At 66.1% G+C, this 457,980-nt stretch carries 404 protein-coding genes, 1 tRNA gene and 16 pseudogenes (1 of these 421 cut by a window edge); 197 read left to right on the top strand and 224 right to left on the bottom strand.

Annotation, left to right across the window (positions count from 1 at the left end; translation table 11 throughout):
* Positions 1-11 precede the first annotated feature (11 nt).
* The 5 genes from QFZ33_RS13370 (at position 12) to QFZ33_RS13390 (ending at position 3,605) form a co-directional block, all read left to right on the top strand.
* Positions 12-1,013: a carbohydrate kinase family protein gene (locus QFZ33_RS13370; RefSeq protein WP_307028166.1), complete on the top strand. Its 1,002-nt coding sequence runs from the start codon at positions 12-14 to the stop codon at positions 1,011-1,013.
* Positions 1,014-1,458: 445 nt separating this feature from the next.
* Positions 1,459-1,779, top strand: a complete 321-nt coding sequence (locus QFZ33_RS13375) for an ArsR/SmtB family transcription factor (protein ID WP_307028167.1) — start codon at positions 1,459-1,461, stop codon at positions 1,777-1,779.
* Entirely contained in the window at positions 1,779-2,756 is a 978-nt protein-coding gene (locus tag QFZ33_RS13380) for a TIGR03086 family metal-binding protein (RefSeq protein ID WP_307028170.1), read from the top strand. The genes QFZ33_RS13375 and QFZ33_RS13380 overlap by 1 nt, the downstream gene beginning before the upstream one ends.
* Positions 2,757-2,809: 53 nt before the next feature.
* On the top strand, positions 2,810-3,244 hold the full coding sequence (locus tag QFZ33_RS13385) for an SRPBCC family protein (RefSeq protein WP_307028171.1): 435 nt from the start codon (positions 2,810-2,812) through the stop codon (positions 3,242-3,244).
* A gap of 37 nt (positions 3,245-3,281) precedes the next feature.
* A complete protein-coding gene (locus QFZ33_RS13390) occupies positions 3,282-3,605 on the top strand; it encodes a hypothetical protein (protein ID WP_307028175.1) in 324 nt (107 codons plus the stop codon).
* 81 nt (positions 3,606-3,686) lie between these two features.
* Here QFZ33_RS13390 and arfB read toward each other — a convergent pair whose 3' ends face one another.
* The 14 genes from arfB to QFZ33_RS13460 all read right to left on the bottom strand — a co-directional run bounded on the left by arfB (position 3,687) and on the right by QFZ33_RS13460 (position 15,966).
* Positions 3,687-4,109: an alternative ribosome rescue aminoacyl-tRNA hydrolase ArfB gene (gene arfB / locus QFZ33_RS13395; protein ID WP_307028177.1), complete on the bottom strand. Its 423-nt coding sequence runs from the start codon at positions 4,107-4,109 to the stop codon at positions 3,687-3,689.
* A gap of 518 nt (positions 4,110-4,627) precedes the next feature.
* Positions 4,628-6,112 carry an aldehyde dehydrogenase (NADP(+)) gene (locus tag QFZ33_RS13400; RefSeq protein WP_307028179.1) on the bottom strand — a complete coding sequence of 495 codons (1,485 nt, stop codon included), beginning with the start codon at positions 6,110-6,112 and terminating at the stop codon, positions 4,628-4,630.
* Positions 6,113-6,151: 39 nt separating this feature from the next.
* Positions 6,152-7,615 carry an FAD-dependent oxidoreductase gene (locus QFZ33_RS13405; protein ID WP_307028181.1) on the bottom strand — a complete coding sequence of 488 codons (1,464 nt, stop codon included), beginning with the start codon at positions 7,613-7,615 and terminating at the stop codon, positions 6,152-6,154.
* Positions 7,612-7,944 (bottom strand): (2Fe-2S)-binding protein, encoded by a 333-nt coding sequence (locus QFZ33_RS13410; protein ID WP_307028182.1) that lies wholly within the window; start codon positions 7,942-7,944, stop codon positions 7,612-7,614. Before QFZ33_RS13410 ends, QFZ33_RS13405 begins: the two co-directional genes overlap by 4 nt.
* The gene (locus tag QFZ33_RS13415) at positions 7,941-8,150 is read right to left on the bottom strand and encodes a hypothetical protein (RefSeq protein ID WP_307028184.1); all 210 of its coding nucleotides are present in this window, start codon (positions 8,148-8,150) and stop codon (positions 7,941-7,943) included. Before QFZ33_RS13415 ends, QFZ33_RS13410 begins: the two co-directional genes overlap by 4 nt.
* Positions 8,137-9,126, bottom strand: coding sequence for an NAD(P)/FAD-dependent oxidoreductase (locus tag QFZ33_RS13420; RefSeq protein ID WP_307028185.1), 990 nt, complete (start codon positions 9,124-9,126; stop codon positions 8,137-8,139). Before QFZ33_RS13420 ends, QFZ33_RS13415 begins: the two co-directional genes overlap by 14 nt.
* Positions 9,123-9,848, bottom strand: coding sequence for a GntR family transcriptional regulator (locus QFZ33_RS13425; RefSeq protein WP_307028188.1), 726 nt, complete (start codon positions 9,846-9,848; stop codon positions 9,123-9,125). The genes QFZ33_RS13420 and QFZ33_RS13425 overlap by 4 nt, the downstream gene beginning before the upstream one ends.
* The gene (locus QFZ33_RS13430) at positions 9,845-10,801 is read right to left on the bottom strand and encodes an ornithine cyclodeaminase family protein (protein ID WP_307028189.1); all 957 of its coding nucleotides are present in this window, start codon (positions 10,799-10,801) and stop codon (positions 9,845-9,847) included. Before QFZ33_RS13430 ends, QFZ33_RS13425 begins: the two co-directional genes overlap by 4 nt.
* Positions 10,798-11,799 (bottom strand): proline racemase family protein, encoded by a 1,002-nt coding sequence (locus tag QFZ33_RS13435; RefSeq protein WP_307028191.1) that lies wholly within the window; start codon positions 11,797-11,799, stop codon positions 10,798-10,800. The genes QFZ33_RS13430 and QFZ33_RS13435 overlap by 4 nt, the downstream gene beginning before the upstream one ends.
* A gap of 88 nt (positions 11,800-11,887) precedes the next feature.
* A complete protein-coding gene (locus QFZ33_RS13440) occupies positions 11,888-12,793 on the bottom strand; it encodes a dihydrodipicolinate synthase family protein (RefSeq protein ID WP_307028193.1) in 906 nt (301 codons plus the stop codon).
* A 155-nt stretch (positions 12,794-12,948) separates the two neighbouring features.
* Positions 12,949-13,821 (bottom strand): substrate-binding periplasmic protein, encoded by an 873-nt coding sequence (locus tag QFZ33_RS13445; protein WP_307028195.1) that lies wholly within the window; start codon positions 13,819-13,821, stop codon positions 12,949-12,951.
* A gap of 63 nt (positions 13,822-13,884) precedes the next feature.
* The gene (locus tag QFZ33_RS13450; RefSeq protein WP_307028197.1) at positions 13,885-14,538 is read right to left on the bottom strand and encodes an amino acid ABC transporter permease; all 654 of its coding nucleotides are present in this window, start codon (positions 14,536-14,538) and stop codon (positions 13,885-13,887) included.
* Entirely contained in the window at positions 14,535-15,179 is a 645-nt protein-coding gene (locus QFZ33_RS13455) for an amino acid ABC transporter permease (RefSeq protein ID WP_307028199.1), read from the bottom strand. Before QFZ33_RS13455 ends, QFZ33_RS13450 begins: the two co-directional genes overlap by 4 nt.
* 1 nt (position 15,180) lies before the next feature.
* On the bottom strand, positions 15,181-15,966 hold the full coding sequence (locus QFZ33_RS13460; RefSeq protein ID WP_307028201.1) for an amino acid ABC transporter ATP-binding protein: 786 nt from the start codon (positions 15,964-15,966) through the stop codon (positions 15,181-15,183).
* A 282-nt stretch (positions 15,967-16,248) separates the two neighbouring features.
* Here QFZ33_RS13460 and QFZ33_RS13465 point away from each other — a divergent pair, with 282 nt between their 5' ends.
* The 7 genes and pseudogenes from QFZ33_RS13465 to QFZ33_RS13495 form a co-directional block, all read left to right on the top strand.
* Positions 16,249-16,791 carry a YceI family protein gene (locus tag QFZ33_RS13465; protein ID WP_307028203.1) on the top strand — a complete coding sequence of 181 codons (543 nt, stop codon included), beginning with the start codon at positions 16,249-16,251 and terminating at the stop codon, positions 16,789-16,791.
* Positions 16,792-16,828: 37 nt separating this feature from the next.
* Positions 16,829-17,800: a ring-cleaving dioxygenase gene (locus QFZ33_RS13470; RefSeq protein WP_307028205.1), complete on the top strand. Its 972-nt coding sequence runs from the start codon at positions 16,829-16,831 to the stop codon at positions 17,798-17,800.
* A gap of 11 nt (positions 17,801-17,811) precedes the next feature.
* Entirely contained in the window at positions 17,812-18,447 is a 636-nt protein-coding gene (locus QFZ33_RS13475; protein WP_307028206.1) for an alpha/beta hydrolase, read from the top strand.
* 167 nt (positions 18,448-18,614) lie between these two features.
* A complete protein-coding gene (locus tag QFZ33_RS13480) occupies positions 18,615-19,136 on the top strand; it encodes a carboxymuconolactone decarboxylase family protein (protein WP_307028208.1) in 522 nt (173 codons plus the stop codon).
* Positions 19,133-20,146, top strand: coding sequence for a pirin family protein (locus QFZ33_RS13485; protein WP_307028211.1), 1,014 nt, complete (start codon positions 19,133-19,135; stop codon positions 20,144-20,146). The genes QFZ33_RS13480 and QFZ33_RS13485 overlap by 4 nt, the downstream gene beginning before the upstream one ends.
* Before the next feature lie 26 nt (positions 20,147-20,172).
* Positions 20,173-20,523, top strand: coding sequence for a GNAT family N-acetyltransferase (locus QFZ33_RS13490; RefSeq protein ID WP_307028213.1), 351 nt, complete (start codon positions 20,173-20,175; stop codon positions 20,521-20,523).
* Between the two features lie 32 nt (positions 20,524-20,555).
* Positions 20,556-20,726 (top strand): annotated as a pseudogene (locus QFZ33_RS13495) (ATP-binding protein); the annotation flags it as partial.
* Between the two features lie 61 nt (positions 20,727-20,787).
* Here QFZ33_RS13495 and QFZ33_RS13500 read toward each other — a convergent pair.
* The 3 genes and pseudogenes from QFZ33_RS13500 to QFZ33_RS13510 form a co-directional block, all read right to left on the bottom strand.
* The gene (locus QFZ33_RS13500; RefSeq protein ID WP_307028216.1) at positions 20,788-21,585 is read right to left on the bottom strand and encodes a hypothetical protein; all 798 of its coding nucleotides are present in this window, start codon (positions 21,583-21,585) and stop codon (positions 20,788-20,790) included.
* Between the two features lie 168 nt (positions 21,586-21,753).
* Positions 21,754-22,994, bottom strand: a pseudogene (locus tag QFZ33_RS13505) (NAD(P)/FAD-dependent oxidoreductase).
* A 43-nt stretch (positions 22,995-23,037) separates the two neighbouring features.
* Positions 23,038-23,262 (bottom strand): hypothetical protein, encoded by a 225-nt coding sequence (locus QFZ33_RS13510; protein ID WP_307028219.1) that lies wholly within the window; start codon positions 23,260-23,262, stop codon positions 23,038-23,040.
* 229 nt (positions 23,263-23,491) lie between these two features.
* Between QFZ33_RS13510 and QFZ33_RS13515 the strand changes: the two genes are divergently transcribed.
* Complete coding sequence (locus QFZ33_RS13515; protein ID WP_307028221.1) at positions 23,492-24,952, top strand: MFS transporter; 1,461 nt, start codon at positions 23,492-23,494, stop codon at positions 24,950-24,952.
* On the opposite strand, the gene ftsW is transcribed toward QFZ33_RS13515, so the two are convergent.
* Positions 24,949-26,184: a putative lipid II flippase FtsW gene (ftsW, locus tag QFZ33_RS13520; protein WP_307028223.1), complete on the bottom strand. Its 1,236-nt coding sequence runs from the start codon at positions 26,182-26,184 to the stop codon at positions 24,949-24,951. The two genes, QFZ33_RS13515 and ftsW, sit on opposite strands and share 4 nt — an antisense overlap.
* 124 nt (positions 26,185-26,308) lie before the next feature.
* Positions 26,309-26,878 carry a CHAD domain-containing protein gene (locus QFZ33_RS13525; protein WP_307028225.1) on the bottom strand — a complete coding sequence of 190 codons (570 nt, stop codon included), beginning with the start codon at positions 26,876-26,878 and terminating at the stop codon, positions 26,309-26,311.
* A gap of 841 nt (positions 26,879-27,719) precedes the next feature.
* On the opposite strand from QFZ33_RS13525, the gene QFZ33_RS13530 reads away from it, so the two are divergent.
* Positions 27,720-28,340, top strand: a complete 621-nt coding sequence (locus QFZ33_RS13530) for a dihydrofolate reductase family protein (protein ID WP_307028227.1) — start codon at positions 27,720-27,722, stop codon at positions 28,338-28,340.
* Here the strand turns inward: QFZ33_RS13530 and QFZ33_RS13535 are convergent.
* On the bottom strand, positions 28,337-29,698 hold the full coding sequence (locus tag QFZ33_RS13535; protein WP_307028229.1) for an aspartate aminotransferase family protein: 1,362 nt from the start codon (positions 29,696-29,698) through the stop codon (positions 28,337-28,339). The two genes, QFZ33_RS13530 and QFZ33_RS13535, sit on opposite strands and share 4 nt — an antisense overlap.
* A 203-nt stretch (positions 29,699-29,901) precedes the next feature.
* Between QFZ33_RS13535 and QFZ33_RS13540 the strand changes: the two genes are divergently transcribed.
* A complete protein-coding gene (locus QFZ33_RS13540; RefSeq protein WP_307028231.1) occupies positions 29,902-30,537 on the top strand; it encodes a dihydrofolate reductase family protein in 636 nt (211 codons plus the stop codon).
* Positions 30,538-30,610: 73 nt separating this feature from the next.
* On the opposite strand, the gene QFZ33_RS13545 is transcribed toward QFZ33_RS13540, so the two are convergent.
* From QFZ33_RS13545 to QFZ33_RS13565, 6 genes and pseudogenes are all read right to left on the bottom strand, one after another.
* Positions 30,611-31,354, bottom strand: coding sequence for a GntR family transcriptional regulator (locus tag QFZ33_RS13545; RefSeq protein WP_307028233.1), 744 nt, complete (start codon positions 31,352-31,354; stop codon positions 30,611-30,613).
* A gap of 135 nt (positions 31,355-31,489) precedes the next feature.
* On the bottom strand, positions 31,490-32,074 hold the full coding sequence (locus tag QFZ33_RS13550; protein ID WP_307028235.1) for an IclR family transcriptional regulator: 585 nt from the start codon (positions 32,072-32,074) through the stop codon (positions 31,490-31,492).
* A 3-nt stretch (positions 32,075-32,077) separates the two neighbouring features.
* A pseudogene (locus QFZ33_RS23980) lies at positions 32,078-32,146 on the bottom strand (hypothetical protein); the annotation flags it as partial.
* Between the two features lie 316 nt (positions 32,147-32,462).
* On the bottom strand, positions 32,463-34,109 hold the full coding sequence (pruA, locus tag QFZ33_RS13555; protein ID WP_307028236.1) for an L-glutamate gamma-semialdehyde dehydrogenase: 1,647 nt from the start codon (positions 34,107-34,109) through the stop codon (positions 32,463-32,465).
* Between the two features lie 51 nt (positions 34,110-34,160).
* Positions 34,161-34,835, bottom strand: coding sequence for a GntR family transcriptional regulator (locus QFZ33_RS13560; RefSeq protein WP_307028238.1), 675 nt, complete (start codon positions 34,833-34,835; stop codon positions 34,161-34,163).
* Between the two features lie 72 nt (positions 34,836-34,907).
* On the bottom strand, positions 34,908-35,819 hold the full coding sequence (locus QFZ33_RS13565; RefSeq protein ID WP_307028240.1) for a proline dehydrogenase family protein: 912 nt from the start codon (positions 35,817-35,819) through the stop codon (positions 34,908-34,910).
* A 620-nt stretch (positions 35,820-36,439) separates the two neighbouring features.
* Between QFZ33_RS13565 and QFZ33_RS13570 the strand changes: the two are divergent.
* From QFZ33_RS13570 to QFZ33_RS13585, 5 genes and pseudogenes are all read left to right on the top strand, one after another.
* A pseudogene (locus QFZ33_RS13570) lies at positions 36,440-37,231 on the top strand (amino acid ABC transporter ATP-binding protein).
* Positions 37,232-37,238: 7 nt separating this feature from the next.
* Positions 37,239-37,886 (top strand): amino acid ABC transporter permease, encoded by a 648-nt coding sequence (locus QFZ33_RS13575; RefSeq protein ID WP_307028241.1) that lies wholly within the window; start codon positions 37,239-37,241, stop codon positions 37,884-37,886.
* A pseudogene (locus QFZ33_RS23985) lies at positions 37,886-38,299 on the top strand (ABC transporter permease subunit); the annotation flags it as partial. The gene QFZ33_RS13575 and the pseudogene QFZ33_RS23985, both read left to right, overlap by 1 nt.
* Before the next feature lie 76 nt (positions 38,300-38,375).
* Positions 38,376-38,549, top strand: coding sequence for a hypothetical protein (locus tag QFZ33_RS13580; RefSeq protein ID WP_307028243.1), 174 nt, complete (start codon positions 38,376-38,378; stop codon positions 38,547-38,549).
* 64 nt (positions 38,550-38,613) lie between these two features.
* A complete protein-coding gene (locus QFZ33_RS13585) occupies positions 38,614-39,432 on the top strand; it encodes a substrate-binding periplasmic protein (RefSeq protein WP_307028245.1) in 819 nt (272 codons plus the stop codon).
* Between the two features lie 604 nt (positions 39,433-40,036).
* Here the strand turns inward: QFZ33_RS13585 and QFZ33_RS13590 are convergent.
* Entirely contained in the window at positions 40,037-40,780 is a 744-nt protein-coding gene (locus QFZ33_RS13590) for a DUF4386 family protein (protein ID WP_307028247.1), read from the bottom strand.
* Positions 40,781-41,313: 533 nt separating this feature from the next.
* Here QFZ33_RS13590 and QFZ33_RS13595 point away from each other — a divergent pair.
* Complete coding sequence (locus QFZ33_RS13595; RefSeq protein ID WP_307028249.1) at positions 41,314-41,502, top strand: hypothetical protein; 189 nt, start codon at positions 41,314-41,316, stop codon at positions 41,500-41,502.
* A 132-nt stretch (positions 41,503-41,634) separates the two neighbouring features.
* Complete coding sequence (locus QFZ33_RS13600) at positions 41,635-41,901, top strand: hypothetical protein (RefSeq protein ID WP_307028252.1); 267 nt, start codon at positions 41,635-41,637, stop codon at positions 41,899-41,901.
* On the opposite strand, the gene QFZ33_RS23990 is transcribed toward QFZ33_RS13600, so the two are convergent.
* The 5 genes and pseudogenes from QFZ33_RS23990 to QFZ33_RS13615 form a co-directional block, all read right to left on the bottom strand.
* The gene (locus QFZ33_RS23990) at positions 41,885-42,046 is read right to left on the bottom strand and encodes an aconitase X (protein WP_373427275.1); all 162 of its coding nucleotides are present in this window, start codon (positions 42,044-42,046) and stop codon (positions 41,885-41,887) included. The two genes, QFZ33_RS13600 and QFZ33_RS23990, sit on opposite strands and share 17 nt — an antisense overlap.
* A gap of 62 nt (positions 42,047-42,108) precedes the next feature.
* Positions 42,109-42,444, bottom strand: a pseudogene (locus QFZ33_RS23995) (aconitase X); the annotation flags it as partial.
* Positions 42,401-42,565, bottom strand: a complete 165-nt coding sequence (locus QFZ33_RS13605) for a hypothetical protein (RefSeq protein WP_307028254.1) — start codon at positions 42,563-42,565, stop codon at positions 42,401-42,403. The pseudogene QFZ33_RS23995 and the gene QFZ33_RS13605, both read right to left, overlap by 44 nt.
* Before the next feature lie 147 nt (positions 42,566-42,712).
* Positions 42,713-43,966, bottom strand: coding sequence for an allantoate amidohydrolase (locus QFZ33_RS13610; RefSeq protein WP_307028256.1), 1,254 nt, complete (start codon positions 43,964-43,966; stop codon positions 42,713-42,715).
* The gene (locus tag QFZ33_RS13615; protein WP_307028258.1) at positions 43,963-45,129 is read right to left on the bottom strand and encodes an FAD-dependent oxidoreductase; all 1,167 of its coding nucleotides are present in this window, start codon (positions 45,127-45,129) and stop codon (positions 43,963-43,965) included. The genes QFZ33_RS13610 and QFZ33_RS13615 overlap by 4 nt, the downstream gene beginning before the upstream one ends.
* 129 nt (positions 45,130-45,258) lie before the next feature.
* On the opposite strand from QFZ33_RS13615, the gene QFZ33_RS13620 reads away from it, so the two are divergent.
* The 8 genes and pseudogenes from QFZ33_RS13620 (at position 45,259) to QFZ33_RS13655 (ending at position 53,890) form a co-directional block, all read left to right on the top strand.
* Positions 45,259-46,137: a LysR family transcriptional regulator gene (locus QFZ33_RS13620; protein WP_307028260.1), complete on the top strand. Its 879-nt coding sequence runs from the start codon at positions 45,259-45,261 to the stop codon at positions 46,135-46,137.
* 66 nt (positions 46,138-46,203) lie between these two features.
* Positions 46,204-46,695, top strand: coding sequence for an FAD-dependent oxidoreductase (locus QFZ33_RS13625; RefSeq protein WP_307028263.1), 492 nt, complete (start codon positions 46,204-46,206; stop codon positions 46,693-46,695).
* Positions 46,601-47,566, top strand: coding sequence for an FAD-dependent oxidoreductase (locus tag QFZ33_RS13630; RefSeq protein ID WP_373427276.1), 966 nt, complete (start codon positions 46,601-46,603; stop codon positions 47,564-47,566). Before QFZ33_RS13625 ends, QFZ33_RS13630 begins: the two co-directional genes overlap by 95 nt.
* Positions 47,567-47,915: 349 nt before the next feature.
* On the top strand, positions 47,916-48,707 hold the full coding sequence (locus tag QFZ33_RS13635) for an NAD(P)/FAD-dependent oxidoreductase (RefSeq protein ID WP_307028267.1): 792 nt from the start codon (positions 47,916-47,918) through the stop codon (positions 48,705-48,707).
* A 204-nt stretch (positions 48,708-48,911) separates the two neighbouring features.
* On the top strand, positions 48,912-50,381 hold the full coding sequence (locus tag QFZ33_RS13640; protein ID WP_307028270.1) for a glycine cleavage T C-terminal barrel domain-containing protein: 1,470 nt from the start codon (positions 48,912-48,914) through the stop codon (positions 50,379-50,381).
* Between the two features lie 147 nt (positions 50,382-50,528).
* Positions 50,529-51,541 (top strand): annotated as a pseudogene (locus QFZ33_RS13645) (Ldh family oxidoreductase).
* A gap of 39 nt (positions 51,542-51,580) precedes the next feature.
* Entirely contained in the window at positions 51,581-52,690 is a 1,110-nt protein-coding gene (locus QFZ33_RS13650; RefSeq protein WP_307028272.1) for a proline racemase family protein, read from the top strand.
* A gap of 411 nt (positions 52,691-53,101) precedes the next feature.
* Complete coding sequence (locus tag QFZ33_RS13655) at positions 53,102-53,890, top strand: hypothetical protein (RefSeq protein ID WP_307028274.1); 789 nt, start codon at positions 53,102-53,104, stop codon at positions 53,888-53,890.
* A 205-nt stretch (positions 53,891-54,095) separates the two neighbouring features.
* On the opposite strand, the pseudogene QFZ33_RS13660 reads toward QFZ33_RS13655, so the two are convergent.
* Positions 54,096-55,442, bottom strand: a pseudogene (locus tag QFZ33_RS13660) (MFS transporter).
* A gap of 314 nt (positions 55,443-55,756) precedes the next feature.
* Here QFZ33_RS13660 and ribA point away from each other — a divergent pair.
* On the top strand, positions 55,757-57,235 hold the full coding sequence (gene ribA, locus QFZ33_RS13665) for a GTP cyclohydrolase II RibA (RefSeq protein WP_307028277.1): 1,479 nt from the start codon (positions 55,757-55,759) through the stop codon (positions 57,233-57,235).
* A complete protein-coding gene (locus QFZ33_RS13670; RefSeq protein WP_307028279.1) occupies positions 57,189-57,614 on the top strand; it encodes a hypothetical protein in 426 nt (141 codons plus the stop codon). The genes ribA and QFZ33_RS13670 overlap by 47 nt, the downstream gene beginning before the upstream one ends.
* 44 nt (positions 57,615-57,658) lie before the next feature.
* Here QFZ33_RS13670 and QFZ33_RS13675 read toward each other — a convergent pair whose 3' ends face one another.
* From QFZ33_RS13675 to bsaP, 5 genes and pseudogenes are all read right to left on the bottom strand, one after another.
* Positions 57,659-58,897, bottom strand: a complete 1,239-nt coding sequence (locus QFZ33_RS13675; protein ID WP_307028281.1) for a cytochrome P450 — start codon at positions 58,895-58,897, stop codon at positions 57,659-57,661.
* Positions 58,873-59,550, bottom strand: a complete 678-nt coding sequence (gene bioD, locus QFZ33_RS13680) for a dethiobiotin synthase (RefSeq protein WP_307028283.1) — start codon at positions 59,548-59,550, stop codon at positions 58,873-58,875. The genes QFZ33_RS13675 and bioD overlap by 25 nt, the downstream gene beginning before the upstream one ends.
* Complete coding sequence (locus QFZ33_RS13685; RefSeq protein WP_373427351.1) at positions 59,547-60,704, bottom strand: 8-amino-7-oxononanoate synthase; 1,158 nt, start codon at positions 60,702-60,704, stop codon at positions 59,547-59,549. The genes bioD and QFZ33_RS13685 overlap by 4 nt, the downstream gene beginning before the upstream one ends.
* Positions 60,705-60,712: 8 nt before the next feature.
* Positions 60,713-62,131 carry an adenosylmethionine--8-amino-7-oxononanoate transaminase gene (locus QFZ33_RS13690; RefSeq protein WP_373427277.1) on the bottom strand — a complete coding sequence of 473 codons (1,419 nt, stop codon included), beginning with the start codon at positions 62,129-62,131 and terminating at the stop codon, positions 60,713-60,715.
* A pseudogene (gene bsaP / locus QFZ33_RS24095) lies at positions 62,101-62,232 on the bottom strand (biotin synthase auxiliary protein BsaP); the annotation flags it as partial. The gene QFZ33_RS13690 and the pseudogene bsaP, both read right to left, overlap by 31 nt.
* A 19-nt stretch (positions 62,233-62,251) precedes the next feature.
* On the opposite strand from bsaP, the gene QFZ33_RS13695 reads away from it, so the two are divergent.
* Positions 62,252-62,470 (top strand): hypothetical protein, encoded by a 219-nt coding sequence (locus QFZ33_RS13695; RefSeq protein WP_307028290.1) that lies wholly within the window; start codon positions 62,252-62,254, stop codon positions 62,468-62,470.
* On the opposite strand, the gene bioB is transcribed toward QFZ33_RS13695, so the two are convergent.
* The gene (gene bioB / locus QFZ33_RS13700; protein WP_307028292.1) at positions 62,445-63,494 is read right to left on the bottom strand and encodes a biotin synthase BioB; all 1,050 of its coding nucleotides are present in this window, start codon (positions 63,492-63,494) and stop codon (positions 62,445-62,447) included. The two genes, QFZ33_RS13695 and bioB, sit on opposite strands and share 26 nt — an antisense overlap.
* A gap of 348 nt (positions 63,495-63,842) precedes the next feature.
* Here bioB and QFZ33_RS13705 point away from each other — a divergent pair, with 348 nt between their 5' ends.
* The 3 genes from QFZ33_RS13705 (at position 63,843) to QFZ33_RS13715 (ending at position 66,910) form a co-directional block, all read left to right on the top strand.
* Positions 63,843-64,976, top strand: coding sequence for an amidohydrolase family protein (locus tag QFZ33_RS13705; protein WP_307028294.1), 1,134 nt, complete (start codon positions 63,843-63,845; stop codon positions 64,974-64,976).
* 269 nt (positions 64,977-65,245) lie between these two features.
* The gene (locus tag QFZ33_RS13710; RefSeq protein ID WP_307028296.1) at positions 65,246-66,361 is read left to right on the top strand and encodes a glutamine synthetase family protein; all 1,116 of its coding nucleotides are present in this window, start codon (positions 65,246-65,248) and stop codon (positions 66,359-66,361) included.
* An 84-nt stretch (positions 66,362-66,445) separates the two neighbouring features.
* A complete protein-coding gene (locus QFZ33_RS13715) occupies positions 66,446-66,910 on the top strand; it encodes a phage tail protein (protein ID WP_307028298.1) in 465 nt (154 codons plus the stop codon).
* Between the two features lie 42 nt (positions 66,911-66,952).
* Here QFZ33_RS13715 and QFZ33_RS13720 read toward each other — a convergent pair whose 3' ends face one another.
* On the bottom strand, positions 66,953-67,540 hold the full coding sequence (locus QFZ33_RS13720) for an HhH-GPD-type base excision DNA repair protein (protein ID WP_307028300.1): 588 nt from the start codon (positions 67,538-67,540) through the stop codon (positions 66,953-66,955).
* Between the two features lie 68 nt (positions 67,541-67,608).
* Here QFZ33_RS13720 and QFZ33_RS13725 point away from each other — a divergent pair, with 68 nt between their 5' ends.
* Complete coding sequence (locus tag QFZ33_RS13725) at positions 67,609-68,547, top strand: 5'-3' exonuclease (protein ID WP_307028301.1); 939 nt, start codon at positions 67,609-67,611, stop codon at positions 68,545-68,547.
* 8 nt (positions 68,548-68,555) lie between these two features.
* On the opposite strand, the gene QFZ33_RS13730 is transcribed toward QFZ33_RS13725, so the two are convergent.
* On the bottom strand, positions 68,556-70,712 hold the full coding sequence (locus tag QFZ33_RS13730) for an amylo-alpha-1,6-glucosidase (protein WP_307028303.1): 2,157 nt from the start codon (positions 70,710-70,712) through the stop codon (positions 68,556-68,558).
* Between the two features lie 195 nt (positions 70,713-70,907).
* Between QFZ33_RS13730 and QFZ33_RS13735 the strand changes: the two genes are divergently transcribed.
* Entirely contained in the window at positions 70,908-72,149 is a 1,242-nt protein-coding gene (locus QFZ33_RS13735) for an MFS transporter (RefSeq protein WP_307031805.1), read from the top strand.
* 96 nt (positions 72,150-72,245) lie between these two features.
* Complete coding sequence (ggt, locus tag QFZ33_RS13740) at positions 72,246-74,072, top strand: gamma-glutamyltransferase (RefSeq protein ID WP_307028306.1); 1,827 nt, start codon at positions 72,246-72,248, stop codon at positions 74,070-74,072.
* A gap of 67 nt (positions 74,073-74,139) precedes the next feature.
* Here the strand turns inward: ggt and QFZ33_RS13745 are convergent, their stop codons facing one another.
* The gene (locus tag QFZ33_RS13745) at positions 74,140-74,763 is read right to left on the bottom strand and encodes a hypothetical protein (RefSeq protein WP_307028308.1); all 624 of its coding nucleotides are present in this window, start codon (positions 74,761-74,763) and stop codon (positions 74,140-74,142) included.
* 165 nt (positions 74,764-74,928) lie between these two features.
* On the opposite strand from QFZ33_RS13745, the gene QFZ33_RS13750 reads away from it, so the two are divergent.
* The 3 genes and pseudogenes from QFZ33_RS13750 to hrpB all read left to right on the top strand — a co-directional run bounded on the left by QFZ33_RS13750 (position 74,929) and on the right by hrpB (position 78,950).
* The gene (locus QFZ33_RS13750; protein WP_307028311.1) at positions 74,929-75,345 is read left to right on the top strand and encodes a hypothetical protein; all 417 of its coding nucleotides are present in this window, start codon (positions 74,929-74,931) and stop codon (positions 75,343-75,345) included.
* Between the two features lie 13 nt (positions 75,346-75,358).
* Positions 75,359-76,180, top strand: a pseudogene (locus QFZ33_RS13755) (HNH endonuclease signature motif containing protein); the annotation flags it as partial.
* 52 nt (positions 76,181-76,232) lie between these two features.
* On the top strand, positions 76,233-78,950 hold the full coding sequence (gene hrpB / locus QFZ33_RS13760) for an ATP-dependent helicase HrpB (protein WP_307028314.1): 2,718 nt from the start codon (positions 76,233-76,235) through the stop codon (positions 78,948-78,950).
* Positions 78,951-78,967: 17 nt separating this feature from the next.
* Here hrpB and QFZ33_RS13765 read toward each other — a convergent pair whose 3' ends face one another.
* A complete protein-coding gene (locus tag QFZ33_RS13765; protein ID WP_307028315.1) occupies positions 78,968-79,999 on the bottom strand; it encodes a glycosyltransferase family 4 protein in 1,032 nt (343 codons plus the stop codon).
* A gap of 89 nt (positions 80,000-80,088) precedes the next feature.
* Positions 80,089-82,218 (bottom strand): amylo-alpha-1,6-glucosidase, encoded by a 2,130-nt coding sequence (locus QFZ33_RS13770; protein ID WP_307028317.1) that lies wholly within the window; start codon positions 82,216-82,218, stop codon positions 80,089-80,091.
* Positions 82,219-82,466: 248 nt separating this feature from the next.
* Here QFZ33_RS13770 and QFZ33_RS13775 point away from each other — a divergent pair, with 248 nt between their 5' ends.
* Positions 82,467-84,647, top strand: a complete 2,181-nt coding sequence (locus QFZ33_RS13775; RefSeq protein WP_307028319.1) for an elongation factor G-like protein EF-G2 — start codon at positions 82,467-82,469, stop codon at positions 84,645-84,647.
* A gap of 136 nt (positions 84,648-84,783) precedes the next feature.
* On the opposite strand, the gene QFZ33_RS13780 is transcribed toward QFZ33_RS13775, so the two are convergent.
* Both QFZ33_RS13780 and QFZ33_RS13785 read right to left on the bottom strand, forming a co-directional pair.
* A complete protein-coding gene (locus QFZ33_RS13780; RefSeq protein WP_307028320.1) occupies positions 84,784-87,237 on the bottom strand; it encodes a M23 family metallopeptidase in 2,454 nt (817 codons plus the stop codon).
* Positions 87,238-87,430: 193 nt separating this feature from the next.
* Entirely contained in the window at positions 87,431-88,120 is a 690-nt protein-coding gene (locus QFZ33_RS13785) for an alpha/beta hydrolase family protein (protein ID WP_307028322.1), read from the bottom strand.
* A gap of 393 nt (positions 88,121-88,513) precedes the next feature.
* Here QFZ33_RS13785 and QFZ33_RS13790 point away from each other — a divergent pair, with 393 nt between their 5' ends.
* Positions 88,514-88,912 (top strand): DedA family protein, encoded by a 399-nt coding sequence (locus QFZ33_RS13790; RefSeq protein WP_307028324.1) that lies wholly within the window; start codon positions 88,514-88,516, stop codon positions 88,910-88,912.
* Here the strand turns inward: QFZ33_RS13790 and QFZ33_RS13795 are convergent.
* The gene (locus tag QFZ33_RS13795) at positions 88,909-90,882 is read right to left on the bottom strand and encodes an alpha-amylase family protein (RefSeq protein WP_307028326.1); all 1,974 of its coding nucleotides are present in this window, start codon (positions 90,880-90,882) and stop codon (positions 88,909-88,911) included. The two genes, QFZ33_RS13790 and QFZ33_RS13795, sit on opposite strands and share 4 nt — an antisense overlap.
* Before the next feature lie 212 nt (positions 90,883-91,094).
* On the opposite strand from QFZ33_RS13795, the gene ligD reads away from it, so the two are divergent.
* Positions 91,095-92,117 (top strand): non-homologous end-joining DNA ligase, encoded by a 1,023-nt coding sequence (ligD, locus tag QFZ33_RS13800; protein ID WP_307028328.1) that lies wholly within the window; start codon positions 91,095-91,097, stop codon positions 92,115-92,117.
* 45 nt (positions 92,118-92,162) lie between these two features.
* On the opposite strand, the gene QFZ33_RS13805 is transcribed toward ligD, so the two are convergent.
* A complete protein-coding gene (locus QFZ33_RS13805; RefSeq protein WP_214851547.1) occupies positions 92,163-92,783 on the bottom strand; it encodes an L-threonylcarbamoyladenylate synthase in 621 nt (206 codons plus the stop codon).
* Positions 92,784-92,865: 82 nt separating this feature from the next.
* Positions 92,866-94,842 (bottom strand): amino acid transporter, encoded by a 1,977-nt coding sequence (locus QFZ33_RS13810; protein ID WP_307028331.1) that lies wholly within the window; start codon positions 94,840-94,842, stop codon positions 92,866-92,868.
* 221 nt (positions 94,843-95,063) lie between these two features.
* On the opposite strand from QFZ33_RS13810, the gene QFZ33_RS13815 reads away from it, so the two are divergent.
* The 3 genes from QFZ33_RS13815 (at position 95,064) to QFZ33_RS13825 (ending at position 98,214) form a co-directional block, all read left to right on the top strand.
* Complete coding sequence (locus QFZ33_RS13815) at positions 95,064-97,004, top strand: DUF4118 domain-containing protein (protein WP_307028333.1); 1,941 nt, start codon at positions 95,064-95,066, stop codon at positions 97,002-97,004.
* Positions 97,001-97,675: a response regulator gene (locus QFZ33_RS13820; RefSeq protein ID WP_307028335.1), complete on the top strand. Its 675-nt coding sequence runs from the start codon at positions 97,001-97,003 to the stop codon at positions 97,673-97,675. Before QFZ33_RS13815 ends, QFZ33_RS13820 begins: the two co-directional genes overlap by 4 nt.
* A 107-nt stretch (positions 97,676-97,782) precedes the next feature.
* Entirely contained in the window at positions 97,783-98,214 is a 432-nt protein-coding gene (locus QFZ33_RS13825; RefSeq protein WP_307028338.1) for a VOC family protein, read from the top strand.
* Here QFZ33_RS13825 and QFZ33_RS13830 read toward each other — a convergent pair.
* The 7 genes and pseudogenes from QFZ33_RS13830 to QFZ33_RS13860 all read right to left on the bottom strand — a co-directional run bounded on the left by QFZ33_RS13830 (position 98,183) and on the right by QFZ33_RS13860 (position 107,365).
* Entirely contained in the window at positions 98,183-99,283 is a 1,101-nt protein-coding gene (locus QFZ33_RS13830; RefSeq protein ID WP_307028340.1) for a class I SAM-dependent methyltransferase, read from the bottom strand. The two genes, QFZ33_RS13825 and QFZ33_RS13830, sit on opposite strands and share 32 nt — an antisense overlap.
* Positions 99,284-99,426: 143 nt before the next feature.
* Entirely contained in the window at positions 99,427-101,067 is a 1,641-nt protein-coding gene (locus QFZ33_RS13835) for a helix-turn-helix domain-containing protein (protein WP_307028342.1), read from the bottom strand.
* A gap of 110 nt (positions 101,068-101,177) precedes the next feature.
* Positions 101,178-103,613: a phosphoketolase family protein gene (locus tag QFZ33_RS13840; RefSeq protein ID WP_307028344.1), complete on the bottom strand. Its 2,436-nt coding sequence runs from the start codon at positions 103,611-103,613 to the stop codon at positions 101,178-101,180.
* Positions 103,614-103,681: 68 nt separating this feature from the next.
* Complete coding sequence (locus QFZ33_RS13845) at positions 103,682-104,446, bottom strand: maleylpyruvate isomerase family mycothiol-dependent enzyme (protein WP_307028347.1); 765 nt, start codon at positions 104,444-104,446, stop codon at positions 103,682-103,684.
* Positions 104,446-105,283: pseudogene (locus QFZ33_RS13850) on the bottom strand (fumarylacetoacetate hydrolase family protein). The gene QFZ33_RS13845 and the pseudogene QFZ33_RS13850 overlap by 1 nt, the downstream one beginning before the upstream one ends.
* Positions 105,280-106,413: a cupin domain-containing protein gene (locus QFZ33_RS13855; RefSeq protein WP_307028349.1), complete on the bottom strand. Its 1,134-nt coding sequence runs from the start codon at positions 106,411-106,413 to the stop codon at positions 105,280-105,282. Before QFZ33_RS13855 ends, QFZ33_RS13850 begins: the two are co-directional and overlap by 4 nt.
* A gap of 130 nt (positions 106,414-106,543) precedes the next feature.
* Positions 106,544-107,365 (bottom strand): IclR family transcriptional regulator, encoded by an 822-nt coding sequence (locus tag QFZ33_RS13860; RefSeq protein ID WP_307028351.1) that lies wholly within the window; start codon positions 107,363-107,365, stop codon positions 106,544-106,546.
* A gap of 48 nt (positions 107,366-107,413) precedes the next feature.
* On the opposite strand from QFZ33_RS13860, the gene QFZ33_RS13865 reads away from it, so the two are divergent.
* The 6 genes from QFZ33_RS13865 (at position 107,414) to QFZ33_RS13890 (ending at position 112,941) form a co-directional block, all read left to right on the top strand.
* On the top strand, positions 107,414-108,784 hold the full coding sequence (locus QFZ33_RS13865; RefSeq protein ID WP_307028353.1) for an MFS transporter: 1,371 nt from the start codon (positions 107,414-107,416) through the stop codon (positions 108,782-108,784).
* Positions 108,777-110,033 carry an FAD-dependent oxidoreductase gene (locus QFZ33_RS13870; RefSeq protein ID WP_307028356.1) on the top strand — a complete coding sequence of 419 codons (1,257 nt, stop codon included), beginning with the start codon at positions 108,777-108,779 and terminating at the stop codon, positions 110,031-110,033. Before QFZ33_RS13865 ends, QFZ33_RS13870 begins: the two co-directional genes overlap by 8 nt.
* 121 nt (positions 110,034-110,154) lie before the next feature.
* Positions 110,155-110,718: an HAD domain-containing protein gene (locus tag QFZ33_RS13875; RefSeq protein ID WP_307028358.1), complete on the top strand. Its 564-nt coding sequence runs from the start codon at positions 110,155-110,157 to the stop codon at positions 110,716-110,718.
* Positions 110,719-110,900: 182 nt separating this feature from the next.
* Positions 110,901-112,127: an inorganic phosphate transporter gene (locus tag QFZ33_RS13880; protein ID WP_307028360.1), complete on the top strand. Its 1,227-nt coding sequence runs from the start codon at positions 110,901-110,903 to the stop codon at positions 112,125-112,127.
* A complete protein-coding gene (locus QFZ33_RS13885; protein ID WP_214851484.1) occupies positions 112,124-112,345 on the top strand; it encodes a hypothetical protein in 222 nt (73 codons plus the stop codon). The genes QFZ33_RS13880 and QFZ33_RS13885 overlap by 4 nt, the downstream gene beginning before the upstream one ends.
* A gap of 47 nt (positions 112,346-112,392) precedes the next feature.
* Complete coding sequence (locus QFZ33_RS13890) at positions 112,393-112,941, top strand: dihydrofolate reductase family protein (protein ID WP_307028363.1); 549 nt, start codon at positions 112,393-112,395, stop codon at positions 112,939-112,941.
* Between the two features lie 18 nt (positions 112,942-112,959).
* Here QFZ33_RS13890 and QFZ33_RS13895 read toward each other — a convergent pair whose 3' ends face one another.
* Positions 112,960-113,409 (bottom strand): hotdog fold thioesterase, encoded by a 450-nt coding sequence (locus tag QFZ33_RS13895; RefSeq protein ID WP_307031807.1) that lies wholly within the window; start codon positions 113,407-113,409, stop codon positions 112,960-112,962.
* Positions 113,410-113,722: 313 nt separating this feature from the next.
* On the opposite strand from QFZ33_RS13895, the gene polA reads away from it, so the two are divergent.
* From polA to rpsA, 3 genes are all read left to right on the top strand, one after another.
* Entirely contained in the window at positions 113,723-116,359 is a 2,637-nt protein-coding gene (gene polA / locus QFZ33_RS13900) for a DNA polymerase I (protein ID WP_373427352.1), read from the top strand.
* Positions 116,360-116,486: 127 nt separating this feature from the next.
* Positions 116,487-117,773 carry a GNAT family N-acetyltransferase gene (locus QFZ33_RS13905; protein ID WP_307031809.1) on the top strand — a complete coding sequence of 429 codons (1,287 nt, stop codon included), beginning with the start codon at positions 116,487-116,489 and terminating at the stop codon, positions 117,771-117,773.
* 188 nt (positions 117,774-117,961) lie between these two features.
* Positions 117,962-119,437 (top strand): 30S ribosomal protein S1, encoded by a 1,476-nt coding sequence (rpsA, locus tag QFZ33_RS13910; protein WP_307028367.1) that lies wholly within the window; start codon positions 117,962-117,964, stop codon positions 119,435-119,437.
* Between the two features lie 109 nt (positions 119,438-119,546).
* Here the strand turns inward: rpsA and QFZ33_RS13915 are convergent, their stop codons facing one another.
* Positions 119,547-120,113: a type 1 glutamine amidotransferase domain-containing protein gene (locus tag QFZ33_RS13915; RefSeq protein ID WP_214851476.1), complete on the bottom strand. Its 567-nt coding sequence runs from the start codon at positions 120,111-120,113 to the stop codon at positions 119,547-119,549.
* A gap of 88 nt (positions 120,114-120,201) precedes the next feature.
* A complete protein-coding gene (locus tag QFZ33_RS13920; RefSeq protein ID WP_373427278.1) occupies positions 120,202-120,915 on the bottom strand; it encodes an IMPACT family protein in 714 nt (237 codons plus the stop codon).
* A gap of 22 nt (positions 120,916-120,937) precedes the next feature.
* Between QFZ33_RS13920 and coaE the strand changes: the two genes are divergently transcribed.
* The 3 genes from coaE (at position 120,938) to QFZ33_RS13935 (ending at position 125,598) form a co-directional block, all read left to right on the top strand.
* A complete protein-coding gene (gene coaE, locus QFZ33_RS13925; protein ID WP_307028371.1) occupies positions 120,938-122,173 on the top strand; it encodes a dephospho-CoA kinase in 1,236 nt (411 codons plus the stop codon).
* A 62-nt stretch (positions 122,174-122,235) separates the two neighbouring features.
* On the top strand, positions 122,236-124,335 hold the full coding sequence (gene uvrB, locus QFZ33_RS13930) for an excinuclease ABC subunit UvrB (protein ID WP_307028373.1): 2,100 nt from the start codon (positions 122,236-122,238) through the stop codon (positions 124,333-124,335).
* Positions 124,336-124,572: 237 nt separating this feature from the next.
* The gene (locus QFZ33_RS13935; RefSeq protein ID WP_307028375.1) at positions 124,573-125,598 is read left to right on the top strand and encodes a TerC family protein; all 1,026 of its coding nucleotides are present in this window, start codon (positions 124,573-124,575) and stop codon (positions 125,596-125,598) included.
* Between the two features lie 155 nt (positions 125,599-125,753).
* On the opposite strand, the gene QFZ33_RS13940 is transcribed toward QFZ33_RS13935, so the two are convergent.
* Both QFZ33_RS13940 and QFZ33_RS13945 read right to left on the bottom strand, forming a co-directional pair.
* Positions 125,754-127,109, bottom strand: a complete 1,356-nt coding sequence (locus tag QFZ33_RS13940; RefSeq protein ID WP_307028377.1) for an alpha/beta fold hydrolase — start codon at positions 127,107-127,109, stop codon at positions 125,754-125,756.
* Positions 127,102-127,602, bottom strand: coding sequence for a GNAT family N-acetyltransferase (locus tag QFZ33_RS13945; protein ID WP_307028379.1), 501 nt, complete (start codon positions 127,600-127,602; stop codon positions 127,102-127,104). Before QFZ33_RS13945 ends, QFZ33_RS13940 begins: the two co-directional genes overlap by 8 nt.
* A 142-nt stretch (positions 127,603-127,744) precedes the next feature.
* Between QFZ33_RS13945 and QFZ33_RS13950 the strand changes: the two genes are divergently transcribed.
* Entirely contained in the window at positions 127,745-128,503 is a 759-nt protein-coding gene (locus tag QFZ33_RS13950) for a 4'-phosphopantetheinyl transferase family protein (protein ID WP_307028381.1), read from the top strand.
* Between the two features lie 46 nt (positions 128,504-128,549).
* Here QFZ33_RS13950 and QFZ33_RS13955 read toward each other — a convergent pair whose 3' ends face one another.
* Positions 128,550-131,096, bottom strand: a complete 2,547-nt coding sequence (locus QFZ33_RS13955; RefSeq protein WP_307028382.1) for a DEAD/DEAH box helicase — start codon at positions 131,094-131,096, stop codon at positions 128,550-128,552.
* A gap of 117 nt (positions 131,097-131,213) precedes the next feature.
* On the opposite strand from QFZ33_RS13955, the gene QFZ33_RS13960 reads away from it, so the two are divergent.
* From QFZ33_RS13960 to QFZ33_RS14040, 17 genes and pseudogenes are all read left to right on the top strand, one after another.
* Positions 131,214-131,987, top strand: coding sequence for a trans-aconitate 2-methyltransferase (locus QFZ33_RS13960; RefSeq protein WP_307028384.1), 774 nt, complete (start codon positions 131,214-131,216; stop codon positions 131,985-131,987).
* 143 nt (positions 131,988-132,130) lie between these two features.
* A complete protein-coding gene (locus tag QFZ33_RS13965) occupies positions 132,131-133,864 on the top strand; it encodes an ABC transporter ATP-binding protein (protein ID WP_307028386.1) in 1,734 nt (577 codons plus the stop codon).
* Complete coding sequence (locus QFZ33_RS13970; RefSeq protein ID WP_373427279.1) at positions 133,851-135,737, top strand: ABC transporter ATP-binding protein; 1,887 nt, start codon at positions 133,851-133,853, stop codon at positions 135,735-135,737. The genes QFZ33_RS13965 and QFZ33_RS13970 overlap by 14 nt, the downstream gene beginning before the upstream one ends.
* On the top strand, positions 135,734-136,111 hold the full coding sequence (locus QFZ33_RS13975; protein WP_307028388.1) for a GntR family transcriptional regulator: 378 nt from the start codon (positions 135,734-135,736) through the stop codon (positions 136,109-136,111). The genes QFZ33_RS13970 and QFZ33_RS13975 overlap by 4 nt, the downstream gene beginning before the upstream one ends.
* Before the next feature lie 60 nt (positions 136,112-136,171).
* Positions 136,172-139,096, top strand: coding sequence for an excinuclease ABC subunit UvrA (gene uvrA / locus QFZ33_RS13980; protein ID WP_307028390.1), 2,925 nt, complete (start codon positions 136,172-136,174; stop codon positions 139,094-139,096).
* Between the two features lie 218 nt (positions 139,097-139,314).
* Positions 139,315-140,031 (top strand): HAD hydrolase-like protein, encoded by a 717-nt coding sequence (locus tag QFZ33_RS13985; RefSeq protein ID WP_307028392.1) that lies wholly within the window; start codon positions 139,315-139,317, stop codon positions 140,029-140,031.
* Positions 140,018-140,686 (top strand): lysophospholipid acyltransferase family protein, encoded by a 669-nt coding sequence (locus QFZ33_RS13990; protein WP_307028394.1) that lies wholly within the window; start codon positions 140,018-140,020, stop codon positions 140,684-140,686. The genes QFZ33_RS13985 and QFZ33_RS13990 overlap by 14 nt, the downstream gene beginning before the upstream one ends.
* Positions 140,687-140,778: 92 nt before the next feature.
* Positions 140,779-142,858 (top strand): annotated as a pseudogene (gene uvrC, locus QFZ33_RS13995) (excinuclease ABC subunit UvrC).
* Positions 142,859-142,971: 113 nt separating this feature from the next.
* A complete protein-coding gene (gene rapZ / locus QFZ33_RS14000) occupies positions 142,972-143,895 on the top strand; it encodes an RNase adapter RapZ (RefSeq protein ID WP_214851427.1) in 924 nt (307 codons plus the stop codon).
* Entirely contained in the window at positions 143,895-144,908 is a 1,014-nt protein-coding gene (locus QFZ33_RS14005; RefSeq protein ID WP_307028396.1) for a gluconeogenesis factor YvcK family protein, read from the top strand. Before rapZ ends, QFZ33_RS14005 begins: the two co-directional genes overlap by 1 nt.
* Before the next feature lie 10 nt (positions 144,909-144,918).
* Positions 144,919-145,899 (top strand): DNA-binding protein WhiA, encoded by a 981-nt coding sequence (gene whiA, locus QFZ33_RS14010; RefSeq protein ID WP_307028398.1) that lies wholly within the window; start codon positions 144,919-144,921, stop codon positions 145,897-145,899.
* A gap of 133 nt (positions 145,900-146,032) precedes the next feature.
* Positions 146,033-146,656 (top strand): superoxide dismutase, encoded by a 624-nt coding sequence (locus QFZ33_RS14015; RefSeq protein ID WP_307028400.1) that lies wholly within the window; start codon positions 146,033-146,035, stop codon positions 146,654-146,656.
* A gap of 262 nt (positions 146,657-146,918) precedes the next feature.
* Complete coding sequence (gene gap / locus QFZ33_RS14020; protein ID WP_307028402.1) at positions 146,919-147,929, top strand: type I glyceraldehyde-3-phosphate dehydrogenase; 1,011 nt, start codon at positions 146,919-146,921, stop codon at positions 147,927-147,929.
* A gap of 10 nt (positions 147,930-147,939) precedes the next feature.
* Positions 147,940-149,166 carry a phosphoglycerate kinase gene (locus tag QFZ33_RS14025; RefSeq protein WP_307028403.1) on the top strand — a complete coding sequence of 409 codons (1,227 nt, stop codon included), beginning with the start codon at positions 147,940-147,942 and terminating at the stop codon, positions 149,164-149,166.
* Between the two features lie 97 nt (positions 149,167-149,263).
* Entirely contained in the window at positions 149,264-150,079 is an 816-nt protein-coding gene (tpiA, locus tag QFZ33_RS14030; RefSeq protein WP_307028404.1) for a triose-phosphate isomerase, read from the top strand.
* A 49-nt stretch (positions 150,080-150,128) separates the two neighbouring features.
* Complete coding sequence (secG, locus tag QFZ33_RS14035; protein WP_003805565.1) at positions 150,129-150,386, top strand: preprotein translocase subunit SecG; 258 nt, start codon at positions 150,129-150,131, stop codon at positions 150,384-150,386.
* 152 nt (positions 150,387-150,538) lie between these two features.
* Entirely contained in the window at positions 150,539-150,916 is a 378-nt protein-coding gene (locus QFZ33_RS14040) for an RNA polymerase-binding protein RbpA (RefSeq protein ID WP_307028407.1), read from the top strand.
* Here the strand turns inward: QFZ33_RS14040 and pgl are convergent.
* Genes pgl through tkt form a run of 6 tightly spaced genes read right to left on the bottom strand, consistent with a single transcriptional unit; the run spans position 150,887 to position 159,114 of the window.
* Positions 150,887-151,705, bottom strand: a complete 819-nt coding sequence (gene pgl / locus QFZ33_RS14045; protein ID WP_307028409.1) for a 6-phosphogluconolactonase — start codon at positions 151,703-151,705, stop codon at positions 150,887-150,889. The genes QFZ33_RS14040 and pgl overlap by 30 nt on opposite strands.
* Complete coding sequence (locus QFZ33_RS14050; RefSeq protein WP_307028411.1) at positions 151,695-152,636, bottom strand: glucose-6-phosphate dehydrogenase assembly protein OpcA; 942 nt, start codon at positions 152,634-152,636, stop codon at positions 151,695-151,697. The genes pgl and QFZ33_RS14050 overlap by 11 nt, the downstream gene beginning before the upstream one ends.
* Complete coding sequence (zwf, locus tag QFZ33_RS14055; protein WP_307028413.1) at positions 152,633-154,192, bottom strand: glucose-6-phosphate dehydrogenase; 1,560 nt, start codon at positions 154,190-154,192, stop codon at positions 152,633-152,635. The genes QFZ33_RS14050 and zwf overlap by 4 nt, the downstream gene beginning before the upstream one ends.
* Positions 154,193-154,207: 15 nt before the next feature.
* The gene (locus QFZ33_RS14060; RefSeq protein WP_307028415.1) at positions 154,208-155,842 is read right to left on the bottom strand and encodes a glucose-6-phosphate isomerase; all 1,635 of its coding nucleotides are present in this window, start codon (positions 155,840-155,842) and stop codon (positions 154,208-154,210) included.
* 6 nt (positions 155,843-155,848) lie between these two features.
* Positions 155,849-156,967 carry a transaldolase gene (tal, locus tag QFZ33_RS14065; RefSeq protein WP_307028417.1) on the bottom strand — a complete coding sequence of 373 codons (1,119 nt, stop codon included), beginning with the start codon at positions 156,965-156,967 and terminating at the stop codon, positions 155,849-155,851.
* A 29-nt stretch (positions 156,968-156,996) separates the two neighbouring features.
* Positions 156,997-159,114: a transketolase gene (gene tkt / locus QFZ33_RS14070; protein ID WP_307031815.1), complete on the bottom strand. Its 2,118-nt coding sequence runs from the start codon at positions 159,112-159,114 to the stop codon at positions 156,997-156,999.
* Positions 159,115-159,629: 515 nt separating this feature from the next.
* Between tkt and QFZ33_RS14075 the strand changes: the two genes are divergently transcribed.
* Positions 159,630-160,577 carry a heme o synthase gene (locus tag QFZ33_RS14075; protein ID WP_307028419.1) on the top strand — a complete coding sequence of 316 codons (948 nt, stop codon included), beginning with the start codon at positions 159,630-159,632 and terminating at the stop codon, positions 160,575-160,577.
* Positions 160,578-160,946: 369 nt separating this feature from the next.
* Here QFZ33_RS14075 and QFZ33_RS14080 read toward each other — a convergent pair whose 3' ends face one another.
* The 3 genes from QFZ33_RS14080 to QFZ33_RS14090 are packed head-to-tail and all read right to left on the bottom strand — an operon-like array spanning position 160,947 to position 163,622.
* Positions 160,947-161,891: a COX15/CtaA family protein gene (locus QFZ33_RS14080; RefSeq protein WP_307028421.1), complete on the bottom strand. Its 945-nt coding sequence runs from the start codon at positions 161,889-161,891 to the stop codon at positions 160,947-160,949.
* A 7-nt stretch (positions 161,892-161,898) separates the two neighbouring features.
* Positions 161,899-162,657 carry an ABC transporter permease gene (locus tag QFZ33_RS14085; RefSeq protein ID WP_307028423.1) on the bottom strand — a complete coding sequence of 253 codons (759 nt, stop codon included), beginning with the start codon at positions 162,655-162,657 and terminating at the stop codon, positions 161,899-161,901.
* Positions 162,654-163,622, bottom strand: a complete 969-nt coding sequence (locus QFZ33_RS14090) for an ABC transporter ATP-binding protein (RefSeq protein ID WP_307028425.1) — start codon at positions 163,620-163,622, stop codon at positions 162,654-162,656. The genes QFZ33_RS14085 and QFZ33_RS14090 overlap by 4 nt, the downstream gene beginning before the upstream one ends.
* Before the next feature lie 134 nt (positions 163,623-163,756).
* Here QFZ33_RS14090 and QFZ33_RS14095 point away from each other — a divergent pair, with 134 nt between their 5' ends.
* From QFZ33_RS14095 to QFZ33_RS14120, 6 genes are all read left to right on the top strand, one after another.
* On the top strand, positions 163,757-164,611 hold the full coding sequence (locus QFZ33_RS14095) for a helix-turn-helix transcriptional regulator (RefSeq protein WP_307028426.1): 855 nt from the start codon (positions 163,757-163,759) through the stop codon (positions 164,609-164,611).
* Positions 164,611-166,074, top strand: coding sequence for a Fe-S cluster assembly protein SufB (gene sufB / locus QFZ33_RS14100; protein ID WP_307028429.1), 1,464 nt, complete (start codon positions 164,611-164,613; stop codon positions 166,072-166,074). Before QFZ33_RS14095 ends, sufB begins: the two co-directional genes overlap by 1 nt.
* Positions 166,074-167,315 carry a Fe-S cluster assembly protein SufD gene (gene sufD / locus QFZ33_RS14105; RefSeq protein WP_307028431.1) on the top strand — a complete coding sequence of 414 codons (1,242 nt, stop codon included), beginning with the start codon at positions 166,074-166,076 and terminating at the stop codon, positions 167,313-167,315. Before sufB ends, sufD begins: the two co-directional genes overlap by 1 nt.
* 26 nt (positions 167,316-167,341) lie before the next feature.
* Positions 167,342-167,701, top strand: a complete 360-nt coding sequence (locus tag QFZ33_RS14110; protein ID WP_307028433.1) for a non-heme iron oxygenase ferredoxin subunit — start codon at positions 167,342-167,344, stop codon at positions 167,699-167,701.
* 102 nt (positions 167,702-167,803) lie between these two features.
* Positions 167,804-168,595, top strand: coding sequence for a Fe-S cluster assembly ATPase SufC (gene sufC, locus QFZ33_RS14115; RefSeq protein ID WP_214856042.1), 792 nt, complete (start codon positions 167,804-167,806; stop codon positions 168,593-168,595).
* A 12-nt stretch (positions 168,596-168,607) separates the two neighbouring features.
* Positions 168,608-168,940 (top strand): metal-sulfur cluster assembly factor, encoded by a 333-nt coding sequence (locus QFZ33_RS14120; protein WP_102973549.1) that lies wholly within the window; start codon positions 168,608-168,610, stop codon positions 168,938-168,940.
* Positions 168,941-169,017: 77 nt separating this feature from the next.
* On the opposite strand, the gene ypfJ is transcribed toward QFZ33_RS14120, so the two are convergent.
* Entirely contained in the window at positions 169,018-169,914 is an 897-nt protein-coding gene (ypfJ, locus tag QFZ33_RS14125) for a KPN_02809 family neutral zinc metallopeptidase (protein ID WP_307028437.1), read from the bottom strand.
* A 60-nt stretch (positions 169,915-169,974) separates the two neighbouring features.
* On the opposite strand from ypfJ, the gene QFZ33_RS14130 reads away from it, so the two are divergent.
* Together QFZ33_RS14130 and QFZ33_RS14135 are read left to right on the top strand one after the other, a co-directional pair.
* Positions 169,975-171,381 (top strand): class I adenylate-forming enzyme family protein, encoded by a 1,407-nt coding sequence (locus QFZ33_RS14130; RefSeq protein ID WP_307028439.1) that lies wholly within the window; start codon positions 169,975-169,977, stop codon positions 171,379-171,381.
* Between the two features lie 13 nt (positions 171,382-171,394).
* Positions 171,395-172,594, top strand: a complete 1,200-nt coding sequence (locus QFZ33_RS14135; protein WP_307028441.1) for a thiolase family protein — start codon at positions 171,395-171,397, stop codon at positions 172,592-172,594.
* Positions 172,595-172,624: 30 nt separating this feature from the next.
* Here the strand turns inward: QFZ33_RS14135 and menE are convergent, their stop codons facing one another.
* The 6 genes from menE to QFZ33_RS14165 all read right to left on the bottom strand — a co-directional run bounded on the left by menE (position 172,625) and on the right by QFZ33_RS14165 (position 179,368).
* A complete protein-coding gene (gene menE, locus QFZ33_RS14140; protein ID WP_307028444.1) occupies positions 172,625-174,211 on the bottom strand; it encodes an o-succinylbenzoate--CoA ligase in 1,587 nt (528 codons plus the stop codon).
* A 42-nt stretch (positions 174,212-174,253) separates the two neighbouring features.
* Entirely contained in the window at positions 174,254-175,633 is a 1,380-nt protein-coding gene (locus QFZ33_RS14145; RefSeq protein WP_307028446.1) for an MFS transporter, read from the bottom strand.
* A 49-nt stretch (positions 175,634-175,682) separates the two neighbouring features.
* Entirely contained in the window at positions 175,683-176,138 is a 456-nt protein-coding gene (locus QFZ33_RS14150; protein WP_307028448.1) for a MaoC family dehydratase, read from the bottom strand.
* Between the two features lie 104 nt (positions 176,139-176,242).
* Positions 176,243-177,472 carry an acyl-CoA dehydrogenase family protein gene (locus tag QFZ33_RS14155; protein ID WP_307028449.1) on the bottom strand — a complete coding sequence of 410 codons (1,230 nt, stop codon included), beginning with the start codon at positions 177,470-177,472 and terminating at the stop codon, positions 176,243-176,245.
* Positions 177,473-177,495: 23 nt separating this feature from the next.
* Positions 177,496-178,392, bottom strand: a complete 897-nt coding sequence (locus tag QFZ33_RS14160; RefSeq protein WP_307028451.1) for an amidohydrolase family protein — start codon at positions 178,390-178,392, stop codon at positions 177,496-177,498.
* A gap of 1 nt (position 178,393) precedes the next feature.
* A complete protein-coding gene (locus tag QFZ33_RS14165; protein ID WP_307028453.1) occupies positions 178,394-179,368 on the bottom strand; it encodes an SDR family NAD(P)-dependent oxidoreductase in 975 nt (324 codons plus the stop codon).
* Positions 179,369-179,489: 121 nt separating this feature from the next.
* Between QFZ33_RS14165 and QFZ33_RS14170 the strand changes: the two genes are divergently transcribed.
* Positions 179,490-179,969: a MarR family winged helix-turn-helix transcriptional regulator gene (locus tag QFZ33_RS14170; protein ID WP_307028455.1), complete on the top strand. Its 480-nt coding sequence runs from the start codon at positions 179,490-179,492 to the stop codon at positions 179,967-179,969.
* Between the two features lie 22 nt (positions 179,970-179,991).
* Here QFZ33_RS14170 and QFZ33_RS14175 read toward each other — a convergent pair whose 3' ends face one another.
* Both QFZ33_RS14175 and QFZ33_RS14180 read right to left on the bottom strand, forming a co-directional pair.
* Complete coding sequence (locus QFZ33_RS14175; protein ID WP_307028457.1) at positions 179,992-181,431, bottom strand: alpha/beta hydrolase family protein; 1,440 nt, start codon at positions 181,429-181,431, stop codon at positions 179,992-179,994.
* A gap of 246 nt (positions 181,432-181,677) precedes the next feature.
* The gene (locus QFZ33_RS14180; protein WP_307028459.1) at positions 181,678-182,307 is read right to left on the bottom strand and encodes a class I SAM-dependent methyltransferase; all 630 of its coding nucleotides are present in this window, start codon (positions 182,305-182,307) and stop codon (positions 181,678-181,680) included.
* 283 nt (positions 182,308-182,590) lie between these two features.
* On the opposite strand from QFZ33_RS14180, the gene QFZ33_RS14185 reads away from it, so the two are divergent.
* Both QFZ33_RS14185 and QFZ33_RS14190 read left to right on the top strand, forming a co-directional pair.
* Positions 182,591-183,562, top strand: a complete 972-nt coding sequence (locus QFZ33_RS14185; protein WP_307028461.1) for an alpha/beta fold hydrolase — start codon at positions 182,591-182,593, stop codon at positions 183,560-183,562.
* Between the two features lie 62 nt (positions 183,563-183,624).
* On the top strand, positions 183,625-183,930 hold the full coding sequence (locus tag QFZ33_RS14190) for a hypothetical protein (protein ID WP_214856090.1): 306 nt from the start codon (positions 183,625-183,627) through the stop codon (positions 183,928-183,930).
* Between the two features lie 25 nt (positions 183,931-183,955).
* Here QFZ33_RS14190 and QFZ33_RS14195 read toward each other — a convergent pair whose 3' ends face one another.
* The 3 genes from QFZ33_RS14195 to QFZ33_RS14205 form a co-directional block, all read right to left on the bottom strand.
* Positions 183,956-184,258, bottom strand: a complete 303-nt coding sequence (locus QFZ33_RS14195; protein ID WP_307028464.1) for a hypothetical protein — start codon at positions 184,256-184,258, stop codon at positions 183,956-183,958.
* A 213-nt stretch (positions 184,259-184,471) separates the two neighbouring features.
* Positions 184,472-185,302 (bottom strand): oxidoreductase, encoded by an 831-nt coding sequence (locus QFZ33_RS14200; protein ID WP_307028466.1) that lies wholly within the window; start codon positions 185,300-185,302, stop codon positions 184,472-184,474.
* Positions 185,303-185,477: 175 nt separating this feature from the next.
* Entirely contained in the window at positions 185,478-186,728 is a 1,251-nt protein-coding gene (locus tag QFZ33_RS14205) for an Nramp family divalent metal transporter (protein WP_307028467.1), read from the bottom strand.
* A 292-nt stretch (positions 186,729-187,020) separates the two neighbouring features.
* Here QFZ33_RS14205 and QFZ33_RS14210 point away from each other — a divergent pair, with 292 nt between their 5' ends.
* Positions 187,021-187,338: a hypothetical protein gene (locus QFZ33_RS14210; RefSeq protein ID WP_307028469.1), complete on the top strand. Its 318-nt coding sequence runs from the start codon at positions 187,021-187,023 to the stop codon at positions 187,336-187,338.
* A 56-nt stretch (positions 187,339-187,394) separates the two neighbouring features.
* On the opposite strand, the gene QFZ33_RS14215 is transcribed toward QFZ33_RS14210, so the two are convergent.
* Complete coding sequence (locus QFZ33_RS14215) at positions 187,395-187,634, bottom strand: hypothetical protein (protein WP_307028471.1); 240 nt, start codon at positions 187,632-187,634, stop codon at positions 187,395-187,397.
* A gap of 415 nt (positions 187,635-188,049) precedes the next feature.
* Between QFZ33_RS14215 and QFZ33_RS14220 the strand changes: the two genes are divergently transcribed.
* The 5 genes and pseudogenes from QFZ33_RS14220 to QFZ33_RS14240 all read left to right on the top strand — a co-directional run bounded on the left by QFZ33_RS14220 (position 188,050) and on the right by QFZ33_RS14240 (position 193,962).
* A complete protein-coding gene (locus QFZ33_RS14220) occupies positions 188,050-190,542 on the top strand; it encodes a PEP/pyruvate-binding domain-containing protein (RefSeq protein WP_307028473.1) in 2,493 nt (830 codons plus the stop codon).
* Positions 190,543-190,718: 176 nt separating this feature from the next.
* Positions 190,719-191,132 carry a hypothetical protein gene (locus QFZ33_RS14225; RefSeq protein ID WP_307028475.1) on the top strand — a complete coding sequence of 138 codons (414 nt, stop codon included), beginning with the start codon at positions 190,719-190,721 and terminating at the stop codon, positions 191,130-191,132.
* 155 nt (positions 191,133-191,287) lie between these two features.
* Entirely contained in the window at positions 191,288-192,361 is a 1,074-nt protein-coding gene (locus tag QFZ33_RS14230) for a DNA polymerase IV (protein ID WP_444861223.1), read from the top strand.
* A gap of 75 nt (positions 192,362-192,436) precedes the next feature.
* Complete coding sequence (locus QFZ33_RS14235) at positions 192,437-193,501, top strand: spore photoproduct lyase family protein (protein WP_307028477.1); 1,065 nt, start codon at positions 192,437-192,439, stop codon at positions 193,499-193,501.
* A 118-nt stretch (positions 193,502-193,619) separates the two neighbouring features.
* Positions 193,620-193,962 (top strand): annotated as a pseudogene (locus QFZ33_RS14240) (YciI family protein).
* Between the two features lie 317 nt (positions 193,963-194,279).
* Here the strand turns inward: QFZ33_RS14240 and QFZ33_RS14245 are convergent.
* The 5 genes from QFZ33_RS14245 to QFZ33_RS14265 form a co-directional block, all read right to left on the bottom strand.
* Complete coding sequence (locus QFZ33_RS14245) at positions 194,280-194,732, bottom strand: GNAT family N-acetyltransferase (RefSeq protein ID WP_307028479.1); 453 nt, start codon at positions 194,730-194,732, stop codon at positions 194,280-194,282.
* A gap of 1,188 nt (positions 194,733-195,920) precedes the next feature.
* Positions 195,921-196,358 carry a VOC family protein gene (locus QFZ33_RS14250; RefSeq protein ID WP_214856120.1) on the bottom strand — a complete coding sequence of 146 codons (438 nt, stop codon included), beginning with the start codon at positions 196,356-196,358 and terminating at the stop codon, positions 195,921-195,923.
* 1,196 nt (positions 196,359-197,554) lie between these two features.
* Positions 197,555-198,553 (bottom strand): DUF6994 family protein, encoded by a 999-nt coding sequence (locus QFZ33_RS14255; RefSeq protein WP_307028482.1) that lies wholly within the window; start codon positions 198,551-198,553, stop codon positions 197,555-197,557.
* Positions 198,554-198,599: 46 nt separating this feature from the next.
* Positions 198,600-199,163, bottom strand: a complete 564-nt coding sequence (locus QFZ33_RS14260; RefSeq protein WP_307028483.1) for a dihydrofolate reductase family protein — start codon at positions 199,161-199,163, stop codon at positions 198,600-198,602.
* 235 nt (positions 199,164-199,398) lie between these two features.
* Positions 199,399-199,923 (bottom strand): AAA family ATPase, encoded by a 525-nt coding sequence (locus tag QFZ33_RS14265; RefSeq protein WP_307028485.1) that lies wholly within the window; start codon positions 199,921-199,923, stop codon positions 199,399-199,401.
* 337 nt (positions 199,924-200,260) lie between these two features.
* On the opposite strand from QFZ33_RS14265, the gene QFZ33_RS14270 reads away from it, so the two are divergent.
* Together QFZ33_RS14270 and QFZ33_RS14275 are read left to right on the top strand one after the other, a co-directional pair.
* The gene (locus QFZ33_RS14270; RefSeq protein ID WP_307028487.1) at positions 200,261-200,953 is read left to right on the top strand and encodes a DJ-1/PfpI family protein; all 693 of its coding nucleotides are present in this window, start codon (positions 200,261-200,263) and stop codon (positions 200,951-200,953) included.
* 365 nt (positions 200,954-201,318) lie between these two features.
* The gene (locus tag QFZ33_RS14275) at positions 201,319-201,636 is read left to right on the top strand and encodes a hypothetical protein (RefSeq protein ID WP_307028489.1); all 318 of its coding nucleotides are present in this window, start codon (positions 201,319-201,321) and stop codon (positions 201,634-201,636) included.
* 392 nt (positions 201,637-202,028) lie between these two features.
* Here QFZ33_RS14275 and QFZ33_RS14280 read toward each other — a convergent pair whose 3' ends face one another.
* Positions 202,029-203,417: an MFS transporter gene (locus tag QFZ33_RS14280; RefSeq protein WP_307028491.1), complete on the bottom strand. Its 1,389-nt coding sequence runs from the start codon at positions 203,415-203,417 to the stop codon at positions 202,029-202,031.
* A gap of 218 nt (positions 203,418-203,635) precedes the next feature.
* Between QFZ33_RS14280 and QFZ33_RS14285 the strand changes: the two genes are divergently transcribed.
* The 6 genes from QFZ33_RS14285 (at position 203,636) to QFZ33_RS14310 (ending at position 207,368) form a co-directional block, all read left to right on the top strand.
* Positions 203,636-204,523, top strand: a complete 888-nt coding sequence (locus QFZ33_RS14285) for a helix-turn-helix transcriptional regulator (RefSeq protein WP_307028493.1) — start codon at positions 203,636-203,638, stop codon at positions 204,521-204,523.
* Positions 204,507-204,914 carry a RidA family protein gene (locus tag QFZ33_RS14290; RefSeq protein ID WP_307028495.1) on the top strand — a complete coding sequence of 136 codons (408 nt, stop codon included), beginning with the start codon at positions 204,507-204,509 and terminating at the stop codon, positions 204,912-204,914. The genes QFZ33_RS14285 and QFZ33_RS14290 overlap by 17 nt, the downstream gene beginning before the upstream one ends.
* Before the next feature lie 12 nt (positions 204,915-204,926).
* Positions 204,927-205,328: a VOC family protein gene (locus QFZ33_RS14295; protein WP_214854178.1), complete on the top strand. Its 402-nt coding sequence runs from the start codon at positions 204,927-204,929 to the stop codon at positions 205,326-205,328.
* A gap of 295 nt (positions 205,329-205,623) precedes the next feature.
* A complete protein-coding gene (locus tag QFZ33_RS14300) occupies positions 205,624-206,379 on the top strand; it encodes a Type 1 glutamine amidotransferase-like domain-containing protein (protein WP_307028497.1) in 756 nt (251 codons plus the stop codon).
* Positions 206,380-206,420: 41 nt separating this feature from the next.
* Positions 206,421-206,807, top strand: coding sequence for a VOC family protein (locus QFZ33_RS14305; RefSeq protein ID WP_307028498.1), 387 nt, complete (start codon positions 206,421-206,423; stop codon positions 206,805-206,807).
* Between the two features lie 129 nt (positions 206,808-206,936).
* Positions 206,937-207,368 carry a DUF309 domain-containing protein gene (locus tag QFZ33_RS14310; RefSeq protein ID WP_214854194.1) on the top strand — a complete coding sequence of 144 codons (432 nt, stop codon included), beginning with the start codon at positions 206,937-206,939 and terminating at the stop codon, positions 207,366-207,368.
* Positions 207,369-207,614: 246 nt separating this feature from the next.
* Here QFZ33_RS14310 and yidC read toward each other — a convergent pair whose 3' ends face one another.
* From yidC to QFZ33_RS14340, 6 genes are all read right to left on the bottom strand, one after another.
* Positions 207,615-208,574 (bottom strand): membrane protein insertase YidC, encoded by a 960-nt coding sequence (gene yidC / locus QFZ33_RS14315; RefSeq protein ID WP_214854196.1) that lies wholly within the window; start codon positions 208,572-208,574, stop codon positions 207,615-207,617.
* A gap of 309 nt (positions 208,575-208,883) precedes the next feature.
* The gene (locus tag QFZ33_RS14320) at positions 208,884-209,207 is read right to left on the bottom strand and encodes a hypothetical protein (RefSeq protein ID WP_307028501.1); all 324 of its coding nucleotides are present in this window, start codon (positions 209,205-209,207) and stop codon (positions 208,884-208,886) included.
* A gap of 282 nt (positions 209,208-209,489) precedes the next feature.
* Positions 209,490-209,954: a DUF6278 family protein gene (locus QFZ33_RS14325; protein ID WP_307028504.1), complete on the bottom strand. Its 465-nt coding sequence runs from the start codon at positions 209,952-209,954 to the stop codon at positions 209,490-209,492.
* Positions 209,955-210,075: 121 nt separating this feature from the next.
* Positions 210,076-210,630: a hypothetical protein gene (locus tag QFZ33_RS14330; protein ID WP_307028506.1), complete on the bottom strand. Its 555-nt coding sequence runs from the start codon at positions 210,628-210,630 to the stop codon at positions 210,076-210,078.
* Between the two features lie 203 nt (positions 210,631-210,833).
* Complete coding sequence (locus QFZ33_RS14335; protein ID WP_214854202.1) at positions 210,834-211,106, bottom strand: DNA gyrase subunit A; 273 nt, start codon at positions 211,104-211,106, stop codon at positions 210,834-210,836.
* A gap of 337 nt (positions 211,107-211,443) precedes the next feature.
* Positions 211,444-211,608 carry a hypothetical protein gene (locus tag QFZ33_RS14340; protein WP_307028508.1) on the bottom strand — a complete coding sequence of 55 codons (165 nt, stop codon included), beginning with the start codon at positions 211,606-211,608 and terminating at the stop codon, positions 211,444-211,446.
* 1,042 nt (positions 211,609-212,650) lie between these two features.
* Here QFZ33_RS14340 and QFZ33_RS14345 point away from each other — a divergent pair.
* Positions 212,651-213,226 carry a recombinase family protein gene (locus QFZ33_RS14345; RefSeq protein ID WP_307028510.1) on the top strand — a complete coding sequence of 192 codons (576 nt, stop codon included), beginning with the start codon at positions 212,651-212,653 and terminating at the stop codon, positions 213,224-213,226.
* Positions 213,227-213,288: 62 nt separating this feature from the next.
* On the opposite strand, the gene QFZ33_RS14350 is transcribed toward QFZ33_RS14345, so the two are convergent.
* From QFZ33_RS14350 to QFZ33_RS14365, 4 genes are all read right to left on the bottom strand, one after another.
* Positions 213,289-214,500 (bottom strand): multidrug effflux MFS transporter, encoded by a 1,212-nt coding sequence (locus QFZ33_RS14350; protein ID WP_373427280.1) that lies wholly within the window; start codon positions 214,498-214,500, stop codon positions 213,289-213,291.
* A 172-nt stretch (positions 214,501-214,672) separates the two neighbouring features.
* A complete protein-coding gene (locus tag QFZ33_RS14355; protein WP_307028512.1) occupies positions 214,673-215,296 on the bottom strand; it encodes an energy-coupling factor transporter transmembrane component T family protein in 624 nt (207 codons plus the stop codon).
* Positions 215,293-216,018, bottom strand: a complete 726-nt coding sequence (locus QFZ33_RS14360; protein ID WP_307028514.1) for an energy-coupling factor ABC transporter ATP-binding protein — start codon at positions 216,016-216,018, stop codon at positions 215,293-215,295. The genes QFZ33_RS14355 and QFZ33_RS14360 overlap by 4 nt, the downstream gene beginning before the upstream one ends.
* Positions 216,015-216,704 carry a biotin transporter BioY gene (locus QFZ33_RS14365; protein WP_307028516.1) on the bottom strand — a complete coding sequence of 230 codons (690 nt, stop codon included), beginning with the start codon at positions 216,702-216,704 and terminating at the stop codon, positions 216,015-216,017. Before QFZ33_RS14365 ends, QFZ33_RS14360 begins: the two co-directional genes overlap by 4 nt.
* A 311-nt stretch (positions 216,705-217,015) precedes the next feature.
* Between QFZ33_RS14365 and QFZ33_RS14370 the strand changes: the two genes are divergently transcribed.
* From QFZ33_RS14370 to QFZ33_RS14380, 3 genes are all read left to right on the top strand, one after another.
* Complete coding sequence (locus QFZ33_RS14370) at positions 217,016-218,614, top strand: ABC-F family ATP-binding cassette domain-containing protein (RefSeq protein WP_307028518.1); 1,599 nt, start codon at positions 217,016-217,018, stop codon at positions 218,612-218,614.
* Between the two features lie 196 nt (positions 218,615-218,810).
* A complete protein-coding gene (locus QFZ33_RS14375) occupies positions 218,811-220,496 on the top strand; it encodes an HNH endonuclease (RefSeq protein WP_307028520.1) in 1,686 nt (561 codons plus the stop codon).
* A gap of 65 nt (positions 220,497-220,561) precedes the next feature.
* Entirely contained in the window at positions 220,562-221,140 is a 579-nt protein-coding gene (locus QFZ33_RS14380) for a dihydrofolate reductase family protein (protein WP_307028522.1), read from the top strand.
* Positions 221,141-221,211: 71 nt separating this feature from the next.
* On the opposite strand, the gene QFZ33_RS14385 is transcribed toward QFZ33_RS14380, so the two are convergent.
* From QFZ33_RS14385 to QFZ33_RS14400, 4 genes are read right to left on the bottom strand one after another with little or no spacing between them, the layout of a single operon-like run.
* Entirely contained in the window at positions 221,212-221,679 is a 468-nt protein-coding gene (locus tag QFZ33_RS14385) for a YbaK/EbsC family protein (protein WP_307028524.1), read from the bottom strand.
* A 16-nt stretch (positions 221,680-221,695) separates the two neighbouring features.
* Entirely contained in the window at positions 221,696-222,568 is an 873-nt protein-coding gene (locus tag QFZ33_RS14390; RefSeq protein ID WP_307028526.1) for an SURF1 family cytochrome oxidase biogenesis protein, read from the bottom strand.
* Complete coding sequence (locus tag QFZ33_RS14395; protein ID WP_307028528.1) at positions 222,569-222,829, bottom strand: hypothetical protein; 261 nt, start codon at positions 222,827-222,829, stop codon at positions 222,569-222,571.
* A complete protein-coding gene (locus QFZ33_RS14400) occupies positions 222,826-223,272 on the bottom strand; it encodes a DUF3099 domain-containing protein (RefSeq protein ID WP_373427281.1) in 447 nt (148 codons plus the stop codon). The genes QFZ33_RS14395 and QFZ33_RS14400 overlap by 4 nt, the downstream gene beginning before the upstream one ends.
* A 139-nt stretch (positions 223,273-223,411) precedes the next feature.
* On the opposite strand from QFZ33_RS14400, the gene QFZ33_RS14405 reads away from it, so the two are divergent.
* From QFZ33_RS14405 to QFZ33_RS14415, 3 genes are all read left to right on the top strand, one after another.
* On the top strand, positions 223,412-224,137 hold the full coding sequence (locus QFZ33_RS14405; protein ID WP_214854227.1) for a beta-ketoacyl-ACP reductase: 726 nt from the start codon (positions 223,412-223,414) through the stop codon (positions 224,135-224,137).
* A gap of 176 nt (positions 224,138-224,313) precedes the next feature.
* On the top strand, positions 224,314-225,066 hold the full coding sequence (locus tag QFZ33_RS14410; protein WP_307028530.1) for an SDR family oxidoreductase: 753 nt from the start codon (positions 224,314-224,316) through the stop codon (positions 225,064-225,066).
* A gap of 208 nt (positions 225,067-225,274) precedes the next feature.
* Positions 225,275-226,132 carry a VOC family protein gene (locus tag QFZ33_RS14415; protein WP_307028532.1) on the top strand — a complete coding sequence of 286 codons (858 nt, stop codon included), beginning with the start codon at positions 225,275-225,277 and terminating at the stop codon, positions 226,130-226,132.
* 81 nt (positions 226,133-226,213) lie between these two features.
* Here QFZ33_RS14415 and serB read toward each other — a convergent pair whose 3' ends face one another.
* Positions 226,214-227,119: a phosphoserine phosphatase SerB gene (gene serB, locus QFZ33_RS14420; protein WP_307028534.1), complete on the bottom strand. Its 906-nt coding sequence runs from the start codon at positions 227,117-227,119 to the stop codon at positions 226,214-226,216.
* Positions 227,120-227,269: 150 nt separating this feature from the next.
* Here serB and QFZ33_RS14425 point away from each other — a divergent pair, with 150 nt between their 5' ends.
* Positions 227,270-228,043, top strand: a complete 774-nt coding sequence (locus QFZ33_RS14425; RefSeq protein WP_307028538.1) for a phosphatase PAP2 family protein — start codon at positions 227,270-227,272, stop codon at positions 228,041-228,043.
* On the opposite strand, the gene QFZ33_RS14430 is transcribed toward QFZ33_RS14425, so the two are convergent.
* Positions 228,020-229,327, bottom strand: coding sequence for an MFS transporter (locus QFZ33_RS14430; RefSeq protein ID WP_307028540.1), 1,308 nt, complete (start codon positions 229,325-229,327; stop codon positions 228,020-228,022). The two genes, QFZ33_RS14425 and QFZ33_RS14430, sit on opposite strands and share 24 nt — an antisense overlap.
* A gap of 103 nt (positions 229,328-229,430) precedes the next feature.
* Between QFZ33_RS14430 and QFZ33_RS14435 the strand changes: the two genes are divergently transcribed.
* From QFZ33_RS14435 to QFZ33_RS14455, 5 genes are all read left to right on the top strand, one after another.
* On the top strand, positions 229,431-230,216 hold the full coding sequence (locus tag QFZ33_RS14435) for an ABC transporter ATP-binding protein (RefSeq protein WP_307028541.1): 786 nt from the start codon (positions 229,431-229,433) through the stop codon (positions 230,214-230,216).
* A gap of 18 nt (positions 230,217-230,234) precedes the next feature.
* On the top strand, positions 230,235-231,020 hold the full coding sequence (locus QFZ33_RS14440; RefSeq protein WP_307028543.1) for a sulfite exporter TauE/SafE family protein: 786 nt from the start codon (positions 230,235-230,237) through the stop codon (positions 231,018-231,020).
* Between the two features lie 37 nt (positions 231,021-231,057).
* On the top strand, positions 231,058-231,867 hold the full coding sequence (locus QFZ33_RS14445) for a TrmH family RNA methyltransferase (protein ID WP_307028545.1): 810 nt from the start codon (positions 231,058-231,060) through the stop codon (positions 231,865-231,867).
* Between the two features lie 166 nt (positions 231,868-232,033).
* Positions 232,034-232,291, top strand: a complete 258-nt coding sequence (locus tag QFZ33_RS14450; protein WP_102973586.1) for a type B 50S ribosomal protein L31 — start codon at positions 232,034-232,036, stop codon at positions 232,289-232,291.
* A gap of 82 nt (positions 232,292-232,373) precedes the next feature.
* The gene (locus QFZ33_RS14455) at positions 232,374-233,468 is read left to right on the top strand and encodes a lipoyl protein ligase domain-containing protein (protein WP_307028547.1); all 1,095 of its coding nucleotides are present in this window, start codon (positions 232,374-232,376) and stop codon (positions 233,466-233,468) included.
* Here QFZ33_RS14455 and pepN read toward each other — a convergent pair.
* Positions 233,427-236,090 carry an aminopeptidase N gene (pepN, locus tag QFZ33_RS14460; RefSeq protein ID WP_307028549.1) on the bottom strand — a complete coding sequence of 888 codons (2,664 nt, stop codon included), beginning with the start codon at positions 236,088-236,090 and terminating at the stop codon, positions 233,427-233,429. The genes QFZ33_RS14455 and pepN overlap by 42 nt on opposite strands.
* 21 nt (positions 236,091-236,111) lie before the next feature.
* The gene (locus QFZ33_RS14465; protein WP_307028551.1) at positions 236,112-237,137 is read right to left on the bottom strand and encodes a YeiH family protein; all 1,026 of its coding nucleotides are present in this window, start codon (positions 237,135-237,137) and stop codon (positions 236,112-236,114) included.
* Between the two features lie 157 nt (positions 237,138-237,294).
* Between QFZ33_RS14465 and QFZ33_RS14470 the strand changes: the two genes are divergently transcribed.
* The 3 genes from QFZ33_RS14470 to QFZ33_RS14480 are packed head-to-tail and all read left to right on the top strand — an operon-like array spanning position 237,295 to position 240,657.
* A complete protein-coding gene (locus QFZ33_RS14470; RefSeq protein WP_307031822.1) occupies positions 237,295-238,890 on the top strand; it encodes a circularly permuted type 2 ATP-grasp protein in 1,596 nt (531 codons plus the stop codon).
* Positions 238,883-239,809, top strand: coding sequence for an alpha-E domain-containing protein (locus QFZ33_RS14475; RefSeq protein WP_307028553.1), 927 nt, complete (start codon positions 238,883-238,885; stop codon positions 239,807-239,809). Before QFZ33_RS14470 ends, QFZ33_RS14475 begins: the two co-directional genes overlap by 8 nt.
* On the top strand, positions 239,806-240,657 hold the full coding sequence (locus QFZ33_RS14480) for a transglutaminase family protein (protein WP_307028555.1): 852 nt from the start codon (positions 239,806-239,808) through the stop codon (positions 240,655-240,657). Before QFZ33_RS14475 ends, QFZ33_RS14480 begins: the two co-directional genes overlap by 4 nt.
* A gap of 124 nt (positions 240,658-240,781) precedes the next feature.
* Here the strand turns inward: QFZ33_RS14480 and QFZ33_RS14485 are convergent, their stop codons facing one another.
* Positions 240,782-242,233, bottom strand: a complete 1,452-nt coding sequence (locus QFZ33_RS14485; RefSeq protein WP_307028558.1) for an SDR family NAD(P)-dependent oxidoreductase — start codon at positions 242,231-242,233, stop codon at positions 240,782-240,784.
* A gap of 63 nt (positions 242,234-242,296) precedes the next feature.
* Positions 242,297-243,712, bottom strand: a complete 1,416-nt coding sequence (gene glgC, locus QFZ33_RS14490) for a glucose-1-phosphate adenylyltransferase (RefSeq protein WP_307028560.1) — start codon at positions 243,710-243,712, stop codon at positions 242,297-242,299.
* A gap of 99 nt (positions 243,713-243,811) precedes the next feature.
* On the opposite strand from glgC, the gene glgA reads away from it, so the two are divergent.
* A complete protein-coding gene (glgA, locus tag QFZ33_RS14495) occupies positions 243,812-245,008 on the top strand; it encodes a glycogen synthase (protein ID WP_214854281.1) in 1,197 nt (398 codons plus the stop codon).
* Between the two features lie 70 nt (positions 245,009-245,078).
* Here glgA and QFZ33_RS14500 read toward each other — a convergent pair whose 3' ends face one another.
* Both QFZ33_RS14500 and QFZ33_RS14505 read right to left on the bottom strand, forming a co-directional pair.
* Positions 245,079-247,148, bottom strand: a complete 2,070-nt coding sequence (locus QFZ33_RS14500; protein WP_307028564.1) for an acyl-CoA dehydrogenase family protein — start codon at positions 247,146-247,148, stop codon at positions 245,079-245,081.
* 35 nt (positions 247,149-247,183) lie between these two features.
* Positions 247,184-247,870 carry a TetR/AcrR family transcriptional regulator gene (locus tag QFZ33_RS14505; RefSeq protein ID WP_307028566.1) on the bottom strand — a complete coding sequence of 229 codons (687 nt, stop codon included), beginning with the start codon at positions 247,868-247,870 and terminating at the stop codon, positions 247,184-247,186.
* Between the two features lie 61 nt (positions 247,871-247,931).
* Here QFZ33_RS14505 and QFZ33_RS14510 point away from each other — a divergent pair, with 61 nt between their 5' ends.
* Genes QFZ33_RS14510 through QFZ33_RS14520 form a run of 3 tightly spaced genes read left to right on the top strand, consistent with a single transcriptional unit; the run spans position 247,932 to position 251,519 of the window.
* The gene (locus tag QFZ33_RS14510) at positions 247,932-249,284 is read left to right on the top strand and encodes an acetyl-CoA C-acetyltransferase (protein WP_307028568.1); all 1,353 of its coding nucleotides are present in this window, start codon (positions 247,932-247,934) and stop codon (positions 249,282-249,284) included.
* Entirely contained in the window at positions 249,277-250,611 is a 1,335-nt protein-coding gene (locus QFZ33_RS14515) for a 3-oxoacyl-ACP reductase (RefSeq protein WP_307028571.1), read from the top strand. Before QFZ33_RS14510 ends, QFZ33_RS14515 begins: the two co-directional genes overlap by 8 nt.
* Positions 250,608-251,519 (top strand): MaoC family dehydratase, encoded by a 912-nt coding sequence (locus QFZ33_RS14520; RefSeq protein WP_307028573.1) that lies wholly within the window; start codon positions 250,608-250,610, stop codon positions 251,517-251,519. Before QFZ33_RS14515 ends, QFZ33_RS14520 begins: the two co-directional genes overlap by 4 nt.
* Before the next feature lie 42 nt (positions 251,520-251,561).
* Here QFZ33_RS14520 and QFZ33_RS14525 read toward each other — a convergent pair whose 3' ends face one another.
* Genes QFZ33_RS14525 through QFZ33_RS14540 form a run of 4 tightly spaced genes read right to left on the bottom strand, consistent with a single transcriptional unit; the run spans position 251,562 to position 254,837 of the window.
* Positions 251,562-252,656 (bottom strand): FUSC family protein, encoded by a 1,095-nt coding sequence (locus QFZ33_RS14525; RefSeq protein ID WP_307028575.1) that lies wholly within the window; start codon positions 252,654-252,656, stop codon positions 251,562-251,564.
* A 26-nt stretch (positions 252,657-252,682) separates the two neighbouring features.
* Positions 252,683-253,864, bottom strand: coding sequence for a glutathione S-transferase family protein (locus QFZ33_RS14530; protein WP_307028577.1), 1,182 nt, complete (start codon positions 253,862-253,864; stop codon positions 252,683-252,685).
* A 9-nt stretch (positions 253,865-253,873) separates the two neighbouring features.
* A complete protein-coding gene (locus tag QFZ33_RS14535) occupies positions 253,874-254,638 on the bottom strand; it encodes a M50 family metallopeptidase (protein ID WP_307028579.1) in 765 nt (254 codons plus the stop codon).
* Between the two features lie 40 nt (positions 254,639-254,678).
* On the bottom strand, positions 254,679-254,837 hold the full coding sequence (locus QFZ33_RS14540) for a hypothetical protein (RefSeq protein ID WP_307028581.1): 159 nt from the start codon (positions 254,835-254,837) through the stop codon (positions 254,679-254,681).
* Positions 254,838-255,028: 191 nt separating this feature from the next.
* Between QFZ33_RS14540 and QFZ33_RS14545 the strand changes: the two genes are divergently transcribed.
* The gene (locus QFZ33_RS14545) at positions 255,029-255,493 is read left to right on the top strand and encodes a GatB/YqeY domain-containing protein (RefSeq protein WP_307028583.1); all 465 of its coding nucleotides are present in this window, start codon (positions 255,029-255,031) and stop codon (positions 255,491-255,493) included.
* Positions 255,494-255,633: 140 nt separating this feature from the next.
* The gene (locus QFZ33_RS14550; protein ID WP_306923678.1) at positions 255,634-255,831 is read left to right on the top strand and encodes a hypothetical protein; all 198 of its coding nucleotides are present in this window, start codon (positions 255,634-255,636) and stop codon (positions 255,829-255,831) included.
* Between the two features lie 85 nt (positions 255,832-255,916).
* Here the strand turns inward: QFZ33_RS14550 and QFZ33_RS14555 are convergent, their stop codons facing one another.
* The 4 genes from QFZ33_RS14555 to QFZ33_RS14570 all read right to left on the bottom strand — a co-directional run bounded on the left by QFZ33_RS14555 (position 255,917) and on the right by QFZ33_RS14570 (position 260,913).
* Positions 255,917-257,077, bottom strand: a complete 1,161-nt coding sequence (locus QFZ33_RS14555; RefSeq protein WP_307028584.1) for a glycerate kinase — start codon at positions 257,075-257,077, stop codon at positions 255,917-255,919.
* Complete coding sequence (gene dctA, locus QFZ33_RS14560; RefSeq protein ID WP_307028586.1) at positions 257,078-258,544, bottom strand: C4-dicarboxylate transporter DctA; 1,467 nt, start codon at positions 258,542-258,544, stop codon at positions 257,078-257,080.
* Positions 258,545-258,761: 217 nt separating this feature from the next.
* Complete coding sequence (locus QFZ33_RS14565) at positions 258,762-259,859, bottom strand: tartrate dehydrogenase (RefSeq protein ID WP_307028588.1); 1,098 nt, start codon at positions 259,857-259,859, stop codon at positions 258,762-258,764.
* Between the two features lie 136 nt (positions 259,860-259,995).
* On the bottom strand, positions 259,996-260,913 hold the full coding sequence (locus QFZ33_RS14570; protein WP_307028590.1) for a LysR family transcriptional regulator: 918 nt from the start codon (positions 260,911-260,913) through the stop codon (positions 259,996-259,998).
* 227 nt (positions 260,914-261,140) lie between these two features.
* Here QFZ33_RS14570 and QFZ33_RS14575 point away from each other — a divergent pair, with 227 nt between their 5' ends.
* A complete protein-coding gene (locus tag QFZ33_RS14575) occupies positions 261,141-261,596 on the top strand; it encodes an SRPBCC family protein (RefSeq protein WP_307028592.1) in 456 nt (151 codons plus the stop codon).
* Between the two features lie 30 nt (positions 261,597-261,626).
* On the opposite strand, the gene QFZ33_RS14580 is transcribed toward QFZ33_RS14575, so the two are convergent.
* The 7 genes from QFZ33_RS14580 to QFZ33_RS14610 form a co-directional block, all read right to left on the bottom strand.
* Positions 261,627-264,782 (bottom strand): efflux RND transporter permease subunit, encoded by a 3,156-nt coding sequence (locus tag QFZ33_RS14580; RefSeq protein ID WP_307028594.1) that lies wholly within the window; start codon positions 264,780-264,782, stop codon positions 261,627-261,629.
* Position 264,783: 1 nt separating this feature from the next.
* The gene (locus tag QFZ33_RS14585; RefSeq protein WP_307028596.1) at positions 264,784-265,239 is read right to left on the bottom strand and encodes a hypothetical protein; all 456 of its coding nucleotides are present in this window, start codon (positions 265,237-265,239) and stop codon (positions 264,784-264,786) included.
* Positions 265,236-268,409 carry an efflux RND transporter permease subunit gene (locus tag QFZ33_RS14590; RefSeq protein WP_307028598.1) on the bottom strand — a complete coding sequence of 1,058 codons (3,174 nt, stop codon included), beginning with the start codon at positions 268,407-268,409 and terminating at the stop codon, positions 265,236-265,238. The genes QFZ33_RS14585 and QFZ33_RS14590 overlap by 4 nt, the downstream gene beginning before the upstream one ends.
* Complete coding sequence (locus QFZ33_RS14595; protein ID WP_307028600.1) at positions 268,406-268,615, bottom strand: hypothetical protein; 210 nt, start codon at positions 268,613-268,615, stop codon at positions 268,406-268,408. The genes QFZ33_RS14590 and QFZ33_RS14595 overlap by 4 nt, the downstream gene beginning before the upstream one ends.
* A 178-nt stretch (positions 268,616-268,793) precedes the next feature.
* Positions 268,794-269,912 carry an aminotransferase class V-fold PLP-dependent enzyme gene (locus QFZ33_RS14600; RefSeq protein ID WP_307028602.1) on the bottom strand — a complete coding sequence of 373 codons (1,119 nt, stop codon included), beginning with the start codon at positions 269,910-269,912 and terminating at the stop codon, positions 268,794-268,796.
* A gap of 36 nt (positions 269,913-269,948) precedes the next feature.
* Positions 269,949-271,625, bottom strand: coding sequence for a monocarboxylate uptake permease MctP (gene mctP, locus QFZ33_RS14605; RefSeq protein WP_307028604.1), 1,677 nt, complete (start codon positions 271,623-271,625; stop codon positions 269,949-269,951).
* Complete coding sequence (locus QFZ33_RS14610; RefSeq protein ID WP_307028606.1) at positions 271,622-271,993, bottom strand: DUF3311 domain-containing protein; 372 nt, start codon at positions 271,991-271,993, stop codon at positions 271,622-271,624. The genes mctP and QFZ33_RS14610 overlap by 4 nt, the downstream gene beginning before the upstream one ends.
* Before the next feature lie 288 nt (positions 271,994-272,281).
* Between QFZ33_RS14610 and QFZ33_RS14615 the strand changes: the two genes are divergently transcribed.
* Positions 272,282-278,305 (top strand): Ig-like domain-containing protein, encoded by a 6,024-nt coding sequence (locus tag QFZ33_RS14615; protein WP_307028608.1) that lies wholly within the window; start codon positions 272,282-272,284, stop codon positions 278,303-278,305.
* Positions 278,306-278,602: 297 nt separating this feature from the next.
* Here the strand turns inward: QFZ33_RS14615 and QFZ33_RS14620 are convergent.
* A tRNA-Leu gene (locus QFZ33_RS14620) sits at positions 278,603-278,685 on the bottom strand.
* 193 nt (positions 278,686-278,878) lie between these two features.
* On the opposite strand from QFZ33_RS14620, the gene QFZ33_RS14625 reads away from it, so the two are divergent.
* On the top strand, positions 278,879-280,183 hold the full coding sequence (locus QFZ33_RS14625; RefSeq protein ID WP_307028609.1) for a M20/M25/M40 family metallo-hydrolase: 1,305 nt from the start codon (positions 278,879-278,881) through the stop codon (positions 280,181-280,183).
* 26 nt (positions 280,184-280,209) lie between these two features.
* The gene (locus QFZ33_RS14630) at positions 280,210-281,370 is read left to right on the top strand and encodes an acyl-CoA dehydrogenase family protein (protein ID WP_307028611.1); all 1,161 of its coding nucleotides are present in this window, start codon (positions 280,210-280,212) and stop codon (positions 281,368-281,370) included.
* Positions 281,371-281,467: 97 nt separating this feature from the next.
* Here the strand turns inward: QFZ33_RS14630 and QFZ33_RS14635 are convergent, their stop codons facing one another.
* Positions 281,468-281,701, bottom strand: coding sequence for a DUF5703 family protein (locus QFZ33_RS14635; RefSeq protein WP_102973612.1), 234 nt, complete (start codon positions 281,699-281,701; stop codon positions 281,468-281,470).
* Positions 281,702-281,740: 39 nt separating this feature from the next.
* Between QFZ33_RS14635 and QFZ33_RS14640 the strand changes: the two genes are divergently transcribed.
* Complete coding sequence (locus QFZ33_RS14640) at positions 281,741-282,004, top strand: hypothetical protein (protein WP_307028613.1); 264 nt, start codon at positions 281,741-281,743, stop codon at positions 282,002-282,004.
* Between the two features lie 42 nt (positions 282,005-282,046).
* Here the strand turns inward: QFZ33_RS14640 and QFZ33_RS14645 are convergent, their stop codons facing one another.
* Complete coding sequence (locus tag QFZ33_RS14645; RefSeq protein WP_307028615.1) at positions 282,047-282,985, bottom strand: aldo/keto reductase; 939 nt, start codon at positions 282,983-282,985, stop codon at positions 282,047-282,049.
* A gap of 50 nt (positions 282,986-283,035) precedes the next feature.
* Here QFZ33_RS14645 and QFZ33_RS14650 point away from each other — a divergent pair, with 50 nt between their 5' ends.
* Positions 283,036-283,869, top strand: a complete 834-nt coding sequence (locus QFZ33_RS14650; RefSeq protein WP_307028617.1) for an undecaprenyl-diphosphate phosphatase — start codon at positions 283,036-283,038, stop codon at positions 283,867-283,869.
* 15 nt (positions 283,870-283,884) lie between these two features.
* Positions 283,885-285,162 carry a cysteine--1-D-myo-inosityl 2-amino-2-deoxy-alpha-D-glucopyranoside ligase gene (gene mshC / locus QFZ33_RS14655; protein WP_307028619.1) on the top strand — a complete coding sequence of 426 codons (1,278 nt, stop codon included), beginning with the start codon at positions 283,885-283,887 and terminating at the stop codon, positions 285,160-285,162.
* 48 nt (positions 285,163-285,210) lie between these two features.
* On the opposite strand, the gene QFZ33_RS14660 is transcribed toward mshC, so the two are convergent.
* From QFZ33_RS14660 to QFZ33_RS14670, 3 genes are all read right to left on the bottom strand, one after another.
* Complete coding sequence (locus QFZ33_RS14660; RefSeq protein WP_307028621.1) at positions 285,211-286,200, bottom strand: IS3 family transposase; 990 nt, start codon at positions 286,198-286,200, stop codon at positions 285,211-285,213.
* A gap of 17 nt (positions 286,201-286,217) precedes the next feature.
* On the bottom strand, positions 286,218-286,664 hold the full coding sequence (locus QFZ33_RS14665) for a transposase (protein ID WP_307025295.1): 447 nt from the start codon (positions 286,662-286,664) through the stop codon (positions 286,218-286,220).
* A 118-nt stretch (positions 286,665-286,782) separates the two neighbouring features.
* A complete protein-coding gene (locus QFZ33_RS14670; RefSeq protein WP_307028624.1) occupies positions 286,783-287,688 on the bottom strand; it encodes a PAC2 family protein in 906 nt (301 codons plus the stop codon).
* Between the two features lie 141 nt (positions 287,689-287,829).
* Between QFZ33_RS14670 and QFZ33_RS14675 the strand changes: the two genes are divergently transcribed.
* From QFZ33_RS14675 to QFZ33_RS14760, 18 genes and pseudogenes are all read left to right on the top strand, one after another.
* The gene (locus QFZ33_RS14675) at positions 287,830-288,558 is read left to right on the top strand and encodes an HAD family hydrolase (protein ID WP_307028626.1); all 729 of its coding nucleotides are present in this window, start codon (positions 287,830-287,832) and stop codon (positions 288,556-288,558) included.
* A 12-nt stretch (positions 288,559-288,570) separates the two neighbouring features.
* Positions 288,571-289,740: a site-2 protease family protein gene (locus QFZ33_RS14680; RefSeq protein WP_307028628.1), complete on the top strand. Its 1,170-nt coding sequence runs from the start codon at positions 288,571-288,573 to the stop codon at positions 289,738-289,740.
* Positions 289,741-289,870: 130 nt separating this feature from the next.
* Positions 289,871-290,938 carry a tRNA (adenine-N1)-methyltransferase gene (locus QFZ33_RS14685; protein ID WP_307028630.1) on the top strand — a complete coding sequence of 356 codons (1,068 nt, stop codon included), beginning with the start codon at positions 289,871-289,873 and terminating at the stop codon, positions 290,936-290,938.
* An 82-nt stretch (positions 290,939-291,020) separates the two neighbouring features.
* Positions 291,021-292,767 (top strand): annotated as a pseudogene (gene arc / locus QFZ33_RS14690) (proteasome ATPase).
* Positions 292,764-294,437: a depupylase/deamidase Dop gene (dop, locus tag QFZ33_RS14695; protein ID WP_373427282.1), complete on the top strand. Its 1,674-nt coding sequence runs from the start codon at positions 292,764-292,766 to the stop codon at positions 294,435-294,437. Before arc ends, dop begins: the two are co-directional and overlap by 4 nt.
* An 84-nt stretch (positions 294,438-294,521) precedes the next feature.
* Positions 294,522-294,722: a ubiquitin-like protein Pup gene (locus tag QFZ33_RS14700; RefSeq protein WP_076802936.1), complete on the top strand. Its 201-nt coding sequence runs from the start codon at positions 294,522-294,524 to the stop codon at positions 294,720-294,722.
* Between the two features lie 84 nt (positions 294,723-294,806).
* Positions 294,807-295,628 (top strand): proteasome subunit beta, encoded by an 822-nt coding sequence (gene prcB / locus QFZ33_RS14705; protein ID WP_307028633.1) that lies wholly within the window; start codon positions 294,807-294,809, stop codon positions 295,626-295,628.
* Position 295,629: 1 nt separating this feature from the next.
* The gene (gene prcA / locus QFZ33_RS14710; protein WP_307028634.1) at positions 295,630-296,337 is read left to right on the top strand and encodes a proteasome subunit alpha; all 708 of its coding nucleotides are present in this window, start codon (positions 295,630-295,632) and stop codon (positions 296,335-296,337) included.
* Position 296,338: 1 nt separating this feature from the next.
* A complete protein-coding gene (gene pafA / locus QFZ33_RS14715; RefSeq protein WP_214854355.1) occupies positions 296,339-297,703 on the top strand; it encodes a Pup--protein ligase in 1,365 nt (454 codons plus the stop codon).
* A gap of 113 nt (positions 297,704-297,816) precedes the next feature.
* The gene (locus QFZ33_RS14720; RefSeq protein WP_307028638.1) at positions 297,817-298,746 is read left to right on the top strand and encodes an FKBP-type peptidyl-prolyl cis-trans isomerase; all 930 of its coding nucleotides are present in this window, start codon (positions 297,817-297,819) and stop codon (positions 298,744-298,746) included.
* A gap of 50 nt (positions 298,747-298,796) precedes the next feature.
* Positions 298,797-299,192, top strand: a complete 396-nt coding sequence (locus QFZ33_RS14725) for an FKBP-type peptidyl-prolyl cis-trans isomerase (RefSeq protein WP_214854360.1) — start codon at positions 298,797-298,799, stop codon at positions 299,190-299,192.
* A gap of 140 nt (positions 299,193-299,332) precedes the next feature.
* Positions 299,333-301,339: a helix-turn-helix transcriptional regulator gene (locus tag QFZ33_RS14730; RefSeq protein WP_307028641.1), complete on the top strand. Its 2,007-nt coding sequence runs from the start codon at positions 299,333-299,335 to the stop codon at positions 301,337-301,339.
* Positions 301,340-301,381: 42 nt separating this feature from the next.
* Positions 301,382-301,750, top strand: a complete 369-nt coding sequence (locus QFZ33_RS14735) for a hypothetical protein (protein ID WP_307028643.1) — start codon at positions 301,382-301,384, stop codon at positions 301,748-301,750.
* A 34-nt stretch (positions 301,751-301,784) separates the two neighbouring features.
* Complete coding sequence (tatA, locus tag QFZ33_RS14740) at positions 301,785-302,054, top strand: Sec-independent protein translocase subunit TatA (RefSeq protein WP_102973629.1); 270 nt, start codon at positions 301,785-301,787, stop codon at positions 302,052-302,054.
* 48 nt (positions 302,055-302,102) lie between these two features.
* Positions 302,103-302,897, top strand: coding sequence for a twin-arginine translocase subunit TatC (tatC, locus tag QFZ33_RS14745; RefSeq protein ID WP_307031826.1), 795 nt, complete (start codon positions 302,103-302,105; stop codon positions 302,895-302,897).
* A 24-nt stretch (positions 302,898-302,921) separates the two neighbouring features.
* A complete protein-coding gene (locus QFZ33_RS14750) occupies positions 302,922-305,816 on the top strand; it encodes a DEAD/DEAH box helicase (protein WP_307028645.1) in 2,895 nt (964 codons plus the stop codon).
* A 166-nt stretch (positions 305,817-305,982) separates the two neighbouring features.
* Entirely contained in the window at positions 305,983-307,644 is a 1,662-nt protein-coding gene (locus QFZ33_RS14755) for an amidohydrolase (RefSeq protein ID WP_307028647.1), read from the top strand.
* A gap of 435 nt (positions 307,645-308,079) precedes the next feature.
* Entirely contained in the window at positions 308,080-308,817 is a 738-nt protein-coding gene (locus QFZ33_RS14760) for a polyprenol monophosphomannose synthase (protein ID WP_307028649.1), read from the top strand.
* A 104-nt stretch (positions 308,818-308,921) separates the two neighbouring features.
* Here the strand turns inward: QFZ33_RS14760 and QFZ33_RS14765 are convergent, their stop codons facing one another.
* The 4 genes from QFZ33_RS14765 to QFZ33_RS14780 form a co-directional block, all read right to left on the bottom strand.
* On the bottom strand, positions 308,922-309,269 hold the full coding sequence (locus QFZ33_RS14765) for an RNA polymerase-binding protein RbpA (RefSeq protein WP_003802221.1): 348 nt from the start codon (positions 309,267-309,269) through the stop codon (positions 308,922-308,924).
* 296 nt (positions 309,270-309,565) lie between these two features.
* Positions 309,566-310,543, bottom strand: a complete 978-nt coding sequence (locus QFZ33_RS14770; RefSeq protein WP_307028651.1) for an SPFH domain-containing protein — start codon at positions 310,541-310,543, stop codon at positions 309,566-309,568.
* A 104-nt stretch (positions 310,544-310,647) separates the two neighbouring features.
* Positions 310,648-311,109, bottom strand: coding sequence for an NfeD family protein (locus QFZ33_RS14775; RefSeq protein ID WP_190605356.1), 462 nt, complete (start codon positions 311,107-311,109; stop codon positions 310,648-310,650).
* Between the two features lie 122 nt (positions 311,110-311,231).
* Positions 311,232-312,143, bottom strand: coding sequence for a putative RNA methyltransferase (locus QFZ33_RS14780; protein WP_307028653.1), 912 nt, complete (start codon positions 312,141-312,143; stop codon positions 311,232-311,234).
* A 74-nt stretch (positions 312,144-312,217) separates the two neighbouring features.
* Between QFZ33_RS14780 and QFZ33_RS14785 the strand changes: the two genes are divergently transcribed.
* Positions 312,218-314,293: a S9 family peptidase gene (locus QFZ33_RS14785; protein WP_307028656.1), complete on the top strand. Its 2,076-nt coding sequence runs from the start codon at positions 312,218-312,220 to the stop codon at positions 314,291-314,293.
* 41 nt (positions 314,294-314,334) lie between these two features.
* Here QFZ33_RS14785 and QFZ33_RS14790 read toward each other — a convergent pair whose 3' ends face one another.
* The 4 genes and pseudogenes from QFZ33_RS14790 to QFZ33_RS14805 all read right to left on the bottom strand — a co-directional run bounded on the left by QFZ33_RS14790 (position 314,335) and on the right by QFZ33_RS14805 (position 318,121).
* A complete protein-coding gene (locus QFZ33_RS14790) occupies positions 314,335-315,024 on the bottom strand; it encodes a peptide deformylase (protein WP_307028658.1) in 690 nt (229 codons plus the stop codon).
* A gap of 61 nt (positions 315,025-315,085) precedes the next feature.
* Positions 315,086-316,219, bottom strand: a complete 1,134-nt coding sequence (locus QFZ33_RS14795; protein WP_307028661.1) for an FAD-dependent oxidoreductase — start codon at positions 316,217-316,219, stop codon at positions 315,086-315,088.
* Positions 316,216-316,869 (bottom strand): class I SAM-dependent methyltransferase, encoded by a 654-nt coding sequence (locus QFZ33_RS14800; RefSeq protein WP_373427353.1) that lies wholly within the window; start codon positions 316,867-316,869, stop codon positions 316,216-316,218. Before QFZ33_RS14800 ends, QFZ33_RS14795 begins: the two co-directional genes overlap by 4 nt.
* 68 nt (positions 316,870-316,937) lie before the next feature.
* A pseudogene (locus QFZ33_RS14805) lies at positions 316,938-318,121 on the bottom strand (type III polyketide synthase).
* Between the two features lie 107 nt (positions 318,122-318,228).
* On the opposite strand from QFZ33_RS14805, the gene QFZ33_RS14810 reads away from it, so the two are divergent.
* Genes QFZ33_RS14810 through QFZ33_RS14820 form a run of 3 tightly spaced genes read left to right on the top strand, consistent with a single transcriptional unit; the run spans position 318,229 to position 321,520 of the window.
* Positions 318,229-318,678, top strand: a complete 450-nt coding sequence (locus QFZ33_RS14810) for a helix-turn-helix transcriptional regulator (RefSeq protein ID WP_307028663.1) — start codon at positions 318,229-318,231, stop codon at positions 318,676-318,678.
* A gap of 5 nt (positions 318,679-318,683) precedes the next feature.
* On the top strand, positions 318,684-319,094 hold the full coding sequence (locus tag QFZ33_RS14815; protein WP_307028665.1) for a VOC family protein: 411 nt from the start codon (positions 318,684-318,686) through the stop codon (positions 319,092-319,094).
* A gap of 35 nt (positions 319,095-319,129) precedes the next feature.
* Complete coding sequence (locus tag QFZ33_RS14820) at positions 319,130-321,520, top strand: excinuclease ABC subunit UvrA (protein WP_307028667.1); 2,391 nt, start codon at positions 319,130-319,132, stop codon at positions 321,518-321,520.
* A 674-nt stretch (positions 321,521-322,194) separates the two neighbouring features.
* On the opposite strand, the gene QFZ33_RS14825 is transcribed toward QFZ33_RS14820, so the two are convergent.
* The 5 genes from QFZ33_RS14825 to QFZ33_RS14840 all read right to left on the bottom strand — a co-directional run bounded on the left by QFZ33_RS14825 (position 322,195) and on the right by QFZ33_RS14840 (position 325,172).
* On the bottom strand, positions 322,195-322,938 hold the full coding sequence (locus QFZ33_RS14825) for a hypothetical protein (protein ID WP_307028669.1): 744 nt from the start codon (positions 322,936-322,938) through the stop codon (positions 322,195-322,197).
* 109 nt (positions 322,939-323,047) lie between these two features.
* Positions 323,048-323,287, bottom strand: a complete 240-nt coding sequence (locus QFZ33_RS14830; protein WP_307028671.1) for a PLD nuclease N-terminal domain-containing protein — start codon at positions 323,285-323,287, stop codon at positions 323,048-323,050.
* Positions 323,288-323,655: 368 nt separating this feature from the next.
* Positions 323,656-323,817, bottom strand: a complete 162-nt coding sequence (locus QFZ33_RS24000) for an alpha/beta fold hydrolase (RefSeq protein ID WP_373427283.1) — start codon at positions 323,815-323,817, stop codon at positions 323,656-323,658.
* A 67-nt stretch (positions 323,818-323,884) separates the two neighbouring features.
* Positions 323,885-324,364, bottom strand: a complete 480-nt coding sequence (locus QFZ33_RS24005; RefSeq protein WP_373427354.1) for an alpha/beta fold hydrolase — start codon at positions 324,362-324,364, stop codon at positions 323,885-323,887.
* Positions 324,365-324,539: 175 nt separating this feature from the next.
* Positions 324,540-325,172: a dihydrofolate reductase family protein gene (locus QFZ33_RS14840; protein ID WP_307028674.1), complete on the bottom strand. Its 633-nt coding sequence runs from the start codon at positions 325,170-325,172 to the stop codon at positions 324,540-324,542.
* A 154-nt stretch (positions 325,173-325,326) separates the two neighbouring features.
* Between QFZ33_RS14840 and QFZ33_RS14845 the strand changes: the two genes are divergently transcribed.
* The gene (locus QFZ33_RS14845) at positions 325,327-326,094 is read left to right on the top strand and encodes an MBL fold metallo-hydrolase (RefSeq protein ID WP_307031830.1); all 768 of its coding nucleotides are present in this window, start codon (positions 325,327-325,329) and stop codon (positions 326,092-326,094) included.
* 420 nt (positions 326,095-326,514) lie between these two features.
* Here the strand turns inward: QFZ33_RS14845 and QFZ33_RS14850 are convergent, their stop codons facing one another.
* The gene (locus QFZ33_RS14850; protein WP_307028676.1) at positions 326,515-327,171 is read right to left on the bottom strand and encodes a cyclodeaminase/cyclohydrolase family protein; all 657 of its coding nucleotides are present in this window, start codon (positions 327,169-327,171) and stop codon (positions 326,515-326,517) included.
* Between the two features lie 189 nt (positions 327,172-327,360).
* On the opposite strand from QFZ33_RS14850, the gene QFZ33_RS14855 reads away from it, so the two are divergent.
* From QFZ33_RS14855 to QFZ33_RS14875, 5 genes are all read left to right on the top strand, one after another.
* On the top strand, positions 327,361-328,959 hold the full coding sequence (locus tag QFZ33_RS14855; RefSeq protein ID WP_307031832.1) for a PucR family transcriptional regulator: 1,599 nt from the start codon (positions 327,361-327,363) through the stop codon (positions 328,957-328,959).
* Positions 328,956-329,888, top strand: a complete 933-nt coding sequence (locus tag QFZ33_RS14860) for a glutaminase (RefSeq protein ID WP_307028678.1) — start codon at positions 328,956-328,958, stop codon at positions 329,886-329,888. The genes QFZ33_RS14855 and QFZ33_RS14860 overlap by 4 nt, the downstream gene beginning before the upstream one ends.
* A gap of 100 nt (positions 329,889-329,988) precedes the next feature.
* Positions 329,989-331,506, top strand: a complete 1,518-nt coding sequence (locus tag QFZ33_RS14865) for an amino acid permease (protein ID WP_307028680.1) — start codon at positions 329,989-329,991, stop codon at positions 331,504-331,506.
* A gap of 149 nt (positions 331,507-331,655) precedes the next feature.
* Positions 331,656-333,320, top strand: coding sequence for a thiamine pyrophosphate-dependent enzyme (locus QFZ33_RS14870; protein WP_373427355.1), 1,665 nt, complete (start codon positions 331,656-331,658; stop codon positions 333,318-333,320).
* Between the two features lie 128 nt (positions 333,321-333,448).
* The gene (locus QFZ33_RS14875; RefSeq protein WP_307028684.1) at positions 333,449-334,078 is read left to right on the top strand and encodes a LysE family translocator; all 630 of its coding nucleotides are present in this window, start codon (positions 333,449-333,451) and stop codon (positions 334,076-334,078) included.
* Between the two features lie 4 nt (positions 334,079-334,082).
* Here the strand turns inward: QFZ33_RS14875 and QFZ33_RS14880 are convergent, their stop codons facing one another.
* Positions 334,083-334,469 carry a VOC family protein gene (locus tag QFZ33_RS14880; protein WP_307028686.1) on the bottom strand — a complete coding sequence of 129 codons (387 nt, stop codon included), beginning with the start codon at positions 334,467-334,469 and terminating at the stop codon, positions 334,083-334,085.
* A 97-nt stretch (positions 334,470-334,566) separates the two neighbouring features.
* On the opposite strand from QFZ33_RS14880, the gene QFZ33_RS14885 reads away from it, so the two are divergent.
* Complete coding sequence (locus tag QFZ33_RS14885) at positions 334,567-334,977, top strand: DUF3054 domain-containing protein (RefSeq protein ID WP_307028688.1); 411 nt, start codon at positions 334,567-334,569, stop codon at positions 334,975-334,977.
* 111 nt (positions 334,978-335,088) lie between these two features.
* Entirely contained in the window at positions 335,089-335,370 is a 282-nt protein-coding gene (locus QFZ33_RS14890; protein ID WP_111903442.1) for an Lrp/AsnC family transcriptional regulator, read from the top strand.
* A gap of 87 nt (positions 335,371-335,457) precedes the next feature.
* Here QFZ33_RS14890 and trpD read toward each other — a convergent pair whose 3' ends face one another.
* Entirely contained in the window at positions 335,458-336,516 is a 1,059-nt protein-coding gene (gene trpD / locus QFZ33_RS14895; protein ID WP_307028690.1) for an anthranilate phosphoribosyltransferase, read from the bottom strand.
* 148 nt (positions 336,517-336,664) lie between these two features.
* On the opposite strand from trpD, the gene ctaE reads away from it, so the two are divergent.
* From ctaE to qcrB, 4 genes are all read left to right on the top strand, one after another.
* Positions 336,665-337,303 (top strand): aa3-type cytochrome oxidase subunit III, encoded by a 639-nt coding sequence (gene ctaE / locus QFZ33_RS14900; protein WP_307028692.1) that lies wholly within the window; start codon positions 336,665-336,667, stop codon positions 337,301-337,303.
* 88 nt (positions 337,304-337,391) lie between these two features.
* The gene (qcrC, locus tag QFZ33_RS14905) at positions 337,392-338,180 is read left to right on the top strand and encodes a cytochrome bc1 complex diheme cytochrome c subunit (RefSeq protein ID WP_307028694.1); all 789 of its coding nucleotides are present in this window, start codon (positions 337,392-337,394) and stop codon (positions 338,178-338,180) included.
* Between the two features lie 100 nt (positions 338,181-338,280).
* Positions 338,281-339,351 carry a cytochrome bc1 complex Rieske iron-sulfur subunit gene (gene qcrA / locus QFZ33_RS14910; RefSeq protein WP_307028696.1) on the top strand — a complete coding sequence of 357 codons (1,071 nt, stop codon included), beginning with the start codon at positions 338,281-338,283 and terminating at the stop codon, positions 339,349-339,351.
* Positions 339,329-340,999, top strand: a complete 1,671-nt coding sequence (gene qcrB / locus QFZ33_RS14915; protein ID WP_307028698.1) for a cytochrome bc1 complex cytochrome b subunit — start codon at positions 339,329-339,331, stop codon at positions 340,997-340,999. The genes qcrA and qcrB overlap by 23 nt, the downstream gene beginning before the upstream one ends.
* A 133-nt stretch (positions 341,000-341,132) precedes the next feature.
* Here qcrB and QFZ33_RS14920 read toward each other — a convergent pair whose 3' ends face one another.
* The gene (locus QFZ33_RS14920) at positions 341,133-341,924 is read right to left on the bottom strand and encodes a GntR family transcriptional regulator (protein ID WP_307028700.1); all 792 of its coding nucleotides are present in this window, start codon (positions 341,922-341,924) and stop codon (positions 341,133-341,135) included.
* 182 nt (positions 341,925-342,106) lie between these two features.
* Between QFZ33_RS14920 and QFZ33_RS14925 the strand changes: the two genes are divergently transcribed.
* A complete protein-coding gene (locus QFZ33_RS14925) occupies positions 342,107-342,400 on the top strand; it encodes an HPr family phosphocarrier protein (RefSeq protein WP_307028702.1) in 294 nt (97 codons plus the stop codon).
* Positions 342,401-342,479: 79 nt separating this feature from the next.
* Here the strand turns inward: QFZ33_RS14925 and QFZ33_RS14930 are convergent, their stop codons facing one another.
* The 5 genes from QFZ33_RS14930 to QFZ33_RS14950 all read right to left on the bottom strand — a co-directional run bounded on the left by QFZ33_RS14930 (position 342,480) and on the right by QFZ33_RS14950 (position 347,646).
* Positions 342,480-342,881 carry a cytochrome c oxidase subunit 4 gene (locus QFZ33_RS14930; protein WP_307028704.1) on the bottom strand — a complete coding sequence of 134 codons (402 nt, stop codon included), beginning with the start codon at positions 342,879-342,881 and terminating at the stop codon, positions 342,480-342,482.
* Entirely contained in the window at positions 342,878-344,599 is a 1,722-nt protein-coding gene (ctaD, locus tag QFZ33_RS14935) for an aa3-type cytochrome oxidase subunit I (RefSeq protein ID WP_102974539.1), read from the bottom strand. The genes QFZ33_RS14930 and ctaD overlap by 4 nt, the downstream gene beginning before the upstream one ends.
* Before the next feature lie 10 nt (positions 344,600-344,609).
* On the bottom strand, positions 344,610-345,482 hold the full coding sequence (ctaC, locus tag QFZ33_RS14940; protein ID WP_307028706.1) for an aa3-type cytochrome oxidase subunit II: 873 nt from the start codon (positions 345,480-345,482) through the stop codon (positions 344,610-344,612).
* 184 nt (positions 345,483-345,666) lie between these two features.
* Positions 345,667-346,056, bottom strand: a complete 390-nt coding sequence (locus tag QFZ33_RS14945; protein ID WP_102974537.1) for a HesB/IscA family protein — start codon at positions 346,054-346,056, stop codon at positions 345,667-345,669.
* A 159-nt stretch (positions 346,057-346,215) separates the two neighbouring features.
* The gene (locus QFZ33_RS14950; protein ID WP_307028708.1) at positions 346,216-347,646 is read right to left on the bottom strand and encodes a dipeptidase; all 1,431 of its coding nucleotides are present in this window, start codon (positions 347,644-347,646) and stop codon (positions 346,216-346,218) included.
* Positions 347,647-347,775: 129 nt separating this feature from the next.
* Between QFZ33_RS14950 and QFZ33_RS14955 the strand changes: the two genes are divergently transcribed.
* Positions 347,776-348,366, top strand: coding sequence for a DUF3043 domain-containing protein (locus QFZ33_RS14955; RefSeq protein ID WP_307028709.1), 591 nt, complete (start codon positions 347,776-347,778; stop codon positions 348,364-348,366).
* Positions 348,367-348,475: 109 nt separating this feature from the next.
* Here the strand turns inward: QFZ33_RS14955 and QFZ33_RS14960 are convergent, their stop codons facing one another.
* Positions 348,476-349,540 (bottom strand): quinone-dependent dihydroorotate dehydrogenase, encoded by a 1,065-nt coding sequence (locus QFZ33_RS14960; RefSeq protein WP_307028711.1) that lies wholly within the window; start codon positions 349,538-349,540, stop codon positions 348,476-348,478.
* Between the two features lie 86 nt (positions 349,541-349,626).
* Between QFZ33_RS14960 and QFZ33_RS14965 the strand changes: the two are divergent.
* A pseudogene (locus QFZ33_RS14965) lies at positions 349,627-350,603 on the top strand (alpha/beta hydrolase).
* 47 nt (positions 350,604-350,650) lie between these two features.
* On the opposite strand, the gene QFZ33_RS14970 reads toward QFZ33_RS14965, so the two are convergent.
* The 3 genes from QFZ33_RS14970 to leuA are packed head-to-tail and all read right to left on the bottom strand — an operon-like array spanning position 350,651 to position 354,037.
* Complete coding sequence (locus tag QFZ33_RS14970; protein WP_307028712.1) at positions 350,651-351,472, bottom strand: isoprenyl transferase; 822 nt, start codon at positions 351,470-351,472, stop codon at positions 350,651-350,653.
* Between the two features lie 2 nt (positions 351,473-351,474).
* Positions 351,475-352,239 (bottom strand): DNA repair protein RecO, encoded by a 765-nt coding sequence (gene recO / locus QFZ33_RS14975; protein WP_307028714.1) that lies wholly within the window; start codon positions 352,237-352,239, stop codon positions 351,475-351,477.
* A gap of 58 nt (positions 352,240-352,297) precedes the next feature.
* On the bottom strand, positions 352,298-354,037 hold the full coding sequence (leuA, locus tag QFZ33_RS14980; RefSeq protein WP_307028716.1) for a 2-isopropylmalate synthase: 1,740 nt from the start codon (positions 354,035-354,037) through the stop codon (positions 352,298-352,300).
* A 251-nt stretch (positions 354,038-354,288) separates the two neighbouring features.
* On the opposite strand from leuA, the gene QFZ33_RS14985 reads away from it, so the two are divergent.
* A complete protein-coding gene (locus tag QFZ33_RS14985; RefSeq protein WP_307028718.1) occupies positions 354,289-356,241 on the top strand; it encodes a M13 family metallopeptidase in 1,953 nt (650 codons plus the stop codon).
* 84 nt (positions 356,242-356,325) lie between these two features.
* Here the strand turns inward: QFZ33_RS14985 and QFZ33_RS14990 are convergent, their stop codons facing one another.
* From QFZ33_RS14990 to QFZ33_RS15010, 5 genes are all read right to left on the bottom strand, one after another.
* Positions 356,326-357,906, bottom strand: a complete 1,581-nt coding sequence (locus QFZ33_RS14990; RefSeq protein ID WP_307028720.1) for an LCP family protein — start codon at positions 357,904-357,906, stop codon at positions 356,326-356,328.
* Positions 357,907-358,033: 127 nt separating this feature from the next.
* On the bottom strand, positions 358,034-358,993 hold the full coding sequence (gene era / locus QFZ33_RS14995) for a GTPase Era (RefSeq protein ID WP_307028722.1): 960 nt from the start codon (positions 358,991-358,993) through the stop codon (positions 358,034-358,036).
* Complete coding sequence (locus tag QFZ33_RS15000; RefSeq protein WP_307028724.1) at positions 358,977-360,308, bottom strand: hemolysin family protein; 1,332 nt, start codon at positions 360,306-360,308, stop codon at positions 358,977-358,979. The genes era and QFZ33_RS15000 overlap by 17 nt, the downstream gene beginning before the upstream one ends.
* Positions 360,305-360,778 (bottom strand): rRNA maturation RNase YbeY, encoded by a 474-nt coding sequence (ybeY, locus tag QFZ33_RS15005; RefSeq protein WP_102974527.1) that lies wholly within the window; start codon positions 360,776-360,778, stop codon positions 360,305-360,307. Before ybeY ends, QFZ33_RS15000 begins: the two co-directional genes overlap by 4 nt.
* Positions 360,762-361,862 (bottom strand): PhoH family protein, encoded by a 1,101-nt coding sequence (locus QFZ33_RS15010; RefSeq protein ID WP_307028726.1) that lies wholly within the window; start codon positions 361,860-361,862, stop codon positions 360,762-360,764. The genes ybeY and QFZ33_RS15010 overlap by 17 nt, the downstream gene beginning before the upstream one ends.
* Positions 361,863-362,204: 342 nt before the next feature.
* Between QFZ33_RS15010 and QFZ33_RS15015 the strand changes: the two genes are divergently transcribed.
* Positions 362,205-363,122 (top strand): GerMN domain-containing protein, encoded by a 918-nt coding sequence (locus QFZ33_RS15015; RefSeq protein WP_307031834.1) that lies wholly within the window; start codon positions 362,205-362,207, stop codon positions 363,120-363,122.
* A 67-nt stretch (positions 363,123-363,189) separates the two neighbouring features.
* Here QFZ33_RS15015 and QFZ33_RS15020 read toward each other — a convergent pair whose 3' ends face one another.
* From QFZ33_RS15020 to hrcA, 3 genes are read right to left on the bottom strand one after another with little or no spacing between them, the layout of a single operon-like run.
* Entirely contained in the window at positions 363,190-363,960 is a 771-nt protein-coding gene (locus QFZ33_RS15020; protein ID WP_307028728.1) for a 16S rRNA (uracil(1498)-N(3))-methyltransferase, read from the bottom strand.
* 2 nt (positions 363,961-363,962) lie between these two features.
* The gene (gene dnaJ, locus QFZ33_RS15025) at positions 363,963-365,090 is read right to left on the bottom strand and encodes a molecular chaperone DnaJ (RefSeq protein WP_307028730.1); all 1,128 of its coding nucleotides are present in this window, start codon (positions 365,088-365,090) and stop codon (positions 363,963-363,965) included.
* Positions 365,091-365,148: 58 nt separating this feature from the next.
* Positions 365,149-366,162, bottom strand: a complete 1,014-nt coding sequence (gene hrcA, locus QFZ33_RS15030; RefSeq protein ID WP_307028732.1) for a heat-inducible transcriptional repressor HrcA — start codon at positions 366,160-366,162, stop codon at positions 365,149-365,151.
* 211 nt (positions 366,163-366,373) lie between these two features.
* Here hrcA and QFZ33_RS15035 point away from each other — a divergent pair, with 211 nt between their 5' ends.
* Both QFZ33_RS15035 and QFZ33_RS15040 read left to right on the top strand, forming a co-directional pair.
* Positions 366,374-367,228 (top strand): DUF3097 domain-containing protein, encoded by an 855-nt coding sequence (locus QFZ33_RS15035; RefSeq protein ID WP_307028734.1) that lies wholly within the window; start codon positions 366,374-366,376, stop codon positions 367,226-367,228.
* 129 nt (positions 367,229-367,357) lie between these two features.
* A complete protein-coding gene (locus QFZ33_RS15040; RefSeq protein ID WP_214856845.1) occupies positions 367,358-367,777 on the top strand; it encodes a DUF4870 domain-containing protein in 420 nt (139 codons plus the stop codon).
* A 102-nt stretch (positions 367,778-367,879) separates the two neighbouring features.
* On the opposite strand, the gene hemW is transcribed toward QFZ33_RS15040, so the two are convergent.
* Positions 367,880-369,109: a radical SAM family heme chaperone HemW gene (hemW, locus tag QFZ33_RS15045; protein ID WP_307028737.1), complete on the bottom strand. Its 1,230-nt coding sequence runs from the start codon at positions 369,107-369,109 to the stop codon at positions 367,880-367,882.
* Positions 369,110-369,145: 36 nt separating this feature from the next.
* Positions 369,146-370,999, bottom strand: a complete 1,854-nt coding sequence (gene lepA / locus QFZ33_RS15050; protein WP_214856836.1) for a translation elongation factor 4 — start codon at positions 370,997-370,999, stop codon at positions 369,146-369,148.
* 181 nt (positions 371,000-371,180) lie between these two features.
* On the opposite strand from lepA, the gene QFZ33_RS15055 reads away from it, so the two are divergent.
* The gene (locus QFZ33_RS15055; protein ID WP_307028740.1) at positions 371,181-371,726 is read left to right on the top strand and encodes a type II toxin-antitoxin system PemK/MazF family toxin; all 546 of its coding nucleotides are present in this window, start codon (positions 371,181-371,183) and stop codon (positions 371,724-371,726) included.
* A 185-nt stretch (positions 371,727-371,911) separates the two neighbouring features.
* Entirely contained in the window at positions 371,912-372,172 is a 261-nt protein-coding gene (rpsT, locus tag QFZ33_RS15060) for a 30S ribosomal protein S20 (RefSeq protein ID WP_214856828.1), read from the top strand.
* A gap of 171 nt (positions 372,173-372,343) precedes the next feature.
* Here the strand turns inward: rpsT and QFZ33_RS15065 are convergent, their stop codons facing one another.
* The 8 genes from QFZ33_RS15065 to leuS all read right to left on the bottom strand — a co-directional run bounded on the left by QFZ33_RS15065 (position 372,344) and on the right by leuS (position 383,157).
* Complete coding sequence (locus QFZ33_RS15065) at positions 372,344-373,390, bottom strand: hypothetical protein (protein WP_307028743.1); 1,047 nt, start codon at positions 373,388-373,390, stop codon at positions 372,344-372,346.
* A gap of 59 nt (positions 373,391-373,449) precedes the next feature.
* Complete coding sequence (gene holA, locus QFZ33_RS15070; RefSeq protein WP_307028745.1) at positions 373,450-374,463, bottom strand: DNA polymerase III subunit delta; 1,014 nt, start codon at positions 374,461-374,463, stop codon at positions 373,450-373,452.
* Positions 374,400-376,121, bottom strand: coding sequence for a ComEC/Rec2 family competence protein (locus QFZ33_RS15075; RefSeq protein WP_307028748.1), 1,722 nt, complete (start codon positions 376,119-376,121; stop codon positions 374,400-374,402). Before QFZ33_RS15075 ends, holA begins: the two co-directional genes overlap by 64 nt.
* A gap of 226 nt (positions 376,122-376,347) precedes the next feature.
* Complete coding sequence (locus QFZ33_RS15080; RefSeq protein ID WP_307028749.1) at positions 376,348-377,313, bottom strand: ComEA family DNA-binding protein; 966 nt, start codon at positions 377,311-377,313, stop codon at positions 376,348-376,350.
* Positions 377,314-377,475: 162 nt separating this feature from the next.
* Positions 377,476-377,661, bottom strand: a complete 186-nt coding sequence (locus QFZ33_RS15085; RefSeq protein ID WP_214856812.1) for a hypothetical protein — start codon at positions 377,659-377,661, stop codon at positions 377,476-377,478.
* 115 nt (positions 377,662-377,776) lie between these two features.
* Positions 377,777-379,402, bottom strand: a complete 1,626-nt coding sequence (locus QFZ33_RS15090; protein ID WP_307028751.1) for an HNH endonuclease signature motif containing protein — start codon at positions 379,400-379,402, stop codon at positions 377,777-377,779.
* A gap of 94 nt (positions 379,403-379,496) precedes the next feature.
* Entirely contained in the window at positions 379,497-380,540 is a 1,044-nt protein-coding gene (locus tag QFZ33_RS15095) for a DegV family protein (protein ID WP_307028753.1), read from the bottom strand.
* 91 nt (positions 380,541-380,631) lie between these two features.
* Positions 380,632-383,157: a leucine--tRNA ligase gene (leuS, locus tag QFZ33_RS15100; protein WP_307031836.1), complete on the bottom strand. Its 2,526-nt coding sequence runs from the start codon at positions 383,155-383,157 to the stop codon at positions 380,632-380,634.
* A 555-nt stretch (positions 383,158-383,712) separates the two neighbouring features.
* Between leuS and QFZ33_RS15105 the strand changes: the two genes are divergently transcribed.
* On the top strand, positions 383,713-384,630 hold the full coding sequence (locus tag QFZ33_RS15105; RefSeq protein WP_307028755.1) for a hypothetical protein: 918 nt from the start codon (positions 383,713-383,715) through the stop codon (positions 384,628-384,630).
* A 141-nt stretch (positions 384,631-384,771) separates the two neighbouring features.
* Here the strand turns inward: QFZ33_RS15105 and glpK are convergent, their stop codons facing one another.
* From glpK to QFZ33_RS15120, 3 genes are all read right to left on the bottom strand, one after another.
* Complete coding sequence (gene glpK, locus QFZ33_RS15110; protein ID WP_214856808.1) at positions 384,772-386,286, bottom strand: glycerol kinase GlpK; 1,515 nt, start codon at positions 386,284-386,286, stop codon at positions 384,772-384,774.
* Between the two features lie 99 nt (positions 386,287-386,385).
* Positions 386,386-387,132: an MIP/aquaporin family protein gene (locus tag QFZ33_RS15115; protein WP_307028758.1), complete on the bottom strand. Its 747-nt coding sequence runs from the start codon at positions 387,130-387,132 to the stop codon at positions 386,386-386,388.
* 57 nt (positions 387,133-387,189) lie between these two features.
* On the bottom strand, positions 387,190-388,962 hold the full coding sequence (locus QFZ33_RS15120) for a glycerol-3-phosphate dehydrogenase/oxidase (protein WP_307028760.1): 1,773 nt from the start codon (positions 388,960-388,962) through the stop codon (positions 387,190-387,192).
* Between the two features lie 139 nt (positions 388,963-389,101).
* Here QFZ33_RS15120 and QFZ33_RS15125 point away from each other — a divergent pair, with 139 nt between their 5' ends.
* The 5 genes from QFZ33_RS15125 to QFZ33_RS15145 all read left to right on the top strand — a co-directional run bounded on the left by QFZ33_RS15125 (position 389,102) and on the right by QFZ33_RS15145 (position 393,529).
* The gene (locus tag QFZ33_RS15125; protein WP_307028762.1) at positions 389,102-390,064 is read left to right on the top strand and encodes a sugar-binding transcriptional regulator; all 963 of its coding nucleotides are present in this window, start codon (positions 389,102-389,104) and stop codon (positions 390,062-390,064) included.
* Positions 390,065-390,194: 130 nt separating this feature from the next.
* A complete protein-coding gene (locus QFZ33_RS15130) occupies positions 390,195-390,557 on the top strand; it encodes a VOC family protein (RefSeq protein ID WP_307031838.1) in 363 nt (120 codons plus the stop codon).
* 85 nt (positions 390,558-390,642) lie between these two features.
* Positions 390,643-391,512: an aldo/keto reductase gene (locus QFZ33_RS15135; RefSeq protein WP_307028764.1), complete on the top strand. Its 870-nt coding sequence runs from the start codon at positions 390,643-390,645 to the stop codon at positions 391,510-391,512.
* A 14-nt stretch (positions 391,513-391,526) separates the two neighbouring features.
* The gene (locus QFZ33_RS15140) at positions 391,527-392,456 is read left to right on the top strand and encodes an alpha/beta fold hydrolase (protein ID WP_307028765.1); all 930 of its coding nucleotides are present in this window, start codon (positions 391,527-391,529) and stop codon (positions 392,454-392,456) included.
* Positions 392,453-393,529 carry a glycosyltransferase family 4 protein gene (locus tag QFZ33_RS15145; RefSeq protein ID WP_307028767.1) on the top strand — a complete coding sequence of 359 codons (1,077 nt, stop codon included), beginning with the start codon at positions 392,453-392,455 and terminating at the stop codon, positions 393,527-393,529. The genes QFZ33_RS15140 and QFZ33_RS15145 overlap by 4 nt, the downstream gene beginning before the upstream one ends.
* 17 nt (positions 393,530-393,546) lie before the next feature.
* Here QFZ33_RS15145 and QFZ33_RS15150 read toward each other — a convergent pair whose 3' ends face one another.
* The 13 genes from QFZ33_RS15150 to pyrR all read right to left on the bottom strand — a co-directional run bounded on the left by QFZ33_RS15150 (position 393,547) and on the right by pyrR (position 408,701).
* On the bottom strand, positions 393,547-395,664 hold the full coding sequence (locus QFZ33_RS15150) for a primosomal protein N' (protein WP_307028769.1): 2,118 nt from the start codon (positions 395,662-395,664) through the stop codon (positions 393,547-393,549).
* An 86-nt stretch (positions 395,665-395,750) separates the two neighbouring features.
* Positions 395,751-396,986, bottom strand: coding sequence for a methionine adenosyltransferase (gene metK / locus QFZ33_RS15155; RefSeq protein WP_307028771.1), 1,236 nt, complete (start codon positions 396,984-396,986; stop codon positions 395,751-395,753).
* Between the two features lie 76 nt (positions 396,987-397,062).
* The gene (gene coaBC / locus QFZ33_RS15160) at positions 397,063-398,349 is read right to left on the bottom strand and encodes a bifunctional phosphopantothenoylcysteine decarboxylase/phosphopantothenate--cysteine ligase CoaBC (protein ID WP_307028773.1); all 1,287 of its coding nucleotides are present in this window, start codon (positions 398,347-398,349) and stop codon (positions 397,063-397,065) included.
* Positions 398,350-398,389: 40 nt separating this feature from the next.
* Entirely contained in the window at positions 398,390-398,650 is a 261-nt protein-coding gene (rpoZ, locus tag QFZ33_RS15165; protein WP_307028775.1) for a DNA-directed RNA polymerase subunit omega, read from the bottom strand.
* Positions 398,651-398,665: 15 nt separating this feature from the next.
* Entirely contained in the window at positions 398,666-399,262 is a 597-nt protein-coding gene (gmk, locus tag QFZ33_RS15170; protein WP_307028777.1) for a guanylate kinase, read from the bottom strand.
* 43 nt (positions 399,263-399,305) lie between these two features.
* The gene (gene mihF / locus QFZ33_RS15175) at positions 399,306-399,629 is read right to left on the bottom strand and encodes an integration host factor, actinobacterial type (RefSeq protein WP_251024620.1); all 324 of its coding nucleotides are present in this window, start codon (positions 399,627-399,629) and stop codon (positions 399,306-399,308) included.
* A 98-nt stretch (positions 399,630-399,727) separates the two neighbouring features.
* Positions 399,728-400,597 (bottom strand): orotidine-5'-phosphate decarboxylase, encoded by an 870-nt coding sequence (gene pyrF / locus QFZ33_RS15180; protein ID WP_307028778.1) that lies wholly within the window; start codon positions 400,595-400,597, stop codon positions 399,728-399,730.
* Positions 400,590-403,934: a carbamoyl-phosphate synthase large subunit gene (gene carB, locus QFZ33_RS15185; protein ID WP_307028780.1), complete on the bottom strand. Its 3,345-nt coding sequence runs from the start codon at positions 403,932-403,934 to the stop codon at positions 400,590-400,592. The genes pyrF and carB overlap by 8 nt, the downstream gene beginning before the upstream one ends.
* Positions 403,934-405,241, bottom strand: a complete 1,308-nt coding sequence (gene carA / locus QFZ33_RS15190) for a glutamine-hydrolyzing carbamoyl-phosphate synthase small subunit (protein WP_307028782.1) — start codon at positions 405,239-405,241, stop codon at positions 403,934-403,936. The genes carB and carA overlap by 1 nt, the downstream gene beginning before the upstream one ends.
* A gap of 4 nt (positions 405,242-405,245) precedes the next feature.
* Positions 405,246-405,764, bottom strand: a complete 519-nt coding sequence (locus tag QFZ33_RS15195; RefSeq protein WP_307028784.1) for a PH-like domain-containing protein — start codon at positions 405,762-405,764, stop codon at positions 405,246-405,248.
* Complete coding sequence (locus tag QFZ33_RS15200) at positions 405,764-407,125, bottom strand: dihydroorotase (protein WP_307028786.1); 1,362 nt, start codon at positions 407,123-407,125, stop codon at positions 405,764-405,766. Before QFZ33_RS15200 ends, QFZ33_RS15195 begins: the two co-directional genes overlap by 1 nt.
* Positions 407,125-408,120, bottom strand: coding sequence for an aspartate carbamoyltransferase catalytic subunit (locus tag QFZ33_RS15205; protein ID WP_307028788.1), 996 nt, complete (start codon positions 408,118-408,120; stop codon positions 407,125-407,127). Before QFZ33_RS15205 ends, QFZ33_RS15200 begins: the two co-directional genes overlap by 1 nt.
* On the bottom strand, positions 408,117-408,701 hold the full coding sequence (gene pyrR, locus QFZ33_RS15210) for a bifunctional pyr operon transcriptional regulator/uracil phosphoribosyltransferase PyrR (protein ID WP_307028790.1): 585 nt from the start codon (positions 408,699-408,701) through the stop codon (positions 408,117-408,119). Before pyrR ends, QFZ33_RS15205 begins: the two co-directional genes overlap by 4 nt.
* 188 nt (positions 408,702-408,889) lie before the next feature.
* Here pyrR and QFZ33_RS15215 point away from each other — a divergent pair, with 188 nt between their 5' ends.
* Positions 408,890-410,167, top strand: coding sequence for a PrsW family intramembrane metalloprotease (locus QFZ33_RS15215; protein ID WP_307028792.1), 1,278 nt, complete (start codon positions 408,890-408,892; stop codon positions 410,165-410,167).
* 78 nt (positions 410,168-410,245) lie between these two features.
* Here the strand turns inward: QFZ33_RS15215 and nusB are convergent, their stop codons facing one another.
* From nusB to QFZ33_RS15285, 14 genes are all read right to left on the bottom strand, one after another.
* Positions 410,246-410,656: a transcription antitermination factor NusB gene (gene nusB, locus QFZ33_RS15220; protein ID WP_307028793.1), complete on the bottom strand. Its 411-nt coding sequence runs from the start codon at positions 410,654-410,656 to the stop codon at positions 410,246-410,248.
* Positions 410,656-411,219: an elongation factor P gene (efp, locus tag QFZ33_RS15225; RefSeq protein WP_214856753.1), complete on the bottom strand. Its 564-nt coding sequence runs from the start codon at positions 411,217-411,219 to the stop codon at positions 410,656-410,658. The genes nusB and efp overlap by 1 nt, the downstream gene beginning before the upstream one ends.
* A gap of 177 nt (positions 411,220-411,396) precedes the next feature.
* On the bottom strand, positions 411,397-411,915 hold the full coding sequence (locus tag QFZ33_RS15230; protein WP_307028795.1) for a tetratricopeptide repeat protein: 519 nt from the start codon (positions 411,913-411,915) through the stop codon (positions 411,397-411,399).
* Positions 411,915-413,003, bottom strand: coding sequence for a 3-dehydroquinate synthase (gene aroB, locus QFZ33_RS15235; RefSeq protein ID WP_307028796.1), 1,089 nt, complete (start codon positions 413,001-413,003; stop codon positions 411,915-411,917). The genes QFZ33_RS15230 and aroB overlap by 1 nt, the downstream gene beginning before the upstream one ends.
* Positions 413,000-413,641, bottom strand: a complete 642-nt coding sequence (locus QFZ33_RS15240; RefSeq protein WP_307028798.1) for a shikimate kinase — start codon at positions 413,639-413,641, stop codon at positions 413,000-413,002. The genes aroB and QFZ33_RS15240 overlap by 4 nt, the downstream gene beginning before the upstream one ends.
* A complete protein-coding gene (gene aroC / locus QFZ33_RS15245) occupies positions 413,641-414,840 on the bottom strand; it encodes a chorismate synthase (protein WP_214856747.1) in 1,200 nt (399 codons plus the stop codon). Before aroC ends, QFZ33_RS15240 begins: the two co-directional genes overlap by 1 nt.
* A gap of 26 nt (positions 414,841-414,866) precedes the next feature.
* Positions 414,867-415,727, bottom strand: a complete 861-nt coding sequence (locus QFZ33_RS15250; protein ID WP_307028800.1) for a shikimate dehydrogenase — start codon at positions 415,725-415,727, stop codon at positions 414,867-414,869.
* Positions 415,724-417,457 carry an endolytic transglycosylase MltG gene (gene mltG, locus QFZ33_RS15255; RefSeq protein WP_307028802.1) on the bottom strand — a complete coding sequence of 578 codons (1,734 nt, stop codon included), beginning with the start codon at positions 417,455-417,457 and terminating at the stop codon, positions 415,724-415,726. Before mltG ends, QFZ33_RS15250 begins: the two co-directional genes overlap by 4 nt.
* Complete coding sequence (gene ruvX / locus QFZ33_RS15260) at positions 417,454-418,053, bottom strand: Holliday junction resolvase RuvX (RefSeq protein ID WP_307028804.1); 600 nt, start codon at positions 418,051-418,053, stop codon at positions 417,454-417,456. Before ruvX ends, mltG begins: the two co-directional genes overlap by 4 nt.
* 6 nt (positions 418,054-418,059) lie before the next feature.
* Complete coding sequence (gene alaS, locus QFZ33_RS15265; RefSeq protein WP_307028806.1) at positions 418,060-420,738, bottom strand: alanine--tRNA ligase; 2,679 nt, start codon at positions 420,736-420,738, stop codon at positions 418,060-418,062.
* Positions 420,739-420,844: 106 nt separating this feature from the next.
* Positions 420,845-421,075, bottom strand: coding sequence for a DUF6167 family protein (locus QFZ33_RS15270; RefSeq protein WP_307028808.1), 231 nt, complete (start codon positions 421,073-421,075; stop codon positions 420,845-420,847).
* Between the two features lie 19 nt (positions 421,076-421,094).
* Complete coding sequence (locus QFZ33_RS15275) at positions 421,095-421,469, bottom strand: DUF948 domain-containing protein (RefSeq protein WP_111905421.1); 375 nt, start codon at positions 421,467-421,469, stop codon at positions 421,095-421,097.
* A gap of 144 nt (positions 421,470-421,613) precedes the next feature.
* Positions 421,614-422,240: a 30S ribosomal protein S4 gene (rpsD, locus tag QFZ33_RS15280; RefSeq protein WP_111905420.1), complete on the bottom strand. Its 627-nt coding sequence runs from the start codon at positions 422,238-422,240 to the stop codon at positions 421,614-421,616.
* Between the two features lie 170 nt (positions 422,241-422,410).
* Positions 422,411-423,883, bottom strand: a complete 1,473-nt coding sequence (locus QFZ33_RS15285) for a replication-associated recombination protein A (RefSeq protein WP_307028810.1) — start codon at positions 423,881-423,883, stop codon at positions 422,411-422,413.
* A 60-nt stretch (positions 423,884-423,943) separates the two neighbouring features.
* On the opposite strand from QFZ33_RS15285, the gene QFZ33_RS15290 reads away from it, so the two are divergent.
* Entirely contained in the window at positions 423,944-424,618 is a 675-nt protein-coding gene (locus tag QFZ33_RS15290) for an acVLRF1 family peptidyl-tRNA hydrolase (protein WP_307028812.1), read from the top strand.
* Positions 424,619-424,719: 101 nt separating this feature from the next.
* Here QFZ33_RS15290 and QFZ33_RS15295 read toward each other — a convergent pair whose 3' ends face one another.
* The 5 genes from QFZ33_RS15295 to QFZ33_RS15315 all read right to left on the bottom strand — a co-directional run bounded on the left by QFZ33_RS15295 (position 424,720) and on the right by QFZ33_RS15315 (position 430,369).
* Positions 424,720-425,088 (bottom strand): 2Fe-2S iron-sulfur cluster-binding protein, encoded by a 369-nt coding sequence (locus tag QFZ33_RS15295; protein ID WP_307028814.1) that lies wholly within the window; start codon positions 425,086-425,088, stop codon positions 424,720-424,722.
* A gap of 10 nt (positions 425,089-425,098) precedes the next feature.
* Complete coding sequence (locus tag QFZ33_RS15300; RefSeq protein ID WP_307028816.1) at positions 425,099-426,364, bottom strand: NAD(P)/FAD-dependent oxidoreductase; 1,266 nt, start codon at positions 426,362-426,364, stop codon at positions 425,099-425,101.
* A gap of 22 nt (positions 426,365-426,386) precedes the next feature.
* Positions 426,387-427,694: a cytochrome P450 gene (locus tag QFZ33_RS15305; RefSeq protein ID WP_307028819.1), complete on the bottom strand. Its 1,308-nt coding sequence runs from the start codon at positions 427,692-427,694 to the stop codon at positions 426,387-426,389.
* Between the two features lie 144 nt (positions 427,695-427,838).
* Positions 427,839-428,612 carry an IclR family transcriptional regulator gene (locus tag QFZ33_RS15310; RefSeq protein WP_307028821.1) on the bottom strand — a complete coding sequence of 258 codons (774 nt, stop codon included), beginning with the start codon at positions 428,610-428,612 and terminating at the stop codon, positions 427,839-427,841.
* 20 nt (positions 428,613-428,632) lie between these two features.
* Positions 428,633-430,369, bottom strand: coding sequence for an FAD-dependent oxidoreductase (locus QFZ33_RS15315; RefSeq protein ID WP_307028823.1), 1,737 nt, complete (start codon positions 430,367-430,369; stop codon positions 428,633-428,635).
* Positions 430,370-430,502: 133 nt separating this feature from the next.
* On the opposite strand from QFZ33_RS15315, the gene QFZ33_RS15320 reads away from it, so the two are divergent.
* From QFZ33_RS15320 to QFZ33_RS15355, 8 genes are all read left to right on the top strand, one after another.
* The gene (locus QFZ33_RS15320; RefSeq protein WP_307028825.1) at positions 430,503-431,288 is read left to right on the top strand and encodes an IclR family transcriptional regulator; all 786 of its coding nucleotides are present in this window, start codon (positions 430,503-430,505) and stop codon (positions 431,286-431,288) included.
* A 106-nt stretch (positions 431,289-431,394) separates the two neighbouring features.
* Positions 431,395-432,156: an SDR family NAD(P)-dependent oxidoreductase gene (locus tag QFZ33_RS15325; RefSeq protein WP_307028827.1), complete on the top strand. Its 762-nt coding sequence runs from the start codon at positions 431,395-431,397 to the stop codon at positions 432,154-432,156.
* Between the two features lie 69 nt (positions 432,157-432,225).
* Positions 432,226-433,905, top strand: coding sequence for an FAD-dependent oxidoreductase (locus QFZ33_RS15330; protein WP_307028829.1), 1,680 nt, complete (start codon positions 432,226-432,228; stop codon positions 433,903-433,905).
* 2 nt (positions 433,906-433,907) lie between these two features.
* Positions 433,908-434,237 (top strand): Dabb family protein, encoded by a 330-nt coding sequence (locus QFZ33_RS15335; protein ID WP_307028832.1) that lies wholly within the window; start codon positions 433,908-433,910, stop codon positions 434,235-434,237.
* Positions 434,238-434,247: 10 nt separating this feature from the next.
* Entirely contained in the window at positions 434,248-435,654 is a 1,407-nt protein-coding gene (locus tag QFZ33_RS15340) for an MFS transporter (RefSeq protein ID WP_373427285.1), read from the top strand.
* A 27-nt stretch (positions 435,655-435,681) separates the two neighbouring features.
* Positions 435,682-435,897 (top strand): hypothetical protein, encoded by a 216-nt coding sequence (locus QFZ33_RS15345; RefSeq protein ID WP_307028834.1) that lies wholly within the window; start codon positions 435,682-435,684, stop codon positions 435,895-435,897.
* A gap of 129 nt (positions 435,898-436,026) precedes the next feature.
* The gene (locus QFZ33_RS15350; RefSeq protein ID WP_307025295.1) at positions 436,027-436,473 is read left to right on the top strand and encodes a transposase; all 447 of its coding nucleotides are present in this window, start codon (positions 436,027-436,029) and stop codon (positions 436,471-436,473) included.
* 17 nt (positions 436,474-436,490) lie between these two features.
* Positions 436,491-437,480 carry an IS3 family transposase gene (locus tag QFZ33_RS15355; protein ID WP_307028835.1) on the top strand — a complete coding sequence of 330 codons (990 nt, stop codon included), beginning with the start codon at positions 436,491-436,493 and terminating at the stop codon, positions 437,478-437,480.
* Between the two features lie 62 nt (positions 437,481-437,542).
* On the opposite strand, the gene QFZ33_RS15360 is transcribed toward QFZ33_RS15355, so the two are convergent.
* Positions 437,543-438,307 (bottom strand): GNAT family N-acetyltransferase, encoded by a 765-nt coding sequence (locus tag QFZ33_RS15360; protein ID WP_373427356.1) that lies wholly within the window; start codon positions 438,305-438,307, stop codon positions 437,543-437,545.
* Positions 438,308-438,435: 128 nt separating this feature from the next.
* Positions 438,436-440,223 (bottom strand): aspartate--tRNA ligase, encoded by a 1,788-nt coding sequence (aspS, locus tag QFZ33_RS15365; protein ID WP_307028838.1) that lies wholly within the window; start codon positions 440,221-440,223, stop codon positions 438,436-438,438.
* Positions 440,224-440,322: 99 nt separating this feature from the next.
* Between aspS and QFZ33_RS15370 the strand changes: the two genes are divergently transcribed.
* Entirely contained in the window at positions 440,323-441,582 is a 1,260-nt protein-coding gene (locus QFZ33_RS15370; RefSeq protein WP_307028840.1) for an APC family permease, read from the top strand.
* Between the two features lie 33 nt (positions 441,583-441,615).
* Here QFZ33_RS15370 and hisS read toward each other — a convergent pair whose 3' ends face one another.
* The gene (hisS, locus tag QFZ33_RS15375) at positions 441,616-442,971 is read right to left on the bottom strand and encodes a histidine--tRNA ligase (protein ID WP_307028842.1); all 1,356 of its coding nucleotides are present in this window, start codon (positions 442,969-442,971) and stop codon (positions 441,616-441,618) included.
* A 262-nt stretch (positions 442,972-443,233) separates the two neighbouring features.
* Between hisS and QFZ33_RS15380 the strand changes: the two genes are divergently transcribed.
* The 3 genes from QFZ33_RS15380 to QFZ33_RS15390 all read left to right on the top strand — a co-directional run bounded on the left by QFZ33_RS15380 (position 443,234) and on the right by QFZ33_RS15390 (position 446,778).
* The gene (locus QFZ33_RS15380; protein WP_307028844.1) at positions 443,234-444,052 is read left to right on the top strand and encodes a peptidylprolyl isomerase; all 819 of its coding nucleotides are present in this window, start codon (positions 443,234-443,236) and stop codon (positions 444,050-444,052) included.
* A 72-nt stretch (positions 444,053-444,124) separates the two neighbouring features.
* Positions 444,125-445,918: a DUF349 domain-containing protein gene (locus tag QFZ33_RS15385; protein WP_307028846.1), complete on the top strand. Its 1,794-nt coding sequence runs from the start codon at positions 444,125-444,127 to the stop codon at positions 445,916-445,918.
* Between the two features lie 122 nt (positions 445,919-446,040).
* Complete coding sequence (locus QFZ33_RS15390; RefSeq protein WP_307028849.1) at positions 446,041-446,778, top strand: type IV toxin-antitoxin system AbiEi family antitoxin; 738 nt, start codon at positions 446,041-446,043, stop codon at positions 446,776-446,778.
* Here QFZ33_RS15390 and QFZ33_RS15395 read toward each other — a convergent pair.
* The 9 genes from QFZ33_RS15395 to pdxT all read right to left on the bottom strand — a co-directional run bounded on the left by QFZ33_RS15395 (position 446,659) and on the right by pdxT (position 456,723).
* Positions 446,659-449,052 carry a RelA/SpoT family protein gene (locus tag QFZ33_RS15395; RefSeq protein ID WP_307028851.1) on the bottom strand — a complete coding sequence of 798 codons (2,394 nt, stop codon included), beginning with the start codon at positions 449,050-449,052 and terminating at the stop codon, positions 446,659-446,661. The two genes, QFZ33_RS15390 and QFZ33_RS15395, sit on opposite strands and share 120 nt — an antisense overlap.
* 256 nt (positions 449,053-449,308) lie before the next feature.
* Positions 449,309-450,325, bottom strand: a complete 1,017-nt coding sequence (secF, locus tag QFZ33_RS15400) for a protein translocase subunit SecF (RefSeq protein ID WP_307028853.1) — start codon at positions 450,323-450,325, stop codon at positions 449,309-449,311.
* Entirely contained in the window at positions 450,325-452,082 is a 1,758-nt protein-coding gene (gene secD / locus QFZ33_RS15405; protein ID WP_307028855.1) for a protein translocase subunit SecD, read from the bottom strand. The genes secF and secD overlap by 1 nt, the downstream gene beginning before the upstream one ends.
* A 100-nt stretch (positions 452,083-452,182) precedes the next feature.
* A complete protein-coding gene (gene yajC / locus QFZ33_RS15410; protein WP_307031841.1) occupies positions 452,183-452,578 on the bottom strand; it encodes a preprotein translocase subunit YajC in 396 nt (131 codons plus the stop codon).
* Positions 452,579-452,811: 233 nt separating this feature from the next.
* Positions 452,812-453,900 (bottom strand): Holliday junction branch migration DNA helicase RuvB, encoded by a 1,089-nt coding sequence (ruvB, locus tag QFZ33_RS15415; RefSeq protein ID WP_307028856.1) that lies wholly within the window; start codon positions 453,898-453,900, stop codon positions 452,812-452,814.
* A complete protein-coding gene (gene ruvA / locus QFZ33_RS15420; RefSeq protein ID WP_214856533.1) occupies positions 453,893-454,540 on the bottom strand; it encodes a Holliday junction branch migration protein RuvA in 648 nt (215 codons plus the stop codon). Before ruvA ends, ruvB begins: the two co-directional genes overlap by 8 nt.
* 82 nt (positions 454,541-454,622) lie before the next feature.
* Entirely contained in the window at positions 454,623-455,201 is a 579-nt protein-coding gene (ruvC, locus tag QFZ33_RS15425; protein WP_214856526.1) for a crossover junction endodeoxyribonuclease RuvC, read from the bottom strand.
* Between the two features lie 31 nt (positions 455,202-455,232).
* A complete protein-coding gene (locus QFZ33_RS15430) occupies positions 455,233-455,988 on the bottom strand; it encodes a YebC/PmpR family DNA-binding transcriptional regulator (protein ID WP_307028858.1) in 756 nt (251 codons plus the stop codon).
* A 3-nt stretch (positions 455,989-455,991) separates the two neighbouring features.
* Positions 455,992-456,723, bottom strand: coding sequence for a pyridoxal 5'-phosphate synthase glutaminase subunit PdxT (gene pdxT, locus QFZ33_RS15435; protein ID WP_307028860.1), 732 nt, complete (start codon positions 456,721-456,723; stop codon positions 455,992-455,994).
* Positions 456,724-456,814: 91 nt separating this feature from the next.
* On the opposite strand from pdxT, the gene QFZ33_RS15440 reads away from it, so the two are divergent.
* On the top strand, positions 456,815-457,980 hold the 5' portion of the coding sequence (locus tag QFZ33_RS15440) for a Mur ligase family protein (RefSeq protein ID WP_307028862.1). Its footprint extends 124 nt past the window's final position; 1,166 of the gene's 1,290 nt are visible here — the first part of the coding sequence; its start codon is at positions 456,815-456,817; its stop codon lies off the right edge, out of view.

Genomic DNA, 457,980 nt, shown 5'->3' on the forward strand with positions numbered 1-457,980 from the left:
AGGAAGCAGCCATGCCATCACACGAGAACGGTCCCGAATCAGAGCTCTCTGACGACGCTTTGGTCAGCGTCATCGGCGAGTCACTCGTTGACATCATCGATGACCCGAGCCGGGGAACCCCCGCGCCCGAGACGCACCCCGGCGGCAGCCCCCTGAACGTAGCCGTCGGCTGTGCCCGCCTGGACCTGCGGACCAAACTCGTCACCGACTTTGCAGAGGACCCCTACGGCCAGTTGATCGCCGAGCATCTGGAGAACAACGGTGTCAGTGCCATTGTCGGCGGCTCCCTGCCGACCTCAACAGCCGTGGCTACCCTGGACGACACTGGAGCCGCGCAATACACCTTTTCCATTGGCTGGGACATTAACGGAGCTTCCATCCCGGCCCTGGCAGCGGTGGAGAGCTCGCTCCATGTCCACACCGGATCCATCGCGACTGTCCTGCCTCCGGGGAACAAGACCGTCCTGGGACTGCTCGAGGCGGCACGGCATCATGCCACAATCAGCTTTGACCCCAACTGCCGGCCGGCCATCAGCCCGGACACGGCCGCAGCCCGGGAGCAGGCCGAAGAGTTTGTTGCCGCGAGCGACATCGTCAAAGCCAGCGACGAGGACCTCCGCTGGCTCTACCCCGAGAGGACGCCGGAGGAGTCGATGGCGGCCTGGCTGGAGCTCGGACCATCGGTGGTGGCCCTGACCCGCGGCGCCCAAGGCCCAGTAATCCTGACCCGGCACGGACGCGTGGAAATGCCGGGGGAGTCCATCACAGTGGCAGACACCGTCGGGGCGGGGGACTCCTTCATGGCCGGCCTGATTTCCGGGCTCGCCCAGATGGACGCACTGGGGGCCGCCGCGAGGCCACGCCTGCAGGACCTCACCCCGGATCAACTGCACGCCCTGGCCGCATACGCGAACCGGGCAGCCGCAGTGACCTGTTCAAGGCCGGGCGCCAACCCGCCCACCTCGACAGAGCTGGGTTCCTTGACCGGATCCTTCGCTGCGTCGGAAGGCTAGCCAATGCATGAAGTCAAGCGAAACTGACGGCGGGCATTGTCCACTTCGGAGTCGGCGGATTCCACCGGCCCATCAGGCCCTGTACTTCGATCGGCTTATGAATGGCGGGCTGGCCCATGACTGGGCCAGCTCTGGGGTCGGTGTCCTGAAACGGACGTGCTTTCCCTGTTCAGGGGCTTGTTGGCCTCTGAGTGTTCACATATTGAGTTGTGAGGGGCTCCTTCGGGGGCCTTTTTTATTGGTGGCCGGTGCTGTTGCCGGCTGCCTCCTTCCTTGCCTGGATCCACGGCATGTCCTTTGGTGCCTGGTCATGGACGCCGTTGGCTTGGGCGACATGATCTGAGACGAACGAATCGGGTAGGAGTTTCTTCTCTGCGTGTCGTTGGTCTGACACCCGGACCCTGGGCTCTTGCCTAATGCGTTAGTGAAGACTAACGTATTTGTTGTGCCTGATCTTCTGGAAGTCGCAACGGAGCCGAACAGGCGGGCGCTGCTCCGGCTCCTGGCGGAAGGCGAGAAGACGGTCACCGAGCTGTCCGGGCACTTCCCCGTCAGCCGGTCGGCTGTATCCCAGCATCTGCTGCTTCTTTCGGAAGTGGGGCTCGTGACGGCCAGGAAAGACGGCCGGAACAGGTACTACCGCCTGGACGGTGCCGGCATGGTCCGGCTGCGTGAACAATTCGAAGCGTTTTGGACAACTGAACTGGACCTGTTGGTGGCCGACGCCGGCCGGCTGGGCCCACAACCATCGCAAGGGAATTTCTGATGACTTTCAACAAGACCGTGTTCCTACCGGTAGATCCGGACGCCGCCTTCGCCCTCATCACCGAGCCGGAACGGCTCCGGCGCTGGAAGACCGTGGCGGCGCGGGTGGATCTCCGGGTGGGCGGCGACTACCGGTGGACCATCACCCCGGGCCACTCGGCGATGGGAAGTTTCACCGAAATCGAGCCCGGCAAGCGGATCGTTTACACCTGGGGCTGGGAGGGCGACGCCGGCCTGCCGCCTGGGGCGTCCACCGTGACGGTGAACCTGGAAGCAGTCGACGGCGGAACTACCGTCCAACTGATCCACGAGGGGCTGAACGAGCAGCAGGAGGCGAGCCACGCCGAAGGCTGGAACCACTTCCTTGAGCGCCTCGTCCTGCTGGCCGCCAACGGAGATGCGGGCCCTGATGAGTGGGCTGCAGTTCCGGACCCGATGAACGAGCTCACCAGCGCCGAAGCGGCCCTGGCTGTTGCCCAGCGCGTCCTCCGAGGGCTCAACGAGTCCCACCTGGCCTTGCCGACGCCCTGCGCAGACTTCACGGTGGCCGCCCTCCTGGACCACCTCTTCGGATCCATCGCGTCCATCGGCAAGTCTCTCGGCGTGACGGTTGCCGATCAGCCGGGGGGCAGCGCGGAGGTCCGGATCGCGGACGCAGCGCAGGCCACGCTGGAGGCATTCCGGGCCAACGGAACTGAAGGAACCCTGGACATGGGCTTCGCCGAACTGCCCGCCACCTTGGTTGCCAACATCCTGAATCTCGAACTGGTCGTCCACGCCTGGGACTTTGCCACGGCCACGGGGCAGGAACTCACCGTTGCCCCGGCGCTCTCGGACTATGTGCTGGGCCTTGCCCGGAACACCATCAGCCCGCAGATGCGCGGCAAGAGCTTTGCGGCGGAAACGCTGGTGGATGAATCGTCGGCCAGCATGGAACGCCTGGTCGCCTTCACCGGCCGGCAGGTTGCCGGGATCTGAAAACGCAGACGGATATAAGAAGCCGCCGACGGATATGAAGGGAGGGGACGCGCATGGTTGATGTAGCGACGGAGATCGAGATCCGCCGCCCGCGCGACGTCGTGTCCGCCTATGCGGGAAATCCGGACAACGCGCCGGACTGGTACTCGAACATTAAGGGCGTCAACTGGGAAACGGCTCCGCCGTTGGTCCAGGGGTCCAAGGTGGCGTTCAGGGCGCAGTTCATGGGCAAAGCGCTGGACTACGTCTATGAATTTACCGAACTTGATCCGGGCAGGAAGCTGGTCATGCGCACCGCGCAAGGGCCCTTCCCGATGCAGACAACGTACACCTGGGCCGACGCCGGCAACGGATCCACGCATATGACGCTGCGCAACACCGGAACGCCGGCGGGTTTCTCCGCCGTCGCCAGCCTGGTCATTGCTCCCATGATGCGCCGTGCCATGCGCAAGGACCTCACGAAACTCAAGGCGCTCCTCGAAGCCTGAGCCAACCCACCGAAAAAACGCACAGAAAGGAATCGCCATGAGCAAGTTCATGTACCTCTACAAGGGGCCCGCCCGGCCGATGGACCAGTTCACGCCGGAGCAGTCCGCCGAACAGATGGCCGTGTGGCGTGCCTGGATGGAGAAGCTGGGCCCGGCGATGGTCGACTTCGGCACCCCGTTCGCCGCGCGGACCGCAGTGGCCGACGACGGATTGGCAGCTGATGCTTCGGACCTGAACGGCTACTCGATCGTCGAAGCCGAAAACCTCGATGGCGCGAAGGCGCTCACGGACGGGCACCCGTACCTGTCCGAAGCCAGTGGCAAGTTCACGCTTGAGATCTTCGAGCTCGCCGACATGTAGATGTGGGCGTTCCCCGCTGGCCGGCGGCGCCACCGGCCAGCTCCGGAAACCTAAAGCTGCACGGTGAGAACGTCACCCTTGCTACTCGGCGGACGGTCGTTGTCGTTGCCGTTTCGTGGCCGCCCGTTGTTCCTTTGCGGCGAGGCGCCGACGGTTGGAGCCGCGGGTGGGTTTGGTCGCCCGGCGGGGAACCGTTTCGGGAGCGAGACCCTCTGCCAGGAGGTCGGCCAGCTTGGCGAGGGCGATCTCGCGATTGCGTAGCTGGGAGCGCCTCTCGGAGGCAGTTACGGTGATCACCCCGGCGATGATTCGTCGGCCGAGACGCGTGAGCAGCATCAGCCGTTGGCCATCGGAAAGGGCCGTAGAGTCGCTGATATTCCAGGAGAGCTCGACGCGGCTGTCCGTGGTGTTGACGTGTTGACCGCCTGGGCCGGATGAACGCGAGAACCGCCAGCCGAGTTCCGACGTGGGAATCGTGAGCGCGGGCGACACCTCCAGATCCATGTAACCAGCCTTGCACAATATGGCGCGATCGAAGCCCTCATGCCCTCGCGCGGACCAAAACCATTTACTGATAGGCACTTAGCGTTACAACGAATGTCCGCTGAACGGGAGGTGTCATGTGCACTGATCCACGGTGCTTGCGACAATCTCCCCGGGGCCGATATCGCTCCATAATGACGATGCCGCCGGTCACAGCAAGGGTGGTCTCTGCCCTGCCTTGGAAAACCCTGCCTTTCCATAGAGTTCTGTGCCCAAACGGCAACGCTCGTCTTCGCGCGGATTCTCAGGCAGTCGACGACGAGCTTCGGACTAGGTCTCGTCAGGCGCTCCAACATAGGCGCCGAATCCGGGAACGTGTATTCCGCCGGCGAGAATCCACCAGTAGGAGTCGCTGGCATCCAAGCGTTCGCTCACGATCCGCTGCCCGGGATCTCTTTGGGGAACATGCCGGCCAGCCTGGCCTGATGGCCGTCCTCCGCGCCGGGTAACAGCCTGCAACCACTGAACTACAACCATGGCTACGCCTCCCGCCGGCCGTCCACCAGCCGGGGAACTCCGAGGGGATTGTCCCCGCGCAGTGCCTCCGGCAGGAGGTGCTGGGGGAAGCCCTGGTACGCGACCGGCCGCAGGAAGCGCTCGATCGCGGCGGTTCCAACGGAGGTGCTTCCGGCCGCTGTGGTTGCCGGGTACGGTCCGCCATGCTGCTGCGCGTGGGTCACCGAGACACCTGTCGGCCACTGGTTCCAGACCACCCGTCCCGCCTTGCGGGCCAGGACCTCCACAAGTTCGGCCACCTGGCAGGAATCAGTTCCATGAACGGTCGCGGTCAGTTGACCCTCGAAGGTCTCGGCGAGCTCGGCGAGTTGGGACTCGTCGTCGTAGGTAACCACTACGGCGGCGGGTCCGAAGCATTCGGTCTGGAGGGCGTGCGGCTCCGAGAGCATGTCCGCCGCCGTCGTGAGGAGCAGCGTCGGAGCCGGCGGATCGGCCAGCGGGCCTGCGCCCTGCGCCAGCACCGTGAGGCGCGGATTTGACTGCAGGTTCGTCAGGACATCGGCGTAGCCGGACTGGATCCGTTCATTGAGCAGGGGCGCGGCCGGCGGCAGGGCGGCCTCTCGCAGGGCCTCCACCATGCCGGATGCAGCCGGAACGAAGAGCGTCCCGGGCTTGGTGCAGAATTGTCCGGCCCCCATGGTGAAGGAGCTCACGAACCCCTGGGCGATCTCCGCACCACGCTCGCTGGCTGCACCCTCGGTGACGAAGGCAGGGTTGTTGCTGCCCAGTTCCCCGAAGAAGGGGATGGGGTCCGGCCGGGAATTCGCTATGTCGAACAGTGCGCGGCCGCCCGGGATGGACCCGGTGAAAGCGCCGGCCTTGACCCGCGGGTCGCGCAGTGCTGCGGCTCCCGCGGAGGTCCCGGCGATGAGTGCGAACGTGCCGTCGGGAGCCCCGGCCTGGTGGAGCGCGGAGGTCACCACCTCGGCCGTGAGCCGGGACAACCCGGGGTGGCCGGAGTGGGCCTTGAGCAGTACCGGGCTGCCTGCGGCCAGCGCCGAGGCGGTGTCGCCGCCGGCAACGGAGAACGCGAAGGGAAAGTTGCTGGCCGCGAACACCACCACGGGTCCCACCGGCACGCGAACTCGCCGCAGGTCCGGTCGCGGCGCGCCCATGGACCAGTCGGCGTCGGCATGGTCGATGCGAGCGGCAAGGTAGCCGCCGTCGCGCAATTCCTCCCCGAAGAGCCGGAGCTGGAAGGTGGTGCGCTTGAGCTCTCCCCGCAGCCGCGCCTCGGGCAGGTGGGTCTCCCGTTCGGCTACGGGAATGAGCTGGCCGGCGGCAGCATCCAAGGCGTCGGCAACGGCGTCGAGCAGTACGGCGCGCTCGGCGGGACGGAATGCGGCGAGCGGCGCCGCCGCCGTTTGAGCTGCTGCCAGCAGGTTTTCCAGCTCGGCGTCGGTGGTGGGCTGGAGTACGACGGCGGAGGCCGGGGCGATCGTGGTCATGGCAGTCTCCTTTCGGGAGGCAGGGTCAGGCGGGGAAGGTCAGTTGTCCGTGGTTTGGAGGGCGGCGAGTTCGCCGATCCCCACAGGTGCAGCCAGAGGCCGTTTTGCGGCGCCGGACAGGCTCTCAATGGTGGGAGCAGCGCCCGGGCCAGCGCCCAGGCAGGCGGCCGCGAAACCACAGACGCGGCCCTGGCACCAGCCCATTCCTGCACGAGTGAAGGATTTGAGGGTGCGGGCGTCGCGGGCTCCCAGGCTGTCCCGGGCCCCGGTGATCTCGCCGGCCGTGACCTCTTCGCAGCGGCACACGGTGGTCCCGGGAGCGAGCCAGTCCTGCCAGGCGGCGGGCACGGGGTGGGCGCGGTGCATAGCCTCGGCGAAGCGCCGGTGCCGCGCCGTGGTACGCAAGCCCTGCAACTTCGCGGCGGGTTCCGGAGCGGCTGCTGCGGATGCACCGGCAGTGTGGCCCTCAAGGACCGCCAGCGTAGCGCCTCCGACGCCGGTGACCTCCCCGGCAAGGAACAGGCCGGGGACGCTGGACTCTTGGCGCTCGGTGACGACGCCGACCAGGGAGCCGTCCGCGTCCACGCGGGTTTCGACTCCGAGGGCCAAGGGCAACTCCATCTGGGGTGTGAAGCCCCAGCCGAAGCCGACGACATCCACGTCCCGGTAAACGCGCTCCGTGCCGGGCCGGACCCGGCTGTCTGCGTCCACCTTGGCTGTGCGCGCGCCGGAGGTGCGGCCGGTTCCCAGCACTTCCGTGACGATGGTCCTGATGCGGTACGGGATCCGGTGCCGGGCGAACACGGCCGCGTACTCCACACCCTCAACGGCCTTGCCGGGCACACCCGCGGCTGGCTTGAGGTACGGCAGCCAGGCCTTGGGGGAGGACGATTCCAGCACCGCGAGGACCTCGCCGCCGGCTTCGGCAATGCCCGCCGCCACCGGCAAAAGGAACGGACCCGTGCCGGCGATGACGAAGCGCTTCCCCGGCAGGGCACCGTTGCCCTTGATGAACGCCTGGATTCCGCCGGCGGCCATCACGCCGGGCAGGTCCCAGCCGGGAACCGGCAGCTGGCGGTCGTAGCCGCCGGGGCACAAAACGAGGCGTCGGGCGACGACGGTGCTGCCGCCGTCGGCCTTCCCGGATGTGAGGCCGGCGGTCACGGTGGGCGTGGTGCGGACAACGAATCCGGCGTCGGCCTTTTCCGCCATCCAGACCTGCTGGCCGGGCATGTACGTGATCCGGCCCGTGTGGCGGGCGGCGTCGAATCGGGCACGGAGGTCCCGGTAGGTCCGCCAGCCATGGTGGCCCATGCCCTCGGGGTTGGGCTCCACGGTTTCGGGGCGGTGCCGCCAGAACTGGCCGCCGGGCTGGGGGCCGGCATCCACAACCACGACGCCGGCTCCGGCCTCGGCTGCCGAAACGGCCGCTGCCAGCCCTGCCGGCCCCGCACCCACCACGGCAACGTCCGCTTCAACGATGCCCGGAACGGTGGCACTCATTCCCGGCCCCCTTCGGATCCGGCCAATGGATGCACATTGGGCTCGCAGGAACCCTTGATTTCCATGCCCTCGCGGACTTCCACCAGGCAAGCGCGCTGATTAGGTACGCCGTCCACCGCGACAAGACAGTCGAAGCAAACCCCGATGCCGCAGAACAGCCCGCGGGGACGTGCATGCTTGCGCGTATCGCGCCAGGCGGTGATGCCGTTGGTGACCAGCGCCGAGCCAACGCTTTGGCCCGCAGATGTCCTGAGCGGACGGCCGTCAAAGGTGACGGTTACTTCGCCCGGCTCGCCGGGCAGGTTATCTCCTGATGTGTAGGCGTTCATGCTGTGGCCTCCTCTCGGTGTGTTGTGCTGTTAGGGGCTTGTTCGCCGTACCGGGCCGGGGCAAACGGGGCCAGGTCAAGATCCGGCGACTGGCCGGCCAGGGCCTGTGCCAGGAGCTTGCCCGTTCCTGCGGAAAGGCCAATGCCGGCACCCTCGTGGCCGGCCGCATGCCACAGGCCGGGGGCCCGGTCGTCATGTCCTATCACCGGGAGGTGATCCGGGGCAGTAGGGCCGGAAGCCGTGGTAGTGGCGGATGGCCTTGACGTGTTCCAGGAAGGGAAAGAGCGCCACGGAGTTACCCGCCAGAAGCCGGAGCGCTTCGGTACTTACGGTGCGGTCGAAGCCGACGCGTTCGCGGGTAGAACCGATGAGGATGGTGCCGCTGGGGGTTCCTTCGACCACCGGGGAGGCCTGGAGTCCGGCGTCCGAACTGCCCACATTGTCGATGTATTCGGCCGCATAGACCTTGTGGTGAACCATGGGCGGCAGCGGCTCGGTGACCATTACGAAGCCGCGTCGGGGGAGGACCGGTACGCTCACCCTGGCCAGGGCGGCGAGTTGGCCTGCCCACGTCCCGGTGCAGTTGACCACGGCGCCGGCGGAGAAGTCGCCGCGCGGTGTCCGGACGCCTGTGACGCGGTCTCCGCTCCTGAGGAAGCCGCTGACGGGCGTATCCGCAAGGAAATGTGCGCCGGCGTCGGTCGCCAGCCGGACCAGATGCGCGGCGACCAGCATGGGCTGCACCTGGCAGTCCTCGGGGTAGAACGCTCCGCCCAGGGCGTCCGGCGTGATGTGCGGTTCGGCTTTCCGCAGCTCAGCCGGGTCCAGCCTGTCCACAAGAACGCCGTAGTTGGACTGGGAAGCCATCACCCGGTTGAGCGAGGCCAGGCTGCTTTCGCGGGAGGCCACGATGATGCCGCCCTTGGACTCGAATTCCCAGAGCCGCTTGTGTTCGGCCAGGTCGCCATGCCACACGTCTAGGGAGTAGCGGGTCAGCTCAAGCTCGGGGCCGAGTTCTTTATCCGAGACGAGGATGTTTCCTTCGCAGGCCGATGACGTGCCGCTGGCGGGAAACCCCTTGTCCAGGACGGTCACGGTGAGGCCCTGTTGGGTTGCGAAATAGGCAGTGGCGGCCCCGATTACGCCTGCGCCGATGACAAGCACATCGCTCGCTGCGTTCATGTCTGCTTCTCCTGGGCTGTCTCGGTCTCCCCGGTGGCCCAAAGGCCACGGGCGTGGCTGATGTGTTGGCGCATCAGTTCAGTCGCGGCGGCTCCGTCTCCGGCCTCGATGAGGTCCAGCAGGCCGTGGTGTTCCTGCGCGGAATCAGCCAGGCGGTTGCTCTCGCTCAGGATTTTGAGGCCGTACAGGCGGGTTCGGGACCGAAGGCTGGTGGCCAATTCAACAAGCTGGCCGTTGCCGGCATACCGCAGAAGCTCCGCGTGGAAGACGCGGTCCGCGGAAAGGTAGGCAGTGAGGTCGCCCTGCCGCGCAGCATCCACAATGTCGTCGGCCATGGACCGCAGGACCTTGACTCCGGATGGTGGAACACTGCCGGCAACGTCACCAACAACGGGAGGCTCCAGAAGCAGACGGATCTCAGTGAGCTCGTCCAGTTCCCGGTCGCTCATGGTGGTGATGCGGAAACCTTTGTTCTTGACGGTCTCCACCAGGCCTTCACGCGTCAGGTCCATCATTGCCTCGCGCACCGGTGTGGCTGAGACGCCAAAGGCAGCGGCAAGGGCCGGTGCGGAATAGAGGGTGCCCTCCTCCAACGTGCCGGCGATGATCGCTGTTCGCAAGGACTCCGTCACTGACTCGCGCAGGCTGTGCTGGCGGCCGAGCGGGGCGATCGGGAGCTGGCTATTGGTTGGCACGGTGAGCACTCCTTGTACGGGATTCATGATCGAGTGCCTCCTTCATACACCAGGCCGGCGATCACGAGGTCTTCCCATGCCATCCCCACCCCCGAGTACAGGCAGGGCTTTTCCGCCGAGCGCACGAATTCGCCTTTCACCAGATCGCGGAGGTTGGCGGGACGGATCGCTTCCCACTCCTCTGCAGACCGTGCAGGTATGAGGTCCCCGGCTTCGCGCAGCGCCGATGCCCGTCCTTCGACCACGACGTCGCTGTGCCGCACAAGGTTGGCGTCGACTTCCCGGGCATCCAGGCCGTGCTGGCCCACCGCTGCCACTACCGCACAGGGGGCAACCAGGCCGCCGTCGAACAGCGGCGTACGGGAGGAGGTTGCGCAGATCACCACATCAGCCTCGGCGACCTCGGCAGGGGTGCCATGACGGACGTCCAGACCCTCGGCAGCCAACTGCCCGATCAGCGCCGTCACCCGCTCCGGGCGCCGGCCGACGACGGCGAGGCTCGCCTCCGGGAGCACGGCGTGCGTGGCGCGAAGGTGGTTGAGCGCCTGCACTCCGGCGCCGAACACGAGTACCCGGGTCGGGCCGGGGTGACGGGGAGCGGCGGTGCGGGGCGTCGAGGCAAGGATGTGCTTGATGGCCAGCAGCGTAGTGGCCGGTGTCCGGATGGCCGTGAGTTCGTTACCGTCCATCGTGGCCAAGGGGGTTGAGGTGTCCGAATCGAAGAGAACATAGACCCCCTGGATCTTTTCCAGCCCCCGTGCCGGGTTGGCCGGGGCCACGGTGAGCGCCTTGATCCCGCTGTACTGCCGGTTCGTTGCAGGCATGAGCAGGAATTCGCCGTTTGGCGCGGGGCTGAATAACCTCGGGCTGTCGTCCTCTGGGTCAACCACTGTCAGGAGCGCCTGCTCCAGGGCCTGGATGGCCGATGTCCAAGGAGCAGCTGTGCGGACAGCCGTCGAATCAAAGTAGGGAATGTTCACAGCAGGAACCCCGCAGGAAAGGGATCGGTGGGATCGAGGAAATACTGTGCGGTGCCGGTCAGCCAGGCCCGTCCTGTGACGGTGGGGATCACCGCTGGACGGCCGGCCACTTCCGTCTCCTCGACCAGGCGGCCGATGAAACGCGAACCTATGTAGGACTCGTTGACGAAGTCCGTGCCCAGGGCCAGCTCGCCTCGGCCGTGCAACTGGGCCATCCGCGCGCTCGTGCCTGTGCCGCAAGGGGAGCGGTCGAACCATCCCGGGTGAATGGCCATCGCGTGGCGGGAATGCTGGGCTGTGGAGCCCGGCGCCTTGAGGTACACGTGATGGCAGCCGCGAATGTCGTCCCGCTCCGGGTGGACCGGTTCGTCCATGGCGTTGATCGCGTCCATGATCGCCAATCCGGCCTTGAGCAGGTCCTCCTTGCGCCCGCGCTCGAACGGCAAATCCAGGCTGTCCAGGTCCACGATCGCGTAGAAGTTTCCGCCGAACGCCAGGTCGTAGGACACAGGACCGAACCCGGGCACTTCGACCTTGGCGTCGAGCCGGTCCACGAACGAGGGAACGTTGCGGATGGTCACGGACTCGGCGTGCCCGTCCTTAACTGCCACCTCGGCGATCACCAAGCCGGCAGGAGTGTCGAGCCGTACGGTAGTCACCGGCTCGACAACCTCCACCATGCCGGTCTCCACGAGGACCGTTGCGACGCCGATGGTGCCGTGGCCGCACATCGGCAGCAGGCCGGAAACCTCGATGTACAGCACGCCGAAGTCCGCGTCCGGACGCGTGGATGGCTGGAGGATGGCCCCGCTCATCGACGCGTGGCCGCGCGGCTCGGTCATAAGGAGGGTACGGATCCAGTCGCTGTTCTCCATGAACCAGAGGCGGCGCTCAGCCATGGTGGCACCGGGGATCGTCCCGATGCCGCCGGTGATGACGCGCGTGGGCATGCCTTCAGTGTGCGAGTCCACGGCGTGGAAAATGCGGCTGGTTCTCATGGAGTACTCCCTCTTTGTTCCATCTCTTGCTCCGTAACTGCCCCTTTGGAGACCCAAGGGGCAGTTACGGAACCGGTGACCTGGTTGGTTATTTGTAGCCCTTGGCCAGGGCTGCTTCGGTGTCACGGATGACGGCGTCGCGCACGGCCGGGGTGAGCGGACCGCGCGGCGGGCGGCAGGCGCCGCCGCGGAGGCCCACGACGTCCATGGACAGCTTGATGGCCTGGACGAACTCCGTCTTGCTGTCCCAGCGGAGCAGCGAGTGCAGGTCACGGTAGATTTCGCGGGCCCGCTCGAGGTCTGCGACATCGCCGGAGGTGGAGAGCCGGTAGAGCTCGAGGGTGGCTTCCGGAATGGCGTTCGGGTAGCCCGCCACCCAGCCCACGGCACCTGCCAGGCCCATTTCGACGACGGTATCGTCGGTGCCGATCAGGAGGTCCACTTCGGGAGCGAGTTCCTTGATCTCGTAGGCGCGGCGGACATCGCCGGTGAACTCCTTGACGCCGACAATCAGGCCTTCGCCGTGCAGCCGGGCGATCAGCTGCGGGGTCAGGTCCACCTTGGTGTCGATCGGGTTGTTGTACGCCACGATGGGCAGCCCGACGTCGGCAGCGAGGCCGTAGTGCTCCACCACCTCTTCATCTGTGGCCCGGTAGGAGTTCGGGGGGAGCAGCATCAGGGCGCCGGCGCCGGCTTCGGCGGCCTGTTCCGACCATTTGCGGGTCTGCAGGCCGCCGTATGCGCCCACGCCGGCCATGACGGTGAAGCCTTCAGGGGCGGCTTCGACAGCCGTGGTGATGACCCGGGCGCGTTCTTCTTCGCTCAGGGTCTGGTACTCACCCAGGGAACCGTTCGGGGCTACGCCGTGGCAGCCTGCGTTTGCCAGGAAGCGGACGTGCTCGGCATAGGCGTCGTAGTCCACGCTCAAGTCGTCATTGAACGGCAGGGAGGTAGCGACGAGCACTCCGTGCCACGGCTTACGGGTTTCGGTCATGATGGATGATCCTCTCGGTTGGCACGCTTGGCGCGTGTGCTGCGGCCGTGACGTACCTCACGGCCAAACTTACCATGTGACATTGCACAGGTTGGTAAAAAATTGGTGATGGATTCTGCTCAGATGAGGTTCCGATGGGATCGGGGGCACGGGGGCTAGCTGGCCGGAACCACGTACTGTTCGGCGGCGACCTTGCCAAGCCCCTCGGACAGGCCGGCGTCGGTCAGTAGCTTCGCGATCGTTCCGTCTTCGCGCTGGGCGGCAATTCCGGCGTCGAGCGCTTCCTTAAGGCTTGTGTTGCCCTTGGTGATCGGGAAGGCAGCCTCGGGGGCATTCTTGATGGCGCCGACGCGCGGATCCGGCTTTTCGTTGGAAAGGGCCACGGTCACACCCTGGGCGTCCTTGAACTGGAGCACCTGCACGCCATAGGCGTCGACGTCCGCATCGAGGCGGCCGGCGTCGAAATCGGCCTTCAGCTCCACGCTGCTGGGGTAAGTTACCAGGCGGTCGCCCAGGATCTTCTTGAGGTCCTCCACCCACAGGTAGCCGTCAATGGTGCCCACCTTGTTCATCTTCTCCAGGTCGGTCACCGTCGTGGCTCCGGATTTGGAAACGATGCCCATGCCGTCCAAGTATGTGGAGGCGGAGAAATCAACAGCCTTGAGCCGCTTCTCGGTGGCGTCGATCGTGCCGAGGGCGAGGTCGATGTTTCCGCCCGAGATGGACTGGACGGCGTCGGCATAGGTGGCCTGCTGGTACGCCGGGGTCAGGCACTCATCCTTGGCGATCTTGTTGACGATCTGGATGTCGATGCCTGTCGGGGTGCCAGAGCCGTAGCTGCTGAACGGCGGGATGTCGATGACTCCGATGGTGAGCTTGCCCGGGGCGACGGTCTGGATGTCGGCGTGCTTGGGGGTGCACCCTGAATTGCCTGCCTCCGAGGCGCCTCCGCAGGCAGAGAGGCTGAGGCCCAGTGTGAGTGCGCTCGCGGTCAGGAGTCCGGCTGTCTTGATGCGATTGTTGATCATGATTGCTCCCGTGGTGGTTGGGTGGGGGACTGATGGGACGTTGAAGATGGTGCGGGAAAACGTTCAGGCGTGGCGGGCCAGGCGTTTTTCGAAGAAGACGGTGATCCAGGTGGCAGGCATTGAGATGGCGGCGTAGCAAAGACCAGCGAGGGCGAAGATCTGCAGGTAATTGAAGTCCTGGCTGCCGATGTTGTAGGCGGACTTCATCAGCTCGGGGACCGCGATGGCGTAGGCCAGGGACGTTCCTTGGAACATCTGAATGGCAACACCCATGAGCCCGGGAATTGCCGAACGCATGCCTTGGGGCATGATGATTCGCCAGAAGGTGTGCCGCTGGGCGAGCCCCAAGGCGCTGGAAGCCTCGAGCTGTCCGCGGCCCACGGACTGGATGCCGGCCCGCATGATCTCGGACGAGTAGGCGGCCGAGTTCCAGATCAGCGCCAGGCACGCGGCGGTGATGCTTTCGAAGGCGATGCCGAACTTCGGCAGGCCGTAGTAGAAGAGGTAGAGGATCACCAGGGCCGGTGCCCCCCGGCCGATTTCGACGACGGCAAGCGCCAGGGTGCGGACGGCCAGGTTCCTTGCGCTCACCATGACGCTGAGGACCAGGCCCAGCGGGTAGCCGGCGACGATTGATACTCCTGCGATCAGAAGGCTGACGCCAAGGCCGGACATCATCTGCGGCAGGTATGCCGCCCATTCGGTAAGCCAGGTCATGCGTACACAGCCTTCCTCATGCGGGAATCGAGTCTGCGGGATAGGTACGCAACCGGCAGGCTGAGCACGATATAGAGAATGCCCACCAGGATGTAGGGCAGGATCCCCTCGACGGTGGGGTGCTGCCGGGCGAAGGACTGGGACTGGAAGACCATCTCGGCAACGATGATCGTGGAGGCGATCGAGGAGTCTTTGAGCAGGCCGGTCAGGTAGGTGGCGATGGACGGCGATACTATCCGGAAGGCCTGGGGAACCATCACGCCGTAGAATGTGGTTCCGCGGGTCAGGCCCAGTGCGTGGGCAGCTTCGCCCTGTCCACGCGGAACTGCCTGGAGTCCGCCCCGATAGATTTCGGCGAGATAGGCCGTGGAAACCACACCCAGTCCGACTATCGCTGCGGCAACGGGGTTGAACTTAAAGGTTCCGATCTGGATGCCGAACTTGAGCAGGAACAGCCAAACGATGATCGGCACACCCCGGACCAGGTCGACGAAGAGCCGTGACGCCAGCCGGATAAGCATGTTCGACGACGACAGGCCTACGGCCAGTGGGACGGCGCCTACTACGCCGATGGCGAATGCCGACAGGGTCAGCACGATGGTCATGGGCAAGCCTTGGAGTACTGCTGAAAGGGCGTCCATGTCAGCGCTCCAGCACAGCTCGCAAGAAGCGGCGGGTCCGGGCCTCCTGTGGGTCGCTCATGATGGCGCCCGGGTCACCCTGTTCGATGATCTTGCAATCGGCCATGACCACGAGCGTGTCGGAAACGTCCCGGGCGAACTGCATCTCATGCGTGACCACAATCATCGTCATTCCATCGGCCGCCAGTTCGCGCATGACGGCGAGGACCTCGAGCCCCACTTCAGGGTCCAACGCGGAGGTCGGCTCATCGAACAGCATGATGCTCGGATCAAGTGCCAGGGCGCGGGCGATGGCGATGCGTTGTTGCTGGCCGCCGGAGCACCTTCCCGGGTGTTGGTTCGCCTTCTCCTTGAGGCCGACCCGTTCCAGCAGCTCCATGGAGCGCGCGTCGGCCTCGTCCTTGGTGCGCCCCAGTACTTTCTGTTGCGGGAAGCTGATGTTTTTCATGGCAGACATGTGGGGGAAAAGATTGAAGGACTGGAACACCATGCCCACGGTGCTGCGCAGGGCGGCAAGGTCCTTGTTGTTGACCAACTTGCCCGGTTCGATCGTGTGGCCGGCAACCTGGATGGTGCCGGAATCGGGACGCTCCAAGAGGTTGATGCACCTCAGGAACGTGCTCTTGCCGGCACCCGAGGGGCCGATAAGTGCTGTGACTGTACCCGGCTCGACGTGCAGGGACACGTCGTCGAGGACGGTGTGGTCGCCGTAGCGCTTGGAGATGTTGTCTAACTTGATGCCCGTACGGGGCGCGAGCTTGCCGTCTGCAATTTCTGAAAGGGTCATAGCGATCTTCCATGTGGGGACCATAAGGCCATCAGTCGATGTGGGCCGTGTCACGTGATATGTGCAATGGTACATGTCACATCACGACAGGGGAAGGGTTGATTTCAACAGGGCTTTCGAACGGGACAGGAGTTAATTGCTGGAGGATACGTCCCCCGCTGGATCCACGCCGACGTCTTCTGGCAGTGCCGCAGTTGACACTTCAATAAAAGTAGATCAAGATAGATGCATATGCATGTATCGGCAGGGACCTTCCCGCCGCCGTATCTCTAGGAGGAAAAAATGTCTGTTGAACTCACCCCCGGTACTTGGAACCTTGACCTGGCCCACACCGAAATCGGCTTCGTCGTCCGCCACGCCGGCATCAGCAAGGTCCGCGGCCAGTTCACCGAGGCCGACGCCACCCTGGTGATCGGTGATGGCGTGGACTCGTCCTCGGTCAACGCCACCATCAACACCGCGTCCTTCGACTCCAACGACGACAACCGGGATGCACACGTGAAGAGCCCGGACTTCTTCGACGTCGAGCAGTTCCCCCGGATGACCTTCCGGTCCGCCGGAGCCAGGGGTTCGGCGGAGCAGTTCAAGCTCGCCGGGGAACTCACCATCAAGGACACCACCCTCCCGGTGGAGTTCGACGTCGAATTCGGCGGCGCTGCCGTGGACCCGTTCGGCGCCACCCGTGCAGGCTTCTCGGCCACGACAGTCATCTCCCGCAAGCAGTTCGGCATCACCTGGAACGCCGCCCTGGAAGCCGGCGGCGTCCTCGTCGGCGACAAGGTCACCATCGCCGTAGACGCCGCCTTCGTGCTCTCCGACAACTAAAAGCCGGAACCCCACCAACCGACCCGGAGGAAACATCGTGACCGCACACACGTCCGGTCTGCACCACGTCACGGCGATCGCCGGGGACCCGCAGGCCAACATTGACTTCTACATCAAGGGCCTCGGGCTCCGGCTGGTAAAGAAGACCGTCAACTTCGATGCCCCTTCCGCGTACCACCTGTATTACGGTGACGAGGCGGGGCGGCCCGGTTCGCTGATGACGTTCTTCCCGTGGGGGAAGGTGGCACCGGGCCGGACCGGCTCCGGACAGTCCACCACCACCGCGTTCTCAGTCCCCGCAGGGACCCTGGGCTGGTGGCAGAACCACTTCAACGCCCTCGGCGTGAACTCCACCATCGCCCGCGTCTCCCCGGACGAGGAGCGGCTCTCTCTCCGGGACCCCGACGGCCTGCGGCTGGACCTGGTGGCCTCCTCCACCACCGACCCGCGTAATCCGTGGGACTCCGCCTCGGTTCCGGCCGAATACGCGGTCCGCGGCCAGCACTCCTCTGTGCTCACCGTCGCCGACCCGGAACGCACCCTGCGCGTACTGACCGAGGACCTGGGCCTGCGCATCACCGGCGAGACCGCCGGCCGGACCCGCCTCGAGGCCGGAGCTGGCGGCGCCGGTAACATCGTCGACGTCGTCGCCGACCCGAAGGGGCCGTCCGGACTAGTCGCCGGCGGCACGGTGCACCACATCGCCTTCCGGGTACCGGACACCGCCACCCAGGATCTCTGGCGCCAGGACCTGGCCGAACGCGGCTACGGCGTGACCGAGATCCTGGACCGGCAGTACTTCACCTCCATCTACTTCCGCGAGCCCGGCGGAGTCCTGTTCGAAATCGCCACGGACACCCCCGGCTTCGACATCGACGAACCACTGCTGGAACTCGGCCGCTCCCTGAAGCTTCCGCCATGGATGGAACCCTCTCGCGAAGCGATCGAGGGCTCAGTGGCCCGCATCCAGCTCCCGGGCGAGAACAACCCCGCCCTGGCCGCAAGCTAGGAAACCCGGAGATGACCACAGGCAACGCCGAGGTGACGGCCTGGCCGCACCTTTACACACCCGGCCGTAAGGGTGCCCCCGTGCTGCTCATGCTGCACGGGACCGGCAGCAACGAACACGATATCGCCTCCCTTGCCGGCGCTCTGGACCCGCAGGCAGGGGTCCTCGCTCCCAGGGGCCGGGTGCAGGAGCACGGCATGCTGCGCTGGTTCCGCCGGCACGCTGAAGGAGTCTTTGACGTCGATGACGTCATTGACCGCTCCTGGGAACTGGCCGGCTTCATCGACGCCGCCCGGAACCACTACAGCCTCGGCGACCGGAAAGTGGTCGCGGTGGGATTCTCCAACGGCGCCAACATCGCCCTCGCCACGGCCATGCTGCACCCCGAAGTCCTGGACCGGGTCATCGCTTTCTCTGGCATGTATCCGCTGGGGGAGCGCCCCGGTGCAGCCGCCCTGCCGGGCAGCCGCATCCTTGCCCTCAATGGCGATACGGACCCGATGGCCCCGCTGGCCAGTGTTACGAAGCTCATGGCCGAACTCAACCGCCAAGGAGCAACAGTGGAGCAGGTACAGCGCCCGGGCGGGCACGGCATCGAACCCAACGACCTGGACGCCGCCCGGAACTGGCTGGCCCGCCACGGATAGGGCCGTTGCACCGCAAGGTGCATTGTTGAAAGGATCATCCTGGTCCCGCCCGGTCATGAACCAGCGACCGGCGGAACCAGGCCGTGGCGCCGGTTACCGGCGCGAAGCCAATGAAGCGGCGCCATTGAAGCGGCGCCATTGAAGCGGTGCCCTAATTGAGGAGTGTCATGGCCGGTGCGTTTTTCCTGGACAAATCGGATCCGGGCAGCTGGCGGGCCCTGAACGGGCTGGCCCTGAAAGTCGCCGCGGCGGCCGAAGCCGCGGGCCTGGGCCGGGCCGTCGTGGAACTGCTCAACGTCCGGGTTTCCCAGCTGAACGGGTGCGCGTACTGCCTGGACCTCCACGACCGGCTCGCCCGGGAAGCCGGGGTCAGCGCGCAGCAGCTGGCCGTGCTGCCCGCCTGGTGCGAGACGGACGTCTTCGACAAGACCGAACGCGCCGCCCTCGCTGTCGGGGAGGCCGCCACCGCCCTGCACGACGATGGGAAATCCTTCGCCGAACTCGCCGCAGCCCGAGCAGTGCTGACCGAGGCGCAGTACTCGGCGCTGCAGTGGTGTGCGATTGCGATGAACGCCTTCAACCGTGTCTCCATCCTCAGCGGCCACCCAGTCCGCCCCCGGACCGCAGCCGGCACCACCGGTGACCGGACAGAGGCCGCGTCCCAGACACCGGCCGGGGTCATGCCATGAGCAACCTCGAGACGGTCCCCGAAGAGATCATCTGCACCGAGGGCGCCGGTACGGACGAGGTTGAGTTCCTGGCCCCGCGGGAAGTTCCGCTCGGAGGCCCGCGCGCCATGCCCGTGCGGCGCACCCTTCCCCAGAAGCAGCGCAGCCTCATCGGCGCCTGGTGCTTCCTGGACCACTACGGCCCGGACCTCGTCCCGGAATCGGGGGGCATGCGGGTCCCGCGCCACCCCCACACCGGCCTGGCCACAGTGAGCTGGCTGTTCACCGGCAAGATCGCCCACCGCGACTCCGCCGGTTACGAGGCAATCGTCCGCCCCGGAGAGGTCAACCTCATGATCGCCGGGCGGGGGATCTCGCACCAGGAGTTCTCCACGCCTGACACCGGCATCCTGCACGGGGCCCAGCTCTGGTACGCCCTGCCCGACGCCGCCAGGAACATGGCCCCAACCTTCGAGCACTACGCCCCCAAACCCGTCCGCGGCGACGGCACCGAACTGCGGGTATTTCTGGGCTGCCTGGCCGGATCGTCCTCGCCGGTCGCCACCTATACACCGCCGCTGCTGGGTGCCGAGGCGGTGCTCAGGGCCGGTGCCCGGCTCGAACTGGACCTGGACCCGGCCTTCGAACACGGAATCCTGCTCGACACCGGCGACATTTCCCTCGACGGCACCTCCATGGCCGTGGACCACCTCCATTACCTGCGCACCGGCCGGTCCAGGGTCGTCCTGGAGGCCGGGCAGACCCCGGCCCGCGTGCTGATCCTCGGTGGAGAGCCGCTGGGTGAACAGATCGTGATGTGGTGGAACTTCGTCGGCCGCACCCACGAGGAGGTGGTCGCTTACCGTGCCGCCTGGCAGGCGGAGATTGGCGCCGAACCGGCAGATCCTCCTGCCGGCAACACCTACCAGGACCGCGCCCCGTATCCCCGCTTCGGGCCCTACCCGGAAGGGTATCCGGCGCCGCTGCCGGCCCCGGCCCTGCCCAACGCCCAGTTGCGCCCCCGCGGCTGACCAACAACCCACCCAGGAGACCTACCATGGAAATGCAAGCGACCATCACCGTCCGGCACACGCCGGAGCGCCGCCGCTACGAGCTCCTCGACGGCGACGCCGTCATCGGCAAGGCCCACTACCTGCCCCACGAAAGCAGTAAAGGACCTGAACGGATTTTCTACCACACCACCGTCAGCGAGGACTACGCCGGGCAGGGCCTCGCCGCCCGCCTCGTCCAGGGGGCGCTGGACGATACCCTCGCGACCGGAATCGCGGTCGTCCCCGTCTGCCCCTACGTGAAGGTTTGGCTGCGCAAGCACCCGGACTACCAGCCGCGCATGACCGGTGTTCACCGCGAACACCTGACCGCCGTCGAACACGCCGGCCAACAGTAACAACACCCCCCGCCCGTGGACCGCGGGCCGGGCGGGTAGAGAAAGCATCCGTGGCTATCGCAACCAACGAGTCCTTTTCAGGTTGGACAAAACCCTTCCCTGACCCGCGCTTGTTCGCCGCGAGCGTGGACCGGCTGACCTTTGAAGGAACCAGCATCCGAACCGGCACCGGCTCTTACCGGCGCGCCCAAACGGTGGCCTAGCCAACCGCGGGGAGGGCCCGGACGGGAAGAGCACGAACTCGCGACTAGCACGAAGGTTGGATCAGGCCTTGGCGAGCGGTAGCACCAGCATGTAGCCGGCCGGCAGATCGCTGCTCCAGCGTCGCGGCTCGCGGACGACGAACTGCGTCGCCAACTGCTTGGGGGTGAGCAGGGTGTTGGGCGCGGGGGACGGTCCCCACCGCTCGTCGCCGTACGGGTAGAGCGGATCTTGGACGCGGATGCCGGTGACCGAGAACTCCGGGAACTGGTCGGGATCGCCGAGTGACGCGAAGCCGCTCATCACCCACACGTGGCGACCGCGCCACATGACCAGCCCGACCGGCCGGTCCGTATCTGCGATGGCGCGCGCCGCAGTCTGCAGCGCTTCCTCATAGTCGGCGATGCTGACGACGGCGTACGACCCCATCCCGACCTCGTTCAGCACCTTCGCCCAACCCAAGGGGTTGGCGCCGTTGAACGAGTTGGACGACCGCGCCCGGGCCATCTCCCACAGCTCGCGCTGCTGAACGCGATCCGCCCACATGCCGGCCCCCTTGTCGTCGATGAGGTTGTGCATGATCTGGATGCTCGCAGCCACACACCATTCAAAGGTGTACTGGGGAACGAAGTCCCCCTCCTGGTAGAGGTTGAGGGCGAACGCCTTGGGCCTCGGGGTCGGCGTGGGGGACTGGGTCCGGTGAGGAGCGGGGATGTCATCGCGTGCGGCTGGCGGGGCCGAGGAGGTCTGGACCGGTCGTTCGGTGGCGGCCTCATCGAGTCTGACAGCGGGCGCGCAGGCCGAAACGAGGGTGGCTAGGCTGACGAACCAGGCCAGAAGACGGAGCTTGGCACCCATCATGATCAACCCAGTTTATCGCCACACGGCAGGAAAGCGTCGAGCAGGGGATGGCACAAATGCGCATCAAGGACGCCAGAGACCTGTGCTGGAAGAACTCCCGTTTGGCAGCGGCGATCATCTTCGTCCTCGGACACGAGAACTGCGGCGCCGTCACGGCCGCGGAAGAGGCTAGTCGGGCCTTCCGACAACAACGTGTGACGGGCTGTGAGTGACGTACCCCGTAAGCCAGGAGGAGAGTGCGCGGACCTTCTGCTGCGTGCCGGGCAGTAAGGCGAGGTGAACCCCGAGCCAGGATAGGAACGCCAGTGGTCCTTGGAGTTGGATGCGTTTGCGGCCCAGTTCGGCGACTGCTGCGCCGCGGCCGACCATGGCCATGTAACCCTTGTCCCAATAGGCGAAAGGCTGCCGGGTGCCGCCGGTAAGGTCAGCATGGATGTTCTTGGCGGCCCATTTCCCGGACTGTTCAGCAACAGAGCCGAGCTGGGGCAGTTTGGCGCCGGTGGCGTCGGTGATGTTGGCGGAGTCACCCAGGACATAGACGCCTTCGGTGCCGGGCACGGTCAGGTCCGGCAGCACGTCGATGCGTCCGCCTTTCCCCTGCGGCAGCCCGGATTCGGCGATGATTTTTCCGGCTTTCAGGCCCCCGGCCCACACGACGATCTGCGCGGGAATGATAGTCCCGTCCCCAGCGTCACGCCGTCGGGCCGGACTTCGGTAACGCCCTGGCCCATGTGCAGCTGAACCCCAAGCTTTGTCAGCCGGTCCCGCGCGTACGCCTGCGACTTGGCAGAGAAGGGCATGAGCACGTTCGGAACCATATCCACAAGATGGATGCGGCACCGGGCTGCCAGCCCGGGCGAAAAATACTTGGGCACCAGGTACTTGACGTTCTCGGCGAGGGCGCCGGCTGTCTCCACGCCGGTGGGGCCGCCGCCGACTACGACCACCTCTGCGCGGCCGGCCTTCGCACGGTCCGCCTGGTCCAGGGCCGCAGTGAGGGCAGTGCTCAGGCGCGTGGCGTCGGCCACTGAGTACAGGGGATAGGCGAGTTCTTCGGCGCCGGGAGTGTCGAAGAAGTTCGGTACTGCGCCCGCGGCAATTACCAGGATCTTCGCCTGGTAGCGGGATCCGTCGACTGTGGTGACGGTACGGGTGGCGGAATCAATCGCCGTCACCTCCGCAGTGAGGACCCGGACACTTTCGCTGCTGCGGAACACGGACCGCAGCGGCCGGGCCACTGCGGACACGCCGATCTGCGAAGCAGCAACCTGGTAGAGGAGGGGCTGGAACTGGTGGTAATTGTTCGCGTCAATAAGGAGGACCCGGATGCCTTTGCGCCCAAGCTGCTCAGCTGCTGTCATGCCGGCAAATCCGCCGCCGACCACGATCACCTGGTATGTATCGTCCATTCGTGCAACATACCCTGCCAGGCAACGCTGCAACAGGGCACGGTTAGTGCAAAATAGCGCTAATCTCGGCCCGGACCAGCCGCTCGGCCAGTTCGCCAAGGTCCAGGTTCAGGACGGCTTTGAGGGCGCGTGCCATGTTAGGGGCAGCGGCAAGGAATTCGGCCAGGGCCGGATCGGATTCCAGCTCCCGTCCAAGCTTTTCCCTGACGTCATCGGCGCTCCAGTGGCTGTCGGTGTGCTGACTGGTGAGTACAGTCTTGGCGTTCATGGCCGCCCTGCCCTTCGTTCGCCCCGTGCATTGGCTCTGCCATGAACGACAATGCCCGGCTGGGCTCAAGAATCGGTCAGGCCGCGGGCCAGATTTGAACAGGTTTTGCCGAAGTTTTCCTAAAGGCCCTTACCGGGACTAATTCGGCGCTTGGCACAGTTATGCGTCTGGGGCCGGAACCGGGATGCGCGCACGCACCTCGCTTTGATGACAACGGGAAAGAGATTACATGACGACGACGACTGCCGAGGGAGTGGGCTTCCGTTCCCGGCGGGGACCGATCCTTATTGCCCTGATGCTCTCGACGGGCCTGGTGGCGATCGATTCGACGATCGTTGCAACGGCTGTGACGTCGATCGTGGCTGACGTCGGCGGCTTCACGTCCTTTCCGTGGCTCTTTTCGGCCTATCTGTTGGCGCAGGCGGTCTCGGTGCCCGTCTACGCGAAACTCTCGGACGTCGTCGGCCGTAAGCCGATCATCCTCAGCGGTATCGGACTTTTCCTGCTCGGTTCGATCCTCTGCGGAGTGGCCTGGAGCATGCCGGCCCTCATCGCGTTCCGTGTGCTGCAGGGCCTGGGCGCTGGAGCAGTCCAGCCGGTGGCTATCACCATCGCCGGCGATATCTACACGCTGACCGAGCGGGCAAAGGTGCAGGGCTACCTTGCCAGCGTGTGGGCGGTGTCCTCCGTCGTTGGCCCTACGCTCGGGGGCGTCTTCGCCTCACTCGGCATCTGGCGTGGGATCTTCCTCGTGAACATTCCCCTTTGCCTCTTGGCAGGGTGGATGTTGATCCGAACGTTTCACGAGAATGTCGAGCGTGCGAAGCACCGCGTGGACTATTTGGGGGCGGCGCTGCTGACAATTTCCCTTAGCCTGCTCATCCTTGGCGCCCTCGAGGGCGGCCAGGCGTGGGCCTGGAACTCTTCCATCAGCATCGCCGTCTTCGCCGTCGGAGCTCTCTTGTTCGCCGCGTTCCTGCTCGTCGAGAGGAAGGCAGCGGAGCCGGTCCTGCCTCCGTGGGTCGTGTCCCGGCGGCTGCTGGCGACGACGGCGATGATCTCGTTCGGCGTCGGCGCAGTCATGCTTGGCCTCACCTCCTACGTTCCCACGTTCCTCGAAGGAGCTCTCTCGACCTCCCCGATTTTCGCGGGACTCGCCTTGGCGGCATTGACCATCGGCTGGCCGATCAGCGCGTCCCAAGCGGGCCGCTTCTATCTGCGGATCGGGTTCCGGCGGACCGCCCTGATCGGCGTCACGGTCACGGTCATTGGGACAGCCGTTCTGGCTCTTACTGCCGCCGCACCCAACATTTTGGTGACAGCGGCAGGTTGTTTCGTCGTCGGACTTGGACTGGGGCTGGTAGCGACCCCGAGCCTCATTGCCGCCCAGTCAAGCGTTGAGTGGAACGAGCGCGGTGTAGTCACCGGTACGAATCTTTTTGCACGATCGATCGGCAGCTCCATCGGCGTCGCCGTCTTCGGGGCAGTTGCCAACGCGATCTACGCCGGTGCCCCCGGCGGCGCTAGCGATCCGCAGACAATCGTGTCGGCGTCGAGCGCCGTATTCCTCGCTGTACTGGTCTGTGCAGTACTCAGCGTTGTTGCCGTTGTCGCGATGCCCGCCGTAGACGTTAAGAGCACGACCCCCGACGCGGCCGCCAAGGCCAACGCGGCATCTTCACCTGACTAGGACCGTACTCGACTCCGGTGTACTGCTTGCTGCGACTTCTTGGGTCGAGCGGGTTGAACAGGCTGAGGGCGGGTGACTGCCAGGATCATGCCGATGCCGGCCAGGGAAGAAACCATCGCTGAGCCGCCATAGGAGATGAACGGCAAGGGCACGCCGATGACCGGGAGCAAGCCGGTGACCATGGCGATGTTCACGACGGCCTGGCCGATGATCCAGGTGATGACGCTGGAGGAGACAATGCGGGCGAACGTGTCTTGGGTGCGGGCAATGACCTTGAATACAGCGATGCCGAGGACCGTAAACAGCACGAGCACCAGGAGAGTTCCGGCCAGGCCGAGTTCTTCGCCGAGGATTGTGAAGATGAAGTCGTTGTGGGCTTCGGGGATCCAGTTCCATTTCTGCCGGCTCTGCCCTAGGCCCACCCCGAACCAGCCACCCGAGGCCAGGGCGTACTGGCCGTGCAGCGCCTGGTAGCCGACCCCCTGGGAATCGTCCGCGGAACCAGCACCGAGCCAGGACGAGATTCGCCCGACGCGGTTGCCGCTGGTGGCAGCCAGGACGAGGGCTACCATCGTGCCGAAAATTCCGGCGACACCGAAGACTTTCATCCGCACCCCGCCGTAAAACATCGTCGCGGCGAGGATCATCATGATGATCATGGCCGTGCCCAGGTCATGGCCGAGAACGACAAACCCGATGATGATGACGCCGGCCGGCACGAGCAACGGGACGACTGCGTGCCTCCACTCGTGAAGGAGAGCCTGCTTGCGGGACAGGACGGCCGCCGCCCAAATGATGAGCGCGAGTTTGGCGAACTCGGAAGGCTGGACGGTGAATCCGCCGAAGCCCAGCCAGTTCCGGTTGCCGTTCACCGTCATGCCCAAGGGTGTGAACACCAGGCCGAGGGATACGACGGCGGCCCCCAAGAGCGGCCAGGCAAGCCAGCGGATGTGCCGGGTCCGGAGACGGGCCAGGCCGAACATGATAGCTATCCCGGCTGCCGTCCACATGGCCTGCTTGAGCGGAAGATCGTACGGGTTCTTTCCGGCCGCCACCGATTCCACGGACGACGCGGAGGCAACCTCGATCAGGCCAAGGGCTGCCAGAACCAGTACGACCGCCAGGATAACCGGCCGGGTGCGGTCCCCGGACTCGTCACCGAGCCAGCGTCCGATGCGGAGCAGGACATCGCCGCGGCCCGCCATTTTGCTCGGTGGATGCGTGGCGGTCATTTGCTCATCACTTTTTCCTTCCCTCGGGCCGGCCCTGCTCCGGGCCGTTCCGGGAAGGAGAAACCCACCGGGGAAAAATCATACGTCCTCGTCTGCGCAATCAGGTGCTTTGCCGGACGTAAGGTCATCCCATGTAGAGGTGCCAGCGCCGTGGCTGCCGAAGCGGGGGAGCGGAACAGAACTGCTGGAGGTCTGCGACCAGCCGGAAGTACCGGTCGGATTCGAGGGCTGCGAGCGCCGTGTCGTAAGCCGCTTCATAAGCGGATCCCTGTGCCGTGCCGCGGTCGTGGAGGTTCCGTGGGGTCTGTTCGCGGACAAGTGCCGACTTGCTGAGTGGCCCCAGGGCTTCGGCAAGCCATGTTAGTTCTGCACGAAGCCTGTCCGATTCGGTCCTGTTGAAGAGCTTCCGGTCCCCGAGTGTTGACCAGACCCGCCCGGCGGCGGCACTCATGGCATTTGAGGCGTCCTGTTGACCGGATCGCACGCTGGGGTCGTAACAGAGCAGCGCCGCAACCTGATCGAAAAGGAAGGATGATGCGACCGGCTCGGCCTGTGGGCTGGTTTTCTCAAGAGCTTTTAGCATTTTTATTTCCCGACTGTCCCGACTATTCCGATGTCCGGGCCGGAAGAAGGTCCCGCTGGATTCATCGCCTTCGACACCTTCCATGGTGACTTGAGGACCTGAGACTGCCATGAGAAGCCTGTGAGGGTCTTCTCATGTCGAGGCGACAGCCCGTGTGGAACGGCGCCGGTGGCAGCACAGTGGTCTATGCGTCCCAGTGGCAGCGCAACGCTCCGGCGGCCTTTCGGGTCGAGCCCCTTGATGGTCTCGGTGACGACTGGCCGACGACCTACGAGAACCTCGTACCGTTCTACCCGCAGCTCGAAGCTGGCTTCGGAGTCTCAGGAAAGCCCTCGACGTGTACGAGTACGAAATTCAGGGAGAGCCTAGCCACGGATGGCACAGTAAGAAGGAATGAGGCGACGTTCAGCCAATCTTTTGCCTGAGGAGATAAAGGCCATTACCTTGATGACGTCCGATTCCAGGGTAGGAGGCCAGGTGGCACAAGTTTCGCGTTCTCGAAGTCCAACGTGCCAGATACAGCCCACGCCTCGTTGTCGTGCAGGGAAAGCGCACCAGGGTTGTCCCAGCGGAAAACTCCGTAATGCTTGTCGCCCCCGACTTCAGTTATGTAGTGGAGCCTCCCCTTTGTGCCGGTCACTTGGCCGGCATCCCTGGTCAGGCAGGCCGCCAATTGCCAAGCGTCTATCTGCTCAGGCGGTAGAACGTTGGGCCCGCGGGCTGCGCCGTCCGGGCGCAGGGCAGAAGCTCTGGCCAACACTTGCGTGGGTGCGTATTGGCAATAGTGGACCGACGTGGATGGTCGGTCAAGGCGCTCGTCGTCCCGTCAAGCTGGGCCGGCAAGATGATCGGTGCATCTTGCCGTTGGACGCTGTGCCGAGGCTGTCTATGCTGATGCTTGCAAGCAAGCTCACCGCGACATGATGGAGGTCGCCATGTGGAGGGCAGAGCAATGACTGAACACAGGGGGCGAGTGGTCTGCGACATCACGGTCACGGCAGACGGATACTCGGCCGGGCTCAACCAGACCGAGCAGCGCCCGTTCGGCGACGACGGCGGCGACGGCTTCGGCGACGGGCTGCACGCCTGGATGTTCAAAACTCCCGACGAGAACCGGGCGGAGATCGACCAGATCATTGCCGCCAAGGCCTTCATCATGGGGCGCAATATGTTCGGCCCGGTGCGTGGTGAGTGGGACCGGCAGTGGAACGGGTGGTGGGGCGACAGTCCGCCCTACCACGGCCCGGTCTTCGTGCTCACGCACCACGCCCGCGAACCGCAGCCGATGGACGGCGGCACCACGTTCCACTTCGTCACCGACGGCATCGAGTCGGCGCTGGCCCAGGCACGCACGGCGGCCGGCGACGGCGACGTGGCAATCGGGGGCGGCGCGACAACCATCAACCAGTACCTAGCCGCCGGCCTGATCGACGAGCTGCGCGTGCACATTGCGCCGCTCACTTTCGGCGCCGGCACACGGCTATTCGAGGGCGTCCCGCCGCTGAAGCTCGAGCAGGTGAAGTCACGGGCAGCGACCCTGGTCACTCACGTGACTTACCGCGTGCTGGTTTAGTTCAGGTACTCGTCGGCTGCAGACAGTGCCTCGTCCAGGATGGCCAGGCCGGCGGAAGCATCGGAGTCGTTCACGTTGAGGGGTGGAGCGACGTGGACGCGGTTGCCCTGGACCAGGGGCAAAAGCCCCCGTTCCAGGCACGCCTTGGCGACGGAGACCATCGGCGCGCTCTCGGAAGCCGTGGCTCCCGGGGGCACGAGCGGCTGCTTTGTCTCTCGGTCGCGGACCAGCTCAAGGCTCCAGAGGCCGCCAATGCCGCGCACGTCCCCGACCGATGGGTGCCTCTCGGCGAGCCCCCTGAGTCGCGGCCCGAGGACGTCGGTGCCGAGGCGGGCAGCTGCCGCGGCGATGTGCTCCTCATGCATTGCGTTGATGGCGCCGACGGCTGCCGCGCAGGCGAGGGGATGGCCGCTGTACGTCATGCCCGCCGGGTATGGGCGTTTGGTGAACGTCTCGTAGATTGCGTCGCTGATCAGTACGCCGCCCAGCGGAACGTATCCGGAGTTAACGCCCTTCGCGAATGCCATCAGGTCCGGTGCCACACCAGCATGGTCCACGCCGAACCAGGCCCCCGTGCGGCAGAATCCGACCATGACCTCGTCGGCGATGTAGACGATGCCGTGGCGGTCGCATAGCTCGCGCACCCCTCGCAGGTAGCCGGGTGGCGGCACGATGACACCCGAACTGCCGGTGACTGATTCGAGGACCAGGCCGGCGATCGTCGACGGGCCTTCCAGGAGGATCACCTGCTCGAGATGGGCCAGCGCCCGCTCGCACTCTTCCTCCGGCGTCCTTGAGCCGAAGGCCGATCGGTACAGGAAAGGACCAAAGAAGTGGACGGCGCCCGCCGCGCCCGTGTCCGAGGCCCAGCGGCGCGGGTCACCCGTGAGATGGATCGATGTCGTGGTGGAGCCATGATAGGAGCGGTAGGCGGCGAGCACCTTGGGCCGTCCCGTGTGGAGACGTGCCATCCGCACCGCGTGCTCAATCGCTTCCGTTCCGCCGGTGGTAAACAGCACCTGCCCGAGGTGCTCCGGCGCGACTTCTATGATCAGCCGGGCCGCTTCGCCCCGTACATCTGAGGCGTGGCCGGGTGCGAGCGTGCACAAGCGGTCAGCTTGCTCCTTGATGGCGGCAACAATGCGCGGATGTTGGTGGCCGAGGTTGGTGAACACCAGCTGCGAGCTGAAGTCCAGGTAGCGCCGTCCGTTCACGTCGACGACGTGGCTCCCGGAGCCGCCGACCAACGTAGGCACCTCGCGCGGCCCCTGGACAGCCCAGGGGTGGAAGACTAGTTCGTCGAGATTCATGACATCCTCCGTTGCTTGACTGCCGGACGGTTCACCCCACTGCTTCACACTGGCACCTTCCAGCAGCAGTTTCCAGAGCTCCGCGCCCGTCGCCCGGCGAAGGACCCGCGGGACCCGGAACGTTAGCCACGACGACCGGTGATGGGGAGGCCTTGAACGGCTGATCGCTCCGTGGATAGCATTGCCGGCACGGGCATCGACGGCGCAGCGTCCCAGCGGCTCCTGACGTCGATCAGACGGAGGAGACGGCCATGGGCGAAACAAGTGCAGAAACGTCATCGGCGAGCCTGATGGTCGACCTCATCATCTCCCTCGATGGGTATGCCTCCGCCGAGGGATGGCCCGGCTGGTGGGGTCTGGAGGGGCCGGAATACCTGGCGTGGCTCGAGCAGGAGGGGGAGAAGGGCTACACCTTCCTCCTGGGGGCGAACACCTACCGGGTGATGTCCAGCATGTCTGAGGAAGCATCGGCTGATCGCTCCGGATTCTCCAAGGATGAGGGAGCCGCCCTGACCGGCCTTGACGCCGTTCCCAAGATGGTCTTCTCCTCCACCCTGCAGGCACCCCTGACCTGGCCGAACTCGGAGCTGGTCACGGGCGACGCCGTCGAGGCCGTGAAGGAGATGAAACGGACCGGGACCGGGCCCTTGAGTACCCTCGGGAGCCTTAGCCTCTGCCGGTCACTGCTGACCGCCGGCCTCGTGGACCGGTTCAGACTGGTCGTTTTCCCGGTCATCACGGGCCGCACCGGCCGGGAGCGAATCTACGACGGCTATCCGGACGTCTCGCTCGAAATGGTGGACAGCAGGACCTTCGACGGCCGGCTCCAGCTGCTCGAGTACGTCCCCACGGTGCTCGCCGGGCCGCCGGGCAGCGGGCCGAAGTGAGTCATTCCCTTGAACTTTTCGCCTTCGGGGGGGTCGGTGATCTGGCGGGAAGCGAGGGCGGCCCCGGCGTCGCTTATTGCGGGACGAGCCGCTTCTCAAGGCGCTGCCGCGCGCTTGCCAGGGACTGCTTGGTCAGCTTGGTGGCTTCCTTGACGTCCCGTGCCCGTGCTGCGTCGAGGATGGCGGGCTGCGGGGTCCACAGGCTGGCGTCGTTGTGCTCCACGGCCTCCGTTGCGCCGATGACCTTGTACGGCCGGCACTGCAGCCAGAGCGTTTCGATGACACTCACCAGAACCGGATTGCCGCCCGCAGAGTAGAACGTCCGGAGCAGGTCTTCGTCATCGTCCAGCGCATCCGAGACGCGGCGTTCCGCGACCGCCTTCTGCATCCGGGCCAGGGCGGCCTCCATGCGGGCGACGTCGGCGTCCGTAACGTTGGCGGCTCCGCGGCGGGCGGCCTCCACCTCCAGCGTGGCCCTGACCTCGTAGATATGGATCAGTTCACCGACCGTGAACTCCCGGACAACTGCGCCTCGGTGGGCGGCCACCCGCGTGGCAAGTCCGGTCTCCTCGAGCCGGCGGATGGCTTCCCTGACCGGCATGACGCTGGTGCCGACCATCTCGGCCACATCGCGGACGCGCAGCGGGGAGCCCCCGGCCAGTTCTCCCGTGAGGATGGCGGTGCGCAAAGCCTCATAGACCTGGTCCGCCACGAGGGTGGGGGTGACGGCAAAAGCCGGCGAGGATCCCATGGCGGCCGCGAACCCAGCCTTCTTGTTCTCCGGCTGTTGAGAGGCATCGACTTTTTTTCCTGGCATGGGACGATCCTATGGCGCATGGACCGGTTTCGCGCTTATTTGCAAGGCCGGCGGCGGTACGACGGCGTCCCCGGGGGATCGCCGTCGCCGTCGCCGTCGTTATCCAAAAACCGCCAAAGATGCGAAAGTGGCGGGTCAAACAGGTGCGGCGACCTGGCTGAGGTCCGCAGCCGCCTGGCGGGTGCTGCTGATGAAGTCGGCACGCGCCTCATCGGTGGCTGCCCGCTCGAGTGGCACCATGGTGGTGACGACGCCGGCAAGCCGGCCGCCGTCGTCGAACACCGGGGCGCTGGCGCCCCAGACGCCCGGAGCCAGGGCGCCCGAACTGGTGGCAAAGCCGCGTTCCCGGATGGCTTCCAGATCGGCGCGGATGGTGAGTCCCTCCTCCGGGCGGAGGAAGTGGCCGGCAAGGTGATCGTCCCTTTCCTCGTCCGGAAGGAACGCGAGGATGGCCCGCGCACTGGCCCCGTTCAGGAGGGGCCGGGAGCGTCCGGCAGCGTAGCTGCAGCTGAGGATGTGGGCGCTTTCCACGGACTCCACGCACAGCACTTCGTCGCTGCTCTGCACCAGGTAGGCGGCCAATTCGCCGGTGTCCTGTGACAGTTGCTCGAGCCTGTGCCGCACCTCGCCCTGGGCCAGGGCTTCCTCGCGGTAGTTGTCGGCAAGCCGCACCACTTCAGGTCCGGCCGAATAGCGGCCGATGAGTTGGTTTTCCACCACGAAGCCAGCCTGCAGCAGAGTCTGGAGGTGCCGGTAGACAGTGGAGGCCGGGATCCGTAGGAGGCCGGAAATCTGCTCGCTGCCAGGGTTCTGTGGCGGGCGAACAGGAGCAGGATGGACATCGCAGTGCCGCGTTCGTCACGGCGTTTCAAGGGTGGCAGTGCGGTCGGGGTGCTTTTGGGTCGGGAGCTGGTGCGTTTCTTCATGGGTGAACTTCCGTGGCTGGGTGGAAGGCCGGAGAGGGCAGCAGCCGCTGCCTGGACAGGTCAGGCAGCGGCTGCTGGGAAGCCGATCGGTTCGTTGCGAGGGAGCCCGACGGCGGTTGGAGGCTAAGTGCGCGGGTGCGCACCCAGCCGTTCAGGAAAGGCCAGGGTTACTGGTCGCTTGCTTAGTCAGCGAGGTAGGGCTGGCGCCATTCGCTGGACGGCGAGAAGTTCTCATGGATGAAGCGGCCGCTGAGCCAGCGCTGCAGTGCCAGGCGGGAACCGGTCTTGTCATTGGTGCCGGAGGCGCGGCCGCCGCCGAAGGAGACCTGGCCCATGAGCGCGCCCGTGGGCTTGTCGTTGATGTACGTCATGCCAGAGGCGTTGCGGAGCTTGTCCAGGGCGAGCGAGATGGCGCGGCGGTCATTGGCAAAGATGGACAGTGTCAGGGCGTAGTTGCTGGTCTGGTCCACCAGGTCCAGCACGGACTCCCACTCAGCATCCTCGTAGACGTAGACGGTCAGGAGGGGTCCGAAGAATTCCTCGCTCATGGTGAAAGCGTGGGGATCGGTGGTCTCGAAGATCGTGGGCTCAACGAACCAGCCCTCTTCGGCGTGGACGCTGCCGCCGGCGAGGAGGGTGTGGCTCGGGAGGGCCTTGGCCTTCTCGATGGCGGTCTCCAGCTTGCGCAGGGACGTCTCGTCGATGACGGCACCGAGGAACGTCTGGTGCTCGGCCGGATCGCCCACGCGGAGCGACTTGACGGTCTCGACGAGCTCGTCCTTGATCTGGTTCCAGATGCTGCGCGGGATGTAGGTGCGTGATGCCGCGGAGCACTTCTGGCCGCCGTACTCAAAGCTACTGCGGATCAGGGCCGCGCGCAGGGCATCGGCGTCCGCGCTGGGGTGCGCCACAACGGCGTTCTTGCCGCCCGTTTCGCCCACCAGGCGGGGGAAGGAGCGGTAGTTTTCAATATTGTCGCCGGCCTTCTTCCACAGGCTGCGGAACACGTCCGTGGAACCCGTGAAGTTCAGGCCCGCAAACTCCGGGTGGCTCATGGCCTGGTCGGAGATGGCACGGCCCGAGCCGTGGACGAGGTTGATGACACCCGGCGGAAGGCCTGCTTCCTCGAACATCCGCATGAGCACGTCATTGCTGAGGGCCGCCTTCTCGGAGCACTTCCAGACAACTGTGTTACCCATGAGCGCGGGGGTGGTGGGCAGGTTGCTTCCGATGGCGGTGAAGTTGAAGGGCGTGATGGCCAGGACGAAGCCTTCCAGGCCGCGCTGGTCCAGCCTGTTGCCTTCGCCCTGGAGGGACGCTGGCTGGTCAGCGAAGATCTGCTGGGCAAGGTGGGCGTTGTAGCGGAAGAAGTCCGCTACTTCGCTGGCGGCGTCGATTTCCGCCTGGTGGAACGTCTTGGACTGTCCAAGGATTGTGGTGGCCACCAGTTCGTCACGGTATTTGCCGGCGGCAAGGTTTCCGGCGCGCAGGAAGATGGCAGCGCGTTCCCACCAGGGGGTGCGGGACCAGTCGTGCTGGGCTGCCAGGGCTGCGTCGATCGCAGACTGGACTACTGCCTCATCTGCGGTGGGGATGCGGCCCAGCACCTGGGCGTGGCGGTGGGGAGCTGTGACGTCGCGCAGCTCGCCGGTCATGGAGCGTACTCCGTTGATAACGTGCGGCAACTCGAGGACGCTGGACGTAACCTCAGCGATGACCTTCTTGACGGAGGCTGCTTCGGGGGAGCCGGGGCGGAATTCGCGTGACGGCTCGTTGTAGGGCGCAGGTACCTTGAAGTTCCCAGTAACGCTGACTGATTGGGTGGTCATTATCTGGTGTTCTCCTTTGGGTGATCCCGGGACAGGACGCCACGGGTTTGGTTAGTGGGATTCGAGGCGGAGCTCCAGCCGGCGCAGTGCGCTGGCTAGGGAATCCGCGGTGATAGTGGTGGCTGCGGCGGTATCGCCGGACATGAGTGCCTGGACCAGTGCGGGTTGCGGAGTCCACAGCGTGTTGTCGTTCTTGGCAAGGGCTTCCGTGGCGCCGATGACCTTGTAGGGCCGGCACTGGAGCCAGAGCTGTTCGATGGTGCTGACCAGGACTGGATTGCCCGAGGCCCGGTAGAGGACCCTGAGGACTTCCTCGTCGAGGTCCAGGGCATCCACAATCCGGCCTTCCTCGACGGCCTTCTGCATTTGCCGGCAGGAGGAGTTCATCTGCCGCAGGTCACCGCGGCCTATGAGCGCCGCCCCCTTCTTGGTTGCCTGGACTTCAAGGATGGTCCGGACATCGTAGATGTGGATCAGTTCAGCAACGGTGAACGTTCGGACCGCCGCACCTCTGTGGGGGATGCGGCTGGCCAGTCCAGCCTCCTCAAGGCGGCGGATCGCTTCCCGGACGGGCATGACGCTGGTGCCCACCATGGCTGCCAGATCCCGGACCCGAAGGGGGGACCCCGATTCCAAAGACCCGGTCAGGATTGCATTCTCCAGCACCTCGTACACCTGGTCAGCCACCAATGTAGGCGTGACTGGGCTGGACATTTGAATGCTCATGGCGTTCTCCGTTCCGCACCGTAGCTCTCAGACATTGATATGTGATCACATCAAGCCTACGGCAAAGCCCGCTCAGCCTCCAATGAGGGAGCGAAGGAAGAGCAGGAGGTTGGCCGGCTTCTCGGCCATGCGACGCATGAGGTACGGATACCACTGCGTGCCGTAGGGCAGGTAGACGCGGACCCGGTATCCATCCCGGACCAGTGCATCCTGCAGCTTCCGCCGGACCCCGTACAGCATCTGGAACTCGAAGGAGCGCTTGTCCAGTCCCAGCTCGCGTGCGGTGTCCTTGATGACATCGATGCAGGTGTCGTCGTGGGTACCGAAGGCCGGATCGGGCAAGTGCTGAAGTGCCCAGCGGGAAAGGTACTTGTACTGCTCGGTGACCTCTTCTGCATCGCAAAGGGCCTCTGACGAGGTCTCATCGAACGCTCCCTTGACCAGCCGGATCCGCGGCTTGATGTCGACGAACGACAGCAGATCCTCAGGAGTCTGCCGCATGTTCGCCTGGATCGCCACCCGCGTGTTCGGGTGGTCAGCAAGGATGCTCTTGTAAATAGCGAGCGTGTCCCTGCCCACAGAGCTGTGTTCCATGTCCACCTCCACGGTGGCCCCATGCGTTGCGGCAGCGTTGAGGAGCGTCTTCAGGTTGTTGGCGCACTCCTGACGGTCAATCATGATCCCCAGCTGCGAAAGCTTCACGGAGACCGTGGAGCCGGGAGCCTGGCTCTGAATGTTCTCGATGGCCCCCTGGTATTCCCTGGTGGCTGCCTTTGACTGCCCCAGTTCGTGGACCGACTCGCCCAGCAGGTCAAGGCTGACGTCGATGCCGGCCCGGTTGAGAGCCTTCGTGGCAGCCCAGGCCTCGTCGAGTCCGCGGCCGGCAACGTACCTGTCCACGATGGGACGGGTCAGCCGGTTGCGCGTGGCGATGGCTTCAAGTTTCTTGTTTTCTGCGACATGCAGAAGAAGTCTGTTCGGCATGGGTGCACTTCCTGATACTTACCGCAGCGGCCTGCGGTTCCCGGCCGTTCCCTGGATGTGGGTCCGGCGATCTTTTGCCAACCCCCTTGCGAGTGTTGTGTGAACCACACTATTTTGTGATCACAAATCACACAAGAGGAGCCGGCAATTTTATTTTTTGGTAAGGAATGATCATGAATGCAATACCCGCACCAATCGCACTGCCCGACGAGGATGACGGCTGCGCTGACGGCTGCTTTTACTGCACCGGCCCCGAGACGGACTAAGGTCAGCATCGGCCGATGCCCCCGGGGGCGCGTGCGGGACGACCCGTTGCGCGGTTGGAATGAATTTACAGCCGCGTTACAGCAAATCATTGACTGATATGTGATCACAGATTACAGTTCCGAATGTGACTCGAACCACATCCGGGCTAACTCCCAAGTGGCCGGTCATCCTGGCACCCATGACCAGGGCTAAAACCGTCAGCCGGCGGCGGCAACCGCCGGCACTCACTTGATGTCCTGAGACATCATCTGACAGCTTATGCAGGCGCTGAGCAACCGCCCGGCCCTTGCAGATCATCTAACATGCGCGGACCGATGTCGGGGTACACGCGTCCGCTACCCGAAGGAAACGATATGGGCCTAAGTTTTGGCACGAAAGCTCCACCGACTGCGCTCTCTGGTGAGGTTGTGGTCTCTGGGCTCGGAAAGAGTTATGGCACGAGCCGTGTCTTGTCCGATGTGGATCTGGTGATGAACGAGGGCGAAGTGGTCTCGGTCATCGGGCCATCCGGGGCGGGCAAGAGCACGTTCCTGCGGTGCCTGAACTACCTGGAAACACCGACGGAGGGCACGATCGCGATCGGCGGAGCCCACGTTGTGGCCGGTCGGAAGCGGCCGGACAAGTCGAGCATCGACCACCTCCGCCGCGTCACCGGGATGGTTTTCCAGAGCTTCAACCTGTTCCCCCACCTGACCGTCATGGAGAACATCACCCTGCCGCAGCGCAATGTGCTGGGTGCGAGCAGGGAGCAGGCCCAGGAGGTCGCGAACAGGCTGCTGAAGCGGGTTGGCCTTCCCGACAAGGCCAACGCGTAACCCGCCCGCCTCTCCGGGGGCCAGCAGCAGCGCATTGCGATCGCGCGTGCTCTCGCGCTGTCGCCGAAGGTCATGCTTTTTGATGAGCCGACGTCCGCCCTCGATCCCGAGATCGGCCTCGAGGTTCTCGCCGTCATGCGCGACCTCGCGGACGAGGGCATGACCATGCTCGTCGTCACCCACGAGATGCACTTCGCCCGTGACGTCTCGGACCGGATCATGGTGATGGGCAACGGCGGCGTGCTGGAAATCGGCCCGAGTCAGCAGGTCATGTCGGAACCGCAGAACGAACGCACCCGGCAGTTCCTCAAAGCCGTGCTGGACCGGTGACACCGCAATGATCACCCAACTCTTGCCCGCGATTGCCCAGGGCGTCGGACTGACACTTTACGTCACGGGCGCGTCGCTCCTGTTCGGCGGTGTCATCGGCCTGGTGCTTGTCGGCGCCACCCGCTCACCGATCGGAATCGTCCGGGGCATCGCCACCCTGTACATCAACGTGGTCCGGGTCATCCCGCCGATCACCTGGCTGTTCCTGATCTACTTCGGCCTGCCCCAGTACGCGCTGCGGCTCTCCACGATCCAGGCCGCGATCATAGGCTTCTCCATCATCGTCTCGGCCTTCATGGCCGAAATCTACCGCTCCGGACTGCTCAGCATCCCCGAGGGCCAACGCGAAGCCGCCCACGCGCTCGGGCTGAGCACAATCACCACCGTCAGACACATCATCACCCCGCAAGCGTTCCGTGTCGCGCTGCCCGCGATCGCCACGTACGGCATCGGGCTGCTGAAGGACTCCGCCCTGGCCTCCACGATCGGGGTACGCGAGATCACCTACTACGCCCAGCAGAGCGCGAAGCAGACCCACGAGGGCCTGCTCTCATTCATCGTCGCCGGCGCGCTCTACATCGTGATCAGCCTCGTCATCGCCCTCGTCTCCCGGCGGGTCGACCTCACGCTGCGCAAGAAGATCGGAGTGGCGTGATGGACATCCTCACCCAATGGCTCGGCTGGTTGCCGAACCTCGCACCAGGACTGCTCATCAGCCTCCAGCTGACCGGGCTCGCGCTGCTCTTCGGATTCCCGCTCGGCCTGCTGCTCGCCGTGATGGCAGCGGCGAAATTCGCGCCCCTGCAATGGATCTCATTCCTCGTCGTTGAAATCGGACGGGGACTGCCGGCCCTGGTGCTGCTGTACCTGCTGTACTTCAGCCTCCCCGACGCCGGCATCACCCTGACCTCACTGACCACAGCGATCATCGCGCTGAGTTGGAACACCGGCGCCTACGCCTCGGAATACTTCCGCGCCGGGCTCGCCGCCGTACCACTGGGGCAGAAAGAAGCAGCCCTCACCTCCGGGCTGCGCGGCTGGACCGGGTTCCGGATCGTCATCCTGCCCCAGGCACTGCGGATCTTCCACCCCGCCCCTGGCCGGCCTCGCCGTCCTCGTATTCCAGGGCAGCGCACTCGCCTTCGTGATCGCCGTGCCAGAACTGATGTCCAAGGGCTTCGAGATCGCCTCCATCACCTTCGAATACCTCAGCGTCTACCTGCTCACTGCAGTGATCTACGGATCCATCACCCTCGTCTTCCTCGGCCTCGTCCGGGTGTTCGAACAGCGCCTCGGCCGCCACCTCCAACGCAACTGAACCCACCACGTCTCTACTCGTCCCGGGCGACCCGCCCGGGACACCCAGCACAGAAAGAAAAACCATGACACGAAATCCCCGTACACTCGTGCGCGCGCTTTCCGCCGGCACCGCCGCCGGCAGCGCATCCGGCTGCACCCCGGCACACAAAGACCTCAAAACAGTGACGCCTGGCGAGCTCACGGCCGCCAGCTACGACTATGCACCCGCCACGATCCTGGACGGCGACAACGTCACCGGCATGGAGGGTGACCTGATCGGCGAGATCGCCAAACTCGAATGCCTCAAGGTCACGGTAACCACCTCGGGCGGCGCGGGCGCGGTCATCCCGTCCGTGCAGACAGGACGCGCCGACATCGGCTCGGGAGGCTGGCTGCGCACGAAGGAACGGACGAAGATCGTCCACCTGAGCACGCCGCTGTGGACCGATCCCCAGGCGATCGTCTCAACAAAGGGTCTCGCCAGCGACGGCCTTAAGGGCAAGAAGGTCGGCTCGGTTGCCGGCAACCTCTATAACAACAGTTTGCAGAAGTGGCTCGGAGATAACTTCAAGATCTACCAGGACGACGAGTCCATCTACGGAGACCTCAAAGCCTGCCGCATCGATGCCCTTGTGGCATCCTCCGCGTCCGCCAAGGGCCGATTCAAGGACGCCCCCATCGAGGGTGCCCAGGTGATCGACGTCAAACCGAACCCGAATGTCCCCGAGTTCGCTGCGGTCGGCCAGGTCATGTTCCCGTCCAGCCTCGACAACGACACGCTCGGCAAAGCCGTGGACGAGGACATCGAGAAGCTCCGTGAAGACGGCACCATCAAGAAGATCCTCGAAAAGTACGGAATCGACCCCGCCGTCGGCGAGCCGGGCAAACCCAGCGAGCTCTGACGAGAGCGTTATGCTGCACCTTGGCGACGTCGGATATTTTATCCGGCGTCGCCAGGGTGACTAGTGCCAAAAGGCGCACCCACTCCCTAACAGAGGGTTAGCTAATGCCAGCGCCATCGCTAAAGCACGTGGCCACATGAGGGGGAAGCGCCAGCGGTACCCCTGGTCTGCGTCGTAGGTGTTCGCGGTGCTCGGCCCGCGGAGCGCATGGAAGAAGCGCGATGGCAGAATTGAGAAACCAGACGATATTGTTGGCAACTGATGGCCAAGCATGGCAGGTCCCATGCCCTATGAGGGCACACTCGGCCGGTTTCGAAAATGGGAAATTACTCGCTGGGAGCCGAGCCGTGAAGGCTTGCCGCCTGGTGGTCAGAAACGGTCGTTGCTGATCAGCCTCTGTCCGCTCGAACGAAGGACAGGGGCGGCCTCCGAAACCACCGGTGCAAACCGCCTCACAGCCCTCCTCCTCAACTAGGCCTCCGCAAAGCTAGCAACGACGGCTGCTCGTACCGGCAGTGCGTCGCGCCTGCTAGCACCATCCAAACTGTCTCATCCGCCTGAGAAAACATCCTTGGTCCAGAACAGGACAATCAGGAAAGTGTCTTTATAAGGCCGCCGTCTTCTCCGTCAGCTGCTTCGCCCGCCAAGCAATCACCACAAGCCAGAGCATCCACGCCAAGACAAGAACGTACCCGGCCAAAATCGCCCAGGTATTAGTTTCAGTGAAGCCCGCGTTCCCGAGCACCCAGGCCTGCACAAGATAGGTAACACCAGAGAGCGCCATCAGGTATCCGAGCGCCTTTGGCAGCTTTCCGGAAAGCGCGACGGCGATACCGAGCAGGATTAGAGCGGAGCCAAGCATGAGGGTCTCATAACTCCTGGCACCCCATTCAACCCATCGGATTACTTCGGCACTAGCGAACCGCGCCTCCGCTTCGGCTGCTGGTGCACTCACCCACGTATCAACCGCCTGCTTAAGCGCAACTCCGTCCACCGCTTGCAGGACCGCGTAAAGACCAAGAGCGGTTGCGGCACATACGGCTCCCAGCCGTGCCGTCCAAGCTGCCGCTCCGGCCCTGAGATCGAGGGCGCGATACAGAACAAGAAGCCCCGCCACAAGGAGCCCTACCCCAACGAACTGGCCGAGATGTATCACGCTCCAGTTAGTGCTTGCTGCATACTCCTTAAAAATGACCCTGTGGTCATTGGCGGGCCCACCAGGGTGAAATAGAGTCATCACCACGAAAATGACGAATCCAGTCAGAAGCAATGGAGCAGCAAGGCGAACCGGGTCGCCTAGGTCATAAGCTTGATGCTGCTCAAGGCGGCTGTGATACACCTTTTTCATGGGGGTCACCAACCTTCGTGTGAAATATCTGTAGGCGGCTCAGGACGTGGCCGCGCGATTATTATCACGCCGCCGCCAATATCGCGAAAGCCATTTGGTCAGGATGCCCGGAACCTGATTGCCAGTAATTTTCACCCCAATGCACTTCCTCCAGGAACGCAGACGTCCAGGAGAATGATCGACCCCAAGGACAGGCCATCGTGAGCGACGCTCCAACCGCCAGCCGCGGATAACAGCCACACGCGCTCCCCTCAGGGACCTGCCGTTCGTCCGGACTAAAGGATCCCCTTCCGGGCAGCTCCTTGCGCCAGATAGCGCTGTGAATATGCCGCCATTTCTCGCTGACAGTCACAGCCGAGCCGCGTCGTGCCTCGGAAAATTCTCTCCTATTATCAATTCGAGCGGCTGGTGGAAGTCTTGTTGTGTGGCTTCAGCCGCGCCACGAGCCAAGCATCCACGAGCGCATCGACTTCCCAGTAATTGCTGTGTCAACGCCCGCGACGGCACCTTGAGGATTGCGTATTAGTGGAGGAATGAAGAGCAAGATCACCTTGGACGGCCTGGCATTGGTCGGAAATCTATTCACCCCCATCCGTAAAGGAGCAGATGCCGACGGGTACGCCCAAAGGTTCGCAGACCAGGGCTTCGTCGCTTTCGCGTTCGACTACGCCCACTACGGCGAGCGAAGGGAAACCGCGTCAGCTCGTGGGACACCTGGCTGAAGCTCGACCCACAAAGCCAGGCCTCCAAGATCACCAGGCCGACTAGGTGGTCCACTCCGACGGCTCCGCTCTACCGGACAAGGTCACGGAGCTGCACGCCGGTGTTCAGGGAGAAAAGACTCTCCTGCACAGATGGAGATCGTCACGGAGAACGTCACCCGGTTCTTCCACACCCCTGGCCTGAACCGCCACAAGCCCCGGCCCACCGATGGACGCCACCACGCCCAGGACGCCTATGTCCCCGGGTGCGGTGGTGCCTTCCGTCCGAGAATGAAAGACATGACCGAGAAGAACCCGCATCTGGAGGAGTTGGGCAAGTTTCTGAAGACGCGGCGAAGCGAACTCATCCATCTGCCCAGCTGGACGCATGCAGTGCGGATTTTCAACCCACGTCCATGAAGTCTCCGTGACGGTGGGTTCGAGCCCCCATCACGCTATTGGCATAAACGATTGCGTTGGACTCGGCCCACAGAATGTTTTGTCCGAACTGGGGTGACTTCGGGAACACATAGGGCGTGCAGGAAAAGATAGGGTTGGCACCCATTGCTTCGAGCGCCGTTGCCAACCGACCTGCGTTCGTGTCGACTCGTTGCCGCTGTTCGAGGCCCCTGTCTGGCTTCGGTCGATGGAAATGGCGTTGAGCGTGGTGGGGACGCGTACCTTGGCCCCGTTGGAAACCAGCTCCTCGATGACGTTCAGGCCTCCCTTGCCCGTGTAGATGCTTCCCCCGATGTGCACGTGGGAAACGTCAACCAGCTCCGTGGCCTGCTGGACGTGAGCCATGCGAACGATGATTCGCATCGCTTGCTGCGCGGCCCTGCCTTGGATTCCGTCGAGCACTTCCAGATCTTCTTTGGAGAGGGAAAGCCTGGACGCCGGAAGGTCGCGTTGCTGAAGCCTACCCATGAAGGACCACCTGCCCCTTAGCGAGGATCGCCGCATACGTGGCCGTCAAAGCACACGAAAAGTCGTCGTCATTGAGCACCAGGACGGGAATCGTTCGGGAATAGAACTCGTCATACACAACCGCTCCCAATGAGATGATGCCATCGACTTTGTTCATCGACTCCGCCCCAGAAGCTAAGCATTTGCTCGCTGGCTGCAATCTCCCCCCGCACTTCCCCCGGGACAAGGACCCGTTGTGCGCTTACTGTCGTACTGGGACTGTTGCCCATTGGTATATTCCTTTCCGCGGGTGCTGGGTTTTGGGTTAGGCCATGAGCCCCTGCAGGGCGTCGGCCAGGGTCTCAGCGCCGGTCTCGGCGTCGTCGTCCACGACGTGTTCCTCCGGCGAGTGCGATACGCCGCTCGGGTTCCGGACGAACACCATGGCAGTTGGCACAAAAGGTGCCAGCACGCCGGCATCGTGCCCGGCCCCGGTGTCCAGCACAGGGGCCTGCGGCAGGGCCCGCTGCAGCTCTTTCTGCAGGCCGGGATCGAAATGCACGGTGGGGCTCAGCGACTCTTCGCGGAGTTCGACCCGGCAGCCTTCCTCGGCTGCAATGACCTGGGCCTGTGCATGGATGCTTTCCACCACGGCCGCCGTCACGGCGTCGTCGGGATGCCGGACGTCCAGCCAGAAATCAACGCGCGAGGCGATGACGTTGGTCCCGCCGGGCACCGGCTGGAGGCGTCCGACGGTCGCCCGGGCGTGGGCCTGGTTCCGGGCGGTGTCGCGGATGGCCACCACCATTCTGGAGGCCGAGACCATGGGGTCGTGCCGGTCGGCCATCAGCGTGGTTCCGGCGTGGTTGCCTTGCCCCTGGACGCTCAGCCGCCAGCGTCCGTGTCCGAGGATGGAGGAGGCAATCGCGATGGGCTGGTTCAGGTCGATGAGGCCGCGGCCCTGTTCGACGTGCAGTTCGACGAAGGCGCCTATCTGGCCGAGGAGCTTGTCGTCCCTGCCGATGAAGCGGGGGTCCAGGCCGTTGGCCCGTGCGACGTCGGCGAAGGTTGAGCCGTCCGGGTCCCGCAGGTTGCGGGCCTTGTCCGGGTCGATGGCGCCGGTCATCAGCCGCGAGCCCAGGCACGCGACGCCGAACCGGGAGCCCTCCTCCTCCGGGAAAACCACGACGGCGAGTGGCCGGGTGGGGGTGGCCAGGCGCGCCTTGAGGATGTCAACGGCCACCAGGGCGGAGGCCACGCCGAGCGGGCCGTCGAAGGCGCCGCCCCCGGGCACCGAGTCGAGGTGGCTGCCGGTGACCAGGCTGTTGCTGCGGTCCCCGCCGGGCACATCCCACCAGGCCCAGATGGCGCCGTTGCGGTCCGTTTCCACGGTAAGGCCGCGCTTGGTGACCTGTTCGATGAACCAGTGTCGCAGGTCCAGTTCGGCGGTGGAGTACACCGGCCGCGTGTAGCCGCCGCGGAGCGCATCGGTGCCGGTGCCGGCAATCTCGGAGAGCAGCCCGGTCACCGTTGCTGCCGACACCGAGGGCGGGGGAGTGGTCCCCATTCCGCGGGTCATGCGTGGACTCCGGTGGCCGCTGTTGCCTGCGCCTGGGCTGCGAGCCGGAACTGGTCCGGGACGGCGCCTGCGCCCGTTGCCAGGTTCGCCGCGAGCTGCCCAATCAGCGGGGCAAACTTCGCACCGTGGCCCGAGCAGGGGGAGAGGACGGTGATGCCGTCGGCACGGTCCAGGATGAAATCCTCCGTAGGCGTGTTGGTAAAAAGGCAGGTGGTTTCAGCGTAGGGTTCCGGTACCAGCCCCGGCAGGTACTGTTCCACGTACTCGATGACCCGACGGCGGTTGTCCGGGTTGATTTGTCCGTCCTGCTCGGCGGCGGACGGCAGGATCTTTCCGCCGTTGTATTCGGCGACCTTCTGCCCGCGGAATCCGGCATCGCGTCCGCCTGGCAGGCCGTAGGCCTGCCAGCCTGCGCGCTTGTGGATGAACGTCGGCCACGGCGAAGCCTCATGATCCGTGCCGTCGGCGTAGGGGAAGTGGTAGGCCTGTTCCTGCCGCACCTCGAAGGAAGGCATTCCGGCGAGGAAAGACGAGGGCAGCGACAGCGATCCCAGCAGCTGGGGCAGCCAGCCGCCGGCGGCGACAATCACGTTGGCGGCCCGCAATGTGCGCCCGTCTTCGGATGTCAGGGTGTAATTCCCGTTGGACCCGGAGATCGAGGCAACCGCCCAGTTGTTGTGGAGTTCCGCGCCGTGCGCCACGGCCTGGTCAACCATTGAGGCGACGGATTCGTGGGCGTCGATGACGCCGGCGTCCGGGTGCCACAGGACCTGGGTGTCAAAGGCGATTTGGGGCCACCGGCGGTTGGCTTCTTCCGGGCTCAGAAGTTCGTGGTCAATACCGCGTGCTTCCAGCACGGCGGCCAGGCGCTCCGGTTCGCGGATCGCGCCGTAGTCGACGGCACCGGTGGGGGTGATGAGCTGTTTGCCGCTGAGGCGGGCCAGTTCATCCCAGCCGGCCTTGGCCTCCTGGACAAGGCCCGTGTAGAAGTCCTCCGGATAGGCGTACCGGAAGATGCGGGCGGAGCCATGCGAGCTGCCCGCATCATTCGCGGGCGTTGAACGCTCCAGCAGGGCAACGTCGTGCCCGCGGGCGGCGAGATGCCAGGCGGTGGCAGCTCCGGACAGCCCAGCACCGACGACGGCGTATTCGGTTGATTCCATGGATGGCTCCTCTGACGGGGGAATGGGCGACGGGGCGGCGCCTGTGCTGATACCAGTAACTCACCCGTTAGTGCAGCCGGTCCAATATCATTTAGCTTGTAATTATTAGCGTCAATCGAAAGAATCTCCATGGAACTCCGGCAGCTCCGGTACTTCCTCGTCGTCGCAGACGAGCTGCACTTCGGCCGCGCCGCCGAACGCCTGCACATCACCCAGCCGCCGCTGACCGTCGCCGTCAAGGGACTCGAGCGTGAGCTAGGTGTCCAGCTCTTCGACCGCACCACCCGCCGCGTGACCCTGACGGCGGCCGGTCAGGCGTTCAAGGACCGGATCCAGGCTGCCGTTGCCGACCTTGACGATGCCGCCGGAGACGTTGCCGACGTCGCTGCCGGCAAGAGCGGCAAGATCAGGGTTGGGTTCGTCAGTTCCGCGAGCTACACCACCGTTCCCGAGGCCATCCGGGCTTTCCGCGAGCAGCGCCCACGCATTGACCTTGTACTGCATCCGCTGACCAGCGGGGAGCAGATTGAGCAGCTGCTGGACGGAAACCTCGACCTGGGGCTCATCCGGGATCCGGGCGACGTCCCCGGGCTGAACCTCGAACTTCTGGGCACGGAGGACTTGGTGGTGGTCCTTCCGGAAACACATCGCCTGGCCGCAGCGGCGGAAATCCGTCCCGAGGATCTGGAAGGGGAACCGATGATCCTGTTTCCCTACCGGCTGATGCCCGGCTTCGTGGCGCGGGTCCTCAGACTCTTTGAGTCCCTCCCGACCCCGCCGATCGTGGTCCAGCAGGCCATCCACCAGGAAACGGTCCTCGGCCTTGTCGCCGCGGGCCTGGGGGTATCCGTACTGCCGGAATCGGTGCAGCGGTTCCAGATGCCCGGAGTCACCACCCGCCGCTTTGCAGGGAGGCCGCAGACGGAACTCTACGTTGCGCGCGCCTTTGGCCGTTCCCCCGCCGTCGAGGACTTCATTATGTGCCTCAAGGGGCAGATTCCGGAATAAACCCTTGTGTGATCACATATCCCGACCTTAGTCTGGGCGGAACTCCGAACAAGAAGGTGGTCAAGCATGAAGACAATGCACGACGTCGTGGTGGTCGGGGCCGGGCCAGCGGGCCTGGCCCTCGCGTACGACCTCCGTGACCTGGACACTGACGTCCAGGTGCTGGAGGCCGACGACGACATCGGCGGACGGACGCGCAGCGTCCAACTCGCCGGCGCCGCCGTCAATACGGGCGCAATGTTCATCTACCGCGGCACGCGGGCCGAAGTGCTCGCCAAGGAACTCGGCCAGGAGACCGCACCGTTCCACCCGGCCACCTACGGCGTGCATATCGACGGCGTTACGTCTGTTGCGCGGTCTACGGCGGAAGTCGTCGAGAAACTCCCGTTGGATCCCGAATCCAAGGCGGCTTTGGTCGATTTCATGGAGGGACTGGAGCGCGAGTACAGGGACAACGTGCAGGATGGAACCATTACCGACAAGGCTGCGGGGCTGGCCAACGAAACAGTCGCGGCCAGGCTCGAAGGACCTCCCTGCGCCCGCCCGGAGCATTATTGAGACTGCAGTCCGGGGCGGTGCAGTGGGCGATGCAGCCCAACTGTCGGCGAAGTACGCCCTGCGCTACCTCGCCAGCTACATCGCCCACGAACAGGACAACCGCCTGTACCCTGTGAACGGAATGCAGGCGCTTCCCCGCGCCCTCGCCGCCAACGTCAGTGCCCGGACGGCCATCCGGACCGGCGTCCAAGTCCAGAGCGTGCGTGAGCTGGATGGCCTGCTTGAGGTGAGTGCAGCCAGCGACAGCGGGCAGGAAGTGCTTCTGGCCAGGCACGTCGTGATGGCAGTGCCGGCTCCGCTGGTGGCGGGCATCTGTCATAACGTGCCGCAGTGGAAGCGCCAGGCGCTGCGGGCTGCTGAAACGCCGGGCAGCACGACGTTCACCATCGCCGTCAACATCGAGGGCTTGCCGGACTTTGCGGACTGGTCCTTCGTTTCCACTGTCGGCAAGAAGTTTGACGCCCTCATCAATCCCCGGCCCGGTGTTCTGCCGGCCGACGGAATCGTCAGGTTCACCTGCTACGGCAACTCAGCAGGGTTCATTCCGGGGATCGAAAGCGACGAGAGGCTCATCCGGGAGTGGATCGAGGACTTCATGGAGATGGCTCCCCAGCTTCGAGGCCGGATCGTCGGTGCGGCAGCCGCCACCTGGGAGCACTGCTTCTCCGTACTCTCCCCGAAGCGTAATGCTGCCCTGCCGGATCTTCAGCGCAGTGTGGGGAACATCCACTTCGCAGGGGACTACACCTCGGAAACGGCAGGCTCGCACGGCGCCTACCAGGAAGCCCGCCGGGTGGCAGAGACGCTGCGGGAAGACTTCGCCCGGCGGACGGCCATGCACGCCGCAGCGGGATCATTGGCGGCCCGCTGACAATCGTTGCGTTGAAGCGTCGGATCACGAAGCGCCTGTAGTCAGGCGACTACCCGACTACCGACTACCCGGGAAGCGCGGCCCTCAGGGGCGGCGCTTCCCGCATCTAATGGCCCGGTTCGGGATGTCCCAAGCGGGCTGCGCAACGGCTTCAAAAAAAGTTCATGAACGAGCTAGTTGTGATCACATATCTCACGTACACTCTGATTCAGCCGATATCCACGAGGCGTCTCGAACCTGGTGGCGGTCACCCAATTCTTGCTTCCCAAAAGGGCGCCCCGCGCAACCCGGGAAGCCAACTGACATTTTGACCTGAGACGTGGACGTCTCTGACTGCAAGGGAGATAACGTGGCCTCCGCCCGAATTGACGCAGACACCCGGATCCTCATCATCGGCGCCGGTGTGGTTGGTGCCGCCCTGGCCGACGACCTGACCCGCCATGGCATGAAGTCCGTAACCGTGGTGGACCAGGGGCCCCTCTACCGCACGGGCGGGTCCTCATCCCACGCTCCTGGCTTCGCGTTCCAGACGACCGGTTCTGCCCTGATGTCTGAACTCGCCAGGCGGACACTCGACAAGCTGGACGGGCTGACGCTGGATGGCCAGTGGATCCTCAAATGGGTTGGTGGTTTGGAACTGGCCTGCGAGCCGGAGCGGCTGGAATACCTGCACCGGCGGCACAACCTCGCCCGGTCCTGGGATGTGCCGGCCCGGATGGTTTCCGCCGACGGGTGCGGGAAGCTGTTCCCGGGCCTCGACACCTCCACCGTGCTCGGCGGTCTGCACACGCCAACGGACGGCGTGGTCAAAGCCGTACGGGCTGTCGAGTGGCAGGCCCGGCGTGCCATCGAGAACGGAGCGCGGTTCTATGGCCACACAGCGGTCACCGGGTTCCGGACAGAACGCGGCCGGGTGACCGGCGTCGAGGTCCGGCCGACGCCGCCGGTGCCGGGTAATCCGTCCAAGGGCGACCAGCTCCCGGAGGGGACGTCGTTCATCGAGGCGGATATCGTCGTAGTCTGCGCAGGGCTGTGGGGGCCCGGGCTGGGAAAGCTGCTGGGGCTGGAACTGCCCATGGTTCCGATGGAACACTGCTCGTCCCCACACCAGCCCGCTGCCGTCGCTCGCCGGATTCAGTGATGAGGTGGAGATCGACCGGCCGATGGTGCGGCACCAGGCCACCGGTTCCTACCTTCGCCAGATGGGCGACCGGCTGACGTGGGGGACCTATGAGCACCGGGTCATCCCGGTGGAACAGTCGGAGATAGCGTCCCCGGAGGACTACGCGGAAACGCAGGTTGAGCCTGCAATCCACCCCCTGACGTGCAACGATCTGAAGGACGGATGGGCAGAAGTCCAGCGGCTCTTCCCGAGACCCAGAGCTGTAAAGCGACCGAAGGCTACAACGGGATCTTCTCCTTCACCCCGGACGGGAACCCGCTCCTCGGCGAGGTGCCGGGCATCAGGGGGCTGTGGCTGGGGGAGTCTGTTTGGCTCACCCAGTCCGCAGGTGTTGCCGGCGTCCTGGCCGACTGGATTGTGACCGGGGATCCCGGCATCGACACCACCAGCCTCGACTTCCGCCGGTTCGACCAGACGCACCTGACGCGCACCGTCAGCATTGAGCGCGCCAGCGAGAACTATGACGAGGTCTACGACATCAGCCACCCCCGCAAGCAGACGAGGAAGCTGAGGAAGTTCGCTACGACCCCCTTCTACGTCCGGCAGGAAGCCCTGGGTGCGGTGTTCGGCACCGCGCAGGGCGGTTGGGAGCGCCCCCTCTGGTACGGCTCCACCGAGTGCCCGAATATAGCAGGCCGACGGCGGGATGCCTGGGGAACGTACGGATGGTCACCCGCTATTTCTGCCGAGGCGCGCCAGGCTGTGAACGGTGTGGGGCTCGTCGACAGGGGAGCCGCCAGCGTCTTCGAAGTCCGGGGCAGCGGCGCTGAAAAGCATCTCCAGGAAATCCTTGCGCCCGGCCTGTCCCTGGAGTTGAACACTTCCACAGGCGCCTTTGTGAAGAGCCCCTCCGGAGGCATCGCCGCCGACCTGACCGTTGTGCGGACCGCGGAAGATGCCTACCTGGTCATCGGCAGCAGCCCCGAGGACGTCTGGCACCTGCGCCGGGAAACCCACCACCTGGACGGAGTAACGGTTTCGGACGTGTCCTCCGCGACGACGGCCCTGGCGCTCATCGGTCCTGATGCTGCTGCCCTTCTCGCATCGGTTACCCGGGGCGGGATACCAGCGGTTTCCTCGCCTGTTGCGCCGGTGCTCGACGTCGGCGGCGTCCCGGTCCGCGCAGTCGCCGAAACCACCACCGGAGTTGGCGGCTGGATGCTCTATGCGGCCACCGAACACGGGTTGTATCTTTGGGACTTGTTAGTTGCAGCCGCTGGAAAGCAGGGAATGGCCCTTGTTGGCGACGAAGCGGTTACGGCACTGCGGATCGCCAACGGAGTCCCTGCCTTCGGCATTGACTTCGGTCCGCAGGACACTGCGTACGAAGCTGGCCTCGCCGAACCTTCCGCCGGTGCCGAAGCCCGCCCCGGCCACCGACTCCTGGTCCGACTCCGCCTGTCCAGTGGCCGCCACGCAGTTGTCACTGGGGAACCCGTATCCCGAGGCGGCAGCGTTGTTGGTTACATCACCAGCGCAGCGGAGGATCCGGCCTCCGGCCGCTTCCTGGCATTCGCGTGGGTCGACCCGGAGGCGGCCCGCGCGGGCACAGACCTGGAGATATCGCACCTTGACGCCGCGTGGGCTGCCAAGGTGGACCGCTCACCGCTAACCACCCCCTGTCACCCCTGAGATTCCTTAAGCCTGTGGCCGTCGCCCTATTGACTGATATGTGATCACAAAATAGGCTGAATGTGAGGCGAACCACAAGCCCCCTCAAGGCTGCCCCGTTTCGCCGCCACCTTCCAAAAGTGTCCTGATGAGAGGACTGAACTGCCAGTGAGCACCATCTCCAAAGACGAACTTGCAGCATTGTGCGAGCGTGCCCTTCTGGCCTTCGGCGCCCGTCCAGGGGATGCCAAAGTCCTCTCGAGCGCGACGGTAGAAGCCGAGCTTGTTGGCAACCGCGCCGTTGGCGTGGGACATCTCTTCGATTACCTCGACGGCTACAGGCAGGGCCGGATTGCCGCCGGCGCCGAACCGAAGGTCCGCCGCGCGGCGCCGGCGGTCATCGATGTCGATGCAGGAAACGGACTTGCCCAGGCAGCCTTCCAGGCTGCTTTCAGGGATCTGCTTGAGGCTACGCACGAGGCCGGGATCGCCGCGCTGTGGATCCGGAATTCCTATACCTGCGGCGAGCTGGGCTATTACGCACGCAAGGTGGCGCAGCAGGGTTATATCGCCGTGGCCTCGGCCAATAGCCCGGCCCTGATGTCTATCGGAGGAGCTCCCAAGCGCATCCTCGGCACCAACCCGCTGGCCTACGGCATACCCGGCCGGGCGGCATGCCCATGGTCATCGACCAAGCATCCTCCTCCACCGCGTTCGTAAACGTTCGGCGCGCGGCCGACGCCGGGAACCCCATTCCCGCGGGCTGGGCGCTGGCCGCCGACGGGGAACAAACGGTGGATGCCAATGAAGCCCTGGCGGGAACCCTGTTGCCCTTCGGCGGGCATCGCGGCGGAAACATTGCCCTGCTGGTGGAGATCCTTGCCACGCTCTCGGGAGCCTCGTTCTCCCTGGACGCGGCACCTTTCGACAGCGGCAGCACCTCGCCCGGCATCGGCGTCTTTGTCCTGTGCATCGACCCCGCCAATTTCACCGGTTCGGCCGACCGCCTCTCCAGGCAATTGGAAAACCTCCGCGACGAGCACGGGGTACGCCTGCCGGCCATGGAGCTCACCGAGCTGCCCGAACAGGTGGAGGTCGACGCCGACGCACTCCACCGCCTGGAACAGGCCGCGAATACGGAATCAAGCGCCGGCCAGGCATTGCACAGCCAGCGCGCATGACTGAACACTTGTTCAAACGCTTGCAGGAAGGTACAGAGCATGAGCTTTAAGCGGATGGTTCAGGCCGTGGAGACCCATTCCGGGGAACCGATGCGCGTTATTACCGGCAGCGTGCCCCATATCCTGGGCAACACCGTGTACGAGCAGATGAAGTGGCTCGAAGAGAATGATGATCAGATCCGGATGCTGATGCTGATGCTGCGCGAGCCCCGCGGGTACCCGCCGCTGTGCTGCAACCTGATCGTTCCGTCGAAGCACCCGGAGGCGGCGGCGGGATTCATCATCATGGAACAGGTGGAATACCCCGTCATGAGCGGCGGAAACACCATTGCGGTGGCGACGGTCCTGCTTGAGACGGGCATGATCCCCATGCAGGAACCGTTCACGGAATTCAAGCTCGAAGCGCCTGCGGGCCTCATCGCCATCAAGGCTGAATGCCGCAACGGCAAGGTCAAGCAGGTGACCTTTGAGAATGTGCCCGCATTCTCTGTTTACACCGACGTGGTCATTGACGTTCCCGAGCTTGGGGAGGTAACGGTCGACGTGGCCTGGGGTGGCATGTTCTACGTCATTGCCGACGTGGCGCAGTTCGGATCCCTCGAGCTTGTCCCGGAACGTGGCAGGGACATCACCCGCATTTCCTCCCTCATCCTCAAGGCGGCGCAGGACCAGTTGCCGGTGGAGCACCCGGACTACCCGGGCATCGGCATCACCATCTCCCAGCTCTCCGGCGTCACCGATAACCCGAACGCCGACCGGAGGAATGCCGTCACGGCAGCCAGCGGGCCGGTTGATTTCGACAACCCCGCCACCTGGACCGGCGGCGTCGACAGGTGCCCCTGCGGCACCGGCACCTGCGCCAAGATGGCCACCCTGCACGCAAAGGGCGAACTCGGACTCAACCAACCCTTCCGCCACGAGGGCGTCCTGGGCACCGTCTACACCGGTGAGCTTGTGGAAGAAGTACAGATCGCCGGCCGCACCGGCGTCGTTCCCCGGATCAGTGGCCAGGCATGGATCACCGGGTTCAGCACCTATGTGCTCGATCCTGAGGACCCTTTCCCCAACGGCTTCACGCTCGGAGACATCTGGGCCCCTTCAGCGAACGAAGAGGGTGCTCCGGAGACCCGGCCTGCCGGTAGCCACTGACCGTGACCGTACGGTCCGGCAGGTGGAAGCCTCCGTTTGAGTTCCAGCTGCAGGCACCCCGTCTTCGGACCGGGGGTGCCTGCAGCTTAAGGTGATTCATTCCCGGGCGGCCGGAATGGTGTCATTTTCTGACTCGTGCTCGCACATTTCATTGTGGCAATCCAATGGCCTGAAGGGGTTCTGACTATCAATGGGCGCCATCGGATACCTCGCCGCTTCTGTGCCACCCAGAATGGCGAGTGCCGGTTCCGCCGCTGCCCTCCCCATTCTTGCCGTGCAGCAATTACATGATGTCGCCTTGGGAGGGGCCCTGGTTGCGGCGTCGCTGGGCCCAAGCGTCATCGCGGCCCCGCTGGCAGGCGCAGCCCTCGACAGAGCCGTCGTCCGGGCCTGCTGGTGGCGGCTTCCGCAATGCTTACCGCCGTCGCCTTCGGGTTGACCGCCTTCCTCGGCCAGGTACCACTGCCGGTTGCGTTCGCATGTCTGGCTGTGGCTGGAGCGGTCTCGCCCTTTTACATGGGCGGGCTGTCAAGTTTCGTTCTCGGTGCGATTCCCGATGTACGCAGGGCATTCGCCTACGATGCCCTCTCTTATAACGTCTCGGCCGTGGCTGGCCCGGCATTTGTCGCCCTGATCGCGGCGTTCCTGCCCGCCCAGGCCGGTCTCTTGGCGCTGGCAGCCGGTGCCGCCCTGGGCTCTGTAGCCATACGCGCCGTCGGGCTTGGCCCCCATGCGCGCGCCGGGGGTTCACCCTGGCAGGCGGTCAAGGCCGGTTTGCACAGAATCTTCAGCCACCGTCCTTTAGCCGTGATGACCGCCGCGTCCACACTCACCCAGTTTGGCCAGGGCGGTTTAGCAATCGCAGCGGTTGCGCTCTCGATTGAACGGATCGGTTCACCGAAGGACGGGGCAACCGTCGTGACAACCTTCGCCATCGGCAGCCTTCTCGGTGCCCTCATCGAGGCGGCCCGGCCCACACGCAGCCGCCCCCACGCAGTCATGATGGCGGGTTTCTTCGCCACGGGGTTGCTGACCATCGGTGCTGCATTGGATTTCGGGGCAAGCTGGACTCTCATAACCATAGGATTATCAGGAGCCTTCACCGCATCCTCGACTGCGGCGATGCTCTCCATGCGCAACCGGCTTAGCCCACCGCACCTCAGATCCCAGATTTTTACGGTCAGCGCGGCCTGCGCGTGAGCGCCACGGCAGCCGGTGCAGCGCTGGCAGGCGCGGCCACCGGATCCGGTGGCGCCGTTATCCTCGGCGCAGTGGGCCTCATGTGGATTGTCTCGGCCGCCCTTATGATGTCTTACCCGAAACCACCCCGGATCGCGCAGAGCTGCCCTCCACCCGGTAGGCGGAGGGCAGCGGAGTCATAACTTCAAACAGGGGGCCGTCCGGCTTAGTGCGAGAACCCAGCAGCCGTCTCGGTAAGGGACTTTCCTTTGGTTTCGGGAGCCAGCCACTGCGACAGGATGGCACCGACGAGAGTGAGCCCTGCGGCCATCAGCATAGTGACCTGCGGCCCGTAAGTCACCATGGACCACGGCAGCAGGAAGGTTCCGGCGCGGGCTCCCAAACGACTGACGGCAGTGGCGAACCCGGTTCCGATCCCGCGGATATCGGTCGGGAAGACCTCTCCGGGGTAGATCCCTGTCAGCGTGTTGTACCCCGCATTGAAGAATGAGAAGGCAAGGAAGCAAACCAGCACAACCCAGGCGGGTGCGCCCGCCCACAGTCCGATGATCAGCAGGAGCACGAAGCACAGCCACTGCGGCGGGACGGTCAAGAAGCGCCGGCCGGCCCGGTCGATGAGGATCACGGTGAGGATTACACCCGCGGTGGCGACCGCCGAGAGCCCTACCCCGCCAGCGAGTCCTTGGCTGAGTCCGTATCCCTTCAGCACGCTCTCGGCGAAGGTGGCGATCGCGAAGTAGGGAGTGACGGCACACAGCCAGAACATGGAGCAGAACAGAGTGGCGCGCCACTAACGGCGGGAGAACAGCATCTTGACGCGGCCCTCCGGCCGGTCATGCTCGTGCTCGACGTCGTTCATGTCGCAGGCGTTTTCCATGTACTTGTACGCGACGGCGCGGGCCTCGTCGTGGCGGCCCTTGCTCCACAGCCAACGCGGCGACTCCGGCAGTCCAAAGCGAGCGAAGAACAGAATCACGGCAGGAAGGGTGCTGGAGCCGAGGATGATCCTCCAGTCCACAGAGGTGGTGGTGGTCAGCGCGTAGCCGACAATGAACGCCACCATGAAGCCAACGTAGAAGGCGACCAGCGTCAGGCCCATCAAGCGTCCCCGCATCCTGGCGGGAGCGAACTCCGACATCAGCGGCCAGCCGACCGCGTATTCGACGCCGACCGCAATGCCCATCAGCAGCCGGACCAGGAACAGCTGCCAGGGTTCATGGACGAAGAACTGGAGAGCAGAGCCGACGAGGAAGATGCCCATGTCGATCATGAACAGCGGCTTGCGGCCGAATTTGTCCCCGAGCCAGCCGCCGACGGGCGAGCCAACCAGGATTCCCAGGAGCGAGGACGCAACGATCAGGCCCTCCCACAACGGGGTGAACTTCAGCTCGGTGGAGATGGTGCCGATCACCGTGCCGATGATCCCGAGGATGTAGCCGTCCAGGAACATTCCTCCGACCAGGACAGCTGTCAGCCTGGTTAGGAAGCGGCGCTTATACGCCGTGGTTGCGGCATCGTCTGTGGGTGATCTGTGGTTCTTGATGGAAGACACCTGTGGCTCCTTGCATTCAGGGGTGGCAACGTGGATTTCACCCTCGTCCTTGGAGAAGGGAGTGCTTGTGTAAGGTCTGATTTAGCCGGACAAGTTTGGGCGGATCAGGACGCTTCGCACGTGATGTGGTCGCCATCACGTCTAATGTAAATCTGTGATCACATATCAATCAATGTGGACTGTTACGCTCATGTAAATTCTGCTGGTGCAGTCGACAAGTGCAGTCGACAAAAGGAAATACTTGAAGCTTGAACCAAGCGCCGTTACAATTAGTTCAAGCTTCAAGTAATCTCCCGAAATGTCGAGGACCTTTGATGACCGCTTGTGTTGAAACCACCCTGCAGGCCGCGGCCCTGCCCGTGGCCACTGTGCGCAGCCAGGTGACTGTGCCCCTGCGCTTTCCGGACGGATTCAGCACCACAGCCGAGGTGCTGACGTTCCGCGGCCTCGCGGACGGCAAGGAGCACCTGCTGCTCGCCTTGGGCCAATGGGAGCAGACGCTCCTCGCCCATGACGTGCCGCTGGTCCGGCTGCACAGCGAATGCATGACCGGCGACGTGTTCGGCAGCCAGCGCTGTGACTGCGGACCGCAGTTGCGCGAGGCTGTCGAAGAGATTGCCGCAGCAGGTGGATTCCTGCTTTACCTCCGCCAGGAGGGCCGCGGCATCGGCCTCTACTCCAAGCTCGACGCCTACGCCCTGCAGGACACGGGCCTCGATACCTACGACGCCAATTTGGCCCTGGGCCACGGCGAGGACGAGCGCGACTACACTGCGGCCGCACAGATGCTGGGCGCCCTCGGCGCCACGAGCATCCGCCTTCTGAGTAACAATCCGGACAAGGCCGCACAGCTGACGGCTCTGGGCATCGACGTCGCGGAGCAGGTTCCCACCGGCGTGTACCTCTCGCCGGCCAACCATGGTTACCTGGCGGCGAAGCGGGACCGCACCGCACATACGCTGGAACTGTCGGGGGCCGACGTCGGGCAGGCACTGCCCGCAATTGCCGGCACCGTCCCCAGCCACGACGAGATGCTCAGCCGTGTTGAGGAGCTGGTTCCCCGGCTGCGCGAGCGGGCGGAGGAAACTGAGCGGCTGCGCCGCCTCCCGGAATCCACCATCAACGAACTGAAAGAGGCCGGCGTGTTCCGGATTCTGGCCCCGAGGGAGCTGGGCGGATACGGCATGGGCGTTGAAACTTACGCTGAGGTCGTCCGGCGGCTGGCCCGGGGATGCGCGTCGAGTGCCTGGACTGCCGGGCACCTGATCGAGCACGTCTGGATGCTGGCCCGCTGGCCCCGGCAGGTCCAGGACGAAGTCTTCGCCAACGGGCCTGCCCCGCTGGCTGCTGCGACGAGCGCCCCCGTGGGCACGGCCAGGAAGGTCCCGGGAGGATTCGCAATTTCGGGCCACTGGAGCTTCGCGTCGGGGGTCATGCATTCGGAGTGGGCCCTGCTGGCGGTGCAGTCCGACGGCGTCCGCCTGCAGTGCCTCGTCCCGGTCGGCGAGGTGGAGCTGGAGGATGTTTGGCACACTGCGGGGCTGCGGGGGACCGGCAGCAACGACCTTCGGGCGAAAGACCTGTTTGTTCCGGAGCATCGGGCCATGGACTGGGCGCTGCTGAGCGCCGCGGACAATCCCGGCAGCCTAATCCACCTGGACCCGATGATCCACACACCCATGGCAACGCTGCTGAACCTGGTGGCACCCGCCGCCGCGCTGGGAGCCCGCCGAGTACGCCGTCGACGTGTTCCGGGAAAAGATGCTGGTGCGCAAGGTCAAGAACACCATTGACAACCGCCAGGCGGACTCACCATTGGCGCAGGCCCGCTTCTCGCAGGCATACGGACTGGTTGCCACGGCGCGCCTGCACTGGCAGGAGGCGCTCCGCATCGTTTCGTCGTCACTTGAGCACCAGCCGTCAGGCCTGACTGAAGACGAGCGGGCCAAGTACCGGCTCTCCCTTGCCCTCAGCGGCGAGGCAGCGGAGGAAGCAGTGCGGCTCACCGTCTCGGGCTCGGGAGGCAGTGCCCACCGGCTTTCGCATCCGCTGCAGCGGATCCAGCGTGACGTGAATGTCCTCCTCAACCACCCGACCCTGAGCCTGGATCCGATCCTCGAACAGGCGGGCCGCGGCCTGCTGGGCCTGGGATTCACAGTGCCGTCCTTCTAGCCAGTGTCCCTTTAGCCCCGACCCGTTTTTCGCCTGTAGGCCGGTCAGTCCGGACCGTTCATCACGCTCACGGTCCGGGGTGCCTGGAAGGACAGGTGCCGGATCCATTCCGGCTCGTGATCCCACGACTGGATCCCCGGCAGCGCCGCCGCGGTTTCCTGGATGATGACGCTGGCTTCCAGTTCGGCGAGCTTGGCCCCGAGACAGCGATGGATGCCCGAGCCGAATATGAGGCCGGTTGCGGGTCCGCGCCAGGCCTCGGCATGCGGCGACGGGTCCGCAGGCGTACCGCCCCCGGTGATCTGGTTGCCGGACAGTTCAAGGAGTATTTCGGCGCCGGCCGGAACCTGCTCACCACCGAGGCTGGTGTCGTGTGCGGCAACGCGGCGCCAGGTGGGGACGGATGACTCGGTGGCGAGCACATGCCTGACCGCGGACCTGGCGCCGACTTCCGAGGCCGCTTCCTTCCAGCCCATGGGCGTGGCACCCTCCAGCAGCCGGAACAGCGTGGTGCTGATCAGCTGGGTGGTGGTTTCCTGGCCGGCGATCAGCAGGAAGTAGCCGAGTGAGCACATCTCGGTCCTGGACAGGCCGTGCTCGGCCAGCGACTTGAACAGGTTGCGTCCCGGAGCGGCCACGGATTCGGCCACGAGCCGGCGCAGCCAGACATAGAATTCAGCGGCGCTGAGGGCCAGCTCGAGCTGCCGCTCCCCGTCGGGCCAGCCCCAAAACAGTTCCATGGAATCCAGCCCCCAGCGCTTGAGGTCCGCAAGATCCCGCACGGGCAACCCGAGGAGTTCGAGCATCACGATGGCGGGCGGGAAGGCCGCGACCGTCTGCACAAGGTCCGCGTGGCCGGACCGGTGCAGCTGGTGCGCGGAGTTCCCCGCCGCATGCCTTGCCAGTTCCCGGATGCGCGGTTCCATGGCCACGACGGTGGCTGGTGTGAAAAAACCAGCCACCACTTTGCGGATTCCACCGTGCGTGGTGGTGTCATTGCTGGCCAGCACCGGAGGCAATGCAAAGCCCACGCGCTGCAGCACGCGCAGGGCGGGTCCCTCCAGCGGTGTCACCGCCACCAGGGCATTCGCCGGGCTGAAATCGGCAGGCCGGTGCAGGACGTCCCGGACCGATTCCGGGTCCCGCACCACGAGGTAGGGGCACTTGGCTCCGTCGGGATTGCCCGCCGGGGCGGGCCGGTCTACCTCGGCTGAAGACGGAGCGGCCGTCGCCTGCAGCGCCCTACTGGGTGCCGGCATCATGCGGGCAAGCCGTTCAGCCATGCAGCTGCGCCGGCACGGAAATCAGCCGGGGATAATTCCGCGGCCTGCTCGGGCAGGGCACCCAGGAGCGGCACGGGCAAGGACCCGAGCACCTGCCGGTTGCTGTGGTGTACGGCGTCGGGGCTCACGGGCCAGCTGCCGAGCACGACCCCGAGGACGTCGAGCCCGCGGCTGGACAGCGCCTCGAGGGTCAGGGCTGTGTGGTTCAGCGTCCCGAGGCCGGGCCGGGCGATGAGCACAAATGCCGCCGCCAGCAGCGATCCGAGGTCCGCCAGGGTACCGCCGTCCGAATCCAGTTCCACGAGGAGGCCACCGGCGCCCTCCACCAGGACGTGGTCGTGGGATGCGGTGAATTCGCGGATCCGCCGTGCGTGCGCAGCCAGCGCAGGCAGCGGCGTCCCATCCACGGCGGCAGCCGCGACCGGCGCCATGGGTTCCTGCAGGACGACGCCGGTTTCAGCGGTCACGGCGCCTGCGAGCCGGACAATCTCGGCCGCGTCGGAATCGCCGTCGGCCGCACCCGACTGGCACGGTTTGTAAACCGCGACGCTGCGTCCCATTCCCTGCAGGACGGCGGCGAGGGCCGCCGTCGTGATGGTTTTGCCGACGCCGGTGTCCGTTCCGGTGACCAGAATGACGGGGGAAAGGCTCATGGAAGTTCCTCCAAAATGCCGCGCAGCACTGCGCAGCTGTCTTCGATTTCTTCGGGCGTGAGGGTGGCTCGGGCGGTGAGCCGCAGCCGCGAGATCCCGTCCGGAACGGACGGCGGCCTGAAGCAACCGATCCGGACGCCGGCGCGGCGCGCGGACTCGGCGGCAGCCAGGGCAGATTCCGCGGACGGCATGGGGATGGACTGGACGGCCCCGGCTGTCCGCCCGGGAATTTCTCCGCGCTGGGCAAGGGCCGGGGCAAGCCCGGCGGCAAGCGCCGCCGCGTTACTGTGGACGGCCCCGGCCCGCCACGGTTCGTCCCGGATGATCCACGCCGCGGCCAGGGCCGCTGCGGCGGACGCCGGCGCCAGTCCGGTGTCGAAAATGAAGCCGCGGGCCCGGTTGAGGAGGTGTTCGCGCAGCAGCGCGGATCCCAGGACCGCACCGCCCTGGCTTCCCAAGGCTTTTGACAGCGTGGCCGTTACGATCACGTTGGGATGCCCGGCGAGGTTGGTGCCGGCCCCGGAGCCACGGCCCTGGAAGCTGCCGGAGCCGGTGACGCCGAGGCTGTGGGCCTCGTCAATGAGCAGGACGGCGTCATGCTGTTCGGCCAGGGTCAGCAGATCAGCGAGCGGTGCCTCGTCGCCGAGGACGCTGTAGACGGATTCGACGGCGAGAATCGCCCGCGGTTCTGTGCGGCCGGCGAGCAGGCGGCCGGCTTCCTCAACGCTGTTGTGGGCGAACGATTCGGTGCGCGAGCGGCTAAGGCGGAAGCCGTCGATCATTGAGGCGTGGCAGTGCTCGTCCGCGACGATCAACGTCCCGGGACCGCCCAGCGCCGTGATCACCCCGATGTTGGCCAGATAGCCGGAGGAGAAGACCAGCGCCGCTTCCATCCCGGCCAGCATGGCCAGTTCCTGCTCGAGGTCCAGATGCAGCTGGGTTGTTCCGGCCACGAGGCGCGAGGACGTGGCGCCGGCGCCCCACCGCGACGCGGCCTCCGCGGCTGCCCCGGCGACCCGCGGGTCCGTTGAAAGGCCGAGGTAGTCGTTGCTGGCCAGGTCGATGAACTGCTCGTGCGCAACTCGGGGGAGCGGGCGGCGGACCTGGCCCCGGCGTTCCCTGACGGCGGCCTGCCGCTCGAGCCACTGGGTCATCGAGCCGCTCATGATGCACCGCCCGAGTGGGCGGGGACGCGTTCGCGGACCTGGACTTCATGAACCTGAACTTCGTGGATCTCGGCGACGGCCGCCGTCATCCCCGCCGTAATCTGCGCGATGTCCGCCGCGGTGCTGATGTACGGCGGCATGGTGTACACGAGGTTCCGGAAGGGGCGAACCCAGATGCCGTGGCTGATGGCTGCCGCGGTGACCGCCGTGACGTCGACGGCGTCGTGCAGCTCGATGACCCCGACGGCGCCGATGGTGCGGACGTCCCGGACGGCCGCCAGTTCCCGGGCGGGGGCCAGCCCGGACGCCAGGCCCGTGCCAATCCGGGCTACGTCCGCCTGCCAGCTGCCGGCGTCGATGATGCCGAGGCTGGCGTTGGCCACGGCACACGCCAGCGGGTTGCCCATGAACGTGGGGCCGTGCAGCAGGGCACCGGCCTGGCTGCCGGAAACAACCGCGGCCACCTCAGCGGTGCAGAGCATGGCGGCGAGGGTCAGATACCCGCCGGTCAGGGCCTTGCCCACACACATGATGTCCGGCACGACGCCGGCATGATCGGCCGCGAACAGCTCGCCGGTACGGCCAAAGCCGGTGGCGATCTCGTCGAAGATGAGCAGCAGCCCGTGCCGGTCCGCGACCTCCCGGAGCGCTGCCAGGCATTCGGCCGGGTACGCGTGCATGCCGCCGGCACCCTGGAGCACCGGTTCGACGACGATTGCCGCCAGTTCGGCGGAGTGCGCGGCCGCGAGGTCCGCCACATCGGATGCCCACGCCTTGACGGTTTCCGGGGTCGCTGACGCCGCCGCCGGAGGACGGGGCGCAAAGAGGTTGCCGGCGAGCAGCCCGGGGAAGGCCGAGTGCATGCCGTCCACCGGATCGCAGACCCCCATGGCCGCGAACGTGTCGCCGTGGTAGCCGCCGCGGAGGCTAAGGAACCGCTGCCGCCGCGGATGGCCGACGCCGGTTTGGAACTGCACCGCCAGCTTCAGCGCAGCCTCCACGGCGACCGAACCCGAGTCCGCCAGGAACACCCGCTCCAGCCCGGACCGGCCGGGGGCACCCGGGGCCAGGGCCACCAGGCGCTCGGCCAGTTCCACGGCCGGGGGATGGGTCAGGCCGCCGAACATCACATGGCTGAACTTCGCCAGCTGCGCTTTGGCGGCGGCATCCAGGACCGGGTGGCGGTAACCGTGGATCACCGACCACCACGAGGACATCGCATCGATCACCTCGTGGCGGGTGCCGTCTTCACCGCGGAGCCGCAGCCGCACGCCGCCGGCCGCCTCCACCTCCCACAGCGGAAGGTCGGGGGAGGCCGGCGCGTAAGGGTGCCACAGGCGTGCGCGGTCCCGCTGGATGAGGTCAGTCTGCTCCGAATCCTGCGTCACGGGATCAGCACCCCGTGTCGGGAACATTCCGCTGACCAGCCCAACGGCGTGACCTGGACCTTCATCCGCCGCCGGCAGGCGGTGCAGTAACGCGGCGGTTCCATTGCCAGTCGTTCGCCGCACGTCCGGTGGGCGTACGACGGCGGGTTGTCGCCGCCGTCGTACGGCTCACCGCAGTGCCCGCAAAAGGCGGCCCCGCTGGTAGAGCTTGTCGAAACCCCGGAAACCGAAACCCCGCTGGTTGAGCTTGTCGAAACCCCGGAAACCGAAACCCCGCTGGTTGAGCTTGTCGAAACCCCGGAAACCGAAACCCCGCTGGTTGAGCTTGTCGAAACCCCGGTCATAGCGTCTTCTGGAGTTCCTTGATCGGCATGTTCAGCTCCACCAGGAGGTTCAGGTCCGCCGTCGCCGGTCGGCCGAGCGTGGTGAGGTAGTTGCCGACGATGACGGCGTTGATGCCGCCGAGGAGACCGTTGCGGGTGCCGAGGTCGCCGAGGGTGAGCTCGCGGCCGCCGGCGTAGCGCAGCACGGTGCCTGGCATGGCGAGCCGGAACGCGGCGATGGCGCGGAGGGCGTCCTTGCCGTCCATGATGCCCTGGTTTTCGAGCGGGGTTCCGGGGCGGGGGTTGAGGAAGTTCAGCGGGACCTCGTGGGGTTCGAGGGCTGCGAGCTGGGTGGCGAGTTCGGCGCGCTGTTCGAGGGTTTCGCCCATGCCGATCAGGGCACCGCAGCACAGTTCCATGCCGGCGGCCTTGACCATGTTGCAGGTCTCGAGGCGCTCCTCGTAGCTGTGCGTGGTGACAACCTCCGGGAAGTAGCTGCGGGCCGTTTCCAGGTTGTGGTTGTAGCGGTGCACGCCCCACTCGGCCAACTGGTCCACCTGGCGCTGGGTGAGCATCCCGAGCGAGCAGGCGATGTTGATGTCGACTTCCTCGTTGATGCGGTCGATCGCGAACTTGATCTGGTTCATGAGCTTGATGTCGGGGCCGCGGACGGCGGCGACGATGCAGAACTCGGTGGCCCCGGTCGCAGCGGTTTCCTTCGCTGCCTTGACCAGCTCGGGGATGTCGAGCCACACGCCGCGGACGGGGGAGTCGAACAGGCCGGACTGGCTGCAGAAATGGCAGTCCTCGGGGCAGCCGCCGGTCTTGATGGAGATGATGCCCTCCACCTCGACGTCCTCGCCGCAGTGCCTTAGCCGTACCTCGTGGGCAAGCTGCAGGGCTGCGGGAAGGGCCTCATCCGGAAGGCGGAGTACTTCCTCGAGTTGCGCCTGGGTGAGCCCGATGCCGTCCTCGAGAACCTGCTGCCGGGCGGTTTCCAGGATGGGGAAGGTGCCGGGGATGGTCGCGTGGCTTGCGTCTTCGCTCGCGTTTGCCTGAATCGTCATTGATGGGTCCTTTGCGTGTGATGGCTGCGGATATTCCTCCGAACTGACGCTAATTCCCCATCGAGGGCAAGATTTTGTGGGGTCCCGACAAGCAGATCAGTCGGACATTAGTCGGGTCCTACTCTGGTGGCCCGAACAGAACGCCATGGGCACCCCCACCGCGACTGGAGTGCTGATGGTTACGTACCAGCCGGCCTAGCGTCATTTCGTGGGACGGGACGTGCCCGGGGGCGACCGGCCGCCGTCGTACTTCCAGCGCTGATTGGCTGCCGGTGCCGCATCGCCCTCCCGTGACATCGGACCCATACTCAATCTAAGGTGAGCGAACACGAACAGTTGGCGGGGATCATGACTGACGCAAACAGCCGCAGTGTTGACCTTCCCCTGATTGATCACCATAGTCACGGAGTCGTCGAGACCGAACTGAGCGACGACGAGTTCAGGAGTCTGGCCACCGAGTCCGACTGGCCGGGACCTGCAGGCACGGACAGCCTCGATTCGCCCTTCGGACTGACGGTGCGGCGTTTCTGCGCCCCGATCCTCGGACTCGAGCCTCTTGCGCCACTTGATGAATACCTCGCGCGGCGCAGGAGCATCGGCGCCGCAGAAGCTAACAGGCTGCTGCTTCGCAGCACGGGGACGTCCGACTATCTTCTTGACACGGGCATACCGGATACGCGCCTGCTGGGACCCGCCGCCATGGCGGCGCGTGCTGAAGCCCGTACCCGCGAGATCGTCCGGATCGAGAGAGTGGCCGAGGACCTTGCTTCCGAATCCACGGCAGCCGGCTTTGTTGCGAAACTCCCGGCGACGCTTGCCGCCAGAAGCCGCGACGCCGTGGGGCTGAAATCCATCATCGCCTACCGTCATGGTTTCGACATTCCCGCAGAACGGCCATCCGGGCGTGAAGTGCTCAAAGCCGCCGACGAATGGTTCCGTACTGCGGAGAGAACCGGGACCTTCAGAGTGACTGATCCGGTCCTGCTGAGGTTCGGGCTTTGGTCGGGGATCGACGCAGCCCTTCCCATTCAGCTCCACACGGGATACGGCGACGGAGACATCGAGCTGTTCCGGGCTGATCCCTCCCGGCTCAATCCGCTCTTTCACGCCACCAGATCACGGGGCGTCGATTTCATGCTCCTGCACTGCTATCCCTTTATCAGGGAAGCCGGAATCCTCGCCCAGGTCTTCCCGCACGTCTACCTGGACGTGGGTCTGGTTTCGCATTACCTGGGCCCGAGTGCCGGTACAGCGATCCGCCAGTCGATGGAGGTTGCGCCGTTCAGCAAGGTGCTCTACTCATCGGACTCGTATGGCCTTGGCGAGCACTACGCCGTCAGTGCGGCCATCTGGCGAAGTGAGTTCGTGGCCCTGATGGATGACTGGGTTGCCTCGGGCTGGGCAACCCCGAACCACGCCGAAAGAATTGCCGCGATGGTTGCCTCGAAAAACGCCAGGCGCGTCTATAACTTGAAGGCCTAAAGCTCAGTGCCGATCGCCTGAACAACGAAAGGAAAGCCGTGACTTCAAATCCAAAAGCAGACATGGATCTCCAGCAAGTCAGGGCTCTTGTCATTTCCAGCCTGGACAACGCAGGCGTTTCGAGGGTCAAAGTGCTGCCGGGGCCCAAGGTCGAGGGTGCCTTCCACAGGGGCTGCGGCGTCTCAGTAAGCGTCGGAGTGCTCCTGGCCGCCGACGACCATGTCACCCGGTCATCCGAGATCGACCCCATAGTCGGTGACCTGCGCGGAATGCCGGACCGGGCAGCAGTTGCCGTCATTGACAAGGCGAGCGGCCTCGCCTGGGCGCCGGCCGACCTGGTGGACATGCACGGCGCTCCGTTTCCAACCTGCCAACGCACGGCACTCAAACGTGAGGCTGCCGAATGGTCAGCGGCCGGGCTGGAGGTTTCGGTGGGCTTCGAGCTGGAATTCACCGTGTTCAGCGGTACCCAGGACGCGCCCGTTCTCGCACACGATGGTCCGGGCTATGGTGCGGCCGCATTCCTTCAGTTGGAGGCATGGCATCTGGACGTGCTCACGACACTTGTGGAGGCCGGTGTCCCGGTTGAACAGATCCACCCCGCGTATGGCCAAGGCCAGGTGGAAATCGCCCTGGCCCCGAGGAGCCCGGTTCAGGCCGTGGATGATTACCTTCTCGCCCGGTTCATCGTCGCCCGGGTTTCCCGCCGGCATGGATTGCACGTTTCTTACTCGCCAATAGCGGATTCGAAAACCGCGACCAACGGATGCCACATCCATTTCTCCGCGAGGAACGGGGATGGCAACGTCTTCTACGACGCTGCAGCCGCTACGCAAATGAGCCCGGAAGGCGAGAGCATGATCGCGGGCGTGCTCGGCAGGCTGGTGGAAAGCGCAGCATTGCTGGGAGGAAGTGCTTTGAGCCTGGCCCGGCTTCAACCAGAACAATGGGCGGGCAGTTTTATTTGCTGGGGCACGGGCAACCGCGAGGCTGCCGTCCGCTTTGTGCCGGGCCTGAAGGGCTACGAGGACGAGCAATCGAACGTCGAAGTGAAATGCTGCGATGGATCCGCCAACCAGTACCTTGCCGTAGCAGCCATTCTTGCCGCCGCAATGGAGGGCTTCAGGAGACGGCTGAAACTGCCTGCCGAGGTCACCGTCGATCCAGGCACCTTAAGCGAGGCGGAGAGGGAGCGCCTGGACATCCGGGCGTTTGCGCCTGACATGTTCACGGCTTTGGACGATCTGGACGGCAGCGGTTTCCTCCGCTCAGCATTGGGCCATGAATTGGTGGACGCCTATGTGGCTGTGCGGCGGGGTGAAGCAGAGCGATTTGCCAAGCTTGACCGGGAGGCCGTGATTGCTGCCCTCCGCTGGCGCTACTGACTCCAATCGATCAGGAATCGAGAAGCGGGCTGCAGCACCGGACATTAGGGTAGGGAAAGCGATGAATCATGATCAGGAGGGCGCATGCCATACATCGTAGACTTCCAGAACGTATCCACCGTTGGCCTGGAACCGTCACCAGTCGCGGAGGCGCTGGCAGGACTGCGTGCCAACGAGGCCCGTTATTACAAGAACAAGTACGATCACGTTTTCAGTGTCAGGCCCGCAAGTGAGGCGCCGGAAACGCTGGACCGGGTGAACCGCATCCTCTCCGACGAGCGCAGCATTGTCATCTCGTCCCGTCCGCTTGAGGTGACTTCCTTTGAAGTGAACGGTTTTCGGATGGCGTACGTGTTCTACGAATCCGGCTTGTCGATCAACGTGATGTACGGCGTCGAGGACGGATCGAAGCGAGCAGTGGGGTTCAAGCTGTCACAAGGCATGGAAGTTCCCGAGGAACTTGCATCAAGCTTCAAGTTCGCGCGCCAAAAGTCGAAGCTGGCCGGCGAGATTCGCGGCTCCTACTTCGTGATCAAGGGCGAGTACTGAGCCTGTAACGCCAAGGCGACCGGCCGCCGTCGTACTCCGGCCCTATTCGGCGGCCGGCGCCTTCGCGGCTTTGGCGGCGGCCTTCGCTGCCTGCTTGCTGGCACGCACCTTCGTCAGCGACTCGGGGTCCACGATGTCCGCGACCGAGAGGTATGAACCCTCCTCGCCATAGTGGCCAGCGGCCTCGCGCCAGCCGGGCGCCTCGAGTCCGCACTGCTTGCCGAGCAGCGCCAGGAAGATCTTGGCCTTCTGCTCGCCGAATCCCGGCAGGGCCTTCAGCCTGCGAAGAACTTCCTTTCCGTCGGGTTCGTCCCTGGTCCAGATGGCGGTCGCGTCGCCGTCCCACTCGCTCTGCACGGCGTCGGCGAGCGCCTGGACGCGGCCGGCCATGGAGCCGGGAAAGCGGTGGACTGCCGGACGCTGCTTGAAGACCTCGACGAAGCCTGCCGGGTCATGTTCGGCGACCGCGGCAGGACTGATGGACCCGATGCGCGTGCGGATCTTTTCGGGTCCGGCGAACGCCGACTCCATGGTCACCTGCTGGTCAAGCAGCATGCCCGTGAGCAGCGCGAAGGCGTCGTCGCTGAGCAGTTTGTCGGCGGCGTCGTCGCCGGTGATGTGCAGTTCCATGCGCCCATCCTCCCACTTCCGGTCCGTGTTCACGGGCACCTCGCGGTGAATCCGTGTCAGGATCAGTCATGGTCAACCGCCTGATGCTGCTGGACACCGCCTCCCTGTACTTCCGCGCCTTCTACGGCCTGCCCGACACCATCCGCAGGGCCGACGGCACCCCGGTGAACGCCGTCCGCGGCCTGCTCGACATGATCGCGCGGCTCAGCACGGACTACGGCGCCACGCATCTGGTGGCCTGCTGGGATGACGACTGGCGTCCGCAGTGGCGGGTGGACCTCATCCCGACCTACAAGTCCCACCGGGTCGCCGAGGTGAGGCAGGCTGCCCCGGACGTGGAGGTGGTGCCGGACGCGCTTGAGGCGCAGATCCCGATGATCCGCCACGTGCTGGATCTCGCCGGCATCGCCGTCGTGGGCGCTCCGGAGCACGAGGCCGACGACGTTGTGGGCACCTATGCCAGCCACGCCGACCTTCCGGTCGACGTGGTAACGGGGGACCGGGACCTCTTCCAGGTGGTCGACGATGCCCGGCAGGTGCGTGTGATCTACACCGCCCGGGGCATGAAAAACCTCGAAGTCATGACCGACGCCGTCGTGGTCGGGAAGTACCGTGTGCTCCCCGAGCAGTACGCCGACTACGCGACCCTGCGCGGCGACGCCTCGGACGGATTGCCGGGCGTCGCGGGCATCGGCGAGAAGACCGCCGCGGCGCTCCTCCTGGAGCACGGCACACTCGACGGGCTGGTAGCGGCGGCGGCGGATCCCGGAGGCGCGGTATCCGCCTCGGTCCGCTCGAAGCTCGCCGCGGCCGCGGACTATCTCAAGGTGGCCCCCGCCGTCGTCAACGTGGTGCGCAATCTGGAGCTGCCGTCCCTTGAGGAGGCGGGGGCGGAACTGCATGCCGTCGGGGGCGAGGCGCGGGAAGAGCTCGGGCGGCTCGCCACCGAGTGGAACCTGGGCGGCTCGGTCCGGCGGCTGCTGCAGGCGCTGGACCGCCAACCCTGAACGGTCCCTTACTTTCCCAGCCCGGCTTCGGCTAGCAGCTCCGTCAGCCATGGGCGGTGTTCGCGGTGGAAGGTCAGTCCTTCCGGCAGCCCCTGCACGGAGGGCTCGGAACCGGTGATGTCGATGGTGATCCGGCCGCCGCCCATGGGGGCGTTGGTGATGTGCAGGTCGCCGTAGGATTCGGGCAGCACGGGGTCCATCCACATGCCGCCCCGGGACACATGCGCGTCGTACCGCATCAGGCTGGTCACCAGCATGATCGGCGTGGTGGCCGCCCATGCCTGCGGGGAGCACGCCGTCGGATACGGCACCGGCTCGGTGACCTGGTCACGGCTAAAGCCACAGAACAGTTCCGGCAGGCGTCCGTCGGTGTAGTCGGCCGCTTCCAGCAGAGCCGTAGCGATCCGCTGTGCCTCCTCCACGAAGCCGTAACGCAGCAGGCCCGCCGCGATGATCGCATTGTCGTGCGGCCAGACCGACCCGTTGTGGTAGCTGGCAGGATTGTAGGCACCCATGTCGGTGGCCAGGGTCCGGACGCCCCAGCCGCTGAACATCTCAGGGGACATCAGCCGCTCGGCTACCAGCGGCAGTTTGTCCTCATCCACAATGCCGTGCCACAGGCACTGCCCCATGTTGGAAGCGCAGGCGTCCACGGGCCGTTTGTCCCGGTCGAGTGCCACAGCGTAGTAGCCGCGGTCCGGCAGCCAGAACTGTTCGTTGAACTTCTTCTTCAGCTGCGCCGCCTCTTCGGTGAGCCGGGCGGCCAACGGTGCGTCGCCGGCGTCGTAGGCCATCCATGCCCTGGACAGAAGCGCCGAGTAGACCAGGGCCTGGACTTCGCAGAGCGCGATGGGAGGCTCGGCCAGCGTCCCGTCAGCGAAGTTGATGCCGTCCCATGAGTCCTTCCAGCCCTGGTTGATGAGGCCCTGGTCGTTGAGGCGCTCGTACTCGACGAACCCGTCGCCGTCCTTGTCGCCGTAACTCCGTACCCAGTCCAGAGCGCGGTCGGCATGGGGCAGCAGCGCTGCAATCGTGTCCTTCGCGAAGCCCCAGCGGCTCACCGAACCGAGCGCCATCACGAACTGCGGCGTGGCATCGACGCTGCCGTAATAGGCGGATTTGCCGCCCAGCGCCAGCCCGCTGGAGATACCGAGCCTGACCTCATGCAGTATCTTCCCCGGTTCCTCCTCGCTCATCGGATCCACCACTTTGCCCTGCCGGTCGGCCAACGTCTGCAGGGTGCCCAGCGCCAGGGACGGATCCACCGGCAGTGCCATTTCCGAGGCCCACAGCGAGTCCCGGCCGAACAGGGTCATGAACCACGGGGCACCGGCGGCCACCACAATGCGTTCCGGATGTGCGGGATCCTCGATGCGGAGGGCCCCCAGGTCGTCGTAGCTGCGCCGCAGGGTCCGCTCTATGGAACGGTTCCGCATGTGCAGCTTGGGAATCTTGGCCACCCATTCCTGCCGGCGGCGGTCGCTCGGGGATACCTCACCGGCGACCGGACGGATCAATGACGACGGCGGGACCCCGCCACCGTTGGCGGCAGGCGCGACGCTCACCCGAGAGCTCCATGCACCGCGCGGCGGGACCACCGTCCGGAACGTGAGGGAATCAGCCGTGACCTCGGCTCCACGCGCGTTGACGACGACGCTCTTCACAAGATCCTGCCAGCCGGCCCTGATCACCAGCGAGTCGCCCTCGGGCCGGCGGGATTCCTCCCAGCGCCGCTGGACGCGTGCCTCCTTCACCTCAAAGAGATCAGCGAAATCCGATTCAACACTGAGCGAAACGATGCACTCGGTCTCCTTCGAGGAGTAGTTCCGGATGGTGATCTCCTCGCGGATGCCGGCACCCACCTCCCGTACGCGCTCCACGATCAGGGGACTGTCAGCGTACCCGTCAGAGCGGGGTACCCGGCCAATGAACAGCGCCCGGTAAGGCTCCTTGGTCTCCGCCGTCAGCGCCTCCAGGGGCAGGCCGTTCACAGACAGGTTCCAGCGGGACAGGATGCGGGTGTCCTCATGGAAGACCCCATGCGGATGCTCCGGGTGGATATCCCCGTTCGCCGAGGAAATGCAGAAGGAAGAACCTTCCACCAGCGTGACCGTGCCCGACCCCATCGGACCGGCAGCTGTATCAGCATTCCAGCCAGCAGCCATTCCCGCCTCCTTCGACGGCTCAGGAGGGAGGCGGCACTGTGCGGACCGGAGCCGCACTATTGGTCGCCGCCTTCCTCCGTTGGGCACGACGCTACGCTCGAACGCCTGCCGATAAAAGGGTCTCTGGCGGGCGCCGGTCAAGACGACGAGAATGGGCTCGTGCCCCAACTTCGCGCCGGGACGGACAGCGAGGCGATGAATCCGGCGGCCCGCAAAGTGCAGCGCATCTACCTAACGCTGACACTGGGCAATACCCTTGCGGCCTCGTTCATCTGGGGCATCAATACGCTGTTCCTGCTCGATGCCGGGCTCAGCAACCTCGAAGCCTTTGCCGCGAACGCCTTCTTCACCGCCGGTATGGTGCTGTTCGAGGTGCCCACCGGCGTGGTGGCCGACGGCTGGGGGCGCCGGGTTTCCTTCCTGCTCGGCACCGCCACCCTGTCCGTTTCGACGCTCCTCTACTACCTGCTGTGGCAGCTTTCCGCGCCGTTCTGGTCGTGGGCAGTGGTGTCCGTGCTGCTCGGTTTGGGCTTCACCTTCTTCTCCGGCGCGGTAGAGGCCTGGCTCGTGGACGCGCTGCACTTCTCCGGCTACGACGGTGCGCTGGAGACGGTACTCGGGCGCGGCCAGATGGTGTCCGGCACCGCCATGCTCATCGGGTCGGTGGCAGGCGGCGTCATTGCCCAAGCCACCGACCTCGGTGTGCCGTTCCTGCTGCGAGTGGGCGTGCTGCTGGCCATGTTCGTCGTGGCCCTATGGCTCATGCACGACGTCGGCTTCACCCCCGAACGCTCCGCGCATCCCCTGCAGGCAACCCGCGCCGTCCTTTCAGCGTCCATCGAGAACGGCCTGAAAAATCCGCCCGTGCGCTATGTGATGCTGTCCGCGCCGTTCACGGCCGGCGTCGGGATCTATGTCTTCTACGCCCTGCAGCCGTACCTGCTTGAGCTGTTCGGCGACCGCAGCGCGTACGCCGTCGCAGGTTTGGCCGCAGCCATCGTCGCAGGGACCGAGGTCCTCGGTGGCTGGCTGGCGCCGCGCTTCCGCCGCCTGGTCCGCAAACGCACCACGGTGCTGATCCTCAGCGGGGCCGGGAGCGCACTTATCCTGGTGGCGCTCGGCTTCACCCGTGAGTTCTGGGTGGCCCTGGTGCTGCTGGCCGCCTGGGCGCTGGTGGCCGAGGTCGGGACCCCCGTGGGGCAGGCCTACCTCAACGACATGATTGACTCCAGGCAGCGGGCAACAGTGCTCAGCTTCGCCTCCCTCACTGGCTCGAGCGGCGGCGTGGTGGTGCAGCCGCTGCTGGGGCGGGCCGCCGACGTATACGGCTACCCGGCGTCGCTGGCGTTCAGCGGCGTGATCCAGGTGGCCGCGGTGCCGTTCCTGTACGCCAGCCGCCGGCAGCGCGCCGCGGCTGATGAAGCACACAGCCGTTGAGACGCGCCCGGAGAGGTTTTCGCCGTTGAGTGTCCTTGCCCGGCGGAGTAGCGTGACAGTACCGTCAACCCGCAGTACACCGTCCCGGGAGCGACCATGTCACACCTAAGAAGCCGAGTAGCAGCCGTCACAGCGGCCCTGGCTGTGAGCGTGACGGCGGGGGCCGTCGCCAACCCCGCGTTTGCTGATGAGCGGGTGACCGAAAAGACTGCGACCGCCACCGGATATGGCGGCGCGGTGAGCACCGTGGACCCGGAGGCTTCCGCCGCGGCCATCGACATCCTCCGCAGGGGAGGCAACGCTGCGGACGCCGCGGTCGCCGCTGCGGCCACCCTCGGCGTGACCGAGCCGTACAGCGCCGGGATCGGCGGCGGCGGGTACTTCCTCTTCTACAGCGCACGCACCGGCCGGGTCAGCACCCTCGACGGCCGCGAGACGGCCCCCGCGGCCATGCCGCAGAATGCCTTCATCGATCCCAAGACCGGCAAACCCTACAACTTCACCCCCGAGCTCGTCACCAGCGGCGTTTCGGTGGGCGTGCCGGGCACGCCGGCCACGTGGGAGCGCGCACTGGACCGGTGGGGAACCAAGGACCTGGACGACCTCCTCGAGCCGGCCATCAACGTCGCGGAGCGCGGGTTCGTGGTGGACGGCACCTTCCGCCAGCAGACACTCGACAACAAGCTCCGCTTTCAGGCGTTTACCTCCACCAGCAAGCTCTTCCTCCCCGGCGGTGACGCGCCCGCCGTCGGCAGTATCTTCAGGAACCGGGACCTCGCGGCAACCTACCGGCTGCTCGCGGACAAGGGAACACGCGGCTTCTACCACGGCGCGCTCGCGAAGGAGATAGCGTCGACTGTGCAGGCGCCGCCCAAGACCAAGACAACCAAGCTGCCCGTCCCGGCCGGCCACCTGACGACTGCGGACCTCGCCAAGTACCGCGCACTGAGCCAGTCGCCCACCCACGTGGAATACCGTGGCCTCGACGTCTACGGCATGGCCCCGTCGAGCAGCGGCGGCACCACGGTGGGCGAGGCGCTGAACATCCTTGAGCCGTTCGACCTTTCCGGCATGTCCAGGCCCAGCGCGCTGCACCACTACCTCGAGGCCAGCGCGCTCGCCTTCGCGGACCGCGGCAAGTACGTGGGCGACCCCGCGTTCGTCGATGTCCCCACCCGCGCCCTGACGGACCCGCTGTTCGGCAAGGAACGCTCTTGCGAGATTGATCCGAAGCTTGCGGCCGTGAAGCCGGTGGCCCCTGGTATCGTGGCGAATTACGACGGCGCGTGCCCGGCCGCCGCGGCGGCCCCCGCCAGCGAGAAGGACACCGAGAACATCTCCACCACCAACCTGACCGTGGCGGACAAGTGGGGCAACGTCGTCGAGTACACCCTTACCATCGAGCAGACCGGCGGCTCCGGCATCGTGGTTCCCGGCCGCGGCTTCCTGTTGAACAACGAATTGACCGACTTCTCCACCGTGTACGACCCGAAGGACCCGAACCGGATTGAGCCCGGCAAGCGGCCCCGATCCTCGATGTCCCCGACGATCATCCTCAAGGACGGCGACCCGTTCCTTGCCCTCGGCTCGCCCGGCGGCTCGACGATCATCACCACCGTCCTCCAGACGATCCTGAACAGGGTGGACCTGGGGATGAGCATCTCCGGTGCCATCGCGGCTCCGCGGGCGGCGCAGCGGAACTCGGCCAAGGTGACGGCCGAGCCCGCATTCATCACCGCGTATGGAACCGAGCTGAAGCCGTTCGGCCACGAGTTCACCCCGTCCGGTGACGCGTTCACTTCGGCAGCGGAGATCGGCGCAGCCACGGCCATCGAGTTCAAGTCCGGCGGCCGCCTAGTCGCCGCGGCCGAGCCGGCCAGGCGCGGGGGAGGCTCTGCCATGGTGGTCAAACCCGCGAGGTGAGACCCGCCGTCGTTCCTGGGAAAGCCAGCCGCTCTGCCTAAGGCGAGCCATTATGGAAGGCGAGCCGCTAAGCAAGGCTGTCGCCAGAGCCCGGCAGTAACTGCCCGTTCCTGATCTGCGACGGTCCGAACTCCACCGTGAGCGGACGGATTTCCCAGGAGCCGCCTCCTTCCCGTGAACGGCCTTCCCCTGAATGCCCCTGTGGCTTTGGCTTGCCCACGGCAACGTGGGGGCGCCACCGCGGATACCTGTAGCCCAGGGCGCGGGAGCTGAGGATAAAGTCATCGGGGTTGTCCACCAACATGTCATCCAGCAGCTCATGGAGGGCCTGGACGAGGGAAACCTGAAAGTCCCGCACGCCCTGGGGCACGTCCACCTCGAGTCCGGACACCCTGCCGCCGCCCAGCAGAACCAGTCGCTCGGCCGTACCGGAGAAGCCCTCCAGCACTGGCAATGCGCGCAGCCAGTCGGCGGTTGTGAGGGCGGCCGCGTCCGGAACCGTGGCGCCTCTGGTCCATTCAGCAACGTCGGCGGCGAAGTCCTCCAGGACGCCGATGTGGAGCAGGGTCATGTGCAGGCCCTGCGGCCTGCGCAGCCCGTCCGTGTACGCGGCGAGCTGTTCGTAGTCCGCGGGTTTGGCTCCGACGGCGAGCACCGGAACCTCAACCGTGATGCGGGGAAGCCTCAGCATCCGGACCTCCTCCTCCTTGGCCGCCGTCGTGATTCTTGCCTGTGGATGATGCCATTATGCGCTTCATAAGGTGCCCCAGGGTTTAGCTGGGTCTGTGACCACCAGGCCGTGCAGGTCATTCTGTGGTGTGGCGTTTTTGTCATACCCCGCTGTCATGCTGTGGGTATGGAAAACAGCGCGGCAGCTGTGGAGGCGTTGGAGGCTATTAGTGCCTCTGCCGCGGCGCTGGCTGCCGAGCTCCGCAGGACTGATGATGCGGGCCTGGCGGGCGTGGATCCGCTGCCGGATCAGCCGGATCCTCTGCAGGAGCGGGCGGATGCCTTCCTTGCCGGCGTGGCCGAGGCGGCCAGGCTGGTAGCCCGGCTTGCGGCTGCGAAGGTGCACCTCGCGGCCGGATTCGCTGCTGCAGAAGCGGCGATGGTGCCGCCTGACGCGTCCGTGCGGGTTGAGGGCGGGGCTGAAGGCCCGGCCGCAGTTCCCTTCCCGCAGTTTCCCTTCCGGCAGGCTCCGTCCCGGCCGATGAGCTGCCAGCCGGTGGTGTCCGGGCCGGTGAGGTGCCAGCCGGCGGTGTCGGGCCGGTGAGGTGCCAGCCGATGGTGTGCCGTCCCCGGCGGCGCAGGTCCTGGTCACGGTTCCGGTGTTTTAGCTGCTTGGCCTGACCGAGGAGCCGGCGACGCTGGATGGTTATGGGCCGATTCCGCCGTCCATGGCCCGCCGGCTCGTCGCCGGCGGCGGGACGTCGTTTCTGCGGGTGTTGACCGACCCGCGGGACGGGGCACCGTTGGAGATCGGCCGCACCAGCTACCGGCTGACGAAGCCGATGCGCCAATGGCTGCGGCTCCGTGACGCGAAATGCACGTTCCCCAGCTGCAACAACCACTCCCTGGACAACGACGCGGACCACATCCTTGCCTGGTCCGACGGCGGCGGCACCGGCGTCGCCAACCTTGGCCAGCCCTGCCCGAAACACCACCGCCTGAAACACACCACGCCATGGAGACCGGTCGGTGCCACCCGGGACGCCCCACCGGGCTGGATTTCTCCATCGGGCCGGTCCTACCCAGCCGAGTATCAGGACTGGGAACCACCCACCTGGCCAGAACCACCACCCGTCCAAGATTGGCAGGAACTTCCGCCCGGCCAGAACTGGCCCGAACCAGCACCCGGCCAGGATTGGCCAGAGCCCTCGGACTGGGCCATGCCACCGACCTGGTCCGAACCAGCGGAGCGGCCAGACGAACCCGATACCTTCGAGGCCTTCGACGACTACTCAGGCCTGGGCGGTTACCCGTGCCCTGAACCTTTAGGACCTCTCGACCATCTTGGCGGTGTTGCGAGCCCGATGGCACCCGACGGGCCTGAACCACCACTGCCAGTTGATCCATGGCCCTACTGGTCATCATCCACAGCAGCCTAGGAAGACACGTGCCCGTGTCAGGTCGCGCCGCTGCCACCGGCACAATGGAGGGGTGACTTCCGCACCCCTCCCGCAAGATGCCCCACAGGACGCCCTGGCACCTTCCGCCCCGTTCGACCTGCAGGCCATCGGTTCCGGCCTGGTCTTCGCGGAGTCGCTGGCGGAGCTGGCCGGGGTGCTGGGAAGGCAGGGCGCCGGCGGAGCCGCGGTAGTCCAGGCCCCGCCCGGCACCGGCAAAACGACACTCGTGCCTCCGCTGGTTGCCAACCTGGCCCAGGCTGCCGCCAGGGGTGGGAAGCCGCGCATCGTGGTGACCCAGCCGCGCCGGGTCGCCGCCCGCTCTGCCGCGCGGCGGCTGGCAGCCCTTGACGGGACGCAGCTGGTGGACAGGGTGGGGTACACCGTCCGAGGCGAACGGCAGGCTGGTCCCGGTACCCTGATCGAGTTCGTGACCCCCGGTATCCTGCTGCGGCGCCTGCTGGCCGACCCGGGCCTGGACGGCACTGCCGCCGTGATCCTCGATGAGGTGCATGAACGCGGCCTCGAAACCGATCTGCTGATGGGCCTGCTCGCCGAGGTGCGCCAGCTGCGCGGCGACCTCATGCTCGTCGCCATGTCCGCCACCCTGGACGCACCGCGGTTCGCGGCGCTGCTCGGCGCAGACCTCGGCGGGGAACAATGCCAGGAGGCCGTCGGCGGCGGCCCGGCTCCCGTCGTCGACTGCCCCTCCGCGCTGCACCCGTTGGAAACTGCATGGGCGCCTGCCCCGGTGGCGCGGCTGGATAGTCGCGGCGTGACGCGCGCTTTCCTTGACCATGTGGCGGGCACCGCCGCGGCGAGCTACGCGGAAGCCCTTGCCTCGGACGCCGGCACCGACGCCCTGGTGTTCCTGCCGGGCGCCTGGGAGGTGTCCTATGTGGCCGGCCGGCTGCGCAGCCGGGTGGGTCCCGGCGTCGAAATCCTGGAACTGCACGGCCAAGTCAGCCTCGCCGCCCAGGACCGTGCTGTGTCCGGGCGCCAGCCGGGGGATCCCGCCCGGATCATCGTGTCCACGGGACTTGCCGAGTCGTCCCTGACGGTGCCCGGCGTCCGGCTGGTGGTCGACGCCGGCCTGTCGCGGGAACCGCGCCGTGACGCCGGCCGCGGCATGACCGGCCTGGTCACCGTCTCCTGCTCCCGGGCCTCGGCCGAGCAGCGCGCCGGACGTGCAGCGCGGCAGGGGCCGGGGAAGGTGGTCCGCTGCTATGACCAGAAGACCCTCGGCGCTGCGCCCGCGCACCAGACGCCTGAGATCACCGTGTCGGACCTGACGGGTGCCGCCCTGATCCTCGCGTGCTGGGGTTCACCGGGCGGCCGTGGGCTGGCACTTCCGGACGCCCCGCCGCAGGGGGCGATGGGCGATGCCGTCGAGGTGCTGCGCGAGCTTGGCGCCGTGGCGGACGACGGGCTGGCCACTGAGCTGGGCAAAGCCCTTGCCCGCATCCCCGCCGACCCCCGCTTGGGACGCGCCCTCCTGGTTGGGTCGGCGCTGCTGGGTGACCAAACCACTGGCCACGGGACTGCCCGTTACGGAACCGCCGCGGAGGTGGTGGCCGCCGTCGCAGGGGACCAGCGCGCAAACGGAGCGGACCTGCCCCGGCTGGTGTCAGCGCTTCGCTCCGGCAAGGACCCCGCCTCCAAACGCTGGGCCGAGGAGGCGCGGCGGCTGGACATCCTGGCACGCCAGGCACCGACCGGCGTCGGGCTTCCCTCCGTAGCCGTGCCGGCGGGAACAGCCGAACAGATCGGTCTGGTCGTGGCCCTGGCGTTCCCGGACCGGGTAGCCCGCCGGGTCCCCGGGGACGGGCCGGAGCGTTACCTGCTGACCTCCGGCACTCGGGCCGGCCTTCCCGTCGGCAGCCCGCTTGCGGGGCACGAATGGCTGGCGGTGGCCGAGGTTGCGCGGGCGGACGGGCGGGACGCCGCCGGGACCGGGGCAGTGATCCGCTCCGCCGCACCGCTGACGGCGGACACAGCCGAGGCCGCCGCAGCGCACCTGCTGCTCGATTCGGTGGAGGCAACGTTCAGCCAGGGCCGGGTGACGGCCCGCCGGGAGCGGCGGCTAGGCGCCATTTCGCTCTCCTCCACGCCCGTGCGGGCTTCCGCGGGGGAGGCGCGCGCCGCCGTAGCCCGGGCGCTGGAGGAACAGGGGCTGGGAGCCATCGGATGGTCGACGGCGGCCGACGCACTGCGCCGCCGTCTCGCCCTGCTGCACCGGGAACTGGGCGAACCCTGGCCGGACATGTCCGAGCAGGCCTTGCTGTCCCGGCTCGACGACTGGCTCCGCCCGGAGCTGGAAGCGCTGGCCGGTGGTGCCGCCACCTCCGGCATTGACCTGACGGATCCTCTGCGGCGGCTGCTGCCGTGGCCCGACGCCGCCCGGCTCGGCGAGCTCGCTCCGGAGTTCCTGGAGGTGCCCAGCGGCTCCCGCGTCCGCATTGACTATCCCGCGGCCGGGGAGGACGGCGGCAGGCCGGTAGTCGCCGTTAAGCTTCAGGAATGCTTCGGCTGGGACCGGACGCCGCGGCTCGCCGGCGGACGGGTGGCTGTGCAGTTCCATCTGCTGTCACCGGCCCGGCGGCCGCTGGCCGTGACGGACGACCTCGCCTCCTTCTGGTCGGGGCCCTACGCGCAGGTCCGCGCGGAGATGCGGGGCCGCTATCCGAAGCACCCCTGGCCCGAGGACCCCTGGACCGCGACGGCGACGGCACGGACCAACTCCCGGAAGTGATTACCCCGCGGAAGTGATTACCGGGCGGAGGTCACACCGGTCAGTCGGGCGTAGAGGGCGAGATGATCGTCGACCATGCGCTCGGTGCTGAAACGCTCTTCGGCCTGGGTCCGGACCGTCCTGCGGTCCAGGTCCGCCGCGCGCACCAAGAGGCGGGCCAGTTCCTCCGGAGCCTCAGCCAGGTAGCCGCTGACCCCGGCGTCAACAATCTCGGGCGCCGACCCCATCCGTGTGGCAACGACCGGTGTGCCGGTGGCCATCGCCTCGATCATCACCAGCCCGAACGGTTCCATCCACTGGATGGGATTGAGCAGGGCGATGGCTTCCCCGAGCAGTTCGTATTTCTCCGCCCCGCCCACCTCGCCCAGGAACTCCACGTCCGGGCCCTCCAGCGGCTCCACCACCTCGTGGTAGTACTGCACTTCGGCCGGTTCCCGCATCTTGGCGGCGATCCGGAGCGGAATTCCGGCCAGTTGGGCCACCCTGATGGCCTCGACGACGCCTTTGTCTGGGCACATCCGGCCAAGGAAACACGCGTAGCCGCCCTGCCCGTGCCCCACCGGAACGGCGGCCACCTCCATGCCGTGGGGGATGATGGCCGCCACCCGGTCTGCCAGCGTGCTGCTGACCTGGCTCCTGGAGATGGCGATCAGGGTTGTGTCCCGGGCTGCTGCGCCGTAGACAGCGGCGTACGACGGGGTGAGGTCACTGTGCATCGTGGTCACCACCGGCAGCCCCTCGGGACGGCCGCGGTAGAGCGGCCCGGCGAGGGTGTGGTCATGGACCAGATCCACCATGCCGTCCATCCCGGCATACGCGCCGATGACGTGGCTGAGTTCCGAGGAGGTGAATCCAACGAGGTCGGGTTCGGAGGAACGCATCCCGGGGAGCCGATCCACCGGGCAGGTGCTGTCCGCGGCGGCGGCAAGCAGCACCTCATGACCCGCCCTGGAAAATCCCCTGGCCAGGGCGTCGACCACCAGTTCGATGCCTCCGTACCCAGCCGGGGGAATCGGATACCAAGGCCCCGCAATCAAACCGATACGCATCCGCAGCTCCCTTGTCCGGATGTACTGTGACCGTCTAACTACTGAGACCATTCAGTTGTGGGCGCACCGGAGTTACGGCGCCATGTTCCTCAAGGTGCCATCAGCCGCTCCAGCGGCGGCCGCGGTTCGTGCAGAACTGTCAGGCCCTCGCGCAGGCCGTCAATGGACCCTTCGCTGCCGGCGGCGCTCAGGGTGATCCGGGAAGAGTCCATCTGCACGTTGTCCGCGCGGAAGCTGCCGAACCCGGCCGGCAGCACGGGGGCCAGGCAGACCTCGTCACGGGGAAGCAGTGGATCAAAGCGCAGGAGGGTCCGCATCAGGTGCACCGGCGCGGCCGAAGCCCAGGCCTGAGGTGAGCACGACGTGGGGAAGGGGACAGGGTCAGGGAAATCGTCCCGGGAGAATCCGCAGAAGAGTTCCGGCAGCCGCCCGTCGAACTGTTCCGCCGCATCGAACAGGCCCGTGGCAATTTGTGTGGCCTCCTCGACGAACCCGTACCGCATCAGCCCGGCGGCGACCAGCGCGGTGTCGTGCGGCCACACAGAACCGTTGTGGTAGCTGACGGGGTTGTAGGCGCCCATGTCTGAGGCGAGCGTACGGATCCCCCACCCCGTGAACATCTCCGGGGACATGAGCCGCTTGGCCACCAGGGGCGCCTTGTCGGCGTCGACGATGCCCACCCAGAGGCAATGGCCCATGTTGGAGGTGCAGGCATCCACCGGACGCTTGTCCTTGTCCAGTGCCACTGCGAAGTATTCCTGCTCGGGGAGCCAGAACTTCTCGTTGAACTCGGCCTTGATATCGGCGGCCCGGCGGTTCCATTTGGCCGCGGTCTCCTCGTCACCCAGCTGCTGGGCCAGCAGCGCGCGCCCGAGGTAGGCGCTGTAGACGTAGCCCTGCACCTCACACAGCGCGATGGGGGCCTCCGCCATCTTGCCGTCGGCGAAGTTGATGCCGTCCCAGGAGTCCTTCCAGCCCTGGTTCAGCAGGCCGTGCTCGTTGGCGCGCTGGTACTCCACGAAGCCGTCGCCGTCGCGGTCCCCGTAGTGCTCCACCCATTCCAGGGCCCGGTCCGCATGCGGCAGGAGCGAGTCCAGGAGGTCGCCCGCCAGCCCCCAGCGCCCCAGCTCCGCCAGCAGCGTCACGAACAGGGGCGTAGCATCCGCGGTGCCGTAGTACGCCTGGCTACCGCCGAGCGCCAGTCCGGCGGTGACGCCCAGCCGCACCTCGTGCAGGATCCTCCCGGGTTCCTCCTCGGTGTCCGGGTCAACCTTCTCGCCCTGCAGCGAGGCTAGGGTCTGGAGGGTCCCCACGGCCAGCTTCGGATCCACGGGCAGCGCCATATAGGAGGACAGGATGGAGTCCCTGCCGAAGAGGGCCATGAACCACGGGGCGCCTGCGGCCACTGCTGCTCGCTCCGGGTGGTCCGGGTCGAAGATGCGCAGTGCGCCCAGGTCCTCCTGGCTCCGGGTTAGGACCTTCTCCACGTTCTTGTCGGTCACGGTCAGCCGGGGAACGTGTTCCTCCCATGCTGCATAGCGCTGCGCGCCCACGTGCGGAGCCGACTCATGCGTGAAGGGCTGCTCGGGCCCGGCGCCGTCAACCAGGGGCGTGGTGAATACGCTGGCTGTCCACAGACCGCGGGGGGCCAGTTCGGCGTCGAACGTCAGGGCATCCTCGGTGACCGTGGCGCCGTGGGCGCTGATGACCACGCCGCGGTGGATGCCGTTGCGTTGGGCGTCAATCTGCAGGGCGTCGGCCCGGACCTGCCGGCTGTGCTCGGAGGACGGCACCACCTTTCCGCCTTTGACGTCGAACAGGTCGCTCAGGTCCGCGTCCACCTTGATCTGGATCCGGCAGGTCAGCGGTTGTTCCGAGTAGTTGTGGACTTTGATGTCGTCACGCAGACCGGGCCCGACCTGGCGGCTGTGCTCCACCACCAGCGGGCTCTCCACCGCCCCGTTGGCCCCGCGGGGCCTGCCGACGAACACCGCCCGGTAGGGTTCCCGGGTCTGGCCGGACAGCGGTTCCAGCGGAACGCCGTCGACCGTCAGCTGCCAGCGCGACAGAATCCGGGTGTCCTGGTAGAAAGCGCCCTGCGGCTGGCCGGGAAACACGTCCCCGCTCTCGGCGGAGATGCAGAAGGAGGAACCTTCCACAACGGTCACCGCCGTCAGCCCGGACGATCCTGCACCGATATCTTCATTCCACGCACTCATCGACCGCTCCCTGGCGACTAGTCGGATGGCATGGGCCGGCCGTGCGGCCACGTTATCCATCGTCCCCCTACCGGCATGAGGCCGCAACGGTTATTACGTACCGCTGGTGCCGGCTCCGGAGGGCCGCGCCGCCGCACCGCCGGACTGGCGTTGAGGGCCGCGACCCCTTGCTGATCAGCAGCTTTAGGTGTCGAATCTTCTTACTAAGGCCGCTTGGCGGCTCACGACTAGCACGCCGGGAGATGGTCATGTCGGTAAAGGGCACTAATGGCCGGGGCAAGGGCCCGGGCCGCGGCAGTTCCGACCTCCGGCGGGCGGACGCGTCGGCCGGAGCGCCGGTGGACAAGCCGGAGGGCATCCGCAACGTCGCGCTTGTTGGGCACTCCGGGGCCGGCAAAACCATGCTGCTCGAGGCCCTGCTCGCCGCCGCCGGGACCATCCCGCGGATGGGTTCCATCGTTGACGGCAACACGGTCAGCGATGCGGAACCGTCCGAGATCCACCAGCAGCGCTCCGTCGTGCTTTCGGTGGCACCGCTGGTTTACGACGGCGTCAAGGTGAACCTGCTGGACACACCCGGCTACGGCGACTTCACCGGCGAGCTGCGGGCGGGGCTGCGCGCTGCGGACGCGGCGCTGTTCGTGGTGTCGGCCGTGGACGGCGTCGACTCCGCCACCACCGCACTGTGGGCGGAGTGTGCCCAGCTGGACACGCCCCGGGCGGTGGTGATCAGCCGGCTGGACCACCCGCGTGCGAACTTCGACGCCGTCCTGGCCGCCTGCCAGCGCGCCTTTGGCCAGTCGGTGGTGCCCGCATACCTGCCGGTCCGCGGGGACGGCGGCGCCGCGGGACTGCTGGGGCTGCTGTCCGGACAGGTCTCGGAGTACGACGGCGAGTCCCCGGCGCCCGCGGTCCGGGAGGCCACTGCGGATGAGCTTGCAGCGGTGGAATCCGAGCGCGGCACGCTTATCGAGGGCATCATCTCCGAGAGCGAGGACGAGTCACTCATGGACCGCTACCTCGGCGGTGAGGATATCGACGTCGACGTCCTGGTGGGCGACCTCGAGACCGCAGTCTCGCGCGGATCGTTCTTTCCCGTCCTGGCTGCTTCGGCAGAAACGGGCCTGGGGGTCGCCGAGCTGCTGGACATGCTGACCCGGGCGTTCCCGACACCGCTGGAGGGCGCCGTGCCGGATGTGACGGACCTTGCCGGGGAACCGGCGGGGCCGCTGTCCTGCGATCCCGCCGGGCCGCTGGCCGGTGAGGTGGTGCGCACCACCATGGACCCGTTCCTGGGGCGGGTCTGCCTGGTGCGCGTCTTTTCCGGCACGCTGCGCGAGGATTCGGCCGTGCACGTCAGTGGCCGCGGCCTGGCCGAACGCGGCCATGAGGACCACGACAGCGACGAGCGCCTCACACACCTTTACTCCCCAATGGGGGCAAGCCTGCGGCCCGTCCCGTACAGCGTGGCCGGGGACATCTGCGCCATCACCAAACTGGGCAGCGCCGAGACCGGCGATACCGTGTCCGCGAAGGACGCCCCGCTGCTGATCACCGCCTGGGACATGCCGGAACCGCTCATGCCGGTGGCCGTCGAGGCCGCCACCCGCAGCGACGAGGACGCCCTCGCCAAGAGCCTGGGCAAGGTGGCCGCCGGCGACCCGACGCTCCGGGTGGAACGCAACTCGGAAACCCACCAGCTGATCCTGTGGTGCATGGGTGAGGCCCACGGCGAGGTGGTCCTGGACCGGCTGCGGGACCAGGGCGTGAAGCTGCAGACCGTGCCCGTGGTGACACCGCTGCGGGAGACCTTCGCCGCGCCCGCCGCCGGGCACGGGCGCTACGTCAAGCAGTCCGGCGGCCACGGCCAGTACGCCATCTGCGACATCGAGGTGGAGGCACTCGAACGCGGGGCGGGCTTCGAGTTCGTGGACAAGACCGTGGGCGGGGTGGTGCCGAACCAGTTCATCGGCTCGGTGGAGAAGGGTGTGCGGGCGCAGATGCAGAAGGGTGTCTCGGCCGGCTTCCCGGTGGTGGACATCCGGGTGACCCTCGTGGGCGGCAAGGCCCACAGCGTTGACTCCTCGGACGCCGCATTCCAGTCCGCCGGCGCGCTGGCCCTCCGTGAGGCCGCAGCCGTCGGCCGCATCCAGCTGCTGGAGCCCGTCTCCGCCGTCACCATCAGCATCCCGGATGAGTACGTGGGCGCCGTCATGAGCGACCTCTCGTCGCGCCGTGGCCGGCTCACGGGCACGACGTCGTCCGGCGGGGATGTCACGGAGGTCACCGCCGAGGTACCGGACGGGGAGCTCCTCCGCTACGCGGTCCAGCTGCGGGCGCTGACCGCCGGCACCGGCCGGTTCCGCCGCAGCTACCTGCGGCACGAACCCGTCCCGGGCAACGCGGCGCCGGCGGCTGCGCACGCCTGAGAATTCCTGGCTGCCTGTAGGGCTGCCCTAGCTTGAGTTCACCAATTCCTGGAATCGAGGTGATCCGCGGCCGGCTCGCTTTTTCCATGGTGACGGATTGCTGTAAGCCTCGAGCTCCTGGCCTGAGGCAGGTGGCTTAGGACACCAGGGCGGCAACTGCTCCGGCGGTACTTGGCACTCGAGCGGCAGCGGACACGCGGTCGGCAATTGTGCCTGTACCCCGCAGCCTGTGGGGAGTGGGCAGCCGGCGGTGACGGCGACCCCGGGTTGGTAGGCGCAGCCAGCGGGGAGGGGGCATCCGTCGGGGACTGGCGTGTTGGCCTGAGTGACGCAGCCTGCCGGGATGGGGCAGCCCGCGGTAACGGGTTGGTTGGGCTGGATTACGCAACCTGCCGGGATGGGACAGTTGGGGGGCATCGTGCCGTCTGCCTGGACGATGCAGCCTGTGGGGAGTGGGCAGCCGGCGGTGACGGCGACCCCGGGTTGGTAGGCGCAGCCAGCGGGAAGGGGGCATCCGTCGGGGTACCGGCGTGTTGGCCTGAGTGACGCAGCCTGCCGGGATGGGGCAGCCCGCGGTAACGGGTTGGTTGGGCTGGATTACGCAACCTGCCGGGATGGGACAGTTGGGGGGCATCGTGCCGTCTGCCTGGACGATGCAGCCTGTGGGGAGTGGGCAGCCGGCGGTGACGGCGACCCCGGGTTGGTAGGCGCAGCCAGCGGGAAGGGGGCATCCGTCGGGGACCGGCGTGTTGGCCTGAGTGACGCAGCCTGCCGGGATGGGGCAGCCCGCGGTAACGGGTTGGTTGGGCTGGATTACGCAACCTGCCGGGATGGGACAGTTGGGGGGCATCGTGCCGTCTGCCTGGACGATGCAGCCTGTGGGGAGTGGGCAGCCGGCGGTGACGGCGACCCCGGGTTGGTAGGCGCAGCCAGCGGGGAGGGGGCATCCGTCGGGGACTGGCGTGTTGGCCTGAGTGACGCAGCCTGCCGGGATGGGGCAGCCCGCGGTAACGGGTTGGTTGGGCTGGATTACGCAACCTGCCGGGATGGGACAGTTGGGGGGCATCGTGCCGTCTGCCTGGACGATGCAGCCTGTGGGGAGTGGGCAGCCGGCGGTGACGGCGACCCCGGGTTGGTAGGCGCAGCCAGCGGGGAGGGGGCATCCGTCGGGGACTGGCGTGTTGGCCTGAGTGACGCAGCCTGCCGGGATGGGGCAGCCCGCGGTAACGGGTTGGTTGGGCTGGATTACGCAACCTGCCGGGATGGGACAGTTGGGGGGCATCGTGCCGTCTGCCTGGACGATGCAGCCTGTGGGGAGTGGGCAGCCGGCGGTGACTGGGTTGTTGGGCTGGTAGGCGCAGCCCGCGGGGAGGGGGCAGCCAGCGGGGACCGGCGTGTTGGCCTGAGTGGCACAGTTTGCCGGGAAGGAACAGCCGTCCGCCATGGGGACGTCGGGTTGGACGCGGCACTTGTCTGTGGGTGGTGGGCAGCCGGGTGTTTGTGGGTTGGTTTTGCACTTGTCTGTGGGTGGTGGGCAGCCGGGTGTTTGTGGGTTGGTTTTGCACTTGTCTATGGGTGGTGGGCAGCCGGGTGATTGTGGATCGAACTTGCACTTGTCTCGCGCAGGGCAATCCGACGGCAGCGGTTTGGTGCTGCAATGCGGCAGTTGAGGTGGTGGAGCAGGCGCCTCCGTGCTGAAGGTTTTTCCAGCCATCGTGGGAATTGTCCAGCCCAACATCTTCGTCGAGCTGGGATCAAAGCTGATCATCTGTTCGTCCCCGCGCAGGCGGTCAATCTGACGGATGTCCAGCAATTTCCATAGATTCGGGTCCTTATGCTGTCCGTTCTCGATCACCTCAAAATGCAGGTGGCATCCAGTAGATGATCCTGTGGTTCCCGCTTTGGCAACAACCTCCCCGACCCTGATCTTGCTGCCTTTTTCGGCTCCTAACTTCAGGAGGTGGTTATAGGTCGTGATCAGGCCATTGCCGTGGTCAATCTCCAATCTGTTGCCTCCTCCCCAGGGGTGCCAGCCTGCAGCGCGAACAACGCCGGCGTCGGCAGCGTAGACCCGCGTTCCGCAGGGTGCAGCGAAATCTTGCCCATAGTGGAACTCGCCCAATAGACCCGTGAGTGGACTCCTACGCGAACCAAAGGGAGAAGTCCTGACCAAGCCTTCAAGAGGAGCCATGAGGGATCCTTTAGGAGGCCTTCTTAGCAGTGCCGACGCAACACCCAGCGTCGTTGCTCCCTTGATGGCAGAATCCGAAACCACTGGCCTAAAGGGCACCTTCACCCGTGGGGTGTTGTTCGGGTCAAGGAGCGGTGCGTCTTCGCTACCGGTAGGAGCCGCTGGCAACATGACGTCACCGGCAGGCTGATGATCTGAATTGACCGGGCCCTGGGCGAAGGCGAAGACAACAAAACCGAGGACCAGCGCCGCCGCGAGACTTCGCAGAGCCAAACCGCCAGCGAAATTCCTACGAGCGGAATCCGATCCTTTCGTTGAATGTCGCCTGCTTCGAGCTGCCACAGAATGCTCCTGAACTCGCCCCGCCAAAATCGGGCCCCCGGCAGGCCTGGACTTCATTGTGGAGTCGTGTAACCCATAGGGAAACCCGTCGCTTCTGCTCCTGCTGCGGGGCCTTGCCCCTTAAAACCTGGCGGCGGAGACAGATATGGGCAATTGCCCTAGTGAACACGGGGAGAATTCAATTGGACGCTCCCGGGCAGCTCGGATTAGTTGCCCGATGGGGTACAAAATTGTGCCCCAACCATGCGCGCTAGCGGCCGGCAGGCCTGTGAGCGCGCAGGAACTTGGTGACAGGCGCCGCCAGCGAGGCGCCGATGTCCTCGGCGGTGCGTTTGTTTCCGGCAACCGCGAACGAGTGGTCGCCGCCCTCGCACCACTGCAGCGTGGCTGTCGGTCCGATGCGCTGCACCACACCTTCCAGCAGCGCCTGGGTGGCGAAGGTGTCGCGGGTTCCCTGGAGGAAGAGCATGGGGGCTTCGAGCCCATAGAGGTGCTCGTCGCGAAGCTTCTCCGGCTTGCCCGGCGGGTGCAGCGGGTAGCCGAGGTAGATAAGGCCGGCGGCCGGCATCCCCTCGGCCACCGCCATGGACGCCATCCGGCCGCCGAACGACTTCCCGGCCGCCCACACCGGCCCGGTGTCCCCGGCGGACTCTGCACGGGCCGCCGCTTCGGCCATGGCCGCCCGCCAGGTGGCAATCGCTGCCGGCGGCCGGTCGGGGAACTTCCGGCCCGCCTCGCGGTAGGGGAAGTTGAAGCGCAAGGTGGCCACGCCGTCGTCGTTCAATGCGCCCGTGAACCCGCGCATGAACGGATGCTCCATGCCCGCGCCGGCACCGTGGGCGAGCACAAGCGTTGCGAACGGATTGGCCGGCCGCGCGTAGGCGCCGGAGACGTGGCCGTCGCCGACGGCAATGGTGATGGGCGAGTCAGCGGTGGGCATGACTCAATCATGCCCGATCGGGACGACGGATCCGGACGCTGCCCGGATGACGGCTTTACGATGCACAGTCTGGGCACAGACCGGCGAAAGTTCCCAGCCAGCTCCGGGCCGGACAGTTGATGCAGAAGCCGGAAGAGACCGGGCACGGCACATGAACCGCCCAGGAGGAACCCCCATGATCGTCTACCGACCCATCCCACCCCTGACCGTCGGCAGCGGCAGGCTCGGCGGGGCCCTTGTTGCCATGGTCGTCGCGTTTCTACGGCACCGCCGCCTTCAGCCTGGATGAAGCGGGCAAGAGTCACAGACCCAGCAGGCGGCGCGATGACGGTCCTGGCGGCAACCCTTGGGGCCGGAGGCCTTGACGGAATCGCTGGCTGGGTGAGGAGCCCGATGGAAGCTCTGGGCGCTCCCGGCGCCGGGCTGGCGACGGCCCTGGAGAACCTCTTTCCGCCCATTCCCAGCGAGGTCATCCTCCCGTTCGCCCGCTTCAAGGCCAGCCGCGGGGGCTTCACGCTGCTGGAAGCTATTTTCTGGACGACCGCCGGCTCACTCCTCGGAGCGTACCTGCTTCACCTGCTGGGCGCGTGGCTGGGCAGGCAGCGGACGCGGGCACTGGTCGGCAAGATCCCGTTCGTGGCACTGGACGACGTGGACAAGGTGGAGGCGTGGTTTCTCCGCCATGGCTACAGGGCCGTGTTCCTGGGCCGGCTGCTGCCCCTATTCCGCAGTCTGGTCTTCATTCCGGGCGGCATCGAACGCATGCCGACGCGCAGCAAGGTGGGTGCCTAGCCGGCGGTTGTCTGGCCGGCCGGGACCACCCGGAGCCAGACGTAATCCTGCGGCCGCAGCACCAGCCCCTCGTCGATCCGGACCGGCCCCTCGGAAAACAGGTCCAAAGCTTCAGCCGCGAACCCGGACAGCGTGTCCCCTGACACCACCTGCGGGCCGTCACTGAAGTTGGCCAGGGCAAGCACCGCGGTCCCCTCGCCCGGGCGCTGGTATCCCAACACGGCCGGGTTGTTCGTGGTGAACGGCACCAGGCGGGTGCCGGCCAGCTCGGGAGTCGCCGCGCGGACCTCCGCCAGCCGCCGCAGCCCCGCAAACACTGCCCCCTCTGGCGTCGCCGGGTCCAGGCGCCTCGCGTACCGTTCTGCGGGGAACTGCGGCCGGTGCACCCACCGGCTGTCCGCCTCGTGGCCATCCTCCTGCGCATAGCCGTAGTCATTGAGCTGCCCCACCTCGTCGCCCAGGTAGAGCAGCGGGATGCCGCCGGTGCTGAAGGCTACCGAGTGCGCCAGCAGGACGCGGCGGATGGCCTCAGCCGAACCGTCCTCCAGACCGCACAGCGACGCCGTGGTGCCGGAGATGCGGCAGTCGCCTGTCCGCGGATTGTCCTGGAACGGCACGCCGTGGGCGAAGCTGCCCGGGAACCGGTTGACGTAGAACGAGTTCAGGAACCGGCGGTGGTCGAACCCGTTGATGCCGAACTCGGCGGCGTCCTCGTCGGCAAACGTCCAGCCGATGTCGTCGTGGCTCCGCACGTAGTTCACCCAGGAGGTTCCCGGCGCGATGTTGTGCCGCCGCTCCAGGGCCTGGGCCAGCAGCGACACGTTGCGCGTGGCCAGGGCTTCCCAGGTCAGCGCCATCTGCAGCGGGTTGTAGGAGAGCTGGCATTCGGCCGGATCGATGTACAGGGCTACCTCATCCGGGTGCACGATGGCCTCGGACTTGAACAGCAGCGACGGCGCCGCCAGCCGGCAGACCGCATTGAAGGCCTGCAGCAGGGTGTGCGCCTCGGGCAGGCTCTCGCACGGCGTCCCCAGCTGCTTCCAGATGAACGCCACCGCATCCATCCGCAGGATGTCCACGCCCAGGTTGGCCAGGAACAGCATTTCTCCCGCCATGGCCCGGAACACTTCGGGGTTGGAGTAGTTCAGGTCCCACTGGAACGTGTGGAAGGTGGCCCACACCCAGCGGCCGTCCGGCAGCTGCACGAAGGAGCCGGAGTGGTCTTCCGGGAAGATTTCGCGCACGTTCTGTTCGAACGCGTCCGGCATGCCGCGGTCCGGGAAGATCCAGTAGTAGTCGCTGTAGCGCGGATCGCCCGCGGCGGCCCGCTGGGCCCACTCGTGCTCGTTGGAGGTGTGGTTGAAGATGAAGTCGACCACCAGGCTGATGCCGTTGGCCCGCAGCTCGGCGGCGAGCGCGCGCAGCTGGTCCATGGTGCCGAGCTTCGGGTTGACCTCACGGTAGCTTGACACGGCATAGCCGCCGTCGGACAGGGGCTCCGGGGCTAGGAACAGCGGCATCAGGTGCAGGTAGGTGAGGCCGAGTTCCTTGAAATAGGGGATGCGGGCGCGGACACCCTCCAGGTCTGCCGCATACCGGTCCACGTAGCAGACGCCGCCGAGCATGCGGTTGGACTGGAACCAGTCGCTGTTCCCCTCACGGCCGGCGTCGAGCTTTTTCAGGTCTGCGGGCCGCTCCTGCCAGGAACGCGCGATCTCCAGCGCCAGGGCAGTCAGCTGTTCCTCAATGTCAGGCCGTGATCCGTACAGCGAACGGAACAGCCTCGACAGATGGGGGAAGTGGCGCTCGAAGCGCTGCTCCAGCGCGGTCCAGTCCCGGCTGCCCGGCTCCAGGCCAGCCTGCGCGGCCACCCTGCTGAGCAGGCGGCGGTTGCCTGACTGGGATGCCCCGGAAGGCTGGGACTCACCGGACTCCTCGGCAGCCTGGTCCAGACTCGGGGATTCAACCATGGAACGGGTCTCCTTCGAGGATGCTCTGCGCCTGGCGGCGCCCGGTGTGTTTCATCCTTACAGATGGCCCCGCCGCTGCCCAGAGAGCGGGGAGATGTTTCTCAGTGCACGACGGCGGGACTCGCCGGAGGGGTCCGCCCGCCTTCGATCGTGGCAGGAATCGCGGCGGGCGTACTGCTGACGCCGCGGGCCGCGCGGGGTAGGTTGTCCCCATGGCCAGTGAACAGACCACCATCAGTGTCGACGGGCCCGACGGCCCCCGGGAAATGCGCGTCTCTAGTCCAAGCCGGGTGCTGTGGCCCGAACTGGGACTGACCAAGCTGGACCTGGCGCGCTACTTCGTGGACGTGGGGGAGGCCTTCATCCGGGCCAACGGGGACCGGCCGGTGGCACTGCAGCGGTTTACAGACGCCGTGGACGGCGAGCAGTTCTTCTCCAAGAATCCCCCGAAGGGCACGCCGGACTTCATCCGCACGGTCAAGGTCACCTTTCCCAGCGCGCGCTCGCATCCCATGCTGGTCTTGGACGAGCCGGCCGCCGCTGTCTGGGCCGCACAGATGAACACCGTGGTTTTTCACCCCTGGCCGTCGCGTGCCGACAACTCGGACAACCCCGACCAGCTCCGCATCGACCTGGACCCCCAGCCGGGTACCGACTACGACGACGCCATCCCCGCCGCCCTGGAACTGCGGAAGGTACTCGCCGAGGCGGGGCTGGACGCCTTCCTGAAGACCTCTGGCAACCGTGGGCTGCACGTCTATGCCCCCATTGAGCCGACCCGCGAGTTCCTGGACGTCCGCCACGCTGTAATCGCTGCCGCCAGGCAGCTCGAGCGGCGCATGCCGGATAAGGTCACCACGAACTGGTGGAAGGAGGAACGCGGCGAGCGCATCTTCGTTGACTTCAACCAGGCCAACCGCGACCGCACCATCGCCGGCGCGTACAGCCCCCGGGCCCTCCCGCACGCTTCCGTGTCCTGCCCCATCACCTGGGACGAGCTGGCGGACGTCAGGCCCAAGGACTTCACCATCCTCACCGTCCCGGACAGGCTGAAAACGGTGGGGGACCCGTGGGCTGACATGCATGCGAAGCCGGGGACCATCGACACGTTGCTGGAGTGGTGGGAGCGCGACGTCAAGGACGGGCTGGGTGAGCTGCCGTTCCCGCCGGACTACCCCAAGATGCCGGGCGAACCGCCCCGCGTTCAGCCCAGCCGGGCGAAGAAGCCGGAGTAGCCGGCGCCGCCCCGCCCGGGGCCACGCTGCTACGCCAACCCGCCCCTACTCAAACCGGGACGGGTCGCCCGTGCCGCGGCGCACCACCTCAGCGGTGCCGCCGGAGAAGTCGACGACGGTGGTCGGCTCGGAGCCGCAGTCGCCGGCCTCGACCACGGCGTCCACCACATGGTCAAGCCGTTCCTTGATTTCCCAGCCCTGGGTCAGCGGGTCCTCCTCGTCCGGCAGCAGCAGCGTGCTGGACAGCAGCGGCTCGCCGAGTTCGGCCAGCAGCGCCTGCACGAAGTTGTGCCGCGGGATGCGCACACCCACGGTCTTCTTCTTGGGGTGCAACAGCCGGCGCGGGACCTCCTTGGTGGCCGGCAGGATGAAGGTGTAGCTGCCCGGAGTGACGGACTTGATGCTGCGGAACACGTCGTTGCCGATGTTCACGAACTGCCCCAGCTGCGCGAAGTCCTGGCACACCAGCGTGAAATGGTGCTTGCTGTCCAGTTGGCGGATGGAACGGATGCGGTCCAACGCCTCCTTGTTCCCCAGCTGGGCGCCGAGGGCGTAGCAGGAGTCCGTGGGGTAGGCGATCAGCCCGCCCGATCGCAGGAGCTGCACGATCTGCGAGATCGCGCGGGGCTGGGGATCCTCGGGGTGGACATCAAAGAATTTCGCCATGCGCTGAGCCTACGGCCCGGCGTCCGTCCGCGCACGCAACACGCAACGCGCCGCGCATGTTCACCGGGGTCCGGGGAAGTGCTCACCCCACATGCACCCACGGACGCTTGGTGACATCCGGCTCGGCTTCCCGCAGCACCTCCCGGGTGACCGGGGCGATCTCGCCCTCGCCGAGGAACAGGAAGCGCAACAGGTTCACCACCGGATTGCCCTCGGTCCAGCGGAAATAGATTTGCGGCATGAGCCCGGCGACGTCGCGGATGTGCAGGAGCACGGAGGCGATGGTGTTCGGCACCACGGGCCCGTGCACCTCCAGCACCCGGTACCCGTGCCGCACCACGCCGTGTACCTGCAGTTCGGTCTCGAAGTCGGACGAGTCGTCCACGATCACCTCCAGGAACAGCGCCTCGTAATGGACCGGCAGGTGGCTGACCTCGATGGCGGATGTCAGTTTTTGCCGGTACGCCTCCGCGGTCAGCCTGCGCGGTTCGTGCGCAATGATGCCGATGGGGCCGCTCTCGTCCTCGGCGACGAATTCGAGGGCCGTCCGGTCGAGGCGGACGTGGGTGGCGTGCAGCTCGAAGGACCGCCCGATCCTGGACAGCAGCGAAATGACGATGATGCCGGTGATGAAGAACGCGGCAATGCGGATGCCCTCGGGCCGCTCAACAATGTTTGCGACCATCGTGTAGATGAACACGAAGGCGATCAGCCCAAAGCCCGCGGTGCGTTTCCGCTGCCGGTGACGCCGGGCGGACAGTGCGACGGCGACCGCGGCGGAGGTCATCAGCACCAGCACGCCGGTGGCGTACGCACCGCCCTGGGCGTCGACGTCGGCCCTAAAAAGAATGGTGACCAGGAAGGCAATGCAGGCAAAGACCAGCACCAACGGCCGGACGGCCTTGGCCCACTCCGGTGCCATCCCGTACCGGGGAAGGTACCTCGGCACCAGGTTCAGCAGCCCGGCCATCGCCGACGCCCCGGCGAACCACAGGATGGCGATGGTGCTGAGGTCGTAGACGGTGCCGAACCCGTTTCCCAGGTATTCATGGGCCAGGAAGGCAAGGGCGCGGCCGTTGGCCTGGCCGCCGGGCTCGAATTCGGCTGCCGGGATGAGGATCACCGTGGTGAGGCTGCTGGCAATGAGGAACGCGCTCATGATCAGCGCGGCGGTGGTCAGCATGCGGCGGGTCCCTTCGACGCGGCCCGCCGGGTTCTCCTCCGTGTCCGTGTCCCGGCCGCGGACCTGCGGCATGACGGCCACGCCTGTTTCGAAGCCGGACAGGCCCAGCGCCAATTCGGGGAACACCAGCAGGGCTATGGCGACGGCGAGCGCAGGGTTTCCGTGAGATGTCCCCAGCGCCTGCCACCAGTCGCCGACGGCGGTTGGGTGCCCCAGCGTTTCGGCGGCGGCCCTCGCCACCACCACGACGTTCAGCGCCAGATAGACCGCCACCAGGACGACGGCGATCCCGATCGCCTCCTTGAATCCGCGCAGGAAGACGGCAGAAAGCAAGGCCAGGAGAACGAGGGTCACCGTCACCTCCTGCCCCTGCAGCCACGCCGGGGCAAACGGGTTCTGGATGAGGTGTGCCGTGGCGTCCGCGGCGGAGAGGGTCATGGTAATCATAAAGTCCGTTGCCGCGAAGCCGAGCAGCACCAGGACGAACAGCTTGCCGCCCCAGCGGGGGAGGAGCCGCTCCAGCATGGCGATGGAGCCCTCCCCGTGGGAGCTTTCGCCTGCCACCCGGCGGTACACCGGCAGCGCCCCGAACAGCGTGACGGCCACCAGGACCAGCGTGGCCAGCGGGGAAATGACGCCGGCCGCGAGCGCGGCGATGGCGGGCTGGTAGCCCAGGGTGGAGAAGTAGTCCACGCCGGTCAAACACATGACCTGCCACCACGCATGCTTCCGCTCGTGCGCCAGGGTCCGCCCGCCCGGCCCTTGATGGGAACCCTTGCTGTCCTGAAGGCCGAGCAGCAGCCAGCTGTGCAGCCGCTGCCTGCGGGTGTGGCGCAGCTCCGAGGGGTCCGCCGGCGGGCGGCTCATGGTTGTCATGGTGCCTTCCATCTGTGCTGGTGCCCCGCGACCGCGCTATGTGACTGCCGCCGCGGCCAGTTACTGCCGCCGCGGCATTTTCGTGCGGGCACAGCCGAACGTAGCACCGCGCCGGAGCGCCGGAACCGCCCGCAGCGGAATCTTGACGGATCCTTAACGGCGGTGTGAGCACCCAACCGCGTGTGCCGCCCGGGCCGGCGGACTGGTGGAAGAATGGCGTCATGGCAGGGGAACGGATCGTCATTGGCCTGTCGGGAGGCCTCGAGGGGGAGATCCTGATCCGTCGTGCAGTCAAGGTCCTGGACGGTGCCGGCGGCGGTGACCTGCTCGCCGTGCACATCCGCTCCGCGGAGGGCTCGTCGGGCGAATCCACCAGCGCCCTCGAGTCCCAGCGCCGTCTGGTGGTGGAGCTGGGCGGAAGCTACCACACCGTCGCCGCCCATGACCCGGTCGAAGCACTCCTGGGGTTCGCGTCCCATGTGGGTGCAACCCGGCTTGTCATCGGCCAGTCGCGCGCGCACCCTCTGACCAGGCTCCTGTCGGGCGGCACAGAGACGCGGATCATCCGCCGTGCCGGCGACCTCGACGTGCAGGTGGTGCCGCGTCCCCTGGCCGGACGCGGCACGGGCCGGCGGCGGCAGCGGGACCTTGGCCGCGTGCGCGTCGCCGTCGGGTTCGTACTGGCGGCCGCCGTCCCCATCCTGATGCAGCTGGCGCTCGCCGTCATCGAGCACAGCGTGGCCACCGCCGTCCTGGTCCAGCTCGCGGGGGCCGTGGCCGTGGCGCTCGTGGGCGGGCTCTGGCCTGCCGTCGCCGGAGCCCTCTGGAGCAGCCTGCTGGTCAACTACTTCTCGACGCCGCCGGTCGGTGAGCTGGCCATCGGCGACCCGCAAGACCTGCTGTCCCTGGGCGTGTTCGTGGGCGTCTCAGTGGCCGTGGCGGGGGTGGTGGACAGGTCTGCACGCCGTTCCAAGGAGGCCGCCCGGGCGCGCGCCGAGGCCGCAACGCTCGGCGAGCTGGCCCGCGGAGCCACCCGCGCCGAGGATACGGTGGGCAGTCTCCTGGAACAGGCGCTGGACGTCTTCGGGGTCCGCGGCGCGGCTCTCTTCAGCGGGTCCGCTTTCGAACCCGCATCCGGCGCCGGTCCCGGCGCGCGGCTGCTCGCTAGTGCGGGCGAGCTGACGCAGCATGAACGGGAAGGCACGGATTTCGCCGGGCACACCGTGGAACCGGTCGACGACGGCACCTGGCTGGTGCTGTTCGGCAGGACCGTGCCGGCTGCCGACAGCAGCCTGCTGGGCGCCTTCGCCGCGCACGTGCTGGCCCAGCTGGAGCGCCAGCAGCTGGCCGCCAGCCGCCTCGAGGTGCTGCGGCTTGCCGAGGGAAACACCATGCGCACCGCCATCCTGCGTGCCGTCTCGCACGACCTCCGCACGCCGCTCGCCGGAATCAAGCTCGCCGTCGGCGGTCTCCTGCAGACCGCCGTCACGTATCCCCCCGAGGAGAAAATGGAGCTGTTGGAAACCATCGACGAATGCTCGGACAGGCTGGACGTCCTGGTGGGCAACCTCCTTGACATGTCCAGGATCACTGCCGACTCAGTCCGCCCCCTGCTGAAGCCCGTTCGGTGGCTCGATGTTGTGCCTCCCGCGCTGCGTGGCCTTCCGGCGGGGAGTGTGCGGGTGGAACTGCCACCGAACCTTCCCGCCGTCGACGCCGACGCAGTCCTGCTGGAGCGCGTCATCGCCAATATCGCGGAGAACGCGGTCAAGTACGCCCCGGCCTCTGACGTAAAGGTGACGGCGGCGGCGGGCGGGCTCAGCGGCACCGTCCTCAACGGGCACCCGGCAGGTGAACTGAGGATCATCGACCACGGACGCGGTGTCCCGGGCCGGAACGTGCCCGCGATGTTCCGGCCGTTCCAGCGCCTGGACGATGTGTCGCAGTCGACCGGAGTGGGCCTGGGACTGGCGGTCGCAAGGGGATTCGTCTCGGCCATGGGCGGCAGCCTGGCGGCAGAGGAGACGCCAGGCGGGGGACTCACCATGGTCATCCGGCTTCCCCTGTCAACGGGGCATGACTCAACCGGGGCCGACGGCGGGGCATCGGCCGTCGGCCCTGGCGTTTCACCTGCCGTATCTCCGCAGGAGACTGCCCAGTGACGGGCGTCCTCGTTGTGGATGATGACCAGCATCTGCTGAAGGCGCTGCGGATCACCTTGCAGGCGCACGGCTACACCGTGGAGACGGCCGCGGACGGAGAGGCCGCCCTCATTGCTGCCTCGCGCAATCCGCCCGGGCTTGTTGTCCTGGACCTTGGACTGCCGGACATGGACGGTGCGGCGGTTCTCAGGGAACTCCGCCGCTGGAGCTCCGCCCCGGTCCTGGTGCTCTCCGCCCGGCACGGTTCATCGGACAAAGTGGACGCCCTCGACGCCGGCGCGGACGATTACATCACCAAGCCCTTCGGGCTGGAGGAACTCCTGGCCCGGCTTCGCGCGCTCCTGCGCCGGGCACCGGAAGCCGCCGAGCCGTCCACCGTGGACACCGCGGAGTTCAGTGTTGACCTGGGGCGGCGGATGGTCACCCGGAATGGTGAGCCTGTCCGGCTCACTCCAACGGAGTGGAGCATCCTCGAACTGCTGGTGCGGAACCCAGAGAAGCTCATCACCCAGCAGCAGATCCTGGCCACCGTCTGGGGGCCAGCCTATGAGAAGGAAGCCAACTACCTGCGGGTATACATGGCCCAGCTCCGGCGCAAGCTGGAGGCAGACACAGGCAACCCGCGCCATCTGCTGACCGAGGCCGGCATCGGTTACCGCTTCCGGCCCTGACCGCCGCCGCTGAACCCCTATGAAGGCGAGCCGGATTCGGGCAACATGTGTAGTGCCGGGCGCCGCGCACATAAGGCGCCACACGCATAGCCGAAGGAGAACCGATCGTGTCCACCCTGCTCAACCCGTACCTCAGCTTCCGTGACACCGCCCGCGACGCCATGACGTTCTACCAGTCGGTTTTCGGCGGGGACCTGGCGCTCAGCACCTTCGGGGAGTTCCACGCCAGTGAAGATCCCGCGGAGGCGGACAAGGTCATGCACGGGATGCTGACCTCGGAGAAGGGGCTCGTGCTCATGGGGGCCGATACCCCCAACTCCATGGACTACTCGCCGGGGAACAACATCTCGGTGTCGCTCAGCGGCGACGACGAGGCGGAACTCCGCGGCTACTACGACAAACTGTCCGGCAACGGCGGCACCATTACCGTCCCGATGGAGAAGGCTCCGTGGGGCGACATCTTCGGCATGTGCACCGACAAGTTCGGCATCGCGTGGCTGGTGAACGTCAGCGGAGCCTCGGCAGCTCCTGCTTCCTAGCGACGAAGTAGGCATTGAAGGGATCCTCGTCCAGTTCCTTGACGTCAACCTGTTCGAAGCCGGCCTCCCGCACCATGGACTCGGCCAGCTGGACACCCCACACCGTGCCCAGTGCATCGCCGTCCTGGGCGAGCGAGACCGACATGCAGTGCGTGGTGGAGATGGCGTAGAGGAACGTCGCCCATGGCAGGTTGAGGTTTTCCTCGAGTTTGCTGGACGCCTTCATGTCCACCATCAGGAACGTTCCGCCTGGCCGCAGGGCCTGGTGAATGTTCCGCAGGACGGTGGCCGGGTGTGCTTGGTCGTGGATGGCATCGAAGACGGTGATCAGGTCCAACTCTTCGTCGATTTCCAGGCTGGCGGCGTCGCGCTGGACGAAACGCACGTTGGTGAGGCCAAGGCGTTCAGCCTCGGCCCGGCCGGCGGCCAGGGCTTCCTCGAGGAAGTCATAACCGGTGAACCTGCTGGCCGGGAACGCCGCTGCCATCAGGTTCACCGCGTGCCCGGCGCCGCAGCCGATATCTGCGACGTCGATGCCCGTCCGCAGCGCGTCCACGCGTCCGCAGAGCGGAAGGATGGTGTCGATGAGGGACGCGTCGTGCACGGAGCCGCTGTCCGCCGCCTGGATCCCCACGAAGCCCGGGTACTCGGCGTAGTCCAGACCGCCACCGGTCCGGAACTTGCCGGCGATCTTGCCCGCCACTTCTCCCATCAGCGTGATGTACATCAGCGTTCGGGCCAGGTTGTCCACCCCGGGGCCCGTGACGGACGGGGCGATGTCGGGGCGCAGCAGGTAGGTCCGTGCCGCGGGGTTGTAGTCGACGACCCTGGCGGTGGCCATCCCGCCCAGCCATTCGCGGACGTAGCGTTCATTGAGCCCCGCGGCGTCGGCGATCTGCTCGCTGGTGGCGGCCGGCAGGTCCGCCATCGCCTCGAAGAGGCCGGTCTGGTAACCGATGCTGGCCAGGATGGCCGCTGAACTGTCGTTGAGGATCCCCACCAGCCTCCCGGCAGCAGCCTCGACGGCTGCCTCGGGGGCGGCGACTGCCTCGCTTTGGAAGGTGCTCACTGTTCGTGCCTTTCGGTAACTGCGGACCTTTTTGGGAACTGCGGGCCGCTACTTCCGAAGGTAGGCCCGCGGAGGACCGCCCCGCGTCGGGCGGACTATGCATCTTTTCCGAGCGGGGATGGGGCAGATGATGTAGGTGCCGCTTAGGATCCGGGGCGGCCGTGCTCACGCGCCCACGCCGAGGCACCGGTGCGGGAGGAGACGCCGATCTTGCCGAAGATGTTGGCCAGGTGGCGGCCCACGGTTTTTTCGCTGATGACCAGGGCATCTGCCACCTGGCGGTTGCTTGAGCCGCCGCTGACCAGCGCCAGGACCTCGGCCTCGCGGGCGGTGAGCCCGCCCGGCGCAGACTCATGATTCCGTTGCAGGTAAGCCTGGATCCGCTGGAGGTCGGGCGCAGCGCCAAGCTGCTGGTAGATGGCCGCCGCCGTGGCCAGGTCTGCGTCGGCTGCTTCCGGATTGCCCAGTGACCTCCGGCAGGACGATTCCAGTTCATGGATGACAGCCGTGCTGTAGCGGGCCCGCTGGTCGCGGTAGATCCGGCCTGCCGCTTCGAAGGCGGCCAGGGCTTCCGCTGTCTGGCCCCCTCCCAGCAGGACAACACCCCGGGCCTGAGCTGCCCACGCCCGTAATCCAGGGGAGGAATAGCGGGCCGCCGTCTGCTCCAACTCGGCGCAGCATGTTGCGGCGAGGTCCTCCTGGCCGGACGCCGCTGCCACCTCGGTGGCGGCTAGCAGCAGCCGGGCTTTATCCAGCGGTCCGCTTACGGCCAGGGCCACCCGCAGCTGCTCCAGCGCCAGGCCGCGCTCACCGGCGGCGAGATGCAGCCGGGCCTCACCCGGTTGAGGTTCGACGCCGACGTCCCGCGCCCGGGCGTAGGCATCGAGGGCGCCGGCCGGGTCGCCCCGGAGCCGGCGGATCTCGCCGAGCTCGTAGTAGCCGGCGCCAGCCATCCAGCCGTGGGCCTGGGCCAGCCTGTCGCTGAGGGGCCAAAGTTCCTGCTCCGCGGCATCCCAGTTGCCCTCGGCACTAAGGAGTTGGAGCTCGTGGACCCGGGTCACATCGGCATAGACGAACGTGCGGGACTGTCCGGCGGTCCACCGCTCCATGGCCGTGGTCCAGGACCGCATCCGGGAAAAGTCGCCCAGCACGTGGCAGAGATGGGTCACCGTGCAGTAGATGTCGCCGGCCCACTCCTGCGGAACCTCACCGGCGAGGACAGGAAGCATGGCCTCGTCGAGGTCTCCGAATCCTGCCTCGGTCTGTCCCTCCCGGACCAGCGCCAGGCCGGACAGGACTCTGGCAAAGCACGCCAGTGCCGGATCCCCGAAGCGGCCGGCGAGGGCTTCCACCGCTGCCGCGGCCGTCCGGGCGGGTGCCGGATCGCCCTCGACGTCCATGGTCATGCCCGCCTCGAGGTAGAGCAGATAGCCGCTGGGCGGGCCTTCCGGGAGCCCCTCCAGCATGCGCCGTGCACGGTTCAGCCATCCGGAAGCCACGGCGAGGTCGCCCCGGGTGCCCCAGCGGAGGGACAGGTTGAGCGCGGCCATCGCGGCACCGGTCCGGTCCCCGTCGCCGGCCAGCCGGCGGTACAGTTCTTCGGCCGTGGCCAGCGCCCCGGATGTGTCGCCCAGCCACCAGGCCGAACTCGCCAGCGCATCGAGGTCCGGCGCGTCAAGCGGCGCCCGCAGTCGCGCCGCGCCGAAGCCGCGCCGCGCGGCGGCCCAGTCCCGGCGGTCATAAGCTTCGCGGGCATTCAGGATCAATTGGTCGAGTTCAGGCATGCGATCTTCCCCGTGATGCATCCAGACTACTGCCGTGCCCTGATGCTGGAAACCGCGGGGATGGCTGCGTGGACGGGGCTCAAAACCTGGCCGTTCAGGAACCAGGCCGTTCAGGAGCTTGGCGGTGACCATACCCACTCTCGGATGCCGGGCAGGTCCTCGAAATGCTCCCGGATGTATGCGGCGTGGGCGTCCAGCTGCCGGTGGCAGTGCTCGGCCAGGGACTCCGCGCCGTCGAACTGCCGCGGCATCCGACGGAGTGCCTCCAGCGCAAGGTGGTAGCGGCTCATCCGGTTGACCACCACCATGTCGAACGGCGTGGTGGTGGTGCCCTGCTGGCTGTAGCCGCGGACGTGGAACCGGTCCGGGTTCGGCCGGCCGTGCAGGAGCTGGTGGAAGGAGCGGGCGTAGCCGTGCCATGCCACCACCACCTCGCAGGTGTCCGTGAACAGCGAAGTGAACGTCCCGTCGTCGAGCCCGTGCGGGTGCACGTCGCGGGGCGGAAGAACCATGGCGTCCATGACGTTCACCACGCGCACGGTGGCATCGGGAACGTGGCGCTGCAATAGCCAGGCCGCCGCAAGTGCCTCCTCGGTGGGAATGTCGCCGGCGCAGGCGAGGACGACGTCCGGTTCTGTGCTGCTGCTGTCCTCATTGCCGGCCCACTCCCAGCGGGAAGCTCCGGCTTCTGCATGAGCGCGGGCTTCCGCCAGGGTCAGGTATTGGGGGTGGGACTGCTTGTCGACGACGACAAGGTTCACGTAGTCCTTGCTGAGCAGGGCGTGTTCTGCAGCCGCCAGCAGCGTGTTGGTGTCCGGCGGCAGGTAGATTCTGGTCACCTCGCCGGACAGGGACAGCACGGTGTCGATCAGGCCCGGACCCTGGTGGCTGAAACCGTTGTGGTCGTTGCGCCAGCAGGTGGAGGTCAGCAGGATGTTCAGGCTCGGCACCGGCGAGCGCCACTCCAGCTCCCGGGCGTGCTGCAGCCACTTGGCGTGCTGGACGGTCATGGAGGCGCTGACCATGGCGAAGGCCTCGTAGCTGGCGAAGAACCCATGCCGCCCGGTCAGCAGGTAGCCTTCCAGCCAGCCCTGGCACAGGTGCTCGGAGAGCACCTCCATGACGCGGCCGTCCGCCGACACATGGTCGTCCCCGCCGTTATCCCCGTCGCTCCCGTCGGTCCCCGGCAGCATGAGGCAGCGGTCGGTGGCCTCGAACACGGCGCCCAGCCTGTTGCTGTTGGTTTCGTCCGGGCAGAACAGCCGGAACCGCGGGTTGTCCTCCGTTCCGGTGTAGAGGTCGCGGAACAGCTCGCCCAGCGGCTTGGTGGTTTCGATGCTGGTCGAACCGGGCTGGCCGGGGTCGACGGCGTACTGCTCGAGGTCCGGAATTTCCAGCGGGACGGACGGCTGGCCGTTGGCCCACGGCGCAGCCCCCATCCGGAGCCTGCCTTCGGGCGCCAAAGCGGCCAGTTCGGGCAGGAGCCGGCCGTCGTCGTCGAACAGGGATTCGGGCTGGTAGGAGCGCATCCATTGCTCCAGCAGGGCCAGGTGCTCCGGGTTGTCTCTGACACCGGACAGGGGAACCTGGTGCGCACGGAACGTGCCTTCCACCGGACTGCCGTCCACGGACTCCGGTCCGGTCCAGCCCTTGGGGGTCCGCAGGATGATCGCCGGCCAGCGCGCCGCCGCCGTGCGAGTACTGCCGGAGCCGGAAGCGCCGGAACCGGCGCCCCGGGCGGCCTGCTGGATGTCCCGGATGGTGCCATACGCCTGGTCCAGGGCGGCCGCCAGGGCCCGGTGGACCTTCTCGGGCTGGTCGCCGGACACTGTCACGGGTTCCCACCCGTTGGCGCTCAGCAGTGCCTCGACGTCCGCGTCGGGGCGGCGTCCCAGGACTGTAGGCCCGGAAATTTTGGCCCCGTTCAGGTGCAGGATGGGCAGGACTGCGCCGTCCCGCGCCGCGTTGAGGAAGAACGGCGCCGTCCAGGAGGCGGCGAGCGGACCGGTCTCGGCCTCGCCGTCGCCCACCACGCAGGCCGCGATGAGATCCGGGTTGTCCATCACGGCGCCGGTGGCGTGCATCAGCGAGTAGCCCAGCTCGCCGCCTTCGTGGATGGACCCGGGAGTGGCGGGACCGACGTGGCTGCCCACACCGCCCGGCGTCGAAAACTGCCGTGCCAGCCGGCGCAGCCCGGCGGCGTCGCGGCTGATCTCAGGGTAAATCTCGGAGTAGCTGCCCTCGAGATAGACGTTCGCCACCACCGACGGTCCGCCATGGCCCGGGCCGGCAATGAACAGGACCTCGGCAGCTGTATTCCTGATCAGCCGGTTCAGGTGGGCGTAGATCAGCGATAGCCCGGGGCCGGTGCCCCAGTGCCCCAGCAGCCTCGGCTTGACGTGCTCCGGCCGCAGCGGCTCCCGCAGCAGTGCATTGTCCTGGAGGTAGATCTGGGCCACCGTCAGGTAGTTCGCCGCGCTCCAGTAGCGGTGAAGGAGGTCCAGTTCGTCGTCCGAAATTGCCCCGTTTGCCCCGGCCATGCCCATGGATTGCCTTCCGTCGGATCCCGCTCCAGCGCTGACGGGCACAGTCTACCCCGGCGTTTTGGCCACCCTCAGATCCACTTCGGGGCGGCGGGAATGTTGGGCAGAACGTTAACCCCGCGGGCGGCGGTGACGCCGGGGAGGCCTGCTTCGGCCGTCCGTCCGGCGGCCCAGGCAGCCACGCCGGCAAGCGGTCCGCTGACCGTGACGGGATCCTGCGCAGCAGTATCGCCAAACACCAGGTCCGTGCCCGTCACCCTGACCAACAGACCGGCATCAGTGCCGCGGGCGTGCCAGGCCGAGGTGATGTCCCGCAGCAGCCGTGCCAGGACGGGCGCGGGGATGTCGGCGAAGCTGGCACCGTTGCCGAGGTCGACGGCGTGGATCCAGAGTTCGCGGGTGCGCATCCAGACGGTTTCGGATGCCGGGACGGTGCGGCCCTGGATGGTCTTGACCTCGTTGGCCCAGTCCTGGTCCGGCAGGTCGCGCCATTCGACACTGAGGTGCACGGCGGAGTGGTCGAACAGGTTCCGCAATGCAATCGGCGACAGCGTCGCGCCGAAGCTGATTTCGTGGTCGCGCACCGCCACCGAGGGGTACATGGGCGTTTCCACCCCCGTCGCCGCCCACTCGACCAGCCGGGCGATGGCCCGTGCGTTGTAGCCGACGTGGGCCACGACATGGCGGCGCGTCCATCCGGGAAGGAGGGAGCCGCCGTCGAGCTCGCCGTCGCTGAGTTCGTTGAGCTTGCGGGCGAAGAAAGCGGTGCCCCGCCGGGCCTGCAGGAGTGCTTCCTGCAGGCCCGGATCGGTGGCGAGGTCGTGCCGGGCGGCCATCAGGCTTCCTTGAGCACGCGGTTTGTCAGCTGGCCCAGTCCCTCGATGGTGGTGACCAGGACGTTGCCTTCCTGCAGGTAGCGCTTGGGGTTCTGGGCGTGGCCCACGCCACCGGGGGTCCCGGTGGCAATCACGTCACCGGGGTGCAGCGTGATGATCGTGGAGATGTAGGAGACCAGGAATTCGGGCGTGAACACGAGGTCGCCGGTGGGGGTCTGCTGCTGGATGTCGCCGTCGACCGCGGAGGTCATCAGCGGCCCGGCGCTGAACTCATCTTTGGTGACCAGGGCGGGGCCGAACGGGGTGGAGTTTTCCCAGGTTTTGCCCTGCAGCCACTGGATGGTGCGGAACTGGTAGTCACGCATGCTGATGTCGTTCAGGACGGAGTAGCCGGCGATGTGGTCCGCGGCGTCTGCTTCGCTGATCCGCCGGCCCTTCTTGCCGATGACGACGGCGAGCTCGGCTTCCCAGTCCACCGTGTCCGATTCCTGCGGCAGCGCAAGGTCATCATTCGGGCCGATCAGGGATTCGGTGTACTTGGCGAACAGGGTGGGGTACTCCGGGATTTCCCGGCCCATCTCCTTGATGTGGTTGCGGTAGTTGTGGCCCACGCAGATGATCTTGCCCGGGGAAGGCACGACGGCGGCGAGGTCGGCGCCGTCGAGCGCGTGGGTTGCGCCGTTGGCCGCCTTCGCCTTTTCTTCCCACGCGGAGTCGCGGAGGAGTTTCGCCGACGTCGGTGAAGCCGTCGATCTCGATCAGGGTCTCGCCGTCCTGGCGGACAGCCACGGTTTCTGTTTTTTCCCCATTGGAGAGGCGGAGGGTGAGGAGTCTCATGCGTTCTTTCGTCCTTCGGTGTACGTGCGGTTGAAATTCAGGCGTTCGAAAATGGGGGCGTCGCTGAAGCGGAACAGGTCGAATTCGGTGTCGGATTGAAGGGACCACTCTGCCCAGGATGGGACCACGAAGAGGTCGCCCTTGGCCAGCTTCTTGGTCTCGCCGTTCAGGGTGGCGGTGCCGGACCCTTCGAAGACCTGCCACACGCTGGATCCGACCTCGCGGACGGCTTCGGTGGCGGCACCGGCGCGGAGCCGGTGGAACTCGGCGCGGATGGTGGGCATCACGTCCCCGCCGGTGGTGGGGTTGGTGTACCGGACGGCGGCGTGGCCCTGGGACACGGTGGCCGGGTGGCCTTCGTCCTCGAGCAGCAGCTGCTCGCGAAGGGCCCGGTCGGTGTGCTCCCAGCGGTACGCAGCGATGGGGGAACTCGTGGTGTCACCCAGGCCGGAGAGCGGCCGCAGGCCCGGGTGGGCCCAGAGCCGCTCGGAGCGGGAGATGTCCGGGGTGGCCTCGTCGGTGACGCGCTCGGTGCCGAACTCGAAGAACCCGGCGTCGGCGTAGTGCACGAAAGGGATGTCCAGGCCGTCGATCCAGGCCATCGGCTGGTCGGTGTCGTTGTGGTGGCCGTGGAAGTTCCAGCCCGGCGTCAGCAGGAAGTCGCCGCGGGACATCCGTACCGGGTCGCCGTTCACCACGGTCCAGACGCCTTCGCCCTCGACGACGAAGCGGAAGGCGTTCTGTGAGTGGCGGTGTTCCGGGGCCGTCTCGCGGGCACCGAGGTACTGGATCGCCGCCCACAACGTCGGCGTGGCGTACGGAGTGCCACCCAGCCCTGGGTTGGCGAGGGCGATGGCCCGGCGTTCACCGCCGCGGCCCACGGGAACCAGGTCACCGGCCCGGGCGGCCAGCGGGTAGAGGTCGTTCCAGCGCCAGACATGGGGCAGGGCCTTAGGTGTGGGGACCATCGGCATCAGGTCACCGATCTCGGTCCACAACGGGATCAGGTTCCCGCGGTCAAAATCCCGGTACAGCTCCTCCAGCTGGGCAGCTTCCTCTGGCGTCGGCTCCGCAGCCGTATGCCCCGCGGCCACTGATTCATAAGTCGTGTTCTCGGCGCTGATGGTCACGTGGGCCTCCTCGATAGGTCAGAACAGTTCGTTGGCGTAGTTCGACCGTACGGATGGAGCTATGTGATCCCCAGCATATTCTGCTGGTCAGAATTGTCTGCGCAGTCTGATTGTCCTTACTGCCGGAGCCTCACTCCGGCTCTGCCGGATTGGCCGCGATATCGATCTCTAGCTGCCGGCAGGTTTCCCGCAGGGCGGGGACCAGTCCGGCGTCGAACAACCTGCGGAACCGCGTCGCAGGAGTGGCGACGCTGAGCGCACCGACCACCTGCCCGTGCCGGTTGTGCAGGGCGATGCCGAGGGCACTCACACCCTCCTCCGTGCCTTCAAAGTTGGCCGCGAAGCCGTTGCTGCGGATGGACTCAAGCTCCCGCAGGAACGTTGGGTAGTCCGCCGCGGGAATTGTGTCCCCGCCAATTTCGGCACTGTTGCTGCGGAAGAGCTGTTCGATCATCGGGGTTTCAAGTTCGGCGAGCATGGCCTTGCCCCCGGAGGTCTTGTTGGCCGGCATCACCGTCCCCTGCCGGTCCCCAACCCGCAACACATTGTTTCCCTCCACTGTGGCCAAAAACCGCACCTTCGTGCCCACCCGAACCATGAGGTTGACGGTCTCGTTAAGTTGGGCGGACAGCAGCTCCATGTGCGGCTGGGCGAGCGAGCGGAGCAGCCTGGTCCAGCTCAGCCCGGCCGGCCCGACCCCCATTGCCGGCCCGGGCACGTAGCGGCGGTTTTCATCCTGGACGGCGAAACCCCGGTACACCAGCATCGCCAGAAGCCGGTGGGCGGTGGACGGAGCCACGCCCAGCTCCCCGGCTGCGTCCTTGAGCCTCAGTGCACCACCGTCCCGGAGCAGCTGCAGGAGCTGCAGCGCGTTGTCCACTGCCTCGATGGAATAGGTGGGCCGCTTTTGCACGGTCTTCCGGGACGACTTGGAAGATGGGATGTTCTGCACATCAGAATTCTATGGCGCCTGCCCTGCCACGGCGCTGACAGTAGTGGGATGAATCACACACTTCCCGCCGCAGCGCCGCACGGGTCCTCGCAGGGGGCTCCCGCCCGCACTGCCGCTAATGGGCCCGCATCGAGGTTCTCCAAAAGCTCGGCAGCGGCTGTCCTCGTCTGCTGGCTGCTGGTGGTCTTTGACGGTTACGACCTCATCGTCTACGGCACCGTCCAGTCCTCCCTGATCTCCGAGACCGGCTGGGGACTGAGCAAGGCCACCGCCGGAACCATCGGATCCATGGCCTTCGTCGGCATGATGATCGGGGCGATCTTTGCCGGCCGGATGGCCGACACCTGGGGTCGCCGCCGCACCATCCTGGGCTGCGCCATCATTTTCTCGATCTTCACCATCCTTTGCGCCTTCGCCCCCAACGCAGCCGTCTTCGGCACCCTGCGGCTCCTCGCGGGCATCGGGCTCGGCGGCCTGGTGCCGTCAGCGAACGCCCTCGTTGCCGAGCTGGTGCCCGCCAAATGGCGGTCCACCATTGCCACCCTGATGATGTCCGGCGTCCCGATCGGCGGATCCATCGCCGCGCTCGTCGGCATCCAGATGATCCCCGCCTTCGGCTGGGAGTCAATGTTCCTGGTGGCCGTGCTTGCCCTGGCGATCGTGGTGCCGCTCGGCCTGAAATACCTTCCGGAGACGCTGGCCCCGCTAAGCGCCATGGATGTTGCCGCGGCCAAGGCGGCCCGCAACGCGACCGGAAAGGCAGCCGGCAGCGGTCGCACGCTCAAGGAACCGTCCGGCTTCAGTTCCCTGCTCCGCGCCCCCTATCTGGGGGTCAGCGTACTGTTCGCTGTGGCCACGATTGCCACCCTCTTTGCCTGGTACGGGTTGGGCACCTGGCTGCCGAACCTCATGCAGATGGCCGGCTACAACCTGGGCTCCGCCCTGACGTTCGCCCTGGCCCTCAATCTCGGGGCGGTGGCCGGCTCGGTCATCACGGCCTGGGCAGGCACCCGTTTCGGTCCGATTCCGACGGCGATCGCCGCGGCCGCCGTCGCTGCCGGAGCGCTCGTGGTCCTCGTGACCGGGCCGCCCGTCGGCGTCGTCTACTTCATGCTGGTCCTTGCCGGCGTCGGCACGCATGGCACGCAGTGCCTCATCATCGCCGCCGTCGCGAGCCACTATCCCGGGCATCTGCGGGGGACCGCGCTGGGCTGGGCTCTGGGGACGGGCCGCATCGGCGCCGTCGCCGCACCGCAGGTGGGCGGCCTACTGCTCGCCGCCGGTTTGGGCGTCAATTCCAATTTCCTGGCCTTCGCCGGTGCAGCCACCATCGCCGCCGTCCTGCTGGCCGCCGTCGGTCTCAAACTCAAGTCAAAACTTTCAATTTCCCCCTCACCAACAGGAGCAAACAATGTCTGAGCACGCCACGTCCACCGATGTCCTCGTCATCGGAGGGGGAATGGCCGGACTGGCCGGAGCCCTCGCACTGCGTGAAAACGGCGCCAACGTCACCCTCGTGGAGCGGGCCCCCGAGTTCGGCGAGGTCGGCGCGGGGCTGCAGATGGCCCCCAACGCCGCCCGCGTCCTCCGGCGCTGGGGCCTGCTGGAAAAGGCGCTTGAGATCGGTGTCCAGCCCAAGCACCTGGTTTTCCGCGATGCCGTCACCGGCGAGGAGCTCACCCGCCAGACGCTCGGCGGGGAATTCGCCGAACGCTACGGTGCGCCGTACGTGGTGATCCACCGCAGCGACCTGCACCGGGTCCTGCTCGAAGCCTGTGAAGCGGCGGGGGTCAAGCTTGTGAACGACGTCATGGTCGAGAGCGTTGAAACCGTGAACGGCCGCGGCGTGGCCCACACCGCCGCCGGCGTGGACTACGAGGCCGACGTCGTAATCGGTGCCGACGGACTCAAGTCCACCCTGCGTCCGCTCGTGGCCAGCGACGAGCCGGTCTCATCGGCCTACGTTGCCTACCGCGGCACCGTGCCGATCACCCAAAATACTCCCAAGGCCGACTTGGAGGACGTTATCGTCTACCTCGGACCGGACTGCCACCTCGTGCAGTATCCGCTGCGCAAGGGCGAGCTGCTGAACACTGTGGCCGTCTTCAAGTCCCCCTCCTTCGAACGCGGCGAAGAGCAGTACGGGGGAGTGGACGAACTGGAGGCCGCGTACAAGGATGGCGTTCCCGCCGTCCAGGAAGCGCTGAAGAACCTGGGCACCAGCATGCGCTGGCCCATGTACGACCGCGACCCGATCGAAAACTGGGTCGCCGGCCGGATGGTGCTGATGGGCGACGCCGCGCATCCGATGCTCCAGTACCTCGCCCAGGGTGCCTGCCAGGCCCTCGAGGACGCAGCCGTGCTGCAGGACGTCAGCAACGGCACCGTGTTCACCCCCGACGGCGTCAACCCGGAAGGGTGGGACGACGCCATCCGGGAATTCAACGTCCTCCGCGCCGGCCGCACCGCCCGGGTGCAGCGCACGGCGCGGGTCTGGGGAGAGTCCTGGCACGTCTCGGGCCTGGCACGGACGCTGCGCAACCTGCTCTTCAAGAGCAGGAAAGACAACGACTTCCGGTACAACGACTGGCTGTTCGGCCGGGATGGCGACGGCGTGCCCTCGGCTGCCGTGCCGGCGTCGTCAGTGGGGGCGAAGGTTCCGGCGTAACCGGGCGGCGCTGTAGCGCAGCGGCGTCCTAGCAGAGCCTGGAGTCTGGGGGCATTGCCCCGCCCTGCGGGCGTTCCGTAGCGTTGGGTTCAGCGCCGGTTGCAGGCGTTGGAGGAATGCCGTGGGAAATGCCGCGCGGAAAGAAGACACCGCGCTGAATGGAGGCACCGAGGACAGGGTCGCCCTGTACCTCGATGTCGACGGCGTGGTGTGCCCGTTCGGCCCGAGGGGCACTACGCCGTGGGGCTCGGCCTGGCGTTACGCCTACGCCGGGATGCTCGAGGTGGCCTACTCGGCCGAGCTGGTTGCCGCCTTGAACCGGCTGACGCTGTGGCCCGGTCTCCGCTGCGTCTGGCTCACCAGCTGGGAGGAACTGGCGCCGGCCGTGCTCTGCCCGGTAACCGGACTGGAGGGAAGCTCGTGGCCGGTTCTCACCGCGGACGGGGCGGGAAGCGGCGCGGAGTGGTGGAAGCTGGAAGCCATCCAGGCGGATGTGGGCAGGAACACGCCGGAGCGGATCATCTGGGTGGATGACCAGCTCGCATTTGAAGGCCGGGCGCAGGCATGGGCACGGATCCTTGGCCGCCGTGCCTTGCTAGTCTCGCCGGACCCCCGGACCGGACTGTCGCCACGTCAGCTGGAGGCCATCCGCGCCTTCTCCCGGCCCCCGGACCGGCAGGTGTGACAGAGTATGGGCCTTGCAGGTTTGACCTCGTCTGCAGGACGCGTACCATCGATAAGGTTTCAAGCCCGCTCTGCAGCTCCGCTACCCCCAGACGTTTTCTTAAACAGCGGGTGAACTATGCTGTGCAGTGCAGGCAGGGGAAGTGGAACTGCTGTACGTAGACTCTGCAGATTGGGCAACAGGTGGACATCACCTTAATGGTGGCGCTGGTCATTTCGCTGGCACTATTTTTCGATTTCACGAACGGGTTCCATGACACCGCAAACGCGATGGCCACGCCCATTGCCACCGGTGCCATCAAGCCCAAGACTGCGGTTGCACTAGCCGCGGTCCTGAACCTGGTTGGCGCCTTCCTGTCCACGGAAGTTGCCAAGACGGTCTCGGGTGGCATCATCCGCGAGGGGTCCGGCGGAATCCAGATCACCCCGGACATCATTTTCGCCGGCCTCATGGGCGCCGTCCTGTGGAACATGATCACGTGGCTGAAGGGCCTGCCGTCCAGCTCATCCCATGCGCTCTTCGGAGGTCTAATCGGCGCGGCGATCGCCGGCATCGGCTTCCACTCCGTCAATTTGGAAACACTGCTCCAAAAAGTCATTCTTCCCGCTGTCTTCGCCCCCGTCATTGCCGGGCTGGTGGCCTACGCCTGCACCCGCATCGCCTACGCACTCACGTCGCGGCATGATCCCGAAACGGGCAGCAAGCTCACCCAGAAGCGCGGCGGCTTCCGGACCGGCCAAATCTTCACTTCCAGCCTGGTGGCGCTGGCCCACGGTACGAACGACGCCCAGAAGACCATGGGCATCATCACCCTGGTGCTGATCTCGGCCGGAACGCAGGAGCCCGGTTCGGGTCCGCAGCTCTGGGTGATCGCGGCCTGCGCGTTGGCCATTGCCATCGGAACCTACGCCGGTGGCTGGCGAATCATCAGGACCATGGGTGCCGGACTCACCGAGGTGAAGCCCGCCCAGGGCTTTGCGGCCGAATCGAGCACCGCGTCCGCCATTCTGGCCTCCTCGCACCTGGGCTTTGCCCTGTCCACCACGCAGGTGGCCTCCGGATCCGTGATCGGCTCCGGAATGGGTCGCCGGGGTACGACCGTTCGCTGGGGCATGGTGGGACGGATCGCCCTCGGCTGGCTCTTCACGCTGCCGGCCGCCGGCATCGTTGGTGCCTTGACGGCGCTGCTCGTCAAGACCGGAATCGCCGGTGTGGTGATCGCAGCTGTGGCAGGCACCGGGGCCGTGCTGTACATGTTCCTGGTATCCCGTAAATCCGAGGTTGGCCATCACAACGCCGTGGAGGTCGAAGAGGCCGGGCAGGCAGTCCGCTGGGCCAAGAAGAAGGCCCTCGCCAGGGCACGCGCCGCCGAGCGCGCCAAGAACAATCCGAAGGACCCGCAGCGATGAAGTGGTTGGAACTCCTCACCGTAGCCGGCGCCACGTTGGTAGCCGCCGTGACCCTTGTGGTCCTCTATTCCCTCGGCGTTCGGCTTACGGCCATCGCCGGTGACCGCCAGGTGGCTGCGCCCGGATGGGTCCGGTACCTCGCCTATGCGTGCTTCGGGCTCAGTGGCATCGCCGTGCTGTTCGGGCTCTACCTGATCATTCCGTACTTCAGCGGCTAGCCCCCCCGCCTCTGGGAAGACGGAACCGCAGTGGCTATTCTGGGCCCATGCCCACTGCCCAGTATTACGTTGCCTCCTCCCTCGACGGCTTCATCGCCACCGCTGACGACGATCTTGCGTGGTTGCTGCAGTTCGACGGCTTCGAAGGCGGCAAGGAAAGCTATGACGCCTTCATGTCCGGCGTCGGGTGCATCGTCATGGGCGGGACCACCTACGAGTGGCTGATGGAGCACGAACCCGGCAACTGGCCATACCCGGTCACGCCCTGCTGGATCTTCACACACCACGAGTTCAGCGCCCCGCCGGGGGCCGACGTCACGTTCGTGCGCGGTGCGGTGGCCGAGTTCATTGACGACCTTAGGCGTGACGCCGCCGGCAAAAACATCTGGGTGGTGGGCGGTGGCGACCTCGCCGCCCAGTTCGCCGGTGCCGGCCTTCTGGACGAGCTGATCGTCTCGGTCATTCCGGTGGTGCTCGGCGCGGGAAAGCGGCTGCTTCCCCTCGTCCAGGGCCCGACGGCGCCACTTGAGTTGCAGGAGGCTCGCACCCAGGGGCGGGGGATCGTGGAGCTCCGGTACCGCTGGCCTGGGCGCTAATTTTTCGTTTGTGGGCCGCTACCGGATGAGGTTGGTGATGCGCGCCGTGGACAGCCGGCGCCCTCGCTCGTCGGTCATCACGATTTCGTGAGTGGTCAGCGTGCGGCCCAGGTGGATGGCCGTGCACGTTCCGGTCACCGTGCCCGCGGAAATGGCGCGGTGGTGCGTGGCTCCAACCTCGATGCCCAGCGCCTGGCGGCCGGGACCGGCGTGCATCCCGGCGGCAAACGATCCCAGGGTCTCGGCGAGCACCACGTGCGCGCCGCCGTGCAGGATCCCGGCCACCTGCGTATTCCCCTCCACCGGCATCGTGGCAACGCACCGCTCAGGGCTCATCTCCAGGAACCGGATCCCCATCTTCACCACGAGGGCGCCGATGCCGTACTCGGCGAGCCAGTCGTGCAGGTGCTCAGGGACGCCGGCCTCAGACAGCTCTTCCCTGAAGTCGGCTTCGGCCGCGGCTTCCACCTCGGCGGGCGCCTCAACCGCGGCAGGCGTTTCGGCGGCGGCAGGCGTTTCGACGGCGGAGCGCGCTGCCTCCGCCCCGCTGGCCTCTGTGGGACTGGCCTCACCGGCAGGGCCGGGCGTGAAATTGTCCATCATGGCAACTAGGCTGGCACCTGTGAGTGAAACAACCAAACCGGCCCCAATTCCGTCCACAACCCAGACCCTTCAGGACATCGCGGTGTCCTCGCCTGACGCCCCTTCGGTGTCGGCCACCGAGGCCCCCGTCGTTCCCCTGACGGAGCAGCCCCGGCTTCTGGTGCTGGACGGGCACTCCATGGCCTTCCGGGCCTTCTTTGCCCTCCCGGCCGACAAGTTCTCCACCGCCCGGGGCCAGCACACCAACGCGATCCACGGCTTCACGTCCATGCTCATCAACCTGATCAAGGAACAAAAGCCCACCCACGTTGCAGTCGCCTTCGACGTCTCGGACGACACCACCCACCGCAAGGCCGAGTACAGCGACTACAAGGGCGGGCGCAACGAGACGCCCCGCGAAATGAGCGGCCAGATCGATCTCATCGACCAGGTCATGGGTGCGTGGGGCATCAAGACCATCAAGATGCCCGGTTACGAGGCGGACGACATCCTGGCCACGCTCGCAGCCATGGGTGAAAAGGCCGGCTTTGAAGTCCTGCTCGTGTCCGGCGACCGTGACGCCTTCCAGCTCATCACCGACAACGTGTTCGTGCTGTACCCGAAGAAGGGCGTCAGCGACATCCCGCGCATGGACGCCGCCGCCGTCGAGGAAAAATACTTCGTCAGCCCCTCCCGGTATTCGGACCTCGCCGCCTTGGTGGGCGAGACCGCGGACAACCTGCCGGGCGTCCCCGGAGTCGGACCCAAAACGGCCGCCAAGTGGATCAACCTCTACGGCGGCCTCGAAGGCGTGCTGGAACACCTGGATGCCATCGGCGGGAAGGTGGGGGACTCGCTGCGCGCCAACGTGGACGCCGTCAAGCGCAACCGCAAGCTGAACCAGCTCCACACCGACCTTGACCTGCCCGTGACCCTGGAAGAGCTGGCAGACCCCCGGCCGGACCAGCAGGCGCTCGAGGAGCTCTTCGACGACCTCGAATTCAAGACCATCCGCACCCGGCTCTTTGATCTATACGCCAGCGAAGCTCCGGTGCCGGAACGGGAGCCCCTGGAAGCCAGGGACTTCGCCGCGCTGACCGACGCGGACTCGCTCCGTGCCTTCCTCGAGGCAGGGGCCGGACACCGGTCCGCACTCGCAGTGGACGTGCTGCCGGGCCGGATCGGCGAGGACGCGGACGCGGTCGCCATCGTGCGGGATGATGCCGCCGCCTACGTGGACCTCACCGTGCTGGACGCTGACGCGGAAAACGTGCTGGCCCAGTGGCTCCGGGATGCGGGATCCCCGAAGGTGATGCACGGCTACAAGGCGGCCCTGAAGGCATTGACCAACCGCGGGTTCGAACTGGAGGGCGTGGTGGATGACACCTCCATCTCCGGGTACCTCATCCAGCCCGACCGCCGCACGTACGAACTGGCCGAACTGGCCCAGTTCCACCTGAACATCCACATCACGCCCGAGGCCGCCAAGGCGGGCCAGCTGGAGCTGGCGTTCGACGACGACTCCGCGGCGTCCGGCGCGCTGGTCCAGGTGGCCGCCGTCGTCCATAAACTGAGCCGGTTCTTCGAATCGGAACTGAAGGACCGCAAGGCCGAGGACCTGCTGGCCACGCTGGAGCTGCCGGTGGCCCGCGTTCTCGCGGACATGGAGAAGACCGGCATCGCCGTCTCCATGGAGCTGATGGACGAACAGCTGGCGGATCTGGCCAGGGTGATCGACGACGCCCAGGAGCGGGCGTTCGCCGCGATCGGCCACGAGGTGAACCTTGGTTCGCCGAAGCAGCTGCAGACGGTCCTCTTCGAGGAGCTGCAACTGCCCAAGACCAAGAAGATCAAGTCCGGGTACACCACGGACGCCGCATCGCTGAAGAACCTGCTGGAGAAGACCGGGCATGAATTCCTGGTCCAGCTCATGGCCCACCGCGAATCGGCGAAGCTGCGGCAGATGGTGGAAACACTGAAGAAGTCTGTGGCGGAGGATGGGCGGATCCACACCACCTACGCCCAGAACGTGGCCGCCACCGGGCGCATCTCCTCCAACAACCCCAACCTGCAGAACATCCCGATCCGCAGCGAGGAAGGCCGCCGGGTGCGCGGCATCTTCGTGGTCAGCGACGGCTACGAGTGCCTGCTGTCCGCGGACTACTCGCAGATCGAGATGCGCATTATGGCGCACCTGTCCGGGGACGCCGGCCTGATCGAGGCCTACCGCGAGGGGGAGGACCTGCACCGCTTCGTCGGCTCGTCCATCTTCCACGTGCCGCCGGCCGAGGTCACCAGCGCGATGCGCTCCAAGGTCAAGGCCATGTCCTACGGCCTGGCCTACGGGCTGACGTCCTTCGGGCTGTCCAAGCAGCTCGAGATCTCGGTTGACGAGGCCAGGAACCTCATGAAGGACTACTTCGACCGGTTCGGTGCCGTGCGGGACTACCTCCGCGGCGTGGTGGACCAGGCAAGGGTGGACGGCTTCACCGCCACGATCGAAGGCCGGCGCCGCTACCTGCCGGACCTGACCAGCACGGACCGGCAGCTGCGGGAGAACGCCGAACGCATCGCCCTGAACTCGCCCATCCAGGGCTCCGCGGCGGACATCATCAAGCGCGCCATGCTGGGCGTGCACTCGGAACTGGCCGCACAGGGGCTCAAGTCACGCATGCTGCTGCAGGTCCACGACGAACTGGTACTGGAAGTTGCCAACGGCGAACGGGAGGCAGTCGAAAAGCTCGTCACGGAGCAAATGGCCGCCGCCGCGGAACTCAGCGTTCCGCTGGAAGTCCAGATCGGCGTCGGCACCAGCTGGTACGACGCCGGCCACTAGCCACCGGCTTCAGTCGCCCGCGTTTCCCGTCCCGCCGCCGGCCCTTCAGCGTGCCGGTGGCGGGCGGGGCGGCGTTTCCTATGGCGGGCCGGCGGAACCATTGGCTAGGCTCGGCGTTGTGTCTAATCTGAGCGTGGACTATGAAATCCGCCGGTTCCAAGCGGCGGCAAAGGACGATCCTGCGTATTCGGACTCGGTTGCGTGGATGCAGGCGGTAGCCTTCGGGTTCCACGATGCCCGCCGGAGCGACGAGCGCGTGGACAAGAGCATTGAGCTGCAGCGGACGGACCGGCGGGTCATGACCGGCGTGTACCAGGCAGGAACGGTTGTTGGTCACTCGCTCGGAGCCGACGTGCCCGTTGCCACCTTCGGGACCATGAACAAGACCCTGAACATCGGTTTTGGCCGGCTGCTGGACACTCGGCTGGTGACTGCCGTGACGGTCCGCACCTCGCACCGGCGCCGCGGCCTGCTGCGCCGCATGATGGGGGAGGACCTCGCCCTGGCCCGGGCGGAAGGCCTCGCGATGGCGGCCGTCACGGCGTCCGAGGCCTCGATCTATGGCCGGTTCGGGTTTGGCGTGGCAACATCCGAGCAGTCCGTGAAGGTGGACACCACGGCGCGCTTCAGGCTCAACCACACTCCCGTGGGCAGCGTCGAGGTGGCCGACCCGAAGGTTCTGCTGGAGTTGGCCCCCGAAGTCTTCGGCCGCCTGCACCGCATCACGCCCGGATCCATCGGCCGGCATGAGTTCTACCGACAGTTCGCCTCGGGAACCGTCAGCCGCGACGGGGGCGAGGACCCGAAGGTCAAGGTGGCGCTGCACTACGGGCCCGGCGGCGACGTGGACGGCTACGTCTCCTACAGGTTCGCCGGCTGGTCCAGCACTCCGTACACCATGGAAGTCTTGGATCTGGTCGCGGCAACCAGAGCGGCGTACCTCGAGCTATGGCAGTACCTTGCCGCCATCGACCTGGTGGAACGCGTCACCTGGGAGGAAACGCCGGTGGACGACCCGCTGCGGTGGGCCCTCGAGGACGCCCGCTGCGTTGAGGCCTCGGCGGCGCGGGACATGCTCTGGCTGCGGATCCTCGACGCGGAGCAGGCCCTGGAAGCCCGTCACTACCCGGCCGACGGGCGGCTGGTGCTGAGCGTCGCCGACTCCCTCGGCCTGACCGGCGGCACCTTCACCTTGGACGTTGACAGGGGCGGCGCAGTTGTCACGGCCGGAGGCAGCGGCGCGCCGGACCTCGAGCTGGATGTCGCGGCGCTGTCCGCCATCTACCTCGGCGGGGTCAACCCGGTGACCCTGGCGGCGTCGGGACGCATTCTGGAGCACACGCCGGGCGCTGCGTTCCGCGCCGCCCGCATGTTCGCCGTCGAACGTCCGCCGCACTGCCTGACACACTTCTAGCGCTTTGACCCCAGTTGGCGCTTGCCACTAGAATAAACGGGCGTGTACTACGTGCACGCTTTTCAATCCACAAAACCAGGATGACCAGGCACTTCCCTGCGAAGTGCCCGCACCTGCGCCTGCGTTCCATAACGCAGGCGCGGCGGTTTGCCTGACCGACTAACTATCCACAACGGAGCCCCTACTACATGACCATCACCTCCACCGAGAAGCCCGGTACCCCCGTAGTCGCGATCAACGACATCGGTACCGCTGAGGACTTCCTCGCAGCTGTCGACGCCACTATCAAGTACTTCAACGACGGAGACCTCGTCGAAGGTACCGTCGTCAAGGTCGACCGCGACGAAGTTCTGCTCGACATCGGTTACAAGACCGAAGGTGTCATTCCCTCCCGCGAGCTTTCCATCAAGCACGACGTTGACCCCGGAGACGTCGTCTCCGTTGGCGATCAGGTCGAAGCCCTGGTGCTCACCAAGGAAGACAAAGAAGGCCGCCTGATCCTCTCCAAGAAGCGTGCTCAGTACGAGCGTGCCTGGGGCGACATCGAGAAGGTCAAGGAAGAAGACGGTGTTGTCACCGGTACCGTCATCGAGGTTGTCAAGGGTGGTCTTATCCTCGACATCGGTCTGCGCGGCTTCCTGCCCGCATCCCTCGTCGAGATGCGCCGTGTGCGCGACCTGGCTCCGTACATCGGTCAGCAGATCGAAGCCAAGATCATCGAGCTGGACAAGAACCGCAACAACGTTGTGCTGTCCCGCCGTGCATGGCTCGAGCAGACCCAGTCCGAGGTCCGCTCCACGTTCCTCAACAAGCTGGAAAAGGGCCAGGTCCGTCCCGGCGTCGTTTCCTCCATCGTCAACTTCGGTGCCTTCGTGGACCTGGGCGGCGTAGACGGCCTGGTTCACGTTTCCGAGCTGTCCTGGAAGCACATCGACCACCCGTCCGAGGTTGTCGAGGTTGGCCAGGAAGTCACCGTCGAGGTCCTCGAAGTGGATCTGGACCGCGAGCGTGTCTCCCTGTCGCTCAAGGCTACGCAGGAAGATCCGTGGCAGACCTTCGCCCGCACCCACGCCCTCGGCCAGGTTGTTCCGGGTAAGGTCACCAAGCTCGTTCCGTTCGGTGCGTTCGTCCGCGTCGAAGACGGCATCGAAGGCCTCGTTCACATCTCCGAACTGGCTGTCCGCCACGTTGAGCTGGCTGAGCAGGTTGTCTCCGTTGGCGACGAACTGTTCGTCAAGGTCATCGACATCGACCTCGAGCGCCGCCGCATCTCCCTCTCCCTCAAGCAGGCTAACGAGGGCGTTGACGCCGACAGCACCGAGTTCGATCCCGCTCTGTACGGCATGGCCGCAGAGTACGACGAAGAGGGCAACTACAAGTACCCGGAGGGCTTCGACCCGGAGTCCAACGAGTGGCTTGAAGGCTACGAGAACCAGCGCGCCGCCTGGGAGCAGCAGTACGCTGACGCCCAGACCCGCTGGGAAGCACACAAGAAGCAGGTCACCCAGCACGCCGCCGACGACGCTGCAGCTGCAACGTCCGGTGAGAGCGACTCCGGCACCACCAGCTACTCCTCCGAGCCGGCTGCCACCGATACCGGTGCAGGCACGCTTGCTTCGGATGAGGCACTTGCCGCTCTGCGCGAGAAGCTGACCGGCAACTAATTGCCCGGCATTAGCTAATTGCCATTGAAAAGGTGGCCGTCCCCGAAAGGGGGCGGCCACCTTTTTGTCTTTCCGGCGATTGTGGCGCCGGATGCCTGCATTGGCAGCGTCAGGCGGTCTGCCCGGCGTGCTCGCCCTCGGCGATCTCCTCCAGCACCTTGTTGTTGAATGCGGGAAGGTCGCCCGGCTTCCTGCTGGTCACGAAGCCCTGGTCCACCACGACTTCCTGGTCGCTCCAGTTGGCGCCCGCGTTCCGCAGGTCTGTGGCCAGCGTGTGGTAGGAGGTGAGGTTCCTGCCCTTGACGACGCCCGCATCGATGAGCAGCCACGGGCCATGGCAGATGGCCGCCACCGGCTTGTGCTGTTCAAAGAAGCTGCGGGCAAACGCCTGCGCGTCCTTGTCCACCCTGAGGTGGTCGGCGTTCACCACGCCGCCCGGAATCACCAGGGCGTGGAAGTCCGCCGCGTTGGCCTCCTTCAGGGTCAGGTCGACGTCGAAGGTATCGCCCTTCTCGACGCCCTCAAAGCCCTGGAGCTTTCCGCTCTTCGGAGCCACCAGGACAGGCTCGCCGCCGGCGTTCTTGACCGCGTCCCACGGGCTGGTCAGTTCAACCTGCTCCACGCCGTCCGTCAGCAGGAAGGCGACCCTCTTGCCGGTGATGTCGTGCTCTGACATGCGTCCTCCTTTTCCGTATGGTGCCTTACAGGTCCACCCTAGAAAAGCGGAAAGTCATAAGCAAGCTGATGATTCTTTCGGCCAGCTGTCAGCGCGGAACGTCAATCCACTCCGTGTCCTCGCGCTGGAGGGCCGTACTTCCGGCGGTCATGGCGGCCAGCCGGTCGGCCGCCGCCGCCAGGTCATCCGGCGCGTCCGGCAGCGCGAGGCGCAACACCGTGGACTGGGCTTCGTAGCCGGTCTCCGCCATCGCATAGCCCGCGCTGCGCAGGTCATTCTCGAGACGACCTGCCGCAGCGTGCGGTACCCGCACGGCACAGATGCGCAGCCGCCGGCGCTGCACCAGCGGAGCGAGTTCCAGGGCCGTCGAGACCGAATCGGAGTACGCGCGCACCAGCCCGCCGGCACCCAGCAGGATCCCGCCGAAGTAACGCACGACGACGGCACTGACGTCGCTGAGGTCCGTCACCCCTGGGGTGGTTTCCCGCCGGAGAAGGGCCTCCAGCATGGGGATCCCGGCGGTTCCCGAGGGTTCGCCGTCGTCGCTGGAACGCTGGATATCCCGGTCCGGCCCCAGCACGAAGGCGGAGCAGTGGTGCCGGGCGTCATGGAACTCGCGGCGAAGTTCAGACACCAGCGCGCGGGCATCCTCTTCAGTCCCCGCGCGGCGCAGGACGGTGATGAACCGGGAGCGCTTGATCTCGATCTCATTGCGGAAGCCGTCCCCGGCAGCCAGCGTGGTGTACGCGGACCGCCGGCTTTGTGTCGTCTTGGTCCGCGTTGGAACTGCCTCTTCTGCCACCGGTTCAGTCTAGTCTTGGGGAGTGCTGAAGATTGGGTTGACGGGCGGCATCGCCTCGGGGAAGTCCCTGGTGGCAACGCGCCTGGAAGAACTGGGGGCAGTGCTCGTCGATGCCGACGCGATCGCCCGTGAGGTGGTGGAACCGGGCACTCCGGGGCTGGCCGCCGTCGTGGCCGCGTTCGGCCCGGAGATCCTCGACGGCGAGGGGCGGCTCGACCGGCCACGCCTCGGGGCCATCGTGTTCCAGGAGCCGGGACGGCGCGCGGAGCTCAATGGCATCGTCCATCCGCTGGTGCGCGAACGCGCCGCGGTGGTGATTGCGGCCGCGCCGGGTGACGCGGTGGTGGTCCAGGACATTCCGCTCCTGGTGGAAACCGGACAGCAGAAGAACTTTCACCTCGTGGTGGTGGTGGATGCGCCCGAGGATGTCCGGCTGCAGCGCATGACCGGGCACCGCGGAATGACGGAAACGGACGCCCGTTCACGGATGGCCGCCCAGGCGTCCCGCCAGGACCGGCTCGCCGCAGCGGACGTGGTCCTACCCAACTCCGGCACGCGCGAGGAGCTGCTGGCCTCCGTGGACCGGCTGTGGGAGGAGCGGCTCGTGCCCTTCGCGCGGAACATCAGCCAGGCCGCGGTGGCTGGCCGCAGCGGCGCGCCCGTTCTGGCGGCCCCGGACTCCGACTGGCCGCGGCAGGCTGCCTGTCTGGCCGAGCGGCTGAAGGCCGCCGCTCCGGAGGACGTGCTGGCCGTCGACCACATCGGGTCGACGTCGGTCCCCGGCCTCGAGGCGAAGGACGTCATCGACCTGCAGCTCGCGGTCTCTGATCTCATGACGGCAGACCGGATTGCGCCCCTGCTTGGTGCCGCGGGGTTCCCGCTCTGGCCGGGCATCCTGATGGACAGCCCCCACGGGCGTCCCGACCCCGCTGCCTGGTCCAAGCGCCTGCACGGCAACGCCGATCCCGGGCGTCCGGTCAATCTCCATATCCGGGTGGCCGGTTCTGCGGGCTGGCGCTTCGCCCTTTGCTTCCGGGACTGGCTTCGCGCCGTTCCGGCCGCACGGGAGCAGTATGCAGCGGAGAAGCGCCGGGTGGCCGCCCTGCATGCCTCCGACGCCAACACGTCCGGCTACGCCGACGACAAAGAGGCGTGGTTCCGCGACGTCGGGGCTCCCGGAATGGAACGGTGGGCCGAAAGCACCGGCTGGCAGCCGCCGTCGTACGTTTCCAGCTCCGCCAACGCGAGCCACGGCTGAACCCAGTACAGCCCAAAGCTGAATCAGGAGTTCCTGTCAGTGGCCGGCTGTAGATTAGGTACATGAGTCTTGCGCAGGAGGTCAACCGCGTCGTTGCGCCCTTCGAGGTCATCAGCGAGTTCCAGCCCGCCGGTGACCAGCCGGCGGCCATCGCCGAGCTGACGGAGCGCATCAGGAACGGCGAAAAGGACGTGGTGCTGCTCGGTGCCACCGGTACCGGCAAGAGCGCCACCACCGCCTGGCTGATCGAGCAGGTCCAGCGGCCCACACTGGTGATGGTGCAGAACAAGACCCTCGCGGCGCAGCTGGCCAACGAGTTCCGCGAACTCCTGCCGAACAATGCGGTGGAGTACTTCGTCTCCTACTACGACTACTACCAGCCCGAAGCGTACGTGGCGCAGACGGACACGTTCATCGAGAAGGACTCCTCCATCAACGAGGAAGTGGAGCGGCTCCGGCACTCCGCCACCAACGCGCTCCTCACCCGCCGCGACGTGATTGTGGTGGCAACCGTGTCCTGCATCTACGGCCTGGGCACGCCGGAGGAGTACATCGCCGGCATGGTGACGCTGCGCAAGGGCGCCGAAATGAACCGTGATGACCTGCTGCGCAAATTCGTCTCCATGCAGTACGCCCGCAATGACATGGACTTCCACCGTGGCACGTTCCGGGTCCGCGGCGACACCGTGGAAATCATTCCCATGTATGAAGAACTGGCCATCCGGATCGAGTTTTTCGGGGATGAGATTGAGAACATCCATACCCTGCATCCGCTGACCGGAGAGGTGATCCGGGACGAAGAGGAGATGTACGTGTTCCCGGCCTCGCACTATGTGGCCGGACCCGAACGGATGGCGCGTGCCATCAAACGGATCGAGGACGAACTCGCCGACCGGCTCCAGGTCCTGGAAAGCCAGAACAAGCTCGTGGAAGCCCAGCGGCTGCGGATGCGCACCACTTACGACCTCGAAATGATGCAGCAGATGGGTTTCTGCAACGGCATCGAGAACTACTCATCGCACATTGACGGCCGCGCCCGCGGAACCGCCCCGCATTGCCTCCTGGACTACTTCCCGGACGACTTCCTGCTGGTGGTGGACGAATCCCACGTGACCATCCCGCAGATCGGGGCCATGTACGAGGGTGATATGTCCCGCAAGCGGAACCTTGTGGACTTCGGCTTCCGGCTGCCTTCCGCTATGGATAACCGTCCGTTGAAATGGGACGAGTTCCTTGAGCGCACAGGCCAGACCGTCTACTTGTCCGCCACGCCCGGCAAGTACGAATTGGGCAAGGCGGACGGCTTCGTCCAGCAGATCATCCGGCCCACCGGACTGATCGACCCCGAGGTGGTGGTCAAGCCGACTAAAGACCAGATCGACGACCTGCTGGGTGAGATCAAGACCCGCACAGAGAAGAATGAACGCGTCCTGGTAACCACGCTGACCAAGCGGATGGCGGAGGACCTCACCGACTACCTCCTGGGCCATGGCATCAAGGTGGAGTACCTGCACTCCGACGTCGACACGCTGCGGCGTGTCGAGCTGCTCCGCGAACTCCGGATGGGTGTTTTCGACGTCTTGGTTGGCATCAACCTGCTCCGGGAAGGCCTTGACCTGCCGGAGGTCTCCCTGGTGAGCATCCTGGACGCGGACAAGGAAGGCTTCCTTCGTTCGTCCACGTCCCTGATCCAGACCATCGGCCGTGCCGCGCGCAACGTCTCGGGGCAGGTCCACATGTACGCGGACCGCATCACGGACTCCATGGCCCACGCCATCGATGAAACCAACAGGCGCCGCGCCATCCAGGTGGCCTACAACACGGAAAACGGAATCGATCCGCAACCGCTGCGCAAGAAGATTGCCGACATCACGGACCAGCTGGCCAAAGAAGACGCGGACACCCAGGAGCTGCTCAACAACAACCGTTTGGCCAAGGGGGCCAAACGCGGCAAGTCCGCCGCCAAGGGGGCGGCCACGGTCCGCGCCGACGGGCTGGCAGCGGCGCCCGCCGAGGACCTGGTGGGCCTGATCGAGCAGCTGACCGAGCAGATGCACGGAGCGGCCGCCGAGCTGCAGTTCGAAGTGGCCGCCCGGATCCGCGACGAAGTTTCCGAGCTCAAGAAGGAACTGCGGCAGATGCAGTCAGCCGGGCACGCCTAGCCCCCGTCACGCGGCGCGGGGGGTCAGGTGGCGTGGCCGTGGGGTCACGTGGCGCGGGGGACCGCGCCTCTAGGGTAAAGTTGAGGTCACGTAGGGGAGTATCCCAAGCGCTACGAACGTCAACACGCAGGGCACAGATGCCCTGCCGGGCGTAGCGGGCAGCCACATCAGCACCAAGTGCACAGGTTCGCCGGAGAGACTTACACCGGTTTTCTGTACCCTGCGAAAGGCATTTTTGTGGAACTTCCCGTCTGGTTCGAGGTCGGCTCGTTCGTCGTCCTCGGCATCATCCTCCTTATGGACCTGCTTCTGGTAGTACGCCGTCCGCATGAGCCCTCCATGAAGGAAGCCGGCCTCTGGGTGGCCTTCTATGTGGCACTGGCCCTCGTGTTCGCCGGTGCCATGTTCATGTTCACGGGACCCGAGTACGGCAGCCAGTTCGTGGCCGGCTGGGTGACTGAGTACAGCCTCAGCATCGACAACCTGTTTGTCTTCATCATCATCATGGCCCGTTTCTCCGTGCCCCGTAAGTACCAGCAGGAAGTGCTGATGGTGGGCATCATCATCGCCCTGATCCTGCGCGGCATCTTCATCATGCTCGGCGCCATTGTGATCGAGCAGTTCAGCTGGGTCTTCTACATCTTCGGCGCTTTCCTCCTCTGGACCGCCTGGAAGCAGGCGCAGGACGAGGGCGAAGACGAAGAGGACCAGGAGAACGCCCTCATCGGCAAGCTCCGCAAGGTCATCCCCATGTCCGAGAAGTTCGACGGCGGCAAGCTGCGCACCACTGTGGACGGCAAGAAGGTCTTCACCCCCATGGTGATCGTCTTCATCACCATCGGCATGACCGACCTGCTCTTCGCGGTCGACTCCATCCCCGCGATCTTCGGCCTGACGCAGAGCGCCTTCATCGTCTTTACGGCGAACATCTTCGCGCTGATGGGCCTGCGGCAGCTGTACTTCCTGCTCGGCGGCCTGATGAACCGCCTCATCTACCTGAAGCACGCACTGTCCATCATCCTGGCGTTCATCGGCGTGAAGCTGATCCTGCACGCCATGCACGTCAACGAACTGCCGTTCATCAACGGCGGGCACCACATCGAATGGGCCCCGGAGATCCCGACGTACGTGTCCCTCGCGGTCATCATCGGCACCATCATCATCGCCGTGATCGCCAGCCTGGTGAGCTCCGGCGCACAGAAGGCCAAGCTGGATGCCCGCCTCGAGGAGGACTCCCGGAAGAGCCTGAGCGACGTCGACTAGGCTTCCGCAGCCAGTCTCAGCAGAAAGCAACCCCGGCCACCTGGTGGCCGGGGTTGCTTTGTCTTGCACAGGGTCTGCCTGGCTTGTCCGCGCGCAGGGGCCCAAGTGTCCGTTCGCGCTGGGAGAAGGGGCCTAAGTGTCCGTTCGCGCTGGCTTCAGCGGGCGGAGCGCACCATGCCGAGCAGGCGGCCGAAGATGGCCTCACCGTCGTCCGCGATTCCGTCGTGGTGGAACTCGCCGGTTTCCCACGTCTTCAACTTGCGGACGGCGGCGGCGGTCTCCATGGAGAGCCCGTGGTCCACATAGATGTCATCGCGGTAGACGGCGGCCGCCGCGGGCACGATGTTGGCAGCCAGCTGCGCGGTGTCATACAGGGGCTTCCAGTCAGCCTTGGCCGCCAGCAGTTCCGCCACTTCCTGCAGCGGGCGAAGGGCAGGGTCCTGTTCGAAGTACCACGGGTAGACCATCTCGCCGGTCAGGAGTAGCTCGGCAGCGTCCGGCCTGAACTCCGGGAACTCCTCGAGAACCCGCCAGGCCGCCCAGCCCGTGGCCGCGTTCTGGCCGTAGATGGACTCATGCATCAGGGCGTACAGCGGATTAGCTGCCCGCGAGACCAAGGGGCGGACCTGCTCCAGGAACGGATCCGAGAGCCGCGGACCGCCGGGCGTCTCCACGAAGGCGTCCTCCAGCAGGTTGTGCAGGGTGTCCACCCGGGTGTTCCCGCCGAGGAAGGACCCCACCATCTGGAACCTCTCCACGGTGAGGGGAGAGCCGTCCGGGAGGTACTCCGCCGTGCCGCGGAGGTGATTGGCGATGCGGCTTACAGTTTCCCGGTCCTCGGGGTACCAGCCGAAGTACTCCGCGTTGCGGGCTGCCACCCGTCTGAAGGTCTCGCGGTAGACCCGCTCCGGGGAACCGTTCAGCGGGGCGAGCCCTCCGGTGATCAGCACCTCACACAGGCCCTTGGGTGCGAACGACAGGTACGTGAGCGCACAGAAGCCGCCGTAGCTCTGCCCGTAGACAGTCCACGGCTCCGAGCCGACAGCCTGGCGGATGAGCTCGGCGTCGGCAATGATCGAATCGGCCCGGAAGTGCTCAAGGTACCTCGCCTGCGCTGCCGCATCCCCGCGCAGGGGCAGGGTGTTGCGGTCAATGGGGGAGGAGAGGCCGGTGCCCCGCTGGTCCAGCATCAGGATGCGGAAGTCCTTGGCGGCTGCCTTGCTCCAGCCGCCCAGCGACGCGAAGCGGTTGCCGCGCCCGCCGGGACCGCCTTGAAGATACAGGAGCCATGGCAGTTCGGCGGCTTCTGCCTCCGTGTGCTCGGCGGACACATATTCGCGGGCGAAGACTGTGATGGTCTCGGCTGCGTCTTCTCCGCCGGGGCCGGCAAAATGGTCCAGCGGCAGTGTGAAGTAGTGTTCTGCCGTGCGCATGCCGCGGAAGTTGTGCCGGGCGCGGACTGTATGAACCGGGCCCGCATTAACAGTGGCGTCCAGTGCTGCTTCAGCCATGGACACCGGCCTCGCTGCGGCTGCCGAACTCTGCTAGCGCCGTTCCGGTCAGCCGGAACGTGGACCACTCCTCCATCGGGAACGCCCCGAGCTTCCGGTAGAAGTTGATGGACGGTTCGTTCCAGTCCAAAACGCTCCATTCCACACGCGCGTAGCCGCGTTCGACGGCGGTCGCCGCCAGATGCTGCAAAAGGGCCTTCCCGTGGCCCTCGCCGCGCGCCTCCGGGGTGACGTAAAGGTCCTCCAGGTAGATCCCGTGCACGCCCTCCCACGTTGAGTAGTTCAGGAACCAGAGCGCGAAGCCACGCACGTCGCCGGCCTGGTTCTCGGCCATGTTGGCATACACGCGCGGGTCGCTGCCGAAGAGCACCTCGGTGAGCATCTCGGTGGTGTTCCGGACGGCGTCCGGCTCCTTTTCATAGACAGCCAGCTCGCGGATCAACTGCAGGATAATGGGAACGTCTGCGGGTGTGGCGGGACGGATTACACTCATGAGTCCGAGCTTACTGGGTCCGGGCTTGCTGGATCAGGCCGGCAGCACGCGGGGCAGGATGCCGGCGGAGTATAGGCTGTTGATTCCCATGACCTATCAACAGTGCAGCAACCCTTCCGGAGGCGGTGTGGAAAGGGCGGCAATGCCGGGAACTGGCCTGGTCCTTCTGGCTGCCGTGAAGCTGTCCAGCGTCGACCTCCGGCAGGCCGATGCATTGAACGACGGCGAGCGGCAGCGGGCAGCGTCGTTCGGTTCCGGAATTCAGCGGGACAGGTTCCTGGCCGGACGCATCGCGTTGCGGCGGCACGCCGCCGAAACTGCAGGGATGGGCGCCGAAGAGCTCCGGGCTGACTACGTCTGCCGGGAGTGCGCGAGGGACGACCGCGTGCACGGCATGCCCCGGTACCAGGCCGGTCCATCCGGGCCGGCCGTCATGGCGAGCCTGAGCCGGGCGGGGGACTGGTGCCTGCTGGCCGCTACAACTGACGCGCGGGTCTTGGGAGTCGGCGTCGACCTGGAGGGCAGCACAGCCGCAGGCTTCGACGGGTTCGGGCTGGTTGCCCTTTCGGAGCGCGAGCGGGATCACCTGCAGAGGGTGGAGCCTGCACTCCGGCCAAGCGTCCAGACACTCCTGTGGACGCGCAAGGAGGCAGTCCTCAAGGCGCTGGGCAGGGGGCTGGATGTCGTCGACCCGGGTCTGGTGGACGTTGCCGGACCCGTTCCATTGCTGCCGGGCTTTCTGCAGGCACCGGCCGTGCCTTTGGTGGCGGGCGTGCCTCTGGCGGGGGGCCCGCAAGGCAGCGGACATCGGTGGCTGATCGACGCCGTGAATCCGGGGTCAGCGGGGCTACCGGATTCCTTCACTGCGGCAATCGCACTTCAAAGGATGCCTGGTCCGTAGCTCGCGGACCGATGGTCTGACCCGGTCCGTAGCTCCTGTCCGCCTGTCAGAGCCGGTTCGCTCCGGTAACCCGCACCACCGCGGTGCCGGTCTCATCGGAGGCGGCCAGATCCACCTCCGCGGAGATACCCCAGTCATGGTTGCCCGCCGGGTCGTCGAAGATCTGGCGGACCTTCCAGACGCCTGGCTCCTCGGTGATGATGAGCAGCCCGGGTCCGCGCGCGTCGGGGCCAGTACCAATGTCGTCGTGCTCGTCGAAGTAGTCGTCGAGGACGTTTTCCCAGCGGTCGGAATCCCAGCCGGCGTCGCCGTCGAGCTCGCCAAGCGCGGCGGCGTCCTCGTCTGCAAAGAGTTCGACGCGCCGGAACATCTCGTTCCGGACCATCACCCGGAAGGCCCGGATGTTGGACGTAAGCGACGGCGGCGGGGGCGGCGGTGCGTCGTGCGGCGTAGGCGCGGCGCCGGAGGCCAGTTCCTCCCACTCGTCCAGCAGGCTGGAATCCACCTGCCGCACCAGCTCGCCCAGCCAGGCGATCAGGTCCTCGAGGTCCTCCCGCAGCGCATCCTGCGGCACGGTCTGCCGGAGTGCTTTGAAGCCGTCCGCCAGGTAGCGCAGCACGATGCCCTCGGAGCGGGCAAGGCCGTAGAACTGCACGAACTCGCCGAAGTTCATCGCGCGCTGGTACATGTCCCTGATAATCGACTTGGGGGCGAGTTCAAAGTCGCCCACCCACGGGGCAGCCTTGCGGTACACCTCGAAGGCCTCGCCCAGGATTTCCGCGAGCGGCTGGGGATAGGTGACCTCGTCAAGCATGGCCATCCGCTGCTCATATTCGATGCCGTCCGCCTTCATGGCCGCCACGGCCTCGCCCCGTGCCTTCTTCTGCTGCGCGGACAGGATCTGCCGCGGCTTCTCCAGCGTGGCTTCAATCACGGAAACCACGTCGACGGCGTAGGACGGCGACTCGGGATCCATCAGATCCAGCGCGGCAAGCGCAAACGGGGACAGCGGCTGGTTCAGGGCAAAGTTCGGCTGCAGGTGGACTGTCAGGCGCACCGTGCGGCCGTCCGTTCCCTGCTCCGCAGCCGGGATGCGCTCCACAACCTCGGCCGCGAGCAGCTCCCGGTAGATCCCCAGGGCCTTCTTCATGAGCCGCAGCTGCGAGGGCCGGGTTTCGTGGTTCTCCGAGAGGAGCCGGCGTGCCGCGGCGTACGGGTCGCCCGGCCGCTCCATGAGGTTCATGAGCATCGCATGGGTCACAGTGAAACTGGAGGTCAGCGGCTCCGGAACGGAGTCCACCAAGCGGTTGTAAGTGGGCTGGCCCCAGGACACGAACCCCTCCGGCGGCTTCTTTTTCACCACCTGGCGCAGCTTCCGCTGGTCATCGCCGAACTTCGCGGTGGCCTTGGCCATTGCCTTGACGTTCTCCACCACGTGCTCGGGGGCCTGCACTACCACGGTGCCGGCCGTATCGTAGCCGGCCCGGCCGGCCCTTCCGGCAATCTGATGGAACTCACGTGAGTTGAGCAGGCGGGTGCGTACGCCGTCGTACTTGCTCAGTGCGGTGAGCACGACGGTACGGATTGGTACGTTGATTCCCACGCCCAGCGTGTCCGTACCGCAGATGACCTTGAGCAGGCCGGCCTGGGCCAGCTGCTCCACGAGCCGGCGGTACTTGGGCAGCATGCCAGCGTGGTGCACGCCGATGCCGTGCCGGACCAGGCGGTTCAGCGTCTTGCCGAATCCTGCCGCGAAACGGAAGTTCGCGATGAGCTCGGCGATTTTGTCCTTTTCCTCGCGCGTGCACACGTTGATGCTCATGAGCGTCTGGGCGCGCTCGATGGCCTCCGCCTGGCTGAAATGCACCACGTAGACCGGCACTTCCTTGGTGCCCAGCAGTTCTTCGAGGGTCTCGTGGACCGGCGTCTCGCGGTAGTAGTAATGCAGCGGAATCGGGCGCTCGGCGGAGCTGACGGTGGTGGTGGGCCGTCCCGTGAGTTCGGTCATGCCGGCTTCGAAGCGGCTGACGTCGCCCAGCGTGGCGGACATGAGGAGGAACTGCGCCTGGGGAAGTTCCAGCAGCGGAACCTGCCACGCCCAGCCGCGCTGCGGATCGGAGTAGAAATGGAACTCATCCATGATGACGGCGCCCAGATCGGCCGCGGCGCCTTCGCGCAGGGCAGTGTTGGCCAGGATCTCGGCGGTGCAGCAGATGATTGGGGCGTCCTGGTTCACGCCGGAGTCACCGGTGATCATGCCAACGTTCTCCGCCCCGAAGATCTCGCAGAGGGCGAAGAACTTTTCGGACACCAGGGCCTTGATGGGCGCCGTGTAATAACTGCGCTCGCCACGGGCCATCGCCTGGAAATGGGCCGCAATGGCAACGAGGGACTTGCCTGATCCGGTGGGCGTCGCGAGGATCACGTTGGCGCCGGAGGCCAGCTCCATGATGGCCTCATCCTGGGCCGGGTAGAGCTGCAGGCCGCGGCTTTCGGTCCACTCCACGAAGCGCTCGTACAGCGTGTCCGGGTCCGCGCCGGTTCCGGTGGTGATCCGTGCGGACGGGGCGGGGAGCTGCTCAACGAGTTTCATTGCCTTCCAGCTTAGTGCCAGCGCGTCCCTGAAGAATTTCGTGCCGGCCCGGCGCTAGGCTCGCTCTGCCAGGACAAAACTTGAACGACCTACCTTCAACGAACAACCGGAGGCCATGTGTGGGATCCCGCCAAATACGTCCAGTTCGGGGACTACCGGCAGCGCCCGTTCTTTGACCTGACCGGCCGCATCCTCGCCGACACCCCGCGGCAGGTGGTGGACCTGGGCTGCGGCCCCGGAAACCTGACCGCCACGCTCGCGGCACGCTGGCCTGACGCGCGCGTGGTGGGCCTGGACTCCTCAGCCGAGATGCTGGCAACGGCCGAACAGCACCGGCAGTCCGCCCCGGGGCTGGAGTTCAGCCTCGGGGACATCGCTTCGTGGCTGCCTTCCGAGGACACCGACGTGGTGGTGAGCAACGCAGCGCTGCAATGGGTCCCCGGGCACCCCCAGCTGCTGGCTGGCTGGCTGGAGGCGCTGAAACCGGGCGCGTGGTTCGCCCTCCAGGTGCCGGGCAACTTCACATTCGCATCCCACACCCTGATGCGGGATGTCGCCGAGTCGCCGAAGTGGGCCGCCAAGCTTGCCGGCGTGCTACGCCACAATGAGGCGGTGGCGCCGCCCGCACGTTATCTGGAGATCATGCTCGACGCCGGGTGCACCGCTGACGCGTGGGAAACCACCTACCAGCAGGTGCTCACCGGCGAAAACCCCGTGCTGGACTGGGTGCGGGGCGCAGGCCTGCGGCCCGTGCTGGCCGCGCTGTCGCCGGACGACGCCGCGGGGTTCGAGGCCGAATACGGCGCCCGGCTTGCCGAGGCTTACCCGGCAACGCCCCACGGAACGGTCTACCCGTTCCGCAGGATCTTCGCGGTGGCCCGCAAGCTTTAGGGCAGCATGCAATTCGCCCGCCTGCAACAAGCCGCGCGACCTCCCGCGCGGTCCGATGTGATGTGGCTTACAATGGCCAAGCGGCTGTTGGGGACCCGCCATGGAAGGCCCCCGTTCAGCCCTGGCTATAGAGGAGGCGCACGGTGCTGTTGGGCCTAATGCTCCGCCTCCTCGGCGAACACCGGAGGGCCGTCTGGGCGATCATTGTGCTGCAGGTGGTGCAGACGGCCGGTAACCTGCTGCTGCCCACCCTGAACGCGAGCATCATCGACGACGGAATCCTCGCCAACCAGCCGGGGGTGATCCTGGGGCTGGGCGGCTGGATGATGGTTCTCACCGCTGTGCAGGCCGCAGCCGCCCTGGGCGCCGGCTACCTCGGGGCTGACGTCGCCATGAAGATTGGCCACCGCCTGCGACGGGAGCTGTTCTCCCATGTCCAGGCGATGTCGTCCCAGGAGATCGGGACGTTCGGCACGCCCAGCCTCGTCACCAGGGCCACCAATGACGTCCAGCAGATCCAGACCTTCGCGGTCCTGGTCTTCACCATGCTCGCAGCGGCGCCCGTCATGGGCGTAGGGGGAATTATCCTCGCCGTCCAGCAGAATGCGGTCCTGTCCGCCGTCGTCATCGTCATCGTCCCGCTCCTGGTGCTCATCATGTACCTGATCGTGCGCCGCCTCATCCCGCTCTACCGGCAGGGGCAGGCGCTCATCGACGGCATCACCCGGATCCTCCGCGAACAGATCATCGGCGCCAACGTCATCCGGGGGTTCGTCCGGCAGAAGCATGAGGCTGCCCGTTTCGCGGAAGCGAACCGGCGGCTGACCCGGAACAACCTTCAGTCCGCGCTCCTGGTCGCCGGCATGCTTCCGATGATCATGATCGTGGTGAACCTCTCCTCGGTGGCCGTGGTCTGGTTCGGCGGGCACCTGATCAGCAGCGGCAACATGGAGGTGGGCGCCCTCACAGCCTTCATCGCCTACATCCTGCAGATCCTGCTGGCCATCATGATGGCCATGTACGTGTTCAGCACGGCACCGCGCGCCGCCGTCTGCGCCGAACGGATCCAGGACGTGCTGGACGTGACCCCGGCACTGGCTGACCCAGCCGCGGCGAAGCCCGCAATCCCGGATGGCGGGGGAGCGGAGTTCAGCCACGTCTGGTTCGCCTATCCCGGGGCGGAGTCCCCGGTCCTGGCCGACATCACATTCACTGCCGCCCCCGGCACCATTACGGCCATCATCGGTGCCACCGGCAGCGGCAAAACCACGCTCCTGAATCTCCTGCCGCGGTTCCTGAACGCCACGTCCGGTGAAGTCCGGATCGGCGGAGCCGACGTCCGGACCCTGCCCGCCGACCGGCTCCGGGAAAGTATTTCGGTGGTGCCGCAGCACTCCTATCTGTTCTCAGGCACGGTGGCGAGCAACCTGCGGATGGCCGCGCCGGAAGCCACCGAGGACGAGCTGTGGCAGGCCCTGCGGCTGGCGCAGGCCGGCGACTTCGTCCGCCAGCTCCCGGACGGCCTTCATGCCGCCGTCGCCCAGGGCGGGGCCGGGCTTTCGGGCGGGCAGCGGCAGCGTCTCTGCATCGCCCGCGCCATGCTCCGCACCGCGGACCTTTACCTCTTTGATGACAGTTTTTCCGCCCTGGACTATGCCACCGAGGCTGCGGTCCGGCAGGCCCTGGCGCCCGTGCTGAAAGCCGCAACGGTGCTGATGGTGGCGGAACGCATTCCCACCATCATGGATGCGGACCGGATCCTGGTGCTCGAGGACGGCCGGCTGGTGGCCCAGGGAACCCACGCCGAACTGCTGGGATCATCGCCCACCTACCGGGAGATTGCCGAGTCCCAGCTGGCCATGGATGAGCAGCCGTGAGCAGCGGGCAGCCATGAAGGGCACATACACAGCCGAACGCAAGGCCGGCAGCTTCCTGCCGGCGGCCGCACGTCTCCTGGGCTTGCTGCGCCCGTCGAGGCGGCGGATGGCCTTGGCCGTCGCGGCAACCTGCGGCTTCGCCGCCCTCAATGTGGCTGCTCCCAAGCTCCTCGGTGACGCCACCGACGTCGTCGTCGACGGTTTCATGCATGGCACGTTCGACGCCGGCAGGCTCGCCGCGCTGCTGGGCGCGGTGTCGCTGATGTACGTCGGCACCTCAATCTTCAACTGGGTTCAGGGGGCCCTGACCGCCCAGGCAGTGCAGCGGCTTGTCTTCGGCCTCCGCTCCTCCGTCGAGGACAAACTGCACCGCCTGCCGTCGTCGCACTTCCAGGAGCAGGCCAGGGGCGATGTGCTCAGCAGGGCCACCAACGACGTCGACAACATCTCACAGGCGCTCAACCAGCTGCTCACGCAGCTGATCATGTCCGTTCTGATGCTGTGCGGTTCGCTGGCCATGATGCTGTGGATCTCGCCGCTGCTGGCGGCCATCGCCCTCGTGTCCGTTCCCGTCTCAACGCTGATAACGGTGTTCATGGCGCGCCAGTCCCAGGCCTATTTCGCGGCTCAGTGGGCATCCACCGGCGAGCTGAACGCCCACATCGAGGAATTCATCACCGGACACGAGGTCATTAGGGCGTTCGGGCAGCAGGACACGGCGTCGGCCATCTTCGGGCGCGGCAACGACCGGCTGGCCCGTGCCAGTGCGCGCGCCCAGTTCGTCTCCGGGGCCGTGCAGCCGCTCATGGTCCTCGTCGCCAACCTCAACTATGTGGCCGTTGCCGTCGTGGGCGCCCTGCAGGCAGCGGCCGGGGCCATGACGATCGGCGGCATCCAGGCGTTCATCCAGTTCAGCCGTCTGTTCACCCAGCCGATGGGACAGATTGGCGGCATGCTCACCCTCATGCAGTCCTGCACGGCCTCCGCGGAACGGGTCTTCGCCCTCCTGGACGAGCCGGAGATTCCCAGCGAGGACGGCGTTCCTACCCGCCAGGAAAACCTGCGCGGCCGGATCGAATTCGAGGACGTCACCTTCGCATACACCCCGGGGGCGCCGGCCGTCAGCGGGCTTTCCTTCTCCGTCCTCCCGGGCCAGACCGTGGCCATCGTGGGCCATACCGGGGCTGGCAAGACCACGGTGGTGAATCTCCTCATGCGCTTCTACGAACTGGATTCAGGCCGCATCACGATCGATGGCACGGACATCGCCACGGTGCCCGTGGACTCGCTGCGGTCCAATTTCGCCGTGGTCATGCAGGACGTCTGGCTGTTCAGTGGCACCGTGCGCGAGAACATCGAATACGGTTCCCCGGGGGCGGATGATGACCGGATCCTGGCGGCCGCCGAGGCTAGCCATGTGGACCACTTTGTGCGGTCGCTGCCCGCCGGCTACGCGACGCTCCTGGGAGACGACGGCGATTCGCTGAGCCAGGGCCAGCGGCAACTGATCACCATCGCCCGGGCCCGGCTCGCCGACCGCAGCGTCCTGATCCTGGACGAGGCAACGAGTTCCGTGGACACCCGGACCGAGATGCAGATTAAGCTCGCAATGAGCCGGCTGCGGCAGGGCAAGACAAGCTTCATCATTGCGCACAGGTTGTCCACCGTGCGGGACGCTGATCTAATTCTGGTCATGGATCACGGACGCATTGTTGAACAGGGGACGCACGGCAGCCTGCTGTCCGTGGACGGCCATTACAGGCACCTGTATGAGGCCCAGTTCCGCGGGGTGGACCACGAGCTCGGCGCCATCCGCCGGCACCGCGGCAGGCACGCCGCCGGCCAGCAGCACTACCGGGAGTCAGACCTGTGACCGCCCATACCTTCCCGGGGCAGTGGAAACCGAACACCGGCAGCTCCGTGGCCCTCTTCGAGCAGCTGAGGCTGCATGTGATCGAGCAGGCGGATCAGGGAAAGCTTGCTCCCGGCACGCGGCTGCCGGCGGTGCGGAGCCTCGCCGGAACCCTCGGTGTCGCACCCCACACAGTGGCACGGGCGTACAAGGAACTCGAAGCTGCGGGCGTCGTCGCCACCAAGGGGCGCAACGGGACTGTGGTCTGCGCCCGGGACGAACGTTGGGGGGCGTTGTCCGAGGCCGCCTCGGATTACGCCGCGGCAGCCAAATCCCAGGGCGCAACATTCGCCCAGGCCGTCCACCTGCTGGCTGCCGCTTACGACGCCGAGTAGCGAAGGTGGCGTAGCACACCCGCGTGGATATTCGAAGAAGTTTTCGACTAGCATTAGTGGGTGCCTAAAGCCGTAGCTGAAGAAACCGCTGTTGCCCCCTCCGCCGTCGTACCCCTGAGCCCCGCCAAACCGGCGCGCCCGGACCTTTCCCGGCTGGTGGTCAAGGGCGCCCGTGAGCACAACCTCCGCAACGTCGACCTCGACCTGCCGCGCGACGCCATGATCGTCTTCACTGGCCTGTCCGGCTCCGGAAAGTCCTCCCTCGCCTTCGACACCATCTTCGCCGAAGGCCAGCGCCGCTACGTCGAATCGCTCTCCGCCTACGCCCGGCAGTTCTTGGGCCAGGTGGACAAGCCCGACGTCGACTTCATCGAGGGCCTCTCACCCGCGGTCTCGATCGACCAGAAGTCCACCAGCAAGAACCCGCGCTCGACCGTGGGAACCATCACCGAAATATACGACTACATGCGTCTGCTGTGGGCGCGCGTGGGTCGTCCGCACTGTCCCGTCTGCGGTGAACCGGTCATCAAGCAGACCCCGCAGCAAATCGTGGACCAGCTTCTCGAACTGGAGGACGGAACCCGTTTCCAGATCCTCGCTCCGGTGGTCCGCGGCCGCAAGGGTGAGTTCGTCGACCTCTTCAAGGAGCTGACGGCGAAGGGCTATTCCCGCGCCCGGGTGGACGGGGACCTCATCCAGCTGAGCGATCCGCCCAAGCTCGGCAAGCAGTTCAAGCACACCATCGAGGTGGTGGTGGACCGGCTCGTTGTCAAGGAGGGCATCCGGCAGCGGCTGACGGACTCCATCGAAACGGCGCTGGGCCTCGCCGAGGGGCGCGTCCTGGCCGACTTCGTCGACCTCGACGCCGATGACCCCCACCGCACCCGTGCCTTCTCGGAAAACCTGGCCTGCCCCAACGAGCACCCGCTGGCCATCGATGAGATCGAGCCCAGGTCCTTCTCGTTCAACAACCCTTTCGGTGCGTGCTCGGCCTGCAGCGGCATCGGCACCCGGCTGGAGGTCGACGAGGAACTGATCATTCCCAACCCGGAGCTTGCGCTGGAGGACGGCGCCATCGCTCCGTGGTCCCTGGGCACCGCAACCACCGAGTACTGGAACAGGCTGCTCGGCGGGCTCGCCAAGGAGCTCGGGTTCTCCATGACCACGCCGTGGCAGGACCTTTCCGCCGACGTCCGGCAGACCGTCCTGCACGGCAAGGACCACAAGGTGGTGGTGCAGTACCGCAACCGGTTCGGCAGGGAGCGCAAGTACAGCACGGGCTTCGAAGGCGTGGTGCAGTACGTGCACCGCAAGCACACGGAAACCGAGTCTGACTCCGCCAGGGACCGCTACGAGGAATACATGCGGCAGATCCCCTGCCCCGCCTGCAACGGCGCGCGGCTGAACCCCGCGTCGCTCTCTGTTCTCATCAACGGCAAGTCCATCGCCGACGTCGCTCGGCTGCCTATGCGCGAATGCGCGGCATTCCTGGACAACCTCGTGTTGACCGGCCGTGAGGCGCAGATCGCCCACCAGGTCCTCAAGGAGATCCAGGCCCGCCTCACCTTCCTGCTGGACGTGGGGCTGGAGTACCTGAACCTGGAACGTCCCTCCGGCACGCTCTCCGGCGGCGAGGCCCAGCGCATCAGGCTGGCCACCCAGATCGGCTCGGGCCTCGTGGGTGTCCTCTACGTCCTGGACGAGCCCTCCATCGGGCTGCACCAGCGGGACAACCGGCGCCTGATCGAAACCCTGACCCGGCTCCGGGACCTGGGCAACACCCTCATCGTGGTCGAACACGACGAAGACACCATCCAAGAGGCGGACTGGATCGTGGACATCGGCCCGGGGGCCGGCGAGCACGGGGGACAGGTGGTCCACTCCGGGTCCTACAAAGCACTCCTGGAGAACACGAAGTCCCTCACCGGGGACTACCTCTCCGGCCGGAAGAGCATCGGCATCCCCAAGAAGCGGCGCAAGTACGACAAGAAGCGCGAGCTGAAGGTGGTCGGCGCCCGCGAGAACAACCTGGTCAACGTCGATGCAGCCTTCCCGCTGGGCCTGTTCACCGCGGTGACCGGCGTCAGCGGCTCGGGCAAATCCACCCTCGTCAACGAGATCCTGTACAAGGTGCTGGCCAATAAGCTCAACGGCGCCAAGCAGGTGGCCGGGCGCCACCGCACCGTGCAGGGCCTCGAGCACCTGGACAAGGTGGTGCACGTGGACCAGAGCCCGATCGGCCGCACTCCGCGCTCCAACCCGGCCACGTACACGGGCGTCTTCGATCACATCCGGAAGCTCTTCGCCGAGACCACCGAGGCCAAGGTCCGCGGCTACCTCCCCGGACGGTTCTCCTTCAACGTCAAGGGCGGGCGCTGCGAAGCCTGCTCCGGCGACGGCACGCTGAAGATCGAGATGAACTTCCTGCCGGACGTCTACGTTCCGTGCGAGGTCTGCCACGGTGCGCGGTACAACCGCGAGACCCTCGAGGTGCACTACAAGGGCAAGACCATCGCCGACGTGCTGAACATGCCCATCGAGGAGGGCGCGGAGTTCTTCGCCGCTTTCTCCCCGATTGCACGCCACCTCAAGACACTCGTGGACGTGGGCCTCGGATATGTCCGGCTGGGCCAGCCCGCCACCACGCTCTCCGGTGGCGAGGCGCAGCGCGTCAAGCTGGCGGCCGAGCTCCAGAAGCGGTCCAACGGGCGCAGCGTCTACGTTTTGGACGAGCCCACCACCGGGCTGCACTTCGAAGACATCCGGAAGCTCCTCATGGTGCTGCAGGGCCTCGTGGAGAAGGGCAACACGGTCATCACCATCGAGCACAACCTCGACGTCATCAAGAGCGCCGACTGGATCGTGGACCTGGGCCCAGACGGAGGCTCCGGCGGAGGCCGGATCATTGCCTCCGGTACCCCCGAGCAGGTCTCCAAGTCCTCGGAAAGCTACACCGCGAAGTTCCTGGCCGAAATCCTCAGCTAGGGCGTCAAGGCACGACGCCAACCAGCACACCGCGCGGCCCGCCAGATTGACTGGCGGGCCGCCGTCGTATGCTTTTCCTTTGGAGTTTTTGTATAGGTATTGGGCGCTAAGCCTCTCGGAAGTCGCGATACGCGGACAAAAACTCCAATTGCGGGCGGAAGTATTCCACGGAGGGCATACGAGTTTGAGCAGGCGTGCCATCGTGAGAAACTAAGCCGGTGACTTCAACAACAGTGCCCGTGATCTTCGACCTGGACGGCACTCTTGTCGATCCGGCCGGCGGGATAACAGACGGAATTGCCGCGGCCCTCAGGGAACATGGCCTTCCTGTCCCAAGCCAGGACCTTCTAGACGCGATGGTGGGTCCCAAGCTGAGCGACTCCCTGCTGAACGTCGCGGCCGTTCCGCCAGCCATGCTCAAGGCCGTCATCCGGACGTACCGGATGCATTACCTGGACTTCGGCATCTCCCAGAGCCGCCTGTACCCGGGCATCGTCGACCTGCTGGATGGCTACGTGGAAGCAGGGCGACCCGTAGCTGTGGCGACGCAAAAGCCTGAAGGCCTTGCCCAGCTGGTGCTTCAACACCACAAGATTGCTGGCCGGTTCCGCGCCATCCGGGGATCAGCCGCAGACGAGACCGCGGCTGCAGCCGGTCCGGTCGGCAAGACCGGCATCATCGCCGCTGCCATGACGGACCTCGGCACGCAGCACGCCGTGATGGTGGGCGACCGTGCGCAGGATGTGGCCGGAGCGTTGGCCAACGGACTCGACTGCATCGGCGTCAGCTGGGGTTTCGCGCCCGACGGCGAACTGGAGGCAGCGGGAGCTGTGGCGGTTGTGCACGATACCGCGGGCCTGCGTGCCAAGGTCGAGGAGTTGGAGAACGTCCGGGCCGCAGCCCTGAGCGAGGTGCGCAACGATGGAGCTGTTTGACGGCGTCCGCTGGACGACGCGGACCCTCATCTCCGGCAGCTGCCGGCCCACTGTGATCGGGCTGGAGAATGTTCCCAAGGACGGGTCGTTCATTGTGGCACCCAACCACCTCTCTTTTCTGGACAGCGTAATTGTCCAGGCGCTCATGCCCCGGCCCGTAGCGTTCTTTGCCAAGGCGGAGTATTTCACCACCAAGGGCATCAAGGGCCGCGTGATGAAGTCCTTCTTCGAGGCAGTCGGCTCCATTCCGGTCGAACGCGGGGAACAGGCCGCGAGCGTGCAGGCCCTCAGGACACTGCTGGACATCCTCGAGGACGGCAGGGGCATCGGCATCTACCCCGAGGGCACCCGGTCCCGCGACGGAATCCTGTACCGCGGCCGGACCGGCGTCGGCTGGCTGGCCCTCACCACCGGCGCCCCGGTGATCCCGGTGGGACTGATCGGCACCGAGAAGCTGCAGCCCGCTGGCCGCAACGCAGTTAAACCCCAGCACTTCATCATGAAGGTGGGCGAGCCGATCTACTTCGACAAGACCGGCCCGGACCATTCCCTCCCCGCCCGGCGCCAGGTGACCGACCGGATCATGGACGCCATCGCCGAACTCAGCGGCCAGGAACGCTCCACCAGCTACAACCAGAGCAAGGTCATCGAGTAGGCCGGTCGCCCTCGCGCCGGTCCGGCGCGTCGGCCGCTCCCTTGGACCGGCTGGCGGCAATCCGCAGCCCCTCAGCTCAGTAGACTGGAATCGTGGCAGATCCATCAAGTTATAGACCCCAGACGGGCGAGATTCCGACCAATCCGGGTGTTTACAGGTTCAGGGATCCCCATGGGCGGGTTATCTACGTCGGCAAGGCCAAGAACCTCCGGTCACGCCTGAATTCGTACTTCGCGAACCCGGCAGGGCTGCTGCCCAAGACCCACGCCATGGTGCACGCGGCCAACAGCGTCGAATGGACGGTGGTGGGCAGCGAGCTGGAATCCCTCCAGTTGGAATTCACCTGGATCAAGGAATTCAAGCCGCGGTTCAACGTGGTTTTCCGGGACGACAAGACGTATCCGTACCTCGCCGTCACCATGGGCGAGAAGCTGCCGCGCGTGCAGGTCATGCGTGGCGAGCGGCGGAAGGGCACCCGGTACTTTGGCCCCTACACGGCCGGAGCCATCCGGGAGACCATGGACACCCTGCTGCGCGTATTTCCCGTGCGGAGTTGCAGCGCAGGCGTGCTGAAGCGTGCCCAGGCCAGCGGCCGGCCCTGCCTGCTGGGATACATCGACAAATGCGCGGCCCCCTGCGTGGGCCGCGTCACCCCCGAGGAACACCGCGCCTTGGCCGAGGACTTCTGCGCCTTCATGGGAGGCGAGGCCAAGCGGTTCATCGCCCGGCTTGAAAAGGAGATGGGGGCCGCCGTCGCCATCCTTGACTACGAACGCGCCGCCAGGCTGCGTGACGACATCACCGCCCTCCGGAAGGTCTTCGAGCGGAACGCCGTGGTGCTGGCCGAGGACACGGACGCCGACGTTTTCGCCCTGCACGAGGACGAGCTCGAAGCGGCCGTCCAGGTGTTCCACGTCCGGGGCGGACGGGTCCGCGGCCAGCGCGGCTGGGTGGTCGAGAAGGTGGAGGACTTCACCACCCCTGACCTCGTAGAACACCTCCTGCAGCAGGTCTACGGTGAGGACGCCGAGATCCAAGGCCGGCTTCCCCGCGAGGTTCTGGTGCCTGTTGAGCCGAGCAATGCGCAGGATCTGGCAGTGTGGCTCGGCGGCATCCGCGGCGCCAAGGTGGACATCCGCGTTCCGCAGCGCGGGGACAAGGCCGCCCTCATGTCCACAGTCCGCGAGAATGCCGAACACGCACTTCGGCTCCACAAAACCCGCCGGGCCGGCGACCTGACCGTCCGGTCGCAGGCGCTGCAGGAACTTCAGGAGGCGCTGGAGCTCCCCGTTCCGCTGCTGCGCATCGAATGCTACGACGTCTCCCACGTCCAGGGCACCAACGTGGTGGCATCCATGGTGGTGGTGGAGGACGGGCTGCCCAAGAAATCCGATTACCGTAAGTTCTCCATCACCGGCGCCGCGGCCACGGACGACACCGCTGCGATGCACGATGTCCTGACTCGGCGCTTCCGGCACTACCTCGTGGACAAGACGGCCCAGATTGAAGCCGCCGAACTGGTTGCGACGCCGGCGGCCCCGGCCGGGACCGGCGCCAACGGGGCGGCCCCGGCCGGGACCGGCGCCAACGGGGCGGGCCCAGGCGCCGCAATGGCGGACGCCGCACTGTCCGACACCACCACGCCGGCGCCGCGCGCGAAATTCGCCTACCCGCCCAACCTCGTGGTGGTCGACGGCGGCAAGCCCCAGGTGAACGCGGCTGCCCGGGCACTCGAGGCGCTGGGCGTCGACGACGTCTACGTCGTCGGGCTCGCCAAGCGCCTCGAGGAGGTCTGGCTGCCGGACAGCGACTTTCCCGTCATCCTGCCCCGCTCCTCGCAGGGCCTCTACATGCTGCAGCGCATCCGAGACGAGGCGCACCGCTTCGCCATCTCCTTCCACCGGCAAAAGCGCGGCAAGGCGATGACCGTCTCGGCCCTCGACGGCGTGCCCGGGCTGGGCGATTCCAAGCGGAAGGCCCTGCTCGCCCCACTTTGGCTCCGTCAAGAAGATCAGGGCGGCATCGGCGGAGGAACTGACCGCGGCCAAGGGTGTCGGGCCGGCGCTGGCCGCGGCCATCGTCACCCACTTCAGTCCGGGCGGCGCTGGCGGTGACTCGGACGAGTCCGTTCCGGCGGTCAACATGACCACCGGGGAAGTGCTGGAAACTTAGCCCGCGCCCCGAAACTTGGTTAGGGTAAGTACGGGAAATCGGCGTGTGCCGCAAACAGCAACCCGCGCAGAAAATGCACGCGGGAAGCAACAGCAGGAATGAGGCTGGAATCAATGGCAGAGTCGACGGCGGAGTCCAGCACGGAAGAGGACGGCCTGACACCGGTCAAGCCCGCCGAAGCGGAACTGCTTATCGTGACCGGGATGTCCGGCGCAGGCCGCAGCACCGCCTCCGATGCGCTGGAGGACCACGGCTGGTACGTCGTCGAGAACCTGCCGCCGCAGATGCTGGGGACCCTGGCTGAACTCGTGTCCCACGCACCGCAGTCCATCCCCAAACTTGCCGTGGTGATGGACGTGCGCAGCAAGGCGCTGTTCGCCGACATCCGCGCCGCGCTCCGTGCCCTCGAAGTCAGCGGCGTCACCTTCCGGGTGCTGTTCCTAGACGCCAGCGACGACGTGCTGGTCCGCCGCTTCGAACAGGGCCGGCGCCCGCACCCGCTGCAGGGCGGCGGCAGGATCCTGGACGGGATCGCGGCCGAACGTGAGCTCCTCAAGGAGCTGCGCGACTCCTCGGACCTCGTCCTGGACACCTCGTCCCTGAACGTGCACGGGCTCGCCACCGCGATCACCGAACTGTTCACTGAAACCGGTCCCATCGCGATCCGCCTGAACATCATGAGCTTCGGCTTTAAATACGGCCTTCCCGTTGACGCCAACTATGTGGCTGACGTCAGGTTCATCCCGAATCCGCACTGGGTGCCGGCGCTCCGGCCGCACACCGGCCTTGACCAGGACGTCAGCGAGTACGTCCTTGGGGCCGAGGGCGTGCCCAACTTTGTGGAACGGTATGTCCTTGCCCTGGAACCTGTCATGGAGGGCTACCGCCGGGAGAACAAGCACTACGCCACCATCGCCGTCGGATGCACCGGCGGAAAGCACCGCTCGGTGGCGGTCGCCATGGAGCTCTCCAAGCGGCTCGCGCAATATCCGCGGGTTACCGTGACCACGACGCACCGGGACCTGGGCCGCGAGTAATGGGCGTTCTTACCGGCCCGCTGCCCCTGATTCCGCCGGCCGGCCTGACCGGTTCCCAACAGGCCAAGGGACCCACCGTCGTCGCGCTCGGCGGCGGCCACGGCCTTTCGGCCTCCCTCTCGGCACTGCGGCTCCTTACTTCCGAACTGACAGCGGTAGTTACCGTAGCGGACGACGGCGGGTCCTCCGGCCGTCTCCGCGAGGAGTACGGCGTCCTTCCGCCCGGTGATCTCCGGATGGCCCTTTCCGCCCTCTGCGATGACACGGACTGGGGCCGCACCTGGCGCGACGTCATGCAGCACCGGTTCCAGTCCGCCCGTGGCGGCGCCTCTTTGGACGAACACGCCATGGGAAACCTGCTGATCGTCACGCTCTGGGAACTGTTGGGGGATGCGGTGGCCGGCCTGAAATGGGCCGGTGCGCTGCTCGGCGCCCGCGGACAGGTCCTGCCCATGTCCACCGTTCCGCTTACCATCGAGGGCGATGTCCGAGTGACCGCCCCCGACGGCAGCAGTACGGTCACCACCATCACGGGCCAGGCGCGCTGTGCCGTGGCGGGTTCGCTGGAGAGCGTCCGGCTGCTTCCCGAGCAGGCGCCCGCCTGCGTTGAGGCCCTGACCGCCGTCGAGCTTGCCGACTGGGTGGTGCTGGGCCCCGGCTCCTGGTACACCTCCGTGCTCCCGCACCTGCTGCTGCCGGAAATGCGGCAGGCGCTCTGCGATACGCCGGCCAAGCGTTGCCTCACCATGAACCTGGCCATGGACACCAAGGAAACCTCCGGCATGTCCGCCGCCGACCACCTTCACACGCTGCGCGACTACGCGCCCGAGTTCAGCGCGGACGTGGTGCTCGCGGACCCGGCCTCCGTTTCGGACCTGGCCGAGTTTGAACGGGCAGCAGGGATGATCGGCGCCGAGGTTGTCTTGGGTAGAGTAGGGGCTTCGGGCCGGCGACCGGTCCACGACCCCTTGCGGCTGGCTACGGCCTACCAGGATATTTTCGGGAATAGTTAGGAAAGGTGCCATGGCACTGACAGCATCAGTCAAGGAAGAACTCTCCCGCCTGGACATCAAGAAATCATCAGTCCGCAAGGCTGAGGTCTCGGCCATGCTCCGCTTCGCCGGGGGACTGCACATCATCTCGGGCCGGATCGTCATCGAGGCCGAGGTGGATCTGGCCTCCACCGCCCGGCGCCTGCGCGCTGCAATCGCCGAGGTCTACGGGCACCAGAGCGAGATCATCGTCGTCTCCGGCAGCGGCTTGCGCCGCGGCAGCCGCTACGTGGTCCGCGTCGTCCGCGACGGCGAGGCACTGGCGCGGCAGACCGGCCTCCTTGACGGCCGGGGACGGCCGGTGCGAGGGCTGCCGTCCGTCGTCGTCAACGGCTCAGCCGCTGACGCCGAGGCGGTGTGGCGGGGCGCCTTCCTGGCGCACGGCTCTCTCACGGAACCCGGCCGGTCCTCGTCCATGGAGGTCACCTGCCCCGGTCCGGAATCCGCCCTCGCGCTGGTCGGTGCGGCCCGGCGGCTCGGGATACAGGCCAAGGCCCGGGAAGTCAGGGGAGTGGACCGAGTGGTGATCCGCGACGGGGACACCATCGCCGCGCTGCTCACCCGGATGGGGGCCCACGACGCACTCATGGTCTGGGAAGAGCGGCGCATGCGCAAGGAAGTGCGGGCCACCGCGAACCGCCTCGCCAACTTCGATGACGCCAACCTCCGCCGGTCCGCGCAAGCCGCCGTGGCCGCCGGCGCCCGGGTGGACCGGGCCCTGGAGATCCTCGGCGACGACGTTCCGGACCACCTCAAATATGCCGGTGAACTCCGGGTGGCGCACAAGCAGGCCAGCCTCGACGAACTTGGCCGGCTCGCCGAGCCGCCCATGACTAAGGACGCCATCGCCGGACGCATCCGCCGGCTGCTGGCCATGGCGGACAAACGCGCCTCGGATCTTGGCATCCCGGGCACGGATGCCAATGTGACGCCGGAAATGCTGGACGAGTAAACGGCACCCATAGAATCAAGACCAGGTGGCGGCTGTTGCCGCCATCGGAGTTTTCCGGATGACCCGTCATCCGGGATGCACAATCCCAGAGTTAGCAAAACCGGACAAACTGTCCACGACATTGGAGGATTTTGTGACCGAGTACGTTCTGCCCGAACTCAGCTACGACTACGCAGCGCTCGAGCCCCACATCTCTGCACGGATCATGGAGCTGCACCACAGCAAGCACCACGCCGCGTACGTGACGGGCGCCAACAACGCGCTGGCCCAGCTGGCCGAGGCACGCGAAAAGGGCGACTTCGCCAACATCAACCGCCTTTCCAAGGACCTGGCTTTCCACACCGGCGGCCACGTCAACCACTCCGTGTTCTGGAACAACCTCTCTCCGGACGGAGGCGACAAGCCTGAAGGTGAGCTCGCCGCCGCCATCGACGACGCCTTCGGTTCGTTCGATGCCTTCCGCGCCCAGTTCTCCGCAGCTGCCCTCGGCCTGCAGGGTTCCGGCTGGGGCTTCCTGGCCTACGAGCCCATCGGTGGCAACCTCGTCATTGAGCAGCTCTACGACCAGCAGGGCAACGTCGCGCTGGGCACCACCCCGCTGCTGATGCTGGACATGTGGGAGCACGCCTTTTACCTGGACTACGTCAACGTCAAGGCCGACTACGTCAAGGCGTTCTGGAACATCGTCAACTGGACCGACGTGTCCGCCCGCTTCGCCGCGGCACGAGCCAACGCAACGGGTCTCATCACCCTCTAGGTGTGATCCGGCGTACATAAAGCAGTAACAAACTTCACATTCGGCCACTTTAGGGCCGAATTCTGGACGGTCTGCCCCCGCACTTGCGGGGGCAGACCTACTTAAACGTAAGATGGATCACGGAAGGCGGTTAGCCTTCAGCAATGAGGCTGGTCGCCCTCCGATCTGAAAAATATCTCTGCCCAATGGCGTGCGGGATCTGTTAGTTGGCTTGAACGCCCGCTTAACTAGTTGTGCTTCCAAGGCACAAAGGAGACAAAAAGTGACCACCCGTATTGGTATCAACGGCTTCGGCCGCATCGGCCGCAACTACTTCCGCGCTGCACTTGCTCAGGGTGCGGACCTGGAGATCGTTGCCGTCAACGACCTCACCAGCCCCGAGGCTTTGGCCCACCTGCTCAAGTACGATTCCGTCGGCGGACGTCTGGCCGAAACCATCGAGGTCAAGGAAGGCAACCTGGTCGTCAACGGAAACGCGATCAAGGTCCTGGCCGAGCGCGACCCCGCCAACCTCCCCTGGAAGGACCTGGACGTTGACATCGTCATCGAGTCCACCGGTTTCTTCACCAAGGCAGCTGCCGCCAAGAAGCACATCGAAGCCGGCGCCAAGAAGGTCCTGATCTCCGCCCCCGCCTCGGACGAGGACATCACCATCGTGATGGGCGTCAACGACGGCCTGTACGACCCCGAGAACCACCACATCATCTCCAACGCTTCCTGCACCACCAACTGCCTCGGCCCGCTGGCCAAGGTCGTCAACGACACCTTCGGCATCGAGCGTGGCCTGATGACCACCATCCACGCGTACACCGCCGACCAGAACCTGCAGGACGGCCCGCACAACGACCTCCGCCGTGCACGTGCCGCCGCCATCAACATGGTTCCCACCTCCACCGGTGCCGCCAAGGCCATCGGCCTGGTCCTGCCGGAGCTCAAGGGCAAGCTGGACGGCTACGCCATCCGCGTTCCTGTCCCCACGGGTTCCGCCACCGACCTCACCGTCACGGTCTCCCGCGAGACCACCGTTGAAGAGGTCAACGCCGCGCTCAAGAAGGCTGCAGAGTCCGATGAATGGCAGGGCATCCTGACCTACACCGACGCCCCGATCGTCTCCTCGGACATCGTCGGCGACCCCGCCTCGTCCATCTTTGACTCAGGTTTGACCAAGGTTATTGGCAACCAGGTCAAGGTTGTTTCGTGGTATGACAACGAATGGGGCTACTCGAACCGCCTCGTGGACCTCACGGAGCTTGTCGCAGCAAAGCTGGGCTAGGGTTAGCTACATGACATCTCACACCCTCAACGAACTGATCGCTGAAGGTGTCCGCGGGCGGTACATTCTGGTTCGAAGTGACCTGAATGTGCCGCTCGACGGCTCTACAGTCACTGACGACGGCCGCATCCGGGCCTCACTGCCAGTGCTGGGAAAGCTCACGGACGCCGGTGCCCGCGTGCTGGTAACAGCCCACCTCGGCCGCCCCAAGGGCGCCCCTGAAGACAAGTACTCGCTCAAGCCGGCGGTTGCCCGCTTGGCCGAGCTGGCTTCCTTCCCTGTCTCCCTCGCGGAGGACACGGTAGGGTCCTCTGCCAAAGAGCACGCAGCTGCGCTGCAGGACGGCCAGGTGCTGGTGCTCGAGAACGTGCGGTTCGACGCACGCGAGACCAGCAAGGACGAAGCCGAGCGTGGCGCGTTCGCCGACGAACTGGTGGGACTCACCGGTGAAAACGGTGCTTTTGTGAACGACGCCTTTGGCGCCGTCCACCGCAAGCACGCCAGCGTTTACGACGTCGCCACCCGGCTCCCGTCGTACCTCGGCGACCTTGTGGGCACCGAGGTGGAAGTCCTCCGCAAGCTGACCGCAGACACGCAGCGTCCCTACGTTGTGGTCCTCGGCGGTTCGAAGGTTTCGGACAAGCTCGCGGTCATCGACAACCTGCTCGGCAAGGCTGACACCATTCTGGTGGGCGGCGGCATGCTGTTCACGTTCCTGGCAGCCGAGGGCCACAAGGTGGCCGGCAGCCTGCTGGAAGACGACCAGATCCCGGTCGTCCAGGACTACCTCAAGCGAGCAGCCGACGCCGGCACCGAATTCGTGATCCCCACGGACGTCGTGGTGGCAGCCAAGTTCACCGCCGACGCCGACCACGAAACGGTCAGCGCCGACGCCATCGAAGGCAGCAGCTTCGGGGCACAGGGCATCGGCCTGGACATCGGGCCCGAGTCTGCCCGGGCGTTCGCCGAGCAGATCAGGGGCGCCAAGACGGTGTTCTGGAACGGTCCCATGGGCGTCTTCGAGTTCGAGGCCTTCTCTGCAGGCACCCGGGCCATCGCCCAGGCGCTGACGGAGACGGACGCGTTCACCGTCGTCGGCGGCGGCGACTCCGCGGCTGCGGTCCGCACCCTCGGCTTCGCTGATGACCAGTTCGGACACATTTCCACCGGCGGCGGCGCCAGCTTGGAATACCTTGAAGGCAAGGAACTTCCCGGCCTGAGCGTTCTGGACCGCTAAAGACACACCAGCCGGCAGGGCACCTTTCGCACCGCGAAGGGCACCCTGCCGGCTGTTCACATGATCAGCACATTTGACCGGCACTTTTGGAGAACACGTGACTACGTCAACCAACGGCAACTTTGACCGCACGCCTTTGATCGCAGGCAACTGGAAGATGAACATGGACCACGTCCAGGGCATCACCCTCCTGCAGAAGCTGGCCTGGACACTGTCCGACGCCAAGCACGACTACAGCCGCGTGGAAGCCGCTGTCTTCCCGCCTTTCACGGACCTGCGCGGTGTGCAGACCCTCGTCCAGGGCGACGAACTCAACATCGCCTACGGCGGCCAGGACCTGTCCCAGTTCGACTCAGGTGCGTACACCGGCGACATCTCCGGCCAGTTCCTGAACAAGCTCGGCTGCAAGTATGTCCTCGTTGGCCACAGCGAACGCCGGACCATCCACGCTGAGTCGGACGAAGTCCTGAATGCCAAGGTCAAGGCGGCCTACCGCCACAACGTCATCCCCGTCCTCTGCGTCGGTGAAGGCCTGGAGATCCGCCAGGCCGGCACCCACGTCCAGCACACCCTGGACCAGCTACGCGCCGACGTCGAAGGCCTCACCGCCGAGCAGGCGGCCGAGCTCGTCGTCGCCTATGAGCCTGTCTGGGCTATCGGCACCGGTGAGGTTGCAGGCCCGGAGGACGCCCAGGAAATGTGCGCCGCGATCCGTGCCGAACTCACCGAACTGTTCGACGCCGACGTGGCCGGCAAGGTCCGCCTGCTGTACGGCGGTTCGGTCAAGGCCAGCAACGCCGCCGCCATCCTCAAGGAACGCGACGTCGACGGCGTGCTGGTGGGCGGTGCCAGCCTTGATCCCGCTGAGTTTGCTAATATTGTGAAGTTCGAGAGCCACCTCGTAACGGACTAGTCCGTTCATCTGGCACGCTCCCGCATCCACCAACTTTGGAAAGGCCGTCGTGGACGTTCTTCATGTGATTCTGCAGATCCTGCTGGGCATTACCAGCCTTCTGCTGACCCTGCTCATCCTGCTCCACAAGGGACGCGGCGGCGGCCTGTCGGACATGTTCGGCGGCGGAATGAGCTCGGGGCTGTCCTCGTCCGGTGTCGCAGAGCGCAACCTCAACAGGTTCACCATCATCCTCGGCGTCACCTGGGGCGTCGTCATCATCGCCCTTGGCCTCCTGATGCGCTTCACAGGTGTGGCTGACTCCTAACGCTGTCGCAGCCAAGTGCCAGAAAAAGCCCGGCCCAATCAGGACGCGTTCCTGATTGGGCCGGGCTTTTCCTGCCGCCAGGGGGAACTCCGGACTAAACTGTGGCTATCGGATCTAACGGCAGCGCCGCCATTAGCAGCGAGGGAGTTCCCATGGTGCATTCCTCTTCAGGATTCCGCGGCACCCGCGTGGGTGTCATTCAAGGGGCCGGATTGAAGAACCAGGGGGATGATCCTCTCGGAGAGCCCCTGCCGCGTATCTGTGTCTCCTATTGGTGCGCCATGGGACACGAGACGCGGCCTGTTTTTCTTAAGATGCCGGACGACCAGATTCCGGGCGTGTGGGACTGCCGCCAGTGCGGCCGGCCGTCGTCGCGCAACCCCGGTGCCGGGCTGCCCGGCGAAGCCCAGGAAGAAGGCTTCAAAAGTCATCTGGATTACGTTAAAGAAAGACGCTCCAGCCAGGACGCCGAAGACGTCCTGGCTGGAGCGTTGCGGCGGCTAAGAGCCAGCCGGCGCCTTCCTGACTAGCTGCTCGGGCACGCGCGAGGCTGCGTTTTCGTCGATCAGCCACAGCGTCCGGGACCGGCCTGCCGGCCCGGCTGCGGGCACCTGCACGGGGTTGGCCCCGGCCAGAGCCAGCCCCACCGCACCGGCCTTGTCCTCGCCTGCGACCACCATCCACACCTCCGCGGAGGTGTTGATGGCCGGCAGGGTCAGGGAAATGCGCTCGGGCGGCGGCTTGGGGGAGTTGCGGACCCCCACCACAGTCAGTTGCTTCTCGCGGATGCCGCCCTGTTCCGGGAACAGGGACGCCACGTGCGCGTCCGGGCCCACACCGAGCAGGACGACGTCGAACCGGGGAAGCCGGCCGGGCTCCTCGGAACGGTCGTCCGAAGCATCCGCGGCATGCTCGGCCGCTGCCGCATCACTGAGGCGTTGTGCGTAGTCCTCAGCAGCCTGTTCCGGCGTTTCAAAGTCATCCGTCGAGCCGGGCACGTGGACGCGCTCGGGATCAACGTTGATGTGCTTCAGGAGTGCTTCCTGGGCCTGGAGCGCGTTGCGGTCCGGGTCCTGGGTGCCGACGAAGCGTTCGTCGCCCCACCAGAAGTTCACTTTGGCCCAGTCCACCGCGGGGGCGGCAGGGGAGTCGGCTACTGCCTTCAGCGTTCCGATGCCCACCGTGCCGCCGGTAAGCACCACTGTTGCTTCACCGAATCGGTCCTGTACATCCACGAGCTTGGTGATCAGTCGGGCCGCAATAGCGGCCATGAGGACGGAAGAGTCAGGATGGATGCTTACTCTGGGCTCAGCGCTCACTGGGACGGACACTCCTTAGATTGGTACGTGGCAGTCCAATAGTAATCACTTCGCCGAATACCTCGTCGGGGTCGAGGCGGCGGAGTTCTTCTGCGAGGCAATCGCGGAGGCTGCGCCGCGGGAGGGAGATGCGTTGTGCGGGTTGGCCGGGCTGGGTGAGTTCGGCGATGGAGAGGCCGGGGCGGAAGAGCTGGACGTCGCCGCTGGTCCGGGTGAGCCGGACCCGGCGGATGCCGGTGCCGGCGGGGTCCGCGACGATCGTGACGGGGGCGTCCAGGGACAGGGTCAGCCACGCCGCGAGCAGGATGGTGCTGGGCGAGTCCGAGGCGCCTTCGACCGCGACGGCGGTCACGGGCGAGGTGTCGGCCTGGTCCAGGACGGCGGCGAGCTGGATGCGCCAGTTCGTCAGCCGGGTCCAGGCGAGGTCGGTGTCGCCGGCCTTGTAGGTGTTCCGGATATTTTCCAGCGCGACCTGGGGTTCGGCTTCGTTCGCCGAATCGGTGATCCGGCGGTGCGCGATCCGCCCGATCGAGGTTTCGGACGCGTTCTTTGGTGCCCCGTGCGGCCACCAGGCCACGATCGGGGCGTCGGGCAGCAGCAGCGCCGCGACAAGGGACTCGGATTCCTCGGCGAGTTCCCCGAAGCCGCGCAGCACGATGACCTCCGAGGCGCCGGCGTCCCCGCCGACCCGGATCTGCGCGTCGAGCCGGTTCGGCGCGGACGAGCCGGCGTCGGCGAGCACGATGATCCGGCAGGGGTGCTCGCGGCTGGCCTCGTTCGCGGCCTCGATCGCTTCTTCCTCGAGCCCGGATTTGGTGACCACCACGAGGGTCAGGACCCGGCCGAGCGCGATCACCCCGCCCTGCTCGCGCAGGGACTGGATCTTCTTGGAAACGTTCGAGGTGGTGGTGTTGGGCAGGTCTACGATCATGGCCTTCTCCAGGTGCGTCCGTCGCGGGCTAGCAGCTCATCGGCCGAGGCCGGGCCCCAGGACCCGGGCGCGTACGGCTCGGGCTGTTCACCCAGCCCGGCCCAGTACTCTTCGAAGGGGTCCAGGATCTTCCAGGACAGCTCCACTTCCTCATGCCGCGGGAACAGCGGCGGCTCACCCAGGAGCACGTCCAGGATCAGCCGTTCGTAGGCTTCGGGGCTGGACTCGGTGAACGAGTGCCCGTAACCGAAGTCCATGGTCACGTCCCGGACTTCCATCTGCGTGCCGGGGACCTTGGACCCGAACCGGATCGTCGCGCCCTCGTCGGGCTGGACGCGGATCACCACCGCGTTCTGCCCAAAATCATCATCGCCGTGGTCACGGAACAGCAGGTTCGGTGCCCGCTTGAACACCACCGCGATCTCCGTGACCCGCCGGCCCAGCCGTTTCCCGGCGCGCAGGTAGAACGGCACCCCGTTCCAGCGCCGGGTGTTGATGTCCACCCGGATCGCGGCATAGGTTTCGGTGGTGGAGTCAGCCGGGATGCCCTCCTCCTCCAGGTACCCCTGCACCTGCTCCCCGCCCTGCCACCCGCCGGCGAACTGGCCGCGGGCCGAATGCGTGGACAGGTCCTCCGGGAGCCTCACCGCGGCGAGGACCTTTTCCTTCTCCGCCCGCAGGTCATCGGCGTTGAACGAGATCGGCTCCTCCATCGCCGTCAAAGCCAGCAGCTGCAGCAGATGGTTCTGGATCACGTCCCGGGCCGCGCCCACCCCGTCGTAATACCCGGCACGGCCGCCGGTGCCGATGTCCTCGGCCATGGTGATCTGCACATGGTCCACATAGTTCGCGTTCCACAGCGGCTCGAACAGCTGGTTCGCGAACCGCAGCGCCAGGATGTTCTGCACCGTCTCCTTACCCAGGTAATGATCGATCCGGAACACCGCGTCCTGCGGGAACACCGACTCCACAATGTCGTTCAGCTGCCGCGCGGACTCGAGGTCATGCCCGAACGGCTTCTCGATCACCACCCGCCGCCACTTCTCACCCTCGGCCTGCGCCAAACCATGCTTGGACAGCTGCCGGCAGACCTGCTCGAACGCCTTCGGCGGGATCGAGAGGTAGAACGCGTGGTTCCCGCGGGTGCCGCGGTTCCCGTCGAGTTCCCTGATCGTCTCGCCGAGCCGCTCAAACGCCGCATCGTCATCGAACGCGCCCTGCACGAAACGGATGCCCTCGGAGAGCTGGTTCCAGACCGCCTCATCAAACGGCGTCCTGGCGTACGCCTTCACCGCGTCCTTCACCTCCGCGGCGAAATCCTCGTTATCCCAGTCCCGCCGGCCGAAACCCACCAACGCGAAACTCGGCGGCAACAGGCCACGGTTGGCAAGGTCATACACGGCAGGCATGAGCTTCTTACGGGCCAGATCCCCCGTGACTCCGAAGAGCACAAGAGAGGACGGCCCGGCAATCCGGTTCAGCCGCCGGTCCCGCGGATCCCGCAAAGGATTCCCGGACCGGCCCGCTGACCTTCTGCCGTTCAAAGTATCTGGCATGGTTAATTCAGTGCCTTAGCTCTCAGTGGCGGACGCGGCCTTGCCGGCAAGCGACGAAACTATCTCCTGCAGCTGGGCGACACCCGCTGCGCGGTCGGTCAGGTGCAGGCGCAGGACGGGCCGGCCGTGCTCACTGAGCACCTGGGCGTCGCCGGCGGCCTGGGCCGTGATCAGCTCGCCGAAAGTGAACGGACGCTCCGGAATAGCGAGGTCCTGGGCCGAAGCTGCAGTGACCTGCAGGAATACGCCGATGGCGGGGCCGCCCTTGTGGAACTGGCCGGTGGAGTGGAGGAAGCGGGGCCCCCAGCCGAAGGTGACCGGTCGGCCGCTCACGGCGGCGAGTTCGTCCCGGACGCCCTCGAGCTGTGCGTAGGCCAGGCGGTCGAAGTAGGCCTGGACGCTCAGGTACCCGTCACTGCCCAGCTGCGCCAGCAGTGCAGAGACCGCGGCCGCTGCGGTGGTCGCGTCGCCGAGCCACTCGCCGCCGCGCACCTCGATGGCACCATCGGTGAAGTTGGCGGGCGTCGGCTCCGGCTGGGCGTCCAGCAGTCCGCGGGCGGCCACCTTGGCGGCTTCGACGTCGGGCTGGTCAAACGGGTTGATGCCCAGGAGGCGCCCGGCCACAGCGGTGGCGAATTCCCACACCATCATCTGCGAGGCGAGGCCGCCGGCAATGGCAACTTCGTTCTCGCCGAGTTCGACGTCGGTATCCGTGCTGACGAGACGGACCACCAGGATGTCTTCAGCGCCGGAAGTGACTTCCGGGGCATCCGGGCCGGCGACAACCGGCAGGACGCCGGTGCCGAGCTTGCCCGTGGATTCAGCGATGAGCTGTTCGGCCCAGTCAGCGAATCCCACGATGCCGGAGCCGTCCTCCGCGATGACAATCTTGTCGCGCAGCGGGTTGGTGCCGCCCAGGGCGGCGCCCAGGACCAGCCCGATGTTCTCGGGAGCGTCCTCGTTAAGGATCTCTGCGGCTTCTTCAGCCTCGTCCAGCAGGGCCGCGATGTCCACGCCGGCCAGGCCGGACGGGACGAGCCCGAAGGCCGTCAGCGCCGAGTAGCGGCCGCCCACGTTCGGGTCCGCGTTGAAGACCGCGCGGTAGCCGGCCTCGCGTGAGGCCTTGTCCAGCGGGGACCCGGGATCCGTGACCACGATGATCCGGCTCTTCGCATCGAGACCCGCCTCGGTGAAGGCGTGTTCGAAAATCCGCCGCTGCGAATCAGTTTCCAGGGTTGAACCGGATTTCGAGGAAACCACGATCGCGGTTTCAGCGAGGCGGTCCGCGAGGGCAGCACCGATCTGTTCGGGATCAGTGCTGTCCAGCACAGTCAGCTCGACGCCAGCGGTGCCGGCGATGACTTCCGGAGCAAGCGAGGAGCCGCCCATGCCGCAGAGGGCAATGCGGGTAACACCCTCCGCTTTCAGGGCATCGCGGAGTTCCAGGATGCCCTCCACCAGGGGCCGGGAGACGGTGGCCGCCTCGACCCAACCAAGGCGGATCGCTGACTCGGCTTCCGCATCAGGACCCCACAGGGTGTGGTCCTTGGCGAAGATCCGGGTGGCAACGCGTTCTTCCACGAGGGCGGGCAAGTGCTGCTCAAGCGCCTTCCGAGCGGAACCGGTGGCGTCGTAGCTGAGTGTGCTCATGTTGGGTTAGGAAGCCTTCCGTGCGGTGGCGAGGGCGCCTTCGACGTCTGCCAGGAGTTCCTTCCAGCTGGCAACAAACTTGTCCAGGCCTTCGGATTCCAGCAGGGCAACGACCTCGTTGTAGGACACACCGAGGGCATCGAGGGCGTTGAGGGTGGCGTTCGCTTCATCGTAGCCGTTGGTGACGGTGTCGCCCGTGACCACGCCGTGGTCGAACGTGGCGTCCAGGGTCTTCTCCGGCATGGTGTTCACGACGTTCGGGGCGACGAGCTCGGTGACGTAGAGGGTGTCCGGGTAGGCCGGGTCCTTCACACCGGTGGAAGCCCAGAGCGGACGCTGCGGCAGCGCGCCTGCCGCGGCGAGCACGGCCCAGCGCTCGGTGGAGAACTGCTCTTCGTAGACCTGGTAGGCGAGGCGGGCGTTCGCGACGCCGGCCTTGCCCTTGAGGGCCTTGGCTTCCTCGGTGCCGATCGCGTCCAAGCGCTTGTCGATTTCGGTGTCCACGCGGGAGACGAAGAACGAGGCGACGGAGTGGATCTTGGACAGGTCGTGGCCGTTGTCCTTGGCCTGCTCCAGTCCGGACTGGAAGGCGTTGATGACGGCGCGGTACCGCTCCAGCGAGAAGATCAGGGTCACGTTCACGCTGATGCCCTCCGCCAGGGTCGCCGTGATGGCCTCCAGGCCCTCAAGGGTGGCAGGGATCTTGATGTGCACGTTGTCGCGGTTGACCTTCTTGTAAAGGTGCTTCGCTTCGGCGATGGTGCCTGCGGTGTCCCACGCGAGGCGGGGGTCCACCTCGATGGAGACGCGGCCGTCCACGCCCTTGGTCGCCGCGGCGACCGGGGCGAAAAGGTCACAGGCGTCGGCGACGTCCGTCGTCGTGATCTCGAAGATGGTCTCTTCGATGGAGGCGCCGGCAGCGGCCTGCGCCGCGATGGTGGCGTCGTAGTCCGTGCCGGAGGTGATGGCGGCGTGGAAGATGCTGGGGTTCGTGGTGACACCCACAACGTTCTTCTCTTCGATCAGCTTCTGCAGCGTGCCGGTCTTCAGACGGCCCCGGGAGAGGTCATCGAGCCAGATGGAAACGCCGGCGTCGGAAAGCTGCTGGGTGGGAGTGCTAGTCATGTCTAATCTCCTTGAACTGTGGGGTGCTGTCAGGACTGGAGTCCGGCCAGGGAATCCCTGGCGGCGGCGGCAACAGCTTCCGCCGTGATGCCGAATTCCTGGAACAGGCGCTTGTAGTCGGCGGATGCGCCGTAGTGCTCGAGGCTGACGGAGCGGCCGGCGTCGCCGACGAACTCGCGCCAGCCCTGCGACAGGCCGGCTTCAACCGAAACGCGGGCCTTGACCGCTGCGGGCAGGACTGCCTCGCGGTAGGCGGCGTCCTGCTTGGTGAACCACTCCACACACGGCATGGACACCACGCGGGCGGCGATGCCTTCGGCCTGGAGTGCTTCGCGGGCCTGGACGGCGAGCTGGACTTCCGAGCCGGTGCCGATCAGGATGACCTGCGCGTCCACGGTCTTGCCGTCCCTGGACGCCTCGGCCAGGACGTAACCGCCCTTGGCGACGCCGGCGGTCGAGCCGAAGGTGTCACCCTCGGCCGTACCCTCGCCACGGTCGTAGGTGGGGATGTTCTGGCGGGTCAGGACGATGCCGGCCGGGTTCTCGTGGTTCTCCAGCATGGTCTTCCACGCTGCCGCAACCTCGTTGGCATCGCCCGGACGGACGACGTCGAGACCCGGGATGGCGCGCAGCGACGCGAGCTGCTCCACCGGCTGGTGCGTCGGGCCGTCCTCGCCGAGGCCGATCGAGTCGTGCGTCCAGACGTACAGGGACGGCACGCCCATGAGGGCGCCAAGGCGGATGGCCGGACGCTGGTAGTCGCTGAAGATCAGGAACGTGCCGGAGAACGCCCGGGTCTTGCCGTGCAGGGAGATGCCGTTCACGATCGAGGCGGCCGCGTGCTCACGGATACCGAAGTGCAGGACCCGGCCGTACGGGTTGCCGGACCAGGCGTTGGTCTGCTTGCCCGCGGGAACGAACGACGGCGAACCCTCGATCGTGGTGTTGTTGGACTCCGCGAGGTCAGCCGAGCCGCCCCACAGTTCCGGCATGACCGGGCCGATCGCGTTCAGGACCTTGCCGGAGGCGGCACGGGTGGAAACGTCCTTGCCGGCCGGGAAGACCGGCAGGACGCCGTCGAGCTCGGCGGGCAGCTGGCGGGCTTCGACGCGCTCCAGCAGGGCAGCGGCTTCCGGGTTGGCGGACTGCCAAGCGGCGAAGGACTCTTCCCATTCCTTGCGGGCGTGGGCACCGCGGTCGACGACGGCACGGGCGTGGGCCAGCACGTCCTCGTCCACCTCGAAGGACCTCTCCGGGTCGAAACCGAGGACGTTCTTCAGTGCTGCCACTTCTTCCGAACCCAGGGCGGAACCGTGGATCTTGCCGGTGTTCTGCTTCTTCGGCGCCGGGTACCCGATGATGGTGCGCAGCGAGATGATGGACGGCCTGGAGGTCTCCGCCTTCGCGGCCACCAGCGCCGAGTGCAGCTCCTGGATGTCTTCCTTGTAGTCGCCGGTCTTGGTCCAGTCCACGCGCTGGGTGTGCCAGCCGTAGGCCTCGTAGCGCTTCAGGACGTCTTCGGTGAAGGCGATGTCGGTGTCGTCCTCGATGGAAATGTGGTTCTCATCGTAGATGACCACAAGGTTGCCGAGCTCCTGGTGGCCGGCGAGGGAGGAAGCCTCGGAGGTCACACCTTCCTGGAGGTCCCCGTCGGAAGCGATGACCCAGATGGTGTGGTCGAACGGGCTGGTGCCGGGGGCGGCGTCGGCGTCGAACAGGCCACGCTGGCGGCGCTGGGAGTACGCAAAGCCCACCGAGGAGGCCAGGCCCTGGCCCAGCGGGCCGGTGGTGATCTCCACGCCGGCGGTGTGCTTGTATTCCGGGTGGCCCGGGGTCAGCGAGCCCCACGTGCGGAGCGCTTCGAGGTCCTTCAGTTCCAGGCCGTAGCCGGAGAGGAACAGCTGGATGTACAGCGTCAGGGACGTGTGGCCGGGGGAGAGGACAAAACGGTCGCGGCCGATCCAGTCCGGGTTCTTCGGGTCGTGCCGCATCATCTTCTGGAAGAGAAGGTAAGCGGCCGGAGCCAGGCTCATCGCCGTGCCGGGGTGGCCGTTGCCCACCTTCTCCACGGCGTCGGCGGCCAGGACACGCACAGTGTCAACGGCACGCTGGTCGAGGTCGGTCCAAGTCAGTTCTTGCTCTTTCAAATGTGCCACGAAACCGGGCCCCTCTCTGTGTTAACGGCAAGCGGTAATGACACACAGCGGCAGGGCATAATTGGTGCCCGCTGCATTCGTATCTACCAGCCGTTCACCATTGAAACGTTGATCTTCATTCAGTCGCCGGACGGAACGGAATGCGGTTTCTTGCCCGTCTCCCAGTGTGCGCTGATCTGCAGACAGCTTAGCTCTATTCCACACTTCGGGCGGGCAAAATCTCACCAATTGGACGCAATTTCTCCTTTGTGAATCCTTCGTGCGGTGAGGCTGCGTTAATGTGATTGAAGCAAGCACGAACGAATCATTTTCAGTGATTTGCCGTCACACACCGATGCCAGCGATCCATGCGGGACCGCGGTATGATATCGGGAGGCCACCGGTGGACAGGGCGGGCTCAAGTGCACATGACAGCCCCGCCAACCGCCGTTGAGGGATCGATCCGGACCGCGTGTCCAGACGGACTGATCAGATAAACAGCCAGACAGAAACAGAGTGACTGCCACGTGAGCACAACAGATACGCCGCTTACCTCTTCCCGGGTCCACGGAAGAGCCGGACTAGCCCGCAAGGCGAAGGCGTACCTTGCACTCACCAAGCCCAGGGTCATTGAACTCCTGCTGGTCAGCACCCTGCCCACCATGATCTACGCACAGCGCGGCTTCCCGTCCCTCGCCCTCATCCTGGCCACTCTGGTGGGCGGCGCCTTCGCTGCCGGCAGCGCCGGTGCCTTCAACTGCTACATCGACCGCGACATCGACAAGCTGATGCACCGCACGGAGAAGCGCCCCCTGGTCACCGGTGAGGTCACACCGCGGGAAGCCCTCATCTTTGCGTGGCTCCTGGGCGCCGCGGCCATCGCCATTCTCTGGTTCGGCGCGAACCCGCTCTCGGCCTGGCTCGGACTGGGCGCCATCGTCTTCTACGTCGTCATTTACACGATGATCCTCAAGCGCCGCACCGCCCAGAACATCGTCTGGGGCGGCGCCGCGGGCTGTTTCCCCGTGCTGATCGCCTGGGCCGCCGTGACCAACACGGTCGAGTGGCCGGCCATCGTGCTGTTCATGGTGATCTTCCTTTGGACCCCGCCGCACTACTGGCCGCTGTCCATGCGCTACGGCGAGGACTACCGCAACGCCAACGTGCCGATGCTCGGTGCCATCGCCGGTGCCAAGGTGGTCTCCGTGCAGGTGGTCCTGTACGCCTGGGCCATGGTCGCGTGCTCGCTGCTCATGATCCCGGCCGGCAACGCTGGCTGGGTTTACACCGCCGTTGCCGTGCTGGCCGGCGCCTGGTTCCTGTACGAGTCCCACGCCCTCTACAACCGGGCCCAGGGCGGGGACCTCTCCGACAAGGGCGCCATGAAGGTCTTCCACGGCTCCATCAGCTACCTGACGCTCCTCTTCATCGCGCTGGCCGTCGACCCGTTCGTCGGCTCGCCGATCATGGGGTAACCCCCCAGCCCTCGAGCCCCACAGCGAGCCCAGGACGCTTCCTCACGTCCTGCAGGTTCTGACCGGACGCTCCCTCACGTCCTGCAGGTTTTCCCCAGACGCTTCCTCACGTCCTGCGGGTTCTCCCCGAACGCTTCCTCAGATAGATGCTGCGCTGAAGTAGAAATGCTCCCTCACTCATGTGAGGGAGCATTTCTTGTCTAACCCGAAGCGGCGAGACGCAAGCGCCGAGTCAATGGGGCGGCAGGATCTGCGGAGTCGCTGGGAATGAAGCGACGGGATCTGCGGGAGCGTCGGGGATCAGGCGACGGGATCTGAGGAAGCGTTGGGGAGGAGGCGGCAGGATCTGAGGAAGCGTCGAGGGAAAAGCTACCTGACGGGGCTGGAGCGGGCGATGTCGGCGGCGTTGGTTGCGGCGCTCATGAGCAGGGCCGCACCCAGCATGTGAGCGCCGACGAGGAGCGCGGGAATGCCGTTGTAGTACTGCGTGAAGCCAATGACGGCCTGCAGGACGGTGACGCCGAGGAGCATCAGCACTGCCGACCGGAACGTCCCCGAAATGCCGCGGCGCCACACGAAGTACACGGCGAGCAGCGTGCCGGCGGTCACCAGGTAGGCGGGCACGGCATGGATGTGCGAAAAAAGGTCCCAGTCCAGATTGTTGCGGGGCGCGTCGGCGTCACCTGCGTGCGGTCCGGCGCCGGTCACCACCACGCCCAGCATGACGGCGATGGCGGAGAAGAGTGCGACGGCGGTCAGCACCGGCCGCAGGACGCCCGGCAGGGTTGGGACCGTGTGCGTCCGGAACCGGCCCGTCCTGCCGTAGGCACGGTTGACCAGCAGCGTCGCGAAAACCACCAGGGCCATGGACACCAGGAAATGCAGGCCAACCACCCAGGGGTTCAGCTGGGTCAACACGGTGATGCCGCCGATGATGGCCTGCGCCGGAATGCTCGCCAGCAGGCCCAGGGCCAGCAGGAACAGGTCCTTGCGCTCCTTGCGCAGATTCCACAAGTAGACGAGCATGAGCGCCGCAACGGCGGCCAGGGCAAACGTCAGGAGCCGGTTCCCGAACTCGATGAAGCCGTGGATGCCCATCTCGGGGGTATTCACCAAGGAATTGTTCGTGCACCTGGGCCAGGTGGGGCAGCCAAGGCCCGAGGCGGTCAGCCGGACAGCGCCGCCGGTGACCACCAGGACCGTCTGTCCGATCAGGGACAGCACGGCGAGGCGGCGGACCGTCGAATCGACGGTGACAGGAAGCTTGGATGCCAGGCGGCCGACGAACTGGGGGAGGCGCGAAGCCGTGCTCACTTTTTTCTCAATTCCATTTGAACCAGCGGATGGCTGCTGCGCCGGCGAGAACCGTCCACGTCAGCAGGACAAGGACGGCGTTGCCGTTGACGGCCCCGTGCAGGAATGCGTCCCGCAACCCTTCGCCGAGGGATCCGGACGGCAGCAGGTGAACGGTGTTCTGGGCGAGTTCCGGCAGCCACTGCATGGGGATCACGATGCCGCCCAGGGCGCCCAGCAGGATCCACAGCAGGTTCGTGATGGCCAGCGTGGCTTCGGGCCGGACAGTGCCCGCCACCAGAAGCCCCAGTGCGGTGAACGCGGCCGCGCCCAGCACCAGCAGGCAAAGCCCGGGTAGCGCGCCCAGCGGATCGGGGCGCCATCCGAGCGGGAAGGCGACGGCGGCGACGATGACCACCTGGATCACCAGGACGGCCAGGACCGCGAGGATCTTCCCGGCGATGAGACCGGCCCGTCCCAGCGGCGTGGTGGACAGGAACCGCAGCACGCCGTACCGGCGGTCGAAGCCGGTGGCGATGCCCTGCCCGGTGAAGGCGGTGGACATGGCGCAGAGCGCGAGAATGCCGGGGACGGCAACGTTGATACGGCTGCCCCCGATGCCGTCGAGCAGCGGGGTGACCGTCAGTCCGATCAGGGCAAGGAGGGGCAGGACCACTGCGAGGATCAGCTGCTCGCCGTTCCTGAGCATGGTCGCGGCCTCGTATTTACCCTGCAGCAGGATCCGGCGGAGCAGGGGAGCGGGAGCGCTGCCCGTGGCTGTCGTCATCGGATTTCCCTTCCGGAAATGTCGAGGAATACATCTTCGAGGCTCCGGGCCTCCATGCTCAGCGAGCCCGGCATGATGCCGTGGTGGGCCCACCAGGCGGTCAGCGCTGCGAGGTCCTCGGGGGTCAGCGCCCCGGTGGCCGCGTAGCTGCCGGAACGCGTTTCGCGGATCTCCACCTCGGCAGGCAGGACGCCGGTGAAGTCGAGCCCTGGCAGTGCCTCGAAATGCAGCGTCCGGACGTGGTCCCTGTGGGGCGCCTCTGGCATGTTGTGCTGCAGCAGCTGGGCTACGGTGCCCTCCGCAACATTCCTGCCGGCGTCGATGATGTACACGTAGTCGGCCAGCCGCTGTGCGTCATCCATGAGATGGGTTGTGAGGATGATCCCCATCCCACTGTCCCGGAGTTCAGAGATCAATTCGAAGACCAGCTGGCGGGACTGCGGGTCAAGGCCGGCGCTCGGTTCGTCCAGGAACAGGACCTCCGGGTTGCCGATCAGGGCGGCGGCGAGGGCCAGACGCTGCTTCTGTCCGCCGGACAGCCGGCGGACGTTGGTCCTGCTGAAGTTGTCGATGCCCAGCCGCTGCACCAGCTCATCCAGGGGCCTGGGATTGCGGTACATGCCGGCAATGTGCCGGAGAAGGGGAATGGGACGGGCCGACGGCGGGAGGCCGCCGTCCTGGAGCATGACGCCGACGCGGGCGCGCAGTTCCGCTCCAGCAGTGCCGGGATCGGTGCCGAGCAGCGTAATGGTTCCGCCCGTGCGCTTTTGGAGCCCCTGGGCGCATTCGATGGTGGTAGTCTTGCCGGCACCGTTCGCTCCGAGCAGTGCCGTGACCTCGCCGCGGCCGGCGACGAGTGAGACGTCGCTCACCACCCTGAGCATCTTGCCATCGAGGGTGGGGAGCGGACCGACGTCCTTGATGAGCCCGTCGATGGTCAGGACGGGGGATTTGGGGGATCGCACCCCAGCATTCTACGTGAAGTAGTACTGTCACTGGTGAACCTGCGTGGTGCCCGCCGATATGGCTCACCCCAGCCCGGGCACAGGTCAGCCTTGCCTTACTGGAAGGTCGCAACAAATTACGACATGATTGTGTTGTGTATTCCATGACCAGCACCACCTCCGCGCCATTGGCCGGGCAGGGCGCGCCCTCAGTTGCGCTGCACGGTGGAAAACGTGCTGCCCTGGCCTCCGTGCCTGCCGCAGCCGACGCCGATGAGCGCACGCGTGACCGCGTCCTCAGCGCCGTGTTGGAGCACGGACCTGTCAGCGCCGCGGAACTGGGCGACCTGCTTGGGTTCACCCCGGCCGCCGTCCGCCGGCACCTGGACCACCTGTCCCGCGCCGGCGTGATTGAGGTCAAGCGCGTGGCCCGTGCAGGCGCCGGCGCCGGCCGCCCCGCGCGCCGCTACGTCCTCAGCTCCCAGGGCCAGTCCTCCCTGGGTGACGACTATCTGAACATTGCCACCCTGGCGCTCAAGCAGCTCGGCGCGGTGGCGGGGGATGAAGCCGTCCGCCAGTTCGCCGTCGAGCGCTTCGCGGAGATGGAGCGCCGCTACGCCCCCGAGGTGGAAGCGGCCGGAACGGACATCACCGCCCGTGCGCAGGCCCTGTCCGCTGCCCTGTCCCGGGACGGCTTCGTCGCCTCCACGGCCTCCATTGAAGCCAAGGCGCCGCTGCCGGCTGCGCTGTCCAGCGTCCAGCTGTGCCAGGGCCACTGCCCCATCCAGCAGCTGGCCACGCAGTTTCCCGTGTTCTGCGACGCCGAGACGGAAATGTTTTCGCGCCTCGTCGGTGTCGATGTCCGCAGGCTTTCCACGCTCGCCCGCGGGGGACACGTCTGCACCACCCACATACCCACAGGCCGTCCGGCCGCGACGGTGGCGGAAACCACCCGAGCCGTTACGGACAACCTGGACGAAGTATCCAACCATCTGCAAGAAAGGCCGTGATGACGGACCAACTATCAGAGAAGACGGTTGCTGAGACTGCTGTGATTTCGGAGATTCTCGAAAAGAATCCCGAGCTCCACGGAATCGGTACCTATGAGTACGGCTGGGCCGACAAGAACGACGTCGGCGCCAATGCCCGCCGCGGCCTCAACGAGGACGTGGTCCGTGACATCTCGGCCAAGAAGAGCGAGCCGGAATGGATGCTGGACCTGCGCCTCAAGGGTCTGAAGTACTTCGACCGCAAGCCCATGCCCACCTGGGGTGCAGACCTCTCAGGCATCGACTTCGACAACATCAAGTACTTCGTGCGCTCCACTGAAAAGCAGGCCGCAACTTGGGAAGACCTTCCCGAGGACATCCGCAACACGTACGAGAAGCTCGGCATCCCGGAAGCTGAGCGCAGCCGCCTGGTCTCCGGTGTGGCAGCCCAGTACGAGTCCGAGGTTGTCTACCACCAGATCCGCGAGGACCTTGAGGCCCAGGGCGTCATCTTCCTGGACACGGACACCGCGCTGCGCGAGCACCCGGAGATCTTCCAGGAGTACTTCGGCACCATCATCCCGGTGGGCGACAACAAGTTCGCCTCGCTGAACACGGCCGTATGGTCCGGCGGCTCCTTCGTGTACGTGCCCAAGGGCGTGCACGTCGACATCCCGCTGCAGGCTTACTTCCGCATTAACACGGAAAATATGGGCCAGTTCGAGCGCACGCTGATCATCGCCGACGAGGACTCGTACGTCCACTACATCGAAGGCTGCACCGCGCCGATCTACACCTCGGATTCGCTGCACTCCGCCGTCGTGGAAATCGTGGTCAAGAAGGGCGCCCGCGTCCGCTACACCACCATCCAGAACTGGTCCAACAACGTGTACAACCTCGTGACCAAGCGCGCCATCTGCGAAGAGGGCGGCACCATGGAGTGGATCGATGGCAACATCGGCTCCAAGGTCACCATGAAGTACCCGGCTGTTTACCTCACGGGCCAGTACGCCAAGGGCGAGACCCTCTCCATCGCGTTCGCGGGCGAGGGCCAGCACCAGGACACCGGCTCCAAAATGGTGCACATCGCGCCGAACACCAAGAGCTCCATCATCTCCAAGTCCGTTGCCCGCGGCGGCGGACGCGCGGCCTACCGTGGCCTGGTCCAGATCCGCGAAGGCGCCAAGCACTCGGCCAACACCGTGCGCTGTGACGCCTTGCTGGTGGACACCATCAGCCGTTCGGACACCTACCCGTACATCGACATCCGCGAGGATGACGTCCAGCTCGGGCACGAGGCAACTGTCTCGCGCGTTTCCGAAGAGCAGCTCTTCTACCTCATGTCCCGCGGCATGCGCGAAGACGAAGCCATGGCCATGATCGTGCGCGGCTTCATCGAGCCGATCGCCCGTGAGCTGCCGATGGAATACGCCCTCGAGCTGAACCGCCTCATTGAACTCCAGATGGAAGGATCCGTCGGTTAATGACTGCCGAAATTACTACTGAAAAGGCCCGCATCGGAGCGCCTTCCATCGCAGGTTTCACCGAGGAAGGCGAGGGTCTGGTCTCCGCCAAGGTAGACCACAGCCACAACCACGGTGTCACCGTCATGTCCTCGCGCGCCGAGCGGCTCACGAGCTTCGACGTCGCCGACTTCGCGCTGCCCACCGGCCGTGAAGAGGAATGGCGCTTCACCCCGGTCCGTGGACTGGCCAACCTGTTTTCCGACGCAGCGACGGACGGAGACGCAGCCGCGTTCACCGTGGAAGCCCCCGAAGGCTACCTCCGCAGCGCCCTGGCACAGGGCGCCGCTCCGCGCGGAACCGTGCTGACCCCGGCCGACCGTGCCGCCGTCGTCGCCTCCGCCAACACGGACGAGGCCCTGCACGTGGTGATCCCGGCAGAAGCAGAACCGGCTGAGCCGCTGCGGATCCTGGTCCACGGCGCGGGCGCCGGCCGCCGCTCCAACGCACACTACGTGCTGGAGGCCGGGGCCAACTCGCGCAGCGTCGTGATCCTGGAGCACACCGGTGCGGCGGACCACAACGGCAACCTGGAAGTCATCGTCGGCGAGGGCGCAAAGCTCACCGTCATCTCGGTGCAGTTTTGGGAAGACGACGCCAAGCACCTGGCACAACATGACGCCCAGGTGGGCAAGGACGCCGTCTACAAGCACATCGCCGTCTCCCTCGGCGGTTCGGTGGTGCGCCTCAACTCCAACGTCCGCTTCTCCGGTGAGGGCGCCGAGGCCGAGCTGCTGGGCCTCTACTTTGCCGACGCCGGCCAGCACCTGGAGCACCGGTCCTTCGTTGACCACAACGTGGCCAACTGCAAGTCCAACGTGCTCTACAAGGGTGCCCTGCAGGGCAAGAACGCGCACACCGTCTGGGTGGGCGACGTGCTGATCCAGAAGCAGGCCCTGGGCACCGACTCGTACGAGAAGAACCAGAACCTCGTGCTGACGGACGGCTGCCGGGCCGACTCGGTTCCCAACCTCGAGATCGAAACCGGCCTCATTGAAGGTGCCGGACACGCGAGCTCCACCGGGCGTTTTGATGACGAGCACCTGTTCTACCTCATGGCACGCGGCATCCCGGAAGAGGTGGCCCGCAGGCTCGTCGTACGCGGATTCCTCAACGAGATCATCCAGCAGATCAAGGTCCCGGCACTCGAAGAGCGCCTGACCGAGGCTGTTGAGCGCGAACTCGCCGCGACCGAGAACTAAGCAGCCCGGAAGGTACAGGACAACGGATGACTGAACAGCCAAAGGGCGAGCTCGTCTGCAACGTGAACGAGATCCAGCCCAAGCAGGCCCTGCGGATCCTGATCGATGACTATCCCGTCGCGATCGTCAAGGACTCCATGGGAGAGATCCACGCCATCGGCGACACTTGCTCGCACGCGGACATTTCCCTCTCCGAGGGCGAGGTCGAGGGCTGCGCAATCGAATGCTGGGGCCACGGTTCGCAGTTCGATCTGCGCACCGGGGAACCTCTCCAGCTGCCGGCCTACGACCCCGTGCCCGTGTTCGCGGTGGAGATCGTCGGAGACGAGGTCTACGTGGACTTCACCACCGTCCTGAACGGCGCCGAAGCACCCAACCTCAGCTAGCCCGGCCTGCTTCCGAGCCCAGCCTGCACCACAACTTACTAACTTCCAGACCAAAGACCGCACCGCCGACAGAACGGCACGGTGCAGAGGAGAACAAGACACATGTCTACTCTTGAGATCAAGGACCTGCACGTCAGCATCGACACCGAGCAGGGGACCAAGGAGATCCTGAAGGGCGTCAGCCTGACCATCCGCACCGGTGAGACCCACGCCATCATGGGCCCCAACGGCTCCGGCAAGTCCACTCTCGCGTCCACCATTGCCGGCCACCCGCGCTACAAGGTCACCGGGGGCACCATCACACTGGACGGCGAAGACGTCCTGGCGATGAGCGTTGACGAGCGTGCACGCGCAGGCCTCTTCCTCGCCATGCAGTACCCGGTGGAGGTTCCCGGCGTCACCATGACCAACTTCCTGCGGACCGCCAAGACCGCCATCGACGGCGAAGCCCCGGCACTGCGCACCTGGACCAAGGACGTCAAGGCCGCCATGCAGCAGCTGCGCATTGACGCCGACTTCGCCCAGCGCAACGTGAATGAAGGCTTCTCCGGCGGCGAAAAGAAGCGCGTGGAGATCCTGCAGCTGGAACTCTTCAAGCCGAAGTTTGCCGTGCTTGACGAGACCGACTCCGGCCTGGACGTCGACGCCCTCAAGATCGTTTCCGAAGGCGTCAACCGCGCGCACGCCGAAGGCAACATGGGCACCATGCTCATCACGCACTACACGCGTATTCTGCGTTACATCAAGCCTGAGTTCGTCCACGTCTTCGTTGACGGCCAGATTGTTGAAGAGGGCGGCCCAGAACTCGCTGACCGCCTTGAAGAAGAAGGCTACGACCGCTACGCCAAGGGTGCGGGCGCAGCCACTATCGCTGCCGCCGCGGCACAGGCCTAGTAAGGACACGCCATGACCGAAATCGACGCAGCCCGCACCGGGCTGGAGGATGTCGAAGAGGCACTCAAGGACGTCATCGACCCCGAGCTCGGGGTTAACATTGTGGACTTGGGCCTGCTGTACGGCCTCAAGTACTCGGAGGACGACGGCGCCCTGCTGATCGACATGACGCTCACCACGGCCGCCTGTCCGCTGACCGACGTGCTCGAGGAGCAGGTTGGAAAGGCGCTGGACGGCGTAGTGGACGACTGGCGCCTGAACTGGGTATGGATGCCGCCATGGGGTCCTGAGCGGATCACCGACGACGGCAAGGACCAGATGCGGGCCCTCGGCTTCAACATCTGATAAATCACGACGGCGGCCGGTCACCTTCTTCACGAAGGTGACCGGCCGCCGTCGTTCCTAAGCAGGGCGCTCGGGATTCAGAGCGTCGTGGCGCTGAATGTGTCGCACTGGTTGATGTCGCCGGTCTTGTAGCCCTGGTAGAACCACTTCTGCCGCTGCGCGCTGGACCCGTGCGTCCAGCCCTCAGGTGAGACGCGTCCTGTGGCGGCTTTCTGGATCCGGTCGTCGCCGACGGCGGAGGCGGCCGAGAGTGCGTCGTTGAGGTCCTGCTGCTTCAGCGGCTCCAGGAACGGCTTGCCGGTCTTCGGGTCCTTCTGCGTGGTGGCGTACCGGGTCCAGAGCCCTGCGTAGCAGTCGGCCTGCAGCTCCACCCGCACGGCGCCGGACTCGGCGCCCTGCGGATCCTGCTGCGCCTTGTCCAGGTCGCCGAGGATGTTCTGGATGTGGTGGCCGACCTCATGGGCCACCACGTATTCCTGGGCCAGCGGGCCACCCGAGGACCCGAAGCGGGTCACGAGGTCCTGGAAGAACCCCGGATCGAAGTAGGCCGTGGTATCTGCCGGGCAGTAGAACGGGCCCACTTCTGACGTGGCCGTGCCGCAGCCGGTGCGGGTGGCGCCCTCGAACAGCACAGCCTTCGGCCGCGGGTACTTCACGTTGTAGTCGGCGAGGTAAGCCGGCCAGAACACGTTGAGGCTGTTCACCGTCCCGGCAATCCGGCAGTCGAGGTCCTTGTCTGCGTCGGAACCCAGCTTGCACTGGTTAAGGGGTGTTCCCGTGCTTTGGGCGGGCTGTTCCTGGCCGGTGCCCAGGAGCCCCCCGAGCAGCTGCGGATTGATGCCGAAGAGGGCCGCAAGGAGCAGGACGACGCCGCCCCCGATGCCTCCGCCGATCTTTGTGCCGCGGCCAACTCCACCGCCGCGCCGGTCTTCCACCTGGGATGGGTCCAGCTCGACCCCGTCATTGAAGCTCATGTTGTCACAATAGTCTTCACCGCAGGGCAGCGGCGGGTACGGGCCGGTAAAGTTGGCCCGATGCCTTTTCTCAACAACCTTCAGCGTTGGGCCGATGAACGCCCCGATGACACCGCCGTCGTCGTGGCCGGAAAACGGCTCAGCTGGGCCGACCTGCGCGACGGTGCGCAGGCCGCCGCAGCGAGCAGCACGGCGCCTGTCACGGTCCTCGCCCAGCCAAACTCCACCAAGTTCGCCATTGAATTCGCCGCTGCCGTCGCCGGAGACCGCGAGTGCGCGGTCCTGGACCCCACCTGGCCCGAAGCGCTGCAGGACGAGATCGTCCAGCGGCTGGGCTGCGGCGTTGACCAAGTGCCAGGGAGCTCCCGCACTGAGCTGGCGGACGGGGATCCGGCGTCCTCGTTCCTCATTGGCCTGACCTCCGGCACCACGTCCGTGCCCAAGGCGTTCACCCGTTCGCGGCGCTCCTGGCAGCGGTCCTTCGAGGCCTCCATGGAGTTCTTCGGGCTCAGCCAGCAGGACAGAACGCTTGCACCAGGCCCGCTGGCCGCGAGCCTCAACCTGTACGCTCTGGCCGAGTGCCTCTACGCCGGCTCTGAGTTCCACACGCTGGAATCGTTCGACGTCGGCGACGTCCACGCCGCCATCACCCATGACGGCATCACCCGGCTGGTGCTGGTACCCACCATGCTGCGGCTGCTCAGCGAACGCGGACTCCTCGGCTGCGTGGACGCGTCGGGCGTCCGGACCATCATCTGTGCGGGCTCGAAGCTGGACGCGCGCACGCTGGAAGCGGCCCGCCGGTGGGCCCCGCATGCCACCATCTTCGAGTACTACGGTGCCTCGGAGCTGAGCTTCGTCTCCGGCGCCGGCCTGGCCGCGGGGGCGCCGTTCGCCGCCGGGAGCACCGCGATCGGCCGGCCGTTCCCCGGCGTCGAGGTGCGGATCCTGGACGACTCAGGCAACGAGCTCCCCGACGGGACCGCCGGCAATATCAGCGTCCAAAGCGGCATGGTCAGCAACGGCTACCTCTGGGGCGACGACGGCGAGGCGCTGCGCTGCTTCGACGGCTGGTTCACCGTGGGGGACCAGGGCTACCTGTCGGACGGGGTTCTGCACATCCTCGGCCGGCGGGCCGACATGATCATCACGGCAGGCAAGAACGTCTATCCGCACGAGGTGGAGCTGGCGCTGTCCTCCGTCCCCGGGGTGGCCTCGGCCATCGCCGCCGGCATGGACGATGACCTCCGCGGCCAGCGCGTGGTGGCCGGCATCGTTCCCTCACACGGCGGAGTCACCGCCACCCAGCTCAAGACCGGCCTCGAGGACGTCCTGGCCAAGGACAAGCGGCCGCTGCAGTACTACGCCCTGGATGAGCTTCCGGTGACGGACCGCGGAAAGGTGAGCCGGCGGCTGCTGCTCGACTGGATTGCGGCCCGTGACAGCCGGGTCCGGCACCTTGTCTAACGGGGCATCTGGCGTGGGGCTCGTGCTTCCCGACGACCGGCAGCCGGTGATCATCGCCGCGCTGCGCACACCCATATGCCGGGCCAACGGTGCGCTGAAGCACCTGCGCTCCCACGAGCTCCTGGCCCCGGTCCTCACGGCGCTGCTCGCTGAAACGGGGATGGACGCGGGCGACGTGACGGACGTCGTCATCGGCAACGCGGTGGGTGCGGGCGGCAACGTCGCGCGGCTCGCCGCCCTCGAAGCCGGCCTGCCCGTCACCGTCCCCGGCCTCACGGTAGACCGGCAGTGCGGCTCCGGCCTCGACGCCATCGTCCTCGCATCGCGGCTCGTCGCGGCAGGCGGCGGCACCTACCTTGCGGGCGGCGTCGAAAGCATCAGCACCGCGCCGCTGCGCGCACACCGGAACGATGACGGCGAACCTGCCTTCTTCAGCCGCGCCCAGTTTGCGCCGCACCCCCACGGCGACCCGGACATGGGCGTCGCGGCCGAGAACGTGGCCCGGGAGTACGGCATCAGCCGAGCCCGGCAGGACGAGTTTGCGCTGCGCAGCCACCGCCGCGCGGTGGCCGCGGAGGCCGGCGGCACGTTTGTCCGGGAGACTGTTCCGCTGCCAGGCGCGTCAGGGACCGCGCCGGGGACGGTAACGGCCGACGACGGACCCCGCCCCAGACTCAGCGAGGCCCTGATGGCGCGGTTCCCCGCCGCGTTCGTGGAGTCCGGGACCGTCACCGCCGGAAACTCCTGCTTCGACGCAGACGGGGCCGCCGCCGTCGTCATCACCTCGCTGGCGAGGGCACGGGAACTGGGCGCTGCCGACGCGCTGGCCGTGCTGGGCACGGAGACCGCGGGGGTGGAGCCCCGGCTCCTCGGCATCGGGGCGGCGGCCGCCGCCTCGCGCCTGCTGGCCGCGCAGTCGGTGGACGCAGCGGACGTGGATCTCGTGGAGTTCAACGAGGCGTTCGCCTCGCAGACCCTCGCATGCCTGGACCACCTGGGAATCGACTCCCTTCGGGCCAACGCCGACGGCGGGGCGCTGGCTTTGGGCCATGCCTACGGCGCATCCGGGGCGGTACTGGTTACCCGGCTGATGGCGCAGGCCAGGCAGGCACCGGCTGAGGCTGCGGCTGCGGAAGGAAAGCTCGCCCTGGCGATGATCAGCATCGCCGGCGGCATGGGCACCGCGGCGCTCTTCCGCCACATCCGGCTGTAGACCCCACGGTCAGGCAACCGGGCACCACCGCTAGAGGGTTGCCGGGTCCGGGAACAGCTGCTGCCGGAGGTCCCTCTTACGGATCTTTCCGCTGGCCGTGCGGGGCATCTCGTCGACGAAGACCACCGCCTTGGGGATTTTGTACCGTGCGAGCCGGCCGTCGAGGTAGGCCCGGACCTGCTCTTCGGTGAGGCTCGCGCCTTCGCGGACCACCACGACGGCCCTCGGCACTTCACCCCACTTTTCGTCGGGAACACCGATCACCGCCACGCTCCCGACGGCGTCAATTTCGGCGATGGCCTGCTCCACCTCGGCCGGGTAGATGTTCTCCCCGCCGGAAATGATCATGTCCTTGAGCCGGTCGGAAACGAAGACGAATCCGTCCTGGTCCTGGTAGCCCATGTCGCCGGACTTGAACCAGCCGCCGTCGTCGTATGAACCGGCGGTGGCGTCCGGCCGGTTCCAGTACTCGCGGATGACGTTGGGGCCCTTGATCTGGATTTCGCCCACGGTGCCCTGCTGTACCGGCCCGCCCAGGGGATCGGCGATCCGCACCTCGGTGAAGAAGTGCGGCAGACCCGAGGAGCCTGCTTTGTCCCGGGACCGGGAGGCGGGCAGGGTGGTTGCGCCCGGGGCTGTTTCCGTCATGCCGTAGCCGTTGGAGAAACGCAGCCCGCGGGCCTCGTAGGCTTCCAGGACCCGCAGGGGGACGGCCGACCCGCCGCAGGTGAGCTTGTTCAGCGAGGAGATGTCCGACGTCGGCCATTCCGGATGCTCGCAGAGCATCTGGTAGGTGGTGGGCACCCCGCTGATGGTGGTCACGCGGTGGCGTTCGATGAGCTGCAGGGTCCGCTGCGGATCGAACCTGGGCTCGAGAATAACTGTTCCGCCCTTCAGCAAGGTGGGCAGGACCCCCATGTCCAGCGACGCCACATGGAACATTGGGGAGATCATCAGGGCCACGTCGGTGGAGCAGAAGTCGAAGTCGGTGATGACGTTGATGCAGTTCCAGGTGATGTTTCCGTGCGTGAGCAGGGCGCCCTTGGGGCTGCCGGTGGTTCCGGAGGTGTAGAGGATCATGGCGCCGTCGTCCAGGGTGACCGGTTCATCGAACGGCTCCGTGCTGCCCGATGCCACGACGTCCTCGTAGCCCTCGGTGGGCGCATTTTCGTTGTCATCCGTACCGCCGCCAACCACAGTGCCATCGTCAAACCCAGCGCCGTCGCCGACGGCGATGAGTCGCGTCAGCGAAGTCCCCGCGGCGGCAGCCTGCGCCACGTTGCCGAGGTCCGCCGCGTAGATCAGGGCCGCGGCGGAGCAGTCGTCCAGCTGGAATCGAATTTCCGGCGGAGCGAGCCGTGTGTTGATCGGAACGAAGATCGCGCCCAGCTGGCCGCAGGCGAAGAGTGTCTCCACGAATGCGGGGTGGTTCTCCCCGAGGTAGGCCACCCTGTCGCCTCTGGCCACGCCGCGGTCCCGCAGGCCGTTGGCGAGCCGGCAGCTGCGGTCGGCGAACTGTTCATAGCTGAGTTCCCGGTCCCCGGCGATGAGCGCCGTCTTGTTCCCGGATTTCGGGCGGCGCCGTTGCAGCCACGACCCGATGCCAAAATTTTCCATCGAGCATCCTTTCTTGTCTCAAACTAGTCCTTGCGCGGCTTCTCAGGGCCGGGTGGACTCCAAATCGTTGTTCTTGGGTTCCCTGGTGAGCAGGATAAAGACGATGGACACCACGGACATGCCGGCGAGGTACAGGGCCACGGAGCCGGTGTTCTGGCCCGAGTCCTTGAAGATCTGCGCCACGATTCCGGGGGTGAAGCCGGCGCCCAGGAGCGTTGCAAGCTGGTAGCCCAGGGACGCGCCGGTGTACCGGGAGGTGGTGGCGAACTGTTCGGAGACGAACGCCGCCATGGGGCCGAAGAGGGTGGAATGGATCATCAGTCCGATGGTGAAGGCCACGAAGATCAAGAAGATGTTGTTCGAGGACAGAAGCTGGAACATCGGCATGAGGTACAGGATGAAGAGGACCAGCCCGCCGATCATCACTGGCCTCCGGCCCAGCCGGTCCGAGAGCCTGCCGCCCAGGACCACGAACGCAATGGAGATGAGGGAGGCCGCGGCAAAGGCGTACAGCACGCCCTGCCTGTCGGCGCCCTTGGAGACGGTGAAGGTGACCGAGAAGGTTGCCATCACCACCTGCAACGCGAACCCGGCGGCTCCAGCGAGCATGGTGAAGATCAGCGTCCGGGGTCGGCGCAGGACCTGCAGCAGGGGAATGTCGCGGCGGGCAGGTACGGGCCTGCCCGCAGCGGGCGCCGCTTCCTTGGGGTCCTCAACTGTCCGGGCTCGCTTTTCCTGCTCGATGGCGGCCTTGAAGATAGGGCTCTCGGAGACCTTGAGCCGGACGAACATCCCGACGATCAACAGCACGAAGGAGAGCAGGAACGGCACGCGCCAGCCCCAGGAGAGGAACTGCTCGTTGGGCAGGGCTGCGAAGGCGCCCATGATGAGGGTGCCCAGCACGGCGCCCGAGGGTGCGCCCGCGTTGACGAAGGAGGCCGCGAAGCCGCGCCGTCCGGACTCGGAATGCTCCAGCGCCATCAGCGCCGCCCCGCCCCATTCGCCGCCCACGGCAATGCCTTGGAAGACGCGCAGCAGGACGAGCAGGACAGCGCCCCACGGGCCGGCCACTGAGGCGTCGGGGATAACGCCGATCAGGGTGGAGGCCACGCCCATGACCGCCATGGAAACGATCAGCATCGCCTTGCGGCCCACCCTGTCGCCGAAGTGGCCGAAGATGATGCCGCCGAGTGGCCTGGCCACGTAGCCCGCGGCAAAAGTGCCGTACGCGGCCACAACGCCCACCCAGTCGTCGAGTCCGGAGAAGAAGACTTTCGGGAAGACCACTGCGGCGGCGGTGGCGTAGAGAAGGAAGTCGTAGTACTCGATGGTGCTGCCCAGGTAGCTGGATGCTATGACGGTGCGGGCTTCCCTGCGCCGGGCGGTCACATCCATCGTCTGAAGCTGCGAAGTTTGGGACATCGTTGTTCCTTACTGCACGTGCGGGCGGGGGAGGGTTAGGGCAGCGGGCTCATTTGTAGAAGCGGGCGAGGAACTCGGCCACGACGGCGGGCCGTTCCTGGCCTTCGATCTCGATGGTGTTGGAGACCTTGATCTGGGCGCCGCCCTTGACCTCGGCGACCTCTGCGATGCTGGCCTGCATGCGGATCCGCGAGCCCACCTTGACCGGTGACGTGAACCGCACCTTGTCGAGGCCGTAGTTGACCTTGGTGGTGACGCCGTCGACGTCGAACAGCTCGCCCCAGAACGGGATGATGAGCGAGAGCGTGAGGAAGCCGTGGGCAATCGGGGCGCCGAACGGACCGTCCTTGGCGCGCTCGGGGTCCACGTGGATCCACTGGTCATCGCCGGTGGCATCGGCGAATTTGTTGATCCGTTCCTGGGTGATTTCGCGGTACTCGGTGACGCCGAGATCGGTACCGGCGAGGGTGAGCAGTTTGTCGAAGCCGACGACGAGATTGGGCATGCGGTGCCTCCTGCGGTGGTGTTTTGGTTCGGAAATTTGGGTTTGCCGAAGTACGACGGCGGTGCGGTGTTGCCGCCGTCGGGCTTGGGTTGGTGGTGCTTCAGTCAGCGGGTGAAGGCGCTTTCGCCGGTGAGGGCGCGGCCGATGATGAGGGCATTGATGTCGTGGGTGCCTTCGTAGGAGTACACGGCTTCGGCGTCGGCGTGGAAGCGGGCGACGTCGGCGGCGAGCGTGATGCCGTTGCCGCCCACCACTTCCCGGGCCAGCGCGACGGTGTCGCGCATGAACAGGCTGGTCTGCATCTTGGCCAGGGCCGAGTCCTGGTCCCGGTAGATGCCCCTGGCCTGCTGTTCGGTCAGCCGGACCACGAGGGACAGGCTGGCCGTGATGTTGCCGAGCATCCGGGCGAGTTTTTCCTGGACCAGCTGGAAGGAGCCGAGCGGACGGCCGAACTGGGTGCGTTCGCTGACGTACCGGAGGGCCGACTCGAATGCCCCGGCCTGGATGCCGGTGGCGATCCACGCCACGTCCGAGCGCATGGCCCGGAGCATGGCGGCGACGTCGCGGAACGAGTTCACGTTGTGCAGCCGCATCGACTCCAGCACCCGCACGCCGTCGAGCGTGATGTGGGCGTTCTGCATCATGCGCAGCGAGGTCTTGCCGTGGATTTTCTCCAGCGTCACGCCGTCGGCCTTCCGGTCGACGAGGAACGCCTTGACCTGCCCGTTGGCCACATCCCGGGCGAACACGGCGAGCACGTCCGCCGTGGCGGCGCCGCCGATCCAGCGCTTCGCGCCGTCCAGGACCCAAGCGTCGCCATCGCGGCGGGCAGTGGTTGAGAGGCCTCCGGCGATATCGGAACCGGAGTCCGGTTCGGTCAGCGAGAACACGCCCTTGAGCGAGAAATCGATAACGTTCGGCGTCCACTCGCGCTGCTGCTCCGGCGATGCGCCGATGCGGATGGCAGTGCGGAAGAGCCCGGCCTGGGCGGTGTACCAGGTGGCCAGCGAGGCATCGGTCCTGGCGAGTTCAAAGATCCGGAAGCCCTGGTAGATCCCGCGGGCGGGCCCCTCAGCCGTGAGCTGCGCGGGCTCCATCAGGTCCAGGTCGATCAGCGGGCGCGCCAGCTGCTCCGGGAACTCGCCGCGCTCCCAGTAGTCGGCGAGCAGCGGCTTCGCTTCCCGGTCCAGGAAACCCCGGAGCCGGCCGAGGACCCGCCGCTCGTCCTCGGTGAGGACGGCTTCGGCGTCGTACCAGTCCGCCGCAGAGTAGAGCCGGTCCTGGAGTGTTGTCCCGCCGTCCTGCGCCGCGCCGTCCTGTTTTGGGGCACCCACAGCGGGTTCCACCGTCGTCGTTGTCATTCTGGCCCCAGACCGAGAAGCCGGACGGCGTTGTGCTTGAGGATTTTCGGCCGCACCTCGTCCTTCAGCGGCAGGTCGGCGAAGGCACCCAACCATTTCTGGGGTGTGATCAGCGGGAAGTCGGTGCCGAAGAGGACTTTGTCCTGCAGGTAGGAGCCTGACGCCTTCACCAGCGACTCCGGGAAGTACTTGGGCGACCAGCCGGAGAGGTCGATGAACACGTTGACCTTGTGCGTGGCGATGGAGTTGGCCTCGTCCTGCCACGGCACCGAGGGGTGGGCCATGATGATCTGCAGCCCGGGGAAGTCCGCGGCAACGGCGTCCAGCAGCAGCGGGTTGGAGTAGGCGAGCTTGATCCCGTACCCACCGGGCAGGCCAGCGCCCATGCCGTTCTGTCCGGTGTGGAAAATGGCGGGCAGGCCGAGTTCCTGGAGCGTCTCCCAGAGGGGATAGAAGCGTTCGTTGGAGGGGTCGAAGCCCTGCAGGCTGGGGTGGAACTTGAATCCTCGGGCACCGAGTTCCACGGCCTGGTACTTGGCGCCGGCGATGGCGTCCTCGCCGGTGCGGGGGTCCACGCTGCCGAAGGGAATCAGGACGTCGTTGTTCCGGGCGGCGCCGGCGATGAGTTCCGGGATGCTGTTGGGCTCGTGCTTGAGCTGGGTCCGCGCGTCCACGGTGAAGACGACGGCGGCCATGTTCAGTTCGCGGTACACCTCGGCGATGCGGTCCAGGGACGGGGTGCGGTCCTCAGCCTTGAAGTACTTCGCCGAGGCCTCGGTCAGCGCATCTGGGAGGGAACCGTGGCCGCAGCTGTCCACTTCGAGGTGGACGTGCATGTCAATGGCGTCGATCCTGGCAGCGTCGATGCCCAGTTCGTAGCGGGTGGTGGCCATATCAGCGCACCTGCGCCGGTTCGGGCTGGGCCGGTTCGGGTGTTGCGGGCCGGGATTCAGGCTGCAGCTCTGCCGGCAGCGGGCGGAACTCCTCGCCGTAACCCTGCAGCGTGTCGGAGTTGAAGAGGGTTGCGGCGTTCTCGCGCAGTGCCTCGTAGCTCCAGCCGCCGTCGCGGTATTCGGTGGCGGATGCCGTCGGGTGCGTCCAGACCTGCAGGCGGTCCCCGCCGACGCCGATAGCCTGGCCGGTGATGCTGGCTGCCTCCTCGGAGGCGAGGAAGGCAATCAGGCCGGCGACGTCGTCGGCCGTTCCGAAGCCGAGGTCGTGGCGGAAGAAGGACGGCATAGCCTCACCGCGCTCGTCCGCCTCCACGGCCTTCTGGAAGTAGGGGACGGTCTTGGTCATGGCGGTGGCGGCCACCGGGATGACGGCGTTGGCGGTGACGCTGGCTTTCCTCATCTCCAGGGCCCAGGTGCGGACCATGCCGACGATGCCGGCCTTGGCTGCCGCATAGTTGGTCTGGCCGAAGTTGCCGCGCTGGCCGGTGGGGGAACCGATGGTGATGATGCGGCCGGCAACGCCGTTTGCCTTGAAGTAGGCGAATGCCTCGCGGACGCAGGTGAAGGTGCCCCGGAGGTGGACGTTGATCACGGCGTCGAAATCCTCGTCGGTCATCTTCAGCAGGCTCTTGTCCCGCAGGATGCCGGCATTGGTGACCAGGATATCGAGGCGGCCGAAGGCGCTAACCGCTGCCTGGACCAGTTGCTGCGCAACTTCCGTGCTGCCGACGGGCGCGACGACGGCGGCCGCCTTCCCTCCGTCGGCCTCGATGGTCCTGACTGCTTCCGCTGCGACGTCGGCGTCAACGTCGTTGATGACGACGACGGCACCCTGGCGGGCGAGTTCGCGGGCGTAGGCCAGGCCCAGACCGCGGCCGCTTCCCGTGACGATTGCTACTTTGCCTGAGAGGCTCATTGCTGCTCCTTTGATAGCGGACCGTGCATCCTGCGCTCCGGCATGGGATGCTGTTCTGTATCCATGAAAATCTGGATAGTTGAAAAAGTCAATGATTGTTTTTGATCACTATTGGAGGGTCATGACTGAGACCGGGACGGGGCAGCTCGCCCCAGCGGCGGACAAGCTGGTTCCTGCCTCCATCAGCAGCGATGCAGGCTTCCTCCTGGCCAAGCTCCACACCGTCGGATCGGTGGTTAACAATCGGGCGCTGGAGGCGTTCGACCTCAAGGAGCGCTCGTACTCCGTGCTGGCGCTGGCCGCGAGTGGTCTTGAACCGAGCCAGCGCGAGATGGCTGATTTCCTCAGCCTGGACCCGAGCCAGATCGTCTCCCTGGTGGATGACCTGGAGAAGCGGGGCCTGGTACTGAGGGCGCCCGGCAAGCAGGACCGGCGGGCCAAGATTGTCACGGCAACGGCCGACGGGCAGCGGCTGTTTAGCGCGGCCACCAAAGCGACCCGCCGGGCCGAGTCGGAGGCGCTGGACCGGCTGAACCGGGAGGAAGTGGCCGAGCTGAAACGCCTGCTCCGCAAGGCCCTGTGGGCAGGCTTGGACGGTTAGGGGAGCAGGCGTTCACAGGCGCTTAGTGGGCTGGCGTCCAGGTCCGGTCGTTGATGAATTCGTCGGGGCGGAACTCGACGAAGTTGGCGCCGTCCAGCTTCAGGGACGTTGCGGCGCGCTGCAGGTTGGCGGCTGTGGCCACGGAGCCCCAGTTGCCGGTTTGGAGCCGCTGGTCCATCGCGTCGATGGCGGCGATATTCTCCGCCACTGTGAAGTTGCAGTGCCCTGCGCGGTTGACAAAGGCCTGGCGGAACAGGGAGTTCTTGCCCGCCTGGTGAACAGTTTCTGCGTACTCTTCCTGGTATTCGACCGGGGCCAGGAGATCCACTGTGGTGTGGGTGGCCAGCAGCGGCACCTGAAGCTCGCCGATGGGCGTGGAGGTCTTGAGCATCCACTGGAGGCCCTGGTTGCTGGGCTCGATGTGGGCATTGGCAGTGAGCGTGGAGAGGTCCCCGTTCAGGCTCAGGCCGCCCTTGGCGTACATGTACTCCACCAGTTGGCGCTGGGCCGAGGACTGCAGGACCTTAGAGTAGTCGACGCCGGCGGTCCAGCCGCTGTCCCCGCCCGCGGCGTTGACAATCGTGTGGCGCCGCTCGATCACCGTCGGGAGCGTGTCCAGGACCAGCTTCGCCTGGGCGGCCGCCAGCGCCTCCGGGTTGTCCGCGTCAACCCCGTCGAGTTCGGTCGGGGTGTTCAGCAGCGCGGCCACGAGGGCCAGCCTCCCGCGGCCTTCCGCTGATGTGGTGGCCTGCTGCAGGGCTGCCTTCAGTGCGGCAATGGTTTCGGTGGCCTCCGCCTGCGTGGTGAAGCCGGTGAGGCGGACGTTCTGCCCGGGAAGGAGCAGTTCCGCCGCCGCATAGGCCGCATCGAGCTGGTAGTTGTTGAGGGAGACACCGCCGCCCACCAGGCCGCAGGTGCTGACCGCGCCGTCGATGCCGGAGTCCGGGATTTCAGCCATCATGCTCGTCACGAGACCTCCCATGGACCGTCCGACGGCGATGACCCGGCTTGCCGTGCCGAAGCGGTCGTGGAAGGCTGCCAAGGTGCCGAGTTGGTCCTGCGCTGCGGTTCCGAGGGCCCAGCCGGTGGTGGCGTAGGACGAGGAAGCGACGGCGTACCCGCGGGCCACAAGCGCGCTGGCCGTGGGGGCGAATCCGCTGTCCCAGGCGGGATTGGCCGGTCCGGCACGGAAGCCGTGGGCGAAGAGGACCAGCTTTCCGTTCCAAGCAGCAGGCACCTCGGTGCGCCATGCAGCCCCATCGGCGAGGGTGCCGGTGGCAACCGTCGGCGCGGTTGATGCCGCCGGAGCGGCTGCCGCCGGAGCCGCTGCGGCCGGGGCTGGAGCGTCTGAGGCAGGCTGGGCGGCGAGGGCCGCAGGTGATGCGGCGGCCGTGGCTAATATGGCTGCAAGGGCTGACGTTGAAGCAATCATGCGGCAGCTTTGGCGCAGTGTACGGGTCATTCGGGTAACCTCAGTCAGTCGAAGAAACTTGAAGGGGACAACTAATGTTTATTTGAACGATTGAAGTTGTCAACGGTTTATCTTCCACTGGCTGCTCGCGTGACCCGCGGCCTGGCGACCGGCTGCACGTGGGTCCGGCCCGGTGGCTAGCCGGCGTCGATGACTTGTAGCCGCCCTGCAGCGGCCGTCGCTTCGGCCCCAGACTAGCCAATCGAGTGGCGCTGAGTTCCCGTCAAAGTCGGTTCGTCATATTTCACAGGCATGCCAGCCCTGCGGGGTGGTCCGGACGGCGATTATTGCTGCGTGCGGCCGATTTTCCGGTTCAGCGCGGACGTGGACTTCTTGAACTTCAAAGCCTGCGGTGACCAGGTGCTGACTCATGGCGTCCACCGACCAGTAGTACGCGGTCGCGACCGCGTGCGGGAACGGTTCGCCGGCGGACCCCTCGAAGAATCCGAGAAGTATGCTGCCTCCTGGGCTGATGCAGCGGGCAAACTCGCTAAGCACCACTGGCAATTCGGCCGGCTCGAAATGGATCAACGAATACCAAGCGAGGATGCCGGCCAGATGTCCGTCCGGAACTCCCAACGCTCGGAGCGTCGCCACTCGAAACTGTGGCGCCGCAAATCGCCGTCGCGCCTCTTCAATAAAGAGGGGAACCAGATCGATCCCCTCAACCTCAATGCCGTGGTTCGCGAGAAATGCCGTCCAGTGCCCTGGACCGCAGCCTGCATCGATGGCCGGACCGCTCAGTGATTGTGCCCAGTGCGACATAAGCCGCTGATCCGACCCATGGGCCTTCTCGGCAGATCCAAACAGCGCCGTGTACTTCGCCGCCCGAGCGGCATAGGCGTCCTGAACCTGCATGTCCGTCATCGTGCGAGCCTACCGACCCCGGTGAAGGCGTTCACGACGGCGTCGCTGACGTACTTCTTGCCCGCAGCCCAGCCAGGGCGCTGCGTCGGCTGCCGCTTTGGAGTCACCGGTGGCCAGCAGCCACGCGAGCGGGCGAGCCGCTGCAGTCCGGTGCGTTACAGTCGCGCGTTCCTCCGGCCTAGCAGCGCTATGGCCGTCAAGCCTCATCGGTTCCCCCAAAATCCCAAACTGACGCTTTCACCGACCCTACCCCTGCCACGGTCCATCTCGTAGCCTTTGTTGAATGACTGGGGAGAATGCCGGCCGGGTTAAAGTCAGCGGAGCGGAAGTCTATTGGGAGACCTCGGGGAACCCCGCGGGGATTCCCGTGCTGTTCCTCCACGGCGGCCCCGGCGCTTCTCCCGGCCAGGGCTACCGGACTCGCCATGATGCTTCAAGATTTTGGACCGTCGGGTTGCATCAGCGCGGCTGTGGGAGGAGCACGCCGGCCGTTCAGGACGACCTGAGCTCCTTGTCCGCAAACACCACCCAAACCTTGATCGAGGACATCGAAGCCGTGCGAAAGTATCTCGGTATAGGGAAGTGGATTGTCACAGGCGTGTCGTGGGGTAGCACGCTCGCTCTGGCATATGCCCTTGAGCACCGGGACCGCGTGCACGGGCTCGCCCTGATGGCGGTAACCACCACGAGCCGCGGCGAGGTCCAGTGGATCACCGAGGGCGTGGGGGGCATCTTCCCGGAAGCGTGGGAGGAGTTCTCGAGCGCAGCCGAATGCAGGCCTGGGGAACGGGTGGTGGATGCGTACGTGCGTCGCCTCGCCGGCGTTAATCGGGGCGACGCCGAGGCGGCAGCCCGTGCATGGGACTGTTGGGAATCGACGCACATCTCGCTGGATCCGCTGTGGCGGCCCGGCGCAATGTTCGACGACGACCGCGAGCGCATGACGTTCGCCATTCTCGTCACCCACTACTGGTCCCACGACGGCTTCCTTACTGGCGGGCAGGCCATCATGGAAAGGGTCCACCAACTCAACGGAATTCCCGGCTACCTCATCCACGGCCGCAGAGACGTGAGTGGCCCTGTCATCACGCCCTGGAAGCTTCATCAGCGCTGGGAGGACAGCCGTCTCATCGTCATCGAGAACGAAGGGCATGGCGGCCCTGAATCAATGGCCGCGCTTGTCGCGGCGGTTGAAAAAATTGCAGCTGGTCTGCCCGAACGGACTGAAAGCACGCAACAGGAACGGACATTGTGATTTAGGCTTACTCCACATCTCGCGTCTGCCCGTCGCGAGTTGAATAAAGAGAGGCAGAGCCAATGCAGCCCGACCTTGGCCAGCGCGCCGCGAACGAGCACGCCGACGTAGCCCGGTCCCTTCTTTCCGCCGCCGAGCAAGCACTATCAGGTGCCGATGTCGACGCCGAACTGCAGATCAGGCTGGCCCAGGCCCACGCCACCCTTGCCCTCGCACTGGAAACGCGCGCGGCGGCCTATGACACCCGGACTGCCGCGTACGTCGCATATCTGGCCACGCTGAAATCGGACGGCCGTTCGGACAACAAGCAGCACGCCGCCGTCGTCGCGAAGCTTGTCCGCGACCGCCTCGGCTTCGAATCCGAATAGGAGGCGGGTTGTCCGCGACGGGCCGTCAGCTCCAACGCTCCCAGTAGTCGTCGGCGGCCTGCAGGAAGCGGCGCCGTCGGATCTGTTCGCCGAGCAGCGGATAGCCGTCGGCCCTTCCCAGCGGGCCTGAAGCATCGGATGCGGGAACAAAGCTGATCGCAACCAGTGCAGCCATCGCAGGAACGGAACCGAGGTTGAAAGCGGCAAGGGCCAAGCCATACTTCCGCCCCGGTGCCTGCCGGAGCCGGGTCCGCAGTCGGAAGCCGCCCAGGTACGTCCCGAGGGTCGTGCCGCGGGAATAAAGCGCCCAGTTCACTGCCCAAGACACGAGCACGAAGGTAACCGCAATCAGTACCTGGTGTCCGGGCGCAAGAAAGTAAATGGCGGCTGCCGGCCCCCAGACAAGAACCGAATCGGTAAGGAGTGCGAAAAGCAGCGAAGGCCAATTCACTGGTGAGGCCTCCGGATCGTCCATCCGGCGATTCTTCCATACGGGGCCGGCAGCAGGGCTGGCCGGCGCCGCCGGGGCCGTGTCGGTCGGTTAGTCGTCGATGCCCGTGCTGAGGCTCAGCTCGCGCCATTGGTCCAGTTCCGCGCGCTGCGCGTCGGCGACGGCGGCGAAGGCACTAAATGCGTCCTGGCCGAGGACCAGCAGTGACGGCGGGTTGGGGCTTTCGACGACGGCGATGATCGCCTCCGCGGCCTTGACGGGGTCCCCGGGCTGCGTACCGTGAACGGTGTCGTGCTCCTTGCGGCGCTTGCCGGCCGTCTCCGCATAGTCCGGAATTGCCGTCGCCGACTGCGTGAGCGAGCGGCCGGCGAAGTCGGTACGGAACGCGCCGGGTTCGATAGCCGTGACACTGATGCCGAGCGGCTGGAGTTCCTTGTGCAGCGAACCCGACAGGCCCTCCAGCGCCGCCTTGGTTGCGGAGTAGTAGCCGGAACCGGCGGGCGAAATGCGCGCGCCGATGGAGGAGATGTTCAGGATCGCCCCGTCCTTATTGGCACGCATATCCGGCAGAACTGCTTTGATCATGTCGACGGCGCCGAAAAGGTTCGTGTCGAACAGCCGGCGGATGTCGGCGTCGTCCGCTTCTTCCACGGCGGCGCGGTAGCCGTAACCGGCGTTGTTAACGAGGACGTCAATGCCGCCGAACCGGGCCTGCGCCTGCTGCACCGCCGAGCTGATCTGCTCCCTGTCGGTCACGTCGAGGGGGAGGGCAAGCGCGGTGTCGGGGAAATCGGCCGCAATGTCCTTCACCGCGTTGACGTTCCGTGCGGTGGCCACGACGTTGTGGCCGTGGGCGAGCACGGTTTGGGCGAGGGCCCGGCCGAGTCCGGTGGAGCAGCCGGTGATGAGCCATGTAGTCATTGGATTTGCCTTCCGTTGGGCAGGTCGAAGTGTCACCCCTTCAGAAAACCGCACTTCAGGCAGCAGCGGGAGTGGCTGTCAATACAGGTAAAGGCAGTGCCTCCCATGGCCAAGCACCGACTTCCAGTGTCGAGGAAGTTGCGCTCGTGGCCGGCGTGCTAGCGGAGACGGACATTCAGGACTGGCCCAGCACGGTCAGGACGATAAGCACGCAGTTCAGGCCGACGATGAGCGTGGCGCTGGTCCAGCCCGCGATTTTCAGTGGCGTCGAATCCGTGTGGATGCCCATGATCTCGCGTTTCCCGGTGAGGCGGATCAGCGGAATCAGAGCGAACGGGATGCCGAAACTGAGGAGCACCTGACTCAGGACCAGGGCGAGCGTCGGTTCGATGCCCGCACTGAGGATCACCAGGGCCGGAATCAGCGTGATCACCCGCCGGGTGAGCAGAGGTATACGGACCTTCAGCAGGCCGCCCATTATGGTGGCGCCGGCGTAGCAGCCCACGGAGGTGGACGCCAGACCCGAGGCAAGCAGGCCGATGGCGAACACAACGCCGATCGCCGGGCCCAGTGCCGACGTCACCGCGGCGTGCGCGCCGGCGATGGTGTCGGTCCCTTCCACGCCGCGCAGGCTGGAGGCTGCCAGCAGCAGCATGGCGATATTCACGACGCCGGCCAGCAACAGCGCACCGGCCACGTCGAACCGGGTGGCCCGGATCAGGCGGGTCCTCACGGCAGGGTTCTCGGAGAATCCGTGGCGGTCGCGGGCGAGGGCGGAATGGAGGTAGATGGCGTGCGGCATCACTGTGGCGCCGAGCATACTCGCGGCGAGCAGGATGGTATCCGTTCCTTCGAAGCGCGGCACCAGTCCGGTCAGTGCGCTGCCGGCGTCCGGCGGATTGACGAACAGGCCGGACACGAACCCGACGGCGATCACGCCGAGCAGGATCAGAATGGCCACTTCAAACGACTTCTGGCTCCGGTTCGACTGCAGCGACAGCAGCAGCATCGACGCGAGCCCGATGATGATCCCGCCGGCCAGCAGCGGAAGCCCGAACAGCAGGTTCAGTGCGACGGCCCCGCCGATCACCTCAGCCATGTCGGTGGCTCCGGCCACGATCTCCGCCTGCGCCCAGTACGCCCGCCGGCGGCGGGTCCCCAGGCGCTTGCCCAGAATCTCGGGAAGGCTCATGCCGGTGGCCAGGCCCAGCTTGGCGGACTGGTACTGCACCAGCACGGCCATGGCATTGGCCGCCACCAGCACCCAGACCAGCAGGTAGCCATAGCTCGCCCCGGCGGTCAGGTTCGCCGCGACGTTGCCCGGATCGACATAGGCGATGGCCGCCACGAACGCCGGACCCAGCAGCAGCAGGCGCGACCAGACCCGGCCCGGTGCGGTGCGCTCTGAAAGGGTCGAAACAGCCATCATCCATCCTCGTCATTGGGGGTACCGATAAGACGAGGATACCGAAGTTTAGGTATACCGAAAAGTAGCTATTAGGCCTACCGAGCCGGTCCTGTTGTGAGCAGCTGATTCGGGGCCATAATGACCGTGTGGCTTCCTACCTGGGGTGTCGGGGATTCGCGGCCGTTGCTTGGGCCGCGGCGCAGTGGTGGTGATCGCCGCTGCCGGCTGCGCTCCCTCCTCGGCTGGGGAACCGCCCTGCTTTCCGCCGCCATATTCGGTGAGGCCTTCAGAAGCCAGCCCGGGGGAGCGGGTGACAGTCGCAGCACAGGACGCCGACTGCAACCCCCGCTACGGTGCGACCGCCCGGATCCAGATCAGCGTTACCGATTCCTCGGGGGCGAAAGTCGTTAACACTACTTCCGCAATGGACGACGGCGGTGGCTTTTCTTACACTTTCGTCGTCCCCACTGGGACGGTTGCCGGCGAGGCCGCGGTGACGGCGCTGCCGTACAACATTGACTGGTGCGACGACACCGGACGAAACAACCGGGTGGCGGGCGCCGCCGTCGTTCAGCTGCAGCAGGCATCGTGTGTATTGCCGGTAAAGCCCCTGACCATCCTCCGGTAGCGTTCCGTCACCGGAGTTCGTAGGAAGCCCACATCACACGGTGAGTAAATTAGGCTTTACGCGCGTTTGCCGGTCGATGCCCCTGCCGCTTTGCACTTCGCCCTGATGAAGGACTGCTCCGCCGCCGACAGCTGGTGTTCGCCGTGCTCGTCCTGGGCGACGTGGCCGCCTGAGACCTGGTGAACCACGTTTGCCACGGTCCGCGGAAGAACCACGCAACCGGGATTCTCAACGAGCCACTTCCTTGTGGGCTCATCAAGCTCATTCCACCACTGAACAATCGGCCTTTGGGCCATGACGTGCTCCTCGGATTTGAGACCTATTGATTGACAGCGGCCGCCGGATCTAGGCCTCACGGCGCCGCAGAACGTGCAAAAATCGCCAAAACACACATCGCTAGGTACTCATGCCCACCTGCCCCCGCCGTGGCGCTGGTCCGTCAACACCCCGCTGCTCCGTTCCGGCCACTGCGCCGCCTCGGAGGTGTCGACATAATTCACGAATCTCTAAATTAGTAATCAGTAACGAGTGTGGTCCCGATGCCGGGAGCGGTCAAGAGGCACCGGTGACGTCGCGCAACCCGCCGGCGAGGGCCTTTTTTGGTCGCCAACCTATATACGGGGGAAGTGGCAGTGGAGTACCTTTTACACGCCCGCGCCGTGCGGCGCGTGGGGGCAACGCACGCAGCCGTCCTGCCACGAGGAGCCTCGGATGACACGAAGGACAACCAGACCCCTCGCTGGTTTCGGCAGCGGAGACCTTGCGGCCGCCGGCGGGAAGGGCTCGGCACTGGGTGAACTGCTGCGGCACGGGTTTCCAGTGCCCCCGGGCTTCATTGTCACTACTGACGCCTACCGTTTGCTCCTTGCCGAGACGGGCCTGGGGGCGGCCCTGGACAGCCTCGCTGATGAAAACGCTGACGACGGCGGCGCTCGTCGCGCGCTGTTCGCCCACTTCGGCATGCCCTCCGCGTTGAGGGCCGAGATCGGCGAGGCGTACACGGCTCTGGGCGGCGGCGCCGTGGCAGTCCGTTCCAGCGCCACCGCGGAAGACCTGCCCGGGGCGGCGTTCGCCGGCCAGCAGGACACGTTCCTGAACGTCGTCGGCGAGGAGGCGGTGGCCAAAGCTGTCACTGACTGCTGGGCGTCCCTCTGGACCGACCGGGCCATTGCCTACCGGCGGCGGCAGGGGGTCGACCCCCGGGAGGTGGCGATCGCCGTCGTCGTACAGAAGATGGTGCCGGCCGACGCCGCAGGCGTCATGTTCACGGCGAACCCGGTCACGGGTGAGCGCGGCGAGATCGTTGTGGACGCCAGCCCGGGCCTGGGGGAGGCGGTGGTCTCGGGGAGGGTGACACCCGAACGCTATCTGCTGGACCGCACCGGGAAGATCCGCAGCTTCGTTCCCGGTGGCGGCGAGGTGGTGATCAGCCCCGATGCAGGCGGCGGGACGCGGGAGCAGCCCGGCAGCCGCAGCTCGGTTCCCTCCCTGGCCAACGTCCAGCTCAGGGAACTGGCTGACCTGGCCCGCAGGGCGCAGGAGCATTTCGGCCGGCCGCAGGATATGGAGTGGGCGCTGGCCGGCAGCCGGATTTATGTCCTGCAGTCGCGGCCCATGACGGCGCTGCCGCCCCAGCCGCTCCGGATCAACGCGATCCAGCGGCGGGTGGGGCCGTTCTTCTTCGAAATGTTCCAGGAGCGGCCCTACCCGCTGGATGTGTCTGGCTGGATGGAGCAGGGGATCCTGGCCATGTTGCATCGGATGGCCGGAAGTGTGGGCGTGCGCTTCCCAAGGGTCGAAGAACTGCTGCCCGAGGAGGACGGGGTGGTGGTCCAGCTGGTGCCGCCGGTCCCGCGCCTCACCGTCCGCACCCTGGCTGCACCACTGACCCTGGCCCGCCGTGCGCGGCAGTTCAAAATGGCCGACTGGAAGAGCGATTCCCGGTTCATCACCTTCCTGGAGCAGGTGGAGCGTCTGAACCGACGGGACCCGAAACCTTTGCGCTGGGCAGAGGTTGTGGGCGTTGCGCGGGAGTCCTTCGCAACGATGCGGGGTGTTACCGACCTGCGCAGCTCCTACCTGCCCGGCATCTTCCTGCCCATGCTTCGGCTGCGCCTGATGCTCCTGGCGCTGGGTCGCCTGAGGCTCGCGTCCGCCCTGATCGCGGGCGCGGAAACCATGACGAGCCAGGCGAACCGCGCCCTGGAGCAGCTGGCCGCGATGGTCGGTGCGGATCCTCGGCTGGCCACCGCTTTTGCATCATCCGAAACGTCGGCTCTGCTTCGGCTTGTGGAGGAGGACCCGGCTCATGCCGCCTTCCGTGGGGCGTTCGCCGAGTTCCTGCGCGAATACGGAAACCGTGAAACCGTCAGCGTTGTGCTGAGCAGTTCACCCACCTGGTCTGACGCCCCCGAGGTAGTACTGGGGCTGGTCAAGGTGCTCCTGGGCCAGCGGCCGCGTACGGCCGACCAGACCGGCGCGGCGCTGACAGAGCTGAAGCGGCATCCGCTCCTTCATGTCCGGCCCGTCCGGCGGAAGGTGCTGGCTGCTGTCGACGCGGCCCGGGCGGGCATGGCATTCCGCGAGGACAGCCACTTCTACGCCACCAAGGTCATCCCGCCAATGCGCCGCGCGTACCTTGAGCTGGGCCGGCGCCTCGTTGCCGCCGGCGTGATTGATGACGCCAAGGACGTCTACCACCTGCGGTTCGAGGAACTGGAGGCAATAACGGACGACGGCGGCGCGCTGCCGCCTTCCGTCCGGCAACGTTACCGGCCGCTGGTGCAGGGCAGGGCGGCCAAGCGCCGCGAACTCGAGGGCATCCCACTGCTGGACACGGCGCTGCTGTTCAGGAACCGCCGTCGTGCTGTCGGCGTTCTTGTCTCCGGCACGCCGGCCAGCCGCGGCCGCGCCGAGGGGCCGGTGAGGATCATCAGGGGACCGGAGGAGTTTGGCAGGCTGCGCAGCGGCGACATCCTCGTCTGCCCGTACACCAATCCTTCCTGGACGCCGCTGTTCCAGCGAGCAGCCGCCGTCGTGGTCGACATGGGAGGGCTTGGCTCCCACGCGGCGATTGTGGCGAGGGAGTACGGAATCCCGGCTGTCATGGGAACCGGCACAGGCACGGGCATCCTGGCCGAGGGGCAGCGTGTCGTTGTGGACGGTAGTGCGGGCACTGTCTTGCCGGCCGGCGCGGACGAATAAGGGCCCGGTAGTGAGTGCCGGCGCTGTCATACTTTCGCTATGAGGGTGACGGGGTGGCTTTCGCCGGATGAATTCTGGGATGAGTATGAGCGCATGGAGGAACTCGTTCGGGAGTCCTTCGGCGAATTGCCCTGTTACGGACTCGACAAGTGGTCCGGGCCAATCGCACTAGGCGAGTGGGATCTTGGCAGCCGCCCACCCGCGGCGGTGGCGTTGTTTTTGGCTCTGGAGACACGGGACCCACGATCCAGGTCACCACCACCAGCCCCCGGCTGACCATTGCCCACCGTCGGCCGATTCTCGACGGGGCTCCGCTCAGCGGAGAGGACCTGTCACGCCGTTTGCGGGTGCTCACCTCGGAGCGGAGCGAGGCAGTGTCGGTACCGGTCGACGGGGCGGAGGAACCCTTCGACGTATGGCGGGGCAGTGACCGTTGGTGGGCCGCCGGTCACCATGATGGCAACGGCCTGATGCTGGAAGGGACGACGGGACTGGACGTAGAGGCGCTGTCACTGCGTCGAGTTGCTGACATTGAGCCGTATTTGCGAGGCCGCCGGGCCCAGATCCGCGCGGCCCGCGGTGAGCTGTAGCTGGCTGCACTGTTCCTTAGGTGGCTGTGGAGCCGGCTCGGGACTAGGGCTAGCGTCTGACTCTTCCTGAAGCTTGTCCACATGGGTTGCCTTCAATGACAAGGCGCAGAACGGATCGCAATGCTTGCCAGGGATCTTTAGGGCAGACTGGTGGCGTGAGCGGAATCCGGTGGGTGCTGCACGTCGATCTCGACCAGTTCATCGCGGCCGTCGAAGTGCTCCGGCGGCCGGAGCTGGCGGGCAAGCCGATCATTGTCGGCGGTCGGGGCGACCCCACCGAACGAGCTGTGGTGTCGACCGCGTCCTACGAAGCAAGGGCGTTCGGCGTGGGTTCCGGAATGCCCTTGCGCATTGCGGCCCGGAAAGTGCCAGACGCTGTGATCCTGCCTGTCGACCAGGAGGCTTACCTCGCGGCGTCTGAAACGGTCATGGCTACCCTGCGCGCGCAGCCCCAAGCCAGCGTGCAGGTGCTGGGTTGGGATGAAGCATTTGTGGGCACCGAGACAGAGAATCCGGAAGCCTACGCCCGGCAGGTGCAGGCCGCTGTCCTGGAGCGAACCCAACTGCATTGCAGCGTGGGCATCGGCGACACCCTGGTCCGTGCCAAGGTCGCCACCGGATTCGGCAAGCCGGCTGGCGTCTTCCGCCTCACTTCCGGGAACTGGCTCGACGTCATGGGCAGTCGGCCCACCAAGGACCTGTGGGGCGTCGGAACCAAAGTGGCAGGCCGGCTGGCCAAACTCGGCATCAACACAGTCGCCGAGCTAGCCGCATCCGACCCTCAAGACCTAGTCCCGGAGTTCGGCCCGAAGATGGGTCCATGGTACGCGGAGCTCGGACGCGGGGACGGTGCCAGCGTCGTGGACGACACCCCGTGGGTTGCCCGCGGGCATAGCCGGGAGACCACCTTCCAGCGCGACCTGACCGAGCCTGCCCAGGTGGGCGACGCATTGAGGGAGTTGACTGCGCGTGTCCTCGAGGATGTTGTGGCCGAAGGGCGGCCGGTGGTTGGGTTGACCCTGAAGGTTCGGTACGCGCCGTTCTTCACCAAGACCCACGCGAGGAAGATTCCCGAGACATTCGACCGGAACGAAATCCTCGCGCGGGTCTTGGACCTCGCAGCGGGAATCGAAGCGGCCCGTCCAATCCGGCTCCTGGGCCTGCGGGCCGAAATGGCAATGCCTGGCGATGCCCGAAAAGGACATACGCCGACGCGCGGCGGTTGGTGACGGGGTCGCCGCCAGCACAAGACGCCGTGGGCTTAACGGCCCGCGGCATCTTCGGCGTCTTGGGAGAATGAAGTCATGGAATTCAACCGGCTGCTGCAGATCCGGCGCATCTATGCGCAAAGTGCCGCATTGGAGCTGCCCAGGGGCCAGGAGATCGTCGAACGCTGGCCGGATGCCGATGTCGTGCTCGTCGACAACCACTGGAACATCCCGGAGGTGCACGGTGATGAAACGAACGTGCCTCGCTGGTCCCGGATCAAGACGGAGGCGCTGGTCCTAGGCGTAAAGAAAGCGCTGACCGCCAAGCCGAACGGCCGGTCCGCGGACTTCATTGCCCCCTCGACCGCGAACGGCTGCGCCATGGCATGCGCCTACTGCTACGTGCCCCGGCACAAGGGGTACAGCAACCCGGTCACTGTGTTCGCGAACATCGACCAGATTGCCGGGGCGCTTGAACGTCACGCCACACGCCAGGGCCTGAAGCTGGAACCCAACCAGTGCGACCCTGAACTCTGGGTCTACGACATCGGTGAAAATAGCGACTGCTCCGTCGACGCGCTGATCAGCGACAACGTGGAGGACCTCGTCACCCTCTTCCGCGACCTGCCGACAGCCAAGCTGTCCTTCGCCACCAAGTACGTGAACCCGGCGATGCTCGGCTGGGACCACGGCGGTCACACCAGGATCCGCTTTTCCCTCATGCCAGCGGACTTGGCAAAGTCGGTTGACGTTCGGACCTCGCCGGTTGCGGAACGCATGGCTGCAATCAACGACTTCGTGGATGCCGGCTACGAGGTGCACGTGAACTTCTCGCCTGTCATCATTACGGACACCTGGCTCAGCGATTGGGAGCAGCTGCTGCGCCAACTCGATGGCACCCTGTCAGCCGCCGCGAAGGCCCAGCTCGCAGCAGAAGTCATCTTCTTGACCCACAACGAGCGGCTCCACGAGGTCAACCTAGGGTGGCATCCGCAGGCCGAGAACGTGCTGTGGCGTCCGGACCTCCAGGAATCGAAGGTCTCGTCCAATGGCTTCACTAACGTCCGCTACCGTTCAGGAACCAAGGCGGGCTATGTGCGGCAACTGACCGCGCTTATAGAGAAGATCGCGCCTTACTGCCGCATCCGCTACGCGTTCTGAGTTTCGAGGTTGCTGACGGCGTCACTACATCGTCGGGACCGCCGAGATCTTTGCGCGGCGCGGTGGCATCGGCGAGGATGAATTCGATCCCCCTTGCTGCGATGAAGGAGTCGACGCGATGACCAAGTATCTGATCTCGTTTCCGAGTGCCGCCATGGTCTTCCCTGACGAAGGACCTGCAGGCCGTTTCGGATGCGTCGCATGCGGTCGTTCAGGAGGCGAAGGACGCCGGCGTCTGGGTGTTCGGTGGCGGCATCGATGAGAGCATCCCGCCCGTCATGGTTGACGGCGCTGGGACCGTAAGCGAGGGCACCTACCCGCAGACGACGCAGCTCGAGGGCGGCTACTCGGTGCTGGAGCTGCCCTCGTACGATGCGGCCTTGGAGTGGGCCGCGAAGATCGCGGTCGCCTGCCGTTGCGCGCAGGAGGTGCGGGCTTTCCAATACGACCCCGCCAGCTAGGTCTCGCCTGGGTGATCGTCGCCGCTGTATTCGCGGTCGACATATTGATCGCACAGATTTGTCGCGCTCGACATCGGCCTCTGTCACCGATCGGGGCAAGAGCTTCCGGGCAAGGCCTTCAGGAAGGGCCAGCCGCGTCGCCCGACCAAGGCTCTGTTCCTACGATATCGACAGCATCGCCCAGGTCAATGCGCAATTGGCGCAGCGGGCCCACTCCCTCGGCGAGCCACTCAGCATTGCCGGGACCGTCGAGGGGAAGCCTGTCCTCTTCATATTGCGAGTTCCACAACCGGACCCGCGGCCGCTCCTCCTGTTCGCTACTCCGCGAAACGAGCATGCATCAGAACACCGATGCCGCCCTCAAATGTCGTCGTGTGGATCCGTGGGCCCCGTGCGACCTCACTGAAATCCCATCTGCGGTGCAACTCGATGGAGGCCGTATTTCCGGCATTAACGACATACCAAGCGTCGCTTGCGCGTTCTGCGATCCAGGCAAGGCGAGCCTCTGTGAGGACGGCCGCGATGCCTCGTCGCCGCCAACGCGGAAGGACCGTCACTCCGCCAAGGTAGTGGCCCGCTATTGCCTGGTCGTCGGAGTAATCCCAAAGATGAGTCTTGGCCCAGCCGACGATGGTTCCTTCAGCAACGGCCACCACGATTTGTCGATCCGGATCGATGACCGTGTCTGTGATTGTCGAGGGTTTCGCGGCGGTTCGACCGGCTTTTTCTTCGATCGCAATTATGCCGCTGAGCCGGCGCAGGCGGGTCACCAAGCCTGATGGAGTGACGTATTGACCACCCGCCGGGGAACCCACTACGGACGGTTACGGCCTCTAGGCCAAGAAGAGAAATGAGTGGGGGCGGTGGCGCGTCCTGTCTAGCCTTCTTCGCCGCTTCACCAGAAGTGCTCCGAAGGCTAAGGTGACGAAATGTCAGCTCCCCGAAAAGGACAAGTCTCCAAGGCCAGTCCAATGGCGGGAAGACAGACCTTTTCTCGGACGTCTAATGTCAGCACCAGATGTTCGCTGTCACCGTGGCCCACTAGCCGCCAGCGCCCGAAGACCAAAGCCGCGCGAAGGGCCGCCTCGATGCTTGTTGCCGTGGTGGCCCTTTTTGGCCCTATGTCCTGCAGCGCCGGAAATCCTCCGCCGGGAGGAAGCCAACCCCCGTCGGTTACTCCATCGGCAGCGCCGCCGGACAAAACAAGCCCATCCATCCATGCCATCACGCCACATTCGAACCGGCTCATAACAGACAGCTCGCCCGCTACGGGCGAGACAGTTCCATGGACTCTGGTGAGAATCGAAAACGAGACAAACCGCATCTACCTGTCAGCCGAACAGGTTGGCTGTGCTGTGCCGTCTGTGGTGCATCTCCGGGAAACGCCGACGGAGATCGTCATCACCGTCACTGGCGCGCCTCCTCGGCACCGTTCGGTAGCCCGTGCACCGCGCAGAAAGTGAGCCTCGTCGGTTACGTTCAGCTCGTTGAGCCAGTCGACGACCGCCGAATTGTGGGAAACACCGCCTAGGACTCTGTGGCCGTGATGCGTCACCCTAAGTCTCTTTGGCGAACCCCCACCGCGAAGTTTTTCGAGAGGGCCCAGCCCATGAGCCGCCGCATTTAGCCAGTTGGCGTGCATTGCCTGACCTATTGGGAGCCGCAAGTGACGACGGCACGGCCTTGATGAACTTCGTCAGCGGGGACGGCTGGAAATCTTTCGCGGAGACAACGGCTGCAGCGATCTCATCCCGGCCAAACGGGATGGGCCCACCCTTTGGGTAGTTTGTCACGGTCATAGCGCCGACATGGTCCCTCAGCCCTGCATCCTGGGGTTACGTGCCAGCGCTGCCTGGTTTGAAGGCGCTGAGCGTACCCGGCAACCATGACCTTTACCGGACGGTCTCGCGACGCTTGGGCCTGACAATACTGGCCGATTGGGCGATGCGGTTCGGGCGTCAGTCTTTCTTCAGTTCCTCGGCGAGCATAACGAGGATCCCGCTGGGACCGCGGAGGTACGTGAGCTTATAGAGGTCGGCGTAGGTCGCCACGCCTCGTAGCGGATAGCATCCGTGCTTTGCAGCTACCTCAAGGGCCTTATCGATGTCGTCTACCGAGAAGGCCACGCGGTGCATGCCAATGTCGTTGGGACGCGTCGGGTTCGACTCGATCGCTTCGGGATGGATGTATTCGAAGAGCTCAAGTCGACCATGACCGTCTGGGGTCTGGAGCATTGCAATGTTGGCATGGTTTCCATCAAGTCCAACGGCAGTATCGGTCCACTCCCCGCTGACCGTGTCACGGCCGATGACCGTAAGACCGAGATCGGTGAAAAAGGCGATTGCTGCTTCGATGTCGCGAACAGCGATACCCACATTCTCAAGTTTGATGGCCATGCGTTGAAAGTACCAAGGCGGAGCGATTAGCTCCAGTGGCGAGGCGCCATTGTCTGTTCGTTGGCCGATCCCTCACCGGACGCTTGCAAGCCGGCTCTGTAGTGGTTGCGGCCCGCCTGCCGGTTGGGTGTCCTACAAGGTAGGTCCCGAGCCAACCGCAAAAGGCGACCTAACTCAGAGCGCCCAAAGGCGACTTGACGAGATTTCAGAGAGTAGTTATATTTTTTCCCGTAAGAAAAAGAGAACGGAAGTTCCCCCCGACTTAAAGTAGCTGTAGTTGCCTGTTTAGGGGGAAGCACCGTTGCAGTAACACCTGGTCGTCGGACAGCTTGAGACGGCCAGAGCAACACCAGTAACACCTGGTCGTCGGACAGCTTGAGACGGCCAAAGCAACACCAGTAACACCGGGTCGTCGGACAGCTTGAGACGGCCAAAGCAACACCAGCAACACCGGGTCGTCGGACAGCTTGAGACGGCCAAAGCAACACCAGCAACACCGGGTCGTCGGACAGCTTGAGACGGCCAAAGCAACACCAGCAACACCGGGTCGTCGGACAGCTTGAGACGGCCAAAGCAACACCAGCAACACCGGGTCGTCGGACAGCTTGAGACGGCCAAAGCAACACCAGCAACACCGGGTCGTCGGACAGCTTGAGACGGCCAAAGCAACACCAGCAACACCTGGTCGTCGGACAGCTTGAGACGGCCAAGCAACACCAGCAACACCTGGTCGTCGGACAGCTTGAGACGGCCAAGCAACACCAGTAACACCTGGTCGTCGGACAGCTTGAGACGGCCAAAGCAACACCAGTAACACCTGGTCGTCGGACAGCTTGAGACGGCCAGAGCAACACCAGTAACACGGGGCGGGCAAGTTGAGAGCATCCTTATGCATTCCTTGCCCGCCCCGTGCCGTTCGGGTCTGCTGCCCGGTACAAGGGTCCCATTTGTTAGTTGGGAGGGCCCGAATAGACATCCGCTTGCGTGCGTCCGTCGGCCATAAAGCGCTGCGGAAACCACGCCACTTACCGCTGCGATCCAGGGTCCTTTTCCGGCTTCCGCAACACGATCGGGCGAGGGTTTAGACACGATGCAACGTCGGGCTGCCGCATCGTCCCGTTAGTGGGATCGCCTGAGTGTCCGGAGGGTTAGGCGCCTCTTCCTCACAATGTGGTCAGTGCTGGTGTAAACGTTGTTTATTGCCGGCGGACCTTAATATCGGGGTGGTTCTTCTCGACCCAGTCGGCCATCCGGTTGCCCCGCAGCGTTATGAACTTCAGCGAGGCTTCCCGAACCCTGATGTACTCGTCCTTCGTCGTCGGGACGCCGGGGCGCTTGAAGTTCTCGTCGTCCTCTAGGAAGAAGTCGATCTTTCCCTCCGGCGTCACGAGGTCCTGGAGGTGGAAGAACTCCACGAACTGCTTGAACGCGCAGAAGAGTTTGAAGAAGTCCGCGTAGTTAGTGGTGACATCGGCGAGGGGACTGCCTGGCTCCTCAGCGTAGTGGCGCCGGATGCATTCCAGAGTTAGGTCCATCCGGTCCGCGATCCGTAGTCTCATTCCCCTGGCGGTGTTTAGGGTGGGCCGGTGTATTTTCCTGACGGGCCAGATCATGGCACTGCCGATCGTGTACGGCGGGTTGAAATAGCGGCGCTTCTGCTCCTCGCTCAACTCGGCCTTAGCCTCGACCAAGTTCCTCGGCTTCCCCCAACTGGTGTAGGAGTTCGTGATGGCGTCACTGCCGAACGTGAACCTTTTGTCGGGGGTCTGCTCGAACATTAGGTAGTTTTTACGACGCTCCTTTGGCTCTGCCGGGACCTGCACTTTGAACAGTTCCCCGTCGCATAGCTCCTTGGTCCAGAGCAGCTGATGGTCTGCCTTGAGCAGCGGACTTTGGGAGTCCGGGTCCTTTCCTGGAGGGCTGTCGACCCTGTAGTTGAAGGTGATGTCGAAGACGCGCAGGGAAGGGAGTCTATGTGCCCGCCTATTGCGAACCGCGGAACCTACAGCTGAAACAACCGCAGTCGTCGCAGGCACTTGCTGCTGCGTCGACCAAGGTGGCTCCGCTATCCAGTTCTGCACCCACCCAACCTGACCGGCAACCTGTCCCACAAAGGAATCCCTATCCGGACGGATCGTTTGCGGGAAGAACAGGATCGGCAGGAACGTCACGATCGCATCGGAACACAGCGCCACGAGATCCTTTGTGGCCCGAAGCCCGCGCTGATTCGACGTCGGGCACTCAGCGCCTGGTCTCGTACCTGGTAAGGACCACTCCGTCGGGAAACGTCCGGGTCTCCACCAGGCTCAGGTTCACCCAGTTGTCCAGGGCTGTGAAGAACGGCGTGCCGCCGCCCAGCAGGACCGGATGGGTGACGATCGCGTACTCGTCGATCAGCCCGGCCCGCATGGCCGCCGCGGCGAGTGTGGCACCGCCGATGTCCATGGGGCCGCCGTCGTCGGCCTTGAGCCGGGTGATCTCGGTGACCGCGTCGCTGGTGACCAGGCGGGTATTCCAGTCGACCGTGCTGGTCGTCGAGGAGAACACCACCTTCGGCATGTCCCGCCAGCGGCGGGCGAACTGGATCTGCGCCGGTGTGGCGCCAGGCTGCTGGTCGGCGGTCGGCCAGTGGGAGCTCATCGTCTCCCACAGTTTGCGCCCGTACAGCGCCAGGCCCGTAGCCCCCACCCGGTCGGACCACCATTGGAACAGCTCGTCGCTCGGTACGCTCCAGCCGACGTCGTCGCCGGGCGCGGCGATGTAGCCGTCCAGGCTCAGGTTCATTCCGAAGGTCAGTTTGCGCATGGCGTCAGTCTCCCGTGAGTCGGTATTCGTTGTACAGACCAGCACGGCGCGGAAAAGTCATCGGTCAGGCCACACCGAGGGCCAGTTGACCATCACGCCAAGCAGAGGCTCCGTACGGAAAGGATGGAGTCCCGACCTTTCGCCAGTGTAGCTATCGACCGTTTGGGGGAACACACTGCGGGACAGGAACCCAGGAGTGCGCATGCGGCGTTTCTCAAGAGGACGTTCCGTGCTCTCAGCGACCAAGCACCGAATCCGCAATCTGCTGCGCGGCTTGGTCCGCTGTGATGTGTGTGGTGTCGATGACCTCGGCTTCATTGTGCAGCCAAGTACGAGCCGCCTCGGCGTATGGCTCCAAGTACGCGAAGCGGAACGTCGAGGGGCCGAGGACTTTGTCGTTCTGTATGCGGTCGCGGAGCATGGCCTGGTCGGCGTGGAGCACGAAGTGCTGGATCGATATGCCGTGCTCGGTAAGACCATCACTGATCTCCCGCCAGTAGCTTTCGACCAAGACAGTCATCGGCATCACGAGTGTGCCTCCGGTGAACTCGAGCACGCGCCGTGCGGTCTCGACAACGAGCCTTCGCCACGGCTCCCAGTGCTGGAAGTTGTCCGTTGCAGGAAGTCCCGGCTTGATGTCCATGAGAACCTCCCCGACCTTCTCAGCGTCGAGGAGGCGCGCGTGGGGCAGCAATTGCTGCACGAGCGCGCTCGTCGTCGTCTTTCCCACCCCGTGGGTGCCGTTGAGCCAAACGATCATGGACCGAACTCTAGTGCCAAGAAGTGTCCTTCACGGCCGGTCCGCCTGGGGAACCCTCAGCGGGAAAAATCCCACCCGGAGGCGATTCGCTCCCTGCGACCGCTCATGCCTCGCAGGGATGGGTAGTGGCCACCTGCCTTTCGACCTCTCGTTGCCCCCTAACTCAGCACTCACTGCACGCCGCACGCCGTCGACGAAACGGCCTCGCCAGGCTCTCTTGGGCAGAGGGCGTCCCGCTTGGCCTCAGGCCATAGGCTCCGTTCACGGATCCTGTTGAGGTTCTGGGCTGTCGGCGGGTTCATGCTGTTCGAGCCAGTGCGCACCTTAGGCTGAAGGAATGAACCTGGATCCTTTAAGCGTCGTTGTGCTGATGTTCCCCAATGTCACACAGCTCGATTTCACCGGGCCGGCGCAGGTTTTCTCGAGGTTTCCGAAGGCCCGTGTTCATCTTGCCTGGCACAGCCTCGATCCGGTGCCCACAGACGCCGGTTGGTGCATCGTTCCCACGACTACCTTGGAAAACTGTCCAGCGGCCGACGTGCTTTTCGTCCCGGGAGGCGCCGGGACTTTCGACCTGTTCACCGATCAGACGGCATTGGACTTCCTGCGTCGGCAGGCGGCGACGGCACGATGGATCACTTCTGTTTGCACCGGTTCGTTCGCTCTCGCGGCGGCAGGGCTTCTGACGGGATACCGGGCCACCAGCCACTGGGCTTCGCTGCAGATGCTCGAAGAGTTCGGTGCGGTCCCGGTCAGCAACCGGGTGGTTCGGGACAGGAACAGGATCACCGGTGCCGGTGTCACGTCGGGGATCGACTTTGCTTTAGTCCTCGCCGCGGAGGTTTACGGGGATGAGATAGCACGCAACATACAGTTGGCCATCGAGTACGATCCTGAACCTCCGTTTGATCACGGATCGCCGGCAAAGGCAGACCCCCAGATCGTGCAGGAAATTATCACTGCCACCTACAACCTGCGGGCGGCAGCAGTCCGGAACGCAGCGGACACGCTCTTGGCAGCTGAGCGCTGACCGGCTGTCGCTCCTGGCAGCGCGGCCGTTCCGTCTGGGTGGCGTCCCGAATTGCTACTGTCAGAGTGGTTCAAACGCATCGCGCTGTTGCCAGTTCCTGGCAGCCAGATCGTAGGAGGTTGCTCTGGTCATGATGATTGGAGTTCCAGAAGCATTCGCCCAGACCACGATTATTCGAGAGGGCGCGCGAGCTGCAGCGTGGATTGATGAGCTGCCATCGATTGTGGATGGGTTGCTTGAGCTATGGCTGTTGCGTCGGGACGGAGAAACCCGGCACGGGCAGGTTGGTCTGGGCGCTCCGGGTCTTCTCCGGTCTCGCGTGTGTTCGTGTCTACGCTGAAGAACCCAACCGGTACGCGCTGTTGTTGGAACGCGCGAGAGATGTAAGCCCTGACACCGTCCTCAATATCGACGAATGGTTGGAGGTGGCCGCGAGTATCGCAGGGGAACTCGCAGTCGCTGCTCCTGCTGACGCTCCGGTCCTGGCCGATACCGCGGCCGCGGGATGGGAGCTCCAGCTCGATCAGCAGCTTGCCAATGCGCCCGAGCTCGTGCCGCAGCGGACCATCAGGCGGGCGCGGGACAGGATCCGAGCAGTCGGGCAGGACGTTACCAGGCCGTTGATCCACGGAGATCTGCACGAGAAGAACGTCCGGCAGCCTCTCGCCGTCCCTGGATTGTAGTTGACCCTAAAGGTTTTCGCGGTCCCATCGCGTGGGACGCGTTCACCGTCTGTTGCACTCCCGAGCTGACGGGGACTGCGGATCCGGCCATCGAATTGCGGGCACGCCTGCAACAATTCGCGGAACTCACCGTAACTGACGCTGAATTCACAATCGAAGTTGCACATGCCCGGGCGGTCAGCTCGTTGCTCCACGAATCAACTGGCGGCGGAGCTGTGGGATCACGCAAGCTCAGCGTGTTGAAGAGACTGTGCATGAGTGGGCCGAGAGCCACCCGCCAAGACGGTTTCCGAGGTGGAAATATGCCAACCAGGAACGAACAGAATGGGGCATCAACGCCAAAGGCGAGACGTACAGCGGTCGAGGGCCCTGAAAGGGGAACCCCTACCTGCTCATGCCGCCACAGACTTACGTGGCAGCGCGAAGACCATGATCAGGGCTGCGGCGAGGCAGAGGGCGGCGTTGGTTCCGATGGCGGGCAGCACCCCGTCAAGGACCCGGTCGGGGGAGTGCGGGGTGGATTGGTGGTGCAGGATGGCGGCGACGATGGTGCTCATGATGGGGATGCCCATGGTGATGCCGATTTGCTGGCTCATGGTGGTCAGGCCGGTGGCGAGGCCCTGTTCGTTGTCGGGCAGCCCTGTGGTGGCGGTGACCATGAACCCGACGATGGCGGCGAGGTTGGCTACACCTCCGATGAAGGTCGCGATGAGCACGATGGCAAGTGATGCTGGGCTGATGTTAATGAACAGCAGGGAGGCGGTGGCGGCGGCCTGGACGGTGAGACCGCCGATGATGGTGTTTTTGGGCCCGAAGCGGCCGATCAGTTTCGGGGCGACGATCCCGCCAACAACGGTGCCGATGCCGAGGACGGCGAACGCCAGGCCCGCCCCCAGGGGTGTGTAGCCGAGGACCTGCTGGAGGTAGAAGGTCAGGACGAACACGAGCGAGGTTTCGGTGGCGAATGCCACGATCCCGGCGATGTTGCCCCAGACGATGTTGTTCCGCCGCAGGATGGTCACAGGCACCAGAGCATGGGCGGTGTTCTTTTCGATGAAGAAAAACGCGACGAACAGCACGGCCCCTGCTGCGAGGGGTCCCCAGGCCAGCGGATCAACCCAGCCCTTTTCGCCGGCGGTGGTCAGGCCGAAGACGAGCAGCAGCAACGCCAAAGTCACAGTGACAGCGCCGGGCACGTCGAGTTTCGTCCGGCTTCCGCGGGCAGATTCGGTGAGGAGTTTCGGGGCGAGGATCAAGACAAACACGGCGACCGGGATGTTGATGAAGAACGCCCACCGCCACGACAGGAGGTCAGTCAGGAGCCCGCCGAGGATCGCGCCGGCGGTGAACCCGGCAGCCATCAAGGAACCGTTCAGGCCCAGTGCCTCGTCCCGCAAGGGCCCTTCCGGGAACGACGTGGTGAGCAGTGACAGCGCGGCCGGGGTGACGGCTGCCGTGGCGATGCCCTGGGCGACGCGGGCGGCAAGCAGCAGCCCGGGACCGGTCGCGAGCCCGCCGACGAGGGAGCCGATACCCAGCAGGGCCATGCCGGTGATGAAGAGGCGTTTGCGGCCGAACAGGTCAGCGACCCGGCCGAAGAACAGGGTGAACCCTGCCGCACACAGCGCGAAGGACGTGGCGATCCATTGCAGGTGCTCCAGGGAGAACCCGACATCGGCCCCGATCCGGGGCAGTGCGACGTTCAGGATGGAGAAGTCCACCGCGAGGGTGAAACTCGCGGTCAGCAGCAAGGCCATGACCAGCCGCTGCCGGGCGGTCATTCTGGCAGGAACTGGCTGGATCGGCGATTCCGGTGGTGCTGTCAGTTGGGGGAGGGGTGTGGTGTCGTGTGCTGTCATCGCGGAGGGCATCCAATCACTGTGTGTGGGCGGGTTTTCCTCTCCACCATGCCGAGCCGTGACAGGAACTGCCACGCCGTGTTGTGGGTAGCACTGGCAGTGCTACCCACCTTTGGGAATCTTCGTGGATACTCACGGGTATGAACCAACCAGCAGCCATGGGCGACTTCCTCGGCAAACGACGGGCCACGCTGACCCCGGCCGACGTCGGGCTGATGGACTACGGCACCCGACGGGTACCCGGGCTGCGCCGGGAAGAAGTCGCCATGCTGGCCGGAATGAGCGTGACCTACTACGCCCGGCTCGAACAGGGACAGCACGTCAACGCCTCCGACGCCGTCATCGACTCACTGGCCCGTGCCCTGGCCCTGACCGACGTCGAAAGAAAACACCTCGTGGATCTGTCTGGTTCAAAACGCCGCACAACCAAGACCATGCGGAGCAGACCTGATCAGGTCCGGCCCGGAACAAAGCGCCTAGTCGACTCCATGGGCTGCGTCCCGTCGGTGGTGCTGGGCAAACGCACCGAAGTCCTCGCCTGGAACCAGACCGGGCACCGGCTCGTCGCTTCCCACCTGGCCTTCGACGCCCCAGACACACCGTCGCACCGCCCGAACATGACCCGGATGCTCTTCCTGGACGAGGCGACACGCGCCCTGTACCCGCACTGGCGCACCGAAGCCGGCCGTGCAGTGGCGTCCCTGCGCCTACTCTCCGGACGGTTCGCCGACGACACCGAGCTGGCAGCGCTCGTCGGGGAACTAACCCTCAAAAGCCCCGAGTTCGCCACGATGTGGGCAGAACACCCGGTCGAGAACTGCATGTCCGGGCACAAAACACTCGACCACCCGCAGCTTGGCACTGTGGAGCTGGGGTTCGAGGTCCTGACCATGCCTGACGATTCCGGTCACCGCGTCCTCACGTATACAGCGGAACCAGGAAGCGAAACTGCCACCGCCCTGGCCCGCCTGCAGCGTGCACCCCTGGCCATTGCACGGGAAGGAGCGAGCCTTGACCAAGCAGTCTGAGAAAGTGATCAGTCACCACTTCAGCAGCCAGCTTTATCAGTCCACCGCCCCGTTCTCGCACTCCGTGCAGCAGGGCAACACCGGCTATTCGGCGGGCATCATCGGCCAGAACCCTTCAAGCGGTGCTCTGGTCTCCAGTGATGTCACCGCCCAATGCGAGGCGATGCTGACTAATCTGCAGACGCTCCTTGATGAGATGGGGTTGGCTATGGGCGACATCATTCGCACCACCCTCTACCTCATTGACTATCAGGACTTCGACGCCATCAACACCGTTTACGCCCGGAGACTGGCCCCGCCCTTTCCGGCCAGGACCACTATCCAAGCGGCTGCCCTGCCCTTGGGCGCGAAGGTGCAGATCGAGGCAACGGTGCAGATCCCACCTGCGTGAAAGACTCGCACAGTGAACAACGACTCAGAAGGTGCCTTGCACCATATCGAGCTGTGGGTGCCGGATCTCAAGAGAGCCACGACTGAGTGGGGCTGGATCTTGTCGACCTTGGGGTACGCGACCTATCAGAGCTGGCCGCATGGAATCAGTTGGCTGAAAAGCTCAACTTACATAGTTCTGGAAGAATCGCCGGATTTGAGCGGCCGGCAGCATCAACGGACGGCGCCCGGTTTGAATCACCCGGCGTTTGTCGTGCGGAGCCGGCTGCGTGTGGACGCACTGGCCGGCCAGAGTGCTGAGTACGGCTGGACACAGTTGTCCCCAGAGAAGTATCCACATGCAGGCGGACCCGAGCATTACGCCGCCTACCTGGAGAATTCAGACGGCTTCGAACTGGAGCTCGTGGCCGCGTAACAGCACGGGTCGCGAGACGCGTTGAACGTCCGGCCTCCTCGCGACGATAGGCTGAACCAATGACCTTGGGGGACGCAGAGCAGCCACTGCCCTGGATTAGTGACAGTTCGGATCCCTAAACGGCTAGAAAGTCAGCCTACGACGGCTTGCATTTCAACTAACATGTTATTGCCGTCGGCGCTTCTTCGAAACGTCTCTCTCAGGGTTCCCCATGTGCGGTTATTTTCGCTCGATCGCGCCAACACTCCAGCCGCCACTGACTTGCAGTATCGGAGCGCCGTAGAAACTATTAGCCATGCGTGGAACCATCTACCTGGGCGGCGGAGGCTCGCCTGATGACGAACACCTGCTTTGGGCGGAGATGTTTCGACTCAACGCGAATATTCTCTACTGGCCATTCGCACTGGACGGGGAAATGCTGAACGGCGCGGACGCCTGGCTCAGAGGAAATCTGGCACAGCACTGGCCCGATCATCAGCTAACCACTTGGACCGACCTGGACGGTCACGCCCCTGACGAACTCCTCGATTTCGACCTACTGTTCATCGGTGGAGGCAACACATTCCACCTTCTGGCCCACGTTGCCTCGCATGCCTTCATTGATCCGATACGGAGGTTTGTAGCAGAGGGGGGCTCCTTGTACGGCGGAAGTGCAGGGGCCATCCTCGCCTCCGACAGTATCGAAATCGCCGCCACTCACGACGACAACAACACGCAACTCGAGCAGTTCACGGGCCTACGTCTCGTCTCAGGGGTCACTGTGCTCCCTCACTACACAGCACACGAGGAAGCAACAGCGAAGATGTGGCATAGGCGGCAGAACAAACCGGCCTTGGGTATCCCGGAAAGGTCGGGACTCTTTGTTGGAAGCAGCGGCGCTCGAGTTGTTGGCAAGGAACCCGTTTACGTCATCGATGAACGCGCAGTCCAACCTGTGAACCCTGAAAACTATCTGCCGGCCGGTCTCACTGCAGCCAACGATAACTCCAAGGATGGCCTTGCAGCACAGGGGCCCGTGCCAGTTAGCAGCGGCGATTCAGAACAGGGTTAGACGGCGAGCGAAGTGCATGGCTCGAGGGCAGGATGGAGAACATGGAAGTCCTTGGGAGCCGCATCCTGCTTCATCCGTCCGAACCCGAGCGGAGCCACCGGTTTTATCGGGACACGTTGGGCTTGGCCATCTACCGAGAGTTCGGGAGTCGTAAGGCGCCGGGTCTGGTCTTCTTCCTGGGAAACGGTTTTCTCGAGGTCAGTGGACGATCGACTGATCCGCACGGGAGTGCCGTGGCGATCTGGATTCAGGTCCGCGACGTGCAGCTCGAGCACGATCGGCTGCTGGGGGCCGGGGTACCGGTGATCCGCAAGCCGCAGCAGGAGCCGTGGGGGCTGGTGGAGATGTGGATCGCGGACCCCGACGGAGTGCGCATCGTGCTCGTCGAGGTTCCGAAGGATCACCCCCTTCGACGCGACCAGAGGTGATCGTTTCTTCTCTCGCGGCCGCCGCCCCGACGGCATCCTTTGCGGCGGAACGGATGTTCGAGGGCCGGGCCTTAGCATTGAGCGTATGAAGGCTTGTAAGGTCCACGGATGCTCAGGGCGGAAACCGCAATGACCCGTGACAGGGATCGGGATGCTTCAAGGCGCCCGCGGCAGGCCCGGCCACGTGACGCTCTTGGGCGGCCGCTGCCGTACGGAAGCGCTGGCGTCGAGCCGGTCTCGGAGGAGCCGCTGCCGCCGGCGCAGACGTTGGTCTCGGCCCGGAGTCTGGTGGAAGCTGGCCGCCCCTTCGCCGCCCATGAGGTACTCGAGGCCCGCTGGAAAGCTGGGCCGACCGAAGAACGCAACCTTTGGCAAGGACTCGCCCAGATCTGCGTCGGGCTCACCCACGCCGCCCGGGGCAACAGCGTTGGCGCGCTCCGGCTCTTCGAGCGCGGTGCGGCCCGACTCGAGGAGTACGGTTCCGGCGAAGGGCCGACCTACGGGCTCGACTTGTCCGCCGTTGTGAGTTGCGCACGTGATCGGATGCGCGCCGGCCGCTGAGCTGGCGACCAGCATCCTCGCGGCAGGCGGCGGAGGCACTATTTCCGGGGGACTACTGAGAGTTTGCTTGACCAATAACTTGTCCCGTTAGCGGGAACCTTTACCGAGACGGCTTCGTGGAAACCGGTCGTAAGTTCTGCTGTAACCACCGGCCGGAAGCGGATCGCAACGAACTTGTTCGCCGACTCCGATGACAGCAGGGCACGATGCCGCGGAGCAGGATATGGCCGTTGCAGGACCGGACCGTTATTTCTTCTTCCTACCCTTGCGTTGCGGCTGGATTCGTTGGCCCTTGGCCTGGATGACGGCGGCAGCGGCGTCTGCTTCTTCGCGTTTTCCTCCGAGGATCGGCAGTGCGGGTAGTCCTTTGGCGGCGCGGCGTTCGGCGAGGGCCTTCGCAGCGGGAGATCCCGGGGTCGGCATGCGGCGGATGACGAAGAACTGCTGGCCCATGGTCCAGAGGTTGGTGGTGGTCCAGTAGATCAGCACACCGATGGGGAAGTTGATGCCGCCGACACCGAAGACCAGCGGCAGGATGTAGAGCATCATCTTCTGCTGGCGCATGAACGGGCTGGCCATGGCCTCTTCGGACATATTCTTCGCCATGATCTGCTTCTGCGTGATGAACTGCGAGGCCGTCATGGCCAGGATCATCACGACGGTGAGGACGATGACAGCAATGTTGCCGCCGGGGTTGTTTAACAGGGCTTCAGACAACGGAGCGCTGAAGATGCTTGACTGGTCGAACTGAAGGACCTGGTCGTGGCTCATCGCACCGATGCCTTCGCCCTGGTTCTTCGCGTGGGTGATGCCGGACAGCACCTGGAACAGTGCGAAGAAGAACGGCATCTGGATCAGCATGGGCAGGCAGGCCGAGAACGGGTTGGTGCCGTGCTTCTTGTACATGGCCATCTGCTCCTGCGCCATGGCCTGGCGGGAGAGCTGGTCGGTTTTGCCTTTGTACTTGTCCTGCATGTTCTTCAGGTCAGGCTGCAGCAGCTGCATTCCGCGCTGCGCCTTGATCTGCTTGACGAAGACCGGGATCAGTGCAGCACGGATCACCAGTACCAGGCCGATGATGGAAAGAGTCCACGTCCAGCCGCTAGCTGGCGGCATTCCAATCGAACTCATGCCCTCGTGGAAGCCCACCATGATGATGGAGACAAACCATTTGAACGGAAACATGATCGTTTCAAACAAGTCCATAACGGATCCCCTATCTGTCAGGCCGGACGCGGACATCTCCGCTAGTTCGAGCAACCAGACTTGTAGAAGCAGCCCCGCGCAGACAAATTCCAGGGATCGGTTCTTCGGCGAACGGCGGGGGCTCCATGTCGTGAGCCTAACTCAATTGCCTTTCTCGGTGATTGACCGGCAGGGGCCGGTGGGGAGACTATTGCCAGTTAGACCAGAAGGCTCTGACCAGAATTTAGGGGTGAGAGCCTCATCCCCACTGTTGCCCGGTGGGGAACCATGACCGGTACAACGGTGACGGCTACTGAAATGCGTCGATTTCTATTTCAGGTTCGCTCGTCTTCTCCGCAGGGCGAAAACCATGTCGGCGATAACTGCTCCGATCAGTGCGAGGGTAAACGGTGATACTGCGCCATACATGAAGCTGGCCAGTGCGATGGGGTGCGGCTCGCCATCTGCAGGGACAGGGCGCAATGTGTAGGCACCAACGAACGCGGCCGTGACGAGGACCAGCAGAGTTATGACCCTGCCCGCCCAAGTGCGAGACAGGGAGCGATATCCGAGAACTGCGGCGAAGGCGAGCAGGACGAGCCCGGCTCGCATCACGTACGGCACCCATTCTCCGGTCACGGGGACTGGCCGCATATTGAGATCCAGAAGGGGAGCCCCGACCTGTGACAACTCCAGCTGGATCGTCAAAAACCCCGCCAGGAAAATAACGAGTGGAGGCCCGAGCAAAGCGGCGATTATGGAAAGGCCCGCGCCCTTACGAATGTCCGACGGCGCCTCTACCTGGTTTGGGCTAGTCATTTTTTCGCACATCCCCATGTTGACTGCTCCGACCATAATGCCCGGACCGTCGTTTGGGTATAGGCCGGAGCGCTGCAGAAAGCCCAAAGGCCGAACCCTGTGCGGACGGGTATTTCGTCACGTCTCGAGCCCGAGCCTTTCTAGGACATGAGCGTAGTTTTGTTCCAGTGTTGGGTCTGCGACCTCAAGACGTCGCATGGCGACCCCTATTACATCAACGGCGGCGGTCCTGGTGATGCAGACCCGCGGGTACGCCTCCTCGATCACCTCCCAGTGGGCGCCAGGAATGGTGTGTGTTAAGACATCGCCGTAGAACATGCCGATTGGTCGGGCGAATCCTGCCAGTGCATGCTTGTCGACATCGTCGTCAAGGAGAGTGTCAATGGCTGCGAGGCCCCGCCCTGTGCGCGGCAATGCTTGGCCTCTTTCGTGGAAAAGGGAGAGGAGTTCGTCGTATCCCCCGACGTTGGTTATCGGGAGTGTTGAGGCATCGGAAGTCGCTGGCCTGTACTCGGCGTATCTTCTTGGCATCCCGGCTGGCAGCTTTTGCAGCGGTTCGCCAGGTTCCTCAGGGGCGCTCATGCACACAGACTAGATCGCCGGCTCGAGCTGGCAAATAGCTTCGAGCTCCGACCCCAGGATGAACCCTGAACGGACCATCTGTCCTCGTCGAGGGCTGGTTCCTTGTGACCATTGCGCTGCCCTATTTGGTTGTGGATCGTGGGCCGAGCACACGGCGTAGAAGCCTGAGCGGTGGCGGTATGAGAGCCTGCTTTTTGTAGTGCTCGCGCAAACGGCGGAGAAGTTCCTCGTATTCGTCCCGGTCAAAGGTGAAGGCCCGGTCCGTAAGTAGCTGGGGCTCTACGTCGTCGGGGTCGCTCTGCCAGCCGATCTTCTGCCAGGTCACGGTCTGCGGCGAAAGGGCCAGTTCTATGCTGAGCGCCCCGCACCACAAGTCGCCGCAGACAGCACAGACCAAAATCGAAACACGGCCATCGTCATAGTCTCCCGGTAAAACCCCCAACAAGCGGTCCAGATAGTCCACCACTGCCTTTGGCCGCCAATCGTCACGCAAGGCTGTGGTTTCGTCCAGTGGCTGCTCCCAGTCTTCTGGAACATCCAGCAGATCCCGCATCGGCCGATCGTTTACGAGGAAGTCAAGAAATGCGTCGGGGCGGTCAAATTGCTGATCGCCCTTGGGCTCAACCCGGCTCGAGGCTGAAGGCGCAACCGTGAGTCGGTACAGTCCGATATCCATGGGTCCAGTATCCCGCCCTGTCGTTCGCGCCGGCTGAAAAGCTTCCCTGACTCGCCAGATGCCGAACGCTAGATGGGACACTTCGAGTTCGAGGGGATCCACTTCTTGGGAAAAGTCGGATCGCTGAGCCGCAGCACCTCTATCGGGACCAGCCCGGGCGCGTTCGATTGAGGAACCAGTAATCGACGGAGAATACGAAGTCCTCAGCGGTCATCAGGCAACTTTGATCTAAGTTCTTCTGCACGCGAAGCGATGGCCTGACGCTGGTCGCGGGTGAATCTTCTAGCCTGCAGGTCGAGGACTGCCCGGCTGCCCAACTTTCCCACACCCAACAGGTGACCCACCCTACGGATGGCTTCGTCCATGTCTTCTGAATCCTCAATCATCTGGAAGACCTCGTCACGCCGATCCATCGCCTGTACCAAGGCATCGAGGACTATCAATTCTTGCCTTGTCTGCCGCTCATCCTCAACCATGCGGCGATTCTTGCACGACGGAAGTCATTGGGGCATTGCATCCAGGATCCCCTTCAGGAAGGGGAACCCTCAGGGACTCGCTCCAAAATCGTGGCTGCCTTCGGTGGTCGCCGCCGGCGCCCGACTGGTCTTGGCGGCTACGGGCTCTGAGACGTGAAGAGCTGTGAGGAAATCAGGGCGCGAAACGCGGCGAGAATTGCCACGATTCGGCGAGAACGCCATTTCCGTTACGCCACACCTCAGCTACTAACTTTGGCCCCAATGGCGCCGTCCTAACTGTTGTTGATCGTCGCGGCCGGGGGCGTGTGCTTTACGCCGTCCAGTATCGCGGGGCGGATCAACCGTTGGCGGGAGCGATGTCCCCAAACTCCACCTTGACCGGGCAGCCAACTGCCTCGGAGTACTTGCGCTCCAGGTCTGCAACGTCCGAGGTTGCCCTCACTGATTCATCCAGCGTGAGCGTCAGGTGGCACCCATCAGGCGATACCGAAGTGATGTTCACGGCAGGATCTGAGGCCAACAGTTCACCGGAAAGATCCCTAAGTTTCCCGGGGGAACAGGCGGCTGGCTCAACGGAAATGTTGACGGTTGGAAACCGGGCTACTAGCCCCCGTAGCTTCGGATCCACCGGGCCATGCCAATGAACGATAACCCGCGTTCCCTGAAGCACGTCGACCGAGGCGAACCGAGCATCCCCTGACAGCTCCCGACTGAGCGTGCTGGCCGCATGTGCTACGGATCCATCTGCAGGCGAAGCTTCAAGGCTGGCCGCCGAGTTACTAGGCGGTTCGGGCATAGGTTCATGCAGAGGCGGGCTTGCAGTCGGTTCACGCGTAGGCGGGTTGGCAGCCGGGCCGCCCGGGACCCCAGGCCCCGGTGCGGCGCAAGACGTAGCGAAGAGAGAACAGCCGAGCAGGACAACCAGCAAGTGCCTGATCAGCTTTGAACCTAAACACGGCGCGACCATGCCTCATGCTAATGATCCGTCCGGGCTGGGGCTACCCCGCCGCACGATCGGCTCCGTTGTGGAAACCCCTGCCGGTCCTCCGCTGTAGGGGTTATATACGCTGGCGCTTTCTGGCTCGAACGAAGCCTATGACTCCGACTAGAGCGAGAGCAGGCCTCCTAAGATCTGACCACTCCGTCGGCGGCGAAAATAGCGAGGGCGACCCCGCACAATGCCATCAAGGCCCAAACAATCTCTTCAGCTTTCATGGGCTCCTCCAGTCGATGGGTGCATAAACCAACTACTTTGTTCGGAGCCTATAATCGTTAGCTCAAGTTTTGTCGGCTCCAAAAACAGAGAAAAAGGATCCCCCGTCGAATTGACTTTAGACCGCCCAATTCAGGATGGACCACCGTCCCGAAAGAGGGCGGTCCGCATAACGTCCCGTTGGAGGGTCCAGCACCGGACATCATGGCCCTCACCAGCGTCGTTGTTACCTAAGCCTTTGAGGCACCCCGTAAGGCCGGTCCGGTGAATTGTCCGGTGACGGGCGCTTCTACGACACACAGCTCTATGACACACTGCTGCACATGCACTCGTGGTCGGTTACGCGAGAGTGTCCACCGACGAACAAGACCTCACAGCTCAACAGGACGCCCTGTCAGCCATGGGTATTGAACCGGACCAAATCTATGTGGATCATGGCCTCACCGGTAGCAATCTGAACCGCCCCGGCCTCCGGAAAGCGCTGGCCGCCTGCCGCGCTGGCGACACCTTCGCGGTGGTCAAACTGGACCGTCTTGCACGATCCGTCAGGGACGCACATCAGATTGCTGATGACCTCGCCGCCCGTGGAGTAAAACTTAGTATCGGCGGTTCCGTGCACAATCCGGAGGACCCGGTGGGAAAGTTGCTGTTCAACGTCCTGGCGATGGTGCCTGAGTTTGAAGGCGATCTCATCCGGGCCCGCACCCGCGAAGGCATGAAGGTTGCCAAGGCCAAGGGCCGGTTGCGCGGGAAAAAGCCCAAACTCTCACCCACCCAGGAAGCACACCTGGTTAAACTGCATGCGGCCGGAGAACACACTATGTATGAGCTCGCCGAGCTGTTCTCTGTTGGCCGTTCCACCGTCTATCGTGCCCTCGAACCGGCAGGCCGGAAGACGGAAACATAGCGCGGGCACAGAGCCCGCACCCAGCGCCAGAAGAGGCAGCTCACCCCGCCGTCGTGTGCTCGCTAAGCCGTGCGCGCCCTAATCAGCCCAAGGCATGCCGCTGCCGCCGCGACGGACACCACCGTGACGATCCCGAACGGGAGGGCGTTGTCCGCCCCGCCGATACCCACCAGCGGCGCCGCCACGCCGCCGAAGGCGAACCTGGCCAGGCCGAGCAGTGACGACGCGGTACCGGCGATGTCCGGGTAGCCCTTCAGCGCGAGGGACGTCGCTGGCGGGCTGGCCGCCGCCACGCCGCCCACCATGGTGAAGAGGGACACGATGACCGCAATCAGGGGCAGGTGCAGGAGCGCGGTGACGAGCAGCCCAAGGGAACCGGCAGCGGCCATCGCCAGTCCGATCACCAATATGGCCTTCTCGGACCACCGCTCGGCCAGCCGGCTGCCGAGGAAGCCAAAGATCATGAACCCCAGCGAATTCAGGCCGAAGGCGAACGAGTAGCCCTGCGGCGAAAGCCCGTAGATGCCCTGCAGGACGAACGTGGCGCCGCTGAGGTAAGCGAAGATCGCCGAGTACGTAAAGCCCGTGATCAGCACGGCGCCGACGAATACGCGGTCCGCAAGCAGACGACGGAAGTCCTGCAGGGTATGGGAAAACCCCCCTGCTGCCCGCCGCTGGGCCGGAAGTGTCTCCTTGAAGATCACGAGGCAGGCGATCAGGATCGCCACGCCAACGGCCGCGAGGAACAGGAAGACGCCGCGCCAGTCTGTGACGGTGGCGAGCTGGCCGCCGATGACCGGACCAATGATGGCCGCCAGGCCGCCGAGCACCGCCAGGCGGCCGTAGTAGCGCAGGAGTTTGGCACCCTCGTATACGTCCCGTCCGGCTGCCTGCGCAATCACGATACCCACGGCGCCGGCCAGGCCCTGGACGAACCTGGCCGCGATCAGCGTTTCAACGGTCGGGCTGACGGCACAGAGAACGGACGTGACTGTGTAGGCGGCGACGCCGATCAGCAGGGGGAGCCGGCGGCCAAAACGGTCCGACAGGGGACCCGCAATGACCTGGCCGATAGCTAGGCCGAGCAGGCAGGCCGTGATGGTCAGCTGCGCCGTGGACGTGGAACTCCGCAGTTCCGCCGTCAGGGCCGGTAGGACGGGCAAGTACAGGTCCATGGAAATCGGACCGAAGATGGTCAGCAGGCCAAGGACAATTGCCAGTGGCCGTCCGACTGCCTGTTCGCGCGTGGTCACCGGAGCGTCGGTCACAGTCACGCTGCCTCCGTTCAAGGGGTAAGGGGCTGCCGCCGGTTCGACGGCGGCAGTTGGGGGTGCGGTTCCACCTAACCAGCGTTTACAACGCTGTGGGAGTCCCTGCCGGTACCCCTTCTAGGAGGACCTCCCAAGCGCCTTGCCGTCCCGGAGCAGGTTCCGGACGCTAGAGCGCTCAGTCTTCCGGCTCGCCCAGCCCGCGGGCGGCCAGCGCCTCGCCCGTGTGGCGGGCATATGCAACGGTGGTGATGAACACCGGCAGGACCAGCGCCCGGGGATTGCGTTCCAGGCCGCGGGCTCGTGCCGAGTCCCGGACATCCGAAAAGGCCCCGGCGATGAACGGGATGCTCCGCAGCATGATGGCAATGGTCAGGGCAAAACGCTCGGGGTCAGCGCCGAACCGCCGGAACGGGCGGGCCAGCGAAACCACGCCATCGAGCAGCCGGTGTAGCGGCGTGGTGGCCGTCAGCAGGGACGCCGCCACGACGCACAGCAGGATGTTCAGCACAATCCGCGCGGCAACAGGGCCGCCCAGCTGCCACCACTGGAACGCGCCGATGACCAGCAGGATGGGAAGCAGCGGCCGCACAGCGCGGAAGAGACGCACGGTCCCGGCGCCGCTGAGCAGGAACAGTACGCACAGAACGGCCAGGGCTGCGGCGGCCAGCCGCCAGTCGACGATCAGGAACGAGGCCATTCCGCAGGCCAGGACGAGCAGGAACTTCAGCCACAGCGGCATGCGGTGGATCAGGGACGTGCCGGGCACGTAGTTGGCGAGCAGGAAGCCGTGGCCCCTCACCGGAAGTCCCCGCCTGACAGGCTCCGGGCAGACAGCGAGCGGTAATGCTCGACGGCGGCGGCAGCACCGCCGTCGTACGCTATCTGCCCGGACTCGACCATCAGGACCCGGTCCATATCCAGCGCCAGCTCCAGGTCATGGGTGGACATGATGATCTGCTGGCTGAGGCCGGCCAGGGTGCGGCGCAGCAGCTCGCGGTTCCGGAGGTCCAGGAGCGTGGAGGGCTCGTCCAGCACGAGGACTCCGGGCTCCACCGCCAGCACGGACGCCAGGGCAAGGAGCTGCCGTTCCCCGCCGGAGAGTTCGTAGATGCTCTGGTCAGCCAGCGGCAGGAGCCCGAAGCGGTCCAGCGCGGCGGCGGCCTGCTCCCGGCGTTCCTTTCCGTGCCGCACCGAACGCCGAAGGGAGAGTTCCACGTCCTCACGCCCTGTGGGCATGACCAGCTGGGAGAGGGGATCGGTGAAGACAAAGCCCACCTGCTGGCGCACGGCCCGCACGTTCCGGACCGTGTCGGCGCCGTTGACAGTCACGGTCCCTTCGGTGGGGACCACGAGGCCGTTGAGCAGGCGGAGCAGCGTTGACTTGCCGGAACCGTTGGCCCCAATGACACCGATGCGTTCCTCGGTGAGCTCCAGCGAGATGTCCTGCAGCAGAACCTTGGGGTCAGGGCGGCCGTCGACGGCCACGCTGACTCCTGCGTTCCTGAGGGAGATAATGCTCACTGCTGTGCGGAGGCTTCCGGCGCGGTGGCTTCCGGCGTCGCGGTCTTCGGTGCTGCGGCCTTCTGCGGGAGCTGCCGGACGCGGCGGACCAGCAGGTCGGGGAAGGCCTTGTGCAGGGCGATGGCCACCGTCACGGCGAGGACGTTCTTGATGATGTCGCCCGGGTAGAAGGGGAGGTCGGCGAGGAACGCCTTGGAAAAGTCCAGCTTGGCATTGACCATCATGCCGGCGATGCCGAGGCCGTGGACCAGCACAATGCTGGTGGCCATCGCGGACACAAACAGCAGCACGGCACGGAACTTGACCGTGCGGCGGATAACGACGGCGGCCAGCCAGCCCACCGCCGCGGCGGCGAGGGGGAACGCAATGATGTAGCCGGCCGAGGGGCCGGCCAGGATGCCCAGGCCGCTGCGGCCACCGCTGAAGATGGGGAGCCCGGCGAGCCCTAGCAGGGTGTACAATCCGACGGCGCCGAACGCGCGGCCGGGGCCGAGGGCGAGCCCGGTCAGCATGACGGCAAGCGTCTGGAGGGTGATGGGCACGCCGAGGCCGCCCACCGGGATGGCAGCAACCAGGGCTGACGCCGCCACGAGCGCGGCGAAGACGGCGATGAGTCCGAGGTCGGTGGCGTTCCAGCGGCGGCGCTTTGCCGGCTGCAGGGTGCCGGCGGAATGGGTCTGGGTCATGGGAGGTCCTGTCGAGGGGGTACAAACAAGTATCAGCTGGTCTCGACGTTACTTGCCCGGTAATAGCCGCATTTTGTTGGTCTTCTACAAGAGCGACTGCCCGGGGTCTGGTGCTGGGCACAAATACACCCCTCCTCTGGACAGGGAAGGCGCTCTTCCGGGGTGGGGAAGGCATGTTCTGGCAGGGTTGCACCGGCCGGTAGACTTGAACGGGCCGTTCTACGGCCGGCATCCCCGGCGTTCCTGACTTTGCGCCGTGCGTGCAACCTGCCGTGCTGCGGCATTCCCTGTTGTGAAAGGCCTTACCTGCTGTGATTACCGTTCAGGATCTTGAACTGCGCGCTGGCGCGCGCCTGCTCATGGACCAGGTGAGCTTCCGGATCGACAAGGGCGACAAGATCGGCCTCGTGGGCCGCAACGGCGCCGGCAAGACCACATTGACCCGCGTCCTGGCAGGCGAGGGCCTGCCTGCCGCCGGCAAGGTGACCCGCAGCGGCGAGATCGGGTACCTGCCCCAGGACCCCCGGACACCGGATATGGAGCAGCTGGCGCGGGACAGGATCCTGTCCGCCCGCGGCCTGGACATCGTCGTCGGCAAGCTGAAGCTGGCCCACGACGAGATGGCCAGCGAGGACGCCGCGGTCCAGCGCAAGGCGATGAACCGCTACGACCGGCTCGAATCCGAGTTCCTGGCCGCCGGCGGCTATGCTGCCGAAGCCGAGGCCGCAGCCATCTGCTCGAACCTCGCCCTGCCGGACCGCCTGCTGAACCAGCCCCTCAAGACCTTGTCCGGCGGTCAGCGGCGCCGCGTGGAGCTCGCGCGCATCCTGTACTCGGACGCCGAGACCATGCTCCTCGATGAGCCCACCAACCACCTCGACGCCGATTCCATTGCGTGGCTGCGTGACTTCCTCAAGAACCACCAGGGCGGACTGATCGTGATCAGCCACGACACCGAGCTGCTCGAAGCCACCGTCAACAAGGTGTTCCTCCTGGACGCCAACCGTGCCCAGATCGACTTCTACAACATGGACTGGAAGCGCTACCTGACCCAGCGCGAAACAGACGAACGCGCCCGCAAGCGGGAACGCGCCAACGCCGAAAAGAAGGCCCAGGTCCTTTTCGACCAGGCAAACAAGATGCGCGCCAAGGCCACCAAGGCCGTAGCCGCGCAGAACATGGCCAAGCGCGCAGAGCGGCTGCTCAGCGGGCTCGAAGCAGTGCGCGAAAACGACCGCGTGGCCGCCCTCCGCTTCCCGGATCCGTCCCCTTGCGGCAAGACACCGCTCACGGCAGAGGGCCTCAGCAAGTCCTACGGCTCGCTGGAAATCTTCACGGACGTGGACCTTGCCATCGACCGCGGCTCCAAGGTGGTCATCCTTGGCCTCAACGGTGCCGGCAAGACGACGCTCCTGCGGATGCTCGCCGGGGTGGACCGCCCAGACACCGGCGACATCGTCCCCGGGCACGGCCTCAAGGTGGGCTACTACGCCCAGGAACATGAAACCCTCGACGTCGACCGCACCGTCCTCGAGAACATGCGTTCCTCCGCCCCCGACATGAAGGATGCGGAGGTGCGCGGCATCCTGGGCTCGTTCCTGTTCTCCGGTGACGACGTCGACAAGCCGGCCGGTGTGCTCTCCGGCGGTGAGAAGACGCGCCTCGCACTGGCAACCATCGTGGCCTCCAGCGCGAACGTTCTCCTTCTGGACGAGCCCACCAACAACCTCGACCCCGCCAGCCGCGCCGAAATCCTGGGCGCACTGCGCAACTACACCGGCGCCGTCGTCCTGGTCAGCCACGACGAAGGGGCCGTCGAGGCCCTCAACCCAGAGCGCGTGGTACTGCTGCCCGACGGGGTTGAGGACCTCTGGAACGAGGACTACCTGGACCTCATCACGCTGGCCTAGAGCCCGAGGCGCCGGGCGCCGGTTATTGCTGCCAGGCCTCGCCAGAAGTCCTTTAATGTCAGACCCCCACGTCAGACTCGTTCTATGGAAGCCATTGGGGGATTCACCGTAGACCGGGCCGGACGGCCCGGTGCCGGCGGGTGGGCTGGCTTTCGTAGGTGCCAACGCCCTTCAGAGTCTTCCTGCTGAGGCGGACGTGGTTGGTCAAGCCCTGGCGCTGCTGTCAGCGGACGCGATCACCGCCGAGGACGCTGCGTTGTGGGGTTTCGGGCAGGCCGCGGATTTCGCGGACCGGCTCGAGGAGCTCTCCCGGAGGGTCGAGCACCTGCAGGTGATGGCCGCGGGCGCGGTGGACCGGTCCCGCACCGCCGCCCTCACAGCCGCCGCGTCACCCCTCGTCCCCGTCCCCGTTGCTGACCCCTCGCCGGGGGATGACGGGTCCCGGAACAGTGTCGATTTCCTTCAGGGAAGGCTGCGGATCAGCTCCGCCGAGGCCCGGCGCCGGATCGGACTGGCCGACGCCGTCCTGCCCAGGGCAGGGTTCGGCGGCCAACAGCTCCCGCCCCGCTATGAAGAACTCGCCGCCGCGGTCAGCACCGCCCAGATCAGCTCCCGCGCCGCAACCACCATCACCCTGGCCCTGGACCGGGCCCGGCATTTCACCACCCCGGCCCACACCGCCGAGATGGAACACGCACTGACCCGCACCGCCATCGAAAACGACGCCGACTTCCTCACCCGGGTCGCCAAACACTGGATTGAGGCGATCGACCAGGACGGGACCGAACCATCCGAAGCGGCCCTCCGGCAAATCCAGGGGGCCTTCGTCCGCCGGCCCAAACACGGACTGCAGCATCTGGAAATTTTTGCCACCGCCGAACAGTTCGAAACCCTCACCACCGCCATGAACACCGCCACCAACCCCCGCACCCCAACACCCAGAAACGGCGCTGGGGCTGACGGGACCGGGGCTGACCGCGCCGGTGGTGACCGCGCCGGTGGCGACGGGCCCGGTGGTGACGGGAGCGGTAAACAGGACGGCCTGGCCGGCTGGGACACCGAGGGCCTCCCGGAGGTCTCGCTAGACCACCGGTCGCAGGGTCAGAAACGGCTCGACGGGCTCGTCGGCGCCTGCCAAACAGCGCTCACCACCGACACCCTGCCCGTCACCGGCGGACACCGGCCCCAAATCCTGGCCACCATCAACTACCGCGACCTCCTCGCCGAACTCCAACAAAGACAAGACCTCCAAGGCGCCCAGGATCCGCAACCGGTTTACACCGGCCGGACCAGCGGCGGAACGGCCCTGTTCGCGTTCAGCGGGCCCGTGAGCCCTGCCACGATCCGTAAAATCGCCTGCGACGCGGACATCATCCCCATAGTGCTCGGCACCGAAGGACGCGTCCTGGACATCGGCCGCGCCTCACGGATCTTCCCACCCCACATCCGCAAAGCCATCACCGCCCGCGACCAGGGCTGCGCCTTCCCCGGCTGCACCATCCCCGCACCCTGGTGCGAAGCCCACCACATCACCTACTGGTCCCGGGGCGGAACCACCGGCAGCGGCAACGGCGTCCTGCTCTGCAGCCATCACCACCACCTCATCCACAAAGAACACTGGACCTCGAAGTCACCGCCGGGGTCCCCTGGTTCAAACCCCCGCCGAAACTCGACCCCCAACGAAAACCCCGCCGCAACAACTACTTCCGCTCCCGACCCCAACGGGAGTGAACCGGCTTGTGGGTGGCGCCGCATCCTTACCGACCGTTGGACAAGTCCGACGAAATTCCCTGCCGTGGCTTATAGAGCACTTCGCGCCACGGCAACCTCGCGCCGGCGTAGTAGCACTGATCAGCATGGTGGTCAGCCTCCGCTTCGGTAGCTAAGCTCTTCCCGCTGCGACATACGAATTCCCAAACCCGATCAGCCGCACTCGAGGAGAGCATAATGGCCGCTACCTACACCTTCGATGTCTTTTCCAGCCTCGACGGCTTCGGCGCCGCGAGCGGCAACTGGACCGGCTACTGGGGCAAACAGGGTCCCGAACTGCTTGAGCACCGCCTCGCCTTGTACAGCGAGGAGCAGCGGATGGTCTTCGGGGCCAACACGTATCGGGCGTTCGCGGAGATGCTGGCCTCAAGCAGCGAGGAGTCCGAAGTCCGCGATCCGTGGGTCACTCGGATGATTAACCTGCCGGCAACGGTGGTGTCGACCACGCTCCAAGGACCGCTCGACTGGCCGGATGCTACCGTCGTTAGTGGCGATGCAGTCGACGTCGTCGCCCGGCTCAAGGAGGAGTCCAAAGTGCCGCTGCGCTCCCACGGCAGCCTTTCGATGAACCGGGCACTGATGGCCGCGGGTCTGGTCGACCGCGTCCAGGTGACTCTCTTCCCGGTGATCACCGGTCAGACCGGAATGGGCCCGATCTTCCAGGGCGCCGCCGACTTCGACCTCGAGCTGATCGAGAGCCGGACGCTCGACGGCCACACCCAGGAGCTCATCTACCGGCCCACCCTGCACGTCTGAATCCAAGGCGGTCGTACGCAACTACTACTTCCGCCCACGATCCCCAAACGACTGAACGGCTGAGGCAGCCCCTACCGCACCCGAAGCGCGTGGGCGTCCGTAATCCGCTGCAGTTCGCCGTAGCTGATCGAGAACATGGAGTGGTGGTCGCCGGCCCCGGCCCAGAGCGTCGCGTGATCTTCGAGCGAGGCGTCCAAAAGGGTGCGAATCTTTGCGGGATGGCCCACCGGCGCAACGCCGCCCACTTCCTGGCCCGTGTGGTGCAGCACGAAGTCCGGTGCGGCACGGCGGATCCGTCCAGTGCCCAGCTGGGAGGCGACCAGCCGGACGTCCACTTTCGCGGCGCCGCTGGCGAGGATCAGCAGGGGAGTGCCGTCCACTTCGAACACCAGGCTGTTGGTGATCGCCGCAACGTCACAGCCAAGCGCATCAGCCGCGGCGGCCGCCGTCGGAACGGCGCCGGGAAGAACCGTTACTGTGTCGCGGGCTCCGGCTGCGGTCAGGGCGCGGCGCACGTTGGCCACCGGGTCGGCAAGCATGTCCGTGCTCCTGCCCTCAGTAGCCCTGGGCATCCAGGATCGCGTCTTCCTCTTCCTCCGCCGTCGGGCGCTTGCGCTTCCGGGGCGCCGGCGGACGACGGAGGGCTCCCGCGGCCGTGGCGGCAGGCTCGCCCTCCGACAACTCGGCATCCTCGGCATCCATGGCGGCGTTGCGCGCCTGCTGCCGGGCCGCATAGCCAAAGCCCACAAACATGAGGACGCCAAAGGCGAACCACTGGAGCGAGTAGGACAGGTGCGTCCCCTCGTCCACCGATGGCATGGGGAACGGTTGTGGCATGTCCGCCACCGGCGGCGTCTCCGACGCGAGCTGCCCGTAGGCGCCGGTGAGGAGCGGGGAGCCCAGTTCCGCGGAGTAGGCCGGCAGGTCAATGGAGGCAAGCTGGCCTTCCGGGGCACCGCGCTGCAGCGTGGGTTCGCTGTGCTTGAGCCGCACCACTGCCATGACCCGCCCGGACGGCGGCGCCGGAATGGAGTCCGGCCGGCCGGGGGTCTTGTTGCCGATCGGCAGCCAGCCGCGATCAATCACCACGGTTTCGCCCGACACGAGCTTGAAAGGCACCACCACCTCGTACCCGGGCTGGCCGTTGAGCGGCCGGTTGCGCACGATCCGCTGCCCGTCGACGTCGTAAGTGCCCTGGAGCTTAACCTGGGTCCATTCCCGCGACGGGTCCAGCTGATTGAACTCGTCGCGGGCCTGATCAAAGGTGATAGGAGTGGCCGAGTAGTTGGACGTGACCCGCTGGATTTCCGCCAGGGTCTCGGCCCGGCGGTCCATCTGCCAGCGGCCGAGGAAGACGCAGCCGGTGGCGAAGATCGCGGCCAGCAGGAGGTAGCCCAGCCACTTGCTGGAGAACAGGAACCTGTACATTCAGCCGTTCCCGCCGGTCTCTGCGGCCTCGAGCGGCACGGTTTCCTTCCAGAGCCCGCGCGTTTGCAGGTAGTCCTCCAGCCATGCCTTGTGCTCGCCGCATGCCAGCCACACCTTGCGGCGGTCAGGCGTGTGGATTTTGGGGTTGTTCCAGAACAACTGCCAGGACGCGTCGGCCCGGCAGGCTTTGCGGGAGCACGTGGCCGCGGACGCCGGCCCGGCAAGATCGCCGCTGCCGCCACCAAGGTTGAAAATGTTCATGAAGCTTTCTGTCCCCGGCCGTCGTCGTCTTCTTCGTCATTGATGATGAGTTCGCCCTGGAGCACCGTCGGTTCATCGTCTGTGTCGGAGCTTTCCGCAGGTCCGGATTCCTCGGCCGCCCCCAGCTCCGCGTATGGCGTGTAATCGAGCAGCGCATCGCTGTGGATCTCCGCCTTGTCCGAACCGTTGGCGATCACCACCGCGACCCAGGGCAGGAAGACCGCACCCGCCACCGCAACCAGCTTGAACCAGCCGTCCACCACGAAAATCAGGATCAGGCACACCATGCGGATGGCCATGGCGAGGGCGTACTTGATCATGCGCTCCCGCATGTCTTCGGAATGCGCTGCGGCGGCGTCCGTGATGCTGATTACTTCCGGGTGACCGGAGGTGGCGTCACGCTTTCCGGGCAACTGCTGGCCGGGCTGGGGTTCAGATGTCACGACTGTTTAATCACGCTCCAATGGCTACCCCAATTCTCTCACCATCCACAGGAGGCTCCCAATCGGGCGATAAGATCGGAGGCAGTCAAAAATCCAGCCACCACGGCGGAGCCATGCTCCGCAGAAAACCGGAGCACACATGTCTGAAGCAGCAACCACGGCCCGCAGCGTCCTCATCACCGGCGGCAACCGCGGCATCGGCCTGGCCATCGCGGAGGCATTCGTGGCCAACGGGGACAAAGTGGCCGTAACCTACCGCAGCGAATCGAAGCTGCCGGAGGGTGTCCTCGGGGTCAAGGCCGATGTGACCGACGAAGCTTCCGTAGACGCTGCGTTCGCCGAGGTTGAGGCCGCCCACGGCCCCGTCGAGGTGCTGGTGGCCAACGCAGGCATCACCAAGGACAAGCTGCTGCTGCGCATGAGCGAGGACGACTTCACATCGGTCATCGACACCAACCTGACCGGAGCCTTCCGCGTCATCAAGCGCGCTTCGAAGGGCATGATCCGGCTGCGCAGGGGCCGCGTGGTGCTCATCTCCTCCGTGTCGGGCCTGTACGGCGCACCGGGGCAGATCAACTATTCCGCCTCGAAGGCCGGCCTCGTGGGCATCGCCCGCTCCCTGACCCGTGAACTCGGTTCGCGCGGGATCACGGCGAACGTAGTGGCTCCCGGGTTCATCAACACGGACATGACCGCCGAGCTCCCGGAAGCAACCCAGAAGGATTACCTGTCCAGCATCCCCGCCGGGCGATTCGCCGATGCCTCCGAGGTGGCCAACGTGGTTCGCTGGATCTCCAGCGACGAAGCCGCCTACATTTCCGGCGCCGTGATTCCGGTCGACGGCGGCCTCGGCATGGGTCACTAGGCACTAGGCACTAGGCCGACCGGGGACATCAGGGGAGTTTTCACCACCGGCGGGGCACGGGCTTCTTTGTCGCGTTCCGACAAAGGAAACCGGCGCGCCCGCTGGCATGATGGACTTCAGGTCATCAGTGATTAGACGTTTTGAACAAAGTTAGAGCTTTAGACAAGGGAGCCCACATGGGACAGCTGGACAACAAGACAGCCATCGTCACCGGTTCTTCGCGCGGCATCGGCGCCGAAGTTGCCAAGATCCTCGCCAGCGAGGGCGCAGCCGTCGTCGTTAACTACCGCCAGAAGGCGCCGCGGGCCAACAAGGTGGTGGCCGGGATTGAGGCCGACGGCGGCCGTGCCGTCGCCGTGGGCGCCGACCTGACCAGCACCGAAGGCGTGCAGGCGCTGGCCAGCGCTGCCATGGAAAACTTCGGTTCGCTGGACGTCCTGGTCCTGAACGCCTCGGGCGGCATGGAATCGGGCATGGAAGAGGACTACGCCCTCAAGCTGAACCGCGACGCGCAGGTCAACATGCTCAACGCCGCCGCGCCCCTCATGAAGGAGGGTTCCCGCGTGGTTTTCGTGACCAGCCACCAGGCGCACTTCATCAACTCGGTCCCCACCATGCCCGAGTACGAGCCAGTGGCCCGCAGCAAGCGCGCCGGCGAGGACGCCCTGCGCGAGCTGCTGCCGAACCTGGCGGACAAGGGCATCTCCCTGGTGGTCGTGTCCGGCGACATGATCGAGGGCACCGTGACCGCCACGCTGCTGGACCGCTCCAACCCGGGCGCCATTGAGGCCCGCCGCGCCGAGGCCGGCAAGCTGTACTCTGTGGAGGAATTTGCCGCAGTGGTTGCCAGCATGGCCACCGCCGACGTCGAGTCCGGCCACACGGAATACGCCGGCGGCGCTGACTACTTCGGCAAGAACGCCGGCTAGTCACTCCCTCCGCGGGCTCCTGACGCGAGTACCCGGCACGGATCGCTTACGCGAAGGCCCGGCGCATCAGCGCCGGGCCTTCGCTGTCCCGCGCCTTCGCTGTCCCGGCGCCTTTGCTGTCCCGGCGCCTTGGCTGTCCCCGTACTGACGCCCAAATCAGGCCGCACAGGCGTTGTCCGTGCGGCCCGCGACGCCTAGGGTCATAGCCATGGCAGAGGATGCAGCAATAGCGAAGCGGAGCTATCCGGCGGGTGTGCCGTGCTGGGTGGACAGCCAGCAGCCCGACGTGGAAGCAGCCAAGAATTTCTACGGGGGACTGTTCGGTTGGGAATTCGACGCCGGTACGGCGCCGCCCGGGGAGACCGGCAGCTACGTGGTGGCCCGGCTCGGCGGCCAGGAGACCGGCGCCATCACCGGTTTAGGCGCCGGGCCCCACGGTGTCCCGGTTTGGAACACGTACATTGCGGTCGACGATGCGGACGCCGCGGTGCGGCACCTGCTGTCAGCCGGCGCAACCCTGAAATCGGCTCCTGCCGATATGGGCGCCGGAGGGGTGCGGGCCTCGCTGGCCGATCCCGAGGGTGCGGAGTTCCGCATCTGGCAGGCAGGGGAGTGGCAGGGCGCCCAGGCGGTCAACCTCCCGGGCGGCTGGAACTTCAGCGACCTCCACACAGCGGACACGGACGCTGCCGCAGATTTCTACGCCAGGGCCTTCGGCTGGGAGTTCGACCGCCTCGACTTCGGCATCATGATCCGCCGCCCCGGCTACGGCGACCATCTGGAGGCAACCGTCGACCCCGATATCCGTGCCCGGCAATCGGGAGACGCCGTACCGGCTGGCTTCGAAGACGCCGTGGGGTGGGTGGCACCGACTGCCCCGGACGAGCGGCCGCACTGGCATGTCACCTTCACCGTTGCGGACCGGGACCGGGCTGTGCGGGAGGCGGAGCGCCTTGGCGGGCATATCCTGGGGCAGGACGACACCGAGTGGACACGGACCGCCCTGGTCCGGGACCCCGGCGGTGCTGTCTTCACGGCAAGCCAGTTCACGCCGCCGTCGGGCTAATCAGGGCCCGAGGCGTCGTCGTCCGACCGGTCGGGGGAGTTCAGACCCAGAGTTTAGACTCCGGAGTGCAGACCCCAGAGTTTAAACGCCGGCGATGTGCCGCACCGCGTCGAGGTAGGGCATGTTGATGGCGGCGTCGGCCACGGCGCGGACGGCGGGCTTGGCATTGAAGGCCACCCCGATGCCCGCGGCGCCGAGCATGTCCAGGTCGTTGGCGCCGTCGCCCACGGCAATGGTGTGCTCCAGTGCGATGCCCTCGGCGGCCGACCATTCGCGGAGGTATTTTTCCTTGGCAGCACGGTCAATCACTGCCCCGAGGACCTTTCCGGTCAGGGCGCCATCCACGATCTCCAGCTCGTTGGCGATCCAGTAATCCATGCCCAGGTCCTCGGCGATGGGGCGCAGGATCTGGTTGAAGCCGCCGGACACCACCGCCACGGCATGGCCTGCAGCCTTGAACGCGCCCACCAGCTCTGCGGCTCCCTCGCTCAGCTTCACTTCCGCGCGCACGGAGTCGACGACGGCGGCCGGCAGCCCTGCGAGGACGGCCACCCGGGCGTGCAGGCTTTGCGCGAAGTCGAGTTCGCCACGCATGGCGGCTTCGGTGACCGCGGCGACTTCGTCGCGCTTTCCGGCGTACGCGGCGAGGAGTTCGATGACCTCCTGCTGGATGAGGGTAGAGTCGACGTCCATGATGAGGAGCTTGCGCTCCGCCTTCCGCAGTTCAGCGGGGACGATGGCGGTGTCCACGCCGGTCCGCTCCGTCTTCTCCTTCGCGGCGGCAATCACGTGCCGCAGTCCGGCGATGTCCGCGGCGGAACCCGACGGCACGGAAAAGTCCAGGGTGCAGACCTCGAAGCGTCCGTCGGCTGAGCTGGAGACAGCCTCGAAGGTGGCACCGGAGTCCGCCAGCAGGGACCGCAGGTTTTCCGGTTCCGAGGGGGACAATTTCAGGCCGTAGCTGACCGCAGTCACGTTCGAAGTCATGGCTGCAATCTTATCCAGCACGGCGCCGCCTCCCGAATCCGTCGCGCGGCATCGATTTCACAGCATCTAACGCAACGCACCGCAGCGGTCCCCAGCCGGCTCCCAGCAAACATCCGGCAAACCCGGAGGCCGGCCCGGCAGAATGAACGGATGATCTTTGCCCTGGTTGCCCGCCTGCGCCCGGCGCCCCCGCTGAGGGCGTCGCAGCACGTACTTTTCGGCTGGGCCGGCGCTCTCCTGGTGGCTGGTGACGCTGTTTTCTGGCTCATGTTCGCTGCCATCCAGTCGGATTCGGGGCTGGCAGCCATGGACGGTCCGGCGCATAGCCTGATGTTGGAGTCCCGGAATCCCGCCGCCACCGCGTTCTTGGCGGGCCTGACGATCGTGACCGCGCCGGAAATCCTGACCGTGATCGGCGCCGTGTTTGCACTGGCGTGGGCCGTTTGGAAGCGTGAACTGTGGCGCCCGGCCGTGCTTATGGGCGCTATGGTGCTGGCAGTCGTGGTGACCACCCTCATCAAGCAACTTGTCAGCCGGTCCCGCCCACCGTCGGCGGATTTCCTGCTCGGCCCGGATGATGCGCTCTCGTTCCCCTCGGGTCATACCGTGGGCATTGGCGTGTTCACGGTCGTGCTCGCCTACCTCGTCTTGTCACGGTCCGGAACGCGTACGACGGCGGTGCTTGGGTTCTCCGCTGCCCTGGCACTCACCGCGCTGGTTGGCTTAAGCCGGCTGTATCTGGGCTATCACTGGCTCACCGACGTCGTGGCTTCCCTCGGGGTGGCGCTGGCTGTTGCAGCGGTAGCGATGTTCACAGACGCAGCCCGGCACGGTTCTGCGAAAAGTCGCTCCGGAACGCTCAGCGGCCGGGCCCCGAACAGTTCGCAGGATGCTGATCCGTCAGCTCCGGACGCGCTGCCGTAGCAGTGCCACGGCTGCGGCCGCGACGATTGCCGCCGCCAAAGCGCTGACGCCGGAGTAGCCGGTCAAGCCCATGATGGGTCCCGCCGCCGCGCTTCCCACCGCGCCGGCCAGGGACATGGTGGCGTCCGAGAACCCCTGGACGGGAATGCGCTCCGCGGGCGTCAGGGAGGCGACAAGCAGGGTGGAACCGGCGACGGTGGTAGCCGACCAGCCTAACCCGAGAAGAATCAGGCCGACGGTGACCGAGCCCATGCTCTGGGACGCCAGTCCGGTCAGTGCCACAGCCGCGAGCAAAGTAAGGAGGCCGGCCAGTGCAGTGGTGCGCGGTCCGAGCCGGTCGGTGAGGGCGCCCATCAGCGGTGACAGAGCGTACATGCCCGCGATGTGCAGTGAGATGGTGAGACCGATCAGCGCGATGGTATCCGGATTCCCGGCGGAGTGTCCTGCGTGATGCTGCATGTGCAGCGGCGTCATGGACATCACGGCGACCATCACCGCGTGGGCCGCGATGACGGCGATGACCGCTCCGCGTGCGACGGGGTGTTCCCTGACGATCCGCCAGCCTTCCCGCCAGGCGCCCGAACGTTGTGCGACAGGAAGGAGGTCTTCCCCGTCGAGGCCGCGCCGGGTCAGGAGCGGGTCCGGGTGCAGGGTCAGCGCCACGATAGCAGCGCCCACCACCATCCCCAGCGCGGAAATCAGGAAAGGCCCCGCAGCAGGCGGGATGTCCAGCCAGCCCGCCAGGACGGCCCCGGGAGCCACCATGTTGGGCCCCGCGACGGCGCCGATGGTGATCGCCCACAACACCAGGGACAAGTCGCGTCCGCGGTGGGCGGGCTCGGCCAGGTCGGTGGCGGCGAAGCGGGCCTGCAGGTTCACCGCCGACGCCAGGCCCACGAGGAAGGCCCCGGCAAGCAGGAGTACAAAGAGTTCCGTGGCGACGGCGGCGACCATCAGGAAGGTGCCGCCGACCGCAGCGGCCAGGCCGGTGGTGAGGGCAACCCGGCGTCCCCGCTGCAGGGCCAGCCGGGAGAGCGGAATTGCCGTGGCTGCAGTGCCCAGCGTGAGGGCCGTGTTGACGGATCCGGCCCACGCTTCGGAGCCTGACAGGTCGACGGCCAGGATGGAGCCCAGGGCCAGGGTTGAGCCGTTGCCCAGGCCGGAGAAGATCTGTGCAACCGACAAGGTCCGCACGATGCGGCGCTGGGTGGAACGGGTTGCTTCGGCGATGCTGGTCAAGTCGTACGGTCCCCTCGGGCAGGTGCTCATCGTGGAAAACTCCACATGACAACTGTTATGTCATGGGTTTATGCAGTTCAACCATGAATCGCGGCCAATTGCGGGCCGGTTATCAGTCGCAAGGTGTTTTGTCCTAGTGTCTACTTCTATGAGTGATGTTCTTGAAATGGCCGCCGTCAGCGTTGTGCGCGGAGCCAAAACGCTCCTGAGCAAGGTGGACTGGCAGGTCAGTGAAGGCGAGCGGTGGGTCATCCTCGGCCCCAACGGCGCCGGCAAGACCACTCTGCTGCAGATCGCTGCCGCGAGGCTTCACCCCACCAGCGGCATCGCCGGCATCCTGGACGAAAGCCTGGGAAAGGTGGACGTCTTCGAACTGCGGCCGCGGATCGGACTCTCCTCGGCCGCCCTGGCCAACCAAATCCCCGAATACGAGACGGTGCTCAACGTCGTCGTCACTGCCGCCTACGGCGTGACCGGCCGCTGGCGCGAGGGCTACGAGAAGGACGACGAACGCCGTGCGTTCGCCCTCCTGAACGATTGGGGCATGGGTCCGCTCCTGAACCGCAAGTTTTCCACGCTCTCCGAGGGTGAACGCAAGCGCGTGCAGATTGCCAGGGCCCTCATGACCGATCCCGAACTGCTGCTGCTCGACGAGCCCGCCGCCGGCCTGGACCTTGGCGGCCGCGAGGACCTCGTGCACCGTCTGAGCCAGTTGGCCATGGACGAGGACGCCCCCGCGATCGTGCTGGTCACCCACCACCTTGAAGAAGTCCCGCCGGGCTTCACCCACGCCATGCTCATGCGCGACGGCGAAGTGGTGGCTGCCGGCCCGCTCGAAGGGGTCCTCACCTCGGGCAACCTGAGCGAGACCTTCGGCCTGCCCCTCGACGTCTCGGTGAACGCCGGCCGTTACACGGCAACCGCCCGCCGCTAGCGGCGCGGCCGGCACAGCGTGGAGTTTCTCAGCGGCGTCCTTGTGTTCTTCGCCGGCCTCTGGGCCGGCACCATCAACAGCGTTGTCGGGTCCGGAACCCTCGTCACCTTCCCGGTGCTGATCGCCCTGGGCATCGCGCCGGTGACGGCCTCCATGAGCAATGCCATGGGCCTCGTCGCCGGTGGGGCGGCCGGTGCATGGGGTTACCGCCGCGAGCTGAAGGGCCGCGGCCGGCAACTCCTGCGGCTGCTCCCGGCGTCCCTGCTGGGCGGCATCAGCGGAGCCTGGCTCCTGCTCCATCTGCCGGAGAAGGTCTTCCATTACGCAGCGCCGCTGCTAATTGTCCTGGCCCTGCTCATGGTTGTGTTCCAGCCCAGGCTCCAGCGCTGGGTGCGGAACCGTGAAGAGAACCCGGAGCACGCCCTCCGCGACAAGCACCACGGTATTTTGCTGGTGGTGCTTGTTTTCCTCGCCGGGGTATACGGCGGTTACTTTGTTGCGGCACAGGGAATCCTGCTGGTGGGCATCCTCGGCGTGTTCATGACGGGCACCATCCAGAACGCCAACGCCATGAAGAACGTCCTGGTGCTCGGCGTGAACCTGATCGCGGCCGCCTCTTATCTGCTGTTTGCCTTCGACCGGATCAACTGGGCCGTGGTGGCCCTCATCGCCGTCAGCTCCCTCATCGGCGGCCTCGTCGGCGCCAAGGTGGGCCGCCGGCTGTCCCCGCCTGTCCTGCGCGGCGTGATTTTTGCCCTCGGCCTCGTGGCGCTCGGCTTCCTGGTCGCTAACCTGCTCAAGTGATTACTGAAATGCAAGTGATTATCGAAATGACTGCCCGGTGACTTTCCACTATCTCGAGTCCGCCGCGGATCCGCGCGTCGCCGACTACACCCAGCTGACGGACGTCCACCTGCGGAAACTCCGCGAACCCGCCGAGGGCATGTACATCGCCGAATCCTCCCGCGTCCTCCGGCGCGCCCTCGCCGCCGGGCACCGGCCGCGGTCGTTCTTCCTCGCTGAAAAGTGGGTTCCGGACCTCGCCGACATCTTCGAGCAGTACCCCGACGTTCCGGCTTACATCGGCAGCGCCGGCCTCCTGGAGGACATCACCGGATTCCACCTCCACCGCGGAGCCATGGCGGCCATGCACCGCCCGGCGCCGGTCCCGCTGCCGGAACTGCTGGCCGGAGCCCGGCGCGTGGCAGTGCTGGAGGACATCGTGGACCACACCAACGTGGGGGCCATCTTCCGGTCGGCGGCGGCGCTGGACGTCGACGCCGTCCTGGTCTCGCCCCGCTGCGGCGATCCGCTGTACCGCCGCAGTGTCCGCGTCAGCATGGGCACGGTCTTCCAGGTACCGTGGGCCAGGCTGGATAGCTGGCCGCAGGACCTGACCCTTCTCAAGGAGCAGGGGTTCACGGTGGCGGCGATGGAGCTCACCGACGACGCCGTCGGCCTGGACGAGCTGGCAGCAAGAAACCCGGCGCGGCTCGCCCTGGTGCTGGGTACGGAAGGTGCCGGCATGAGCGCTGAGACCCTCGCCGCCGTCGACCTCGCCGTCAAGATCCCGATGCGCGCGGGCGTGGACTCACTCAACGTTGCGGCGGCGTCCGCCGTCGCATTCTGGGAGCTGCGGCCGCGGGCCTGACCAAGGGCAGCGGCGGGTTCGTTAGATCCTCCACCATCGGCTATGATTGACAGCTGGTTCCACTGTGTTTTTCGCCGTCCTTCCGGGTGGCCAATGCACGGATGGAAGCCATCCCATTCATACCTGGCAGCTGGCAAAATCCAGCTGCGTGAACAAAGGCCCCATTATGAAGTCGAACACCCACCCGAAGTACGAAGCTGTTGTTTTCAACGACCTGGCCTCCGGCACGAAGTTCCTGACCCGCTCCACCGTGTCTTCCTCGAAGACCATCGAGTGGGAAGACGGCAACACCTACCCGGTCATCGACGTCGAAATCTCCTCCGAGTCCCACCCGTTCTACACGGGCAAGCAGCGCATCATGGACTCCGCTGGCCGCGTCGAGCGCTTCAACGCTCGCTTCAAGGGCTTCGGCGGCAAGAAGTAATTCACTTCTCCCCAAGGTTCTTTGGAAAGCCCGCACCGGCAACGGTGCGGGCTTTTCGCGTTTGTGCGGCAGGATGGAAGGCATGACTGCCACGCCAATATCTGCAGGGGGAGAGGCGGCCCCGGGGCTGCACGGTGAGTACAAGGTCCCGGGCGGCAAGCTTGTGGTGGTGGACCTCGACGTCGAGGACGGCGTCTTCACGGACGTTTCCCTCAGCGGCGACTTCTTCCTCGAACCGGATGAGGCCCTCGTGGCCATTAACGGCGCCTTGGGAGGACTGCCGGAAAGTTCGACGGCGGCAGACATCGCCTCCGCCGTGGAGGCCTCCCTCCCGGAGGACGCCGTGCTGTTCGGTTTCTCGGCCGACGCCGTCGCCATCGCCGTCCGCAGGGCGCTGGCCAAGGCCACCGCGTGGACGGACCACCACTGGAACATCATCGCGCCCGGCGTGCTGCCCACGCACCTGAACGTGGCGCTGGACGAGGTGCTCACCGAGGAGGTCGGTGCCGGGCGCCGCAACCCCACCATCCGCTTCTGGGACTGGGAGGAACCGTCGGTGGTGATCGGCAGCTTCCAGTCCTACCGCAATGAGGTGCATCCCGACGGCGTGTCCCGGCACGGCATCACCGTGGTCCGGCGCATCAGCGGCGGGGGAGCGATGTTCATGGAGGCGGGCAACTGCATCACCTATTCGCTCTACCTGCCACAGACGCTCGTGGACGGGATCAGCTTCGCCGACTCCTACGCGTTCCTCGACGCCTGGGTCATGGCGTCCCTGAAGAAGCTCGGCATCGACGCCTTCTACGTCCCGCTCAACGACATCGCCACCGGCCAGGGCAAGATCGGCGGCGCAGCGCAGAAGCGGCTCGCCAACGGTGGCATGCTCCACCACGTGACCATGAGTTACGACATCGACGCCGACAAGATGGTGGACGTGCTCCGGATCGGCAAGGAAAAGCTATCGGACAAGGGAACCACCAGCGCCAAGAAACGCGTGGACCCGCTGCGCCGCCAGACCGGCCTGGCCCGGACGGAAATCGTGGCAACCATGATGGAGGTGTTCGCCGAGCGCTACGGAGCCACGCCGTCGGAGATCACGGCCCAGGAGCTGGAGACCGCCCGTGAACGTGTCGCATCAAAGTTCGGCACGGACGGGTGGCTGCACCGGGTGCCCTAAACCCGATAGTGCCTGCGCGGACAGCGCACGGTGCAGGTGGCTCCGCTGTTCGATGATGATCCGGCGCAGGGCACGCGGGGCGTCGGTGTGCCCTGAAAGCCAGCGGTCCGTGAGGGCCACCACCGGATGATCCTCGGGGTTCCCGGCCGGCTCCAGATCCTGGACCCCTGGGTAGAGCCCGCGGACGGTGCGGCTGGCGATCTCGATGCTCCGCTCCGCCCACACCGTTTCCAGGCACTCGAAGTATGGCTCCACAAACGGTTGCAGAAGTTCTTCGGCGGCGGTGTTGAACCCGGCGATGGTCGCGCTGAGCAGCTGGTTGGAGAGCTCCGTCCCGCGGACCGCTGCCTCCCAGGCCGCGGCCTTGACCGCCGCGTCCGGCCGGGCTGCCAGCGCCGTGGCGTGCCCGGCGCGTCCGGAGGCCGTGGTGTCCCTGGCCAGCTCGGCGTCGAGCTCCTGCTCCGTGGCCAGACCACGGGCCGCCAGGGCATGCCACAGGCTCCAGCGGAGCTCCGCGTCCACGGACAGTCCGGGCATACGCTCGCTGCCGTCCAGCAGCCCGCGAAGCAGCGACGCCTGGCTGCCCTCTGTGCGGCTGACCGTGGCAAGCGTTCTGGCCCAGGCAAGCTGCTGGTCCGAGCCGGGCTCCGCCGCATACAGCTCCCGTGCCGCGCCCTCGGCAAAGGACTTCCTTAGGGCTCCGCGTTCCCGGGCCGGAACGTACTGTTCAAGGGCCATGGTGGCGTTGCCCAGAATGTTGAGCAGGACGCCGATTCCGGACTCGGCAGCAGCGAAGCGGAGGACAGCGTCCACATACTGGGAAGCCGGTGCAATGCCGTCGCGGGCCGAATTCCACAACGCGGACCAGCACAGGGCACGGGCCATGGGGTCGCTGATCCGGTCCAGCGAGGAACGGACTGTGGCCTCGGAGCCCGGATCCAGCCGCACCTTGGCATAGCTCAGGTCCTCGTCATTGACCAGGAGCAGAGCCGGCCGGGCTTTCCCGGACAGAGCCGTGATTTCCTGGGCCCCGCCGGCCAGGTCAGTCTCCACGGAGTCAGTCCGGACCAGCATGCCGGCGGCGTCGAAGTTGTACAGCCCGATGCGCAGCCGGTGCGGGCGCGGCTCCCACCGGCCGGTGACGGGATCAGGCGCGTCCTGCAGCAGCGTGACCCGCCCGAGGATGGCCGGACCGTCAACCGTTTCAGCCGTCTCCAGCTCGGCGCTCAGCGTGGAAATGCCCGAGGTCTGGAGCCACTGCCGGGCCCACGCGGTGAGGTCGCGGCCCGAGGAAACGGTCAGTGCTCCGAGCAGGTCAGCCAGCGTGGTGTTGCCGTACTCGTGGTCCCTGAAGTACCGGCGGGAGCCGGCAATGAAGGCGTCGAAGCCGACGTAGGCGACGAGCTGCTTCAGGACGGAGGCGCCCTTCGCGTACGTGATGCCGTCGAAGTTCTGCTTGGCCGCCTCGAGGTCGGGGATGTCGGCGACGATGGGGTGGGTGGTGGGCAGCTGGTCCTGGACGTAGGCCCAGGCCTTGCGGTTGTTTGCGAAGTTAACCCAGGCGGTGTCCCAGTCCGTGGCGCGGTCCACGCCGAGGGTGCCCATGTAGTCCGCGAAGGATTCCTTCAGCCACAGGTCGTCCCACCATTGCATGGTCACGAGGTCGCCGAACCACATGTGCGCCATCTCGTGCAGCAGGGTGTTGGCGCGGCCCTGATACTGGGAATCCGCGGCCCGTGAGGTGAACACGTAGTTTTCCGTGAAGGTAACCAGCCCGGGATTTTCCATAGCCCCGAGGTTGTATTCGGGCACGAAGGCCTGGTCGTACTTGCCCCAGGGGTAGGGGTAGTCGAACAGCCCGTCAAAGAATTCCAGGCCCTGCTTGGTGAGCCTGAACAGCTCGGCGGCGTCGAACGAGGGCGCCATGGAAGCCCGGCAGTAAAGTGCCAGCGGCACGTCAAGGCGGGTCCCGCCGTCGTCCGTCCTGCTCCAGTGGTCCTCAGCCTTGAAGTAGGGACCGGCCAGCACCGAGGTGATGTAGGTGGACATGGGCAGGGTGGGAACGAAGTCCCAGCGGGACGCCGCGGCATCCTCCGCCAGCGGCAGGCGCGCAGCCTCGGCGCCGTTGGAGGCCACCTCCCAGCCGGCCGGGGCGGTGACGGAGAAGGTGAACCGGGCCTTGAGGTCGGGCTGTTCGAAGTTCGCGAAGACCCGGCGGGCATCGGCCGGTTCGTACTGGGTGTAGAGGTAGCACTGGCCGTCGGCGGGGTCGAAGAACCGGTGCATGCCCTCGCCGGAGCTGCTGTAGAGGGCAGTTCCGGTGACCGTCACCTTGTTCTCAGCCTGCAGGTTGTCCAGCCGGATCCGTGCCCCGTCCACCACGTCGGGAAGCGGCAGTTCCACGCCATTCAGGACCACGCTGTGCACGTCCGTGGCGATGAAGTCCAGGAAGGTGGATGCTCCAGGCCGCGCCGCCGAGAAGGCGATGGTGCTGCGGCTGGCGTAGCCTGCCGTGTCAGGATCCGGTGCGCTGCGGACGTCGAGTGAGACGTCGTAGCTGTGGGTGGTGATCAGGGCGGACCGCTCTGCCGCTTCGTTGCGCTGGAGGTTCTGATTCGACACCAAGCTATTGAATCATGGGGGCTATTGCACCATGAGCAGCGCGGCGGCCAGCCCGAGGGCCGCGATCAGCAGCCACGCCGCGAGGGCGGCCAGCACGGCGCGCGCCCCGGTGTGCAGCAGGGTGCGGACACGCACTGCCGATCCCAGGCCAAACAGGGCAGCGCCCAGCAGCACGTCCTGCAGACCGGCCGCTGCCTCCAGCCAGCCGCTGGAGAGCCAGCCGCTGGAGCGCAGCGCCACCATCACGATGAAGCCGACGACGAACAGTGGGACCAGCGGAGGCTTGCCCGCGGCGGGGCCGCCGGCCCGGCCGACTGCGTCCCGGCGGTGCCGGATCCGCTGCTCCGCCCCGGCCATGGCCACCATCGGCGCCAGGAGGATCACCCGGGTGAGTTTGACGACGACGGCGAGGGCCAGCGCCGCCGGACCTGCGGTTTGCGCGGTGGCCACCACCTGCCCGACGTCGTGGACCGAGGCGCCGGTCCACGCCCCGAAGGCCTCGGCGCTCAGTTTCAGCGGGTGGACCAGCAGCGGGAGCACGCCGATGGCCAGCGTCCCGCACAGTGTTACGAGCGCGACGGGCAGGACCGTATCCCGGTGGCTGATCCGCCGTACCGCGGCCATCGCGCCGATCGCCGATGCACCGCAGATAGAAAACCCGGTGGCAATCAGCAACGCCGTATCGGGCGAAAGCCGCAACAGCCGGGAGATACCGTAGGTGCCGGCGAAGCTGGCCACTACCACCGCCGTGATGAGCAGGAGGGCCAGCCAGCCCAGGCCCAGCACGTCAGAGATGCTCACTTTCAGTCCCAGGAGCACGATGCCACCGCGCATCAGGTGCTTGCCGGCGAAGTCCAGCCCCGGCCGGGCACGGCCCGCCGTCCACACCGCCGTGCCGGGAAGGTTGGCTGCCAGCAGGCCAAGCACCACGGCCAGGGTCATGGCCGGAAGCGCGGGCACGGCGGCGTGTATTGCGAATGCGAAGGCCAGGGCGACGACGGCGGTCAGCAGGCCGGGCAGAATCCGGGTAAAGTTCTGATGCGTCATCCCGCGCGTTCGCGGCAGCAGCTTTTGCGGGAGTCGGAAGTCTGGCACCTCCCAACATTGCCCGACGCCGAGGCCAAAGACCAACCGGAAGTCCCGCCAACACGCCAGGGCGGGACGGGAAATGAATTCGCAACAAAAAGGTGGTTGGCTAATGACCATGTCTGACCTATTCCAGGATTACTCCGAGGCTGCCGGCCGCACCGGTGCCTACGACGAGATGTTTGCCCCCGGGCAAAAGGCACGCCAGTCGTATGGCCAGGTTGCGGGTGCCCTGCGGGAGCTGTCCCTGGCAGACGTCAGCGCCAGGGCGGACTCGATGGCCCGGACCTTCCTGGACCGCGGTGTGACCTTTGACTTCGCGGGGGAGGAGCGCCCGTTTCCGCTGGACATCGTGCCGCGCGTCATCCCCGCCAACGAATGGGACGTGCTGGAACGCGGTGTCGCCCAGCGCGTGCGCGCCCTGGAGGCTTTCCTGAACGACGTCTACGACAAAATGACAGTGGTGTCCGACGGCGTGATCCCGCGCCAGCTGGTCACCACGAGCGCCCACTTCCACCGTGCAGTGCACGGCTTCGAACCCGCCGGCGGGGTGCGGGTGCACATCTCCGGCATCGACGTGGTGCGGGACGCCGCCGGAACGTTCCGGGTCCTGGAGGACAACGTCCGCGTGCCGTCCGGCGTGAGTTACGTGCTGGAGAACCGCCGGGCCATGGCCAAGGGCCTCCCGGAGGCCTTCGGCCAGCAGCTGATCCGCCCGGTGGAGGAGTACCCCCGCCGGCTGCTTTCGGCGCTCCGCAAGACGGCGCCGTCGGGCGTGGACGACCCCACGGTGGTGGTGCTGACGCCCGGCGTGTTCAACAGCGCGTACTTCGAGCACACCCTCCTGGCAGGCCTGATGGGCGTGGAACTCGTGGAAGGCCGCGACCTCGTCTGCCGCGGCAACCGGGTGTACATGCGGACCACCGCCGGCGAACAGCGCGTGGACGTCATCTACAAGCGCATCGACGACGACTTCCTCGACCCCCTGCAGTTCCGCTCCGACTCCATGCTCGGCTGCCCCGGGCTGGTCAACGCCGCCCGCGCCGGCGGGGTCACCATCGCAAACGCGGTGGGCAACGGCGTGGCGGACGACAAACTCGTCTACAGCTACGTCCCGGACCTGATCCGCTACTACCTCGGTGAGGAACCGGTGATCGCCAACGTCGACACCTTCCGGCTGGAGGAGAAGGAAGCCCGCGAGCACGTCCTGGACCGCCTCGACGAACTCGTGGTCAAGCCGGTGGACGGCTCCGGCGGCAAGGGCCTGGTAATCGGCCCGGACGCGTCCAAAGAAGAGCTTGAGGCGCTGCGCAAGCGCGTCATCGCCGACCCACGCGGCTGGATCGCGCAGCCGGTGCTGCAGCTGTCCACCGTGCCCACACTCAGCGGCGACAAGTTCGGCCCCCGGCACGTGGACCTCCGGCCGTTCGCGGTCAACGACGGCGATGACGTCTGGGTGCTGCCCGGCGGGCTCACCCGTGTGGCCCTGAAGGAAGGATCGCTGATCGTGAATTCCAGCCAGGGCGGCGGATCGAAGGACACCTGGGTGCTGGCCGGTTCCCCGCAGGTTCCGGTGGAGCGGCTGCCGCAGGAGTCCGTCACCGTCCGTGAGCGGGTTTCCGTGTGGCCGGTCGAGAGCAACTGGCGCGATCGGCAGTCGGAGCAGCAGCAACAGCAGATTTCTGACACGCAGGAGGTAACCTCGAATGCTTAGCCGAATTGCCGAATCCCTGTTCTGGATCGGCCGCTACGTTGAACGGGCCGACGGCACGGCACGCATCCTCGACGTCCACCTGGAGCGCCTGAACCACCTGCCCACGGAGGAGCGGCGCAGCGTTGCCCGCGAACTGCTCGGGGTCATGGGGGCGCGGCCGCAGAGCGACGACTTCGGCCTGGAAGAGCTGCTCCACGCCCTCGCCTACGACAAGCACAGCGCCACCTCGATTGCGGGGTCCCTCGGCGCTGCCCGCGAGAACGCCAGGCGCGCCCGCGAGACGGTCTCGTCCGGCCTTTGGGAAAGCCTGAACACCACCTACTACGGGCTGAACCAGCACCGCAAGGACGTGGTGGGCACCTACCGCTTTTGCCACTGGGTGCTCGAGCGCACCGCCATGGTCAGCGGCCTGGCCGACACCACGGTCAGCCACGACGACAGCTGGCTCTTCCTTGCGCTGGGCCGTTCGCTGGAGCGGGCGGACATGACCGCCCGGATGCTCTCCACCCGCGACGTCCTCTCCGCAGGCATGTCCTGGGTGAACATGCTCCGCTGTGCCGGCGCCTACGAATCCTTCCTGCGGACCCGCCGCGCGGCCTTCGGCGACCAGCACGCGGCCGAGTTCCTCCTGCTGGACCGGCTGTTTCCGCGGTCCATCGTTTACGCCCTAAGTGACGCCGACGAGTGCCTGGCCAAGCTGGACCCCTCGGCCCAGCGCGTCGGCTTCATCAACGACGGCCGCCGGATTGTGGGCCAGGCCCGCACGTTTTTGGAGTTCCACCGCACGGATGACCTTATGTCCGAGCTTCCGGAGCACATGGAGCGCGTCCAGAAGGCAGTCGCGCAGACGTCGGACGCCATTTCCCGTAAGTACTTCAATCAGGCGGATGAACTGGCCTGGGTGGGAGAAGTTTCATGACCCGGCTGAGCATCGTCCACAGGACCGGCTACAAGTACAAGCAGCGGGTCACGCTGTCCTACAACGAGGCCCGCATGACCCCGCTGACGGACCCGCATCAGGTGGTGCTGGAGTCCTCCATGAAGGTCACGCCGTCGCAGGCTGCAGTCAGCAGCTACCGCGACTACTGGGGCACCCGGGTCACGGCGTTCGACATGCAGATGCCGCACGAGCACCTGGAAGTCCTGGCCACCACCACCGTTGAGGTCCACCGGGCGGTGCGTGTACCGTCGGAGGCCGACATCGTGGGCTGGGACGATCTCGCCTCCCCGGAGACGCTCAACCAGTTCAGCGACTGGGCGCCGCAGTCCCAGCTGACTGGACCGGGGGAGGAAGTCCTGGCCATCATTCCGGGTGTAGTCGAGGGCAAGAACCCGCATGAGGCAGCCCTTGCCATCTTCGCCTGGATGCGCGGCGAGATGACCTATATGAAAGGCACCACCGGCGTCACCACCAACGCCGAGGAGGCCTGGACCCAGCGCCAGGGGGTTTGCCAGGACCTGGCACACCTCGCGATCGGTGCCCTGCGCAGCTGCGGCATCCCGGCCCGGTATGTCTCCGGTTACCTGCACCCGCGGTCGACGGCGGACATCGGCGAGACGGTGGCCGGCCAGTCCCACGCGTGGCTGGAATGGTGGGACGGCGAATGGCGCAGCTGGGACCCCACCAACCACAAGCCGGCCGGTGACTTTCACGTGACGGTGGCCCGCGGCCGCGACTACCGGGACGTGCCTCCGCTGAAGGGCATCCTGTCCGGCGGCGGCGGCTCAAACCTGAGCGTGAGCGTGGAGATCACCCGCCTGGCCTAGGAGAGTCTGGGCTGGCGTTGCGCTCTGCCGGAGCTTCACTCTGGTGAGGACTTCACCGAAACGGCGTCCACGCCGTCGGCCTCCAGCGCCACCGGGGCTTCGACCTGCCCACCACCGAAGCGATTTACCAGGGGCTGGACTTGTAGTCCTTCAGGAACACCCCGTACTGGTCTTCGCCCTTTTCGCCCATGACGATGGGGTCGTAGACGCGGGCCGCGCCATCCACCAGGTCGAGGGGCGCGTGGAAGCCTTCCTCCATCAGCCGGACCTTGGTGAAGTGCGGGCGTTCGTCGGTGATCCAGCCGGTATCGACGGCGGTCATGAGGATGCCGTCGGAGTCCAGCATTTCCTGGGCGCTGGTGCGGGTCATCATGTTCAGGGCCGCCTTGGCCATGTTGGTGTGCGGGTGGCCGGGTCCCTTGTACGCCCGGGAGAACTGGCCCTCCATGGCGGACACGTTGACGATGTACTTGCGGTGCGCAGTGGACCGCTTCATGGCATCCCGCAGCCGGCTGACCAGAAGGAAGGGCGCGGTGACGTTGCACAGCTGCACCTCGAGCATCTCCAGCGGGTCCACCTCGTCCACAACCTGCGTCCAGCTGTTGATGGTGGCGAGGTCCGGGACCAGGCCGCCGGCGTCGATGGCTGTTCCGGCCGCGATCCGTTCCAGGGACGCCGAACCGGTGGACAGGGCAAGGGACGTGACGGCATCGCCGGCCAGGACCGGGTGCTCGGTGACGCTGCTGGCAATCGCGAGCGGATGCTTGTCGTGCGCATGGCCGAAGGTGACCAGTTCCGGGCCCCCGTTGGCAGCCTCCAGGGCTGCGGGAAGAGGCTCGTCCTCGGCGTCCACCAGCGGCTTGTACGCATTGCCGGAGCGCCGCACCGTCTGGGCCGCGTTGTTGATAATGATGTCCAGCGGTCCCGCGGCATTGAGGTTATCGGTGAGGGCCATGACCTGCGAGGGGTCGCGGAGGTCGATGCCCACGATCTTCAGCCGGTGCAGCCATTCCCCGCTGTCCTCCATGGCCGCGAAACGGCGGGCGGCGTCCTTGGGGAAGCGCGTGGTGATGGTGGTGTGCGCGCCGTCGCGCAGCAGGCGCAGGGCAATGTACATGCCGATCTTGGCGCGGCCGCCGGTCAACAGGGCACGCCGGCCGGTGAGGTCGGTGCGGGCATCGCGCTTGGAGTGGCTGAACGCCGCGCACTCAGGGCACAGCTGGTGGTAGAAGGCATCCACCTGGGTGTAGTGCTGCTTGCAGATGTAGCAGGGCCGGGACCTGATGAGGTGGCCGGCGACCTTCCCCGTGGCGGACGTCGCGAGTTTGTTGCCGCGCGTTTCATCGTCGATCCGGTCGGGTGCGGCGGTGGCGGTCTGCGCCAGCACAGCGCGGTCCGCTTCCGCGATCAGATCGCGCTTGGTGACGCGGCGGTGCCGCTTGACCGCCTTGAACATTTTGCCGGTGGCGCGGCGCACCGAGAGGTAGTCAGGGTGCTCCTCGTCGTAGACGTGGATGGTGTTCAAAACCTTGAGGCAGGCCTGAATCTCTTCAGGCGTCAGATCGGCGGAGCTCATTGACCTGATTTTACAGCCTGTGGAGGGTCAGACCTGCCTCAAGGAAATTGCTTGAACAGGAGATCAGGAACGGACGGCCTGCTGCGTCGGGGAGTCCACGCCGATGGCGGCGGCCTGGACCTTGCCAACGTGCTCGGCTGAGCTGCGGATCTCGGGCCAGTTCTCGGTGGCGGCCTTCACAGCGTCCGGAACCAGGTGCAGGTTCGCGGCGGACAGCGCACGCTCGGCGTCGTCCGGTTCCGGCACGGCCTGGTGCTTGGAGAGCACCGTGATGCCCGAGTCGGTCACCTTGAAGCCGCGGGCGCGGTCCAGGTCGGCGTCCAGGCCGATGGCCGCTCCTGCGGGAACCTTGACGTTCTTATCGATGATGGCCCGGCGCACCACGGCGCCCTTGCCGATCTGCACCTTGTCCATGAGCACCGAGTCAATGACGCGGCTGGCCGAGCCGACGTAGACGTCGTTGGACAGCACAGAACCTTCCACGATGCCGCCGGAGATGACCACACCGCTGGCCACGATTGAATCGAGGGCGGTGCCCACGGTGTTGTTCTCGCCACGGACGAACTTGGCCGGCGGGGCAATGCTCTGGCGCGTGTAGATGGGCCATTCGGAGTTGTACAGGTTGAACACCGGCAGCGGCGAGATCAGGTCCATGTGGGCGTCGTAGAAAGAGTCGATGGTCCCCACGTCACGCCAGTACGTCCGGTCCCGTTCGGTGGAGCCGGGAATGTCGTTGAGGGTGAAGTCGTAGACGCCCGCCTGCCCCTGGTTGACGAAATAGGGGATGATGTCCCCGCCCATGTCGTGCTTGGTGTCGAGTCGTTCGGCGTCGACGTGGAGCGCATCCACCAGCGCGTCGGCGTCAAAGACGTAGTTGCCCATGGAGGCCAGGAACTGGGTGGGGTCCGCAGCCAGCCCGGGGGTGGACGATGGCTTCTCCACGAATGCGGCGATCCTCTGGGGGTCTTCCGGGTCCACTTCGATGACACCGAACTGGTCGGCCATGTGCAGGGGCTGGCGTACGGCGGCCACCGTGGCCTTGGCGCCGCTCTTGACATGCTGCTCAACCATCTGGAAGAAGTCCATGCGGTACACATGGTCCGCGCCCACCACGACGACGATGTCAGGGTTGGCATCGTGGATCAGGTTCAGGGACTGGTAAATGGCGTTGGCGCTGCCCAGGAACCAGCTCTTGCCCACGCGCTGCTGGGCCGGAACGGAGGCGACGTAGTTGCCAAGCTGGGTGGACATCCGCCACGTCTCCGAGATGTGGCGGTCAAGGCTGTGGGACTTGTACTGCGTCAAGACCACGATCTGCAGGTACCGGGAGTTGACGAGGTTGGACAGCGCGAAATCGATAAGCCGATAACTGCCGGCAAAGGGCACAGCAGGTTTGGCCCTATCTGCCGTCAGCGGCATGAGTCGGTTTCCCTCGCCTCCGGCTAGGACAATGGCCAGGACTTTCTTCGTTGACGGCATGGTCGCTCCTGTACACCTTCGTATCTCCCCAAAAAATCCGGTTTGTCCGGACTTTCTTCACACTAGAACAGTTCAACCGTAACGACTACCTTGGGTAACGTGCGAATAGACATTGTGACTAAAGAGTTTCCGCCCGAAATCTATGGCGGCGCGGGCGTCCACGTTGCCGAGCTGAGCCGGGTCCTGGCCAAGCATGTGGACCTTCAGGTGCGTGCGTTTGGCGCGCCCCGGGACGCCGACTATCATGGCGCCGCCGTAACCTCCTACTCGGTGCCCGAGGATCTGGGGGCCGCGAATGCTGCCGTGCAGACCCTGGGCGTGGACCTGCGCATTGTCCCGGACGTCGCCGGCGCGGACCTGGTGCATTCGCACACGTGGTACGCCAACATGGCGGGCCACTTAGCATCGCTGCTGCACGGCATCCCGCATGTGCTCAGTGCCCACAGCCTGGAGCCGCTGCGGCCCTGGAAGGCCGAGCAGCTTGGCGGTGGCTACGCCCTGTCCTCGTGGGTGGAGAAGACCGCGTACGAGGCTGCGGCCGCGATCATCGCCGTGTCCGAGGGCATGCGGCAGGACATCCTGCGCAGCTACCCGGACGTTGACCCTGCCAAGGTCAAGGTGGTGCACAACGGCATCGACGTCAGCCTCTGGAACCGCGATGAGAACGACGACATCATCCGCACACTGGGCATCGACCCCGCCCGCCCCAGTGTGGTGTTTGTGGGCCGCAACACCCGGCAGAAGGGTGTCCCGTACCTGCTGCGGGCCGCCGCCAAGCTCCCTGCGGACGTGCAGCTGGTCCTCTGCCTCGGCGCCGCGGACACGCCGGAACTCGCAGCGGAAACCGCCCGGCTGATCGAGGAGCTGCAGAGCCAGCGCAGCGGCGTTGTGCTGATCGAGCGCATGCTGCCCCGCAATGAGCTGATCCAGGTCCTGAGCCACGCCACCGCTTTCGCCTGCCCCTCCATCTACGAGCCGCTCGGCATCGTGAACCTGGAAGCGATGGCCTGCGGTGCTGCCGTCGTGGCCAGTGCAACCGGCGGCATCCCCGAGGTGGTGAACCACGGCGAGACCGGTCTGCTGGTGGAGCTCGAGCAGGTGACCGATGGTACCGGCACGCCGTTGGATCCGGAGAAGTTCGTCAGCGAATTCGCCGCGGCCCTGACCGAGGTTGTGTCCGACCCGTCCCGCGCACGCGAAATGGGCCAGGCCGGCCGCAAGCGTGCCGAGGAGCACTTCTCCTGGGAGTCGATCACTCAGACCACGCTCGACGTCTACAGTTCGGTCCTCAAATAGCGCCACCTAAATAAGTCGCTGGTTGAGCTTGTCGAAACCTGCTGTGCTTTCGACAAGCTCAACCAGCGAATCAGCGGAGTGACTTCTCCGGCACGGGGGCCGTTCCGCTGGCACGCTGTACCCGGTAGTAGTCCCGTGCCTCGTCCTGGCGGACCTTTTCGGCGCCGGTGGCGATGGCGGCACGGAGGTGCGCCGGGCCGTAGCCGAAGGCGTCCACGAGGTCCAGCGCATGCGGGCGCAGCTTGACCAGGAGCCGGTTGATATACCCGCCCACCGTCCGTGAGCGCTGCATCGAGAGCCTGCCGTTCATCAGGTACCACGAGAGGTTGTTCTCGATGAGGGACAGCCCGAAAAGGTCCCGGAGCCACGTCAGCACGGTCCTGGTTCCCGGGTCGGTGACCTTGCCCAGCGCCTCGGTGAAGGCCTCCCACTGCAGGAGTTCGGCGTGCGCCCGGGCGGCGTCGATGAGCTCGTCCTGGTGCTGGTTGAACAGTGCGGACGCTTCGCGCTGCGGAAGCCGGTTGGCGCCCCTGAGGGCTGCGGCTGCTTCGCCAACCATCGTCTGGACTCGGTCCGTGAGCAGTGCGCGCTGGCTTTCCTCGTCGCGGAGGGCAATGGCGGCCCTCTGGACGGAGCCGTTGTCCGCCACGAATTGTGCAACCTGGCGCAGGCCCGTGCGGTGGACGGCGGTACCGGCGGCCTGGTTGACCACATACCGTGCCAGCACACCGAACGTGGCGCTGCGGAATTCCTTGGCGTAGTCGGCCAGCAGCCGCTTGGCCACGAGCTGCAGCAGGACGGTGTTGTCGCCCTCGAATGTGACGTAGACGTCCAGGTCGGCGCGGAGCGAGGCGAAGCGGTTCTCAATCAGGAACCCGGCGCCGCCGCAGGCTTCGCGGCACTCCTGCAGGGTGTCCAGTGCATGCCAGGTGCTCAGCGGCTTCAGCGCCGCGGCCAAAGTTTCCAGGTCCTGGCGGTCCTCGTCGGAATCGTTGGCGCCGGAAAAGACGTCGTCCAGCTTTTCCAGCAGCTGCTCGTGCGCGAAGCCCGCGGCGTACGTGGTGGCCAGCCGGGTGAAGAGCCGGCGCTGGTGCCGCTGGTAGTCCAGCAGCACCTCTTCCTCGACGGGGGATGAGGCGTTGAACTGCCGCCGTTCGGCTGCGTAGGTGATGGCCGTCTTCAGAGCCAGCTTGGATGCGGCGACGGCGGCACCGTCCAGGCTCACCCGGCCCTGCACCAGCGTGCCGAGCATGGTGAAGAACCGGCGTCCGGGGCTCGCGATGGGCGAGGTGTAGTTGCCGTCGGCGTCCACGTCGCCGTAGCGGTTGAGCAGGTTGGTGCGGGGGATGCGGACATGGTCGAAGTGCAGGCGGCCGTTATCGATGCCGTTGAGCCCGCCCTTCACGCCGTCGTCCTCGCCGCCGATCCCCGGCAGGAACGCCTTGCTGACGGGGTCGCGCAGGTCCACGTAGAACGCGTGCACGCCGTGGTTGACCCCGCGCGTCACCAGCTGGGCGAACACCACGGCGCCTAGCCCGTCGATGGCCGCGTTGCCGATGTAGTCCTTCCAGCCGGCACGGAACGGTGTGTGGATCACGAACTCCTGCGCGTCCGGATCATAGGTTGCCGTGGTGGCGATGCTGGCGACGTCTGATCCGTGTCCGGTTTCGGTCATGGCGAAGCAGCCAGGGATGTCCAGGTTCATGATGCCCGGCAGCCACTTCTGGTGATGCTCGGCCGTGCCCAGGTGCATCACGGCCGAGCCGAACAGGCCCCACTGCACACCGGCCTTGATCTGCAGGGACGGGTCGGCGGTGACCAGTTCCTCAAAGCCGGCGATGTTGCCGCCGTGGTCGTCCGACCCGCCGAATCTGGCCGGGAAGGCGCGGTGCACGGCGCCGCTGTCCACAAGGTGCTTCAGCTGGCCGAAGGTGCGCAGGCGGTGCTCCGTGTGCGTGAGCCCTTCCGCCTTGTGCAGTTCCTCGTGTGCCGCCAGGTCACGCGCCTGCCGGCGGACGTCGGCCCACCTGCCCAGCAGCAGCTCACCCAGGGCGGCGACGTCGACGGCGGGCAACGGCTCTGCCATCCCGGCTGCTGCATGGGTGGTTGTGCCCGCCGGGCGGTCCGCTACTTCAGTCATGTCGATCCCTTCGTTGGTACTGACAGGTTCCGGTGCTATTGAATGTCCGTGAGTTCCGGCGCGATGCCGACGCACAGCCAGTCGGTGATCTGCCGTGCCATGGCTTCCTGGTCCGGCTTGGCGGGGGAGCCCGGACTGGCCAGCCACTGCTCGCCGGCGTTGCGGACCAGGCCAATGGCGGCATTGGGCCAGTAGCCGATCACGGACTCCTTGCCTTCGCCGAGGTGGGTGCGCATGGGCGTGGCGATCATGTCCGCGATGGCGGCAAAGAAGTGGCCCAGGGCGCCGGCCGTCGTGATCGAGGTGGGACCGCCGTCGGACTCCGCAGCGGAGTAGCGGGTCACGAACGTGTAGACGTTGGGGCTGGTTTCAGCCATCTGGAGGTAGGCCGAGACCATGGCGAACAAACCCTGCCGCGGCGTCTGCGCGCTTTGCGCCGCCTCCTTGATCCGCTGCTGCATCTGTCCCAGCACCACTTCCCCCACCGCCTGCTGCAGGCCGGCCTTGTCGCCGAAGTACCGGTAGAACACCGACTTCGACGTGCCAGCCGCCGCGGCAATGTCCTCCATGGAGGCGTCACTGCCGAGCGTGTGTACCGCCCGCCGGGCGGCCTTGATGAGTTCCCGCCTGCGTTCTTCGCGGTGCCCCTGCCAGCGCGAGGCGCGGCCGTCCACGGGTTCTGAGGGGGAGTCCGGAGAGGTGGGCGGAGGAATCAAGTTCACGATACCCAGCGTATCAGGTACGCTGGGTATCGATAACCAGTCGGATCAAAGGAGATAGCACATGCCCGTGGATGGACAGCCTCAAACCGTGCGGAAGGCCGTGGTGGTCGGCGGCAACAGGATCCCGTTCGCCCGGACGGGCGGTGCCTACACCAAGTCGTCCAACCAGGACATGCTCACCGCAGCCCTGGACGGCCTGATCGCCCGCTTCGGCCTCCAGGAGGAACGCATCGGCGAGGTGGCCGCGGGCGCCGTCCTCAAGCACTCCCGGGACTTCAACCTGACGCGCGAAGCAGTCCTGGGCTCTGCGCTGTCGCCGGAAACTCCCGCCTATGACCTCCAGCAGGCCTGCGCCACCGGCCTGGAAACAGTGCTGGGCCTGGCCAACAAGATCAGGCTCGGCCAACTGGACTCGGCCATCGCGGGCGGCGTGGACTCCGCCTCCGACGCCCCCATTGCCGTCAGCGAAGGCCTCCGCGAGGTGCTGCTGGACCTCAGCCGCGCCAAGACACTCCCGCAGCGGCTTCAGATCCTCGCCCGCCTGCGCCCCAAGGACCTCGCCCCGGACGCACCAAACACCGGAGAGCCCCGCACCGGACTGTCGATGGGTGAGCACCAGGCCCTGACCACCGCCCAGTGGAACATCTCCCGCGAGGCCCAGGACGAGCTTGCCCTCAACAGCCACCGGAACCTCGCGGCCGCCTACGATGCCGGGTTTTTCGACGATCTGCTCACGCCCTACCGCGGGCTCACCCGAGACTCCAACCTCAGGCCGGACACGAGCCCCGAGAAGATGGCGTCGCTGAAGCCCGTGTTCGGCCGGAACCTGGGCTCGGAAGCCACCATGACGGCCGGCAACTCCACGCCGCTGACGGACGGCGCCTCCACGGTACTGCTCGCCTCGGAGGACTGGGCGGACGGGCACGACCTGCCCAAGCTCGCCACCGTCCTGGACGGCGAGGCAGCCGCCGTGGATTTCGTCCACGGCAAGGACGGGCTGCTGATGGCGCCGGTGTTCGCCGTCCCGCGCCTGCTGGCCCGCAACGGCCTCACCCTGGACGACATCGACTACTTCGAGATCCACGAAGCCTTTGCCGGGACGGTGCTGAGCACGCTGGCCGCGTGGGAGGACGAGAAGTTCGGCCGCGAGCGGCTCGGGCTGGACGGCGCCTTCGGCAAGGTCGACCGCTCCAAGCTGAACGTCAACGGATCATCCCTGGCTGCCGGGCACCCGTTCGCTGCCACGGGCGGCCGGATCGTTGCCACGCTTGCGAAAATGCTGCATGAAAAGGGCAATACCGGCGTGCGTCCCGCCCTGGGACTCGTCTCCGTCTGCGCCGCCGGCGGCCAGGGCGTCGTCGCGCTGCTCGAAGCCTACTCGGAAGGAACCACCCCGGGGGAAATCCATGACTGACACCTACGCAAGGCTGGTTAGCCACGGCCTCGGACGGGATCTCGCACGGAAGCTCGGCCTGCCGCAGCCGGCCGAGCTTCGGCGCTACCGGCCCGGCCAGCCACTGATCGAGGGGCCGGTCCTGGTTGGCGGCTCCGGACCCGGTGCAGACGGGATCGCGGCGGCGCTGCTTTCCTGGGGACTCGACGTCCGCCGCCACGCTGTTCCCAAGGAAAAGCTCGGCGGAATCGTACTGGTCCTTGATGCCGTCAAAGCCCCCGGCGACCTGGAGCAGCCGGTCCTGGCGGCAGCGCCGTCGCTTCGCGATCTTGCCCCCGGCGGACGCGTGGTGACTGTCTCGCGCGTGCCCGGCGGAACGCCGGCCACGGCCGCCGCCAGGCAAGGCGTGGACGGGCTACTGCGTTCCCTGGCGAAGGAACTGCGCGGCGGCGCCACCGGCAACGGCATCCTCCTGGCTGAGGACATTAGTCCCACCGCCCCGTCAGCCCTGGGCGCGCTGCGCTTCTTCCTCTCCGGCCGGTCCGCGTTCGTGGACGGCCAGTCCGTCCGCGTCAGTTCCGCGGACGGCAGGATGCCCGACGACGCCGACGCACCGCTCGCGGGGAAGGTCGCCCTGGTGACGGGCGCGGCCCGCGGGATTGGCGCGGCCATCGCCCGGACACTGCACCGCGACGGCGCCACTGTTGTGGCGGTGGACGTTCCCGCGGCCGGGGACCATCTGGCGGAGGTCGCCAACGGGATCCGGGGAACCGCGCTGCAGCTGGACATCACGCGCGACGATGCCGGGCAACGAATCATTGACCATGCCGTGCAGCGCCACGGCCGGCTCGACATCGTTGTCCACAATGCCGGCATCACCCGGGACAAACTGCTGGTCAACATGGACCAGTCCCGTTGGGGTTCGGTAATTGATGTGAACATCGCCGCCCAACTGCGCATCAACGAGGCGCTCCTTGCCTCCGGGCACTTCCGTTCCGCGCCGCGCATCGTTTCGGTCGCCTCGACGAGCGGCATTGCCGGCAACCGCGGACAAACCAACTATGCAGCGTCCAAGGGCGGGGTGATGGGCATGGTCCGGGCCACCGCACCGCTGCTGGCGGAATACGGCGGTTCGATCAATGCCGTGGCGCCCGGATTCATCGAGACAGAGATGACCGCGCGGATTCCCTTCGCCACCCGGGAGATTGCCCGGCGGCTGAACTCCCTGCAGCAGGGCGGGCAGCCGGAGGACGTCGCCGAGGCTATTTCCTTCCTCTCGGGCGATTCCGCCGGGGGCATTTCCGGAGAGGTGCTGAGGGTGTGCGGACAAAACCTGGTGGGGGCATGACCGGCGGCCAGCCTCTCATCCTGGGGGAGATGCCGTCGCTCTCCAAGCTGTACGTGAACGCGGCGGCCACAGCGGCCCGCCGCAGGATCCTGGGCTCGCATGCCGCCGCCGTGCTGCCCGCCGTGAGTCACCAAGTCCGGGACGTCCGGCCCGACGTCGAAAACCTAACGGCGTACCAGCACCTGCTGGGTGAGACTGCCAGTGACGTGCTGCCAGCAGGGTTCATCCATGCCCTGGCGTTTCCTCTGGCCATGAGCGTATTGAACCGCGACGACTTCCCGCTGCCCCTTCTGGGGATGATCCATCTGCGGAATGTGATTGAGTACCGCAGGCCGGTCAGGTTCACTGAACCGCTGGACATCGTGGCCAGGGCGGAGACGCTCCGGGCACACCGCGCCGGAACGCAGCTGGACATCGTGGCGGAGGTGCGCACTTCCGGTGGCGGCGACATCTGCTGGAGCGGCGTGTCCACCTACCTCGCCAAGGGCGTGTTCCTGCCCGGCATCGACAAGGCCTCGGCAGCAGCCGCGCCGCAGGGTTTTACGGCTCCGGACCCCACGGGACTCTGGCAGCTGGGCGTGGACACCGGCCGCGCCTACGCTGCCGTGTCGGGGGACTTCAACCCGATCCACCTGAGTGTTCTCTCCGCCAAGGCCCTGGGCCTGCGCCGGTCTATCGCCCACGGCATGTACCTGGCGTCGAGGGCGCTGGCGGACGTGGGCGCGGCCAAAGGCGACGCGTTCCGCTGGGAGGTGGGGTTCGAGGCTCCCGTTTTCCTACCGGCGCGGGTGGCGCTGGACATTTCGACGGCGGAGGCCGGGGACGGCGGCTGGCTGCGGTCCGACTACGTGGCCTGGAGCCCGAAGTCCGGCCGCAAGCACTTCAGCGGATCGGTGGTGGCGCTGTAGCACGAGGCGTGCTGCAGCACGGCGGACGTGCTGCGGCCGGGGCTACCTCCTGTTCGGGTTGGCCACGCGCAGGATGCGGTGCAGGCTCAGCAGGATTGATCCTGCGGCGCTCGGAGTGCCGGCCTCAGTGTCCTCGGAGGCGGTGCGTGCCTCGAGCGAGGCGACCGCCGAGCGGGCTGCCTGGTAGAGCTCGGCCCGCCGGTCGGCGTCGTCCTCCTCCGCAGAACGGAGCACCTCGCCCACAGCCGTCAGCGCCTCCGCAAGGGGTTCGCTGTAGGGGAGCGGGATGATGAAGGGCATGTCTTCGTTCCAGATGACGTCCGCGAGCACTTCGGTCATGTCCTGGATGTGGAAGGTGATCTGCTCCAGTTCGCGGACGGTGCGGTAGTCCTTGTCCACGTCACGGGGATGGAACCGCCGGCGCGGATTGGCCTCCCGGCTGGCGTCAGCCTTCTGCACCGCTGCCCGGACGGAGCGGGCTGACTGCGCCAGGTCCTCGGACCTCCGCGACCAGTCCTCATGTTCGGGAGGCCATTTTTCGTGCATGGCCGCCCCCATGTCCTGCAGCTGGCGGGCCAGAGACAGCCTCAGCTCCGCAAGGCTCAGGGCGGCAGCGTTGAAGTGCAGCGGCGGAAACACCAGCAGGTTGACGGCGATGCCGACGGCGACGCCCACACCCATCTGGAGCAGGTAGCCGAATGAGAAATCATCCGGGTTCTGGCCTCCCACCAGCAGCACCAGCAGGGCCGCCGTCGGAATCCAGTCGCGGCCCGCGCCCAGGCGCGGAAGCCCGGCCAGCAGGACGCCCAGTGCCATGACAGCGGCCACACTGAGCGGCGTGGCGCCGAAACTGATCAGTACAAACGCCAGGGCGATGCCCGCGCCCAGGCCCACAAGTGTCTGTAAACCCTGGCGCATCGAACCCGACACGTTTTCATACATGGCCACCAGTGCGCCGAGCGGGGCGTAGTACGCGTAGTGGGCGGCCGCACCCGGCATGAGGGGCGCCACCCAAAACGCGATGCCCGCCGCCAGCCCGGCCTTGGCTGCCAGCTGAAGGCGCGGCGCTGCCAGGGCGCGGGCAAAGCTAGTGGCCACCGAGCGCCAGACCCTCCGCGGCAACTTATCGCGTGCCATCTCTTCTCCAGCCCTGGCCGCGGGGGCTAGGCGGCACCGTGCCCGGCAGCCACTTCCTCGCCGGCCTTCACCGGTCCCGGCGGAGTTCCCTCGCCGAAGGGGCTTCCTCCCAAGGACTCCCTCCCATGGGCGGCCAGCCACCCGGTCAGGTCCGGGCCCCCGGGGACGATCTGCGTGGGATTGATGTCCTCGTGCACTATGTAGTAGTGCTGTTTGATCTGCAGGAAGTCGACGGTGTCCCCGAAGCCGGGTGTCTGGAACAGGTCCCGGGCATAGGCCCATAGCGCCGGCATTTCGCTGAGCTTGTTCCGGTTGCACTTGAAGTGGCCGTGGTAGACGGCATCGAAGCGCGCCAGCGTGGTGAAGAGCCGGACGTCCGCCTCGGTGATGGAGTCGCCCACCAGGTATCTCTGGCCGGTGAGTCGTTCCTCGAGCCAGTCCATCGCGTTCCACAGCCGGGTGTGGGCAGCATCGTAGGCTTCCTGCGACCCGGCGAAGCCGCACCTGTACACACCGTTGTTGACCTCGGTGAAGACGCGCTTGCTGATGCTGTCGATTTCCCCGCGCAGGTGCTCCGGGTACAGCTGCGGCGCACCCGTGCGGTGGAACTCGGTCCATTCCGTGGAGAAGTCCAGCGTGATCTGGGGGTAGTTGTTGGTCACGACGGCGCCGCTGGCGGTGTCCACCAAAGCAGGAACCGTGATGCCGCGGGGGTAGTCCGGGAAACGGCGGAAGTAGGCTTCCTGCAGCCGCTCGATGCCCAGCACGGGGTCCTTGCCGTCGGCGTCCAGGTCAAAGCTCCAGGACCGGGCATCGTGGGTGGGGCCGGGCTGGCCGAGGCTGATGACGTCCTCGAGCCCCAGGAGCCTGCGGACGATGACGGTGCGGTTGGCCCACGGGCACGCCCGCGCGGCAATTAGCCGGTAGCGCCCCGGTTCCACGGGCCAGCCCGGTTCACCGTTCGGCCCTGGCGTGCCGTCCCGGGTGATGCGGTCCTCGATGTAGTTGGTGTCCCGGTTGAATTCGCCGCCGGTGACGTACGCACCCTTGGTGCTGTGTTGATCGCCACTGTGTTGATCCGCGCCGTGTTGATCCGCGCCCTGTTGTTCTGTGCTGCGGGGCTCCGCCGCGTGCAGTTCCCGACTGCGCGGTTCCCCTGCGTGGCGTCCCCTGCCGTGTGCTTCGACTGTGTTGGTCTTCTCACTCATGGCTCCAGACTATGTTGCCGCCCCAAAGACCCGCGACATGGGCTGCCAGGCGACCAGCCAGCAGGCTGCCACCACCAGGGAGAACAGGGCGATCCAGACGCCGGAGGGCACTGCAGTGGCGCGGTAGAGGATGTAGGCGTCGGAGGACCGCAACTGGTCGCGGCGGCGGAGGTGGACATTGGTCAGCTTGAGCAGGTCCCGGACGGCGGCAACGAGAAGGGCGACGCCCAGGATGATGGCCGCGTGGCCGGTGAACGCGGCGGGCACATTGATGATCATGGCCGCCACCGCCACCACCGCCCCAAGGAGGATGAGCACGCCGGCGGCATTGCGGATGAAGATCAGCGACGCCAGCAGGATCATCAGTCCGGCAGACATGGCGGCCGGGCCCCAGCCGCTGAAGCCCGCCCATACCAGCGCGGCGCCGGTCAGGCCGGGAACGGGATAGCCCCAGAACCCTGACCACACAGCGGCGGCGCGCCCCCGGGTATAGGACGTGGTGGTGCCGCCGTGATTCAGCTGCAGCCGGATGCCTCCCAGCCGCTGGCCACTGGTCAGGGCAGCAAAGGCGTGCCCCAGTTCATGGGTCACCGTGGCGAGCAGGCCGAAATATCGCCATGTCGCGCGGGGAACGGACAGCACCGCCGCGATGAGCACGACCGCCAGGAGCTCGGTGACGGAGACCGCGGGAACGGCGGTCTGGGTGAATCCGGCTGCCACCCGGTCCCACCATTGTTCGGGCAGGGACGGGCCGGGGACTTGGACATAAACCATAGGAATCAAGGCTACAGGGGCAATGCCTTTCGGGCCCTGCTCATAGCCCGGGCAGCGTGGGCGGGTCCTCCATCAGCGATGAGGCGTCGTCAGGGACCACCAGATGCAGCATGCTTTCCACGGGGGCTTCGCCCATCGCGACAAGGAGCTCACTGATTGACATCTGCCCGGCAAGTTCACCGGGATGTTCCTCTTCCATATATAGAACATATGTGCGACTGCCGCAGGCAGCGGCGAAGGACACGCGGCAACACCTGATCCTGGGCGCCACCGGCCCTCTGTAGTGCGGGTCTGTGCGCGGTGGGGGTCCTTGGGCATTGCTGCGTCCTAGGCGCTACAGGCCAGCGGGTCCACGATTGAGGTACACACCGATCCCGAGAGAAGGAAATCATGGCCACGCTGAAGGAACGGCTGCACGGGGACGTCGTTGCACATCTGAAGGAGCACAACAAGGTGGCCCTGGGCACCGTGCGCAGCGTCCTGGGCGAGATCGAAACTCGGGAGAAGTCCGGCAAAACGCCCGTGGAGCTGGACGACGCGCAGGTGACGGCACTGCTGCAAAAGGAAGCGGCGAAACGGCGCGACACGGCACGCATCTACACCGAAGCGGGTGAATCGGAGCGGGCAGCGGCGGAAGTCGCCGAAGCGGAGGTCATTGAGGCATACCTGCCGAAGGCCCTCGCTGCCGCCGAGGTGGAGGGCATCGTCGATGAAGTCATCGAGGGTTTGCGGGCGGAGGGCACGGAACTGTCCGTGCGGCACATGGGCGCAGTGATGAAGCCGGTGACGGCCCGGGTTGCAGGCCGCTTCGACGGCAAGGCCGTCAGCGACATCGTCCGCCAGCGGCTGACCTGAGCAGGTTGGGCGGGGCGACCTCCAAGGCGGTCGAAAGTGAACGGCAGTCGACACTGAACGGCAATCGACACTGAACGGCAATCGACACTGCCCGGTTATGGGAGGACGATGAAAGTACACCAACTGTTAGGAGGTCGGTGATGTGCTATTCATCGTGTGAGGGATGGCGGAATTACAGGAAGGAAGCGGCCAAGGAGGCCGAGGGACGTCCGGAAGCAAGGCCGGCCGAGACCCCCGAACCCCAGGTGCAGGCAGAGGAAAGCAGGATGTGGGCCTACCTCGCCCGGCTTGAGGAAACCGCTGACCGTGAGCCTGACCGCATCCGCGAGAACGCATAAGCACAGCAAAGAAAGGCCCCGCCGCTGCGGGGCCTTTCTTTTTGCTCGCGGCCATTCTTCAGGAGGGCGGATGGCAAGGGCTTTGCTACCGGAGTCCCGCTGCTATGTCCTGTCCGATCCGGTGCAGCAGTGCGGCGGACAGCCCGGGGTCGCTGGCGGAGTCCCGGTCCGTGTACTCCGCCAGCGTGTACACCCGGTTCAACGACATCTCGGCCCAGCGCTCCCTCGGGAGCAGTGATCTGCCAGCCACCGCGATGATCGGGCGGCCGCCCGAGCGGCGGGCGACGGCGGCAGGAAGCTTGCCTGCCAGGGTCTGTTCGTCGATGCTCCCCTCGCCAGTGATGACGACGTCGCAGTTGTCCTTGCGGGCGTCGAAGTCCAGCAGGTCCAGGAAGTAATCGGCACCTGACACCTGCCTTGCCCCCAGCAGCAGGCAGGCGTAGCCGAGTCCTCCGGCGCTTCCTGCCCCTGCGTGCCCTGCCAGGGCCGCGGCCTGGGGGATGCCTGCCTCTGACAGCTTGCCCACGAGGTGCGCCAGGCCGTCATCGAGGGCCGCAATCTCTGTGGACCCGGCGCCTTTCTGCGGTCCGAAGACTGCAGGAGCGCCCTGGGGTCCGAGCAGCGGGTTGTGGACATCGCTGGCCATGATCAGTTCCGTGCCGGCGAGTTCCGGGAAGTGGGTTCGCTGGATGGCGTGGATCTGGCCCAGGGTCCTGCCGTTGCCGTCCAGCTGCCGTCCGTGGGCGTCGAGGAAGCGGTAGCCCAGGGCCGTGAGCATTCCCATGCCGCCGTCGGTGCTGGCGCTTCCGCCGAGTGCCAGCACGATCCTGGCGGGCTTGAGGCTGAGGGCAAGCAGGACGGCTTCCCCGAAACCTCGGCTGGAGGCGTTCAGCGGTTTCAGCTGTCCCTCCGGCAGGAGTGCCAGTCCGCAGGTGTTGGCAACCTCGACCACGGCCGTGGATCCGTCGAACGCGACGGCCGCCTGGACAGGCTGGCCGGTGGGCCCGGCAACAGTGCAGCTTCGGCGCGCGAAGCCGGAGGTGACGGCGGCATCGACGCTACCGTCGCCGCCGTCGGCCAGTGGAAGCAGTTCACACTGGACCGCTCCGGCGATGCCGGACACATCAGCTGCGGAGCGGAGCCCCGCGGCCACGGCATCAGCCACCTCAGCCGCGGTGAGGCTGCCTTTGAACTTGTCAGGTGCGATCAGGGCCCGGACGGGCCTTGGGGCAGTCGCGGTAGGCATCTATGCGGATTCCGAGTAGGCCGGGCTGCGGTCAGGTGCGGTACCGGCGGTGGGGTGCCGGGCATCCCCGTGCTTGGGGTCGTGGTGGCCGTATTCGGTCAGGTCGTCGTCGGTGTCAGTCACGTCGTCGAGATGCACGGGATCCTCTGCGGGCATCGGCTCGACAGTTTCACCAGCGAAGACGCGGCGTGCGCGGTCTGCGTCGAGGGTCCGGTCCCACCAGGCGATGAAGAGCGTGGCCACGGCGTTGCCGGTGAAGTTCACGATGGCCCGGCATTCGGACATGAACTTGTCGATGCCGAAGATGAGCATGATGCCGGCGGCCGGGATGGTGCCGATGGTGGTCAGGGTTGCGGTGAGGGCGATGAAGCCGCCGCCTGCGACACCGGCCGCGCCCTTGGAGGTGAGCAGCATGACGGCGAGCAGGCCCAGCTGCTGGCCGATGGTCAGGTCGGTGTTGGTGGCCTGGGCGATGTAGAGGGCTGCCAGGGAGAGGTAGATGGCGGCACCGTCGAGGTTGAAGCTGTAGCCGGTGGGCACAACGAGTCCAACGGTTTCCTTCTTCACACCGGCGTGCTCCAGCTTGCGCATCAGGCCAGGGAGGGCCGGTTCCGCCGTGGAGGTGCCCAGGATGAGCATGTATTCCTCTTTGAGGTGCCGCATCATCGTGAAGATGTTCAGCTTCAGGAATGCCATGACGGAGCCGAGGACCACCACGATGAACAGGATCGAAGTGACGTAGAAGAGCGCAATCAGCCCGCCCATGCTGGTGAGCGAGGAGACGCCGTACTTGCCGACAGCGAACGCCATGGCGCCGAATGCGCCGAGCGGGGCGGCCTTCATGATGAAGCTCAGGATCTTGAACATCACCCCGGTCAGGCGCTGCACACCGTCCAGGACAGGGGCGCCTACCTTGCCCATGGCGTTCAGGGCGATGCCGAAGACGACGGCGATGAAGATGATCTGCAGGATGTCGCCCTCGACGAAGGGCCCGACGATGCTGTTGGGGATGATGTGGGTGAGGAACTGCCACCATTCCTGGTGGGCGCCGGCGTCGATCAGTTTCGCCGCGGAATCGGACGTCTTGATGGTGCTGGCGTCGGCGTTGACGCCGTCGCCCAAGCGGAAGACGTTGATGGCGACCAGGCCGAAGACCATGGCGCAGATGGTGCCGATCTGGAAGTAGGTCAGGGCCTTCAAGCCTGTCATGCCGACCTTTTTCAGGTCGGCGACGCTGGCGATGCCGCCGACAATCGTGAGGAACACAATCGGCCCGATGAGCATCTTCATGGAATTCACGAAGGTGGTGCCGATGGGTTCCATGGCGATGCCCGTCGACGGCGCGAGCCAGCCAACGAGGATGCCGATGAGAATGGCGGTCAATACCCAGAAGTACAGTTGCTTGTACCAGCGGGTCTTTGGTGCCGGCGTCACGGTGGCGTTGCCGGCGTTGGTGATGTGGTCCATGATTCCTACCTCATTGTGGAATATCGCTGGAGACGGTCTTGGGTTGGGCTAAGCGGCGTCCCGAGGGCCCCGACGCGCGCTTGCGCGCGTTGGGACGGGACCTCCGCGCGTCCGACGGCGGCGGGCAGGCCGCCGTCGGACGCTTAATAAGTGCGGCACAAGCGGCGTCCCGAGGGTCCAGACCCGAGCTTGCGAGCGTTGGGGCGGGACCTCCGCGCTAGACGGCGGCCAGGGTGTGGGTGAGGGCCTTGATGATGGCCTCGGTGACGTCGTCGGTGCTGGCGTCGCCCCCGACGTCGCGGGTCAGGTGGCCGGAACCCGTGGCCTGCTCGATGGCAGCCTCCACGCGGCGGGCCTCCTCGTGCAGGCCGAAGTGGTCCAGCATGAGCGCGGCGCTGGCGATCGCACCGATCGGGTTGCTGATGCCCTTGCCGGCGATGTCCGGGGCGGAACCGTGGACCGGTTCGAACATGGACGGGAAGCGGCGTTCCGGGTTCAGGTTGGCGCTGGCGGCCAGGCCCAGGCTACCGGCCAGTGCCGACCCCAGGTCGGACAGGATGTCGGCATTGAGGTTGGATGCGACAACCACAGAGAGGTCCTCGGGCTTGAGGATGAACTTGGCGCTCATAGCGTCCACCAGGACGCTCTCAGTCTGTACGTCCGGGTAGTCCAGAGCGACGCGGTTGAAGACTTCGTCCCAAAGGACCATGCCGTACTGCTGGGCGTTGGACTTGGTGACGGAGGAAACCTTCTTCACCGTGCGGGTGCGGGCCAGGTCGAAGGCGAAGCGCATGATGCGTTCGCAGCCCTTCTCGGTGAACAGTGCGGTCTGCAGGGCGACTTCGTTGCCGGGGCCGCGGCCGCTTAGGTTCCGGCCGCCGAGGCCCGCGTACTCGCCTTCGCTGTTCTCGCGGACAACAATCCAGTCGAGTTCGGTGGTGTCGGCCTTGCGGAGCGGGGACTGGACGCCGGGGAGGAACTTCACGGGGCGGATGTTGGCCCACTGGTCAAAGTTTTGGGTGATGTTCAGGCGCAGGCCCCACAGGCTGATGTGGTCCGGGACGTTTTCCCAGCCGACCGCGCCGAAGTAGATGGCGTCGAAGTCCTTAAGGGCCTCCAGGCCGTTGGGGTCCATCATCTGGCCGGTCTTTTCGTAGTAACCGCAGCCCCAGGGGAACTCGGTCCAGTTGAAGGCGAACTTGCCGCCGGAGTTCTCTGCCAGGGCGTCCAGGACACGGCGGCCGGCGGAGACAACCTCTTTGCCGACGCCGTCTGCGGGGATTGAAGCGATGCTGAATTTCTGGGTGGCGCTCATGTGCCTACCTCCTCGTTGAGTTTGTTGGCAGCGTGGTCCTGCTAGCGGGGTCACACTGTTTTCTTCCTCTTCAAGTAGACGGCCCGGCGGCTATGCGCGTCCAAGACTTAGTTTCGATACGGCAGATAGGTTCTGCCTATCGCTCCAGCGACTGGTCGGCGTCTGGCTCCTTCACCACGTGCAGCTCAGCAACCTTCAGGAACGCGCGGGCAGCGGGTGTCAGGCCGTCCTTCCGGCTGAGGATGGCCACGTCCAGGTGGGAAACGGGTTCGATCTGCAGGGTGCGCAGTCCGGCCTTGTGCGCCGTCGGCGCCCAGGACGATGGCATGACGGCGTGTCCGACGCCCGCCAGCACCAGCGGCAGGATGGAGGTCCGGTGCGCGACTTCGACGACGATTTCGGCTTTAACGCCATGGGCAAGGGCGTCGTCCACGAGCCAGCGCATCAGTGATCCCCGCTGGCTGGCGATCAGCCGGTGCCCGTCCAGGTCCTCCCGCTGGATGGTGCTCCCGGCGGTGAACGTGTCCGCTTGGGGGTTGACGATGAGGATGAGCGGCTGGCGTTCCAGGTCCAGGACGTTAACTCCCGGGACTCGGATGGGACTGGAGGAGCCGGCCAAGCCGATTTCGGTGCTGCCGCTGCGGACAGACTCGACGACCTCCTCCGGAGTGAAGGCGGCGCTGACGTTGAGGCGGACCTCCGGGTGCAGCCTGGTGAACTCGGCGGTCATGGATGTCAGCGGCTCGATGCCGGGGGAGGGCATGGTGATGATGTCCAGGCGGCCGCTCCGCAGGCCGCGGAGCGCCTGCACGGCGGACTGGGCTGCGTCCAGATCCCGCATCACCAGCCGGGCGGGGCCCACTAGTTCCTTTCCGGCCTCGCTGAGCACGGCCCGGCGCCCGATGCGGTGGAACAGCGGCACGCCCAGGTCCTTCTCCAGGCTGGCGATGGTCTGGGACAGGGACGGCTGTGCGATGAGCAGGTGTTCTGCCGCGCGGTTGAATCCGTCATGGTCAACCACCGCCAGGAAGTACTTCAGCTTCCGGGTGTCCACGCCAGCTCCATTTCCGGTCTGGTCTGCTGTTTGGCCCCGACCTGGCCCTGCCCCTTTCGTGGCGGAGGCCTGCCGAGGCTCTGATAGCTTACGCCTATCAGCGGCCGCGGGATGTGATCCGAACGCCCGCCACGGCGCCGGAGGGTTGCCCGGATGCGCCCGCTTCGTCTGGCTGATCGTCAGCTGCGCGTCCGGGGCGCCGGTGAAACTGCTGGCATACTCTGAGCATGGCCGTCACTTTCGAATGCACCTCACGGACAACCCTCGGGATGACCGAGCTGTTTGACCTCTCCCGGAGCATCGACGCCCACAAGGACTCGATGGCCCGTTCCCGGGAGGAAGCCGTTGGTGGTGTCACGTCGGGGCTTATCGCCTTGGGGCAGGAGGTGACATGGCGCGCCTGGCACTTCGGGCTGCCGATACGGATGACGAGCCGGATTACCGAGATGCAGGCACCTCATTACTTCGTTGATGAACAGGTCCGGGGGCCGTTCCTTCGCTTTCGCCATGTCCACGAATTCAGTGCGGGCCCGGCCGGAACCGTCATGGTGGACCGGATCGACTTCGCGGCGCCGTTCGGGCTCCTGGGCCGCCTCGCGGAGAAATTCCTCCTGGCGCGCTATCTCCGCAAGCTCATTGAGACGCGCAACCTGCACCTGACCGCCGGAGCACGGGCTGAGTGATGCTCCGGCGGTCAAGGGCAAGCAGTCCGCCTACTGAACGGCCAGCTCCTGTCCTGCAAGCTCCTGTTCTGCCGCCTTCCGGGATGTCCTCGACTGGGCGAACCGCAGGTAAAGCGACGGCACAATAAACAGGTTGAGCAGCGTGGAGGTCAGGAGTCCGCCGAGGATGACCACGGCCATCGGGTATTCGATCTCATGGCCGGGTACATCCCCCATGATGACCAGTGGCACCAGGGCAAGTCCGGTGGCAAGGGTGGTCATGAGGATCGGGGAAAGCCGTTCACCGGCGCCGCGCAGCACGAGCGAGCCGCTGAACGCAACCCCCTCGGTCCTTTCCAGATGCTGGCAATGGCTGATGAGCAGGATGCCGTTCCGGGCCGCGATCCCCATGACCGTGAGGAACCCCACGAGCGAACCCAGCGACAGTACGCCTCCGGTGAAGTACGCGGCCAGGACCCCGCCCACGAGCGCGATGGGCAGCGTCAGGAGGGCCAGGACGGCCAGCCGCCAGCTGCGGAAGGACGCCTGGAGGAGGACGAGGATCAAAATCAGCGCCGCAACAGCGAAAATCATGAGTCGATCAGTGGCTGCCTGCCGCTCCGTGTATTCGCCCAATAGCTGGACGCTGTAGCCGGCGGGCAGGTTGAGGGACTCCAGGCGTTCCTGCAGCTGTGTGACAACGTGGCCGAGGTCCGCCCCGGGGTCGATAAAGGATCCCACTTCGACCCGGCGGGAACCGTTCGTGCGGTCGATGAGGTTCGGGGTGGCCTGCACGTTGACGGCGGCGACGTCGGAGAGGCGCACACGCTTCCCACTTGGCGTATCGATGGGCAGGTCCTGGATGGAGGTGACGTTTGCCCGGGTTTCCGGTGTACTCCAGACCTGGACGTCGTAGGCCCTTCCGTCCCGGAAGACGTCGCCCACCTCTTCCCCGGCCACGAGCGTCGCCGCAGCGCGCCGCACGTCCCCGGGCTTGAGGCCGTACTTCTCCGCGGCGGCCAGGTTCACCTTAACCGTGATCTGCGGGACGTCGACTTCCAGGGAAATGTGGGGATCGTCGGTCCCGTTTATCTCGCTGAGGATTTCCTTGATCCTCTGGGCCTGCTCGCGCAGCACGTCAAGGTCGTCGCCGTAAACCCGGACGAGGATGGGTTCGCTGGCACCCGTCAGGACCTCTTCGATCCGTTCCTTCAGATACGTCTGCACATCGCGGTGAAGGCCAGGGTATCCGTCCACGACTTCCTGGACGGCTGCGACTGTCTCCTCATAGTTGGCGTGGCGGTCGATGCTGATCCAGTGTTCACCGGCATTGACGCCAACTATCTCGTCTGCCTGGAAGGCCTGGCCGATATGCGTTCCGCAGTTAAGGACGCCGGGCACCTTGAGGAACGCCGCGCAGCCCCGCTGGGCGATGCGGTATTCCTCCGCCGCCGACGTGCCGGGTTCCGACACCCAGTGCATCAGGAAGTCGCGTTCCTTGAACGTGGGAAACAAGGACTGCCCAAGCAGCGGGGCGATCGCCAGACCAACCAGCGCCAGAGCCCCGAACCCGGCATAGCCATATCGCGGCCGGTTCATGATGCGGGACAGGACCGCGTGGTACCAGCGCTTGAGCACCCGGACCAGCGGCGGGTCGAGTTGCTCCAGCTTTGCCCTGGCCAACAGGATCAGGGCAAGTGCCGGCGTCACGGTCAGGGCCACGAGCATCGATGCCAGGACGGCCAGCGTGTAGGACACGGCAAGCGGCCTGAAGAACACTCCCGTCAGCCCGTCCAGGAAGAAAATGGGAAGGGCAGCCACCACAATGATCAAGGTGGCGTAGACGATGGGGCTCCGCATTTCCAGGGAGGCCTTCAGCACCACTGAGGCCGTCGATTCGCCGCCGCCGCCGCCATGGCTGCGGTGCTGCCGCAAGCGGCGCATGATGTTTTCGACGTCGATGATCGCGTCGTCGACGACGACCCCCACCGCAATGACCAGCCCGGCCAGGATCATGGTGTTGACCGATCCACCGGTTAAGTACAGCACCATGATGGCGGTGAGGAGGGAGAGCGGAATGGCGACCAGGCTGATGAGTGCTGTCCGCCACTGGAACAGGAACGCACTGAGGATCATGACCACCAGCAGGCACCCCAGGAGAAGGGCAAGGCTGAGGTTGGAAACGGCCTCCTCGATGAAGCTCGCCGGACGGAAGATGGTGGTGTCGAAGGTGATGCCGCTCATGCCCGGCTGAAGTTCGTGAAGGGCTTCCTCAACGCCCTTGGTCACCTCAAGCGTGTTGCCCCAGGGGAGCTTCTCAACAATAAGCATCAGTCCATGACCGTTGTTGATGACTGCATCACCGATCAGCGGCTGATGGTCCTCGACCACACGCGCCACGTCGCCCAGGTGCAGTGCGGTGCCGTGGTCTTCGCGGATGGTCACACGGGCCAGATCCGCAGGGCTGGTGATGGGCTGGACGTGGCGGATGCTCATCTGCTGGTTCGGGCTGCCGACGAAGCCGCCCGTGCCGATGAATTTTCCGGGCGAGTACTGGAGCAGGCCTGCGTCCACAGCCCCGGCCGTTACTTCCATGACCTGGTTGAGCGAGACATTCTTGGCTTTGAGCTGCTCCGGTTTAACCTGGACCTGCAGCATCTGGAGCCTCTCGCCCCAGATGGCGACGTTGGCCACGCCGGGGACCCGCAAAAGTCGGGCCCGGATGGTCCAGTACGAAAGCATGGACATCTCGATCATGGACCGGCTGGACGACGTCATGCCGATTTTCATGACGCGGCTGGTCGAGGACAGCGGCTGCAGCATCACCGGGGGAGCGGCCCACGTGGGCAGGGCCGCCGTCACGGCGGCCATCCGCTCGGATACCTGCTGCCGGGCATTGAGCAGGTCCGTGCCCTGCTTGAAGATCAGGACGATCGAGGACAGCTGGGGCACTGACTTTGACCTCAGCTCATCCAGCCCCGGCATTCCGGAGAGGGACGCCTCGATCGGCACAGAAACGAGTTCCTCCACCTCCTGGGCCGTGAGCCCCAGGCATGCAGTCTGGACCTCGACCCGCGGGGGCGCGAACTCCGGGAAAACATCCAAAGATGCCCTACTGAGCTGGACGGATCCCAGCAGCATCACCACGCAGGCGAGGGCAACAACGATCGTCCTGAACCTGAGGCTGATTCCTACTATCCACCGCATGTCAGCTCGCCACATCCAGCTCAGCGCCGAACAGCTCTGCGGCCCCCACGGTCACCACAGTCGTGCCCGTGGCCGGACCGTCGCTCAGCGTGGCCTGTTCGCCGTCGATCCGCTCCACCGTGATGGACTGGCGGACGTAGACCCGCGGTCCGGCAATCGTGTAGACCCAGGTTTTTCCTTCGCTGTCGTAGAGGACCGCCAGGTAGGGGACGGTGAGTTTCCCGCTCTTGGCATCCAGTTTCGTCGCCGACGTCTGGAGGCCGAGGTTCCCGGCGGCGTGTTCGTTCAGTGTGATGCGCTTCAGGTCGGTCCCTGGTACCTCTTCAAGGCTCGCGGCAGAGTCGCCGGCGGCCGGAGCCTCCGCCGCGTGCTGGCTGCAGGCCGGCAATGCCGGTGCGAGGAGACCCAGGACGATAAGAACCATCGGGCCGCGCATCCGCGGCGGGGTCGTTGTCATGATGCTTCCCGGCTTTCAGGCGCCCGTCGGGCTTCGGTGACTTCGGCGTGTGTCGTTGCTGTTCGTGTCCCTGCCTGGCTGCGTTCGAAGCGGAGCAGGATTGCGGGAAGCACGAACAGCACGAAAAGGGTGGTTGTCAGCAGGCCGCCCCAGATGATGATCGCGATCGGCTGGAGGACCTCAGTGCCTGTGACTCCGCCCAGAAGCACGAGCGGAATCAGGGCGACGGCGGTGGTCACCACGGAGGCGAGGGTCGGCTTGAGCCTGTCGCGTGCGGCGCGGATAACCAGGGCGGGCCCTGTGGCTTCGCTTTGCCTGGCGCGGAGGTTCCTGACCTCGCCGGCGAGCAGCAGGCAGCTGCGGACTGCGATGCCCAGGACGGCCGAGAACGCGACAAACGCCGTCAGGTAGTTGGCCCCGCCGTCGGCCAGGGCTGCGATAACTCCACCCGACAGGGATGCGATCAGTCCGAGGAATACGGCGGCTGCAAGCCGCCATCCGCCCAGCGCTGTCTGCAGCAGAACCAGGATGCCGAAGGCAGCTACGGCTGCCAGCAGCCACAGCCACTGGAAGGCGGACTGCTGCTGGCCAAACCGGGTGAGGATCTCCGCATGGTAGGCCACCGGGAACTGGATCTGCTGCAGGCCTCTTTCGATGTCCTGCTGCACATCAGTCAGCCCCCGCCCCTGGATGTCCGCCTTTACATCCACGCGCCGGGAAGTGTCGTCATGCAGGATGACCGCATCGTTTGGAACGATGCTGACCTCGGCGACGTCGCCAAGACGCACATGCCCGCCTTTGGGAGTGTCGATCAGCAGCTCGCTGACGCTGGTGAGGCTGTTCCGGGTTGCAGGCGTTCCCTTGACCACCACGGAGAAGACCTTTTGCTGCTCGTAGACGTTACCCACTTCGATGCCCTGCAGCAGCGCAGCCGCCGCACGCCGGACATCGCCGGGTATGACGCCCGCCTTCTGTGCTTTCGCCAGGTCCACCTTGACCTGGACGGTCGGCTGTTCGATGGCGGCATCAACGCGGGGATTCACCACACCGGCCGTGTGTGCCAGAACCTGCCGCACTTCCTCGGCCTTTGCCCGGAGGGTGGCCATGTCTACGCCGTAGACCCTGACGCCGAATCCGGAATCGGCAGCTTCCCGGATCTGGTCGATTTTCTGTTGCGGGTAGGTGGAGACCGTTGCGCTCAGCCCCGGGTACCCGGCCACGACCCTTTGTACGTCCTCAAGGGTGCTGGAGTACGAGGCATCCTTTGCCACTCCCACCCACAGCTCCCCGGAACTGATGTCTCCCACGTGGTCGGACGTAATGGCGCGCCCGACCTCGGCGGCCACATTGGAGACGCCCTGCACCGCCCGCAGTTCGCGGGCCGCGGTATCGGTGATCCGGACCATCTCCTGGTCGGAGGTGCCAGGCGCGGCACTCCACTGGACCACCAGCGTGTTGTCTGCCAGCACCGGCACCACAGGGTGGTTGGGGACCAGCTGCGGCGCCAACGCCAGGGCGGCGAGCGCCATGACTGCCGCGGCGGCAAAGACCAAGGCGGGCCTGCCGGGCTGGCGGGACAGTGTCCGCCCGTACCGGATGCGGAGGCGCTGCATAGCCTGGCGCTCGCGGCCCGGGGCCGCTGATGCCGGCGGCAGGAAGAACGTCAGGGCCGCTGTCACTGTAAGGGCCACGACCATGGCGACCGCCAGGGCGAGCAGATAGGCAATTACCAGGGGCCCGAACATGGCGCCGTTTTCGCCAGGGACAAAGAGCATGGGGAGCACGCTCAGCGCCATGATCAGCAGCGCGTAGAACAGGGAGGTGCGGACAGGCCGTAACGCACCCGCAAGCAGGGCGATCCTCGAATCCCCGTGGTCGGTTGCCTTGGATGCCCGGTAGGCCCTGGCGGCGGAGTTCAGGTCTTCCGCTACATCCCCGATGATGACGCTCAGGGCGAGGATCATGCCGGCGAAAACCATGGTGTTGAGCCCGGCCCCGCGCAGGGTCAGCAGCAGGGCCGCAGCAATGAGGGAGAGCGGTACGGTGATCAGGGTGATCAGCGCGCTGCGCCAGGACCGGAAGACCAGTCCGAACGCCGCCGCGACCAGCAGCAGCGTGACAAGCAGCGCGACACCAAGGGTGCCCATTTCCTGCTCGACAAACGACTCCTGCCGGTACACGGTGGTGTCGGCGGTTACGCCGGGTAGCCCGGCCTGGAGCTCGCGCATAGTCTCGTCGAGCCCCTTTGTGACGTCCGCGGTGTTTGTCTCCGGGAACTTCTCAATCACCAGCAACAGCTCAGCGTCCTGGCCGGGCTGCGCATCACCAATCAACGGCTGATGATCCGTCTGGACTAGGGCTACATCCCCGAGCAGCAGTTTGCTGGACGTACCCTGGATGCTGACTTTGCCCAGGTCCTCGGGAGTGGTGATGGGAAGGACATGCTGGACGCCCAGCCGCTGATGTCCCGTTTCCAGGAAGCCGCCCGTGCCCGGCGTTGAGGCCTCAAGGTAGCTCAACGGGGACACCCACACGGAGTTGCCCGTGGTCCTGATGACCTGGTCCAGTGTCACGCCCTTGGCTTCCAGCTGCTTGGGGTCCACGAGTACCTGCAACTGCTGGTCGCGCTGGCCCCAGATGGAAATGTTCGCTACTCCGGGAACGGCCAAAAGCGCGGGCTTCATGGTCCACCGCGCCAGCACGGACATGTCGATGGGGGACATGTCCTTGGACGTGAGCCTGACCATCATCACCCGGCTGGTGGAAGACAAAGGTTGCATGAGCACGGGTGCTGCCGACACGTTGGGCAGCGCCCTGGCCTGGGTCAGGCGCTCAGCGACGAGCTGGCGTGCCCGGAACATGTCCGTACCCGGCTGGAAGACCAACTGGATCGAGGACAGGCCGGGAAGTGACTTGGAACGGATCGCCTCCACCCATGCCACACCGTTGAGCAGGTCGGCCTCCATGGGTGACGTGATGAGCTGTTCGACTTCAGCGGCAGAGAGCCCCAAGGCCTCGGTCTGTATTTCGACCTGCGGCGGTGCGAACTCGGGGAAGGCGTCCACAGGCATGGTGGGCAGAGCGGTGAAGCCGTACCCGAGGACGCCGGCCGCCACGACCAGGACAAGGATCCGGAACTGCAGAACCCAGCCGAGAATGGCGCTCATCATGGCCGATTCACCGCCAACTTCATCCCCGCTGACTTCACGGGCAATGCAAGATGGCGGGTGCGGCGGCCAGGCCGCTGGCGATGTCGATGTTTACCGGGCAGTTCACCGATCGTTTGCGTTTCAGTGAGCCCTGCATGCGGGTCCACGTTCAGATCTTCTCTGAGGTGACCGGGAAAAAAAGTCTCAACTGCCAAATAGATGTTCACGGCGCGGCTCCATTGCTACTGCCTTCGCGCCCCCCAAACGTCTAGGAGTAGAGTGGTCCTCGCGAGGGTGCCAAGTCAATGCCCTGGGCAACTTTTTTCCAGCAGGTCGCTCTTATCAGTCCAGGGACCGACCGATATACGAAAACGCCGGGGTTCCTCGGATCCGGGCCGTGATGGCTCACCGGCCCGCAATTAGCCCTGCAACCCGGACCAGCTCTTCCTCGAGATTATAGAAATGGGTCGCCAGCCGGATCCTGCCTGCCCGGAGGGACACAACCACGTTCGCACGGCGCAGCCGGGCCATGACCGCGTCCGGGTCGCTTACCGGAACGGAGATGATGGTGGAACGGTGTTCTGCGGGAAAGGACCGGAAGCTGACGCCCGCCGCTTCCAGCGCGTTCTGCAGGTGCAGCGCAAGCCGTGCGTTACGCTCCAGGACCGCGCCCATACCGAACCGGCGAAGGACAGCAAGTCCCGCCTGGTCGGCGAGCGCCGGAAACCATGCCAACGAAGCGTCCAGCTTCGACGCCGTCGGCGACAGGTCCATGTCCGGGCCAATGAAGCTTTCGAACGGTAGGCGGGCTGCCTTCCAGCCCGGCACGATGGGTTGAAGGCGGTCGAGCAGCCCGGGGCGGACGTAGAGGTAGCCCATGCCCCGCGACCCGAGGAGAAATTTGTGGCTTGCGGTGGCCAGCAAATCCACGCCGTCGCGCACCACGTCAAGGGGAACGGCGCCGGCCGCCTGGCAGGCGTCAACGAAAAACCAGGCTCCTGAGCCGGCCGCGACGCGGCTGATCGAGCCCAGATTTGCCCGGTATCCGGTGACGGGATGAACGGCGCTGACAGCGATCAGGCGGGTTCCGCCGTCGGCCGCCCGGCCGAGGGCGTCGGCCGGCACCACGTCCCCGTCCGCAGCGACGGCCCGCACGTCGTAGCCACGCTCCCGGAGCAAGAGCCAGGGGTAGTAGTTCGAGGCGAATTCGTTCTCGGCCACCACGATGTTCTCCCCGCGCCTGGCGGGTGGCAGATTGGCGGCCACAATCCCCGCCGCGGTGCTGACCGCGGGGACGATGGCAATGTCCGCCGCCGTGGCTCCGATGATCTCCGCGAACATGCCGCGGGCGTGCTCACCCGCCTGCTCGGCCTCCATCCAGTCAAACCGCCCCGCGGACCAGCGCTCGGCAGCCAGTTCGTATGCTTCTCTGGCAGGGGTGCAGCCGACGCACATGGTGGCAGTGTTCAGGTAGATGGTGTTTTCGAGCCCGGGGAAAAGCCCTCGGATGTCGCTGACGTTCATGGCGTGGACCATTCTTTATCCCGAACCTGAAAAGCACTACGCCACAGGTGGCGGCCCTCCCGGTTCCACGAAACGCTGGGTCCGTTCGATCTCGGCAACCTTCGGGTCCGTTTCATCAGCACCGTAATCAGACCGGCGCGTCTTGTCCTCTCCCTGGGGCACCTTCAGTGCCCTCAGCACCAGGGTCAGCACGACGGCGACAAGCAGGTTGAGCACGAACGCCGACACAGCGATGTACACGGTGAAGTCGGTCCCCGGGAGGGAAGCGATGGAGCCGCCGAAGTGTGCGTGCGTGACAGGATTGATGACGTTGTAGGCCGAGGCGGTGCCAAAGCCTATTCCCACCGCCCATCCAACCAGCAGAGCCCAGCGGTCGAACCACCGCGTATAAAGGCCTGCGACGACGGCGGGGAACGTCTGCAGAATCCAGATGCCGCCCAGCAGCTGCATGTTGATGGCCGCGGATTGGTCCATGGCGATGACGAAAACCAGCGCTCCGAACTTCACCACGAGCGAGACAATCTTGGACACCTTCGCCTCAGTCTTCGGATCCACGTCGGGCCGGAGGAAGTCCCGGTAGATGTTGCGCGTAAACATGTTGGCCGCGGCAATGGACATGATGGCTGCCGGTACCAGCGCCCCGATGGCGATGGCAGCCAGGGCCACCCCGGCAAACCAGGCAGGGAAGTGGTCCAGGAACAGCTGCGGCACCACGAGCTGGGGGTTGACCGCCCCGTTCAGGTCGATCGGCTTGGTGCCGGCCTTGATGGCCACGAAACCCAGCAGCGCGAGGAAGCCGAGCATGAGGGAGTACAGCGGCAGAATCGCGGCGTTGCGCCGGATAGTGTTGCGTCCCTTGGACGCGAGCACGCCGGTGATGGAGTGCGGGTACATGAACAACGCCATGGCCGATCCGAGCGCCAGCGTCCAGTAGGCCGAGAAATTGGCGCCCGATGGGATGAACACCCCGGTGGGCTTCCCGGTCGCCTCGTTGACGGTTTCCAGCTTCGTTTTCGCCGCCCCGAAGATCGCGTCCCACCCTCCGAACTTGGTCGGCAGGTAGATGACCGCGACGATCACTGCGAGATAAATGAGCAGGTCCTTGACGACGGCGATCATCGCCGGTGCCCGCAACCCCGAGGTGTAGGTGTACGCGGCCAGCACGACGAACGCCAGAATCAGCGGCAGGTCGGTCAGCAGCACATTCTCGGAGCTGCCCAGGCCGAGCACGGTGAGGACAGCCTTGATGCCCACGAGCTGGAGGGCGATGTACGGCATGGTTGCCACAATGCCGGTGACGGCGATGGCAAGGGACAGCCAACGGCTCCCGTAGCGGCCGCCCACGAAGTCCGCCGAGGTGACGTAGCCGTGCCGGTGGGACACGGACCAGAGCCGGCTCATGATGATGAAGATGATCGGGTAGAGGACGATCGTGTACGGCACCGCGAAGAAGCCGCTGACGGCCCCCGTGGCCCACATCGCGGCGGGAACGGCAACGAACGTATAGGCGGTGTAGAGGTCGCCGCCCAACAGGAACCACGTTATCCATGTCCCGAAGCCTCTTCCGCCCAATCCCCACTCGTCGAGGCTGTGCAGTCCCTCGGTCTCTGCCGTCCTGCGCCACCGCGCGGCCAGGAAGCCCATGACGGCGACGACGACGAAGAGCAGCACCACGATAATGAGGGCGACCCAGTTGATTTCGCGCCCGTTCATGGCCGTTCATCTCCACCCACTGCTTCACCGTCGAGCCCGGTAGTGCCCGCGCGGGCCGCCGCCCGCCGTCGTCGGTCCTCCGTTGTCACGAGCCAGTACGCCACACCGCTCAGGGCGGCGGAAATGGGAACCCAGAGCAGCTGGTACCAGTAAAAGAACGGCATGCCGCCCAGCGCCGGCGCGCTGAAGGAGTAGGTCTGCGGCATAAGCGGGAGCAGAATTGCCACGGAAAGCAGCACCCCGGCAATGACGTATGGTGCACGCCGCGCCGGGCCGCGGGTTGCAGTGCTGCGGGTTGGCCGTCCACTGCCCGGGGGAACCCCTGGGATGGGGCGCTGCTTCGGGTAAGGACGATCTTGATCGGACACCCCACGACCTCCTTGTCAGCCCGTCTCCCGGACTCCGGGTCCCCCGGAGGGCGGTGAGGCGGAGGTTACAAACGTTGCCCTCCAGTTCCTTTGTACGCCCGTCCGACCCGCTCGGGAAGAGAGTGGTTCCAGCCGAGGCAGGGATCCAGGGACCGGCGCCGTTAGCGCTCCCGACGCCGGCGCTGGCTCAGGAACTGCCGGTATGTCCGCGTATATTAGCTGGGGGCTAACGACAAGACTGGGGGACGGATGCCGCTTCGTTTACTGACGCACGCAAAACAACGCACATTGGCGTCGGCAACAACATTTTCGGCAATTGGGCTGCTGGTGGCGGTGGCAATCATCCACCCGGGATTCCGAACCACGCAGATCGACCTGAATGACGGCGGCGTGTGGGTAACCAATTCGGACATGAACCTCGTAGGCCACCTGAACTTCCAGTCGAAAACCCTGGACGGCGGCCTCATGGCAGCCAGCGCCGACTTCGACGTCCTCCAACACAGCAGCAGTGTGCTCGTGTCCGACCGCGGCAACGCCTCCCTGGGCAGGGTCAAGGTCTCCGACGTCACCCTTGAACCGCCCCAGCAGCTTCCGGGATCGGCGGTCCCGGCGTTCGGGGAAAAAGCGGTGGCCCTGGCTGATCCGAACTCAGGCCGTCTCTGGGTGACGCAGAGCAGCATGCTCGGCTCTGTCGACTTCGATTCACAGGAACCCGTCCTGAGCGATGCCCAAGGCATCGTCGCGACGGTAGGAACTGACGACGTCGTCCACGCCGCTGATCCTGCACGCGGCGAGGTGACCACAATTCGCGTGAATGCCACCGGCGGAGTGGATTCCCGAGACACCGTTCAACTTGAGCAGATCCGCAACAAAGAAAAGCTCCAGGTCGCCGCCGTCGGGGACCAACCGGTGCTGTTCGACGCCGACGCGGGAACCCTTCACCTTCCCGGCGGCCGGCTGGCGCAGCTGCCGGACGCGGCGGACGCCAAGCTGCAGCAAAGCGGGCCCGCCGCTGACTTTGTCGCCATCTCCACCAAAAAGGGCCTGATCAAACAGCCCCTGGACGGTTCGAACGCGACGGTTGTGGACCTCGGAACGTCAGGAACCCCCGCAACGCCGGTTCATGTCAACGGCTGCGTCTACGCTGCGTGGTCCGGGGCAGGCAAATACCTGCGCGAATGCACGAACGCCGCAGACAGCAGCAGTGCTGACATCCCCGGCGCGAACGCCCGGTCCAACCTGGTCTTTCGCGTGAACCGGGACATCGTGGTCCTCAATGACGTCACGTCCGGCAACGTCTGGCTGGTCACCGAGAACATGAGGCTTGTAGCCAACTGGGACGAGATCATTCCCCCGCCGGACAAGACCGAAGACCAGGACGACCCCGCTGCGGATGAAAACCCGGTGGACACCCTCCCGGACCGGACCAAGGAGAACCGGCCGCCCTCCGCCGCCGATGACCAATTCGGAGTGCGGCCCGGCAGGACCACGCTCCTGCCTGTCCTTGATAACGATTCCGACCCGGACGGAGACGTCCTCACCGTCCAGCTCCAGGGCGACAATCCCGCCGCCGGCAGCGTCCAGACCGTGTACGACGGAACCGGCCTGCAGGTGAAGGTGCCGGCCGATGCGACCGGAACGTCGCAGTTCCAGTACCTGGCCAGTGACGGCCGGGGCGGCACCGCCGGAGCCAGGGTCACCCTGACCGTCAAGGACCCCGCCAGCAACGAGCCGCCGAAACAGAAACGCGTGCCCACCATCATCCTGGAGCAGGGCAAGAGCATCTCCCAGAACGTCCTCACCGACTGGACCGACCCCGACGGCGACGACCTGCTGCTTCTGGGAGCCCGCCCTGCCCGCGAAGGCGACCAGGTGCGTACCCGGGCGGACGGCCTTTTGACGTTCCACGATGTGGGATCAACCCTGGGCAAAAAGGCCGTTGTGATCACTGTCTCCGATGGCCGGGACCAGGTCGAGGGGACGGTGGTGGTGGATGTCCGCGCCAAAGGCGACCTTCCGCCGAAGGCCAACGCGGACCACGTTTCGGGTACCGCCGGGCAGGACATTCTGGTTTCTCCGCTGAAGAACGACGGCGACCCCACCGGTGAAGGACTGCGGCTGACACGCGTGACGGGCGCGAAGGAGCAGGCAATCACCCCCGACTACCAGGCGGGGACCTTCACCTTCCGCGCACTCAACGCCGGAACGTATTACGTGACGTACCTGGTGACCAATGGACCGGACAGCTCTGAGGGACTGGTGCGGATCGACGTCAAAGCCGCCGGGGCCGGGCAGGGTGAGCCGGTCGCGGTCGCTGATACTGCACTGCTGCCGGTGGGCGGCGAAGTGCTGCTGGACGCGCTAGCCAACGACTCGGACCCGGCCGGTGGCGTCCTCGTCATCCAGTCCGTGGGGCTGCCCCGGAATTCGGCAGTGGCCGTCGCGGTTGTCAATCACCAGATCCTGCGCATTACCGACGTCCGTGGCCTGACCGCACCCACCAGCCTGACGTACACGGTGTCCAACGGCGTGGCCAGTGCAACCGGGCAGGTAACCATCCTGCCCATTCCGGCACCCGCCAGACTGCTCCCGCCTGTTGCTGCCCCGGATGAAATCACCGTGCGGGCTAACGACGTCGCCACCGTCGCCGTCCTCGCCAATGACACCCACCCCAATGGCGCCAAGCTGAAGCTCAAGCCGGTCCTCGTGCAGGGAATCAGCCCCGCCCAAGGCCTCCTCGCCGTGTCGGGGGACGTGCTTCGCTTCAAGGCAGGTGGAGCAGGTGGAACGGTGCACGCGATCTACGCTGTTGCCGGCCCGGACGGGCAGGAAGACTCGGCGCAGCTGACCATTCACATTCGCGGCGAGGGCACGAACTCCAGGCCGCTTCCCCACCATGTCACCGGTCGGGTCGTAGCCGGCAACACGACCAGGATCGCCATTCCCCTGGACGGCATTGATCCCGACGGCGACTCTGTGACCTTGGTGGGGCTGGAGCAGGCACCACGCAAGGGAACCGCGGTGGTGGGTGCCCACTATGTCGAATACACGGCGCCAGCGAACGCCGCCGGACAAGACACCTTCTCCTACGTGGTGGAGGACCGGCTCGGGGCACGGTCCACCGCCCGTGTGTCCGTGGGCATCGCACCCGCACCTGGATCCAACCAGCGTCCCAGGGCCGTTGAGGACAGCATCACCGTTCTCCCGGGGCGGCACGTGGCAGTGGACGTGCTGGCCAATGATTCCGACCCCGACGGCGACAATGTCACCCTCGCAGCCCACCGGCTGGAAGCTGCCCCGGAATTGAAGGCTGAGGTCATCGACGGACGGGTGCAGCTCACCGCCCCGTCGCCTTCCGAAGCCTCCGCCACGTCGATCGTCCGGTATGAGATCACCGATGGCCGCGGCGGCACCGCCGTCGGAACCCTCAAAATCCAGGTGCGCAGGGACGCCGCCACATTGGCGCCCGTCGCTCGGGACGACCGGGTGGCGTTCGCAGAGACGCTGGGCAAGGCTGTCGTCGAAGTTCCCGTCCTGAAGAACGATGAAGACCCGGACGGTGTGGCCGCGGAACTGAAGATAACCTTCCCGGAAGCGGCACCCACTGCCAGCATCTCGGCTCCCGGTAAGGTTGCGGTGCGGCTGGAGAGCCAGCCGCAGATCATCGCGTACACCGTCACCGACATGGACAAGCTCAGCTCAACGGCGTTCATCGTGGTACCCGGCCTGCAAGGGCAGGCGCCCGCTCTGCGGAGCACCGCGCCGTTGGAAGTGGTCAGCGGCCAGCAACTGACCATGAACCTGCGGGACCTGGTGGTGGTCCGTCCCGGCAAGAGCCCCCGCATCACCCAGGACTCCAAGGTCCAGGCGGTCGCTTCCAATGGCGCGCCGCTGGTGAAGGACGCGACCACCCTCGTGTTCACTTCCGCCGACGACTACTCAGGCCCGGCAGCGGTTTCCCTCGAGGTCACCGACGGCACGAGCGTTGACGACCCCGACGGGCGGACGGCGGTGCTGACCATCGGCATCACGGTTCTGCCTAACCAGGCCCGCAACCATCCTCCAACGTTCCCCTCCAGCACCCTTGACGCTGGGCCGGGCGAAGAAGCCACCCTGGACCTGAGCCAGGTGGCTACCGACGTCGACGAAGGAGACAAGGACAAGCTCACTTTTGTGCTGCAAGGGACGCCGCCCGCCGGAATCAGGGCCTCCCTGGACGGCAGCCTCTTCAAAGCCACGGTGGGCAGTGCCACCAAGGGCAGCACGCTCACCGTGCGCGTCACCGTCTCGGACGGGCGCAGCGCACCTGTTGCAGGCGCCGTGGACGTCCGCGTGGTCGCGTCGAAGCGTCCGCTTGCCGCAGCAAACGACGACGTCATCGCCAGCGCCCGGGCCGGGCAATCACAGCCGGTACCGGTGCTGGACAACGACATCAACCCGTTCCCTGAATCACCGCTGAAAATCCTAAGCGCCGCCGTCGAAACCGGAACGGGCACGGCCGGCGTGGAGGGCGGCGTCGTCGTCGTGACGCCCGCCGAGGAGTTCGTGGGCACAATGGTGGTCCGCTACCGGGTCCAGGACAAAACCCAGGACGCGGAACGCGAAGTTGACGGCCGCGTCCGGCTCACCGTCAAAGACAAGCCGGATGCTCCGTCCACGCCGACTGTCGGGGAGGTGCGTGACCGTACCGTTGTCCTCAACTGGTCACCCCCCGCCAACAACGGGGCAGCGATCACCGGCTACAAGGTCAGCGGCAGCGGAGCGTTCTCGCAAGAGTGCCCTGCCACCACGTGCACGCTCACGGGCCTGACCAACAACGTGGAGTACACCTTCACTGTGGTGGCCACGAACGAGTTGGGGGACTCGGCGCCGTCTCCCGGTTCCGCACCTGCCCGTCCCGATGCGAAGCCGGATACCCCGGCAGCGCCGGCACTGGTTTTTGGCGACAGATCCCTCACTGTGAACTGGGTACCTCCAAGGAGCAACGGCTCACCGGTGGAGAGCTACAACCTGGAGATCTCGCCCGCGCCTGCGGCAGGAAACATCCGGGCAAGCAAGGTCACGGGAACGTCCTACCGGTGGACGGGCCTCCAGAACGGGACGCCGTACCAGGTCAGGATCCAGGCTTCCAACAAGGCGCCGGATCCGTCGGAGTGGAGCGCCTATTCAGCCACTGCCATCCCGGCCGGCGTACCGGGCGCCCCCGGCAAACCCAGCACCACCCGCACCACCTCCGGCGGGACCCAATCGATCATGGTGGTGTCGTGGACCCCCGCAGCGGACAACGGCGCCTCCATCGACACGTACACCGTCAACGCAGTGCAGGGTGGGTCCACGGTAGCGAGCAACACCGTGTCCGGCAGTCAGCTGAGCGTGCCTGTGACCGTCGGCAACTCCGCCACCGACTACACCTTCACGGTTGTGGCCAAAAACAAGGCAGGTACTTCGGCCGCCAGTGCGCCGTCGGACCCCCGCCGCGCTTTCGGCGCGCCTGGTGCCGTCCCCGGCGTCCGGGCCGATCCACTGGACAATGCTGTGCAGCTTTCCTTTGGTGCGGCCGCGGGCAACGGTGCGACACCGAGCTACCAGTACCAGGTCAACGGAAGCAACTTCATGGCAGTGCCGGCTGACAAGGTCATCCGGTCCGGTGTGCCCAACAACGGCAACTACACCATCGGGGTGCGCGCCGTGAACAGCGCGGACGATGCCACCTACGAAGGGCCGGTCACCAACTCCAACCCGGTGGCGCCGTACGGCAAACCGCACGCGGCGAGTATCAACCCCGTTACTGTGACCACGACGGTGAGGTTCGACGTCGGAGCCGTGGTCAACAACGGACGCCAGGTGGCGGCACTGGAGTACCAGTCATCGGACGGGAAGTCAGGCACGTTGGGTGCCGGGGGAGGATCCGTCACTACCGGCAACGGGTACGACCAATCCATCTCCATCACCGTTACAGTCGTGGATGACCTCGGCCAGCGCACAGCGGTATCGGCGACCGGAAGGACAGCTCCGGCGAAGTACCTTGTGGTGGATAACGGCACGGCGAGTCCCGGTACCTGCGAATGGCCCTCCAACGGCACCTCTTCTCCGGATACAGCGGCCAATTGTGCCGCTGGTGGCGGAACCTTCGTGGCGCAGGGCACGCGGGTACAGGTCCAGTGCGTGACCACCGGTGCCGCGTACACCATCTACGACGGAGCCACCGGCCGCCCCACCGGGTCCACGAGCAACGTCTGGTACAAGGTGATTAACAACCTCTGGATCCGTCCGACCGACGGGCCCGTGGATTCGGGGGTGCCGGCCTGCTGACGCGGCCCCTCAGGCCCCAGACAGCCGAGCTGAACGCCCCGGCCGCTTCCGCGGCCGGGGCGTTTCCTGATCAGGGCAGCACGGGAACCGGGGAGCGGTGCAGGTCAATGTGCCATGGCGATTTTGATGACGTTGGCCGTCGAGGAAGTTACGGCCGTTTACGGGATTACCGCGAGTTACAACTTCGGCGGCCGTATGGCTGACCCGCGGGGCGCCACATATGACGCCGGCCGCGCGTGGTCCTGGAGAAACGAAAAAACCCCGGAAATCCATTGGATTCCCGGGGTTTTCCCTTTGTGCGCGGAGGGGGACTTGAACCCCCACCCCCTTTCGAGGACTAGCACCTCAAGCTAGCGCGTCTGCCATTCCGCCACCCGCGCAGGTGGTATTTCGAAGGACTCTCTCCGCCTTCCAGCGGTTCGCATCTCTCCGAAGCAGCGAGAAAAACTCTAACACGAACTTTCCGGAAAGATGGAATCGAGTCGACTGGGTAGGCTGAACCTGTGTGTTCCGGCAGCCAGAAGCCGCCCCAACCCGCATGAATCCGCGCTTTCCCCGCTAAAGGAGTGATCAATGTCTCACGTTCGGCCAGAGGATGAAGTTGTCACCATCTGCCAGGAGCTCATCCGCATCGATTCATCCAATTACGGGGATGGCTCGGGGCCCGGCGAACGTGCGGCGGCCGAGTACACCGCCAGCCTGATTAGCGATGTAGGGCTGGACGCGGAAATCTTCGAGTCGGAGCCTGGCCGGGCCAGCGTGGTGACCCGCATGGCGGGGTTGGACCCCTCCGCAAGCGCCCTCGTGGTCCACGGCCACCTGGACGTGGTGCCCGCCCTCCGTGAGCAGTGGTCGGTGGACCCGTTTGGCGCCGAACTCAAGGACGGGCTGATCTGGGGCCGCGGCGCGGTGGACATGAAGGACATGGACGCCATGATCCTGTCCGTCCTGCGGGACTTTGCCCGCACCGGCCGCAAGCCGAAGCGGGACATCATCTTCGCGTTCTTCGCCGACGAGGAAGCCGGCGGCGTTCACGGTTCCCAATTCGCGGTAAAGCATCGGCCTGAACTGTTCGAGGGGGCCACCGAGGCGATCTCGGAGGTGGGCGGTTTCTCCGCCACCATCGGTGGCCAGCGCACCTACCTCCTCCAGACGGCGGAGAAGGGCATCTCATGGCTGCGCCTCGTGGCCCACGGCCGCGCCGGCCACGGGTCCCAGATCAGCACGGACAACGCCATCACGCGGCTCGCCGCCGCCGTGACCCGCATCGGCGAGTACGAGTGGCCCATCGAGCTGACGGCCACCACGCGCCAGTTCCTCGACGGCGTGACCGAACTGACCGGCGTCGAGTTTGACCCCGACAACCCCGACAGGCTGCTGAAGGAACTGGGCACTGTGGCACGCTTCGTGGGCGCCACCCTGCAGAACACCTCCAACCCGACGCTCCTGAGGGGCGGCTACAAGCACAACGTCATTCCAGAGTCCGCCGAGGCGCTGGTGGACTGCCGGACGCTGCCGGGCCAGCAGGAACACGTCCTGGAGATCGTCCGCGAGCTGGCGGGAAGCGGCGTGGACGTCAGCTACGTCCACCAGGATGTCTCCCTGGAAGTGCCGTTCTCCGGCAACCTCGTGGACTCGATGATCGACGCCCTGCACTCCGAGGACCCCGGCGCGAAGGTCCTGCCCTACACGCTGTCCGGCGGAACCGACAACAAGGCGCTCAGCAAGCTCGGCATCACAGGCTATGGCTTCGCGCCCCTGCAGTTGCCGGACGACCTCGACTTCACCGGCATGTTCCACGGAGTTGACGAACGCGTCCCGGCCGATTCGTTGAAGTTCGGAGCACGCGTTCTGAACACGCTGCTCACCAACTACTGAGGACGCGCGTGGACCCCCAAACACCTATGGCAGCCGTACGGCTGCTGCCTGACGACCTGCTCGCACGGATCCGGGGGAGAGCGGCGGGATACGACGAGCGGAGCAGCTTCTTCACAGAGGATCTTGAGGAACTGGCCGATTCCGGCTACCTGAAGCTATTCGTGCCGGAGGCCGGCGGCGGGGCTGGCCTTGGTCTGGAGGCTGCGGTCCGCTGCCAGCGTCGGCTGGCGACGGCGGCCCCTGCCACCGCGCTGGCCGTCAACATGCACCTGGTCTGGACAGGGGTGGCGCGCGTCCTGGCCGAACGCGGCGACCCTTCCCTGGACTTCGTGCTGCGGGAGGCAGCAGCGGGGGAAATCTTTGCCTTCGGCAACTCCGAGGCCGGCAACGACTCCGTTCTTTTCGATTCGCTGACGGAGGCCAAGCCCCTGCCGGACGGCAGCTACTCTTTCACGGGCACTAAAATCTTCACGAGCCTTTCGCCGGCCTGGACGCGCCTGGGCATCTTCGGCAAGGACTCGGCCGCGCGGGACGGTGAAGGTGAACTGGTACACGGCTTCATCCGGCGGGACACGACAGGCTACCGGATCCTGGAGGACTGGAACACGCTCGGCATGCGCGCCAGTCAGTCCAACACCACCATTCTGGACGGCGCAGTTGTCCCGCCCGGCCGCATCTTCCGTAAGCTGCCGGTGGGGCCCAACGCGGATCCGCTGATTTTCGCTATCTTCGCGTGCTTTGAAACCCTGCTTGCCGGCGTCTACGCGGGCATCGGGGAGCGGGCTCTGGTGCTGGCCGTGGAAGCCGCCAAGCGCAGGACATCATTCAAAAATGGGGGCAGGAGCCTTGCCCAGGATCCTGACATCCGCTGGAAGGTGGCCGAGGCCGCCCTCGCCATGGATGCCCTGTACCCCCAGCTTTCGGTGGTGGCCGGCGATGTGGACCGGTTGGTGGACCACGGCAGCCAGTGGTTTCCGAAGCTTGTGGGCGTCAAGCTCCGGGCGACGGAAACGGCGCGGACCGTGGTGGACCTTGCCATCCGGGCCTCCGGGGGATCCAGCTACTTCAGGGGCTCGGAACTGGAACGCCTGTACCGCGACGTCCTGGCCGGCATGTTCCACCCCTCGGACGACGAGTCGGCGCACAACACCGTTGCCAACGCGTGGCTGGGCCCGCTCGAAGAGTAACTGCAGCGCTCACCCGCGCCGACAACTGGAGCAGCCGACAACTGGAGCAGGAGTGGGCGCAGCCATCTGAGGTGCGCGCCCACCCGGCCGGAGCGGCCTAGACGGTGCGCTGCACCTGAGTGACCCGGCGGCGAAGCCAGAAGCGCCTGCCGCCGCCCACGTAGAGCCTGCTGCGCTCGAGTTCCCACTTGCCGTATTCGGAGTGTTCAACGAGCCGGCGCCGGGCTTCGGGCAGGGAATCCTCAGGACCGACGGTCAATACGAGGTACTCGTATTGCCGGGCATAGTCCCGTTCCCGCAGGACCGAGCTGGTCAGAAAATGTTCCTTCATTGCTCTCCATTTTCGTCCTTTTCCCGCTAACGTGAAGGCATGAGCATCGATCCGCGTGTCGCGCTTCAGTCCCTGACTGCCGCCTTGGAAGAACACCTCGCAGCCGCCTCAGCCCGCCGCGGGGATGGTGACCCATCAGTGGAGGCGGCATTCTTTGCAGTTGCCGATGCCTTCGAAGTCTACGAGGACGCACTCTATGAGGCCTATAACGAAGTGACGCCGCTTCAGGTGTTCGATGACGAGGAAGACGAAGAAGAAGAAGACAGCGAAGTCGACGAGGATCTGGAAATCGTCGAGGAGTGACGCGGGTCGGGGCGCGACCCGCCCGGTGTGATCGGGGCCCGGCTAAGCCAGGCTGCTGGAGACATCCTCCAGGGCACGCGCTATTTCCGCCGGCAGCGGCGTTAGCTGGGCATCCAGGATTTCCTTGAGCTGGACGGGCGTACGCGCGCCCACGATGGCCGTCGCCACTCCGTGCCGGGACAGCAGCCAGCTCAGCGCAACATCCAGGGACGACCGCCCCAAGCCGCGGGCGGCCATGGCAACAGCTTCGACCACCTGCGACGCTGGCTGCTCGAGGTAAGGCTCCACGTAGGTGGCCAGCCGTGTACCCGCTGCCCTGGAATCGGAGGGCACATGCCCGCGATACTTGCCGGTGAGCACGCCACGGCCCAGCGGCGCCCACGCCATCAGTCCCAGGCCCGCATCCTCAATGGCGGGAACCAGCTCCGCCTCGGGCTTGCGGCACAGCAGTGAATACTCGGACTGGTTGGCAACGAGCGGGAACCCGGCCACCGCGGCCGCCTTGGCGGTCTGCCAGCCGTTGTAGTTGGCGGTTCCCACATAGCGTGCCCTTCCGCTGCGGACGGCGAAGTCAAGGGCGGACAACGTCTCCTCGAGCGGGACGTTGGGGTCCCACGCCTGGGCGAGCCAGAGGTCGACGTAGTCGGTGCCAAGGCGCGCGAGGCTGGCTTCCAGCCCGGACAGCATTGCGTTCCGTGATGCGTCCACCCGCTGCCGCCCGTCCGACGGCGACACCCCTGCTTTGGTGGAGATGACCACTTCCGTGCGGGAGACGACGTCGCCGAGCATCGACCCGAGCATGGCTTCGGCCTGGCCGTCGGCGTAGGAGGCAGCGGTGTCCACGAGGGTTCCGCCGGCGTCCACGAAGGTGCGCAGCAGCTCCGAGGCATCCTGCTCGTCCGTTTCACGGGACCACGACATTGTGCCCAGGGAGAGGGAGGAGGCGCGGAGCCCGCTGTTGCCAATGTAACGCTGCTGCATAGCAGCTAGCTTACGGGGAAACCACCCGCGTCATGACGTAGGGTCTTAGCGTGAACTGGATTGAAGCGGCCCTGCTGGGTCTTGTGCAGGGACTGACCGAATTCCTACCTATTTCATCGAGCGCCCACCTCCGGATCGTGGGCTCGTTCCTGCCGAACGCGGCTGACCCCGGCGCGGCCTTCACCGCCATCACGCAGCTCGGCACGGAGACCGCCGTGATCGTCTACTTCTGGCGGGACATCGTCCGGATCGTGAAGGCCTGGTTCGGTTCGCTGTCAGGGCGGGTGCCGCGCCAGGACCCTGACGCCCGGATGGGCTGGCTGGTGATCCTGGGCAGCCTGCCCATCATCGTCCTGGGCCTGCTGTTCCAGGACCAGATCGAATCCGTCCTGCGCAGCCTGTGGATCGTGGCCACCATGCTCATCGTCTTCGGCCTCATCCTGGCGGTGGCCGACGCCATCGGCAAACAGGACCGGGACCTTTCCGGGCTCACCTACAAGCACGGCATCCTCTACGGCTTCGCCCAGGCCATGGCCCTGATCCCCGGCGTTTCACGGTCCGGCGGCACCATCACGGCCGGGCTCTTCATGGGCTACACGCGTGAAGCCGCCGCCCGCTACTCCTTTCTGCTGGCCATCCCTGCAGTCTTTGGCAGCGGCCTCTACCAGCTGTTTAAGGTGGTCGCCAAGGACGGTGCAAGCGGCCCCTACGGGCTCGGGGAGACGGCCCTGGCTACAGTGATCGCCTTCGTCGTCGGCTACGTCATCATCGGGTGGTTCCTGAAGTTCATCTCAACGCGCAGCTACCGGCTGTTTGTCTGGTACCGCATTTTCCTTGGCCTCGCCCTGTACCTCCTGCTCGGTTTCAATGTCATCAGCGCCTAGCACTAGGCTTGGTCTGTGAAGTCCTGGATCTCCCGCCCCGTGCCTGTCCTGCCGGGGGAAATGCCCGCGCTCCGACTGTTCGACACAACCGCACAGCGCGCAGTAACCCTGAATGCCGATGGCGAAAAGTCGATGTATGTCTGCGGGATCACCCCGTATGACGCCACCCACATGGGACACGCCGCCAGCTACGTCGCGTTCGACTTGCTGAACCGTGCCTGGCGCGACGGCGGCCAGCAGGTTGCGTACGTCCAGAACGTCACCGACGTCGATGACCCGCTGCTGGAGCGTGCCGACGCCACCGGCGTTGACTGGCGCGAGCTGGCGGAAAGCCAAATCGAGCTTTTCCGCACTGACATGGAAGCCCTTAACGTCATCGCCCCCGATCATTACGTGGGCGCCGTCGAAGCCATGCCGCTGATCGTCCCCGCGATTGAGCGGCTCCTGCGCCAAGGCCTGGCCTACCGCGTTAACGGCACCCCGGGTGAGCCCGACGGCGATGTCTACTACGACGTCGAGGCCGCCAGCAAGCACGCCGTCGGAGTGGACGCCTGGACCCTCGGAGCCGTTTCCGGACTGCCGGAAGCCGAAATGCTGGAACTGTTCGCCGAACGGGGCGGCGACCCCGGCAGGGCCGGCAAGCGCCAGGCCCTCGACCCGCTGCTGTGGCGCGTGGCCCGCGACGGCGAGCCCAGCTGGCCCGGCGGCGAGCTGGGGGAGGGCCGGCCCGGCTGGCACATCGAATGCACCGTCATCGCCCAGAAGTACCTGCCCGCGCCCTTCACCGTGCAGGGCGGAGGCTCGGACCTGGTTTTCCCGCACCACGAGATGGGCGCCGGGCATGCCTACTCGCTCTCCGGTGTTCCCCTCGCCGAGCACTTCGCCCACGCAGGCATGGTGGGACTGGACGGCGAAAAGATGTCCAAGTCCAAGGGCAACCTGGTCCTGGTCTCCAAGCTGCGCGCGGCAGGCGAAGAATCGGCAGCCATCCGCCTTGCCATCCTGGCGCACCACTACCGGTCCGACTGGTCCTGGACGGCGGAAGGCTTCGAGCAGGCCAAGGCGCGCCTGGAGCGGTGGCGTTCTGCGCTGGCAGCGGCTATTGCGGGAACCGCCACGGAACTGATCGGGCAGATGCGCGGGGCCCTGGCCGACGACCTGGACGCACCCGCGGCCCTTGCCGCCGTGGACCGGTGGGCTGATGCCACGCTTGACAACACGGACAGCGCGTCAGAAGCAGACCGGGCCCTGGTGCGCGACGCCGTCAACGCTCTTCTCGGCGTCGAACTCTAAAACCCGTTTCGACGGTTCCCTGCTCAATCGACGTTCCACCGGTATATATCAAGCTGTTTGTGACAGCCGGGTGGTTTCTTTGTGGTTGATTCCTGCGACGGGAGGGATTCCCGGTGCAGTGGGCTTGCGGCGGTATCTGTGCGGGTTGCGGGCGTAGCAGGCATCGAGGGTTTTTTGTCGCTGCCTGCGCGCCTGCTCGATCAGTCCGTGATGGACGGTGTCGGGCGTGTAGTAGTTCAGTCCGCTGTGCCGGTGATTGGCGTTGTAGTTCGTGAAGAATGCCGCCATGTAGCCGCGGGCGTGGTGCAGGTCCTGGAAGCGTCCGGGGAAGCCCAGATCGTACTCGACGGTCTTGAACAGGGATTCCGAATATGGGTTGTCATCAGAGACCCGGGGCCGGGAGTAGGACAGGCTGATGCCCAAGGCACGTGCGAGGTCCAAGGTGGTGCCTGCCCGCATGGGCGCACCGTTATCGGCGTGGAGCACGGCGGGACTCTGGCTGTTTCCGGCCACGGCGTCCTGGATCAGAGCTGAGGCAAGGGCGGCGGTTTCGGTGTATTCGACGCGGTGCCCGACGACCTTGCGCGAGAACACGTCCATGATTGTGTACAGCCGATAGATGTGTTTGCCCGGGCCATGCAGCATCGTGATGTCCCAGCTCCAGAGCTGGTTCGGGGCCGTGGCTTCCAGGACGGGTTTGGCCCGTTTGGAACCGGTGCCACCGCGTTGTGCCCGGCGGTCCCCGTTCTGGCCGTGCGCGGTCACGATCCTGTGGGCTGCCGCGATCGAAAACGAGCAATGACCCGCGTCGAGCATCCGGTAGTAGGCCTGGGTGACCGAGAGGTTCCCGTAGTCCCCGGAGTTGAGCAACTCCATGAACTCCTCGGCTTCGGCCGTGGTGATGCGGTTCGGGTAGGCCCGGTCGGCCTGCGGCACAGCGATTCCGGCCGGCGCGGCAGGTTTCAGGTGCCGGTACCAGGTGGTGCGGTGCAGGCCCACCAGGGCACAGGCTGTGACCGCTGACCAGCCGGCAGTCACCAGTTTCCCCGCGAAGGTCAGGGCGATGTCTTTCCAGACTTTGGCACCAACCAGTCCGGGCGCTGCGGCTCCGGTTCCTTCAGTTCGGGATCCGTTGCCGCCGCGCTCTTGGCCATGGCGTCCAAGAGCGCGGAAGCTTTTCCCAGAATGTCCACCGCGGCCTCGGACCGGGCCAGCTTGGCCTTGAGGACCTCGTTCTCCTTCAGGACCTGCTCGAGCAGCCTCTTATCGCTTTCCCGCAATCGCTGGTCCTCGTTCCCTTGCTTGATACTGGATCTCAACTCCCCGGCTTCGCGCTGCTGAACCCAAAGCCGCAAGGTGCCTTCGGCGATGCCCACCGCTCTACAGAAGGCGATCCGGGACCCACGCTCGAGGCACTTGTCGTACTCATCAAGAATCTCGTGCTTCTGCGCGAGAGTGAAGTGGCTCCGCTTCGAGCGTCGGGAAGGGACAAGAAAATCCATGACGGACCTTTCCCCGGCCTAAGTGCCAGGCCGAAGCGACAGTGAACCTGTCACACAACAGCCTGACACACAGGGGCGGGTCGTCGAGTGGGCAGGGAACCGTCGAAACGGTGCCGCCCTAAGGCTTGTCCTTGCCCCGTCGCTTCAGGTAGCGCTCAAACTCGCGCGCAATGGATTCGCCGCTGGCCTCGGGCAGGTCTGCGGTGTCCTTCGCTTCCTCCAGCTGCCGCACATAGGCGGCAATTTCGGGATCCTCGGTAGCCAGCTCGTTGACCCCGCGCTCCCACGCCTCGGCCTCCTCAGCCAGCTCGTGCGTGTCCAGCGGAACCTGGAGCAGTTCCTCGATGCGGTGCAGGAGCGCCAGCTGCGCCTTGGGTGACGGGGCCTGCGCAACGTAATGCGGCACCGCCGCCCAGAGGGAGACGGTGGGAATGCCGGCGAGCAGGGATACCTCGGACAGCACGCCCACGATCCCCACGGGTCCCTCATACTGCGAGGCTTCGAGGTTCAGCCGTTCCCGCAGCACGCCGTCGTCAGTGGATGTGCTGACCGGGATGGGACGGCTGTGCGGCACGTCCGCCAGCAGTGCTCCCACCAGGACCACATAATCCACATGAAGCGCCTCGGCGTGAACAAGCAGTTCCGCTGTATATGCACGCCACTTATAGGACGGTTCGGTGCCCTGGATGAAAATCACATCCACGTTGGTGCCGGGGGCGCTGGCCTTGTAGATCCGCGTGGACGGCCACTTGATCTTGCGTTCGCCGGAGGCCGTGCGGCGGACCGTAGGCCGGGTGAACTGGAAGTCGTAGTACTCGTCGGCGTCTATGGACGCGACCTTCTTCCCGCCCCACAGTTTGTTGAGGTAACGGAGCGCATCACTGGCGGCTTCCCCCGCGTCATTCCAGCCCTCGAACGCAGCCAGCATCACAGTAATACGCTGGCCCTCGGGAACAGGCTGCAGCAGCTGCTCCGTCTCAGGCGCGGTGCCCGGTTCGTTGGTGTCTCCGTCGAAGCTGTTCATCCCTTCACCCTACGTCCACAAGCGTTGCTGTTGCATAGAACGAACCGCCGCAGATCCGCGGACATGCGCGGATATTCGCCGACGGCGTACGGCCGGGGCCCGCGGCGGGGCACCGCCGGGCGGCCCGGTACAGTGGAAAGCATGGAATCTGCCGCCGCTCAGCCCTTGCTCAAAGCCGTTTTATGGGACATGGACGGCACCATCGTTGACACAGAACCGTACTGGATCGAAGCCGAATACAACCTTGTCGAGGCGTACGGGGGGACATGGTCGCACGAACAGGCCATGCAGCTCGTAGGGCAATCACTGGTCCATTCGGCCGGCATCCTCCAGCAGGCCGGCGTGCGCCTGGAGATCCGCGAGATCATCGACACCCTTACCGGCCAGGTCATCAGCCGCGTCCGGGAGAGCGTTCCGTGGCGCCCGGGGGCCCGGGAGCTGCTGGATGAACTTTTTAACGCCGGCGTGCGTTGTGCCCTTGTGACCATGTCAGAGGCACCGCTGGCCCGCGAGATTGTGGCGAGCCTTCCCCGGCCCTACTTCGAGTTCCTCGTTACCGGTGACACGGTAACCCAGGGCAAACCGCACCCCGAGGCGTATCTCAAGGCTGTGGACCTGCTGAAGCAGCAGGACCCTGAGCTCACCGCCGACCATTGCGTGGCTCTGGAGGACTCGGCGCCGGGCGCTGCGGCGGCCGTGGCTTCGGGTGCCGTGACCGTGGCCATTCCGCACCTCGTGCCGCTGCCGGACGACGCCCGCAGGACCACGTGGGATTCCCTCGCGGACCGCACTGTGGCCGAACTCGAGGAGCTGGTGAGGCTCCGCCTCGGCTCGCGCGAACCGGCGGCAACCTTCGAGAACGTCAACTAAGGAGCCCGGAACGTGTCTGATCCCGCGGGATCCGGTCAGCAGCCCCCGAACGTGCAGACCCAGAAAAGCAGCCGCGAGGGTATCCCGCTCGGCAGGATCGCCGGCATTCCCATAGTGCTGGCGTACTCCTGGTTCATCATTGCCGCCTTCACGGTGATTGTGTACGGGCCCTTGCTGCAGCATGGCACCCCTTCTTTGGGCGTCGGGGCGTACTACGTTGCATTCGCCTACGCGCTGCTGCTCCTGCTGTCAGTGCTCATCCATGAGCTCGCGCATGCGCTGACGGCCAAGATCTACGGCTGGCCCAGCGAGAAAATCGTGCTCAACCTCTGGGGTGGCCACACCCAGTTTGAAAGCTTCACCGCCACACCCGGACGATCCGTGCTGGTGGCCATGGCCGGGCCGGCCGCCAACTTCGTGCTGGCCGGGGCGGCCTGGCTGGTGATTTCCTCGGGCGGCTTGTCCGGCGTAGCGGACACCCTCCTGAACATCTTCTTCTGGGCGAACCTCGTGATCGGCATCTTCAACGTGCTGCCCGGGCTGCCGCTGGACGGCGGCCGCCTGGTGGAATCCGCGGTCTGGAAGGCCACCGGCAGCCAAGCCAAAGGCACCGTCGCGGCCGGCTGGGGCGGACGCGTCATCGTCATCGCCCTGGGCCTGTGGTTCATCGTCCGGCCGCTGCTCAGCGGAGACGTACCGGACACCAGCATGCTGCTCATCACCATCCTGGTCGGCGGTTTCCTCTGGATGGGCGCGTCAGCGTCAATCCAGCAGGGCCGCCTGCGCAGCCGCCTCCATCTGGTGAGCGCCGCCGCACTGGCCGAACCCGCCGTCGGCCTTTCCGAGGGGGGGAGCGTCAGCGACGTCCTCCGGGTATCGGCAGGCGGGCGGACCGCCGTCGTGCTCTGCGGTCCTGACGGCAGGCCCAACAGCGTGGTTGACCCCGCGGCCCTGGCCGCGGTACCCGCCGCCGTGGCCGGCACCACCCCCGCCGGAGCGGTGACCTACCCGCTCGGCGCCGGCGCCTATGTGCCGGAATGGTCCAAAGGCCAGGAGTTGATCCAGTACCTGGCACAGCTCGAAGGACACGACTACGCGGTGGTTGACCACAATGGCCGGGTCACCGGCCTGCTGCGCCAGTCCAGCGTGGTGACGGCCATAACAGGCAGGGCCCCCCGCTAAAACACGCGCCGGCAGGGCCAGAGCCGGTAGAGTTACGTGCCGGTCGTGAAATCGGCAGCGGGTGCACGGCGCCCTGCCGGACAGCCACGGTGCACGCCAAGACAGCTTTCACAGGAGCGAGGACACAGTCATGAGCAGCGAATCTGCCGCCAACGCAACCAGCACGGGCCTTGCCTCCGGCACTGCAGCCGGGATGGCGGACCAGCCGGTGGGCGCTGCCCGGCGGCGCGGCCCCTTCCGCGAAGGCGAACGGGTCCAGCTGACGGACGAGCGCGGGCGCATGAACACCATCAGCCTCGAGGCCGGCGGAGCCTTCCACACCCACCGCGGCTTCCTGAACCACGACGACATCATCGGCAAGGTGGACGGTTCGGTGGTGGTCAACAACGTCGGCCAGCAGTACCAGACGCTCCGCCCGCTGCTGTCCGACTTCGTCCTGTCCATGCCCCGCGGCGCCGCCGTGGTCTACCCCAAGGACGCCGGCCAGATCGTCACCATGGCTGACATCTTCCCCGGCGCCCGCGTGGTGGAAGCAGGCGTGGGCTCAGGCGCCCTCTCCATATCGCTGCTCCGTGCGGTGGGGGACCAGGGCTACCTTCACTCCTTCGAACGCCGCGAGGAATTCGCCGCCATCGCGCGCGGCAACGTGGAAACCATCTTCGGAGGCCCGCACCCGGCCTGGCAGATCTCCCTCGGGGACTTCCAGGAGGAAGTGGTCCGCGCCGAAGAGCCCGGCTCCATCGACCGCGTTGTCCTCGACATGCTGGCGCCCTGGGAATGCCTTGACGCCGTAGCCACCGTCCTGGCCCCCGGCGGCGTGTGGATCAACTACGTCGCCACCGTCACCCAGCTCTCCCGCACGGCCGAAGCCATCCGCGCCGACGGCCGCTTCACTGAACCGGACGCCTGGGAATCCATGGTCCGCGGCTGGCACCTCGAAGGACTCGCCGTGCGCCCCGACCACCGCATGGTCGCCCACACAGGGTTCCTGCTGGTCACCCGCCGGCTCGCCGACGGCGTCACCGGCATCTCCGTTAAGCGGCGTCCGTCCAAGACCGAGTTCAACGAAGAAGACGTCAACGCCTGGACACCGGGCGCCGTGGGGGAACGCCTGGTCTCGGACAAAAAGCTGCGCCGGGCGGCGCGGGATGCGATCGCCGGCACAAACGTGAAGGACGATCCGGACATCACAAACTAGTCCGTATTTCGGATGTCGTCGGCTCTACCAGCCAACTTGGGGCTATCGTCTTAAGAAGAGCGCAGGAAGGGGCTGATGCATCATGGACACGCCAAACAAGGACTCCGTGCCTACGCCGGCTGAACAGGCTGGTGCCAACGAACTGTCTGTCGCGGACCGGCAGGTCAATATCCTCAGAGACAAACTGAGGCATATCGACCGCCAGCTGGCAGCTGCCACGCAGAACAACACCAAGCTCGTGGCAATGCTGGAAACTGCCAAGGCCGAAATACTCCGGCTGAAGAACGCCCTGGACCAGGAGGGGCAGCCGCCGTACAGCTTCGGCACCGTCCTTCAGCTGAACCCGCGGCGGCAGGCTGCCGGCAGCGGCCAGGCCGCCACCGAGGAATCGGTGGACATCTTCAACGCCGGGCGGAAAATGCGGGTTGGCATCAGCCCGCTGGTCAACATCAACCAGCTGGCCGTCGGCCAGGAGGTCCTCCTCAACGAGGCGCTCCTGGTGGTGGCCGGCCTCGGTTACGAGCGCGCAGGCGAGCTCGTCACGCTTAAGGAGCTGCTCGGCCCGGACCGCGCACTGGTGCTGGGCCGTGCCGATGAGGAGCGCGTCATCAGGCTCGCAGGCCCGCTTCTGGGCGAAAAGCTGCGGGTGGGCGATGCCCTCTCCATCGATTCGCGCACCGGGTACGCCCTCGAGAAGGTCCCGCGGTCCGAAGTTGAGAACCTCGTCCTGGAGAGAAGTCCCGGACATCACCTACGAGGACATCGGCGGCCTCGGCCCGCAGATCGAACAGATCCGGGACGCCATCGAGTTGCCGTTCCTGCATCCGGACCTGTACCGCGAGCACGGGCTCAAGGCTCCCAAGGGCATCCTGCTCTACGGCCCTCCGGGCTGCGGCAAGACCCTCATCGCCAAGGCGGTGGCTAACTCCCTGGCCGCGCGCGCCGCGGAACGCTCGGGCAATATCGACCTGAAGAGTTATTTCCTCAATATCAAGGGACCCGAACTCCTCGACAAGTACGTCGGCGAGACCGAACGCCACATCCGGCTGATCTTCTCGCGGGCCCGCGAAAAGGCGTCGGACGGCAGCCCCGTTGTGGTCTTCTTCGACGAGATGGATTCGCTCTTCCGCACCCGCGGCACGGGCATCTCCTCGGACGTCGAAACCACGATTGTGCCGCAGCTGCTGAGCGAGATCGACGGCGTGGAGCGGTTGGACAACGTGATTGTCATCGGCGCCTCCAACCGCGAGGACATGATCGACCCCGCCATCCTGCGCCCCGGCCGCCTGGACGTGAAGGTGAAGATCCAGCGTCCCGATGCCGAGGCCGCAGCGGACATCTTCAGGAAATACATCACGCCGGACCTGCCGTTCCACGAGGATGACCTGGTGGAGCACGACGGCGATGTCCAGGAGACTGTCGACGCCATGGTCCAGCGCACCGTGGAGTCGATGTACTCGACGGAGAAATCCAACGAGTTCCTGGAAGTTACCTACGCCAACGGGGACACCGAGATGCTGTACTTCAAGGACTTCAACTCCGGGGCCGTGGTCCAGAACGTCGTGGACCGTGCCAAGAAGTACGCCATCAAGGACCTCCTGACCACGCAGCAGAAGGGCCTGCGCATCGACCACCTGCTGCGCGCCGTCGTCGATGAGTTCCGCGAGCACGAGGACATGCCCAACACCACCAACCCGGATGACTGGGCACGCATCTCCGGCAAGAAGGGTGAGCGCATCACTTACATCCGCACCATCGTCCAGGGCAAGGCCGGCCAGGAGCCCGGCAAATCCATCGAGACCATGCCCAACACGGGCCAGTACCTGTGACGGCCGCCCCCGAAGCGGCGCTGGGAGGCGGCCTGCCGGCCGGCGGCGCCATGCGGGTCATGGGTTCGGAGACCGAATACGGGATTCACGCGCCGGCCGCTCCGGGCGCCAATGCCACCATGATGTCCGCCCGGGTGGTCCAGGCTTACGCCCAGGTCACCCGGCTCCGGGCCGCCGGCGGCGCCGAGACCCGCTGGGACTACACGGACGAGGAGCCGCTGCACGACGCCCGCGGCTGGACACTGGAGCGCGGACAGGCCCACCCGAGCCAGCTGACGGACCAGCCGCCTGTGCTGAACGCCGAAGCGGTGGCGCTTGCCTACGGCCGTGAGGAGCTTGAGCTGGACGGCGAGGACGAATCGGGCTCGCTGCTGATGAACATGGTGCTCGGCAACGGGGCACGCCTCTACGTGGACCACGCGCACCCCGAGTACTCCAGCCCGGAGGTCACCAACCCCGCGGCTGCAGTGGCCTGGGACGCGGCCGGGGACCTTGTGGGCCTGGCCGCGGTCCGCAGGCTGGCCAGCGACACGGAACTGCCCGCCGTCAACCTCTACAAGAACAACACCGACAACAAGTCCGTGTCCTACGGGTCCCACGAAAACTACCTGATGCCGCGATCCGTCCCGTTCGGCGACATTGTCCGCGGGCTGACCCCGTTTTTCGTGTCGCGACAGATCATCTGCGGTTCGGGGCGGGTGGGCCTGGGCCAGGACAACTCCCGGTCCGGTTACCAGATCAGCCAGCGGGCGGACTTCTTCGAGGCGGAGGTGGGACTCGAAACCACTATCCGGCGCCCCATCATTAACACCCGCGACGAGCCGCACGCAACGGCGGACAAGTACCGGCGACTGCACGTAATCATCGGCGACGCCAACCTGAGCCAGGTGTCCAACTACCTGAAGTTTGGCACCACCGCCATGGTGCTGAGCCTGATCGAGGCGGGCCTCGCGCCGCGGATCGAGGTGCACGAGCCGGTGGCCGCGCTGCAGGCCATCAGCCATGACACCACCCTCACCGCCCAGGTCAGACTGCTCGACGGCCGCCGGGTGACGGCCCTTGACCTGCAGTGGATGTACCACGAAGCCGCCGCCAAGCTCGCCCAGGACACGGGAGTCTCGGACGCCGTCGACGGCGACGGCCACACGCACGCCGTGCTGGAGCGGTGGGCTACCACCCTGACGCAGCTGGACAGTGACCGGTCGGCCGCCGCCACGTCGGTGGAGTGGCTGGCCAAGCTGTCCATCCTGGAGGGCTACCGCCAGCGCGACGGACTCCAGTGGGATGACGCCCGGCTGGGGCTGGTCGATCTGCAGTGGTCTGACCTCCGGCCCGAAAAAGGGCTCTACTACCGCCTGCTCTCCCGGGACCGGATGCAGCGGATCGTGGACGACGCCGACATCGCCGCCGCGGTGACGGAACCGCCGTCGGACACCCGGGCGTACTTCCGCGGACGCTGCGTCAGCAGCTTCAGTAAGGACGTGGTGGGCGCCAGCTGGGACTCGGTGATCTTCGACGTGCCGGGCTACGGAAGGCTGCAGCGCGTGCCCACACGGGAGCCGCTGCGCGGCACGAAAGCGCTAACGGGAGGGCTGTTTGCCAAGCACCGCGAGGCGGGGTCGTTCCTAGCGGAACTGCTCGGATCGGCACCGGCTCCGCCACCGGCATAATGCACCCCGCAACGGCCCTTTGCGTGGCAATATGGGCATACAGGATGTGCCTCCGGAGTGGGGGACTGGATGAAGGAGAAGGACATGGCAGGCCAGGAGCAGCAGCAGCCACAGCCACGCGACACCGAGGTCGAGGAAGAGGTCCCCGTACCGCCGGCGCCCGCAGAAGGACAGGCATCCGCCTCGACGCAGGGTGTTGACGATCTCCTCGACGAGATTGACGGCGTCCTGGAGTCCAACGCGGAGGAATTCGTCCGGGCATTCGTGCAAAAGGGCGGCCAGTAGACCGGCAGCCACGCCACCCGCACCGGGCACGGAAGCCAGAGCTACCGGACAGCCGCTGAATTATGACGTTGAAGGAGTGCACCAGTGCAGGAGACAACAGCCAACAAGGTAGCCGCCCACGCGACGTCGTCGTTCACTGAGCATCTCCAACGCGACCGTCCGGAACTGCTCCCCCAATACGCACCATTCGCGGCGGGCACGTCCGCCGGCCAGCCGCTAGCCGTGCCGCACGCCACCACCATCGTGGCCATGACCTATGCCGGCGGCATCGTCATGGCCGGCGACCGCCGCGCCACCATGGGCAACATCATCGCCAGCCGGCACATCGAAAAGGTCTTTCCCGCCGACCAGTATTCCGTCCTCGGCATCGCCGGCACGGCAGGCATCGCGATCGACCTGACACGCCTGTTCCAGGTGGAACTCGAGCACTACGAGAAGATCGAAGGCACCCTGCTGAGCCTGGACGGCAAGGCGAACCGACTCGGCGCCATGATCCGCGGCAACCTGCCAATGGCGCTGCAGGGCCTCGCAGTGGTCCCGCTGTTCGCGGGCTTCGACACCGCCGCCGGGGTAGGCCGGCTGTTCTCCTATGACGTGACCGGCGGCCGCTACGAGGAACAGGAACACCACGCCGTGGGCTCCGGATCAATGTTCGCCCGTGGCGCACTTAAAAAGCTTTGGCGGCCCAACCTGCCCGAGGACGAAGCCATATCCGTCGCCGTGGAGTCCCTCTACGACGCCGCCGACGACGACTCGGCCACCGGCGGTCCCGACCCCGTGCGGCAACTGTGGCCCGTGGTGTATGCCGTCAACCGGGCCGGAGCCCGCCGGGTCTCGGAGCGCGACCTCGCCGCCACGGCCGGAAACATCATCGAGTCCAGGGCAGCTGCCCGGCGGGAGGCCTGATATGACACAGCAGTTCTATGTCTCTCCCGAACAGCTGATGAAGGACCGTGCGGATTTCGCACGGAAAGGCATCGCCCGCGGACGGTCCGTGATCGTGGTCAGCTGCGAGGACGGAATTGCCCTGGTGGCCGAGAACCCGTCTCCCTCGCTGCACAAGATCGGCGAGATCTACGACAAGATCGCCTTCGCCGCCGTCGGGAAGTACAACGAGTTTGAAAGCCTCCGCCAGGCCGGGGTGCGCTACGCCGACGTCCGCGGCTATTCCTATGACCGCGAGGACGTCACGGCCAGGGGACTGGCCAGCGTCTACGCCCAGAGCCTGGGTGCCGTCTTCACCGCGGAGCAGAAGCCGTTCGAGGTGGAACTGGCCGTGGCAGAGGTAGGAGCCAGCCAGGACCTCGACCATCTCTACCGCCTCACGTTCGACGGCTCCATCGCGGACGAGCACAACTTCATTGTGATGGGCGGCCAGGCGGACAAGGTGTCCGGGGCGATCGAGGGCGGCTGGCAGCGCGACCTCTCGTTCGCGGCGGCGATCCGGCTCGCCGTTAAGGGACTCATGACGGACAATGAGGCACCCGACCTGCTGGCCAAGGCCTTGGAAGTGGCGGTGCTGGACCGCAGTTCGGAAAGCAGCAGGGGGACGCGTAGGGCTTTCCGCAGATTGTCCGACCAGGACGTTGTGGAACTGCTGGCTGAGGAGAGCTGACATGGACAAGAGGATTTTCGGCATTGAAACCGAATTCGGGATTTCCTACTCGAGCCCGGACTCCCGGCCCCTCGCCCCGGAGGAAGTGGCCCGCTACCTGTTCCGAAAAGTGGTCAGCTGGGGCCGGTCCTCCAACGTGTTCCTCACCAACGGGTCCCGCCTGTACCTCGACGTGGGCTCGCACCCGGAATACGCCACCGCAGAATGCGACGACCTCGCCCAGCTGATCGCCCATGACCGCGCCGGGGAGCTCATCCTCGATGACCTCGTGGATGAAGCCCAGTCCAGGCTCGCCGCCGAGGGCTTCAACGGCACGGTGTACCTGTTCAAGAACAACACCGATTCTGCAGGCAACTCCTACGGCAGCCACGAGAACTACCTCATTCCGCGCCGCGGCGAGTTCACCCGGCTGGCCGAGATCCTGATTCCATTCCTCGTCACCCGCCAGCTCATCGCCGGTGCGGGCAAGATCCTGAAGACGCCGCACGGGGCCACCTACGCGTTTTCGCAGCGGGCGGACCACATCTGGGAGGGCGTGTCCTCGGCCACCACCCGTTCCCGGCCGATCATCAACACCCGGGACGAGCCGCATGCGGATGCAGAGTTCTACCGGCGGCTGCACGTGATCGTCGGGGACTCGAACATGTCCGAGACCACGGCGCTGCTCAAGGTGGGCACCGTGGACCTCATCCTGCGGATGATCGAGGCCGGCGTGATCATGCGGGACATGCGGATGGAAAACCCCATCCGCAGCATCCGGGAAATCTCCCATGACCTGAGCGGCCGCGCATTGGTCAGGCTCGCCAACGGCCGCCAGCTCACCGCCCTGGAGATCCAGCAGGAGTACCTGAACAAGGTCACGGCGTTCGTCGAGGAAAACGGCGCCCACAACCCGCACGTGCCGCTGATCCTGGACCTGTGGGGGCGGACGCTGCGGGCCATCGAAAGCGGCGACTCCAGCACCATCGACACCGAAATCGACTGGGCCATCAAGAAAAAGCTCATGGACAGTTACCGCAGGCGCCACGGCCTGGGGCTGGACGCCCCCAGGATCGCGCAGCTGGACCTCACCTACCACGACATCTCCCGTTCCCGCGGCCTGTACTACCTGCTACAGTCCCGCGGCGCCGTCCGCCGGGTGACCGAGGAGACCGCCATCAAGGACGCCGTGGACGCCCCGCCGCAGACCACCAGGGCCAAGCTTCGAGGCGACTTCGTCCGAAAGGCGCAGGAACTGGGCCGGGACTACACCGTGGACTGGGTCCATCTGAAGCTCAACGACCGCGCCCACCAGACCATTTTGTGCAAAGACCCGTTCCGCAACGTTGACGAGCGGGTTGATGCCCTTCTGGACTCTATGGGCTGATACCCAGCTTTCCGCGTTACTCTGGAAGAGGCCGCTCTGCGGTCCTGACTGCCTTGCCGTCTGTAGCACCTCCGCCGGCAGGGCATCCATCTTGCCCCGACGAAAGTTCTCACGTGCGCCGACTACTAGCAATCCTTCTTCCCGCGCTGCTCCTGCTGACCGCCTGCGGTGGCCAGGAGCCAGCAGCCCCGGAACCGACCAGCCAGTCCGCGGGTGACACCGCCAAGTTCGACTCGCTCAAGCTGACGGACAACGGTGACAAGAAAGCCCCCAAGGTCGAGTTCACCAAGCCGCTGGAGGTTACCGAACCGACCGTGAAGGTTGTCACCGATGGCAGCGGGGATCGCGTCAAGGCCAACCAGATTGCCGAGATTTCCGTCCTTGCCCTGAACGCCAAGGACGGTTCCACGCTGGACGACAGCTTCCCCCGCGACCCCGAGCCCCTTGAACTGAACGACAAACTCAAGAGCGGCAGCGCGATCGTCTACAACGCGTTCGTTGGCGCCAAGGTAGGCTCACAGCTCGCCCTCGCCATCCCGGGCAAGGCAGCGGCGGAAGGCCAGGCTGCCCAGCCGACCCAGCTCCTGATCATCAAGGTGCTCTCGGCCAAGGAGGCCCCGAAGGTGCTGGATAAGCCGGAAGGCGATCCGGTCACACCGCCCGCAGGCCTTCCGACCGTCACCGAGAAGGACGGTGTCCCGGAGATCTCGGTCAAGGGCGTCGCCGCCCCCAAGAAGCTCATCGCCCAGGACCTGATCAAGGGCAAGGGCGCCGTCGTCAAGGCCACGGACACCCTGACCGTCAACTACGTCGGCGTGGCCCTGGCCAGCGGCAAGAAGTTTGACTCCAGCTTTGACCGCAAGGAGCCGGCCTCGTTCGCGCTGAACCAGGTCATCAAGGGCTGGACCCAGGGCCTGGCCGGCAAGACCGTTGGCTCGCGCGTCCTGCTCGTCATCCCCAAGGATCTCGCCTACGGCGACTCCGGCCAGGGTGACGCCAAGGGCGACCTCGTGTTCGTCGTCGACATCCTGGGCGTTAAATAAGCCAGGCGTCAAGTAAGCAACTCAAACACCCACCAGCAGAAGGAGCAACTATGTCATTTGGCCAGCGCAAAATCGACCGTGACAAGCCGGAAATCGACTTCCCCCAAGGCCCGGTGCCCACGGAACTCGTCATCACGGACATCATTGAGGGCGACGGTCCCGAGGCCAAGGCCGGCGACACCGTGTCCACCCACTACGTCGGCGTGGCCTGGTCCACCGGCGAAGAGTTCGACGCATCCTGGGGCCGCGGCGCCCCACTGGACTTCCGCGTCGGCGTCGGCCAGGTCATCCAGGGCTGGGACCAGGGGCTGCTCGGCATGAAGGTCGGCGGACGCCGCCGCCTTGAGATCCCCTCCGAGCTGGCTTACGGCTCACGCGGTGCCGGCGGAGCCATCGGCCCGAACGAGGCGCTGATCTTCGTCGTGGACCTGGTGGGCGTCCGCTAGTCCCCACCCGCCCCCTATCCTCGCAAGCTAGGTGTGGCCCCCCACCGTACTGCGTAAGCGCGGTAGCAATCGGAAGAATTTTCCGGATTGTTGCCGCGCTTTCGCGTTATTGCCCGAACGGCTTTAGTAACGTAGCGAGGGTGTCCGCCCAACGTACTGAACGCCTGCTGAACCTCCTGATCGCCCTGCTGAACTCGCGGTACGGCCTCAGGCGCAGTGAGCTGCGGGAGAAAATCTATGCCGGCGGCGCGGCCAGTGACGCCGCCTTTGGCCGCATGTTCGAACGCGACAAAAACGACCTTCGGGACTTTGGCTTCGACGTCGAGACGGTCACCGACCTGGGCTGGAGTTCCGACGATCCCGGCACCACCCGGTACCGGATTGGCAAGGAGTCCAACCGCCTGCCGGATGTGGAGCTCACCCCGGACGAGTGGACGGTCCTGCTGCTGGCTTCGCAGCTCTGGGAACAGGCGGCTCTGGGCACGGCGGCGAGCAACGCCCTCCGCAAGCTTCAGGCCGCGGGCGGGCTGGCCGACGTCGAACTTCCGGCCGGCGTGCAGCCGCGCATCAAGCCGGCCGGCCAGGCGTTCGAGGATCTCGTGGCCGCCATGCACGCCCAGCATGCCGTCCGCTTCCTCTATCTGGCCGGCAGCACGGGGCGGGAGGAGGAGCGCGTCGTTGAGCCCTGGGGCCTGGGCAGCCGCTTCGGCCAGTGGTACCTCGTCGGCTTTGACCGGCGCCGAAAGGCGAAGCGCTTTTTCCGGCTGTCGCGCCTCACGTCTGCCGTGACAATCCTGGACAGGGAGGCCTTCACGCCGCCCGCCGGCTTCAACGTGCGTGCCGAGCTGAACGGCCTTCCGGAGCTTCCGGTCAGCTCCGCCGTCGTGGAGGTCCGCAGTGGCAAGCTCCTGGGGCTGCGAAAGCGGGCCGCCGGGCCTGCGTCTCAGGAGGCGGACACGGACGTGTCCCAGAATATGGAGGCCGACGCCGGGTGGGACCGTCTGAGCGTCCCCTACCGTGACGCTGAGGTGCTCGGGGAGGAGCTGGCCTCCTACGGGCCGAACGTCAGGGTGGTGAGCCCCGGGGAGCTGTCCGCTGCCGTGCAGCGCCGTCTGGCGAATGCCGCCGCCTTCATCGACGCTCCGGTGCCGCCGTATTCGTTCGCGCATGCCGGGACGGGGAAACGGACCCGCAAGCGCACGTCGGAAGACCAGCTCAAGCGGATGCTGCAGCTGGTCCCGTTCCTGGTCCGCAACCAGGGCCTGCCCATCGAGGAGGTGGCCGACAGGTTTGGGGTGACCCGCCAGGAGCTGGAGGGCGATCTGCTGATCCTGATCTGTTCCGGCCTGCCGCAGGGATACCCGGACGAGCTGCTGGACATCCAGTGGGAGGAGGGGCACGTTTTCATCAGCCAGTCCATGGAGCTGAACCGGCCGGTTCGCTTCACCGTGGACGAGGCCTGCGCGCTGCTCACGGGTCTCGAGACCTTGAACGGCCTGCCGGAGCTGGCCGAAGGAAGCGCCCTGGAATCGGTGACGCTCAAGCTGATGGCGGCCGCGGGGGAGGAGGGGCTCCGTGCCGCTGCCCTCTCCGGGCCGGAGGTGGCACCCGGCAACTCGGCCAACCTCGAGGTTATCCGCGACGCGATTGAATCAGGGTCCCAGCTGCACCTCGTCTACCTTTCCGCGCAGAAGGACACCCTGTCGGAGCGGGACGTGGATCCGCTCCGGCTCTACTCCATGGACAACACCTGGTACTTCGAGGCCTACTGCCATTCGGCGGCCGGCCTGCGGAATTTCCGGCTGGACCGGATCGAGGATCTCGCGCCCACCGGGAAGCCGGCCTCGTCAGGGATGAAGCCCGACGGCGGGTTCCCGGCAAAGCTGTTCACCCCCAACGACGACGACACCCTGGTCACCGTCCAGCTCACCGCCCGCGGTGCCGGGCTCGCGGACGACTATTATGCCGAGCGGACAGCGCCGCTGCCGGACGGCGGCCTGATGGCCGAGATCCGGTTCGGCAACACGGCATGGCTGCCCATGTTTGTGGCCCAGCACGGCGGAACGGCACGGATCCTGGAACCTGAGGCGCTTGCCCGCGCCTCGCGGGACTGGATCGGGGCGGCCCTGGCCCAGTACAACGGCTAGTCAGTACAACGGCTAGCCTGTACGGCAGCTAGACTACTCAGCATGCCTTGGTGGTCCTGGATCCTTATTTGGGTGGCGCTTGTGTCACTGTCGCTGCTGTTCTTCGTGCTCATGGGCGTTCGCCTGTTCCGCCAGTTCATGGCAACAGTCAAGGAGCTCGGCGAAGCCGGCGACAAACTCACCAGCCTTCCGGTTGCGGCGGCAGCGTACGCCTGGGCCGCCGGCCCAGTGCCTGATGCCGCCGTCGTCGGGCTTGCACCGGGAACCGCCCCCTTTGCCCCGCCGCACCAGGTGCGCCATGATTACCACGCGTCCAAAGAGGCCCGCAGGGAGGCCCGGCGCCAGCGCCGGGTCCGCCGGAAGACCGAACGGGGCCAGCCCCAGTCGCTGCGCGACATCGAATTCAGATAAACGTAGGATGTAGCTAAACGAAAGGAACACCAACATGAGGCTTGAAGGCTGGCATCTCATAATCATCATCGTCCTGGCTTTGGTGCTCTTCGCTGCACCGAAACTTCCCGGCATGGCCCGGAGCCTCGGCCAGTCGATGCGAATTTTCAAGTCGGAAGTCCGCGAAATGAAGAAGGACGGTGCCCCTGAAGCCAAGGACGGCTCGGATCCCGTCGAAGGCACGGTCGTCAACCACCCGCGTTCCACCGCGACGGACAACCGTCCCGCAGACGGGAACGACGTTCCGCCGCCCAACCGCGCCTAAGATTTCGTGGCACTGACCATGAGTCGTCAATCCAATCCTGAGGGACGGATGGCTCTGCTGGACCATCTGCGCGAACTCAGGAACCGGCTGTTCAAGTCCGCCATTGCGGTTGTGCTCGCCACAATTGCGGGTTTCCTGGTGTACCAGCCCATGCTCGCGGCCCTGATCAAACCGATTAAGGACCTCAACGAGAGCGAGGGCCGGCAGGCATCGCTCAACTTCGACGGCGTGGCGAGCTCCTTCGACCTCATGATCCAGGTGTCGGTGTTCCTGGGGGTAATCCTGGCCAGCCCGGTCTGGCTGTACCAGCTCTGGGCGTTTATCGTCCCCGGACTGCACAAGAAGGAACGCCGGCTGGCGCTGTCCTTTGTGTCGGCCGCGGTGCCGCTGTTCATCGGCGGCGTGACGCTGGCGTGGCTTGTCCTCCCCAATGCCGTCCGGGTCCTCACCGACTTCACGCCAGCCGGAGGCTCCAACTTCATCAGCGCCCAGGTCTACCTGTCCTTCGTGCTGCGGCTGCTGCTGGCCTTCGGCATCGCCTTCCTGCTCCCTGTTGTCCTGGTCGGTCTGAACCTCGCCGGGCTGCTTCGTGGGGAGCAGCTCCTGAAGAGCTGGCGCATTACGGTGTTCCTTGTTTGCCTGTTCGCGGCCATGGCGGCCCCCGGCGGCGATGCGATGAGCATGTTCTACCTTGCTGGTCCCATGCTCCTGCTCTTCTTCGCAGCCATCGGCCTGTGCGTCCTGAACGACCGCCGGCGAGCACGCCGGGCAGAGAAGCGGGCCGCTGAGACCGAGGCCACAGCCGATGTTGCGACTCCGAGCAGCGAGCTGAAGAATCTCTAGGCACGCCACCGCTAGGCTTGAGGAATGTCCACCACCACTCCGTCGCCCTCCGAACGGTACCGCGCCAGCGCCGAACGGGCCGCGGAAGCAAAGACCCACCTGGGCGCGTTCTCCCGCACACTGAGCTTTGAACTGGATGACTTCCAGCGGCAGGCGTGCAAGTCCCTCCAGGAAGGGCGCGGGGTACTTGTCGCCGCGCCCACCGGTGCCGGCAAGACCATCGTGGGCGAGTTCGCCGTCTATCTGGCACTCCAGCGCGGACTGAAGGCCTTCTACACCACGCCCATCAAGGCGCTCAGCAACCAGAAATTCACCGAGCTGACGGAGAAATACGGCGAGACGAACGTCGGACTCCTGACCGGCGACACCAGCATCAACGGCGACGCCCCCGTGGTGGTCATGACCACCGAGGTCCTCCGCAACATGCTGTACGCCGACTCCGACACCCTGTTCGACCTGGGCTTTGTGGTCATGGACGAGGTCCACTACCTGGCCGACCGCTTCCGCGGGGCAGTCTGGGAGGAAGTCATCATCCACCTGCCCAGTGAGGTGCAGGTCGCCTCCCTTAGCGCCACGGTGTCCAACGCGGAGGAGTTCGGCGCCTGGCTGGACACCGTCCGCGGCGACACCGACGTGATCGTCTCCGAACACCGTCCCGTGCCTCTCTGGCAGCATGTCATGGTGGGCCGGGACATCGTGGATCTTTTCGCGGGCGAGACCACCTTCGACGAAATCGCGCCCGCCGGCAGCCCTGCGGCGGCGGCTGCCCTGCCGCTGGCGCCAACACCTGCCGACGCCGGACAGCGTGGTTTCGAGGTCAATCCGGAGCTGCTGACCCTCTCGAGGGCGGAAAGCCAGCTCAACTTCCAGGGCCGCTTCGGCCACGGCGGCCGGAGCCAGAGGCGGCAGCAGCGCCAGCGCTATGGTGACAAGCCCCAGCAGGAGACCCGGACCGCCGTGCGCCGGGCCAGCCGGCCGCAGGTCATCGCCAGCCTTGACCGGCAGGACCTGCTGCCCGCCATCACCTTCATCTTTTCCCGGGCCGGCTGTGACGCCGCCGTCGCCCAGTGTGTAGCGTCCGGGCTGTGGCTCACCACGGAGCGGGAGCAGGGCATCATCGCCCAGCGGGTGGACGAGGCCGGCCAGGACATTCCGACCGACGACCTCGAAGTGCTGGGCTTCTGGAGCTGGCGCGAGGGGCTCCTGCGGGGCATCGCGGCACACCACGCCGGCATGCTTCCCACGTTCAAGGAAGTGGTCGAGAAGCTTTTTGCGGACGGCCTCGTGAAGGCGGTTTTTGCCACCGAGACGCTGGCCCTCGGGATCAATATGCCGGCCCGATCCGTGGTGCTGGAGAAGCTGGACAAGTTCAACGGCGAAGCCCACGTGGACATCACGGCGGGGGAGTACACGCAGCTCACCGGCAGGGCGGGCCGGCGCGGCATCGACGTCGAAGGCCATGCCGTGGTCCTGTGGCAGCCGGGCACGGACCCAGCCGCCGTGGCCGGCCTTGCCTCCCGCCGGACGTATCCGCTGAATTCCAGCTTCCAGCCCACGTACAACATGAGCATCAACCTGCTGGCCCAGTTCGGCCGGCCGCGGGCCAGGGAAATCCTGGAGTCCTCCTTCGCCCAGTTCCAGGCGGACCGCTCGGTGGTCGGGCTGGCCCGGCAGGTCCGCAGCCGTGAGGAATCGCTGGCCGGCTACGCCAAGTCGATGACGTGCCATCTGGGCGACTTCACCGAATACGCGCGGCTGCGCCGGGAACTTTCCGACGCCGAGAATTTCAGTTCGCGGGGCAAGTTGAGGGCCCGCAAGTCGGTCAACGAGGATTCCTTGAGCCGGCTCCTGCCGGGGGACGTGGTGGATGTCCCGGCCGGAAGGGCACCGGGATTTGCCGTGGTTCTGAGCTCGGACCACAACGCCCGGGAACCCAGGCCCGCGGTGCTGACGCTGGAAAGCCAGCTGCGCCGGATCGGCGTCGATGACCTTGAGGGGCCCATTGCCCCGCTGACGCGGATCAGGATCCCCAAGTCATTCAACGCCAAGGTTCCCAAGTCACGGCGGGACCTGGCCTCATCCGTCCGGAACGCGCTGCGGGAGAACCGGCCGCCGGCCCGGGGAAGCAGCCGCAACAACGACTTCGGGCTGGGTTCTGCCATGCAAAACCAGGAAAAGAAGATCGCTGATCTGCGGCGTGCCCTGCGCGCCCACCCGTGCCACGGCTGCAGCGAACGCGAGGACCACGCCAGGTGGTCCGAACGCTGGTGGAAGCTGCGCAAGGAAACCGACGGTCTGGTCCGCCAGATCCAGGGGCGCACCAACACCATCGCCAAGACGTTTGACCGGGTATGCGATGTCCTGTCGGCCTACGGCTACCTCGAGTCCACCGAGGACGGGCAGCACCGCATCAGTACTGACGGCCAGCGGCTGCGCCGGATCTACGGCGAGAAGGACCTGCTGATCTCCCAGGCACTGCGGCAGGGCGCGTTCGATGACCTCGACGCCGTGGAGGTGGCTGCTTTCGCCAGCGTGCTGGTGTACCAGGCTAAACGTGAGGACCGCGGCCTGCGGCCCCGCATGCCCAGCGTCTCACTTGAGACGGCCGTGGATATCGTGGTCCGCGAGTGGTCTGCGCTGGAGGACGTGGAGGAACAGAACAAGCTGCCGCTCACCGGCGAGCCCGAACTTGGACTGGTCTGGCCCATGTACAAGTGGGCCCGCGGCCGGCATCTGCAGGAGGTACTCACCGGCACCGACCTGGCCGCCGGCGACTTCGTCCGGTGGGTGAAGCAGGTGATCGACCTGCTGGACCAGCTTGCCAAGATTCCCGGCTTGGACCCCCGGCTGGCCCGGCTCTGCGGCGAGGCCATCAAGCTGATCAGGCGGGGCGTCGTAGCCTACTCCACGGTGGGCTGAGCGCCGGCATTCCAGCCCCGGCACACGGGCCCGGCACACGCGGCCCAACCTCCGTTCCGAACACTCGTACCAAACACCCCCGCACCAAACACGCCCGTACCGAACACGCCCGCACCAAACACGCCCGTACCGAACATCCGAATTGAACACCCCAAGGAGCGCCTCCATGGCAGATGCCCCCGCCCGCCCGCAGGAGGGAACCGAACCGTCTCAGGTCAGGCTGTACCGCAACGGTTCCGTCTACACCGCGGCTGATCCCTTCGCCACGGCCATGCTCGTGGACGGTGACACCGTCGCGTGGGTCGGTTCGGAGCAGGCTGCTGCTTCCATCGCCGACAGCTCCATGGACATCATCGATCTGCGCGGTGCCCTCGTGGCCCCGGGTTTTGTCGATTCCCACGCCCACCTGACGGAGACAGGCATCGCCCTGAACTCACTGCAGCTGGGCGGTGTCCGGTCCGCCCGCGAACTGCTGGACGCCGTCGCGGCCTCGGGCGGGAACGGAGCGGTGCTGGGGCACGGCTGGGATGAGTCCCTCTGGGACGACCCCACGCTCCCGGATGCCGGAGAGCTGGAGCGGGCTGCCGCTGGCCGTCCGGTGTATCTTTCCCGCGTTGACGTGCACTCCGCCCTCGTCTCGCCGTCACTCATAGCCAGTGCCGGGCTGGCGGAGCTGGACGGCTACGCGCCCGGCGGTCACGTCAAGCGCCGAGCCCACAGTGCTGCCCGGCAGGCCACCCGCCGCCTGTCATCCGCTGCGCTTCAGGAATACCAGCGGCGTGCGCTGGACGAGGCTGCGGCCAACGGGTTTGTGGCGCTGGCCGAGATGGGTGCACCAAAAATCAGCAGCGTCGAGGACCTGCGGCTGGCGGCCGGATGGAATGACGCGGCAGGCTCCCGCCCGGCACCGGAGGTGCTCCCGTACTGGGGGCAACTGACGCCGACGGCGGCCGACGCCGAGGCGCTGCTTGCCGAGCTCGGCGTCCGGGTCCGCGGATTTGCCGGGGACCTGAACATCGACGGATCAATCGGCTCCCGCACGGCGTCCCTGCGGGAACCCTATGCGGACGCACCGAAAGAGAGCGGCACGATCTACCTTTCCGTGGCTGACGCGGCCGCGCATTTGGCGGCGTGTTCAGTGCTGGGTATCCAGGGCGGATTCCACGTCATTGGCGACGCCGGCCTCGATGCGGCCCTGGAGGCCCTCGAGGAGGCAGCCGCCGAGGTGGGGGAGCAGAGGGTCCGGGCCGCGGGGCACCGCTTTGAGCATGTCGAAATGGCCGACGCCGACGCCATCGCCCGCCTGGCAAAGTACTCTGTGACGGTCAGCGCGCAGCCTGCCTTCGACGCCGCGTGGGGCGGCCGGGGACGGCTCTACGAGCAGCGCCTCGGCACCCGCAGCCGCGGCATGAACCCGTTCGCCTCGTTCTACTCGGCCGGTGTCCCGATCTGCTTCGGCAGCGACACCCCGGTGACGCCGCTTCGTCCCTGGTCCAGCGTGCGGGCATGCCTCGAACACCACGACGCCGACCAGCGCATCTCCGCCCGTGCAGCCTTCCTCGGCCACACGCGGGCCGGCTGGCGCGCCGCCCGGTACGAAAACCCCATGGCCGGCCAGTTGGTGCCGGGCGCTCCCGCAACCTTCGCCGTCTGGGAAGTGGATGAGCTCATGGTCCAGGTGGCGGACGGCAGGGTCCAGTCCTGGAGCACGGATCCCCGTGCCCGCACGCCGCTGCTGCCCGCGCTGGACACCGGCACGGATCCGCGGTGTTTGCAGACCGTGCGGAACGGGCTGGAGCTGTTCTCCGCAGGGGCCCTCGGCGCCTGATCAGCAGGCGGGTCTGGCGGCGACATATTGAGCCATCCAGCCGCCATCTGACGACACATCACCCGCCCAGAAGTGGCGCTGACCTGCGACGATATATGAACTGGCAGGTCAGAGGGCTGTTGACAGCCCCCACCCAGTCCGTAGCATTGAGCTTCCGGGGCGGGTCCAAAGCGCAGCAGAAAACAGTTCCTCCATCCGCTTATCGCGGCATCAGCAACTGGCCCGTGGCGCGTGGACCCGCCCGTGGCGGAGCCGGACACCGGCCACCCGCGTGCTGCTGATAAATAAGCGCGAACGGGCACTTGCGGCCCCGATGCCAGCTAAGCGGACGGAAGCGCTGTCCGGGGCCGTATAATGGGGAGTTGCGCTTTACGAGCCGGCGTTCCCGCCAGGCTTCCCGCGTACTGACCGCTCCCATCCAGGAAAGGCCTCCCTGTGCGTGTCCTCACCATCATCCCCACCTACAACGAGCTGGAGTCGCTTCCCAAGACTCTGGGACGCCTGCGCGCCGCCGTGCCGGCCTCCGACGTCCTCGTTGTGGACGACAACAGCCCGGACGGCACCGGGCAGCTGGCGGACAGCTTTGCTGCCGGGGACAACCAGGTCCACGTCCTGCACCGGAAGGGCAAGGAAGGCCTGGGCGCCGCTTACATCGCGGGCTTCAAGTGGGGACTGGACGCCGGCTACGACGTCCTGGTGGAGATGGACGCCGACGGTTCGCACCAGCCCGAACAGCTGCCCTCCCTGCTGGAGGCCGTGGACCAGGGCGCAGACCTCGCCATGGGTTCCCGCTGGGTGAAGGGCGGAAGCGTTGTGAACTGGCCGCTGTACCGCCAGGCCATATCCCGGACCGGGAGCACGTATGCGCGCATCATGCTCGGCCTCAAGATCAAGGACGTGACCGGCGGGTACCGCGCGTTCCGGCGCACCACACTGGAGAAGCTGAACCTGGACCAGGTCGATTCCGTGGGTTACGGCTTCCAGGTGGACCTCGCGTGGCGCGTCGCGAAGATGGGGCTTAATATCGTGGAGCGGCCCATCACGTTCGTGGAGCGTGAACTGGGGGCTTCCAAGATGAGCGGCAATATCGTGGTTGAGGCCATGATCAACGTGACGAAGTGGGGCCTGAACGCCCGCTGGAGGAAGCTGACCGGCAAGAGCCCGCGCGACTAGCGGCAAAGACCAGGCGGATACACAAAAGGCCGGATCGGCTGCGACCATGTGGTGCAGCGGATCCGGCCTTTTGGCTGTAGCGCCTGCCTGCCAGCTAGCAGCGGCTAGGCTGAACGCCGTTCGCCGCGACGCTCGCGCAGAATGGTGAGGCGGTCTTCGAGGATCTGCTCAAGCTCGGGAAGCGAGCGGCGTTCCAGCAGCATGTCCCAGTGCGTGCGGACTGCTTTTTCGTTGCTGGTGTCTGGGCGTTCGCCATCAACGAGCAGCGCTTCCTTGCCGGTCTTGGAAACCCAGACAGGGGGAATTTCGGCTTCGGAGGAAAAGGTGACAAAAACCTGTTCGCCGTCCTCGCACCGGTACTCAACCCGCTGACGCGGTGCCGGCTCCACGCCGGATTCGGTCTCCATGCTTTGGGCGCCAAGACGCATGCCCCGCAGGCTGCGATCGCTCATGATTTCTCCCTCTAATCGGTTCGCGGAGCGGACTCCGCGCTAGCCGGAAGCCCTGATAAGGGTGCCTCCGGACTACGGTGTGGTTCACGTAGCATCACTAGGTGAAACGCTTCGCCAAGCATTGTTGTTCCGCACGGACTGATCCGGCCGGACAAATATCCCATTATACGGATTCCGGCAGCGCACAGCAATCCCGCAGCGCACAGCAACCCGGCCGGGCGTAGCAACGCGGGCAGGTGCGCAAGCAAAAGGGAGGCAGGCCGATCGGCCTGCCTCCCTTTGCTTGCCCCGGAGCGCTACGCCTGGGTCCGGGCCGCCGCCTCGCCGGACTGGCTGCCGGGCTGGCCGCCGTCCTGGCCCCCGAACAGGTCGCCGGACCGGGGATCAGGGTTGGTTCCGCCCAAAGCGCTGCCGATGCCTTTCAGTGCCTCGCCGACTTCACTGGGGATGATCCACAGCTTGTTGGAGGAGCCCTCCGCCAGCTTCGGGAGTGTCTGCAGGTACTGGTAGGCCAGCAGCTTCTGGTCCGGGTTGCCCTTGTGGATGGCGTCGAACACCTTCTGGATGGCCTGCGACTCGCCGTCGGCACGCAGGATGGCAGCCTTGGCGTCACCCTCGGCCTTGAGGATGGCGGCCTGCCGCTGCCCTTCCGCGGTCAGGATCTGAGACTGCTTGGTTCCCTCAGCGGTCAGGATCGCGGCGCGGCGGTCACGTTCTGCCCTCATCTGCTTCTCCATCGAATCCTGGATGGAGTGCGGCGGGTCGATGGCCTTCAGTTCCACCCGGGAGACGCGGATGCCCCAGCGGCCGGTGGCTTCGTCCAGGACGCCGCGCAGCTGGCCGTTGATCTGGTCGCGGGACGTGAGCGCCTCTTCCAGGTTCAGGCCACCCACCACGTTACGCAGGGTGGTGGTGGTCAGCTGCTCCACTGCCTGGATGTAGTTGGCGATCTCGTAAGTGGCGGCGCGGGGGTCGGTGACCTGGAAGTAGACCACGGTGTCGATGGACACCACGAGGTTGTCCTCCGTGATCACGGGCTGCGGCGGAAAGGACACCACCTGCTCGCGCAGGTCAAGCAGCGGCAGAAGCCGGTCAACAAAGGGGATGAGGAGGGTCAGGCCGGGATTAAGCGTCCGCTGGTACTTCCCCAGCCGTTCCACGACGCCGGCCCGGGCCTGCGGCACGATCCGCACAGAGCGGACCAGCACGATGATGACGAAAATAATCAGAACCACCAGCACGAACGTGAGTGCGATTCCTCCTGGGTTATCCATACTTCTCCTTTGTCCCCAACTTTCAGTGAAGCTCTAACCTGGCGAAAACTCGCCGCAATCTGCTGCTCCGCCGCGGCGGGAGCAGAAACCCATGGGGGAGCCGCCTACTGGACGGCGGTCTCAGCCTGAGGTGACACGACCGCCGTCGCACCTTCAATCGCCGAGACGATCACGCGCTGGCCTTCGGGCAGGACGCCGGACTGCGACCGGGCGCTCCAGATGTCGCCGCCGATCTTCACGCGCCCACCGGTGGCCGTTACTGCCTCCAGGACGAGCGCGGATTCGCCGATTAGGCGGTCGATGTTGGTGCGCTGTTCGGGCGGGCCCTTGTGCAGGTGCTTGAGTGTCACCGGGCGAACGAACGCGATCATAAGCAGGGAGACGACGCAGAACACCACGATCTGCAGCCACAGATCCGCGCCGGCGAAGTCGGCCACCAGGCCGGCCAGGGCGCCTCCGCCCAGCATGATGAAAAACAGGTCAAGGGTCAGCATCTCCACGGCGGCGAACACCAGGAAGAGGGTGAGCCACAGCGCCCACCAGTTTTGGCCAAGCCATTCAAACATCGCGCTCCCCCTTGATCCCGAGGGCTGCGGGGCAGACCCTCAGTAACTTTCTTCCATCGTAGACCCGAAGCAGGAGCGCCCGGCAGGAGAATGGCAGGCAGCGCAGGAACGTGGCCAAGCCGTTATGGAGCAGGGATTTCCGAGGGCACGAAGATACTGATCCGGAACCGGGCGGAGACCCTGGTGGTTTGCGTTAGGCCGGCCAGCCGTTCGGTCAGTGTGGCACGGTCCGTGTGGTGGCCGGCAGGGCCCATGAGCGCCAGGTTGGCTACGTCCTCGGGAGAAAGCGACAGGTCCACGTCGATGTCCTGCGTCGACAGCGGCGAGAAGCGGCCTGCGAGCGCGTCGACCAGGCGCTCGTCCTTGCCGGGATCGATGCCCAGCATTCCGGCCCGGCTGGCGATTTCCCCGAGGTGGCCGGCTCGCGGCGTCACTACGATGAGCCTGCCCGAGGGTTTGAGTACGCGGGCGAACTCGGCCGCGCTGCGGGGCGCGAACACCACGGTGACGACGTCGACGGCGGCGTCCGGGAGGGGCAGTGGCTGCCAGACGTCACCTACCAGGTTGATGGCTTCCGGGTTGAGCTTGGCGGCGCGGCGCAGGGCGAACTTGGAAATGTCCAGCCCGACGGCGGCCACGCCGTCGGCGCCGTCACCATGTTCCCTGTTCTTCAAGTGATCGTCCAGATAATCAAGGACCGCCCGCAGGTAGTGGCCCGTTCCTGTCCCGGAGTCGAGGACCGTCGGGGCCGGGCCGTTCAACGCCGGCTCGGCTGCCCGGGCCAGCGCCTCAGCCAGCGGCCGGTAATGACCGGCGTCGAGGAAGGCTGCGCGTGCCGCAACCATCTCCGCGGTATCCGATTCGAAGGCGGTTCCTTTGCCCACCAGCAGGTTGAAGTACCCCTGCCGGGCGGCGTCGAAGCTGTGCCGCTCCCGGCACGCCAGCGCCCGGACCCGGCCGGTGCCGCCATCGCCGACGGGTTGAAGATCCTGGCGGCAGACGGGACAAAGCAGAACGGGCAGGCGCGAGAGCATGAGGACAATCCTAGGGCAGGTGTTTTCCGCGGCTGCCGTTCCGTGCCCTTGCCCGACCCGCTAGGCTCACGTGGATGAAGCCTGAACATCTGCCGCTGCTCAACTCCGTCTCCGCCCCCGCCGTGCACCCCGACGGCACCAGGGCCGTTGTGTCCGTCGTTCGGCCGGACTTCGACGCCGACTCCTACGTTGGCCAGCTATGGAGTGTGCCCCGGGACCCGGAAAAGCTGCCACGCCGCGTGACCCGGGGATTCCGCGACACGGCGCCGGCTTTTTCGCCGGACGGCCGGGTGCTGGCTTTCCTCCGCGCCGCCCCGGGAGGCAAGCCCCAGCTCCACGTGGTGGAGTCTGCGGGCGGGGAGCCGCAGGCCCTGACCGACAGCAAGATGGGCGTCAGCTCCTTCGCCTGGTCGCCGGATTCCACCCGGCTCGTGTTCGGTTCCAGGGAACCGGAACAAGGCCGCTACGGATCCCTCGACGGCGTGGCGTCCGGAGCCGAGGACGCGCGGTTGATCACGGATTACAAGTACAGGATGAACGGCGTGGGCTACACCCGGGACAAGCCGCTGCAGCTTTTCCTGCTCGATGTTCCGGAACTGGGCGGGGAACCCTGGGTCAAGCCAGTGGGGCGCGCCGTTAAGCGAAGCGACAGCGGGACCGGCAAGAGCAGCAGCGAGAGGGAAAGTCCGGCGGAGTCCGGCGAGGATTCCGGCGGTTTCCCGGAGGCACGCCGGCTCACGACGTCGGCAACCGACCACACCGGCGCAACCTTCAGCAGCGACGGCAGCTCCATTTACTTCGTGGCGTCCCTCCACGAGGATGCCGACCAGGACCTGGTATCCGGGATCTACCGCGTGGCGGCCGACGGCGGCACGCCGGCTTTGGTGCCGGTCCCCAACTTGGGTGCCCAGACCGTTTCCGACGTCCGGGAGTCGGCCGACGGGCGCTGGCTGTTCTTCACTGCCCAGGACCTGGGCAGCACCGGCCAGGACTTCGTTGCCAAGAACACTGTGCTCCATGTCATGCCCGCCGCCGGGGGCGACGCCAAAGCGCTGAGCGACGCGGAGAACATGGACGTCGAAGCGCCCGGTGCCACCATCGCCCTCCGCGGCAAAGACAGTGCCCTGGTGCTCAACAATGCCCAGGGAACGGTGGAGCTGCTCGAATTCAGCGCCACGGGAGACCACTCCCTCCTCGTCCATGGTGACCGGGTGGTCGCCGGGGCCGGCGACGGTGCAGGCACGGTGTTCCTCAGCTACAGCGACGCCGCCACGGCGGGTGATGTGGGGGTCCTCGAAGACGGCCAGCTCCGCCTGCTCAGCGATTTCTCGGCCGCCCTGCGGACCGAAGCAGGCATCATCGAACCGCAGGAGCTGACGTTCCCCGCCCCTGACGGCTACCCGGTCCACGGCTGGCTGGTTCTGCCGCCGGGCAAGGGTCCCCACCCCGTGCTGCTGAACATCCATGGCGGACCGTTCGCGCAGTACACCACCGCGTTCTTCGATGAAGCACAGGTTTATGCCACAGCCGGATACGCCGTTTTGATGTGCAACCCACGCGGCTCGGCCGGTTATGGCCAGGCCCACGGCCGGAGCATCAAGGAGCGGATGGGCACCGTGGACATGCAGGACGTGCTCGCCTTCCTGGACGGAAGCCTCGACAAGTTCTCTTCCCTCGACGCCGGCGCCCTGGGAATCATGGGCGGTTCCTACGGCGGCTACCTCACGGCGTGGACCATCAGCCAGGACCACCGGTTCCAGGCAGCCATCGTGGAGCGGGGTTTCCTGGATCCCGTGAGCTTCACGGGCTCGTCGGACATCGGCTGGTTCTTTGGCGGTGAATATGTCGGCTCGGCTGCCGAGCAGGTGGCCGCACAAAGCCCCATGGCAACGGTTGCCGCGGTCCGGACACCCACGCTGGTAATCCACAGCGAAGATGACCTGCGCTGCCCGGTGGAGCAGGGCCAGCGCTACTTCACCGCCCTCAAGCAGCAGGGCGTCGACTCCGCGTTTCTCGTGTTCCCGGGCGAGGACCACGAGTTGTCGCGCTCGGGAACGCCGCATCACCGGCGGCAGCGGTTCGAACAGATCCTGGCCTGGTGGGCGAAGTACCTGCCGACGGACAGCAACAACCGGTTGGGCAACGCCTGATTGGACTCGGCCCCAGCCGCCGCCGTCTAGGCCGTCGCTACTTAATCCGTGAGGGCTTCCCGGCGGGCCTGCGCGCTTGCCGGGAACCCAAGCTCCCGGCTTGCCGTCGCGATGCCCGGTTCGGCCCAGCGCGTGGCGTACTCGCTGTTCGTGCTGAGCGAGCGGAGCTCGGCCCGGTCAATGTAGAGCCTGCCGTGGAGGTGGTCGGTTTCGTGCTGCACGATCCGCGCCTGCCAGCCGCTGAAGTCTTTGGTGACCTGCCCGCCGTCGGGCGTTACATACTCCAGCCGCACGCTTTCGGGACGTTCCACCACAGCCTGCAGTCCGGACAGCGACAGGCAGCCTTCGAAGAAGGCGGCGGTCCCGTGGCCCAGGCGGGAGTAGGACGGATTCAGCATGGCGAAGAACTCCAGCGGCGCCCTGCCGCGGGCCGCAGCCGTGACCTCGTCGATCTCGAACTGGTCTTCGAGGACGGCCAGCTGCAGCGGAACACCCAGCTGCGGAGCCGCCAGCCCGACGCCGGGTGCGGCGTGCATGGCCTTCCTCATCAGGGCGATCAGCTGGGTGAGCTCGTCCGGCTCCAACTGGCCCTCGAAGGGAGCGGCGTGCTGCCTCAGGACCGGGTGCCCGGCCTGCACGATGGGCGGCAAGTCCTCTGCGGCCAAAAGTTCCTGCACTGTTTCCCTGATGCGGGCGGGGCTATAGGTCGTAGGCGGAGCTGCGTGGGTCATGGGGACAGCCTAGTGCTGTCTTGTGCCGTGTTGCGCGGGTGTTGTGCCGTGCCGTGGCGCGCTACTGCATGGTGAAGCGCCGGGCCACGAAGGTATTGAAGGCCGGTATAGCGGCGGCACGGGCAATCACCGCATTCCGTGGCCGCAGCAGACCGGCTGGAAGGGGCCGGCCAAGCGCCATGTTCACCTCGGCCTGACGTCTGGCCGCGGCTGCCGCCCGGCGTCGTAAGGCATCGAAGCGCCGGAGGGCTTCCGTGGAAGGCTCCGCGCGCAGGACGGCGAGGATCGCCGGCAGCAGCGCTTCTGCGTCCAGCCAGCCAAGGTTCATTCCCTGCCCGCCGATGGGGCTGATCTCGTGCGCCGCATCACCGATCAGTGCCGTCCGGCCGGAAACCATGCGCGCGGCCAGCCGCGAACGGACACTGAAGCTGCTGAGCATGGTGTTCGCACCGGGGTCCAGCTCCACGTGGGTTCTGCGGGCAACAAGCGCCGCCAGCTGCTCCGCGTCCGGGCTGGCCAGCGGGCTGCCCAGCCGGACCACCCAGCGGCGGACGCCGCCGGGGAGCGGGAAGGACTCCACGATGCCGTGGCTTTCCAGGAACAGCGCGGCATCGCAGCCGTAGGGGCTGGATTCGGGGTAGTCACCCATCAGGTAGTGGTCCGGATACAGTTTCTCCGGCGCCGCGACGCCCAGAAGGGAGCGCATTGTCGAGTAGGCGCCGTCGGCGCCCACCGCGAAAGAGGCGGAGTGGCTGGCGGGAGCCCCGGCAGTGGTAACGCTGAGCGTGACCCGGGCGCCGTCGTCGTGCATTCCCGTAACGCGGGCGTCCCGGAGCAGGGCGCAGCCGTCCAACTCCCGGAGCCGCCGCTCCAGGACCTCCTCCGTCACGGGCTGGGGCACGGCGAGGACGAACGGGTACCGGTGGGAGACCGGAGCGAACGGCATGTGCGCAATCCTCCGGCCGTTGCTCACGGCGAAGCCCTGGAGGATCGGAACGCCCCGGCCGATCAGCTCCTGGGCAACGCCGATGCGCTCCAGGGCGGCGAGCGCCGGCGGATGGATCCCGATGGCCCTGGTGTGGGCATTCCGTACGGTCCGCCGTTCCAGGACCCGCACCGCGACGCCGTGCTGCAGCAGCAGCGATCCCATGAAGAGACCAACCGGCCCGCCGCCCACGATCAGCACATCGGTCATACCGGGCGCCGCCGGTGGGTGAGCAGGCAGTGGAAGGGGGAGTGCGGTTCCACCGTCCAGCCGGCGGGGACCACGGCGGCCAGCTCCGGTACGGTGTAGCTGCGCCTAATCGAGGTCAGCCCGTCTCCGCGAATGTAAGAGCCGGTGAGCGGCAGGGCGCCGGCACTGAACAGTGCATAGGCAGCTGCACTCCGGCTGAGATCGTTGTGCAGGGCGAGGCGGCGGGCCAGCCCGGCGGAGTCGTCTAGAAATGACTGCAGTTGCCGCGGGGTCAGGTGGTGCAGCACGTGGTTGGAGATGACGACGTCGTAGGACTTGCCCTCGGCGAGCAGATCGCCGCTACTCGCCTGGCGGAATTCGACGCCAAGGACGGGCTTGCGGCCGGCGGCGAAGCGGAAGGCCCTTGGATCCGGGTCAATCCCGGTCACCTGGAGCTGGATGCCGTCCCTGGCCGCCCAGCGGGCGAGCATCACGGCGAGGTCGCCGCCGCCGCAGCCGACGTCCAGCAGCGTTGCCGTGCCCACGCCTGCCAGCTGCGCGCGGACTCTGGTGCGGTACAGCCGGCGCCAGCCGGAGACCACGCGGTTCACCACTGCGAATTGCTCGTAGGTACGTTGAAGCCGTTCCGGATCGCAGTCCGGCCGGTCCATCTCCTCGACGGCGTCCGTGTCCCGCAGGCCGAGGATGCCTGGGCCGCTTCCTGGGATTCTCACGGCCGTCAGGCCAGGGACGGCTCGGCCTCGCCGGCCACGGCGTCAAGCTCACTGGCCGGTTGCTTCACCTTGGTGAACAGCCCGGTTTCCACAGTCAGTCCGGGGCCGAAGGCCATGGAACAGACGCGTTCGGCCCCCTCCCGCGACGGAAGATCCAGGATGTGCTTGAGGACGAAGAGCACCGTGGCGCTGCTCATGTTGCCGTAGTTCCGCAGGGTTTCGCGAGCCGGGCGCAGCTGCTCGTCGGTGAGGTCCAGCCGGGACTGCACTTTGTCCAGGATGCTGCGGCCGCCCGGGTGGATGGCCCAGTGGGTGATGTCGCGGTAGGTGAGTTCCCGCAGGGAGGCGTCGCGTGCCAGCAGCGGCTCGAGCGCGCCCACGATGTGCTCGTCGATGATATGCGGCACATAGTTGCCGAGCACCATCTCAAAGCCTTCATCGCCAATGTTCCAGGCCATCGAGTCCTCACCCACGGGAGTCAGGACCGTCTCGAAGTGGTCCAGTTGGAGCAGCGGCGGGGACTCCAGGTCCACGCGTGCCGTCACGACGGCGGCCGCAGCGCCGTCCGCAAAGAGTGCAGATCCCATGATCGTGTCGGGATCGTTGGAGGTCCGGACGTGCAGGGAGCACAGTTCGGCGCACACGACGAGCACAACCGCCGTCGGATCCGCCTCACAGAATGACTTGGCCGCACGCAGCGCCGGAAACGCTGCGTAGCAGCCCATGAAGCCCAGGTGGTAGCGCGCTGCACGGAAGGGTTGAGCCCGAGGGCGCGGACAATCTTGTAGTCGGGGCCGGGATTGAAAAATCCGGTGCAGGAGACCGTGATGAGGTGGGTGATGTCCAGCGGATCAATACCGTCGCATTTGGATACGGCCGCGTCCGCCGCATCGATGAACAGCTTCGTTGCTTCCTCGGCGAAGAGGTTGTTGCGTGCCTTGGTGCTAGGGCTCCGCAGCAGGCCGGTCTGGGGATCGAAAAACTGGGGATTTTCAGCGGTGGAAGCCAGGGTCAGCTCGCGGACGGCCGTGTACCGGGTGTCGATGGCGGCGGAATCAAAGCACGTGGACACGAGCCGTGAGCCAAGGCGTGTCAGGCCGGGCTGGGCTGCGAATACGTCACGGGCCTCGTGCTGGATGAGCAGAGTCGGCGGAACTGCAGTTTCGAGGGCTCTCACGTAGACCGTCATTTGTTCATTCTTAACGAGAGCGCAGGATAAGACAATGGATTGGACTGGGCTCCGACTGGACAACTCCGGACTGGACAACTCCCGCCCGACGTAGCACCATCTCGACTGTGACCAGCAAACCCGCCGCAGCACAGCGCTTGGACGATCTGGCGCTGCTGCGCCGCGTCCGTGACCGCATCGACAGGGAATACGCCCAGCCGCTGGACGTCGAGGCGCTGGCCCGTGGCGTGAACATGTCGGCCGGGCACCTCAGCAGGCAGTTCCGGGAGGCCTACGGCGAGCCCCCGTACAGCTACCTGATGACGCGGCGCATCGAGCGGGCGATGGCGCTGCTGCGGCGCGGCGACCTCAGCGTCACGGAGGTGTGCTTCGCCGTCGGCTGTTCCTCGCTGGGGACGTTCAGCGGCCGCTTCACCGAACTGGTCGGCATGCCGCCCAGTGCGTACCGGATGCAGGCCGCGGAGGAGACGGCAGGCATGCCGTCATGCGTGGTGAAACAGGTGAGCAGACCGGTCAGGAATCGAGAAGCGGTCCCGTCCGGCCCGCGCCTAGACTGATCGGCATGAACCTCACCATTCACTGGACATTCCTTCCGCATAACGACGCCGACGCCTCCCTGGCGTTCTATCGCGACACCCTCGGGTTCGAGCTCCGCAACGATGTGGGATACGGCGGAATGCGCTGGCTCACCGTCGGTCCTCCGGACCAGCCCGGTACGTCCATTGTTCTGGAACCGCCGGCAGCCGACCCGGGGATCACCGAGGACGAGCGGCGCACCATCACCGAAATGATGGCCAAGGGCACCTACGCCCGCCTCGTGCTCGGCACGCCGGACCTGGAAGGCACGTTCGAGAAGGTGCAGGCCAGCGGCGCAGAGGTGGTCCAGGAACCCACCCAACAGCCGTACGGTGTCCGCGACTGCGCCTTCCGCGATCCGGCCGGAAACCTAATCCGCATCAACGAGGTTAGCTAAACCCCGCTACTATCCGTTTAACAGATGGAGAGACGATGACGATAACGACGAGGACGGACACGCCGTCATCCGGACTGCACACCGCCGATGGCCATGACCTGATCCGTGTGCAGGGCGCGCGCGTCAACAACCTCAAGGATGTCAGCGTCGAGATCCCGAAGCGCCGTCTGACCGTATTCACCGGTGTCTCCGGTTCGGGCAAGAGCTCCCTGGTGTTCGGCACGATCGCCGCGGAGTCGCAGCGGATGATCAATGAGACCTACAGCGCGTTCGTGCAGGGCTTCATGCCGACGCTGTCGCGCCCCGAGGTCGATGTGCTGGAGGGTCTGACGACGGCCATCATCGTCGACCAGGAGCGGATGGGGGCCAACCCCCGCTCTACCGTGGGCACCGCGACCGACGCCAACGCAATGCTGCGGATCCTTTTCAGCAGGCTGGGTAGACCGCACATCGGTTCACCCAACGCCTACTCCTTCAACATCCCGACCGTGAAGGCCAGCGGCGCCATCACTGTGGAGCGAGGCAACAAGACCAAGGCGGAGAAGGCGACGTTCAACCGGCTCGGTGGCATGTGCCCGCGCTGCGAGGGCATGGGCAACGTCAGCGATTTCGACCTCACGGCGCTGTACGACGACAGCAAGTCGCTCAGCGGGGGCGCCCTGACCATCCCGGGCTACAGCATGGATGGCTGGTACGGCCGCATCTTCAGCGGAGCCGGCTTCAACATGGACAAGCCGATCAACAAGTTCACCAAGAAGGAGCTCCACGACCTGCTCTACAAGGAGCCGACGAAGGTCAAGGTCGAGGGCATCAACCTGACCTACGAGGGCATCATCCCCAAGATCCAGAAGTCGATGCTGTCCAAGGACGTGGACTCGCTGCAGCCGCACGTCCGCGCGTTCGTGGAGCGGGCCATCACCTTCACGATATGTCCGGATTGCGGCGGCACCCGGCTCAGCCAGGAAGCCCTGTCGTCGAAGATCAAGGGCAAGAACATCGCCGACGTCTGCACGATGCAGATCACCGACCTGGCCGACTGGGTCCGGGGTTTGGACGAGCCGTCCGTGGCCCCGCTGCTCGCCGGGCTGCAGCACCTTCTGGACTCGTTCGCGGAAATCGGGCTGGGCTACCTCTCGCTGGACCGGCCGTCGGGGACGCTGTCCGGGGGTGAGTCGCAGCGCACCAAGATGATCCGCCACCTGGGCTCGTCCCTCACGGACGTCACCTACGTCTTCGACGAGCCCACGATCGGCCTGCACCCGCACGACATCGAGCGGATGAACGCGCTGCTGCTCCAGCTGCGCGACAAGGGCAATACGGTGCTCGTCGTGGAGCACAAGCCGGAGAGCATCGCCATCGCCGACCACATCGTCGACCTCGGCCCGGGTGCCGGCACCGGGGGAGGCACAGTCTGCTTCGAAGGCACGGTCGACGGGCTGCGGGGGAGTGACACCATCACCGGCCGCCACCTCGATGACCGGGCGCAGCTAAAGGAGTCGGTGCGTTCCGCTTCCGGCGCGCTGGAGATCCGCGGCGCGTCGACAAACAACCTCAAGAATGTCGACGTCGACATTCCGCTCGGCGTGCTCTGCGTCCTTACCGGCGTTGCCGGTTCCGGCAAGAGCTCGCTGATTCACGGCTCCGTCGCCAAGCGCGAGGGCGTGGTGGTGATCGACCAGACAGGCATTCGGGGCTCACGGCGCAGCAATCCGGCCACGTACACCGGGCTGCTCGAGCCGATCCGCAAGGCGTTTGCGAAGGCCAACGGCGTGAAGCCCGCGCTGTTCAGCTCCAACTCCGAGGGTGCCTGCCCCACATGCAACGGCGCCGGCGTCATCTACACGGATCTGGGTGTCATGGCCACGGTCGAGACCACCTGCGAGGAGTGCGACGGCAAACGGTTCCAGGCCGCGGTGCTGGAGTTCACGCTAGGCGGGAAGAACATCGCCGAGGTGCTGGCGATGTCGGTGGCCGAGGCCGAGGAGTTCTTTGAGGACGGCGATGCGCGCACGCCGGCGGCGCATAAGATCCTCGACCGGCTGGCCGACGTCGGACTCGGTTATCTGACCCTCGGCCAGCCGCTCACGACGCTGTCCGGCGGTGAGCGGCAGCGGCTCAAGCTGGCCGCGCAGATGGCCGACAAGGGCGACGTATACATCCTCGACGAACCGACCACGGGCCTGCATCTCGCCGACGTCGAGAACCTGCTTGGCCTCCTCGACCGGCTCGTCGACTCGGGCAAGTCGGTGATCGTCATTGAGCACCATCAGGCGGTCATGGCCCATGCCGACTGGATCATTGACCTTGGACCCGGCGCCGGCCACGACGGCGGCAGGATCGTCTTCGAAGGATCGCCGGCAGACCTTGTTGCCGGCCGTTCAACGCTGACCGGCGAGCACCTCGCGGCGTACGTTGGCGCCAGCTGACACCAACGCGAACGGACACTTGCGGCCCTTGATCCGGTGGATCCTGGGCCGCAAGTGTCCACCTTCCTGGGAATGGAGCCAGGCTTAGTAAACCCGCCTTATTGAAGGCTCAACCAACCGGGTGGTATACCTAGGACTATCGGGCGTAGGGATTCAGCCTTGCCGCCGAGACATTGGGGGATCTACGTGAGTTTGCAACAGAGGGATGAGCCTCGTTATCAGCATCTGAAGAAGATTGCCGATCTACTGGATTGGGCAGGCGATCTTGCGGGTGCGGAGTTCACGGACGAGTCCCGTGAGGCCTACGTCTTGGCGCGGAAATTCCACGAGCGCGCTGACGCACTTGGTACAGCGGCTGCCAACATCCACGCGCCGAATTAGGCCGGGGGAAGCGCCTGACTAACCGTCCTGAGGCCGGGGGCGTGTCGCTAGTGCGACGTTATGTCAAGTAAACCGGTGGAAGTGACGCCCTGGCGAGCGGTCGCGAGATCCGGTGTCTGCTGGCACAAGCAGGCGGGCCATGCCTTGGATATCGCGGCGAGTTCCCGCGGGGCGCTTGTCCAAAGGGTTCCGGCAGGACGCTGTGACTATCCAGTGGCTATCCATCAGGACATCGGTGACCCAGACACATGGTTCGAATCCTGTGGGCGTGCAGTCGACTCCGGCTGAGCGCTTCATTGCCCCAAACTGCGGCCGAAACGCCCAGACCTTGCTGACATGCTGCGACCCGGAAAGCATCCGGCCTTGCCATCCACGAAAGCTTTTGCCCCCACTTCTGGGCCCGCACTCATAACGCCGATAATCAGCATTATGTAAAGTAGTACGACCAGTGGACTCCGCCATCTATCCTCTAACGGTCGCTTCTCCAGTCCTTGACGATGGACATCGGCAAGCCGCCCCCGTGCACGGAACGCGATGCTGTCCAACTGCCAGCCGTCCGCGGAGGCCCGGAACGTCGCAGTCTGCGGCAACGAGTAGCCCTCCGGAACGCTGCTCGGCCCATTCGCCTTCGAGGCAAGGTATTCCTCGGTTAATTCCTTGAAATGGACGCTAGCCTGCGAACCGGTCACCTCAATTGACTCCACCGTCACCTTCGTCGAAAAGGACGTATACCAGAAACCGGTTGATTTGAATTTGGCCTTGGACTGGGCAACCACCGGAAGATCCCGTTCGCGCTTGGCCCGGTAGGCTGCCGTCGTCTGCCCGTCGGCGAGGCGCGGCACCGGCGGAGCGTCGAGGACCGTACCGTTGCGATCCTCGACAGCAGCCTGGACGATGACCAAGAGTTCAGACGACGACGGGCTGGGCACCACTGCAGCCGATCCCGCCGCCAGCGGCGCGGCTGAGGGCTGGCATCCGGCAAGGGCCAACCCGAGCAGCGCCGCGATGGCGGCCGAGGTGCGCGGGTACTTAATCATGATTCCCCTTGCCGTGGATGTCCTCACAGCCTCCCCTGCCAGCCCCGTGCGCTCGACGGGGGCTCAGTGATGGCCTGCCCAAGGTCGCGTTTCGCGTCGCACTGGACTGCTAGAGCGTGTTCCTGATGTGCTGCGGGAAGCCATTGGTTGAAAGCCGGGGCTCGGCAGACAACCAGGCCACGACGCCGAACAGCGGCAGAATGAACATGGCCAGGACCCAGAGGATCCGTGATGTCTGGTCAAGCCGGTTTTCGCGGAGCACATCGAAGACGCCCCAGACGATCGATCCGCATACGAATAACCCGGACAAGACGCCCAACGCCGCCAATGCCCATTCCCAAGGTTCCATGCCGTTCCACCCCCCGTAGCCGATGATGCCAAGGGTACAGTCGATCTTTCCCGAACGGTCAGAACAGTTCGGCACTGAATATGCAGCGCGCGGCGTGAGCGACTTACTTCATGGAAGGCGATGACCCTGCGGGCGCTGCCCACAATCTAGGCTGGGGAGTAGTGCCAGAACGAGCACGCAACGTTGCCAGTAAAGCTGTGATCGCTGCATCGGAGGCGGGTTCCCGAATGCGACTCCCCCATACCCATCAAACGGGTAACGCGCTTCATCACCTAGTTCTTGACCTCGTAGCGAACCATCCGAGCGTGCGTTCAGCTCCGACCTCGATGCTCGACCCATACGGATATCTGGCCGCCGAGTCGGCACACTTACGAGGAGTAACGTTCATGCACGCGGTCGAGCCACTCGGTGATCAGCGCCTTCACGAGGCCGGGCTGCTCGTGCGGCAACGCATGACCGGCGCGGTCGAGCACGGCGAATGAAGCCCGTGGATAGTGCTCGAGCAGATCCCATTGGCCGGCGTACCCCACTGTGGAGTCCTGGCGTCCTGTGACGATAAGGACGGGGCCGGAGTACGGCGGGCCCTCCTCGGGACTGCTACTGAACAGCCGGTGTTCGCCGATCCGCTCGAGGCCGGCTTCGTCCACCAACCCAAGGGCGGGGACTACGTACTTCTTGTACCGCTCCAGCGTGGCCTGCGTCTGCACGACAAAGTAGTCGCGAAATACGCTCTCCTCGGCCGGGCCGAGCGTCTCGCCCGGATCGACTGACGCGTGCAAGACCTGGTGCACAGGAAGATTCCGAACATTCTCGCTCAACGGACAGATCAACGCCTGTCACCTGCTCCAGGCGCCTACCGGCGATGGCCCGGGCGTAGTGTGCGCCGACGGAATGGCCTATAAGCCGGAACTGCCCAGCGCCGACAACACCATCGATAAACGCGAGCAAGAGGTCGAGGACGTCGTCGGCGCTATGGAGCGTGCCCGACGCTGGCGTGCGCCCCATGCCCGGCAGATCCGGGTAGAGGCGTCGACAATCAGGTAGCCCGCCCAGTATCGACTCCATGGCACCGACCATCTCCCGGTGATCCACACCCGCACCGTGCAGAAACAGGATCGGAGCCCCGCCACCGTGCTCGACATAATGTACTGGTATCTCGAGGGCTATGTACTCCACAGCGTCAGCGTAATCTGGGCCTGTCGTCGGTGGTAGTCAGCGGCGGGGTAAAGGACAACTGGAACAGCAGCCAGAACTAGAACACGTCTTCGGGGCCGGCGGTGGACGTCGCATACTCCGGCCGCCCGCGGGGCCGATACGCCTGGATAGTGATGCCCCCGGACGTGGTCCGTGAGCTGACCAGCTCGAGCGCGAGGTCGGGACCGGAATCGGGGAACAGCCGCGTGCCCTGGCCGACGACGACGGGGTAGATAACCAGATCGAGCTGGTCAACCAGGTCGTTGGCGAGCAGCCACCTGACGAGGGCACCGCTGCCCGGCACCAGCAGTTCGCCGTCGTGATTCGCTTTCAGATCCCTGACGGCCGTGCTGACGTCGCCCTGAAGAACAGTCGTGCCCGCCCACTGCGGATCAGTGAGGCTGACAGACACCACATATTTCGGCCTGCTATTCAGCGCGGCGGCAATCGGGTTCGCCTCCGGATCGGGCATCACTCCCCAGTAGCCAGCGAAAATTTCGTACGTCCGGCGGCCGAAAAGGAACGCGTCCGCGCCTCCGTAAACCTGGTTCAGATAGTCCCCTGCTTCGGCGTCGAGAAGCGGGATGGCCCATCCGCCGCGGTCGAAGCCGCCGCTGCGGTCCTCGTCGGGTCCGCCCAACCCCTGCATCACGCCGTCCACTGAGACGTTGGTCGTGGTGGTCAACTTCATGTCGTGTCACCTCGTCGAACCACGGCCGCGGACCCCTGCTGGATCTGCGTTACCTGCTTCAGACAAGCACACTTGCGGTAGCCACGCGAGGGCGAAATCGTGCCGAGCCCCGCTGGCCGGTGTCTAAGATGTGCATGTGAAGCAGCAGACCCCTATGTGGCAGCCCTCCTCCAGCACATCGGAACCGTGCCCCGGCGTCTTTTTTGTCGAGGGGCCCGCGTCAAACTGGGTCGTAGTCCGCGACGAGAACGGATTCATAATTATCGACAGCGGTTATCCCTCCGACCGTCTACTGGTCCTGGAGTCCGTCCGCCACCTGGGTCTTCGGCCCGCCGACGCCCGGGCCATGCTCATCACGCATGACCACGTCGACCACACCGGTTCAGCGGCCTACTTCTCCGAAACCTACGGAACGCCCATCCTGTGCGCGCCGGAAGAGTTGGCTCATGTTCAAGGGAAGGAAAAGCACCAGGTCAAGTTCGGCCAGGTCATCGTCCGCGCCTGGCGGCCCCGCGTCTTCCGCTGGATGGCCCACGTCATTAAAGCGGGAGCCCTCAAGGCGAAACCGGCAACCGGCGCCCAAGCCTGGAGCGCCGGTACGCTAAGTAGCCTTCCCGGCAAGCCAGAAGCCGTTCTGCTGCCAGGGCACACACCGGGCAATGCCGCGATCCTTCTTCCTGGAGCAGGAGCAATAGCGGTGGGTGACTCGTTCGTCAGCGGCCATCCGCTGAGCCGGGCCGCCGGACCGCAGATGCTGCACCCCATGTTCCACACCGACCCTGCGCAGGCGCTCGCGGCCACCCGCCTGCTGGACGAAATCGACGCCTCGGTGGTGCTTCCGGGCCATGGCTCCGCCCTCCGCGTGCCTCTGGCCGACGCCCTGGCGACGTTACGCAGCCAGACGCCGGCCTCGAGGCCCTGAAGGCGCGGGCGCAACTCAGGACATGCCGCTATGAAAAACGCCGCAGATCGCATAAAATGAATATCGTTCATTTATTGCAGTCTGTCCCGTGAGAGTGGCAGGCCGACGCCGTTCAAATCGAAGGAGCCACCGACAATGACGCCGGGGACAGTTGCAGGAAGCACACATGATGCGCGCGACCTTATAGGGACGAAGGTCAGGGTTGAACAAGCAGGAACGGTCATCCGCGTCGGCTACGTGGAAACTGTCACGCCCTCCGGGGAACTGTTTTGGATACGCGCCTCCGGGTGCGAGCCCCGTGAACTGTTCGGTTCAGCGCTGGGTCACAGTATTTTCCCACTGCCGGAAGCCGAGGACGTAGCCGGCTAATTCCTACTGCCTGCCGTATGACGCCCATTCGCGCCTAGGGAGGATGGCGCCCTAACCGGCGGATGGAGAACGGCGGTTGACCTCGGCAGTCAGCCGGTCGATCCGCCCCACTGCGGCGTCAAGGTTCTCGACTGTCGACCACAGGGCTGGCTGCTCCTGCCGAATCTGTTCATGTGTTCGGCCTGCGGAGGTGAGCGCAGCGAGATCGAAGCTTACGTTGGTACGTGCCCCGGTCACCGCTGCCCTCAGGGCACCGCACGCGACGACGACGTCGGCAACAAGCGCCGGGTTCCCGTTGGACGCCAGCCACTCCAGATCTCCAATGGCATCGATGGCGCGCTCGCCGAGCACGGCAGAGGCTTTGGCGGCGTCCACGGATGCCCGGTGTATCGCATCCTCCCGTTCCGGCCCCGGGTCCAGCCGGAAGGCGGCGCCGAAAGCCTGGGACGCCGAAGCATCCTCATCGGCCAGACGAAGGGCGGCTTCCCGCAGCGAACGCACTCGCGCGTGGACACCGGCCAGTTCCTCGCGCTCGTGCCCGTCAGCTTCCGTATAGCCCGAGACCATGGATGCCAAGGACGCAGCGATGGCAAGCATCACACCCGCCCCGGCGCCGCCGCCTGGGGAACCAACGGACTCCGCCAAAGCCTGCGTCCAATCCTCAACCGTCGAACGCTGGGTCGTAACCGCCATCGAATCATCACTCATGGCACCAGTCTGCCCTAAGCCGCAGCATGATCAGGACTAGCCCCGTGACCCGAAAATCCGGGCGCATGGGCCGGAGCCCGAAAACCGGCACCCCCGTTTGGAATCCGTCACATATTTTCCGGGAAATCCGGCCGATACCATGAGATGACCGGACAGAGCCGTCCGGGCGGATCGACGCAGAAGGAAACCATGGCCGCGGTTACGGTGGACGATATCCTTTCGGACTTCCCCCTGGGTTTCGCCACCCTCATCCTGCGGCCCGCCCCCGGGCGTTCGGCGGTCGAAAGGTTCCTGATCGTCGATGCCGACGACGAATCGTCCGACGCCGGCGCAGCATTTGTCCTGCTGATCGGGGTGCGTGGCCGTTCGGCTTTGCCGGCGCTGCGCCGGCTCCTGAAGAACCCGCCGCCGGTTGTTGCGGTCAAGGGAAACCGCGAAGAGCTGACTGACGCCGAGGAACTGCTGGGCGCCGCGGGCACGGGGCTGCTGCTGGTGGACCCGGCCGCCGATTGGGACCGACTCCTGTCGATCGCCAAGGACCGGATCCAGCCGCGCAGTTACCAGAGTGAAGTGCTGACGCTGCTGGAAGAAGACCTGTTTGCCATCGCCCAGACCACCGCACGCCTGACCTCGAGCCATGTGGTTATAGAGGATGCCGCCAACAAGGTCCTGGCCTACTCCACGGTCTCGAACGACATTGACGAACTGCGGAAGGCGTCCATCCTGGCCCGGCGCGGCCCGCGGAAATACGAACTGCTGCTCAAGGACCTCGGTGCCTACCGGGAACTGCACAGAACCCGTATGCCTGTGCGTGTGCCGGCCAGGCCGCAGGACGGCCTGAGGGAACGCGTGGCCATCACACTGTTTGCCGGTGACCGGATCATGGGCTATATCTGGCTTCAGGAAACCGGGGACGGCTTCACCGCCGATGTTGACTACGTGCTCACGGGATCCGCGGCCCGGGCCTCCGCCGAGCTCATCCGGTATCGCAATCAGCAGTCCGTGCACATGCGCGAGGACCGCATCGCCCGGATTCTGTCCGGTGCCGCCGAGGCCGCTGCAAGTGCCCGCAGCGGGAAAATCCCGGTGGAGCGTCCCGCCGCACTGATCCTGATAGGAATGTCCCGCGCGGACACCCAGGCCGACGATGCCGCATTGAAGCACGGCGAGCTCGCCAGCCTGGCGTCCATCCATGCCGCCGCTTACAAGGCGTCCGCCGTCGTCGGGCAATACAAGGGCGACACTGCCGTCATCGTTCCAGGTCTGCTGTCCACTACGGCCGAACCCGGGCTCCGGAGCCTGGCCGAATCCATCGTCCGGGACGCAACCAAGCACCTGGGCATCAGCTCCTTCGCCGCGGTCGGCCCGGTGGCACCGGATCTGTTGACACTCCACTCGGTTACCCCCATCACCGAGGCCCTGCTGGACTGCATCGGTGCCTCGCCTGACACCTCCGTAGCCACAGTGACTGACTTCGAACCCGAAATTCTTTTCCGTGACGCTGTCCGGAGGTTCGTGTCCTCGTCCTTCCGCCACCGGGGCCTGTCCGCCCTTTTGCAGGACGACGTCGAGCTCGCGGAAACCCTGCGCGTGTATTTCGACTCCTCGCTCGACGTGGCTGAGTGCGCCAAACGCATGGCACTGCACAAGAACACCGTCTACTACCGGATCAGCAAGGCCGCCCGGGTCACCGGCCTGGATTTCGGCAAGCCCCGCGATGCGCTGGTGGCATTGCTGCATGTCCAGGAGTGGGCCGGCACGCACAACGAACTTCAAGGCAGGAAATGACCACAACACTCGATGCTCCGCCTTTGGGCCCGATGCTCGATGACATCGTCCGCAGCCACAGGCCACAGAGGGAAGCCGGCTCTGTCCCTGCCAACATCCCATCCCTGGCGGGGGTTCCCTTTAACCGATTCGGAATAGCTGTGGCCACCGCAGCCGGTGAGGTTTTCGCCTCGGGTGACGCGGATGTCCCCTTTTCCATCCAAAGCATTTCCAAGGTGTTCACACTGGCCATGGCGCTCCGCCGGGACAGCGCAGGAACACTGTGGTCCCGGGTGCTGCGCGAACCTTCCGGCACTGCCTTCAATTCCCTGGTCCAGCTGGAAGTGGAACATGGCATCCCGCGGAACCCGTTCATCAACGCCGGCGCCTTGGTGGTCACCGACCACCTGATGGAAGAGACCCCCGACGCCGCCACCGCGCTCCTGAGCTTTCTCACCGGACAGACCGGACAGTCAGGGCCCTTCATCGACGTGGCGGCCGCGGCCAGTGAACTCTCCAACAGCAGCCGCAACTTGGCCCTGGCCCACTTCCTCAAAAATTTCGGCAACCTCAGACAGTCCGCCGAGGCCGTGGTGGAAAACTATGTCCGCCAGTGCTCCATCATGATGACCTGTGTGGAACTGGCCAAGGCCAGCCTCTTCCTAGCCCATGACGGACGCGGAGCCTTTGGAACGGTGGTGTCCCGAAGCGAGGCGAAACGCATCGGGTCCATTATGTTGACCTGCGGCATGTACGATGCCGCCGGCGAATTCGCCTACCGCGTGGGATTACCCGGAAAGAGCGGCGTGGGCGGAGGCATCCTGGTTATCGTTCCCGGTCACTGCGCCATCTGCGTCTGGAGTCCCCGGCTGGACGCCAAAGGCAATTCCCTTGCTGGCAGCGCTGCGCTCGCCGATCTCTCCGACCGCACAGGTTGGTCCGTCTTTTAGTGGACCGCCCAGCCGTCCCCGCTGGCCTCAGGCCGGCATCCATTTCCTCCACCTCATTCCCCCTAACCGGTCAGATCTATTCCGGATCGAAAGGAACAACATGCCTCAAGACAACCCCAACGACGAGGTTGCTTTGCATCAGGCTGTCCCGCATCATCTGCATGCCACGCAAACCGCGCTCCATGCCGAGGACAAGGGCTACCACAAGAGCCTGAAGCCGCGGCAGATCCAGATGATCGCCATCGGCGGTGCGATCGGCACCGGCCTGTTCCTCGGCGCCGGCGGCCGGCTCAACGCCGCCGGGCCCTCCCTGGTCATCGCCTACGCCGTCTGCGGCTTCTTCGCCTTCCTGATCCTGCGCGCCCTCGGCGAACTGGTCCTGCACCGGCCCTCCTCAGGCTCGTTCGTCTCCTACGCCCGCGAATTCTACGGCGAAAAGGCAGCCTTCGTCTCCGGCTGGTTCTACTGGATCAACTGGGCCACCACCACCATCGTCGACATCACCGCCGCCGCCCTCTACATGAACTTCTTCGGCAACTACATCCCCTGGATGGCCGACGTCCCCCAGTGGGCCTGGGCACTGACCGCCCTCGTCGTCGTCCTCTGCCTGAACCTCGTCTCCGTCAAGGTCTTCGGCGAAATGGAATTCTGGTTCGCGATCATCAAGGTCGCCGCCCTCGTCGCCTTCCTGCTCATCGGCACCTACTTCGTCATCTTCGGCACCCCCGTCCCCGGCCAGGAAACCGGCTTCAGCCTCATCACCGACAACGGCGGCATCTTCCCCAACGGCCTGCTGCCCATGATCATCCTCATGCAGGGCGTCCTGTTCGCCTACGCCTCCATCGAACTCGTCGGCACCGCCGCCGGCGAAACCGAAAACCCCGAAAAGATCATGCCCAAGGCCATCAACTCCGTGGTCTTCCGCATCGCCGTGTTCTACGTCGGCTCCGTCATCCTGCTGGCCCTGCTCCTGCCCTTCACCTCCTACCAAAAGGGCGTCAGCCCCTTCGTGACGTTCTTCGGCTCCATCGGCATCCAGGGCGTGGACGTCATCATGAACCTCGTGGTCCTCACCGCAGCCCTGTCCTCCCTCAACGCCGGCCTCTACTCCACCGGCCGGATCCTGCGCTCCATGTCCGTGGCCGGCTCCGCCCCCAAATTCGCCCAGCGCATGAACAAAGCCGGCGTCCCCTACGGCGGCATCGCCATCACCGCCGGCGTCTCCCTGCTCGGCGTCCCGCTGAACTACCTCGTCCCCTCGCAGGCCTTCGAAATCGTCCTGAACATCGCCTCCGTGGGCATCATCGTCACCTGGGCCACCATCGTCCTGTGCCAGATCCAGCTCAAGCGCTGGGCAGACAAGGGCTGGCTCAAACGCCCCTCGTTCCGGATGTTCGGCGCACCCTACACCGGCTACCTCTCGCTGCTCTTCCTCGTCGGCGTCCTCGTCATGGTCTTCATCGACTCACCACTCACACTGCTCGTCACCCTCATCGCCATCGCCCTCATGGTCACCGGCTGGTACGCCTGCCGCAAACGCATCCACGAAATCGCCGAAGCCCGCGAAGGCTTCACCGGCATGTCCCCCGTCATCGCCAACCCGGTGCCCTTCAGATAAATATCCCCATCTTCATACGCACCCGCCCACCGAATAACCAAAGAAAGCTCATGACAAAAGAGTCTCAGTCAACCTTGACCGCAACCGATGCCCCTTCCGATCTTGGGCAGTTCAACAACCAAAAGCTCCAGCAGACTGGCTGTGAGAGCATCAGCGCACCAACCCGCGCGGCCCTGAAATCCGCCGGGCATGTGATTGTTGATTCGCTCGCAGCCCATGGTGTGAAGCGCACTTACGTGGTTCCCGGTGAAAGCTTCCTTGACGTATTGGACGGCCTGCACAGCTCGGAGATCGAAACCATCGTGTGCCGGCACGAGGGCGGGGCAGCGTACATGGCCGAGGCCGACGGGAAAATGAACCAGGTGCCCGGTGTGGCGATGGTTACCCGGGGACCCGGCGCAGCCAACGCGCACGTGGGACTGCATACGGCCTGGCAGGACTCGACGCCGATGCTCCTGTTCGTGGGCCTGATTCCGTTCGCGCACCGGGACCGCGAGGCGTTCCAGGAGTTCGACATCAAAGCCTGGTTCGATACCGGCGCCAAGCGCGTCATGGTCCTTGACCACGCGGAGCGGGCATCCGAGATTGTGGCCGAGGCGATGTTTGCCGCGATGAGCGGCCGCCCGGGGCCCGTGGTGGTGGGCATGCCGGAGGACATCCTCCGGCAACTGGTCGATCCGACCCTGCACCCGGCGATCCCGGTGGCGGCCGGCGGCATGAGCAGCAGCGATGCCGCGGCCCTGAAGGCTGCACTGGCCTCGTCCAACAAACCGCTTTTCGTGACGGGCGGCAACGACTGGACCCAGGCGGCAGCTGACCAACTGACCGCGTGGCTGGAGCGTCACCAGATTCCAGCAGCAGCGGAATGGCGCACCCAGGGAACCGTTTCCTTTGACTCCCCGTCCTATGTGGGCCCCATCGGTTACGGTCGCCCGCGCCCCACCTTCGACCTGCTCGAGGAGACCGACCTTCTGGTGTTTGTGGGCACCGTCCCGGGAGACGTGATTACAGACGGATTCGTCTGCCGGCAGGACTGGAGCAAGAAGAACTTCCTGGTCACCATTGACCCCTCACTGCGCGGCCGTTCGGGTCCTGTCTCGCGGCAGATCCTGGCGAAACCGGAGGCCTTTGTCCGCGATCTGGCGGACATCGACCTGGAAGTGAGGGAGGAGTGGAAGGCGTGGACAGGCCGGATGAGGGCCGAACAGGAGTCATTTGCCGCGCTCCCCGCTTCCGCTCCCGCCGCCGGACCGGCACGGATGGACACCTTGATTGCGAACCTGGTCCCCAGACTGCCGGAGGACGCGCTGGTGACGTTCGGGGCAGGCGAGCACACGAACTGGGCCCACCGGTACTTCCCCACCCGCCGCTACGCTTCCATGGTCAGCGCGAGAAACGGCTCCATGGGCTACTCCATCCCCTCGGCCGTCGCGGCGTCGCTGGCGGAACCAGGGCGGCGAGTGGTCACCATCGCGGGAGACGGGGAGTTCCTAATGAACGGCCAGGAACTGGCCACCGCCGCCCAGTACGGTGCCACGCCGCTGATTATTGTCATGGACAACCAGGAGTATGGCACCATCCGCACCCACCAGGAGCGGCACTATCCCGAACGCGTGTCCGGCACCCAGCTGAAAAATCCGAACTTCGGCATGATGGCCACGGCCTTTGGCGGTTTCGGCATTACTGTCACCGAGGACAAGGATGTCCCGGCCGCCTTGGACGCGGCCCTGGCAGCCATCGATGATGCCCGCGTCTTCGCCCTCATCCATCTGGTGGTGGAGCAGGGCGTCAAGGCCTACAACTCCACGCCCTGACAGAAAACGGACGACGGCGGGGCCTCCCGCCGTCGTCCCCCCGGAGACCTTGGTAATCCAGTGCTACCGGTAGACGCGCCCCAATCGACGATCATCTGCGCGGCCCCGGAATTTGCTTACCATCGACTATGAGCATCTCCGACTCCCTCCTTCAATTCGCACTCGTGGCCGCCCTGCTTACGGTGATCCCGGGGATGGATACCGTGCTCGTGCTGCGCACGGCGATCAGCGGCAGCCGCGGCTCCGCCTTCGCCACCGCGGCGGGAATCTGCACGGGTACCGTCTTCTGGGGCGTGGCCGCCGCCGTCGGTGCATCGGCCTTGCTGGCCGCCTCGGAAACGGCCTTTACCGTCCTGAAGGTCGCGGGCGCCTGCTACATGGCGTGGCTGGCCGTGAGCATGATTATCCGAAGCTTCCGCCCGGGGGCGACTGCGGAGACCGGCTCCACGGGCCCGGCCAGCCCCCTCGCCGCCTGGCTTTCGGGCACCACAACCAGCCTGCTGAATCCCAAGGTTGGGGTTTTCTACATGGCAATGATCCCGCAGTTCCTTCCGCCGGAGGCGCCGCCGCTGCTGATGGGCGTGCTGTTGCCGCTGGTCCACAACGTCGAGGGCATGGCGTGGTTTGCGGTCATCATTTTGGCAACCCACCATGCGCGCCGCTGGCTCCAGTCGCCTTCCGTGGCCAAAACCACAGACCGCGTCGCCGGCATCGTCCTCCTGGGTTTCGCGGCAAAGATCGCCACCAGCAAAGCCTGACTCTCTAACTGGCGGGCGCCCCGCCGTCGAACGCGTTGCTCACCAGTCCCACGGTGTTCCCCTCGCTGTCCCTGATGAAAGCCATCCATTCGTCCGCACCCGCAGGGCCGAGCCGTGCATCATCGTGATGGAAGATCACGTGCGGGGCGCCGACCACCTCCACTCCCCCGGCCTCAAGCTCAGCCACGCGCAACCGCACGTCCGGGACCTGGAGATAGATCACCGACGACGGTGCTCCCCGCTCCAGCAGGAGCCGGACGCCGTCGAGATCGAAGAACAGCAGTCCCGGCGGGTCGAAGACAGCAACCGGCGCGCTGCCCAGCAGCCTCGAGTAGAACTCTGCCGCCCGGTCAAGATCCTCGGCGTGCTGCGCGATCTGGGTGAGCCTCACCAGGCCTCCTTCAGGGTGCGTTTGCCTTCCTGCCTGACATCGTCACGGGATATGCCTGTAGGGGCAAGACCTGCCAAAAACGGATAGGCTCGGAAGCATGCCTTCCACAACAGACCGTCCCGGAACACGGGCGGTTCCGGCCCTGACGGCCGCCGCAGCTGCGGCCGATTTCATCGTCATCCTGACGTTCGCTGCCATCGGCCGGGACGCACATGCACGAGGCGAATCAGTCATTGGAATCCTGTCCACCGCCTGGCCGTTCCTGGCCGGCGCAGCCGTGACCTGGCTGCTGCTGCGGCTCTGGCGGCGGCCGCTCGCGCTGTGGCCGGCCGGGGTGGCTGTGTGGCTGGGCACCGTGGCCATCGGAATGGCGCTGCGGGCGCTCACGGGACAGACGGTGGTCCTCCCATTTGTGATCGTGGCGCTGCTGAGCTTGGCGGTGTTCCTCCTCGGCTACCGCCTCATCGTCGCCATAATTCTCCGCCTGCGCGCCCGCCGCCGCGCCTGACTCCTGCGGGGCGGCGCCGCCACGGGAGCAACCGACCGGCGCCCGCCCATGCACTGGACCGCCCATGTAATAGGCTGGCAGCACAGCTCAACAGATCCGGAAGGGTTCACAGTGATCACCGCATTCGTCCTGATCAAGACAGACGCCTCGCGCATCCCCGAAACGGCCGAGGAGATATCCTCCATTGACGGCATCAGCGAGGTCTACTCCGTGACTGGCGAATGGGACCTGATCGCCGTCGCACGCGTATCCCAACACGAAGATCTGGCGGACGTCATCGCCGACAAGCTGTCCAAGGTCCCCGCCGTCGTGCACACCACCACCCACATCGCGTTCCGGGCTTACTCACAACATGACCTCGACGCCGCATTCGCGCTGGGGTTCGAGGAATAGCAGCACGCTAGGACGAGAGCAAAGAGGCCAGGCACCTGCGGGTGCCTGGCCTCTTTGTTGTTCGATGTCTGAAGGCTGTTCGGAGCTCTAGGCCCGCGAGAGGCTGACCCACTTCTCGAGCACAGCAGCGGCTGCGCCGGAGCCGATGGATTCCGCAGCCCGGTCGAGGGCAAGCTTCATGCGGTCAGTGAGCGGACCGTCAGCCTGAAGGTCGTACGCCACCAGGCCCGCCGCCGCGTTCAGCAGGACTGCGTCCCGGACCGGCCCGGTTTCCCCGGCCAGGACATTGCGGACGACGGCGGCATTCGCCTGTGCGTCACCGCCGCGCAGCTGATCGACAGTCGCCTGACGGATCCCCAGGTCCCCCGGCGAGAAAGTCTGCTCTGTCACTTCGCCGCCGCGGATCTCCCACACAGTTGACGGCCCGGTGGTGGTCAGTTCGTCCAGGCCGTCGCTGCCCCGGAACACCAGGCCCCGGCTGCCGCGCCGCGCCAGGACGCCGGCCACGAGCGGCGCCATGCGGGCGTTCGCCACGCCTACTGCGGAGGCCTGCACCCGGGCGGGGTTGGTGAGGGGTCCCAGGAAGTTGAAGGCTGTGGGGATCGCGAGTTCGCGCCTGGGCACCGCGGTGTGGCGGAAGGACGGGTGGAAGACCTGGGCGAAGCAGAAGGTGATGCCCGCTTCCTCGGCGTTCCGGGCAACATCGGCTATGGGGAGGTCGAGCCGCACCCCCAGCGCTTCCAGGACGTCCGCTGATCCCGACGACGACGACGCCGCGCGATTGCCGTGCTTAACCACCTTTGCGCCCGCTCCGGCACAGACCAGCGCGGCCATGGTGGAGATGTTGACAGTGTTGAGTTGGTCACCACCGGTGCCCACGATGTCCAGCTTTTCGCCAGTAATGGAGATCGGATTGGCATGAGCCACCATGGCGTCAACGAGCCCGGCAATCTCCTCCACCGTCTCGCCCTTGGCGCGCAGCGCCACCAGGAAACCGGCAATCTGGACGGGCGTGGCGGCCCCCGACATGATGGTGTCCATGGCCCATGCCGTACTGTCCGCGCTCAGGTGTTCGCCGTTCAACAGTGCCGAGATGAGGCGCGGCCAGGTGTTGCCTACCGCCGGTACCGATACCTGTGAAGTCACCTCCTGATGCTATCGAGGTGCCCGTCGCAAAGACCAATATGAACGCCCCCGGGAACTTTTCCGCGCGATTTCGCGTCTTTGTAGAAAAAGTCTCCGCAAAAGCCGGTTTGCGTTGGGCAAGCCGAAGTTTTACAGACATAATGTCTATGTGACATCTGCGACCCATGCCCCCAGTACCCCTGCGCACCCCACGCTGAACCGCCCGAATATGGTCTCTGTTGGGACCGTCGTCTGGCTCTCCAGCGAGTTGATGTTCTTCGCCGGTCTCTTCGCCATGTACTTCACACTCCGGTCCACCTCCGGCCAGATGTGGGCGGAAGAGACGGCCAAGCTCAACTTCCCCTTTGCGCTCGTTAACACGATCGTCCTCGTGGCAAGTTCCTTCACTTGCCAGATGGGCGTTTTCGCCGCCGAAAGGCTCCAGCCGCGACGCAGCGGCGGGCCGCTCCAGTTCACCCGCTGGGGCATGAACGAATGGTTCACCCTGACCTTCCTCATGGGCTCCTTCTTCGTTGCCGGCCAGAGCACGGAATACGCCATGCTGGTCTCGGAGCACGTTACGCTGTCCTCCAACGCCTACGGATCTGCCTTCTACATGACCACCGGCTTCCACGGCCTGCACGTCATCGGCGGCCTGGTCGCCTTCCTGCTCATCATGGGCCGCTCCTTCGCCGCCAAGAAGTTCGGTCACTTCGAGGCGACCTCGGCAATTGTCACCTCTTACTACTGGCACTTCGTGGACGTCGTTTGGATTGGCCTCTTCCTAGTCATCTACGTCCTCCAGTAGGCCAGTACTTTTCTCCCTCTTTCTAAGAGAACGAATTTCAAGAAGCGGCTCACGGAGCCGACGCACGATCGAATAAAGGAACCACCACGTGAAGGCACTCTCGCAGAAGCGACGTCACCCACTGGCAGCAATAGCCCTGCTGTTGATGGGCCTCCTCCTCACTGGTGGGCTGTACGCCGTTGCCACCACCGTCAACGAGGCCAAAGCCAGCACTGCAGACTTCACCGCCAGCGATACCCAGGAAGGCCAGAAGCTCTTCGAAGCCAACTGCGCCACCTGCCACGGCATGGGTGCCAGCGGAACGCAGGACGGTCCCTCCCTGGCTGGCGTCGGCGCCGCCGCTGTTGACTTCCAGGTCGGCACCGGCCGCATGCCCATGCAGATGAACGGCCCCCAGGCCTACAAGAAGCCGGCTCAGTTCAACGACACCCAGACCCACCAGCTGGCCGCATACGTCGCCTCGCTGGGCGCAGGTCCGGCCATCCCGGCCGAGGAATTGCTCGATGAGAAGGGCAACGCCGCCGAGGGTGGCGAGCTGTTCCGTGTGAACTGCGCCATGTGCCACAACGCTGCAGCAGCGGGCGGTGCACTTACTCGGGGCAAGTTCGCCCCTGCCCTGGCCGACGTCTCGGGCAAGCACATCTACGAAGCAATGGCCACCGGGCCGCAGAACATGCCGGTGTTCAACGACTCGAACATCTCCCCCGAAGGCAAACGCGACATCATCACCTTCCTGAAGCAGATTGAATCCAACGGCTCCCCGGGCGGCGCAGACCTGGGCGCACTTGGTCCAGTTGCTGAGGGCCTGTTCGTGTGGATCGCCGGCCTGGGCGTCATCATCGCCTTCACCATCTGGCTGACGTCCCGCACGTCCTAGCCAAACCAGGCACAACAAGAACGTCCTGCTGATTGCACAGCAGGTTTGGAACTGAACATAACTCGGCAAAGGCCGAGACGAGAGAAGGATGAGGCGAATCATGGGCAACCATAGTGACGGCAGTCCGAACCACTCGGGCACCGTAGCTACGGCTGGTCAGCATGAGGTGGAGAAATTCCAGGATCCTGGACTTCCCCCGCACCGCTTGCGCCTGGCTGACACGGACCCGAAGGCCGCCAAGCGGGCAGAACGGCAGGTTGCTGCACTGTTCGCGACCTCAGTTGTTGGCACCGTGATCTTCCTGGTGGCGTACTTCGCCATCGACCTGGGAGACGACTCAAGCATTGCCACCATCCGGCTGCAGAATGCGCTGCTCGGCATAGGCACGGCGTTCGCCATGCTCGGCATCGGCACCGGTATCGTGCACTGGGCCAAGGCTCTGATGCCGGACCACGAAGTCTCCGAGGAACGCCACGCGATCCGCACCGAGGACGACCGCCAGGCTGCGGTCCGCATTGTTGACGACATTGTGGAGGAAACGGGCATCAAGCGCCGTCCCCTCATCCGCAACACCCTGCTTGGCGCCGTGGCACTGGCACCCCTGCCCGCCCTCGCCGTCTTCGGCGACCTGGGACCGCGCCCGGACGACAAGCTGGCGCACACCATGTGGGCCCCGACGGACGGCAAGCTCAAGCGCCTCACCCGCGACCCCGATGGAACCCCCATCAAGGCCTCGGACGTCACCATCGGTTCGGCCTTCCACGTCATCCCGGAAGGCCTCAATGAACTGCACGAAGGCAAGCTCAACGAGAAGGCCAAGGCCGTCGTTCTGCTGATGCGCCTCGACCCGGCCTCGCTTAACCCCTCCGCGGGACGCGAAAACTGGGGCTACAACGGCATCGTTGCCTACTCCAAGATCTGCACCCACGTTGGCTGCCCTGTTGCCCTCTACGAGCAGCAGACGCACCACCTGCTGTGCCCGTGCCACCAGTCAACCTTCGACCTGACCCAGGAATGCAAGGTTATCTTCGGCCCGGCCAGCCGCCCGCTCCCCCAGCTGCCCATCGCGGTTGACGATGAGGGCTACCTGGTCGCCACCAGCGACTTCAACGAACCTGTAGGACCAAGTTACTGGGAGCGTGATGAGCATGAGCGCAGCATCAACAGCTGAAGCCCCCGCCTACGTAGCCAACACTAAAGTCGGACGCTTTACTGACTTCGTCGACGAGCGCGTCGGCGGATCCGGAATCCTCCGCGAATTCGGCCGCAAGGTATTCCCGGACCACTGGTCCTTCATGTTTGGCGAGGTGGCGCTGTACTCCTTCGTCATCCTGCTGCTCTCGGGAACGTTCCTGACGTTCTTCTTCGATCCGTCCATGGCTGAGACGCACTACGCCGGCTCCTACACGCCACTGAAGAACGTCGAAATGTCCGTCGCATACAGTTCGTCGCTGGACATCTCCTTTGACGTCCGCGGCGGCCTGTTCATGCGCCAGGTCCACCACTGGGCAGCGCTGCTGTTCGTGGCCTCCGTGGCCGTGCACATGCTCCGGGTGTTCTTCACCGGCGCGTTCCGCAAGCCCCGTGAAATGAACTGGGTAGTGGGCGGTGTCCTGCTGATCCTGGCCATGGCTGCCGGCTTCACTGGCTACTCCCTCCCCGACGACCTGCTGTCCGGTAACGGCCTGCGCATCATTGACGGCGTCATCAAGTCGATCCCCGTGATCGGCACGTACATCTCCTTCTTCCTGTTCGGTGGAGAATTCCCCGGCACGGTCATCATCAGCCGCCTCTACACGCTGCACATCCTGCTCGTGCCGGCACTGATCCTGCTCATGATCGTCGTGCACCTCTTCATGGTTGTCGTGCACAAGCACACGCAGTACCCCGGCCCGGGACGTAACGACCGCAACGTCGTCGGCTACCCCCTCGGCCCGGTCTACGCTGCGAAGGCCGGCGGATTCTTCTTCATCGTCTTCGGTGTGATTGCGCTCATGGCCGGGTTCTTCACCATCAACCCGATCTGGAACTACGGACCGTACGACCCCTCCCCCGTGTCCGCAGGCACCCAGCCTGACTGGTACATCGGCTTCGTCGACGGTGCCCTGCGCCTGATGCCAGGTGTGGTCAGCGGCCTCCACTTCGAATACATCATCTTTGGCCACGTCCTCACGCTGAATGTCCTGCTTCCGGCACTTGTTCCGGCTGGCATCATCTTTACCGTGCTGTTCACCTACCCGTGGATCGAGCGCTGGATCACCAAGGACAACCGGGAGCACCACGTGCTGGACCGTCCCCGGAACGCGCCCACGCGTACCGCGATCGGTGTAGCCGGCTTCACGTGGTACAGCGTGATGTGGGCCGCCGCCGGTTCGGACCTCATCGCCACGCACTTCCACGTGGCACTGAACGACGTCACGTACTGGCTGCGTGCACTGTTCTTCGTAGGCCCGTTCATCGCTTTCGCCGTCACCAAGCGCGTGGCCCTGGCCCTGCAGCGCAAGGACCGCGAAATCGCCCTCCACGGCCGCGAGACCGGACGCATTGTCCGCCTCCCGCACGGTGAGTTCATTGAGGTGCACGCTCCGCTCGACGAGTACAAGCGTTACAAGCTGGTTGGCTTCGAGTCGCTCGCACCGCTTCCGGCCCAGCCGAACGAGCACGGCGTGGTCACCCGCAAGGAAAACCGCCGCGCCAAGCTGTCCCGCTGGTTCTTCGAGGACAGGGTTGCTCCGGCAACGCCTGCCGAGCTGGAAGCCAGCCACGGCCACCACGAAGCCGTTGAAGCCGGCGAGGGACAGAAGACCCTCAGCCACTAGGAAGCTAGGCAGCAGCGCTTCACCCAGGCACCATACAGAAAAGGCCCGGTCCATCAGGACCGGGCCTTTTCTGTATGCGCATTCTGTTCGCCAAACGGGATGTTGATCCAGAAGCAATCGGCAGCCAGCCAGTCTACTGCTGCCGGTAACCCGACGCGTAGTTGCGGGTGGGCCGGACGCCGGGCCGCTGCAGTGGCACCCATAGCTTGTACCGGTCGGCGCGGTAATAGGACACCGAGTAGTCCACCATCGACCTGGCGACGAAGGCATGCCGCTGGATCTTCAGCAGCGGCGCACCGATTTCAACGTTGAGCAGCCGAGCGGTGGAGGGCGATGCAGCCGTGGCCTCAATCATGTCCTCGCCCCATTCCATGACCAGGCCGAACTGTTCGCTGAGGACGTTATACAGCGATGTCGGCGGCTCACCGTCGAGCAGCCCCGGGACCCGGTGGGCCGGGATGAAGTTCTCATCCACGCTCATTGGCTCGTTATCGGCCAGCAGGAGGCGCCGGAAGCGCACCAGGGGTGTTCCCTCCTCCAGCTGAAGTTCGCGGGCCAGGAAGGCGCTGGCGGCGATCTGCTCAAAGCTCAGCACCTTCGCAGCCGGCACCATGCCGCGGCGCTGCATCTCCTCGCTGTAGGAGGTCAGCTTGACCTGGAGGTCCAGCTTCGGTTTCCGGACGAAGGTGCCCAGCCCGACCACCCGCTCGATGACTTCCTCCCCCACCAGGGCGTCGATGGCCTGCCGGACGGTCATCCTGGCCAGGCCGAAACGTTCGGCCAGGTCACGTTCGGAGGGCAGCGCCGAGCCTGGCGGGCAGGACGTCGCGATGTAGGTCCTGAGGATCTCACGGAGCTGAACGTAGATCGGCGTCCCGCTGGTCCTGTCGATTTCGCCGGCAATCCCGGCCACGTTAGCCGCCACTGCGGCCGCTCCTATATTGCATGCTCACAGTTCAAGGGTAAGCCAACCCGGCCACAGGTCTAGACCAGGTCCGTCCCCGGCGGATTGACAGCACAGGGGGCCGATATTCTTAAGGACGAACAAATGGAAAGACGACGGCGGCTTCCCACAAGTGCCGGCCCGTCCAAGACGAAGGAGTCCAGTTGCCCGTTCGTAAGGCAATAGTTTCTGCGGCCGTCGGCCTACACGCCAGGCCGGCAGCTGTGTTTGTCCGTGCGGTCACGGAGACAGGGTTACCCGTGACCATCCGCAAGGAAGGTATTGACGCCGTGGACGCCCGCTCCCTGCTGGAGGTCATGACTGCCGACTTCAACTGCGGCTGCGAAGTCGAACTGGCGGTCAAGGAATCAGCCCTGCCAACGGGCAGGAGCCTGGGAGAAGCCGAGGCTGCACTCTCGGGTCTCGTCGAGCTGCTGGCGTCGCAGAGAGCCAGCTGAGGCCAGCTCAATACAGGAAGAACGACGGCGGGCCCCACCTAAAAGGTGGGGCCCGCCGTCGTTCTTGGTACTGAAACGCTTAGTGTGCGTGGTCGCCGCGGCTGTACTCGTAGACCCAGCCCACGAGGGCCACCAGCGCCATACCACCGGCGATGAAGACGATCCAGAAACCTACAGCCAGGCCGAGGAATCCTGCTGCGCAGGACAGGCCCAGGACCAGCGGCCACCAGCTCCAGGGGCTGAAATGGCCCTGTTCGCCGGCGCCTTCGTGGATTTCCGCGTCTGCACGGTCCTCGGGACGCATGCCCACGCGCTTGCCGGTGAAGCCCAGGTAGGCACCGATCATGCCCGCCAGGCCACCCACCAGGAGGATGCCCAGGGTGCCGACCCACTCAGACCAGTTGGTGAGGAAGCCGTAGATGATGGAAATCGGAACGAAGAAGAAAACTCCTGCTCCAAAAATCCATGACTCGATTCTCATTGCGCGGTGTCCTTCTGATCGGCGTTACCGAGCACGCTTGCTGCAGGTGCCGGCGACTCAACGGTGTGTGACTGGGAGAGCTCAGGGTGGTGCAGGTCCAGCGCCGGACGCTCCGAGCGGATGCGCGGCAGGGACGTGAAGTTGTGCCGCGGCGGCGGGCAGGACGTGGCCCACTCCAGCGAGGCACCGAAGCCCCAGGGATCGTCGACCTGAACCTTTTCGGCGCTGCGTGCGGTGATGTACACGTTCCAGAAGAACGGGATCAGGGACGCACCCAGAACGAACGAGGCAATGGTGGAGAACTGGTTCATCCAGGTGAAGTTGTCCTCCACCAGGTAGTCGGCGTAGCGGCGGGGCATGCCCTCAACGCCGAGCCAGTGCTGGATCAGGAAGGTGCCGTGGAAGCCCAGGAACAGGAGCCAGAAGTGGATCTTGCCGAGGCGTTCGTTGAGCATCTTGCCCGTCCACTTCGGCCACCAGAAGTAGAAGCCGGCGAACATCGCGAACACCACGGTGCCGAAGACCACGTAGTGGAAGTGTGCCACCACGAAGTAGGAGTCGGAGACATGGAAGTCCAGCGGCGGAGAGGCCAGGATGATGCCGGTCAGGCCGCCGAAGAGGAACGTGATGAGGAAGCCGATGCTCCACAGCATGGGGGTCTCAAAGGTGATGGAACCGCGCCACATGGTGCCGATCCAGTTGAAGAACTTCACGCCGGTCGGCACCGCGATCAGCATGGTCATGAAGGAGAAGAACGGCAGCAGCACGGAGCCGGTGACGTACATGTGGTGCGCCCACACGGTCACGGACAGGGCCGCGATGGCAATGGTCGCGTAGACCAGGCCCTTGTAGCCGAAGATCGGCTTGCGGCTGAAGACCGGGAAGATCTCAGACACGATGCCGAAGAACGGCAGGGCGATGATGTACACCTCGGGGTGGCCGAAGAACCAGAACAGGTGCTGCCACAGAACGGCGCCGCCGTTCTCCGGGTCGAAGATGTGGGCACCGAAGCGGCGGTCCGCACCGAGGGCGAAGAGTGCTGCGGCCAGCGGCGGGAACGCCATCAGGACCAGGATGGCCGTGACGAGGGTGTTCCAGGTGAAGATCGGCATGCGCCACATGGTCATGCCGGGGGCACGCATGCAGATGATGGTGGTGATGAAGTTGACCGCACCCAGAATGGTGCCGAAGCCGGACAGTGCCAGGCCGAAGACCCAAAGGTCACCGCCGACGCCGGGGCTGAAGGTGGTGTTGGAGAGCGGTGCGTAGGCGAACCAGCCGAAGGACGCAGCACCCTGCGGGGTGATGAAACCGGAAACGGCGATGGTGGAGCCGAACAGGAAGAACCAGAAGGCCAGCGCATTCAGTCGCGGGAAGGCGACGTCGGGCGCACCGATCTGGAGGGGCATGATCACGTTCGCAAAGCCGGCAAAGAGCGGGGTGGCGAACATGAGCAGCATGACCGTGCCGTGCATGGTGAACAGCTGGTTGTACTGTTCCTTGGTCTGCAGGATCTGCATGCCGGGTTCGAAGAGCTCGGCGCGGATGAGCAGTGCCATCACTCCGCCGAAGCAGAAGAACACGAAGGACGCGATCAGGTACATGTACCCGATGGTCTTGTGGTCCGTGGAGGTGATCCAGTTGACGACGATGCGCCCCTTGGATTTGGGAACTACGGGAGCCTCAAGGATCCCGGGGGTCTGGGTGTAAGTAGCCACTTCGCTTCCCTTACTTCGTAACGTTCAGGTTCGGGTTGCGGTCATACTCTTCGCCGAGCAGGCCCGTGTTGCCGTCCTGGCGCAGCTGGTTCATGTGAGCCTGGAATTCGGACTCGGAAACAACCTTGACGCGGAACAGCATTTCGGAGTGGTACTCACCGCAGAGCTCGGCGCACTTGCCGTCGTAGGTGCCCTCTTTGGTGGGGGTGAACCGGATGTAGTTGGTCTTACCCGGGATCATGTCCCTCTTCTGCAGGAATGCAGGAACCCAGAAGGAGTGGATGACGTCGCGCGAGTTCAGTTCCAGGTCAACGGACTTGTTGACGGGCAGGTACAGCGTGGGGAGCTTCTCCTTGTCCACTTCCTCACCCGTCAGGTGCGCCTGGACGCCGGCTTCGTGGACGTCCTCGGTGATGACGTCGCCCTTTTTGTAGTTGAAGTCCCATGCCCACTGCTTGCCGCGGACGTCCACTACGACGTCGGCCGGCTGCGAGCGGTCATCGATCGCCTGCTGGTCACGATCGGTGAAGTAGAAAAACACCAGGACCATGAAGAGCGGGATCGTCAGGTAGAAGACCTCAAGGGGCAGGTTGAAGCTGGTCTGCCGCGGGAAACCCACGGTGCCCTTGCGGCGGCGGTAGGCCACGAGGCACCAGACGATCAGGCCCCACGTGATGATGCCCACCACGAGGGCGGCAATCCATGAGTTGACCCAGAGGTCCATGATGCGGTCAGTGTGATTGGTGGTGCCACGCTCGGTGGGCAGCCACCCCTTCTCTACCTCTGGCGAACATCCAGTCAAAACCAACGCGCCGGCAGTTGCCAAGCCAGTGATCGTAGTGATCGTTTTGCGTCGGCTGCCGGTTCGGTTCTGCGAACTCACAGACGGCCCTTCCTACTTGTTGCTGTTGCCAGGGCGGCAAAAAGCTTCCCGGGCACACTAAAAGTTTTACTACTCGGTGTAGAGCTTACCGCTCCCCGCAGGTTTTCGCCCACATGTCCCCACCGTGTGGCGGCGCCGGTTTTCACCGGCGCCGCCAAGAGGTTTAGGAAGGGCCACTGACCCTTTAGTGGAACGAATCACCGCAGGCGCATGAGCCGCCCGCATTCGGGTTGTCGATGGTGAAGCCCTGCTTTGAGATGGTGTCTTCAAAGTCGATGCTGGCACCGCTGAGGTACGGCACGCTCATCTTGTCGACGACGACCTCGACACCGTCGTAGTCGCGTACCGCGTCACCTTCGAGGAGGCGCTCGTCGAAGTACAGCTGGTAGATGAGGCCGGAGCAGCCGCCCGGCTGCACGGCCACGCGGAGGCGAAGATCGGTCCGGCCTTCCTGCTCCAGGAGGCTGCGGACCTTGCCTGCTGCAACGTCCGTCAGCTGAACCTCGTGGCTCGCCAGTTCGTCACTGGCAGTGCCGGTGGATTCGGTGCTGTTTTCATTGGTCGTAGTGCTCATTGGCCTACCTTACTAACGGCGGTTGTGGCTGCCCCGCTTGCACGGTGCCTGCCCCTACGGAAACAGTACGGGCTATAGCTACATGCTACGTCGATCCGGCGCGGAGCTCTAACTTCAGGCGTAACCGTCAAAGTCCCTGCGTTGTTCCCTGCCAGCCGCTTAGCCGAGGCCTTCCGCGTTCAGCCGCGCCAGAAGCAGGGCCTCGGCGACCACCGCGTTGCGGAAGTCCCCAAGGTGCAATGACTCGTTGGCTGAATGGGCTCGCGAATCAGGGTCCTCCACGCCCGTCACCAGGATCTGGACCTCGGGGTACAGCTCGGTCAGGTCACTGATGAACGGTATCGAACCGCCGATCCCCATTTCCACGGCCGGAACGCCCCAGGCTTCGCCGAGCGCCCACATAGCGAGGCCGGCAGCCGACGAACCTGTGTCCGTCTGGAAGGCGTTGCCGCTCTCCCCCGGCGTGAAGGTCACCCTGGCGCCGAACGGTGCGTGGGTTTCCACGTGCCGGCGCACGGCTTCCATGGCTTCCGCCGGGTCCTGTCCGGGGGCCAGCCGCAGGCTGAACTTGGCCCGGGCGCGGGGCAGCAGGGTGTTGGAGGCAACGCTGACGGCCGGCGCGTCGAAGCCGATGATCGACAGGGCCGGCTTGGTCCACAGCCGGGACGCGATGGTTCCCGTGCCGGCCAGCTGGACGCCGTCGAGCACTGAAGCGTCCGCCCGATACTCCTCTTCGGTCAAATCCACGCCGGTTTCATTCCGGCTCACCAGACCCTTAATGGCCACGCTTCCCTGGTCGTCGTGCAGCGTCGCGATGAGGCGTGAGAGCAGCGTAGGGGCGTCCAGCACGGCACCGCCAAACATTCCCGAATGCACGGCATGGTCAAGGACCTGCACCTCGATGGTTCCGTCGACCAGCCCGCGCAGGCTCGTGGTGAGCGCCGGCACGCCCACCTTCCAGTTGCTGGAGTCGGCCACCACAATGACGTCGGCACGGAGCAGTTCGCGGTGGGCTTCCAGGAACGTCCTGAAGGTCGGCGAACCGGCTTCTTCCTCCCCCTCGAAGAACAGCGTCACGCCAAGCCCGAATTCATCGCCGAGCACGCGGGTCACGGCGCCGTAGGCGGCGACGTGGGCCATGATCCCGGCCTTGTCGTCGGCCGCGCCACGCCCGTAGAGGCGCCCGTTGCGTTCGACGGCGGTAAACGGCTCGGACGCCCACAGTGCCGGATCACCGGGCGGCTGGACGTCGTGGTGGGCGTAGAGAAGAATGGTCGGCTGGCCGGGCGCGGCCTCGCGGCGTGCCACCACGGCAGGCCCGCCGGGGGTACCGTCCGCCTTGTCGCACCGCAGGATCCGGACGTCTTCAATGCCCGCCGCGCGCACCAGGTCGGCGACGGCCTCGGCACTGGCGTCCAGCGGGGCGGGGTCAAAGCTGGGCCAGGCGATGCCGGGGATGGCCACCAGGTCCTTCAGCTGTGCAACGGTGGCGTCGAAGTCCGCCTCAACGGCGGCCCGCAGGGCGTCGGTGTCGACGCCGGCCACGGAGTCGCCGTACTCTTGCGGGGTCGCCGCGGGGTATGAAGTCATGGCCAAACACTACCCGTGTCACACACCACAACAAACATCGCCGCCAGCGGGCGCCGGAGGCCACGGCATAGCGTTCCGGGGGCAGCCGGGCAGGACCGGGGGCACAGCCCGCCAAGGTATTCTGTTGTGGTGTTCGGACGTAAAAAGGAAGCGCCAGCGGCGCAGGATGTAGTTGACCAGCAGGCTGCCGAGGCAGCCGCACTAGCGGGCAAAGGCGCGCCCACGCCCAAGCGCAAAGCACAGGAAGCGGCCCGCAAGCGCCCCCTCGTGCCGGAGGACCGGAAGGCCTCCAAGGAAGCGGAGCGTGCTGCCGCCCAGGAGCAGCGCCTGAAGGTGCGCCAGGCACTGGATACCGGCGACGAGAGGTTCCTGCCGATCCGCGACAAGGGCCCGCAGAAGCGGTATGCCCGGGATTACGTGGACGCCCGCTTCAGCCTGGGCGAGTACCTCATGTTCGGCGCCCTGGTGTTCGTCATCATCTCCCTCGTCGTGCCGTCCAACAGCGACATGATGATTTATGTGCTGGGCGGCTTCTGGGTAATGTTCCTGGCAGTATTCGTGGACGTGTTCATCCTGTCCCGCAAGCTCCGCAAGCGCCTCGCCGAAAAGTTCGGCGTAGTTGAGCGCGGCACCGTCTGGTACGGCTCCATGCGTTCGCTGCAGTTCCGGAAGCTTCGCCTGCCCAAGCCCCTGGTCCGCCGCGGGCAGTACCCGTCCTGATTCCTCGTTTTCCTCCTGCGGCACTGGCCGCCAGAGGGCGGTCCCGGACCTAAAACACAGCAGCCCGGCGGTGATACCGCCGGGCTGCTGTGTTTAACGTGCGTGCGAACTAGCGGTTCCTGGCCAGTTCCCTGTTGATCCGGGCAGCCCAGAACGGCCCCTCATACAGGAAGGCGGTGTAGCCCTGGACCAGGGTGGCGCCTGCGTCCAGCCGGTCCTGGACGTCCGTGGCGGTCTCCACGCCGCCCACGGAAATCAGCGCCAGCCGGTCCTGGGTGACCGACTTCAGCCGGCGCAGCACCTCCAGCGAACGGCTTTTCAGCGGAGCACCGGACAGACCGCCGGCACCGCAGGCCTCCACCTTGTCCGCTGCAGAATCGAGCCCATCCCGGCTGATGGTGGTGTTCGTGGCAATGATGCCGTCCAGGCCCAGGTCCATCGCCAGCCGGGCGACGTCGTCGATGTCCTCGTCGGTGAGGTCAGGGGCGATCTTGACCAACAGCGGGACATGCCGGCCTGCGGACTTGTCCGCCTCCTCCCCCACTGCCTTCAGCAGCGGCCGGAGCGTCTCCACGTTCTGCAGAAGCCGGAGCCCCGGCGTGTTCGGCGAGCTGACGTTCACCACGAGGTAGTCCGCCGCCGGGGCGAGGCCGCGGGCACTGATGAGGTAGTCCTCCACAGCGTCCTCGAGCTCCACGATCTTGGTCTTGCCGATGTTGACGCCGATCACGGGCCGCACCTTGGCATGGCGCCGTTGCAGCGCAGCCCGGGCGGACTTCAGCCGCGGAGCTACGGCAGAGGCCCCGTCGTTGTTGAATCCCATCCGGTTGATGACGGCCCGGTCCTCAATCAGCCGGAACAGCCGCGGCTGTTCGTTGCCGGGCTGGGCCTGGCCGGTAATGGTACCCACCTCGACGTGGCCGAATCCAAGCTCCGTCAGGGCCTCGATTCCGTGGCCCTCCTTGTCGAAGCCGGCGGCCAGTCCGAACGGCGACGGAAAGGTCAGGCCGAGCGCGTTCGTCTGCAGGGATGCCGGCGGTGCCGTAAACCGTTCCAGCAACCGTCCCGCTCCCACGGAATGGACCAGCCGGATTCCCTTGAAACCGATCTTGTGGGCGCGTTCGGCGTCCATCCATGAAAAGGCCAGCCTGAAAAATGTGGGGTATACGCGCATGCCTCTAGTTTTCCGTCTTCGGCGGTACAGACCAAACCGGGCTGACACACCACCCGGGCCGGGACTGCAAAGCCTACGCTGGTGCCATGGAGTGGCAGAGCGACATCCTGGGGCCGGGCTTCGAGTCCTGCGCCTTCGAAGCCGCGGGCGGGGACGGCGTCCGCCGCCGGGCCACCCTGGTCCGGTTCGCTTCGCTCCACCGGACGCCCCGGACGTCCGTAGCGCCGGACCGCGCCGGGCAGTGCTCTTCCTGCATGGCTGGAGCGACTACTTCTTCAACATAGAGCTGGCGCGGTTCTGGGACGCGCACGGCTTCGAATTCTTTGCCCTGGATATGCACAACCACGGCCGCAGCCTTCAGCCGGGCACCCATGGCGGCTACGTCGCAGATCTGGGACACTACGACGCCGAGATCGGCACCGCGGCCGGCATGATCACCGAGTCCGGAGGTGCAGGACCCGTGCGGCTCGCGCTCATGGGCCATTCCACCGGCGGCCTCGTGGCAGCCCTGTGGGCCAGCCGCAACCCCGGCGCCGTTTCCCAGCTGGTCCTGAACAGTCCCTGGCTCGAAATGCACGGCAGCGCCCTGGTCCGCCGTGCGGCCTGGACCATGGTGGAGCCAATCGCCCGCCTGCGGCCGGAGGCGGTGCTCAGGCTGCCGGAGCGCGGCTTCTACTGGCGGAGCATCAGCAGTTCCGCCGAAGGCGAATGGACTCTGGACGCTGCCTACCGGCCGCCACTGGCCTTTCCGGTGCGCGCGGCCTGGCTCAGTGCCATCCTGGCCGGGCAGGCCAAGGTTGCGCGCGGCCTCGGCATCGGCGTTCCCGTTCTGGTCCTGCTGTCGGCGGCGAGCGAGAACGGGATGGTGTGGAACGAGGAAATGCGCCGCACGGACGCGGTGCTGGACGTCAACACTATTGCCGCCCGTGCCATGTCGCTAGGCCGGAGCGTCACCGTGGAGCGCATCGACGGGGCCCTTCACGACGTGTTCCTTTCCCGCGCCGACGTGCGGGCCGACGCCTACCGGCGCCTGGCCAAATGGATCAGGGGCTACGCCGCCTGATCCAGGGACAGGGGGTCCAGGAACGCGACTTCCAACACCGGCGGAACCTAGAGGGCCTGGGCGGCGTCCACTGCCCCGCCGTACCGGCGGTCCCGCTGGGCGTAGATTTCCACGGCATCCCAGAGGGTCCGGCGGTCGACGTCGGGCCACAGGGTGTCCAGGAAGACGAACTCCGCATACGCCGACTGCCACAGCATGAAGTTGGAGAGGCGCTGTTCACCGGAACTGCGGAGGAAGAGGTCGACGTCGGGAAGGTCCGGCTCGTCGAGGTACTTTTGGATCGTCTTCTCGGTGATGGCCCCGGGCTTGAGCCTGCCGTCGGCCACGTCCCGGGCAATGGCGGACACCGCGTCCGCGATTTCCGCCCTGCCTCCGTAGTTCACGCACATGGTCAGCGTGCAGGTGCTGTTTCCAGCGGTGTACGCCTCCGCCTCCTCGAGTTCGCGGATCACTGAGCCCCAAAGGCGGGGTCGCCTGCCGGACCAGCGGATCCGCACGCCCCACTCGTCCAGCTGGTTGCGCTGCCTGCGCAGCACCTCCTTGTTGAACCCCATCAGGAAGCGGACTTCCTCGGGAGACCGGCGCCAGTTCTCCGTGGAGAAGGCGTACACGCTGACGTACTCGATGCCGAGTTCAATGGCACCGGCCACGACGTCCAGCAGTGCGGGCTCCCCCGCCTTGTGGCCCTCGATGCGCGGCAGGCCGCGCTGGTTGGCCCACCTGCCGTTGCCGTCCATCACGATGGCCACGTGCCGCGGCACGAATTCGGCCGGGATCGACGGCGGAACCGCCCCCGTGTGGTGCGGGTACGGGGCCACCACCGGAGCGGTGCGGCGCCGGGCAGGACTGGTCTTCTTTCCCAAGGACACTGTTAGGTACGCTCCACATGTTTGAGGGATTTCAGGACACGCTCCAGGTGCCACTGCAGATAGCTTGCCACCAGACCCGCGGATTCCCGGCGGTGCAGCGGAAGTGAGGCATCCGCCGTCGGCCAGTCCCCGGTGAGCAGCGCACCCAGCAGGCAAACCGTTTCCGGCGCCGGCGCCGGTGACCCCGGCGGGCGGCAGTCGCCGCAGACCATGCCACCCAGCGGGGCGGAGAAGGCGGTGTGCGGTCCGGGCGCGCCGCAGCGCGCGCAGTCCGTGAAGCTGGGCGCCCAGCCGCCGGTTGAAAGGGCCCGCAGCAGGTAGGAATCCAGGATCAGCTCCGGCGCGTGGTCCCCGCGGCTCAGCGAGGCCAGCGCGCCGACCAGCAGGTTGTACTGGGCCGTCCCGGCTTCACCGTCGACGTCGGTCAGCTTTTCGGCGGTTTCGGTCATGGCCGCGGCCACCGTGTAACGGCCGTAGTCGGCGGCGATGTTGCCCCCGTACGCCCCTTTCGCGACGGCCTGCGTCACGATGTCGAGGGTCTTGCCGGACACGAGCTGCAGGTCTGCCACCATGAAGGGCTCCAGGCGGGCGCCGAAGCGGCTGGTGGTCCGCCGGATCCCCCTGGCCACCGCCCTGACCTGGCCGTGGTGCTTGGTCAGCAGGGTGATAATGCGGTCCGCCTCACCCAGCTTGTGGGTGCGCAACACCACGGCGTCGTCGCGGTAGCTGCGCGCTGCAAATGATTGGACCACGCTTAATCTTCCCATTGACTCCCGGAACCAGCTGCGCCGCCGGTGTGTACCGGCGGCGCAGCTGTCAGGAAGCTCAGGCCTGGGCGTCCCGGATGGCCCGGTTCACGGCGGAGATGACTGCCTTCAGCGCAGACGTGCTGGTGTTGGCATCGATGCCGACACCCCACAGGACGCGCTCCCCCACGGCGCATTCAACGTAGGCCGCGGCGAGGGCGCTGCCGCCCTCAGACAGGGCGTGCTCGCTGTAGTCCAGGACCCGCACATCCACGCCGTCCTGGCCGAGGATGTCCAGCAGCGCGGCGATGGGGCCGTTGCCGGTGCCGGTGCGGCTGACGTGGGTGCCGTCCACACCCAGCGAGGCGTGCAGGGTCATGGAGCCGTCCTCGTCGGTTTCGGTTTTCACCGAGCCGAGCGAGTACCGGCCCCATTGGCTTTCCGCCTTGGCGGAGGGCAAGTACTCGTCCTGGAACAGCTGCCACAGCTGGGCGCCGCTGACCTCGCCGCCCACGGTGTCCGTGCGCCGCTGGATGACGCCGGAGAACTCGATCTGTGCCCGCCGCGGCAGGTCCAGGCTGTGCTCGTTCTTCAGCAGGTAGGCCACGCCGCCCTTGCCGGACTGGGAGTTGACACGGATCACGGCCTCGTAGCTGCGGCCGAGGTCCTTCGGGTCCACGGGCAGGTAGGGCACCTGCCATGTGACGTCGCTGACGTCCTTGCCTGCAGCTGCCGCATCCTTCTCCAGGGCTTCGAGGCCCTTCTTGATGGCATCCTGGTGGGACCCGGAGAACGCGGTGAAGACGAGGTCACCGCCGTAGGGTGCACGCTCCGCCACGGGCAGCTGGTTGCAGTACTCCACGGTGCGCCGGACGTCGTCGATGTCGGAGAAGTCGATCATCGGGTCAACGCCCTGCACGAACATGTTCAGGCCGAGGGTCACCAGGTCCACGTTGCCGGTCCGCTCACCGTTGCCGAACAGGCAACCCTCGATGCGGTCGGCGCCGGCCTGGTAGCCCAGCTCGGCCGCGGCCACACCGGTGCCGCGGTCGTTGTGCGGGTGCAGGGAGAGGATGATGCCTTCGCGCGGGTGCAGGTGGCGGCTCATCCACTCGATGGAGTCCGCGTAGACGTTCGGGGTGGCCATCTCCACCGTGGCGGGCAGGTTGATGATCACTTGGCGGTCGGCGGACGCCTCAAAGACGTCGGCGACGGCGTTGCAGACGCGGACCGCGTACTCCAGCTCGGTGCCCGTGAAGGACTCCGGCGAGTACTCGTAGGTGATGTGGGTGTCGCCCAGCGTTTCTTCGTATTTCTTGCAGAGGCGGGCGCCCTGCAGCGCGATGTCCAGGATGCCGTCCTCGTCCTGGTTGAACACCACGCGGCGCTGCAGGACAGACGTGGAGTTGTACAGGTGCACGATGGCCTGCTTGGCACCCACCAGCGACTCGTAAGTCCGCTCGATGAGGTGTTCGCGGGCCTGGGTCAGCACCTGGATGGTGACGTCATCCGGGATGTGGTTGCCCTCGATCAGCTGCCGGACGAAGTCGAAGTCGGTCTGGGACGCGGAGGGGAAGCCGACCTCGATCTCCTTGTAGCCCATCCGGACCAGCAGGTCGAACATCTTCATCTTGCGGGCCGGGCTCATGGGGTCGATCAGCGCCTGGTTGCCGTCCCGCAGATCAACTGCGCACCAGCGCGGGGCCGTGGTGATGATCTTGTCCGGCCAGGTGCGGTCCGGCAGATCGACCTTGATCTGGTCCTGGAAGGGGACATAGCGGTGGATCGGCATTCCCGAGGGCTTCTGTGCGTTTCGCATTAATCTGGCCTTTTCTGTGATTCCTGAGTGAAAGGGCGGCCGGGCAACACAGACTCCGCGACGAGGGTGGGCCTTGCGCTAGATCGCGTCTGAGGCCTCGCCGCGGCAGCTAAGAAGAAGGAGCTCTGCACGCACCATTTCACAGTAACACGGGTGCGTAAGATGAAGGAGCAACACCTCCAGCAACGTCCACCATGCAGACGCTGCACCGGTGAGAGTGCCGGCCGCAGCCCGTCATCAAAGGAGCTCCTGTGCCAATTTCGGGGATCGCCCTGTCAAACATCGACCGCAGCGTAAGGCCACAGGACGACCTCTACCAGCATGTGAACGGCGCCTGGCTGAAGGACACCACCATCCCTGACGACCGTGCGCTGGAGGGCACATTCACAGCCCTACGCGACGGCTCCGAGCTGGCAGTCCGGGAAATCATTGAGGAAGCCGCGGCCAAGGGGTCCGAGGCCAGCGGCATCGAGCGGAAGATCGGCGACCTCTACAGCAGCTTCATGGATGAGGCAGCCGTAGAGGCCAGGGGCCTGGACCCCATCCGCGGACGCCTGGCCGAGGTCTTCGCCACTGCGAGCATTTTCGAGCTGCTGGCACTGGCCGGCCGGCTCTTCCGTTCGGATGTGTCGGGACTTTTCTACATCTACCCGGCACCGGATGCTGGCAACCCCGACCGCGTTCTGCTGTACACGGGGCAGGGCGGCCTCGGGCTCCCCGACGAGTCCTATTACCGCGAGGAGAAATTCGTCCCCGTCGTGCAGTCCTACCGGGATTACGTGAGCACCATGTTCGGCCTGGCCGGCGTGGCCGATCCCGAAGATGCCGCGGCCCGGGTGGTGGCACTGGAGACCGCCCTCGCCTCGCACCACTGGGACAACGTCACGCTCCGCGACCCCCAGAAGACCTACAACCTGAAGTCGGCCGACGAAGCACGCGAGCTGTTCCCCCTGCTGGACGCATGGTTTGAGGCCGCGGACATCGCCCCGGAGAAGCGGCAGGAGATCGTTGTCAGCACTCCTGACTTCTTTGCCGGCGCCGCTGCACTGCTGGCCTCGGAGTCACTGCCGGTGTGGCAGGAATGGCTTGCCCTGCGGGTCATCAACTCGGCGGCCCCCTACCTGTCGTCCGCCTTCGTGGATACGAACTTCGCCTTCTACGGCACCACCATCAGCGGCACCCCCCGGAACAAGGACCGCTGGAAACGGGGCGTCGCCGTCGTCGAGGCGGCACTGGGCGAGGCCGTCGGCCAAATCTATGTGGCCCGGCACTTTCCGGAGGGCCACAAGGCCCGCATGCAGACCCTCGTGGGGAACCTGATCGAGGCCTACCGGCAGAGCATCAGCGGGCTGGAATGGATGGGCGAGGACACCAAGGCCGAGGCGCTCCGGAAACTGGGGGCGTTCCGGGCGAAGATCGGTTTCCCCGACGAGTGGATCGACTACTCGGCAGTCGTGATTGACCCCGCCGACCTGCTGGGGAACGTCGAACGGGCCCACAACGCCGACGTCGACCGGCACCTTGACGAGGTGGGCAAGCCGGTGGACCTCAACAAGTGGCTCATGACGCCGCAGACCGTCAACGCGTATTACCACCCGATGCTGAATGAGGTCGTTTTCCCGGCGGCCATCCTCCAGCCGCCGTTCTTCACCGCCGACGCCGACGATGCGGTGAACTACGGCGGCATCGGGGCCGTGATCGGGCACGAGATCGGCCACGGCTTCGATGACCAGGGCTCGCAGTTCGACGGCACGGGCGAGCTGCGCAACTGGTGGACCGAGGACGACCGCAAGGCCTTCGAAGCCCTGACCAACCGCCTCGTGGACCAGTTCGACGCGCTGTCCCCGTACGCCGCGCCCGGCCACAACGTCAACGGCAAGCTCACGCTGGGCGAAAACATCGGCGACCTGGGCGGGCTCACCATTGCACACAAGGCCTACCGCCTCAGCCTTGACGGCCAGGAACCCGCAGTGCTCGACGGGCTGACGGGTGAACAGCGCTTCTTCGCTTCCTGGGCGGCCGGCTGGCGCCAAGTGATCCGCACCGAGGAGGCCATCCGGCGGCTGGCCACTGACCCGCACTCCCCCAACGAGTTCCGCACCAACGCCATCGCCAAGAACCTCGACTCCTTCCACGCCGCATTCGGCGTCACGGAGGAGGACGGGATGTGGATGCCCCCGGCGGAGCGCGTCAGCATCTGGTGAGTGCAGAAATGCCGGGCTGCCCCCGTTCGGGGCGGCCCGGCATTTTCTTTGGAACAATATTGCAGACAGCTACTGCACGATCAGCTACTGCACGATCAGCTCGGGGTTTGCCTGCTGGCAGACGGTGTCGCTGGCTGTCTGGTTGACGATGTCCTTGGGCACGGTGGTCTTGCCGAACTTCGTTCCGGACGGGAAGTCGGAACCCAGGTACAGCTGCACGCCCGCGACGCCGGACGACGGCGCCACCTGGGCGGCCGGGATTCCGAAGAGGGCTGCCACATCGGCGGCGACGTCCGCGAACTCAGGCCCGTAGTACACCATGGTCTTTGCCGTACCGTCGGCCTCCAGCTGCCCCACCTGGGTGAAGCCGCCGGCCACAACGGCGTCAACGATTTCCTGGGTCCGAGTGGGCGAGCCGGTTCCGTTTGCCACGGTGATGGGCTGCAGCGTCTTGTCATACGGCGCCGCCGTCGCGGTGGGCTTGGGCGTGGCCGACGGCGTGGAGCCCGCCGAAGGCTTGGGCGTCGCCGACGGTGACGGGGTTTCCTTCCCTTCCGGGTCCGTCAGGTCGACGTCCTTCCGCAGGGCAGCGAACAGCTGTGAGGCGGCCGGTTGCGCGGCTTCCAACCGGTTGGGATCGCTGGCGGCAGGGACAGTCGGCATCGCCACAAAGGCGACCTTGCCGACGTCGATCGTCTTCAGCCGGTTGCCGATGGTGACCATGGACGGCACGGAGGCGAGCCCGTCGTCGACGGTGAGGTTCTTCGTGATGACGTCGGCGATGTTCAGCAGGCTCGCCGGGTTGGACAGGGTGCCGTCATCCTTGATCTTCCGGGTCAGCGAGGACAGGAAGCCCTGCTGGGCCTTGATGCGGCCGAGGTCGCCGCCGTCGCCGAACGCGTGGCGGGTGCGGAGGAAGGCGAGGGCCTGTTCGCCCTGCACCTGCGAGGTGCCCTTTGGCAGCTTCAGCCGCGAGTCGGGGTCATAGACGGCGTCGCTGATGCACACCTCGACGCCGCCCACGGCGTTCGACAGTTCCTTGACGGCGTTGAAATCGGCCATCATGAAGTGGTCAATCTCCATGCCGGTCAGCTTGTTAACGGTGTCCACGGCACAACCGATGCCGGCCTCTTTCATGGCCTCGTTAATCATGATGCCGCTGCGGGCCGGGTACTGCTTGCCGGTCTTCTGGTCGGTGCACTTGGGGATGTCCACCAGCAGGTCGCGGGGGAAGCTGATGACGTTGACCCGCTTGTTGTCCTCCGAGATGTCCATGAGCATCATGACGTCGGAGTTGCCGTAGCCGGTGGAATCCTCGGAGCTGCCGTAGTTGGAGTTCTTGCCGTCGCGGGTGTCGGAGCCCAGGATCAGGATCTGCAGCCTGCCGGTGGCGTCGTCCGTGGCGTCGGTGCGGCTGCTTCCGGCGCCGAGTGCGGCCGTGGAGATGTTGGACTGCAGCCTGAAGTACCAGTAGCCGGCAAAGGCCAGGCCGCCGGCCAGGACCACGGCGACGACGGCGGTGGTCACCTTGAGCCACGTGGGCATGTGGCGGACATTCAGGTGCCGGGCGGCGCCCAGACGGGCGTCCTCGGCATGCCGGGCAGCTGGCTCGGAACGGGCGGGGGTGCCCGGTCCTTGGGCGCGGTTGTCGCGGCGTCGCACCACAGGGTGTACCTTCCTCGAAAAAATGGGATCCGGCCTATTTTAGTAGCCGTTTCTGGGAAAACGCCGGACATCAGGCGTTCACGGCTCGGCGCGCAGGCGCCAGCCGGGGAATTCAGGCGTCAGCGGGTCAGAACCCGAGTTTCACCAGCTGCTTGGGGTCGCGCTGCCAGTCCTTGGCCACCTTGACGTGCAGGTCGAGGTAGATGCGGGTGCCCAGGAGCGCCTCGATGCCCTTCCGGGCGTTGGTGCCGACCTCCCGCAGGCGGCTTCCGCCCTTGCCGATGATGATCGCCTTCTGCGACGGGCGCTCCACGTAGAGGTTGACGCGGACGTCGAGGAGCGGTTTGTCCTCGGTCCGGCCCTCGCGGGGAACGATCTCCTCGACCACCACGGCCAGTGAGTGCGGCAGCTCGTCGCGCACACCCTCCAGCGCAGCCTCGCGGATGAGTTCGGCCACCATGACGGCCTCCGGCTCATCGGTCAGCTCGCCGTCCGGATAGAGCGGCGGCGACGGCGGCATGTGGCTGATCAAAACGTCCGCCACTGTGCCCACCTGGAACCCGTCTGCGGCCGAGACTGGAACGATGTCCTTCCAGCCGTCCTCGCCCAGCACTTCCCTGCCGAGCTCGGCGACGGCCAGCAGCTGCTCCGTCAGCGCCTGCCGGTCCACCAAGTCGGTCTTGGTGACGAGGGCAATCACCGGCTTGCGCCCCACGGCGGCGAGCTGGGCGGCGATGAACTTATCACCGGGGCCGATCTTCTCGTTGGCAGGGATGCAGAACCCGATCGCGTCCACCTCGGAGAGCGTGTCGGCAACGAGGTCGTTAAGACGCTTGCCCAGGAGCGTGCGGGGCCGGTGCAGGCCGGGGGTGTCCACGAGGATCAGCTGGGCGTCTTGGCGGTGGACGATTCCGCGGATGGTGTGCCGCGTGGTCTGCGGCTTGGCGGACGTGATGGCCACCTTCTTGCCCACCAGGGCGTTGGTGAGGGTGGACTTGCCGGCGTTGGGCCGGCCCACCAGCACCGAGAATCCGGCATGGTACCCGCCGAACGGTTCGCCGCCGTCGGCCTTATTCTGCTTGCTCACGTGGAACTCCCTGTTGCATTGATTCGGCCTCGTCGAGAAGTTCTTCAAGGTCAGTGTGTTCTTTCGGCGCAGCGGCCGCAATTATGTGGCTGACACGGTTCCGGCGGCCCTCGAGCCGCTCGGCGCGCAGCGAAACGCCGTCGATATCCACGGCGCTGCCCACGATCGGGACCCGGCCGAGGGCCTTGGCCAGCAGGCCGCCCACGGTGTCCACCTCGTCGTCGTCCAGTTCGATGCCGAACAGCTCGCCAAGGTCGTCGATCCCCATCCGGGAGCTCACCCTGTACGTGCCGTCGCCGAGGTCGACGACGGCAGCGCTTTCCGAATCGTATTCATCCACGATTTCGCCGACGAGCTCTTCGATCAGGTCCTCCAGCGTCACCAGCCCGGCCGTCCCGCCGTACTCGTCGATGACGATGGCAACGTGCGTGGATTCCTTCTGGAGTTCCCGCAGGAGGTCGCTCACCGGCTTGGAATCCGGCACGTAGCGGACCTCGCGGGCCAGCAAGTCCACCACGGGCGGTTCGGCCTCCGGATCCATGCCGTGAATCGCGGCGGCCACATCCTTGAGGTAGATGATGCCCAGGATCTGGTCGGTGTTTTCGCCGATGACGGGGATCCTGGAATACCCCGACCGGAGGAACAGTGCCATCGCGCTGTGCAGGCTTGAACCGGCGTCGATGGTCAGGATGTCCGTCCGCGGCACCATGACGGCGCGGACCAGGGTGTCGCCGAACTCGAAGACGGACTGGATAAGTTCTGCCTCGTTGTCCTCGATCATGTCCGACTCGGTGGCCCGGTCAACCAGTTCGCGGAACTCTTCCTCGCTGAAGTAGGAGTCGTCACCGTTGGGAGAACCCGGGGCCACGGCACTGCCCAGCCGGACCAGCCAGGCGGGGATCGGGCCAAGTATCCAGGCCAGGAACCGGACGAGCGACGCCGAATACTGCGCCACGGCGGCCGGATGCGAGCGGCCCAGCTGGCGCGGCGAGACGCCCACCAGCACAAACCCGAGGACCGCCATAATGCCTGTCGCGGCCAGCCCGGCCAGCCAGACGTTGTCCAGCACGCTGTAGAGGAGTACAGCCACGGCCACTGCGGAGGCCGTCTCGAACCAGATCCGCCAAAAACGCAGGGCACGCATGTGCGTCATCGGCTGGTCCAGGATCCTCCGCAACGCCGGCCCCCGGTTCCCCTGCACCGCCTGCTCGGCGTCGTGGCGCGGAAGAAAGCTGAACGCCGCGTCGGCAGCAGTCAGCAGCGCTGCGGCACCGAGAAACGCCAGCGCCATGCAGACAAGGAGCAGGGAGGTCACTGGGTGGTCTCGGCCGGTGCTTCTTTGCCGGTGAATGCCGTCAGCAGTTCGCGCTGCAGGCCGAACATTTCTGCCTTCTCCTCGGGCTCGGCATGGTCATAGCCGAGCAGGTGGAGGATTCCGTGCGTGGTCAGCAGCAGCATCTCGTCCTGCGTCGAGTGCCCGGCGTTGCGGGCCTGGACCTCGGCCACCTGGGGGCAGATCGCGATGTCGCCAAGCATCCCCTGCGGGGTGGGCTTATCCGGGGTTCCCGGGGTCAGCTCATCCATGGGGACCGAGAGCACGTCGGTGGCTCCCGGCTCATCCATGAGCTCGATGTGCAGCTTCTCCATGGCCGGCTCGTCCACCAGCAGGATGGACAGTTCCGCCTGCGGATGGATATACAGCTGCTCGAAGATGAAGCGTGCCAATGCCACCAGCCGGGGTTCGTCCACCTGGATGCCGGATTCGTTGTTAACTTCGATGCTCATGCGCGCTCTCCCGTCGTTCCCGGGGCACGGAATGCTTGACCCGGTTGCGTTGTGCTTCGTCCCAGATGCCGTAGGCGTTGACGATGTCCCCCACCAGGCGGTGGCGGACGACGTCGGCGGCGTCCAGAACGGAGAAGCTGACGTCGTCGATTCCGGTGAGGATCTCCTCGACGATGCGCAGGCCGGAGCGGGTTCCGAACGGAAGGTCTACCTGCGTGACGTCGCCGGTGACCACCATCTTGGAGCCGAAGCCGAGGCGGGTGAGGAACATCTTCATCTGTTCCGGCGTGGTGTTCTGCGCCTCGTCGAGGATGATGAAGGCGTCGTTCAGCGTCCGGCCCCTCATGTAGGCCAGCGGAGCGACTTCGATGGTTCCGGCCGCCATCAGCCGGGGAATGGACTCGGGGTCCATCATGTCGTGCAGCGCGTCGTACAGCGGGCGCAAGTACGGGTCGATCTTGTCGCTGAGCGTGCCGGGGAGGAAACCCAGCCGTTCGCCAGCTTCAACGGCGGGACGGGTGAGGATGATCCGGCTGACTTCCTTCTGCTGCAGGGCCTGCACTGCCTTGGCCACCGCCAGGTAGGTCTTGCCGGTGCCGGCGGGACCGATCCCGAAGATCACCGTGTTCGCGTCGATGGCGTCCACGTAGTTCTTCTGGTTCAGTGTCTTGGGCCGGATGGTCTTGCCGCGGCTGGACAGGATGTCGTGGGTCAGCACCTCGACCGGGTTCTGCAGGGACTGGCTGCGGAGCAGCGAGACCAGTTGCTGGAGGACTGCGGGCGTAATCACGGTGCCGCGGGCGACGAGCCCCCGGACCTCGTGGAGCAGGCGCATGATCCGCGGAACATCGGCCGCGGGTCCGTTGATGGAGAGTTCGTTGCCGCGGACGTGGAAACTGACGGCCGGGAACTGGTCTTCGATGAACCGGAGGGCCTCGTCGTGGCTGCCCAGCGACTGCACCATCTGATCAGAGTTATCGAAGATGACCACCTCCGTCCGGACACCGGGGAGACTATGGGGGAATTCGCCCGTGGTGCGGTCCCCCGTATTGAGGCGGCGCTTTCCGTTTGCTGATTCAGTCATGGTGACGGCCTGGGGCCTTAAGTTCCCTCCAGTTCGGAAAATAACTCGTTTGTGTCTTTACATCTTACGCCAGCGCTCGCCCCTGCCTGCCGTCCGGGAAGGTCACGCGACCGCATTTCTGTAACGCGTTCCCGCAATTAGATATCAACTTTGTATCGGCCTCATATCGTTCCCGTTGCAGTTCGGCCGCCTGCCCCGAAAGGCACGGTGTGGCCCAAAGTCTCGTGTAATGCTGGAAAAGGAGCCCGCCGGCAACGGTCGGGCGTGCCCGCAAGCAACTGCTCATTCGAAGGGATCGCCAGCATCAGTCAGCCAGGAACTCCGGGCCGGAAAGCACCGCGGATTCGCTCCGTAGTGCTCTCGGCGCTGCTTCCGGCTGCCTTGCTGCTCTCCGGATGCATTGCCGATCCCGATCCTGCTGTGACATCGGCCAACTCTCCGACCTCCTCGTCGCGCCGGGCCGCCGGCACGGACGGCGTTCCCACTACCAGCGCGCCGCTGGAAACGACGCAGTCCTCGAACAAGGCGCCCGTTTACTGGATTGGGCGGAGCAACAGCAACGTCTTCCTGTACCGCGAGTTCCGCGACGTGCCGGACGATGAGAACCCGATCACGCGGGCCCTGCGGGCCATGATGTCGGAGACGCCGCTGGATCCGGACTTCTTCACGCCGTGGCAGAACCCCAAGAACCTGGCGACGTCGATCTCGGGCACCAATGTCATTACCGTGGACGTTTCCGCGGATGCCTTCAACAGCAACCTCGACGCAGACATGGCCCAGCGGGCCATCCAGCAGCTGGTCTACACTGCGACAGCCGCCGGGGCCAGCTCGGGCCTGATCGACTCCGGCCAGCAGATCGAGGTGGTGATCCTGGTGGACGGGCACACCGATTACATGGCGTTCAAGCACGTGAAGCTCGGTGCCCCCACGTCACGCAGCGCCGGAATGGTGGCACCGGTGTGGATCATCGATCCGCAGCAGGGCACCGAAGTCGGCGACGGACGGGTCAAAATCGCCGGACGAAGCACCGTCCCCAACGGCAAACTCCACTGGCGCATCCTTAAGGTCCAGGACAACGGCGACAAGGAAAGCTATCTGACCGGGGAAGCCACGGCCGCAGCGGATCCCGCCGCCTCCGGGGTCTTCGGCATCACGGTCAACCTCGCGCCCGGCAACTACGAGGTGCGCGTCTCCCAGATCGGCCCGGGTAAGCCCGAGGACGAACTCAACGTGGACTCACGGGGGTTCACGGTTCGCTAGCGGCCCCCTCAGCGAAGCGTTCGCTGGCTGAAGTTCCCAGCGGCCTGGACTTACCAGCAGCCTGGACTTACCAGCGGCCCAAGACGTCGCTGGCAACCACGACGCCGGCCGGTCCCGCCGTCGATGACCGCAGGACGTGCGGTCCCAGCAGTGCCGTAATAGCCCCGGCGCTGCACAACCGGGTGACCTCGCGGGGGCTGATGCCTCCTTCGGGACCAACGATGAGGAGGACCTCGCTGGGGTCCGACGCATCCTGGCGCTCCTCCGACCACTTGCCCAGGACCCGCCGCAGCGGCGTCACCGCGTCTTCGTGCAGGATCACGGCAAGGCCGGCGTCCGCCACTTCCTTGGCCAGCGCCTGGGTGTCGACGGCGGGCCTCACCTCGGGGATCCAGGCGCGGCGCGCCTGCTTGGCGGCGGCCGTGACGGCCGACTGCCATTTGCCGTGCGCCTTGGCCGCCCGGTCACCCTTCCAGCGGACGATGGAGCGTTCCGACTGCCATGGAATCACCGCGTCGATGCCCAGCTCGGTGGCGGTTTCGATCGCCAACTCGTCCCGGTCACCCTTGGCGAGGGCCTGCACGAGAACGAGGCGGATGTCCGGCCGCGGTTCCACACTGACGGAGGTGCATTGAACCGTCAGCTCGGCGGGGGCAGCTTCCGTCACGGTTCCCGTGATGCGTTTGCCGGCGCCGTCGGCTATGTCAACCTGCTCGCCCACTGCCAGGCGCTTCACGGTGACCGCGTGCCGGGCCTCGGCACCGTCCAGGACGAACAGCGAACCGGGAACAGTGCTGTCCAGCGCGCCGGCCGGGGTGAAGAAGACGGGGTTGCTCACCGCTACAGGTTACCGAGGCGGTCCCGCAACTTGGCGAAGACGCCACCGCCGGCCGCGAGCTTTCCCTCGGAGAACTGCTCGCCGCGGAGCTTGGCCAGCTGCCGGAGCAAATCCTCCTGGGCCGGGTCGAGCCTGGACGGCGTTTCCACCTGCAGATGGACCTTGAGGTCGCCGCGGCCGTAGCCGCGCAGGTGGGTGACGCCGAGGCCGCGGAGGGTGATGATCTCGCCGGACTGCGTGCCCGCCTTGACGTCGATCTCCTGCTTGCCGTCGAAGGTTTCCAGGCTCAGCTCCGTGCCGAGGGCAGCGGCGGTCATGGGAATGTTCAGTGTCGCGTGGAGATCGTCGCCCTCGCGGACATACGTGGGGTCGTTGTTGACGCGGATTTCCACGTAGAGGTCGCCGGACGGCCCGCCCGCTGGGCCGGCCTCGCCCTGGCCGGAGAGCTGGATCCGCGTTCCGGTGGCCACACCGGCCGGGACCTTGATGGTCAGGGAGCGGCGGCTGCGGATGCGGCCCTGGCCGCTGCACTCGTTGCAGGGGTCCTTGATGACGGTGCCGAAGCCCTCGCACGAGCCGCAGGGGGCGGCGGTCATGACCTGGCCGAGGATGGAACGGACCGCCCGCTGCACCTGGCCGCTGCCGCCGCAGATGTCGCAGCGTTCCGGGTGGCTGCCCTCGCGGCAGCAGGACCCTTCGCAGGTGGGGCAGGTGACGGCCGTGTCCACTTCCAGCTTCTTGTTGACGCCGAAGACGGCATCGCGCAGGTCGATCCGCACGCTGATGAGCGCGTCTTGGCCGCGGCGGACGCGGGACGCGGGGCCGGAGGTGCCGCCGGCGCCGAAGAAGGTGTCGAAGATGTCCTGGAACGCGAAGCCCTGGCCGGCATAGCCGCCGCCGCCAAAGCCGTTGTCCGTGCCGTTCTCGTTGCCGGTGGTGTCGTAGACCCTGCGCTTCTGCGGATCGGACAGCACCTCGTAGGCGTGGGTGACGGCCTTGAACCGTTCGGCGGCGTCTTCCCCGGGGTTTACGTCCGGGTGAAGCGAGCGGGCCAGCTTGCGGTAGGCCTTTTTGATCTCCTCGCCGGTGGCTTCCGCGGAGACTCCAAGAACGTCGTAGTGGCTGCTCAAAGTTCGTTTCTCTTCCTGGTTGTACTGCCTGTGGTCAAAGGATGTCCGGCGCGTGCGGTCACGGGCCCAGAATCCTCGAAAGGTAGCGGGCCACCGCGCGCACGGCGGCCATGGTGGTGGGATAGTCCATCCGGGTGGGGCCAAGGATGCCCACCTTGGCGGTGGCGTCGGGGCCGTAGCCGGTGGCCACCACCGACGCCTCGGCCAGCCCGTCGTAGGGGTTTTCGCGGCCGATGCTGACGGCCACGCCCCGGGGGTCCTGTGCCATGTCGCTCAGGAGCCGCAGCATCACCACCTGCTCCTCGAGGGCCTCCAGCACGGGTCCGATGCTGAGTGGGAAGTCAACGTTGGACCGCGCCAGGTTGGCTGTTCCGGCCAGGACCATCCGGTCCTCCCGGCTGTTGTGCGCCAGGCCCTCCAGCCCCTTGCCGAGGGCCATGGCAACGGGGCGCTCGGCCGGCGTGCAGCCGGCCACGACGGAGGCCAGGTGCTGGGGCAGGATGGCCACCGGCGTTCCGCCCACACCGGTCATGAACCGGGTGCGCAGGGTGGCAAGAGTGTCGTCTGACAGGTCCTGCCCGGCGTCGACGACGCGCTGGTCAACCTTGCCGGAGTCTGCGATCAGCACGATCAGCACCTTCCGCGGTGCCAGCAGCACAAATTCGATGTGCCGGACCACGGCCCGGCTCAGGTGCGGGTACTGCACGACGGCGACCTGGTTGGTCAGCTGGGACAGGAGCCGGGCCGTCCGGTCCAGGACGTCGTCGAGGTCCTCGGACCCCTCGAGCAGGGTCTGGATGGCACGCTTCTCCGCCGGGGAGAGCGGCTTGACCGCCGAGATCTGGTCGACGAACAAGCGGTAACCCTTGTCCGTGGGAATCCTGCCTGCACTGGTGTGCGGGGCCGTGATGAGGCCCTCATCCTCCAGTGCCGCCATGTCGTTGCGGATGGTGGCGCTGGAAACGCCCAGATGGTGCCGTTCCACCAGGGCCTTGGAGCCGACGGGTTCGCGGGAATGGACATAGTCCTCCACGATGGCGCGCAGCACCTCAAGCTTCCGTGGTTCGCTCACAGTCCACCTCCTTTTGGCCGTAACCGCGCCGGGCTTAATCCTGCCCGCAAACGCTGTAGTTAGCACTCGACATGCCTAAGTGCTAACAAGTCTAATATGAGTCACCGCGTTGTTAGCATTGGTACCGCTCCGGGCGAAATTCCGGGCGACTGTCCCCCGGCGGCATGCCCGCGGCCGGAGCGGCTCCGTCCTAGTGCAAAGCGGTGAACGAATGCAGTACCAGACCTGGGGCCCGCAGGAGATCGCAGCGCCTGCCAAGAACAGCCTGCCCGAGGTGCCGGTGGAGCGCGGCATGGTTCTCGAGGACGTCCAGTCCGGCTGGGTGGGCGCAGTGATTCGGGTGGAGAAATCCGGCGGCATGCACGTGGTGGCGCTCGAAGACCGCCGGGGAAAATCCCGGTCCTTTAAGCTTGGTTTCGGATTCCTCCTGGACGGCCAGCCGATCCGCCTGATGCCTCCGGCGCCCAAGGCGAAGCCCGCGGGATCGGGCACGGCTGGACGGACGGCGTCGGGCTCGGTGCGGGTGGAAGGGCAGCGCGCCCAGGTGGCTAAGGCCAGCCGGATCTGGGTTGAAGGCAAGCATGATGCCGAACTCGTGGAAAAAGTCTGGGGCGATGACCTCCGGGTGGAGGGGATCGTCGTCGAGCCCCTGCACGGCATCGATGACCTGGCAGCGGCCGTTGCCTCCTTCCGTCCCGGCCCCGGCCGCAGGCTGGGCGTTCTGGTGGACCACCTGGTCCCGGATTCCAAGGAGTCCAGAATCGCCGACGCCGTGATGGCCTCCCCCGGCGCCGCCGGAAACGTGCTGATAGTAGGCCACCCGTACGTCGACGTCTGGCAGGCGATCCGGCCGTCGGTACTGGGCATTCCGCAGTGGCCTGTGGTGCCGCGCGGCACTGACTGGAAAACCGGCATCCTCACCGCCTTCGGCTGGCCGCACGAGACCAAGGAGGACATCGGCCTCGGCTGGCAAAAACTTCTCGGCGCCGTGCGCACCTACGCCGACCTTGAGCCCGCCCTCCTGGGCCGGGTGGAAGAGGTCATCGATTTCCTCACAGTTCCGTAGCCACAGCCCCGCTATTCGGCGTTCCGCCCGCTATTGCCCCTACGGCCCGGTATCCTTGGTACGGCACCACCGCACCGCGGCCCCGGCGCCAAGGCACTATCGCACCAACGCAAGCTTAAGGAAGACACCGTGGCAGAAGACGCTCGCGACCGCAGGGACACAAAGTCCGGCCAGGACCTGCCCCAGTACCATGGCGTTCCGGCCAATGCGCTTCCGCTGACCGCCAGCGAGGACCGGCAGTGGGCCACCCTGGCGCACTTCGGCGGCATCCTCGGCTGTGTTCCGGCGCTGCTGATTTACCTCATCTTCCGCGACCGCGGCCCGTTCACCGCGCAGGAGTCCAAGGAAGCCCTTAACTTCACGCTGCCGCCGACGATTGCGGCCTTCGTGGCCAATCTGCTGGTGCTGCTTCCCGTCGTCGGCAATCTGTTCGCCGTCCTGGCCACCCTCATCTGGATTGCGCTGACCTGCTTCGCAGTGTCCGCAGGTGTCCACGTCAACAAGGGCCAGCCGCACCGGTACCAGTACAACCTCCGCTGGATCAAGTAACCGCGCACGATCAAGGTGGGCCCACGCCGCAGGGTCCCCTGGACGTGGAGCCGCTCGGCGAGGGCCCGGCCCGAGCTTGCGAGGTTAGGGTTCGGTTGGGGACTAGTCCGGCAGGATCCTGCGGACCACGGCGTCGGCCAGCAGGCGGCCCTTCAGTGTGAGAACCAGGCGGCCTCTGAAGGCTTCCTCGGGCGCCACGAGGCCGTCGGCGATCAGTCCCGCCACGGCTTTCCTGCCGGATGGCGACAGGGCAGCGGTCTCGAGCCCTGAGGAAAGCCGGGCTTCCAGCATGACCTTTTCGACGCCCCGGGTTTCGGCGTCGAGCGTTTCGCGTCCTGCCGCCGGCGAGACGCCTGAGCCCAGCCGTCCGGCATAGGCGGCGGGGTGCTTGACGTTCCACCAGCGCACCCCGCCCACGTGCGAGTGCGCGCCCGGGCCGATGCCCCACCAGTCGTCCCCGCGCCAGTAGGCGAGGTTGTGGCGGCACGCCTGCTCCGGCGTCGCGGACCAGTTGCTGACCTCGTACCAGTGGAGACCGGCGTCGGTGATCATCCGGTCGGCGAGTTCGTATTTGTCGGCATGGTCGTCGTCGTCAATTCCGGGAACTTCGCCGCGCCGGATCTGGGCGGCGAGCTTGGTGCCGTCCTCAACGATCAGCGCGTAGGCGCTGATGTGGTCCGGCTGGTACGACAACGCCGTCTCGAGCGAAAAGCGCCAGTCCTCGAGGGACTCCCCCGGTGTTCCGTAGATCAAGTCCAGGCTGACGGCCAGCCCGGCGTCGCGCGCCCACTGCACCACGAGCGGAACACGGCTCGGCGTGTGCGTGCGGTCGAGCACCTTCAGCACATGGGGCACAGCGGACTGCATGCCGAAGGAGACCCGTGTGAAGCCCGCATCGGCAAGCAGCTGCAGTGATTCCGGCGTGACGGAGTCCGGGTTGGCCTCCGTGGTCACTTCGGCCCCCGGTTCGATCCCCCATGTGTCGATGGCGGCACGGAGGATTCTGGCCAGGTCCTCGGCGGGCAGGAGCGTGGGCGTGCCGCCGCCGAAAAACACTGTACTGAGCTTGCGGGCGGGCAGGCCCGACTGCTCAAGGACCCGCGCGGCAAAGTCCACTTCCGAGATGGCGGTGGAGGCGTACGCGTCCTGGGATGCTCCGCCTCCGAGCTCAGTTGCGGTGTAAGTGTTGAAGTCGCAGTAACCGCATCGCACCGCGCAGAACGGGATGTGCACGTAGAGCCCGAAAGCCCGGGCGGGCGCACCGTCTGCCGCCTGTTGCGGCAGCAGTCCATCCGACGGCGCGGGGTCGCCCAGGGGAAGAACGCTAGGCATGGGTGCGGCCTCCGGAGGTTCCGGCCACGGTCATCACTACTTCTTGGCCTTGTCCTTGGATTCGTCGGTGGTCAGTGCTGCGATGAAGGCTTCCTGCGGCACTTCCACGCGCCCCACCATCTTCATCCGCTTCTTGCCTTCCTTCTGCTTTTCCAGCAGTTTGCGCTTACGGGAGATGTCGCCGCCGTAGCACTTGGCCAGAACGTCCTTGCGGATGGCGCGAATGGACTCACGGGCGATAATCCGGGACCCGATGGCTGCCTGGATCGGCACTTCGAACTGCTGGCGCGGAATGAGTTCGCGCAGCTTGCCGGTCATCATCACACCGTAGGCGTAGGCCTTGTCCTTGTGGGTGATGGCGCTGAAGGCGTCCACCTGTTCGCCCTGGAGCAGGATGTCCACCTTGACCAGGTCGGCGACCTGTTCGCCGTCGGCCTTCCAGTCCAGCGAGGCGTAGCCGCGCGTCTTGGACTTGAGCAGGTCGAAGAAGTCGAAGACTATCTCGGCCAGCGGCATCCAGTACCGCAGCTCCACCCGGTCCTCGGACAGGTAGTCCATGCCGCGCATGACGCCCCGGCGGCCCTGGCACAGCTCCATGATGGCGCCGACAAACTCGTTGGGGGCCAGGATGGTGGCGGCCACCATGGGTTCGCGGACCTCGTTGATCTTCCCGGAGGGGAACTCGCTGGGGTTCGTCACAGTGATCACGTTCTTGTCCTCGAGCGTGACCTCGTAGACCACGTTCGGCGCCGTGGAGATCAGGTCCAGGTTGAATTCGCGTTCGAGGCGCTCACGGACGATCTCCAGGTGCAGGAGGCCGAGGAAGCCCACGCGGAAGCCGAAGCCGAGGGCCGCGGAGGTTTCCGGTTCGTAGATCAGGGCTGCATCGTTGAGCTTGAGCTTGTCCAGGGCGTCGCGGAGCACCGGGTAGTCGGTGCCGTCCAGCGGGTAGAGGCCGGAGAACACCATCGGCTTGGGGTCCGCATAGCCGCTTAGCGACTCCGCCGCGGGCTTGGCGAGATTGGTGACGGTGTCGCCTACCTTTGACTGGCGGACGTCCTTCACGCCGGTGATGAGGTAGCCCACCTCGCCGACACCGAGGCCCTTGGAGGGCGTCGGCTCCGGGGAGCTGACGCCGATTTCCAGGAGCTCGTGGCTGGCCTTGGTGGACATCATCTGGATGCGCTCACGCGGGTGGAGCATGCCATCCACCACACGGACGTAGGTGACCACGCCGCGGTACGTGTCGTAGACGGAGTCGAAGATCATGGCCCGGGCAGGTGCGTCCGGGTCGCCGACGGGTGCGGGCAGATCGCGCACGATCTTATCCAGCAGCGCCTCGACGCCCACGCCGGTCTTCCCGGAGACCAGCAGCACGTCTTCGGGATCGCCGCCGATCAGGCTGGCCAGTTCGGCGGCGTACTTCTCCGGCTGGGCGGCCGGCAGGTCGATCTTGTTCAGGACCGGGATGATGGTGAGATCGTTTTCCATGGCCAGATACAGGTTGGCCAGCGTCTGGGCCTCGATGCCCTGCGCGGCATCCACCAGCAGAACGGCGCCCTCGCAGGCGGCGAGGGAACGGGACACCTCGTAGGTGAAGTCCACGTGGCCCGGCGTGTCGATCATGTTCAGCGCGTAGTTCACACCGCCCAGTTCCCAGGGCATGCGGACAGCCTGGGACTTGATGGTGATGCCGCGCTCTCGCTCGATATCCATGCGGTCCAGATACTGGGCCTTCATGTCGCGGGACTGTACGACGCCGGTGAACTGCAGCATGCGGTCGGCCAGGGTGGACTTACCGTGGTCAATGTGCGCGATAATGCAGAAATTCCGAATGATGGCCGGATCTGTCGCGGCGGGCACCGGGGCGGTGCGGGCCATGGGAGACACGCAGGGTCCTTACTGTTGGCATTTCAGCGGCGTTGTTCAGGCTGAACTCTGGCCATCCTGCTGCCTGCCGCATATCTGAACCTCTAGTCTCCCACGTCCCGGGCGCTGGCAGTACATTTTGAGAGGCCCGCACGCCCGGAGGTCCGGGAGCTCCGAAGGCCGCGCGGGTAGGGTGGCCCGCATGGCTTTGAACTTCTCCTCGATCGGCGGCGCCGTCCGCGCATCGCTCCGCTTCCTCGGCGTGCTGAGGCAACCGGCGGCCACTAAGCCGGCACCCGCCCCGGGCAGGTCCGGAAACACACTCCGGCGCCCGGCCGGCGTCACAGGTACTTACCCGGGCGACTTCACCGGCACGGCGACGCTGCGGTACTCCCCCTCCCCGGACGGACGCCCCGACCCCGGCGAGATCGTATGGACCTGGGTTCCCTTCGAAGAGGACCATTCGCGCGGCAAGGACCGGCCGGTCCTTTTGGTCGGCGGCCACGGGAGGTATCTGCTGGGTCTGATGCTGACCAGCAAGGACCATGACGGCCACCCCCGCGGCCGCCGTGACTACGTGGATATCGGCACAGGGACCTGGGACAGGCAGGGCCGCCCCAGCGAGGCCAAGCTGGACCGCGTCCTGCAGATCCATCCGGCCGACATCCGGCGCGAGGGGTCGGTGCTGGACCGGAGGAAGTTTAGGCTGGTGGCGGACGAGTTGCGTCGGCTGCACGGCTGGAACTGACTGCGGCGCGCCGTCCGCGCCCTGAATGGCCACACATGGCCCCGGCCTGCTACCATTTATAGCTGTGTGTCCGTGCAGGTCGACGGTCACTGATGGCTGGTCGCCATAGGTATCCCCACGCCGCTCAGTCAAGGCCAGCTTGAAAGCCCTCTAGACCATTTCCGCATTACAAAGAGAGTTCACACGTGGCAAATATCAAGTCCCAGAAGAAGCGCATCCTGACCAACGAGAAGGCTCGCCTGCGCAACAACGCAGTCAAGTCCGAGCTGAAGACGGCCATCCGCGCCGTCAACACCGCTGTTGAGTCCTCCGACAAGGACGCTGCTTCTACTGCGCTCGTTTCTGCCAGCCGTAAGCTGGACAAGGCTGTCAGCAAGGGTGTTCTGCACAAGAACAACGCTGCAAACCGCAAGTCGGCGATCTCCAAGAAGGTCAACGCACTCTAAGGTTTTCCAGTTCAACTGAACTGATGCTTGTGGCCGGCACCATTGGTGCCGGCCACTTCTCTTTTAACTTCCGACGGCGGGACTCCCGACGGCGGTCCCGGACCCGGCCCCCTCTGCCCGGCTACCAGGGCCGCTGGGACTGACTGCTCTCCTTGGCAACCCCTGGCTGGACTACCTCTGTCTGAGCCAAGGGCCGGACCCTTGACTGCGCCAGTGGGAGGGGGCGGCGCCCGGCGTGAGGACGTCGTTGAGCCAGTAGGTCTCATCGGGATTCCAGCCCGCCAGTACTGTCCGCTCAAGCACTGCACGAGACGGTCCGGCGGATGGCCTTGCGGCAAGGGCGAGTCCGGCGGTCGTGAGGTATCCCCAGAGCGTGAGATGAACGCCGTCGTAGTCGGCAGCAACGGCGGACCAGTCGGGAACCAGCCAACGGGCGGCGATCCCTGTGGTCCGCCACCAGTCGTGGCGTTTGGCCAGGCTGACGTCCATCGGATACCGCGCAGCCAGCTCGGTCCACGCCGCTGGGCCTTCGATCTCATACACGTGGGAGTCCGGCCGCGGTACGAGTGGCCAGACGGTTGCCTGCTTCCACCCGGGGTGGTCCTCGACCAGCAGGAGACCAATGGCGCCGAGTTCCGGCAGGCCTCTGGTGGTGGTGAGCAGCTCGGATGGTCTGGGCGTGGACCACCACCAGCCGCCCCAGTTCGCGGCCGGGTTCTCCGGCCGTTTGGCCGCCTGGCGTTCGTCAGCAAGGGCGGCCGCCTTCCAGCCGGCCAGCTTTCTGGCTGCCCCGCCCGGAACCGGCGGCTGGCCTTTTCGTTCGTCTGTCCACTGCACGCAACACTGGTGGTCCCTGTCCAGGAACCCGGGACCCCACCACGCGGCAAGTGCATCAGCCAAGGCGTGGGCAACCGGTTCCAGAGACAACCGGATGGCGGGCTGTGCGAGGAGGGCGTCAGTTTCGTCCGGCTGCTGCCAGTAACGCGCGGCGTGCACCGCCTGGGTGAGGCCAGCCAGCAGCGCCCCGCCACTGGCTGATTCAGCAGCCGTTACGGATGCCGGGCTGCGGAGCGCCTCGGCCAATTCGCTGGCAAGTCCCGGATCCTGGGGATATTCCGCGGCTGGGGCAGCCAAGGTCCAGATTTCCGGTCGCGCTGCCGTGAGAACCCCGAGGCAGAACTGGCGCCCGCGCGGACCGCTCAACAGATCGTCAGTCACAACCCCACCTCCTGACCCCGTGCCCACAAGCTCAGCACGGTCTACAAGCCAGGGAAGTGCTAACGGCCGCGGGCGGCGGCAGCAATGACCGTGACCGCGTGCTCCACGGCGTAGACCGGATCACGCGAGAGCCCCTTGACCTGCGCGTCGGCTTCGGCCGTGACTTGGATGGACCGGGCCAGGCCCTCCGGCGTCCACCTCCGGACGTCCCGCTGCGCCTGCTCCACCAGCCACGGCTGCATGCCCAGCTGCTTGGCGATCTGTGCCGATGATCCCTTGGCACCCGCCACCTTGGCGACGGTACGCAGCTTGGCTGCCAATGCCGCCACCAGCGGTACCGGATCGGCGCCCGTTGCCAGCGCGTGCCGGAGTGTGGACAGGGCCACGGGACCGTTGCCGGCCATGGCGGCGTCGGCCACCTTGAACGCCGTGGCCTCCACTCTTCCGCCGTAGTAGCGGTCGACCATGTCAGCATCAACGGCAGTGGAGGCGTCGGCAATGAGCTGGCTGCATGCCGCCGCCAGTTCTGACAGGTTAGCGCCGACAGCGTTGACCAGCGACTGGACTGCCTCCGGGGTGATCCGCCTGCCGGCCGCCTTGAACTCCGCCGTAACAAAGGCGGTCTTTTCCGCATCCTTCTTCAGCGGCTGGCAGTCGACAGTGGGCCATCCCCCGGCCTTAACGGCATCGAGGAGCTTCTTGCCGCGGGTTCCGCCGCCGTGCCGGAGCACGAGGACAGCGTCCTGTTCCACGTGCTTGAGATACGTCAGTGCGTCCGTCAGGAAGGCATCGTTCATCGATTCGAGGCCGTCCACCTCGATCAGCTTGTTCTCGCCGAACAGTGACGGACTGACATGCATGGCAAGCGCCCCGGCCTCGTATGCCCCGGCAGTGAGCCTGCTGACCTCCACGTCCGGCGCAGCCGCGCGTACCTGCGACCGGACACGGTCCATCGCCCGGATGCCGAGGTACTCCTCGGGACCCGTAATCAGGACGACCGCTGCAGGGGTTACGTCCCGCCATGTCGCCGAATTGGCGGCGGACGTCTTCGGTCGTTGCTGGGCAGCGGCCACTGGTGGTTCCTCCCGGGGTTCGGATTGCAGACTCTAAGTCTCCCACGGACGCTCGGGCCGCCGCGGCGGAACGTGGCCTCCGGCAGCCGGTCAAGGAGGCGGGCGGTGCCAGCGTGCGCCGCTAGGACCAGTTTGATGGTGCCGGCGGGATGGGCGGCCATCCACACGGACTGCAATGCGACAACGGAGAACAGCAGCATGGTCAGCAACCCAAACATGCCCTCCGGCCAGGGCGGCGCGGCACCGGGCAGACCGGCGGTGAACCTGGCGACGGCTGCCACACCACTGGCAAAGAAGCCCGCCCCGCCGATCAGCACCGCCGCCAGCCAAGGCGCGAGGGGCAGGAGCGCCACGGCCGCCGTGCCCAGGATGGTCACGGGCGCTACGAGCGGGGCAACGAGGACGTTGGCCAGCAGCGAGTAGGTGGAAAACTGTGGTTGCAGCACCACAATGACGGGGCCGCACAGCACCTGGGCTGACAGGGGCACGGCAACAGCAGCCGCCACCCAGCGTGGCACGCTCGGCGGAAACCAGCCCAGGATGCAGCGTCCCAGCACAATGATCCCCAGGGTGGCCAGGACCGAGAGCAGGAACCCAAAGCTGACGCCCAGTTCCGGCTCCATGAGCAGCAGGGCAATCACGGCCAGGCAAAGGAAACTCAGTCCGCGGCCGGCCCGGCCGCCTGCCAGGGATGCCAAAGCAATCGCACCCATCAGCGATGCCCTGAGCACGCTCGCATCGGGACCAACCATGAGGACGAACAAGCCGAGGCCCGCGAGGGCGACGGCTGCGGCCGGAATCCTGGCTAGGCGCAGCGAGCGTGCCGCCAACAGCAGGGCGCCGAGTATCAGGCTGCAGTTGGCGCCGGACACCGCCGTCAGGTGAGTCAGGCCCACGGTCTTCATGGCTGTCTCGAGCTCCTCGCTGAGGCCGCCGGTATCGCCCGTGACCATGCCCGGGAGGAGGCCCCTCGCGTCGGGGGCCAGCCAGCCGGCGGCAGAGGCGAACCGCTTGCCCAGAGCGGCCGGCGCCTGCTGCCAATCCTGCAATGCTGCGAGCTGGACGGGCGGTGATGACGCAGTCAGGATCGCCGCCTCCACCCGGCCCGGGTCTGGAGGCCGGAGCTTTCCGGTGATCCGAAGCAACTGGCCCGTGCCGGCGTGCTGCCACTCCTGTCCGCTGATGATGACCACCGGCAGATGCGCATGCATTACCAGGCCGCCCGACGTCAAGGACCGGAGCACCGAAGCCACAGCCCAGCGTTCGGCATGCCCGGAGGGGCCGGGCGTCTTGAGGGCACGGGGCGCCCCGGTGATCTCGGCTTCCGCCACGACTGATGCACGCGCGGCGATGAGTCCCGCCACCTGCTCGTCGTGGCGCTGGGCCGACGACACGGCCGAATGGGCAGCCGATGCCGCGGCGAGCATGAGTGCTGCCGTAAGGGTGGTCAGGAAACTGCGCCGCCAGCGTCCTTCGGCTTTCTTCCTCCGCAGAAGCATGGCGAGCAGCACTCCGGCGCACGCGGCGAGGCTGCCCCACACAAGCAGAAGGATGCCTGGTGCTAGCCACGGCCCGGCTGCGGCGGCTGCCCACACCAGCAGTGCGGTCGGGGCAAGGCGAAGGTCGGTCCGGCGCCGGTTCGGTTCGGTTTCGGCCATGTCCTGTCCGTCCGGCAGCAGACGACGGCGAATGTCAGCGCGGATCTTCTGGCTGAGGGCACTCGTGGGACCGGGATGGGGCGGAGGCTGTGACGGCAAGGAATCAAGAGGGGCGGAATCACCGGATAGGCGTTCGCCCGGCGTGGAGCCGACCCTTGGGAAATCCACGGCCGCCTGGACATAGCGGTGCCATCGGCTGGCCGCGCGTTCGTTCCTGCTATCCATGTCAGACGGTCACCAATGGAAGCAACGTTTCCAGCATTTTGGGGCCGACTCCGTCGACGGCGTCCAGTTCCTCGGGCGACTTGAAGGGGCCCTGCTGTGTGCGCCAGTCGACGATGCGCTGGGCCAACACCGGGCCAACCCTCGGCAGCTCGCCGAGTTCTTCCACGGTGGCGGTGTTGAGGTTGATCTTGCCGCCGGCACCGTCGCCTGCAGGCCCGCCGGTTCCGTCGGTTTCGGCGGCGCCTGCTCCTGATGTGCCGGCCGGGGCGGATTCGTCCGCTTGCGCAGCACCGGACGTGTCAGCCGGTGCTGCCTCGCCGCGGCGCGGTACGTGGATTTTCTGGCCGTCTTCCAGCGGGGAGGCGAGATTGAGGCGGTCGAGGTCGGCCTCCGGCCTGGCGCCCCCGGCGGCGGCGATGGCCTCATGTACCCTGCTTCCGCGCGCGAGCCGGACCACTCCAGCCCTCTTCACCGCTCCGGCGACGTGCACCACGACATTCCCGGCCGCTGTCCCGTCACTGTCTTTGCCGTCACCGCCCGGCCCACTGCTTTCCGTACCGCCGCTGTCCGGGTTACTGCTTTCCTGGTCAGGATTGCTGGCGGCCGATTTTCCCGCGGCGTCGTGGGTGACTGAACTGAGCGGGAGGACAACAGGACCGTTGGCAGCCACCTGCCACCAGAGCAAGGCTCCGGCAATCAGCGACAGCACGCCCACCAATGCCGCGACACGGATGCCCAGTCTCCAACGGAACCGCGGCTCGGCAGCTTCGCCGGACGCCGCAGAAGCCGCGGAAACAGCCCCCGTGCCGTAAGCGAAGCCGCTCCCCGTTCCCACCTCCAGCAGCCCAGTGGGGTCGTCCGGCGACGGGACTTTCTCTTCATCGCAGGGAAGGCCGGGCGAGGCATGCGGTCCGAGCGTGGCGGCCAGCCTTCTGGCCGCCCGCCCATCTGACGCCCGGCTCTGCACGGGGCGACCCTCAACGTTGCCACGTCCACCGCCGGCGCGCCCCCCGCCAGCGCGCGGTTGAGCGCTGGTTGCGGCTCCAGCGGTCCGACGTGACATATCCACCACACTAGGAAGCCGACAGTCCGCCCGACAGCCCCGGGCTGCGCTATGTGGATAGCGCCACTACCGCTGGTAGGTGATGTAGGCCTCGTATTGGACGCGCCATTTCTCCGGTTCCTTGGGATCAGGGATGGTGGTGGTGAGGAACTGGACGCTGGTCACCTGGCCCTTCAGGTACTTCATCCAGTTCGTGACTTCGTCGGCCACATCCCGGTCCAACTGGGCGACATGGTGGACTTGCATGGACATGGGAGCCTCCTTGCTCGGTGGGGAGACTGTACTACCAGCGGCCAGGCACTGCTAGGCCGGGACAACTTGATGAACGAGACGCTGTCGTGACAGGCGCCCGGGCCCGGCCTTCCTCCTACGCTGCTGCGGACGATGCCCACTCGGGCCATGGATCCACCGGCAGTGGGGGTCCAGAGCCGTCGGGAGCTTCCGGGCTTCCGACACCGTCAAGGTCGTCGGGTGCTTCCGAAGATTCGGGGCCTGGATAGTCGTCGAACCCGTCGGACCTATCGGGTCCGTCTGGCCAGTTCGGTGGATCCGGTCCGTCGGGCGGCTCCGGCCAATCTTGGCCGGGTGGCAGTTCTGGCCAGCTGGGTGGTTCCCAGTCCTGATACTCAGCCTGGTAGGACCGACCCGAGGGTGAAACCCAACCAGGCGGGGCGTCACGGGTCGCGCCGACGGGTCTCCACGCCGTGGTGTGTTTCAGGCGGTGGTGTTTCGGGCAGGGCTGGCCAAGGTTGGCGACGCCGGTGCCGCCGCCGTCGGACCAAGCCAATAGGTGGTCGGCGTCGTTGTCCAAGGAGTAATTGTTACAGCTCGGGGACGTGCACTTGGCGTCGCGGAGCCGCAGCCATTGGCGCATCGGCTTCGTCAGCCGGTAGCTGGTGCGGCCGATCTCCAACGGCGCCCCATCCCGCGGATCGGTTAGCACACGCAGGAACGACGTCCCGCCGTCGGCAACCAGGCGTCGCGCCATCGACGGCGGGATCGGCCCGTAACCGTCCAGCGTCGCCGGTTCCTCCGACACTCCGAGCAGAGAAAACACCGGAACCGTGACCAGGACCTGCGCCGTGGGGGTCGGCACCTCACCGACCGGCACGGATTCTGCGGGCGGGCCGTCGACCGCACTGTCAACTGGGTGGCCTGCTGTGAGCAGCCACGTGGCGAAGGCATCGACCCGCAGCTGGGCCAGAGTCCGGGATTCGGTCGGGCCCTGCATAGCGCGGGCGGCGGCGGTGGTACTGTCCCAGATCCCGGCCGCCTGGTCGGTCGGCAGGTACGCCGACAGCCAGGCCATGCCGTCCCGGGCCGGGACGTACTCCAGCCGCCGGTCCTTCGCACTCTTGGTGTGCCGGGTTTCGATGCTGACCGGGTGGTGCCGCTCCCGCCAATAGCGGGCCTTGGCCCGGAACCTCGCCGGCGTCAGCTCCCCGGCCGCGCAACCCCGCGCGTACCCGGGCGCGTCCGGGTCCAGGAAGTGGGCCTCAAAAGCAGCGGCGGCGGCGCGATCCAGCCCGTCGGTTTCGTCGCACATGATGCGCGCGTGCTGCCAGGAAATAGCCCCTGCCTGAAGGCTGGCGAGCGTCAACGGCTGGTCCGTGGTCAGCGAGGCCGATTCGGACAGAAGGCGTGCCGCCGACCCCTCACTCACAGTCAGCGCGCCAGCAACCTCGGCAGTAACGGACATCCGCCGGACGGTGCGGTCCTGCACGGACGTACCAGGCGGAGTCAAAGCCTCCTCCGCCGCGGCGAAACCGGCGGCGAACTGCACCTTCACGGCCGCCAGCCGCGCCTCCATCCTGGCTACCGCAGCAAGACCGTCCAGGCACGCATCCGCCTGATCCCCCAGTGGATCCGCCTCATCCGGCAGCTCACCCACGCCGGCCGGGCCCGGATCGCCCGCCCGGCGGAGCTCAGCAGCCAGTGCAAGAGCGGAGGCACCGATGGCCTCCAACGTCTCCGCAACTGCTGCGTTATCCATGCCCACAGCATGACAGGGGGCACCGACAAAAACGCCGTGACAAAGAAACGCGGCACGGAGCCGAGCCGGCTCGCATCAAGTGCCGCTTGCAAGCCTAGGTGGCCGCCTCAGTACCGCTGGCGCCGGCTGCCTTGGACGGGGCGGCGAGGCAACCGGCAACGGACGAGCTGCTCTCCCCCACGATCACCGCCAGGACGCCGAGCCCGGCGTGAGCCGCCAGTACAGCAGGTAATGAGCTGATCTGGGCTGGCGGGCAGGCCGGAAGCTTCGCCGCCAGGCGGGCCGCGAGCATATCGGCCTCGTGCCGGTTGCCGAAATGGTGGATGGCCAGCCGCGCCTCCCCCAGTGGCCGGCCCGCGGCCTCCGCCACCACGATCTCCTCAAGCCGGGCAATGGCTCTGGCCGCAGAGCGGACTTTTTCCAGCGGAACGATCTTGCCGTCGTCGACCGCGAGAATCGGCTTGATGGCCAGCATGGCTCCGACCAGCGAGGCTGCAGCGCCGATGCGTCCGCCGCGCCGCAACTGCTCCAGGCTGGGCACATAGAAATACACCTTGGACCGTGCCGCGCGTTCCTCGGCCAGCCGGCGCACCTCGCCGGCTCCGCGGCCGTCCGCCGCTGCCACCACGGCACTCTGGACGGCGAGTCCCTGCGCCATTCCCACGGTGCGGGTGTCCAGCACCTCGACAGGGATCTTGACCCGGCCGGCCGCGAGGCGGGCGGCATCAGCGGTGCCGGAAAGGCCACCGGAGATGTGGATGGATACGACAGACTCGAAGCCCTGCCGTTCAGCGGCCAGATAAGCCTGCTCAAACTGTCCCGGCGACGGGCGGGAGGTCTTAACCGGCTTAGCGGCGGCCAGGGCCACGGCGATGGTCCCGGTGATGTCGTCCTCGCCCTCGCCGTAAATCTCCTCGCCCACCATGACGGGCATCGGAATGACGGCCAACCGGCCGTTGATGGAGAAGGCCCGCACCCAATCGGCGGGCAGCGCGGCAGCGGAATCCGTCACCACCGCGGTACGGACGACGACGGCGGGCTCGCCCGTGGGCGGGACCTGGCCCGGCCTGGTGGCCTGGCGAAGACGGACCAGATGCTCCTTTAACCACAGCCAGGCTGCCGGTTCGCGGTCGATCACGGCACACCTCCTGCAGTTGTTTCCGGCCGCCGGCGGTGCCGGCGGCCGGAGCCCGGCCAGCCAGTCGCCGCCGGCTACTCAAATAACGCTGCTAGGCCGGGACGATGTTCACCAGTTTAGGTGCCCGCACGATCACGGTCCGGATGCCCCGGCCGTCGAGGGCGCGCTGGACATTCTCGGAGGCCAGCGCTAGCTCACGCAGTTCGTCCTCGGAGATGGCCGGTGAGACCTCGAGCCGGTCCCTGACCTTGCCCTGGACCTGGACCACAGCGGTGACGGTTTCCTGCACCAGCAGCGCGTCGTCGTGCGCAGGCCAACCCGCATTTGCCACAGAGGCGGGGTGCCCCAGGACGTTCCACAGGTCTTCGGCCGTGTAGGGCGCGAAGAGGCTCAGAATGACGGCCACTGCCTCGACAGCTTCGCGGACGGCAGGGTCGGCGCCGCCGGCACCCGAGTCGATGGACTTGCGGGTGGCGTTGACCAGCTCCATCAGCTTGGCCACCACGACGTTGAACTTGTTGTTGTCCAGCAGTTCAGCGGCATCGGCGATGGTCCTATGCGTGACGGTGCGCAGCGCACGGTCACCGGCGCTGAAATCAACACCGGGGGCGCTGGACACGTCTTGGCCAAGGCGCCAGGCGCGTGCCAGGAACTTCGCGGAACCCGACGGCGAAACGTCCGCCCAGTCGACGTCGTCCTCGGGCGGCGAGGCGAAGATCATGGTGAGCCGGACGGCGTCGACGCCGTACTTGTCCAGCTGCTCCCCCAGGTCCACACCGTTGCCCAGCGACTTGCTCATGGCTTTGCCGCCGTTGAGCACCTGGCCCTGGTTCAGCAGCGCGCTGAAGGGCTCGTCCGCCGCCAGCAGGCCCATGTCGTGGATGACCTTGGTAAAGAAGCGGGCGTAGAGCAGGTGCAGGATCGCGTGCTCGACACCGCCGACGTACTGTCCCACCGGCATCCAGTCGTTGATCTTCGCGGGATCGAACGGGCCCTCGGTGTAATCAGGGGAGACGAAACGCAGGAAGTACCAGGACGAGTCCACGAAGGTGTCCATGGTGTCCGTGTCCCGCTGGGCTGCACGTCCGCAGTTCGGGCACTCGACATTGACCCATTCGGCGGCCGCGGCCAGGGGGGAAGTGCCCCTCGGGGACAGCGCCTCGCCACGTAGGTCCTCCGGAAGCGTCACTGGCAGCTGCTCGTCGGGTACAGGCACTTCGCCGCATTCGGCACAGTGGATGATGGGGATTGGGGTGCCCCAGAAGCGCTGGCGGCTCAGGAGCCAGTCACGCAGCCGGAAGTTCACGAACTTCTCCCCGGTGCCCTGTTTGCCGAGGATTTCGATCGCGGCCGGAATGGCCTCTGCCTTGGGAAGGCCGTCGAGCTGACCGGAATTGATCAGGGTGCCCTCGCCCGCTGTTGCCTTACCCGAGACGGCGGGATCCTCCTCGCCGGTGTCCAGCACCGCGCGCACAGGCAGCCCGAACGCCTTGGCGAAATCGAGGTCGCGCTGGTCGTGCGCCGGGACGGCCATGATGGCGCCCGTGCCGTAGTCAGCCAGGACGTAGTCCGCGGCCCAGACGGGCAGTTTTTCGCCGTTGAGAGGATTGATGGCGTAACGGCCGGTGAACACACCGGTCTTTTCCCGCTCGGTGGACTGGCGTTCGATGTCCGAAAGGGCCTTGACCTTCTCACGGTAGGCCATTAGTGCGTCGTGGTGTTCAGGGGTGACCAGGTCCAGGGCCAGGTGCGCGTCCGCGGCCACGACGAAGAACGTGGCCCCGTGCAGGGTGTCCGGACGCGTAGTGAAGACGGTGACTTCACGCTGGGCACGTCCGTCAGAAGCCTCGATCACGAACCGAACATGCGCGCCTTCCGAGCGGCCGATCCAGTTCTTCTGCATCGCCAGTACCCGCTCGGGCCAATGCCCCTGCAGCTCGGACATGTCGTCCAGCAGCCGGTCCGCGTAGTCGGTGATCTTGAAGTACCACTGGTTCAGAGACTTCTTGGTCACAGCCGTGCCGCAGCGCTCGCAGGCTCCGTTGACCACCTGCTCGTTGGCCAGCACGGTCAGGTCCTTCGGACACCAGTTGACCGGTGAGTCCTTGCGGTAAGCGAGGCCTCGCTCGTAGAAGCGCTTGAACAGCCACTGGGTCCAGCGGTAGTACTCCGGATCGGACGTGTGCAGCCGGCGGGACCAGTCAGCGGAAATGGCGTAACGCTTGAAGGAAGCAGCCTGGGTGTCGATGTTGGCGTAGGTCCACTCGCTCGGGTGGGCGTTGCGCTTGATCGCCGCGTTTTCCGCGGGCAGCCCGAACGAGTCCCAGCCGATCGGGTGCAGCACGTCGTATCCCTGCTGGCGCAGGTACCGCGCCACCACGTCGCCCATGGCAAAGGCCTCGGCGTGGCCCATGTGAAGGTCGCCGGACGGGTAGGGGAACATGTCCAGGACGTAGCGGCGCTCCCGCGAACCGTCGTCGGCGGGGGTGAAAACCTTCAGTTCTTCCCACACCTGCGGCCACCGGGCCTCCATCGCCGCGAAGCTGTACGCGCCCTCTTCGGGCGTCTCGGCTCCACCTGCTGCTGTTCCGGTTTCGGTCTCCGGCTGAACGCTCACTGCTGCCCTCTTCTGTTCTGTCATGACCTCTGTCCTGTCACAACGGTCTGATCCCCGCCGCCCGCCGGGAAGGTCTCCCCGGACACACAAAAGCCCCTCGACATGGAGGGGCGGCCGCTTGATTATCCGTATTTGTTCGGGATACCAAGCGGCTAGCTAAGCAGAAGGATCGCACGCATAAAACTACTTTAGCGTCTCTGCGGGTCCATGCTGAAACAGGCACCGCCCCGGCCCACCAAGAAGGGCGCAGAACGGATGTAGAAGGCGCGGCGGCTTTGCAAGAAATCACCATTGCCAAACCGTAGAAGCAGGTACACCATTTACACCAAGCGCATGGGGTCGACCCCAGGCGCATGGGGGCAGGGCAACGGTCTCGGCTTGAGGAGCCTGCAGTGGACCGGTTGCCTGCCCAGGACGGAATGTCCCCGGCATGTCATGCCCAACGCCAGGTCCCGCATCAACAGCGTGTGCAGCGCATCCAGCCTGCCTCGCCTTGCCGCGCGCTGCCCTGAGTGCGGGTATCAGCCGAACACTCGTCAGAGAAAGGCAACAGAAATGCTCATACACAAGAAGCACCTGACGGCGCTGGGTTCTGTGCTCATGCTGTTTCTGGCTACGTTCACGTCGACCTCCGGGGCGGCTGCGGCGTCCACGGCGTCCCAGGAACTGTGCGGGCCAGGCTCGGCCACGACGTTCCACAGGGCGGACTTCCCAAAGAAGCCGAAGGTCACCAACATGTGGTTCCCGCTGAAGCCGGGCATGCAATATACGACCACCGGCACTGTCAAGACAGCCACCGAAACCACCAAGAGGACGGTGGTCCACACCGTAACGGGACTGACCAAGGTAGTGGACGGCGTGAAAACCTTGGTGATGTGGGACAGGGACTACAGCGACGGCGAGCTGGCCGAGTCCGAGCTTGCCTTCTTCGCCCAGACCAGAAAGGGCGACGTGTGGCTGTTTGGGGAGTACCCGGAAGAGTTTGAGAACGGAAAATTCGTTGGCGCCCCCAGCACTTTCATCAGCGGGTTGGACAAGGCGAAGGCGGGCATAGCCATGAAGGCCAAGCCCCGGATTAGCGGCCCTCACTACATCCAGGCGTACGCCCCGGAAGTCGATTTCCTGGATTGCGGAGATGTCATCAAGAAGGACCAGCAGGTGCGGGTGTCCACGGGCAATTACAAGAACGTGCTGGTTGTCGACGAATACAATCCACTGGAACCGGCCAGCGCGGGCCATCAGCGGAAGTTCTATGCACCGGGCACGGGCCTGGTTAAAGTGACGGCCGTGGGCGGGGCTGAACAGGAAACCATGGACCTCGTCAAGATCAGGAAACTCAGCACAGACCAGCTGAGGCAGGTCAACCGGCAGGCCCTTATGATCGACAAGCATGCGTACTCGGTCAGCAAGTCCGTCTATGCCAAGACACCGCGCGCCGAAGTTGCCGCGCCGGGTGACGCTGACGACGACTAAGCTCGCCTGAGCAGGCAACGGCCCGGAAACCGTGACGTTCACGGCGTCCGGGCCATCCTGTTTCCCGATCTGTCCGGGAGTTAGTTCAGGTGCCCACAGGGAGTTCCTGGGACCCCATGCCCTGGTCGCATGACACAGCCGTTACCTCACGTCCCCGTCGACCCAGTCCATGGACTTGGTGACCGCCTTCTTCCAGAGCCGGAGCTGCCTTTCCCGCTCCTCGGTATCCAGGTTCGGCTCCCAGCGCTTGTCCTCGGACCAGTTGGCGGACAACTCGCCAAGGTCCTTCCAGAAACCGACGGCGAGGCCGGCCGCGTAAGCGGCGCCCAGCGCGGTGGTTTCCACGACCTTCGGGCGGATAACCGGGACACCGAGGATGTCCGCCTGGAACTGCATGAGGGCATCATTGGCGACCATGCCGCCGTCGACCTTCAGTTCGGTGAGCGGGACGCCCGAGTCGGCGTTGACGGCATCCAGCACCTCGCGGGTCTGGAAGGCCGTGGCCTCGAGGGCGGCCCTGGCGATGTGGCTCTTGTTGACGAACCGGGTCAGGCCCACGATGGCGCCGCGGGCATCCGAGCGCCAGTAGGGCGCGAAGAGTCCTGAGAACGCGGGCACGATGTACACGCCGCCGTTGTCCTTCACCGAAGCCGCGAGGGACTCCACCTCGGGGGCGCTGCTGATCATGTTCAGGTTGTCGCGCAGCCACTGGATAAGCGAACCGGTGACGGCGATCGATCCCTCCAGTGCGTAGTGTGGGGCCGCGTCGCCCAGCTTGTAGCCGACCGTGGTCAGCAGCCCGTTCTTGGAGTGCACGATCTCTTCGCCGGTGTTGAAGATCAGGAAGCAGCCGGTGCCGTAGGTGTTCTTCGCCTCGCCTGTCTCGAACGCAGCCTGACCGAAGGTGGCCGCCTGCTGGTCGCCGAGGATGCCGGCCACGGGAACCTCCCGCAGCAGCTGCGAGGTGTGGACCGTACCGTATACCTCGGAGGAGGACTTTATGGCGGGCATCATGGACGCCGGAACACCGAAGATACCGAGGATCTCCTCGTCCCACTGCAGCGTGTCGAGGTCCATGAACATGGTCCTGGAAGCGTTGGTGACATCGGTGACGTGCACCCCGCCATCCACGCCGCCGGTGAGGTTCCACAGCACCCAGCAGTCCGTGTTGCCGAACACCAGGTCCCCGGCTTCTGCCTTCTCACGGGCGCCGTCGACGTTGTCCAAGATCCACTTGATCTTGGTTCCGGAGAAGTACGTGGCCAGCGGCAGCCCCACTTTCTGCTTGAACCGGTCCGCTCCCCCGTCCTTCGCCAGTTCATCCACGATGGGCTGGGTCCGGGTGTCCTGCCACACAATCGCGTTGTAGATCGGCTTGCCGGTGGTCTTGTCCCAGACGACCGCGGTTTCGCGCTGGTTGGTGATGCCGACGGCGGCGATGTCGTGCCGGGTCAGGTTCGCCTTGGACAGTGCGGAACCGATGACCTCGCGGGTGTTGTCCCAGATCTCCGCGGGATCGTGCTCCACCCAGCCGGCCTGAGGGAAGATCTGCTCGTGTTCCATCTGGCCGGAGGACACAATGTTGCCGCTGTGGTCGAAGACGATGGCGCGGGTGCTGGTGGTGCCCTGGTCGACGGCGATTACGTATTGGCTCATGATGACGTCCTTGTCGTAGTGCTTGCGTTTGAACAGATGTGGTTATGGATTCGGTTTTGAAAGGGGTGCTCTTCGAAAAGGGGTGCAGATGTCAGCGGTTTAGGTGGCTGCTGTGAACACGATGGGAAGGAGCCCCACGAGGCCGGCCAGCGCGCCGCCGACCAGCGGGCCCACCACCGGAATCCAGGAGTAGCTCCAGTCACTCGATCCCTTGCCTTTGATGGGCAGGACGGCGTGCGCGATGCGGGGACCGAGGTCACGCGCGGGGTTGATGGCGTAGCCGGTGGGTCCGCCCAGCGAGACACCGATGCCGACGACCAGAAGCGCCACGGCCAGCGGGCCAAGCCCCGACGGCGTTCCGCCGAAGGTGAGGATGACGAAGACGAGAACAAACGTGCCGATGATTTCCGTGATCAGGTTCCAGGGCGTGGAGCGGATCGCCGGGCCGGTGGAGAAGACGCCAAGTTTGTTCGCAGGCTCGGGTTCGGCGTCGAAGTGCTGCTTGTGCGCGAGCCAGGTGACCACGGCACCAAGGAAGGCGCCGGTAAGCTCACCGCCGAAGTAGGTCAGCGTGGAGGCAAAGTCCACTGGAACGCCTGCCGCATACTCCGGTTTGCCGTTCACAAGAAGGCCCAGCGTGACGGCCGGGTTCAAGTGCGATCCCGACCTGGCGGCGACGTAGACGCCAGCGAAGACGGCGATGCCCCACCCCCAGGTGACCATCAGGAATCCACCGTTGTTGCCCTTCGTGCCTTTGAGCGCAACGTTGGCCACCACACCACAACCCAGCAGGGTCAGCATGGCAGTTCCGAAAACTTCGGAAAGAAAAACCAATCCAAGAGACATCTTTGACTCCTCTATTTTCTGTTGTGAGTCCTTCGCGTGTATGAAGGACGGTTCCCGCTAGGCGACGAGGCTGTGAACCTCGACGCCGTGGTATCGCTTCAGCACCTCCTGCGCATGGTTGATCTCCGCGGCGACCCGTGCCGCATCCCAGCCGAGCGGCTCGGTCAGGGCTTCGGCAACTTCGTTCAGCAGCTCACCGGTAACCAGGCCGCGGAAGGCGAGGGAGGTGCGGCGGATCAGGACGTCCACGAGGTGCCCGATCTGTTCGTGGGCTGCCATGAACTGCAGTTCCCTGACACTCAACTCCCGCGTGGAGCGCAGCAGGCGGTCGTGGCCGGCGTCGAGATAGCTGATGACTTCCCCGGCGCGGGTGCCGTACCTGGTGAGCAGGCCGGCTGTCCGGTCGGCGTCGCGCGTGGGGGTCATGTGCGCCTTGATCCACTTCTGGATCCCGGCTTCGCTGTCCGGGAACCCGGAGCCACCGCCGATCGCGAGCTTCGCCGTCGAAATCTTCCGTTCCGTTCCTAGTTCGGCGAGGACGTCGTCGGCCAGGTGTTCGGCCAAAGCCCGGAAGGTGGTCCACTTGCCGCCCACCAGGCTGAGCACGACGGCGCCGCCCTCCTGGGGGCCTGCGTCCGGGCCGCGGCGTTCGATGCGGTAATCCCGGGACACGAACCCAGGCTGGGTGGCGTCGTGCCGTGGCAGCGGACGCACGCCCGAGAACGTGTAGACGATCTGTCCGCGGTTCACGGCGATGTCCGGGAAGACGTGGCCGATGAGGTCGAAGAAGTAGTCGATCTCGCCGTTGGTGCAGACGGCGTCTTCCGACATGTCGGCGTCGACGTCGGTGGTGCCAACCAGCACGCGGTCACCCATGGGATAGATCAGCACGATGCGGCCGTCTGTGTGTTCGAAGAAGATCTCGCGTCCGTCGCAGGCAGCGAGCAGGCCGGGGTGGTCAAGGACGATGTGTGAGCCCTTCGTCCCGCCCATGAAGGTGGTGGGCGCGCCCATGGCCTGGTTGGTGAGGTCCACCCACGCACCGGTGGTGTTGACGATGACGTCCGCAGTGAAGCCGAATTCCTCGCCGGCCAGGTGGTCACGGAGAACCGCGGTGCTGGAACCATCTGCGTTGGAGCTGACGGACATCAGGGAGAGGTAGTTGCTGGCCCGGCCGCCCGCCTTCTCGCCGTCCTGCAGGACGTCCAGGGTGAGCCGCTCCGGGTTGTGCACGGACGCGTCGAAGTACGTGGCCGTGTATTTGACGCCAGGGTGCAGCATCGGGAGTTCGGCCAGCGCCTTCCGCCGGGTGCGGAACTGGTGGCGCGGGACGCTGCCGCCGTCGCGGGAGAAGGAGTCGTAGAGGCTGAGTCCCAGCTTGATCAGGAACGCGCCGCGCTCCTTGGGCTTGCCCTGTTGCTTATGGGTCAGGAACCGCAGGGGGGCGGCGAGCACGCCGGAGAATGTGCTGAAGATCGGAATGGTGGTCTGCAGCGGCTTTACGTAGTGGGGCGCGATCCGCAGGAGCCGGTTGCGCTCAACCACAGATTCCCGGACCAGCCGGAATTCGCCGTTTTCCAGATAACGGATGCCGCCGTGGATCATGTGCGACGAGGCGCCGCTGGCGCCCTGGCAGTAATCGCCGCGCTCCACGAGTGCCACGTCGACGCCCTGCAGGGCGAGGTCGCGGAATGTTCCGACGCCGTTGATGCCACCACCGATGATCAGGACCCGGGCGTTGGGCCGCCGGCGCAGCCGGGAGACGGACTCGCGCTCCCCGCCGCCGACGGTAGCGCTGTTGGTATGGCCGGATGAATCCTTGAGTCCCAAATCTGCTCCTTTGGGTTTGGTTCGAAAGGGTTTGTTGCAGGCGACGCACCGAAAGGTGCGGGGCCGTTCACCACTATTGTTTGGACTAATGGAAAATAACGTCAAGCACTATGCACAAACGTGCAGAACGGACAGACGCATGCCCCGGCCCCGACATTCCGAAGCGCTTCGCGCCGCACAGCTGTACTACATGCAGGACCTCACCATGGACGCCATCGCCCGGGAATTGCGGACTTCCCGCTCCACGGTTTCCCGGCTGCTTTCAACGGCGCGGGAGTCGGGTCTGGTGCAGATCCAGATCCGCAGTCCCCTGGACACAGGGCCGGAATTGGAGCGGTTGATTCGGGCGCATTACAAGGTGGATGTGCACGTGGTGCCCGTCCTGGACACCCTGAATGAGGCGGAGACGCTCGACCGCGTGGCCATGCAGGCAGCGCGCACCATCGGACCGCTCGTGGACTCGAACGCGATCATCGGCGTGGCTTGGGGCTCGACCCTCAGCGCGGTGAGCCGGCACCTGACCCGCAAGATCACGCACGACAGCGTGGTGGTGCAGCTGAACGGGGCGGGCAACATGCAGACCACCGGCATCACCTACGCCAGTGACATCATGCGGCGCTTCGGCAGCGCCTACGGGGCACGGGTTGAACAGTTTCCCGTGCCGGCCTTCTTCGACCATGCCGCTACGAAGACCGCGATGTGGAATGAGCGGAGCGTTCAGCGCATCCTCGACCTGCAGTCCCGTATGAGCATTGCGATCTTCGGCGTGGGTTCGGTGGATGCCGACTACCCCAGCCACGTGTACGCCGGCGGCTACCTCGACGAGGATGATCTGGTCACATTGGCGAAGTCGGACGTCGTCGGCGACGTGGCCACGGTCTTCTTCCGTGGCGACGGCTCCTCTGACGGCATCACGCTGAATGAACGCTCCACCGGACCTTCGCTGGACCAACTCCGTCAGGTGCGCCGGCGGATCTGCGTGGTGTCCGGCGCGTCCAAGATCAACGGGCTTCGGGGGGCGCTGGTGGCCGGGCTGGCCACAGATCTGATCCTCGATGAGGCCTCGGCCCGGCGGTTGGTCAGCTTCGAAAATGGGAACTGAATAGGAGCACACCATGGGAATCCTCTCCGTCGACCTGTTCATCACTCTCGACGGCGTGTGCCAGGCGCCGGGCGGCCCCAACTGGCGTGAAGCTCTCGGAAAATCACTGAGGTCATGCAAGGATGACCGCATGAAAATCACCAGAGAGATCGTTGTGTTCGACGCCGCCGACCTTCCTGCCGAGAGCGCGTTCTGGGCCGACCTGCTGGGCGGCACCGTGGACGCAGAGGATGACTGGCACACCGTCAGTGTCGATGGGAACCCGCGCCTGGGCTTCCAGCTCGCACCCAACCACATGCCGCCGGAATGGCCGGACGGGAACCCACAGCAGATCCACCTGGACCTGTATGTTGAGGACGTCTCATCTGCCCACGAGGAGGCCCTGTCCCTCGGCGCACGCCTGCTGAAGCCCGCCGAGGACATCACCTCCGCCGAGGGCTTCCAGGTTTACGCGGACCCTGCCGGCCACCCCTTCTGCCTCTGCTGGGGCTGACCGTCCTCTTTGGTCCGGGCCCGCGCCAGCACTTCGCGCCCGGCGGTAACACGCGTCGCGCCGCGGTATCGGTAGAGTCGTAACCATGATTACCTCACCCCGGCTCAGCCTGAACAACGGCGTGCTGATCAACCAGTTGGGTTTCGGGCTGTACAAGGTTCCGGCGAAAGACACTGCCAACCTGGTGGCCACTGCGCTGGAAGCCGGGTACCGCCATTTCGATACTGCGGCCATGTACGGGAATGAATCCGGGGTGGCGCGCGGCCTGGTCGGGGTCTTCGCCGCGGAAGCCACCACCGGCGGTTCCGGCGAGGCCGCACCCGGCACCTCGCGCGAGGACCTCTTCATTACCACCAAGGTGTGGAACGACGACCACGGCTACGACGCGACGCTGCGGGCCTTCGACAGGTCCATGATCAACCTCGGCCTGGAATACGTGGACATGTACCTGATCCACTGGCCGTGCGCGAAGCGGGGACTGTTCCAGGAAACGTACCGCGCCCTGGAGACGCTGTACCGCGAGGGCAAGGTGCGGGCAATAGGCGTGTCCAACTTCCAGCCCCAGCACCTGGACCAGCTGCTGGAAACAGCGGAGGTGGTGCCGGCTGTCAACCAGATCGAGCTGCACCCCTGGCTGCAGCAGGCCGAGCTCCGGGAGAAGCACACCGGGCTGGGAATCCTCACCGAGGCATGGAGCCCCCTGGGCCGCGGCCAAGTGCTGGAGGATCCCGTCATCGGCGCCCTAGCAGCTGAGCACAAAGTGAGCGCCGCCCAGATTGTCCTGCGCTGGCAACTGCAGCTGGGCAACGTCACCATCCCCAAGGCAAGCTCCGCCGCCCGGATCCGCGAGAACCTCAACGTCTTCAGCTTCGAGCTCTCAGCCCTGGACATGGCTGACATCGCCGCCCTGGAGCGCGGACACCGCACCGGCTCGCACCCCGACAACGTTAACTAGGACTCCCCCAGCACATGAGAACAGCCGACTCCGAGCCCGCCACGGCACCATCCTTCGTCAGCAGCGGACTCGCCGCCCGCACCCGTGCATCCACCGTGCAGCTGACGGGCAGCAACGTTGCCTACTGGGTCTACGAACCGGAAAAAACCACGGCTGAAACGCGGACCATCCTGGTCATCCACGGCTTCCGCGGCGACCACCACGGACTGCTGCGGGTGGCCGACCAGCTGCCCGAAATGCGCCTGATCATGCCCGACCTCCCCGGGTTTGGCGGCTCCGGTGCGTTCACCGACGCCGCCCACAGCGTGGAGCGCTACGGCAGTTTCATCAGCGACTTCATTGCGGCCCTCGGACTGGGGCCGGACACCGTCCTGCTGGGGCACTCGTTCGGCTCCATCGTGGCCGCCCATTTCGTCGCGGATCATCCGGACGCCGTCCGCCCGCTGATCCTGGTCAACCCCATCGCGGCGCCCGCGCTGGAAGGCCCCAAGGGCCTCATGACCCGGCTGGCCGTTCTGTACTACCGCCTCTCCGCACGCGTCCCGCGCCCTCTTGGCCTGGCCCTGCTGCGCAGTCCGCTCATCGTGCGGGTGATGAGCATGGCCATGGCGAAGACGAAGGACAAGGACCTGCTGCGGTTCATCCACGGGCAGCACCACGCGTACTTCAGTGCGTTCGCGAACCGGGAGAGTCTGCTGGAATCCTTCACGGCGTCCGTCAGCAGCAACGTGGCCGAAGTCGCGCCCCGGCTCACCATGCCCGTGCTGCTCGTCGCCGGCGAAAAGGATGAAATCGCCCTGCTGCGGGACCAGCACCGCCTGGCCGGGCTGCTTCCCGATGCAATGCTGGACGTCATCCCGGGCGTCGGCCACCTGATCCACTACGAAACGCCAGAACCTGCCGCAGGATTCATCCGCCGCTTCCTTAAGGACCACCCCGCGTGAAGATAGTCATCGATGCCCGTTTCACCCGGACGGACCACCATGACGGGATCAGCCGCTACGGCTCCAGCCTCATTGCCGCCGTCTCAAAGATCGCCGATGTGTCCATGCTCATCAGTGATCTCCGGCAACTGGCACTGCTTCCCGACGTTCCGTACACGTTGATCAGCAGCCCGCTCTCCCCCACCGAGCTTTTCGTGGCCCGGAAGGTCAATCAGCTCGGCGCGGACGTGGTGGTCTGCCCCATGCAGACCATGGGCACGTGGGGACGCAAGTACGGCCTGGTGCTCACCCTGCATGACCTCATCTACTACGAACACCCGGCACCTCCGGGCTTCCTGCCGGCCCCGGTCCGGATCCTGTGGCGCCTGTACCACAAGGCGTTCTGGCCCCAGCGGCTGCTGCTGAACCGTGCCGACGTCGTCGCGACCATCAGCAGGACCACGGAGGCGCTGATGGCCAAGTACCGCCTGACCAGCCGTCCGGTCCGGATCGTCAGCAACGCCCCGCAGCCGGCCCAGCAACCCCGCGACCCTGCAGCGGCGCCGGAGAAGACACTGCTCTACATGGGCTCGTTCATGCCCTACAAAAACGTCGAAACCATGCTCGCCGGGATGGCCGGACTGCCTGACTACACGCTGCACCTGCTCAGCCGCGTCACCCCGCACCGCCGCGCCGAACTGGAAGCGCTGATCCCTTCCGGGGCGAACGTTGTGTTCCACAACGGCGTCACCGACGACGAATATACGGCGCTGCTGAACCGCACCACCGCACTGGTCACCCTGTCCAAAGCCGAGGGCTACGGCCTGCCCCTGGTGGAGGCCATGGCGCTGGGCACACCGGTGATCGCCAGCGACATTCCGATCTTCCGCGAGGTGGGGGCGGACACCGCCGCCTACGTTGATCCGGAGTCGGCGCCCGAGTTCGCCGCCGCTGTCCGGGACCTCGGCGACGGACAGCACTGGCAGGACGTCTCCCGGCGCTCGGTTGCACGTGCGCAGCAGTTCAGCTGGGACGAATCGGCCCGCCAGCTGGTGGACGTGGCGGCAGAGGTCATGGCACTCCGCCGCAAGTAACCTGTTGACCCGAACCGTCAGAGCACGTCGACGCCGTCCAGCCGCAGCTGCACCGGGTCCTCGGTTCGCTTCGCCGCACCTGCGGCCTTCGCCGCGCGGAGGACCCTGGTTACCGTGGCGGCCTGCGCGTACGGGATGAACAGCAGCGTGCGGACGTCCTGACCTTCCGTCTCCGCTGACGTAACGCCCGCGGATTGGAGCAGCGGCGCCGGACCGGCGACGCGGAGCTCCACGCCCTCGGCGGCCAGAAGTCTTGTGGCTGAGGCCGTGAAATGGCCGACGGCGGTGCTGCCGCCCGTGACGGCGGCGACCCTCACCGCCGGGGGCAGCTGCAGCTCGGCGCGCAGGCCCAGCTCCCGCTGGGCATAGCCGGCAGGGTCCCAACGCAGCAATGCTCCGACGGCGGCAGTGTCGTCTGCGGTGATGACGACCAGCCCGCCCTCGGTGGCCGGCCGGACCAGGGCGGCAGCGTTGAACCAGCGCCGCACCGCGTCCTCGCCCGCGCGCAGGTTCTCCCGGCGCAGCAGTGAATCGCCGTCGAGCAGCAGCGCCGCGGCGTACCCGCCCGGCGCCACGGGCTCGGCACCCACCGTGGCTACCACCAGCGCGCAGGCATCCGGCACGGTGGCCTTGACGTTCTGGCCGGAGGAGGTGACCACGGCCTTGCCGGGAAACGCCCTGCCGAGTTCCTCTGCCGTTCGGAGTACACCGGCTGCACCGCGGCGCAGCCGGGTGCCCTGGCAGTGCGTGCAGCGCCAGGCCGGGGCCGGCGTCGAACACCAACGGCATTGGGGAACAGCAGCGCTGCCCGCGATGGCGAGCGGCCCCTGGCACGACGGGCAGCGCGCGGGTTCCCGGCAGGTTTCGCACGCCAGCGACGGCGCATAGCCGGCACGGGCAACCTGCACCAGCACGGGGCCGCGTTCGAGTGCTTCCTTGGCGGTGCGCCACGCCGCACCCGGCAGCCGTGCCAGCCGGGCCAGCGGGTCGCGCTCCTGTTCAAAGCTGTCCGCGGTGTTGAGGACCCGGGGAACCGTGCGGCGGAGCACCGTGCGTTCGGCGTCCACGGGCATCGCCCAGCCGGCGTCCACCAGTCGCTGCACCTCGGTGCTGCGCGCGTGTCCGGCCAGCAGGCAGGCAGCCCCCTCCTGCTCTGCACGGAGCAGCAGCACCTCGCGGGTGTGTGCGTAAGGGGAGCGCTGTTCGACGTGCAGGTCGTCGCCGTCGTCCCAGCACACCACGAGTCCAAGGTTCTGTACGGGGGCGTAGGCCGCAGAGCGGGTGCCCACGGCGACGCCCGCGGAACCCTTGAGAATTCTGAGGTAGTTGCGGTATCGGGGCGTCTGGCCGTCGTCGGCTGTCAGCCGGGCAATGTCATCGGCGGGCAGCATGTCCTCGAGCGCAGCCTGTACACGGTCCAGGTCGCGGTAGTCCGGAACGACCACAACGGCGCCGCGTCCGGACTGCCGGACCGCCGCCACAGCGTCCGCAATGAGCCGTGGCCAGCCGTCCGGGCCGAACCCCTGCAGCGCACTGAGGGCAGCCCGGGGCGAGCCTCCCGATTCGAGATGGCGGAGGAAGGCAGCGCCGTTCCGGTACCTGGCCCACACGGAGCCTGACAGGCCAAGGTCCGCCGCGGGAGGACCACCTGGTTCGGCGTCGGCCAGTTCCTTCTCCACCTTGACCACCCGTGGCGGGATGGCCACGCGGAGCACGTCGCTGACGGTGCCTGCGTAGCGTGCGGCCACGCGCCCGGCGAGTTCCTTCATGGCGGGGGTCAGGACGGCGACCGGCGAAACGACCTTGTGCAGAGGGACGAGGGGCTGGCCGGCGTCGGACTCCTCAACCCGGTCCAGGATGTAACCGCCGAGTTCCTGGCCGCTGAACTTCACCCGGACGCGGACGCCGGGCTGGGCGTCATCATCCAGTTCGGCGGGCACGCTGTAGTCGAACGGCCGGTCCAGGTGCGGCAGCGGGGACTCTATGAGCACGCGCGCCACGGGACGGACGGCAGCCAGTGGTGGACCGCCGGCGGCCCTGGCCGTGGCCGGGAACCCCTGCAGCAGTGACAGCTGCAGCGGCTCTGGCGTGGGCTGCGAAGACGTGCCGCTTGAAGACATGCTGCTCGAAGTCATGGGGCCTTACCTCCGTCCTGCGTTACCCATCAGCCAATCACACGGGTCTGACATTCCCGGCTGCTGACGGCGGCGGACGGGACGGCTCAGGCGTTGAAGTACGCCTTCAAGTCGTCCACGCGGTCCAGGCGTTCCCACGTGAAGTCCGGGTCATCGCGGCCGAAGTGGCCATGGGCGGCCGTCTTGGCGTAGATGGGACGCTTGAGGTCCAGGGCGTCGATGATGGCGCGGGGGCGCAGATCGAAAATCTCCGCAATCGCGGCGCTGATCTTTGCCGGGTCCACGGTCTCGGTCCCGAACGTTTCGACGTAGGTTCCGACGGGACGGGCCTGGCCGATCGCGTAGGCGATCTGGATCTCGGCACGTTTGGCGAGTCCCGCGGCCACCACGTTCTTGGCAACCCAGCGCATGGCGTACGCCGCGGAGCGGTCTACCTTGGACGGGTCCTTGCCGGAGAAGGCGCCGCCGCCGTGCCGGGCCATGCCTCCATAGGTGTCAACGATGATCTTGCGGCCGGTGAGTCCGGCGTCGCCCACTGGGCCGCCGATCACGAACGCGCCGGCGGGGTTCAGGATGTTGTTGGTGCGCGAAATGTCCAGGTCCGCAAGGGCAAGCACGGGGTCGATGACGTGCGTCGCGAGGTCGGCCCGCAGCTGGTCGAGGCTGAAGCCATCGGCGTGCTGGCTGGAGATTACGACAGTTTCCACGGAAACCGGCCGGTCGCCGTCGTACCCGATGGTGGCCTGGGTCTTGCCGTCCGGGCGGAGGTAGGAGAGTTCGCCGTTTTTGCGGACCTCGGTGAGCCGCTCCGAGAGCCGGTGCGCGATCCAGATCGGCGTGGGCATGTAGGACGGGGTCTCGTCACTGGCGTAGCCGAACATGAGGCCCTGGTCGCCGGCGCCCTGCAGGTCGTAGTCGTCCTCCTGGCGGCCTTCGCGGGCTTCCAAGGAGTTGAAGACGCCGCCGGCGATGTCGTTGGACTGCTGCCCGATGGACACGGAAACTCCGCAGCGTGCGCCGTCGAAGCCGTTGGCCGATGAGTCATAGCCGATGCCCAGGATGGTCTCGCGAACAATCTGCGGGATTTCGACATACGCGTCGGTGGTCACTTCGCCGGCCACGTGGACCAGGCCGGTGGTGGCCATCGTCTCGACCGCGACGCGTGACTCGGGGTCCTTGTCCAGCAGGGCGTCCAGGATCGCATCACTGATCTGGTCACAGATCTTGTCCGGGTGCCCTTCAGTTACCGACTCCGAGGTGAAGAGCCGAAGCGCGGCGGGTGCAGACCCGTGGGATTCTGGAATGTGCAGCGGTAAAGTCACTCAACTACCTTACTGGTTGGCAAACGGAGGGGCGGCAGCGTGTGTCCCCATGCTAAGGAGACGTTGCTTACGCCCCTCAGGTTCGCGGAAAGACCCGGCTCAGTTCGGCGCCGATGCGGTCAATGACAATGGCGGCGACGTCCTGCTTGGAGCCGGAGGCCGACTGGGGCTCGGAACCGGCCCGCGAGAGGATGACCACGGAGTTGTTGTCCTGGCCGAAAACCTTGTCAGCGCCCACATGGTTCACCACCAGCAGGTCGCAGCCCTTGCGCTTCAGCTTCGCCTCTGCGTAGGACAGCACATCACCCTGCTCGTCGCCTGTCTCGGCGGCAAAGCCCACTACGAGCTGGCTGCTGCCTGCGGCGTCGCGGACTGCGACAAGCTCGTGCAGGATGTCGGGGTTGCGGACCAGCGTGATCACGGGGTCGGCGGTGTCGTCCCGCTTCTTGATCTTGCTTCCGGACACCTCCGCCGGCCGGAAGTCAGCCACGGCCGCCGCCATGATGACGACGTCGGACTCGGCTGCCGCTGCCAGCATGACTTCGCGGAGCTGCAGGGCCGTTTCGACGGCGATGAGTTCGACGCCCGCGGGGGCGGGCACCTCCATGTGGGCGGCCACGAGCCGCACGGTGGCTCCGGCGTCGCGGGCTGCGGCGGCCAGCGCCACGCCTTGCTTGCCGGAGGAGCGGTTGCCCAGGAACCGGACGGGGTCCAGGGGCTCCCGGGTACCGCCGGCGCTGACGATCACGGTGCGGCCAGCCAGCGGGAAGAGCGGCCCGGTGGCGGTTCTGTCCGCGGTTACGTTGGCCGTCGGGGACAGCGGGGCCTCAGCCTGAAGGCCATGCGCCAGTGCCATGGCCGCTTCGAAAATGACCTCCGGCTCAGGCAGGCGTCCGGGGCCTGAATCGCTACCGGTCAGCCGCCCGCTGGCGGGTTCCAGGACCGTCACGCCACGGCTGCGCAGCGTTTCGACGTTGGCCTGGGTGGCTGCATGCTGCCACATTTCGGTGTGCATGGCCGGGGCGAACAGGACGGGGCCGCTCGCCATCAGCAGGGTGTTGGTGAGGAGGTCGTTGGCCTGACCGGTGGCGGCACGGGCCAGGAGGTCGGCTGTGGCGGGGGCCACCACGATCAGGTCTGCCTCGTGGCCCAGCCGGACGTGCTTTACCTGGTCGACGTCGTTGAAGACGCTGTTGGTCACCGGGTTCCCGGACAACGCCTCCCAGGTGGCCACGCCGACAAAGCGGGTGGCTGCTTCCGTGGGGATGACGGTGACGTCATGGCCGGCTTCAGTAAAAAGCCGGAGGAGCGATGCCACCTTGTAGGCGGCGATCCCTCCCCCGACTCCGAGGACTATGCGCACGTGAACTCCGTCAGCAGGCAGTCTGTTTACTCTGCGGAAGTTACTCTGCAGCTTCGATCGGTGTGGAAACCAGCTTGCCCTCGTTGATCTCGCGCAGGGCGATGGACAGCGACTTCTCGTTCAGCTTGGTGTCGACCAGCGGGCCGACATACTCGAACAGGCCCTCATGCAGCTGGGCGTAGTACGCGTTGATCTGGCGTGCACGCTTGGCACCGAAGATCACCAGGCCGTACTTGGAATCAGCCGCCTGGAGCAGCGAATCGATCGGCGGGTTGATGATGCCTTCAAGGTTCGTGGACACGAATTCTCCAAATTTCTAACGGGCTGACGGCGTCTGCGTCTGGCGCGGGTGCGGGGTCAGCCCCATGAGTGAAACAAGCTCGTCCGCTGCCCGGCGGACGTCGTCATTGATGACGGTGTGGTCGAACTCCGGTTCAGCAGCAAGTTCTACTTTACCGGTTTCCAGCCGGCGTTGCTGTTCCTCGGTCGATTCGGTGCCCCGGCCCACCAGCCGGCGGACCAATTCTTCCCAGCTGGGCGGTGCTAGGAACACGAACTGGGCATCCGGAACGGCCTGCTTGACCTGGCGTGCGCCCTGCAGGTCGATCTCCAGCAGCACGGAGCGGCCTTCGGCGATGGCCTGGTTGACGGTGCTCTTCAGGGTCCCGTAGGTGTTCTGCCCGTGCACCACTGCCCATTCAAGGAATTCGCCGGCGGCCACGAGGGACTCGAACTCTTCCTTGGATTTGAAGTAGTAGTGCACGCCGTCGATCTCACCGGGCCGCGGGGCCCGGGTGGTGGCCGAGACGGACAGCCAGACCTCGGGGTAAGTGTCGCGGATATAGGTGGACACGGTGCCTTTGCCAACAGCCGTAGGACCAGCGAGGACTGTCAGTCCGGGTTTGTTGCTCACGTATTCCTTTGGACGGTCTACAGATGACTCTGTTCGGATGAAGCTATTTCTCGTTCATAAAATCTACCAGCGCCCGGCGCTGGTGGATGCCCAGGCCCCGGACCCTGCGGGACGCGGCGATGCCGAGGCTGTCCATGATGGCTGCGGCCCGGACTTTTCCGATACCCGGCAGGGCCTCGAGGAGTTCCGAAACCCGCATGCGCGCTATGGCCTCCTCGGTGCCGCCGGAGTCCAGGATCTGGGCCACGGTCAGCTGTCCGGATTTGAGCCGTTCCTTGGCCGAGGCCCTGGCAGCCCTTGCCGCCGCGGCCTTCCTGAGTGCGTCGGAACGTTCCTGCGGAGACAAGGGTCGCAAGCTCACGGTCATTTCCCCTGGGGTCAGCCAACGGATCCGCGGCCGGCGGCGTTGGAGCAGCCACGGATTTGTCCTGAACCTACTCCCTGCCGGCCGGAGAAATCAATGGACTATTCGGAGCGGAGTCCGGCGAGGGTGCGCTCCGCCGCCTCGGTCAGCTCCCGGACGCCCGGGCCGGCCTTGAGGATGTCCCGGCTGGAGGTTCCCAGGACCTGGTGATAGGCGGCGCCGAAGGTCTTCCGCAGGTCTGCCGGCGTGGCCCCCTGCGCGCCCAGCCCCGGTGCGAGGATCGGCCCGCGGACGGCCTCCAGGTCAAGCTGCAGGTCCGCCAGTGCCGTGCCCACAGTGGCTCCCACCACGAGGCCCACCGAGCCGAGCGCTCCGGAGTACCGTTCGTTCTCCCCCGCGGCGGCCTGGACAATCCGTCGTGCCACGGAATCGCTTCCGCCCACGTGCTGCACCGAGGCGCCCTCCGGGTTGGAGGTCAGCGCCAGGACAAACACGCCCCGGCCGTGTTCGGCGGCGAGGTCCAGGGCCGGCCGGAGCGACTCGAAACCCAGGTAGGGGCTCAGCGTCACGGAATCCGCGGCGAGGGCAGAGCCGTCACGGAGCCACGCGTCGGCGTACGCGGCCATGGTGGAGCCGATATCGCCGCGCTTCGCGTCGGCGATGGTCAGCACGCCCTCGTCCCGGGCGGTGGCGAGAACCTCTTCGAGGACTGCCATTCCGGCCGAGCCGTGCCGTTCGTACAGCGCCACCTGCGGCTTGACCGCGGCAGCGAGCGAAGCCACGGCCTCCAGGGCGGTGAGCGAAAAGCGCCTCAGGCCGGCGACGTCGTCGTTCAGGCTCCAACTGGCCAGAAGCGCAGGGTGGGGATCAATCCCGACGCACAGCGGACCGCGGTCCGCCATGGCCCGGCCCAGCCGGGAACCGAACGGCTCCCGGCCGGCGCCTGCGGCAGTGTTCCCTGCCTCAGGCATTCTGCGCTGCCGGACTCTGCGCAGCTGCCTTCTGCAGGGCGGCCTCCTTCGAGGCAATAAGGGCTGCGGCGTGCTCCTGCAGGCTGGTCACGGACCAGGCGTAGGTGCGCAGTGCCTCGATGGCCTGGACGGCGGCGTTGAACTCGGCCACCGTGGTGATGCAGGGGATGCCGATGGACGTGGCGGCGGCACGGAGTTCGTACCCGTCGCTGCGGGCCTCGCCGCCGGACGGGGTGTTGAACACCATGTCGATTTCGCCGGCGATCACGAGGTCGGCGATGGTGCCTTCACCCTCCGCGCTGCTGCCCTCGGCCACCTTGCGCACGGGAGTGGCCTGGATGCCGTTGCGGCGAAGGACGTCGGCGGTGCCGCCAGTTGAGACGATCTCGAAGCCGAGGTCTGAGAGGCGCTTGACGCCCATGATCACCGAACGCTTGTCGCGGTTGGCCACGGAGACGAAGATCTTGCCTTCGGTGGGCAGTGCGTTGTTGGCGGCTGCCTGGCTCTTGGCGAAGGCGGTGTCGAAGTGCTTGTCGATGCCCATGACCTCGCCGGTGGAACGCATCTCCGGGCCAAGCAATGAGTCCACTACCTTGCCCTCGAGCGTGCGGAAGCGGCTGAACGGCAGGACGGCTTCCTTGACCGAGACAGGGGCGTCAAGCGGCAGCGTGGATCCGTCACCGGTTTCCGGCAGCATCTTGTAGGCGCTGCGCAGCTGGTTGATGGTGACGCCGGTGCCGATCAAGGCCGCGGCCTTGGCCATCTGGACGCCGGTGGCCTTGGACACGAACGGCACGGTCCGGGAAGCGCGGGGGTTGGCTTCCAGGACGTACAGGACGTCCGACGCCAGCGCGAACTGGATGTTGATGAGGCCGCGGACGCCCACACCTTCGGCAATGGCACGGGTGGCGGTGCGCACCCGGTCCAGGACGTTGCTACCCAGTGTGATGGGAGGCAGGACGCAGGCGGAGTCGCCGGAGTGGATGCCGGCCTCCTCGATGTGCTCCATGATGCCGCCCAGGTACATGTCGGTGCCGTCGAAGAGGGCGTCAACGTCGATTTCGACGGCGTCCTCCAGGAAGCGGTCGATCAGCACCGGGTGGTCCGGGGTAATTTCGGTTGCGTTGGCGATGTAGCGGGACAGGTTGGGCTCGTCGTAGACGATTTCCATGCCGCGGCCGCCCAGGACGTAGGACGGGCGGACCAGCACCGGGTAGCCGATCTCGTCCGCGATCTTCTTGGCATCCTCGAAGGAGACGGCGGTGCCGTTCTTCGGCGATACCAGTCCGGCCTTGTCCAGCACCCGGGAGAAAGCGCCGCGGTGCTCGGCGAGGTCGATCGCCTCGGGCGAGGTGCCCAGGATGGGCACGCCGGCGTCGGCCAGCTGCTGGGCCAGCTTCAGCGGGGTCTGCCCGCCGAGCTGCACGAAGACACCCATCACGCCGCCCGTGCGTTCCTCGGCCGCGATGACCTCCAGGACGTCCTCGAGGGTCAGCGGCTCGAAGTACAGCCGGGTGGAGATGTCGTAGTCAGTGGAGACGGTTTCCGGGTTGCAGTTAACCATGACGGTCTCGTAGCCGGCCTTGCGCAGCGCCATGGAGGCGTGGACGCAGGAGTAGTCGAACTCGATGCCCTGGCCGATGCGGTTGGGCCCGGAGCCGAGGATGAGGATGGACGGCTTGGAGTGCAGCGCAACCTCGTCCTCCTCGTCGTAGGCCGAGTAGTGGTACGGCGTGTAAGCGGCGAACTCGGCGGCGCAGGTGTCCACGGTCTTGTAAACGGGGCGGATGCCGAGAGCCTGGCGGACGCCGCGGACCACTGCCTCGGAGTTGTGCGTGAGTGCACCGATCTGCTCGTCGGAGAAGCCGTGGCGCTTGGCGTTGCGGAGCATGTCCTGCGTGAGGGCACCGGAGCGGCGGATCTCCTGGGAGGTCTCGTTGAGCAGCTGCAGCTGGTCAAGGAACCAGGGGTCGATCTTGGTGGCCTCGAAGAGTTCCTCCACGCTGGCGCCGCCGAGCAGGGCGCGCTGCACCTGGTGCAGGCGTTCCGTCGTGGGGCGCTTGGCCTTCTCGATGAGCTCCGGCACTTCCCATTCGGGGACGGAGCTGAAGTCCAGCTGCGAGCCCTTCTGCTCGAGGGAGCGCAGGGCCTTCTGGAGGGCTTCGGTGAAGTTGCGGCCCATGGCCATGGCCTCACCCACCGACTTCATGGTGGTGGTGAGGGTGTTGTCGGCAGCCGGGAACTTCTCGAACGCGAACCGCGGGACCTTGACCACCACGTAGTCGAGCGTGGGCTCGAAGGAGGCGGGGGTCTTCTGCGTGATGTCGTTCGGGATCTCGTCCAGGGTGTAGCCGAGCGAGAGCTTGGTGGCGATCTTGGCGATGGCGAAGCCCGTGGCCTTGGACGCCAGCGCCGAGGAGCGGGACACGCGCGGGTTCATTTCGATGACCACCACGCGGCCGGTCGCCGGGTCAATCGCGAACTGGATGTTGCAGCCGCCGGTGTCCACGCCGACTTCACGGATGACAGCGATGGAGATGTCGCGGAGCCGCTGGTATTCGCGGTCCGTGAGGGTCAGTGCCGGGGCCACGGTAATGGAGTCGCCGGTGTGCACGCCCACGGGATCGAAGTTCTCGATGGAACAGACGACAACCACGTTGTCGTTCTTGTCCCGCATCATTTCGAGCTCGTATTCCTTCCAGCCCAGGATGCTCTCTTCGAGCAGCACCTCGCTGGTGGGGCTGTACTGCAGGCCCTGGCCGACGATCCGGCGCAGGTCATCCTCGTTGTACGCCAGGCCGGAACCGAGGCCGCCCATGGTGAAGGAGGGGCGGACCACCATGGGGTAGCCGAGGTCGTCGGCTGCCTTCAGTGCCTCGTCCATGCTGTGGATGATGTGGCTGCGGGCGGATTCCGCGCCGCAGCGCTCCACCACGCCCTTGAACTTCTCGCGGTCCTCGCCGAGCTCGATCGCGGCGATGTTCGCGCCGATCAGTTCCACGTTGTACTTCTCCAGCACACCGTTCTTGTCCAGCGCGATGGCGGTGTTCAGCGCCGTCTGGCCGCCCAGGGTGGGCAGCACCGCGTCCGGGCGCTCCTTGGCGATAATCTTCTCCACCACCTCGGGGGTGATGGGCTCGATGTAGGTGGCGTCGGCGAACTCCGGGTCGGTCATGATGGTGGCCGGGTTGGAGTTGACGAGGATGACCCGCAGGCCTTCCTCCTTGAGGACGCGAAGGGCCTGCGTGCCGGAGTAGTCGAATTCAGCGGCCTGGCCGATGACGATCGGGCCGGAACCGATGACCAGGACGCTCTTAAGGTCAGTTCTCTTGGGCATTACTTCTTGTCCTCAGTCTTGTTGTCAGTCGTGTTCGGCCCGGCCGGGTTCTGCTGGGCCTCTGCGGGGTGCTGGGCGTCCACGGGATCCTTGGACAGGTTCGCGGTGCGGCCGTCCCGGGTGCCTTCCATCAGCTCGATGAAACGGTCGAAGAGGTAGGCGGCGTCGTGCGGGCCGGCGGCGGCTTCGGGGTGGTACTGGACGGAGAAGGCCGGGATGTCCAGGCAGGCCAGGCCTTCCACGACGTCGTCGTTCAGGCTGACGTGGCTGACCTCGACCCGTCCGTAGCGCTCTTCCGGCGCGTTGGTGGGGCCGTCCAGCGGTGCGTCGACGGCGAAGCCGTGGTTCTGCGAGGTGATCTCGACCTTGCCCGTGCGGCGGTCCATGACGGGCTGGTTGATGCCGCGGTGGCCGTAACGCAGCTTGTAGGTGCCGAAGCCGAGGGCGCGGCCCAGGATCTGGTTGCCGAAGCAGATGCCGAAGTACGGCAGCTTCTCGTCCAGGACGGTGCGGAGCAGTTTGACCTGGTTGTCGGCGGTGGCGGGGTCGCCGGGGCCGTTGGACATGAAGAAGCCGTCGGGGCTGACGGCCTTGACGTCGTCGATGGTGGCCGTGGCGGGCAGCACGTGCACGCGGACGCCGCGCTCGGCGAAGCGCACCGGCGTCATGGCCTTGATGCCGAGGTCGATCGCCGCGATGCTGAAGCGCGCGTCGCCGTCCCAGCCGTGGTCCTTCGGCTCCACCACGTAGGCTTCGTCGATGCTGACTTCCTCGGCAAGCCGGGCGCCTTCCATCGGCTCGCTGGCGAGCACGGCGTCGACGAGTTCCTTGTCCGTGGCGTTGGCTGCCTCGCCGGAGAAGATGCCGGCGCGCATGGTCTTGTGCTCGCGCAGGTGGCGGGTGATGGCCCGGGTGTCCACGCCCTGGATGCCGACGATGCCCTGCTCCACGAGCTCGTCGTCCAGGCTGCGCTCAGAGCGCCAGTTGGACGGGCGGCGGGCGGCGTCACGGACAATGTAGCCGGCCACCCAGATGCGGCGGGATTCCGCGTCCTCGCTGTTTACACCGGTGTTGCCGATGTGCGGGGCCGTCTGCACCACCAGCTGGCGTGCGTAGGACGGGTCGGTAATGGTCTCCTGGTAGCCGGTCATGCCGGTGGCGAAGACCGCTTCCCCCAGGGCGGTGCCCTGTGCGCCGTAGCTGCGGCCGCGGAAGATGCGGCCGTCTTCGAGCACCAGGACGGCGGGGGCGGATGCTGCGGCCTGCGGCGCAGTTCCTGCGTTTACTGTCACTTCGGTTTCCGTCACTTTATTACTTTCCACTATGGGCACCCGCCTGGGGGCCTGGGGAGATCATTTCCTGAAGTTGTTGGAGGACGGCCGGCTTGTCCGCGGCGCGGCGGGTGCGGAAGCCGGTGTCCAGGGCGTGGGTTCCGAGCGTCCAGCTGAGGATCAGCAGCCCGTCCTTTTCCACGAATTTACCGGCCATGCCGCTGTCCTGCCGAACGCCGGCCAGCGAGGCCGCCGGGATGAACAGCGGCCGCGCGCCGGAGCGGTCCAGGAGCACTCCTTCCGGATAGATGGAGAGCTCGGCGTTGGTGCGGATGCCGAGGCCGTGCACGGCAATCCTGTCCAGCCAGTCCCCCGCGGTGGTGGAGGCCACGTACTGTCCGTCCGCCGAAAGCAGCGGCTCGCCCAGCCCGGCAGGAACTGCCGGCAGCTGTTCGATGTCGGACTGCCGCCGGAGCCGGTTGCGCCAGCCGATCCAGATCAGGACAAAAACGACGGCGACCACCGCCAGCATCGCAAGTCCGGGAAGGACTTTTTCCATCAGTTGGCACCTGCTGCGCCGGCAACCGGCGCTTCCGAGGGATGGCGGTAGGGCGTGTTGAGCTTGCCGTCCAGGACCGTGGGGTGGCCCTTGAAGAACGTGGCCACCACCTTGCCGGGGAGCTCCATGCCGCGGAACGGCGAGTTGCGTCCCATCGTTGCCATGGCGGAAGGATCCACGGTCCAGCGCGCGGCCGGGTCCACGAGGACGATGTTGGCGGGTTCGCCCTCTTCGAGCGGCCGGCCCTGGTCCGTGAGCCGCCCGATGCCGGCCGGCGCGGTGGAGGTGACCCTGGCGAAGTCGGCCCAGGTCATGAGGCCGGTCTCGATCATGGCGTGCTGGACCACGGACAGGGCCGTTTCCAGCCCGGTCATGCCCATGGCCGCCTGCGCCCACTCGCATTCTTTGTGCTCGCTCGGGTGCGGGGCGTGGTCGGTGCCGACGACGTCGATGGTGCCGTCAGCGAGGGCGGCACGCAGGGCCTGGACGTCATCGTTGGTGCGCAGCGGCGGGTTGACCTTGTAGACGGGGTCGTAGCTGCGAACCAGGTCATCGGTGAGCAGCAGGTGGTGCGGGGTCACTTCGGCAGTGACGTTGATGCCGCGGCTCTTGGCCCAGCGGATGATCTCGACCGAGCCTGCGGTGGACACGTGGCAGACGTGGAGCCGGGAGCCCACGTGCTGGGCCAGCAGGACGTCGCGGGCGATGATGCTTTCCTCGGCCACTGCCGGCCAGCCGGTCAGGCCGAGGACCGCGGACACTTCGCCTTCGTTCATCTGGGCACCGGCGGTGAGGCGGGGTTCCTGCGCGTGCTGGGCCACGACGCCGTCGAACGCCTTGACGTACTCAAGGGCGCGGCGCATCAGGACGGGATCGTGGACGCAGATGCCGTCGTCGGAGAACATGCGGACCTGGGCGCGGGAGTCGGCCATCGCGCCGAGCTCGGCGAGCTGCTCGCCGGCGAGCCCCACAGTGACGGCGCCCACCGGGCGCACGTCAACCCAGCCGGCGGCCCGGCCCAGGCTGTAGACCTGCTCCACGACGCCGGCGGTGTCAGCCACCGGGGTGCTGTTGGCCATGGCGTGTACGGCTGTGAAGCCGCCGAGGGCTGCGGCGCGGGTGCCGGTTTCCACCGTTTCGGCGTCTTCGCGGCCCGGTTCGCGGAGGTGCGTGTGGACGTCCACCATGCCCGGCAGTGCGACGAGGCCGTCGGCGTCGATCACGGTGGCGCCGTCAGCTGCGTCCGTCCCCGACAGATCGGTGCCGCGGGCGGTGATCACGCCGCCGCGGATGAGCAGGTCCTCGGCGTCGCCGCCAAGGATCGCGGCGCCGCGGATAAGGTAGGTAGTTTCTTCAGCCATCAGTTGCTCTCCTTCAGGGTGGCGGCTGGTTCACGGGTATCCCCGGAGAGCAGCAGGTACAGGGCGGCCATGCGGATCGACACGCCGTTCTTCACCTGCGCGAGCACCGTGGAACGGGGCGAATCGGCGGCGGCCGCGGAAATTTCCAGGCCCCGGTTCATGGGACCGGGGTGCATGATGATGGTGTCCTTCAGGCCCAGGCTGTCCAGCGCGCGGAGCCTGTTGTCGTCAAAGCCCCAGCGGCGGGAGTATTCGCGGGTGGACGGGAAGAACGAGGCGTTCATGCGTTCGCCCTGAACACGGAGCATCATCACCGCGTCGACGCCCTTTTCCAGGGTCTCGTCCATGTCGTAGCTGATGCTGCAGGGCCAGCGTTCGACGCCGATGGGCAGCAGTGTGGGCGGCGCCACCAGGGTCACGTCGGCACCCAGCGTGCGCAGCAGCCAGACGTTGGACCGCGCCACGCGGGAGTGCAGGACATCGCCGGCGATGGCGACGCGCATGCCGCGCAGGTCCGCCCCCGTGGAGGGCAGGCCGGCGAGCTTGGTCCAGTGCCGCCGCATGGTGAACGCGTCCAGCAGCGCCTGGGTGGGGTGTTCGTGTGTGCCGTCGCCGGCGTTGATGACTGCGGCGTCAATCCAGTCGGTGGCAGCCAGCCGGTGCGGTGCACCGGAGGCCCAGTGGCGGATCACGACGGCGTCAGCACCCATGGCGGACAGCGTCTGGGCTGTGTCCTTGAGGGACTCGCCCTTGGAGACCGACGATCCCTTGGCGGCGAAGTTGATGACGTCCGCGGAGAGCCGCTTGGCTGCGGCTTCGAAGGAAATGCGGGTCCTGGTGGAATCCTCGAAGAAGAGGTTCACCACGGTCCGTCCGCGCAGGGCGGGGAGCTTCTTGACCTCGCGCTCCCCCACGGTCGACATTTCTTCGGCGGTGTCGAGGATGCGGACGGCGTTGGCCAGGCTGAGGTCTTCGGTGGAGAGCAGGTGCTTCATGCGCCGCCCTCGATTACCACTTCGTTGACCGTTTGGCCGTCGACGGCGTCTGTCTCCTCGAGCCGGACCCGGACCTTTTCGGCGGAGGACGTGGGCAGGTTCTTACCCACGTGGTCGGCGCGGATGGGAAGTTCGCGGTGGCCCCGGTCGATCAGGACGGCCAGGCGCACAATGCGCGGCCGGCCGAGGTCCACGAGTGCGTCCAGGGCGGCGCGGATGGTCCGGCCGGAGTACAGGACGTCGTCGATCAGCACGACAACCTTGTTGTCGATGCCCGTGAGCGGCAGCTGGGTGCGGTGCGGCGGCCTGGTGGGCTGGTGGGAAAGGTCATCCCGGAACATGGTGACGTCCAGCTGGCCGACGATGGCGGCGGCGTCCACGGAGGGATCGGCGGCGGCGATTTTCTGGGCGAGCCGGACGGCCAGCGGGTAGCCGCGGCGGGGAATGCCCAGCAGCACCAGGTCCTGGGAGCCCTTGTTAGCCTCGAGGATTTCATGGGCGATACGAGTGAGGGCACGGTCAATGTCCGCCTGGTTGAGAACAACCCTGGCCGGAACCGGTGCCTGCGTGACAGAAGTCATCGCTCGTCTCCCCTTTCCCCGCCTCACGGGACGGAATTAAAAAAGGAACATTTGCCTTCCAAAATTACCACACAGGCGTCTGCCCCCGGCCCCGGCAGAGGGCGTCGTCCGTCACACCGCTGGGCGCTATACATCGCCACCAACTCCGGCGCTTTGTTGCCTACCGCGCGGCGCATAGGCTCGTGTCTATGTCGATGAACCCGCAGCAGCCGCCTTCCGGCCCTGGCCGGAACCGCTCAGCCTGGAACCGGCCCGGGCACCAGTTCCAGGAACAGCCCGCGAATCCGAGCTGGATGGGCCACGTCCAGCCGCAGAACTACAGGCCGGCGCCGGGGCACAGCGGCGGCGCCGTGTCCCAGGTCATCCCGGAGGCCGCATCAACTGTTGCCGCCCGCCCGGGGGCAGGGACGCTGGGACTCGTGGTGGGCGGCGGGATCCTTGCCTTCGTCAGCCTATTCCTCGTGGTGCCGTTCCTCCTGTCGAGCACCGGCGTCACCGGCTTCTTCATCGGTTTTGTTGCGTCCCTCATCCCGCTGGCGGCTGTGCTGTTCGCCGTCGCCGTCATTGACCGCTGGGAACCCGAGCCAAAGCGCCTGCTGCTGTTTGCCTTCACCTGGGGCGCTGCCGTCTCCATTGCCGTAACGCTGCTTATCCAGCCGGTCTTCGCCCTTGCGGCCCCGGCCACCGACGAGGCGTCCTTCCGCGATTTCATGACCACCGTGCAGGCGCCCGTGGTGGAGGAATTCGCGAAGTCACTGGGCCTGCTGCTGCTTCTCCTTTTCGCCCGCCGCAACTTTGACGGCCCCGTGGACGGCGTGGTGTTTGCCTTCACCATCGCGGGCGGCTTCGCCTTCACCGAGAACATCCTGTACTTCGGCCGGGCGATCGCCGAGTCCAGCACACCCGGCAGCGACCTTGTCCAGATCTTCTTCCTGCGCGGGGTGATGTCGCCATTTGCGCACGCCATCTTCACCGGGACCACGGGCCTGATCATGGGGCTGGCCGCGCGACGCTGGCATTCCGGCGTCTCCGTGCTCGCATTCTTCGTGGGCCTGGTTCCCGCCATGATCCTGCACAACAGGTGGAACAGCATGGGACAGGATTTCCTCGCCCAGTACGTGCTGGTGCAGGTCCCGATTTTCCTGCTCGCCGTGGCCTGCATCGTGGTGCTGCGGGTCGCGGAGACGCGCCTCACCCGGCAGCGCCTCCAGGAGTACGCCGCCGCGGGGTGGTTCGCGCCGGCCGAGGTGGAGCTGCTGTCCACTCCCGGAGGCCGCCGGCAGGCTGTGCGCTGGGCGGGCTCCTACAACCGGGGCGATCAGATGAAGGAGTTCGTCAAGGCGGCGACGCGCCTGGCATTCACCCGGCAGCGTATCCTCAGCGGCAGGGATGTGCCGGCCCACCAGCAGGACGAGGTGCAGCAGTTGCGCCACCTGACCGAACTTAGGGCTGCCGTCCATCAGTAAGGTCCGGTCCAACAGCATCCGGAGATGCAGGAAGCCCCTGCCGGGTACCCGGCAGGGGCTTCCTGTGTATTACTCAGCTCAGGCGAGCAGGGACGGCTTCAGCTGCTGAAGGCGTCCCAGGAGGCCGTTGATGAACGACGGCGACTCGTCGGTGGAGAGCGTCTTGGCCAGAGCGACAGCTTCGCTGACGGCGACGCCGTCGGGAACGTCGTCGTTGTAGAGCAGCTCCCAGGTGCCGATCCGCAGGATGGTGCGGTCTACAGACGGCATCCGCTCAAGGGTCCAGCCCTGCGAGTAGGTCTCCAGGAATTCGTCGATGGTGGCCTGCATCGACACCACGCCTTCAACGATCTCGAGGGTGTACGGATTGACGATCTGGTCGGTCCTCTCGCGGCGCGCACGCAGCACGTCGAAGGCCGAGACAGAGCGCTGCTCGGCTTCGAAGAGGACCTCGAGAGCCCTGTTACGGGCTTTACCGCGGGCGCTCACTAGTCGTTAACCCGGCCCAGGTAGCTGCCGTCACGGGTGTCGACCTTGACCTTGGTGTTGTTCTCGACGAACAGGGGCACCTGGATCTCGTAACCCGTCTCCAGGGTTGCGGGCTTGGTGCCGGCGGAGGAGCGGTCGCCCTGCAGGCCCGGCTCGGTGTAGGTGATTTCAAGGACAACGCTCGGCGGCAGCTCGATGTACAGCGGGTTGCCTTCGTGGATGGCGATGTTGACCATCTGGTTTTCCAGCATGAAGTTGGTGGCATCGCCCACCGTGGCGCCGGAAACGGTGATCTGGTCGTAGTCCTGCGTGTCCATGAAGACGAAGTCGGCGCCGTCCTGGTACAGGTACTGGTAGTCGCGGCGGTCCACGGTGGCGGTCTCGATCTTGAGCCCGGCATTGAAGGTCTTGTCGACGACCTTGCCGGACATGACGTTGCGCATCTTGGTGCGCACGAACGCGCCGCCCTTGCCCGGCTTGACGTGCTGGAACTCGATGACGTTCCAGAGCTGGCCCTCAAGCTTCAGGACGGTTCCGTTCTTGATGTCGTTTGTGGTTGCCACTGGTTTCCTCTGGTTGTGTCTGACTGGTCCTGGCTGCCAGCTGTTATATCAAGCAGGCATGCCGATCGGCGCGCCAGCGTGTACTTATCAAAAATCCAGAAACCATTCTATCGGAAAAGGCAGGCACGGTTTCCGGGGCGGCCTGGCGGCGCGGCCGGAGGACCAGTCCGGCGGCGGTCAGGAGGCCAGTTCGAGCACGTCCCGCGCCCGCTGCAGCGCCACCGTTGAGGAATAGATGAGGGCCGCATCGGCGGACTGGGCAACTCGCAGGTTCAGCGCCCGGGCGAAGGATTCCACCGCGGCACCGATGTTGCCTGCGGCGAACTGGGTCCGGCCAAGGCACTGGTGCGCCAGGGCCTCGTTAGCCGTTCCGTGCGCCTCGCCGAGGAGCTGCCGGAAGAGTTCAATGGCGCGGTCGTAGCGGTGGGCCACGCGCAGGACATCCGCCTCGTAGGCCCGAAGCCGGAACGACTCGGGGTCCTTGTAGCGGGCCTCTGCCAGCAGTTCGGCAGCGTCCGCGGCGTGCCCCTCCACGAGCAGCACCAGGACCCGGTCAGCGGGGTCCGTTGTTGCCGCAAGCGCGGCGGCGCATGCCTCTTCACTGATAATTTCAGGAAGCAGCGATTCCGGGTTGACCCGGATCCCCGGGAAGCCGGCGTCGGGCCATTCGATTGTTCCGGCCTGGTCGTCGCGCATCAGGAAGCAATCTCCTGGTAGGCGGCGAAGAGCAGGGAGGTATCGGGCACGTCCAGGATTCCCGGCTTGGCAATCCCATCGAGGACCACGAAGCGGAGCAGGTCGCCGCGGGACTTCTTGTCGCGGCGCATGCCGTCGAGAAGCCCCTGCCAGCGGTCGCGCCGGTACGTGACGGGCAGCCCAAGGGATTCGAGGATGCTGCGGTGCCGGTCGGCGTCAGCGTCGCTCAGCCGGCCCACGCTGCGGGACAGCTCGGCCGCGAACATCATGCCCACCGAGACGGCAGCGCCGTGGCGCCACGAGTAGCGTTCCACGAGTTCGATGGCGTGGCCCAGAGTGTGGCCGTAGTTCAGGATTTCGCGGAGTCCGGACTCCTTGAGGTCCTCCGAAACGACGCGGGCCTTGACGGCGATGGCTCGTTCAATGAGCTCGCGCAGCGCGTCGGAGCCAGGATCCGTCACGGCGTCCGGATCCTTCTCCACGAGGTCCAGAATCGCGGGATCGGCAATGAAGCCGCACTTGATGACCTCGGCCATGCCGGAGATGATCTCGTTCCGGGGCAGCGTCTTCAGCGTGTCCAGGTCGGTGAGGACGGCTGCGGGCGGGTGGAAGGAACCCACCAGGTTCTTGCCTTCGGCCGTGTTGATCCCGGTCTTGCCGCCCACGGCCGCATCGACCATGCCGAGGAGGCTGGTGGGCATGTGGATGACCTTGACGCCGCGCAGCCAGGTGGCGGCCACGAAACCGGCGAGGTCGGTGACGGCGCCGCCGCCGACCGAGACCACGGCGTCGGAGCGGGTGAAATCGTTCTGTCCCAGCACCTGCCAGCAGAACGCGGCCACCTGGATGTGCTTGCCTTCCTCGGCGTCCGGGATCTCCGCGGTGACGGCGGTGAAGCCGGCAGCGGCCAGTTCATCCCGGACGGTGTCGCCGGTGAGCCGGAGGGCCCGCGGATGGATGACAAGGACGCGCCGGACGCGCTCCCCCAGCAGCGCCGGGAGGGTGCCGAGCAAGCCGCGGCCAACTACGACGTCGTAATTGTCCCCGGCCGACTGCCCGGTGACCTTGATGACGGTTGATTCGCTCACTTTTCAACTTCCTGTTTCGCGGCAGCACATGTCTTGGCTGCCGTCGTCGCGGTCTTGTTGATCCCGCGGGTGGTGGCTCCGGGTGACTTGGCGGCTGTGAAGTCGCACAAAGCGGCTTCCAGCTTCAGACCCAACTGGGGCACGGTTCCCTGCCGGACATCCAGCACGATGTCCGCGAGGCGTTCATAGACCGGCTTCCGGGTGGCGAACAGCGCCTTCCAGCGGCGGATGCCATCACCGGCCAGCAGCGGCCGGCCGGAGTTTTTGGCGATCCGAGCGGCGACGGTATCGGCGTCACACTCCAGGTAGACCACGGTGCACCGGTCCAGCAGCTGCTGCGTGCCGGAGTCCAGGACCGAGCCGCCGCCCAGGGAAACCACCGTGGTGGTGCCGGCAGCGGCTTCGATGATGCGGGCAACGGTCCGGGCCTCGATCTCCCGGAAAGCTCGCTCGCCGCGGCTGGCGAAGATATCCGCAATGGAACCGTGGCCCTCCACAATGACCGCGTCAGTGTCCACGAACGGAGCGTCCAGCTGTTGCGCCAACTGCTGCCCGATCGCCGATTTGCCCACCGCCATGGGCCCGATGAGCACAATAGGCCGGTCCCCCGCGGCGCAGGGTGTGTTGCTCCGGGGCACTAGAGTCCGATCGTATCCAGCGACGCCGGAATGCTCTCGAGGTAGCCCCTGATGTTCCGGGCCGTCTCGGCTACGGAGTCGCCGCCGAACTTTTCGGTCACGGCCTCGGCCAGGACCAGCGCAACCATGGCCTCCGCCACCACACCGGCAGCCGGAACCGCACAGACGTCCGAGCGCTGGTGGTGGGCCTTGGCCGCCTCACCGGTGCTGATGTCGATGGTCTTCAGAGCGCGCGGCACGGTGGCGATGGGCTTCATGGCGGCCCGGACGCGCAGGACGTCGCCGATGCTCATGCCACCTTCGATGCCGCCGGCGCGGTTGCTGGTGCGGATGATCCTGCCGTCAGCTTCCTTGACGATCTCGTCGTGGGCGGCGGACCCGCGGCGTGCGGCGGTGAGGAAACCGTCGCCCACCTCAACGCCCTTGATGGCCTGAATGCCCATGAGGGCGGCGGCCAGGCGGGAATCGAGGCGGCGGTCCCAGTGGACGTAGCTGCCGAGTCCCGGGGGCAGGCCGTAGGCAAGCACCTCCACCACGCCCCCGAGGGTTTCGCCTTCCTTGTGGGCGGCGTCCACCTCCGCAACCATGGCGTCGGACGTTTCCCGGTCGAAGCAGCGCAGCGGATCGGCGTCGAGCGCGATCACGTTGTCCGGCACCGGCAGCGGCCGGCCCTCGGGAACGGTCACGCTGGCGATGGAGACAGTGTGGCTGACAAGCTCAATGCCCAGGTGCTTCAGGAACTGGGCGGCAACGGTGCCCATGGCAACACGCGTAGCGGTTTCCCGGGCGCTGGCGCGCTCAAGCACGGGACGGGCCTCGTCGAAGCCGTACTTCTGCATGCCGGTAAAGTCGGCGTGTCCCGGGCGCGGCCGGGTCAGCGGGGCGTTGCGGGCCTGTCCCGCGAGTTCCTCAGGATCCACGGGGTCGGCTGACATGATCTGTTCCCACTTGGGCCATTCGGTGTTGCCCACCTGGATGGCGACGGGGCCGCCTTGGGTGATGCCATGGCGGACACCGCCGAGTATCGTGACGACGTCCTGCTCAAACTTCATCCGTGCCCCGCGGCCGTAGCCGAGCCGCCGGCGGGCAAGGGCATCGGCGATCTGCCCGCTGGTGAGTTCAACACCTGCGGGGACGCCTTCAATAATTCCGACCAGTGCCGGGCCATGGGATTCACCGGCGGTCAACCAACGCAACATATAAACCATCCTGCCATGTCTGGCGGTCAGGACACCCGCCGGGGTGCCCCGACTGCGTCGCACATCACATCTATGACGTCGGCACTGCCGGCCTCTGCCAGGCCGGTGAAATGCCGGACCTGCTCCACCGCCTGGTAGAGCAGCATCTCAAGGCCGGGAACCACTGTTCCTCCGCCGGCGTGCCAGGCAGCGGCAATCCGGCTGGGCCAGGGGTCGTAGGCGACGTCCAGCAGGACACCGTCAGTGCGCCGTCCCAGCGCTTCCAGCTCTGCCGCCATCCCGTCGGCCGCCCGCGGCGGCAGCGTGGAGATTACGACGCCGGCACCGGCCATCGCTTCGACCGCACCTTCGAGGGCATGGACGGTGATGTCCATGCCGAGACCGGCGGCTGCGGCCTTGGCTTCTTCAGCCCGGGCGGTGTTCCGGACGTACAGGTCCACAGACACGGCCCCGAGCTCCTGCAGGGCCGCCACTGCCGCGGCTGCAGTTCCGCCGCCGCCAAGAATCACACCCGCGGGGGCGTCACTGGCCCCGGCGTTGCGGAGGGCGTAGACGATCCCCGCGACGTCGGTGTTGTAACCGATGCGCCGGGCGGCCTCCCCTGCACCTTCGAACACCACGGTGTTGATGACGCCCAGGATCCGGGCCACGCCGCGGATCTCGTCCACCTCGGAGACCATGGCCTTCTTCAGCGGCATGGTGACGGACAGTCCCCGCCAGCCGGCTTCGGCACGGACGGAGTCCATGAACGCCGGCAGCGACTCTTCGGTCACATCGATGGCGCTGTAGCCGATGTCCGCACCGAGCCGCGCGTAGGCGGCAAGGTGGAGCGCCGGTGACTTCGAATGGCCGATGGGGTGCCCCAGGACGGCTGCCCGCAGGCTCATACGCAACGGCCCGGGTTGGCCTCGCACCAAGCGTTGTACTGCTCGACGTAGCCGTTGTGCTCGGCGAGCGTCTTGGAGAACTTCGTCTCCTTGGTGTCGAGGTTGATGGTCACCCAGTACAGGTAATCGTTGTTGTTCGGCTTGGCCGCCGCGTCGATGGCATTCTTGCCCGGCGATCCGATGGGCCCGGCGGGCAGGCCCTGGATGGCGTACGTGTTGTACGGGTTGGACTTGTCGGCCTTCTCGGCCTCGTCGATGTGGAAGGTCTTCTTGCCCAGGCCGTACGTCACTGTGGCGTCCGACTGGATCAGGCCATTGGTTTCCGTGTTGGTGGGCTTCAGCCGGTTGTAGATGGCCCCCGCCACGTCCTTGTACTCGGCCTGGCCGCCCTCTGCCTGCACGATGCTGGCAACGGTCACGGCGTCATACTGCTTGGCGGGGTCCGTGACGCCCTGTGCCTTCAGTTCATCCTGAGTGGCCTTCACCAGCTTGGTGAGGATCTCCCTGGCGGTGGTTCCCAGCGGGAAACGGTACTCCCCCGGCGCCAGGAACCCTTCCAGGTTCTTCGCCTTGGCCGTCAGTCCGAACTGCTTGGGCGAGTCGCTGAGCGCCTTTAGCTGCGCCAGCGAAAGACCGGAGCCCTCCGAGATCGCCTGCAGGGATTCATCGATCCGCAGGCCAGCGCTGAGGGCGAAGTACATCACCTTCGCCTGTCCCTCGTTGAGAAGTACGGAGACGGCGTCGGAGTTCTTCATTTCCTGTTTGAAGTCGTACTCCCCCGGCGACAGGGTGCCGCCGGAGGCAGTCAGGGCTACCATGAAGGTTTCGGCGTTGGCCACCACCTTCGCGTCTTCCAGCTTGGCCGCAACGGACACCGGACCTTCGCCCGGGTCGACCGATACCTTGACCTGGCCGGTGCCGGGGCCGGGGAAGTCGGCAGGCTTGTCGTTCCCCAGCAGCGGTTTCAGGAACTGCGCCCCGACGACGGTGGCAGTGACGAACAGCGCGAGCGTCAGCAGCAGCGCCACGAGGCGGCGCCGGCGCCGGACTTTCTTGGATGGCCGGGCCACCGTGGCTACGTCTTCGGCACCGGCCAGGAGCTGATGCCCCACGGCCTGTTGCTCGTAGTGCTCATGGTCCTCGTAGGTGTCGTGGCCTACTGCGTCGTGGTGGATGTCATAGTGGTGGCCATCCTCATGGTGGACGCCTCCCTGAGGCTCATGGTGGCCACCCGCGAATTCCGCAAAGTGCGGCGCGTCTTCGGACTGGACGCCGTGAACCGCGGATGCCGCTTCCCCGTGTGTGGCAGCAGGGCCCGTTTGCACGGCTGCTTCCCCATGTTCGGCGGGGTCGTGGATGGCCGGCGGAACCGGCGGAGCGTCGGGAACCTCGGCGGCGGGAACAGCCTGGGCAGGGGGAACCTGGGCGTCAGGAATGTGAACTTCCGGGACAGGGGATGCGGCGCGAACGGCCACCGGAGGTGTAGCTATTGCCGCAGTCCGGGCACCATCTGAACCGGAAGCAGTGTCCGAAGCCGAAGCCTCGGTCCGCTGTGCGGCGCCCACTCCAACGTGCACCTCTTCACCGGTCTCGTAGGCCTGCTCGGGCACGGCACCGCCGGACTCGGCGGTGACGGACTTCTCGCGGGCGCGGATCTCCTTGCGTGTCAGGGGCCGTCCGGCGTCCGCGAAGGGGTCGCCGGAGGAGTCGTCGCTATTGACCGGGCTCACTGTAGCTTTCCATCCTCTGAAGATCGTGTTTCCTTTTCCGGGTCAGGCCGTTCAGCAGTATCTGCGGCGGCGTGTCCGGGCAGCCCCGCACGGGGAAGCGCGCGCACACGGCTCCCCACATCCGTTCCCCTGGCTTTTTGCATGTCGATGGCGTGCTGCAAGATTCCCGCAGCCGCAACCTGATCCACCACTTTACGGTGATTTTTGCTGCTCATGCCAGCTTCGTGGAGGTTGCGGTGGGCCGTGACGGTGCTGAGCCGTTCGTCAACCAGGTGTACCGGGACGTCCGAACCGGCTCGCTCCAGCTCGTCAGCCAGCAGCTGTGCGTACTCCGTGGCCATGCGGGCTGAGGCGTGTTCCTCGCCTTTCATGGTCCGTGGCAGGCCCACAAATATCTGCACGGCTCCCCGGTCCGACGCCAGGGTGGCAATGACCCGGATATCCGAATTCTTCTTGGGATTCCGGTCCAGCGTCTTCAGCGGTGTGGCCAGGATCTCGTCCCGGTCGCAGATGGCGACGCCGACGCGGACGGTCCCCACATCCACCCCCAGTTTGATGCCCCGGGGGTGGACGTGCGGCTCAGCAGAAGAAGTCACGGTTTGTTAGCGCCTGGTGACGGCATCGACGACGGCGGACAGTGCGGCGCCGACCTTGGAGGCGTCGGTGCCGCCACCCTGGGCCACGTCGTCCTTGCCACCACCGCCGCCGCCGAGGATCCCGGCGGCGAGCCGGACCAGCGCGCCGGCCTTGACTCCGGCTTCACGGGCGGCTTCGTTGGTGGCCACCAGGATGACCGGGCGGTCATTGCTGACGCCGGCCACGGCAACCGTGGAGGCTTCCGAGCCGAGCCGGTTGCGCAGGTCCAGGGCCAGGCCACGGATGTCGTCGGCACCGCTGACCTGGCCGGCATCGTGCGCGATGACCCGGACGCCGGCGGCGTCCACGGCGGTTCCGGCGAGCTGGGCGGCAGCGGCCGCGAGCTGTTCCTTCCTGAGCCGCTCGAGTTCCTTTTCCGTGGCCTTCAGCTTGGCGAGGGTCGCGGAGATCCGGTCCGCCAGCTGCCCGGACGGCACCTTGAGCATCTCGGTGAGTTCGGTCACGAGGGCGCGCTCGGCGGCCAGGTGCCGGAAGGCGTCCATGCCCACGAACGCCTCGACGCGACGGTTTCCGGATCCGACGGACTGCTCGCCGAGCAGAGACAGGCTGCCGATCAGGGAGGTGTTGGACACGTGGGTGCCGCCGCACAGTTCACGGGACCACGCGCCGTCGATCTCCACAACCCGGACCTCACTGCCGTAGTTCTCGCCGAACAGCGCCATGGCGCCGAGGGCCTTGGCCTCGGCGAGGCCCATGACCTTGGTGTCCACGTGGAAGTTGTTCCGGATGGCGAGGTTGGAGACTTCCTCGACCTCGGACTTGGTGGCGGCGCTCAGCCCTTCACCCCAGGCGAAGTCGAACCGGAGGTACCCGGCCTTGTTGAACGAACCGCGCTGGGTGGCCTGCGGGCCGAGGATCTGGTGCAGCGCCGCGTGCACGATGTGCGTTCCGGTGTGCGCCTGCTCTGCAGCGTGTCGCCGTTCCCGGTCCACCGCGGCACGGACCAGTGCGTCCGAGGCAATCTCGCCTTCGCGGACGATGGCCTTGTGCACGCTCAGGCCCTTGATCGGACGCTGGACGTCCAGGACCTCGACGACGAATCCGTCGCCGGTGATCAGCCCGGTGTCGGCTGCCTGGCCGCCGGCCTCGGCGTAGAACGGGGTCTCGGCGAGCACCAGTTCGATTTCGTCGCCGGTGGCTGCCTGGGAGATCTTGCTGCCGCCGCTGAGGATGCCGCGGACCCGGGACTCGCCCTCGAGGTCGGTGTAGCCGGTGAAGACGGTTTCGCCTTCTGCCAGGAGCTCCTGGAAGGCGGAGAGGTCGGCGTGGCCGCCCTTCTTGCCCTTGGCGTCGGCCTGGGCGCGCTGGCGCTGCTCGAGCATGAGCTTGCGGAACTCAGGTTCGTCCACCTTCAGGCCCGCTTCCTCGGCCATTTCGAGCGTCAGGTCGATGGGGAAGCCGTAGGTGTCGTGCAGCGCGAACGCGTCGGCGCCGGAGAGGGGACGCCCGGCAGCCTTGGATTCGTTGACGGCATCCTCAAGGCGGGCAGTGCCGGAGGCGATGGTGCGCAGGAACGCCTTCTCTTCGGCGTAGGCGATCCGGCTGATGCGGTCGAAGTCCGTGTCCACGATGGGGTACACGCCCTTCATGGCGTCGCGCGAGGCGGGCAGCAGGTCCGGCAGGCAGGCCTGTTCCACGCCCAGCAGGCGCATGGAGCGGACCGCACGGCGGATGAGGCGTCGCAGCACGTAGCCGCGGCCTTCGTTGGAGGGCGTGACGCCGTCGGCGATCAGCATCAAAGCCGAACGGATGTGGTCGGCAACGACGCGCATGCGGACGTCATCGGTGTGGTGCGGGTCATCCTCCGTCTCGGCGGAGGTGTATTCCCTGCCCGAGAGCTTGGCGGCCATGTCGATGACCGGGCGCACCTGGTCGGTCTCGTACATGTTCTCGACGTCCTGCAGGATCATGGCGAGGCGTTCCATGCCCAGGCCCGTGTCGATGTTCTTCTTGGGCAGTTCGCCCATGATGTCGAACTCGACCTTAGAGCGGACGTTGTCGATCTGGTACTGCATGAACACGAGGTTCCAGATCTCCACGTAGCGGTTCTCGTCGGCGATGGGTCCGCCCTCGGCGCCGTAGGCCGGGCCGCGGTCGTAGTAGATCTCAGAGCAGGGGCCGGCCGGGCCGGGCTGGCCGGTGGACCAGTAGTTGTCCGACTTGCCCATGCGCTGGATGCGCTCTGCGGGCACTCCGGTGTTCTTGAGCCAGAGTTCCTCGGCTTCGTCGTCCTCTTCGTAGACGGTCACCCACAGAAGCTCCGGCGGAAGTCCGTACCCGCCGTCGGCGACGCTGCTGGTGAGCAGCTCCCACGCGAACTTGATGGCGTCTTCCTTGAAGTAGTCCCCGAAGGAAAAGTTGCCGCACATCTGGAAGAAGGTGCCGTGGCGGGCGGTCTTGCCCACTTCCTCAATGTCACCGGTGCGGATGCACTTCTGGACGCTGGTGGCCCGGGAGTAGGGCGGTTCCTCGCGCGCCGTCAGGTACGGGATGAACGGAACCATGCCGGCAACCGTGAACAGCAGGGAGGGGTCGCTGGAGACCAGCGATGCGGAGGGAACCGCCGTGTGGCCTTTGCTGACGAAAAAATCCACCCAGCGCTTTGTGATCTCCTGCGACTTCATGAGCTGATTACTTACCCTTCTTGGTTCACGCATGCTGGCGCGTGACAGTTTGATTCAAACGCAGTCCCGGTGTTGGACGGCACTGCAGGTTTTAATTCTCGCGCGTTTAGCGGCGGACGAGGTCCTGGGATTCAACACCCAGCGCGGCGCGAAGGTCCGTTTCCCGCTCGCTCATGCCGGCGCGGACGGCGTCGGCGAAGTCGTAGACGCCGTCGGCGAGGCGGCCCACGGCCCGGTTCAGGCCTTCGGGACTGAGCGCGGACTGCGCCTCGGTGACCTTGCGGAACGCGATGACCCCGATGGCCACGCCGATTCCCATCCAGACAAGTCGTTTCATTTCAGTTCTCCGGGTGGGCTTAGCGGCTGCGGCGGCCGGTGGCGGGCTTCTTGCGGGCGGCGAATGCGGAACGGACGCCGTAGCTGAACGCGGCCACCTTGATCAGCGGGGAACCGACAGTCGCGGCCACGAGGGAGGACAGCGCGGAGATGTTGGCCGAGGCATCCGAAACGTTGGAGGCAATGCCGTCCACCTTCTTCAGCTGCTGGTTGGTGGTGGAGACCGTCGCGGTGACCTCGTCCATGAGCGGGGTGGCGCCGTCGCTGATGGAACGGATGGATGTCCGTACCTCATCGAACACCCGCCCCAGCTTGAGGATGGGCACAGCAAGCAACAGGACCAGGAGCGCAAATACCCCGGCCGCGATCAGGCCGGCAATATCGCCACCAGACATAGACGTTCATCTCCTTGAAACTCCGTGGAACCGTACCGGGGGCGCGGCCACCAAGTACTGCAGCCGCAAATGTCCCCCAAGTACCTTACATACAAAGAAGCCCGCGGCGCTTGCCACGGGCTTCTTTGTATACGCTGCCGGAATTTAGCGTGCGTAGAATTCGACGACGAGCTGCTCTTCGCAGGTCACGGGGACCTCGGAGCGCTTCGGGCGGCGGACCAGGCGTGCCTGCAGGGCGTCAAGCTTGACGTCCAGGTAGGCCGGAACCTGGGGCAGGACGTCGCGGTGCGCGCCGGCTGCTGCAACCTGGAGCGGGACCATGGTCTCGCTGCGGCTGTGCACGTGGACGAGCTGGCCTTCGCCGACGCGGAACGACGGGCGGTCAACGCGAATGCCGTCAACCAGGATGTGGCGGTGCACAACCAGCTGGCGGGCCTGGGCGATGGTGCGGGCGAAGCCTGCACGCAGCACGAGGGCGTCGAGACGCATTTCGAGCAGTTCGATCAGGTTTTCACCGGTGAGGCCCTTGGTGCGGCGTGCTTCTTCGAAGGCACGGGTCATCTGGGCTTCGCGGATGCCGTACTGGGCGCGCAGACGCTGCTTTTCGCGCAGACGTACGGCGTAGTCGGAGTCCTGCTTCTTGCGGGCGCGGCCATGCTCGCCGGGGCCGTACGGACGGCGCTCCATGTACTTGGCGGCCTTGGGGGTCAGAGCGATGCCGAGTGCACGCGAGAGGCGTGCGGTACGGCGAGCACGAGTGTTGTTAGCCACTTGTGTCCTTCCAATATCTGCGGTGTGTCAGTGTTACTGGCCTCCCAGATGGAGAGCATCGGCCAACCGCTGCCTTTTGCTACTGGGCACAGGCATAACCTCATCAAATAAGAAATTTGGTGGATTGTGCGTCCGCGCCTTGCCAGACAACGATCAAGCTTACCAGAACCTCACTGGCCCCGAATGATCTTCCGGAGCCGCTCAAGCCGGACGGCGATGTCCCGCTCCGCGCCGTTGGCCGTGGGCTCGTAGTAGTCGCGGCCCACGAGGTCGTCCGGCGGATACTGCTGGGCGGCCACCGAATGCGGCGCATCATGGGCGTACTTGTAGCCCACCCCATGGCCGAGCTGCTTGGACCCGGGATAGTGCGCGTCGCGCAGGTGCGCCGGGATCCCGTTGCCCAGTCCCGCCCGCACGTCCGCGATCGCCTTGTTGATGCCCATGTAGGCCGCGTTCGACTTTGGCGCCGTGGCCAGGTGGACCACCGCCTCGGCCAGGACGATGCGGCCCTCTGGCATTCCGATGAGCTGCACCGCCTGCGCCGCGGCCACGGCGGTCTGCAGCGCGGTTGGATCCGCCATGCCCACGTCCTCCGCGGCCGAGATCACGATCCGCCGGGCGACAAAGCGCGGGTCCTCCCCCGCCTCCAGCATCCGCGCGAGGTAGTGCAGTGCCGCGTCCACGTCGGACCCGCGGATGGACTTGATGAACGCGCTGGCCACGTCGTAGTGCTGGTCCCCGGCGCGGTCGTAGCGGACGGCTGCGGCGTCCAGGGCACGCTCGGTGTGTTGCAGCTCCACGGTGACCGTCTGCTCAGTGTCACCTTCCCCCGCGCCGGAACTTCCGACGTCGTCCGCGTCACCGAAGGCAACGCCCGCGGCAGCTTCCAGCGCGGTCAGCGCCCGGCGGGCGTCCCCGCCGGATACCCGGACGAGGTGTTCCAGGGCCTCGTCGCTGAGCCGGACGTTGCCGTTCAGCCCGCGGGGATCCTCGACGGCGCGCACCAGCAGGCCCTCGATGTCCGCGTCGGTGAGCGGCTTGAGCGTCAGTAGCAGGGAGCGGGACAGCAGCGGCGACACCACGGAAAAGGAAGGATTCTCCGTGGTTGCGGCCACCAGGACCACCCAGCCCTTTTCGACGCCGGGCAGCAGCGCGTCCTGCTGTGCCTTGTTGAAGCGGTGGATCTCGTCGAGGAACAGGACGGTGGTGGTCTTGTACAGGTCACGGGCCGTCAGGGCGTCGTCCATGACGCGGCGGACATCCTTGACCCCGGCAGTGATGGCGGACAGTTCCACGAACTTGCGCCCGGGTCCCCGCGCGATCACGTGGGCCAACGTGGTCTTCCCGGTCCCCGGCGGCCCCCACAGGATCAGCGAGCTGGGGCCGGCCGGACCGGCGGCATCGGCACCGGCTGCCAACTGTCGCAGCGGCGAACCCTGGCCCAGCAGATGCTGCTGGCCCACCACCTCGTCCACCGTGCGGGGACGCATCCTGACCGCCAGCGGGCTGCGCGGCTGCGTGGAACGGGACTGGGCCGACCGGGACTGGGCCGACCGGGACTGGGCCGATTCGGCGGCGTCGCCGTCGGCGTCGTTGTCGCCGTCGTCGCTGTCCTGTGCCGCTGAACCAAAGAGATCATCCACATAGATAGGCTACTTCTAGAATCAGCAGGAAAAATCCGGCCACGAAAGCAGGGAATGGCGATGCCAGGCAGCCGTCCGACGCAGGGACGTCCGGTGTCCACCAGGACCGCGTTCGTCCCCGGCCCGCGGCTGGCCGGCTGGGTGGAACGGTTCGCCGCCAGCCACGGTGACCTGGAGTATGAGGACCACGACGACGGCATACGGCTGGCTGCCGCGGACGGCGCCACCGCGCTGCTGGTGGCACCGTGGCCTGACGACGGGCGGCCGGGGCGTGGATCCGGCCTCGTGGAACGGCTGGCTTCCCTGGCGTCCCAGCCGCGCACGGTCGGCCTGCTGCTGGTCCGCCGCGGAGGATATGGAGTGGCCGTCGCCAGCGAGGGGACCATCCTCGCCGCCAAGACCGGTTCCAAGTATGTGCAGTCCCGCACCGCCGCCGGCGGCCAGTCGCAGCAGCGGTTCGCCCGGCGCCGCGCCAACCAGGCAGATGCCGTGGTCGAGGCGGTGGCGGAGCAGGCACGGCTTGTGTTTGGCGGCCAGGCCTTCGAGTACATCCTCCCGGGCGGTGACCGCGGCCTGGCCGACGAAGTCCTGGCACTGCCTGCCCTTAAGCCCTGGGCAGGCCTGCCGCGCCTGGCCTACCTTGATGTTCCCGATCCCCGTGCGGCTGTCCTGAAGAAGGCCGCAGCGGACGCCTGCGCGGTGCGGGTAACAGTGACGGACCCGCCCGGAAGGTAGCGCCCTGCTGCGGGAGAAGCGGCCGTTTCGACGGTTCCCCGCCCACTAGACGTTGCGCAACGTCGTGTGCGCAGGGAACCGTCGTATCGGCCGGCAGGCCTCTAATCTTCGGGGGTCAGCGTCACGGTGACCCCGTTGAGGTCCCGGCTGAAGCCCACCTGGCAGGAGAGCCGGGAGCCGCATTCCCGGTAGCCCTCGGCCTCCACGAGCAGCTCGAGTTCGTCCTCGCTGCACTCTTCCAGGGTGTCGAAGACGTCCTGCTCCAGGAACACGTGGCAGGTGGCGCAGGACGCGGTGCCGCCGCACGATGCCAGCACGGGGAGGTCGTTGTCCCGGAGGGCCTCCATCATGCTCTGGTCCGGCTCCCATTCAAGGTCATGGGTGACGCCTTCGCGGTCGACGACGGTCAGTGTGTTGCTGCTCATGGCGGTGCTGCTCATGCTGGTGTTGCTCATGCTGGTGTTGCTCATGTCGGCTTCCTTAGGATCGGGCTGCTGCAAGGTCAGCGTCGGAGTGGTTGGGGGTGCCGGAAGTGGCTTCGGTGAGGGGGATGGCGGGGTCCGCGGCCAGGGCCGGGTCGATCCAGGCTCCCTGCGCGATCAGCCGCTTGGCCGCGCGGAAGTCGGCCAGGTTCGCGACGGTGTCGACGGCGGCGAGTCGGCCCTCACGGAGGTAGACCACTGAGAATTTCCCGCCGGAGGGTTCGCCGCGGACGATCGTCTGGTCCTCCGGATGGCGGACGCCCGCGGTCTGCAGCCGGACACCGTGCTGGACGGTCCAGAACCAGGGGATTTCCGGTTCAGCGGCCGCCTGGCCGGTGATGTGCGCGGCCACCCGGTCTGCCTGTGCCTGCGCGTTCTGGATGCACTCGAGCCGCTGGCTGGTGCCGTCGATGGGACTGATGAACCGCGTGACGTCCCCGCTGGCATAGATGGCGGGATCGGAAGTCCTGCCGTCCCCGTCCACGAGGATGCCGTCCCGGCACTCGAGGCCGGCGTCCGCGGCCAGCTCCTGGTTGGGCAGGACGCCAATGCCGGCGAGTACGACGTCGGCGGGAAAGACGGTGCCGTCGGCGACGGAAACGCTTTCGGCCCGTTGTCCGCCGTCGATCGACGTGACCGCGGCGCCGAAGACAAACCGCACCCCGTGCCGCCCGTGGAGCTGCTCGAAGTGGCGCGAGACGGGGGCTGACGTTACCCGGCTCATCACGCGGTCCTGGAATTCGAGCACTGTGACGTCACAGCCCCTCGCGGCCGCCGCTGCGGCCACTTCCAGGCCGATGTACCCGGCGCCGATAATGGCCACGCGGGCTCCCGGGACCAACAGCCGCTTGAGTTCGACGGCGTCGTCCCGCGTCCGCAGGCACTTGGTTCCCGGCAGACCGGCACCTGGCACGGTCAGGGGCCGCGCCCGCGAACCTGTGGCGATGACGAGCCGGTGGTATGCCTGCCGCGTCCCGTCGGACAGCAGCACCGTCCGGCTGTCCCTGTCAATGGACTCCGCGGTTACCCCAGCGAGCCGGTCGATGCCCTTGTCCGCATAGAACTTCTCCTTGCGGAGCACCGCTGACTCATCGGAGGCGCCGTCCTTCAGGAGTTCCTTGGAGAGCGGCGGCCGTTCATAGGGCAGTTCGTTTTCCGCGTCGATCAGCAAGACGCCGCCTTCCCAGCCCCGGGAGCGGAGCCCCGCGGCGACAGCGACGCCGGAGTGTCCAGCCCCGACGATGACCACTGGGTTCTGGGTCATTACAGGTGCGGCGCCTGTCCCGCTACGCATTGGTCTCCTCCAGCATCACGTGCAGGTGCTCCGGGCCCGAGTTCGTCAGGTTGTTGCCGCGCACGTACTCGATGGGCTTGTCCGGATCCAGTGTGAGCGACGTGAGCTTCTCGGCCAGGAGCTTCACCGTCACCAGGACCTCAAGCCTGGCGAGGGGCGCGCCGAGGCAGCTGTGGACCCCGTGCCCGAAGCCCAAATGGCCGTCGGTGTTGCGGTCGATGTCGAAGCGCTCGCCGTTGGGATACTTACTGCTGTCCCGGTTCGCTGCGGCGGGCAGCAGGCGGACAATGGCGCCGGCGGGAATCGTCACACCGGCAACCTCCACCTCCTCCGTCGTGATCCGGCTGGCCCGCTGGACGGTGCCGCGGTAGCGGGCCAACTCCTCGACGAAAAGGTTCGAGTCGTCCGGATTCCGGCGGATCCGCTCCAGCAGGTCCGGCTGTTCGCTGAAAATCCGGAACGCGTTGGCGAGCAGGATGGTGGTGGTGTCATGGCCTGCGACGAAGACAAAGGCGCAGAGTTCCTTGGCTTCCTTCTCGCTGAGCAGGCCTTCCTTCCACATCCGAGCGATGTGTCCGCCGACGGAGTCGCTCTCCTCGCGGTACAGGCGCTCCATGGTGTCCTTCAGGTAGGCGAAGAACTCGAAGGTGCTTTGCTCGTCGGTGCCGGTGCCCTGGGCGTTGCGGGCCAGCCGGCCGAAGTAGCTGAACGTTTCGTCTGACCAGAACTTCATTTTCTCGAAGTCCTCGGCCGGAACATCGAGCAGGGCGCTGATGGTGGACATGCTGAGCGGGATGGCGTACTCGTCCACGGCGTCCCCGCCGCCGGCGGCGAGCATCGGTGCCAGGTACTCTTCGGCGTTCTCCCGCACCCGGTCCTCGAAGCGGGCGATGGCCTTAGGCGTGAAGGCCTGCGCTACAACTTGGCGGAGCCTCGTGTGGTTGGGGGCGTCGAAGAGAGTCAGGAAGGTCAGCGGGACCGGGTCCACAACCTGCGAGGAAAAGACTTTCGGTGCCCGCATGGCCCGCCGGACGTCGTCGTACCGGGAGATGAACCAGACATCCGATACGGGCGAATGGGCACGGAGCACGGGGGCGTTCTCGCGCATCCACTGGTAGTGGCGGTAGGGATCACCTTGGGTCCCGTCGTCCACCACCTTGAAGGGCGCCATGTCCTCGGGCCAGCCCAGTTCGTGCGAGTACGGGGGCAGTGCGGTGCTGCCGCCTTCACTGGCGCCGGCGCTGACGTCCCTGCTTTCAACGGTGGAGACCGGGGGTGTTGCTGTCAGTGGGCAAGACATCATCGTCCTTCTTTCCGGTTGGCTTCGGCGTGATCCGATGTGATCCGCCTCTCACTCCACAGTGCGGGATCCGCCGCGTCCGCCCCCAGAGGTCTTCCGTTCATCGGTTGCGAAAGTCTGCCTGCTCTGCAGGCCGGGCGGAATTCAGCTGAGCCGGCCTTCAGCCGGCCGGGATTTCAGTGCACGAGAGATCCCGTGCGCCGCGGTCAACAGGGCGGGGACGGTCGAGGGAACGGCCGCTTCCTGCCGCGGCACGATGGCGTTGAGCGCCGCCGCGATCCTGTTGCCAGGCCCGAAGACGGGCACGGCGATGCCCGTCCACTCGGTGACGCCAATGCCGGGCAGGGCCACATAGCCCCGCTGCCTGATCTCGGCCAGGTGCTTGCGGATGAGTGCGGGGTCGGTAATGGTCTCGGGGGTCACGGCCGTTAAAGGCTTCGAGAGCGCCTCGGCCTGGACGGCGGGCGGCGAGAAGGCCAGCAGTACCAGGCCGGACGAGGCGGCGTGGATGGGCATCCGCTGGGCAATGTGGGCGGCGTCCAGGCTGGACTGCGGACAGGAGAGGCGCTCCACGTACAGCACGGTGCCGTGGTCAAGCACGGCCAGGGTAGTGTGCTGGTGGACGGCGGCCTGGACGTCCTCCATGAACGGCAGTGCCAGCTCACGAAGATTCAGGGCGCGCGAGCCCCGGGCGGCGAGCTCCCACATCCGCATCCCGGAGCAGAGGTTCCCGTCCGGCAGCCGCTCAATCAGGCCGTGGAGGACCAGGTCATCCACGAGCCGGTGCGCGGTGGTCAGCGGGAGGCCGGCGCGGCGGGCGAGGCCGGAGAGCGTCATGGCCGGCAGGTCCCGGTCGAAGGCGCTCATGAGCCGCACCACGCGGCTGATCACCGATTCCCCCGAAGTCGAATTGGCCATGGCTGTCTCCGGCCCGGCGTCTAGTTCGCCGCCACGTTGGCCGGCCGAGCCGCGTTCCGCTCCCCGGCGAGCCTGGCGATATCCCGGCCGGCACGGTAACCGAACACCAAAGCCGGGCCAATGTGGGAGCCGTAGCCGGGGTACCCGCCGCCGAAGACACTCACGGCTGCAGCGCCCACGGCCAGGAGGCCGGGAACCACCGAACCCTCAGCCGTAACAACCTGGGAGTGTTCGTTGACGCCGAGGCCGGCGAAGGTGCCCAGATCTCCCATTTGGATCTTCGCCGCGTAGTACGGGCCTTTGCCCACCGGCGCGAGGTTCGGGTTCGGCTTGTGCTCGAGGTCCCCCCGGAAGTGGTTGTACTGGGTGGAGCCGCGGCCGAAGGCGGCATCCTCGCCGCGCTCAGCCGCCGGGTTGAATTCAGCGACGGTGGCTTCAAGGCCCGCGGCATCGACGCCGAGCTTGCCGGCCAGCTCAGCAAGGGTGTTCCCCTTGACCAGGTAGCCGGTCCGGTAGAAGTAGCCGCGGGGCATCGGCCACGGCTTGGCATAGCCGATGCCGTATTTGTGCATCGTTTTCGCGTCGCCGATCACGTAGCCGAAGGTCCCGTCCTCGTCCTTGTCGTGCTCGATCATGGCCCCGCCGAAGTCGTGGTAGCTCAAGGCCTCATTGCCGAAGCGCCGGCCGTGGCGGTCGACGGCGATCAGCCCGGGCAGGCCGATGGCCCGCAGATGCGGAAAGAGCCGCTGTTCGCCGCTGAGGTACCTGAACACGGTCACCGGCGCCCAGGAGCCAACGCTGAACACGGAATCGTCGATGTATCCGCCGGCGTCCATCCCCAGGGTGGCGGCGTCACCGCCGTGGCCCACGGTGGGCGTGAAGTGGTCGTCACCGCCGGCGTCATGCGGAAAGTACCGCTGCCGCAGTTCCCTGTTCCCGGAGAATCCTCCGGCGGCGAGGATGACGCCGGCACGTGCTGTAACGGTGACGGCGTGCTCTCCCCCGATGATCGCACCGGTGACGGTGCCGGCGTCGTCCCTGGTGAGGGACAGCGCCGGTGAGGACTTCCACAGCCGGACACCCAGGTCGTCGGCGCTCTTGACCATCCGGGTCATCAGGGCGTTGCCATTGGAGCGGAGGACCGGACGCTTGTAGCGGGCGGCGTCGGCCCAGGTGCGCAGCAGCTTCTTGGCGACATAGATGAAGGACTTGACCGACTGGTTCACGTGGAAGAACTCGTTGATGTCCGGCCCCACCTGCGGCATGTAGCCGAAGACGGTGTAGGAGTTCAGGTACGGCTGCATCAGGAGCCGCTTGTCCCCGAGCACCCGCGCGTCCACGTCCCGCGGCAGGATCGCCCGGCCGGACAGCTTCGCCCCGGGCAGGTCCATCTGGTAGTCCGGGGCCTTCTCCGGGTAGGTGAACTTCACGTCGGTTTCGTTTTCGAAGAAGGAGATCGCCTCGGGCACTGTGTCCAGGAAGTTCCGAACTCCCGCTTCGTTGAACGTCTCGGGCGCCAGGTTCTGCAGGTACGTCTCGGCGTCCCCGCGGGTATCGCCCTGTGCCAGGCCTTGCTTGTTGCCGGGGACCCAGGCCCATCCCGCGGAAATGGCGGTGGTTCCGCCAAAGTACTGTTCCTTTTCCGCGACGATCACGCTCAATCCCTGCGAAGCGGCCTTCAATGCTGCGGCCATCCCGGCCACACCCGATCCGATGACGAGGACGTCACAGACCGCTGTCTTTGCGGTTTCTGTCATGGTTCCTGCTCCGTTCTGCCTGCGGGCCACCCCATTGCGGCGGCAGGCGTTGACTGACAAACCCCTAGTAGATCCGTAAGATTGCCCACCCGGGAGGAGGATTACCATTGAGCGGGAATCGACAGGAGGAACAGTGGCCAACTCCGCATCCGGTGAGTCGATCATCGGCCGTTTCGTGAAGATCGTGAGCGCCTTCGATGACAGGCACCCCGCCATGAGCGTTGCCGAGCTCGGGCGCCGCACCGGCCTGCCGGTGACCACCATCTACCGGCTGGTGAACGACCTGCTGCTCGAGCGGCTGCTGGAACGCGAGCCCGGCGGAGACATCCACATCGGCACGCGGATGTGGGAACTGGCCTCCCGCGGCTCCAAGATGCTGGGCCTGCGGGAGGCCGCCCTGCCGTTCATGGAGGACGTCCAGGCCGTGGTGCAGCACTCCACCACACTGGGCATCCTCGATTCGGACGAGGTCCTGTACATCGAGCGGCTGGGCTCGGATAGGACCATCGTGGACATCACCAAGATCGCCGGCAGGCTGCCGGTCCACGCCACGTCCTCGGGACTGGTCCTGCTGGCACACTCCCCCGCCGCGTACCAGGACGCCTTCCTGGCCCGGCCCCTGACGAAGTTCACCGACACCACGCTGACCGAGCCTGCAGCGCTCCGGCGCCACCTGGCCGAGATCCGGCAGCGCGGCTTTGCTGCCATGCCCGGGGTGATCGTGCCGGAGTCCAGCGGCATCGCCGTCCCGGTGTTCGGTCCCGACAACACCGTCCGCGCGGCACTCAGCGTGGTGGTGCCGCGCAACGAGGAGAACGCGCCTGCCCGGGTGCCTGTCCTGATGGCAGCGGCGCGCGGGATCTCCCGCGCCCTTGGCTGGCGTGGGGAGCTGAAGGGAACGCTCCGGCAAAGCCACTGAAAGTCGGTTTTGCCGTTCATCGGCAATCGTATGGTTCCGCTCACAGGTCTCCTGCCACGCTGGCTGGGAAGCAGCGACGAGGCTGCAGGATCACGAGGAGCACCACATGAATCCCATCCAGAACCGCGTGGCCGGAAAGACCGCCATTGTCACCGGAGGCCGCGGAGACCTGGGCAGCGCCACCGCCGCCCTTCTCGCCGAACACGGCGCAAAGGTTGCCAGCCTGGACGTTGCTGGCGCCCCCGCCGCCGCTGCCCACGAAAACATCCGTGAGTACGACGTCGATGTCACCAGCGAGGCCAGCGTCGCCGACGCCATTCGCCGGGTCCGGGACGAACTGGGCACGCCGGACATCCTGGTCAACGCCGCCGGCATCATCGGCCCGGCAGGAGCTTCCCACACCGCCTCGACGGCCGACTTCGACACCATTTTCAACGTCAACGTCAAAGGCGTCTGGCTCATGACCAAGCACGTGGTCCCTGGCATGATCGAAAAAGGCACCGGCAGCATCGTCAACTTCTCCTCCATCCACGGCCTCACCGGCGGCCGGAACGTACCGCTGTACCACGCCACCAAAGGCGCTGTGCGGCTCCTGAGCAAGTCGGACGCCGCGGCCTACGGCGGCCACGGCATCCGGGTCAACTCCATCCACCCCGGATCCATGAACACCAGGATGAGCCGCCGCTCCGCGGAACAGTCGGACATCGGTCCCGAGGCCTACTACAAGCAGCTGGTGGGCTCCAACCCGCTGCCCCGCCAGGGCGAACCGGATGAGATCGCCTACGGCGTGCTCTACCTGGCCTCGGACGAATCGCGCTTCACCACCGGTTCCGAGCTCGTCATCGACGGCGGCTACACGGCTGTCTGACGCCGGACCGCCCAGCAGCTGCCCAACTGCGGCAGCACCCCCTATCTTCGCTTTGAAAGGCAACACCCCATGAAATTCGTCAACGGCACCTCCGCGGACACTTACGACGTCGTCATCGTCGGTTCCGGCGCGGGAGCACTCACCGCGGCGGCCACCGCCGCCCGCACCGGCAAGTCCGTCGTCGTCCTCGAAAAGAGTGACCTGCTGGGCGGGACCTCCGCCGTGTCCGGCGGCATGCTCTGGGTGGCGGACAACCACCACGCACGGAAAGCCGGGGTTACCGATTCCAAGGCAGCGGCCGCGGTGTACGTGCGGGCCGTCGCCCGCGGCAGGGGGCGCGAGGAACTGCTGGACGCCGCGCTGAACTACGGCGACCACATGCTCCGCTTCGTCGAGGCGGAGTGCGGCGTCCGCTTCATCTTCCTCGACAACTTCCCCGATTACCGGCAGGACCTGCCCGGTGCAGTGGCGGGCGGCCGCACGATTGAGCCCGAGCTGTTCAACAGCACCGAAGCGCTGGGCGGCCTCCGCGCGCACGTGCGCAGTGACGGCCGCGCCCCGTTCACCATGCAGGAATACGAGGAGTGGGGCGCCTTCACGAAGTTCCCGTGGGACGAACTGGCCGGCCGCCAGGACGCCGGCCTCGTGGCCAAGGGGCAGGCCCTCGTGTCCATGCTGCTCGCCAGCCTGGTCCGCGACGGAGCCGCGCTTGTCACCGGGGCACGCGGGCACCGCCTGCTCACCGACGGAGGCCGGGTGACCGGCGTCGAACTGGAAACCGGCGAAGCGTTCCATGCCCGCGACGGCGTGGTGCTCGCGACGGGCGGCTTCGAATGGGACAGGGCCCTGGCCGACTCGATGCTGGCGTCCCGGCTCTACACGATGTGCTCGCCGCCCTCGAACACCGGTGACGGGCTGCGGATGTCGCAGCGCATCGGCGGCCAGACCCGCGGCACCCGCGAAGCCTGGTGGGCGCCGATGGCCGTCACCGGCGACACCCGCGACGGACAGGCGATCGGCACCCTGCTGCGGTTCGAGCGCCAGGGCCCGGGGTCCATCATGGTGAACAGGGACGGCCGCCGCTTCGCCAACGAATCGCAGAACTACAACGACCTCGCCCGCAGCCTGCAGTCCTGGGACTCCGCCGCCAACCGCACGCTCAACACCCCGGCGCACGTGATCGTGGACCACGGCTACCTTGAGCGCTACGGCATCCTTGCCCACCGCGCGGGCCGGGCGACGCCGGATTACCTGATCGAGGCGCCCACGCTGGCTGAACTCGCCGCGAAGATCAACGTTACGGAGGAGAACCTGCAAGCCACAGTGGCCCGGTTCAACGAGTTTGCGGCCAACGGCGAGGACCCCGACTTCGGCCGCGGCGAAAGCGCCTACGACAAGTACTGGGGCGACGCCGACTGCCCGTGGCCGAACCCTTCACTGGGTCCGCTCGAATCCGGGCCCTTCTACGCGCTGGAGGTGGTGAACGGCGCCTTCGGCACCAATGGCGGCGTGGCCACCGACGGGTCAGCCCGCGTGCTCGACGTCGACAACCGTCCCATCCCGGGCCTGTTCGCCGCCGGCAACACCACGGAAAACGCCTACGCGGCAGGCTACCCCGGCGCTGGCGCCACCCTGGGGCCCATCATGACCATGGGCTACCTCGCAGGCCGCACCCTTGCCGGCCTGTCCCCCGCCTATGTTTCTGCCGTGCCGTCACCGGTGGTCGAGCTTGTCGAGACCGGTGCCTGAAAATGATCCGCCACACCGTGCTCTTCCAGTTCAAGCCCGACTTTCCGCCGGCCGACCGGCAGGCCTGGATTGCCGGGCTCAACAACATGGCCGGAAAGATCCCCGGCATGCTCAGCCTCAGCCACGGCCCGGACGTCCTCAACACCGAACGCTCCTTCGACTACGCCATTGTGGCCGACTTTGAAAGCGTCGAGGACATCGCCGTCTACAACATGCACCCGCTCCACGAGCCGCTGAAGGCGTACTCGTTCCCCAACAGCCGGCAGATCCTCGCGGTGGACTTCCACCTCCCGGACACTGCGCCGGCGCCCATTGAGACGACGCAGTCTTAAGGAGATTCCCGTGACCACTACCCCATCACCGCAGGTTCCGCTGCCGGTTCCGCGCCAGGTTCCCCAGCAGGCCCCGCGGAAGACGCCCCGCAAGGCCGCCCTGGCGTCCTTCCTCGGCAGCACACTGGAGTACTACGACTTCTTCATCTACGGCACCGCCGCCGCACTTGTGTTCCCCCACCTGTTCTTCCCCTCCGCGGACCCGGCCATCGGTCTGATCGGCGCCTTCGCCACCTTCGGCGTCGCGTACGTGGCGAGGCCTGTTGGCGGACTGGTGATGGGCCACTTCGGCGACAAGCTGGGCCGCAAGAAGATCCTGCTGCTGACGCTCGGCATCATGGGCCTGGCGTCCCTCGGCATCGGATTCCTGCCCACCTACGAGCAGCTCGGCGTCTGGGCCCCCATCCTTCTGGTGGCGGGCCGGCTGGCGCAGGGATTCTCCGCCGGCGCGGAATCGGCCGGCGCTTCCACCCTGACGCTGGAGCACTCCCCCGAAGGCAGGCGCGGGTTCTTCACCAGCTTCGTGATGACGGGGTACGCCTCCGGCATGGTGCTGGCCACCCTCGTCTTCATCCCGGTCACGGCACTGCCCAGGGAGGCCATGATGAGCTGGGGCTGGCGCATTCCGTTCTGGCTGTCCATCGTGGTGCTGGCCATCGCCTACTGGGTCCGCACGCACCTGGATGAAACCCCGGTCTTCGAGGAGGCGCAGGAGCGCCGCCAGGTGGCTCCGATGCCCGTCAAGGAAGTGCTCCGCTTCCAAGCCCCGGATGTGCTGCGTGTGGCGGGAATGTCCATCATGTCCGTGATGCAGACCATCTTCACGGTCTTCGGACTCGCCTACGCCACGTCCGGGGCCGGCTTTGACCGGGCGTCCATCCTGACCGTGAACGCCGTGGCCATCGGCCTCTCCATGTTCACCATGCCGCTGGCGGCCAGGCTGTCCGACCGGATCGGACGCCGTCCCCTCCTGCTGACCGCTGCGATCGGCTGCTCGGTCACGATATTCCTGTACTTTATGGCCCTGTCCTCGGGCAACATCGTGCTGGTCTTCCTCGCCGCGTTCCTGAACATGACGGTGCTGTACTCGGGCTTCAACGGCATCTGGCCGGCGTTCTTCGCCGAACAGTTCGCAGCGCCGGTCCGCTACTCCGGCATGGCGCTGGGGAACCAGTTCGGCCTGGTCCTCGCCGGCTTCGGCCCGATGATCGCCGGGATGCTGCTGGCTCCGGGGGCATGGGGTTGGGTTCCGGTGGCCGTCTTCGGCACCGTCTGCATGCTCATCGCCGCAGGATCAGCGTTCTGGTCCCGGGAAACGGCCACCACACCGATCGAGGAGCTCGGCGGCCCGTACCTTGCGGGCATCGCTCGCCGGCGGCAGGCCGAAACACAGCAGCCCGCTCTTCAGGACCGCTGAGCCCAAGCCGTCCGGAAGGAAAAGACCATGACGCAACACACCAGCCGCCGCATCAGGTACCCGCACCATTGGCCGGTCCAGATCCCGCAGTTGCCGGCGACCCGGCAGCAACATCCGCAAGCCGCCGCTACCGCTGAAGTACTCCCGGCGGCCACAGAGTCCCTGGACACACAGGACGCGTTCGGCGGCGAGCTGGTCACCGCCCCGTGGATGGGCCTCCACTACGTGCACGAAGCCCCGTAACACCGCGCAGCTTCCGCTCCGTTTCGACGGTTCCCTGCCCGTAAGACGTTGCGCCCCTGTGCGTCAGGCTGTTGTGTGACAGGGTCACTGTCGCTTCGGCCTGGCACTTAGGCCGGGGAAAGGTCCGTCATGGATTTTCTTGTCCCTTCCCGACGCTCGAAGCGGAGCCACTTCACTCTCGCGCAGAAGCACGAGATTCTTGATGAGTACGACAAGTGCCTCGAGCGTGGGTCCCGGATCGCCTTCTGTAGAGCGGTGGGCATCGCCGAAGGCACCTTGCGGCTTTGGGTTCAGCAGCGCGAAGCCGGGGAGTTGAGATCCAGTATCAAGCAAGGGAACGAGGACCAGCGATTGCGGGAAAGCGATAAGAGGCTGCTCGAGCAGGTCCTGAAGGAGAACGAGGTCCTCAAGGCCAAGCTGGCCCGGTCCGAGGCCGCGGTGGACATTCTGGGAAAAGCTTCCGCGCTCTTGGACGCCATGGCCAAGAGCGCGGCGGCAACGGATCCCGAACTGAAGGAACCGGAGCCGCAGCGCCCGGACTGGTTGGTGCCAAAGTCTGGAAAGACATCGCCCTGACCTTCGCGGGGAAACTGGTGACTGCCGGCTGGTCAGCGGTCACAGCCTGTGCCCTGGTGGGCCTGCACCGCACCACCTGGTACCGGCACCTGAAACCTGCCGCGCCGGCCGGAATCGCTGTGCCGCAGGCCGACCGGGCCTACCCGAACCGCATCACCACGGCCGAAGCCGAGGAGTTCATGGAGTTGCTCAACTCCGAGGACTACGGGAACCTCTCGGTCACCCAGGCCTACTACCGGATGCTCGACGCGGGTCATTGCTCGTTTTCGATCGCGGCAGCCCACAGGATCGTGACCGCGCACGGCCAGAACGGGGACCGCCGGGCACAACGCGGTGGCACCGGTTCCAAACGGGCCAAACCCGTCCTGGAAGCCACGGCCCCGAACCAGCTCTGGAGCTGGGACATCACGATGCTGCATGGCCCGGGCAAACACATCTATCGGCTGTACACAATCATGGACGTGTTCTCGCGCAAGGTCGTCGGGCACCGCGTCGAATACACCGAAACCGCCGCCCTTGCCTCAGCTCTGATCCAGGACGCCGTGGCCGGAAACAGCCAGAGTCCCGCCGTGCTCCACGCCGATAACGGTGCGCCCATGCGGGCAGGCACCACCTTGGACCTCGCACGTGCCTTGGGCATCAGCCTGTCCTACTCCCGGCCCCGGGTCTCTGATGACAACCCATATTCGGAATCCCTGTTCAAGACCGTCAAGTACGATCTGGACTTCCCCGGACGCTTCCAGGACCTGCACCACGCCCGCGGCTACATGGCGGCATTCTTCACGAACTACAACGCCAATCACCGGCACAGCGGACTGAACTACTACACGCCCGACACCGTCCATCACGGACTGATCGAGCAGGCGCGCAGGCAGCGACAACAAACCCTCGATGCCTGCTACGCCCGCAACCCGCACAGATACCGCCGCAAGCCCACTGCACCGGGAATCCCTCCCGTCGCAGGAATCAACCACAAAGAAACCACCCGGCTGTCACAAACAGCTTGATATATACCGGCGCAACGTCGTGTGCGCGGGGAGCCGTCGAAACGGCGGGGTGGAGGCACAGCTCAGCAGCCGGTCAGGGCCCGCCGCGGCCGCTCTTGCCGGTAGCAATAGCGGGACACCTCACGGAACCCTGCCCGGGTGTACAGCTCCCGGGCAACTGAGTTCGAAGCCATCACCAGCAGCCAGTAGCCGGCCAGCCCCCGCTCCGCACCCGCACCGACCAGGGCCTGCTGGATCCGGGTGGCGTAGCCGCGGCGCCGCGCGCCGGGCCTGGTGGCCATGCAGTACAGCCCGCCCCAGCCGCCTGCCGCGCCGGGAACAGCAGCCCCGCCGTGAACAACGGCAAGGCGTCCGACGGCGGCCGGCCCGCCGTCGTCGTCCCTCACCAGGGCGTACAGCGCCGGGCAGCCGATGAGGATGGCACGGGCAGTCTCCAGCTCCGCGGCGCCGCCGCGGCCGTCCACGGACCACCACAGTTCCAGCCATTCCGCCGACGGATGCTCCGAAATTTCGACGCCGGCCCCTACCGGAAGACTGTCCCGCGGCTCCGCACGCCGGGACATGACCAGGGTTTCGGACTGCCTGGTGTAACCCAGGCTGTCCAGCACGGCATTCAGCGGGACAGCCCCGTCGTGGTCGAAGATCTGGTAGATCACCGGAAGCCGCCGCTGCCGGTACCAGGAAGCGGCGCCCCGGACAGCAACGGCGGCGTCTGCGGCAGGCACCCGTGGCCAGACAGAGTTCGCCCGCTGAGTGACGCCGCCGGCCGCGCGGAGCACCCACGTGCCGGTGTCGTGACGTTCAGGCGCGGGCCAGGCAGCATCCATCAACGCTTCCAGACCGGACAACACTTCCACGCGGGTATCCTCCATCCGCCGCAACCGTGCAATAAAGAGCAAGAGCTCCCCGTTTCCGGGGAGCTCTTGCCGCGTTCAGCCAACCAGCTCTGCTGAAGCTAGTCGGCCTTCTTCTCTTCGGGCTTCTTGGCCTCGGGCTGGAAGTCGACGCCGGCCTCCTTGCGCTGCTGCCCGGTGATGGGAGCCGGGGCGTCGGTCAAAGGATCGTGGCCGCCGCCGGACTTCGGGAAGGCAATGACGTCGCGGATCGAGTCCACGCCTGCCAGCAGGGCCACCACTCGGTCCCAGCCGAAGGCAATGCCGCCGTGCGGCGGGGCGCCGTACTTGAAGCCCTCCAGCAGGAAGCCGAACTTCGTCTGGGCATCCGCCTTGTCCAAGCCCATGAGCTCAAAGACGCGCTCCTGGACTTGGCGTTCGTGGATACGGATGGATCCGCCGCCGATCTCGTTGCCGTTGCACACGATGTCGTAGGCGTAGGACAGCGCGGCCTCCGGGTCCTGGTCAAAGCTGTCCAGGAATTCTGGCTTCGGCGAGGTGAAGGCGTGGTGCACTGCGGTCCACTTGCCTGTACCGACGGCCACATCGCCCGACGCCACCGCGGCAGCGGCGGGTTCGAACATGGGGGCGTCCACCACCCAGCAGAAGGCCCAGGCGCTGGGGTCGATCAGGCCAGTGCGGTGACCGATCTCGACGCGGGCAGCACCCAGCAGCGCGCGGGACGGGGTCTTCTCGCCTGCAGCGAAGAAGATGCAGTCGCCCGGCTTGGCGCCCACGGCGTCGGCCAGGTTGGCGCGTTCGGTCTCGGTGAGGTTCTTGGCCACCGGGCCGGCGAGCTCGCCATCCTCCTTGTAGAGGACGTAGGCCAGGCCCTTGGCGCCGCGCTGCTTGGCCCACTCCTGCCAGGCATCGAGTGCACGGCGGGCCTGCGAGGCACCGCCGGGCATGACGACGGCACCGACGTAAGGCGCCTTGAAGACGCCAAAATTGGTGTCCTTGAAGAACTCGGTCAGCTCGGTCAGCTCCTGGCCGAACCGCAGGTCGGGCTTGTCCGACCCGAAGCGGGCCATGGCATCGGCGTAGGTGATGCGCTGGATCGGCGTCGGGATTTCGACGTCGATCAGGTTCCAGACGGCCTTAACGATGTTTTCGCCGAGGCGGATGATATCGTCCTGCTCGACGAAGCTGGCCTCGATGTCCAGCTGGGTGAACTCCGGCTGGCGGTCGGCACGGAAGTCCTCATCGCGGTAGCAGCGGGCGATCTGGTAGTACTTCTCGAAGCCGCCCACCTGCAGGAGCTGCTTGAACAGCTGCGGGGACTGCGGCAGCGCGTACCAGGAACCCGGCGCCAGGCGGGCCGGGACCAGGAAGTCACGGGCGCCTTCCGGCGTCGAACGCGTCAGGGTCGGTGTCTCGATTTCGACGAAGCCCTCGTCGTGCAGCAGGTCGCGGGCCACGCGGTTGGCCTCGGACCGGAGGCGGATGTTGCGGCTGGGGCCGGGGCGGCGCAGGTCCAGATAGCGGTGCTTGAGCCGGGCTTCCTCTCCCACTTCCACGTGCTCATCGATCTGGAAAGGCAGTGCGTCGGCGGTGTTGAGGATGACCACCTTGTCCGCCATGACCTCCACCTCCCCCGTGGCCAGGGCAGCGTTCTCGTTGCCTTCCGGGCGCTTGGAGACCGTACCGGTCACCTGGAGCACGTATTCGTTGCGCAGCCCGTGGAAGACCTCTTCCTCACGGACCACCACCTGCGCCACGCCCGAGGCATCACGCAGATCGACGAATGCGACACCACCGTGATCACGACGGCGGCCAACCCAGCCTGCCAGGGTTACGGTTTGTCCAATGTGCTCGGAGCGAAGGGATCCGAGGTCATGTGTGCGCAGCACAGCATTCCTTTCAGAAGGAAGACAGAATGAAGTTTAAATACGATCGTTGCGGAAACGATCCCGTCCGAGTTTACCCGTTTGAAAGGTTCCTGCCCCGCCATGACCAAGCACCAACAGCTGCAACGAAGGCTCGGTGTGCCCGACGCAACAGCCATCGGGCTCGGATCCATGCTCGGCGCCGGCGTTTTTGTCGTCTTCGCACCGGCGGCCCGCCTGGCCGGAGAGCTGCTGCTCGTGGCCATAGCCCTGGCCGGTGCCGTGGCGTACTGCAACGCCGTCGCCTCGGCCCAGCTCGCGGCAAGGTATCCGCAAAGCGGCGGCACCTACGTCTACGGCCGCAAGCAGCTTGGCGAGTGGCCCGGTTTCCTTGCCGGCTGGGGTTTCGTGACGGGCAAGTCGGCCTCCTGCGCGGCCATGGCCCTGACCTTCGGCCAGTACGTTGCGCCCGGTTACGCCACCGCCGTTGCCGTAGCAGCGGTCGTCGCATTGACCGGCGTGAACCTGCTCGGCATCACCCGGACCGCCTTCCTGACCCGCATCCTGCTCGCCATCGTCCTGGCCACCCTGGCGTTCGTGGCTGCGGCCAGCATTGTGGGGCCGCATGTTGCCGACGGCGGAAGCACGATTTCTGCACAGACTGGCGGCGGCTGGGGCATCCTGCCCGCCGCAGGCTTGGTGTTCTTCGCCTTTGCCGGATACGCGCGCATCGCCACGCTCGGCGAGGAGGTCAAGGACCCGGCCCGCGTCATTCCGCGCGCTATCCTCGGGGCCCTGGCCGGCGCCCTGGTCATCTACCTGCTGCTGGGGGCGCTGCTCCTGGCGCATCTTCCGGCGCACGTGCTTGCCTCCTCCACGGCGCCGCTGCTCGACGCCGTGGAACAGTCCCGCCTGGCCGCCGGAGCACCGGCCGTCCAGGCAGGTGCCGCTGCCGCCTCGCTGGGCGCTCTGCTCGCCCTCATCACCGGTGTGGGACGCACGGCCATGGCGATGGCCCGCGAACGCGACCTCCCCGGCCCGCTGGCCCGGCTGGGCGGGCGCCATCCGGTGCCGGTAACCGCCGAACTGGCGGTGGCCGCCGTCGTCGTCCTGTTGTTGCTCACCACCGACGTGCTGACGGTGGTCGGCTTTTCCAGCTTCGGCGTCCTGCTGTACTACGCGGTGACGAATGCCGCCGCGTTCACGCTCCGGGACCGGCCCCGGCATGCGCCCAAGTGGCTCAACGCCGCAGGGCTGGCCGGCTGCCTGGTCCTGGCGTTCACCCTGCCGGCGGCCTCGGTACTCGGCATGGCGGCCGTCATGGGCGCCGGACTCGCCGGGCGTGCCGTCGTGCTTGCGTTCCGGAGGCGACGGTTGCGCTGATTCGGGAAGGGACGGCGCAGGAAACCGGGGTGGTCAGCTCGCCGGCGTGGCTGCGACCTGGACGCGGATGTCCTCGTCCGACGGCGTCCACGTCGCCGGATCGGCGTCGACCTGCACGCCGGAGCGGATGTCCTTCACCTGGTGCTTGCCGTCCTCGTCCGTGAACCAGACGAAGGGGATGCCCCGCCGGTCCGCGAACTTGATCTGCTTGCCGAACTTCTCGGCCTTGGCAGCCACCTCCGCGGCGATGCCGCGGCTGCGCAGCTCCGTGGCCACGTCCTGTGCTTCGCCCCAGCTCTCGTCCGAGGTGAGCGCCACGAACACTGCCGTGGGCACGGAACGCGAAGCCCTGGCCAGGTCCTGGCTGAGGATTCGCGAGACGAGCCGGGTCACGCCGATGGACAGCCCGACGCCGGGGAACTTCCGGTTGCCCTTGCTGGCCAGCGCGTCATAGCGGCCGCCGGAGCAGATTGATCCGAGCTGCTCGTGGCCCACCAGGACGGTCTCCACGACAGTTCCGGTGTAGTAGTCCAGTCCGCGGGCGATGCTCAGGTCCGCGACAACCTTGCCCGGAACCCGCTTCACAGCAGCCTCGATCACCTGTTCGAGTTCGTTCAGGCCCTCCTCCAGGAGGTCGTTGCTGACCCCGAGCGACCGGACCTGCGCCACGAAGGACGTGTCCTCGGTCTTGATGCCGGCAAGCTTCAGCGCCGCCTGCGCCTGCTCGTCGGTGGCTCCGAGCTCGGATTTAAGCAGCTCAGCCACCTTCTCCGGCCCGATCTTCTCCAGCTTGTCGATGCTGCGCAGCACGCCGGCAGTATCGGTCAGGCCGATGCCGCGGTAGAAGCCCTCCGCAAGCTTCCTGTTGTTGATGCGCAGCCGGAACTCCGGAATCGGAAGCGCACCCAGCGCCTCCGCGATGACCAGGGCGATTTCGACGTCGTAGCGGAAGGGCAGCTCGCCGTCGCCCACCACGTCAATGTCAGCCTGGGTGAACTCGCGGGCGCGGCCTTCCTGCGGGCGCTCCCCGCGCCAGACCTTCTGGATCTGGTAACGGCGGAACGGGAACGCCAGGTAGCCGGCGTTTTCCACGACGTACCGGGCGAAGGGCACTGTGAGGTCAAAGTGCAGTGCCAGGGCGTGCGGATCGTGCTTGCCCTTCCCGGCTTCCTCGCCCTCGTCGTCCTGGAGCCGGCTCAGCCCGTACACCTCTTTGTCGATCTCGCCCTTGCGGAGCAGCTGGCCCACGGTTTCCACGGCGCGGGTCTCAATGGAAGAGAAGCCGTGCAGTTCGAAGGTGCGGCGCAGCGAGTCCAGGACATGCTGCTCCACCAGCCGCTCCTCGGGAAGCCACTCGGGGAATCCGGACAGGGAGGCGGTGCGTGCCATGGTGGAGTTTCTCCTCAGGTAAACGAAGGCCGGAGCCGCTGCGCCTTGTTCCGCGTCGACATTTGAACCAAACGGCGGCGGTAGCGGTGGGAGTCCAGCCTGTTCTGCATAAACTTATGTGCGGCAGTCAGTTTATGCTTTCGGCGCCTGCATCTCTAATGCGGGAGGCCGGGCGCTGGCGGGCTGCCGCAGCGCAATCTGCAGCCGGGAATGCCTTCAGGGGCTAGCCCGGTCCGGCAGTGACAATCAATGAGGAGGACCCGTGGCGGCCAGTCCACGCGAAACACGCGAAGCCAAGAGGCGCATCCAGCAGATGGAAGCCAAACGCGAGCTTCGCCGTGACCAGGAGAAGCGCCGCAAGCGGGACAACCTGGTAGCGGGAGGTGCGGGAGCCGCAGCGGTGCTACTCGCCGTCGTACTTCAACTGACGGTATTTGCCGGAAACCCGACCGAAGAGGAATTCGCCGCCGCCGAGGCGGACCTGGCGGCGCCATCCGCTTCGGCATCCGCCTCCGCCACTCCGTCAGCGTCCCAGACCAATGCTGCGAACATCCCCAAGCCCGCGACGGCGGCCGGCAAGACGTTCACCGGCGAACTGAAGCTGAACAGGGGCACACTGGGCGTGCAGCTGGACGGCACCAAGGCCCCACAGGCAGCCGCCGTGTTCAAGTCCCTGGCCGACCAGAACTACTACAAGGGCGTCAGCTGCCACCGCCTCACCACCGCCGAGAACTTCGGCGTCCTGCAGTGCGGCTCCAAGACCGGCGATGGCCAGGGCGACCCCAACTACACCTGGGGGCCGCTGGAGAACACGCCGGCAGACAACAAATACCCTGCCGGCACCATTGCCGTGGCCCGCACGGGCAATAACGCCTACGGCAACGGCACGCAGTTCTTCATCGTCTACAAGGACACGGTCATTCCGGCCGACTCCGCCGGCGGCTACACCGTCGTGGGCAAGGTGACGTCAGGCTTGGACGCCGTGACCAAGATTGCGGCGGCAGGTCTTAAGACGGGCGAAAGTGACACGGACGGCGCACCTGCGGAACCAGTCACGATAGACTCATTTTCTCTGAAGTAGGAACCTTGTGGCGCCAGCGGCCGCAGGCGACTTGTGAATGAGTATCTTCCTCCAAGCGAAAGACTTTTAGCGGTGACAGACAGTCAGAAATCCGACGAAACAGCAGCCGAAGTGACCGAGGTCCAGGCTTCCCCCGAGACCGTGGATGGAGCACGGTCCGTGGAAGCGGCCGAGCCCGTGCAGGCGACGCAGCCCGACGAGGCAGTACAACCGGACGAAGCAGCACAGCCGGAGGATGCGGCAGTACAGCCGGACGAGGCGGCACAGCCGGACGAGGCGGCACAGCCCGAGGACGCGGCACAGCCCGACGAAGCAGCACAACCCGAGGACGCGGCACAGCCCGACGCCACGCAGGAAAGCCCGCAGCCGGAGGCTGTGCAGGAGGACGACGCTCCGGCGGAGGACACTGCCCCGGCCGAGGCCACTCCCATAGCGGAGGCCGCCGCCAGCCCACAGCCGGACGCCGGGCAGGAAAAGCCGGCAGCCAGCCCCGCACCATCACCGCGTCCGACGCCGGCGCCCCGGCCTGCGCCGACGCCCGCCGCCTTTGCCGCCCGGCCCAAGGCAGGTCCGGCTGCCACTGCGGCTCCCGTGCAGGCACCGCCCGCCACGTCGCTGGCCGAAGCCGCCCGCTGGGGCCGGGTGGAGGGCGACGGCCACGTCTTCCTGACCATCGACGGCGAGGAGCATCCGGTCGGTCAGTATCCGGACGTCAGCAACGACGAGGCCCTGGCCTACTTCGCGCGGAAGTACGACGACATCGTCGCCCAGGTTGTCCTGCTGGAGCAGCGCGTGGCCTCGAAGGCCCCCACCACTGACATGCAGAAGACCGTGACGCACCTGCGGGAGCAGCTCGCCGAACGGAACATGGTGGGCGACATCCGTTCCGCAGAGAGCCGGCTGGACACCCTGTCCACCCAGATCACGGAGCTGGAGAAGGCGGAAAAGGCGCAGCACGACGCCGTTCGCGCCGCCGAGCTGGCCGCCCGTGAGGCCATCGTGGCCGAGGCCGAGGCCATCTCCGGAACCGATCCGGCCCAGGTTCAGTGGAAGACGTCCAGCGCGCGCATGAACGAGCTGTTTGAAAGCTGGAAGACCGCGCAGAAGAGCGGCGTACGGCTGGGCCGCAGCAACGAGGACGCCCTGTGGAAGCGTTTCCGCGCCGCCCGGACCGTCTTCGACCGGCACCGCCGCGCCTACTTCTCCCAGCTGGACAGCAACAACTCGGCGGCGAAGTCGGCCAAGGAGAAGCTGATTGCGGACGCCGAGGCACTGTCGACGTCCACCGACTGGGGCTTCGCCGCCGGAGAATACCGCCGGCTGATGGACGAGTGGAAGGCATCGCCGCGTGCCAGCCGCAAGGATGACGATGCCCTGTGGGCACGGTTCCGTGCCGCGCAGGACGTCTTCTTCAGCTCGCGCCAGGCTGCCAACGACGAGATCGACCAGGAATACGCCGCGAACCTGGTGGTCAAGGAGGCGCTCCTCGAGGAGGCTTCCGGCATCCTTCCGGTCAAGGACATCGCCGCCGCCAAGAAGGCATTGCAGTCCATCCACGACCGCTGGGAAGAGGCAGGCAAGGTTCCGCGTGCGGACATGGGCCGAATCGAGGCCGGGCTGCGCCGGATCGAGGATGCAGTCCGCCAGGCCGAGGACGAGAAGTGGCAGCGCTCCAACCCGGAGACCAAGGCCCGCACCAACAGCGCCTTGAGCCAGCTCGAATCCGCCATCGCCGGCCTGAAGGATGACCTGGCCGAGGCAGAGAAGAAGGGCGACCAGCGCAAGATCAAGGCCGCCCGGGAAGCCTTGGAAGCCCGCCAGGCATGGCTGGACCAGATTCAGCGTTCGGCTAGCGAGCTTTCCTAAGCAACAAGCCCTACCAAGCTAGTCCGGTTCTCCCAAACAGCAGTCGTACGGTCCCGTTCCGGTTATCCACATAACCGGGGCGGGGCCTTACCTGTTAATGCGCCGTCCGGCAGGATGACGGAATGGCACCGTTCTCCCAGCCCCCTGTTTTTTCGCAGGCACGGGGCGATTCACCGCCTCCGGACTCCCCCGCACAGCTGCTGGAGCTCTATTCGCCGGGGCTGCCCTTCACCTGGCCGGAGCTCCAGTCCATGGCGTCCGACGGCGTGCTATCGCAGCTCTATCAGCACGGCTACACCGTTCCCGGGACTACGGCCTCCCCGCAGCTGCGGGCACGTGCCGCTGCCCACGGGGTGCCGGCGCCGGTGCGGCGGCGTGTGGTGGCGGGGCGGATGACGGCGGCCTGGATTTACGGGTGCGCCCGCGAGCCGGACCGGTTGGCCTTACTGGTGGACGCCAAACGCCGCATCTCCAGCCTTCGCTCCACCCGCGGCTGCACGCTCCACGAAGTCCGGCTCGGACCGTTCGACGTCGTCAGCCTGGGCGGCCTGATGGTGTCGAGTCCGCTCCGGACGGCACTGGACATCGCCTTGCATGTGGAGGCCGAGAGAGCAGTTCCTGCCCTCCGGCTGCTCCTGGCGAAGCCCGAACTCGATGTCAGGCTCCGGCTCCTGGTCCTGGCGGTCGAGGCGATGCCACGGCTGCCGCACAAGAACGCAGCCCTGGAGAAGCTGTCGCTGTTAGCTTCTCCGGCGGTTGCCCGTGGTCCGGTAGACGTCGAACACCCCGTCGATCCTCCGCACAGCACTGAGCACGTGGCTGAGGTACTTGGGGTCGCCCATCTCGAAGGCAAACTTTGATATGGCCACGCGGTCGGTGGACGTGTGGACACTCGCCGCCAGGATGTTCACGTGGTTCTCCGAAAGTATGCGCGTCACATCGGAGAGGAGCGACTTCCGGTCCAGTGCCTCCACCTGGATCTCCACCAGGAAGACGCTTGACTGCGTCGGTGCCCAGTCCACGTCCACGATCCGATCAGGCTGGTCCTTGAGGCCAGCGACGTTGGTGCAGTCCGTGCGGTGCACCGACACGCCCGAACCGCGCGTGACGAAACCGAGAATCGGGTCCGGCGGCACGGGGGTGCAACAGCGGGCCAGCTTCACCCAGACGTCGCCCACGCCGCGGACCACCACGCCGGAATCCGAGAACCGCGCCTTGCTGACCTGGGTCGGAATGCTGACTTCGGTGAGGTCGTCATCGGGTGTTTCATTGCCGCCAAGGCTCTCGACGAGCTTTTCCATGACGGACTGCGCGGAGGTGTGGCCGTCTCCCACTCCGGCATACAGCCCGGAAATGTCGACGTACTTGAAGTCCTCAGCCACGGCGGCCAGCGCGTCGTGCGTCATGAGGCGCTGCAGGGGAAGGTTCTGCTTCCGCATGGCCCGGGTCAGCAGCTCCTTGCCGCGGTCGATCGCCTCTTCGCGGCGTTCCTTGCTGAACCACTGCCGGATCTTGTTGCGCGCCCGGGCGCTCTTGACGAAGTGCTGCCAGTCCTGGCTGGGGCCGGCGCCCTCGGCCTTCGAGGTGAAGATCTCCACCCAGTCGCCATGGTTCAGCTCGCTGTTGAGCGGCACGAGCTTGCCGTTGACCCGGGCTCCGATGGTGCGGTGGCCCACCTCGGTGTGCACGGCATAGGCGAAATCCACCGGCGTGGACCCGGCGGGCAGCGCCATGACCTCACCCTTGGGGGTGAACACGAACACTTCGCGGGCGTTGATCTCGAACCGCAGCGAGTCGAGGAATTCGCCGGGGTCGGAGGTCTCCTGCTGCCAGTCCACGAGGGAGCGGAGCCAGCCCATGTCGCCGTCTCGCGGGCTGCCGGGTCCAGTGGCGGACCGGTTCGGCTGATCCTTGTACTTCCAGTGCGCGGCCACGCCGTACTCGGCGCGGCGGTGCATCTCGTGCGTCCGGATCTGGATTTCAACCGGCTTGCCGCCCGGGCCGATCACCGTTGTGTGGAGGGACTGGTACATGTTGAACTTCGGCATCGCGATGTAGTCCTTGAACCGGCCAGGCAGCGGGTTCCAGCGCGAATGCAGGGTGCCCAGGGCGGCGTAACAGTCGCGGACCGAGTCCACCAGGACCCGGACGCCCATGAGGTCGTTGATGTCGTCGAAGTCCTTGTCCCGGACGATCATCTTTTGGTAGATCGAGTAATAGTGCTTGGGCCGGCCGGTGATCGTGGCCTTGATCTTGGCGGTGCGCAGATCGTCGGCGATCTGGTTCCGGATCACGCTGAGGCTCTTTTCCCGCTCCGGCGTGCGGTCGCCCACCATGCGGACGATTTCCTCGTACACCTTGGGATAAAGCGCCGCGAAGGACAGGTCCTCGAGCTCCCACTTGATCGTGTTCATGCCGAGCCGGTGTGCCAGCGGCGCAAAGATTTCCAGGGTTTCCCGAGCTTTGCGGGCCGAAGACTCGGCGGAGACGAACCGCCACGTGCGCGCGTTGTGCAGTCTGTCTGCAAGTTTGATCATCAGTACGCGGATGTCCTTGGCCATGGCCACGACCATCTTGCGGACGGTCTCGGATTGTGCTGCTTCGCCGAAGCTGACCTTGTCCAGCTTGGTGACGCCGTCAACCAGCATGGCGACTTCGGGGCCGAAGTCCGCCCGGAGGTCCTCAAGGGTGTAGGGCGTGTCCTCCACGGTGTCGTGGAGCAGCGCAGCCGCCAGGGTGGTGCCACTCAGCCCCAGCTCGGCGAGGATCGTCGCGACGGCGACGGGATGGGTGATGTAGGGGTCGCCGCTCTTGCGCTTCTGCCCGCGGTGGCTTTGCTCCGCCACCACGAACGCCCGCTGTATGAGGTCGAAGTCTTCCTTGGGGTTGTTCGCCCTGACGGTCCGCAGCAGCGGTTCCAGGATGGGTGAGTACGTCGCGGTGCTCCGGCCCGTCAGGCGTGCCAGGCGCGACCTCGTGCGTTCACGCCGGCCCGGGAAGGTGGGCCGGACGCCGGAGCTGTCCACGGGCACGCCCGGAGTCGGGCGCCCGGCAGCCACCAGACCAGTCTGCTGTCCCTGGCCCGGACCGTTGCCTCCGGCAGCCGTTGGCGCCGACGTCGAACCTTCTTCCAATGAAGTACCCCTCACGACCCGTTTAATTATCCCAGTGTATTCCCGCTCCGGGCCCGACCGATAACCGCGTCCGTCACCAACGGCCCAGCCCAGTACCCAGCCGAGTACCCGGACGGCCCGGCGGGACGCACACAGGCGCCCAACGGGAGGCACACAGGCGTTTAACGCAAAGACCGGATGCCGTCACGGTGACGGCATCCGGTCTAAGGGCAGGTACTCCAGGCGTTGGCAGGCGCCCTGGGTTTTTGCGGGCGCCCTAGGCTTTTGCGGGCTCGGCGGCTGCAGCCTTGGCAGCGGCGTCCCCGCGGCGCTGCTTGACACGCTGGGCCTGCTTGACCAGCGGCGCCTCGCCCTGGCGCAGCCAGGCGTACATCGGCGCGGCGATGAAGATCGTCGCGGCGGTGCCGATCAGGATGCCGACGAACAGTGCGAGCGAAAGGTCGCGCAGGGTCCCGGCACCCAGCAGGCCGGCCCCGATGAACAGGATCGCCCCGACCGGAAGGATGGCAACCATCATGGTGTTGATGGAGCGTACCAGGGTCTGGTTGACGGCCAGATTGACTTCCTCGCCGAAGGTCCGGCGCGTGGAAGAATCGATGTCGGCCGTGTTTTCACGGATCTTGTCGAACACCACCACGGTGTCGTACAGCGAATAGCTGAGCACCGTAAGGAACCCGATGATCGCCGACGGCGTGACCTCGAAGTCGCTGAGGGCGTACACACCGGCCGTGATGAACATCGTGACGAGCATGCCCGCGATCGCCGAGAGGGACATCTTCCAGGTCCGGAAGTAGAGGGCCATCAGGACCGTCGCGAGGGCAACGAAGACCACCAGGCCAATCAGGGCCTGCTTGGTGACGTCAGCGCCCCAGGTGGGACCGACGAAGGTGGACGTCACCTCGTTGTCAGTCACGCCGTAGGCCTTGGTGAGTCCCTCCTTGATCTTGAGGGTCTCGTCGTCGGAGAGCTTGTCCGTCTGGATCCGCATGGTGGTTCCGGCGACGTTGGCGACGCGCGGCACACTGCCGGGAACGACGTCGTGGACAGCCTTCTCGCCTACGGATGCCTCGGTGGTCTTGACGTTGGACACCGTGAACTCGGAACCGCCACGGAACTCGATGCCCAGGTTGAAGCCGCCCTTCACCACCGGGATCAGGATCGACAGCGCGACCGCCGCGGCGGCCACGAGGAACCAGATCTTCTTGGCCCCGACGAAGTTGTAGGAACGCTTACCCGTGTAGAGCTCGTTGCCGAATTTCGCGAAACTGGACATTACTTGCCCTCCTTGGCCGGGCCCTTGGAGGAACCGGCGAGCTGCTCCTGCTGCTCCGCGCGGCGGCGTTCAGCGATGGTCATCCGGCGCTCAGCCTCAGCCGCGGCACCGGTGTTCTTGGCGCGCACCACTGACGGCTTGTCCTCGGGGCTGCGGAGCCTGCCGGCACCGCGGTAGAGCGGCACCGCACCGAGGCGCTCGGGGTCAAGACCGGAGAACTTGTGGCCTTCGCCAAAGAACCGGGTCCTGGCCAGCTGCTGCAGCGTCGGGTGCGTGAACATGAACACGACGATGAGGTCGGCGATGGCGGTCAGGCCGAGGGTGAAGGCAAAGCCCCGCACGTTGCCGACGGCCACGAAGTACAGCACCAGTGCGGCCAGGAGGTTGACCGCTTTGGATGCCAGGACGGTCCGCTTGGCCCGCTTCCAGCCGTTCTCCACAGCCGACACCAGGCCGCGGCCTTCGCGGAGCTCATCACGGATACGTTCGAAGTAGACAATGAATGAGTCCGCGGTCTGGCCGATTGACACGATGATGCCGGCCACACCGGCGAGGGAGAGCCGGTAATTCTCGGTCCAACCAAGGATGGCAATGGCAAGGTACGTGAGCGCACCCGCCACCACCAGCGACGCGATGGTGACGAAGCCCAGAGCACGGTACTGGAACAGCGAGTAGACGACCACCAGCAGCAAACCGATCAGGCCGGCGAGGAGGCCCATCCGGAGCTGCTCACCGCCGAGGGTGGCGGAGATCTGCTGCTCGCTCTGGATGTCGAAGCTGATGGGCAGGGCACCGAACCGGAGCTGGTCGGACAGTGCCTTGGCGGATTGCTCCGTAAACCCGCCAGTGATCTGCGGGCGTCCGTCGGTGATCACTGCCTGGGACCGCGGGGCCGAAATGACCTGGTTGTCCAGGACGATGGCGAACTGCGACTTGGGATCGCTGCCCGTCTCGCCGCCTGCGGCAACGTAGAACTGGTTAAGGCGCTCGGTGACGGTCTTGAACTTGGCCGTACCCTCGGCGTTGAACTGGATGTTTACAGCCCATTCGTTGGTGACGGCACCCTGGGCGCCCTGCTGGAGCTGGAACGTCGAGCCCTGGATCTCCACACCCTTGACCTCGACCGGACCCAGGATGTACTTGATCGCAGGTGTCTGGTCCGTGGCAGGCTCGCAGGTGACCAGCGGCTTGGCTGGGTCTGAGCGTTCCTGCTTGTCCTGGGCCGGGTTGTCGCAGTCGAGGGCTTCGAACTGCTTCTGGACGTCCGCGGTGATCCAGTTGGAATCACTGGCATTCGCCGGCTTGGCCGTCGGCTTCGGCAGCTGGGCGGCGGGTGTCCGCTCCGCGGCGGGCACCGCTGCGCCCGCGCCGGTGACGAGGACCGGGCGGAAATTCATGTCCGCGGAGGCCTGGATGAGGGCGCGGGTCTCCGTGGACGGGGTGCCGGGCAGGCTCACCACCACGTTGCGGCCGGACTGGGTGCTGATCTCAGCCTCAGCAACGCCGGAGCCGTCCACACGCTGGCGGATGATGGCCACCGCCTGGTTGAGCTGCTCCTCATTGATGTCCGAGCCACCCTCAACCTTGGGGGCCAGGATCATCTGGGTGCCGCCCTCCAGGTCCAGGGCAAGCTTCGGGCTCCAGCTGGCAACCCCGGACATGGTGCCGCCCGCAAGGACGGCCGTCATGGCAGCCAGGATTACGCCAAGCCAGACCAGCACCCGAAGGGATGGTTTATTGCGGCCAGTTCGTGCCATTGCCTATCTTTCTATTAATTGCGGAGGGCCGCCGGAGCGAGCCTTGTCGCACCCGGCGGCTCCGCAGCCGTAGACAGCTGTGCCGTGCGGAAGCGGCGGACTAGATGTCCTTCTTGCCCTCGTCATTGAGGCGCTTGAGGGTTTCGTCCGGAGTCTCGTCGACCGTACCGGCCTTGGCTTCAGGGGCCAGCGAGTCCTCGGCCGTCAGTGCCGACGCGTCGTCGGGAACAGCCTGTGTTTCGGCGGCGGGCTCCACGATCTTGTTCACGGCCTGGCGGTGGACGGTGGCCAGGTGGCCGGGCGACAGTTCCAGGACAACCTTGTTCTCCGCCTCGTCAATGGACACGATCCGGCCGAACAGCCCGAAACTGGTCATGACCTCGACGCCCGGAGCGAACTGCGACTGCAGCTCGGTCTGCTGCTGCCGGGTTTTCTTGTTGCGGCGGAACATCATGAAGATGAAAACGCCGAGCATGACGAACAGCAGAATGGTCATGATGTCGATGCCGCCGCCGGACTGCGGCTGGGCCTGGGCACTAATATGTCCGAACAAGTGAAGTTCCGTTCTGTACTTGCGTAGCTGGTTGACAGCGACGTCCGCTTTGTACCGGGCTGCCCGCCCGGACACGGGAAACCGGCGCGGGCGGCCCGCCGAAGCGGGACACGGAAACAAAGCCCGGACGTGCCGAGCGTCTTTCCAGTCTAGAGGGAAAAGCTGGGAGGGCGCTGCTATTGGGTGCTGGAAACCCATTCAGATGACGATTCTTCATCGCCCGGACCGGCCTCGAAAAGGTCCAGGGTTTCCTGCCCAAAGACCCCCGCTGGTACTGCCAGCCCAAGGTGGGTCCAGGCCGGGGCCATAGCGATCCGGCCCCTCGGCGTCCTGCCCAGCAGCCCTTCCCGGACCAGGTACGGCTCGGCGACCGTCTCCACGGTCTCCGGCTCCTCCCCCACGGCGATGGCCAGTGTTGACAGGCCCACCGGGCCGCCGCCGAATTTGGTGATCAGCGCTTCCAGCACTGACCGGTCCAGCCGGTCCAGCCCGCGCTTATCCACTTCATACATGTCCAGTGCGGCAGAGGCGGACCGGGCGTCAATCTGTTCAATCCCGTGGACCAGCGCCCAGTCCCGGACCCGCCGCAGCAGCCGGTTGGCAATGCGGGGGGTGCCGCGTGACCGTCCGGCGATCTCAGTGAATCCCGCCGAGTTCACCTTCAGGTCGAGGAGGCCGGCGGACCTGCGCAGCACCAGCTCCAGCTCCTCCACCGAATAAAACTCCAGGTGGCCCGTGAACCCGAACCGGTCCCGGAGCGGACCCGGAAGAAGTCCGGCGCGTGTGGTGGCACCCACCAGCGTGAAGGGCGGCAACTCCAACGGAATAGCCGTGGCACCGGCCCCCTTGCCCACCACAATGTCCACCCGGAAATCTTCCATGGCCATGTAGAGCATTTCCTCGGCCGGACGGGACATCCGGTGGATTTCGTCGAGGAAGAGGACCTCGCCCTCTGACAGTGAGGAAAGTATGGCGGCGAGGTCGCCGGCGTGTTGGATGGCCGGGCCGCTGCTGATGCGCAGCGGGGCGTTCATCTCGGCAGCGACAATCATGGCGAGTGTGGTCTTGCCGAGGCCGGGAGGACCGGAAAAGAGCACATGGTCTGCGCTACGCCCGCGCATCCGGGATGCCTGCAACACAAGGGAGAGCTGTTTTCGGACCCTGTGCTGGCCTACGAAGTCATCGAGGTTCTTGGGACGGAGCGCCGCCTCGATGGCCCGCTCCTCCGGCTCTTCTCCCCCGGCGACCAGGGACGGCTCAGCCACGGCTGCCTACCCTGTTACCCGCCCGGGCTCCGTCCTGGCCGAGCCAGCGCAGCGTGGTGCGCAGGATCTCGGCAACGTTGCCTTCGCCGGCAAGTTCCGGCGCGTCTGCAAGGGCTTTGTCGATACTGCCCGTGGCGTCCTTTTCGGACCAGCCCAGGCTGGTCATGGCGGCCACGACCTGCGGCTTCCAGACGCCTTCCGATGACGCCGCCGGCGCTCCCGCGGGCGTCGCCGTGCCGTGCGGAACCAGTTTCCCGGCGAGTTCAAGAACGATGCGCCCGCCGACCTTCGGGCCGATGCCCGGGACCTTGGTGAACGTCTTGCTGTCCCCGGTGTGCGCCGCCACGCGGATGGCCTCGGGGTCGTGCACGGCGAGGACCGCGAGGGCGAGCCGCGGACCCACACCGCTGACACTGAGCAGAACGTCGAAAACTTCCCGTTCGTCGTCGCTCGCAAAGCCGAACAGGGTCAGGGAATCCTCCCGGACGATCAGGGAGGTGAAAAGCTTCCCCTCCTCGCCGGCCCGCAGCTTACTGAGCGTCTGCGGCGTCGCGTACACGCTCATGCCGGCGCCGTTGAGGTCGATGACGGCGGTGGACAGTCCGACGTGCGCCACGGTTCCGCGGAGAAAACTAATCAAGGCCGGGGCTCCTGAACTTGCGCCGGCAAAGAACCGACTATCCGAACATATCTACGAATACCCTAGCAAGCGCCGGCGACATTCAGCGTGCACGGCGCGCCTTGGCCTCCGCCTCGGCCCAGGCGCGCTGGGCGGGCGTGAGCGACTGGCTGCCGGGGCCGGTGGTGGCTACGGTGGCGCCGCTGCCCGCCCGCCATGCGTGCGTGATGGCGAGGGCCAGGGCGTCGGCCGCGTCCGCGGGACGCGGCGGAGCATCGAGCCGGAGAATCTTGGTGACCAGCTTGGTGACGGCCTCCTTGTTCGAGGAACCGCTCCCGGTCACCGCCGCCTTGACCTCCGACGGCGTATGTAAAGCTACGGGGATGCCGCGCCGGGCCGCGGCGGCGATGACGACGCCGGAGGCCTGGGCCACGCCCATGACCGTGCTGACGTTCAGTTGCGAGAAGACCCGTTCGACGGCGAGCACGTGCGGCTCGTAGCGGTCGAGCCAGTCATCGATGGCGAGGGCGATCACCAGCAGCCGCTGGTCGAGGGTCTCCTCGGGCGACGTTCCCACCACGCCAACCGCCACCATGGTGGCCCGGCGGTTCTTTTCGACGTCCACCACGCCGATGCCGCAGCGGGTCAGTCCGGGGTCAATGCCCAGTACGCGCAGCGTCACGTGCAACCGCCCCGGTCCGCTACGCGGAAAATCACTCGGCGTCCAGGGCAGCCTGAACTTCGTCGCTGAGGTCAGCGTTGCTGTACACGTTCTGGACGTCGTCGAGGTCCTCGAGGGCGTCCACGAGCTTCATGAATTTCTTGGCGGCATCCAGGTCCAGCGGCACCTCCATGGAGGGCACGAACTCGGCCTCGTCGGTGTCGTAGTCGATCCCGGCGTCCTTCAGCGCGTCGCGGATGGCCTGCAGGTCCTTCGGGTCCGAATGGATTTCGAAGGTCTCGCCGTTGTCCTTGACTTCCTCGGCGCCGGCGTCGAGCACCGCCATCAGGACGTCGTCCTCGCTGAGGCCGTTCTTGGGCAGGGTAACAACGCCCTTGCGGGAGAACAGGTAGCTCACCGAACCGGGATCGGCGATGGTGCCGCCGTTGCGGGAGATTGCGAGGCGGACCTCGGAGGCCGCGCGGTTCTTGTTGTCCGTGAGGCACTCGATCAGGAGCGCCGAACCCTGCGGGCCACGGCACTCGTACATGATCTCGGTGTAGTCCACGACCTCGCCGGTGAGGCCGGCGCCGCGCTTGATGGCACGGTCGATGTTGTCGGCGGGAACCGACGTCTTTTTCGCTTTAGTGACGGCCAGTTCAAGGCCCGGGTTGCCGGAAAGGTCCGGGCCGCCCATGCGGGCGGCAACTTCGATGTTCTTGATCAGCTTGGCGAACGACTTTGCCCGGCGGCTATCAAGGATGGCCTTCTTGTGCTTGGTCGTTGCCCATTTGGAGTGGCCTGACATGCTTTACGCTTCTCCTCTGATCATGCGAATAAAAAGTTCATGCACGCGCTTCTCACCTGTCACTTCCGGATGGAAGGAGGTGGCCAGCAGCTGGCCTGAACGCACTGCAACAATTCTAGCCGTCCCCTGCAGATCGGCCGCGTGGGAGGCGTGCTCCTGGTCGGCCGGTTCCACCTGGGCCAGGACCTCAACGCCGGGGCCCACGCGCTCCACCCAGGGGCCGCGGATGAACACCGCGTGCACCGGCGCCACGCCGTGCTCAGTGGCGCTGAACTCCAGGCCCCTGAAGTCGAGGTCGGTTTCGAACGACTCACGCTGCCTGCCGAACGCGTTGCGGCGCACCGTGATGTCCAGGCCGCCGAACGTCTGCTGGGGGTTGCCGGCGAGGTCGGCAGCGGGGTCGGCGATGTCGTGCGCCAGCAGGATCATGCCCGCGCAGGAACCGTATACCGGGAGGCCGTCGGCGATCCGCTGCCTGAGCGGGCCGGCCAGGTCGAAGGCGCGGGCCAGTTTGTCGATGGCCGTCGATTCGCCGCCGGGGATGATGAGTCCGTCGAGTCCTTCGAGCTCCGCAGGCCGGCGGACACCCACGCCGGCGGCGCCCGCCGTCTCGACTGCCCGAAGGTGCTCACGGAAGTCGCCCTGGAGCGCCAAAACGCCGATGCGCAGGCCGGTCCCGGGTTTTTCGGGCACGCCGGCCGGGCGCGGAAGGGCGCTGGAAAGGGAATTGGTCATCTAAACAGCATAGTGTCCCGACGGCGGCCAGCCGCTCCCGCCGTCGGCCGTCCGCCACATTGCATGCCGTTGCTGGGATATATTACAGAGCATGTTTTCCCTTAGCATTCCGCTCGGCAAATTCGTTCGCCGGGTTTCCCGGCTCAGGGGCGGAGGCTCTGCATTACCCGGTCTGGTGGTCGAAAAAATCGACCCCGGCTTCATGCAGCGGACCCTGTCCACCCTCCCCCACGGCGTAGCCGTAGTCAGCGGCACCAACGGCAAGACCACCACCACCAAGATGGTGGTAGAGCTGCTGGAAAGCCAGGGCCTGAAGGTGTTCACCAACCGAACGGGAAGCAACTTCACCCGGGGCGTGGCGGCCGCCCTGATCGGCGACGTCGACTGGCGCGGACGGCTCGACGCCGATGTCGCCGTGCTGGAGCTGGACGAGGCCCACGCCGTGCATTTCGTCAACCGCGTCCCGCCGCGCTACAGCCTCCTGCTGAACGTGCTCCGCGACCAGCTGGACCGCTTCGGTGAGATCGACAAGACCGCCCAGCTCCTCCAGCACATCGCCTCCAAGACAACGGGGACTGTGGTGCTGAACCGCGAGGACCCGCGAGTGGCCCGGATCGCCGGTACGCTACAAGGCCCCGAGGTCCTCTACTTCGGCCTGGATGACTCCCTGCTGGGCACCTTTCCCAGCGACGATGAACTCCGCGCCGGGCCGGGCAGCCCCGTACCTGCGGTACCGCAAAGGCCCCAGGCCGACGTCGTTCTCCGCCGCGTAGGTGCCGATGACGCAGACTTTGAGTACGACGGCGTCACGGTCACCACCGGAATGAAGCTCCGCGGCGTCTACAACATCTTCAACGCCGCGGCTGCGCTGGCCCTGGCCCGCAGCATCTGCGGCAGCGGCGCCGCCACGGCGGACCACGGCACCCTGCTGAAGGCTCTGTCCGAGGTGGCCCCGGCATTTGGGCGCGGCGAAAGCCTTACGGTGGACGGGCTCCCGCTGGATCTGGTCCTGGTCAAGAACCCCAGCGGCTTCCGTCTGGGCCTCAAGTCGTTCCCCTCGGGCGGCTACGCCACGATGATCGCCATCAACGACAACTACGCTGACGGCCGCGACATGTCCTGGCTGTGGGACGTTGATTTCGACTCGCTGCGCGCGGCAGGTGTGGACCAAGTCACCGGCTCCCGCGCGTATGACATGGCCCTGCGCCTGCAGTACGACGAAGTGCAGATCGGGGCGGTGGACACCGACATCCCGGC

The sequence above is a fragment of the Arthrobacter globiformis genome, from assembly GCF_030815865.1.
Lineage (GTDB): Bacteria > Actinomycetota > Actinomycetes > Actinomycetales > Micrococcaceae > Arthrobacter > Arthrobacter globiformis_B.

What these genes read in the sequence shown, in the direction of transcription:
- QFZ33_RS14950 (WP_307028708.1), bottom strand. Translation starts at nt 347,646, where the DNA reads ATGACTTCATACCCCGCGGCGACCCCGCAAGAGTACGGCGACTCCGTG.
- QFZ33_RS14260 (WP_307028483.1), bottom strand. Translation starts at nt 199,163, where the DNA reads ATGCGCAAACTGACCTTCGGAATGAACCTGAGCCTGGACGGCTACATC.
- QFZ33_RS14645 (WP_307028615.1), bottom strand. Translation starts at nt 282,985, where the DNA reads ATGCAGCAGCGTTACATTGGCAACAGCGGGCTCCGCGCCTCCTCCCTC.
- QFZ33_RS15270 (WP_307028808.1), bottom strand. Translation starts at nt 421,075, where the DNA reads ATGAAACGACTTGTCTGGATGGGAATCGGCGTGGCCATCGGGGTCATC.
- QFZ33_RS14385 (WP_307028524.1), bottom strand. Translation starts at nt 221,679, where the DNA reads ATGCTTGCCGACCCGGTGGCCAACGTGCGCCGCGCCCTGACCGCAGCC.
- bioD (WP_307028283.1), bottom strand. Translation starts at nt 59,550, where the DNA reads ATGAGCCTTTCCCCCGTCATTCTGGTCACCGGAACGGACACCGGCGTC.
- tal (WP_307028417.1), bottom strand. Translation starts at nt 156,967, where the DNA reads ATGACTAGCACTCCCACCCAGCAGCTTTCCGACGCCGGCGTTTCCATC.
- QFZ33_RS14500 (WP_307028564.1), bottom strand. Translation starts at nt 247,148, where the DNA reads ATGACTGAAGTAGCGGACCGCCCGGCGGGCACAACCACCCATGCAGCA.
- QFZ33_RS13515 (WP_307028221.1), top strand. Translation starts at nt 23,492, where the DNA reads ATGACGACGACGACTGCCGAGGGAGTGGGCTTCCGTTCCCGGCGGGGA.
- QFZ33_RS14190 (WP_214856090.1), top strand. Translation starts at nt 183,625, where the DNA reads ATGCAGCCCGACCTTGGCCAGCGCGCCGCGAACGAGCACGCCGACGTA.
- uvrB (WP_307028373.1), top strand. Translation starts at nt 122,236, where the DNA reads ATGAGTCTTGCGCAGGAGGTCAACCGCGTCGTTGCGCCCTTCGAGGTC.
- QFZ33_RS13465 (WP_307028203.1), top strand. Translation starts at nt 16,249, where the DNA reads ATGTCTGTTGAACTCACCCCCGGTACTTGGAACCTTGACCTGGCCCAC.
- QFZ33_RS15335 (WP_307028832.1), top strand. Translation starts at nt 433,908, where the DNA reads ATGATCCGCCACACCGTGCTCTTCCAGTTCAAGCCCGACTTTCCGCCG.
- QFZ33_RS14725 (WP_214854360.1), top strand. Translation starts at nt 298,797, where the DNA reads ATGTCATTTGGCCAGCGCAAAATCGACCGTGACAAGCCGGAAATCGAC.
- QFZ33_RS14060 (WP_307028415.1), bottom strand. Translation starts at nt 155,842, where the DNA reads ATGAGCACACTCAGCTACGACGCCACCGGTTCCGCTCGGAAGGCGCTT.
- QFZ33_RS14205 (WP_307028467.1), bottom strand. Translation starts at nt 186,728, where the DNA reads ATGGCTGTTTCGACCCTTTCAGAGCGCACCGCACCGGGCCGGGTCTGG.
- QFZ33_RS14850 (WP_307028676.1), bottom strand. Translation starts at nt 327,171, where the DNA reads ATGAGTGATGATTCGATGGCGGTTACGACCCAGCGTTCGACGGTTGAG.
- QFZ33_RS14110 (WP_307028433.1), top strand. Translation starts at nt 167,342, where the DNA reads ATGACTGAACAGCCAAAGGGCGAGCTCGTCTGCAACGTGAACGAGATC.
- QFZ33_RS14220 (WP_307028473.1), top strand. Translation starts at nt 188,050, where the DNA reads ATGACACGAAGGACAACCAGACCCCTCGCTGGTTTCGGCAGCGGAGAC.
- QFZ33_RS14860 (WP_307028678.1), top strand. Translation starts at nt 328,956, where the DNA reads ATGACCACAACACTCGATGCTCCGCCTTTGGGCCCGATGCTCGATGAC.
- menE (WP_307028444.1), bottom strand. Translation starts at nt 174,211, where the DNA reads ATGGAAAATTTTGGCATCGGGTCGTGGCTGCAACGGCGCCGCCCGAAA.
- QFZ33_RS13380 (WP_307028170.1), top strand. Translation starts at nt 1,779, where the DNA reads ATGACTTTCAACAAGACCGTGTTCCTACCGGTAGATCCGGACGCCGCC.
- QFZ33_RS13595 (WP_307028249.1), top strand. Translation starts at nt 41,314, where the DNA reads ATGAAGAGCAAGATCACCTTGGACGGCCTGGCATTGGTCGGAAATCTA.
- QFZ33_RS14450 (WP_102973586.1), top strand. Translation starts at nt 232,034, where the DNA reads ATGAAGTCGAACACCCACCCGAAGTACGAAGCTGTTGTTTTCAACGAC.
- QFZ33_RS14050 (WP_307028411.1), bottom strand. Translation starts at nt 152,636, where the DNA reads ATGATCGTAGACCTGCCCAACACCACCACCTCGAACGTTTCCAAGAAG.
- QFZ33_RS13970 (WP_373427279.1), top strand. Translation starts at nt 133,851, where the DNA reads ATGAGCAGCCGTGAGCAGCGGGCAGCCATGAAGGGCACATACACAGCC.
- QFZ33_RS13560 (WP_307028238.1), bottom strand. Translation starts at nt 34,835, where the DNA reads ATGAGCATTCAAATGTCCAGCCCAGTCACGCCTACATTGGTGGCTGAC.
- QFZ33_RS15090 (WP_307028751.1), bottom strand. Translation starts at nt 379,402, where the DNA reads ATGGATAACGCAGCAGTTGCGGAGACGTTGGAGGCCATCGGTGCCTCC.
- bioB (WP_307028292.1), bottom strand. Translation starts at nt 63,494, where the DNA reads ATGACGATTCAGGCAAACGCGAGCGAAGACGCAAGCCACGCGACCATC.
- QFZ33_RS13780 (WP_307028320.1), bottom strand. Translation starts at nt 87,237, where the DNA reads ATGAAGTCCAGGCCTGCCGGGGGCCCGATTTTGGCGGGGCGAGTTCAG.
- QFZ33_RS14285 (WP_307028493.1), top strand. Translation starts at nt 203,636, where the DNA reads ATGAACCAACCAGCAGCCATGGGCGACTTCCTCGGCAAACGACGGGCC.
- QFZ33_RS14800 (WP_373427353.1), bottom strand. Translation starts at nt 316,869, where the DNA reads ATGGACCGGCCGGACTGCGATCCGGAACGGCTTCAACGTACCTACGAG.
- dctA (WP_307028586.1), bottom strand. Translation starts at nt 258,544, where the DNA reads ATGGACCACATCACCAACGCCGGCAACGCCACCGTGACGCCGGCACCA.
- QFZ33_RS14235 (WP_307028477.1), top strand. Translation starts at nt 192,437, where the DNA reads ATGGAATTCAACCGGCTGCTGCAGATCCGGCGCATCTATGCGCAAAGT.
- QFZ33_RS24005 (WP_373427354.1), bottom strand. Translation starts at nt 324,364, where the DNA reads ATGGTCGGTGCCATGGAGTCGATACTGGGCGGGCTACCTGATTGTCGA.
- QFZ33_RS13690 (WP_373427277.1), bottom strand. Translation starts at nt 62,131, where the DNA reads ATGTTCCCGACACGGGGTGCTGATCCCGTGACGCAGGATTCGGAGCAG.
- QFZ33_RS13440 (WP_307028193.1), bottom strand. Translation starts at nt 12,793, where the DNA reads ATGACCGAAACCCGTAAGCCGTGGCACGGAGTGCTCGTCGCTACCTCC.
- QFZ33_RS14415 (WP_307028532.1), top strand. Translation starts at nt 225,275, where the DNA reads ATGGCAGAGGATGCAGCAATAGCGAAGCGGAGCTATCCGGCGGGTGTG.
- QFZ33_RS13445 (WP_307028195.1), bottom strand. Translation starts at nt 13,821, where the DNA reads ATGATCAACAATCGCATCAAGACAGCCGGACTCCTGACCGCGAGCGCA.
- QFZ33_RS13485 (WP_307028211.1), top strand. Translation starts at nt 19,133, where the DNA reads ATGAGCAACCTCGAGACGGTCCCCGAAGAGATCATCTGCACCGAGGGC.
- QFZ33_RS13745 (WP_307028308.1), bottom strand. Translation starts at nt 74,763, where the DNA reads ATGCTGAGGCTTCCCCGCATCACGGTTGAGGTTCCGGTGCTCGCCGTC.
- QFZ33_RS13490 (WP_307028213.1), top strand. Translation starts at nt 20,173, where the DNA reads ATGGAAATGCAAGCGACCATCACCGTCCGGCACACGCCGGAGCGCCGC.
- QFZ33_RS15055 (WP_307028740.1), top strand. Translation starts at nt 371,181, where the DNA reads ATGGCTTTGAACTTCTCCTCGATCGGCGGCGCCGTCCGCGCATCGCTC.
- QFZ33_RS13990 (WP_307028394.1), top strand. Translation starts at nt 140,018, where the DNA reads ATGGAGCTGTTTGACGGCGTCCGCTGGACGACGCGGACCCTCATCTCC.
- QFZ33_RS13845 (WP_307028347.1), bottom strand. Translation starts at nt 104,446, where the DNA reads ATGGCCGCCCGGCACGACCTCGCCACCGATCCGGGCCTGCAGGAAGCA.
- QFZ33_RS14475 (WP_307028553.1), top strand. Translation starts at nt 238,883, where the DNA reads ATGCTTAGCCGAATTGCCGAATCCCTGTTCTGGATCGGCCGCTACGTT.
- glpK (WP_214856808.1), bottom strand. Translation starts at nt 386,286, where the DNA reads ATGAGCCAATACGTAATCGCCGTCGACCAGGGCACCACCAGCACCCGC.
- QFZ33_RS14480 (WP_307028555.1), top strand. Translation starts at nt 239,806, where the DNA reads ATGACCCGGCTGAGCATCGTCCACAGGACCGGCTACAAGTACAAGCAG.
- QFZ33_RS15140 (WP_307028765.1), top strand. Translation starts at nt 391,527, where the DNA reads ATGAGAACAGCCGACTCCGAGCCCGCCACGGCACCATCCTTCGTCAGC.
- QFZ33_RS15115 (WP_307028758.1), bottom strand. Translation starts at nt 387,132, where the DNA reads ATGTCTCTTGGATTGGTTTTTCTTTCCGAAGTTTTCGGAACTGCCATG.
- QFZ33_RS14840 (WP_307028674.1), bottom strand. Translation starts at nt 325,172, where the DNA reads ATGAAGTTGACCACCACGACCAACGTCTCAGTGGACGGCGTGATGCAG.
- QFZ33_RS14270 (WP_307028487.1), top strand. Translation starts at nt 200,261, where the DNA reads ATGAACCTGGATCCTTTAAGCGTCGTTGTGCTGATGTTCCCCAATGTC.
- QFZ33_RS13370 (WP_307028166.1), top strand. Translation starts at nt 12, where the DNA reads ATGCCATCACACGAGAACGGTCCCGAATCAGAGCTCTCTGACGACGCT.
- QFZ33_RS13585 (WP_307028245.1), top strand. Translation starts at nt 38,614, where the DNA reads ATGACACGAAATCCCCGTACACTCGTGCGCGCGCTTTCCGCCGGCACC.
- QFZ33_RS14160 (WP_307028451.1), bottom strand. Translation starts at nt 178,392, where the DNA reads ATGGCCACCACCCGCTACGAACTGGGCATCGACGCTGCCAGGATCGAC.
- QFZ33_RS14185 (WP_307028461.1), top strand. Translation starts at nt 182,591, where the DNA reads ATGACTGGGGAGAATGCCGGCCGGGTTAAAGTCAGCGGAGCGGAAGTC.
- QFZ33_RS14550 (WP_306923678.1), top strand. Translation starts at nt 255,634, where the DNA reads ATGTGCTATTCATCGTGTGAGGGATGGCGGAATTACAGGAAGGAAGCG.
- QFZ33_RS14525 (WP_307028575.1), bottom strand. Translation starts at nt 252,656, where the DNA reads ATGGCACGCGATAAGTTGCCGCGGAGGGTCTGGCGCTCGGTGGCCACT.
- QFZ33_RS14540 (WP_307028581.1), bottom strand. Translation starts at nt 254,837, where the DNA reads ATGGAAGAGGAACATCCCGGTGAACTTGCCGGGCAGATGTCAATCAGT.
- QFZ33_RS13805 (WP_214851547.1), bottom strand. Translation starts at nt 92,783, where the DNA reads ATGGCGAAATTCTTTGATGTCCACCCCGAGGATCCCCAGCCCCGCGCG.
- QFZ33_RS13475 (WP_307028206.1), top strand. Translation starts at nt 17,812, where the DNA reads ATGACCACAGGCAACGCCGAGGTGACGGCCTGGCCGCACCTTTACACA.
- ribA (WP_307028277.1), top strand. Translation starts at nt 55,757, where the DNA reads ATGACCGCTTGTGTTGAAACCACCCTGCAGGCCGCGGCCCTGCCCGTG.
- arfB (WP_307028177.1), bottom strand. Translation starts at nt 4,109, where the DNA reads ATGGATCTGGAGGTGTCGCCCGCGCTCACGATTCCCACGTCGGAACTC.
- QFZ33_RS13435 (WP_307028191.1), bottom strand. Translation starts at nt 11,799, where the DNA reads ATGAGAACCAGCCGCATTTTCCACGCCGTGGACTCGCACACTGAAGGC.
- QFZ33_RS13955 (WP_307028382.1), bottom strand. Translation starts at nt 131,096, where the DNA reads ATGAAACTCGTTGAGCAGCTCCCCGCCCCGTCCGCACGGATCACCACC.
- QFZ33_RS15290 (WP_307028812.1), top strand. Translation starts at nt 423,944, where the DNA reads ATGCCAGGCAGCCGTCCGACGCAGGGACGTCCGGTGTCCACCAGGACC.
- QFZ33_RS14580 (WP_307028594.1), bottom strand. Translation starts at nt 264,782, where the DNA reads ATGCGGTGGATAGTAGGAATCAGCCTCAGGTTCAGGACGATCGTTGTT.
- yidC (WP_214854196.1), bottom strand. Translation starts at nt 208,574, where the DNA reads ATGGACTTGTTTGAAACGATCATGTTTCCGTTCAAATGGTTTGTCTCC.
- QFZ33_RS14320 (WP_307028501.1), bottom strand. Translation starts at nt 209,207, where the DNA reads ATGCGGCCAGTCCCCGTGACCGGAGAATGGGTGCCGTACGTGATGCGA.
- QFZ33_RS15215 (WP_307028792.1), top strand. Translation starts at nt 408,890, where the DNA reads ATGTCGATGAACCCGCAGCAGCCGCCTTCCGGCCCTGGCCGGAACCGC.
- QFZ33_RS15305 (WP_307028819.1), bottom strand. Translation starts at nt 427,694, where the DNA reads ATGTCTTGCCCACTGACAGCAACACCCCCGGTCTCCACCGTTGAAAGC.
- QFZ33_RS14600 (WP_307028602.1), bottom strand. Translation starts at nt 269,912, where the DNA reads ATGAACGTCAGCGACATCCGAGGGCTTTTCCCCGGGCTCGAAAACACC.
- QFZ33_RS14395 (WP_307028528.1), bottom strand. Translation starts at nt 222,829, where the DNA reads ATGAACATTTTCAACCTTGGTGGCGGCAGCGGCGATCTTGCCGGGCCG.
- QFZ33_RS13610 (WP_307028256.1), bottom strand. Translation starts at nt 43,966, where the DNA reads ATGACCCGCGGAATGGGGACCACTCCCCCGCCCTCGGTGTCGGCAGCA.
- QFZ33_RS14555 (WP_307028584.1), bottom strand. Translation starts at nt 257,077, where the DNA reads ATGCCTACCGCGACTGCCCCAAGGCCCGTCCGGGCCCTGATCGCACCT.
- QFZ33_RS14575 (WP_307028592.1), top strand. Translation starts at nt 261,141, where the DNA reads ATGGCCGTCACTTTCGAATGCACCTCACGGACAACCCTCGGGATGACC.
- QFZ33_RS13940 (WP_307028377.1), bottom strand. Translation starts at nt 127,109, where the DNA reads ATGGCTGAAGCAGCACTGGACGCCACTGTTAATGCGGGCCCGGTTCAT.
- QFZ33_RS14465 (WP_307028551.1), bottom strand. Translation starts at nt 237,137, where the DNA reads ATGACGCATCAGAACTTTACCCGGATTCTGCCCGGCCTGCTGACCGCC.
- QFZ33_RS15370 (WP_307028840.1), top strand. Translation starts at nt 440,323, where the DNA reads ATGACCAAGCACCAACAGCTGCAACGAAGGCTCGGTGTGCCCGACGCA.
- QFZ33_RS14845 (WP_307031830.1), top strand. Translation starts at nt 325,327, where the DNA reads ATGTGGCAGCCCTCCTCCAGCACATCGGAACCGTGCCCCGGCGTCTTT.
- QFZ33_RS14390 (WP_307028526.1), bottom strand. Translation starts at nt 222,568, where the DNA reads ATGTACAGGTTCCTGTTCTCCAGCAAGTGGCTGGGCTACCTCCTGCTG.
- QFZ33_RS13460 (WP_307028201.1), bottom strand. Translation starts at nt 15,966, where the DNA reads ATGACCCTTTCAGAAATTGCAGACGGCAAGCTCGCGCCCCGTACGGGC.
- QFZ33_RS14200 (WP_307028466.1), bottom strand. Translation starts at nt 185,302, where the DNA reads ATGACTACATGGCTCATCACCGGCTGCTCCACCGGACTCGGCCGGGCC.
- QFZ33_RS13450 (WP_307028197.1), bottom strand. Translation starts at nt 14,538, where the DNA reads ATGACCTGGCTTACCGAATGGGCGGCATACCTGCCGCAGATGATGTCC.
- QFZ33_RS14885 (WP_307028688.1), top strand. Translation starts at nt 334,567, where the DNA reads ATGCCTTCCACAACAGACCGTCCCGGAACACGGGCGGTTCCGGCCCTG.
- QFZ33_RS14735 (WP_307028643.1), top strand. Translation starts at nt 301,382, where the DNA reads ATGCCTTGGTGGTCCTGGATCCTTATTTGGGTGGCGCTTGTGTCACTG.
- QFZ33_RS13915 (WP_214851476.1), bottom strand. Translation starts at nt 120,113, where the DNA reads ATGTCAGAGCACGACATCACCGGCAAGAGGGTCGCCTTCCTGCTGACG.
- QFZ33_RS13675 (WP_307028281.1), bottom strand. Translation starts at nt 58,897, where the DNA reads ATGGCTGAACGGCTTGCCCGCATGATGCCGGCACCCAGTAGGGCGCTG.
- QFZ33_RS15360 (WP_373427356.1), bottom strand. Translation starts at nt 438,307, where the DNA reads ATGGATGCTGCCTGGCCCGCGCCTGAACGTCACGACACCGGCACGTGG.
- QFZ33_RS13870 (WP_307028356.1), top strand. Translation starts at nt 108,777, where the DNA reads ATGTCTGAGCACGCCACGTCCACCGATGTCCTCGTCATCGGAGGGGGA.
- QFZ33_RS15295 (WP_307028814.1), bottom strand. Translation starts at nt 425,088, where the DNA reads ATGAGCAACACCAGCATGAGCAACACCAGCATGAGCAGCACCGCCATG.
- QFZ33_RS13400 (WP_307028179.1), bottom strand. Translation starts at nt 6,112, where the DNA reads ATGACCACGATCGCCCCGGCCTCCGCCGTCGTACTCCAGCCCACCACC.
- QFZ33_RS14180 (WP_307028459.1), bottom strand. Translation starts at nt 182,307, where the DNA reads ATGACGGACATGCAGGTTCAGGACGCCTATGCCGCTCGGGCGGCGAAG.
- hemW (WP_307028737.1), bottom strand. Translation starts at nt 369,109, where the DNA reads ATGCCTAGCGTTCTTCCCCTGGGCGACCCCGCGCCGTCGGATGGACTG.
- QFZ33_RS15250 (WP_307028800.1), bottom strand. Translation starts at nt 415,727, where the DNA reads ATGAGCCTGCGGGCAGCCGTCCTGGGGCACCCCATCGGCCATTCGAAG.
- QFZ33_RS15195 (WP_307028784.1), bottom strand. Translation starts at nt 405,764, where the DNA reads ATGGAAAAAGTCCTTCCCGGACTTGCGATGCTGGCGGTGGTCGCCGTC.
- mctP (WP_307028604.1), bottom strand. Translation starts at nt 271,625, where the DNA reads ATGAACGGGCGCGAAATCAACTGGGTCGCCCTCATTATCGTGGTGCTG.
- QFZ33_RS13530 (WP_307028227.1), top strand. Translation starts at nt 27,720, where the DNA reads ATGACTGAACACAGGGGGCGAGTGGTCTGCGACATCACGGTCACGGCA.
- leuA (WP_307028716.1), bottom strand. Translation starts at nt 354,037, where the DNA reads ATGCGAAACGCACAGAAGCCCTCGGGAATGCCGATCCACCGCTATGTC.
- rapZ (WP_214851427.1), top strand. Translation starts at nt 142,972, where the DNA reads ATGGCAGAGTCGACGGCGGAGTCCAGCACGGAAGAGGACGGCCTGACA.
- QFZ33_RS14435 (WP_307028541.1), top strand. Translation starts at nt 229,431, where the DNA reads ATGAGTGATGTTCTTGAAATGGCCGCCGTCAGCGTTGTGCGCGGAGCC.
- carB (WP_307028780.1), bottom strand. Translation starts at nt 403,934, where the DNA reads ATGCCCAAGAGAACTGACCTTAAGAGCGTCCTGGTCATCGGTTCCGGC.
- QFZ33_RS13770 (WP_307028317.1), bottom strand. Translation starts at nt 82,218, where the DNA reads ATGAGTGCGTGGAATGAAGATATCGGTGCAGGATCGTCCGGGCTGACG.
- QFZ33_RS13510 (WP_307028219.1), bottom strand. Translation starts at nt 23,262, where the DNA reads ATGAACGCCAAGACTGTACTCACCAGTCAGCACACCGACAGCCACTGG.
- ypfJ (WP_307028437.1), bottom strand. Translation starts at nt 169,914, where the DNA reads ATGAGCTTCAATGACGGGGTCGAGCTGGACCCATCCCAGGTGGAAGAC.
- QFZ33_RS13615 (WP_307028258.1), bottom strand. Translation starts at nt 45,129, where the DNA reads ATGGAATCAACCGAATACGCCGTCGTCGGTGCTGGGCTGTCCGGAGCT.
- secD (WP_307028855.1), bottom strand. Translation starts at nt 452,082, where the DNA reads ATGGCACGAACTGGCCGCAATAAACCATCCCTTCGGGTGCTGGTCTGG.
- polA (WP_373427352.1), top strand. Translation starts at nt 113,723, where the DNA reads ATGGCCTTCCGGGCCTTCTTTGCCCTCCCGGCCGACAAGTTCTCCACC.
- QFZ33_RS13625 (WP_307028263.1), top strand. Translation starts at nt 46,204, where the DNA reads ATGAAGACAATGCACGACGTCGTGGTGGTCGGGGCCGGGCCAGCGGGC.
- yajC (WP_307031841.1), bottom strand. Translation starts at nt 452,578, where the DNA reads ATGACCATTCTGCTGTTCGTCATGCTCGGCGTTTTCATCTTCATGATG.
- QFZ33_RS13650 (WP_307028272.1), top strand. Translation starts at nt 51,581, where the DNA reads ATGAGCTTTAAGCGGATGGTTCAGGCCGTGGAGACCCATTCCGGGGAA.
- prcA (WP_307028634.1), top strand. Translation starts at nt 295,630, where the DNA reads ATGACACAGCAGTTCTATGTCTCTCCCGAACAGCTGATGAAGGACCGT.
- QFZ33_RS14630 (WP_307028611.1), top strand. Translation starts at nt 280,210, where the DNA reads ATGGCAGCCGTACGGCTGCTGCCTGACGACCTGCTCGCACGGATCCGG.
- QFZ33_RS14025 (WP_307028403.1), top strand. Translation starts at nt 147,940, where the DNA reads ATGACATCTCACACCCTCAACGAACTGATCGCTGAAGGTGTCCGCGGG.
- QFZ33_RS14785 (WP_307028656.1), top strand. Translation starts at nt 312,218, where the DNA reads ATGAAGCCTGAACATCTGCCGCTGCTCAACTCCGTCTCCGCCCCCGCC.
- QFZ33_RS14775 (WP_190605356.1), bottom strand. Translation starts at nt 311,109, where the DNA reads ATGTTTGAATGGCTTGGCCAAAACTGGTGGGCGCTGTGGCTCACCCTC.
- QFZ33_RS13685 (WP_373427351.1), bottom strand. Translation starts at nt 60,704, where the DNA reads ATGACCCAGTGGCTCGAGCGGCAGGCCGCCGTCAGGGAACGCCGGGGC.
- QFZ33_RS13765 (WP_307028315.1), bottom strand. Translation starts at nt 79,999, where the DNA reads ATGCGTATCGGTTTGATTGCGGGGCCTTGGTATCCGATTCCCCCGGCT.
- QFZ33_RS14515 (WP_307028571.1), top strand. Translation starts at nt 249,277, where the DNA reads ATGACTGACACCTACGCAAGGCTGGTTAGCCACGGCCTCGGACGGGAT.
- QFZ33_RS14825 (WP_307028669.1), bottom strand. Translation starts at nt 322,938, where the DNA reads ATGATTAAGTACCCGCGCACCTCGGCCGCCATCGCGGCGCTGCTCGGG.
- QFZ33_RS15135 (WP_307028764.1), top strand. Translation starts at nt 390,643, where the DNA reads ATGATTACCTCACCCCGGCTCAGCCTGAACAACGGCGTGCTGATCAAC.
- QFZ33_RS14865 (WP_307028680.1), top strand. Translation starts at nt 329,989, where the DNA reads ATGCCTCAAGACAACCCCAACGACGAGGTTGCTTTGCATCAGGCTGTC.
- QFZ33_RS13575 (WP_307028241.1), top strand. Translation starts at nt 37,239, where the DNA reads ATGATCACCCAACTCTTGCCCGCGATTGCCCAGGGCGTCGGACTGACA.
- QFZ33_RS14565 (WP_307028588.1), bottom strand. Translation starts at nt 259,859, where the DNA reads ATGAGCGCCACCCAGAAATTCAGCATCGCTTCAATCCCCGCAGACGGC.
- hisS (WP_307028842.1), bottom strand. Translation starts at nt 442,971, where the DNA reads ATGGCACGCACCGCCTCCCTGTCCGGATTCCCCGAGTGGCTTCCCGAG.
- QFZ33_RS14640 (WP_307028613.1), top strand. Translation starts at nt 281,741, where the DNA reads ATGAGCATCGATCCGCGTGTCGCGCTTCAGTCCCTGACTGCCGCCTTG.
- QFZ33_RS15150 (WP_307028769.1), bottom strand. Translation starts at nt 395,664, where the DNA reads ATGACTTCGAGCAGCATGTCTTCAAGCGGCACGTCTTCGCAGCCCACG.
- QFZ33_RS13785 (WP_307028322.1), bottom strand. Translation starts at nt 88,120, where the DNA reads ATGCCCACCGCTGACTCGCCCATCACCATTGCCGTCGGCGACGGCCAC.
- QFZ33_RS14470 (WP_307031822.1), top strand. Translation starts at nt 237,295, where the DNA reads ATGTCTGACCTATTCCAGGATTACTCCGAGGCTGCCGGCCGCACCGGT.
- QFZ33_RS13500 (WP_307028216.1), bottom strand. Translation starts at nt 21,585, where the DNA reads ATGATGGGTGCCAAGCTCCGTCTTCTGGCCTGGTTCGTCAGCCTAGCC.
- QFZ33_RS13950 (WP_307028381.1), top strand. Translation starts at nt 127,745, where the DNA reads ATGCCGGGAACTGGCCTGGTCCTTCTGGCTGCCGTGAAGCTGTCCAGC.
- ftsW (WP_307028223.1), bottom strand. Translation starts at nt 26,184, where the DNA reads ATGACCGCCACGCATCCACCGAGCAAAATGGCGGGCCGCGGCGATGTC.
- QFZ33_RS14085 (WP_307028423.1), bottom strand. Translation starts at nt 162,657, where the DNA reads ATGACGACAGCCACGGGCAGCGCTCCCGCTCCCCTGCTCCGCCGGATC.
- QFZ33_RS13705 (WP_307028294.1), top strand. Translation starts at nt 63,843, where the DNA reads ATGACTGACGCAAACAGCCGCAGTGTTGACCTTCCCCTGATTGATCAC.
- ligD (WP_307028328.1), top strand. Translation starts at nt 91,095, where the DNA reads ATGGCCAGTGAACAGACCACCATCAGTGTCGACGGGCCCGACGGCCCC.
- qcrB (WP_307028698.1), top strand. Translation starts at nt 339,329, where the DNA reads ATGAGCGCAGCATCAACAGCTGAAGCCCCCGCCTACGTAGCCAACACT.
- mihF (WP_251024620.1), bottom strand. Translation starts at nt 399,629, where the DNA reads ATGACCGTGAGCTTGCGACCCTTGTCTCCGCAGGAACGTTCCGACGCA.
- QFZ33_RS14300 (WP_307028497.1), top strand. Translation starts at nt 205,624, where the DNA reads ATGCGTGGAACCATCTACCTGGGCGGCGGAGGCTCGCCTGATGACGAA.
- QFZ33_RS14795 (WP_307028661.1), bottom strand. Translation starts at nt 316,219, where the DNA reads ATGACCGATGTGCTGATCGTGGGCGGCGGGCCGGTTGGTCTCTTCATG.
- QFZ33_RS13725 (WP_307028301.1), top strand. Translation starts at nt 67,609, where the DNA reads ATGGTCAACCGCCTGATGCTGCTGGACACCGCCTCCCTGTACTTCCGC.
- QFZ33_RS13540 (WP_307028231.1), top strand. Translation starts at nt 29,902, where the DNA reads ATGGGCGAAACAAGTGCAGAAACGTCATCGGCGAGCCTGATGGTCGAC.
- aroC (WP_214856747.1), bottom strand. Translation starts at nt 414,840, where the DNA reads ATGTTGCGTTGGTTGACCGCCGGTGAATCCCATGGCCCGGCACTGGTC.
- QFZ33_RS13720 (WP_307028300.1), bottom strand. Translation starts at nt 67,540, where the DNA reads ATGGAACTGCACATCACCGGCGACGACGCCGCCGACAAACTGCTCAGC.
- QFZ33_RS13630 (WP_373427276.1), top strand. Translation starts at nt 46,601, where the DNA reads ATGGAACCATTACCGACAAGGCTGCGGGGCTGGCCAACGAAACAGTCG.
- QFZ33_RS13385 (WP_307028171.1), top strand. Translation starts at nt 2,810, where the DNA reads ATGGTTGATGTAGCGACGGAGATCGAGATCCGCCGCCCGCGCGACGTC.
- QFZ33_RS14150 (WP_307028448.1), bottom strand. Translation starts at nt 176,138, where the DNA reads ATGCCCAATCTCGTCGTCGGCTTCGACAAACTGCTCACCCTCGCCGGT.
- QFZ33_RS13590 (WP_307028247.1), bottom strand. Translation starts at nt 40,780, where the DNA reads ATGAAAAAGGTGTATCACAGCCGCCTTGAGCAGCATCAAGCTTATGAC.
- QFZ33_RS14325 (WP_307028504.1), bottom strand. Translation starts at nt 209,954, where the DNA reads ATGAGCGCCCCTGAGGAACCTGGCGAACCGCTGCAAAAGCTGCCAGCC.
- QFZ33_RS14670 (WP_307028624.1), bottom strand. Translation starts at nt 287,688, where the DNA reads ATGAACAGCTTCGACGGAGACACCAACGAACCGGGCACCGCGCCTGAG.
- QFZ33_RS13480 (WP_307028208.1), top strand. Translation starts at nt 18,615, where the DNA reads ATGGCCGGTGCGTTTTTCCTGGACAAATCGGATCCGGGCAGCTGGCGG.
- rpsA (WP_307028367.1), top strand. Translation starts at nt 117,962, where the DNA reads ATGACCATCACCTCCACCGAGAAGCCCGGTACCCCCGTAGTCGCGATC.
- QFZ33_RS13715 (WP_307028298.1), top strand. Translation starts at nt 66,446, where the DNA reads ATGCCATACATCGTAGACTTCCAGAACGTATCCACCGTTGGCCTGGAA.
- QFZ33_RS13600 (WP_307028252.1), top strand. Translation starts at nt 41,635, where the DNA reads ATGGAGATCGTCACGGAGAACGTCACCCGGTTCTTCCACACCCCTGGC.
- QFZ33_RS15085 (WP_214856812.1), bottom strand. Translation starts at nt 377,661, where the DNA reads ATGTCCATGCAAGTCCACCATGTCGCCCAGTTGGACCGGGATGTGGCC.
- QFZ33_RS14875 (WP_307028684.1), top strand. Translation starts at nt 333,449, where the DNA reads ATGAGCATCTCCGACTCCCTCCTTCAATTCGCACTCGTGGCCGCCCTG.
- QFZ33_RS13810 (WP_307028331.1), bottom strand. Translation starts at nt 94,842, where the DNA reads ATGACAACCATGAGCCGCCCGCCGGCGGACCCCTCGGAGCTGCGCCAC.
- QFZ33_RS14530 (WP_307028577.1), bottom strand. Translation starts at nt 253,864, where the DNA reads ATGAGTGAGAAGACCAACACAGTCGAAGCACACGGCAGGGGACGCCAC.
- QFZ33_RS14005 (WP_307028396.1), top strand. Translation starts at nt 143,895, where the DNA reads ATGGGCGTTCTTACCGGCCCGCTGCCCCTGATTCCGCCGGCCGGCCTG.
- whiA (WP_307028398.1), top strand. Translation starts at nt 144,919, where the DNA reads ATGGCACTGACAGCATCAGTCAAGGAAGAACTCTCCCGCCTGGACATC.
- QFZ33_RS13655 (WP_307028274.1), top strand. Translation starts at nt 53,102, where the DNA reads ATGCTTACCGCCGTCGCCTTCGGGTTGACCGCCTTCCTCGGCCAGGTA.
- alaS (WP_307028806.1), bottom strand. Translation starts at nt 420,738, where the DNA reads ATGAAGTCGCAGGAGATCACAAAGCGCTGGGTGGATTTTTTCGTCAGC.
- QFZ33_RS13565 (WP_307028240.1), bottom strand. Translation starts at nt 35,819, where the DNA reads ATGCCGAACAGACTTCTTCTGCATGTCGCAGAAAACAAGAAACTTGAA.
- glgC (WP_307028560.1), bottom strand. Translation starts at nt 243,712, where the DNA reads ATGCCGTCAACGAAGAAAGTCCTGGCCATTGTCCTAGCCGGAGGCGAG.
- QFZ33_RS14945 (WP_102974537.1), bottom strand. Translation starts at nt 346,056, where the DNA reads ATGAGCACTACGACCAATGAAAACAGCACCGAATCCACCGGCACTGCC.
- QFZ33_RS14380 (WP_307028522.1), top strand. Translation starts at nt 220,562, where the DNA reads ATGGCCGCTACCTACACCTTCGATGTCTTTTCCAGCCTCGACGGCTTC.
- QFZ33_RS14635 (WP_102973612.1), bottom strand. Translation starts at nt 281,701, where the DNA reads ATGAAGGAACATTTTCTGACCAGCTCGGTCCTGCGGGAACGGGACTAT.
- QFZ33_RS14700 (WP_076802936.1), top strand. Translation starts at nt 294,522, where the DNA reads ATGGCAGGCCAGGAGCAGCAGCAGCCACAGCCACGCGACACCGAGGTC.
- QFZ33_RS14520 (WP_307028573.1), top strand. Translation starts at nt 250,608, where the DNA reads ATGACCGGCGGCCAGCCTCTCATCCTGGGGGAGATGCCGTCGCTCTCC.
- QFZ33_RS14265 (WP_307028485.1), bottom strand. Translation starts at nt 199,923, where the DNA reads ATGATCGTTTGGCTCAACGGCACCCACGGGGTGGGAAAGACGACGACG.
- ggt (WP_307028306.1), top strand. Translation starts at nt 72,246, where the DNA reads ATGTCACACCTAAGAAGCCGAGTAGCAGCCGTCACAGCGGCCCTGGCT.
- QFZ33_RS15390 (WP_307028849.1), top strand. Translation starts at nt 446,041, where the DNA reads ATGGCACCGTTCTCCCAGCCCCCTGTTTTTTCGCAGGCACGGGGCGAT.
- QFZ33_RS15315 (WP_307028823.1), bottom strand. Translation starts at nt 430,369, where the DNA reads ATGACAGAAACCGCAAAGACAGCGGTCTGTGACGTCCTCGTCATCGGA.
- serB (WP_307028534.1), bottom strand. Translation starts at nt 227,119, where the DNA reads ATGACTTCGAACGTGACTGCGGTCAGCTACGGCCTGAAATTGTCCCCC.
- QFZ33_RS14175 (WP_307028457.1), bottom strand. Translation starts at nt 181,431, where the DNA reads ATGACCCGTACACTGCGCCAAAGCTGCCGCATGATTGCTTCAACGTCA.
- QFZ33_RS13865 (WP_307028353.1), top strand. Translation starts at nt 107,414, where the DNA reads ATGAATCACACACTTCCCGCCGCAGCGCCGCACGGGTCCTCGCAGGGG.
- sufD (WP_307028431.1), top strand. Translation starts at nt 166,074, where the DNA reads ATGACTGCCGAAATTACTACTGAAAAGGCCCGCATCGGAGCGCCTTCC.
- QFZ33_RS14780 (WP_307028653.1), bottom strand. Translation starts at nt 312,143, where the DNA reads ATGCTCTCGCGCCTGCCCGTTCTGCTTTGTCCCGTCTGCCGCCAGGAT.
- QFZ33_RS15345 (WP_307028834.1), top strand. Translation starts at nt 435,682, where the DNA reads ATGACGCAACACACCAGCCGCCGCATCAGGTACCCGCACCATTGGCCG.
- QFZ33_RS15035 (WP_307028734.1), top strand. Translation starts at nt 366,374, where the DNA reads ATGCAGTACCAGACCTGGGGCCCGCAGGAGATCGCAGCGCCTGCCAAG.
- QFZ33_RS14280 (WP_307028491.1), bottom strand. Translation starts at nt 203,417, where the DNA reads ATGACCGCCCGGCAGCGGCTGGTCATGGCCTTGCTGCTGACCGCGAGT.
- QFZ33_RS14170 (WP_307028455.1), top strand. Translation starts at nt 179,490, where the DNA reads ATGACTGAGACCGGGACGGGGCAGCTCGCCCCAGCGGCGGACAAGCTG.
- QFZ33_RS13730 (WP_307028303.1), bottom strand. Translation starts at nt 70,712, where the DNA reads ATGGCTGCTGGCTGGAATGCTGATACAGCTGCCGGTCCGATGGGGTCG.
- QFZ33_RS13545 (WP_307028233.1), bottom strand. Translation starts at nt 31,354, where the DNA reads ATGCCAGGAAAAAAAGTCGATGCCTCTCAACAGCCGGAGAACAAGAAG.
- qcrA (WP_307028696.1), top strand. Translation starts at nt 338,281, where the DNA reads ATGGGCAACCATAGTGACGGCAGTCCGAACCACTCGGGCACCGTAGCT.
- QFZ33_RS13945 (WP_307028379.1), bottom strand. Translation starts at nt 127,602, where the DNA reads ATGAGTGTAATCCGTCCCGCCACACCCGCAGACGTTCCCATTATCCTG.
- QFZ33_RS14330 (WP_307028506.1), bottom strand. Translation starts at nt 210,630, where the DNA reads ATGGATATCGGACTGTACCGACTCACGGTTGCGCCTTCAGCCTCGAGC.
- sufB (WP_307028429.1), top strand. Translation starts at nt 164,611, where the DNA reads ATGACGGACCAACTATCAGAGAAGACGGTTGCTGAGACTGCTGTGATT.
- QFZ33_RS14855 (WP_307031832.1), top strand. Translation starts at nt 327,361, where the DNA reads ATGGCCGCGGTTACGGTGGACGATATCCTTTCGGACTTCCCCCTGGGT.
- QFZ33_RS13525 (WP_307028225.1), bottom strand. Translation starts at nt 26,878, where the DNA reads ATGGCAGTCTCAGGTCCTCAAGTCACCATGGAAGGTGTCGAAGGCGAT.
- QFZ33_RS13605 (WP_307028254.1), bottom strand. Translation starts at nt 42,565, where the DNA reads ATGAACAAAGTCGATGGCATCATCTCATTGGGAGCGGTTGTGTATGAC.
- QFZ33_RS14625 (WP_307028609.1), top strand. Translation starts at nt 278,879, where the DNA reads ATGTCTCACGTTCGGCCAGAGGATGAAGTTGTCACCATCTGCCAGGAG.
- sufC (WP_214856042.1), top strand. Translation starts at nt 167,804, where the DNA reads ATGTCTACTCTTGAGATCAAGGACCTGCACGTCAGCATCGACACCGAG.
- QFZ33_RS14455 (WP_307028547.1), top strand. Translation starts at nt 232,374, where the DNA reads ATGACTGCCACGCCAATATCTGCAGGGGGAGAGGCGGCCCCGGGGCTG.
- QFZ33_RS15430 (WP_307028858.1), bottom strand. Translation starts at nt 455,988, where the DNA reads ATGTCAGGCCACTCCAAATGGGCAACGACCAAGCACAAGAAGGCCATC.
- QFZ33_RS15010 (WP_307028726.1), bottom strand. Translation starts at nt 361,862, where the DNA reads ATGACTGAATCAGCAAACGGAAAGCGCCGCCTCAATACGGGGGACCGC.
- QFZ33_RS14685 (WP_307028630.1), top strand. Translation starts at nt 289,871, where the DNA reads ATGAGCAGCGAATCTGCCGCCAACGCAACCAGCACGGGCCTTGCCTCC.
- QFZ33_RS13710 (WP_307028296.1), top strand. Translation starts at nt 65,246, where the DNA reads ATGCCGGACCGGGCAGCAGTTGCCGTCATTGACAAGGCGAGCGGCCTC.
- QFZ33_RS13420 (WP_307028185.1), bottom strand. Translation starts at nt 9,126, where the DNA reads ATGAACGCAGCGAGCGATGTGCTTGTCATCGGCGCAGGCGTAATCGGG.
- QFZ33_RS14365 (WP_307028516.1), bottom strand. Translation starts at nt 216,704, where the DNA reads ATGACCCAGACCCATTCCGCCGGCACCCTGCAGCCGGCAAAGCGCCGC.
- QFZ33_RS14770 (WP_307028651.1), bottom strand. Translation starts at nt 310,543, where the DNA reads ATGGATAACCCAGGAGGAATCGCACTCACGTTCGTGCTGGTGGTTCTG.
- QFZ33_RS14750 (WP_307028645.1), top strand. Translation starts at nt 302,922, where the DNA reads ATGTCCACCACCACTCCGTCGCCCTCCGAACGGTACCGCGCCAGCGCC.
- QFZ33_RS14425 (WP_307028538.1), top strand. Translation starts at nt 227,270, where the DNA reads ATGATCTTTGCCCTGGTTGCCCGCCTGCGCCCGGCGCCCCCGCTGAGG.
- QFZ33_RS14765 (WP_003802221.1), bottom strand. Translation starts at nt 309,269, where the DNA reads ATGAGCGATCGCAGCCTGCGGGGCATGCGTCTTGGCGCCCAAAGCATG.
- recO (WP_307028714.1), bottom strand. Translation starts at nt 352,239, where the DNA reads ATGGGAAGATTAAGCGTGGTCCAATCATTTGCAGCGCGCAGCTACCGC.
- QFZ33_RS13885 (WP_214851484.1), top strand. Translation starts at nt 112,124, where the DNA reads ATGAAGTGGTTGGAACTCCTCACCGTAGCCGGCGCCACGTTGGTAGCC.
- pyrR (WP_307028790.1), bottom strand. Translation starts at nt 408,701, where the DNA reads ATGACTTCTGTCACGCAGGCACCGGTTCCGGCCAGGGTTGTTCTCAAC.
- QFZ33_RS14165 (WP_307028453.1), bottom strand. Translation starts at nt 179,368, where the DNA reads ATGAGCCTCTCAGGCAAAGTAGCAATCGTCACGGGAAGCGGCCGCGGT.
- QFZ33_RS13640 (WP_307028270.1), top strand. Translation starts at nt 48,912, where the DNA reads ATGGGCAGAAGTCCAGCGGCTCTTCCCGAGACCCAGAGCTGTAAAGCG.
- ybeY (WP_102974527.1), bottom strand. Translation starts at nt 360,778, where the DNA reads ATGAGCATCGAAGTTAACAACGAATCCGGCATCCAGGTGGACGAACCC.
- QFZ33_RS13390 (WP_307028175.1), top strand. Translation starts at nt 3,282, where the DNA reads ATGAGCAAGTTCATGTACCTCTACAAGGGGCCCGCCCGGCCGATGGAC.
- QFZ33_RS14485 (WP_307028558.1), bottom strand. Translation starts at nt 242,233, where the DNA reads ATGAGCTCCGCCGATCTGACGCCTGAAGAGATTCAGGCCTGCCTCAAG.
- pdxT (WP_307028860.1), bottom strand. Translation starts at nt 456,723, where the DNA reads ATGACCAATTCCCTTTCCAGCGCCCTTCCGCGCCCGGCCGGCGTGCCC.
- QFZ33_RS15230 (WP_307028795.1), bottom strand. Translation starts at nt 411,915, where the DNA reads ATGCGCGACGACCAGGCCGGAACAATCGAATGGCCCGACGCCGGCTTC.
- QFZ33_RS14040 (WP_307028407.1), top strand. Translation starts at nt 150,539, where the DNA reads ATGGTGCATTCCTCTTCAGGATTCCGCGGCACCCGCGTGGGTGTCATT.
- QFZ33_RS14510 (WP_307028568.1), top strand. Translation starts at nt 247,932, where the DNA reads ATGCCCGTGGATGGACAGCCTCAAACCGTGCGGAAGGCCGTGGTGGTC.
- QFZ33_RS13790 (WP_307028324.1), top strand. Translation starts at nt 88,514, where the DNA reads ATGGAAGCTCTGGGCGCTCCCGGCGCCGGGCTGGCGACGGCCCTGGAG.
- QFZ33_RS15275 (WP_111905421.1), bottom strand. Translation starts at nt 421,469, where the DNA reads ATGTCTGGTGGCGATATTGCCGGCCTGATCGCGGCCGGGGTATTTGCG.
- QFZ33_RS13840 (WP_307028344.1), bottom strand. Translation starts at nt 103,613, where the DNA reads ATGGGCATGGCCGGGGCAAACGGGGCAATTTCGGACGACGAACTGGAC.
- QFZ33_RS13425 (WP_307028188.1), bottom strand. Translation starts at nt 9,848, where the DNA reads ATGAATCCCGTACAAGGAGTGCTCACCGTGCCAACCAATAGCCAGCTC.
- pyrF (WP_307028778.1), bottom strand. Translation starts at nt 400,597, where the DNA reads ATGCCTGAGGCAGGGAACACTGCCGCAGGCGCCGGCCGGGAGCCGTTC.
- QFZ33_RS15105 (WP_307028755.1), top strand. Translation starts at nt 383,713, where the DNA reads ATGCTCATACACAAGAAGCACCTGACGGCGCTGGGTTCTGTGCTCATG.
- QFZ33_RS14585 (WP_307028596.1), bottom strand. Translation starts at nt 265,239, where the DNA reads ATGACAACGACCCCGCCGCGGATGCGCGGCCCGATGGTTCTTATCGTC.
- QFZ33_RS13815 (WP_307028333.1), top strand. Translation starts at nt 95,064, where the DNA reads ATGGCAGGGGAACGGATCGTCATTGGCCTGTCGGGAGGCCTCGAGGGG.
- QFZ33_RS14590 (WP_307028598.1), bottom strand. Translation starts at nt 268,409, where the DNA reads ATGATGAGCGCCATTCTCGGCTGGGTTCTGCAGTTCCGGATCCTTGTC.
- QFZ33_RS15075 (WP_307028748.1), bottom strand. Translation starts at nt 376,121, where the DNA reads ATGGCCGAAACCGAACCGAACCGGCGCCGGACCGACCTTCGCCTTGCC.
- QFZ33_RS13620 (WP_307028260.1), top strand. Translation starts at nt 45,259, where the DNA reads ATGGAACTCCGGCAGCTCCGGTACTTCCTCGTCGTCGCAGACGAGCTG.
- QFZ33_RS14830 (WP_307028671.1), bottom strand. Translation starts at nt 323,287, where the DNA reads ATGGAACCTTGGGAATGGGCATTGGCGGCGTTGGGCGTCTTGTCCGGG.
- QFZ33_RS14215 (WP_307028471.1), bottom strand. Translation starts at nt 187,634, where the DNA reads ATGGCCCAAAGGCCGATTGTTCAGTGGTGGAATGAGCTTGATGAGCCC.
- QFZ33_RS14930 (WP_307028704.1), bottom strand. Translation starts at nt 342,881, where the DNA reads ATGAGAATCGAGTCATGGATTTTTGGAGCAGGAGTTTTCTTCTTCGTT.
- QFZ33_RS13795 (WP_307028326.1), bottom strand. Translation starts at nt 90,882, where the DNA reads ATGGTTGAATCCCCGAGTCTGGACCAGGCTGCCGAGGAGTCCGGTGAG.
- tatC (WP_307031826.1), top strand. Translation starts at nt 302,103, where the DNA reads ATGGCTCTGCTGGACCATCTGCGCGAACTCAGGAACCGGCTGTTCAAG.
- QFZ33_RS14675 (WP_307028626.1), top strand. Translation starts at nt 287,830, where the DNA reads ATGGAATCTGCCGCCGCTCAGCCCTTGCTCAAAGCCGTTTTATGGGAC.
- QFZ33_RS14250 (WP_214856120.1), bottom strand. Translation starts at nt 196,358, where the DNA reads ATGGCCATCAAACTTGAGAATGTGGGTATCGCTGTTCGCGACATCGAA.
- QFZ33_RS15325 (WP_307028827.1), top strand. Translation starts at nt 431,395, where the DNA reads ATGAATCCCATCCAGAACCGCGTGGCCGGAAAGACCGCCATTGTCACC.
- QFZ33_RS15330 (WP_307028829.1), top strand. Translation starts at nt 432,226, where the DNA reads ATGAAATTCGTCAACGGCACCTCCGCGGACACTTACGACGTCGTCATC.
- QFZ33_RS13405 (WP_307028181.1), bottom strand. Translation starts at nt 7,615, where the DNA reads ATGAGTGCCACCGTTCCGGGCATCGTTGAAGCGGACGTTGCCGTGGTG.
- QFZ33_RS14665 (WP_307025295.1), bottom strand. Translation starts at nt 286,664, where the DNA reads ATGGATTTTCTTGTCCCTTCCCGACGCTCGAAGCGGAGCCACTTCACT.
- QFZ33_RS15350 (WP_307025295.1), top strand. Translation starts at nt 436,027, where the DNA reads ATGGATTTTCTTGTCCCTTCCCGACGCTCGAAGCGGAGCCACTTCACT.
- QFZ33_RS14120 (WP_102973549.1), top strand. Translation starts at nt 168,608, where the DNA reads ATGACCGAAATCGACGCAGCCCGCACCGGGCTGGAGGATGTCGAAGAG.
- QFZ33_RS13410 (WP_307028182.1), bottom strand. Translation starts at nt 7,944, where the DNA reads ATGAACGCCTACACATCAGGAGATAACCTGCCCGGCGAGCCGGGCGAA.
- QFZ33_RS13775 (WP_307028319.1), top strand. Translation starts at nt 82,467, where the DNA reads ATGTCGGTAAAGGGCACTAATGGCCGGGGCAAGGGCCCGGGCCGCGGC.
- secF (WP_307028853.1), bottom strand. Translation starts at nt 450,325, where the DNA reads ATGTCCAGTTTCGCGAAATTCGGCAACGAGCTCTACACGGGTAAGCGT.
- QFZ33_RS14535 (WP_307028579.1), bottom strand. Translation starts at nt 254,638, where the DNA reads ATGGTTTATGTCCAAGTCCCCGGCCCGTCCCTGCCCGAACAATGGTGG.
- QFZ33_RS15310 (WP_307028821.1), bottom strand. Translation starts at nt 428,612, where the DNA reads ATGGCCAATTCGACTTCGGGGGAATCGGTGATCAGCCGCGTGGTGCGG.
- QFZ33_RS14815 (WP_307028665.1), top strand. Translation starts at nt 318,684, where the DNA reads ATGAACCTCACCATTCACTGGACATTCCTTCCGCATAACGACGCCGAC.
- pruA (WP_307028236.1), bottom strand. Translation starts at nt 34,109, where the DNA reads ATGACCACCCAATCAGTCAGCGTTACTGGGAACTTCAAGGTACCTGCG.
- QFZ33_RS14405 (WP_214854227.1), top strand. Translation starts at nt 223,412, where the DNA reads ATGTCTGAAGCAGCAACCACGGCCCGCAGCGTCCTCATCACCGGCGGC.
- zwf (WP_307028413.1), bottom strand. Translation starts at nt 154,192, where the DNA reads ATGCCAGATACTTTGAACGGCAGAAGGTCAGCGGGCCGGTCCGGGAAT.
- tatA (WP_102973629.1), top strand. Translation starts at nt 301,785, where the DNA reads ATGAGGCTTGAAGGCTGGCATCTCATAATCATCATCGTCCTGGCTTTG.
- QFZ33_RS13455 (WP_307028199.1), bottom strand. Translation starts at nt 15,179, where the DNA reads ATGGACGCCCTTTCAGCAGTACTCCAAGGCTTGCCCATGACCATCGTG.
- QFZ33_RS15125 (WP_307028762.1), top strand. Translation starts at nt 389,102, where the DNA reads ATGCCCCGGCCCCGACATTCCGAAGCGCTTCGCGCCGCACAGCTGTAC.
- QFZ33_RS13890 (WP_307028363.1), top strand. Translation starts at nt 112,393, where the DNA reads ATGCCCACTGCCCAGTATTACGTTGCCTCCTCCCTCGACGGCTTCATC.
- QFZ33_RS23990 (WP_373427275.1), bottom strand. Translation starts at nt 42,046, where the DNA reads ATGGGTGCCAACCCTATCTTTTCCTGCACGCCCTATGTGTTCCCGAAG.
- QFZ33_RS13735 (WP_307031805.1), top strand. Translation starts at nt 70,908, where the DNA reads ATGAATCCGGCGGCCCGCAAAGTGCAGCGCATCTACCTAACGCTGACA.
- QFZ33_RS14335 (WP_214854202.1), bottom strand. Translation starts at nt 211,106, where the DNA reads ATGGTTGAGGATGAGCGGCAGACAAGGCAAGAATTGATAGTCCTCGAT.
- pafA (WP_214854355.1), top strand. Translation starts at nt 296,339, where the DNA reads ATGGACAAGAGGATTTTCGGCATTGAAACCGAATTCGGGATTTCCTAC.
- QFZ33_RS14820 (WP_307028667.1), top strand. Translation starts at nt 319,130, where the DNA reads ATGACGATAACGACGAGGACGGACACGCCGTCATCCGGACTGCACACC.
- QFZ33_RS14305 (WP_307028498.1), top strand. Translation starts at nt 206,421, where the DNA reads ATGGAAGTCCTTGGGAGCCGCATCCTGCTTCATCCGTCCGAACCCGAG.
- QFZ33_RS14545 (WP_307028583.1), top strand. Translation starts at nt 255,029, where the DNA reads ATGGCCACGCTGAAGGAACGGCTGCACGGGGACGTCGTTGCACATCTG.
- QFZ33_RS13750 (WP_307028311.1), top strand. Translation starts at nt 74,929, where the DNA reads ATGGAAAACAGCGCGGCAGCTGTGGAGGCGTTGGAGGCTATTAGTGCC.
- QFZ33_RS15205 (WP_307028788.1), bottom strand. Translation starts at nt 408,120, where the DNA reads ATGAAGCACCTGCTCTCCACCGAAGACCTCAGCCTGGCCAACGCCGTC.
- QFZ33_RS14145 (WP_307028446.1), bottom strand. Translation starts at nt 175,633, where the DNA reads ATGTCCCAAACTTCGCAGCTTCAGACGATGGATGTGACCGCCCGGCGC.
- QFZ33_RS15300 (WP_307028816.1), bottom strand. Translation starts at nt 426,364, where the DNA reads ATGACCCAGAACCCAGTGGTCATCGTCGGGGCTGGACACTCCGGCGTC.
- QFZ33_RS14130 (WP_307028439.1), top strand. Translation starts at nt 169,975, where the DNA reads ATGCCTTTTCTCAACAACCTTCAGCGTTGGGCCGATGAACGCCCCGAT.
- QFZ33_RS14755 (WP_307028647.1), top strand. Translation starts at nt 305,983, where the DNA reads ATGGCAGATGCCCCCGCCCGCCCGCAGGAGGGAACCGAACCGTCTCAG.
- QFZ33_RS15130 (WP_307031838.1), top strand. Translation starts at nt 390,195, where the DNA reads ATGAAAATCACCAGAGAGATCGTTGTGTTCGACGCCGCCGACCTTCCT.
- QFZ33_RS14960 (WP_307028711.1), bottom strand. Translation starts at nt 349,540, where the DNA reads ATGCGCGTATACCCCACATTTTTCAGGCTGGCCTTTTCATGGATGGAC.
- QFZ33_RS14790 (WP_307028658.1), bottom strand. Translation starts at nt 315,024, where the DNA reads ATGACCCACGCAGCTCCGCCTACGACCTATAGCCCCGCCCGCATCAGG.
- QFZ33_RS14410 (WP_307028530.1), top strand. Translation starts at nt 224,314, where the DNA reads ATGGGACAGCTGGACAACAAGACAGCCATCGTCACCGGTTCTTCGCGC.
- QFZ33_RS13835 (WP_307028342.1), bottom strand. Translation starts at nt 101,067, where the DNA reads ATGCCTGAACTCGACCAATTGATCCTGAATGCCCGCGAAGCTTATGAC.
- QFZ33_RS15200 (WP_307028786.1), bottom strand. Translation starts at nt 407,125, where the DNA reads ATGGCTGAAGAAACTACCTACCTTATCCGCGGCGCCGCGATCCTTGGC.
- QFZ33_RS14310 (WP_214854194.1), top strand. Translation starts at nt 206,937, where the DNA reads ATGACCCGTGACAGGGATCGGGATGCTTCAAGGCGCCCGCGGCAGGCC.